This is a genomic window from Nocardioides donggukensis (assembly GCF_014842875.1).
In the GTDB taxonomy this organism is placed as follows: Bacteria; Actinomycetota; Actinomycetes; order Propionibacteriales; family Nocardioidaceae; genus Nocardioides; species Nocardioides donggukensis.
In genome coordinates this window covers 733336-1183931 of sequence record NZ_JACYXZ010000001.1, presented here as the reverse complement: position 1 = coordinate 1183931, position 450596 = coordinate 733336, and the positions used below count along the sequence as shown (strand labels likewise).

453 protein-coding genes, 8 tRNA genes, 1 other RNA gene and 3 pseudogenes (2 of these 465 only partly in view) are annotated in these 450596 nt (G+C 72.9%); 138 read left to right on the top strand and 327 right to left on the bottom strand.

Annotation, left to right across the window (positions count from 1 at the left end; genetic code table 11):
- From IE331_RS05850 to IE331_RS05840, 3 genes are all read left to right on the top strand, one after another.
- Positions 1-527: the 3' portion of a DEDD exonuclease domain-containing protein gene (locus tag IE331_RS05850; protein WP_192141338.1), read on the top strand. 1255 nt of this gene lie to the left of the window's left edge; the window shows 527 of its 1782 coding nt (coding positions 1256-1782); its start codon lies off the left edge, out of view; its stop codon occupies positions 525-527.
- Between the two features lie 10 nt (positions 528-537).
- Positions 538-816, top strand: coding sequence for an Lrp/AsnC family transcriptional regulator (locus IE331_RS05845; protein ID WP_192141336.1), 279 nt, complete (start codon positions 538-540; stop codon positions 814-816).
- 82 nt (positions 817-898) lie between these two features.
- Positions 899-1504: a hypothetical protein gene (locus tag IE331_RS05840; protein ID WP_192141334.1), complete on the top strand. Its 606-nt coding sequence runs from the start codon at positions 899-901 to the stop codon at positions 1502-1504.
- A gap of 13 nt (positions 1505-1517) precedes the next feature.
- Here the strand turns inward: IE331_RS05840 and trpD are convergent, their stop codons facing one another.
- From trpD to IE331_RS05825, 3 genes are read right to left on the bottom strand one after another with little or no spacing between them, the layout of a single operon-like run.
- Positions 1518-2549 carry an anthranilate phosphoribosyltransferase gene (gene trpD, locus IE331_RS05835; protein WP_192141332.1) on the bottom strand — a complete coding sequence of 344 codons (1032 nt, stop codon included), beginning with the start codon at positions 2547-2549 and terminating at the stop codon, positions 1518-1520.
- 17 nt (positions 2550-2566) lie between these two features.
- Complete coding sequence (locus IE331_RS05830; protein ID WP_192141330.1) at positions 2567-2974, bottom strand: Rv3143 family two-component system response regulator; 408 nt, start codon at positions 2972-2974, stop codon at positions 2567-2569.
- A gap of 60 nt (positions 2975-3034) precedes the next feature.
- The gene (locus IE331_RS05825) at positions 3035-3949 is read right to left on the bottom strand and encodes a cytochrome c oxidase assembly protein (protein ID WP_201931161.1); all 915 of its coding nucleotides are present in this window, start codon (positions 3947-3949) and stop codon (positions 3035-3037) included.
- 67 nt (positions 3950-4016) lie between these two features.
- Between IE331_RS05825 and ctaE the strand changes: the two genes are divergently transcribed.
- The 5 genes from ctaE to IE331_RS05800 are packed head-to-tail and all read left to right on the top strand — an operon-like array spanning position 4017 to position 9615.
- A complete protein-coding gene (ctaE, locus tag IE331_RS05820; protein WP_192141328.1) occupies positions 4017-4664 on the top strand; it encodes an aa3-type cytochrome oxidase subunit III in 648 nt (215 codons plus the stop codon).
- 25 nt (positions 4665-4689) lie between these two features.
- Positions 4690-5574, top strand: coding sequence for a cytochrome bc1 complex diheme cytochrome c subunit (qcrC, locus tag IE331_RS05815; RefSeq protein WP_404821734.1), 885 nt, complete (start codon positions 4690-4692; stop codon positions 5572-5574).
- Entirely contained in the window at positions 5571-6662 is a 1092-nt protein-coding gene (gene qcrA, locus IE331_RS05810) for a cytochrome bc1 complex Rieske iron-sulfur subunit (protein ID WP_201931159.1), read from the top strand. The genes qcrC and qcrA overlap by 4 nt, the downstream gene beginning before the upstream one ends.
- A 2-nt stretch (positions 6663-6664) precedes the next feature.
- Entirely contained in the window at positions 6665-8407 is a 1743-nt protein-coding gene (qcrB, locus tag IE331_RS05805) for a cytochrome bc1 complex cytochrome b subunit (protein ID WP_192141326.1), read from the top strand.
- Positions 8404-9615 carry an MFS transporter gene (locus IE331_RS05800; protein WP_404821738.1) on the top strand — a complete coding sequence of 404 codons (1212 nt, stop codon included), beginning with the start codon at positions 8404-8406 and terminating at the stop codon, positions 9613-9615. The genes qcrB and IE331_RS05800 overlap by 4 nt, the downstream gene beginning before the upstream one ends.
- Positions 9616-9772: 157 nt before the next feature.
- Here the strand turns inward: IE331_RS05800 and IE331_RS05795 are convergent, their stop codons facing one another.
- From IE331_RS05795 to ctaC, 8 genes are all read right to left on the bottom strand, one after another.
- Positions 9773-10609 (bottom strand): hypothetical protein, encoded by an 837-nt coding sequence (locus IE331_RS05795; RefSeq protein WP_192141321.1) that lies wholly within the window; start codon positions 10607-10609, stop codon positions 9773-9775.
- 67 nt (positions 10610-10676) lie between these two features.
- Positions 10677-11189 (bottom strand): hypothetical protein, encoded by a 513-nt coding sequence (locus IE331_RS05790; protein WP_192141319.1) that lies wholly within the window; start codon positions 11187-11189, stop codon positions 10677-10679.
- Positions 11190-11255: 66 nt separating this feature from the next.
- Positions 11256-12209 (bottom strand): type IV toxin-antitoxin system AbiEi family antitoxin domain-containing protein, encoded by a 954-nt coding sequence (locus IE331_RS05785; RefSeq protein WP_192141317.1) that lies wholly within the window; start codon positions 12207-12209, stop codon positions 11256-11258.
- A 213-nt stretch (positions 12210-12422) separates the two neighbouring features.
- Complete coding sequence (locus tag IE331_RS05780; protein ID WP_192141315.1) at positions 12423-13640, bottom strand: L,D-transpeptidase; 1218 nt, start codon at positions 13638-13640, stop codon at positions 12423-12425.
- 102 nt (positions 13641-13742) lie between these two features.
- A complete protein-coding gene (locus tag IE331_RS05775; RefSeq protein ID WP_192141313.1) occupies positions 13743-14696 on the bottom strand; it encodes a sulfotransferase in 954 nt (317 codons plus the stop codon).
- A gap of 3 nt (positions 14697-14699) precedes the next feature.
- Positions 14700-15095 (bottom strand): cytochrome c oxidase subunit 4, encoded by a 396-nt coding sequence (locus tag IE331_RS05770; RefSeq protein ID WP_192141311.1) that lies wholly within the window; start codon positions 15093-15095, stop codon positions 14700-14702.
- On the bottom strand, positions 15092-16855 hold the full coding sequence (ctaD, locus tag IE331_RS05765) for an aa3-type cytochrome oxidase subunit I (RefSeq protein WP_192141310.1): 1764 nt from the start codon (positions 16853-16855) through the stop codon (positions 15092-15094). Before ctaD ends, IE331_RS05770 begins: the two co-directional genes overlap by 4 nt.
- Entirely contained in the window at positions 16852-17745 is an 894-nt protein-coding gene (ctaC, locus tag IE331_RS05760) for an aa3-type cytochrome oxidase subunit II (RefSeq protein WP_192141309.1), read from the bottom strand. Before ctaC ends, ctaD begins: the two co-directional genes overlap by 4 nt.
- A gap of 95 nt (positions 17746-17840) precedes the next feature.
- On the opposite strand from ctaC, the gene IE331_RS05755 reads away from it, so the two are divergent.
- Together IE331_RS05755 and IE331_RS05750 are read left to right on the top strand one after the other, a co-directional pair.
- Positions 17841-18965, top strand: a complete 1125-nt coding sequence (locus IE331_RS05755) for a cysteine desulfurase family protein (protein ID WP_192141307.1) — start codon at positions 17841-17843, stop codon at positions 18963-18965.
- Positions 18962-19213, top strand: a complete 252-nt coding sequence (locus tag IE331_RS05750; RefSeq protein WP_201931157.1) for a sulfurtransferase TusA family protein — start codon at positions 18962-18964, stop codon at positions 19211-19213. The genes IE331_RS05755 and IE331_RS05750 overlap by 4 nt, the downstream gene beginning before the upstream one ends.
- 6 nt (positions 19214-19219) lie before the next feature.
- Here IE331_RS05750 and IE331_RS05745 read toward each other — a convergent pair whose 3' ends face one another.
- Complete coding sequence (locus tag IE331_RS05745) at positions 19220-20206, bottom strand: carbohydrate kinase family protein (RefSeq protein WP_192141305.1); 987 nt, start codon at positions 20204-20206, stop codon at positions 19220-19222.
- Positions 20207-20270: 64 nt separating this feature from the next.
- Between IE331_RS05745 and IE331_RS05740 the strand changes: the two genes are divergently transcribed.
- Positions 20271-20501, top strand: a complete 231-nt coding sequence (locus IE331_RS05740; RefSeq protein WP_192141303.1) for a hypothetical protein — start codon at positions 20271-20273, stop codon at positions 20499-20501.
- A 96-nt stretch (positions 20502-20597) separates the two neighbouring features.
- On the opposite strand, the gene erpA is transcribed toward IE331_RS05740, so the two are convergent.
- The 3 genes from erpA to IE331_RS05725 all read right to left on the bottom strand — a co-directional run bounded on the left by erpA (position 20598) and on the right by IE331_RS05725 (position 22639).
- A complete protein-coding gene (gene erpA / locus IE331_RS05735; RefSeq protein WP_192141301.1) occupies positions 20598-20951 on the bottom strand; it encodes an iron-sulfur cluster insertion protein ErpA in 354 nt (117 codons plus the stop codon).
- Between the two features lie 100 nt (positions 20952-21051).
- A complete protein-coding gene (locus tag IE331_RS05730; protein ID WP_192141299.1) occupies positions 21052-22137 on the bottom strand; it encodes a glycerate kinase family protein in 1086 nt (361 codons plus the stop codon).
- Positions 22138-22165: 28 nt separating this feature from the next.
- The gene (locus tag IE331_RS05725; RefSeq protein WP_192141297.1) at positions 22166-22639 is read right to left on the bottom strand and encodes an anthrone oxygenase family protein; all 474 of its coding nucleotides are present in this window, start codon (positions 22637-22639) and stop codon (positions 22166-22168) included.
- A gap of 47 nt (positions 22640-22686) precedes the next feature.
- Between IE331_RS05725 and IE331_RS05720 the strand changes: the two genes are divergently transcribed.
- Entirely contained in the window at positions 22687-23580 is an 894-nt protein-coding gene (locus IE331_RS05720; protein WP_201931155.1) for a GNAT family N-acetyltransferase, read from the top strand.
- 25 nt (positions 23581-23605) lie between these two features.
- Positions 23606-24790: a quinolinate synthase NadA gene (gene nadA, locus IE331_RS05715; RefSeq protein WP_192141295.1), complete on the top strand. Its 1185-nt coding sequence runs from the start codon at positions 23606-23608 to the stop codon at positions 24788-24790.
- 18 nt (positions 24791-24808) lie between these two features.
- On the opposite strand, the gene pspAB is transcribed toward nadA, so the two are convergent.
- From pspAB to IE331_RS05695, 4 genes are read right to left on the bottom strand one after another with little or no spacing between them, the layout of a single operon-like run.
- Positions 24809-25378 carry a PspA-associated protein PspAB gene (gene pspAB, locus IE331_RS05710; RefSeq protein WP_192141293.1) on the bottom strand — a complete coding sequence of 190 codons (570 nt, stop codon included), beginning with the start codon at positions 25376-25378 and terminating at the stop codon, positions 24809-24811.
- A gap of 17 nt (positions 25379-25395) precedes the next feature.
- Positions 25396-26313: a zinc metalloprotease HtpX gene (htpX, locus tag IE331_RS05705; protein ID WP_192141291.1), complete on the bottom strand. Its 918-nt coding sequence runs from the start codon at positions 26311-26313 to the stop codon at positions 25396-25398.
- Between the two features lie 7 nt (positions 26314-26320).
- Positions 26321-26599, bottom strand: a complete 279-nt coding sequence (gene pspAA, locus IE331_RS05700) for a PspA-associated protein PspAA (RefSeq protein ID WP_192141289.1) — start codon at positions 26597-26599, stop codon at positions 26321-26323.
- The gene (locus tag IE331_RS05695; protein WP_192141287.1) at positions 26596-27384 is read right to left on the bottom strand and encodes a PspA/IM30 family protein; all 789 of its coding nucleotides are present in this window, start codon (positions 27382-27384) and stop codon (positions 26596-26598) included. The genes pspAA and IE331_RS05695 overlap by 4 nt, the downstream gene beginning before the upstream one ends.
- 161 nt (positions 27385-27545) lie before the next feature.
- On the opposite strand from IE331_RS05695, the gene IE331_RS05690 reads away from it, so the two are divergent.
- Positions 27546-28130 (top strand): DUF3043 domain-containing protein, encoded by a 585-nt coding sequence (locus IE331_RS05690; protein ID WP_192141285.1) that lies wholly within the window; start codon positions 27546-27548, stop codon positions 28128-28130.
- Positions 28131-28140: 10 nt separating this feature from the next.
- Positions 28141-28941, top strand: a complete 801-nt coding sequence (locus IE331_RS05685; protein WP_192141281.1) for a hypothetical protein — start codon at positions 28141-28143, stop codon at positions 28939-28941.
- A gap of 21 nt (positions 28942-28962) precedes the next feature.
- On the opposite strand, the gene paaE is transcribed toward IE331_RS05685, so the two are convergent.
- From paaE to paaA, 5 genes are read right to left on the bottom strand one after another with little or no spacing between them, the layout of a single operon-like run.
- The gene (gene paaE, locus IE331_RS05680; RefSeq protein ID WP_192141279.1) at positions 28963-30033 is read right to left on the bottom strand and encodes a 1,2-phenylacetyl-CoA epoxidase subunit PaaE; all 1071 of its coding nucleotides are present in this window, start codon (positions 30031-30033) and stop codon (positions 28963-28965) included.
- Positions 30034-30552 carry a 1,2-phenylacetyl-CoA epoxidase subunit PaaD gene (paaD, locus tag IE331_RS05675; protein WP_201931153.1) on the bottom strand — a complete coding sequence of 173 codons (519 nt, stop codon included), beginning with the start codon at positions 30550-30552 and terminating at the stop codon, positions 30034-30036.
- Positions 30549-31298, bottom strand: coding sequence for a 1,2-phenylacetyl-CoA epoxidase subunit PaaC (paaC, locus tag IE331_RS05670; protein WP_192141277.1), 750 nt, complete (start codon positions 31296-31298; stop codon positions 30549-30551). The genes paaD and paaC overlap by 4 nt, the downstream gene beginning before the upstream one ends.
- On the bottom strand, positions 31295-31576 hold the full coding sequence (paaB, locus tag IE331_RS05665; RefSeq protein WP_192141275.1) for a 1,2-phenylacetyl-CoA epoxidase subunit PaaB: 282 nt from the start codon (positions 31574-31576) through the stop codon (positions 31295-31297). Before paaB ends, paaC begins: the two co-directional genes overlap by 4 nt.
- Positions 31573-32589, bottom strand: coding sequence for a 1,2-phenylacetyl-CoA epoxidase subunit PaaA (paaA, locus tag IE331_RS05660; protein ID WP_201931145.1), 1017 nt, complete (start codon positions 32587-32589; stop codon positions 31573-31575). Before paaA ends, paaB begins: the two co-directional genes overlap by 4 nt.
- Positions 32590-32675: 86 nt before the next feature.
- On the opposite strand from paaA, the gene IE331_RS05655 reads away from it, so the two are divergent.
- Positions 32676-33224 carry a GNAT family N-acetyltransferase gene (locus IE331_RS05655; protein ID WP_192141271.1) on the top strand — a complete coding sequence of 183 codons (549 nt, stop codon included), beginning with the start codon at positions 32676-32678 and terminating at the stop codon, positions 33222-33224.
- A gap of 33 nt (positions 33225-33257) precedes the next feature.
- Here IE331_RS05655 and dapB read toward each other — a convergent pair whose 3' ends face one another.
- A complete protein-coding gene (gene dapB / locus IE331_RS05650) occupies positions 33258-34016 on the bottom strand; it encodes a 4-hydroxy-tetrahydrodipicolinate reductase (protein WP_201931143.1) in 759 nt (252 codons plus the stop codon).
- 136 nt (positions 34017-34152) lie between these two features.
- Between dapB and IE331_RS05645 the strand changes: the two genes are divergently transcribed.
- Genes IE331_RS05645 through IE331_RS05635 form a run of 3 tightly spaced genes read left to right on the top strand, consistent with a single transcriptional unit; the run spans position 34153 to position 35887 of the window.
- Positions 34153-34668, top strand: a complete 516-nt coding sequence (locus IE331_RS05645; protein ID WP_192141269.1) for a class I SAM-dependent methyltransferase — start codon at positions 34153-34155, stop codon at positions 34666-34668.
- A gap of 50 nt (positions 34669-34718) precedes the next feature.
- Positions 34719-35360 (top strand): helix-turn-helix domain-containing protein, encoded by a 642-nt coding sequence (locus IE331_RS05640; RefSeq protein WP_192141267.1) that lies wholly within the window; start codon positions 34719-34721, stop codon positions 35358-35360.
- The gene (locus tag IE331_RS05635) at positions 35357-35887 is read left to right on the top strand and encodes a hypothetical protein (RefSeq protein ID WP_192141265.1); all 531 of its coding nucleotides are present in this window, start codon (positions 35357-35359) and stop codon (positions 35885-35887) included. Before IE331_RS05640 ends, IE331_RS05635 begins: the two co-directional genes overlap by 4 nt.
- Before the next feature lie 34 nt (positions 35888-35921).
- Here IE331_RS05635 and IE331_RS05630 read toward each other — a convergent pair whose 3' ends face one another.
- The 4 genes from IE331_RS05630 to IE331_RS05615 all read right to left on the bottom strand — a co-directional run bounded on the left by IE331_RS05630 (position 35922) and on the right by IE331_RS05615 (position 40577).
- Entirely contained in the window at positions 35922-37265 is a 1344-nt protein-coding gene (locus IE331_RS05630) for a M16 family metallopeptidase (RefSeq protein ID WP_318646770.1), read from the bottom strand.
- 65 nt (positions 37266-37330) lie between these two features.
- A complete protein-coding gene (locus IE331_RS05625) occupies positions 37331-39571 on the bottom strand; it encodes a polyribonucleotide nucleotidyltransferase (protein ID WP_192141263.1) in 2241 nt (746 codons plus the stop codon).
- A 278-nt stretch (positions 39572-39849) separates the two neighbouring features.
- Entirely contained in the window at positions 39850-40125 is a 276-nt protein-coding gene (gene rpsO / locus IE331_RS05620; RefSeq protein ID WP_192141261.1) for a 30S ribosomal protein S15, read from the bottom strand.
- A gap of 194 nt (positions 40126-40319) precedes the next feature.
- A complete protein-coding gene (locus IE331_RS05615; protein ID WP_192141255.1) occupies positions 40320-40577 on the bottom strand; it encodes a DUF6458 family protein in 258 nt (85 codons plus the stop codon).
- Positions 40578-40693: 116 nt separating this feature from the next.
- Here IE331_RS05615 and IE331_RS05610 point away from each other — a divergent pair, with 116 nt between their 5' ends.
- Complete coding sequence (locus IE331_RS05610) at positions 40694-42967, top strand: molybdopterin-dependent oxidoreductase (RefSeq protein ID WP_192141253.1); 2274 nt, start codon at positions 40694-40696, stop codon at positions 42965-42967.
- A gap of 21 nt (positions 42968-42988) precedes the next feature.
- Here the strand turns inward: IE331_RS05610 and IE331_RS05605 are convergent, their stop codons facing one another.
- Positions 42989-44692: a phosphoenolpyruvate--protein phosphotransferase gene (locus IE331_RS05605; RefSeq protein ID WP_192141251.1), complete on the bottom strand. Its 1704-nt coding sequence runs from the start codon at positions 44690-44692 to the stop codon at positions 42989-42991.
- 90 nt (positions 44693-44782) lie between these two features.
- Here IE331_RS05605 and IE331_RS05600 point away from each other — a divergent pair, with 90 nt between their 5' ends.
- Genes IE331_RS05600 through IE331_RS05585 form a run of 4 tightly spaced genes read left to right on the top strand, consistent with a single transcriptional unit; the run spans position 44783 to position 48909 of the window.
- Positions 44783-45550 (top strand): DeoR/GlpR family DNA-binding transcription regulator, encoded by a 768-nt coding sequence (locus IE331_RS05600; protein ID WP_192141249.1) that lies wholly within the window; start codon positions 44783-44785, stop codon positions 45548-45550.
- On the top strand, positions 45547-46506 hold the full coding sequence (locus IE331_RS05595; RefSeq protein ID WP_192141247.1) for a 1-phosphofructokinase family hexose kinase: 960 nt from the start codon (positions 45547-45549) through the stop codon (positions 46504-46506). Before IE331_RS05600 ends, IE331_RS05595 begins: the two co-directional genes overlap by 4 nt.
- Positions 46503-48605: a PTS fructose transporter subunit IIABC gene (locus tag IE331_RS05590; protein ID WP_192141245.1), complete on the top strand. Its 2103-nt coding sequence runs from the start codon at positions 46503-46505 to the stop codon at positions 48603-48605. The genes IE331_RS05595 and IE331_RS05590 overlap by 4 nt, the downstream gene beginning before the upstream one ends.
- A 46-nt stretch (positions 48606-48651) precedes the next feature.
- Positions 48652-48909, top strand: coding sequence for an HPr family phosphocarrier protein (locus IE331_RS05585; RefSeq protein WP_192141243.1), 258 nt, complete (start codon positions 48652-48654; stop codon positions 48907-48909).
- Positions 48910-48921: 12 nt separating this feature from the next.
- Here IE331_RS05585 and IE331_RS05580 read toward each other — a convergent pair whose 3' ends face one another.
- The 9 genes from IE331_RS05580 to rimP form a co-directional block, all read right to left on the bottom strand.
- Positions 48922-49911: a hypothetical protein gene (locus IE331_RS05580; protein ID WP_192141241.1), complete on the bottom strand. Its 990-nt coding sequence runs from the start codon at positions 49909-49911 to the stop codon at positions 48922-48924.
- Entirely contained in the window at positions 49912-50841 is a 930-nt protein-coding gene (locus IE331_RS05575) for a bifunctional riboflavin kinase/FAD synthetase (protein ID WP_192141768.1), read from the bottom strand.
- A gap of 127 nt (positions 50842-50968) precedes the next feature.
- A complete protein-coding gene (locus IE331_RS05570; protein WP_192141239.1) occupies positions 50969-53077 on the bottom strand; it encodes an MMPL family transporter in 2109 nt (702 codons plus the stop codon).
- A gap of 120 nt (positions 53078-53197) precedes the next feature.
- Positions 53198-54097: a tRNA pseudouridine(55) synthase TruB gene (truB, locus tag IE331_RS05565; RefSeq protein ID WP_192141237.1), complete on the bottom strand. Its 900-nt coding sequence runs from the start codon at positions 54095-54097 to the stop codon at positions 53198-53200.
- Entirely contained in the window at positions 54094-54591 is a 498-nt protein-coding gene (gene rbfA / locus IE331_RS05560) for a 30S ribosome-binding factor RbfA (protein ID WP_192141235.1), read from the bottom strand. The genes truB and rbfA overlap by 4 nt, the downstream gene beginning before the upstream one ends.
- Positions 54592-54693: 102 nt before the next feature.
- Positions 54694-57624: a translation initiation factor IF-2 gene (infB, locus tag IE331_RS05555; protein ID WP_192141233.1), complete on the bottom strand. Its 2931-nt coding sequence runs from the start codon at positions 57622-57624 to the stop codon at positions 54694-54696.
- Between the two features lie 138 nt (positions 57625-57762).
- The gene (locus tag IE331_RS05550) at positions 57763-58119 is read right to left on the bottom strand and encodes a YlxR family protein (protein WP_192141231.1); all 357 of its coding nucleotides are present in this window, start codon (positions 58117-58119) and stop codon (positions 57763-57765) included.
- Positions 58100-59089, bottom strand: a complete 990-nt coding sequence (gene nusA, locus IE331_RS05545) for a transcription termination factor NusA (RefSeq protein ID WP_192141229.1) — start codon at positions 59087-59089, stop codon at positions 58100-58102. The genes IE331_RS05550 and nusA overlap by 20 nt, the downstream gene beginning before the upstream one ends.
- The gene (gene rimP / locus IE331_RS05540; RefSeq protein WP_201931138.1) at positions 59089-59571 is read right to left on the bottom strand and encodes a ribosome maturation factor RimP; all 483 of its coding nucleotides are present in this window, start codon (positions 59569-59571) and stop codon (positions 59089-59091) included. Before rimP ends, nusA begins: the two co-directional genes overlap by 1 nt.
- Positions 59572-59655: 84 nt before the next feature.
- On the opposite strand from rimP, the gene IE331_RS05535 reads away from it, so the two are divergent.
- Positions 59656-60201, top strand: coding sequence for a hypothetical protein (locus IE331_RS05535; RefSeq protein WP_192141227.1), 546 nt, complete (start codon positions 59656-59658; stop codon positions 60199-60201).
- Positions 60198-60632: a ferritin-like domain-containing protein gene (locus tag IE331_RS05530; protein ID WP_192141225.1), complete on the top strand. Its 435-nt coding sequence runs from the start codon at positions 60198-60200 to the stop codon at positions 60630-60632. Before IE331_RS05535 ends, IE331_RS05530 begins: the two co-directional genes overlap by 4 nt.
- A gap of 188 nt (positions 60633-60820) precedes the next feature.
- Here IE331_RS05530 and IE331_RS05525 read toward each other — a convergent pair whose 3' ends face one another.
- The 8 genes from IE331_RS05525 to speB form a co-directional block, all read right to left on the bottom strand.
- Positions 60821-61531 (bottom strand): HAD family hydrolase, encoded by a 711-nt coding sequence (locus IE331_RS05525; RefSeq protein WP_192141222.1) that lies wholly within the window; start codon positions 61529-61531, stop codon positions 60821-60823.
- A gap of 102 nt (positions 61532-61633) precedes the next feature.
- Positions 61634-63391: a proline--tRNA ligase gene (locus IE331_RS05520; protein WP_192141764.1), complete on the bottom strand. Its 1758-nt coding sequence runs from the start codon at positions 63389-63391 to the stop codon at positions 61634-61636.
- A 140-nt stretch (positions 63392-63531) separates the two neighbouring features.
- Complete coding sequence (locus IE331_RS05515) at positions 63532-64377, bottom strand: GNAT family N-acetyltransferase (protein ID WP_192141220.1); 846 nt, start codon at positions 64375-64377, stop codon at positions 63532-63534.
- A gap of 38 nt (positions 64378-64415) precedes the next feature.
- Positions 64416-65567, bottom strand: coding sequence for a flavodoxin-dependent (E)-4-hydroxy-3-methylbut-2-enyl-diphosphate synthase (gene ispG / locus IE331_RS05510; RefSeq protein WP_201931135.1), 1152 nt, complete (start codon positions 65565-65567; stop codon positions 64416-64418).
- Between the two features lie 58 nt (positions 65568-65625).
- Positions 65626-66858, bottom strand: a complete 1233-nt coding sequence (locus IE331_RS05505; protein ID WP_192141218.1) for a saccharopine dehydrogenase family protein — start codon at positions 66856-66858, stop codon at positions 65626-65628.
- A 3-nt stretch (positions 66859-66861) separates the two neighbouring features.
- A complete protein-coding gene (locus tag IE331_RS05500; protein WP_192141216.1) occupies positions 66862-68295 on the bottom strand; it encodes a gamma-aminobutyraldehyde dehydrogenase in 1434 nt (477 codons plus the stop codon).
- A 111-nt stretch (positions 68296-68406) separates the two neighbouring features.
- A complete protein-coding gene (locus IE331_RS05495; protein ID WP_192141214.1) occupies positions 68407-70026 on the bottom strand; it encodes an amidohydrolase in 1620 nt (539 codons plus the stop codon).
- Complete coding sequence (speB, locus tag IE331_RS05490; RefSeq protein WP_192141212.1) at positions 70023-71024, bottom strand: agmatinase; 1002 nt, start codon at positions 71022-71024, stop codon at positions 70023-70025. The genes IE331_RS05495 and speB overlap by 4 nt, the downstream gene beginning before the upstream one ends.
- A 120-nt stretch (positions 71025-71144) precedes the next feature.
- Between speB and IE331_RS05485 the strand changes: the two genes are divergently transcribed.
- Positions 71145-72521, top strand: coding sequence for an aspartate aminotransferase family protein (locus IE331_RS05485; RefSeq protein WP_201931133.1), 1377 nt, complete (start codon positions 71145-71147; stop codon positions 72519-72521).
- 5 nt (positions 72522-72526) lie between these two features.
- Here IE331_RS05485 and IE331_RS05480 read toward each other — a convergent pair whose 3' ends face one another.
- Genes IE331_RS05480 through IE331_RS05455 form a run of 6 tightly spaced genes read right to left on the bottom strand, consistent with a single transcriptional unit; the run spans position 72527 to position 79621 of the window.
- Positions 72527-74050: a CoA-acylating methylmalonate-semialdehyde dehydrogenase gene (locus tag IE331_RS05480; protein ID WP_192141208.1), complete on the bottom strand. Its 1524-nt coding sequence runs from the start codon at positions 74048-74050 to the stop codon at positions 72527-72529.
- A gap of 45 nt (positions 74051-74095) precedes the next feature.
- Positions 74096-75511: an NAD(P)/FAD-dependent oxidoreductase gene (locus IE331_RS05475; RefSeq protein WP_192141206.1), complete on the bottom strand. Its 1416-nt coding sequence runs from the start codon at positions 75509-75511 to the stop codon at positions 74096-74098.
- On the bottom strand, positions 75508-76392 hold the full coding sequence (locus IE331_RS05470; RefSeq protein WP_318646769.1) for an ABC transporter permease: 885 nt from the start codon (positions 76390-76392) through the stop codon (positions 75508-75510). Before IE331_RS05470 ends, IE331_RS05475 begins: the two co-directional genes overlap by 4 nt.
- A complete protein-coding gene (locus IE331_RS05465) occupies positions 76389-77249 on the bottom strand; it encodes an ABC transporter permease (protein WP_192141204.1) in 861 nt (286 codons plus the stop codon). The genes IE331_RS05470 and IE331_RS05465 overlap by 4 nt, the downstream gene beginning before the upstream one ends.
- The gene (locus IE331_RS05460; protein ID WP_192141202.1) at positions 77246-78373 is read right to left on the bottom strand and encodes an ABC transporter ATP-binding protein; all 1128 of its coding nucleotides are present in this window, start codon (positions 78371-78373) and stop codon (positions 77246-77248) included. Before IE331_RS05460 ends, IE331_RS05465 begins: the two co-directional genes overlap by 4 nt.
- Before the next feature lie 3 nt (positions 78374-78376).
- On the bottom strand, positions 78377-79621 hold the full coding sequence (locus IE331_RS05455; RefSeq protein WP_192141201.1) for an ABC transporter substrate-binding protein: 1245 nt from the start codon (positions 79619-79621) through the stop codon (positions 78377-78379).
- Positions 79622-79783: 162 nt separating this feature from the next.
- Here IE331_RS05455 and IE331_RS16920 point away from each other — a divergent pair, with 162 nt between their 5' ends.
- Complete coding sequence (locus tag IE331_RS16920) at positions 79784-80260, top strand: Lrp/AsnC family transcriptional regulator (protein ID WP_318646768.1); 477 nt, start codon at positions 79784-79786, stop codon at positions 80258-80260.
- A 140-nt stretch (positions 80261-80400) separates the two neighbouring features.
- Positions 80401-81687, top strand: a complete 1287-nt coding sequence (locus IE331_RS05445) for an NAD(P)/FAD-dependent oxidoreductase (protein WP_201931129.1) — start codon at positions 80401-80403, stop codon at positions 81685-81687.
- Here the strand turns inward: IE331_RS05445 and IE331_RS05440 are convergent.
- On the bottom strand, positions 81680-82984 hold the full coding sequence (locus IE331_RS05440) for a M50 family metallopeptidase (RefSeq protein WP_192141199.1): 1305 nt from the start codon (positions 82982-82984) through the stop codon (positions 81680-81682). The two genes, IE331_RS05445 and IE331_RS05440, sit on opposite strands and share 8 nt — an antisense overlap.
- Complete coding sequence (locus IE331_RS05435) at positions 82981-84117, bottom strand: 1-deoxy-D-xylulose-5-phosphate reductoisomerase (protein ID WP_318646767.1); 1137 nt, start codon at positions 84115-84117, stop codon at positions 82981-82983. Before IE331_RS05435 ends, IE331_RS05440 begins: the two co-directional genes overlap by 4 nt.
- A gap of 221 nt (positions 84118-84338) precedes the next feature.
- On the opposite strand from IE331_RS05435, the gene IE331_RS17080 reads away from it, so the two are divergent.
- The 4 genes from IE331_RS17080 to IE331_RS05415 all read left to right on the top strand — a co-directional run bounded on the left by IE331_RS17080 (position 84339) and on the right by IE331_RS05415 (position 88739).
- Entirely contained in the window at positions 84339-84755 is a 417-nt protein-coding gene (locus tag IE331_RS17080; RefSeq protein ID WP_404821733.1) for a DUF6916 family protein, read from the top strand.
- 789 nt (positions 84756-85544) lie between these two features.
- Positions 85545-86345 (top strand): serine protein kinase RIO, encoded by an 801-nt coding sequence (locus IE331_RS05425; protein WP_201931122.1) that lies wholly within the window; start codon positions 85545-85547, stop codon positions 86343-86345.
- Positions 86346-86470: 125 nt separating this feature from the next.
- Complete coding sequence (locus IE331_RS05420) at positions 86471-87583, top strand: sensor histidine kinase (RefSeq protein WP_192141193.1); 1113 nt, start codon at positions 86471-86473, stop codon at positions 87581-87583.
- A gap of 46 nt (positions 87584-87629) precedes the next feature.
- Positions 87630-88739 carry an LOG family protein gene (locus IE331_RS05415; protein ID WP_192141191.1) on the top strand — a complete coding sequence of 370 codons (1110 nt, stop codon included), beginning with the start codon at positions 87630-87632 and terminating at the stop codon, positions 88737-88739.
- A gap of 4 nt (positions 88740-88743) precedes the next feature.
- On the opposite strand, the gene rlmN is transcribed toward IE331_RS05415, so the two are convergent.
- Positions 88744-89871, bottom strand: coding sequence for a 23S rRNA (adenine(2503)-C(2))-methyltransferase RlmN (gene rlmN / locus IE331_RS05410; protein WP_192141189.1), 1128 nt, complete (start codon positions 89869-89871; stop codon positions 88744-88746).
- A 148-nt stretch (positions 89872-90019) separates the two neighbouring features.
- Here rlmN and IE331_RS05405 point away from each other — a divergent pair, with 148 nt between their 5' ends.
- Positions 90020-90649 (top strand): pyridoxamine 5'-phosphate oxidase family protein, encoded by a 630-nt coding sequence (locus tag IE331_RS05405; RefSeq protein ID WP_192141187.1) that lies wholly within the window; start codon positions 90020-90022, stop codon positions 90647-90649.
- A 27-nt stretch (positions 90650-90676) separates the two neighbouring features.
- Here the strand turns inward: IE331_RS05405 and IE331_RS05400 are convergent, their stop codons facing one another.
- The 5 genes from IE331_RS05400 to rpsB all read right to left on the bottom strand — a co-directional run bounded on the left by IE331_RS05400 (position 90677) and on the right by rpsB (position 95068).
- A complete protein-coding gene (locus IE331_RS05400; RefSeq protein ID WP_192141185.1) occupies positions 90677-91540 on the bottom strand; it encodes a phosphatidate cytidylyltransferase in 864 nt (287 codons plus the stop codon).
- A 14-nt stretch (positions 91541-91554) separates the two neighbouring features.
- Positions 91555-92109, bottom strand: a complete 555-nt coding sequence (gene frr, locus IE331_RS05395) for a ribosome recycling factor (protein WP_318646782.1) — start codon at positions 92107-92109, stop codon at positions 91555-91557.
- A 53-nt stretch (positions 92110-92162) separates the two neighbouring features.
- Positions 92163-92879, bottom strand: coding sequence for a UMP kinase (pyrH, locus tag IE331_RS05390; protein WP_192141181.1), 717 nt, complete (start codon positions 92877-92879; stop codon positions 92163-92165).
- Positions 92880-92962: 83 nt separating this feature from the next.
- The gene (gene tsf, locus IE331_RS05385) at positions 92963-93778 is read right to left on the bottom strand and encodes a translation elongation factor Ts (RefSeq protein WP_192141179.1); all 816 of its coding nucleotides are present in this window, start codon (positions 93776-93778) and stop codon (positions 92963-92965) included.
- Between the two features lie 93 nt (positions 93779-93871).
- On the bottom strand, positions 93872-95068 hold the full coding sequence (rpsB, locus tag IE331_RS05380) for a 30S ribosomal protein S2, sunset domain variant (RefSeq protein WP_192141177.1): 1197 nt from the start codon (positions 95066-95068) through the stop codon (positions 93872-93874).
- A gap of 421 nt (positions 95069-95489) precedes the next feature.
- On the opposite strand from rpsB, the gene IE331_RS05375 reads away from it, so the two are divergent.
- On the top strand, positions 95490-96215 hold the full coding sequence (locus IE331_RS05375) for a peptidoglycan DD-metalloendopeptidase family protein (protein ID WP_192141175.1): 726 nt from the start codon (positions 95490-95492) through the stop codon (positions 96213-96215).
- On the opposite strand, the gene IE331_RS05370 is transcribed toward IE331_RS05375, so the two are convergent.
- The 36 genes from IE331_RS05370 to IE331_RS05195 form a co-directional block, all read right to left on the bottom strand.
- Entirely contained in the window at positions 96163-97062 is a 900-nt protein-coding gene (locus IE331_RS05370) for a tyrosine recombinase XerC (protein WP_192141752.1), read from the bottom strand. The two genes, IE331_RS05375 and IE331_RS05370, sit on opposite strands and share 53 nt — an antisense overlap.
- Before the next feature lie 36 nt (positions 97063-97098).
- Positions 97099-98277 (bottom strand): DNA-processing protein DprA, encoded by a 1179-nt coding sequence (gene dprA, locus IE331_RS05365; protein WP_192141172.1) that lies wholly within the window; start codon positions 98275-98277, stop codon positions 97099-97101.
- On the bottom strand, positions 98270-99865 hold the full coding sequence (locus IE331_RS05360; protein WP_192141164.1) for a YifB family Mg chelatase-like AAA ATPase: 1596 nt from the start codon (positions 99863-99865) through the stop codon (positions 98270-98272). Before IE331_RS05360 ends, dprA begins: the two co-directional genes overlap by 8 nt.
- Positions 99865-100242, bottom strand: coding sequence for a YraN family protein (locus IE331_RS05355; protein WP_192141162.1), 378 nt, complete (start codon positions 100240-100242; stop codon positions 99865-99867). The genes IE331_RS05360 and IE331_RS05355 overlap by 1 nt, the downstream gene beginning before the upstream one ends.
- 161 nt (positions 100243-100403) lie before the next feature.
- Positions 100404-100712, bottom strand: coding sequence for a DUF2469 domain-containing protein (locus IE331_RS05350; protein ID WP_192141160.1), 309 nt, complete (start codon positions 100710-100712; stop codon positions 100404-100406).
- Positions 100709-101443 (bottom strand): ribonuclease HII, encoded by a 735-nt coding sequence (locus IE331_RS05345; protein ID WP_192141158.1) that lies wholly within the window; start codon positions 101441-101443, stop codon positions 100709-100711. Before IE331_RS05345 ends, IE331_RS05350 begins: the two co-directional genes overlap by 4 nt.
- Positions 101440-102249, bottom strand: coding sequence for a signal peptidase I (lepB, locus tag IE331_RS05340; protein ID WP_201931118.1), 810 nt, complete (start codon positions 102247-102249; stop codon positions 101440-101442). Before lepB ends, IE331_RS05345 begins: the two co-directional genes overlap by 4 nt.
- A gap of 49 nt (positions 102250-102298) precedes the next feature.
- Positions 102299-102649: a 50S ribosomal protein L19 gene (gene rplS / locus IE331_RS05335; RefSeq protein WP_192141156.1), complete on the bottom strand. Its 351-nt coding sequence runs from the start codon at positions 102647-102649 to the stop codon at positions 102299-102301.
- 276 nt (positions 102650-102925) lie between these two features.
- Positions 102926-104128 (bottom strand): tRNA (guanosine(37)-N1)-methyltransferase TrmD, encoded by a 1203-nt coding sequence (trmD, locus tag IE331_RS05330; RefSeq protein ID WP_192141154.1) that lies wholly within the window; start codon positions 104126-104128, stop codon positions 102926-102928.
- A 10-nt stretch (positions 104129-104138) separates the two neighbouring features.
- Positions 104139-104711: a ribosome maturation factor RimM gene (gene rimM, locus IE331_RS05325; protein WP_192141152.1), complete on the bottom strand. Its 573-nt coding sequence runs from the start codon at positions 104709-104711 to the stop codon at positions 104139-104141.
- A 105-nt stretch (positions 104712-104816) separates the two neighbouring features.
- Positions 104817-105059 (bottom strand): RNA-binding protein, encoded by a 243-nt coding sequence (locus IE331_RS05320; protein WP_192141150.1) that lies wholly within the window; start codon positions 105057-105059, stop codon positions 104817-104819.
- Positions 105060-105063: 4 nt separating this feature from the next.
- Positions 105064-105609: a 30S ribosomal protein S16 gene (gene rpsP, locus IE331_RS05315; protein WP_192141148.1), complete on the bottom strand. Its 546-nt coding sequence runs from the start codon at positions 105607-105609 to the stop codon at positions 105064-105066.
- Positions 105610-105827: 218 nt separating this feature from the next.
- A complete protein-coding gene (locus IE331_RS05310; RefSeq protein ID WP_192141146.1) occupies positions 105828-106901 on the bottom strand; it encodes an amidohydrolase family protein in 1074 nt (357 codons plus the stop codon).
- Between the two features lie 28 nt (positions 106902-106929).
- Entirely contained in the window at positions 106930-107733 is an 804-nt protein-coding gene (locus IE331_RS05305) for a class I SAM-dependent methyltransferase (RefSeq protein ID WP_192141140.1), read from the bottom strand.
- A 21-nt stretch (positions 107734-107754) separates the two neighbouring features.
- A complete protein-coding gene (locus IE331_RS05300; protein WP_192141138.1) occupies positions 107755-108138 on the bottom strand; it encodes a hypothetical protein in 384 nt (127 codons plus the stop codon).
- Entirely contained in the window at positions 108135-109703 is a 1569-nt protein-coding gene (gene ffh / locus IE331_RS05295; protein WP_192141136.1) for a signal recognition particle protein, read from the bottom strand. Before ffh ends, IE331_RS05300 begins: the two co-directional genes overlap by 4 nt.
- A 104-nt stretch (positions 109704-109807) precedes the next feature.
- Entirely contained in the window at positions 109808-112048 is a 2241-nt protein-coding gene (locus IE331_RS05290) for a [protein-PII] uridylyltransferase (protein WP_192141134.1), read from the bottom strand.
- A 127-nt stretch (positions 112049-112175) separates the two neighbouring features.
- The gene (locus IE331_RS05285; protein ID WP_192141132.1) at positions 112176-112514 is read right to left on the bottom strand and encodes a P-II family nitrogen regulator; all 339 of its coding nucleotides are present in this window, start codon (positions 112512-112514) and stop codon (positions 112176-112178) included.
- Positions 112511-113854: an ammonium transporter gene (locus tag IE331_RS05280; RefSeq protein WP_201931116.1), complete on the bottom strand. Its 1344-nt coding sequence runs from the start codon at positions 113852-113854 to the stop codon at positions 112511-112513. The genes IE331_RS05285 and IE331_RS05280 overlap by 4 nt, the downstream gene beginning before the upstream one ends.
- A gap of 191 nt (positions 113855-114045) precedes the next feature.
- The gene (gene ftsY / locus IE331_RS05275) at positions 114046-115215 is read right to left on the bottom strand and encodes a signal recognition particle-docking protein FtsY (protein WP_192141130.1); all 1170 of its coding nucleotides are present in this window, start codon (positions 115213-115215) and stop codon (positions 114046-114048) included.
- Positions 115216-115278: 63 nt separating this feature from the next.
- Positions 115279-115515 (bottom strand): hypothetical protein, encoded by a 237-nt coding sequence (locus tag IE331_RS05270; RefSeq protein ID WP_192141128.1) that lies wholly within the window; start codon positions 115513-115515, stop codon positions 115279-115281.
- A gap of 109 nt (positions 115516-115624) precedes the next feature.
- Entirely contained in the window at positions 115625-116077 is a 453-nt protein-coding gene (locus tag IE331_RS05265) for an acyl-CoA thioesterase (protein WP_192141126.1), read from the bottom strand.
- Entirely contained in the window at positions 116074-119637 is a 3564-nt protein-coding gene (gene smc, locus IE331_RS05260; RefSeq protein WP_192141124.1) for a chromosome segregation protein SMC, read from the bottom strand. Before smc ends, IE331_RS05265 begins: the two co-directional genes overlap by 4 nt.
- Before the next feature lie 165 nt (positions 119638-119802).
- Entirely contained in the window at positions 119803-120903 is a 1101-nt protein-coding gene (locus IE331_RS05255; RefSeq protein ID WP_192141122.1) for a pyridoxal-phosphate-dependent aminotransferase family protein, read from the bottom strand.
- Between the two features lie 10 nt (positions 120904-120913).
- Positions 120914-122284: an FAD-binding oxidoreductase gene (locus IE331_RS05250; RefSeq protein ID WP_192141120.1), complete on the bottom strand. Its 1371-nt coding sequence runs from the start codon at positions 122282-122284 to the stop codon at positions 120914-120916.
- Between the two features lie 39 nt (positions 122285-122323).
- Entirely contained in the window at positions 122324-123562 is a 1239-nt protein-coding gene (locus IE331_RS05245; protein WP_192141118.1) for an MFS transporter, read from the bottom strand.
- Positions 123563-123660: 98 nt separating this feature from the next.
- Positions 123661-123873: a hypothetical protein gene (locus IE331_RS05240; RefSeq protein WP_201931114.1), complete on the bottom strand. Its 213-nt coding sequence runs from the start codon at positions 123871-123873 to the stop codon at positions 123661-123663.
- Between the two features lie 94 nt (positions 123874-123967).
- Positions 123968-124843, bottom strand: a complete 876-nt coding sequence (mutM, locus tag IE331_RS05235; RefSeq protein ID WP_192141116.1) for a bifunctional DNA-formamidopyrimidine glycosylase/DNA-(apurinic or apyrimidinic site) lyase — start codon at positions 124841-124843, stop codon at positions 123968-123970.
- Between the two features lie 7 nt (positions 124844-124850).
- Positions 124851-125684, bottom strand: a complete 834-nt coding sequence (gene rnc, locus IE331_RS05230; protein WP_192141114.1) for a ribonuclease III — start codon at positions 125682-125684, stop codon at positions 124851-124853.
- Positions 125650-125835: a 50S ribosomal protein L32 gene (gene rpmF / locus IE331_RS05225; protein WP_192141112.1), complete on the bottom strand. Its 186-nt coding sequence runs from the start codon at positions 125833-125835 to the stop codon at positions 125650-125652. Before rpmF ends, rnc begins: the two co-directional genes overlap by 35 nt.
- Before the next feature lie 129 nt (positions 125836-125964).
- Positions 125965-126501 (bottom strand): YceD family protein, encoded by a 537-nt coding sequence (locus tag IE331_RS05220; RefSeq protein ID WP_449866960.1) that lies wholly within the window; start codon positions 126499-126501, stop codon positions 125965-125967.
- Between the two features lie 71 nt (positions 126502-126572).
- On the bottom strand, positions 126573-127109 hold the full coding sequence (locus IE331_RS05215; RefSeq protein ID WP_192141108.1) for a hypothetical protein: 537 nt from the start codon (positions 127107-127109) through the stop codon (positions 126573-126575).
- The gene (gene coaD, locus IE331_RS05210) at positions 127106-127603 is read right to left on the bottom strand and encodes a pantetheine-phosphate adenylyltransferase (RefSeq protein ID WP_192141106.1); all 498 of its coding nucleotides are present in this window, start codon (positions 127601-127603) and stop codon (positions 127106-127108) included. The genes IE331_RS05215 and coaD overlap by 4 nt, the downstream gene beginning before the upstream one ends.
- Before the next feature lie 4 nt (positions 127604-127607).
- Positions 127608-128207, bottom strand: a complete 600-nt coding sequence (rsmD, locus tag IE331_RS05205; protein WP_192141104.1) for a 16S rRNA (guanine(966)-N(2))-methyltransferase RsmD — start codon at positions 128205-128207, stop codon at positions 127608-127610.
- The gene (locus IE331_RS05200) at positions 128204-130435 is read right to left on the bottom strand and encodes an ATP-dependent DNA helicase RecG (RefSeq protein WP_192141102.1); all 2232 of its coding nucleotides are present in this window, start codon (positions 130433-130435) and stop codon (positions 128204-128206) included. The genes rsmD and IE331_RS05200 overlap by 4 nt, the downstream gene beginning before the upstream one ends.
- Before the next feature lie 16 nt (positions 130436-130451).
- On the bottom strand, positions 130452-132122 hold the full coding sequence (locus tag IE331_RS05195) for a DAK2 domain-containing protein (protein WP_201931103.1): 1671 nt from the start codon (positions 132120-132122) through the stop codon (positions 130452-130454).
- A gap of 215 nt (positions 132123-132337) precedes the next feature.
- On the opposite strand from IE331_RS05195, the gene rpmB reads away from it, so the two are divergent.
- Positions 132338-132523, top strand: a complete 186-nt coding sequence (gene rpmB / locus IE331_RS05190) for a 50S ribosomal protein L28 (RefSeq protein WP_192141100.1) — start codon at positions 132338-132340, stop codon at positions 132521-132523.
- A gap of 69 nt (positions 132524-132592) precedes the next feature.
- On the opposite strand, the gene IE331_RS05185 is transcribed toward rpmB, so the two are convergent.
- On the bottom strand, positions 132593-133564 hold the full coding sequence (locus IE331_RS05185) for a thiamine-phosphate kinase (RefSeq protein ID WP_192141742.1): 972 nt from the start codon (positions 133562-133564) through the stop codon (positions 132593-132595).
- 116 nt (positions 133565-133680) lie between these two features.
- On the opposite strand from IE331_RS05185, the gene IE331_RS05180 reads away from it, so the two are divergent.
- On the top strand, positions 133681-133917 hold the full coding sequence (locus IE331_RS05180; protein WP_028645383.1) for an Lrp/AsnC family transcriptional regulator: 237 nt from the start codon (positions 133681-133683) through the stop codon (positions 133915-133917).
- A 54-nt stretch (positions 133918-133971) separates the two neighbouring features.
- Positions 133972-134439, top strand: coding sequence for a DUF3515 domain-containing protein (locus IE331_RS05175; protein WP_192141098.1), 468 nt, complete (start codon positions 133972-133974; stop codon positions 134437-134439).
- A gap of 6 nt (positions 134440-134445) precedes the next feature.
- Here IE331_RS05175 and IE331_RS05170 read toward each other — a convergent pair whose 3' ends face one another.
- Entirely contained in the window at positions 134446-135594 is a 1149-nt protein-coding gene (locus IE331_RS05170; RefSeq protein WP_192141096.1) for a D-alanine--D-alanine ligase family protein, read from the bottom strand.
- Between the two features lie 10 nt (positions 135595-135604).
- Complete coding sequence (gene pyrE, locus IE331_RS05165) at positions 135605-136144, bottom strand: orotate phosphoribosyltransferase (protein WP_201931099.1); 540 nt, start codon at positions 136142-136144, stop codon at positions 135605-135607.
- Positions 136145-136186: 42 nt separating this feature from the next.
- Here pyrE and IE331_RS05160 point away from each other — a divergent pair, with 42 nt between their 5' ends.
- On the top strand, positions 136187-137278 hold the full coding sequence (locus IE331_RS05160; RefSeq protein WP_192141094.1) for a trans-sulfuration enzyme family protein: 1092 nt from the start codon (positions 136187-136189) through the stop codon (positions 137276-137278).
- A gap of 12 nt (positions 137279-137290) precedes the next feature.
- On the opposite strand, the gene IE331_RS05155 is transcribed toward IE331_RS05160, so the two are convergent.
- Together IE331_RS05155 and IE331_RS05150 are read right to left on the bottom strand one after the other, a co-directional pair.
- Entirely contained in the window at positions 137291-138289 is a 999-nt protein-coding gene (locus IE331_RS05155; RefSeq protein ID WP_192141092.1) for an NAD(P)H-dependent glycerol-3-phosphate dehydrogenase, read from the bottom strand.
- Positions 138286-139077 (bottom strand): lysophospholipid acyltransferase family protein, encoded by a 792-nt coding sequence (locus tag IE331_RS05150; RefSeq protein WP_192141813.1) that lies wholly within the window; start codon positions 139075-139077, stop codon positions 138286-138288. The genes IE331_RS05155 and IE331_RS05150 overlap by 4 nt, the downstream gene beginning before the upstream one ends.
- A gap of 121 nt (positions 139078-139198) precedes the next feature.
- Between IE331_RS05150 and cofC the strand changes: the two genes are divergently transcribed.
- Entirely contained in the window at positions 139199-139825 is a 627-nt protein-coding gene (cofC, locus tag IE331_RS05145) for a 2-phospho-L-lactate guanylyltransferase (protein WP_201931097.1), read from the top strand.
- Positions 139826-139898: 73 nt separating this feature from the next.
- On the opposite strand, the gene IE331_RS05140 is transcribed toward cofC, so the two are convergent.
- The 4 genes from IE331_RS05140 to leuC all read right to left on the bottom strand — a co-directional run bounded on the left by IE331_RS05140 (position 139899) and on the right by leuC (position 143785).
- Positions 139899-140615 (bottom strand): HU family DNA-binding protein, encoded by a 717-nt coding sequence (locus tag IE331_RS05140; protein WP_192141088.1) that lies wholly within the window; start codon positions 140613-140615, stop codon positions 139899-139901.
- Between the two features lie 226 nt (positions 140616-140841).
- Positions 140842-141678 carry an alpha/beta fold hydrolase gene (locus IE331_RS05135; protein WP_192141086.1) on the bottom strand — a complete coding sequence of 279 codons (837 nt, stop codon included), beginning with the start codon at positions 141676-141678 and terminating at the stop codon, positions 140842-140844.
- A gap of 75 nt (positions 141679-141753) precedes the next feature.
- A complete protein-coding gene (gene leuD, locus IE331_RS05130) occupies positions 141754-142362 on the bottom strand; it encodes a 3-isopropylmalate dehydratase small subunit (protein ID WP_192141084.1) in 609 nt (202 codons plus the stop codon).
- A gap of 1 nt (position 142363) precedes the next feature.
- A complete protein-coding gene (gene leuC, locus IE331_RS05125; RefSeq protein WP_192141082.1) occupies positions 142364-143785 on the bottom strand; it encodes a 3-isopropylmalate dehydratase large subunit in 1422 nt (473 codons plus the stop codon).
- Positions 143786-143873: 88 nt separating this feature from the next.
- Here leuC and IE331_RS05120 point away from each other — a divergent pair, with 88 nt between their 5' ends.
- The gene (locus tag IE331_RS05120) at positions 143874-144596 is read left to right on the top strand and encodes an IclR family transcriptional regulator (RefSeq protein WP_107700199.1); all 723 of its coding nucleotides are present in this window, start codon (positions 143874-143876) and stop codon (positions 144594-144596) included.
- 16 nt (positions 144597-144612) lie between these two features.
- On the opposite strand, the gene IE331_RS05115 is transcribed toward IE331_RS05120, so the two are convergent.
- From IE331_RS05115 to IE331_RS05105, 3 genes are read right to left on the bottom strand one after another with little or no spacing between them, the layout of a single operon-like run.
- Positions 144613-145377: an SGNH/GDSL hydrolase family protein gene (locus IE331_RS05115; protein ID WP_192141080.1), complete on the bottom strand. Its 765-nt coding sequence runs from the start codon at positions 145375-145377 to the stop codon at positions 144613-144615.
- A 41-nt stretch (positions 145378-145418) separates the two neighbouring features.
- Positions 145419-145901, bottom strand: coding sequence for a methylated-DNA--[protein]-cysteine S-methyltransferase (locus IE331_RS05110; RefSeq protein WP_192141078.1), 483 nt, complete (start codon positions 145899-145901; stop codon positions 145419-145421).
- A 1-nt stretch (position 145902) separates the two neighbouring features.
- Positions 145903-147402 carry a DNA-3-methyladenine glycosylase 2 family protein gene (locus IE331_RS05105; RefSeq protein ID WP_192141076.1) on the bottom strand — a complete coding sequence of 500 codons (1500 nt, stop codon included), beginning with the start codon at positions 147400-147402 and terminating at the stop codon, positions 145903-145905.
- 114 nt (positions 147403-147516) lie between these two features.
- On the opposite strand from IE331_RS05105, the gene IE331_RS05100 reads away from it, so the two are divergent.
- Complete coding sequence (locus IE331_RS05100; RefSeq protein ID WP_201931094.1) at positions 147517-147921, top strand: universal stress protein; 405 nt, start codon at positions 147517-147519, stop codon at positions 147919-147921.
- A 122-nt stretch (positions 147922-148043) separates the two neighbouring features.
- On the opposite strand, the gene IE331_RS05095 is transcribed toward IE331_RS05100, so the two are convergent.
- The 5 genes from IE331_RS05095 to IE331_RS05075 form a co-directional block, all read right to left on the bottom strand.
- A tRNA-Glu gene (locus IE331_RS05095) sits at positions 148044-148116 on the bottom strand.
- 79 nt (positions 148117-148195) lie between these two features.
- Positions 148196-148267 (bottom strand) — tRNA-Gln (locus tag IE331_RS05090).
- A gap of 45 nt (positions 148268-148312) precedes the next feature.
- Positions 148313-149335, bottom strand: a complete 1023-nt coding sequence (locus IE331_RS05085) for a CPBP family intramembrane glutamic endopeptidase (protein WP_201931086.1) — start codon at positions 149333-149335, stop codon at positions 148313-148315.
- On the bottom strand, positions 149332-150849 hold the full coding sequence (gene gltX / locus IE331_RS05080) for a glutamate--tRNA ligase (protein ID WP_192141074.1): 1518 nt from the start codon (positions 150847-150849) through the stop codon (positions 149332-149334). The genes IE331_RS05085 and gltX overlap by 4 nt, the downstream gene beginning before the upstream one ends.
- On the bottom strand, positions 150846-151658 hold the full coding sequence (locus tag IE331_RS05075) for a fumarylacetoacetate hydrolase family protein (protein ID WP_192141072.1): 813 nt from the start codon (positions 151656-151658) through the stop codon (positions 150846-150848). Before IE331_RS05075 ends, gltX begins: the two co-directional genes overlap by 4 nt.
- Before the next feature lie 38 nt (positions 151659-151696).
- Here IE331_RS05075 and IE331_RS16455 point away from each other — a divergent pair, with 38 nt between their 5' ends.
- Together IE331_RS16455 and IE331_RS05060 are read left to right on the top strand one after the other, a co-directional pair.
- Positions 151697-152749 (top strand): hypothetical protein, encoded by a 1053-nt coding sequence (locus tag IE331_RS16455; RefSeq protein WP_201931084.1) that lies wholly within the window; start codon positions 151697-151699, stop codon positions 152747-152749.
- Between the two features lie 34 nt (positions 152750-152783).
- Complete coding sequence (locus IE331_RS05060) at positions 152784-154379, top strand: Na+/H+ antiporter NhaC family protein (RefSeq protein WP_192141070.1); 1596 nt, start codon at positions 152784-152786, stop codon at positions 154377-154379.
- Positions 154380-154411: 32 nt separating this feature from the next.
- Here the strand turns inward: IE331_RS05060 and IE331_RS05055 are convergent, their stop codons facing one another.
- Positions 154412-154981, bottom strand: a complete 570-nt coding sequence (locus IE331_RS05055) for a TetR/AcrR family transcriptional regulator C-terminal domain-containing protein (protein ID WP_192141068.1) — start codon at positions 154979-154981, stop codon at positions 154412-154414.
- A gap of 107 nt (positions 154982-155088) precedes the next feature.
- Between IE331_RS05055 and IE331_RS05050 the strand changes: the two genes are divergently transcribed.
- The 3 genes from IE331_RS05050 to IE331_RS05040 are packed head-to-tail and all read left to right on the top strand — an operon-like array spanning position 155089 to position 157020.
- A complete protein-coding gene (locus IE331_RS05050) occupies positions 155089-155700 on the top strand; it encodes a biotin transporter BioY (protein ID WP_192141066.1) in 612 nt (203 codons plus the stop codon).
- Positions 155697-156386 (top strand): energy-coupling factor ABC transporter ATP-binding protein, encoded by a 690-nt coding sequence (locus IE331_RS05045; RefSeq protein WP_192141063.1) that lies wholly within the window; start codon positions 155697-155699, stop codon positions 156384-156386. Before IE331_RS05050 ends, IE331_RS05045 begins: the two co-directional genes overlap by 4 nt.
- Before the next feature lie 19 nt (positions 156387-156405).
- The gene (locus tag IE331_RS05040; protein WP_192141061.1) at positions 156406-157020 is read left to right on the top strand and encodes an energy-coupling factor transporter transmembrane component T family protein; all 615 of its coding nucleotides are present in this window, start codon (positions 156406-156408) and stop codon (positions 157018-157020) included.
- Between the two features lie 98 nt (positions 157021-157118).
- Here the strand turns inward: IE331_RS05040 and IE331_RS05035 are convergent, their stop codons facing one another.
- Positions 157119-157667 (bottom strand): NAD(P)H-dependent oxidoreductase, encoded by a 549-nt coding sequence (locus IE331_RS05035; protein ID WP_192141059.1) that lies wholly within the window; start codon positions 157665-157667, stop codon positions 157119-157121.
- Between the two features lie 100 nt (positions 157668-157767).
- Here IE331_RS05035 and IE331_RS05030 point away from each other — a divergent pair, with 100 nt between their 5' ends.
- Positions 157768-158364, top strand: coding sequence for a TetR/AcrR family transcriptional regulator (locus tag IE331_RS05030; protein ID WP_201931082.1), 597 nt, complete (start codon positions 157768-157770; stop codon positions 158362-158364).
- Positions 158365-158433: 69 nt separating this feature from the next.
- Here IE331_RS05030 and cimA read toward each other — a convergent pair whose 3' ends face one another.
- The gene (gene cimA / locus IE331_RS05025) at positions 158434-160026 is read right to left on the bottom strand and encodes a citramalate synthase (protein WP_192141057.1); all 1593 of its coding nucleotides are present in this window, start codon (positions 160024-160026) and stop codon (positions 158434-158436) included.
- A 289-nt stretch (positions 160027-160315) separates the two neighbouring features.
- On the opposite strand from cimA, the gene IE331_RS05020 reads away from it, so the two are divergent.
- Complete coding sequence (locus IE331_RS05020; RefSeq protein ID WP_192141055.1) at positions 160316-160957, top strand: MerR family transcriptional regulator; 642 nt, start codon at positions 160316-160318, stop codon at positions 160955-160957.
- Positions 160958-160969: 12 nt separating this feature from the next.
- Here IE331_RS05020 and IE331_RS05015 read toward each other — a convergent pair whose 3' ends face one another.
- Genes IE331_RS05015 through IE331_RS16710 form a run of 5 tightly spaced genes read right to left on the bottom strand, consistent with a single transcriptional unit; the run spans position 160970 to position 165285 of the window.
- Positions 160970-162556, bottom strand: coding sequence for a protein kinase domain-containing protein (locus IE331_RS05015; protein ID WP_192141053.1), 1587 nt, complete (start codon positions 162554-162556; stop codon positions 160970-160972).
- 9 nt (positions 162557-162565) lie between these two features.
- Positions 162566-162970, bottom strand: coding sequence for an MmcQ/YjbR family DNA-binding protein (locus IE331_RS05010; protein ID WP_192141051.1), 405 nt, complete (start codon positions 162968-162970; stop codon positions 162566-162568).
- Positions 162971-162980: 10 nt separating this feature from the next.
- Entirely contained in the window at positions 162981-164054 is a 1074-nt protein-coding gene (locus tag IE331_RS05005; RefSeq protein ID WP_192141049.1) for a branched-chain amino acid aminotransferase, read from the bottom strand.
- Between the two features lie 25 nt (positions 164055-164079).
- Positions 164080-165150, bottom strand: a complete 1071-nt coding sequence (locus tag IE331_RS05000) for a 3-isopropylmalate dehydrogenase (RefSeq protein ID WP_192141047.1) — start codon at positions 165148-165150, stop codon at positions 164080-164082.
- A 9-nt stretch (positions 165151-165159) separates the two neighbouring features.
- Positions 165160-165285 carry a hypothetical protein gene (locus IE331_RS16710; RefSeq protein ID WP_263863309.1) on the bottom strand — a complete coding sequence of 42 codons (126 nt, stop codon included), beginning with the start codon at positions 165283-165285 and terminating at the stop codon, positions 165160-165162.
- Between the two features lie 375 nt (positions 165286-165660).
- On the opposite strand from IE331_RS16710, the gene IE331_RS04995 reads away from it, so the two are divergent.
- Positions 165661-166227 (top strand): O-methyltransferase, encoded by a 567-nt coding sequence (locus tag IE331_RS04995; protein ID WP_192141045.1) that lies wholly within the window; start codon positions 165661-165663, stop codon positions 166225-166227.
- Here the strand turns inward: IE331_RS04995 and IE331_RS04990 are convergent.
- Genes IE331_RS04990 through yczE form a run of 3 tightly spaced genes read right to left on the bottom strand, consistent with a single transcriptional unit; the run spans position 166184 to position 169393 of the window.
- Positions 166184-166834, bottom strand: coding sequence for an exonuclease domain-containing protein (locus tag IE331_RS04990; protein ID WP_192141043.1), 651 nt, complete (start codon positions 166832-166834; stop codon positions 166184-166186). The two genes, IE331_RS04995 and IE331_RS04990, sit on opposite strands and share 44 nt — an antisense overlap.
- Positions 166831-168699 (bottom strand): putative nucleotidyltransferase substrate binding domain-containing protein, encoded by a 1869-nt coding sequence (locus IE331_RS04985; RefSeq protein WP_192141041.1) that lies wholly within the window; start codon positions 168697-168699, stop codon positions 166831-166833. The genes IE331_RS04990 and IE331_RS04985 overlap by 4 nt, the downstream gene beginning before the upstream one ends.
- Before the next feature lie 7 nt (positions 168700-168706).
- Complete coding sequence (yczE, locus tag IE331_RS04980) at positions 168707-169393, bottom strand: membrane protein YczE (protein ID WP_192141039.1); 687 nt, start codon at positions 169391-169393, stop codon at positions 168707-168709.
- A 61-nt stretch (positions 169394-169454) separates the two neighbouring features.
- Here yczE and yczR point away from each other — a divergent pair, with 61 nt between their 5' ends.
- Positions 169455-170903: a MocR-like transcription factor YczR gene (yczR, locus tag IE331_RS04975; RefSeq protein ID WP_192141037.1), complete on the top strand. Its 1449-nt coding sequence runs from the start codon at positions 169455-169457 to the stop codon at positions 170901-170903.
- A 10-nt stretch (positions 170904-170913) separates the two neighbouring features.
- On the opposite strand, the gene serA is transcribed toward yczR, so the two are convergent.
- From serA to IE331_RS04905, 14 genes are all read right to left on the bottom strand, one after another.
- A complete protein-coding gene (serA, locus tag IE331_RS04970; RefSeq protein WP_192141035.1) occupies positions 170914-172503 on the bottom strand; it encodes a phosphoglycerate dehydrogenase in 1590 nt (529 codons plus the stop codon).
- A gap of 96 nt (positions 172504-172599) precedes the next feature.
- Positions 172600-173205, bottom strand: a complete 606-nt coding sequence (locus IE331_RS04965) for a histone deacetylase (protein ID WP_192141033.1) — start codon at positions 173203-173205, stop codon at positions 172600-172602.
- A 4-nt stretch (positions 173206-173209) separates the two neighbouring features.
- Positions 173210-173917 carry a DsbA family oxidoreductase gene (locus IE331_RS04960; RefSeq protein ID WP_192141031.1) on the bottom strand — a complete coding sequence of 236 codons (708 nt, stop codon included), beginning with the start codon at positions 173915-173917 and terminating at the stop codon, positions 173210-173212.
- On the bottom strand, positions 173914-176109 hold the full coding sequence (locus IE331_RS16915; RefSeq protein ID WP_192141029.1) for a sensor histidine kinase: 2196 nt from the start codon (positions 176107-176109) through the stop codon (positions 173914-173916). Before IE331_RS16915 ends, IE331_RS04960 begins: the two co-directional genes overlap by 4 nt.
- 37 nt (positions 176110-176146) lie before the next feature.
- A complete protein-coding gene (gene ilvC / locus IE331_RS04950; protein ID WP_318646765.1) occupies positions 176147-177175 on the bottom strand; it encodes a ketol-acid reductoisomerase in 1029 nt (342 codons plus the stop codon).
- A gap of 80 nt (positions 177176-177255) precedes the next feature.
- Positions 177256-177795 carry an acetolactate synthase small subunit gene (gene ilvN / locus IE331_RS04945; protein WP_192141027.1) on the bottom strand — a complete coding sequence of 180 codons (540 nt, stop codon included), beginning with the start codon at positions 177793-177795 and terminating at the stop codon, positions 177256-177258.
- A complete protein-coding gene (locus IE331_RS04940; RefSeq protein WP_192141018.1) occupies positions 177792-179552 on the bottom strand; it encodes an acetolactate synthase large subunit in 1761 nt (586 codons plus the stop codon). The genes ilvN and IE331_RS04940 overlap by 4 nt, the downstream gene beginning before the upstream one ends.
- A 238-nt stretch (positions 179553-179790) precedes the next feature.
- A complete protein-coding gene (locus IE331_RS04935) occupies positions 179791-180447 on the bottom strand; it encodes a 4a-hydroxytetrahydrobiopterin dehydratase (protein ID WP_192141016.1) in 657 nt (218 codons plus the stop codon).
- 81 nt (positions 180448-180528) lie between these two features.
- The gene (locus IE331_RS04930) at positions 180529-182421 is read right to left on the bottom strand and encodes a S9 family peptidase (protein WP_192141014.1); all 1893 of its coding nucleotides are present in this window, start codon (positions 182419-182421) and stop codon (positions 180529-180531) included.
- Positions 182422-182476: 55 nt separating this feature from the next.
- On the bottom strand, positions 182477-182893 hold the full coding sequence (locus IE331_RS04925; RefSeq protein WP_192141012.1) for a VOC family protein: 417 nt from the start codon (positions 182891-182893) through the stop codon (positions 182477-182479).
- Entirely contained in the window at positions 182893-184116 is a 1224-nt protein-coding gene (locus tag IE331_RS04920) for a kynureninase (RefSeq protein WP_201931074.1), read from the bottom strand. The genes IE331_RS04925 and IE331_RS04920 overlap by 1 nt, the downstream gene beginning before the upstream one ends.
- A gap of 31 nt (positions 184117-184147) precedes the next feature.
- The gene (gene ilvD, locus IE331_RS04915) at positions 184148-185821 is read right to left on the bottom strand and encodes a dihydroxy-acid dehydratase (protein ID WP_192141008.1); all 1674 of its coding nucleotides are present in this window, start codon (positions 185819-185821) and stop codon (positions 184148-184150) included.
- 9 nt (positions 185822-185830) lie between these two features.
- Complete coding sequence (locus IE331_RS04910) at positions 185831-186310, bottom strand: SRPBCC family protein (protein WP_192141006.1); 480 nt, start codon at positions 186308-186310, stop codon at positions 185831-185833.
- Positions 186311-186322: 12 nt separating this feature from the next.
- A complete protein-coding gene (locus IE331_RS04905) occupies positions 186323-187420 on the bottom strand; it encodes a beta propeller repeat protein (protein WP_192141004.1) in 1098 nt (365 codons plus the stop codon).
- 160 nt (positions 187421-187580) lie between these two features.
- Here IE331_RS04905 and IE331_RS04900 point away from each other — a divergent pair, with 160 nt between their 5' ends.
- The 4 genes from IE331_RS04900 to IE331_RS04885 all read left to right on the top strand — a co-directional run bounded on the left by IE331_RS04900 (position 187581) and on the right by IE331_RS04885 (position 190856).
- Positions 187581-188426: an EamA family transporter gene (locus tag IE331_RS04900; RefSeq protein WP_201931072.1), complete on the top strand. Its 846-nt coding sequence runs from the start codon at positions 187581-187583 to the stop codon at positions 188424-188426.
- A 140-nt stretch (positions 188427-188566) separates the two neighbouring features.
- Positions 188567-188758: a hypothetical protein gene (locus IE331_RS04895; RefSeq protein WP_192141001.1), complete on the top strand. Its 192-nt coding sequence runs from the start codon at positions 188567-188569 to the stop codon at positions 188756-188758.
- A gap of 51 nt (positions 188759-188809) precedes the next feature.
- Positions 188810-189751, top strand: coding sequence for an alpha/beta fold hydrolase (locus IE331_RS04890; RefSeq protein ID WP_192140999.1), 942 nt, complete (start codon positions 188810-188812; stop codon positions 189749-189751).
- Between the two features lies 1 nt (position 189752).
- Positions 189753-190856 (top strand): PQQ-dependent sugar dehydrogenase, encoded by a 1104-nt coding sequence (locus tag IE331_RS04885; protein ID WP_192140997.1) that lies wholly within the window; start codon positions 189753-189755, stop codon positions 190854-190856.
- Positions 190857-191178: 322 nt separating this feature from the next.
- Here the strand turns inward: IE331_RS04885 and gatB are convergent, their stop codons facing one another.
- From gatB to gatC, 3 genes are read right to left on the bottom strand one after another with little or no spacing between them, the layout of a single operon-like run.
- Positions 191179-192681: an Asp-tRNA(Asn)/Glu-tRNA(Gln) amidotransferase subunit GatB gene (gatB, locus tag IE331_RS04880; protein WP_192140995.1), complete on the bottom strand. Its 1503-nt coding sequence runs from the start codon at positions 192679-192681 to the stop codon at positions 191179-191181.
- Positions 192678-194195, bottom strand: coding sequence for an Asp-tRNA(Asn)/Glu-tRNA(Gln) amidotransferase subunit GatA (gene gatA, locus IE331_RS04875; RefSeq protein WP_192140993.1), 1518 nt, complete (start codon positions 194193-194195; stop codon positions 192678-192680). Before gatA ends, gatB begins: the two co-directional genes overlap by 4 nt.
- A complete protein-coding gene (gatC, locus tag IE331_RS04870) occupies positions 194192-194530 on the bottom strand; it encodes an Asp-tRNA(Asn)/Glu-tRNA(Gln) amidotransferase subunit GatC (RefSeq protein WP_192140991.1) in 339 nt (112 codons plus the stop codon). The genes gatA and gatC overlap by 4 nt, the downstream gene beginning before the upstream one ends.
- 144 nt (positions 194531-194674) lie before the next feature.
- On the opposite strand from gatC, the gene IE331_RS04865 reads away from it, so the two are divergent.
- Both IE331_RS04865 and IE331_RS04860 read left to right on the top strand, forming a co-directional pair.
- A complete protein-coding gene (locus tag IE331_RS04865) occupies positions 194675-196036 on the top strand; it encodes a PP2C family protein-serine/threonine phosphatase (RefSeq protein WP_192140989.1) in 1362 nt (453 codons plus the stop codon).
- On the top strand, positions 196033-197025 hold the full coding sequence (locus IE331_RS04860) for a cobalamin B12-binding domain-containing protein (RefSeq protein WP_192140986.1): 993 nt from the start codon (positions 196033-196035) through the stop codon (positions 197023-197025). Before IE331_RS04865 ends, IE331_RS04860 begins: the two co-directional genes overlap by 4 nt.
- Before the next feature lie 12 nt (positions 197026-197037).
- Here IE331_RS04860 and ligA read toward each other — a convergent pair whose 3' ends face one another.
- A complete protein-coding gene (gene ligA / locus IE331_RS04855; RefSeq protein ID WP_192140984.1) occupies positions 197038-199152 on the bottom strand; it encodes an NAD-dependent DNA ligase LigA in 2115 nt (704 codons plus the stop codon).
- A 132-nt stretch (positions 199153-199284) separates the two neighbouring features.
- Here ligA and IE331_RS04850 point away from each other — a divergent pair, with 132 nt between their 5' ends.
- Positions 199285-199926: an alpha/beta hydrolase gene (locus tag IE331_RS04850; RefSeq protein WP_201931070.1), complete on the top strand. Its 642-nt coding sequence runs from the start codon at positions 199285-199287 to the stop codon at positions 199924-199926.
- Positions 199927-199944: 18 nt separating this feature from the next.
- On the opposite strand, the gene IE331_RS04845 is transcribed toward IE331_RS04850, so the two are convergent.
- From IE331_RS04845 to IE331_RS04790, 12 genes and pseudogenes are all read right to left on the bottom strand, one after another.
- Positions 199945-200622: a hypothetical protein gene (locus IE331_RS04845; protein ID WP_192140982.1), complete on the bottom strand. Its 678-nt coding sequence runs from the start codon at positions 200620-200622 to the stop codon at positions 199945-199947.
- Between the two features lie 8 nt (positions 200623-200630).
- Entirely contained in the window at positions 200631-201641 is a 1011-nt protein-coding gene (locus IE331_RS04840; protein ID WP_201931067.1) for a uroporphyrinogen decarboxylase/cobalamine-independent methonine synthase family protein, read from the bottom strand.
- Positions 201638-202753 (bottom strand): tRNA 2-thiouridine(34) synthase MnmA, encoded by a 1116-nt coding sequence (mnmA, locus tag IE331_RS04835; RefSeq protein ID WP_318646764.1) that lies wholly within the window; start codon positions 202751-202753, stop codon positions 201638-201640. Before mnmA ends, IE331_RS04840 begins: the two co-directional genes overlap by 4 nt.
- A complete protein-coding gene (locus tag IE331_RS04830) occupies positions 202750-203937 on the bottom strand; it encodes a cysteine desulfurase family protein (protein WP_192140980.1) in 1188 nt (395 codons plus the stop codon). Before IE331_RS04830 ends, mnmA begins: the two co-directional genes overlap by 4 nt.
- Positions 203934-204974, bottom strand: a complete 1041-nt coding sequence (locus IE331_RS04825; RefSeq protein ID WP_192140978.1) for an endonuclease/exonuclease/phosphatase family protein — start codon at positions 204972-204974, stop codon at positions 203934-203936. The genes IE331_RS04830 and IE331_RS04825 overlap by 4 nt, the downstream gene beginning before the upstream one ends.
- 3 nt (positions 204975-204977) lie before the next feature.
- Positions 204978-206090 carry a glutamate 5-kinase gene (proB, locus tag IE331_RS04820; RefSeq protein WP_192140976.1) on the bottom strand — a complete coding sequence of 371 codons (1113 nt, stop codon included), beginning with the start codon at positions 206088-206090 and terminating at the stop codon, positions 204978-204980.
- Positions 206087-207670 (bottom strand): GTPase ObgE, encoded by a 1584-nt coding sequence (obgE, locus tag IE331_RS04815; RefSeq protein WP_192140974.1) that lies wholly within the window; start codon positions 207668-207670, stop codon positions 206087-206089. The genes proB and obgE overlap by 4 nt, the downstream gene beginning before the upstream one ends.
- Positions 207671-207801: 131 nt before the next feature.
- On the bottom strand, positions 207802-208056 hold the full coding sequence (gene rpmA, locus IE331_RS04810; RefSeq protein ID WP_192140972.1) for a 50S ribosomal protein L27: 255 nt from the start codon (positions 208054-208056) through the stop codon (positions 207802-207804).
- A gap of 68 nt (positions 208057-208124) precedes the next feature.
- Positions 208125-208427, bottom strand: a complete 303-nt coding sequence (rplU, locus tag IE331_RS04805; RefSeq protein ID WP_192141728.1) for a 50S ribosomal protein L21 — start codon at positions 208425-208427, stop codon at positions 208125-208127.
- 826 nt (positions 208428-209253) lie between these two features.
- Positions 209254-211878: pseudogene (locus IE331_RS04800) on the bottom strand (Rne/Rng family ribonuclease); the annotation flags it as partial.
- Positions 211879-212218: 340 nt separating this feature from the next.
- The gene (locus IE331_RS04795) at positions 212219-212932 is read right to left on the bottom strand and encodes a TIGR03936 family radical SAM-associated protein (RefSeq protein WP_192140968.1); all 714 of its coding nucleotides are present in this window, start codon (positions 212930-212932) and stop codon (positions 212219-212221) included.
- A gap of 10 nt (positions 212933-212942) precedes the next feature.
- Entirely contained in the window at positions 212943-214130 is a 1188-nt protein-coding gene (locus IE331_RS04790; RefSeq protein ID WP_192140966.1) for a winged helix DNA-binding domain-containing protein, read from the bottom strand.
- A 122-nt stretch (positions 214131-214252) separates the two neighbouring features.
- Here IE331_RS04790 and IE331_RS04785 point away from each other — a divergent pair, with 122 nt between their 5' ends.
- Together IE331_RS04785 and IE331_RS04780 are read left to right on the top strand one after the other, a co-directional pair.
- Entirely contained in the window at positions 214253-214972 is a 720-nt protein-coding gene (locus IE331_RS04785; protein ID WP_192140965.1) for a hypothetical protein, read from the top strand.
- 7 nt (positions 214973-214979) lie between these two features.
- The gene (locus IE331_RS04780; RefSeq protein ID WP_192140964.1) at positions 214980-215615 is read left to right on the top strand and encodes a DUF4190 domain-containing protein; all 636 of its coding nucleotides are present in this window, start codon (positions 214980-214982) and stop codon (positions 215613-215615) included.
- Positions 215616-215626: 11 nt separating this feature from the next.
- On the opposite strand, the gene IE331_RS04775 is transcribed toward IE331_RS04780, so the two are convergent.
- The 11 genes from IE331_RS04775 to IE331_RS04725 form a co-directional block, all read right to left on the bottom strand.
- Positions 215627-217591 (bottom strand): TIGR03960 family B12-binding radical SAM protein, encoded by a 1965-nt coding sequence (locus tag IE331_RS04775; protein WP_192140963.1) that lies wholly within the window; start codon positions 217589-217591, stop codon positions 215627-215629.
- A gap of 605 nt (positions 217592-218196) precedes the next feature.
- Positions 218197-219675 carry an HNH endonuclease signature motif containing protein gene (locus IE331_RS04770; protein WP_192140962.1) on the bottom strand — a complete coding sequence of 493 codons (1479 nt, stop codon included), beginning with the start codon at positions 219673-219675 and terminating at the stop codon, positions 218197-218199.
- Positions 219676-220226: 551 nt separating this feature from the next.
- Positions 220227-221384, bottom strand: a complete 1158-nt coding sequence (gene rodA, locus IE331_RS04765; protein ID WP_192140960.1) for a rod shape-determining protein RodA — start codon at positions 221382-221384, stop codon at positions 220227-220229.
- Complete coding sequence (gene mrdA, locus IE331_RS04760) at positions 221381-223504, bottom strand: penicillin-binding protein 2 (RefSeq protein ID WP_192140958.1); 2124 nt, start codon at positions 223502-223504, stop codon at positions 221381-221383. The genes rodA and mrdA overlap by 4 nt, the downstream gene beginning before the upstream one ends.
- The gene (gene mreD / locus IE331_RS04755; protein ID WP_192140956.1) at positions 223504-224016 is read right to left on the bottom strand and encodes a rod shape-determining protein MreD; all 513 of its coding nucleotides are present in this window, start codon (positions 224014-224016) and stop codon (positions 223504-223506) included. Before mreD ends, mrdA begins: the two co-directional genes overlap by 1 nt.
- Positions 224013-224966: a rod shape-determining protein MreC gene (mreC, locus tag IE331_RS04750; RefSeq protein ID WP_192140954.1), complete on the bottom strand. Its 954-nt coding sequence runs from the start codon at positions 224964-224966 to the stop codon at positions 224013-224015. Before mreC ends, mreD begins: the two co-directional genes overlap by 4 nt.
- On the bottom strand, positions 224966-225994 hold the full coding sequence (locus IE331_RS04745) for a rod shape-determining protein (RefSeq protein WP_192140952.1): 1029 nt from the start codon (positions 225992-225994) through the stop codon (positions 224966-224968). The genes mreC and IE331_RS04745 overlap by 1 nt, the downstream gene beginning before the upstream one ends.
- A gap of 113 nt (positions 225995-226107) precedes the next feature.
- Positions 226108-226515 carry a nucleoside-diphosphate kinase gene (ndk, locus tag IE331_RS04740; RefSeq protein ID WP_192140950.1) on the bottom strand — a complete coding sequence of 136 codons (408 nt, stop codon included), beginning with the start codon at positions 226513-226515 and terminating at the stop codon, positions 226108-226110.
- A 10-nt stretch (positions 226516-226525) separates the two neighbouring features.
- The gene (locus IE331_RS04735) at positions 226526-226927 is read right to left on the bottom strand and encodes a DUF4233 domain-containing protein (protein ID WP_201931066.1); all 402 of its coding nucleotides are present in this window, start codon (positions 226925-226927) and stop codon (positions 226526-226528) included.
- Complete coding sequence (locus IE331_RS04730; RefSeq protein ID WP_192140948.1) at positions 226924-228318, bottom strand: bifunctional folylpolyglutamate synthase/dihydrofolate synthase; 1395 nt, start codon at positions 228316-228318, stop codon at positions 226924-226926. Before IE331_RS04730 ends, IE331_RS04735 begins: the two co-directional genes overlap by 4 nt.
- Before the next feature lie 13 nt (positions 228319-228331).
- Positions 228332-228799: an SRPBCC family protein gene (locus tag IE331_RS04725; protein ID WP_192140946.1), complete on the bottom strand. Its 468-nt coding sequence runs from the start codon at positions 228797-228799 to the stop codon at positions 228332-228334.
- A gap of 75 nt (positions 228800-228874) precedes the next feature.
- Between IE331_RS04725 and valS the strand changes: the two genes are divergently transcribed.
- Positions 228875-231502 carry a valine--tRNA ligase gene (valS, locus tag IE331_RS04720; RefSeq protein ID WP_192140944.1) on the top strand — a complete coding sequence of 876 codons (2628 nt, stop codon included), beginning with the start codon at positions 228875-228877 and terminating at the stop codon, positions 231500-231502.
- A 30-nt stretch (positions 231503-231532) separates the two neighbouring features.
- Here valS and IE331_RS04715 read toward each other — a convergent pair whose 3' ends face one another.
- The 9 genes and pseudogenes from IE331_RS04715 to IE331_RS04675 all read right to left on the bottom strand — a co-directional run bounded on the left by IE331_RS04715 (position 231533) and on the right by IE331_RS04675 (position 240129).
- The gene (locus tag IE331_RS04715; RefSeq protein ID WP_192140942.1) at positions 231533-232339 is read right to left on the bottom strand and encodes a hypothetical protein; all 807 of its coding nucleotides are present in this window, start codon (positions 232337-232339) and stop codon (positions 231533-231535) included.
- 147 nt (positions 232340-232486) lie between these two features.
- Positions 232487-233770 (bottom strand): ATP-dependent Clp protease ATP-binding subunit ClpX, encoded by a 1284-nt coding sequence (gene clpX / locus IE331_RS04710; RefSeq protein ID WP_192140940.1) that lies wholly within the window; start codon positions 233768-233770, stop codon positions 232487-232489.
- A 119-nt stretch (positions 233771-233889) separates the two neighbouring features.
- A pseudogene (locus tag IE331_RS04705) lies at positions 233890-234504 on the bottom strand (ATP-dependent Clp protease proteolytic subunit); the annotation flags it as partial.
- Positions 234505-234538: 34 nt separating this feature from the next.
- Positions 234539-235171, bottom strand: coding sequence for an ATP-dependent Clp protease proteolytic subunit (locus IE331_RS04700; protein ID WP_318646781.1), 633 nt, complete (start codon positions 235169-235171; stop codon positions 234539-234541).
- Positions 235172-235276: 105 nt separating this feature from the next.
- On the bottom strand, positions 235277-236458 hold the full coding sequence (locus tag IE331_RS04695; protein ID WP_192140936.1) for an esterase/lipase family protein: 1182 nt from the start codon (positions 236456-236458) through the stop codon (positions 235277-235279).
- A gap of 75 nt (positions 236459-236533) precedes the next feature.
- Complete coding sequence (locus IE331_RS04690) at positions 236534-237784, bottom strand: hypothetical protein (protein WP_192140934.1); 1251 nt, start codon at positions 237782-237784, stop codon at positions 236534-236536.
- Between the two features lie 34 nt (positions 237785-237818).
- Positions 237819-238580 carry a lipase family protein gene (locus IE331_RS04685; protein WP_192140932.1) on the bottom strand — a complete coding sequence of 254 codons (762 nt, stop codon included), beginning with the start codon at positions 238578-238580 and terminating at the stop codon, positions 237819-237821.
- Between the two features lie 19 nt (positions 238581-238599).
- Positions 238600-240021: a trigger factor gene (gene tig / locus IE331_RS04680; protein WP_192140930.1), complete on the bottom strand. Its 1422-nt coding sequence runs from the start codon at positions 240019-240021 to the stop codon at positions 238600-238602.
- A gap of 35 nt (positions 240022-240056) precedes the next feature.
- A tRNA-Pro gene (locus IE331_RS04675) sits at positions 240057-240129 on the bottom strand.
- Positions 240130-240344: 215 nt separating this feature from the next.
- Between IE331_RS04675 and IE331_RS04670 the strand changes: the two genes are divergently transcribed.
- On the top strand, positions 240345-241811 hold the full coding sequence (locus IE331_RS04670) for a PhoX family protein (RefSeq protein WP_192140928.1): 1467 nt from the start codon (positions 240345-240347) through the stop codon (positions 241809-241811).
- Between the two features lie 15 nt (positions 241812-241826).
- Here the strand turns inward: IE331_RS04670 and IE331_RS04665 are convergent.
- The 7 genes from IE331_RS04665 to metG all read right to left on the bottom strand — a co-directional run bounded on the left by IE331_RS04665 (position 241827) and on the right by metG (position 247705).
- Positions 241827-241897 (bottom strand) — tRNA-Gly (locus tag IE331_RS04665).
- A gap of 64 nt (positions 241898-241961) precedes the next feature.
- Positions 241962-243068, bottom strand: a complete 1107-nt coding sequence (locus IE331_RS04660; RefSeq protein WP_201931065.1) for a PP2C family protein-serine/threonine phosphatase — start codon at positions 243066-243068, stop codon at positions 241962-241964.
- Positions 243069-243074: 6 nt separating this feature from the next.
- Positions 243075-243926, bottom strand: coding sequence for an Fpg/Nei family DNA glycosylase (locus IE331_RS04655; protein ID WP_192140926.1), 852 nt, complete (start codon positions 243924-243926; stop codon positions 243075-243077).
- Positions 243919-244434, bottom strand: a complete 516-nt coding sequence (locus tag IE331_RS04650; RefSeq protein ID WP_192140924.1) for a ribose-5-phosphate isomerase — start codon at positions 244432-244434, stop codon at positions 243919-243921. The genes IE331_RS04655 and IE331_RS04650 overlap by 8 nt, the downstream gene beginning before the upstream one ends.
- 12 nt (positions 244435-244446) lie before the next feature.
- On the bottom strand, positions 244447-245337 hold the full coding sequence (locus IE331_RS04645; RefSeq protein ID WP_192140922.1) for an alpha/beta hydrolase: 891 nt from the start codon (positions 245335-245337) through the stop codon (positions 244447-244449).
- Positions 245337-245906 carry an LURP-one-related/scramblase family protein gene (locus tag IE331_RS04640; RefSeq protein WP_192140920.1) on the bottom strand — a complete coding sequence of 190 codons (570 nt, stop codon included), beginning with the start codon at positions 245904-245906 and terminating at the stop codon, positions 245337-245339. Before IE331_RS04640 ends, IE331_RS04645 begins: the two co-directional genes overlap by 1 nt.
- A complete protein-coding gene (metG, locus tag IE331_RS04635) occupies positions 245903-247705 on the bottom strand; it encodes a methionine--tRNA ligase (RefSeq protein WP_192140918.1) in 1803 nt (600 codons plus the stop codon). The genes IE331_RS04640 and metG overlap by 4 nt, the downstream gene beginning before the upstream one ends.
- Before the next feature lie 82 nt (positions 247706-247787).
- On the opposite strand from metG, the gene IE331_RS04630 reads away from it, so the two are divergent.
- Complete coding sequence (locus IE331_RS04630; RefSeq protein WP_192140916.1) at positions 247788-249056, top strand: DUF2254 domain-containing protein; 1269 nt, start codon at positions 247788-247790, stop codon at positions 249054-249056.
- A 32-nt stretch (positions 249057-249088) separates the two neighbouring features.
- Here IE331_RS04630 and IE331_RS04625 read toward each other — a convergent pair whose 3' ends face one another.
- Genes IE331_RS04625 through chrA form a run of 3 tightly spaced genes read right to left on the bottom strand, consistent with a single transcriptional unit; the run spans position 249089 to position 252097 of the window.
- Complete coding sequence (locus tag IE331_RS04625; RefSeq protein ID WP_192140914.1) at positions 249089-250255, bottom strand: N-acetylmuramoyl-L-alanine amidase; 1167 nt, start codon at positions 250253-250255, stop codon at positions 249089-249091.
- Between the two features lie 44 nt (positions 250256-250299).
- A complete protein-coding gene (locus tag IE331_RS04620) occupies positions 250300-250920 on the bottom strand; it encodes a mycothiol-dependent nitroreductase Rv2466c family protein (RefSeq protein WP_192140912.1) in 621 nt (206 codons plus the stop codon).
- Positions 250921-250966: 46 nt separating this feature from the next.
- The gene (gene chrA, locus IE331_RS04615; RefSeq protein WP_192140906.1) at positions 250967-252097 is read right to left on the bottom strand and encodes a chromate efflux transporter; all 1131 of its coding nucleotides are present in this window, start codon (positions 252095-252097) and stop codon (positions 250967-250969) included.
- A 42-nt stretch (positions 252098-252139) separates the two neighbouring features.
- Here chrA and pepN point away from each other — a divergent pair, with 42 nt between their 5' ends.
- Positions 252140-254686, top strand: coding sequence for an aminopeptidase N (gene pepN, locus IE331_RS04610; protein ID WP_192140904.1), 2547 nt, complete (start codon positions 252140-252142; stop codon positions 254684-254686).
- A 69-nt stretch (positions 254687-254755) separates the two neighbouring features.
- On the opposite strand, the gene IE331_RS04605 is transcribed toward pepN, so the two are convergent.
- Entirely contained in the window at positions 254756-255145 is a 390-nt protein-coding gene (locus tag IE331_RS04605) for a TPM domain-containing protein (protein WP_192140902.1), read from the bottom strand.
- Positions 255132-255536, bottom strand: coding sequence for a hypothetical protein (locus tag IE331_RS04600; RefSeq protein WP_192140900.1), 405 nt, complete (start codon positions 255534-255536; stop codon positions 255132-255134). Before IE331_RS04600 ends, IE331_RS04605 begins: the two co-directional genes overlap by 14 nt.
- A gap of 61 nt (positions 255537-255597) precedes the next feature.
- On the opposite strand from IE331_RS04600, the gene IE331_RS04595 reads away from it, so the two are divergent.
- Complete coding sequence (locus IE331_RS04595; protein WP_201931063.1) at positions 255598-256644, top strand: mechanosensitive ion channel family protein; 1047 nt, start codon at positions 255598-255600, stop codon at positions 256642-256644.
- Between the two features lie 76 nt (positions 256645-256720).
- On the opposite strand, the gene IE331_RS04590 is transcribed toward IE331_RS04595, so the two are convergent.
- Positions 256721-257146, bottom strand: coding sequence for an OsmC family peroxiredoxin (locus IE331_RS04590; RefSeq protein WP_192140898.1), 426 nt, complete (start codon positions 257144-257146; stop codon positions 256721-256723).
- A gap of 98 nt (positions 257147-257244) precedes the next feature.
- On the opposite strand from IE331_RS04590, the gene IE331_RS04585 reads away from it, so the two are divergent.
- Positions 257245-257631: a globin gene (locus tag IE331_RS04585; protein ID WP_192140896.1), complete on the top strand. Its 387-nt coding sequence runs from the start codon at positions 257245-257247 to the stop codon at positions 257629-257631.
- Here IE331_RS04585 and IE331_RS04580 read toward each other — a convergent pair.
- Entirely contained in the window at positions 257615-258484 is an 870-nt protein-coding gene (locus IE331_RS04580; RefSeq protein ID WP_192140894.1) for an acyl-CoA thioesterase, read from the bottom strand. The two genes, IE331_RS04585 and IE331_RS04580, sit on opposite strands and share 17 nt — an antisense overlap.
- An 87-nt stretch (positions 258485-258571) precedes the next feature.
- Between IE331_RS04580 and IE331_RS04575 the strand changes: the two genes are divergently transcribed.
- Positions 258572-259789, top strand: a complete 1218-nt coding sequence (locus IE331_RS04575) for an acetyl-CoA C-acetyltransferase (RefSeq protein WP_192140892.1) — start codon at positions 258572-258574, stop codon at positions 259787-259789.
- 256 nt (positions 259790-260045) lie between these two features.
- On the top strand, positions 260046-260552 hold the full coding sequence (locus IE331_RS04570) for a MarR family winged helix-turn-helix transcriptional regulator (RefSeq protein ID WP_192140890.1): 507 nt from the start codon (positions 260046-260048) through the stop codon (positions 260550-260552).
- Between the two features lie 43 nt (positions 260553-260595).
- On the opposite strand, the gene ettA is transcribed toward IE331_RS04570, so the two are convergent.
- The 5 genes from ettA to IE331_RS04545 all read right to left on the bottom strand — a co-directional run bounded on the left by ettA (position 260596) and on the right by IE331_RS04545 (position 267573).
- On the bottom strand, positions 260596-262278 hold the full coding sequence (ettA, locus tag IE331_RS04565; protein ID WP_192140889.1) for an energy-dependent translational throttle protein EttA: 1683 nt from the start codon (positions 262276-262278) through the stop codon (positions 260596-260598).
- Positions 262279-262329: 51 nt separating this feature from the next.
- Positions 262330-262842, bottom strand: a complete 513-nt coding sequence (locus IE331_RS04560; protein WP_192140887.1) for a single-stranded DNA-binding protein — start codon at positions 262840-262842, stop codon at positions 262330-262332.
- A gap of 166 nt (positions 262843-263008) precedes the next feature.
- On the bottom strand, positions 263009-264664 hold the full coding sequence (locus IE331_RS04555) for a YfjP family GTPase (protein WP_192140885.1): 1656 nt from the start codon (positions 264662-264664) through the stop codon (positions 263009-263011).
- 48 nt (positions 264665-264712) lie between these two features.
- Positions 264713-266440, bottom strand: a complete 1728-nt coding sequence (locus IE331_RS04550) for a GTPase family protein (RefSeq protein WP_201931061.1) — start codon at positions 266438-266440, stop codon at positions 264713-264715.
- Positions 266437-267573, bottom strand: a complete 1137-nt coding sequence (locus IE331_RS04545) for a PrsW family intramembrane metalloprotease (protein WP_192140878.1) — start codon at positions 267571-267573, stop codon at positions 266437-266439. The genes IE331_RS04550 and IE331_RS04545 overlap by 4 nt, the downstream gene beginning before the upstream one ends.
- A gap of 49 nt (positions 267574-267622) precedes the next feature.
- On the opposite strand from IE331_RS04545, the gene IE331_RS04540 reads away from it, so the two are divergent.
- Positions 267623-269065: an aminopeptidase P family protein gene (locus IE331_RS04540; protein WP_201931059.1), complete on the top strand. Its 1443-nt coding sequence runs from the start codon at positions 267623-267625 to the stop codon at positions 269063-269065.
- 31 nt (positions 269066-269096) lie between these two features.
- On the opposite strand, the gene IE331_RS04535 is transcribed toward IE331_RS04540, so the two are convergent.
- The gene (locus tag IE331_RS04535; protein WP_201931057.1) at positions 269097-269795 is read right to left on the bottom strand and encodes a FadR/GntR family transcriptional regulator; all 699 of its coding nucleotides are present in this window, start codon (positions 269793-269795) and stop codon (positions 269097-269099) included.
- Positions 269796-269930: 135 nt separating this feature from the next.
- Here IE331_RS04535 and eat point away from each other — a divergent pair, with 135 nt between their 5' ends.
- The 5 genes from eat to IE331_RS04510 all read left to right on the top strand — a co-directional run bounded on the left by eat (position 269931) and on the right by IE331_RS04510 (position 275765).
- The gene (gene eat / locus IE331_RS04530; protein ID WP_192140874.1) at positions 269931-271364 is read left to right on the top strand and encodes an ethanolamine permease; all 1434 of its coding nucleotides are present in this window, start codon (positions 269931-269933) and stop codon (positions 271362-271364) included.
- A 28-nt stretch (positions 271365-271392) separates the two neighbouring features.
- Positions 271393-272772: a glutamine synthetase family protein gene (locus tag IE331_RS04525; RefSeq protein ID WP_192140872.1), complete on the top strand. Its 1380-nt coding sequence runs from the start codon at positions 271393-271395 to the stop codon at positions 272770-272772.
- On the top strand, positions 272769-273509 hold the full coding sequence (locus IE331_RS04520) for a gamma-glutamyl-gamma-aminobutyrate hydrolase family protein (protein WP_192140871.1): 741 nt from the start codon (positions 272769-272771) through the stop codon (positions 273507-273509). The genes IE331_RS04525 and IE331_RS04520 overlap by 4 nt, the downstream gene beginning before the upstream one ends.
- Positions 273506-274864, top strand: a complete 1359-nt coding sequence (locus IE331_RS04515) for an aldehyde dehydrogenase family protein (RefSeq protein ID WP_192140870.1) — start codon at positions 273506-273508, stop codon at positions 274862-274864. The genes IE331_RS04520 and IE331_RS04515 overlap by 4 nt, the downstream gene beginning before the upstream one ends.
- Before the next feature lie 106 nt (positions 274865-274970).
- Positions 274971-275765, top strand: coding sequence for a 3-oxoacyl-ACP reductase (locus IE331_RS04510; protein WP_192140869.1), 795 nt, complete (start codon positions 274971-274973; stop codon positions 275763-275765).
- A gap of 118 nt (positions 275766-275883) precedes the next feature.
- Here the strand turns inward: IE331_RS04510 and IE331_RS04505 are convergent, their stop codons facing one another.
- Positions 275884-276312: a helix-turn-helix domain-containing protein gene (locus tag IE331_RS04505; protein ID WP_192140868.1), complete on the bottom strand. Its 429-nt coding sequence runs from the start codon at positions 276310-276312 to the stop codon at positions 275884-275886.
- A gap of 28 nt (positions 276313-276340) precedes the next feature.
- Here IE331_RS04505 and IE331_RS04500 point away from each other — a divergent pair, with 28 nt between their 5' ends.
- Positions 276341-277204: an NAD(P)/FAD-dependent oxidoreductase gene (locus tag IE331_RS04500; RefSeq protein ID WP_192140867.1), complete on the top strand. Its 864-nt coding sequence runs from the start codon at positions 276341-276343 to the stop codon at positions 277202-277204.
- A 35-nt stretch (positions 277205-277239) separates the two neighbouring features.
- Here IE331_RS04500 and IE331_RS04495 read toward each other — a convergent pair whose 3' ends face one another.
- Positions 277240-278682, bottom strand: a complete 1443-nt coding sequence (locus IE331_RS04495; protein ID WP_192140865.1) for an HNH endonuclease signature motif containing protein — start codon at positions 278680-278682, stop codon at positions 277240-277242.
- Between the two features lie 173 nt (positions 278683-278855).
- On the opposite strand from IE331_RS04495, the gene IE331_RS04490 reads away from it, so the two are divergent.
- Positions 278856-279356, top strand: a complete 501-nt coding sequence (locus IE331_RS04490; protein WP_192140863.1) for an inorganic diphosphatase — start codon at positions 278856-278858, stop codon at positions 279354-279356.
- A gap of 391 nt (positions 279357-279747) precedes the next feature.
- On the opposite strand, the gene IE331_RS04485 is transcribed toward IE331_RS04490, so the two are convergent.
- Both IE331_RS04485 and IE331_RS04480 read right to left on the bottom strand, forming a co-directional pair.
- Positions 279748-280500, bottom strand: coding sequence for a GAF and ANTAR domain-containing protein (locus IE331_RS04485; protein ID WP_192140861.1), 753 nt, complete (start codon positions 280498-280500; stop codon positions 279748-279750).
- Between the two features lie 371 nt (positions 280501-280871).
- Complete coding sequence (locus tag IE331_RS04480) at positions 280872-281768, bottom strand: zinc-binding dehydrogenase (protein ID WP_201931055.1); 897 nt, start codon at positions 281766-281768, stop codon at positions 280872-280874.
- Positions 281769-281910: 142 nt separating this feature from the next.
- Here IE331_RS04480 and IE331_RS04475 point away from each other — a divergent pair, with 142 nt between their 5' ends.
- Complete coding sequence (locus IE331_RS04475) at positions 281911-282300, top strand: winged helix-turn-helix transcriptional regulator (RefSeq protein WP_318646763.1); 390 nt, start codon at positions 281911-281913, stop codon at positions 282298-282300.
- Positions 282301-282923: 623 nt separating this feature from the next.
- The gene (locus IE331_RS04470) at positions 282924-283631 is read left to right on the top strand and encodes a VOC family protein (RefSeq protein WP_192140859.1); all 708 of its coding nucleotides are present in this window, start codon (positions 282924-282926) and stop codon (positions 283629-283631) included.
- A gap of 343 nt (positions 283632-283974) precedes the next feature.
- On the opposite strand, the gene IE331_RS04465 is transcribed toward IE331_RS04470, so the two are convergent.
- Positions 283975-284715, bottom strand: a complete 741-nt coding sequence (locus IE331_RS04465; RefSeq protein WP_192140857.1) for a hypothetical protein — start codon at positions 284713-284715, stop codon at positions 283975-283977.
- Between the two features lie 130 nt (positions 284716-284845).
- Between IE331_RS04465 and IE331_RS04460 the strand changes: the two genes are divergently transcribed.
- Entirely contained in the window at positions 284846-286021 is a 1176-nt protein-coding gene (locus tag IE331_RS04460) for a sensor histidine kinase (RefSeq protein ID WP_192140855.1), read from the top strand.
- Positions 286018-286689 carry a response regulator gene (locus IE331_RS04455; RefSeq protein WP_192140853.1) on the top strand — a complete coding sequence of 224 codons (672 nt, stop codon included), beginning with the start codon at positions 286018-286020 and terminating at the stop codon, positions 286687-286689. Before IE331_RS04460 ends, IE331_RS04455 begins: the two co-directional genes overlap by 4 nt.
- 131 nt (positions 286690-286820) lie before the next feature.
- Here the strand turns inward: IE331_RS04455 and IE331_RS04450 are convergent, their stop codons facing one another.
- Positions 286821-287603 (bottom strand): alpha/beta fold hydrolase, encoded by a 783-nt coding sequence (locus IE331_RS04450; protein ID WP_192140851.1) that lies wholly within the window; start codon positions 287601-287603, stop codon positions 286821-286823.
- 194 nt (positions 287604-287797) lie between these two features.
- On the opposite strand from IE331_RS04450, the gene IE331_RS04445 reads away from it, so the two are divergent.
- From IE331_RS04445 to IE331_RS04430, 4 genes are read left to right on the top strand one after another with little or no spacing between them, the layout of a single operon-like run.
- On the top strand, positions 287798-288376 hold the full coding sequence (locus IE331_RS04445; protein ID WP_192140849.1) for a hypothetical protein: 579 nt from the start codon (positions 287798-287800) through the stop codon (positions 288374-288376).
- Between the two features lie 5 nt (positions 288377-288381).
- On the top strand, positions 288382-289044 hold the full coding sequence (locus IE331_RS04440) for a hypothetical protein (RefSeq protein ID WP_192140847.1): 663 nt from the start codon (positions 288382-288384) through the stop codon (positions 289042-289044).
- Between the two features lie 13 nt (positions 289045-289057).
- Complete coding sequence (locus IE331_RS04435; RefSeq protein ID WP_201931053.1) at positions 289058-289297, top strand: ArsR/SmtB family transcription factor; 240 nt, start codon at positions 289058-289060, stop codon at positions 289295-289297.
- Complete coding sequence (locus IE331_RS04430) at positions 289297-289689, top strand: VOC family protein (RefSeq protein WP_192140843.1); 393 nt, start codon at positions 289297-289299, stop codon at positions 289687-289689. Before IE331_RS04435 ends, IE331_RS04430 begins: the two co-directional genes overlap by 1 nt.
- A 232-nt stretch (positions 289690-289921) precedes the next feature.
- Here the strand turns inward: IE331_RS04430 and IE331_RS04425 are convergent, their stop codons facing one another.
- From IE331_RS04425 to IE331_RS04405, 5 genes are all read right to left on the bottom strand, one after another.
- Positions 289922-290746, bottom strand: a complete 825-nt coding sequence (locus tag IE331_RS04425) for an ABC transporter permease (RefSeq protein ID WP_192140841.1) — start codon at positions 290744-290746, stop codon at positions 289922-289924.
- A complete protein-coding gene (locus IE331_RS04420) occupies positions 290743-291642 on the bottom strand; it encodes an ABC transporter ATP-binding protein (RefSeq protein WP_192140839.1) in 900 nt (299 codons plus the stop codon). The genes IE331_RS04425 and IE331_RS04420 overlap by 4 nt, the downstream gene beginning before the upstream one ends.
- A 391-nt stretch (positions 291643-292033) precedes the next feature.
- Positions 292034-292561 carry a hypothetical protein gene (locus IE331_RS04415; protein WP_192140833.1) on the bottom strand — a complete coding sequence of 176 codons (528 nt, stop codon included), beginning with the start codon at positions 292559-292561 and terminating at the stop codon, positions 292034-292036.
- Between the two features lie 139 nt (positions 292562-292700).
- Positions 292701-293321 carry a pyridoxamine 5'-phosphate oxidase family protein gene (locus IE331_RS04410; protein WP_192140831.1) on the bottom strand — a complete coding sequence of 207 codons (621 nt, stop codon included), beginning with the start codon at positions 293319-293321 and terminating at the stop codon, positions 292701-292703.
- A 521-nt stretch (positions 293322-293842) separates the two neighbouring features.
- Complete coding sequence (locus tag IE331_RS04405; RefSeq protein ID WP_192140829.1) at positions 293843-294322, bottom strand: hypothetical protein; 480 nt, start codon at positions 294320-294322, stop codon at positions 293843-293845.
- 346 nt (positions 294323-294668) lie between these two features.
- Here IE331_RS04405 and IE331_RS04400 point away from each other — a divergent pair, with 346 nt between their 5' ends.
- The 4 genes from IE331_RS04400 to IE331_RS04385 all read left to right on the top strand — a co-directional run bounded on the left by IE331_RS04400 (position 294669) and on the right by IE331_RS04385 (position 296885).
- Complete coding sequence (locus IE331_RS04400; RefSeq protein WP_192140828.1) at positions 294669-295010, top strand: SH3 domain-containing protein; 342 nt, start codon at positions 294669-294671, stop codon at positions 295008-295010.
- Between the two features lie 156 nt (positions 295011-295166).
- Positions 295167-295240, top strand: a tRNA-Arg gene (locus IE331_RS04395).
- A gap of 54 nt (positions 295241-295294) precedes the next feature.
- Entirely contained in the window at positions 295295-296410 is a 1116-nt protein-coding gene (locus IE331_RS04390) for an alpha/beta hydrolase family protein (RefSeq protein ID WP_192140827.1), read from the top strand.
- A 121-nt stretch (positions 296411-296531) separates the two neighbouring features.
- Positions 296532-296885 carry a zinc ribbon domain-containing protein gene (locus tag IE331_RS04385; RefSeq protein WP_192140825.1) on the top strand — a complete coding sequence of 118 codons (354 nt, stop codon included), beginning with the start codon at positions 296532-296534 and terminating at the stop codon, positions 296883-296885.
- Between the two features lie 19 nt (positions 296886-296904).
- Here the strand turns inward: IE331_RS04385 and IE331_RS04380 are convergent, their stop codons facing one another.
- Complete coding sequence (locus IE331_RS04380) at positions 296905-297315, bottom strand: SRPBCC family protein (RefSeq protein ID WP_201931050.1); 411 nt, start codon at positions 297313-297315, stop codon at positions 296905-296907.
- Between the two features lie 106 nt (positions 297316-297421).
- On the opposite strand from IE331_RS04380, the gene IE331_RS04375 reads away from it, so the two are divergent.
- Positions 297422-298930, top strand: a complete 1509-nt coding sequence (locus tag IE331_RS04375) for an FAD-dependent oxidoreductase (protein WP_201931048.1) — start codon at positions 297422-297424, stop codon at positions 298928-298930.
- Between the two features lie 127 nt (positions 298931-299057).
- On the opposite strand, the gene IE331_RS04370 is transcribed toward IE331_RS04375, so the two are convergent.
- The 4 genes from IE331_RS04370 to IE331_RS04355 form a co-directional block, all read right to left on the bottom strand.
- Positions 299058-300101 (bottom strand): adenosine deaminase, encoded by a 1044-nt coding sequence (locus tag IE331_RS04370; RefSeq protein WP_318646762.1) that lies wholly within the window; start codon positions 300099-300101, stop codon positions 299058-299060.
- A 103-nt stretch (positions 300102-300204) separates the two neighbouring features.
- Complete coding sequence (locus IE331_RS04365; protein WP_192140817.1) at positions 300205-300474, bottom strand: hypothetical protein; 270 nt, start codon at positions 300472-300474, stop codon at positions 300205-300207.
- Positions 300475-300476: 2 nt separating this feature from the next.
- Positions 300477-301268 carry a DsbA family protein gene (locus tag IE331_RS04360; RefSeq protein WP_192140815.1) on the bottom strand — a complete coding sequence of 264 codons (792 nt, stop codon included), beginning with the start codon at positions 301266-301268 and terminating at the stop codon, positions 300477-300479.
- Complete coding sequence (locus IE331_RS04355; RefSeq protein ID WP_201931046.1) at positions 301265-301771, bottom strand: MauE/DoxX family redox-associated membrane protein; 507 nt, start codon at positions 301769-301771, stop codon at positions 301265-301267. The genes IE331_RS04360 and IE331_RS04355 overlap by 4 nt, the downstream gene beginning before the upstream one ends.
- A 60-nt stretch (positions 301772-301831) precedes the next feature.
- On the opposite strand from IE331_RS04355, the gene orn reads away from it, so the two are divergent.
- The 3 genes from orn to IE331_RS04340 all read left to right on the top strand — a co-directional run bounded on the left by orn (position 301832) and on the right by IE331_RS04340 (position 302995).
- Positions 301832-302488: an oligoribonuclease gene (gene orn / locus IE331_RS04350; protein WP_192140813.1), complete on the top strand. Its 657-nt coding sequence runs from the start codon at positions 301832-301834 to the stop codon at positions 302486-302488.
- Positions 302489-302537: 49 nt separating this feature from the next.
- Positions 302538-302613: transfer RNA gene (locus IE331_RS04345), tRNA-His, on the top strand.
- A 112-nt stretch (positions 302614-302725) separates the two neighbouring features.
- The gene (locus tag IE331_RS04340; protein ID WP_192140811.1) at positions 302726-302995 is read left to right on the top strand and encodes a DUF7218 family protein; all 270 of its coding nucleotides are present in this window, start codon (positions 302726-302728) and stop codon (positions 302993-302995) included.
- A 25-nt stretch (positions 302996-303020) separates the two neighbouring features.
- On the opposite strand, the gene IE331_RS04335 is transcribed toward IE331_RS04340, so the two are convergent.
- The gene (locus IE331_RS04335; RefSeq protein ID WP_192140810.1) at positions 303021-303971 is read right to left on the bottom strand and encodes a pirin family protein; all 951 of its coding nucleotides are present in this window, start codon (positions 303969-303971) and stop codon (positions 303021-303023) included.
- A gap of 225 nt (positions 303972-304196) precedes the next feature.
- Between IE331_RS04335 and IE331_RS04330 the strand changes: the two genes are divergently transcribed.
- Positions 304197-305768, top strand: coding sequence for a phytoene desaturase family protein (locus IE331_RS04330; protein ID WP_192140809.1), 1572 nt, complete (start codon positions 304197-304199; stop codon positions 305766-305768).
- Positions 305769-305827: 59 nt separating this feature from the next.
- Here the strand turns inward: IE331_RS04330 and eda are convergent, their stop codons facing one another.
- Genes eda through zwf form a run of 3 tightly spaced genes read right to left on the bottom strand, consistent with a single transcriptional unit; the run spans position 305828 to position 309802 of the window.
- The gene (gene eda, locus IE331_RS04325) at positions 305828-306463 is read right to left on the bottom strand and encodes a bifunctional 4-hydroxy-2-oxoglutarate aldolase/2-dehydro-3-deoxy-phosphogluconate aldolase (RefSeq protein WP_192140808.1); all 636 of its coding nucleotides are present in this window, start codon (positions 306461-306463) and stop codon (positions 305828-305830) included.
- Complete coding sequence (edd, locus tag IE331_RS04320) at positions 306447-308312, bottom strand: phosphogluconate dehydratase (protein ID WP_192140807.1); 1866 nt, start codon at positions 308310-308312, stop codon at positions 306447-306449. The genes eda and edd overlap by 17 nt, the downstream gene beginning before the upstream one ends.
- Positions 308309-309802 carry a glucose-6-phosphate dehydrogenase gene (zwf, locus tag IE331_RS04315; protein WP_192140805.1) on the bottom strand — a complete coding sequence of 498 codons (1494 nt, stop codon included), beginning with the start codon at positions 309800-309802 and terminating at the stop codon, positions 308309-308311. The genes edd and zwf overlap by 4 nt, the downstream gene beginning before the upstream one ends.
- Before the next feature lie 87 nt (positions 309803-309889).
- On the opposite strand from zwf, the gene IE331_RS04310 reads away from it, so the two are divergent.
- On the top strand, positions 309890-311098 hold the full coding sequence (locus tag IE331_RS04310; protein ID WP_192140803.1) for an ROK family protein: 1209 nt from the start codon (positions 309890-309892) through the stop codon (positions 311096-311098).
- Here the strand turns inward: IE331_RS04310 and IE331_RS04305 are convergent.
- A complete protein-coding gene (locus tag IE331_RS04305) occupies positions 311095-311823 on the bottom strand; it encodes an AfsR/SARP family transcriptional regulator (protein WP_192140801.1) in 729 nt (242 codons plus the stop codon). The genes IE331_RS04310 and IE331_RS04305 overlap by 4 nt on opposite strands.
- Positions 311824-312068: 245 nt before the next feature.
- On the bottom strand, positions 312069-312278 hold the full coding sequence (locus tag IE331_RS04300) for a hypothetical protein (protein ID WP_192140799.1): 210 nt from the start codon (positions 312276-312278) through the stop codon (positions 312069-312071).
- 166 nt (positions 312279-312444) lie between these two features.
- Between IE331_RS04300 and IE331_RS04295 the strand changes: the two genes are divergently transcribed.
- From IE331_RS04295 to IE331_RS04280, 4 genes are all read left to right on the top strand, one after another.
- Complete coding sequence (locus IE331_RS04295; RefSeq protein WP_192140797.1) at positions 312445-312642, top strand: hypothetical protein; 198 nt, start codon at positions 312445-312447, stop codon at positions 312640-312642.
- 81 nt (positions 312643-312723) lie between these two features.
- Positions 312724-312933 carry a hypothetical protein gene (locus IE331_RS04290; protein ID WP_192140795.1) on the top strand — a complete coding sequence of 70 codons (210 nt, stop codon included), beginning with the start codon at positions 312724-312726 and terminating at the stop codon, positions 312931-312933.
- Between the two features lie 88 nt (positions 312934-313021).
- The gene (locus IE331_RS04285; protein ID WP_192140793.1) at positions 313022-315328 is read left to right on the top strand and encodes a nucleotide-binding protein; all 2307 of its coding nucleotides are present in this window, start codon (positions 313022-313024) and stop codon (positions 315326-315328) included.
- The gene (locus tag IE331_RS04280; RefSeq protein WP_192140791.1) at positions 315325-316044 is read left to right on the top strand and encodes a hypothetical protein; all 720 of its coding nucleotides are present in this window, start codon (positions 315325-315327) and stop codon (positions 316042-316044) included. The genes IE331_RS04285 and IE331_RS04280 overlap by 4 nt, the downstream gene beginning before the upstream one ends.
- A 22-nt stretch (positions 316045-316066) precedes the next feature.
- Here the strand turns inward: IE331_RS04280 and IE331_RS04275 are convergent, their stop codons facing one another.
- Positions 316067-316972, bottom strand: a complete 906-nt coding sequence (locus IE331_RS04275; RefSeq protein ID WP_192140789.1) for a phosphatase PAP2 family protein — start codon at positions 316970-316972, stop codon at positions 316067-316069.
- A gap of 33 nt (positions 316973-317005) precedes the next feature.
- Positions 317006-318187 carry a galactokinase gene (galK, locus tag IE331_RS04270; RefSeq protein WP_192140786.1) on the bottom strand — a complete coding sequence of 394 codons (1182 nt, stop codon included), beginning with the start codon at positions 318185-318187 and terminating at the stop codon, positions 317006-317008.
- A gap of 127 nt (positions 318188-318314) precedes the next feature.
- On the opposite strand from galK, the gene IE331_RS04265 reads away from it, so the two are divergent.
- Positions 318315-320444 carry an alpha-galactosidase gene (locus tag IE331_RS04265; RefSeq protein WP_201931044.1) on the top strand — a complete coding sequence of 710 codons (2130 nt, stop codon included), beginning with the start codon at positions 318315-318317 and terminating at the stop codon, positions 320442-320444.
- On the opposite strand, the gene IE331_RS04260 is transcribed toward IE331_RS04265, so the two are convergent.
- Positions 320422-321405: an aldose epimerase family protein gene (locus tag IE331_RS04260; RefSeq protein WP_192140784.1), complete on the bottom strand. Its 984-nt coding sequence runs from the start codon at positions 321403-321405 to the stop codon at positions 320422-320424. The two genes, IE331_RS04265 and IE331_RS04260, sit on opposite strands and share 23 nt — an antisense overlap.
- 65 nt (positions 321406-321470) lie before the next feature.
- On the opposite strand from IE331_RS04260, the gene IE331_RS04255 reads away from it, so the two are divergent.
- Positions 321471-321887 carry an ArsR/SmtB family transcription factor gene (locus tag IE331_RS04255; RefSeq protein ID WP_192140782.1) on the top strand — a complete coding sequence of 139 codons (417 nt, stop codon included), beginning with the start codon at positions 321471-321473 and terminating at the stop codon, positions 321885-321887.
- A complete protein-coding gene (locus IE331_RS04250) occupies positions 321884-322507 on the top strand; it encodes a cation diffusion facilitator family transporter (protein ID WP_192140781.1) in 624 nt (207 codons plus the stop codon). The genes IE331_RS04255 and IE331_RS04250 overlap by 4 nt, the downstream gene beginning before the upstream one ends.
- A gap of 39 nt (positions 322508-322546) precedes the next feature.
- Here the strand turns inward: IE331_RS04250 and IE331_RS04245 are convergent.
- From IE331_RS04245 to IE331_RS04215, 7 genes are all read right to left on the bottom strand, one after another.
- Positions 322547-322622, bottom strand: a tRNA-Lys gene (locus tag IE331_RS04245).
- A 62-nt stretch (positions 322623-322684) separates the two neighbouring features.
- On the bottom strand, positions 322685-322984 hold the full coding sequence (locus IE331_RS04240; RefSeq protein WP_192141706.1) for a GroES family chaperonin: 300 nt from the start codon (positions 322982-322984) through the stop codon (positions 322685-322687).
- Positions 322985-323012: 28 nt separating this feature from the next.
- Positions 323013-323261, bottom strand: coding sequence for a DUF3618 domain-containing protein (locus IE331_RS04235; RefSeq protein ID WP_192140780.1), 249 nt, complete (start codon positions 323259-323261; stop codon positions 323013-323015).
- 27 nt (positions 323262-323288) lie between these two features.
- Complete coding sequence (locus tag IE331_RS04230; protein ID WP_192140778.1) at positions 323289-324068, bottom strand: energy-coupling factor ABC transporter ATP-binding protein; 780 nt, start codon at positions 324066-324068, stop codon at positions 323289-323291.
- The gene (gene cbiQ, locus IE331_RS04225) at positions 324065-324733 is read right to left on the bottom strand and encodes a cobalt ECF transporter T component CbiQ (protein WP_192140776.1); all 669 of its coding nucleotides are present in this window, start codon (positions 324731-324733) and stop codon (positions 324065-324067) included. The genes IE331_RS04230 and cbiQ overlap by 4 nt, the downstream gene beginning before the upstream one ends.
- Positions 324734-324774: 41 nt before the next feature.
- Positions 324775-325122, bottom strand: a complete 348-nt coding sequence (locus tag IE331_RS04220) for a PDGLE domain-containing protein (RefSeq protein WP_192140774.1) — start codon at positions 325120-325122, stop codon at positions 324775-324777.
- A complete protein-coding gene (locus IE331_RS04215) occupies positions 325119-325823 on the bottom strand; it encodes an energy-coupling factor ABC transporter permease (RefSeq protein WP_192140772.1) in 705 nt (234 codons plus the stop codon). The genes IE331_RS04220 and IE331_RS04215 overlap by 4 nt, the downstream gene beginning before the upstream one ends.
- 70 nt (positions 325824-325893) lie before the next feature.
- On the opposite strand from IE331_RS04215, the gene bcp reads away from it, so the two are divergent.
- The 3 genes from bcp to IE331_RS04200 all read left to right on the top strand — a co-directional run bounded on the left by bcp (position 325894) and on the right by IE331_RS04200 (position 327695).
- Positions 325894-326388: a thioredoxin-dependent thiol peroxidase gene (gene bcp, locus IE331_RS04210; RefSeq protein ID WP_318646761.1), complete on the top strand. Its 495-nt coding sequence runs from the start codon at positions 325894-325896 to the stop codon at positions 326386-326388.
- 24 nt (positions 326389-326412) lie between these two features.
- A tRNA-Leu gene (locus tag IE331_RS04205) sits at positions 326413-326494 on the top strand.
- 25 nt (positions 326495-326519) lie between these two features.
- Positions 326520-327695, top strand: coding sequence for an MFS transporter (locus IE331_RS04200; RefSeq protein WP_192140770.1), 1176 nt, complete (start codon positions 326520-326522; stop codon positions 327693-327695).
- Between the two features lie 3 nt (positions 327696-327698).
- Here IE331_RS04200 and rdgB read toward each other — a convergent pair whose 3' ends face one another.
- The 14 genes from rdgB to clpS all read right to left on the bottom strand — a co-directional run bounded on the left by rdgB (position 327699) and on the right by clpS (position 337079).
- Positions 327699-328331 carry an RdgB/HAM1 family non-canonical purine NTP pyrophosphatase gene (gene rdgB / locus IE331_RS04195; protein ID WP_201931042.1) on the bottom strand — a complete coding sequence of 211 codons (633 nt, stop codon included), beginning with the start codon at positions 328329-328331 and terminating at the stop codon, positions 327699-327701.
- Positions 328324-329031 (bottom strand): ribonuclease PH, encoded by a 708-nt coding sequence (rph, locus tag IE331_RS04190; RefSeq protein ID WP_192140768.1) that lies wholly within the window; start codon positions 329029-329031, stop codon positions 328324-328326. The genes rdgB and rph overlap by 8 nt, the downstream gene beginning before the upstream one ends.
- 16 nt (positions 329032-329047) lie before the next feature.
- Entirely contained in the window at positions 329048-329215 is a 168-nt protein-coding gene (locus tag IE331_RS04185; RefSeq protein ID WP_192140766.1) for a hypothetical protein, read from the bottom strand.
- Between the two features lie 91 nt (positions 329216-329306).
- Positions 329307-330110: an ABC transporter permease gene (locus IE331_RS04180; RefSeq protein WP_192140764.1), complete on the bottom strand. Its 804-nt coding sequence runs from the start codon at positions 330108-330110 to the stop codon at positions 329307-329309.
- Complete coding sequence (locus tag IE331_RS04175) at positions 330107-331012, bottom strand: ABC transporter ATP-binding protein (protein ID WP_192140763.1); 906 nt, start codon at positions 331010-331012, stop codon at positions 330107-330109. Before IE331_RS04175 ends, IE331_RS04180 begins: the two co-directional genes overlap by 4 nt.
- Positions 331013-331112: 100 nt before the next feature.
- Positions 331113-331895, bottom strand: a complete 783-nt coding sequence (locus IE331_RS04170) for an MBL fold metallo-hydrolase (protein ID WP_192140761.1) — start codon at positions 331893-331895, stop codon at positions 331113-331115.
- Entirely contained in the window at positions 331892-332692 is an 801-nt protein-coding gene (gene murI, locus IE331_RS04165) for a glutamate racemase (RefSeq protein ID WP_192140759.1), read from the bottom strand. Before murI ends, IE331_RS04170 begins: the two co-directional genes overlap by 4 nt.
- Before the next feature lie 105 nt (positions 332693-332797).
- Positions 332798-333781: a hypothetical protein gene (locus tag IE331_RS04160; RefSeq protein ID WP_201931033.1), complete on the bottom strand. Its 984-nt coding sequence runs from the start codon at positions 333779-333781 to the stop codon at positions 332798-332800.
- Positions 333782-333885: 104 nt separating this feature from the next.
- Entirely contained in the window at positions 333886-334833 is a 948-nt protein-coding gene (locus IE331_RS04155; RefSeq protein WP_192140757.1) for a PLP-dependent cysteine synthase family protein, read from the bottom strand.
- 13 nt (positions 334834-334846) lie between these two features.
- Complete coding sequence (locus IE331_RS04150; RefSeq protein ID WP_192140755.1) at positions 334847-335407, bottom strand: NYN domain-containing protein; 561 nt, start codon at positions 335405-335407, stop codon at positions 334847-334849.
- A gap of 19 nt (positions 335408-335426) precedes the next feature.
- Entirely contained in the window at positions 335427-335708 is a 282-nt protein-coding gene (locus tag IE331_RS04145) for a MoaD/ThiS family protein (protein ID WP_192140753.1), read from the bottom strand.
- A 13-nt stretch (positions 335709-335721) separates the two neighbouring features.
- Positions 335722-336165, bottom strand: a complete 444-nt coding sequence (locus IE331_RS04140; RefSeq protein ID WP_192140751.1) for a Mov34/MPN/PAD-1 family protein — start codon at positions 336163-336165, stop codon at positions 335722-335724.
- A 33-nt stretch (positions 336166-336198) separates the two neighbouring features.
- Positions 336199-336786, bottom strand: coding sequence for a DUF2017 domain-containing protein (locus IE331_RS04135; RefSeq protein WP_192140749.1), 588 nt, complete (start codon positions 336784-336786; stop codon positions 336199-336201).
- A complete protein-coding gene (clpS, locus tag IE331_RS04130) occupies positions 336783-337079 on the bottom strand; it encodes an ATP-dependent Clp protease adapter ClpS (RefSeq protein ID WP_318646760.1) in 297 nt (98 codons plus the stop codon). The genes IE331_RS04135 and clpS overlap by 4 nt, the downstream gene beginning before the upstream one ends.
- 26 nt (positions 337080-337105) lie before the next feature.
- Between clpS and IE331_RS04125 the strand changes: the two genes are divergently transcribed.
- Complete coding sequence (locus IE331_RS04125; protein WP_192140745.1) at positions 337106-338407, top strand: nicotinate phosphoribosyltransferase; 1302 nt, start codon at positions 337106-337108, stop codon at positions 338405-338407.
- A gap of 37 nt (positions 338408-338444) precedes the next feature.
- A complete protein-coding gene (locus IE331_RS04120; RefSeq protein WP_192140743.1) occupies positions 338445-339017 on the top strand; it encodes an isochorismatase family protein in 573 nt (190 codons plus the stop codon).
- 4 nt (positions 339018-339021) lie between these two features.
- On the opposite strand, the gene IE331_RS04115 is transcribed toward IE331_RS04120, so the two are convergent.
- Together IE331_RS04115 and IE331_RS04110 are read right to left on the bottom strand one after the other, a co-directional pair.
- A complete protein-coding gene (locus IE331_RS04115; protein WP_192140741.1) occupies positions 339022-339798 on the bottom strand; it encodes an enoyl-CoA hydratase-related protein in 777 nt (258 codons plus the stop codon).
- Positions 339799-339814: 16 nt separating this feature from the next.
- Positions 339815-340354: a DUF1697 domain-containing protein gene (locus IE331_RS04110; RefSeq protein ID WP_192140739.1), complete on the bottom strand. Its 540-nt coding sequence runs from the start codon at positions 340352-340354 to the stop codon at positions 339815-339817.
- 84 nt (positions 340355-340438) lie between these two features.
- On the opposite strand from IE331_RS04110, the gene IE331_RS04105 reads away from it, so the two are divergent.
- On the top strand, positions 340439-342043 hold the full coding sequence (locus tag IE331_RS04105) for a GMC family oxidoreductase (RefSeq protein ID WP_192140737.1): 1605 nt from the start codon (positions 340439-340441) through the stop codon (positions 342041-342043).
- The gene (locus IE331_RS04100; protein WP_192140736.1) at positions 342040-343551 is read left to right on the top strand and encodes an aldehyde dehydrogenase family protein; all 1512 of its coding nucleotides are present in this window, start codon (positions 342040-342042) and stop codon (positions 343549-343551) included. Before IE331_RS04105 ends, IE331_RS04100 begins: the two co-directional genes overlap by 4 nt.
- Before the next feature lie 80 nt (positions 343552-343631).
- Here IE331_RS04100 and IE331_RS04095 read toward each other — a convergent pair whose 3' ends face one another.
- From IE331_RS04095 to hppD, 3 genes are all read right to left on the bottom strand, one after another.
- Entirely contained in the window at positions 343632-344282 is a 651-nt protein-coding gene (locus IE331_RS04095) for a hypothetical protein (protein WP_192140735.1), read from the bottom strand.
- A 152-nt stretch (positions 344283-344434) separates the two neighbouring features.
- On the bottom strand, positions 344435-345121 hold the full coding sequence (locus tag IE331_RS04090) for a hypothetical protein (RefSeq protein ID WP_192140734.1): 687 nt from the start codon (positions 345119-345121) through the stop codon (positions 344435-344437).
- Positions 345122-345250: 129 nt separating this feature from the next.
- On the bottom strand, positions 345251-346468 hold the full coding sequence (gene hppD, locus IE331_RS04085; RefSeq protein WP_192140733.1) for a 4-hydroxyphenylpyruvate dioxygenase: 1218 nt from the start codon (positions 346466-346468) through the stop codon (positions 345251-345253).
- Positions 346469-346549: 81 nt separating this feature from the next.
- Between hppD and IE331_RS04080 the strand changes: the two genes are divergently transcribed.
- Entirely contained in the window at positions 346550-347002 is a 453-nt protein-coding gene (locus IE331_RS04080; protein WP_192140732.1) for an Lrp/AsnC family transcriptional regulator, read from the top strand.
- Here the strand turns inward: IE331_RS04080 and IE331_RS04075 are convergent.
- The 5 genes from IE331_RS04075 to IE331_RS04055 all read right to left on the bottom strand — a co-directional run bounded on the left by IE331_RS04075 (position 346972) and on the right by IE331_RS04055 (position 351055).
- On the bottom strand, positions 346972-347652 hold the full coding sequence (locus tag IE331_RS04075; protein ID WP_192140729.1) for an IclR family transcriptional regulator: 681 nt from the start codon (positions 347650-347652) through the stop codon (positions 346972-346974). The two genes, IE331_RS04080 and IE331_RS04075, sit on opposite strands and share 31 nt — an antisense overlap.
- Positions 347653-347686: 34 nt before the next feature.
- Positions 347687-349456, bottom strand: coding sequence for a DEAD/DEAH box helicase (locus IE331_RS04070; RefSeq protein ID WP_192140727.1), 1770 nt, complete (start codon positions 349454-349456; stop codon positions 347687-347689).
- Positions 349457-349509: 53 nt separating this feature from the next.
- Positions 349510-349773: a DUF3039 domain-containing protein gene (locus tag IE331_RS04065; protein ID WP_192140725.1), complete on the bottom strand. Its 264-nt coding sequence runs from the start codon at positions 349771-349773 to the stop codon at positions 349510-349512.
- Positions 349774-349811: 38 nt separating this feature from the next.
- Positions 349812-350366 (bottom strand): YqgE/AlgH family protein, encoded by a 555-nt coding sequence (locus tag IE331_RS04060; protein WP_192140723.1) that lies wholly within the window; start codon positions 350364-350366, stop codon positions 349812-349814.
- A gap of 116 nt (positions 350367-350482) precedes the next feature.
- On the bottom strand, positions 350483-351055 hold the full coding sequence (locus IE331_RS04055; protein ID WP_192140721.1) for a hypothetical protein: 573 nt from the start codon (positions 351053-351055) through the stop codon (positions 350483-350485).
- Between the two features lie 127 nt (positions 351056-351182).
- Here IE331_RS04055 and IE331_RS04050 point away from each other — a divergent pair, with 127 nt between their 5' ends.
- Positions 351183-351914 (top strand): TetR/AcrR family transcriptional regulator, encoded by a 732-nt coding sequence (locus IE331_RS04050; RefSeq protein ID WP_192140719.1) that lies wholly within the window; start codon positions 351183-351185, stop codon positions 351912-351914.
- 15 nt (positions 351915-351929) lie between these two features.
- On the opposite strand, the gene IE331_RS04045 is transcribed toward IE331_RS04050, so the two are convergent.
- The 5 genes from IE331_RS04045 to IE331_RS16910 all read right to left on the bottom strand — a co-directional run bounded on the left by IE331_RS04045 (position 351930) and on the right by IE331_RS16910 (position 357877).
- Complete coding sequence (locus IE331_RS04045) at positions 351930-352940, bottom strand: DUF3048 domain-containing protein (protein ID WP_192140717.1); 1011 nt, start codon at positions 352938-352940, stop codon at positions 351930-351932.
- A 91-nt stretch (positions 352941-353031) separates the two neighbouring features.
- Positions 353032-353799 carry a 3-oxoacyl-ACP reductase FabG gene (gene fabG / locus IE331_RS04040; protein WP_192140715.1) on the bottom strand — a complete coding sequence of 256 codons (768 nt, stop codon included), beginning with the start codon at positions 353797-353799 and terminating at the stop codon, positions 353032-353034.
- A gap of 47 nt (positions 353800-353846) precedes the next feature.
- Positions 353847-354257, bottom strand: a complete 411-nt coding sequence (locus IE331_RS04035; protein ID WP_192140713.1) for an HIT family protein — start codon at positions 354255-354257, stop codon at positions 353847-353849.
- A gap of 61 nt (positions 354258-354318) precedes the next feature.
- Positions 354319-356427: a M14 family metallopeptidase gene (locus IE331_RS04030; protein ID WP_192140711.1), complete on the bottom strand. Its 2109-nt coding sequence runs from the start codon at positions 356425-356427 to the stop codon at positions 354319-354321.
- Between the two features lie 91 nt (positions 356428-356518).
- Entirely contained in the window at positions 356519-357877 is a 1359-nt protein-coding gene (locus IE331_RS16910; protein WP_192140709.1) for a M15 family metallopeptidase, read from the bottom strand.
- A gap of 128 nt (positions 357878-358005) precedes the next feature.
- Here IE331_RS16910 and IE331_RS04020 point away from each other — a divergent pair, with 128 nt between their 5' ends.
- Positions 358006-358356, top strand: a complete 351-nt coding sequence (locus tag IE331_RS04020) for an HNH endonuclease (RefSeq protein WP_192140707.1) — start codon at positions 358006-358008, stop codon at positions 358354-358356.
- A gap of 23 nt (positions 358357-358379) precedes the next feature.
- Here IE331_RS04020 and IE331_RS04015 read toward each other — a convergent pair whose 3' ends face one another.
- From IE331_RS04015 to IE331_RS04005, 3 genes are all read right to left on the bottom strand, one after another.
- On the bottom strand, positions 358380-359195 hold the full coding sequence (locus IE331_RS04015; protein WP_192140702.1) for an alpha/beta fold hydrolase: 816 nt from the start codon (positions 359193-359195) through the stop codon (positions 358380-358382).
- A 392-nt stretch (positions 359196-359587) separates the two neighbouring features.
- Positions 359588-360019 carry a hypothetical protein gene (locus tag IE331_RS04010; RefSeq protein ID WP_192140700.1) on the bottom strand — a complete coding sequence of 144 codons (432 nt, stop codon included), beginning with the start codon at positions 360017-360019 and terminating at the stop codon, positions 359588-359590.
- The gene (locus IE331_RS04005) at positions 360012-361004 is read right to left on the bottom strand and encodes a hypothetical protein (protein ID WP_192140698.1); all 993 of its coding nucleotides are present in this window, start codon (positions 361002-361004) and stop codon (positions 360012-360014) included. Before IE331_RS04005 ends, IE331_RS04010 begins: the two co-directional genes overlap by 8 nt.
- A 268-nt stretch (positions 361005-361272) precedes the next feature.
- Between IE331_RS04005 and IE331_RS04000 the strand changes: the two genes are divergently transcribed.
- Positions 361273-361512: a hypothetical protein gene (locus IE331_RS04000; protein WP_192140696.1), complete on the top strand. Its 240-nt coding sequence runs from the start codon at positions 361273-361275 to the stop codon at positions 361510-361512.
- 53 nt (positions 361513-361565) lie between these two features.
- On the opposite strand, the gene ssrA is transcribed toward IE331_RS04000, so the two are convergent.
- From ssrA to ftsE, 7 genes are all read right to left on the bottom strand, one after another.
- Positions 361566-361935, bottom strand: a transfer-messenger RNA (tmRNA) gene (gene ssrA / locus IE331_RS03995).
- Between the two features lie 91 nt (positions 361936-362026).
- A complete protein-coding gene (locus IE331_RS03990; RefSeq protein WP_192140694.1) occupies positions 362027-362878 on the bottom strand; it encodes a S1 family peptidase in 852 nt (283 codons plus the stop codon).
- A gap of 61 nt (positions 362879-362939) precedes the next feature.
- Positions 362940-363833: an amidohydrolase family protein gene (locus IE331_RS03985; protein WP_192140691.1), complete on the bottom strand. Its 894-nt coding sequence runs from the start codon at positions 363831-363833 to the stop codon at positions 362940-362942.
- A 258-nt stretch (positions 363834-364091) separates the two neighbouring features.
- Positions 364092-364568, bottom strand: a complete 477-nt coding sequence (gene smpB, locus IE331_RS03980; protein WP_192140689.1) for an SsrA-binding protein SmpB — start codon at positions 364566-364568, stop codon at positions 364092-364094.
- Positions 364569-364611: 43 nt separating this feature from the next.
- A complete protein-coding gene (locus IE331_RS16905) occupies positions 364612-365901 on the bottom strand; it encodes a peptidoglycan DD-metalloendopeptidase family protein (RefSeq protein WP_192140682.1) in 1290 nt (429 codons plus the stop codon).
- Between the two features lie 51 nt (positions 365902-365952).
- Positions 365953-366858: a permease-like cell division protein FtsX gene (gene ftsX, locus IE331_RS03970; RefSeq protein ID WP_192140680.1), complete on the bottom strand. Its 906-nt coding sequence runs from the start codon at positions 366856-366858 to the stop codon at positions 365953-365955.
- A 15-nt stretch (positions 366859-366873) separates the two neighbouring features.
- Entirely contained in the window at positions 366874-367563 is a 690-nt protein-coding gene (gene ftsE, locus IE331_RS03965; RefSeq protein WP_192140678.1) for a cell division ATP-binding protein FtsE, read from the bottom strand.
- A 50-nt stretch (positions 367564-367613) separates the two neighbouring features.
- Between ftsE and IE331_RS03960 the strand changes: the two genes are divergently transcribed.
- Genes IE331_RS03960 through IE331_RS03950 form a run of 3 tightly spaced genes read left to right on the top strand, consistent with a single transcriptional unit; the run spans position 367614 to position 369835 of the window.
- Positions 367614-368267, top strand: a complete 654-nt coding sequence (locus IE331_RS03960; protein WP_192140676.1) for a hypothetical protein — start codon at positions 367614-367616, stop codon at positions 368265-368267.
- 53 nt (positions 368268-368320) lie between these two features.
- Entirely contained in the window at positions 368321-368935 is a 615-nt protein-coding gene (locus IE331_RS03955; RefSeq protein WP_192140674.1) for a TlpA family protein disulfide reductase, read from the top strand.
- Positions 368936-368938: 3 nt separating this feature from the next.
- Positions 368939-369835, top strand: coding sequence for a cytochrome c biogenesis CcdA family protein (locus IE331_RS03950; RefSeq protein WP_192140672.1), 897 nt, complete (start codon positions 368939-368941; stop codon positions 369833-369835).
- 4 nt (positions 369836-369839) lie between these two features.
- Here the strand turns inward: IE331_RS03950 and prfB are convergent, their stop codons facing one another.
- The 15 genes from prfB to IE331_RS03875 all read right to left on the bottom strand — a co-directional run bounded on the left by prfB (position 369840) and on the right by IE331_RS03875 (position 383003).
- Positions 369840-370955, bottom strand: coding sequence for a peptide chain release factor 2 (prfB, locus tag IE331_RS03945; protein WP_192140670.1), 1116 nt, complete (start codon positions 370953-370955; stop codon positions 369840-369842).
- Between the two features lie 64 nt (positions 370956-371019).
- The gene (locus IE331_RS03940) at positions 371020-372243 is read right to left on the bottom strand and encodes a globin domain-containing protein (RefSeq protein ID WP_192140668.1); all 1224 of its coding nucleotides are present in this window, start codon (positions 372241-372243) and stop codon (positions 371020-371022) included.
- A 34-nt stretch (positions 372244-372277) separates the two neighbouring features.
- Positions 372278-372895 carry a DivIVA domain-containing protein gene (locus IE331_RS03935; protein WP_192140667.1) on the bottom strand — a complete coding sequence of 206 codons (618 nt, stop codon included), beginning with the start codon at positions 372893-372895 and terminating at the stop codon, positions 372278-372280.
- A complete protein-coding gene (locus tag IE331_RS03930; RefSeq protein WP_192140666.1) occupies positions 372892-374049 on the bottom strand; it encodes a globin domain-containing protein in 1158 nt (385 codons plus the stop codon). Before IE331_RS03930 ends, IE331_RS03935 begins: the two co-directional genes overlap by 4 nt.
- A gap of 158 nt (positions 374050-374207) precedes the next feature.
- On the bottom strand, positions 374208-374666 hold the full coding sequence (locus tag IE331_RS03925; protein WP_192140665.1) for a CAP domain-containing protein: 459 nt from the start codon (positions 374664-374666) through the stop codon (positions 374208-374210).
- 205 nt (positions 374667-374871) lie between these two features.
- Positions 374872-375327 carry a pilus assembly protein TadG-related protein gene (locus IE331_RS03920; protein WP_201931031.1) on the bottom strand — a complete coding sequence of 152 codons (456 nt, stop codon included), beginning with the start codon at positions 375325-375327 and terminating at the stop codon, positions 374872-374874.
- Positions 375324-375758 carry a hypothetical protein gene (locus IE331_RS03915; RefSeq protein WP_192140664.1) on the bottom strand — a complete coding sequence of 145 codons (435 nt, stop codon included), beginning with the start codon at positions 375756-375758 and terminating at the stop codon, positions 375324-375326. The genes IE331_RS03920 and IE331_RS03915 overlap by 4 nt, the downstream gene beginning before the upstream one ends.
- Positions 375755-376159, bottom strand: a complete 405-nt coding sequence (locus IE331_RS03910) for a TadE/TadG family type IV pilus assembly protein (protein ID WP_192140662.1) — start codon at positions 376157-376159, stop codon at positions 375755-375757. The genes IE331_RS03915 and IE331_RS03910 overlap by 4 nt, the downstream gene beginning before the upstream one ends.
- Positions 376134-376322 carry a hypothetical protein gene (locus IE331_RS03905; RefSeq protein WP_192140660.1) on the bottom strand — a complete coding sequence of 63 codons (189 nt, stop codon included), beginning with the start codon at positions 376320-376322 and terminating at the stop codon, positions 376134-376136. The genes IE331_RS03910 and IE331_RS03905 overlap by 26 nt, the downstream gene beginning before the upstream one ends.
- Positions 376323-376343: 21 nt before the next feature.
- Positions 376344-377270, bottom strand: coding sequence for a type II secretion system F family protein (locus tag IE331_RS16705; protein ID WP_201931027.1), 927 nt, complete (start codon positions 377268-377270; stop codon positions 376344-376346).
- Positions 377267-378121, bottom strand: a complete 855-nt coding sequence (locus IE331_RS03895) for a type II secretion system F family protein (protein ID WP_192140658.1) — start codon at positions 378119-378121, stop codon at positions 377267-377269. The genes IE331_RS16705 and IE331_RS03895 overlap by 4 nt, the downstream gene beginning before the upstream one ends.
- Position 378122: 1 nt before the next feature.
- Positions 378123-379373: a CpaF family protein gene (locus IE331_RS03890; protein ID WP_192140651.1), complete on the bottom strand. Its 1251-nt coding sequence runs from the start codon at positions 379371-379373 to the stop codon at positions 378123-378125.
- Between the two features lie 226 nt (positions 379374-379599).
- Complete coding sequence (locus IE331_RS03885; protein WP_192140649.1) at positions 379600-381408, bottom strand: VWA domain-containing protein; 1809 nt, start codon at positions 381406-381408, stop codon at positions 379600-379602.
- Positions 381409-381563: 155 nt separating this feature from the next.
- Complete coding sequence (locus IE331_RS03880) at positions 381564-382019, bottom strand: CAP domain-containing protein (RefSeq protein ID WP_192140647.1); 456 nt, start codon at positions 382017-382019, stop codon at positions 381564-381566.
- 87 nt (positions 382020-382106) lie between these two features.
- Positions 382107-383003, bottom strand: coding sequence for an oxygenase MpaB family protein (locus IE331_RS03875; RefSeq protein WP_201931018.1), 897 nt, complete (start codon positions 383001-383003; stop codon positions 382107-382109).
- Between the two features lie 102 nt (positions 383004-383105).
- On the opposite strand from IE331_RS03875, the gene IE331_RS03870 reads away from it, so the two are divergent.
- Positions 383106-383885 (top strand): mechanosensitive ion channel family protein, encoded by a 780-nt coding sequence (locus IE331_RS03870; protein ID WP_192140645.1) that lies wholly within the window; start codon positions 383106-383108, stop codon positions 383883-383885.
- Between the two features lie 69 nt (positions 383886-383954).
- Here IE331_RS03870 and IE331_RS03865 read toward each other — a convergent pair whose 3' ends face one another.
- On the bottom strand, positions 383955-384188 hold the full coding sequence (locus IE331_RS03865) for a hypothetical protein (RefSeq protein WP_192140643.1): 234 nt from the start codon (positions 384186-384188) through the stop codon (positions 383955-383957).
- A 55-nt stretch (positions 384189-384243) separates the two neighbouring features.
- Here IE331_RS03865 and IE331_RS03860 point away from each other — a divergent pair, with 55 nt between their 5' ends.
- Positions 384244-384888: a TetR family transcriptional regulator gene (locus tag IE331_RS03860; RefSeq protein WP_201931016.1), complete on the top strand. Its 645-nt coding sequence runs from the start codon at positions 384244-384246 to the stop codon at positions 384886-384888.
- Between the two features lie 35 nt (positions 384889-384923).
- Here the strand turns inward: IE331_RS03860 and IE331_RS03855 are convergent, their stop codons facing one another.
- The 6 genes from IE331_RS03855 to ligD (IE331_RS03830) form a co-directional block, all read right to left on the bottom strand.
- Positions 384924-386123: a HAMP domain-containing histidine kinase gene (locus IE331_RS03855; protein WP_192140639.1), complete on the bottom strand. Its 1200-nt coding sequence runs from the start codon at positions 386121-386123 to the stop codon at positions 384924-384926.
- Entirely contained in the window at positions 386116-386814 is a 699-nt protein-coding gene (locus IE331_RS03850) for a response regulator transcription factor (protein WP_318646759.1), read from the bottom strand. Before IE331_RS03850 ends, IE331_RS03855 begins: the two co-directional genes overlap by 8 nt.
- Before the next feature lie 164 nt (positions 386815-386978).
- On the bottom strand, positions 386979-387404 hold the full coding sequence (locus IE331_RS03845) for a hypothetical protein (protein ID WP_192140635.1): 426 nt from the start codon (positions 387402-387404) through the stop codon (positions 386979-386981).
- 131 nt (positions 387405-387535) lie between these two features.
- Positions 387536-387946 carry an SsgA family sporulation/cell division regulator gene (locus tag IE331_RS03840; RefSeq protein ID WP_225579518.1) on the bottom strand — a complete coding sequence of 137 codons (411 nt, stop codon included), beginning with the start codon at positions 387944-387946 and terminating at the stop codon, positions 387536-387538.
- Between the two features lie 154 nt (positions 387947-388100).
- Entirely contained in the window at positions 388101-388997 is an 897-nt protein-coding gene (ligD, locus tag IE331_RS03835) for a non-homologous end-joining DNA ligase (protein ID WP_192140631.1), read from the bottom strand.
- Between the two features lie 19 nt (positions 388998-389016).
- Positions 389017-389952, bottom strand: a complete 936-nt coding sequence (gene ligD / locus IE331_RS03830; RefSeq protein ID WP_192140629.1) for a non-homologous end-joining DNA ligase — start codon at positions 389950-389952, stop codon at positions 389017-389019.
- A 76-nt stretch (positions 389953-390028) separates the two neighbouring features.
- Here ligD (IE331_RS03830) and ku point away from each other — a divergent pair, with 76 nt between their 5' ends.
- Positions 390029-390928, top strand: coding sequence for a non-homologous end joining protein Ku (gene ku / locus IE331_RS03825; protein ID WP_192140627.1), 900 nt, complete (start codon positions 390029-390031; stop codon positions 390926-390928).
- A gap of 20 nt (positions 390929-390948) precedes the next feature.
- Here ku and IE331_RS03820 read toward each other — a convergent pair whose 3' ends face one another.
- The 4 genes from IE331_RS03820 to IE331_RS03805 form a co-directional block, all read right to left on the bottom strand.
- Positions 390949-392016: an ABC transporter permease gene (locus IE331_RS03820; RefSeq protein WP_201931014.1), complete on the bottom strand. Its 1068-nt coding sequence runs from the start codon at positions 392014-392016 to the stop codon at positions 390949-390951.
- Positions 392013-392918: an ABC transporter ATP-binding protein gene (locus IE331_RS03815; RefSeq protein WP_192140625.1), complete on the bottom strand. Its 906-nt coding sequence runs from the start codon at positions 392916-392918 to the stop codon at positions 392013-392015. Before IE331_RS03815 ends, IE331_RS03820 begins: the two co-directional genes overlap by 4 nt.
- A gap of 22 nt (positions 392919-392940) precedes the next feature.
- Positions 392941-397815 carry an NAD-glutamate dehydrogenase gene (locus IE331_RS03810; protein ID WP_192140623.1) on the bottom strand — a complete coding sequence of 1625 codons (4875 nt, stop codon included), beginning with the start codon at positions 397813-397815 and terminating at the stop codon, positions 392941-392943.
- A 76-nt stretch (positions 397816-397891) separates the two neighbouring features.
- Positions 397892-398683, bottom strand: a complete 792-nt coding sequence (locus IE331_RS03805; protein WP_192140621.1) for a tryptophan 2,3-dioxygenase family protein — start codon at positions 398681-398683, stop codon at positions 397892-397894.
- A 46-nt stretch (positions 398684-398729) separates the two neighbouring features.
- Here IE331_RS03805 and IE331_RS03800 point away from each other — a divergent pair, with 46 nt between their 5' ends.
- Both IE331_RS03800 and IE331_RS03795 read left to right on the top strand, forming a co-directional pair.
- Positions 398730-399200 carry a DUF2505 domain-containing protein gene (locus tag IE331_RS03800; protein WP_192140619.1) on the top strand — a complete coding sequence of 157 codons (471 nt, stop codon included), beginning with the start codon at positions 398730-398732 and terminating at the stop codon, positions 399198-399200.
- Positions 399197-399682, top strand: a complete 486-nt coding sequence (locus IE331_RS03795) for a DUF2505 domain-containing protein (RefSeq protein ID WP_192140617.1) — start codon at positions 399197-399199, stop codon at positions 399680-399682. The genes IE331_RS03800 and IE331_RS03795 overlap by 4 nt, the downstream gene beginning before the upstream one ends.
- Positions 399683-399700: 18 nt before the next feature.
- On the opposite strand, the gene IE331_RS03790 is transcribed toward IE331_RS03795, so the two are convergent.
- The 4 genes from IE331_RS03790 to IE331_RS03775 are packed head-to-tail and all read right to left on the bottom strand — an operon-like array spanning position 399701 to position 403319.
- Positions 399701-399841, bottom strand: a complete 141-nt coding sequence (locus IE331_RS03790; RefSeq protein WP_192140615.1) for a hypothetical protein — start codon at positions 399839-399841, stop codon at positions 399701-399703.
- Positions 399842-399848: 7 nt separating this feature from the next.
- Positions 399849-401483, bottom strand: a complete 1635-nt coding sequence (gene pruA / locus IE331_RS03785; RefSeq protein WP_192140613.1) for an L-glutamate gamma-semialdehyde dehydrogenase — start codon at positions 401481-401483, stop codon at positions 399849-399851.
- Positions 401484-401515: 32 nt separating this feature from the next.
- Complete coding sequence (locus IE331_RS03780) at positions 401516-401866, bottom strand: DUF6912 family protein (protein ID WP_192140611.1); 351 nt, start codon at positions 401864-401866, stop codon at positions 401516-401518.
- 1 nt (position 401867) lies between these two features.
- Positions 401868-403319, bottom strand: coding sequence for a WS/DGAT/MGAT family O-acyltransferase (locus IE331_RS03775; RefSeq protein WP_192140609.1), 1452 nt, complete (start codon positions 403317-403319; stop codon positions 401868-401870).
- Between the two features lie 98 nt (positions 403320-403417).
- On the opposite strand from IE331_RS03775, the gene IE331_RS03770 reads away from it, so the two are divergent.
- Positions 403418-403894 (top strand): hypothetical protein, encoded by a 477-nt coding sequence (locus IE331_RS03770; protein ID WP_192140607.1) that lies wholly within the window; start codon positions 403418-403420, stop codon positions 403892-403894.
- Positions 403895-403896: 2 nt separating this feature from the next.
- Positions 403897-405213: a hypothetical protein gene (locus tag IE331_RS03765; protein WP_192140605.1), complete on the top strand. Its 1317-nt coding sequence runs from the start codon at positions 403897-403899 to the stop codon at positions 405211-405213.
- On the opposite strand, the gene IE331_RS03760 is transcribed toward IE331_RS03765, so the two are convergent.
- Entirely contained in the window at positions 405176-406474 is a 1299-nt protein-coding gene (locus tag IE331_RS03760; RefSeq protein WP_192140603.1) for an AAA family ATPase, read from the bottom strand. The two genes, IE331_RS03765 and IE331_RS03760, sit on opposite strands and share 38 nt — an antisense overlap.
- On the bottom strand, positions 406471-407130 hold the full coding sequence (locus IE331_RS03755) for a CpaB family protein (RefSeq protein ID WP_192140601.1): 660 nt from the start codon (positions 407128-407130) through the stop codon (positions 406471-406473). Before IE331_RS03755 ends, IE331_RS03760 begins: the two co-directional genes overlap by 4 nt.
- A gap of 139 nt (positions 407131-407269) precedes the next feature.
- On the opposite strand from IE331_RS03755, the gene IE331_RS03750 reads away from it, so the two are divergent.
- Positions 407270-407500: a helix-turn-helix domain-containing protein gene (locus IE331_RS03750; protein ID WP_192140599.1), complete on the top strand. Its 231-nt coding sequence runs from the start codon at positions 407270-407272 to the stop codon at positions 407498-407500.
- A 7-nt stretch (positions 407501-407507) separates the two neighbouring features.
- Here IE331_RS03750 and IE331_RS03745 read toward each other — a convergent pair whose 3' ends face one another.
- The 3 genes from IE331_RS03745 to IE331_RS03735 are packed head-to-tail and all read right to left on the bottom strand — an operon-like array spanning position 407508 to position 412101.
- Positions 407508-408962 (bottom strand): DUF5719 family protein, encoded by a 1455-nt coding sequence (locus IE331_RS03745; protein WP_192140597.1) that lies wholly within the window; start codon positions 408960-408962, stop codon positions 407508-407510.
- Positions 408959-411814, bottom strand: coding sequence for a glycosyltransferase family 2 protein (locus IE331_RS03740; protein WP_192140595.1), 2856 nt, complete (start codon positions 411812-411814; stop codon positions 408959-408961). Before IE331_RS03740 ends, IE331_RS03745 begins: the two co-directional genes overlap by 4 nt.
- 32 nt (positions 411815-411846) lie before the next feature.
- Positions 411847-412101, bottom strand: coding sequence for a WhiB family transcriptional regulator (locus IE331_RS03735; RefSeq protein ID WP_192140593.1), 255 nt, complete (start codon positions 412099-412101; stop codon positions 411847-411849).
- 140 nt (positions 412102-412241) lie between these two features.
- On the opposite strand from IE331_RS03735, the gene cofD reads away from it, so the two are divergent.
- From cofD to IE331_RS03720, 3 genes are read left to right on the top strand one after another with little or no spacing between them, the layout of a single operon-like run.
- Entirely contained in the window at positions 412242-413243 is a 1002-nt protein-coding gene (gene cofD, locus IE331_RS03730; protein ID WP_192140591.1) for a 2-phospho-L-lactate transferase, read from the top strand.
- On the top strand, positions 413240-414214 hold the full coding sequence (locus tag IE331_RS03725) for a coenzyme F420-0:L-glutamate ligase (RefSeq protein ID WP_192140589.1): 975 nt from the start codon (positions 413240-413242) through the stop codon (positions 414212-414214). The genes cofD and IE331_RS03725 overlap by 4 nt, the downstream gene beginning before the upstream one ends.
- Before the next feature lie 46 nt (positions 414215-414260).
- A complete protein-coding gene (locus tag IE331_RS03720; protein ID WP_192140587.1) occupies positions 414261-415004 on the top strand; it encodes a DUF3105 domain-containing protein in 744 nt (247 codons plus the stop codon).
- Here IE331_RS03720 and IE331_RS03715 read toward each other — a convergent pair.
- Positions 414971-416080 carry a sugar phosphate nucleotidyltransferase gene (locus tag IE331_RS03715; RefSeq protein ID WP_192140585.1) on the bottom strand — a complete coding sequence of 370 codons (1110 nt, stop codon included), beginning with the start codon at positions 416078-416080 and terminating at the stop codon, positions 414971-414973. The genes IE331_RS03720 and IE331_RS03715 overlap by 34 nt on opposite strands.
- Before the next feature lie 65 nt (positions 416081-416145).
- Here IE331_RS03715 and IE331_RS03710 point away from each other — a divergent pair, with 65 nt between their 5' ends.
- A complete protein-coding gene (locus IE331_RS03710) occupies positions 416146-416901 on the top strand; it encodes a TIGR03089 family protein (RefSeq protein WP_192140583.1) in 756 nt (251 codons plus the stop codon).
- On the opposite strand, the gene IE331_RS03705 is transcribed toward IE331_RS03710, so the two are convergent.
- The 9 genes from IE331_RS03705 to IE331_RS03665 all read right to left on the bottom strand — a co-directional run bounded on the left by IE331_RS03705 (position 416883) and on the right by IE331_RS03665 (position 428732).
- The gene (locus IE331_RS03705) at positions 416883-419729 is read right to left on the bottom strand and encodes an FG-GAP-like repeat-containing protein (protein ID WP_192140581.1); all 2847 of its coding nucleotides are present in this window, start codon (positions 419727-419729) and stop codon (positions 416883-416885) included. The genes IE331_RS03710 and IE331_RS03705 overlap by 19 nt on opposite strands.
- 146 nt (positions 419730-419875) lie before the next feature.
- On the bottom strand, positions 419876-420676 hold the full coding sequence (locus tag IE331_RS03700; protein WP_192140580.1) for an ABC transporter ATP-binding protein: 801 nt from the start codon (positions 420674-420676) through the stop codon (positions 419876-419878).
- Positions 420676-421584 carry an ABC transporter permease gene (locus IE331_RS03695; protein ID WP_201931012.1) on the bottom strand — a complete coding sequence of 303 codons (909 nt, stop codon included), beginning with the start codon at positions 421582-421584 and terminating at the stop codon, positions 420676-420678. The genes IE331_RS03700 and IE331_RS03695 overlap by 1 nt, the downstream gene beginning before the upstream one ends.
- A gap of 4 nt (positions 421585-421588) precedes the next feature.
- Positions 421589-423589: a glycosyltransferase gene (locus IE331_RS03690; protein ID WP_192140579.1), complete on the bottom strand. Its 2001-nt coding sequence runs from the start codon at positions 423587-423589 to the stop codon at positions 421589-421591.
- On the bottom strand, positions 423586-424761 hold the full coding sequence (glf, locus tag IE331_RS03685; protein WP_201931010.1) for a UDP-galactopyranose mutase: 1176 nt from the start codon (positions 424759-424761) through the stop codon (positions 423586-423588). The genes IE331_RS03690 and glf overlap by 4 nt, the downstream gene beginning before the upstream one ends.
- Before the next feature lie 38 nt (positions 424762-424799).
- Positions 424800-425738 (bottom strand): glycosyltransferase family 2 protein, encoded by a 939-nt coding sequence (locus IE331_RS03680; RefSeq protein ID WP_192140578.1) that lies wholly within the window; start codon positions 425736-425738, stop codon positions 424800-424802.
- Positions 425735-426700 carry a glycosyltransferase family 2 protein gene (locus tag IE331_RS03675; protein ID WP_192140577.1) on the bottom strand — a complete coding sequence of 322 codons (966 nt, stop codon included), beginning with the start codon at positions 426698-426700 and terminating at the stop codon, positions 425735-425737. Before IE331_RS03675 ends, IE331_RS03680 begins: the two co-directional genes overlap by 4 nt.
- Positions 426701-426720: 20 nt before the next feature.
- Positions 426721-428133: an LCP family protein gene (locus IE331_RS03670; RefSeq protein ID WP_192140575.1), complete on the bottom strand. Its 1413-nt coding sequence runs from the start codon at positions 428131-428133 to the stop codon at positions 426721-426723.
- Positions 428134-428222: 89 nt separating this feature from the next.
- Positions 428223-428732, bottom strand: coding sequence for an acyl-CoA thioesterase (locus tag IE331_RS03665; protein WP_192140573.1), 510 nt, complete (start codon positions 428730-428732; stop codon positions 428223-428225).
- A gap of 24 nt (positions 428733-428756) precedes the next feature.
- Between IE331_RS03665 and IE331_RS03660 the strand changes: the two genes are divergently transcribed.
- Entirely contained in the window at positions 428757-429989 is a 1233-nt protein-coding gene (locus IE331_RS03660; RefSeq protein ID WP_192140571.1) for an LCP family protein, read from the top strand.
- Between the two features lie 33 nt (positions 429990-430022).
- Here IE331_RS03660 and paaI read toward each other — a convergent pair whose 3' ends face one another.
- On the bottom strand, positions 430023-430445 hold the full coding sequence (paaI, locus tag IE331_RS03655) for a hydroxyphenylacetyl-CoA thioesterase PaaI (protein WP_192140569.1): 423 nt from the start codon (positions 430443-430445) through the stop codon (positions 430023-430025).
- A 43-nt stretch (positions 430446-430488) separates the two neighbouring features.
- Here paaI and IE331_RS03650 point away from each other — a divergent pair, with 43 nt between their 5' ends.
- Entirely contained in the window at positions 430489-431739 is a 1251-nt protein-coding gene (locus tag IE331_RS03650; RefSeq protein WP_192140567.1) for an MFS transporter, read from the top strand.
- A gap of 20 nt (positions 431740-431759) precedes the next feature.
- Here IE331_RS03650 and IE331_RS03645 read toward each other — a convergent pair whose 3' ends face one another.
- Positions 431760-432944 carry an acyl-CoA dehydrogenase family protein gene (locus IE331_RS03645; RefSeq protein WP_192140565.1) on the bottom strand — a complete coding sequence of 395 codons (1185 nt, stop codon included), beginning with the start codon at positions 432942-432944 and terminating at the stop codon, positions 431760-431762.
- Between the two features lie 70 nt (positions 432945-433014).
- On the opposite strand from IE331_RS03645, the gene IE331_RS03640 reads away from it, so the two are divergent.
- Entirely contained in the window at positions 433015-433440 is a 426-nt protein-coding gene (locus IE331_RS03640) for a CoA-binding protein (protein ID WP_225579341.1), read from the top strand.
- A 6-nt stretch (positions 433441-433446) separates the two neighbouring features.
- On the opposite strand, the gene IE331_RS03635 is transcribed toward IE331_RS03640, so the two are convergent.
- From IE331_RS03635 to IE331_RS03610, 6 genes are read right to left on the bottom strand one after another with little or no spacing between them, the layout of a single operon-like run.
- Positions 433447-434586 carry a heparan-alpha-glucosaminide N-acetyltransferase domain-containing protein gene (locus IE331_RS03635; RefSeq protein ID WP_225579507.1) on the bottom strand — a complete coding sequence of 380 codons (1140 nt, stop codon included), beginning with the start codon at positions 434584-434586 and terminating at the stop codon, positions 433447-433449.
- Positions 434587-434618: 32 nt separating this feature from the next.
- Entirely contained in the window at positions 434619-435152 is a 534-nt protein-coding gene (gene purE / locus IE331_RS03630) for a 5-(carboxyamino)imidazole ribonucleotide mutase (protein WP_192140561.1), read from the bottom strand.
- Positions 435153-435155: 3 nt separating this feature from the next.
- On the bottom strand, positions 435156-436325 hold the full coding sequence (locus tag IE331_RS03625) for a 5-(carboxyamino)imidazole ribonucleotide synthase (protein ID WP_192140559.1): 1170 nt from the start codon (positions 436323-436325) through the stop codon (positions 435156-435158).
- 23 nt (positions 436326-436348) lie between these two features.
- Complete coding sequence (locus tag IE331_RS03620; RefSeq protein WP_192140557.1) at positions 436349-437347, bottom strand: adenylate/guanylate cyclase domain-containing protein; 999 nt, start codon at positions 437345-437347, stop codon at positions 436349-436351.
- On the bottom strand, positions 437337-437852 hold the full coding sequence (locus tag IE331_RS03615; RefSeq protein WP_192140555.1) for a PH domain-containing protein: 516 nt from the start codon (positions 437850-437852) through the stop codon (positions 437337-437339). The genes IE331_RS03620 and IE331_RS03615 overlap by 11 nt, the downstream gene beginning before the upstream one ends.
- A 12-nt stretch (positions 437853-437864) precedes the next feature.
- A complete protein-coding gene (locus IE331_RS03610) occupies positions 437865-438650 on the bottom strand; it encodes a biotin--[acetyl-CoA-carboxylase] ligase (protein WP_192140553.1) in 786 nt (261 codons plus the stop codon).
- A 115-nt stretch (positions 438651-438765) separates the two neighbouring features.
- On the opposite strand from IE331_RS03610, the gene IE331_RS03605 reads away from it, so the two are divergent.
- The 5 genes from IE331_RS03605 to IE331_RS03585 all read left to right on the top strand — a co-directional run bounded on the left by IE331_RS03605 (position 438766) and on the right by IE331_RS03585 (position 444087).
- Positions 438766-440340 carry an acyl-CoA carboxylase subunit beta gene (locus IE331_RS03605; RefSeq protein WP_192141684.1) on the top strand — a complete coding sequence of 525 codons (1575 nt, stop codon included), beginning with the start codon at positions 438766-438768 and terminating at the stop codon, positions 440338-440340.
- 90 nt (positions 440341-440430) lie between these two features.
- Complete coding sequence (locus IE331_RS03600; RefSeq protein ID WP_201931001.1) at positions 440431-440685, top strand: acyl-CoA carboxylase epsilon subunit; 255 nt, start codon at positions 440431-440433, stop codon at positions 440683-440685.
- A gap of 24 nt (positions 440686-440709) precedes the next feature.
- Positions 440710-442419 (top strand): alkaline phosphatase D family protein, encoded by a 1710-nt coding sequence (locus IE331_RS03595; RefSeq protein ID WP_192140549.1) that lies wholly within the window; start codon positions 440710-440712, stop codon positions 442417-442419.
- The gene (locus tag IE331_RS03590) at positions 442416-443432 is read left to right on the top strand and encodes a P1 family peptidase (RefSeq protein ID WP_192140547.1); all 1017 of its coding nucleotides are present in this window, start codon (positions 442416-442418) and stop codon (positions 443430-443432) included. Before IE331_RS03595 ends, IE331_RS03590 begins: the two co-directional genes overlap by 4 nt.
- A 16-nt stretch (positions 443433-443448) precedes the next feature.
- Positions 443449-444087: a Maf family protein gene (locus IE331_RS03585; RefSeq protein ID WP_192140545.1), complete on the top strand. Its 639-nt coding sequence runs from the start codon at positions 443449-443451 to the stop codon at positions 444085-444087.
- A 10-nt stretch (positions 444088-444097) separates the two neighbouring features.
- Here IE331_RS03585 and IE331_RS03580 read toward each other — a convergent pair whose 3' ends face one another.
- Both IE331_RS03580 and IE331_RS03575 read right to left on the bottom strand, forming a co-directional pair.
- The gene (locus IE331_RS03580; protein ID WP_192140543.1) at positions 444098-444568 is read right to left on the bottom strand and encodes a GtrA family protein; all 471 of its coding nucleotides are present in this window, start codon (positions 444566-444568) and stop codon (positions 444098-444100) included.
- A 62-nt stretch (positions 444569-444630) separates the two neighbouring features.
- Positions 444631-445824 carry an acyl-CoA dehydrogenase family protein gene (locus IE331_RS03575; RefSeq protein WP_192140541.1) on the bottom strand — a complete coding sequence of 398 codons (1194 nt, stop codon included), beginning with the start codon at positions 445822-445824 and terminating at the stop codon, positions 444631-444633.
- Positions 445825-445914: 90 nt separating this feature from the next.
- On the opposite strand from IE331_RS03575, the gene IE331_RS03570 reads away from it, so the two are divergent.
- Positions 445915-446292, top strand: coding sequence for a MerR family transcriptional regulator (locus IE331_RS03570; RefSeq protein ID WP_192140539.1), 378 nt, complete (start codon positions 445915-445917; stop codon positions 446290-446292).
- Here IE331_RS03570 and IE331_RS03565 read toward each other — a convergent pair.
- Complete coding sequence (locus tag IE331_RS03565; protein WP_192140537.1) at positions 446285-447637, bottom strand: hypothetical protein; 1353 nt, start codon at positions 447635-447637, stop codon at positions 446285-446287. The two genes, IE331_RS03570 and IE331_RS03565, sit on opposite strands and share 8 nt — an antisense overlap.
- A gap of 195 nt (positions 447638-447832) precedes the next feature.
- On the opposite strand from IE331_RS03565, the pseudogene IE331_RS16430 reads away from it, so the two are divergent.
- Positions 447833-447934: pseudogene (locus IE331_RS16430) on the top strand (DUF2510 domain-containing protein); the annotation flags it as partial.
- Between the two features lie 108 nt (positions 447935-448042).
- Complete coding sequence (locus tag IE331_RS16900) at positions 448043-448798, top strand: Ltp family lipoprotein (protein WP_318646780.1); 756 nt, start codon at positions 448043-448045, stop codon at positions 448796-448798.
- 6 nt (positions 448799-448804) lie between these two features.
- Here IE331_RS16900 and IE331_RS03555 read toward each other — a convergent pair whose 3' ends face one another.
- The 5 genes from IE331_RS03555 to IE331_RS03540 form a co-directional block, all read right to left on the bottom strand.
- A complete protein-coding gene (locus tag IE331_RS03555) occupies positions 448805-449272 on the bottom strand; it encodes a GNAT family N-acetyltransferase (RefSeq protein ID WP_318646758.1) in 468 nt (155 codons plus the stop codon).
- 34 nt (positions 449273-449306) lie between these two features.
- A complete protein-coding gene (locus IE331_RS03550) occupies positions 449307-449657 on the bottom strand; it encodes a DUF2200 domain-containing protein (protein WP_192140531.1) in 351 nt (116 codons plus the stop codon).
- 87 nt (positions 449658-449744) lie between these two features.
- A complete protein-coding gene (locus IE331_RS03545; protein ID WP_201930993.1) occupies positions 449745-450284 on the bottom strand; it encodes a P-loop NTPase family protein in 540 nt (179 codons plus the stop codon).
- 5 nt (positions 450285-450289) lie between these two features.
- On the bottom strand, positions 450290-450391 hold the full coding sequence (locus tag IE331_RS17110) for an MFS transporter small subunit (protein ID WP_449866959.1): 102 nt from the start codon (positions 450389-450391) through the stop codon (positions 450290-450292).
- Positions 450388-450596: the end of an OFA family MFS transporter gene (locus IE331_RS03540; protein ID WP_318646757.1), read on the bottom strand. The gene runs 1183 nt beyond the window's last position; 209 of the gene's 1392 nt are visible here — the last part of the coding sequence; its start codon lies off the right edge, out of view; its stop codon occupies positions 450388-450390. Before IE331_RS03540 ends, IE331_RS17110 begins: the two co-directional genes overlap by 4 nt.

Sequence of the window (450596 nt, the reverse complement as noted above, 5' to 3'; positions counted from 1 at the left end):
AGGTGGTCGAGACGATCAACCTCCGGATGGCCGGCCTGGCCGCCGACGAGCGCTTCGAGGAGGCCGGTGTGCACCGGGACCGGCTGGCCGCGTTCATCCGCGCCGCGGCCCGGACCCAGCGGCTCTCGGCGCTGACCCGGTGCCCCGAGGTGGTGGCGGCGCGGCGCGAGGACGACGGCCGCTGGGCGGTCCACGTCGTGCGGCACGGCCGGCTCGCCGCGGCGGGCGTCATCCCGCCGGGTGCCGACGCGCACGAGTACGTCGCACAGCTGCGCGCCTCCGCCGAGACCGTGCTGCCGGCCCCGGGGCCGGTGCCGGCGGCCACGGCCGAGGAGACCGAGAAGGTGCTGCGGTGGCTGGAGTCCGAGGGCGTGCGGCTGGTGGACGTGACCGGCGAGTGGACCTGCCCGGTGGGCGGCGCCCGACGCCACCTCGCCCTGCACGACGCGGCCGCGGAGTCCCGCACCTCGCTCGTCCCCTTCGACGACCGGCGCAGCCTCGCCCCGGTGCACCAGCCGACCCGCTAGCGTGGTCCCCGTGATCACCGCCATCGTGTTCGTCAAGGCCGAGGTCGACCGGATCCCCGAGGTCGCCGAGTCGATCGCCGCGCTGGACGGGGTGAGCGAGGTGTACTCGGTCACCGGTCAGATCGACCTCGTGGCGATGATCCGGGTGCGCAGCCACGACGACGTCGCCGCCGTGGTCGCCGACCGGCTCAACAAGGTCGCCGGGGTCACCTCGACCGAGACCCACATCGCGTTCCGGGCCTACTCCAGCCACGACCTCGAGTCGGCGTTCTCGCTGGGCCTCGACTGACGCCGCGACTGGGCCTCGCCTGAGGCCTCGACGGGGGCCTCCGCGATTGGGGCGGCGGCGGCCCCCCTTGTAGCCTTCGCCGGTGACTTGGCTCGATCTCCTCGGCTGGGGCGGCAGCGCCCTGCTGATCTTCTCCCTCCTCCAGGCGCGGGTGCTGCGGCTCCGCGTGCTCAACAGCATCGCCAGCGTGCTGCTCACGATCTTCAACGCCGCCCTCGGCGTGTGGCCGATGGTGGCGATGAACCTGGCCCTGTTCGTCATCAACCTGTGGTTCATCGTCGCGCTCCTGCGGGACCGCCACGACGAGGCCGCGTTCGAGGTCCTGCAGGTGCGCCCCGAGGACATCTACCTCAGGTACGTCCTGCGCCAGCACGGCGCCGACATCCGCCGCTTCCAACCCGACTTCGGCGGCGCCGTCGCCGGCACCACGGCGTACCTGGTCCAGAAGGGCGACGAGACGGTCGGGGTGGTGGTCCTCGAGAGCGACGGCACGACTGGCCGCGTGCTCCTCGACTACGTGACCCCCCGCTTCCGGGACTTCTCCCCCGGCGAGTTCGTGTGGCGCAGGAGCGGACTGCTGCGCGAGCAGGGCCTGACCCGCGTGGAGACCTCCCCGCGAATGGTCGACGCCTACTACGACCGGCTCGGCTTCCACCGCGAGGGCGACCGGTACGTGCTCGACCTCTGAGGCACGGCGAGGCTCACGCGGAGGCGCAGGCCGCCACCCAGGTGACCAGCGAGTCCTTCGCCGCGCCGGAGTCGATCGCCTCCGTGGCCCGGGCGATGCCGTCCCCGATCGCCGAGCGCACGTCCGCGACGTCTCCGGCGTAGACCGCCAGCGCGGCGCCGGCGTTGAGCAGCACCGCGTCCCGCACCGGTCCGGTCTCGCCGAACAGCAGGCGGCGCACCACGTCCGCGTTGTGGGCGGTGTCGCCGCCGCGCAGGTCGTCGGCCGTGGCCAGCGGCAGGTCGTAGTCGCGAGGGTCCACCGTCACCGGCTCCACACCGCCGTCGTGCACGGTCCACACCGACGAGGTGGTGGTCGTGGTCAGCTCGTCGAGACCGTCGTCCCCGCGGAAGACCAGCGCGTCCACGCCGCGCCGGGCGAAGACCCCCGCGAGCACCTCGGCGGTCGCGGCGTCGGCACAGCCGATCGCCTGGGCGGCCGGCCGGGCCGGATTGGCGAGCGGACCGAGCAGGTTGAACGTGGTGGCGATCCCCAGCTCGCGACGCGGCACCGCCGCGTGTCGCAGCGCGGCATGGAAGGTCGGGGCGAAGGCGAAGGTGATCCCGGCCTCGCCCACGACCGCGGCGACCTGCGCCGGGGTCAGGTCGAGCCGCACGCCGAGCGCCTCGAGCACGTCCGCGGATCCGGACTTCGAGGACGCCGACCGGTTGCCGTGCTTGACCACCCGCGCACCGGCGCCGGCCGCGACGATCGCGGCCATCGTCGAGATGTTGACCGACATGGACCGGTCCCCACCGGTGCCGACCACGTCGAGCAGGCGACCGCGTACGTCGAGCGGCGCGGCCTGGGCGTACATCGCGTCGATCAGCCCGCTGACCTCCTCGACGGTCTCCCCCTTGGCCCGCAGCGCGACGGCGAAGCCGGCGATCTGGGCGGGGGTCGCCTCGCCGGCCAGGATCTCCCCCATCGCCCACGCGGTCGCCTCCGCGGTCAGGTCCCGGCGCGCGACCAGGCCGGTGAGCACGTCGGGCCAGGTGTGGGTCATGGGGCCAGCGTAGGCACTCAGGACGTCGCGGGGACGCGCGACCTGAGCAGCGAGACGACCGACTCGGCCAGGTGCAGCGGGTCGATCGGGTGCGGCACCGCGGCCTCGGCCCGCGACCAGGTGGCCAGCCACGCGTCCTGCGGGCGGCCGGTGAGGACGACGACCGGCGGGCACCGGAAGATCTCGTCCTTCAGCTGCTTGGCGATCCCCATGCCGCCGGCCGGGACGGCCTCACCGTCGAGGATCGCCAGGGCGATGCCCCCGGCGTCCATCTGCTGCAGCACGACCGGCTCGGTCGCCACCTCGACGTACTCGAGCTCCGGGAGATCCGGGTGCGGCCGCCGGCCGAGGGCCGAGATCACCTGCTGGCGGGTGTTGACGTCGTCGGAGTAGACGAGGACCTTGAGGCTGGTGGTGTCGCTCACAGCGAGATCGTATCGCGCCCCTCGGGTGGAGCCGCTCGCCGGCTGAGCGGGTCGAGAGCCTCACCCGGTGGACGATCTCCGCTCCATCAGGTCCAGCCGGCGGTCCTCCCGCTCGGCCTCCTTCATCGACGAGCGCACCCACTGCGTGAAGAGCACCGCGAAGAACACCAGCCCGATCAGGTCGCCGGAGGACCACAGGATCCCGCCGGCCAGCTCCTGGTCGGCCGCGGCGTCCGGCAGCCAGGAGCCCATCGGCCCCTCCCGCAGCGCCCGGTAGTGGTCGCCGCCGATGAGCGTGTCCTGGCTCATCACGGTGACCCCGAGGAACGCGTGGAACGGCAATGTCAGGAACACCAGCAGCAGTCGGAACGGGTAGCCCACGCGTCCGGGCACCGGGTCGATGCCCATCAGGGGCCAGAAGAAGAGCGTCCCGACCAGCACCAGGTGGACGTGCATCATCTCGTGCACGAACGGCGACGCCAGCGAGGCGTCGTACCAGCCGGAGTAGTAGAGCGCCCACGGCGAGACGACGTACAGGGCGAACGCGAGCGGCGGGAAGGCGACCACGGTCGCGACCCGGGAGTGCAGCACCGCCAGCAGCCACCGACGCGGCGCCGGCGGCAGGGTGCGCAGCGCCAGCGTCACCGGGGCGCCGAGGGCCAGGAACAGCGGGACCCACATCGACAGGATCATGTGCTGGACCATGTGCACGCTCAGCAGCGTGGTGTCGTAGGCCCCGATCCCCGACGAGGTGGCGAAGAAGAAGCCGCCCATGCCCGCGACGCAGAACGCCAGCGTCCGGCCGAGCGGCCATCGGTCCCCGCGCCGCCGCATGGCCAGCACCCCGACGACGTACAGGCCGGTCACCCAGACGGCGGCGACGAACAGGAACGGGTCCATCGTCCAGTCCGAGAAGACCCGGCCGAGGGTGAACTCGGGCAGGGTCTGGAGGGCGTTCAGGCGGGGGGCGAGCACGGTGTGAAGTTTATGACGTCGGCACTACCGGGGGTCGGGTCGCCCTCGGGGGGTGGGTGCGGACATAATGGCGCTCGTGGCGACTGCAACTGCGATTCCGGCGTCCCGTCTGCACGGGCATCACGACCGTCCCAGCATGGTCAGCGTGGGCACCATCATCTGGCTGGCCAGCGAGCTGATGTTCTTCGCGGCGCTGTTCGCCGCCTACTTCACGATCCGTGCGCAGAGCACGGAGCTGTGGGCGAGCGAGACCGGGCTGCTCAACATCCCGTTCGCGTCGGTCAACACCACGATCCTGGTCCTGTCCTCGGTGACCTGCCAGCTCGGCGTCTTCGCCGCGGAGCGCGGCCAGGTGAGCCGCAGCGGCTCGGTGCTGAAGATCAAGGGCTGGGGCCTGCGCGAGTGGTTCATCCTCACCTACGTCATGGGTGCGGTGTTCATCGGCGGACAGGCACTCGAGTACGCCGAGCTGATCGCCGAGGGCCTCACGATCCCCGCCAACGCCTACGGCACGGTCTTCTACCTGACCACCGGCTTCCACGGGATCCACGTGACCGGCGGCCTGATCGCGTTCCTGTTCGTCCTGGGACGCACCTATCTGGCCCGTCGCTTCACCCACGAGCAGGCGGTCAGTGCCATCGTCGTGTCGTACTACTGGCACTTCGTCGACGTGGTCTGGATCGGCCTCTTCGCGACCATCTACCTGATCAAGTGACCCCCGAGACCGAGGACTGAACACGTTGCGTCTCCTGAACCGCTCCGTCAACGGCCTGGCCGGCCGCATCTCCCGCCGTCGCCGGGGCCCGGTCGCCGGGTTGCTGGTGCTGCTGCTCGGCCTCGTGCTGACCGGCACCATGTACGCCGCCTTCTCGCCGGCCAACGCCAGCCGGACCACCGCGCAGGCCGACGAGCAGCTGATCCAGGAGGGCCGCGAGCTCTTCCTCGTCGGGTGCTCCTTCTGCCACGGCCAGAACGGTGAGGGCGTCCGCTCCGACAACGGCCAGCTCGGCCCCTCGCTGGTCGGCGTGGGCGCCGCCTCGGTCGACTTCCAGGTCGGCACCGGCCGGATGCCGATGCAGCAGCCCGGCCAGCAGGCCGCGGTCAAGAAGAAGGCCTACACCGACGAGGAGACCGAGGCCCTGGCGGCGTACGTCGCCTCCCTGGGCCCCGGGCCGGCGATCCCGGAGGAGTCCGAGTACACCCTCGACGGGCTGTCCGAGGACGAGCGCCGCGAGGCGGTCGTCAACGGCGGCCAGCTGTTCCTGACCAACTGCTCGGCCTGCCACAACTTCGAGGGCTCCGGCGGCGCCATGCCGCAGGGCAAGGTGGCCCTGCCGCTGCGCGACAGCACCGAGAAGCACATCTACGAGGCCATGATCACCGGGCCCCAGCAGATGCCGGTCTTCGCCGACTCGGTCCTCGGGCCCGAGGACAAGGCCTCGATCATCGCGTTCCTGGAGTCCACCAAGGAGAACCCCGACTACGGCGGCTTCGAGATGGGCGGGCTCGGCCCGGTCAGCGAGGGCATGTTCGCTTGGCTGGTCGGCATAGGCTCACTCGTGGGCTTCGCCTACTGGATCGCCGCCCACAGCGCCCGTTCGAAGAGGCAGGAGACCTCGGCGTGAGTGACCACCAGGACAACCTCCCGGCCACCGGCCACACCGACGGGGCGCACCCGGGCGGGCACGCCCCCGCCCGGGTCGAGGAGCCCATCGCGAACCCGGGCATGGAGCGGCACCTCCCCCGGCCGACCGACGTGGACGAGGCAGCCGCCAAGCGGGCCGAGCGTCAGGTCGCCACGTTCTTCGTGATCTCGATGATCTCCGCGGTGCTGTTTTGCGTCGCCTACTTCAGCTTCGAGGTCGGCGAGTCGCCCGACACCTTCGGCCGGATCGGCGCGTCCAACCTGACCCTCGGCCTGTCGCTGGGCCTGGCCCTGCTGTGCATCGGCATCGGCGTCATCCAGTGGGCCCGCAAGCTCATGGCCGACGTCGAGCTCTCCGAGCCGCGGCACCCGGTCGCCTCCTCCCCCGAGGACCGCTCCGAGACCCTCGCCGCGCTGTCGCAGGGCCTCGAGGAGTCCGGGCTGGCCCGGCGGCCGCTGATCCGCAACACGCTGCTCGGCTCGCTGGCGATGCTCGGGCTGCCGGCCATCGTCGCGCTGCGCGACCTCGGTCCGCTGCCCGACATCAAGAACACGCTCGAGAAGACCTTCTGGACGCCCGGCGCCCGGATCGTCAACGACGTCACCGGCCGTCCGCTGCGCCCCTCGGACCTGGAGATCGGCGGGCTCGTGAACGCCGAGCCCGAGGGCCTGGTCGAGCCGTACGACGGCGAGCGCGAGGGCATCGAGTACCTCGAGGGCGTCGAGTTGCTGGCGGAGAAGGGCAAGGCCGCCGTGATCGTCGTCCGCATGGAGCCGGAGGACGTGACCGAGGAGACCTCCAACTGGGGCGTCGAGGGCATCGTCTGCTACTCCAAGATCTGCACGCACGTGGGCTGCCCGATCTCCCTCTGGGAGCAGCAGACCCACCACCTGCTCTGCCCGTGCCACCAGTCGACGTTCGACCTGGCCGACAAGGGCCGCGTGGTGTTCGGGCCGGCCGCCCGGGCGCTGCCCCAGCTGCCGATCGAGGTGGGCCCGGACGGCTACCTGGTCGCCGTCAGCGACTTCCGTGAACCCGTGGGCCCGAGCTACTGGGAGCGTGGCTGAACATGAGCGAGAGCGTCGCCAAGACCAACGGCCCCAACGCCGCGGTCACCAAGAAGCCGACCAGGGGCGCCTCGGCCGTCACCTGGGCGGACGACCGCCTCGGGCTGGCCACCGCGGCCAAGAAGAACCTGCGCAAGATCTTCCCCGACCACTGGTCGTTCATGCTCGGCGAGATCGCGCTGTGGAGCTTCGTGATCCTGCTCATCACCGGCGTGTTCCTCACCTTCTGGTTCAAGCCGTCGATGGGCGAGGTCGAGTACATGGGCTCCTACGCCCAGCTCCGCGGCCTGCACATGTCCGAGGCGTACGCCTCCACGCTGGACATCTCCTTCGACGTCCGTGGCGGCCTGCTGATGCGGCAGATGCACCACTGGTCGGCGATGCTGTTCATCGCCGCGATGCTCGTGCACATGATGCGGGTCTTCCTGACCGGCGCCTTCCGCAAGCCGCGTGAGCTGAACTGGATCATCGGCGGGCTGCTGATCCTGCTCGGCATCATCGAGGGCTTCGCCGGCTACTCGCTCCCGGACGACCTGCTCTCCGGCACCGGGCTGCGGATCGCCGACGGGCTGGTCAAGGCCACCCCGGTGCTCGGCACGTACATGTCGTTCTTCATGTTCGGCGGGGAGTTCCCCGGCGACGACATCATCCCGCGGCTCTACATGGCGCACATCCTGCTGATCCCGGGGCTGATCCTGGCGCTGATCGCCGCCCACATGCTGCTGCTCGTCTACCACAAGCACACGCAGTGGCCCGGGCCCGGTCGCACCGAGGAGAACGTCGTCGGCTTCCCGATGCTCCCCGTGTACGCCGCCAAGGCCGGTGGCTTCTTCTTCATCACCTTCGGCGTCACCGCTCTCATGGGCGGCCTGATGTCCATCAACCCGGTGTGGAAGTACGGGCCCTACAACCCCTCCCAGGTGACGGCCGGCTCCCAACCGGACTGGTACATGGGCATCGCCGAGGGCCTGCTGCGGATCATGCCCGGCTGGGAGACCAGCATCTTCGGGGTCACCCTGTCCTGGAACGTCTTCATCCCCGGCCAGCTGATGCCGATCATCCTGCTCGCGATGGTGCTGGCCTGGCCGTTCCTCGAGGCCTGGGTGACCGGCGACAAGCGTGAGCACCACCTGCTCCAGCGCCCGCGCAACGCCCCGACCCGGACCGCGTTCCTGGCGGCGATGATCACGCTCTACGGTCTGCTCTGGGCGGCCGGCGGCAACGACATCCTCGCGGTGATCTTCCACCTGAACCTGAACCACATCACCTACTTCATGCGTGGTGCGGTGTTCGTGGTCCCGATCCTGGTGTTCATGCTCACCCGCCGCTGGTGCATCTCGCTGCAGCGGCAGGACAACGAGACGCTGCTGCACGGCTACGAGACCGGGATCATCATGCGGTCCGCGGAGGGCGGCTACACCGAGCGTCACCTGCCGATCTCGCCGGAGGCGGCGTACACGCTCACCGCGCGGGACCGCGACACCGTCCACGAGGTCGAGGCCGGCGTCGACGAGAACGGCGTGCCGGCCTCCGGCGGCCGGATCGCGGCGGTGCGTGCTCGACTCTCGCAGGCGATGTACGGGCACAACGTGCAGAAGCCGACCGCCCAGGAGCTCGACGAGGGCCACCACCACGCCGAGGACGAGCACGCGCACGAGATCGAGGCGGGCCTGGACCACTCCGCCGACGGTCACCAGTTCGACGGCCGGCACCCGGTCGAGGGCGAGGAGCTCCGCAGCCACTGAGCGATCACACCGCTCCCCCGGGCGGCCGCACGGTCGCCCGGTGGGGAATCCTGGTCGGGCTGGTCCTGCTCGCGCTCAACCTGCGACCGGCCGCCGTCAGCGTCGGCCCGGTCCTGGCGGAGGTCCGGGCCGGGCTGTCGATGTCCGGTCCGACGGCGGGCCTGCTGACGTCGCTGCCGGTGCTCGCGTTCGCCGTGGTCGGCGCGCTGGCGACCTGGCTGGCCCGCACCCTGGGCGTGCACCGGGTGACGCTCGGGGCGCTCCTGTGCGTCGTGCTCGGCCTCGGGGGTCGGTCCCTGGTCGACGGCTCGCCGCCGTTCCTCGCGCTGTCGATGCTGGCGCTGGCCGGGATGGCCACCGCGAACGTGCTGCTGCCCTCGCTGGTCAAGCTGCACTTCCCGGACCGGATCGGTCGGGTCACCTCGCTCTACGTCACCGCGCTTGCGATCGGCCTGACGGCGTCGCTGATGCTGACCGTCCCGATCGCGACCTCGATCGGCGGACCGGACGGCTGGCGCTGGGGGCTGGGCTCGTGGGCGGTGCTCGCCCTGGTCTCGGCGCTCCCCTGGCTGCGGCTGGTCGCCCACGACCTGCACACGGGTGACCGGCCGCGCGGCATCGGCCTCCTCGAGGTCGCCCGGACCCGGATCGGCGTCGTCATGGCGCTGTTCTTCGGCCTGCAGTCGCTGCAGGCCTACGTCGCGTTCGGCTGGTTCGCCCAGCTGTGGCGCGACAGCGGCTACTCCCCCACGCAGGCCGGGCTGCTGGTGGGCGTCATCGCCGCGGTGGGCATCCCGTTGTCGCTCTGGCTCCCGGCCGCGGCGGCCCGGCGCGAGGACCAGCGCATGCTGCTCACCGTGGTGATCGCCTGCTACCCGGTGGGCTACCTCGGCCTGCTGGTGGCGCCGTACGACCTGGCGGTGCTGTCAGCGGTGCTCGTGGGCGTCGGGGCCACCACGTTCCCGCTGATCCTGACCCTGATCGGGCTGCGCTCCCGGACCCCCGCCGGCACCGCGGCGCTGTCCGGGTTCACCCAGTCCGTGGGCTACCTGCTGGCCGCGCTCGGCCCGTTCGCCGTGGGCACGATCTACGAGCACACCGGCGGCTGGACCTGGCCGTTGCTGCTGCTGACCGCGCTCTCGGTCCCGCAGCTCGCCCTCGGTCGCTACGCCGCCCGCCCCGCCTTCCTCGAGGACCAACTCCCCTGATCCGCCGACCCGTCGCATCCGTCCCGCGACCCGTCGCATCCGCACCGCGACCCGTCGCATCCGCACCGCGACCCGTCGCATCCGCACTGGCTCGAACCTAAAGAGGACGGCGTGAGCCCCCAGATGACCGGGGACTCACGCCGTGTATGAACAGGGCTCAGCAGCGGCGGCGGTTCGCCCCCGGCTGGCTGATTTTCTGCCACTTCTTGCCGTCACCGCTGAAGCTGAACGACATGAACCCGGCGTTGATGGAGACGCTCGGGATCCCCTTGTTGCCCCAGGTGTGCGCGTACTTCGTCCACGCCGTGCTCGAGCCGCACGGACGGCCGTGGACCTGCACCGTGATGTTGCCGTAGTACATGTTCAGGTCGTCCGGCGACGAGGGGCGGTAGACGATGTCCTGCTTCTTGAACACCACACCGAAGCGGTTGCGCTCCCACGGCGAGAGCAGCCGCGCGTCGGGCAGCGACGTGCTCTTGTGGCCGAACGATGCCCAGTAGCCTCGAATGTCCTGCCTGCGGTCGAAGTACAGGCCGTACGCGTCCTTCCCGGGCAGCTTGCAACGGTCGTAGAAGCGGCACGAGTACGTCTGGTCGTTGCTGAAGTCACTGTTGTTCCACCGGTAGTTGGCCATCCAGTACCAGCGCGACCCCTCGTCATGGACGATGAACGGCGCCGAGACGGTCATGTCACCGCCGCCCGAGCGGGCAGCGACGGTGCGTTGCTCGGCGTCGTACGCCGCGGGCCGGGAGATCGAGAAGCCGTACGGCTCCAAGGCACGATCGATCTGCACGGCCGTCTTGCCCTTGCGGTGCAGCGCGAGCACCTTGCGGGAGAGCTGCTTGCCGGTCAGGGTCGCCCCGGAGGAGGCTTCCTCGGCGGCGCGCTGGCTGGTGTCGGTCGGGGCTGCGCTGGTCGGGGTGGCCACGGCGAGCGCGACAACGGCAGCGATGGAGGCCGAGGCGGCGAGGCCACGGCGCACAAAGGTCTTCACGGATGGATCTCCTTGCTGAGGTTCGGGTGGTCGCCACCGGCACGCTGCGCGGCGCCAGCGGCGCAGATCACTGATGGGGGTTGCGGTAGGTCTTGATGCTGGATCTGCGCAGGCACTTGGTGCCCGAGGCGCTGTGGTTCTCCTCGCAGAGCCAGAGCTCGACGTACACGATCTTCGAGGACTTGGTCCAGCGACGCGTGTCGAAGCGCATCGGGGTGGAGCCACAGCCGTTGTTGTCGTAGGCGATGAGGCCGAGGCGGTGCTTGCGCCACTTGCCCGTGCCGCTGCGGGTGGTCGCCTTGCCTCGCATGTAGACGCCGCGGCCGTCCCCGCCGCGGGGTCCGCAGTAGTCGTTGGCCCAGGGCTCAACGATCTTCACCTTGTAGCGCGAGGGGAAGGTGATCCTGCCGCCGGCTTCGCCGTAGCCGGTGCCGTCTCCGTTCGTGGTGAGGATGATCCCTGCTGCTTCGGCCGGCGGCGCGATCGCTGTCAGCGGCGCCACCATGAGGGCGGCGAGCCCGAGCAGGGTGGTCAGGAAGAGCCCGACCCGTCCCGAGAGGTGTGATGTGTCTTGAGTCACGGAAAGGCGTTACCCCGTTTCCGCGACCTCAACCCTCATTCCACCGACCCGTCGCATCTGTCCGGGTCACCGGCGAGCTGCCAGCTTGCGAACCCGCGCGATCCCGGCCCGAAGCACCAGTTCGGCATTCTGGTGCGGGCCGTGGATGTTCTCCGCCCGGAGTACGTCGATGAGGTATCCCTCCTGCTCGGCGAGGTAGCGGCGACGCTCCTGATCGTGTGCCCGCCGATCCGGTCCGTGCCATTCGGCGCCGTCGTACTCCGCGGCGTACCGCAGACCTTCGACACCCAGGTCCAGGAAGTACACCAGGCCACCAGGTCCCGGGACCGCGAGCTGCGGTGTCGGTCGTGGCAGATCACTGCAGTCGACCCACCGCAAGCGCAGGATGCTCTCGCCGGGTGACTGCGCACGTGGGTCGGCCAGGGGTGCGAGGCACCGCAGCTGCCGCATGCCCCGCCGTCCCCGGAACCGGCCGCTGTAGGCGACAAGGGTCTCGACGCCGACCCGGCTCACCCGCAGCATCTGGTCGAGCCCGGCCATCGCCTGGTCGCGGTGCAGCAGGCGCCCCAGGTCACAGGCCGTCCGAAGCGGTGTCGTCACCCGGATCCCGTCGATCTCGGTGATCTCGTCGTCGTCGAGCATGCGCTCGCCGGAGGCGGCCAGTCCGTTGCGCAGCCGATACCCCGGCGGTCGGAACATGGAGACGCGGGGTACGACGAGGTGGTCGCCGGGCGCCAACGCCATCGGTGCACCGAGCAGCCAGGCGGCGGTCCGGTCGGTGACCACGGCGTCCTCGGGAACGACGAGGCGGAGCACGGCCAGCCGCAGTCCCAGGCTGTCGGGGAGCTGGCGGGCGTGGTAGACGCCGTGGATCGGGTGGGCGAGCAGCCCGGCCCGGGTCCACTCGAGGAGCTGACGACCATGGACGCCCTCAGCCCGTGCCTGCGCCCGGGTGAAGGGGCGGTCGTCGGGGATGGACGCGCACGGATCGAGCCACGGCTGCATCGGTCTCGGGAGCATGTCGACGAGGGTGCGCCACGATCAGCCAGCCGTCACCCGTGGTCGACTCCGCCTGTGGACAGCCGCCTGATTGAGACGCACGCTCGCCGGACAGATGCGACAGGTCGCGGGACAGATGCGACGGGTCGGCGACCTCAACGCCGGACAGATGCGACGGGTCACGGGACAGATGCGACAGGTCGCGGGACAGATGCGACGGGTCGGCGGGGTGGGTCAGGAGGAGAGGGCGGATCCGGTGCGGTAGTCGGCGAAGGAGGCGTTCCAGTCGCCGAAGCCGTTCTCGAGGGTCATCGGCCGATCGGTGCCGACGTACTCCACCACGTCACCGCGCTTGGAGAGGCCGTAGAGCCAGCCCGCGTCGGCGGTGCTCATGCCCGTGCAGCCGTGCGAGACGTTCGCGCTGCCCTGGGAGCCGACCGACCACGGCGCGGCATGGATGAACTCGCCGGAGTAGGTCAGCCGCATGGCGTACTCGACGTCGTCGATGTCGTAGAACTCCGGGTCGCCCTCGGAGATGCCGACGGTCTCGGAGTTCATCCGACGCTCGCGGAACTTCTCCATGATCACCTTCGTGCCCGAGCGGGTGGTGAAGCCGGCCTTGCCGGTCGTGATCGGGATCGTCCGGAGCAGGTCGCCGTTGGAGAACACCTGCATCGAGTGCGTCGCGGCGGAGACCTTGTAGACGTTGGCATCGCCGACGTGGAAGCCGATCCGGCGGCTCTCCTGCCCGAAGACGCCGTTGCCGGCCGGCACCGAGTTGATGTCGACGTCGACGGTCACGTCGCTACCGGCCTGCCAGTAGGTGCGTGGGCGCCAGTGCACCTCGGTGTCGCTGAGCCAGTGCCAGGAGCCGACCTGGCGCGGCGTGGAGCTGACCGTGAGGTGCCGCTCGATCGAGGCCCGGTCGGCGACCGGCACGTCGAAGGTGACCACGACCGGCATCCCCACCCCGACCGTCTCGCCGTCCAGCGGGGCGATCGAGGCGTAGGTCTGGTCGTCGAGCGACAGGTCGGCGGTGCGGAAGCGCCGGGTCTCGCGCTCGACCGCGCCGTCGGAGCCCTCGGCCAGGGCGCGGACGACGTAGCCGGTGCCCGGCTCCAGCCGACCGGATGCCTTCCACGCGGAGCCCTCGTCGCTGAGCGCCCCGTCGAGCGGGGTCCCGTCCTCCGAGGCGACGCTCACCCGGCGCAGCGTGCCGCCCTGCACGGTGATCCGGACCTGCTTGTCCACGGCGACCGCGGTCCGGCTCGCCAGGTTGTCGCCGATCTCGACCGGCTCGACCTGGGCGGCAGCGGTGGTCGGCTCGCCGGCCGGGTCGAGGCTGTCGGCGCCGGTGTCGGAGCTGCAGCCCACGAGGGTGGCTGCCAGCAGGGCGGCGGTGCCGAGGGCGGTCAGGGCACGCGGAGAGAACCCGAGTGGGCGTGCGGTCATGGAGCGGTCCCCCGGAAGGAAAGGGTCGAAGCGGTCAGGCGGTGCTCCTCGAGAATAGCCGCACCGACCGACAGGAGCCGCATCGTCGGGACGTGCTGCCGGTCACGCCTCCGGCAGCGGCGTGTGCGGGGCGTACCGGGTCTCCATGACCTCGGCGAGCCGGTCCGCGTCGAACTCGGCCCCCAGCCACGCGAAGAGCGGCCGCAGCTGCTCGGGGTCGTCCACGTAGTCGTCGTAGCGGACCCGGAAGGCGTCCTGCCCGAGGGTCTCGGCGGCGGCGAGGATCCGCTGCTCGTAGGCCCGGAGCTCGCCGACCGGGTCCTCCCGGTCGGGCCACCACTTGCTCTTGGCGACGTCCTCGAGCCGGCGCGTGTTCACCACGAACCGGGCACCGGGGAAGACGCCGCGCAGGAACGCCAGGTAGTCGTCGAGGTCCTCCTCGAACCACCTGATCTCCTTGAACCCCACCGTGTGCACGCCCGGCCGGGGCCGCAGCAGGGTGCGAGTGACCAGCTCCCGGATCGCGGCGAGCGCCTCCTCCTCGTCGTACCCGCCGATCCCGTAGAACGGGTGCCCGGGGCTCTCCGAGGACACCTCACGGTTGCTGCGCACGTCCGTCGCCTGCCGGTGGAAGGCGTAGAGGTGCGAGAGCAGGCCGCCGTTCTCGCCGCGCACCATCACGCCCGGGACCGAGTTGAGGATCGCCTGGAGCAGCGTCGACCCCGAGCGCCCGTAGGTCATCACGAACAGGTAGGCCAACGGCTCGCCGTCCGCCCGGACGTCCCGCTCGCGGTACGCCGCCAGCTCGGCCTGCAGCGCGCGGGCCCCGAGCTCGCTGTTCGTCAGCCTGTCCCGGACCCGGGTCAGCTTGAGCCCCTGCCGCTCCAGTCGTGCCCGCAGCCTGCGGATCCGGCGCTGGCGACGGCGCGCCAGCGCCTGCGAGGTCGCCAGCCGTGCCCGCAGCCGGGTGGTGCGACGGATCAGCGCGTCCCGCTCGTCCACGACCCGCCCGATCGGCGGCACCAGCCGGCGCAGGGCGCCCTTCGCGGAAGGCACCGATCAGTGAGCGTGCACGCCGCGGTAGTACTCGAAGATCCAGCCCTGCAGCGCCAGCGCACCCAGGCCGAGCCCGATGATGAACAGCCACCAACCGATGACCACCCCGAGAACGCACACGCCGAGCGTCAGGGCGCACCACAGCGGCCACCAGGAGTACGGCGGGAAGAACCCGAGCTCGCCGGCGCCGTCGGCGATCTCGCCGTCCTTGCGATCCTCGGGCCGCGGCTCCATGCGGGCGGCGTGGAAGCCGAGGTAGAGCGAGACCATCGCGACCAGCAGCGTGGCCATCACCAGCGCCGAGGTGCCGGTCCAGTCGCCGGTGATGAACCAGTACGCCGGGCTCACCAGGGCGAAGAAGATCGTCGTGATGACGAAGATCCAGGCCTCGGCCTTCATCGGTCGTCCCCCTCGATGTTGCGGTCGTCGATGTTGTCGCGCAGCATCTGCTCGCGCCCCTCGACGCTCGGGGCGTCCGCGAAGGAGTCGTCGCGCCGCTCGGCGTCGTTCTCCTGCAGCTCCAGCGCCGCGATCTCCGGGTGGTGCAGGTCGAACGCCGGGGACTCCGAGCGGATCCGCGGGATGGCGTGGAAGTTGTGCCGGGGCGGCGGGCAGCTGGTGGCCCACTCGAGCGACCGGCCCCAGCCCCACGGGTCGTCGACCTCCACGACCGGCGCCTTGCGGGACACGTAGACGTTGTAGAGGAACGGCAGCGTCGAGGCGCCGAGCAGGAACGCACCGACCGTCGAGACCTGGTTCAGGATCGTGAAGCCGTCATCGGGCAGGTAGTCGGCGTACCGGCGGGGCATCCCCTCCACCCCCAGCCAGTGCTGCACCAGGAAGGTCAGGTGGAAGCCCACGAACAGCAGCCAGAAGTGCAGCTTGCCGAGGAACTCGTTGAGCATCCGGCCGGTCATCTTCGGCCACCAGAAGTAGAAGCCCGCGAACATCGCGAACACCACCGTGCCGAACACCACGTAGTGGAAGTGGGCGACCACGAAGTAGGAGTCCGAGACGTGGAAGTCCAGCGGCGGGCTGGCCAGGATCACGCCGGTGAGGCCACCGAAGAGGAACGTGGTGAGGAACCCGATCGACCACAGCATGGGCGTGTCGAACGAGATCGACCCGCCCCACATCGTGCCTATCCAGTTGAAGAACTTCACTCCTGTGGGCACCGCGATCAGGAACGTCATGCCCGAGAAGAAGGGCAGGTTCACCTCGCCGGTGACGAACATGTGGTGCGCCCACACCGCGACCGAGAGGATCGCGATGCCGAGCGTGGCGCCGACCAGGCCGACGTACCCGAAGATCGGCTTGCGGCTGAACACCGGCAGGATCTCGGTCACGATGCCGAAGAACGGCAGCGCGATGATGTAGACCTCCGGATGCCCGAAGAACCAGAACAGGTGTTGCCAGAGGATCGCACCACCATGCTCGGCGTCGAAGACGTGGGCGCCGATCAACCGGTCCGCCTCCAGCGAGAGCAGCGCACCGGCGAGGATCGGGAACGCGATCAGCACGAGCAGGCTGGTGACCAGCGTGTTCCAGACGAAGATCGGCATCCGGAACATCGTCATGCCGGGGGCCCGCATGCAGATGATCGTGGTGATGAAGTTGACGGCACCGAGGATCGTGCCCAGGCCGGCCATCCAGAGGCCCATGATCCACAGGTCGCCGCCGATGCCCGGTGATCGCACCGAGTTCGACAGCGGCGTGTAGGCGAACCAGCCGAAGTCGGCGGCCCCCTCGGGGGTCAGGAAGCCGGAGGCGGCGATCATGCCGCCGAACAGGAACAGCCAGTAGCTGAACATGTTCAGGCGCGGGAACGCGACGTCCGGCGAGCCGATCTGCAGCGGCATGATGACGTTGGCGAACCCGAAGAACAGCGGCGTCGCGAACAGCAGCAGCATGATCGTGCCGTGCATCGTGAACAGCTGGTTGTAGGTCTCGTCGCTGACCACCTGCTGGCCCGGGAACGCCAGCTCGGAGCGGATCAGCATGGCCATGAGGCCGCCGATCATGAACCACGCGAACGACGTGACGAGGTAGAGCTTGCCGATCAGCTTGTGGTCGGTGGTGGTGAGCAGTCGCACGACCTGCTGGCCCAGCGGCTTGCGGTCCGGGGCCTGGCCGGTCGTGCGGGCGGCGGTGGCGGTCACTCGGCGCCTCCTTCGTTGGCGAGCGCGGCGTCCAGGCCGGCCTGGGTGCGGGCGTCCTCACCGCCGAGCAGCGGCTCGTCGGCGACGAAGCCCTGGGCCTCGAGGTCCTGCAGGTAGGACTCGTACTCGGCGAGGCTGACCACCTCGACGTTGAACAGCATCCGGGAGTGCGAGACACCGCAGAGCTCGGTGCACTTGCCCTTGAAGGTGCCCTCCTCGGTCGGGGTGACCTGGAACGAGTTGCGCTCCTCACCCACCTGACCGGGGATGATGTCCATCTTCATGAGGAAGCCCGGGATCCAGAACGAGTGGATGACGTCCGGGGAGGAGAGCTTGAACTCGACGATCTGGTCGACCGGCAGCACGAGCGTCGGGATGTTCGACCCGGTGCCGGAGGTGTAGGGCACCTGGCCGCCGGTGACGTCACGGTCGCTGGAGTAGTTGAAGGTCCAGCTCCACTGCTGCCCGACGACCTCGATCGTGTGGTCGGGGTCGTCGACCTCCTCGAGCACGGTGTCTTGGGTGACGACCGTCCAGTAGAAGAAGACGATCACCATCATGATCGGCGCGATCGTGTAGAAGATCTCGAGCGGCAGGTTGTACCGCGTCTGGACGGGTACGTCGGACTCGCTGCGCCGGCGGTAGCGCCAGGACGCGTAGAAGATCAGGGCCCAGACCACGATGCCGGTGGCCAGCGCCGCGACCCACGACCACTTCCACAGGTCGGCGATGTAGACGGCTTGCTCGGTGCCCGGCGAGTTGGCGGGCATGGCCCACCGGTCGGCCTGGGCCTTGTCCTCCGCGGAACAGGCGCCCAGCAGCAGGAGGCTGGAACCCAGCGCCACGCCGTACGCCGCACGCCGGAAGCGCTTGGGGAGCTGCAGACTCAACGAACGAGCCTCTCTCTCGGTCATCTACGGATAGACCGAACAGTATCGGAACCACTGCGGCTGTTGGTGGTCAGGTCGCCCGGTAGGTTCGACGTGTGAGATATCGCTCGGAGCCGCCCCCGGCCTATCTCGACGCGGCCTCCGCCGAACCCCTCCACCCCGCGGCCAGGTCGGCGCTGCTGGCCGCGCTGGACACCGGGTACGCCGACCCGCGGCGCCTGCACGGACCGGCCCGGTCGGCGCGCCTGCTGCTGGACAACGCCCGGGAGGTGGTGGCCACGGCGCTGGGGGTGCGACCGGACGAGGTGACGTTCACGCCGAGCGGCACCCACGCGGTGCACCTGGGCGTCCTGGGCCTGCTCGCCGGGAGGTCGCGTCACGGCGACCACCTCGTCGCCTCGGCGGTGGAGCACTCGGCGGTGCTGCACGCCGGGGAGTGGCACGAGCGCCGCGGCGGCCGGCTCTCGCTGGCCCCGGTGGACCGGGCCGGCCGGGTGCGGATCCGCGACCTGCCGCCCGAGCCGACGGTGCTGGCGGTGCAGACCGCCAACCACGAGGTCGGCACCGTCCAGCCGGTCGCCGAGCTCCCGGGCACCGCCCCGGTGTTCACCGACGCCTGCGCCTCGATGGGCCGACTTCCGCTGCCCACGGGGTGGGCGGCCGCCGCGGGGTCGGCCCACAAGTGGGGCGGCCCGGCCGGCGTCGGCGTCCTGCTGGTCCGCAAGGGCTCCCGGTGGCGGCACCCGTTCCCGGGCGACGACCGGATCGACGAGCGGACCACGGGCTTCGAGAACGTCCCGGCCGCGCTGGCCGCGGCCGCCGCCCTCCAGGCCGTCGTCGAGGAGCGGGCCGAGCGCACCGCCCGGCAGCACGCGCTGGTGTCGCTGGTCCGGTCCCGGGTCGCCGCCGAGGTGCCCGACGTCGAGGTGGTGGGCGACCCGGAGGACCGGCTCCCGCACCTGGTGACGTTCTCCTGCCTCTACGTCGACGGCGAGGCGCTGGTGACCGAGCTGGACCGGCGCGGCTTCGCGGTCGCCAGCGGCTCGGCGTGCACGGCCTCGACGCTCACCCCGAGCCACGTGCTGGCCGCCATGGGGGTGCTCACGCACGGCAACGTGCGGCTCTCACTCGGCCGTGACGCGACCCGCGAGGAGGTCGAGGCCTTCCTCGACGCCCTGCCGGCGGTCGTCTCCTCGATCCGTGCGGAGGCCGGGTTGTGAGCGGGGCCGGGCGGGAGGCCGTCGACCTCGAGCTGGACTGCCGCGGGATGCGCTGCCCGCTGCCGGTGATCGTGCTGGCCAGGGAGTTCTCCGCGGTCCCGGTGGGCGGGCTGGTCGCGGTGGCCTGCACCGACGTCGCCGCCCGGGTCGACGTCCCCGCGTGGTGCCGGATGCGCGGCCAGGAGTACGCCGGCGAGTCGGCCGCCGACGACGGGACGCCGGTCCACCTGGTCCGCCGCCTGGTCTGAGCCCGGTCAGGCGCGGAACGTCGTGAGGTGCGGCTCGACGTCCTTGACCGCCTCCGGCCCGTAGGCACGCTCGAGCCGGTCGAGGAAGCCCGCCTTCGACAGCGTGTACTCCTGCGTGCCGACCCGCTCGACCACGTAGACCGCCAGGAGGCAGCCCAGCTGGGCGGCCCGCTCGTGGCCGAGCCCCCAGGTGAGGGCGGCCAGGAACCCGGCGCGGAAGGCGTCCCCCACCCCCGTCGGCTCGACCTTGGCGATCTCGGGGACGGCGGCCACCGTCAGCGACTCCTCCCCCGAGCGATCGATCCGGACCCCCTCGGCGCCGAGCGTGACCACCCAGGTCCCGACCCGGTCCAGCACCTCCTGGGTGGACCAGCCGGTCTTCTGGGTGATCAGCGACGCCTCGTACTCGTTGGAGAAGAGGATCTCGGCACCGTCGATGAGGCGCCGGATCAGGTCACCGTCCCCGAACGCCAGCTGCTGGGAGGGATCGGCGACGAACCGGTAGCCGCGCTGCCGGCACTCGTCGGTGTGCCGGAGCATGCCCTCGGGGTCGTCGGGGCCGATCAGCACGAAGTCGGGAGCCCCGACCCGGTCCGCGATCGGCTTCAGCTCCAGCTCGCGCGACTCGCTCATCGCCCCGGCGTAGAACGAGGCGATCTGCGCCATCGCCGAGTCGGTGGTGCAGACGAAGCGCGCGGTGTGCCGGGTCTCCGAGACGTGCACCGAGTCGCAGTCGACGTCGTGCCGCTCGAGCCAGGCGCGGTAGTCGCCGAAGTCCTCCCCCACGGCACCCACGAGCACCGGGCGGACGCCGAGGTTGCCGAGGCCGAAGCAGATGTTGGCCGCGCACCCGCCGCGTCGTACCTCGAGGTCCTCGACGAGGAACGAGACGCTCAGCTTGTCGAGCTGGTCGACCACGAGCGAGTCGGCGAACCGCCCCGGGAACGACATCAGGTGGTCGGTGGCGATCGAACCGGCGATGAGCAGCGACATGCCGCCGAACACTACCTTCCGGTACGACTGGGGGTACCTCACGGTAACGAATAGCGTCGAGGCCATGAGCTCCACGACACCCCGCCTCCCGTACGACGACGCGGCGACGCCGCACGAGATGCTCGGCGACTGCCTGGCCGCCGGGGCCTGGCTGTCCGGGCCGGCCGGGGCCGTGCGCAGGCCGGCCGCTCCGCGGAAGGGCCTCGAGGCCTACCGCCGGCAGCCGCCGACGATCTTCCCCGTGCACCGCGAGGCCGCCCTCATGGCCGGCCGGCTGCACCTGCACGTCGACTGACCCCCGACTGGCCCTCGACCGGCCCTGGACAGCACGAAGCCCCCGCCGGTTCCCGGCGGGGGCTTCGTCACGCTGCGGTGGAGCGGTGTCGGTGGCTCAGTGGAACGAGTCGCCGCACGCGCACGAGCCGGTGGCGTTCGGGTTGTCGATGGTGAAGCCCTGCTTCTCGATCGAGTCGACGAAGTCGATGACCGCACCGTTGAGGTAGGGCACGCTCATCCGGTCGACGACGACGGTCACGCCGTCGAAGTCGGTGGTGACGTCCCCGTCGAGGGTGCGCTCGTCGAAGAAGAGCTGGTAGCGCAGACCCGAGCAGCCACCGGGCTGCACGGAGATGCGCAGGGCCAGGTCGTCGCGGCCCTCCTGCTCGAGAAGGCTCTGGACCTTGGCGGCCGCGACCGGCGACAGGTTGATCTGGTCGGTGCGGGTCTCGAAGGCCTGCTCGGTCATGTGTGCTCCCCACAAGTGGCTGGACGTGTTACCGGCTTCAATGGTCGCACACGGACGGATATTCCCCGAACGGCGAGCGGCCGCCCCGACGCGACTCCGCTCACCTGGACCAGGACCGGGCGACCCGCTCGGCCAGGTCGGCCAACGCGCCCGCCGGGTCGCCGAAGGCCCGCTCCTCGCCGAGGAGCTCCACCACCGAGTAGCCGGACTCGACACCGAGCGCCCGCATCTCCCGCGACCCGACCAGCACCTGACCGGCGAGCGCGATGCACGGTCGGAGCTGCTCCCCGGCGACCGCCGCGACGCCGTACGGCACCTTCCCGGACCGGCTCGAGAAGTCGAAGGCCCCCTCGCCGGTGACCACCAGGTCGGCGCTGCGGGCCCGGCCGGCGAGGCCGACGGCCGCGGACACCACGTCGACCCCGGGCGTCCGGTCGGCGCCGAGCAGCAGGAGGGCGTAGCCGAGCCCACCGGCCGCGCCGGCCCCCTTCTCGAGGGCCGTCCGGGCGCCGGCGAGGCCGGCGAAGGCCTCCAGGACCGCGTCGACGGCCGGCATCCGGTCGACGGCGATGCCCTTCTGCTCACCGAAGGTCTTGGTGGCGCCGAACAGTCCGGTGAGCGGGATGTCGACGTCGCTGGCGGCGACCAGCCGCACCCCGCCCAGCCGGTCCCGGACAGGGCCGAGATCGAGCCGGCTCAGCCCGGCCAGCCCGGCCGGGCCGGCGTCCAGTGGCGCGTCGCCGGTCGCGCCGAGGGCGGCGAGCAGGCCGGCGCCGCCGTCGTTGGTCCCCGAGCCGCCGAGTCCGACCACCACCTCATCCACCCCGGTCGCGGCGGCCTCCAGCAGCAGCTCCCCCACGCCGTACGTCGTGGCCCGCTCGGCGTCGCCGTCCGCGGCGAGGTGCCGGCCGCAGGCCTGCGCGCTCTCGACGTACGCCGCGCGGCCCTGCACCAGGATCGTGGTCGGGACCGGCGCGCCGTGCGGGCCGCGGACCGTGACCGCGAGCAGCTCACCGCCCAGGGAGGCGTGCAGCACGTCGACGAAGCCGGGTCCGCCGTCGGCCATGGGGCACAGGTCCAGCTCGTCGTCGGGTGCGTGCCGACCCCACCCGGTGGCGATCGCCTCGGCCGCCTCGACGGCGGTGAGGGTGCCGGCGAACTTGTCGGGGGCGATGAGGACGCGCATGACCCCATCCTCGCCGAGCGCGACCCGCTCAGCGCACGAGGGCCACCACGAGCGACGCGGAGCCGGCGATCGCGGCCGCGGAGCGCACGTGGTTCCAGCGCACCCAGGCCCCGGCGTACTGATGCCACGCCTCGACGGCGTCCGGGCCGTGGACGTCGACCCGGTCCAGGGCCTCGTTGCGCGGCACGTGGAAGGCCACCGTGATCGCGAAGGCCGCCAGGTACAGCAGGCACCCGGCCAGCACCCACCAGCGGTCGTCGACGCGGCCGAGGACCGCGGCGACCGCGAGGCCGGCGGACAGTGCCGCCGTGAGCATCAGCGGCACCACCAGCGGGGCCCGCGGCGCCATCCGGTTCATCTCCTGCATCGCGGCCATCCCCACCCGGGGCTCGGCGTTGCGCAGACCTGGCATGCCGAACGCCGAGAAGGCGTAGAGCACGCCGCCCACGACGGCCGCCCCGACCGCGCCCGTGCCGACGAGGAGGTCCGCGAGATCGGTCATGGCCCCATCATCGCCGCGACGGCCGACCTCCGCCTAGGGTGACGGGCATGTCCGGGGCCCCAGCACTCGTCCGGCCGATGCGGCCCGAGGACGTGCCGGTGGTGGAGCGGATCAGCGCCACGGCCTTCCACGAGCTCGACGCGCGGACCGGGCAGCCCGGGTGGCCCCCGCCGGTGCTGCGCCCGCCGGACCGGGCCTCCGCGTGGGTGCGGCGCACCCTCCACCTGCTCGGCACCGACCCGGGTGGCTGCTGGGTCAGCGAGGACGAGTCCGGCCTGACCGGGTTCGCGGTGTCGTTCACCCGCGAGCTCATGTGGATCCTCGCCAGCTACGGGGTGCGACCCGAGCTCCAGGGGCGCGGCGTGGGCACCCAGCTGCTCGACGCCGCGCGGCACCACGGCCGGGGCTGCCTGCGCGGAATGCTGGCCTCCTCCGCCGACCCCCGGGCGGTACGCCGCTACCACGGCGCCGGCTTCACGCTGCACCCGCAGATGTTCCTGCACGGGCGGGTGGACCGCTCCGCGCTGCCGGTGGTCGAGAAGGTCCGGGACGGGACCGCGGGAGACCGCGACCTGCTCGACTCGGTGGACCGCCGGACCCGGGGCGCCGCCCATCTCGGCGACCACGAGGTGCTGCTCTCCACGCACCGGCTGGTCGTCTCCGAGACCGGCACCGGCGCCGGCTACGCCTACGTCGACTCCTCCGGCTCTCCGGCGCTGCTCGCGGCGACCGATCGGCGTACCGCCCGGAGGCTGCTGTGGGAGGCCCTGGCCTCCGGCCCCGCGGACACCGACGTCGAGGTCGACCACGTGACCGCCGCGAACCCCTGGGCGATCGACGTCGGGATGGCCGCCGGGCTCGCGCTGCACCAGCGGGGGTACCTCGCCCTGCGCGGCATGAAGCCGCCGGCGCCGTACCTGCACCACGGCTCGCTGCTGTGAGCCGGCCGGCACCTAGGATGGGGCCATGAGCACAGTCGACCTGCCCCTGCTCCCCCTCGGTCGCGGCACGGACCCGTCCTCGGAGCGGGGCGTCGAGTGCCCCGGGGACCTGCCCCCGGCCTCGGACCCGGACCTCGTCGAGCGCGCCCGGGCGGCCAAGGAGGCGCTCGGGGAGAAGGTGTTCGTGCTGGGGCACCACTACCAGCGCGACGAGGTCATCCAGTTCGCCGACGTCACCGGCGACTCGTTCAAGCTGGCCCGGGACGCCGCCGCCCGCCCCGAGGCCGAGTACATCGTCTTCTGCGGCGTGCACTTCATGGCCGAGTCCGCCGACATCCTCACCGCCCCGACGCAGAAGGTGATCCTGCCCGACCTCGCGGCCGGCTGCTCGATGGCCGACATGGCCCGGCTGGCCCAGGTCGAGGACGCGTGGGACGCGCTCACCGACGCCGGCGTGGTCGATGCGGTCGTGCCCGTGACGTACATGAACTCCAGCGCCGACATCAAGGCCTTCTGCGGTCGGCACGGCGGTGCGGTCTGCACCTCGAGCAACGCCGACGTCGCCCTCGAGTGGGCGTTCGCCCAGAAGCCCGACGCCGAGGACGGCGCCAAGGTGCTGTTCCTGCCCGACCAGCACCTCGGTCGGAACACCGCGGTGCTCAAGATGGGCTTCGAGCTCGACGACTGCGTGGTCTGGGACCCGCGCCGGCCCAACGGCGGCAACACCGTCGAGGAGCTCCGGGCGGCCCGGGTGATCCTGTGGAAGGGCCACTGCTCGGTGCACGGCCGGTTCTCGGCCGACGTCGTCGACGAGCTGCGCGCCTCGATCCCCGACGTCCAGATCCTGGTCCACCCCGAGTGCACCCACGAGGTGGTGCTCAAGGCCGACCTGGTCGGCTCGACCGAGTTCATCATCAAGACCGTCGAGGCGGCGCCGCCCGGCTCGTCATGGGCGATCGGCACCGAGCTGAACCTGGTCAAGCGGCTGGCGGCCCGGCACCCGGAGCAGAACATCACGTTCCTGGACAAGACCGTGTGCTACTGCTCGACAATGAACCGGATCGACCTGCCGCACCTCGTGTGGGCCCTGGAGTCCCTGGTGGGCGGCACCGAGGTCAACGTCATCGAGGTCGACCCGGAGACCGAGGAGCAGGCCAAGGTGGCGCTCCAGCGGATGCTGGACCTGCCCGGCCGCTCGCACCGCGACTGACGGCGCCCGGGGCCACGGTCAGAGTCCCGGCGCGCCCCAGACGGCCAGCCAGCGCTGCAGGTCGGCCTCGATCGGCAGCTCACCGGAGAGCTGGTCGCGGACCTGAATCTCGAGCAGGTTGTCCCGGCGCTCCTCGCCCCGCGGCGCGAACGGGTAGAACGTGCCGCGCTTGTAGAGGTAGACCAGCCCCACCCGGCGGTCCGGGTCGAGCGGGTCGGCGAACGGCACCAGGGAGCACAGCAGGCTCGGACCGAAGCCCTCCGCCTCGAGGGCGGTGTTCACCGCGTGCAGCTCGGTGCAGAGCTGGGTGATGTCGTCGTCGTGGGTGACCAGCCAGGTGAACCCGAACCGGTCGACAGTGCTGCGCACCGGTCGTCCGCCGTCGGCGTCGAGCAGGGTGACGACGTCGGCCTGGGTGCGGCTGAAGGCCGCCCCCTCCGCGGCCCGGAAGCAGACCGCGCCCTCACCGGTCGGCACCAGGCCGGCCGCGGTCTCGAGCGTGATCGCGGCGCTGGGCACCATGAACAGGGCGTCCAGCTCGGCCTGCTTCGGCCGGGTCCGGCCACGCATGGCGTCCCAGAATCCCACCTGTGATCCCCGGGCCGTCAGTCGAGCGGGCGGCCGAGCTCGGCCTGGATCTTGGCGAGCTGCTCGAGCCGCTGCTCGAGGGAGGGGTGGGTGGCGGTGACCGTGCTGAGCGAGATGCCGCGGATCGCGGGGGCGATGAAGAGCGCGTTCATCGAGCTCGCGGCGCGCAGGTCCTTCTGCGGGATCGTCGCCATGTCTCCGCTGATCTTCTGCAGCGCGGAGGCCAGGGCGGCCGGACGCTGGGTGAGGTAGGCGCCGGAGCGGTCCGCGCAGAGCTCGCGGTAGCGCGACAGCAGCCGGAGCAGCAGGAAGCTGATCGCGTAGACCACCAGGCTGATCACGAGCACGATCACGATGCCGGCCGCCCCGCCGTTGCCGCGGGAGCGCCCGATGCCGCCGAACTGGGCGCCCCGGGCCAGCAGGCCGGCCGCGATCCCCGCCGAGGCGGCCACCGTCATCACCATCACGTCGCGGTGCGCCACGTGCGAGAGCTCGTGGGCGAGCACGCCCTCGAGCTCGTCGGCGTCGAGCTTCTGCAGGATGCCGGTGGTCACGCAGACCACCGCCCGCTCCGGGGAGCGGCCGGTGGCGAACGCGTTGGGCAGCGAGGTGTCGGCCACCGCGACCCGCGGCTTGGGCATGTCGGCCACGGCGCAGAGCCGGTCGATCATGCCGTGCAGCTCGGGGGCCTCCTGCGGGGTCACCTCGCGGGCCCGCATCGCCCGCATCGCGACCTTGTCGGAGTTCCACCACTGGTAGACCGCGATGCCGACGCCCGCGAGGCCGATGATCGGGATGAAACCCGATGCCCCGCTGCCCTGGGCGACGAGCATCAGCCCCACGATGAGCACGACGAACAGCGCGCCGAGCAGGAACATGACCAGCGTCATCCGGGCGGTCAGCCCGGCGTCGTTGATGAAACGCGTCCGCGCCATGGTCGCCTCAGCCGGGGATCAGGCCGTCGTCGGACAGCAGGTCGCGCACCTCGGGGATGCTGGCGTCGGCCGGGGGCAGGATCACCGAGGAGACGTCCAGCGACGCCTGGTCGTGGGCCACCCCGACCGAGCGGACGGCGTCGAGCAGCCGGCCCAGGGCGACCCGGAACGCCGCCTCGTCGTCGGCCTCCACGGCCGTCTCGACGGCCGCGTCGAGCTCGTTGAGACGGTCCTGCTCGGAGTCGGCGACGTCGAACTGCCCCTCCCCCAGGATCCGGACGATCATGGCCGGCCCTCGTCGCTCTCCTCGACCGTGGCCGGCTCGGAGCGCAGGATGTCGCCCTCCGCGCCCGACTCGATGGCCTCGGGCGCCTTCGAGCCGCCCTTGAGCCTGGCCAGCTCGGCCTCGACGTCGGACTGGGAGCCCATGGCGTCCAGCTCGCGGCTGATGTCGTCGCCGCCACCGGGCTGGCTGACGTCGTCGAGCGCGCCGGAGGCGAGCAGCTCGTCGATCGCGCCGGCCCGGGCCTGCATCTGGGCGGTCTTGTCCTCCGCGCGCTGCACGGCCAGCCCCACGTCGCCCATCTCCTCGCCGATGCCCGAGAGGGCCTCGTTGATCTGGGTCTGGGCCTGGGCGGCGGTGTAGGTCGCCTTGATCGTCTCCTTGCGGGTGCGGAAGGACTCGACCTTCGCCTGCAGCCGCTGCTGGGCGAGGGTGAGCTTCTCCTCCTCGGCCTGCAGGTTGGCGTGCTGGACGTTCAGGTCGGCGATCTGGGAGGTCAGCCCCGACTTGCGGGTCAGGGCCTCGCGGGCGAGGTCCTCACGCTCCATCTCGATGGCCTTCTGCGCCTGGCCCTGCAGCTTGGCCTGCTGCTGCTCCAGCTGCTTGACCTGCAGCTCCACCCGCTTGCGGCTGGTGGCGACGTCGGCGACGCCGCGGCGTACCTTCGAGAGCAGCTCGATCTGACGCTGGTAGCTGTAGTCGAGCACCTCGCGCGGGTCCTCGGCGCGGTCGAGGGCCGTGTTGGCCTTCGACCGGAAGATCAAGGTGAAGCGCTTCCAGAGACTCATGCGGAGCGACCCCTTCGGGTTCTGCCCGTCGGCGACGGGCAGGCAGTGTGAACGGTGTGTGCTGGTGAATCAACCCTAGGGCCAAACACAAGCGGGAGCGAGCGAGCCGGGCGGGTAGGCTGTGGTCACATCCGTCCACCCGTCGCCGAAGGGCGTTCCCGTTGTTCCGACGCTCCACCCCGCAGCCCGCCGAGTCGCCCGTCCCGGAGAGGCCGGGCGCCAAGGGACGCCCCACCCCCTCCCGCAAGGAGGCCGAGGCCGCGGCCAAGGCCCGGGCCCGCCTGCCCCGGGACCGCAAGGCCCTCGCCCGCCGCCAGCGCGAGCTCCGGGTCGAGTCCAGCCGCAAGGTGCGGGAGGCGCTGCGCAACGGCGACGAGAACCACCTGCCACCCCGCGACCGCGGACCCGTGAAGCGGTTCATCCGCGACTTCGTCGACAGCCGGCTGGGCTTCGCCGAGCTGCTCGCCCCGATGCTGATCCTGATCATGGTCATGGGCTACGGCCTCTTCGGCGACGGCGGCGTGGTGCTGGCCAACTCCTTGTGGTTCACCACGATCATCCTGGTCGTCGCCGACGTGTTCTACCTGCGCTTCCGGCTGCGCCGCGCGATCGCACAGCGGTTCCCCGAGGCGCCACTGAAGGGCGTCACCTGGTACGCCGTGATGCGGGCCATCAACATGCGCTTCCTGCGACTGCCCAAGCCGCGGGTGAAGATCAACCAGCCGCTCCCGGACACCTACCGCTGACCAGCCCTCGGTGCTGACCGGACTGGCCGCCGCCCTGGCGGCCGCCGCCCTCTTCGGGGTGGCCGCCGTGCTGCAGGCGCACCGGGTCCGGCTGCTGCCCCAGCTGCAGGGCGGTCTCGGCCGGTTCCTGGTGGCCGGCGCCCGCGATCCGGTGGTGCTGGCCGTGGTGGCCGCCTACCTCGGCGGATTCCTGCTGCACGCGGTGGCCATCGTCTACCTGCCGCTCTACCTGGCCCAGGCCGCGATCTCGCTGTCGATGCCGATCACGGCGATCACCGCCTCGCGGCTGCTGCACGAGCCGCTGGGGTGGTCCCGCTGGCTCGCGGTGGCGGCGGTGACGCTGGGCATCGTGGTGCTCGCGGTCTCCTCGGGCGATCCCGGCGAGCCGGCGGCGGGGACCGGGCTGGCGCTCGCGGTCTGGCTGCTCGTCGCCGCCTGCGTGGCCGCGGGCGTGACGCTGCGACGGCACCCGCTCTGGCTCGGGGTGGCCTCCGGGACCGGGTACGCCGGCTCGGCCATCGCCGTCCGCGGGATCGAGCTGCGCCTGTCCCCCGCCGTGCTGGTGACGGCACTGGCCGTCCCCGCCCTCGGCGCGGTCGCGTTCTGGCTGTACTCGCTCGCCCTCGCCTCCACGACGGTGACCCCGGCCACGGCGGCGCTGATCGTCATGCAGACCTTCGTCCCGGCCCTGGTCGGCCTGGCGCTGCTCGGCGACGGCGTCCGACCGGGCTGGTGGGGCGGGGTGGCCGCGGGCACGGCGCTCGCCGTCGCCGGCGCCGTCCGGCTGGGCGACCGGGCCGCCCCACCGTGACCCGGTGAGCGGCCGACCCGCTCAGGCGTCGTAGTCGAGGACCAGCGTCTCGGACGTCGGGTGCGACTGACAGGTCAGCACGTAGCCGCGCTCGACCTCCTCGGCCTCGAGGGCCCAGTTGGTGTCCATCGAGACGCTGCCCTCGACGACCCGGGCCCGGCAGGTCCCACAGACACCGCCACGGCAGGCGAACGGCGCGTCCGGACGTACCCGCAGGGCCGCCTCCAGCACGGGCACGTCGCCGCGGGCCAGGTCGAAGCTCGAGCTGCGACCGTCGAGCCGGACCGTGACCCGGGCCGAGCCGCCGTCGGCGGACCCCGCGCCGTCCTGCTCGACCGGTGCCGCGCGCGGCACCGGGTCGGCGTGGAAGAGCTCGGTGTGCACGGCGGTCGCGCCGGCCTCCGAGAGCACCTCGCGCAGGTCCGTCACCATCGCCTGCGGGCCGCAGAGATACCACTCGTCGACGTCGTCGGCCGGGAGCAGCGACTCCAGCAGCCCCCGGAACCGCTCGGCGTCCAGCCGACCCGAGAGCAGGGCGACGTCCTGCTCCTCCCGGGACAGCACGTGCAGGACCCGGAACCGCTCGAGGTGGCGGTCCTTGAGGTCGTGCACCTCGTCGAGGAACATCACCGAGCGGTGGGTGCGGTTGGCGTAGACGAGGGTGACCCGCGACCCGGGCTCGCCCTCGAGGATGGCCGCGGCGATCGAGAGCACCGGCGTGATGCCGGAGCCGGCCGCCACCACGACGTACGACTTCCGCGCGGTCGGGTCCAGCCGGGGGGTGAACCGACCCGCCGGGGTCATCACCTCGAGCTCGTCGCCCACCGCGAGCGCGTCGAGCACGCCACCGGAGAACACGCCCCCGGGCAGCCGCTTGATGCCGACCTTGAGCAGGCCCGACGACGGCGGCGTGCAGATCGAGTAGCTGCGCCGCCCGCCGTCCGGGCACCGGATCGAGACGTGCTGACCCGCCGTCCACGTGAACTCCTCGACCAGGTCCGCCGGCACCTCGAAGGTGAGCCCGACGGCGTCGTCGGTGAGCGGCTCGAGCGCGGCCACCCGGAGCGGGTGGAACGAGGCGTGACCGCTCATTCAGAGGGCCTTGAAGTGGTCGAAGGGCTCGCGGCAGCTGCGGCAGCTCCACAGCGCCTTGCACGAGGTGGAGCCGAACCGGCTCAGCTCGTGGGTGTCCGGGCTGCCGCACTGGGGGCAGCGCACCGACAGCGCCAGCGGGACGGGACCGCCGTCGGCGACCGGGCCCGGTGGGGCCACGCCGTAGGCCTCGAGCTTGGCGCGGCCCTCGCCCGTCATCCAGTCGGTCGTCCACGCGGGCGCGAGCACGAACTCGACCGTGACCGTGCGGAACCCCGCGCCGGTGAGCGCGGAGACGAGGTCCTCGCGGATCGTCTCCATCGCCGGACAGCCGGAGTAGGTCGGGGTGACCCGGACGTGCACCCGCCCCTGGTCGTCCTCGGTCACCTCGCGCAGGATCCCGAGGTCCTCGATGGTGACCACCGGCAGCTCGGGGTCGAGCACGCCGGCCGCGACCTGCCAGGCCCGGGACGGCGTGGTCGCGGTCGCGGTGCGGTGCTCGATCGTCGTGGCGTTCACCAGGTCACCCCCGGGTGGGACCGGGCCAGGTGCTGCATCTCCGCGAGGAGGTAGCCCATCGCCTCGGTGTGCCGGCCCTGCCGGCCGCGGCTGTACGCCGCCGCGACGTCCGGCCGGCTCAGCGTCGCCTCGGCCAGCACCGCGTCGAGGCGCGCCTCGACCGGCTCGCGCAGCGTCCCCGGGTCGACCGCGATCCCCCGCTCCACGAGCTCGGGGGCCAGGGTGCCGGCGTCGTAGAGCTCCTCGCGCCACGGCCACTCTGCTTCCACCGCCGCCTGCATCCGGTCATGGCTCTCCGCGGTCCCGTCACCGAGGCGCAGGGTCCACTGCCGGGCGTGGTCGACGTGGTAGGCGGTCTCCTTGCGGGCCTTGGCCGCCACCGCCGCGAGCGTGGCGTCGGTGCTCGCCGACAGCGCGCCGTAGAGCTCGTGCTGCCAGGTGGCGAAGACCAGCAGCCGGGCCATGGCGACGCCGAAGTCCTCCATCGGCCGCTCGACCAGGCAGACGTTGCGGAAGTCCCGCTCGTCGCGGAAGTACGCCAGGTCGTCCTCGTCGCGGCCGGCCGCCTCGACCGCACCGGCGTGGGTGAGCAGGGCCCGCGCCTGGCCGAGCTGGTCGAGCCCGATGTTGGCCATCGCGACGTCCTCCTCCAGCTGCGGGGACCGGCTGATCCACCAGCCCATCCGCTGCGAGGAGACCAGGGCGTCGTCGGCCAGCCCGAGCAGGTAGTCGACGTGGGCGCTCACAGGTGCTCCACCCCCTCCGGGACGTCGTAGAACGTGGGGTGCCGGTAGACCTTGTCGACGGCCGGGTCGAAGAAGCTGTCCTTCTCGTCCGGGCTGGAGGCCTCGATGGCGGCCGCGGGCACGACCCAGATGGACACACCCTCCTGACGCCGGGTGTAGAGGTCGCGGGCGTTGCGCAGCGCCATCCCGGCGTCCGCGGCGTGCAGGCTCCCGACGTGGACGTGCGAGAGCCCGCGACGGGACCGGACGAAGACCTCCCAGAGGGGCTCGACGCTCATGCGGCCCCCTCCTTCTGTGCCTGCTCTCGGGCCTGCCTCTGGGCCTGCTTCTGTGCCTGCTTCTGGGCGTACGCCGCCGCGGCCTCGCGGGCCCACGCGCCGTCCTCGTGGGCGCCGACCCGGTGCGCCATCCGCTGCTCGTTGCAGGGGCCGTTGCCGCGGATCACCTCGAACAGCTCGGTGAAGTCCACCGGGGTGAAGTCGTAGTGGCCGCGCTCCTCGTTCCACGCCAGGCCGTCGTCGGGCAGGGTGAGCCCGAGCGCCTCGGACTGCGGCACGGTCATGTCGATGAACCGCTGGCGCAGGTCGTCGTTGGAGAAGCGCTTGATCCCCCACGCCATCGACTGCGCCGAGTTCGGCGAGTCGTCGTCCGGCGGGCCGAACATCATCAGGCTCGGCCACCAGTAGCGGTTGACGGCGTCCTGGGCCATCTGCCGCTGGGCCTGCGACCCGTGCGCGAGCGTGTGCAGGATCTCGAAGCCCTGGCGCTGGTGGAAGGACTCCTCCTTGCACACCCGGACCATCGCCCGGGCGTACGGGCCGTAGGAGCAGCGGCACAGCGGCACCTGGTTGACGATCGCGGCGCCGTCGACCAGCCAGCCGATCGCGCCGACGTCGGCCCAGGTGAGCGTCGGGTAGTTGAAGATCGAGGAGTACTTCTGCCGACCGCTGTGCAGCGCGTCGAGCAGGTCGGCCCGGTCGACGCCGAGCGTCTCCGCGGCGGCGTACAGGTAGAGGCCGTGGCCGGCCTCGTCCTGGACCTTGGCCATGAGGATCGCCTTGCGGCGCAGGCTGGGCGCCCGGCTGACCCAGTTCCCCTCCGGCTGCATGCCGATGATCTCGGAGTGGGCGTGCTGCGCGATCTGGCGGACCAGGGTCTTGCGGTACCCCTCCGGCATCTCGTCGCGGGGCTCGACCCGGCCGTCCTCGACGAGGATGGCGCGGAACGAGGCGGGCTCGTCGGCCGGCGCCGTGCGCGCGGCCTCTGGGGCGGTGAAGTCGTTGCCGTACACACCCCCACGGTAGCAGGCCGTGTTACAGATATCTGCATCCGTGACGTGCGCATGTAATACCACCGGCCGGCTGCGAGGATGACCGCATGAGCTCCCCCACCGCCGACGTCTCCGTCCGCGTCGCCTGGGCCGACGACGCCCGCGGCATCGCCGGCGTGCAGGTGCGGGTCTGGCGAGAGGCGTACGCCGACCTGCTGCCGCCGGCCGCCCTGGACGTCGACCAGGTCGCCGAGGTGTGGAGCGCGGCGCTGACGACCGGCCGGGACGCCCGCAACCGGGTGCTGGTGGCACTCGAGCGGAACCGGATCGCCGGCTTCGCCGTCACCATGCCGGCCGCCGACCCCGACTGCGACCCGATCTCCGACGGCGAGGTCGCCGAGCTCGGTGTCGCACCCGAGGACCGCCGGCTCGGCCACGGATCGCGGCTGGTCCAGGCCTGCGCCGACACCCTCGTGGCGGACCGGTTCACCCGGGCGGTGACCTGGCTGAACGCCGGGGACGACGCCCTGCGCGCCTTCCTCACCGACGCCGGCTGGGCCCCCGACGGCGCGCACCGCGAGCTCGACCTGCACGGCGACGGGTCCGTGACCGTCAAGCAGGTCCGGCTGCACACCGCGCTCGGCCCGGCCGGGTAGCGGCCCGAGGCCGCGCCCTCGGTCGAGGCCTGCTCAGTCCAGGTCGAGGAACGACTCCAGGCCCACGGTCAGACCCGGGTGGTCGGCGATCGCCCGGAGTGCGGTCAGCACACCGGGGCTGAACGAGCTGCGGTCCATCGAGTCGTGCCGCACGGTCAGGGTCTCCCCCGTCCCGCCGAGCACCACCTCCTGGTGGGCGACCATCCCGCGGACCCGGAGCGCATGCACCCGCACCCCCGACACCTCGGCACCCCGGGCGCCGTCCAGCGCGGTCGAGGTGGCGTCCGGCATCGGGTCCCGCCCGGCGTCCGCGCGGGCGGCGGCGATGAGCTCCGCCGTACGCCGCGCCGTGCCGCTGGGCGCGTCGGCCTTGTCCGGGTGGTGCAGCTCGACCACCTCGACGGAGTCGTAGAACGGGGCGGCCGCCGCGGCGAAGCGCATCATGAGGATCGCGCCGATCGAGAAGTTGGGCGCGATCAGCACGCCGGTGCCGGGCGCGTTGCCCAGCCAGGTCCGCAGCTGGCCCAGCCGGTCCTCGTCGAAGCCCGTGGTGCCGACGACCGCATGGATGCCGTGGTCGAGACAGAACTCGAGGTTGTCCATGACCACGTCGGGATGGGTGAAGTCGACGACCGCCTCGGTGCCGGCGGTGAGCAGCGCCCCGATGTCGTCGTCGGCGTCGACCGCGGCCACCAGCTCCAGGTCCGGGGCCTCCTCGACCGCCCGGCAGACCTCCGCACCGACCTTGCCCAGGGCGCCGAGCACCCCCACCTTCAACCTCTGCTCGCTCACGGGGCAAACCTACTCCGGCGGGAGCCGGCCCAGGGGCAGGCGCCCGGGCAGGCACTGTGCCAGGCATGGGGGCAGCCACTGGGGCAGCCACTGGGCGGTGCTGCGCGAAAGCGCAGGGAGGTGGCAGGCTGTGCCCATGGCGGTGCAGACGATTCCGGCCCGGATCCGCTGGGCCGTCGACGTGCTCGACGTGCAGCCCGACGACCAGGTGCTGGAGATCGGGTGCGGTGCGGGCGCCGCCGCGGAGCTGATCTGCAGCCGACTCCAGTCCGGGCGCCTGCTCGCGATCGACCGGTCGGAGTCGGGGGTGGACCGCACCAAGCGCCGCTGCGCCGAGCACATCGCGGCCGGCCGGCTCACCGTGCGACACATCGACCTGGCCACGCTGCGGGTGCCGGTGAAGCGGCTCGACCGGGCCTTCGCCTTCAACGTGAACCTCTTCTGGGTGCGGGACTGCGCCGCCGAGGTGGCGCTGCTGCACGAGCGGATCTCGCCCGGCGGGGCGTGCTACCTGTTCTACGAGGCCACCCCGCCCGAGCAGGTGCCCACGGTGCTGGAGAAGGCCTCCGCGGCCCTGGTCGAGGGCGGCTTCCGGGTCTCGGTGGTCGAGAGCAAGGCACCGGCGGTCGTGGGTCTGATCGCCCGACGTTAGCCTTCTTCCTTATCTCATGCTAGTTTAGGCAAAAGCCTTATCTCAGTGGGATGAAGGTCGACGCCTGGGAGGACGCCGTGCGAGTCGTGGTGCTCACCGTGGACCAGCGGGCCAGCCGGAGCACGCCGGACCTGGTCCCCCGAGCCGTGGCCGACTACGGGTCCGGGGCCCTGCGCGGCTTCGAGCGCACCGCCGGCGACGAGATCCAGGGCGTCTTCGACGACCCGGCCGCGGTCACCGCCACCCTGCTGGAGCTGCTGCGCAGCGACGCCTGGTACGTCGGCGTCGGGATCGGGACCGTCGAGACCCCGCTCCCGCGTCAGGCCCGGGCCGGCCGCGGACCGGCCTACCTCCACGCCCGGACGGCGGTGGACGGCGCGAAGCGGACACCGGGACACGTGGCCGTCGTCGGTGACGACGACTACCGTGCCGGGCACGTGGAGACCGCCCTGCTGCTGTGGGCGGCCCTCCTGGGACGACGGACGACACGCGGATGGGAGGTCGTGGACCTGGTGGACGAGGGACTCAGCTACGACGAGACCGCCCGGCGGCTCGGGATCAGCCCGCCGGCCGTGAGCCAGCGGGCCCGGGCCGCCGGACTGGTCGAGGGCCGCCGGGCCCGGTCGCTGGTCACCGACCTGCTGGCCGAGACCCTCACCGGCCACCCGCCCGCGACCGAGGACGCCCCGTGACCGGCGCCGTCGTGGCCGGCGCCCTCGGGCTGGCGGTGCTGCTCGGCGTGCTCGGGTGGCGGCTCCCGCCGACCGGGCGGCTGGCGGTCTCGGGCGGCCTGCTCGGGCTGCTCGGCACCGCGGCGCTGGTGCTGGCCGTCTCGCCCGTCGACGGGGCCGGTGAGGTCGCGGTCGTCGTCTCCCTGGCCGGCGCTCTCGCGGTGGCCGGCGGGGGCGTGCTCACCGCCGCCGTGTTCGCGCTCGTCGACCACGGCACGGCCGCCAGCGACGGATCGATCAGCCGGGCCGGCGAGGTGCTGCGCGGCGGTGCCTGGATCGGCGGGCTGGAGCGGGCCGCGGTGTTCACCACGCTGCTGGCCGACTGGCCCGAGGGGCTGGCGGTGACCCTGGCCCTCAAGGGGCTCGGCCGCTACCCCGAGCTGCGCACCGAGACCCCCGGGGCCGCCGAGCGGTTCATCATCGGCACCTTCACCAGCGTGCTCTGGGCGGTGGCCTGCGCCGCCCTCGCCGCGCTGGCCGTCGGCTGACCCGCTCGGGCTCACTCGGGCCACTCGGGGCCACTCATTCCGGGCCGACGACCGCCAGGATCTCCGGCTGGGCGAACAGCTCGGCGGCGAGCGAGCGGACGTCGTCGAGGGTGACCGCCTCGATCCGCGCCAGCACCTCGTCGATGCCCAGCAGCTCGTCGTGGACCAGCTCGGCCTTGCCGAGCCGGGCCATCCGCGACCCGGAGTCCTCCAGGCCCAGCACCAGCCCGCCGCGCAGCTGGCCCTTGCCGCGGGCCAGCTCCTCGGCGTCGATGCCGTCCCTGGCGATCCGGGCCAGCTCGGCCCGCACCACGCCCAGCACGTCGTCGTACTTCTCGGGCAGGCAGCCGGCCGAGACGCCGACCAGGCCGGCGTCGACGTAGTGGCTGGCGAAGGAGTAGACCGAGTAGGCCAGGCCGCGTCGCTCCCTGACCTCCTGGAAGAGCCTTGACGAGGTGCCGCCGCCGAGGGCCGTGCTGAGCACGCCGAGGGCGAACCGACGCTCGTCGGTGCGGGTGAGCCCGCGGACCCCGAGCACCAGGTTGACCTGCTCCAGCGGACGGGTCGCGTGCGCCGCGCCCGCGGCCGGGCGGCGGGACCGGGTGGTGGTCGTCGGAGGCACCGGCCGCTCGTCGCCGGCCAGGAACCCGTGCCGCCCGAAGGCCTTGCGCACCCGGCGGACCACGGTGGCGTGGTCGAGGTTCCCGGCCACGGCCACCACGGTGTTCGCGGCCCGGTAGTGGCGCCGGTAGAAGCGGGCGATCTGGGTGCGGGTCAGCCGCGCGATCGAGTCCGCCGTCCCGGCGATCGGGCGGCCGAGCGGGGTGTCGCCGAACGCCTGCTCGGAGAACAGGTTGTGGACCACGTCGTCGGGGTCGTCGTCGTGCATGGCGATCTCGTCGAGGATCACGTCCCGCTCCGCCTCGACGTCGGCCGCGAGGATCCGTGAGCCGGTCACCATGTCCCCGAGGACGTCGACGGCCAGCGGCAGGTCGTGGTCGAGCACCCGCGCGTGGAAGCAGGTGTACTCCTTGGCGGTGAACGCGTTGAACTCGCCGCCGACCTCGTCGAGGGCCACGGAGATGTCCATCGCGGACCGCTCGGCGGTGCCCTTGAACAGCAGGTGCTCGAGGAAGTGCGAGCAGCCGTGCAGGCCGGGCACCTCGTCCCGGGAGCCGACCCCGACCCAGACGCCCACGCTCGCGGAGCGGACCCCGGCCATCTGCTCGGTGACCACCCGCAGGCCCCCGGGCAGCACCGTGCGGCGCACCCGGGAGACCACCTGGCCGTCGTCGTCGGTCTCGGTGAGCAGGGTGCGGGTGGAGCCCATCGGCTGGGCGTCCGCGCGCACGGAGCCGGACAGCCGGCCGGCAGTCACCTGCCGACCGGCTGCCCGAAGGCCCTGCGACCCCTCACGGGACCTGCGCGCGGACCTGGTCACGCTCAGTCGTCCGAGTCGCCCTCGGCGTCCGAGGCGCCCTCGTCGGAGCCGGCGTCGTCGACGACCGGGATCAGCGAGAGCTTGCCGCGGTCGTCGATCTCGGCGATCTCGACCTGGACCTTCTGGCCGACCGAGACGACGTCCTCGACCGCGTCGACCCGCTTGCCGCCGGCGAGGGCACGCAGCTTGCTGATGTGCAGCAGGCCGTCCTTGCCCGGCATGAGCGAGACGAACGCACCGAAGTTGGTCGTCTTGACGATCGTGCCGAGGTAGCGCTCGCCGACCTCGGGCATGGTCGGGTTCGCGATCGCGTTGACCATCGTCCGCGCCGCCTCGGCGGCCTCGCCGTTCGTGGCACCGATGTAGACGGTCCCGTCGTCCTCGATGGACAGGCTGGCGCCGGTGTCGTCCTGGATCTGGTTGATCACCTTGCCCTTGGGCCCGATGACCTCACCGATCTTGTCGACCGGCACCCGGACGGTGATGATCCGCGGCGCGTGCAGCGACATCTCCTCCGGCGCGTCGATGGCCTCGCCCATGACGTCGAGGATCGCGAGCCGCGCGTCCTTCGCCTGGGTGAGCGCCCCGGCCAGCACGTCGGCGGGGATGCCGTCGAGCTTGGTGTCCAGCTGCAGCGCGGTGACGAACTCCCGGGTGCCGGCGACCTTGAAGTCCATGTCGCCGAAGGCGTCCTCGGCGCCGAGGATGTCGGTCAGCGCGACGTACTCGGTCTTGCCGTCGACCTCACCGGTGATGAGCCCCATCGCGATGCCGGCCACGGCGGCGCGCAGCGGCACACCGGCCTGCAGCAGCGACATCGTGGAGGCGCAGACCGAGCCCATGGAGGTGGAGCCGTTCGAGCCCATCGCCTCGGAGAGCTGACGGATCGCGTAGGGGAACTCCTCGCGGGTCGGCAGCACCGGCAGCAGCGCCCGGCGGGCCAGCGCACCGTGCCCGACCTCGCGCCGCTTGGGCGAGCCCACGCGGCCGGTCTCGCCGGTGGAGAACGGCGGGAAGACGTACTTGTGCATGTAGCGGCGGGTCTTCTCCGGGGAGAGGGTGTCCAGCTTCTGCTCCAGCGTGAGCATGTTCAGCGTGCTGACCCCCAGGATCTGGGTCTCGCCGCGCTCGAACAGCGCCGAGCCGTGCACCCGCGGGATCACGCCGACCTCGGCGTGCAGGGGCCGGATGTCGGCCAGCCCGCGGCCGTCGATGCGGACCTTGTCCCGGAGCACGCGGGCCCGGACCAGCTCCTTGTTCAGCGCGCGGAACGCGGCGCCGACCTCCTTCTCGCGGCCCTCGAAGGAGGCACCGACCTGCTCGAGCAGCGAGGCCTTGATGGCGTCGAGCTTCTCCTCGCGCTCCTGCTTGTCGCCGATGGTCAGCGCTGCGGCGGTGTCGTCCTTCACGGCCGACTCGACCGCGGCGTACACGTCGTCCTCGTAGTCCAGGAAGACCGGGAACTCGCGGACCGGCTTCGCGGCCTCCTTCGCGAGCTCGGCCTGGGCGTCGCACAGCTGCTTGATGAAGGGCTTGGCGGCGTCGAGGCCGCTGGCCACGACCTCCTCGGTCGGCGCCTGGACACCCGACTGCACGAGCGTCCAGGTCTGCTCGGTGGCCTCGGCCTCGACCATCATGATCGCCACGTCACCGGACTCGGTGACCCGACCGGCCACGACCATGTCGAACACGGCCTCCTCGAGCTGGCTGTGGGTCGGGAAGGCGACCCACTGGCCGCCGATGAGGGCCACCCGGACGCCGCCGACCGGGCCGGAGAACGGCAGGCCGGACAGCTGGGTGGACAGCGACGCGGCGTTGATCGCCAGCACGTCGTAGGGGTGGTCGGGGTCCAGCGCCATCACGGTGATGACGACCTGGACCTCGTTGCGCAGCCCCTTCTTGAAGGTCGGGCGCAGCGGGCGGTCGATCAGGCGGCAGGTGAGGATCGCGTCCTCACCCGGCCGGCCCTCGCTGCGGAAGAACGAGCCGGGGATCTGGCCCGCGGCGTACATCCGCTCCTCGACGTCGATCGTCAGGGGGAAGAAGTCGAAGTGGTCCTTGGGCTGCTTGCCGGCGGTGGTCGCCGAGAGCAGCATGGTGTCGTCGTCGAGGTAGGCGGTCACCGAGCCGGCGGCCTGGCGGGCCAGCAGCCCGGTCTCGAACTTGACGGTGCGGGTGCCGTAGCTGCCGTTGTCGAGCACGGTCTCCACGGCGGAGATGATCGGTTCTGTGGTGTTGGACATGCCCTGGGCACTGTCCTTTCTGTTCGCGGAGCGGTCCCGCGCGTCCCGCCTGTCCCCCACCGTCGCGGTGGAGGGGCCGGTCTTCGATCGAGGCTCGCAGGCCGCAGAGGCTTCCTGAGGGCCACTACCGAGGACCGGGCCGGACTTCGCGGGGCGCTCCTTGGTGGTGTGTCCTGTCTTGACTTGTCCCCGGCGAGCCGGGGGGACGTGTCCGACCCTAGCGCCGGACCCGGATGTAGCAGGAGCGGCCACCCCGACGGGGTGACCGCTCCATCACGTCATCGACGCAGGCCGAGCCGCTCCACGATCGAGCGGTAGCGCGCGATCTCGGTCTTCTGCAGGTAGTTCAGCAGGCGGCGGCGCTGGCCGACGAGCAGCAGCAGGCCACGACGGCTGTGGTGGTCGTGCTTGTGCGCCTTGAGGTGTTCGGTGAGGTGGCTGATGCGGTGGCTCAGCAGCGCGATCTGCACCTCGGGCGAGCCGGTGTCACCCTCGGATGCGCCGTACTCAGCGATGATCTTCTTCTTGGTCTCCGCGTCGGTACCGATCGACATGCGGGGCTCCTTCCGGTTCTTGTCCGTTGCGCGGCGCGCCGGGGCCTGTTCACCCGGGCACTCTGGATCCGCGGCCGTTGCACGGCAGGGTGGTGCTGTGAGTGCTGTCCGCACGCGGACAACCGTAGGAGACTACCAACCGGCCGGGCTCCCCCGCGAATCGAGACGCGAGGGGGCCCGGCCGGTCCCGGTGCTCACACCGCCGGCGGCGGGTCCGACTCGTTGCGCTGCTCGGTGACCGTCTGCCGGCCGTCCGCGTGGGTGGTCCGGGTGACGTTGCTGGCGCTGCGGCCCCGGTTCGCCTGGAACGCCGTCAGCGCGACGATCAGGATGCCGGCCAGCACGAGGATGTAGCCCACCATCGTGAGGTCGACGCCCTCGATCACGTCGGAGACGGCGAAGGCCAGGATCAGGCCGAGGGCCATGAGGAAGACCCCGAGTCCGTATCCCATGCGTGTGTTCCCTTCTGCAGGCTCGCCCGCGTGGCGCGGGCGATCGGACCCCGACCGTAACCCCGGATCCGGCCACCCGTCTCCCGCCTCGCCGCGACTGCGGGCATGATGCGGGCATGAGGACCCCCGCGCCGCTCCCCACGATCGCCGACCGTGCCGCCCGGGTCACCGCCCTCGGCGCACGACTGGGCTCACGACTGGGCTCGCGACTGGGCTCACAGCTGGGCTCCCGCGTGGGCGACCTCGCCTCCGGCGGACCGGTCCCGCCCGGGTTCACCGGCACCCGCCTGGGCGTGTGCAACCTCTGCGAGGCGATCTGCGGCCTGCGGCTGACGATCGAGGACGGCGAGGTGACCGGGGTGCGGGGCAACCCCGACGACCCGCTGTCCCGGGGCCACATCTGCCCCAAGGGGGTGGCGATCGCCGACCTGCACACCGACCCCGACCGGCTCCGGGCCCCGGTGCGCCGGGTGGTCGGCGAGGACGGCGAGCCGCAGTGGCAGGAGATCGGCTGGGACGAGGCCCTGGACCTGGTCGCCGACCGGGTCGCGGCCAGCATCGACGAGCACGGCGGGAACAGCGTCGGGGTCTACCTCGGCAACCCCAACGTGCACAGCCTCGGCTCGATGACGCACGGCACCGCGATGGTCTCCACCCTGCGCACCCGCAACATCTGGAGCGCCACGAGCGTCGACCAGCTGCCGCACCAGCTGGTCGCCCACCTGCTCTACGGACACCAGCTGCTGATCCCGATCCCGGACCTGGACCGGACGTCGTACTTCCTGGTGGTCGGCGGCAACCCGATGGCCTCGAACGGATCGCTGATGACGGTCCCCGACTTCCCGGGCCGGCTGCGTGAGCTGAAGGCGCGCGGCGGCCGGATGACGGTCCTCGACCCGCGGCGCACCGAGACCGCACGGGTCGCCGACGAGCACCACTTCGTGCGCCCCGGCTCGGACGCGTTCGTCCTGCTGGCCATGGTGCGCCTGCTGCTCGCGGAGGGCCTGACCGCCGTGCCGGCCTACGTCGACGGGCTGGAGACGGTGCGCTCGGCGGTGGCACCGTTCACCACCGAGCGGGCCGAGGCGATGAGCGGCATCCCGGCCGCGGACATCGAGCGGATCGCCCGGGAGTACGCCGCCGCCGACGGCGCCGTGGCCTACGGCCGGCTCGGCGTCTCCACCCAGGAGTTCGGCACCGTCTGCCAGTGGGCGGTGCAGCTGCTCAACATCCTCTCGGGCAACCTCGACCGGGTCGGGGGTGCGATGTTCACCAGCCCGGCGATCGACATCGTCGGCCGCGGCCTGGTCGGCCGGGGGCACCACGACCTGTGGCGCAGCCGGGTCCGCGGGCTGCCGGAGTTCGCCGGCGAGCTGCCCGCGTCAGTGATGCGCGAGGAGATGGAGACCCCGGGCGAGGGGCAGGTCCGGACCCTGCTCACCCTGGCCGGCAACCCCGTCCTGTCCACCCCGGACGGGGCCGGGCTGGCCCGGACCCTGGAGGGCCTGGACTTCTACGCGGCCGTCGACATCTACCTCAACGAGACCACCCGGCACGCGGACGTCGTCCTGCCGCCGGCCACGGCGCTGGAGCGGGACCACTACGACCTGGTCTTCCAGGCGCTCGCGGTGCGCAACACCGCGCGGTTCACCCCCGCGGTCTTCGCCAAGCCGGCCGACCAGCTGCACGACTGGGAGATCTACCGCGAGATCGCCAGCCGGACGGCGGCGCGGGTGAGTCGGCGCCGGCCGTGGAAGAAGGCCCTGGTCTCACGGCTGCGGCTCGGCACCCCACCGACCGTGCTGATCGGCGCCCTCTTGAGGGCCGGGCGGTCCGGACCGTCCCTGCGTCAGCTGCGCCGGCAGCCGCAGGGCGTCGACCTCGGCCCGCTGCGGGCGGGTCTGATGCCCGGGCGGCTGCAGACCGGCGACGGGCGGATCGACCTCGCTCCGGCGCTGGTCCTGGCCGACCTCGACCGGCTGGCCGCGGCGCCGCCGCCGGAGCCCGGGCAGCTCCTGCTCATCGGGCGCCGTCACCAGCGCGACTGCAACTCCTGGCTGCACAACACCGAGCGGCTCACGCGCGGCCGGGCGCGGCACCACCTGTTCATGCACCCAGACGACCTCGCCCAGCGCGGGCTCGACGACGGCGGCACCGTCACCGTGGCCAGCCGGGTCGGCCAGGTGCGGGTCGAGGTGCAGGCCACCGAGGACGTCATGCGCGGCGTGGTGAGCCTCCCGCACGGCTACGGGCACCAGCGCGACGGCGTCCGGCTGACCCGGGCGAGCCGGGTCGAGGGTGTCTCCGTCAACGACCTGACCGATCCCCAGCTGCTGGACGCCGCCAGCGGCAACGCCGCCCTGAACGGGGTGCCGGTCACCGTCTCCTGACCCGGCCCGCAGCGCCGGCGGTCAGCCGGCGTCGCGACCGCGGTCCAGCACCTCGCGCACGGCGGTGCGGGCGGCCATCGGGTCCCGCGAGTCCAAGGCCGCCCGGGCCGCCTCGCGGCAGGTCTCCAGGCTCACCCCGCCGAGGGCCACCCCGACCGGGCGAACCGCAGCCCCGGCCATCGAGAGCGACGTCACCCCCATGCCGACCATGGCGCAGGCCAGCATCGGGTCGGCCGCGGACTCACCGCAGACGCCGACGGGCTTGCCCGCCGCCTGGCCCGCGGCGGCCGTCTGCGACACCAGCTGGAGCACGGCCGGCTGCCAGGCGTCGGTGAGGTGGGTCAGGTCGGTGGCCATCCGGTCCGCCGCCATCGTGTACTGCGTCAGGTCGTTGGTGCCCAGCGAGAGGAAGTCGACCACCTCGAGCATCCGGTCGGCGATCAGCGCGGCGCTCGGGATCTCGATCATGATCCCGGCCCGCAGGCCGTGCGCACGCACCCGGCCGGCGAAGTCCTCGGCCTCGGCCACGGTGGCCACCATGGGGGCCATGATCCAGGTCTCGGTGCCGGTCTCCTCCGCGGCCTGCGCGATCGCCGCGACCTGACGGTCCAGCAGCCCGGGGTTGTCGAAGGAGAGCCGCAGCCCGCGGACGCCGAGGGCGGGGTTCTCCTCGCCCTCGTGGGTGGCGAACGCGATCGGCTTGTCCGAGCCCGCGTCGAGGGTCCGGACCACGACCGGTCCGCGCCCGGAGAAGGCGTTGAGCACCTCGGCGTACACCGCCGCCTGCTCGTCCACCGTGGGCTCCTCGGAGCGGTCGAGGAAGCAGAGCTCGGTGCGGAAGAGGCCCACCCCGTCGACGGGGGCGCCCGCCGCGTCGCGTGCCGAGGAGCCGTCGGCGACGTTCGCGAGCAGCTTGACCGGCACGCCGTCCGCCGTGGCGGCAGGGCCGGACCAGGCGCCGACGACGGCCCGGTCGGCGAGGTCCCGCTCGACCCGAGCCTGGGCCTGCTCGGGGTCGGGGTCGACCTCGATCGTCCCGGTGGAGCCGTCCACCAGGAGCAGCGCGCCGGCGGCGACCTCGAGCGCGCCTCCGACCCCGACCACGCAGGGGATCCCGAACTGCCGGGCGATGATCGCGGTGTGGCTGGTCGCGCCGCCGCGCTCGGTGACCAGCGCGACGACGCGCTGGGGGTCGAGGCCGGCGGTGTCCGCGGGCGCCAGGTCGGCGGCGACCAGGACCGAGGGCACCTCGGGCACCGGCACGCCGGGCTCCGGCTCGCCGACCAGTCGGGCGGTCAGGCGACGCCCGATGTCCTCGAGGTCGGTGACCCGCTCGGCCATGAGCCCGCCCATCTGGGTGAACACCCCGGAGAACTGCTCGACCGCGCCGTCCAGCGCCCCGAGCAGCGGATCGCCCGCGCGGAGTCGGGTCCGGACCGCACCGCGCAGGCCCTTGTCCCGGGCCAGGCCGGCGCTGGCGGTCAGCACCTCGGCCGCGGCACCGGAGGCCCGCTCGGCACGGCGGGCAAACCCGTCCGCGACGGCGGTGACGGCGTCGTCGTACGCCGCGAGGGCGGCCTCGGCGTCGTCGAAGTCACCCGTGCCGAAGCGAGCCAGCGCCTCGGGGGAGATCTCGCCGCGGACGAGGAGTGCGGGGGCACAGGCGAGGCCGGGAACGACCGGGGTGCCCTGGAGAACGGTGCTGGCCTGCTCGGAAGTGGTCATGGTCACAACTGTGCACCGGGAGATGCTTGACAGTCAACACATTCGGGCGTAAAACAACATAAGCACAGAAAATCGGAACGAGGAGGTCGGATGTACGCCGAGGAGCGGCAAGAGGCGATGGCCCACCACGTGGGCCGGATCGGCCGGGTGTCGGTGGCCGATCTCGCCGAAGCCTACGAGGTGACCACCGAGACGGTGCGCCGTGACCTGACGGTGCTCGAGCGGGCGGGCCTCCTGCGCCGGGTGCACGGGGGCGCGGTGCCCGCGGACTCGCTGCCGGTGACCGAGGCGGCGCTGGCCGAGCGGGACCTGGCCCACACCAAGGAGAAGGACCGGATCGCGCGGACCGCGGTCGCCCTGGTGCCGCCCGGGGACGCGACGATGCTCCTCGACGCCGGCAGCACGACGCACCGCCTGGCCGGCCTGCTCCCCCGCGACCGACGGATCACCGTGCTCACCCATGCCGTGCCGGTCGCCAGCCGGCTGGCCGGACAGGCCAACGTGGAGCTGCACCTGCTCCCCGGCCGGGTCCGCTCCACCACCCAGGCCGCCGTCGGCGAGGACACCGTGGCCGCGCTCGGCCGGCTCCGGGTGGACCTCGCGTTCGTGGGCACCAACGGCATCACCGCCGACCACGGCTTCTCGACCCCCGACCCGGCCGAGGCAGCCGTCAAGCGGGCGCTCATCGCGGCCGCCCGACGGGTGGTCGTGCTCACCGACGCGAGCAAGTTCGGCGCCGAGCGCACGGTCAGCTTCGCCCGGCTCTCCGACGTGGACGTGGTGGTCACCGACCCCGGGATCCGCGACGAGGACCGACGGGTCCTGGACGAGGCCGGAGTGGAGGTCGTGGTCGCATGATCGTCACGCTGACCCCCAACCCGAGCATCGACACCACCGTCGCCCTGGACGGCCCCTTGGACCGCGGTGCCGTGCAGCGCACCCGCGAGCTCAGCTCCCAGGCCGGTGGCAAGGGCGTCAACATCTCGCGGGCCGCGCAGTCCGCGGGGCTGCCCACCACCGCGGTCTTCCCGGCCGACCCCGACGACCCCTTCGTGCACGACCTGCACGCGGCCGGGCTGCCCTGCCGACCCGAGCCGGTGCACGGTCACGTGCGGGTCAACCTCACGATCACCGAGCCGGACGGCACCACGACCAAGCTCAACAGCCCCGGCAACGTGGCCGACGCCGACCTGCTCGCCCGGCTGGAGTCCGCGCTCCTCCACGAGGCGGGGACCGGCGACTGGGTGGTCCTCGCCGGGTCGCTGCCGCCCGGGGCGCCCGACGACTGGTACGCCCGGCTGGTCTCGGCGCTGCGGGGCACCACCGCCCGGGTGGCGGTCGACACCAGCGAGGAGCCGCTCAAGGCCCTGGCCGCCGCCCTGCCGGGGATCGCGCCCGACCTGCTCAAGCCCAACGCCGAGGAGCTGGCCAGCCTGACCGGTCACCTCGCGGACGAGCTCGAGGCGGACCCGGCCGCGACCGCGCGGGCCGCGACCCAGCTGGTCGGGCGCGGGGTGGGGGCGGTGCTGGCCACCCTGGGCTCCGAGGGCGCCGTGCTGGCCACGGCCGAGGGCGCCTGGCACGCGGTCCCACCGCCGACCACGGTGCTGAGCACCGTCGGTGCCGGCGACTCCAGCCTGTTCGGCTACCTGTGGGGCGAGTCCCAGGGCCTCCCCCCGGCCGGACGGCTGCGGTACGCCGTCGCCTACGGCAGCGCCGCGGCCGCACTGCCCGGCACCACGATTCCCGAGCCGGGGCACCTCCGCCCCGACCTCGTCACGGTTCATCAACTCAGCACAGGAGCCAGCACATGACCGAGATGATCACCGCGGACCTAGTCCGCCTCGACGTGGAGCTCGGTTCCACGAAGGAGGAGGTGATCCGGGCCCTCGCCGACGTCGTCGCCACCGCCGGGCGCACCTCCGATGCGGACACGCTCGTCGTCGACGCCCTGGCCCGAGAGTCCACCTCCGCCACCGGCCTCCCAGGGGGCATCGCGATCCCGCACTGCCGGACCGAGGCGGTGCAGGAGCCCACCCTGGTCTTCGCCCGGCTCGCGCCTCCTGTCGACTTCGGCGCCAAGGACGGCCCGGCCGACCTGGCCTTCCTGATCGCCGCCCCCGCGGGGGGCGACGCCACCCACCTGCAGGTCCTGACCAAGCTGGCTCGGGCTCTGGTGAAGTCGGAGTTCACCCAGGCCCTGCGCGGTGCCGAGAGCGCCGACCGGGTCGTCGAGCTCGTCAGCGCCGTGGTCTCCCCGCAGGGAGCCGCGGCCCCCGCCCCGACGCCCGCCCCGACACCGGCCCCGTCAACGGAACCGACACCGGCCACGGCCGGCGCCCACGCCGGCGCCCAGCCCGGCGCGGGGACGCACGCGGCCACGGCACCGGCCCCCGACGCCCGCCCCAGCCTGGTGGCGGTCACCGCCTGCCCGACCGGCATCGCCCACACCTACATGGCCGCCGAGGCCCTCGAGGCCGCTGCCGAACGCGCCGGAGTCGACATCCACGTGGAGACCCAGGGATCGGCCGGGTCGACCCCGCTGGCCCGCGAGGTGATCGCGGCCGCGTCGGCGGTGATCTTCGCCGTCGACGTGGGGGTCCGGGACCGCAGCCGCTTCGCCGGCAAGCCGGTGGTCAGCTCGGGTGTCAAGCGCCCGATCGACGACGGCGACGCCATGATCGCCGAGGCGCTGCGCTACGCGGGCGACCCCGGTGCACCACGTGTCGAGGGCGACGCCTCCGCCGCCGGCGCCGACGGGCACGGTGCCGAGGAGACCTGGGGCGGCCGGATCCGCCGAGTGCTGATGACCGGCGTGTCCTACATGATCCCGTTCGTCGCCGCCGGCGGCCTGCTGATCGCGCTCGGCTTCCTCTTCGGCGGCTACGAGATCGTCAACCACCCGGAGGTCGCCACCGACAACACGCTGTTCAACCTGCCCGACCCGGCCGCCCTCGAGCTCGACCACGCGCTCTTCGGAAGCGGGTTCTTCGCCTACCTCGGCGGCCTGCTGTTCGTCCTCGGCGGGGCGGCGTTCGGCTTCCTGGTCCCGGCACTGGCCGGTTACATCGCCTACGCGATCGCCGACCGTCCCGGCATCGCCCCCGGCTTCGTCATGGGTGCGATCGCCAACACACTCGGAACCGGCTTCATCGGCGGCATCATCGGCGGTGTGCTGGCCGGTGTGGTCGCCCACTGGATCGCCTCCCGCCCCGTGCCGCACTGGGCCCGTGGCCTGATGCCGGTGCTGGTGATCCCGCTCGGCGCGACCCTGGTGAGCGGACTCGTCATGGTCGTCCTCCTCGGTCGGCCCCTCATCAAGGCCACCCAGGCCCTGACCGACGGCCTCACCAGCCTCGGTGACCGTCCCGGGCTGGCCATCCTGCTCGGTGTCGTCCTGGGGCTGATGATGGCCTTCGACATGGGCGGTCCGCTGAACAAGACCGCCTACGCGTTCGCCACCGCCGGCCTCGGCGCCGCCGCCACCGCCACCGACGCACCCGAGCTGAAGGTGATGGCCGCGGTCATGCTGGCCGGGATGGTGCCGCCGCTGGCGCTCGCCCTGGCGACGGTCGTCCGGCCGCGGCTGTTCACCGTGCCGGAGCGCGAGAACGGCAAGGCGGCCTGGCTGATGGGCGCCTCGTTCATCACCGAGGGCGCGATCCCGTTCGCCGCGGCCGACCCGCTGCGGGTCATCCCCTCGATCATGGCCGGCAGCGCCGTCACGGGCGGTCTGGCCATGGCGTTCGACGTGACCCTGCGAGCCCCGCACGGCGGCATCTTCGTGCTGTTCGCGGTGGGCAACATCATTGGCTTCCTCATCGCGCTGATCGCGGGCATGCTCGTGGCAGCGGCCGCTGTCATCGGCCTGAAGTCCCTGAGCAACACCGACACCGACCTGGTCACCGTCTGATCCGGTCGTTCGTCACCGGCACCAGTCACCCCACGAAGGAGAACCCATGCCCACCAAGTCCGTCGTCGTCGGCTCCGCCGTCGGCCTGCACGCCCGTCCCGCCGCGATCATCTCCGACGCCGCCGAGGAGCTCGGTGCCGAGGTCACGATCGGCCTCCCCGGAGAGGAGGGCGTCGACGCCGGCTCGGCGTTGATGATCATGACGCTGGGCGCCGGCAAGGGCGCCGTCGTCGAGGTCTCCGGCGACGACCAGGCGGCGGTGGACCGGATCGCCGAGCTGGTCGAGCAGGACCTCGACGCCTGAGCCGGGCCCGGGTCAGTCCTGCTTGAGCAGTCGGTAGGCGGCCCGGGCACTGACGGCCCGTTCCAGCTCACGCACGATCGTGGTGAAGAACTGCTTGCGGTACAGCTCGTCGGTGACGGCGTACACCGTGAAGTAGAGGCCCGAGAAGGCGGCCAGGAAGACCGAGACCTGCACCAGTTCTCGGCTCAACCTGGCCGTCTGCGCGCTCAGGACCGGGTCCGGCGGGTGGCCGACCCAGCTCTGCACCACGCTGGGGTCCATGGCGAGCACGCCGAAGACCAGGAAGAACACGAACACCGAGACGCTGAGCAGCAGCACCTGCACGGCCTGGGTGATCAGCAGCACCAGCACCAGGTTGACCTTCTGCAGGCCGCCCAGCCTGGTCTCGAGCCGGCGGTCGACGGCGTCCTCGGCCAGCAGCGCCTCGGCCACCGGCCCGAGCGGGGTCCCACGGGCCCCGGCGACGACCCGGCTCGGGTCGAGCTCGCGGTCGAACACCTCGAGCTCCTCGGGCAGTCGGACCATGAGGAAGCCGACCGCGATGCCGCTGAACATCAGCACGGTCAGCCACATCACCGAGCCGTCCAGCGTCGCCGAGACCTGCCACACCTCGGCGTTGATGAACAGGAACGTGATGAACAGCAGCAGCAGCGGCAGGGCCCGGGTCACCAGCGGGAACAGCAGCCCCAGCGAGCCGAGCGTCCGGCGCGCGGCCCAGCGCGCGATCGCCCACGCCCGCAGCGTGGTCAGCGCGTAGAGCGCCAGCCCGACGATCAGCACCTGGCTGGCCACGGTCAGTCCGGTGCCCACATCGCGCTGCCACCAGCCGACCGCCGCGCCGGCCGCGGCTCCGGTGACCGCCGCGAGCAGCACCACCAACACCAGGCGCTGCCGGCCCAGCCCTCGGCGTACGTCGTCCCGGACGTCGTCGACGAACCACGGCAGCCCGTGCGAGACGAACCACCTCTCGGCCTCGGCGGCGGTGGCGTCGCGGGTCGCCACTCAGACCTCCAGCACGGCGCGGGCCCGGGCGACGTCGTCGGCCATCGTGGCCACCAGTGCCTCGACGCCGTCGAAGCGGACCATGCCGCGCAGCCGCTCGACGAAGGAGACCTCGACCTCCACGCCGTACAGCTCGAGGTCGGAGGCGTCCAGGACGTAGGCCTCGACCCGCCGGTCCCGCTCGCCGTCGAAGGTGGGGTTGGTCCCGACGCTGATGGCGGCCGGGAGGGACTCCCCCGTGTCCGCCCGCCGCAGCCAGCCGGCGTACACGCCGTCGGCGGGGGTGGCCAGGGGGCCGACCGGGACGTTGGCGGTCGGGTAGCCCAGCTCGCGGCCGCGCCGCTCGCCGCGGACCACGACGCCGGTCACGGAGAAGGGACGGCCGAGCGCCTCGGCGGCCCCCGACACGTCACCGGCGGCCAGGCAGGTGCGGACGTAGGTGGAGGACCACACCTGCGGCCCGCCGTCGAGGGCCACCCCCTCGACGGTGAAGTCGCGGGTGGCCCCGGCCTCGACGAGGAAGGCCACGTCGCCGGCCGCCCGGTGGCCGAACCGGAAGTTGGCGCCGACCACCACGGCCCGCGCCCGCAGCGCCCCGACCAGCACCCGGTCCACGAACTCCTCCGGTGACCAGCCCGCGACGTCGCGGTCGAACGGCAGGGCGAACACCGCGTCGACGCCGCTCGCGGCCAGCAGCCGGGCCCGGCCCTCGACGGTGGTGAGTGCCTGGGGCGCGTGCTCGGGGCGCAGGACCGCGATCGGGTGCGGGTCGAAGGTGACTGCGACGACCTGCTCGGCGCCGACCTCGTCGGCCGCCTCCCGGGCCCGACGCACCACGTGCTGGTGGCCCAGGTGCACGCCGTCGAAGTTGCCGACCGTCACGACCGTCCGCCCCAGGTCCCCCGGGATCTCCTCGAAGCTCCGCCACATGCGCACGCCCCGTAGCGTGCCACAGCCCCACCCCCGCGACGCTCCACCCCGCCCCCTCCCGATACTCCACGAGGATCGAGTCGTCCAGGAGGGTGATCGGCGACTCGATCTTCGTGGAGTATCGGGGTCAGGCGGTGGTGGGGGTGGGGGTGAGCTCGGGCTCCGGGGTCGGACCGACCGTGTGGTCGCCGCGGTCGAGGCTGCTCGGCCACCAGATCCGCGGGCCCAGGTCGAGGTTCAGCGCGGTGACCAGGATCGACCGGACGACCATGGTGTCGAGCATGACCCCGAGGGCCACCGCGACCCCGAGCTCGACCAGGAAGACCACCGGGATCGTGCTGAGCACCAGGAAGGTGGCCGCCAGCACCAGGCCCGCGGAGGTGATCACCCCGCCGGTCGAGGTCAGCGCCACCAGCGCCCCCTGCCTGGTGCCCCGGTGCAGGGTCTCCTCGCGCACCCGGGTCATGAGGAAGATGTTGTAGTCGATCCCCAGCGCCACCAGGAACACGAAGGCGAACAGCGGGAATGCCGGATCGGACCCGGCGAAGCCGAAGACGTACTCGAACAGCAGCGCCGAGATGCCCAGGGCGGCACCGAAGGAGAGCACGACCGTGCCCAGGAGCAGCAGCGGCGCGGTGAACGCCCGCAGCAGCCCGACCAGGATCAGGAACACCACGAGCAGCACGATCGGGATGATCACGACGTTGTCCCGGTTGGCGGCCTTCTGGGTGTCGAGGTAGACCGCCGACCAGCCGCCCACCAGCGCCTCCGCGCCCGCGACCCCGCTCACGCTGTCGCGGACCCGCTCCACGGTGTCGAACGTGCTCTGCGCCGCGGCGTCCCCGTCGATCGGCGCCTGGATGAAGGCGACATCCGAGGCCACCATCGGCGGGCTCGGCTCCCCGACCCCCTCCAGCCCGGTCATCGCCTGCCGCACCTGCTCGGCGCGGTCGGCGTTCGCGACGACCTGGACGGTGTTCGACTGGTCGACCAGGCCGTGCTCGGCCAGCACCCGCTGACCGACGATCGAGTCGAACTCCTTGGTGTAGCTGTCCTCCGTGGACAGGCCGGACGCGTCGAGCCGGAACAGCCCGAGGCAGGCGAGCGCCAGGACGGCCGTGGTGCCCACCCAGACCGACCGGGGGCGTTTGGAGATGCCGCGGCCCACCCTGGCCCACGGGCCGTTCCGGCTGGGCTCCGGCGACCGGTACGACGGCCGCTTGGGCCAGAACACCCAGCGGCCGGCGATCACCAGCAGCGCCGGCAGCAGCGTGATCATCACCAGGAGGGTGACGCCCACGCCGATCGCGGCCACCGGGCCGAGCCCGGCGGTGGAGTTCATCTCCGCGAACATCAGGCACAGGAGCCCGAGCATCACGGTCGCCGCACTGGCCACGATGGCGGGGGCGGCGCGGTGCAGGGCGAACGCCATCGCCTCGTGCCGGTCCTCGTGCCGCCGCAGCTCCTCGCGGTACCTCGCCACCAGCAGCAGGGCGTAGTCGGTGCCGGCCCCGATCACCAGGATCGTGAGGATCGCCTGGCTCTGGCCGTTCACCGTGAGGTCGGCGTACCGGGCGAGCAGGTAGACCAGGGCCTGCGCGGTGAACAGCGAGATGCCGGCGCAGAAGATCGGCAGGATCCACAGCACGGGGCTCCGGTAGGTGAGCAGGAGGATCACCACGACGACGCTGAGGGTGGCGACGAGCAGGGTGCCGTCGATCCCCTCGAAGGCCTCCGCGGCGTCCGCCGCCTGCCCTCCGGCGCCGGCGATGTGCACGGCGAGGCCGTCGCCGCCGGGCGCGATCTCCCGCAGCTCGTCGGCCACGGCGGGCATGGCACTCCAGCCGTCCGAGCCGAAGTTGAAGGAGATCAGCGTCTGCATCGCCTCGCCGTCCTCGGACGGCATCGGGCCCAGCACCTCACCCTCGACCCCGTCGAGCTCCTGGAACTCCGCGACCTGGGCGGCCGCCTCAGCGCGGTCGGCCTCGGTCAGCCCGGAGTCGCGCTCGTAGACCACGAGCGTCGGGATGACATCCGGGTCCTGGAAGGGCGCCAGCTTCTCGAGGGCACGCGTCGACTCGGCGCTGGCGGGGAGCCAGGACGACGCCTCGTTGTTCTGGACCTCGGTCAGCTTCTGGGCGAAGCCCGCGGAGCCGACCGCGAGCAGGACCCAGAACGCGAGGACGACCCACTTGGTGACGGGGCCGGTCAGTCGGCCGGCGATCTGACGGTGCATGGTCCTCAGCCTCTCGCCTCGCTGCGGTGGCGCGCATCAGGATTATCCCCCCGACGACCCTGACCCGCACCTGGGCAGACCGGGGCCGGACCCCGGACTCATCGCGGGGCGGGCCCGGGCTCAGCCGGTGAAGACGGCGAGCGGCCGGGCCAGGCCGGGAGCGTCCGTGGCCTCGTAGAGCGCCAGGAACTCCCCGTCAGGGGCGAAGACCGCGGTCGTGGCGGCGAGGTCCAGCTCGAGTTTCCGGCCGTACCGGACGTCGGCCGCCTGCGTCTCCGAGAGGTCCAGCCCGGGGAAGCCGAGGCGGGCCGCCCGGGCGATGGGGAGCATCGTGAACCCGGCGGACAGCTCCTCGAGGGTGCGGGCGACGCCCAGGTCGTAGGGGCCGACGGCGCTCCGTCGCAGGGCGACCAGGTGCCCGCCGACCCCGAGGGCGGCGCCGAGGTCGCGCGCGATCGCCCGGATGTAGGTGCCGCTGGAGCAGCGCACGGTCACGTCGACGTCGACGGTCCGGCCCGCCGGGTCGCCCGCCGGCCGGACCGGTCCCGGGTCGAGCTCGTGGACGGTGACCGGCCGCGCCGCCAGGGCCACCTGCTCGCCGTCCCGGACCCGCTGGTAGGCGCGCTTGCCGTCCACCTTGATCGCTGAGACCGCCGTCGGCACCTGCTCGATCTCGCCGACGAAGCCGGCCAGGGCCCGGTGCACCTCGTCGGTGGTCAGGTCCTGCGCGTCCGCCGTGCTCGTCACCTCGCCCTCGGCGTCGTCGGTCGTGGTCGCGACGCCGAGCCGGATCGTGGCGTCGTACGCCTTCTCGGTCAGCATCAGGTGGCCCAACAGCCGGGTGGCGCGGTTCACGCCGAGCACCAGGACCCCGGTCGCCATGGGGTCGAGGGTCCCGGCGTGCCCGACCTTGCGGGTGCCGGCCAGTCGGCGGACCCGGGCCACCACGTCGTGGGAGGTCAGGCCCGCGGGCTTGTCGACGACGACCAGGCCCGACTCGGCCCCGGCCGGAGAGGTCACTCCCCGCCGTCCGCGGGGCCCGACCCGGGAGCGGACTCGGAGGCGGGCTCAGCGCCCGACTCGGGGGCGGGCTCCGGCTCCCGTGGCTTGCGGTAGGGGTCGGGCTCGCCGGCGTACGTCGCCCGCTCACGGTTGGCGGCCACCGCCGCGTCGGACTCCCGGGCCCGGGCCAGCACCTCGTCGAGGTGCCGGGCGTTCTCGGGCAGGGCGTCGTGCACGAACTCCAGCGTCGGCACGTGCCGCATGCCGAGCTGCTTGCCGACCTCGGAGCGGATCAGCCCCTTCGCCGACTCCAGCGCGGCGGCGGTGCCGGCCATCTCGGCCTGCTCCCCGAACACCGTGTAGAACACGGTCGCCTGCTGGGTGTCCCCCGAGACCCGGACGTCGGTGATCGTGACGAACCCCAGGCGGGGGTCCTTGATCCGGCGCTCGAGCATCTCGGCGACGATCACCTGGATCCGGTCCGCGACCTTGCGCACCCGCGGATTGGTCATGCTTCCTCCTCCTCGTCGACCCGTCGCCTGTGCTCACGGATCGAGGCCCGACCCGTCGTTCCCGTCCCGCTCGGCGTGGACGGGAACGACGGGTCGCGGTGATCAGGCGCGCGGGATCTCGCGCATCTCGAACGACTCCACGACATCGCCGATCTTGATGTCCTGGAAGTTGCGCAGCACCAGACCGCACTCGAAGCCCTCGCGGACCTCGCTGGCGTCGTCCTTCTCCCGCTTGAGCGAGGCCAGGTCGAGGTTGTCCGCGACCACGGCACCGTCGCGCAGGACGCGGGCCTTGGCGTTGCGGCGGACGACCCCGGCGGTGACCATGCAGCCGGCGATGTTGCCGATCTTGGACGAGCGGAAGATCTCGCGGATCTCCGCCTGCCCGAGGCTGGCCTCCTCGTACTCCGGCTTGAGCATGCCCTTGAGGGCCGCCTCGATCTCCTCGATCGCCTGGTAGATGACCGAGTAGTAGCGGATCTCGACACCCTCCTTGTCCGCCATCTGGCTCGCCTTGCCCTGGGGCCGGACGTTGAAGCCGATGATGATGGCGTCGGAGGCGGCGGCGAGGTCGACGTTGGTCTCGGTGATCGCACCCACACCACGGTCGATGACCCGCAGCGAGACCTCCTCGCCGACGTCCACCTGGGCCAGCGAGTCCTCGAGGGCCTCGACCGAGCCGGACACGTCGCCCTTGAGGATCAGGTTGAGCTCCTGGCTCTCGCCCTTCTCCATGGAGGCCATGAAGTCCTCGAGCGTACGACGCACGCGCCGCTTGGCCTGCATCGCTGCCCGCTCACGCGACTCGCGCTTCTCGGCGATCTGGCGAGCCATCCGGTCGTCGTCGACGACGATGAACGTCTGGCCGGCGCCGGGCACCGCGGTGAGTCCGAGCACCATGGCCGGCCGCGACGGGTCCGCCTCGGTGATGTTCTCGCCGTGCTCGTCGAGCATCGCCCGGACCCGCCCGTAGCCGGCACCGGCGACGATCGAGTCGCCCACGCGGAGCGTGCCGCGCTGGACCAGGACGGTGGCGACCGGACCGCGACCGCGGTCGAGGTGCGCCTCCACCACGAGGCCCTGGGCGTCCTGCTCGGGGTTGGCCCGCAGGTCCAGCGAGGCGTCGGCGGTCAGCACGACGGCCTCGAGCAGCTTGTCCAGGTTGAGCTCGGACTTCGCCGAGACGTCGACGAACATCGAGTCGCCGCCGTACTCCTCGGGGATCAGGCCGTAGTCGGTCAGCTGGCCACGGACCTTGGTCGGGTCCGCGTCCGGCTTGTCGATCTTGTTGACCGCCACCACGATCGGCACGTTGGCCGCCTTGGCGTGGTTCAGCGCCTCGACCGTCTGCGGCATGACGCCGTCGTCGGCCGCGACCACGAGGATCGCGATGTCGGTGGCCTGGGCACCACGGGCTCGCATGGCGGTGAACGCCTCGTGACCCGGGGTGTCGATGAAGGTGATCCGGCGCTCGTCGCCGTCCACGTCCGTGGCCACCTGGTAGGCGCCGATGTGCTGGGTGATGCCGCCGGCCTCCCGGTCGACCACGTTGGCGCTGCGGAGTGCGTCGAGCAGCTTGGTCTTTCCGTGGTCGACGTGACCCATGACCGTGACGACCGGGGGCCGGATCGCGAGGTCCTCCTCGTCGCCCTCGTCGGAGCCGAACTCCAGGTCGAACGACTCGAGCAGCTCGCGGTCCTCGTCCTCGGGCGAGACGACCTGGACGATGTAGTTGAGCTCCTCACCGAGCAGCTCGAACGTCTCGTCGTTGACCGACTCGGTGGCGGTCACCATCTCGCCGAGCGAGAACAGCATCTGCACCAGCGCTGCGGCGTCGACGCCGATCTTCTCGGCGAAGTCGGTCAGCGAGGCGCCACGCGGCAGCTTGACGGTCTCGCCGTCGCCCTTGCGGACGCGCACACCACCGATGGTGGGCGCCTGCATGGCCTCGAACTCCTGCCGACGTGCCCGCTTCGACTTACGGCCGCGGCGCGAGGGCCCGCCGGGACGCCCGAAGGCGCCCTGGGTCTGACCGCGCTGGCCGGGACGACCGCCACCGGGACGACCACCGCCGCCGGGACGGCCGGCGAATCCACCGGGAGCACCGGGTCCGCCACGACCGGGCGCGCCGCCGGGGCCGCCACGACCGCCGGGACCACCCGGACCGCCACGACCACCCGGGCCGCCACGACCACCGGGGCCGCCGGGACCGGGACGGCCGCCGGGACCGGAGCCGAAGGCAGCCGGGGACTTCGGCATCATCGCCGGGTTGGGACGCGGCATGCCGGAGCCGGAGCGTCCGCCGCCACCCTCACGCGCGGCGGCCGGGCGCGGCGGCCGCTGGTCGCCGGCACCCGGAGCACCGGGTGCCCCCGGCGCACCGGGGGCGGGGCCACGGTCGGCCGGGGCCGGACGACGGCCCATGCCCTGGCTGGACGAGAACGGGTTGTTGCCCGGACGCGGGGTGCCACCGGGGCGACCCACGGGCCGCGGGGCGGGAGCCTTGGGCGTGGGGCCGCCGGGCTTGGGCGGCTCGGGCCGGTCCTCGCGGGCGGCCGGGGCCTCCGGCTCGGCGGCAGGTGCCGGCCGGTCCTCGGCGTCCTTGTCGGCCGGGGCCTTCGGGCCGGGCTTGGGACCCGGTCGGGGACCGGGCGTGCCCGCCCTGGAGGGGGATGCGGCAGGAGCGGCCGGGGCCTCGGCGGCCGCGGGGGCCTCCGGGGTCTCGGCCGGAGCCGACGCGGGGGTCGCCTCGGCGGTCTCGGCGGCCGGGGCGTCGGCCTCGGGGGCCGGCGCGGCCGGCTTGGCGGAGGCCTTCTTGGCCGGTGCCTTGGGGGCGGGCTTCTCGGTCGGCGCTGCGGAGGCGGCGGTCTTGAGCGACTCGCCGTACTCCTTCTTGAAGCGCATGGCGACCGGGGGCTCCACGGTCGATGACGCGGACTTGACGAACTCCCCCATCTCCTTCAGCTTCTCGAGAACGAACTTGCTCTCGACGCCGAATTCCTTGGCGAGTTCATGGACTCGGGGCTTGGCCACGGTAGGTACGTAACTCCTTCTGGCCCGGGCCCCGGCCTGCTAGATCGAGGTGATTCGGACCGCTAGTGGGTAGTGCATGCTCATCGGGAGGTACTCATCGAGTGCTCATGAGCTGCTGCTCCAGTTCCTGTCGGACGATCACGGTCTGTGGTGCGAGTCGAGGTAGTTCCCCACCGGTGTGCTCGGCAACCCCTGGGCGAGCCGCAGGGCCCGCCCGAAGGCACGTCGCTTCACCGCCAGGTCGTAGCACGCGGTCGTGGGGTGCAGGTGCGCCCCGCGGCCGGGTGCGGTGCCGCTGGGATCGGGTACGACGGCCGGGCCGTGCGCATCCGAGCCTGCGACCACCCGCAGCAACTCGCGCTTCGTGGCCCGCTCCCGGCATCCGATGCAGGTCCTGACCGGCCCTGCAGGCGCAGGGGTGTCAGGGCACGCAGAAGGAGTGTGTTCACGAGCCACTGGCGACGACTCTACCGGGTCACCGCCCAGTCGGCACATCCGACGGGGCCTCGTCGGAGCGGATGTCGATGCGCCAGCCCGTCAGCCGGGCCGCCAGGCGGGCGTTCTGCCCCTCCTTGCCGATCGCGAGCGACAGCTGGTAGTCGGGCACCACGACCCGGGCCGAGCGCTCGGCCAGCGAGATCACCTCCACCGAGCTGACCCGGGCCGGTGAGAGCGCGTGGGCGACCAGCTCGGCCGGATCCTCCGACCAGTCCACGATGTCGATCTTCTCGCCGTGCAGCTCCGACATCACGTTGCGCACCCGCTGGCCCATGGGGCCGATGCAGGAGCCCTTGGCGTTGACCCCCGCGACCCGCGACCGCACCGCGATCTTCGTCCGGTGCCCGGCCTCGCGGGCGACGGCGATGATCTCGACCGTCCCGTCCGCGATCTCGGGCACCTCGAGCGCGAACAGCTTGCGCACCAGGCTCGGGTGGGTGCGGGAGAGGGTGATCTGGGGGCCGCGCATGCCCTTGCGGACCGAGATCACCAGGCACTTGATGCGCTCGCCGTGCTCGTACTTCTCCCCCGGCACCCGCTCGCCCGAGGGCAGCAGCGCCTCGAGCTTGCCGAGGTCGACCATCACGTCGTCGGGGTTGCGGCCCTGCTGGATGACGCCGGAGATGATGTCGCCCTCCTTGCCGGAGAACTCGCCGAACCGGATCTCGTCCTCGGCGTCGCGGAGCCGCTGGAGCATGATCTGCTTGGCGGTCGTCGCCGCGATCCGGCCGAAGCCCTCCGGCGTGTCGTCGTACTCGGCGAGGACGTTGCCCTCCTCGTCGACCTCCGCCGCCAGCACGGTCACGTGGCCGCTCTTGCGGTCCAGCACGACCCGGGCACGCGGCTGGGCGCCGGCCGACTTGTGGTACGCCGTGAGGAGGGCCTGCTCGATGGCCTCCACCAGGACGTCGAACTTGATCTCCTTCTCCTGCTCGAGCATGCGCAGGATGCTGAGGTCGATGTCCATCAGGGGGTCCCTCCCTTGCGGTTGAGCTCGACCTGGACCCGGGCGCGGGCCACGTCGGCGTACGCGACCTGCCGGTCGACGTCGTCCACGGTGACCGTGGCGGCGTCCTCCCCGGTCGCGGTGATCCGTCCGGTCAGCTCGTCACCGTCGGCCAGGGTCACCTTCACCAGCCGGTCGACGTTGCGCCGCCAGTGCCGCGGCAGCGTGAGCGGCCGGTCGGCGCCGCGCGAGGTGACCTCGAGGGTGTAGGGATGCTCGCCCATCACGTCGGAGTCGTCGAGGACGCCGGAGACCGCGCGGGTGGCGTCGGCGACGTCGTCCAGGGTCACGCCACCGTCCTTGTCGACGGCGACGCGCAGGACGCGGCGCTTGCCGGCCGGGGTGATCTCCACAGCCTCCACGTCGAGTCCGAGCGTGGCGAGGGGGTCGACGAGCTCGGCTTCGATGCGATCCCTGATGACGTCCTGCTTGGCGCTGGTCAAGGGTTCCGACCTCCTTCTGCTGTTGTCACCGACCACCCTAGCCGCTGCCACGGCGGGCCCGACGGGGGGAGTTAGAGTTCCGTCGTGCCCCGCGCCCCCCACCCGCTCAGCCGTCGGACGACGCTGGCCGTCCCGGCGTGGACGGTCCTCGCGCTGACCGCCGCCGGCTGCCGCTGGGGGCCCGAGGAGGACGCCTCCGACGCGGCCCCGACGAGCACCGCGACACCGGACCCGCAGGCCGCCGGCGAGGGGTCCGACGACGCGACGTACGCCGCCGAGGCACTCGCCGCGACCGGCGACACCGCGCTGCTCGTCAGCGAGGTGGCCACCACCCACCGCGGGCTGTCCACACCGCTGGCCGAGCTCACCGCGCTGCACCTGGCGCACTCGCGGCTCCTGCAGGAGGCGGTGCCGACGCCGAAGGCCGCGACCGCCCCGCGGGTGCCGCGCGGCAGCCGGCAGGCGCTGGCCCTGGTCCGCACCGAGGAGCGGCGCCTGCAGCGCCGGCTCGGGGATCTCGCCGACACCGTCGAGAGCGGCACCTTCGCCCGGGCCCTGGCGAGCATGTCGGCGGCCGTCGGGCAGCAGCTGAGCGTGCTGCCCTCCGACCCCGGGAGGGCGGACCCGTGAGCGCGGTCGAGGCGATGCAGACCAGTCTCGCCGCCGAGCACGCCGCGGTCTACGTCCACGGTGTCCTGGGCGGGCAGGTCTCGCGCTCCAGCGACCCCGCGCTGGCGGACGCGGTCGAGGCCGCCTACCGGGTGCACCGCGGCCGGCGGGACCAGCTGATCCGGCTCCTGCGGGACGCGGGCGCGGAGCCGGTCGCCTCCGAGGTGGCCTACGTGCTGCCGAGCCGTGTGGACACCGCCGCCCGGATCAGCGCCGCCGCGCGCGAGGTGGAGCGCCGGTGCGCCACGACGTACGCCGACCAGGTCGGCCGGACGGCGGCCGGACAACGGCGGTGGGCGGTCACGGCGCTGGGCGACGCGGCGGCCCGCCAGCTCCGGTTCCGAGGAAGCCCCGAGACCTTCCCAGGCGCGGAGGAACTGGCGGACCGCTGACGCGAACCCGTGTCAGCTCGGGTCCGCGCCACGCGCCGCGGGTCGGGCGGCGCGTCGGCCGGGGTCCTCCCCGAGAGGACCACCGCTTCCCATCCTGCGGCATGGATCTGCAGAACCCGGCACGGAACCCGGTGCAGGTTTCTGCGTTGCAGGAATCTGCAAAAGTCTGCTGGGGCTCAGGTTGGGGCTCAGGCCCAGGCGCGGACGACGTCGAGGACGTCGGCCAGCCGCTGCACGACCGCGTCGGGGGTGCCCTCGGTGTGCCCGACCTGGTTGGCCGGGATCGTGCTGTGCGGCACGTAGACCGCGCGCAGGCCGGCCCGCTGCGCGCCGTACACGTCGTCGTAGAGCCGGTCCCCCACGTAGACGCACCGGCCCGGGTCGTCGACCCCGACCGCCTCCATCGCCGCCCGGAACGCGCGCTCACTGGGCTTGGTCCAGGGGATCTCGCTGGTGTAGACGTCGCCGTCGATGAGGTCGAGCACACCGTCACGCCGGAAGAACCGCTCGTGCCAGGCACGCGGCCAGATCGTGTTGCTGAGCACCCCGACCCGGATCCCGTCCGCGCGCAGTGCCGAGAACAGCGGACCGACGTCGGGGTCCGTGGCCGTGTGCGGCTCCCAGAAGTCGTAGTAGGCGTCGAGCAGGTCCGGGTCGTGGTCGAGCCCGGCCTCGTCGAAGAGGTCGCCGATCGTGGCGCTGCGCTGGTGGTCGCGGCTGCGTCCCCAGATCACCTCACCGGCGGCGTGCAGCCGCCCGGCGCGCGCGTGGTGGTCGTCCTCGGCGGTCGGCGTGCTGGCCACCGCCTGGGCCAGCGCGAGCGACTCGGCGTGGAAGTCGATGTCGTGCCAGCGGGTCAGGGTGCCGCCCCAGTCGAAGATCACCGCGTCGATGCTCATCGCTCCTCCTCGGGGTGGTCCAACAGCCGCAATTGCGGCCGTCTGACACATTTTCGGGCCGAGAACATGTCAAACGGCCGCAATTGCGGCCCTTCGACCAGCTCAGCCGCGGACCACGCCGACCAGGTGGGCGGCCGCGTCGTCGACCGCGACCTCCTCGCGCTCACCGGTATGCCGGTCCTTGACCTCGATCACGCCGTCCGCCAGCCCGCGGCCGACGGTGACCAGGGTGGGTACGCCGATCAGCTCGGCATCCTTGAACTTCACCCCGGGGCTGACCTTGCCGGCCCGGTCGTCGTAGATGACGTCGAGTCCGGCACCGGCCAGCTCCGTGGCGAGCCGCTCGGCGGCCGCGAACACGGCCGGGTCCTTGCCGGCGGCGACCACGTGGACGGCGGCCGGGGCGATCGCGCGCGGCCAGCACAGGCCGTGCTCGTCGTGGTTGCCCTCGGCGATGGCGGCCACAGCCCGGGTGACGCCGATCCCGTAGGACCCCATCGTGACCGTGACCAGCTTGCCGGACTCGTCGAGCACCTTGAGGTCGAGCGCCTCGGCGAACCAGCGGCCGAGCTGGAAGATGTGGCCCATCTCGATCCCGCGGGCAGACTCCAGCGTGCCCTCCTCGCAGTTCGGGCAGGCGTCGCCGTCGCGCACGTCCGCGGCCTCGATGGTCCCGTCGGCGGTGAAGTCCCGGCCGGCGACCAGGTCGAGCACGTGGCTGCCGGGCAGGTTCGCGCCGGTCACCCAGCGGGTGCCGTCGACGACGCGCGGGTCGACGACGTAGCGGATCCCCGACGCGGACTCCTCGCCCAGCACCTCCGGGCCGATGTAGCCCTTCACGAGCGCCGGGTGCTTGCGGAGCTCGACGTCGTCCATCGCCTCGACCTCGATCGGCTCGAGCTGGCCCTCGAGGCGCTTCTGGTCCACGTCCCGGTCGCCCGGCAGGCCGATCGCCAACGGCTCCCGGGTGCCGTCGGGGTGCTTGAGGACGACCAGCACGTTCTTCAGCGTGTCCCCGGCCGCCCAGGGCCGGTCCTCGCGCGGGAACTTCTCGTTGAGGTGGTCGACCAGGGTCGCGATCGTCGGCGTCTCCGGTGTCTCCTCCGCGTGCGCGGCCGGCGCGTCGTCGTACCCGGACGCGGCCGGCGCGCGCACCGCGACCGCCTCCACGTTGGCGGCGTAGTCGCAGTGCGTGCAGCGGACGTAGGTGTCCTCCCCGACGTCGGCCTTCGCCAGGAACTCCTCCGAGCGCGACCCGCCCATCGCGCCGCTGGTGGCCTTGACGATCGCGTAGTCGAAGCCCAGCCGGTCGAACGTCCTGACGTACGCCGCGCGGTGGGCGGCGTAGGAGGCGTCGAGCCCCTCGTCGGTGGTGTCGAAGGAGTAGGAGTCCTTCATGATGAACTCGCGCCCGCGCAGGACGCCGGCCCGGGGCCGCGCCTCGTCGCGGTACTTGGTCTGGATCTGGTAGAGCCAGACCGGCAGGTCCTTGTAGGAGGAGTACATGTCCTTCACCGCGAGGGTGAACATCTCCTCGTGGGTGGGCCCGAGCAGGTAGTCGCCGCCCTTGCGGTCGTGCAGGCGGAAGATGCCGTTGCCGTACGTCGTCCAGCGGTTGCTCGCCTCGTACGGCTCGCGGGGCAGCAGCGCCGGGAACGACAGCTCTTGGGCGCCGATCGCGTCCATCTCCTCGCGGATGATCGCCTCGACGTTGCGCAGCACCCGCAGCCCCAGCGGCAGCCAGGTGTAGATGCCCGGTGCCGCGCGACGGACGTAGCCGGCCCGGACCAGCAGCCGGTGGCTGGGCACCTCGGCGTCGGCGGGGTCGTCGCGGAGGGTGCGGACGAAGAGCTGGGACATGCGCAGCACCCGCGCGGCACCGGCAGTGGGGCGGGCGGCCAGGTCGGACCCGTCGGGCCCGTCGGGGGAGGTCATGCGCGCAAGGCTACTGGGGCCGATCCCCCACCGCGGCGGGGGTTTGCGGCCCGCCGGCGGGCGCGTCAGAACATGACGGTGGAGAACCGGGCGGTCTCGACGAAGCCGGCGCGGTCGTAGGCGCGGCGCGCCGGGTGGTTGTACTCGTTGACGTAGAGCGAGACCACCGGGGCGATCTCGGCGCGGACGATCTCGGCCACCGCGGCCATCCCGCGGCTGGCCAGGCCCTCCCCGCGCCGGTCCGGGGCGACGTAGACCCCCTGGATCTGGGCGGCGTACGGCGAGGAGCAGGCCACCTCGGCCTTGAACACCACTCGTCCCTCCTCGAACCGCGCGAACTGCCAGCCCCGGGCGATCAGCTGGCTGATCCGGGTGCGGTACAGGTCGGCGCCGCCACCCTGCTCGGGGGAGACACCCACCTCCTCGGTGTACATCGCGACGCAGGCCGGGTAGACCGCCTCCAGGTCGGAGCGCTCGGTGCGTCGGACCAGGGGGTCCGGCGCGACGGCCGGTGGGCCGGCCAGCTCCAGGTGCGGCTGGCGGCGGCGCACCTCGCGCGGATGCCCCCACTCCCCGGCGACCAGGCTCCACAGGGCGTCCACCGGCTCGGAGGGGCCGACGATGGTCGAGACCGTGCGGCGTGCGGTGAGCGCCCGCTCGGCGAAGGCGGCGACGTCGTCGGTGCCGGCCTGCACGGGCACCAGGTTGGCTCCGGCGTGGCAGGCCGCGATCATCCGCCCGCCGACGAACCGGCCCCAGATCTCGCCGCCGAGCCAGCGGCGGTCCAGGTTCGTGGTCCGGGCGCGGTAGTCGACGAACACGTTGACGACCGGGTCCTCGGCGACCAGGTCGAGGAACTCGGGCAGGTCGGCCGGCGTCAGGGTGCGGATGCCGGTCCGGGTGGTGAGCACGCTGGGACTCTAGCCCTTCCCGCGGCCCCGATGACTCCTCAGGAGATGCTGACCGTGGCCTCGGACCCCTCGACCGGCTCCATGCCCTCCGCGATCCGCAGGGCCTCCTCGATGAGGGTCTCGACGATCTTGGCCTCCGGGACGGTCTTGATGACCTCCCCCTTGACGAAGATCTGTCCCTTGCCGTTGCCGGAGGCGACGCCGAGGTCGGCCTCGCGGGCCTCCCCCGGCCCGTTCACGACGCAGCCCATGACGGCGACCCGCAGCGGGACCTCGAGGCCGTCCAACCCGGCGGTGACCTCGTCGGCCAGCTTGTAGACGTCGACCTGGGCCCGACCGCAGGACGGGCAGGACACGATCTCGAGCCGGCGCGGCCGGAGGTTGAGCGACTCCAGGATCTGCAGGCCGACCTTGACCTCCTCGACCGGCGGCGCCGACAGCGAGACCCGGATCGTGTCGCCGATGCCCTGCGAGAGCAGCGCCCCGAAGGCGGTGGCCGACTTGATCGTCCCCTGGAAGGCCGGACCGGCCTCGGTCACGCCGAGGTGCAGCGGCCAGTCGCCGCGCTCGGAGAGCATCTCGTAGGCCTTGACCATGACCACCGGGTCGTTGTGCTTGACCGAGATCTTGAAGTCGTGGAAGTCGTGCTCCTCGAAGAGCGAGGCCTCCCAGACCGCGGACTCGACCAGCGCCTCCGGCGTCGCCTTGCCGTACTTCTCCAGCAGCCGCTTGTCGAGGGACCCGGCGTTCACGCCGATCCGGATGCTGGTGCCCCGATCCTTCGCGGCCCGGGCGATCTCCTTGACCTGGTCGTCGAACTTGCGGATGTTGCCGGGGTTCACCCGGACCGCGGCACAGCCGGCGTCGATCGCGGCGTAGACGTACTTCGGCTGGAAGTGGATGTCGGCGATCACCGGGATCTGCGAGTGCTGGGCGATCTGCGGCAGCGCGTCCGCGTCGTCCTGCGAGGGACAGGCCACCCGCACGATGTCGCAGCCCGACGCGGTCAGCTCGGCGATCTGCTGGAGCGTGGTGTTGACGTCCGAGGTCAGCGTGGTCGTCATCGACTGCACCGAGATCGGCGCGTCGCCGCCGACGGCCACCTTGCCGACCTGGATCTGCCGGGTCGGGCGGCGGGGGGCGAGCACCGGCGGCGGGGCTTCGGGCATGCCGAGGCTGATCGAGGTCATGGCCGCCAGTCTAGGAGGTGCCACGACGCCGCCGACCGATCGGGCTTCGCGGCCGCGGTCACGGGGTGAGCTCGCGGATCCCCCACGGGCTGCCGTACTCGGTGAGCAGGTCCAGGAACGGCACGGCGTCGAAGGCCTCGGGGCCGAGGACGCCGGCGCCGGACCAGGTGCCGCGCGCCAGCAGCTCCAGCGCGATCACCGGGTTGACCGCGGTCTGCCAGACCACGCACTGGTGGCCGTACTCCCGCATCGACCACTCGTTGTCGACCACGTGGTACAGGTACGACGACCGCGGGGCGCCGTCCTTGCCGGTCCCGGTCACCCAGAGGCCGGCGCAGGTCCTGCCGGTCATCCGCGGGCCGATCGTGGCCGGGTCGGGCAGGCAGGCGGCGACCACGTCGCGCGGCGCCACCTCGACGCCCTTGACCCGCACCGTCTCGGTGCTGTCGAGCCCGAGCGTGTGCAGCACCCGGAGGATCGTGATCATCTCCTCGCCGAGGCCGTACTTGAACGTGGCGCGCTCGCAGTCGATCCAGCGCGGCATGAGCAGGACCTCCTCGTGCTCGACGTTGACGCACTCGACCGGGCCGATCCCCTCGGGGAAGTCGAAGACCTCCGGCTCGGAGAACGGCTCGGTCGTGAACCAGCCGCCGTCCACGTCGGACCGGGCCCGCTCGTAGACCACCGGCGGGTTGAGGCACTCCTCGATCGTGGTCCACATCGAGAACGACGGCGCGAAGATCTCGCGACCGTCGGCGTCGGTGACCACCAGGTTGGCGCCGTCCCGGGTGCCGAGCTCCTCGATCCGGGAGAACAGGTGGTCGGCGGCGTAGCGGGCGAACACGTCGGAGAGCCCCGGCTCGACGCCGATCCCGACCAGCGCCAGCCGGCCGCTGCGCTCCCACTCGGGGGCGCAGGCGAACTGCTCGTCCCCCAGCTTCACGCCGACCCGCTCGTACGGCGTCTCCGGGTGCGGCCGGGACAGGGACATCGCCATGTCGAGGTAGTCGGCCCCGGCCTCGAAGGCGCCGGCGAACAGGGACATGTCGAAGACCGGGTCGACCGCGTTCATCACGTGGGTGATGGCGTGCTCGCGGCACAGCGCGGCCACCGCACGGGCGTCGGAGGCGTCGATCCGCGTCGCGGTGAACCGGGCGTCGGCCGCGGCCGCCCGATCGGCCCTGGCGGCGTCGTGGTCGGCGACGACGATGCTCTCGAAGAAGTCGCGACGGGCCGCGATGGCCGCGAACGCACCGCCGACGCCACCGGCGCCGACCAGGAGGATCCTCACGCCCTACTCGCCGATGTAGGACATGACGTGCTTGACCCGGGTGTAGTCCTCGAGGCCGTACATCGACAGGTCCTTGCCGTAGCCGGAGTGCTTGAAGCCGCCGTGCGGCATCTCGGCCACGATCGGGATGTGGGTGTTGATCCACACGGCGCCGAAGTCGAGCCGCTTGGCCATCCGCATCGCCCGGCCGTGGTCCTTGGTCCACACGCTGGACGCCAGGCCGTACTCGACGCCGTTGGCCCAGCGCAGCGCCTCGCCCTCGTCGCTGAACCGCTGCACGGTGATCACCGGGCCGAAGATCTCGGTCTGGATCTGCTCGTCGTCCTGGCGCAGGCCGGAGAGCACCGTCGGCTCGTAGAAGTAGCCCGACTCCCCCTGGCGGCGGCCTCCGGCGGCGACCGTCGCGTGGTCGGGCAGCCGGTCGACCATCCCGGAGACGTGGTCGAGCTGGGTCGCGTTGTTGAGCGGTCCGTAGAGGACGTCCTCGTCGTCGGGCATCCCGGTCCTCGTGCCCCGGGCCTGCTCGGTGAGGGCGGCCACGAAGTCGTCGTGCACCCCGGGCCCGGCGAGCACCCGGGTGGCCGCGGTGCAGTCCTGGCCGGCGTTGAAGTAGCCGGCGGCGGCGATGCCCTCGGCGGCCGCGGCGACGTCGGCGTCGTCGAAGACGACGACCGGCGCCTTGCCCCCGAGCTCCAGGTGCACCCGCTTGAGCCCGTCGGCCCCGGAGCGGGCCACCTCCCGGCCGGCCCGGACCGACCCGGTGATCGCCACCAGCTGCGGCACCGGATGCTCCACCAGGGCCCGGCCGGTGTCCCGGTCCCCGGTGACCACGTTGAAGACCCCCGGCGGCAGGAACTCCTGCACCATCTCCGCGAACAGCGTGGTCGAGGCCGGGGTGGTGTCGCTGGGCTTGAGCACCAGGCAGTTGCCCGCCGCCAGGGCCGGGGCGATCTTCCAGACCATCATCATCAGCGGGTAGTTCCACGGCGTCACCTGGCCGACCACCCCGATCGGCTCACGGCGGACGTAGGAGGTGTGGTCCTTGAGGTACTCGCCGCCGGCCTTGCCCTCGAGCACCCGCGCCGCACCGGCGAAGAAGCGGATCTGGTCGATGGCCGGCGGCAGCTCCTCCTCGATCGTGAACCCGATCGGCTTGCCGGTGTCGCGCGACTCGACGTCCACGAACTCGCGGGACCGCTTCTCGAGCGCGTCCGCGATCCGGAGCAGGGCGAGCTGACGCTCCGCGGGCGTGGTCTCCCCCCACCCCTCGAAGGCCCGCTCCGCGGCCCGGTAGGCGCGGTCCACGTCCTCGGGGCCGGACATGGGGGCGGTGGCGTAGACCTCGCCCGTCGTCGGGTCGAGCACGTCGTAGGTCTCCCCCGAGGCGCTGTCCACCAGCGAGCCGTCGATGACGTTGCGGAAGGTCGTGTCAGCCATGCCAAGTCCCCATCCCGGATCGTGTGCCTGTCCGCAGGAGCCTAGCCCTCGCGCCACGGAATCTGTAGTGGATCGGGACTCCGAATGTCGAGATCGGCAGACGGAGGCCGCTCAGGCTTCGAAGACCGGCATTCCGTCGACCCAGGTGGACCGCACCGTGGCGGCGCCGATCTCGGCGGTCGGCCCGGCCAGCGGGTCGCGGTCGAGCACCGCGAGGTCGGCGACCGCCCCGATACGTAGCACGCCGGCGTCGTCCCGGTGGTTCAGCCGGGCCGACCCGGAGGTGTAGGCGGCGAACGCCTGCTCGGCGCTGAGCGCCTGCTCGGGCAGGAACGGCTCCGAGCCGGCCCGCCCCGGCTCGCCGTGCGCCCAGCGGTTGACGGCCACGTGCAGCGCCGCGAGCGGGTCCGGGGTGCTCACCGGCCAGTCGCTGCCGCAGGCCAGCGCCGCACCGGCCCGGGCCAGCGCGCCGAACGGGTACTGCCAGGTGGACCGCTCCGGACCGAGGAACGGCAGCGTGAGCTCGGTCATCTGGTCGTCGAGGCAGGCCCACAGGGCCTGCATGTTCGCGGTGACCCCGAGCGCGGCGAAGCGTGCCACGTCGTCGGGCCGCACCACCTGCAGGTGCGCGATGTGGTGGCGGAGGTCGGCGCGGCGGTCCAGCCCGTCGAACGCGTCCAGCGTCTCGCGCACCGCACGGTCCCCGATGCAGTGGACGTGGACCTGGAAGCCCTCGGCGTCCAGTCGGCGCACGGCCGAGCGCAGCGCGGCCGCCTCGACGAAGGAGTGCCCCCGGTTCCGGCCGGCGTGCCCGCAGCGGTCGAGGTACGGCGCCGAGAGCGCGGCCGTCCCGTTCTCGGCGACCCCGTCCTGCATGATCTTCACCGAGGTGGCGCGGAACCGCGGGTGGTCGAACGCCGCCCGACGCTCCACCAGCTCGGGGACCTGCTCCTCGCCGCGGTCCCGGTCCCACCACAGCGCCCCGACGACGTGACCGGTGAGGTCGCCGCTCCGAGCCGCCCGCAGGTAGAACCGCGACACGTCGTCCATGCCGGCGTACGCACCGAGGATCGCGTCCTGCCAGCCGGTGATGCCCAGCGAGTGCAGGTGCTCCTGACCGGCCAGGAGGGCGCGGTGGTACTCCTCGTCGCCGGTCGCCGGCACATGGGCGGCGACCAGCGCCATCGCACCCTCGTGCAGGGTCCCCGAGGGCACGCCGTCGGCATCCCGCTCGATCCGGCCGTGCGGCGGGTCGGCGGTGCCCGGCCCGACGCCGGCGACCCGCAGCGCGACGGTGTTCACCCAGGCCCCGTGGTGGTCCCGGTTCGGCAGGAACACCGGCCGGTCCGGCACCACCGAGTCGAGGTCCGCGGCGGTGGGGGTGCCGCCGGGGAAGGCCGCCATCGCCCAGCCGCCCCCGAGGATCCAGGGCAGCTCGGGGTGCGCGGCGGCGTACTCCCCGACGGCTCGGAGGTAGTCGGCTCGGGTCTGCGCCTCGGAGAGGTCGCACCGGATCCGCTCGAGCCCGCCCTGCACCGGGTGGACGTGGGCGTCGACGAACCCGGGCACGACCAGGCCACCGGCCAGGTCGACCACGGTGGCACCGGACACCTCGAGGTCCGCGTCCGGCCGCACCTGGGTGATCCGGCCGTCGGCCACCGCCAGGCCGTGACCGGGACGGTGCGTGAAGCCGTCGAACAGCCCGCCGCCGCGGAAGACGGTGCGGGTCACCGCCCCTCCAGCAGCGGACCGGCCGGGTCGTGGTCGATGCCGACCCGCCGGGCGGCCAGCCCGGAGAGCGCCTCGAGGCAGACCCGGTTCGCGAGGTAGGCGGTGATCTCGGCATGGTCGTAGGGCGGGGAGACCTCGACCACGTCGATGCCGGCCACCGGCAGCTCGCGGCAGATCCGGCGGACCGCGTCGAGCAACTGCCGCGAGCTCAGCCCGCCGGGCTCCGGGGTGCCGGTCCCGGGCGCGTGCCCGGGGTCGCACACGTCGATATCGACGCTGAGGAAGACCGCGTCGCACTCGTCGAGGGCGATCGTGAACGCCTCGTCGAGGCAGGCGTCCAGGCCCCGGGCGCCGATCTCGGTCATCTCGTAGGACCGCATCTCCTGCTCGGCCATCCAGGCCAGGGTCTCGGGGCCGGGCCAGTAGCCGCGCAGGCCCATCTGGAGGAACCGGTCACCGCGCAGCGCACCGGACTCGATCAGCCTGCGCATCGGCTGGCCGTGCCCGTACAGCGAGCCGAACTCGATGTCGCCGGTGTCGGCGTGGGCGTCGAAGTGGATCATGGAGACCCGGCCGTAGCCGAGGTGCCGCGCCACCCCCGTCGCGTCCGGCAGCGCGATCGAGTGGTCCCCTCCCAGCACCAGCGGCACGGCGCCGGCGGCGGCCACCGCGTGCACGGCATCCTCGAGGGCGCCCAGGGCCCGCTCGATCTCCCCCGGCGGCATCTCCACGTCACCGGCGTCGACCACCCGGAGGTCCTGGAGGGCGTCGACCCGCAGGGCGAGGTGCGGCCGCGAGCCGTCCTGCGGCAGGTAGCAGGCCTGCCGGATCGCCTGGGGTCCGAACCGGGCGCCGGGGCGGTGGCTGGTGCCCCCGTCGAAGGGCGCGCCCACGACGACGACGTCGGCCGCGGTGAGTGCCTCGGGGTCGGCGAGGTCGACGGCGTCGACGCCGAGGAAGGTGAGGTCGGGGCCGAACTGCGAGCCGTAGCGGGTCATCCTCGATTCCTACCAGTTCGAGCACCCGAAGGCGATCGAAGCCACGGAATCCGCACTCATTCTCCGATTTCACCACGGATTCACTTGCTCCCGGGATGCTTGCCGGGCAGGATGGCCCCCATGGACCAGCACCCCACGCACGACCGACTCCAGCAGGCCGCCAAGGACCACCTCTGGATGCACTTCACCCGGCACTCCACCTACGCCACCCAGGACGTGCCGGTGATCGCCCGCGGGGAGGGCGCCTACCTCTACGACGACCAGGGGAAGCGCTACCTGGACGGGCTGTCCGGGCTGTTCGTGAGCCAGCTCGGCCACGGCCGCGTCGAGCTCGCGGACGCCGCCGCGAAGCAGGCCCGGGAGCTGGCGTTCATGCCGCTGTGGTCCTACGCCCACCCCACGGCCATCGAGCTCGCCGAGCGGGTGGCCGGCTACGCCCCCGGCGACCTGAACCGGGTCTTCTTCACCACCGGCGGCGGCGAGGCAGTGGAGAGCGCCTGGAAGCTGGCCAAGCAGTACTTCAAGATGACCGGCAAGCACACCAAGCACAAGGTGATCAGCCGCGCCATCGCCTATCACGGCACCCCCCAGGGCGCGCTGTCGATCACCGGGCTGCCGGGGATGAAGGCGCCGTTCGAGCCGTTGGTGCCCTCGACGTTCCGGGTGCCGAACACGAACTTCTACCGCGCGCCCGCGCACGCCGACGACGAGCGGGCCTTCGGCCGGTGGGCCGCGGACCGGATCGCCGAGGCGATCGAGTTCGAGGGCCCGGACACCGTCGCCGCGGTCTTCCTGGAGCCGGTGCAGAACTCCGGCGGCTGCTTCCCGCCCCCGCCCGGGTACTTCGAGCGGGTCCGGGAGATCTGCGACGAGTACGACGTGCTGCTGGTCTCCGACGAGGTGATCTGCGCGTTCGGCCGGCTCGGGTACATGTTCGGCGCCGAGCGCTACGGCTACCAGCCCGACATCATCACCTGCGCGAAGGGGCTGACCTCGGGCTACTCCCCGCTCGGCGCGATGATCACGACCGACCGCCTCATGGAGCCCTTCCACCACGGCCACGAGTCGTTCGCCCACGGCTACACCTTCGGCGGGCACCCGGTGTCCACGGCGGTGGCGATGGCGAACCTCGACATCTTCGAGAACGAGAAGGTCCTGGAGGGGGTCCGGGCCAACGAGGACGCCTTCCGCAGCACGCTCGAGAGGCTGGGCGACCTGCCGATCGTCGGCGACGTGCGGGGCGCGGGGTTCTTCTACGGCATCGAGCTGGTCAAGGACAAGGCGACCAAGGAGACCTTCGACCACGACGAGGCCGAGAAGCTGCTGCGCGGCTACCTGTCGAAGGCCCTGCTGGACGAGGGCCTCTACTGCCGGGCCGACGACCGGGGCGACCCGGTCGTCCAGCTGGCCCCGCCGCTGATCTGCGACCAGGAGCACTTCGACGAGATCGAGCAGATCCTGCGGGTGGTGCTGGAGAAGGCGTCGAGCATGATCTGAGCCGGTCAGTCGTGCCGGGGGAACCCGAGGTCGATGCCACCGGTGCCCGGGTCCGGCCAGCGCGAGGTGACCACCTTGCCGCGGGTGTAGAAGTGCACGCCCTCGGTGCCGTGCGCGTGGGTGTCCCCGAAGAGGGAGGCCTTCCAGCCGCCGAACGAGTAGTAGGCCATGGGCACCGGCACCGGGACGTTGACGCCGACCATCCCCACCTGCACCTCCTGCTGGTAGCGCCGGGCGGCGCCGCCGTCGCGGGTGAAGATGGCGGTGCCGTTGCCGTGCGGGTTCGCGTTCACCAGGTCCAGGGCCGCGTCGTAGGACTCGACCCGGACCACCGACAGCACCGGCCCGAAGATCTCGTCGTCGTAGACCGACATCCCGGGCCGCACCCGGTCGAAGAGCGTCGGGCCCAGCCAGAAGCCGTCGGCGGTCTCGTCATCGGCGGCTCGGTCGCCCATGAGGTCCCGGCCGTCGACCACGAGCTCGGCGCCGGCCTCGGTGCCGGCATCGAGGTAGGAGGCGACCCGGTCCCGGTGCGCGCCGGTGACCAGGGGGCCCATGTCGGCCTCCCCCCGACCGTCGCCGACCCGCAGGGTCGACATCCGCTTCGCGATCATCGGCACCAGGTCGTCGCCGACCGGGTCCACGGCGACCAGCACGGAGACCGCCATGCACCGCTCCCCCGCCGAGCCGAACCCGGCGTTGACGGCGGCGTCGGCGGCGGCCTCGAGGTCGGCGTCGGGGAGCACCACCATGTGGTTCTTGGCGCCACCGAGGGCCTGCACCCGCTTGCCGTGCGCGGTCGCGGTCTCGTAGACGTAGCGGGCGATGGGCGTCGAGCCGACGAAGGAGACCGCCTGCACGTCCGGGTGCACCAGCAGGGCGTCGACGGCCTCCTTGTCGCCCTGCACGACGTTGAAGACCCCTGCGGGCAGGCCGGCCTCCGCCCAGCACTCGGCCAGCAGCAGCGACGCTGAGGGGTCCTTCTCACTGGGCTTGAGCACGACGGCGTTGCCGGCCGCGATCGCCAGCGGGACGAACCACAGGGGCACCATCGCGGGGAAGTTGAACGGCGAGATCACCGCCACCACCCCCACCGGCTGCCGGATCGAGTGCACGTCGATGCCCCCTGACACCTCGTGGCTGAACGATCCCTTGAGCAGGTGCGGTGCCCCGCAGGCGAACTCCGCGACCTCGAGCCCGCGCTGCACCTCGCCCAGCGCGTCGTCGAGCACCTTGCCGTGCTCGGCGGTGATCACGGCCGCAATCTCCTCGCGGCGCCGGTGCAGGGCCTCCCGGAACCCGAACATCACCTGGGTCCGTCGGGTCACCGACGCCGCTCCCCACTCGCGGCCGGCGACCTCGGCCCGGGCCACGACCCGGCCGACGTCGGCGGTGCCGGCGAAGGCGACCCGTGCGGTGCGCCTCCCGGTGGCCGGGTCGTGCACGTCGCCGTACCTGGTGCCGGGTCCCGACCCCTCACCCTGCCACGGCGCGCCGTCGTGCCAGCCCCCGATGATCGGCTCGTCCATGTCGGCCCTTCCCTTCCGGTCGTGCGGTGTCGGTCTCGTCGCTGTTCAGGAGTCGAAGCCCAGGCCCAGCCGGTCCAGCGCCCGCAGCCACAGGTTGGGCCGGCCGCCGTGCCGGTCCGCGCGGGCCATCGACCAGCGCGTGAGCTGGACGCCGGCCCACCGGGCCGGCTCGGGTGGGAACGGCACCGGCCGCTCCCCGACCAGCCTGAGCCGGGTGCGCTCGGTGTCCTCGCCCTCGAGCAGGTCCAGCATGACCTGCGCACCGAACCTGGTCGCCGCCACCCCGAGGCCGGTGTAGCCGAGCGCGTAGCCGATCCGTCCGCCGCGGGCGGTGCCGAAGAACGGGGCGAAGCGGGTGCAGGTGTCGATCACGCCGCCCCACCGGTGGGTGAACCCGAGCCCGTCCAGCTGCGGGAAGGTGTCGAAGAAGTGCTCGGCCAGCAGCGCGTGGGTGGCCGCGTTCTGCTCCAGGCTCCGGGCGATGCGGGACCCGAAGTGGTAGACGGCGTCGTAGCCGCCCCACAGGATCCGGTCGTCGCGGGTGAGGCGGTAGTAGTGGAACAGGTTCGCGGCGTCCCCCACGCCCTGCCGCCCGGCCCAGCCGATCGCGGAGCGCTGCTCGGAGGAGAGCGGCTCGGTCACCAGGACGTGGTCGTAGACCGGGACCGTCATCAGCCGCAGTCGTCGCAGCAGCGACGGGAAGGCGTTGGTGGCCAGCGCCACCCGGCCCGCCCGGACCCGGCCGTGGGCGGTGCGCAGCACCGGGCCGCGGTCGTCGTCGAGCCCGAGGGCCGGGCTGCCCTCGCAGATCGTGACTCCCGCCTCGAGACAGGCACGACGCAGGCCCCAGGCCAGCCGCGCGGGCTCCACCAGCGCGGTGCCGTCCGGCTCGTGCATCGCCCCGAGATAGGTCGGGGAGTCGAGCACGGCGCGGGCCTGGCCCGCGTCGAGCAGCCGAACGTCGTGACCGGCCGCCCGCATCTGCCCGGCGAGCCCGGCCAGCTCGGTCAGGTGGTGCGGCTCGGTGGCCACCGTGAGCTCGCCGGTCTCCTCCCACCCGCAGTCGATCCCGTGCTCGCGCACGGCGGTGCCGATCGCGCGGAGGTTGGCGGCCCCGATCCGGTCCAGCTCCGCGAGCTCCTCGGGCCACCTGGCCGACCCGTTGCCGAAGCCGTGGGTCAGGCTGGCCGAGACGAACCCGCCGTTGCGGCCACTGGCCTGGTCGCCGCAGCGCCCGGCCTCCAGCAGGAGCACGGAGCGATCGGGGTGCCGCTGCCGGGCCAGCAGGGCGGTCCAGAGGCCGGTGTAGCCGCCGCCGACGACCACCAGGTCCGCCTGCCGGGCGCCGACCAGCGGCGGCAGCGGCTCGGGGCGGGCCGGGTCGTCGAGCCAGAAGACCCTCGGCTCGGCGTGGGCCAGGGCCGATCCGCCCCGGCGTACGCCGGCCCGCGCGGCGCTCACGCCCGTTCCCGCCGCCGGGTGTTCAGCTCGCCCAGCAGCACCAGCAGCAGCGCGGTGAGGAACATGACGGTGCCGATCACGTTGATCTGCGGCGGGATCCCGCGCTGGGCAGCACCCCACACGTACATGGGGAAGGTGACCTCCTGCCCGGCGTTGAGGTTCGTGATGATGAAGTCGTCGAACGACAGGGAGAAGCTGAGCAGCGCCGCCGCCAGGATGCCCGGGAACACCAGCGGGAAGGTCACCCGCCAGAACGTCTGCCACTCGTTGGCGTAGAGGTCCATCGCGGCCTGCTCGAGCCGTGGGTCCAGGCCGGCCAGCCGGGCCTTCACCGTGACCACCACGAAGCTGAGGCAGAACATGATGTGGGCGATCAGGATCGTGACGAAGCCGAGGGCGCCGGCGAAGCCACCCGCCACGAACAGGGCGAGCAGCGAGGAGCCCATGACGATCTCCGGGGAGGCCATCGGCAGGAACGTGAACACGTTGGCCACGGACCGCCCCCGGAAGCGGTGCCGCACGAGCGCGAACGCCATGAGTGTGCCCAGGGCGGTCGCGACCAGTGTCGCCAGCAGGCCGATCTGGACCGAGAGCAGCACCGAGTCGCACATCCCCAGCGGCTCGCACGGGTTGGCCCAGTTGCGCAGCGTGAACTCGTTGAAGGAGTAGCTGTTGCGGGAGGCCGGCTGGTTGAACGACATCGCGACGACGATGAGGATCGGGACGAACATGTAGAGCAGGACCAGGAGTCCGATCCCGAGGACCAGGTGGTTGGCCAGCCAGTGCCCCCACCGCTGGATCCCCAGTCCACCACCCAGTCCACCACCCTGTCGGACCGGTCGGTCCGACCGGCGGTCCGGCGCCGTGCCCGCCCGGCTCACACCAGGTCCTCGGTGCCGGCGCGCCTGACGTAGGCCAGGACCAGCACGACGATCACGGCCATCAGCGTCACCGACAGCGCCGCCGCCTCCGGGTAGGAGCCGCCGTCGAAGAGCTTCTGGATGACGTTGCCGATCATCTGGGTCCTGGTGTTGCCGAGCAGCTGCGCGTTGATGTAGTCCCCGGCCGCCGGGATGAACGTCAGCAGGGTGCCGGCCACCAGACCCGGCAGGGACAGGGGCAGCGTCACCGTGCGGAACGTCGTGAACGGCGAGGCGTAGAGGTCGGAGCCGGCCTCGATCAGCCGAGGGTCGATCTTCTCCAGCGACGCGTACAGCGGGAGCACCATGAACGGCAGGAAGTTGTAGGTGATCCCGGTGACCACCGCGACCGGGGTGGCCAGCAGCCGGCCGTCCTCACCGAGCAGGTGCAGGAACTGCAGGGTGTCCACGACCCAGCCCTGGTCGGCCAGGATCAGCTGCCAGGACAGGGTGCGGATCAGGAACGAGGTGAAGAACGGGGCGATGACCGCCACCAGCATGAGGTTGCGCCACCGGCCGGCCTTGAACGCGATGGCGTAGGCGAGCGGGTAGCCGAGCAGGACGCAGACCAGCGTGGCCGTGGCGGCGTACCCCAACGAGCGCAGGAACTGCTCGGAGTAGTCGCTGAGCACGCTGGCGTAGTTGGTCACCTGACCGGTGACCCGGTAGCCGAGCTCGAGTGAGCCCGCCGGGTCGTAGAACGAGGTGCTGACCAGCGTCACCAGCGGCACCACGAAGAACAGGGTCAGCCAGGCACCCGCGGGGAGCAGCAGGACGTAGCCGACCAGCCCGCCTCGGCGCTCCTCGGTGTCGCTCACGGCACCGTCTCGCGCTCGACCCCGGCCGCGGAGTCCTGACCGGCGTCCAGCAGGAAGGTGTGGTCGGGCACCCAGTGCAGGTCCACGGTGTCGCCGACCACGAACCCCTTGTGCTGGCCGGTGTTCTGCTCGAACACCATGAGCTCCTGCCCCCAGGGCATCCGCACGAGGTACTGCGTGCTGACGCCGGTGAAGCTGGCGTCGGTGACCACCCCCGACTCCAGCACGTTGGCCCCCCGCAGGGCGCCGGCGCCGGCCGCGGCCAGCGTCACCTTCTCGGGCCGGATCCCGACCCAGACCTCACGTCCCCCGTCCGGGACCTGTGCCCCCGGGGCCAGCAGCCGGGTGCCGTGGACGTCGACGACGACGTCGGCCTGCTCGGCGCCGCCCAGCTCACCGCGGATCAGGTTCGACTGCCCGAGGAAGTTCGCCACGAACGTGGTGCTGGGGTGCTCGTAGAGGTCCTCGGGCCGCCCCATCTGCTCGATCACGCCGGCGTTCATCACCGCGACCGTGTCGGCCATGGTCATGGCCTCCTCCTGGTCGTGGGTGACGTGCACGAAGGTCGTCTCGACCTCGGTCTGGATCTGCTTGAGTTCGATCTGCATCTGGCGACGCAGCTTGAGGTCCAGGGCGCCGAGCGGCTCGTCGAGGAGCAGCACCCGCGGCCGGTTGATCAGCGCCCGGGCCAGGGCCACCCGCTGCTGCTGCCCGCCCGAGAGCTGGGCCGGCTTCCGGCGGCCGTAGTCGCCGAGCTCGACCATCTCGAGCATGGCCGCGACCTGGTCCTTCACGTCCCGGGTGCCGGAGCGCCTCAGCCCGAACGCGACGTTCTCCGCGATCGTCATGTGCGGGAACAGCGCGTAGCTCTGGAAGACGGTGTTGACCGGCCGGCGGTAGGGCTTCAGCGCGGTGATGTCGTCCGCACCGAGCGTGATCCGCCCGCCGGTGGGGGTCTCCAGCCCCGCGATCATGCGCAGCGTCGTGGTCTTCCCGCACCCGGAGGGGCCCAGCAGGGCGAAGAACGAGCCGGCCGGCACGGTCAGGTCGAGATCGTCCACGGCGACGAAGGACCCGAACCGCTTGCTGACCCCTGTCAGGACCAGGTCGTTGGCCGAGCCCACCGCTCAGGCGCCGATCACTCGGTTGAAGTCCTTCTCGAACCCCTCCCGCGTCTTGGTGTCGGTGGACATGAACGTGAAGGTGCCGGCGAGGTCCTCCTCGGTGGGGAAGATCAGGGGGTTGCCCACCAGGGAGTCGTCGACCTCGGCCATCGCCTCCTCCGCGCCCTGCACGGGGCAGATGTAGTTCACCCACGCGGCCAGCCGGGCGGCCACCTCCGGCTCGTAGTAGTAGTCCATGAGCTTCTCGGCGTTCGCCTTGTGCGCGGCCTTGTTGGGGACCAGCATGTTGTCGCTCCAGAGCACCATGCCCTCCTCCGGCACCACGAACTCGATGTCCGGGTTGTCGTACTGGAGCGCGATGATGTCGCCCGACCAGGCCTCGCAGGCCAGCACGTCGCCGTTGTTCAGCGGCCGGGTGTAGTCGTTGCCGGTGAACTGCCGGATCTGGCCCGACGCGACGGCCTCCTCCATCCGCTCCAGCGCGGCACCCCACTCGTCGTCGCTGAAGTCCGACGGGTCGGCGCCGGTCATCGTCAGCAGGAAGCTCATCGTGTCGCCCATCTCGTTGAGCAGCGACACCTTCCCCTTGAGGTCGCCGCGGGTGAGCAGCTCCTCGAAGCTGGACACCTTGCCGGTGAACTTCGAGTTGTAGGCGATGCCGGTCAGACCGCTCTGCCACGGCACGGAGTGCTTGCGATCGGGGTCCCAGTCGGGGCTCCGGAGACTCTCGACGAGGTTCGCCGAGACGTTCGGCATCGCGTCCGTGTCGAGCTCCTGGAGCCAGCCGAGCCCGACCATCCGGGCCGCCATCCAGTCGGTCAGCACCATCAGGTCTCGGTCGATCGGCTCGCACGCGCCGAGCTGGTTGCGGACCTTCGCGAAGAACTCGTTGTTGCCGTTGACGTCGGTGTTGTAGGTGACGTCGATGCCGGTCTCGGACTGGAAGTCCTCGAGGGTCGGGTAGCGCTTGCCCTTCTCGTCCATGTACAGCGGCCAGTTGGAGAAGATCAGCTTCTTCTCGCTGTCGCTGAGGTCCTCGCTCGTGCAGCTGTCGGCGCTCTGCTGGGTGCCCTCGGTGCCGCAGGCGGCCAGCAACCCTCCGGACCCGAGCACCAGGGCCCCGAACCCGGAGGCCCGCAGGAAGCTGCGGCGGGAGAACCCGGGGGCGCCCCCGAGCTCCTGCGCCACCTGGCGGGCCAACCTGTCCACGGCGGTGTCCCCGCCGGGGTGATGCGGACGTCGTGCCATCGTTCCTCCTCGCCGAACGGACCTCAACGCTTCGGATCGTGTCATGCGTCACGGTGCACGACAAGTGATTCCGTGGTGTTGTCACCCGAAACGCAACGAAATCACGCGTTCGAGCGGAGAGTCGTGCTTGTCGTCCTCGCGCCGTCCTGACACGATGCCGTGGTGAGCCACAGCCCCCGCGCCCACGAGCGGCCCCAGCTCGACGACGTGTCCAAGGCGATCATCGAGCAGCTGCAGCAGGACGGCCGCCGCTCCTACGCCGCGATCGGCAAGGTGGTGGGCCTCTCCGAGGCCGCCGTCCGGCAGCGGGTGCAGCGGCTGCTCGACGCCGGCGTCATGCAGGTGGTCGCGGTGACCGATCCCCTCGAGATGGGCTTCGCCCGCCAGGCCATGATCGGGATCCGGGTCCAGGGGCCGCTCGAGCCGGTGGCCGACACCCTCGCGGCGCTGCCCGAGGTCGACTACGTGGTGGTGACCGCGGGCTCCTACGACCTCCTCGTCGAGGCGGTCTGCGAGAGCGACGAGCACCTGCTCGAGCTGATCTCCGACAAGATCCGCTCGATCGACACCGTCACCTCGACCGAGACGTTCATGTATCTCAAGCTGCACAAGCAGACCTACTCCTGGGGCGTGCGCTGACCGGCCCCCCGACCGACCCCCCGACCGGCCCCCCGACCGACCTCCCGGGCGGCCGACCGGTCGACCGCTCGGTCTGGCAGGCGCCGCCCGCGGCGGACCACCGGCCCCGGCCCGCGCTGCCCGCCAGCACGGACGTGGACGTGGCGATCGTGGGCGCCGGCCTCACCGGGCTGTGGACCGCCCTCTACCTCGCACGCGCCGACCCGACCCTGCGGATCGCGGTGCTCGAGTCGCAGGTCGCCGGGTTCGGTGCCTCCGGGCGCAACGGTGGCTGGTGCTCGGCCCTCTTCCCCGCCTCGCTGGAGGCACTCGCGGCGCTGCCCGGCTCGAGCCGGGCCGCGGCCCGGGCGCAGGACCGCGCCATGCGGGACACCGTCCACGAAGTGCTCCGGGCCGCCGACGCCGAGGGCATCGACGCGCAGGCGGCACGCGGCGGCACGATCAGCGTGGCCCGGTCGGAGGCGCAGTGGGCCCGGGCCCGGGCGGAGGTCGCCCACGCCCGCTCGTGGGGCCTCTCCGCCGACGAGCTGCGGCTGCTCGACGTCTCCGAGACCGAGTCCCTGGTCCGGACCACGCGCACCCACGGGGCGACGTACACCCCGGACTGTGCGGCCCTGCACCCCGGACGCCTGGTCCGCGGCCTGGCCGAGGCCGTGGAGCGCCGCGGGGTGCCCATCCACGAGCGGACCGCGGTGACCGAGATCGCCCCCGGCCGGGCGGTGACCGCACACGGCACGGTCCGGGCCGAGGTGGTGGTGCGGGCGACCGAGGGCTACACCGCGTCCCTGTCCGGGCAGCGGCGTCGGCTGGCCCCGGTGCACTCGCTGGTGCTGGCCACCGAGCCGCTGCCCGCCGAGGCCTGGGACCGGATCGGGCTGCGTCGGCGGGAGACGCTCTCGGACCACCGGCACCTGATCATCTACGCCCAGCGCACCGCCGACGACCGGCTCGTGCTCGGGGGGCGCGGGGCGCCGTACCTGTTCGGCTCGCGCACCCGGTCCACCTTCCCCGCCGGGTACGCCGTGTTCCGGCGTCTGCACGCCACGATGCTCGACCTGTTCCCCGCGCTCTCCGGCACCCGGATCACGCACGCGTGGGGCGGGGCGCTGGGCGTGCCGCGCGACTGGTGCGCCTCGGTCGGACTGGACCGGGCCTCCGGCCTGGCGTGGGCGGGCGGCTACGTGGGCGACGGGGTGAGCACCGCGAACCTGGCCGGTCGGACCCTCACCGACCTGGTCCTGGGCCGGGACACCGACCTGGTGCGGCTGCCGTGGGTCGGGCACCGGTCCCGGTCCTGGGAGCCGGAGCCGCTGCGCTGGCTGGGCATCAACGCCGGGCTTCGGGCCGCCGCCGTCGCCGACGGCGAGGAACGGCTCACCCGGCGGCCCAGCGTGGTCGCCCGGGCGATGCGGCCACTGCTCAGCTGAACCGGATCGGGACCACGAGGTCCCCGACGATCAGCACGACGCTCATCACCAGGAACGCCCCGGCCACGACGTAGGCCACCGGCAGCAGCTTCGCGACGTCCACGTAGCCCGGGTCGGGACGGCGCCGGAGCCGGGCCCAGCCGCGGCGTACCGCCTCGTAGAGGGCGCCCGCGATGTGGCCGCCGTCCAGCGGCAGCAACGGCACGAAGTTGAACATGCCGATGAAGAAGTTGAAGCCCGCGATGAGCATCAGCAGGAAGACGCCGCGGTCCATGACCGGGAACAGCTCGTTGGAGGCGGTCTCGCCGGCGATCCGGCCGCCGCCGACCACGCTCATCGGTCCCTCCGGGTCCCGCTCCTGCACGCCCACGATCGCCTGGGCCACGCCCCAGACCTTGACCGGCAGGTCGACGAGGGCCTCGACCGTGCGCACGGTCATCGTGCCCATCTCGTCGAGGGTGTAGAGCAGGCCGCCGGACCGGAGGTAGGTCTCCGGGACGACGCCGAGGAAGCCCACGCTCTCGCGCTGGTCGCGGTCCGTCGCGTCGGTGTTCATCGGCCGGACCAGCGTGTCCGTGGTCAGCGTGACCCGCTCGCCGTCGCGGAGCACCACGATCTCGGCGGACCCGGCCTCGTTGGTGCGGATCGCCTGCTGGACGCTCGCCCAGTCGGTGAGGGGCGCCCCGTTGAAGGCGACGAAGCGGTCACCCTCGCGCAGTCCCGCGATCGCGGCCGGGCTGGCCGGGTCGGAGGCCGTGCACTCGCGGTTCTCCTCGGCGGCCGGCACGACGCACGGCTGGACCGCGGCGACGACCGGCTCGGCGACCCGGTCCGCGGGGTTGCCGTAGGTGGCGAAGATCGCCCCGAAGATCACGAACGCGATCGCGATGTTCACCGACGGGCCGGCGGCCATCACCACGACCTTCTTCCACCACGACATGCGGTAGAAGAGGCGGTGCTCGTCGCCCTCCTGGATGTGCTCGGCCTCGGCCGCGCGGGCATCGGCGACCAGCTGGGTGAACATGCCGGTGTTGCTCTGGCGCAGCCGTCCCTGGTCGTCGGGAGGGAGCATGCCGACGATCTTGACGAACCCGCCGAGCGGGATCGACTTGATGCCGTACTCGGTCTCGCCGACCCGCTTCGACCAGAGCGTGTTGCCGAAGCCCACGAAGTACTGCGTGACCTTGCCGCCGAACCGCTTCGCCCAGTACAGGTGGCCGAGCTCGTGCAGGGCGATCGAGCCCAGGATGGCGACCACGAAGATCACCACCCCGAGGGTGTAGTACAGCGCGCTCATGAGGCCCTTTCGGCGGTGCGGCGGGCCGCCTCGGCCCGCGCCCACGCGTCGGCGCCGAGCACGTCGTCGACGGTGGGGTCCTGGACCAACGGTACGTCCTCACAGGTGAGTACGTCGCCGACCACGTCGACGATCTCCACGAACGAGAGCCGGCCCTCGAGGAACGCCGCGACGCAGGCCTCGTTGGCGGCGTTGTAGACCGCCGGGGCGGTGCCGCCGCGGCGGCCGGCCTCCCGGGCCAGCGACACCGCCGGGAACGCCGCGTCGTCCAGGGGCGTGAACTCCCAGGTCTCGGCCCGCGACCAGTCGACCGGCGGCGCGGCCTGCGGCACCCGGTCCGGCCAGCCCAGCCCGAGCGCGATCGGGATCATCATCGTCGGCGGCGAGGCCTGCAGCAGGGTGGACCCGTCGACGAACTCCACCATCGAGTGCACGACCGACGTCGGGTGGACGACCACCTCGATGTCGTCGAAGCCGATGCCGAACAGCAGGTGGGCCTCGATGACCTCCAGGCCCTTGTTCACCAGCGTGGCGGAGTTGACCGTGATCACCGGGCCCATCGACCAGGTCGGGTGGTCCAGCGCCTCCGCCGGGGTCACCCCGGCCAGGTCGGCGCGGGAGCGGCCCCGGAACGGCCCCCCGCTGGCGGTCAGCACCAGTCGGCGCACCTCGTCCCGACCGCCGCCGCGCAGGCACTGGGCGATCGCGGAGTGCTCGCTGTCGACGGGCACGATCTGGCCGGGCTCGGCGCGCGCGGTGACGAGCGGGCCGCCGATGATCAGCGACTCCTTGTTCGCGAGCGCGAGGGTGCTGCCGGCGTCCAGCGCCGCCAGGGTGGGGCGCAGGCCCACCGCCCCGGTCATGCCGTTGAGCACCACGTCGCAGGGACGCCCGGCGGCCTCCACCGAGGCCTGCTCCCCCAGCCCCGAGAAGGCCGGGGCGAACTCGGCCACCTGGGCCTCGAACAGGTCGGGGTTCGCGCCCCCGGCGGTCAGTCCGACCACCCGGAACCGGTCCGGGTGGGCGCGGACGAGGTCGAGGGCCTGGGTCCCGATGGAGCCGGTCGAGCCGAGGACCACGATCTCGCGGGGCTGGTGCGCCGGCTGTGGCGCACGGGGTCCTGGTGGGGTCACCTCGCCATTGTCCCAGCCCTCCCCGGCACGACCGGGCGCCGGGCCGCGTGGGGCCATCGCCGGGGTACCGGACGGGGACCCGGGAGTAGCCCTTCCGGGCCATTTCCGCCCACCCACCTCCCGCGCGCCGCGGCGGGGGCACATGCTGGGTGTCTGGCCCGAAGGGGTCGGTGCCGACGCACCCGCGACGGTCTCGGCAGTCTCGGCAGGAGATGACGGCGATGGCAGGGATCAGGATCGAACCCACCTACGAGCTCTTCGCCGCGCTGTGCGGCAAGCACCTCCACCTCGTCGACGAGGATCAGCAGCCGGTCCTCGCCCTCTACGTCGCCTCGGTCGTGCACGAGCAGGCCAGCGACCGGGTCACCGTCCGGCTGACCGGTCCCGCCCGGCAGCCGCTCGAGGCCGCCCGCCGGTCCCTGCGGACCGACGGCCGCGACCTGTGGCTGACGCTGGTCCCGGTCGGGCGCGACGAGACCTCGCTCACCTACGAGGCGACGTTCGACCAGGGCCCGAGCGCGACCGCGTCGACCGGCGCCGACGCCGCCAGGGTGGCCACCAGCCGACCCAGGGGCGAGGGGTCACCGGGCACCTCGGCGAGTGTCACGAACCCGCCGCTGAGGTACGCGATCCCCTGAGCCGGGACCGGGACGCAGGGCGCCGGGTCGGTCCGACCGGCCCGCAGTGCCGTGTCCCAGTCGATCTCGAGCGCGGGGTCGCGCGGCTCGAAGCCCCGGGTCAGCACGGTCGCCGGTCGGTGTCCGCCCCACGCCAGGGGCGAGTCGGTCACGACCAGCTGCGGACGGTGCCCGGCCAGCGCCTCCGCGTCCGGACCGGGGACCAGGGTCGCCCCCAGCCGGCCGGCGGCGAGCAGCACCAGCAGCCCGTCCACGGGATCGTCGAGGCGGGCCCCGACCGTGTGCCCGGGGGTGACGCCGAACCCGCGCATCACCCCGGCGAGGGCGCCGACCCGCTCCAGGAGCGTCGCGAACGTGACCTGTCCGTCTCCGGTGAGAACCGCGGGCAGGTCCGCCGCGCCGCGCACCACCGGCAGGTCGACGGCGTTGAAGCAGAGGTTCGCCGTGCCGGGATCCTGCTCGGTGGGCTCACGGAACCACGTCCACACCACGTCGCACCCTCCTCGGCCGGGGGCACGCCCACCGAACCGGAAAATCGGTTGCCCGGCCCCCGGCCCGGCTCGGACACTGTCAGTCCCGTGACCGCAGCGTACGACGCCCGGCCACGCCCCGGACGAGAGGAGGCAGTGATGACCCAGGTTCCCTCCGGCCTGCCCGCACCCCTCTCGTTCCCCAGGAGCACCGTTGTCGTTCCCACCGTCCCTGCCGTCCCCGCCTTCCGCCCCCGCTGACCCCCCGGCTGACCACCCGGCCGATCCCCCCGGGGATCGGGACCTCGACCCGGCCTTCGTGTGCGACTTCCACCCCGTCGACGACCCGCTCGCCGACGGCCAGCGGTGGTCGACCTGGCATGCGGTGGAGCCCCTGTGCCGGGGTCCGGAGCCCCGCCCGGCCTGGGTGGTGACCGAGGACGCCGCCCTCGACACCGAGCTGGGGATCCTCAAGACCGGCAAGGAGGCCGAGGTCTTCCTGGTCGAGCGGGCCGTGCCCGGTCGGGCCGGCACGGTCATGGCGGCCAAGCGCTACCGCGGCGAGGACCACCGCTCCTTCCACCGCAGCAGTGCCTACACGGAGGGCCGCCGGACCCGGCGCTCCCGCGACACCCGGGCGCTGGCCCGCAGGTCCGACTACGGCCGGGCACTCGCCGCCGGCCAGTGGGCGGCCGCCGAGTGGGAGGCCCTGAAGACCTGCTGGTCACTGGGCCTCCCGGTGCCCTACCCGGTGCAGCTGGACGGCACCGAGCTGCTCATGGAGCTGGTGACCGTCGACGGGGAGCCGGCGCCGCGGCTGGCGCGGATGCGACCCGCGCCGGACCTGCTCGCCGCCTGGTTCGACCAGCTGCGGGACTTCCTCGCCGAGCTCGCCAGGCACGGGCTCGCCCACGGCGACCTCTCGCCGTACAACGTCCTCGCCGCGGGCGAGCGCCTGGTCGTCATCGACCTGCCCCAGGTGGTCGACGTCGTCGCCAACCCGCGGGGGCCGGACCTCCTGCTGCGCGACTGCACGAACGTCTGCCGCTGGTTCGCCGCCCGCGGCCTGGCCGTCGACGAGCACGACGTGTTCGCCGACCTGCTGGCGCACGCGCTCTGAGGGCAGCGGTCTGGACCCGTGTCCGGCTCCCCGCCAAACGGCAGACCCGGTGACGCGGACCGCCTACGCTCGGTGGGGAGACGGCCCGCTGGGGGGCGGCCGCTCACGCTGCAAGGGGGGGCCCGATGGGCCAGGTCATGCCGTCGGCGAGCCGACGCGACCAGTTCGAGGTGGACGCCGACCTGGTCGGCGACGCCCTGCTCCTGGTCTCCGACGAGGGGCAGGTGCGGCGGGGGAACCGTCGCGCGGTGGAGCTGCTGGGCCCCGTGGAGGGGGTGCCACTGAGCCGGCTCGTGGACGAGGACGCCGAGACCGTTCGCCGCGAGCTCGCCCGGCTCGCGGCCAGCGGGCGGCCCTCGCCGGTGCGGCTGACACCGCGTTGCCACGAGGGTCATGGCCTGGAGCTGCGCGGCCAACGACACGCCGGCCCGGGCGACGGCCTGCTGCTCCGCCTCCGGGACGGCTCGACCCCGGGCGCCCTGGTGATCGAGCGCACCGCCCGGGAGATCCGGCGCCGCCGGCGGGTGGAGGAGCGACTCCACCACCTGCTGTCCACGACCATGTCCGAGCTCGAGGAGAGCAACCAGAGGCTGCGCGACTCCGCCTCCTCGCTCGCCCACGACCTGCGCAACCCCCTGGCCTCGATCCGGGCCCTCGCCGAGTCCGTCGCGCAGACCGAGCGACTCGGTCCCGAGCCCGCCGACTACCTGGCCCGGATCGTCGCCTCGGCGGAGGCGTGCGACCGACTGATCCGCGACACCCTGACCGACGCCGAACGGCGCACCTCCGCCCGGGCCGAGGACATCGACCTCCGGCAGGAGCTGACCTGGCTGAGGTCCGTCGTCGGCGATCCGGCCCTGGAGCTGCACGACTCCACGCCGATGCCGGTGGTGCGCGGGGCCCGCAACGCGGTGCGCCAGGTGCTGCTCAACCTGGTCGTCAACGCGGTGAAGCACCGCGGCGCCCAGCCCCGGGTCCGGGTCTGGATCACCGCGACCCCGGTGGCGGACGGGTGGCAGGTGAGCGTCTCGGACGACGGCCCGGGCATCCCCGAGCCCCTGCGTGCGGCCGCCTTCCGGCCCGGCGAGCGCCTCGGCGCCTCGGTCACCGGCTCCGGTCGTGGGCTCGGCCAGGTCCGCGAGGCCGTCGAGCGGGCCGGCGGCCGCACCTGGGCCTCGGAGTCGCCGTACGGCGGGCTGAGCGTGCACGTGGTGCTGCCCGCCGCGACCGGCGCGTGAGCGGGGTCGGTCCCCCGGGCGAGCTTGCCCGGGCACAATGCCGTGCATGCGCTGGAGCCGTGGACGGACCGTGGAGGTCGAGACCCTCGCCGACCTGGATCACCGGCTGGCGGCCGGCGCCCGGTCGCTGGACGGGTGGCACCTGCAGTCGCTGGACCTGACCGAGCGCGGGGCGGTTCTGCGCCGGGTGGACCCGGCCGGGGCGCTGTTCCTCGGCTGCCGGTTCGCCGGCGACGACGCCGAGCTGGTCCGGGAGCGGGGCGGGATCGTCTTCCCCCAGGTCCCCGACGTGCCCGTGGACACCTACCGCACCACGCTCTACACCGCCGACGAGCTCTTCGACGCCGGGCGCTACGACGAGTGCACCGACGCCCGGGTCTACGCGTGGTCGCAGCAGCCGGCCACCCCCGACGTCGCGCTGGCGATGGCCCTCCACGACCACGCGGTGGACGAGGCGCTGAGCGCCTGGGCCGCCGGCCGGCGCATCGCCGGCGTCATGGGCGGGCACGCCCTGGCTCGGGGCAGCGCCGGCTACGCCGAGGCCGCGCGGCTCGGCCACCTGCTCGGGCGGACCGCGGTCGTCGCGACCGGGGGCGGCCCGGGCGCCATGGAGGCGGCCAACCTCGGCGCCCGCCTCGCAGGGGCACCGGCCGCTGCCCTCGGCTCGGCCCTCGACCGGCTCGCCGCGGTGCCGGGGTTCCACCCCGACGTCGGTGCCTGGGCGCGGGTGGCGTTCGAGGTGCGCGACGCCCACCGCGATGCTCACCCCGCTTCTGACCCCGATTCTGGACAGACCCTCGGCGTGCCCACGTGGCACTACGGCCACGAGCCGCCCAACGTCTTCGCCACCGCGATCGCGAAGTACTTCCGCAACGCCACCCGTGAGGCGGTGCTGCTGGCCCTGTGCAACGCCGGCATCGTCTTCCTCCCGGGAGCGGCCGGCACGGTGCAGGAGGTCTTCCAGGACGCGTGCGAGAACTACTACGCCGACCCGGGCTCGACCGCCCCGATGGTGCTCGTCGGCGTCGAGCACTGGACCCGGACGCTGCCGGCCTGGCCGCTGCTGGAGGCGCTGGCCCGGGACCGGGTCATGGAGCCCCGGATCCACCTGGTCGACACCGTCGAGGAGGCCGCCGCCCTCCTCGACCCGTCGTGACCGGTCAGGAGTCGATGGCGGCCAGCTGACCGCAGGCGCCGTCGATCTCGCTGCCCCGGGTGTCGCGGACCGTGGTCGGGATCCCCTTCGCCTCGAGCCGGCGGACGAACTCCCGCTCGTCCTCCGGGTCAGAGGCCGTCCACTTCGAGCCGGGTGTCGGGTTCAGCGGGATCAGGTTCACGTGCACCCAGCCCCAGTCCCCGAAGGAGTTGAGGACGTCGCCGAGCAGGTCGGCACGCCAGGCCTGGTCGTTGATGCCACGCATCATGGCGTACTCGATCGACACCCGGCGCTTGGTGGTGCGGGCGTAGTTCCAGGCCGCGTCGACGGTCTCGGCCACCGACCAGCGGGTGTTGACCGGCACCAGCTCGTTGCGCAGCTCGTCGTCGGGGGCGTGCAGCGACAGCGCGAGCGTGACCGGGATGCCCTCCTCGGCCAGCTGCAGCATCCGCGGGACCAGGCCGACCGTGGAGACCGTCACGCCCCGCGCCGACATGCCCAGGCCGGCCGGCGAGGGGTCCGTCAGCCGGCGCACGGAGCCGATGACCGCCTTGTAGTTGGCCAGCGGCTCCCCCATGCCCATGAACACGACGTTGGAGACCCGTCCGGGACCGCCCGGCACCTCGCCGCGGGCCAGCGACCTGGCCCCGGCCAGCACCTGCTCCACGATCTCGGCGGTCGACATGTTGCGCTGCAGGCCGCCCTGGCCGGTGGCGCAGAACGGGCAGGCCATCCCGCACCCGGCCTGGCTCGAGACGCACATCGTGGCCCGGTCGGGGTAGCGCATGAGGACCGACTCCACCAGGGCGCCGTCGAAGAGCTTCCACAGCGTCTTGCGGGTGGTGCCCCGGTCCGCCTCCATCGTCCGCAACGGCGTCATCAGGTGCGGCAGGAGGGCGGAGACCAGCTCGTCACGCTGGCCGGCCGGCAGGTCGGTCATCTCGGCCGGGTCGTCCACCAGCCGGCCGAAGTAGTGCGTCGACAGCTGCCGGGCCCGGAACCCCGGGAGACCCATCCCGGTCAGGAGGTCCTTGCGACCCGCCTCGTCGAGGTCCGCGAGGTGCCGCGGCGGCTTCTTGCGTCCGCGCGGCTCGTCGAACACGAGCGGCAGGGTCTTCGGCTGGTCGGTCATCGGACCGATTATCCACGCCCGGGGCCGCTCCCCCGAACTCGCGGCGACGACCCGGTCGGCGTACCGGGCCGCACCGGGCCCCTCTGGGCCACACTGGGCCCAGCGGCGGGCTCCTCCGCGCGCGTCCCGGAGCACCCGAGGAGGGCACATGGGCGGGCTGAACCGGCACCCCGAGTACGGCGTCGCGGACCGGGCGGCCCTCGACGCCCTCCTCGACTCTCAGTGGCACGGGGTGCTGTCGACCGTCGTGGAGGGCGGCCCGTGGGCGGTGCCGATGCTCTACGCCCGGGACGGCGACCGCCTGGTGCTGCACGGATCGACCGGCGCCGGTGCCCTGCGCCTGGTCGCGGCCGGCGCTCCGGCCGTGCTCAGCGTCGTCGCCGTGGACGCGCTGGCCGTGGCCCCGACGACGTTCGAGTCGTCGCTCAACTACCGCTCCGCGACCGTCCGAGGGGCCTTGACGCCGCTGCCGGACGCGGAGCGGGAGGCGGCGCTCGACCTGTTCTCCGACACCGTGCTCCCGGGCCGGGTGGCGGAGGTCCGCCGGTCCAGCCGCAAGGAGCTCGCCGCCACCCTGGCGATGACGCTCCCGATCGGCGACGACTGGCTGCTCAAGGTGACCGACGGCTGGCCGGCGACGCCCGCCGAGGCCGATGCGGACCCCGGCGTCTGGAGCGGCCTGGTGCCGGTGCGCACGGTGCTCGACGCGCCCCGCGCGGCCCCCTGGGCGGAGGGGCTGCCGGTCCCGCCGTCGGTCAGGCGGCTCACCGGAGGGTGAGCGACCGCCGACGGGGGGCGGGCCCGCTCAGAAGACGAGGTAGTGCAGCAGCAGCCAGACCGGCGCGACCGTGGCCAGCAGCGAGTCCAGCCGGTCCATCAGGCCGCCGTGGCCGGGGATCACCTGGGACATGTCCTTGAGGCCGAGGTCCCGCTTGATCACCGACTCGCACAGGTCGCCGAGGGTCGCCATCACGACCACGATCAGGCCGAGCACGATCCCGACCCAGGCCCGGCCGTCGAGCAGGAACACCACCAGCACCCAGCCGGCCGCGACGCAGGAGACGGCGGAGCCGACGAAGCCCTCCCAGGACTTCTTCGGCGAGATCACCGGCGCCATCGGGTGCCGGCCGAACAGCACGCCGGCGGCGTACCCGCCGATGTCCGAGGCGATCGTCACCACGATGAACACCAGGATGCCCTTGACGCCCTCGTCGAACCGGTCGAAGTCGGTGGGGCCGCCCTCGGCGAGCAGCAGCGCCACGAACGAGCCGAGGAACGGGACGTAGACGAGCGTGAACACGGCGGCGCTGGCGTTCTGCACGTAGCCGTCGACGCCGCGGCGCAGCAGCCACAGCATGATCACCAGCGCCGTGACCGCGGTGGCCGTGACCAGGGCCGGGGCGCCGTAGAAGTAGGCCACCACCACCATGACGACGCCGCCGACCATGAGCGGCTGCTCGGGCAGGTCGATGTCCTTGGCGGAGAAGCCCCGGTGCAGCTCCCAGACCGCCACCACCACCGCGGCGGCGACGATGAACATGAACGCCGTCTTCCAGACCGCCAGCGATCCGGCGATCGCGGCGAGCAGGACCACGCCGGAGGCCACGGCGACGGGCAGGTTGCGGCCTGCCCGGCCGTGGTCCTTCTGGGCCGGGGTGGAGGTGGTCATGTGGCTGTCCCGGCTCAGACTTCGAGCAGCTCGGCTTCCTTGTGCTTGAGGAGGTCGTCGATCTCGTCGGTGTGCTTCTTGGTCGCGGCGTCCAGGCGCTTCTCCGCGCCGGTGACGTCGTCCTTGCCGACCTCGCCGTCCTTCTCGAGCTTCTCGAGGGACTGCTTGGCGCTGCGGCGGATGTTGCGCACCGAGACCCGACCGTCCTCGGCCTTGGCCCGGGCGATCTTGATGAACTCCTTGCGGCGCTCCTCGGTCAGCTCGGGGAACACGCAGCGCAGGACCTTGCCGTCGTTGGCCGGGTTGACACCGAGGTCGGAGTCGCGGATCGACTTCTCGATCTCCGACATCGCGCCCATGTCGTAGGGCTGGATGAGGATCACCCGGGCCTCGGGCGCGGTGAACGAGGCGAGCTGCTGGAGCGGGGTCGGCGTGCCGTAGTAGTCGGCCGTCAGCTTGGCGAACATGCTCGGGTGCGCCCGACCCGTCCGGATGGCCGCGAACTCCTCACGGGTCGCCTCGACCGACTTGTCCATCTTCTGGTCGGCCTCGGACAGGACCTGCTTGATCACGGTGTCTCCTCCTCGTTGCGGTCGGGCTCGCGCCGGGTCGTGCCGCGGACTCAGGCGGCGGCGCTCACCAGCGTGCCAATCTTCTCACCCTGCACGACCCGGAGGATGTTGCCCTCCGGCTCCATCCCGAAGACCACCATCGGCAGCTTGTTCTCGCCGCAGAGCGCGAAGGCGGTCTGGTCCATGATCCGCAGGCCCTGCGCGATCGCCTCGGTGTAGGTGACCTGGTCCAGCTTGCGGGCCGACGGGTCCACCCGCGGGTCCGCGGTGTAGACACCGTCGACGCCGCTCTTGGCGACCAGGACGGCGTCGCACTTGCTCTCCAGGGCGCGCTGGACCGCGACGGTGTCGGTGGAGAAGAACGGCATGCCCATCCCGGCGCCGAAGATCACCACGCGGCCCTTCTCCATGTGCCGGATCGCCCGCCGAGGGACGTACGGCTCGGCGACCTGCCCCATGGCGATCGCGGTCTGCACCCGGGTCTCGACCCCCAGCTTCTCGAGGAAGTCCTGGAGGGCGAGACAGTTCATGACGATCCCGAGCATGCCCATGTAGTCGGCCCGGACCCGGTCCATGCCGCGCTGCTGGAGCTCGGCACCGCGGAAGAAGTTGCCACCGCCGGTGACCACGGCGATCTGGACGCCGGCCTCCGCGACGGCTGCGATCTCGTGGGCGATCTTCTGGACGACGTCGGGGTCCACCCCGACCTTGCCGCCCCCGAAGACCTCTCCCGACAGCTTGAGCAGGACTCGGTCGTACGCCGTCACAGGCTTCCCCTTCGTGCGTTCGTCACCGCCGCCCCCGTCGTCCGGGGACGGGCCCGACCCTACTGCGTCCGGGCCGGGCGACGTCAGTCGCCGACCTCGAACCGGGCGAACCGGGTGACGGTGACGCCCGCGTCGGCGAGCACCGCCTGCACGGTCCGCTTGTTCTCGGTCACCGACGGCTGCTCGAGGAGCACGGTGTCCTTGAAGTAGCTGTTGACGCGGCCCTCGACGATCTTGGAGATGGCCTGCTCGGGCTTGCCCTCCTCGCGGGCGGTCGCCTCGGCGATCTCGCGCTCCTTCGCGACGATGTCGGCGGGCACCTCGTCCCGGTTGAGGTACTGCGGGCGCATCGCGGCGATCTGCATCGCGGCGGTCCGCGCCGCGTCGGCGTCGTCGCCCTCGAACTCGACCAGCACGCCCACGGCCGGCGGCAGGTCCGCGGCCCGCTTGTGCATGTAGGCGACCGTGTTGCCCTCGAAGTACGCCACCCGGCCGAGCTCGATCTTCTCGCCGATCGTGATGGCCAGGCTCTGGACGACCTCGCCGACGGTCTTGCCGTCGAGGGTCACGGCCTTCAGCGCCTCGGTGTCCCCGGCCTTCGCCTGGTCGGCGGCGTCGGCGATCTGCTGGGAGACGGCCACGAAGTCGTCGTTCTTGGCGACGAAGTCGGTCTCGCTGTTGATCTCGACCAGCGCGCCGCCGGACTGGGCGACCAGGCCGGAGGAGGCGGTCCGCTCCTCGCCCCGCTTGGCGGCCTTGGCGGCGCCCTTGACGCGGAGCAGCTCGACGGCGGCGTCGAAGTCCCCGTCGGTCTCGTCGAGCGCCTTCTTGCAGTCCATCATGCCGGCGCTGGTGAGCTCACGGAGCTTCTTGACGTCGGCGGCGGTGAAGTTGGCCATGGTCCTCTTCCTCGAAGTGTTGCGGTGCGGATGTGAAGGCGGCCCCGCCCCGGAAGGAGCGGGGCCGCCTGTGGTGCCGGTGTGGAGGGGCGGTCAGGCCTTCTCGTCGGCCTTCTCGTCGGCCTTGGCCTCGGCGTTCACGAAGCCGGCGGCCTCGGCGGCCTCGGCGGTGCGGAACCAGACCTCGGCCGCGGTGCGCGAGTACCACGGGCTGGAGGGGGCGTGGAACTTCATGGAGTTCTTGTTGCCCTTGACCTCGAAGCCCTCGGGGGCCGAGCCGTCCTCGAGCGGCGCGGCGCTGTCGGCGCCGTACTCGCCCTCGGTGGCGGCGGTCGCCTCGGCGGCCGGTGCGGCCTCCGCGGCAGGAGCCTCGGCGGCGGGCTCCTCGGTGGCGGGAGCCTCGGTCGGGGCCTCGGCGACGGCCGTGGCGGCGGGCGCCTCGGACGCGGCACCGGTGGCCTCGGCGGCGGGCGCGGTGGCGGTGGCGTCGCCACCGGTCGCCGCGACGGCCGTCTTCTCCGCCTCGCCGCTCAGGAGCTCACGCTCCCACTCGGCCAGCGGCTCGTCGGCACCGGTGGGCGCGCCGTCGGTCTTGCCGCCCGAGCGGGCGATCAGGCCCTCGGCCACCGCGTCGGCGACGACCCGCGTCAGCAGGCCGACGGCGCGGATCGCGTCGTCGTTGCCCGGGATCGGGAAGTCGACCAGGTCCGGGTCGCAGTTGGAGTCCAGGATACCCACGATCGGGATCCGCAACTTGCGGGCCTCCTCGACGGCCAGGTGCTCCTTGTTGGTGTCGACGATCCAGACCGCGGACGGCGTGCGGCTCATCTCGCGGATGCCACCGAGCGACTTGTTGAGCTTGTCGCGCTCGCGGCGCATCTGCAGCAGCTCCTTCTTGGTGCGGCTGCTGCCGGCCACGTCCTCGAAGTCGACCTCGTCGAGCTCCTTGAGGCGGTTGATCCGCTGGTGCACGGTCTGGAAGTTGGTGAGCATGCCGCCGAGCCAGCGCTGGTTGACGTAGGGCATGCCGACGCGCATCGCCTGCTCGGCGATCGCCTCCTGGGCCTGCTTCTTGGTGCCGACGAACATCACGGTGCCGCCCTTGGCGACGGTCTCCTTGATGAAGGCGTACGAGCGGTCGATGTAGGCCAGCGACTGCTGCAGGTCGATGATGTAGATGCCGTTGCGCTCGGTCATGATGAAGCGCTTCATCTTCGGGTTCCAGCGCCGGGTCTGGTGCCCGAAGTGGACGCCGCTCTCGAGGAGCTGGCGCATGGTCACGACTGCCATGTGGTTCTTCTTCCTGGTTGCCTGGCCGGGCACCGCTGTCGCCCGCCTTGGCTCCCGCGGGAGAGGCGGACCGGCGCGACCGGCCATGAGTGTTTTCAGTTGGCTGCCCCCGGCGGGTGCCGGTGGCCCTGACGCCGCGCGCGATCCCACCCGTCCTGCCGTGCTGCACAGGCCGGGACCGAGGATCGTCGCCCACGGGTGGCCGGGCCCGCCCAGGAAGTGCCGGGGAACCCGTCGTGGTCTGCGAACGTGCGAAGTCAGTCCCCGGAGGGACTGCAGGGGCAGCCTAGTCCACCGGCGCCGCCGCCCGCGAATCCGGTCCCACCCGGCTCGCCTCCACAGGGCGCCGCGACGAGCGGGTCGTCCACAGGGCGTGGGTACGCCGCGACCCGCCGTCGGCGGCCACGGGCAGCGTGGCCGCATGCGACGACCTCCCCCGCGGACCGTCCTGGCGACGGCGCTCCTGGCACTGCCCGGGCTCCTGGCCCTCCTGGTGCTGGCGCCGGTCGTGCTGCCGGCTCCGCTGGCCCTCGCACCGGCGGTGGCCCGGCCCGAGCCGGGCGGACCCGTGCCGCAGCCGCCCCTGCCCGCGACCGGCCATGACCCGGCGCAGCCCCGGGCGTCCCCCGCGGACGTGCCGGCGACCCGCGACGTGGGGCCGGCACACGACGTGGGGCCGATCCGCGGCGAGTGGCCGCTGAGCCCGCCGCCGCCCGTGCTGGCCGACTTCGACCCGCCGTCGGTGCCGTGGGGCGCAGGTCACCGAGGCGTGGACCTCGGCGGACGCCCGGGAGACGTGGTGCGCAGCGCGCTGCCCGGGCGGGTGACCTTCGCCGGACGCATCGCCGGTCGGGGTGTGGTCGTCGTCGGCCACGGTGACACCCGGACGACGTACGAGCCGGTGGTCGCGGACGTCCGGGTGGGCGAGCGGGTGGGCGCGGGCGCACCCCTGGGCCGGTTGGAGATCCTGGGCTCGCACTGCCTCCCCGCGGCCTGCCTGCACTGGGGCTGGCTCCGCGGCGAGGTCTACCTGGACCCCCTGGACCTGGTCGGCCGACGGCCGGTGCGGCTGCTGCCGCTCGACGGCCTCCCGGTCAGGCTCGGGGGTGCGCCTGACGGTAGGCGGTGCGCAGTCGCTCACTGCTGACGTGGGTGTAGATCTGGGTCGTCGACATCGAGGCGTGCCCGAGCAGCTCCTGGACGGTCCTCAGGTCCGCGCCGCCCTCCAGCAGGTGGGTGGCGGCGGTGTGCCGCAACCCGTGCGGGCCGAGGTCCGGAGCGCCCGGCACCTCGGCCACCCGGGCGTGCACGATCCGGCGCACCGCCCGCTGGTCGATGCGCCGGCCCCGCGCCCCGAGGAGCAGCGCGGCGCCGGCACCCTCGACCCTCAGCGAGGGTCGGCCGTCCTCGAGCCAGCGCCGGACGGCCCGGGCGGCCGGGTGCCCGAACGGGACCGTCCGCTCCTTGCGTCCCTTGCCGAGCACCCGGAGCACGTTCCGCTCGAAGTCGAGGTCGTCGACGTCGAGCCCGCACAGCTCGCCGACCCGGATCCCGGTCGCGTAGAGCAGCTCGAGGATCGCCACGTCACGCAGGCCGACCGGGCTGCCGTCGTCGGCCGCCGCGGCCGCCGACTCGACCAGCGCCCGGGCCTCGTCCGGGCGCAGCACCTCCGGCAGCGGTCGGCCGGCCCGGGGGGAGCCGAGCAGCGCGCCGGCGTCGACCTCGGCCCGGCCCGAGCGCAGCAGCCAGGCCGTGAACACCCGGGCCGCGGTGGCTCGCCTCGCCAGCGTCGTCCGGGACCGGCCGGTGGTCTGCTGCAGCGCCAGCCAGCTCCGCAGCGAGCGCAGGTCGAGGGTGTCGACGCCGGCGTGGCCGAGCCGCCCGGCGTGGACGAGCAGGGTCCTGACGTCCCCGAGGTAGGCGCGGACCGTGTGCGGGGCCAGGTCGCGCTCGGAGACCAGGTGCCGCTCGTAGTCCCCCAGCACCGCGACCATCGCCTCGCTGAGCTCGTCGTCGTCCACCCCGGCAGTCTAGGAACCCTCCGCCTCGGTCCCCGGTGGCCGCGCCGGAGCACCCGAGGGCTGCTCCACGGGGAGCGCCCAGCGCCCGTCCCGGCGGACCACCATGCCCCGCTCCTCGAGCCGTCCCAACGACCGGCGCACCTCGACCAGCCCGATCCCGGCGGTGCGGGCGATCGAGTCGGCGGGCGCCGCACGGTGGACCGGCACGGCGTCGAGCACCTGGGCCTCGCGGCCGCTCAGGCCGTCGCGGGGCCGGCGCCCTCCGCGGGGAGTCGCCGGCAGGTGCTCGCCTGCGCCGCCCACCTGCTCGAGTACCTCGGCCGCCGACGTCACCAGGCCGGCGGCTCCACCCCGGAGCAGCTGGTGAACACCCTGCGAGGAGGCGCTCGTCACCGGGCCGGGCACCCCCATGACCGGCCGGTGCAGCCGGTCGGCCCAGTTGGCGGTGTTGAGGGCGCCGCTGCGCACGGCGGCCTCGACCACCACGGTGCCCCGGGTCAGGGCCGCGATCAGGCGGTTGCGGGCCAGGAACCGCAGGCGCGTGGGGGCCGAGCCCGGGGCGAGCTCGGAGACGACCAGACCGTGCCGGGCGATGTGGTCGAGCAGGGCGCGATGGGCCGCCGGGTAGACCCGGTCCACACCGCAGGCGAGCACAGCGACCGTGTCCCCTCCCCCGGCCAGTGCCCCGCGATGTGCCGCCTGGTCGATGCCGAAGGCCGCCCCCGACACCACGCAGGTGCCGCTGCCGGCGAGTCCGGCCCCGATCTCGGCGGCGACGTCGGCGCCGTACGAGGTGGCCGACCTCGAGCCGACCACCGCCACCGACCCCGCGAGCGAGCTGAGGGGCAGCGGGCCCCGCACCCACAGCCCGAGCGGCGCTCCACCGCGGTCCTGCACGGTCGGGCACCGGTCGAGATCCCCCAGCTGGGCCGGCCAGTCCCCGTCCCCGGGGATCAGGAACCGGAAGCCCTGCCGCTCGGCCAGGGCCAGGTCGCGACCCGGGTCGAGGTCCGCCAGCCGGGCCGCCACGTCGCTGGCCAGTCCGCCCAGGTCGCGCTCCCCGAGGAGGTGCGTGTGCACCGCCTGCGCGCCCAGCTCCGCGACCAGACGAGCCAGCCGCGGGTCGCCCGGTTCCGCGAGACGGCCCAGGGCGAGGCGGGCCAGCCGCTCCGCCGAGCGGTCACCCATGGGACCCGGCCGGCCGGAGCGTCGACAGGAGCAGGGGGTCGCCCGAGCGGAGTCGGAGGGCCACGTCGGTCTCGGCCTGGCCCGGCCGGTCGATGCCGGCCAGGTCGGCCACCGTCCAGGCCAGCCGGTGCACCCGGGTCAGCCCCCGCCGGGTGAGCCTGCCGGAGGCCATCTGCCGGTCCAGGTCCGCGGCCGCGGCCGGCGTCAGTGGCCACTCCTCGCGGAGCGCGGCGGCCGGCACGTGGGCGTTGAGGCGCCAGGGTCGACCGGCGAACCGGGTGCGCTGCCGGTCCCGGGCCGCCTCGACCCGCCGCCGGACCACCGCGGTGGGCTCGGGGCGCGCCAACGGATCGCCGGCCTCGTGGACCGGCACCGGCCGGACGTGCCGGGTGATGTCGATCCGGTCGACCACCGGCCCGGTCAGCCGGCGTCGGTAGTCGCGGCGCCGGACCTCGGGGCACACGCACTGGTTGCCGATCGGGTCGGGGGTGTAGTCCCCGCAGGGGCAGGGGTTGCAGGCGAGCACGATCATCGCCCGGGCCGGGTAGGTCGCGGTCTCCTCCCCCCGGGCGATCGTCACCTCCCCCGACTCCAGCGGCTGTCGCAGCGCCTCGAGGATGTCGGAGGCGAACAGGGGGAACTCGTCGAGCAGGAGCACCCCGGTGTGCGCCCGGCTGAGCTCCCCGGGTCGGACCCGGCCGGTGCCGCCCCCGAGCAGGCTGGCCCGGGTCGAGGTGTGGTGGGGGGCGAAGAACGGCGGCCGGACCAGCAGCCCGGCGTCACCGTCCAGGGTCCCCGCCAGCGAGTGGATCGCGGTGAGCTCCAGCGCCTCCTCGGTGCTGAGGTCCGGGAGCAGGCCGGGCAGCCGCTCCGCCAGCGAGGTCTTGCCGGCGCCCTTCGGCCCGCTCAGGAGCAGGTGGTGCCCGCCGGCCACCGCCACCTCGGCGGCGTACCGCGGGTCGAGCATGCCGAGCAGGTCGGAGAGGTCGAGGTCGCAGAGCCGGTCCTGCCCGCGCCAGCTCAGCAGGCCGGTGGACGGCGCGCTGGCGACCGGCGGCGCCTCGGGGACCTCCTCCCCGCGCAGCACGGCGACCACCTGCGAGAGGGAGCGCAGGCCCAGGACGGTCAGGCCCGGCACCAGCGCGGCCTCCGGGAGCTGGGGCTCGGGCACCAGCACCCGGGTGATCCCCCGGGCTGCGGCCGCCATCGCCATCGGCAGCACCCCCGGCACGGTCCGCAGCCGGCCCTCGAGGGTCAGCTCGCCGATCAGGACCGTGCCCGCCAGCGCCGGGCGGGGCACCTGACCGGACGCGGCCAGGACGCCGGTGGCGATGGCGAGGTCGAAGTGCGGCCCGCGCTTGGGCAGGTCGGCGGGCGAGAGCAGGATCGTCACCCGGCGGGTGGCCGGCCACTCGAGCGAGCTGTTGGTGACGGCGGTCCGGCACCGGTCCCGGCTCTCGTTGATGGCGGCGTCCGGGCGCCCGACCAGGCTCGTGGCCACGACCCCTTGCGAGACGTCGACCTCGACGTCGACCAGGTGCCCGACCGCACCCTGCAACGTGATCGTGCGGGTGGTCGCGACCGGCATCAGCAGACCCCCGCGACGTGGTCCAGCACGGGCGGCCCCGAGCGCGGGCAGACGATGCCCACCAGGTCGATCCGCACCTCGCGCGGGCGGACGTCGTGCGCCTCCAGCCACCGGGCCGCGAGCCGTCGGAGCCGGGCCGCCTTGTGTGCGGTCACCGCCTCCAGCGGGGAGCCGTACGCCGAGGACCGACGGGTCTTCACCTCGCAGAAGACCACCGCGCTCCCGTCCCGCAGGACCAGGTCCAGCTCGCCGGCCGGGCAGCGCCAGTTGTGGTCGAGCAGCACCATCCCGAGCGCCCGCAGGTGCTGGGCGGCGAGCACCTCGCCGTAGGCACCCAGCGCCGCCCGGTCGCCCGTCGGGGCCGGTACGCGCGTCATCGGCTGCGTCGTCGTGTCATCGGCTGACCTCCTGCGACCAGCCTCGCGCAGCGCTCCGCCCCCGTGCCGTGCCGGCCGACCGGCCCTGTGGAGGACGGCTGCGGGTCCGCCGCCTGTGGACGGGACCCGGCCCGGGTGGGCCTCGGACGGTCAGGGAACCGTCAGGACTTGGGCAGGTCGATGTCGGCCGCGGCCAGCTCCTCGACGTTCACGTCCTTGAAGGTGAGCACCTTGACGTTCTTGGCGAAGCGGGCCGGGCGGTACATGTCCCACACCCAGGCGTCGGTCATCGAGACCTCGAAGAAGACGTCGCCGCCCTCGGTCCGGGCCTTCACGTCGACCTGGTTGCACAGGTAGAAGCGGCGATCGGTCTCGACGACGTACTTGAAGATCGCGACGACGTCGCGGTACTCCCGGTAGAGGTTGAGCTCCATCTCGGTCTCGTACTTCTCGAGATCCTCGGCACTCATGACGCCTCCTCCGGGGTCGCGGGACGGGACCAGCCTAGGCGGTGCCGCGATCCCGCAGGCACCGGACCGGCCGAGGGCTCGGCCCCGGCCGCCCGGCGCACGTTGACGAACCTCATCCGGTGCTCCGGGGACGGGCCGTGCGCCGCGAGTCGCTCGGTGTGCAGGTCGGTGACGTAGCCCTTGTGCACCCGGAACCCGTACGCCGGGTAGGTCGCGTCCAGGCCGACCATGATCCGGTCCCGGGTCACCTTGGCCAGCACCGACGCGGCGGCGATGCAGGCGGCGACCCGGTCCCCCTTCCAGACCGCCAGCCCGGGCACGTCCAGGCCGTCCACGGCGAAGCCGTCGGTCAGCACGTAGCCGGGCCGCACGTCGAGCCGGCTCACCCCGCGTCGCAGCGCCTCGAGGTTGGCGACGTGCATCCCGAGACGGTCGCACTCCTCCGCCTCGACCACGACCACCGACCAGGCGACCGCCCGGCGGACGACCTGCGTGTAGCACCGCTCCCGCGCCCTCTCGGTGAGGAGCTTGGAGTCGGCCAGCCCGGGGACGATGCCGGCTCGTCCCTCGGGCAGGATCACCGCCGCCGCCACGAGGGGTCCGGCGCAGGCTCCGCGCCCGGCCTCGTCGACGCCGGCGACCGGGGCCAGGCCGGCCCGGCGCAGCGCCCGCTCGTAGCCGTAGAGGCCGGCGTCACGCCGTACCGTGGAGCCGCGAGGGAGACCGGTCACGGGCTGTCGGGGACGTCCTCGAAGACGTCGGGGCGGGTCACGTGGTCCCACCGGTCCCGCGGCCAGACCAGGGCGAAGACCTTGCCCACGACGTCGTCGACCTTCACCAGCCCACGGGTGGGCGGACACTGCTCGGCCTCCGGATCGGCACACATGCGGGCCGTGGAGTCGGCGCTGTTGGCGCGGTTGTCGCCCATCACCAGGAGGTACCCCTCCGGGAGCGGGCCGGCGTCGAGCGAGCAGTCGATCATGGGCGCCGCGCACGACGCCCCGGACTTGACGTAGTCGGACTCGTCGAGCGTGACGCCGTTGACCGACAGCCGGCCCTGCTTGTCGCAGCAGACCACCTCGTCGCCACCGACGCCGATGACCCGCTTCACCAGGTGGCCGCCGGTGGGGTAGAGACCCACCTTGGCCAGGGCCTTGGAGACCAGCGTCGTGGGGCCCTGGGTGTCCTCCGGGCCGAGCCAGCCGCCCGGGTCCTCGAACACGATCACGTCGCCGCGGTCGGGACCGTCGTCCCCCCAGTAGGAGACCTTCTGCACCAGGATCCGGTCGTTCTGCACCAGGCCCGGCTCCATCGACTGCGACGGGATGTAGAACGCCTGCACGAGGAACGCCTTGATCACGACCGCCAGCACGAGGGCGATCCCGAGCAGCAGGATCGACTCCTGCCAGATCGGGAGCTGCTTGCGCTTCCCCTTGCCCGACGCGGGCTCCGAGACAGTGCTCACCGGGGACCTCGACTCCTCACCGTGCGCGGGACGCTCGCCGCGTGACGGCGGGTCGTCGTGGTCTGGGCTCACGCGCAGAGCCTAACGGCGCGCCCCACATCACGGGGGCGCACCCGCCGACTCAGGACTCGCGGCGCTCCTTGATCTTGGCGGCCTTGCCGCGCAGGTTGCGCAGGTAGTAGAGCTTCGCCCGGCGCACGTCGCCGCGGGTGACGACCTCGACCTTCTCGAAGATCGGGGAGTGCAGCGGGAAGGTGCGCTCGACGCCGACGCCGAAGGAGACCTTGCGGACGGTGAAGGTCCGGCCGACGCCGGAGCCCTGGACCCGGATCACGACGCCCTGGAACACCTGGACGCGGGCCCGGTTGCCCTCGACCACCTTGACGTGGACCTTGATGGTGTCGCCGGCGCGGAAGTCCGGGACGTCGTCGCGCAGGGTGGCGGCGGACAGCTCGTGGATGACGTTGGTCATGGCGCACTCCTCGCGGTCTGCCACAGGTCATCCGCGGAAATCGTTCGACGGTCTCTCGGTCGGCCCGGTCGGGTGGCCGGCGGCATCCGGTCCCCCTGTGGCAGGAGCGGGATGCAGACCCCCCGGCCGTCCTCCTCGCGGAGCCCCGGGCGGTCCTTCGGCCGACTGGGCCGAGAGCCGAGTTTGCCACACCACTCCCCCACCCCGGAAATCCGTCGGTGGTCCCGGACGTCCGACCCCCTGATCCGGCTCGGGAAGGGTGTCGCACGTCCGGGACTATCCGGAGCGGCGGGGTTTGGTGAGGGTGAGGATCAGGGGCGGGGATCCGGTGCCGCCGGGGGTCCGGGACCGGTAGCCGGCTCGGCGGTAGAGGCGGGTGCCGGACTCGTTGCCCCCGGCCACGAACAGGCGGTACGTCGTCACCGACGGCGGTGCCGCCGCCTCGGCGTGCTCCAGGAGCAGGCGACCCAGCCCGCGGCCGCGCAGGTCGGGGGCGACCATGAGCATGCTGAGGTGCCACACGGTGCCGTCCTGGAGCAGCTCGCACCGGATCGTCCCGACCAGCCGCCCGGCCGCCCGGAGCACGAACCCGGTGGCCCCCCCGGTGCGGCCGAGCAGCGCCTCGCCGAGCACGTCGAGGGGCTCCCTCAGGTCGGGGTCGACGCAGGCCCACTGCAGGGTCTGGATCTCGCCGAGGTCCGCGGGCCGGGCCGTCCGGAGCTCCAGCTCCCCCAGCTGCCCGAGGGCGCCGTCCGCCCCGCCCACCGAGGGGCCCGACGCCAGCCGGCTCGGGTGCGCCAGGTCGGGACGGCGCTCCGCGGTGCGCTGCAGGGCCTGCTCGTGCCGCCACGCCGCGATCGCCGCGTGGTCGCCGGAGAGCAGCACCGCCGGCACGTCGCGGCCCCGCCAGCTGGCCGGCCGGGTGTAGACGGGGTACTCCAGCAGCCCGTCGGCGTGCGACTCCTCGGCCAGGGACTCGGGGTTGCCCATGAAGCCGGGCAGCAGCCGGACCACGGCCTCGATGATCGCCAGCGCGGCCACCTCGCCGCCGTTGAGCACGTAGTCGCCGAGCGAGACCTCCCGGACCTCCGCGACCCGCTCCGTCTCGGCGAGGTGGTCGAGGACCCGCTGGTCGATGCCCTCGTAGCGCCCGCACGCGAACACCAGGTGCTCCCGCTCGGCCAGCTCGGCAGCCATCGCCTGAATGAACCGGGCGCCGCTTGGCGTCGGCACCACGACGGTGGGGCGCGTGTCGGTGGCCAGCGCGTCCAGCGCCTCCCCCCACGGCTCGGGCCGCATCACCATGCCGGCCCCGCCGCCGTACGGCGTGTCGTCGGTCGTGTGGTGCCGGTCGTGGGTCCACTGCCGCAGGTCGTGCACCCGCAGGTCGAGCAGACCGCCGCCGCGCGCCTTGCCGGGCAGCGACAGCTCCAGGGGCGCCAGGTAGTCCGGGAAGATCGAGACCACGTCGATCCTCATGCCGACCCCCTCACGACTCGTCCTCGAACGGCGTGACCAGGCCCGGACGGTCGGCCACGACCACCCGCCCGCCGGCCAGGTCGACCTCCGGCACCAGGGCGGTCACGAACGGCACCAGCGCGTCCCGGCCGTCGGGGGTGCGGATCTCGAGCAGGTCCTGGGCTCCGCCGTGGACGACGCGGCGCACGACCCCGAGGGCGGCCCCGTCGGGATCGACGGCCTCGAGGCCGATGAGCTGGTGGTCGTAGAACTCGTCGGGGTCCTCCGGCACGGCGTCGGCGGGCACCCGCAGGCTCAGCACGATCCCGCGGGCGGCCTCGGCGGCGGTCCGGTCGGGGATCTCGGCGAACCTGGCCAGGAGCGTCCCCTGGTGCCAGCGGGTGGCCGCCACCGTCAGGCTGGTGAGCCGGCTGGCCGCGCCGGTCGGCGGCTGCGCGCGCAGCGTCGTCCCGTCGGCGAAGCGGCGCTCCGGCTCGTCGGTCCGGACGTCGACGGTCAGCTCGCCGCGCAGCCCGTGCGGCTTGCCGAGCCGGCCGACCACGACCTCGATGTCGCCCGCGAGTCGGTCATCGTCGGGGACCATGTCCTCGCCCGCCTCCTCCGTGGTGGTGCCCGGGGTGGCCCGGGACGGCAGAACGGGTGCCGCCCCGGCGGGGACGGCACCCGTTCACACGTGTGCTGGTGCCGGTCAGCGCTGCCGGTCGACGTCGACGAAGTCGATCCGCGCACCACCGCGGCCGGCGAGGGCCGAGATGACGGTGCGGAACGCCGACGCGGTGCGGCCGCCCCGGCCGATCACCTTGCCGAGGTCGTCGGGGTGCACCCGCACCTCGAGGAGCGAGCCGCGACGCAGCTGCTTGTCGCGGACGGTGACGTCGTCGGGGTTGTCGACCACGCCCCGGACCAGGTGCTCGAGCGCATCCGCCAGCATCGGCTCAGGCCTCGCTGGTCTCGGTGGTCTCGGCGGCCTCGGCCTCGACGGTGGCGCCCTCGGGGGTCTCGGACGCGGGCACCTCGGCGGGGGCCCCGCTCTTGTCCTCGGCCTTGTCGCCAGCCTTGCTCTCGGCGGGGGCCTCGGCCTTGTCGTCGGACTTCTTCTTGTCGGCCTTCTTGGTGACCGCGTCGCCCTTGGCCTGGCTGCCGGCCTCCTTGAGCGCCTCGTTGAAGATCTCGAGCTTGTCCCGCTTCGGCTCGGCGGTGCGCAGGGTGCCCTCGGCGCCCGGCAGGCCCTTGAACTTCTGCCAGTCGCCGGTCACCTTGAGCAGCGCGGCGACGGCCTCGGAGGGCTGGGCGCCCACGCCGAGCCAGTACTGCGCCCGCTCGGAGGTGACGTCGATGAACGACGGCTCCTCCTTGGGGTGGTACTTGCCGATCTCCTCGATCACCTTGCCGTCGCGCTTCTTGCGCGAGTCGACGACGACGATGCGGTACTGCGGCACGCGGATCTTGCCCATGCGCTTCAAACGGATCTTGACGGACACGTCTGGGGTGTCTCCTCGGAAGTTGTGTGTGGGTGAGGACGCCGGGACCGGGTGGGGACCAGGTCGACGACCTCGGCGGAACCTGCGGCACCCGGATGAGAGGGTCCGCGCGCGCAGGACTCAGCGTCCGATTGTGCCAGACGCCCCGGCCGCCGCAGAAATCGGGCGGGCCCGCCCGACGGGCCCCGGCTCGGGCCACCCGGCTCAGGTCATCAGGCTCAGGCCACCACCCGGCCGCGCAGGACGACCCGGGCCGGCGTCCGCAGCACCGTGAGGTCCTCGAGCGGGTTCCGGTCGTAGACGACGAAGTCGGCCGGCGCCCCCTCGTCGAGGCCGGCGTTCCAGCCGAGCCACTCCCGCGCCCGCCACGAGGCCGCGCCCAGCGCGTAGTCGGCCGGCATGCCGTAGGCGGCCAGCTCCAGCACCTCCCCGGCGATGCCGCCGTGCGGCAGGACTCCCCCCGCGTCGGTGCCGGCGTAGAGCGGCACCCCGGCCTCGTAGGCGGACATGATCACCTCGCGCCGGGAGGCGTGCAGCGACCGCATGTGCTCGGCGTACGCCGGGAACCGCGCCTCGCCGGCGTCGGCGTACGCCGGGAAGTTGTTCAGCTGCATGACCGTCGGCACCAGGGCGATCCGGCGCTCGGCCATGACGTCGACCAGGTCGGTGGAGAGCCCGGTGCCGTGCTCGATGCAGTCGATCCCGGCCTCGATGAGCATCGGCAGGACGGTCTCGCCGAAGCAGTGCGCGGTCACCCGCGCTCCGTGCTCGTGGGCGGCGGCGATCCCGGCCGCGAACGCCTCCGGGGGGAACGACGGCGCGAGGTCGCCCTCGTCCCGGGAGATCCAGTCGCCCACCAGCTTGACCCAGCCGTCGCCGCGCCGGGCCTCCCGGACGACGTGGTCGGGCAGCTCGTCGGGCTCGACCTCGTGGGCGTAGTTGCGGATGTAGCGCTTGGTGCGGGCGATGTGCCGGCCGGCGCGGATCAGCCGGGGCAGGTCCTCGCGGTCGTGCACCCAGGCGGTATCGGCGGCCGAGCCGCAGTCGCGCAGGAGCAGCGCACCGGCGTCGCGGTCGGTCACCGCCTGCTCCTCGGTGGTGGCCTCGTCGACGGCGCCGGACTCGTCGAGCCCGACGTGGCAGTGCGCGTCGACCAGGCCGGGCACGATCCAGCCCTCGCCGCCGGACTCGGCCGAGGCGGGGCCGTCGTGGGTGATGCGCCCGTCGACCACGAAGAGGTCGCGGGGCTCGCCGTCGGGCAGGACCGGTCCGGAGAACCTGAGAGCAGTCATGGCGACGACGCTATCGCGGGCCCGCGCCTCAGGGCGCGGCCCGCGACCGACCGACGTAGCGGATGCCGGTGGCCCGGACCAGTCCGGCGTCGATCGCCTGCCGCTCCTCGGCCTCGGTGATCCCGGCCAGGTCGGCGAACAGGTACGGCGTGCGGTCGAGGCCGGTCCGCTCGAGGTGCCGGTCGAGGGCCGCCACGATGTCCTCCCCGGCGTGCAGCCCCTCCTCCCGGGCCCACTCGGCCAGGTAGCTCTCCCACGGCCGACCGGAGGCCAGCCAGGCCTCCTGGTGGTGCCGCAGCCAGGCACAGGGGTCCTGGTCGCCGTGCCCGTGCTGGTGCCCCTCACCCTGCTCGTGCTCGTGCTCGTGCTGCCCGTGCTCGTGCTGCCCGTGCTGGTGACCCGCCTCCGGCTCGGGCAGCCGGTCGAAGCCCCAGCGGGCGGTCGGTTCGTCGAACCGCTCCCGGGCCCACTCGATGACGACGACCACGCCGCCGGGCACCAGGGTGTCGGCGACCCGTCCGATGACCCGGTCGAGGTCGGCCACGTGGTGCAGCGAGGTGCAGGCCACGACCACGTCCACGGGCTCCGGGGGGTGGTGGTCCTCGAACTCGACCTGTCGGTACGCCGCCCCCTCGGGGCCGTGCGGATCCACGCCGACGGCGTCGTGGCCGGCGGCGAGCAGGAACGGCACGAACCCACCCAGCGGCCCGCAGCCGATCTCGAGGACCCGGGCAGGGGCCGGCGGCAGGTGCGCGCGCAGGAACGGCCACTGTGCCGCGAGCCAGCGCGAGCCCTCGGTCGGACCCTCGGGCGGATCGGGGTCGTCGCTCATGCGGCCGACGCTACCCCGGGGTCAGCCCATCAGGTCGAGGAGCCAGCCGGGACTCATCGCCCGTGCGCCGAGCTGCTCCACCCGGCCGCGCAGCACCCGGTCGGCGGTGATCACGGTGACCGTAGCGCCGGCCTCGACCGCGGCCCGCGCCTCGGCCTGGATGGTCGCGTCCCCGTCGCGGGGCGCGTGCACCGTGCGGACGTGGGTGTCGGTGCCGGCCGGGACGCCGCCCTTGGCGGCACCCTCGAGGACCAGCACGACCCGGTCGTGCGGGAGGTCGGCCACGAGCAGCCGCTCGTGCAGCCGACGGGCGGCCCCGGCCCGGTCCCGCCACCAGCCGTCCGGGCGGCTGCCCACGACGTTGGCCGCGTCCACCACCAGCACGCTGGCGGGGGCTCGGCTCACTTCAGGAACTTCGAGAAGTCCTGCGGCAGCTCGAGGTTGGCGGCCGCCTGCTCGTAGTCGACCTCTTCGGTCGCGCCGAAGGGGTTGCCCGAGCCGCCGGAGGCCTTGGCCTCCTGCGCGGCCTTCCGCTGCTGGGCGGCCTTCGCCGGGTTGCCCGAGACCCGCTTGCTCTTCGCCTTCTGGGACTTTCCCGGCTTCCGCTTGCCGCCACCGGCGCCGGCCCCGGGCATCCCCGGCATCCCGGGCATCCCCGGCATCCCGCCGCCCTTGGCCATCTGCTGCATCATCTTCTTCGCCTCGAAGAACCGGTCGACGAGAGTGTTCACGTCGGAGACCTGGGTGCCCGAGCCCCGGGAGATCCGCAGCCGCCGGGAGCCGTCGATGAGCTTCGGGTTGTCCCGCTCGCCGGGCGTCATCGACTGGATGATCGCCTGGATCCGGTCGATCTCCCGCTCGTCGAAGTTGTCGAGCTGGTCGCGGAACTGACCCATCCCCGGCAGCATCCCCATGATCTTCGACAGGGAGCCGAGCTTGCGGATCTGCTGCATCTGCCCGAGGAAGTCGTCGAGGGTGAAGTCCCCGGTGCCGGCCAGCTTCTCGGCGGCCTTGAGCGCCTGGTCCTGGTCGAAGGACTTCTCGGCCTGCTCGATCAGCGTGAGCATGTCGCCCATGTCGAGGATCCGGGAGGCCATCCGGTCGGGGTGGAACAGGTCGAAGTCGGTCATCTTCTCGCCGGCTGAGGCGAACATCACCGGCTTGCCCGTGACCGAGGCGACCGACAGCGCGGCACCACCGCGCGCGTCGCCGTCGAGCTTGGTGAGGACGACGCCGTCGTAGCCGACGCCCTCCTGGAAGGCCAGCGCCGTGCTGACCGCGTCCTGGCCGATCATCGCGTCGACGACGAAGAGCACCTCGTCGGGCTGCACGGCGTCGCGGATGTCGGAGGCCTGCCGCATCAGCTCCGCGTCGACGCCGAGCCGACCCGCGGTGTCCACGATGACCACGTCGTGGAGCCTCCGCCTCGCCTCCTCGATGGAGGCACGGGCCACGCCGACCGGGTCGCCGACGCCGTTGCCGGGCTCCGGGGCGAACACCGGGACCCCGACCCGCTCGCCGTTGACCTGGAGCTGGTTGACCGCGTTCGGTCGCTGCAGGTCGCAGGCCACCAGCATCGGCGACTTGTCCTGGTCCTTGAGCCACAGCGCGAGCTTCGCGGCCAGGGTCGTCTTGCCGGCGCCCTGCAGGCCCGCCAGGAGGATCACGGTGGGCCCGGACTTGGCGTACCGCAGCCGGCGGGTCTCCCCACCGAGGATCGACACGAGCTCCTCGTTGACGATCTTGATGACCTGCTGCGCGGGGTTCAGCGCGCCGCTGACCTCCTCGCCGCGGGCCCGCTCCTTGACGGCCCCGACGAACTCCTTGACGACCGGGAGCGCGACGTCGGCCTCGAGCAGCGCGATCCGGATCTCGCGCGCGGTGGCGTCGATGTCGGCATCGGACAGCCTGCCCTTGCCCTTCAGGCTCTTGAAGGTGTCGGCAAGCCGGTCGGAGAGTGTGGCGAACACGTCGGATCCTCGGGTCAGGTGCAGTCGGGTGCAGTCACAGGGCGGTCGGTCCAGCCTAACGGGGGCGCTCGGCCCGGCACGAACGGCGTACGGCGCGGAGCCGGTCAGGTCTCGAGCAGGACCGTGGCCAGCAGAGCCTCGCGGACGGCGTGCGCGGCGTCCGCGGCCCGCTCGTCGGCCAGCGCCCCGGCCCCGGTCTCCTGGACGTAGAACACGTCGACGGCCTGCGGGCCGAGCGTCGACACGTGCGCGGAGCGGACCGAGATCCCGAGCCGGGCCAACGCCTCGCACACCAGGTACACCACCCCGGGACGGTCGTCCATCCGGACCTCCAGGACGGTGGCGGTGCGCGAGGCCTCGGGTCGGACCGCGACGGTCGGCTCGAGCCGGCCGGCGGCCGGCCGGGACAGCCGTGCCCTGGCATCGACCCTGCGGTCGACGATCGCGGCCATGCGCTGCCGCAGGACCGCGACGTCCAGGGCGTCGTCGGCCACGTCCCACACCGAGACCCCGAACCCGTCGTGGGTCCAGGCCCGAGCCGCCCGCACCGAGGTCCGCTGGAGCGCGAACAGCGCGGCCGCGTCCGCCAGCAGCCCGACCCGGTCGCCGGAGACCAGCCGCACGCGGGCCCCGCTCTCCTCCCCCTCGAGCGTGACGGCGACCCGGGCGGGGTCGGCGCGCACCTCGGGCGGCACCGGCAGGTCCGGCTCCCCGGGGTCCGGCTCGGTGCCGTCGTCGCTCCGGGCCAGCCACGTGTGGCACCGGCCGACCAGCGTCCGCACCAGCCCCGCGCGCCAGGAGGACCAGGCCTTGGCCGAGGTCGCCCTCGCGTCCGCCTCGGTGAGCACGCTGAGCAGCGAGAGGGCCTCGGCGTCGGGCACCCGTCCCAGCACGTGGTCGACGGTCGCCCGGTCGTCCGGGTCGCGGGTCGTGGCGACCTCGGCCAGCAGGAGGTGCCACCGGACCAGCGTGGCCACCAGGTCGGCCGCGTCCGGCTCGAAGCCCATGCGGGTGGCGACCGCCCGGGCGATCGGCGCCCCGGCCTGGCTGTGCTCCCCCAGCCCGCCCTTGCCGATGTCGTGCAGCAGGGCGGCGACCATGAGCACGTCGGGGCGGGCGACGGAGCGGATCAGCGCCGAGGCCTCCACGCAGGTCTCGACCACGTGCCGGTCCACGGTGAACCGGTGCACCGGGGAGGCGTGCGGCAGCGAGCGGATCCGCTCCCACTCCGGCAGCAGCGACTCGAGGGCGCCGGTCTCCTCCAGGGTCTCCCACACCGGGAGCAGTCCCCGGCCCGCGGCGAGCAGGCGCACCAGCAGCTGCCGGGCGCCGGGGGGCCAGGGATCGGGGAGCGGTCGGCCCTCCCGGGCCAGCCTGGCGGCGGTGGGAGGGGACAGCACGATGTCCCGCTCGGCGGCCTCCGCGGCGGCCCGCAGCAGCAGCAACGGGTCCTCCGCGGGCCGGGCCCGGGAGTCGAGCACGACCTCACCGGAGGCGACGGCCAGGCCCGGGGCGATCGGCTCGAGCGCGGGGCGTCGGGGGCCCGGCGAGGTCGGCCCCGCCAGCACGGAGTCCACCCGCCGCCAGGTCAGGTGGGAGATGTGGGTGACCCGACGGCCCAGCTCGCGCACGTGCACCTGCGCGGCCAGGGCGTCGGCCACGCCCAGGCCCTCGGCCAGGGCGTCCCACGCCTCGGGGGCGACTCGGTCGCCGGCCCGACCGGCGGCGTCCTGCACGAGGTCGCGCACGTCGAGCAGCGACTGCCGGCAGCGCTCCAGGGCGACGTGCGGCGCATCGACCAGCCAGGTGGCGACCAGCGCCTTGAGCACGGTCGCGTCCCGCAGGCCACCGGCCGCCTCCTTCAGGTCCGGCACCGAGACGTGGGCCATCTCCCCCATGAGCTCGTGCCGCTGCCGGACCATCCGACGCAGCTCGGGCAGGCGTCTGCGGGCGTCGCGTCGCCACTGCGCGAGCAGGGTGGCCCGCAGGCGCAGAGTCAGGTTGGGGTCACCGGCCAGGTGCCGGGCATCGAGCAGACCGAGCGCGACCCGCAGGTCCGCGTCCGCGGCGTCGACGCACTGCGAGACCGACCGCACCGAGTGGTCGAGGACGGTGCCGGAGTCCCAGAGCGGGTACCAGACCTTCTCGGCCAGTCCGCCCGGCTCGGTGCCGTCGTCGTGCACCAGCACCACGTCCAGGTCGGAGTGCGGGGCCAGCTCGGCCCGGCCGTAGCCACCCACGGCGACCAGCGCCACCCCGACCTCGGGCCCGCCGAGATCGGCGTACGCCGCCGCGCAGAGCCGGTCCGCGGCCGCCGCACGCCGGGCCCGGTCCTCGGCGCTCACCGTCGGGCCGCCTCGGCGCCGGGAGGCGCACCGGCCGTGCTGACCAGCTGCACTGGTCCCCTCCTCAGGTCACGACTCCCGGGCCGACCCTGTGCGGGTCGGCCCGGGAGCCTGCGATGGGGCTGCCTCAGATCGCCGACTCGTCCCGGTCCCCCGTCCGGACGCGAACGACGGTCTCGACCGGGCTCACCCACACCTTGCCGTCCCCGATCCGTCCGGTGGCCGCGGTCTTCACGACGATGCCGAGCACGTCCTCGGCGTCGGCGTCGTCGACCACGATCTCGATCCGGATCTTCGGGACCAGGGCGATGTCGTACTCCGCCCCGCGGTAGACCTCCGTGTGGCCCTTCTGGCGCCCGTAGCCGCTGACCTCGCTGACGGTCATGCCCGTCACGCCGAAGGTCTCGAGGGCCTCGCGGACGTCCTCCCACTTGTGCGGCTTGATGACCGCGGTGACCAGCTTCATGCCTTCGCTCCTTCCGTGACGGTGGACGTGGCCGGGCTCGGGGAGCCCAGGCCTCGGCGGCTGCCCGAGGTGCTGGCGAAGTCGTAGGCCGACTCACCGTGCTCGGCGAAGTCGATCCCCTCGACCTCGTCCTCCTCGTCGATCCGCCAGCCCATCGTGTACTTGATGGCCAGCCCGACCACCAGAGTGGCCACGCCTGCCCACAGCATGGCGTACAGGGCGACCACGACCTGGACGACGAGCTGGCGCACGCCGTCGCCGTAGAGCAGGCCGCCCGAGGTGGCCAGGAAGCCGATGCCGATCGTGCCCACGAGGCCACCCACGAGGTGGACGCCGACCACGTCGAGCGAGTCGTCGTAGCCGTAGCGGTACTTCAGGCCGACCGCCAGGGCGCACAGCGCGCCGGCCACCGCGCCGAGCACGATCGAGCCGACCGGGCTCAGGTTCCCGCAGGCAGGGGTGACGGCGACCAGTCCGGCCACGATGCCCGAGGCCGCGCCGAGCGTGGTGCCCTTGCCGTCCCGGATCTTCTCCACGACCAGCCAGCCGAGGAGCGCCGCACAGGTGGCCAGCGTGGTGTTCAGCCAGACCAGGCCGGTCTCGGTGGTGAACTGGGTCAGGTCCGCCTCGCCGCCGGTGCCGTCGACGAAGACGATCGAGCCGACGTTGAAGCCGAACCAGCCGAACCACAGCAGGCCGGCGCCGATCATCGTCAGGACCAGGTTGTGCGGCTTGATCGGCTCCTTGCCGAAGCCCTTGCGGACGCCGATGAGCAGGGCCAGCACCAGACCGGCGATGCCGGCGTTGATGTGCACCACGGTGCCGCCGGCGTAGTCGATCGGGGCGACCGCGGCGCCGCCGTCACCGGAGAACATCAGGTCGGCGAGCCCGTTCTCGACGCCGCTGAGGAAGCCCCCGCCCCACACCTGGTGGGCCAGGGGGAAGTAGGACAGCGTCACCCAGACCGGCACGAACACCAGCCAGGCGGAGAACTTCACGCGGTCGGCGATCGCGCCGCTGATCAGGGCCGCGGTGATGACCGCGAAGGTCATCTGGAAGGCCACGAAGACGTAGTCCCCCGGAGCCGTCCCATTGAGGCCGAACTGGTCGAACGGGTTGGCGAAGACCTTCGCGACCTCGCCCTCGCCGTAGGTCATCGACCAGCCCCACAGGGCGTAGACGATGCCGACCACGGCCAATGCGCTGAACGACATCATCATCATGTTGAGAACCGACTTCGACCGACTCATGCCGCCGTAGAACAACGCCAGTCCGGGCGTCGTCATCAGCAGGACGAGTGAGGCCGACACCAGCATCCAGGTGTAGTAGCCGTCGTACACGGGACCTCCAGGAGGTGCATCACACGAGATTCGGAGCGCGGGCCCGCGTGCCGACGACGGTGTCGGCACGAGGTGGTCCCGCCAGTGGTGCAACCCTCGCGGCGGCAGGTTTCGCGGTTCGGGCGCCCGTGTAACGCCCAGGGAACGAAGTCGGCGACGGTGTTACGGCCGTGTGAACCGGGTCGGGCGACTCAGCCGAGCAGGGCGTCGACGAACGCGCCCGCGTCGAAGGGCGCCAGATCGTCGGGGCCCTCCCCCAGGCCGACCAGCTTGACCGGCACGCCGAGCTCGCGCTGGACGGCCACCACGATGCCGCCCTTGGCCGAGCCGTCCAGCTTCGTGAGCACGATCCCGGACACGTCGACCACCTCGGAGAACACCCGCGCCTGGACCATGCCGTTCTGCCCGGTGGTGGCATCGAGCACCAGCAGCACCTCGGTGACCGGAGCCTGCTTCTCGATGACCCGCTTGACCTTCCCGAGCTCGTCCATCAGGCCGGCCTTGTTCTGCAGCCGACCGGCGGTGTCGACCAGGACCACGTCCATGGACTCGTCGACGCCGCGGCGCACCGCCTCGAACGCCACACTGGCCGGGTCGGAGCCCTCGGGGCCGCGCACGACCGGCACCCCGACCCGTTCGCCCCACGTCGCCAGCTGCTCGACCGCCGCGGCCCGGAAGGTGTCCGCGGCCCCGAGCAGGGCCCGGCGGTCCTCGGCCACCAGGATCCTGGCGATCTTGCCGACCGTGGTGGTCTTGCCGGCCCCGTTCACGCCGACCACGAGCACCACGCCGGGCTTGCCGTCGGCCCCGCTGATCGAGAGCCGCCGGTCCATCGTCGGGTCGACGAGGGCGACCAGCTCCTCGCGGAGGACCTCCCGCGGGGTGGTCCCCTCGTTGCCCTCGACCCGGAGCCTGGTGCGCAGACGCTCCACGAGCTCCTGGGTCGGCGCGACCCCGATGTCGGCGGTCAGCAGGGTGTCCTCGATGTCCTCCCAGGTGTCCTCGTCGAGCCGGTCCCGGGACAGCAGGGCGAGCAGTCCCCGCCCCAGCCCACCCTGGGAGCGGGAGAGCCGCTGGCGCAGCCGCACCAGCCGGCTCGCGGTCCCCTCCGGGCGCTCCAGCGTCGGCGCGGCCGCGCCGGGGCCCTCCCCCGTCTCGGGGGAGACGGCCGGCTCCGGGGGACGGACGGTGTCGGTGTCCGCCTCCGGCGGCGCCACGGTGTCGGTGGCACCGGGTGCCGCTGTCCCCTCGCGGCCGCGGCGGCGGGCCCGGGTGCGGCCCGAGACCAGTCCGGCGACGCCCAGGAGGCCGACGACGGCCACGCCGATGATCAGGAGGAGCCAGTCACCCAGGAAGTCCATGCGGCCATCCAACCAGAGGCCGACCAGCGGGCCCGGGGTCGGCCCGGGCGATGTCGAGCGGGGTCAGCGCCCCTGCTGCTGGGACTGCCGAGCCTGCTGAGGCTGCTGGGCGCGACCGGAGCCCGCGGCGGGCCGGGTCTCCTCCTCGAGCCTCGGCAGCGAGGCCACTCCTCGTCGCATCGCCTGTCCCACCCACGGCGCGGCCGGCACGTCCCGGCCGCGGTGCGGGTAGGCGACGTACAGCACGACCACGGAGGCGAGGACCAGGATCCCCAGCATCGCCAGAAGGAGCATCAACACGTGGAGTTCACCTCGAGAGTAGGGGGCACACCGAGCCTGCCACGGCGCGGTACCCGTCCAGACCACTCGCGACGCGGGATGTGATCCACCTCACCTCGCGTGCGGGAGCTCAGGCCCGCAGCAGTGGCGTGACCGCGTCCCGCACCAGCTCGGGCATGGGCGTCGCGGGCCGGGCCGGGTCCCGGTTGTCGACGTAGACGTGGACGAAGCGCCCCTCGGCCGCGGCCACCGCCCCCTCGCCCGCGGGGTCGCCCTGGAAGAGGCCGATCCGGTACACGACCGACGAGCGGCCGACCCGGTCCACGACCAGCCCGGTCTCGATCGGTGCGGGGAAGCCGAGCTCGCGGAAGTAGCGGCACGAGGTCTCGGCGACGACGCCGATCTGCGGCAGGGCCCGGACGTCGGTCCCGGTCGCCTCGTAGAGGTGCGCGTTGACCGCGGTGTCGAAGATCTCGTAGTAGGTGGCGTTGTTGAGGTGGCCGTAGGCGTCGTCGTCGCGCCACCGGGTGGTCACCGTCCGCCAGGCCACGTAGTCGTCGCGGGTGGGCCGCTCCGGCCTCACGCCGGCTCCGCCTCCCGCAGCCGCTGGCTGATCACCGCGGACACGCCGTCGCCGCGCATCGTGACGCCGTACAGCGCGTCCCCGACCTCCATCGTCCGCTTCTGGTGGGTGATCACGAGGAGCTGGGAGTTCTCCCGCAGCTCCTCGTAGATCTCCAGCAGCCGACCGAGGTTCGTGTCGTCCAGGGCGGCCTCGACCTCGTCGAGGATGTAGAACGGCGAGGGACGGGCCTTGAAGAGCGCCACCAGGAACGCCACGGCCACGAGCGACCGCTCGCCCCCCGACAGCAGTGAGAGGCGCTTGACCTTCTTGCCGGGCGGCCGGGCCTCGACCTCGATGCCGGTGTTCAGCATGTCCGAGGGGTCGGTGAGGACCAGCCTCCCCTCGCCGCCGGGGAAGAGTCGCGCGAAGACGTGGTCGAACGCGGTCCGGACGTCCTCCCAGGCCTCGGTGAAGACCTGCTGCACCCGGGCGTCGACCTCGTGGACGATGTCGAGCAGGTCCTTGCGGGTCTTCTTCAGGTCCTCGAGCTGCTCGGTGAGGAACTTGTGCCGCTCCTCCATGGCGGAGAACTCCTCGAGCGCCAGCGGGTTCACCTTGCCGAGCATCGACAGGGACCGCTCCGCGGCGCGGAGCCGCTTGACCTGCTCCTCGCGCACGAACGGCACCGGGTCCGGCGGATCCTCGCCGTCGGCGACCTCGCCGCTGAACGGCACCAGGACGTCCGGCCCGTAGTCGGCGGCCAGAGCGTCGGCGTCGAGACCGAGCTCCTCGAGCGCCCGCTCCTCGAGCTGCTCGATCCGCATCCGCTGCTGGGTGCGCGCCATCTCGTCGCGGTGCACCGAGTTCACCAGCTCGTCGTGCTCCCGGCCGAGGTCGCGCAGCCGGCCACGGGCGGTGAGCAGCTCCTGCTCGCGGGACGAGCGGGCCCGCTCCACCTCGGCGCGAGCCTCGGCGGCCCGGGCCACCGAGCGCTCCAGCCGGTCCAGGACGACCACCACGGCGGCACCCACCGCCTCGGCGGCACGCCCCTCGCGCTCGAGTCGCTCCCGGCGGGCCGCGGCCCGGGCCCGGGCCTCGCGCTCCTGAGCCGCCGCCCGGCGCAGGCCCTCCGAGCGCCCGTGCAGGGCGCGGGCGCGCTCCTCGGAGGTGCGCAGCGCCAGCCGGGCGTCCATCTCGCCGGCCCGGGCCAGCCGGGCCTCCTCGGCGAGTCGCTCGCGGGCCTCGGTGTCGGGCTCCGCGGCGTCCGCGTCCGCGCCGTCCTCGGCGGAGGCCAGCCGGGCCTCGAGGTCGGCCAGCCCGGCGAGGTCGCTCTCCCGGGCCTCGCGGGCCTGCGCCACGGCCCGGTCCAGCCGGTCGATCTCCCCCCGCGCGGCCCGCGCCTGGGAGCCGTACTGGCCCAGCTCCTCGGCCACCGCGGCCAGGGTGGCGTCGGACTCGTGCAGCCGTGCGAGCGCGACGTCGACCCGCTTCTGCGCCTCGAGCCGCTCGGTCTCGAGCCGGGAGGTCTCGAAGCCCAGCCGCTCGCCGGCCGCGGTGGCCTCCGCGAGCATCCGGGCGGCCTCGTCGACGGCCGCCTGGATCTCGATGAGCGACGGCTGGGCGGTGCTGCCGCCAGCCGCGAAGTGGGCTCCGAGCAGGTCTCCGTCGCGGGTCACGGCCGTGACGTCGGGCAGGTCCGCGACCAGGGTCCGGGCGGCGGGCAGGTCGTCGACGACGGCGACCTTGAACAGCAGCCGGGCCAGCGCCGAGCGCAGCTCGTCGGGGCACTCGACCACGTCGACGGCGTACGTCGCGGCGCCGGGAAGCCCCGGCCAGTCGGTGTCGGCCTCGGGTCCGCCACCGAGGAGCATGCCGGCCCGACCGAGGTCGTCGCCGCGGAGGTGGTCGATGGCCCGCATCGCCGCGCCGGCGTCGGCGACCGCGACCGCGTCGGCCGCCGAGCCGAGGGCGCCGGAGACGGCCGCCTCGTAGCCGGACCGGACCGAGAGCAGGGCGGCGACCGAGCCCAGCAGCCCGGAGACCGGGTCGGAGGCGGCCAGCAGCGCACCGGCCCCGTCCTTGCGGTTCAGCCCCATCTCGAGCGCCTCGGCCCGGGCGATCAGCGCGGACCGGTCCCGGTCGGCCTGGCGAGCCTCCTCGTGCGCCTTCGCGAGCCGCTCCTCGAGGTCGTCCAGCGCGCCCACGGCCGCCTCGTGCTCGGCGTCGAGGCCCTCCTCGCCGGCGTCGAGACCGGCCACCCGGGTCTCCAGGACGGTGTAGTCGCGCTGTGCCCGCTCGGCCCGGGCCTGCGCCTCCTCGCGGGCCAGGACCAGCCGGCCGATCTCGTCGTCGGCGGCGGCGGCCCGCGACTTGAGGGCGTTGACCTGTCCGTGCAGCCGGGCCAGCCCCTCCCGGCGGTCGGCGGCGGCCCGTTGCAGGCCGGCCACCCGCCGCTCCTCCTCGGCCGCGGCGTCCTCCGCGGCCCGTCGGGCGGTCACGGCCCGGTCCATCGCCGAGCGCTGCGCCTCCAGCTCGGCGGAGATCGCGGCCTCCTGCTCGGCGACCCGGGCTGCCTCCGCCTCGAGCTCCTCGGGGTCGCGGGCGCCGGGCTGGTCGGAGTCCTCGGAGGTGGCCGCGGCGTTGCGCACCCGCTCGTGGGCCAGCGACTGGGTGCCCCGCAGCCGCTCGCGCAGCCCGGAGAGGGCGTACCAGGTCTCCTGGGCGGCGGCGAGGGCCGGCAGGTCCTCACGGAGGGCCGCCTCCAGGGCCGCCTCCTGCTCGCGGGCCGCGGCCAGGTCGGCCTCGACCTGCTCGCGGCGGGCGAGCAGCACCGACTCGTCGGCCATCTCCTGCTCGAGCGCCGTGCGGGCTCCGACCAGGTCGTCGGCGAGCAGTCGGGCCCGGGCGTCGCGGACGTCGGCCTGGACGGTCGCGGCCTTCCGGGCCACCTCCGCCTGCCGGCCCAGCGGCTTCAGCTGGCGCCGGATCTCGCTCAGCAGGTCCCCGAGCCGGGTCAGGTTGCCCTCGGTCGAGTCCAGCTTGCGCAGCGCCTTCTCCTTGCGCTTGCGGTGCTTGAGGACGCCGGCCGCCTCCTCGATGAACCCGCGCCGGTCCTCGGGGGTGGCGTGCAGGATCGAGTCGAGCTGGCCCTGGCCGACGATGACGTGCATCTCCCGGCCGATCCCGGAGTCGGAGAGCAGCTCCTGGACGTCGAGCAGCCGGCAGGACTGGCCGTTGATGGCGTACTCCGAGCCGCCGTTGCGGAACATCGTCCGGCTGATCGTCACCTCGGCGTACTCGATCGGCAGCGCGCCGTCGGCGTTGTCGATGGTCAGCTGGACCTCGGCCCGGCCCAGCGGCGGCCGGCCGGACGTGCCGGCGAAGATGACGTCCTCCATCTTGCCGCCGCGCAGCGACTTGACGCCCTGCTCGCCCATCACCCAGGCCAGGGCGTCCACTACGTTGGACTTGCCCGAGCCGTTCGGCCCCACGATGCAGGTGATCCCCGGCTCGAGCTGGAGGGTCGTGGAGGAGGCGAAGGACTTGAACCCCTTCAGGGTCAGGCTCTTCAGGTACAACGCGGGGCTCCTCAGCTACTCGTCGCACCCCGCTCCCGGGATGCCTCGTGCCGTGCCGACCGGCCGATTGTTCCAGCAGGTCGCGGGGAAGCGCGCAGCGCGCCTCACCCTACCCGCCGGGACGGCCGGATCGTGGCACCCCGGCCGGGTGCGGTCGTGGCCCCCTCAGGCGCTCGCCAGCGCCTCGCGGAGCGCGGACAGCACCAGCAGGGCGGCGTCCGGCCGGGCGTTGTGGCCCATCAGCCCGATCCGCCAGACCGAGGCGGCGTACGGCCCCGCGCCGGCGCCGATCTCGATGCCGTGCCGCTCGAGGAGGGTACGCCGCACGGCGGCGCCGTCCACGCCGTCGGGGACCCGGACCGTCGTCAGCTCGGGCAGCCGGTGCCCCTTCTGCGCGAACAGCTCCAGACCCATCTCCTCCAGGCCGTCCTGGAGCTGACGCCCGGCGGCCTCGTGCCGGTCCCAGACGGCGGGCAGTCCCTCCGCCAGGATCCGGGTCAGCCCCGCGTGCAGGCTGGCGACCATCGCCACCGGGGCCGTGTGGTGGTAGGTGCGTCCGCCGGAGCCGCCCGCGGCCCCCGCCTCGCCGACGTACCCGCCGAGCAGCCCCAGGTCGAGGTACCAGGACTGCGGCCGCTCGACTCGGCGCTCGAACGCCCGGTCGTTGATCGTGAACGGGGCCAGCCCCGGCGCCACGCCCAGGCACTTCTGGGTGCCGGCGTACCCCACGTCGACGCCCCAGTCGTCGGCCCTCAGCTCGATGCCGCCGATGCTGGTCACCGCGTCGACGAGCAGCAGGGCGTCCCCCTTGCCGGCCCCGAGGGCGGCGATGTCGGAGCGCACGCCGGTCGAGGTCTCGGCGTGGACCGCGGCGATGATGGCCGGAGCCGGGTGCGCGGCCAGCACCCGCTCGACGTCGACCGGGTGCCCCCACTCGTGCTCGACGGCGACCACCTCGGCGCCGCAGCGGGCCGCGACGTCGCACATCCGCTGCCCGAACAGTCCGTTGACGGCGACCACGACCACGTCACCGGGGTGCACCGTGTTGACGAACGCCGCCTCCATGCCGGCGGAGCCGGTCGCGGAGATCGGCAGGGTGCGGGCGCTGGTCGTGCCCCAGGCCTGGCGGAGCTGGTCGCAGGTGGCGTCCATGACGTCGAGGAACGCCGGGTCCAGGTGGCCCAGGAGGGGTCGGCCGAGCGCGGCGGTCGCCTCCGGGTAGGGGTTGGCGGGGCCGGGGCCGAAGAGGTGTCGCTCGTGGATCATGGCCCCGACGCTACAGAACCGCGCCGGGGTTGAGGATGCCGTCCGGGTCGAGGGCGTCCTTCACCCGTCGGTTCAGGGCCATCACCTCGGGTCCGAGCTGGTCGGGGAGGGCGGCCTTCTTGGCCCGCCCCACACCGTGCTCGCCGGTGATCGTGCCGCCCAGGGCGATCGCGGCCTGCATCACCGCGTCGAAGGCCAGCCGGGCCCGCTTCTCGGAGGCCGCATCCGTGGGGTCGTAGACGACGATCGGGTGGGTGTTGCCGTCGCCCGCGTGGGCGATGACCGGGATCTCCACCTCGTGCTCGGCGGCGATCGCGGCGATCGCCCGGAGCAGGTCGGGCAGCAGCGGGATCGGCGCGCCGACGTCCTCGAGCAGGAGCGCGCCCCGGGTCTCGATGGCGGGGATCGCTATCCGGCGTGCCTGCACGAACATCTCGCCCTCGTCGGGGTCGTCGGTCGAGAAGACGTCGGCCGCGCCCTCCTGCTCGCACACCGTGCGGAGGGTGGCGATCTCCGCGTCCCGCACGTCGCCCGGAGCGTCGGACTGGGCGAGCAGCAGCGCCCCCGCGTCCCGGTCCAGCCCCATCGGCCGGTGGTCCTCGACGGCGTTGATCGAGGCCCGGTCCATGAGCTCCATCATCGACGGCCGGAGTCGGCGCCGGACCCCGACCACGGCCCGGGCAGCGGCCTCGACGGTGGGGAAGGAGGCCACCATCGTCGACGGCCGGCCCTGACCGGGGACCAGCCGCAGGATCACCCGGGTGATCACCCCGAGCGTGCCCTCGCTGCCCACGAACAGCTTGAGCAGGCTGAGGCCGGCGACGTCCTTGATCCGCGGGCCGCCCAGCGTGACCAGCGATCCGTCGGCGAGCACCACGTCCAGCCCGAGCACGTAGTCGGTGGTCACGCCGTACTTGACACAGCACAGCCCGCCCGCGTTGGTGGCGACGTTGCCACCGATGGAGCAGATCTCGAACGAGGACGGGTCGGGCGGGTACCACAGGCCGTGCTCGGCCGCCGCCGCCTTCACCTCGGCGTTGAACGCCCCGGGCTCGGCGACCGCGACCTGGCAGTCGGGGTCGACCTCGACCGCTCGCATCCGGTCCAGGCTGAGGGTCAGCGCCCCGTCGAGGGCACTGGAGCCCCCCGACAGCCCGGTCCCGGCACCGCGCGGCACCACCGGCACCCGGTGCGCCGCCGCCCAGCGGACCGCGACCTGCACCTGCGCGGCGTCCTCGGGGCGGACCACCGCGAGCGGCGTGCCGGTGGTCGGGTCCCGGGTGTAGTCGTGGCGGTAGCCCTCGATGCGGTCGGGGTCGGTGAGCACCACCCCGTCCGGCAGCGCGGCGACGAGGTCGTGGAGATCTCCGAGCCGGTCCATGCCCCCATGGAACCACCGGGTGGCGAGGAGCGGGAGGGCTCAGCCGGCTGCAGGGGGCAGATCGTGCGGCTCGTCGAGATGCGCGATGTGGTCGAGCTGGCTCCAGATCAGGACCAGGATCACGGCCGAGCCCGCGAAGGCGAACCAGAACGCGGCCGGCACGCCGAAGGCGCCGGCCAGGACGCCGCCCAGCGCCGAGCCCACCACGAGCCCGGCGAAAACCCCGACCAGGTAGACGCTGCCCACCCTGCCCTGGAAGTGCGTCGGCACGGCCCGCATGCGGATGGTCCGCGAGGTGGTGCCCCACACGAACGCGTGCGCGCCGAAGACGAACAGGATCACCAGGGCGACCGCGAACGAGGTGTTGAGGGCCAGGGCCAGGTGGGTGAACGTCTCGATGACCAGGCCGATGCGCATCATCAGGGCCAGGCCGAGGGTCCGCTCCAGCCAGCCGTAGCCCAGCGTGCCCACGAGTCCGCCGACGGCACCGACGCTGGTGAGCAGTCCGAAGCCGACCTCCCCCCTGCCCAGCACCTCGATGGAGTAGAGCACCAGGACCGAGAACGCGGCGCCGAAGGTCACGTTGAAGGTCACGATCGCGATCGTCAGCGTGCGCACCGGAGGGTGGTTCCACGTCCACCGGAAGCCCTCGCGGATCTGCTGCCGGGAGGGGCTGCGTCGGGCGGGCGCCGATGGGGGGCGGATCGCCATCCGGGAGATCAGCACCGCGCCCAGCGCCACGCAGACGCCCTGCACCACGAACGGCCACGCCATGCCGGCCGCGAACAGCGCCGCACCGATCGGGGGGCCGACCATCTGGTTGGCGGTGATCATCCCGGCCATGATCCGGGCGTTGCCGAGGCCGAGGTCGGCCTTCTCGACCACCATCGGCAGCAGCGTCCCGGTCGTGGTGTCCGCGAACACCTCGGCGACGCCCAGGAGGAACATCGCCGAGAGCACCACCGCGATGTCGACCACCCCGGTGGCGATCGTCGTCGCGAGCGCGGCCAGCACCCCGGCCCGGGCCAGGTCGACCGACGCCACCAGCAGGCGTCGGTTCACCCGGTCGGCGATCGCCCCGGCGTACAGGCCGAAGAGCAGCCAGGGCAGGCGTTGCAGGAGCACCGCGGAGGCGACCAGCTCGGGGCTGCGGGTCTGGGAGGCGATCAGCAGGGGGCCGGCGGCCAGGGCCAGCCCGTCGCCGATGTTGGTGGCCCAGGACGCCCCGAGGAGCCAGCGGAAGTCGCGGCCCATCCGGGCGGGCGCCACCGTCTCCATGACCCGATTCACAAGAACCGCACGCTACGGGGATCGGTGACCCCGCGTCACCCCCGGTGCCGTCGCCGCCCCGCGAGGGGCTCGGCGGCGCGGGCCGGTCAGACCGGCTGCATCTCCTCGATGGGCTCGAGGAGCGCCGCGGCCTGGGCGGCGGTCAGCGACGCGTTCTCCTGCTGCAGTCGTGCCACCTGCGCTTCGAGGTCGGCCAGTCGGCCCCGGAGGCTCCGGTTCTCGGCGGCCAGACGTTCGGCCACCTGACGTGCGGGATTGCGCTGGTCGCTGCTCATGTAGCCGAGGAGCGCCTTGGCCATGCCTAGCCTCCGAGGATGAGGAGTGTCGAGGGGCCGCGGTCCGGTACCGGGCCGTCTTCAAGCGTCCCACCGCAGCACCGGGCAGTCAATGCCGTCAGGCCCCTCGGGCCCGCCTGGCCCGCGGCGGCCTCTGACAGGTCGGGCAGAAGAACGACGAGCGGTTCATGAAGGCCGCCCGGCGGATCGGGGTCCCGCACCGGTCGCAGGGCTCGTTCTCGCGCCCGTAGGCCGACAGGGACCGGTCGAAGTAGCCGCTCTGCCCGTTCACGTTGACGTACAGCGCGTCGAAGGACGTGCCGCCCTCGGCGAGCGCGGCCCGCATGACCTCGCAGGCGTGCCGGGCGAGGTCGAGCACCTGGGCCCGGGTGAGCCGGTCGCCGGGCCGGTCGCCGTGCAGCCCGGCCCGCCACAGGGCCTCGTCGGCGTAGATGTTGCCGACCCCGCTGACCAGCGTCTGGTCGAGCAGCAGCCGCTTGATCCCGGCGGTACGCCGGCGCACGCGGCGCGCGAACTCCTCCAGGTCGAACTCCGGGTCGAGGAGGTCCCGGGCGATGTGGGCGATCTCCGTGGGCAGCTCGGCGCCCGCGGGCGAGACGAGCATCCCGCCGAACATCCGCTGGTCCACGAACCGCAGCTCCCGGTCGTCGCCCGGCTCGGGGCCGGACAGGGCCAGGCGCACTCGCAGGTGGGTCTCGTCCGGTGCCCCGGGCGGCTGCACCAGCAGCTGGCCGCTCATCCCCAGGTGCGCCAGCAGGGCGTCGCCGGAGTCGAGGGGGAGCCAGAGGTACTTGCCGCGCCGCCGGGCCGCGAGCACGGTCCGGCCGGTGAGCGCGGCGGCGAAGCCCGTCGGGCCACCGGCGTCACGTCGCACCGGTCGGGGGTGCCGGACCTCGACGCCGGCGACGGCGGCACCGACCGCGTGCGCCTCCAGCCCGCGACGGACCACCTCGACCTCGGGCAGCTCGGGCACGGTGGGCTCAGTCGGCCACGGGTGCGGGGGTCTGGCCAGAGTCGAGCCCAGAATCGACGCCAGAGTCGCACTCGGACGCCGGGGCGGTCCCGTTCGGCCCGGCGGTGCCGGCGACCTCGACGATCTCGCCGTAGGCGGTCTCGGCGGCCTGCTGCTCCGCCTCCTTCTTCGACCGGCCCACGCCGTGGCCGTAGAGCCGCTCCCCCACCCGCACCTGGGCGGTGAACGACTTCATGTGGTCGGGCCCGGCCGCCTCGATGACGTACTCCGGCACCCCGAGCGAGTGCTCGGCGGACAGCTCCTGCAGGGAGGTCTTCCAGTCCAGGCCGGCGCCCAGGCCGGCAGCGGCCTCCATGAGCGGGTCGAACAGCAGGTGCACGACCTGGCAGGACTGCTCGAAGCCGGCGGAGATGTAGACGGCGCCGATCACCGCCTCCACGGTGTCGGAGAGGATCGACGCCTTCTCGCGGCCACCGGTGGACTCCTCCCCGCGACCCAGCTTGACGTGCTCGCCCAGGCCGATCGTGAGGGCGACCTCCGCGAGCGCGCGGGCGTTGACCACGGCCGCACGCAGCTTGGCCAGCCGTCCCTCGGAGAGGTCCGGGTGGCTGCGGTAGAGCGTCTCGGTGACCACCACGCCGAGGACCGAGTCGCCGAGGAACTCCAGGCGCTCGTTGGTCGGGAGCCCACCGTTCTCGTAGGCGTAGGACCGGTGCGTCAGGGCGCGCTCGAGGAGCTCGGGATCCAGGTCCGGATTCCCGAGCGCGGCCCGCAGCTCGGCGTAGGTGGTCAGGGGAGCGACGTGGTCAGAGGACCTGGCGACGGTCGGCCTTGGCGCCATACTGGCCGCACGCGCCGCACGCGCGGTGCGGGAGGTGCTTGGCGCCGCACGCAGGGTTGGCGCACGTCACCAGGGACGGCACGGCGGCCTTCCACTGCGAGCGACGGTGGCGGGTGTTGCTGCGCGACATCTTCCGCTTCGGGACTGCCACTGTTCTCTCCTCGATCTCGTCCGGCGGGCCGGACGGGTCATGTCGTTCAGGTGGTCGTGCACCCAGTCGGTGCTCGGTCGAGCGCTGGGTCGTGCCGGATCGTGCCCGGGTCGTTCTGGTCCTGCTGGCTCACGCCGGGGCGTCGCCCGGGTCCTGCCGTAGTGCCGCCAGGCCGGCCCACCGTGGGTCGACCGGGTCCTCGTGCCCGTGATCGGGATCGTCCGCCAGTCGCGCACCGCACTCGGTGCACAACCCGGGACAGTCCTCCTCGCACAAGGGCTGGAACGGCAGTGCGAGCACCACCGCATCACGCAGCACCGGTTCGAGATCCAGCAGGTCCCGTTCGAGCCGGCTGACATCGTCGTCCTGGTCGTCCCCCTGTCGGGAGTCCCCGTCGTCGTCGTAGACGTACAGCTCCTGGAACCGGGCCTCGACCTCGTCGGTGACCGCATCCAGGCAGCGTACGCACTCGCCGGCGAGCCCGGCCGTAGCCGTGCCCGTGACCAGGACGCCCTCCATGACCGCCTCGAGCCGCAGGTCGAGCACGACCGGCGATCCCTCGGGGACGGCAAGGACTTCGATGCCAAGATCCGCCGGCGCCGGAACGGTCTGCTCGACCTCACGCTGGGACCCCGGGCGTCGGCCGAGCTCGCGGGTATCGAGCACGAGCGGCGCTCTCGGGTCCAAGTGTGGGGTTCTCACGTCATCAATTCCGGGCACGACAAATCGGCCCGAGTTTACCCGGTGTCCGGGTCGGTGGGCAAAACGTCGTCGGGCTGGGCGTCCGGCCTGGAGTCGGGTTGGGTGCCGGGCTGGTCGAACTGGCTGCTGCCGGTCAGGTGCACGATGCCGCGCCGCACCTCCGACAGCGTCCGCTCGAGGGTGTGCTCGAACTGGGCGAAGCGCTGCTCGACGTAGGAGTCGACCTCCTTGCGCAGCGCGGCGGACTCGGTCCGGGCCTCGGAGAGGATCCGGTCCGCCTCGCGCTGGGCCAGCCGGAACACCTCGGAGTCCGAGACCAGCGTGTCGCGTCGGAGCTCGGCCTGCCGGACCACCTCGATGGCGATCGACTCGCCCTCGGCCAGCACCTCGTCTCGGCGGGCCACGACGTCCGCGGACTCGGCGCCGGCGGCGTTCAGCGCCACCTCGAGACGGTCGATCGCGTCGAGCAGCTCCCCGCGGTTGACCACCGCGGAGGCCGACATCGGCATCGATCGCGCGTCCCGGACGGCGCTCCGCAGGGCCTCGACCTCGCGGCGTACCTCCTCGTTCACGACCCCTCCTCCGAGCGCCGCACGGCCAGGCGGTCCTCGAGCAGCTCGTGGACGAAGCCGGGCACCAGGCCGGAGACGTCGCCGCCGAAGGTCGCCACCTCCTTGACCAAGCTGGAGGCGAGGAAGGAGTACTCCGGGCTGGTGGGCACGAAGACGGTCTCGATCTCGGCCAGGCTGGAGTTCATCTGGGCCATCTGGAGCTCGTAGTCGAAGTCGCTCACGGCCCGCAGTCCCTTCACGATCGCGTGGATGTCGCGCTCCTGGCAGAAGGTCGTCAACAGGCCGCTGAAGCCGTCGACGGTGACGTTCGGGAAGTCCGCGCACACCCGCCGCAGCATGTCGATCCGCTCCTCGGCGGAGAACAGGCGACTCTTGGACTTGTTGACCCCGACCGCGACGACCACCTCGTCGAACAGGAACGAGGCCCGGGACACGATGTCGATGTGCCCGTTGGTGACCGGGTCGAACGACCCGGGGCAGACGGCTCTGCGCACGCTCCTACCGTTCCTCTCGTGAGTGTTGCTCGTCGCTGTCCCCCTGCGACCGGCGACCATACCTCAGGACGCTCTCCCCGTACCTCTTGTCACCCTGGTGCTCGAGTCCGGCCGGCCAGGCGTGGTCGCTCCCCCGGGTGCCGCGCTCCACGACCACCATGCCCTCGGGGGCGACCCAGCCGTGCCGGACCAGTGCGGTCAGGGCGGCGGTCACGTCGTCGTCGGGCATCGGGTAGGGCGGGTCGAGGAACACCACGTCGTACGCCGCGGGCGGGGTGCGGGCCAGGGTCGTCTCGACGCCCGCGGCCAGCACCTCCACCGGGCCCAGGCCCAGTGCGGTCGCGTTCTCGGAGATCAGCCGGGCGGTGCGCCGGTCCCGCTCGACGAGGGTGACCGCGGCGGCTCCCCTGGACCGGGCCTCGAGGCCGATCGCGCCGGACCCGGCGTAGAGGTCGAGGAAGCGGAGCCCGGAGAGCGTGCCGACCCTGGCCTCAAGGGCGGAGAACAAGGCCTCGCGCACTCGGTCGCTGGTGGGCCGGGTCGCGCTGCCCGGCGGCGTCCGCAGCCGTCGCCCGCCGGCGCTGCCGCCGATGATCCGGGTCACGAGCGCTCCAGGTAGTCGCTGCGCTGGTCGCGCTCGAGGTCGTCGACGGCCGCGCCCAGCAGCGGGAGGCCGGCCAGCAGCGGGTCCTCGGCCAGCAGCGCCTCGGCCTCGGACCGCGCGGCCACGATCGTCTTCTCGTCGCGCAGCACCCTCAGCTGGCGCAGGCCGGACCTGAAGCCGGACTGGGAGGAGCCGAGCACGTCACCCTCGTGGCGCTGCTCGAGGTCCACCCGGGAGAGCTCGAAGCCGTCGGCAGTCGCGGCGACCGCGGCGAGCCGCTCCATCGCCTGGCTGCCGGGCTCGGCATGGGACACCAGCAGGCACAGCCCGGGCAGTCCCCCGCGACCGACCCGGCCGCGCAGCTGGTGCAGCTGCGAGACACCGAACCGGTCGGCGTCGAGCAGCACCATCGTGGTCGCGTTGGCCACGTCCACGCCCACCTCGATCACGGTCGTGGCGACCAGGACGTCGATCCTCCCCGCGGCGAAGTCCCGCATCACCCGGTCCTTCTCCTCCGCAGGCAGCCGGCCGTGCAGCCGCTCGACCCTGAGCCCCGCCAGCGGCCCCTCCGCGAGCCGGGGGGCCACCTCCTCGACCGCCGACAGCTCCCCCTCGCGCGCCGCCGGCAGCACCGCGCCCTCCTCCGTGACGTCGACCTGGTCGACCTGGCCCTCCTCGGCCTCGTCACCCCCGATCCGGGGGCAGACCACGTAGGTCTGCTGGCCCCGGCCCGCCTCCTCGCGGACCCGGGCCCACACCCGCTCGAGCCAGTGCGGCTGCTCCCGCAGCGGCACCACCGTGCTCTGGACGGGAGCCCGACCGGCGGGCAGCTCGCGCAGGGTCGAGACCTCGAGGTCGCCGAAGACGGTCATCGCGACCGTGCGCGGGATCGGGGTCGCGGTCATCACCAGCAGGTGTGGAGGGCTGCCCGCCTTGTCCGTGAGCGCGGCCCGCTGCTCGACGCCGAACCGGTGCTGCTCGTCGACGACGACGAGGCCGAGGTCGGCGAACTGCACCCGGTCCTCCAGCAGTGCGTGCGTCCCGACGACGATCCCCGCCTCCCCCGACGCCATCCGCAGCATCGTCTCCTGCCGGGCCTTGCGGCCCATCGAGCCGGTGAGCAGCGCGACGTCGGTGCCCTCCTCCGCGCCGCCGAGCATGCCGCCGGCCGCCAGGTCGCCGAGCATGGCGGTGATCGAGCGGTGGTGCTGCTGGGCGAGCACCTCGGTCGGGGCCAGCAGCGCGGCCTGCCCGCCCGAGTCCACGACCCGCAGCATGGCCCGCAGCGCGACCAGGGTCTTGCCGGAGCCGACCTCGCCCTGCAGCAGGCGGCTCATCGGGTGCTCCCGGCCGAGGTCCGCCTCGATCTCGCGGCCGACGTCGACCTGCCCGCGAGTGAGCTCGAACGGCAGCCGGGAGTCGAAGGTCGCCAGCAGGGGGCCGCCGCCGGTGCGCGGTCGGGCGCCGAGCGCGCGGACCGCTGCCCGTCGGCGGGCGAGGAGCAGCTGGGTGACCAGTGCCTCCTCGAAGCGGAACCGCTTGCGGGCGGCCCCCACCTGGGCCCAGTCGTCCGGGGTGTGGATCCAGCGCATGGCCGTGTGCACGTCGGGCAGCCCCTGCCGCTCCCGCAGGTCGGCCGGCAGCAGGTCGGGGAGCTCGTCGACCACGGTCAGCGCGAAGGCGACCACCCGGGCGACGTCCCAGGTCTGCACCGCGCCGGTGACCCGGTAGATCGGGAACAGCGCCTTGATCGTCTCGACCATCTGCCGGGCGGAGGCGGCCTTGGTCTCGTCCTCGCCGAACATCACCATCTGCGGGTTGGTCAGCTGCCACTCGTCCTGGAACCGCCCGACCTTGCCGGTGAACACCCCCGTGCTGCCGGCCGGCAGCCGGCCGAGCTGCCACTCGGCGATCCGGGGCCTGCGGGCGAAGATCGTCAGCCGGAGCGGCGGGCCGTCGGTCTCGAGCAGCGCCTCGACGCGGGGCGTGCGGCCGCTCACCAGCCGGCTGTGCCGGACCCGCCCCACGATCGTCAGCGGCTGGCCCTCCTCGAGGCGGCGCACCTCGGTGACCTCCCCCGTCTTCAGGTAGGTGCGCGGGAAGTGCCAGAGCAGGTCCCCGACCGTCCGCAGGCCGAGCGACTTCTCCAGCGAGGTGGTCTTGGCCTTGTCCTTGGCCGAGGCGCCCAGGACGGTGGCGATCGGGGAGTCGAGGGTGATCCCGGTCATGGCTGGCTCCTGGGCCTCATTCGACGGCGACGAGCAGGGGGTAGCGCTCCTGCCCCCCGTCGTACACCACCACGTCCACCGTGGGGTGGTGCGACTCGACATGGGCCGCGCACCGGCCGGCCAGGTCGGTGGCCCCCTCGCCCGCGACCAGCGTCACCAGCTCGCCCCCGCCGCCCACGAGCCGCTCGATGACTCCCGTCGCCACGGTCTCGAGGTCGTGACCGACGATCGCGAAGTCACCCTCGATCACCCCGAGCACGTCGCCCGGCTCGCAGGGACCCGCCATCGTGATCGCCTGCCGGACGGCGACGGTGACCGCACCGTGCCGTGCGTGTCGGGCGGTCGCGGTCATGTGCAGGACGTCCTGGTCGAAGGAGCGGCCGGGCTCGTGCACCGCGATCGCGGCCAGGCCCTGGACCTGCGCCACGCTCGGGATCACCGCGACCCGGACCCGGCCCTGCTCCTCCGCGGTGCGCGCGGCGATCTCGGCCACCCGCACCGAGTCCGGGTCGTTGGGCAGCACGACCACCTCGGCCGCGGAGCACCGCTCGATCGCCTCGAGGATCATGCCGGTGCTCGGCCGGCGGCCCGGTCCCCCGTCGACCACGACCGCCCCGGCCTGCGCGAAGAGCTCGTGCAACCCGGATCCGGCCGCCACGGCCACCACCGTCCGCCCGTCCCGCACGGTGCCGCCGCCGGTGCGACCGGTGCCGCTCTCCCCGGCGGCGGCGACCTGCTCGGCGAAGTGGGTGACCCGGACCCGATGCGGCCGGCCGGCCTCGAGGCCGGCCTCCAGCGCGGCGCCGACGTCGTCCACGTGCACGTGGACGTTCCACAGCCCGTCCCCGCCGACCACGACCAGGGAGTCGCCGAGCGGGGCCAGCGCGGCCCGCAGGGTGCCGATCGCGTCGTCGTCGGCGTCGAGGAGGTACATCACCTCGTAGGCGGGGCCCCCGGGGGTCAGGTCGTGGGTCGGCATGGGCACCGGGATCCGGTGCCGGCCGAGCTCCCGGCCGGGCTGCCGGGAGGCGGCGACCGGCCGCCGACCCGTGAGCGCGGTCTCGGCCGCGTCGAGGATCACGCACAGGCCCCGGCCGCCCGCGTCGACCACGCCGGCATCGGCGAGGGTCTGCAGCTGGGTGGGGGTCTCGGCGAGCGCGGCCCGGGCCGCGCCCGCGGCGGCGGCGACGACCGGCCCCAGCCGCAGGGTCGGGTCCTCCGCGGCGGCGGTGGCGGCGTCCGCGGCGGCCCGCGCCACGGTGAGGATGGTGCCCTCGACGGGGGTGCCGACCGCGGCGTAGCTGGCATCGGTGGCCTCGGTCATCGCGGCGGCGAACACCGCGGCCGACCGGTCCTGCGACCCCGCCCCGGCGATCCGGTTGGCCAGGGCACCGAGCATCTGCGACAGGATCACCCCCGAGTTCCCCCGGGCACCGAGCAGGGCGCCCCGGGAGAACGCCTGCATGGCCGCCGACAGGTCTGCTCCGGGGTCCCCGCCGGTGGCCTCCTGGAGGGCCTCGCGGGCCGCGGAGACGGTGAGGAACATGTTGGTGCCGGTGTCCCCGTCGGGGACCGGGTACACGTTGAGGGCGTCGATCTCCTCACGGGCGTCGGCCAGCGCCGCGACGGCCAGGTCGACGAAGCGCAGGACGGCACCCAGCTCGAACGTCGCGCGGGCACTCCCCACAGCACACCTCCGCTCTTCCCTGCCCAGCCGTCTTCCCTGCCCAGCCGTGAACCAGCCCCGAGCCAGCCCCCGGGGACAGCCCACAGGCTAGTGGCGGACGGCGATTTCCGCGTTGCCGAGGGCATCGGATACTCTTGTGCGGTTGCCCGAGCGCCGGTGTCCTGCACCTGCTCCGGGCCCGTCAAGTCCCAGTTCCGATCTTCCAGGAGTGCACGGTGGCTGCCGTCTGTGACATCTGCGCCAAGAAGCCGGGCTTCGGTCACAACCGGCCGTGGTCCCGCAAGATTACGAAGCGTCGCTTCAACCCGAACATCCAGCGCGTCCGGGCGACCGTCAATGGCTCGCCCCAGCGCCTCAACGTGTGCACCGGCTGCCTGAAGGCGGGCAAGGTCTCGCGCTGAACCGAGCTGCCGAGAGGCCCTCGCCCCGCCAGGGGTGGGGGCCTCCGGCCGCTCTCGGGCCCGCTGGCCCTAGAAGTGCGTCCACCCGGTCGGGCCGTCGTACGCCTGCCCGTCGACGGTGACCGCCGGCTGGTCGGGGTCCCGCTCGGAGACCGAGCCGATCACCTGCCACCCGGTCGGCACGTCGGCCGCGGTGGCGAACGTCGCCAGCAGCGGGTGGTCGTCGCCGCCGCCCAGGATGAAGCCGAGCGGGTCCGCGCCGAGCGCGGCTCCGACCGCCTGGAGCGGCTCCGGCACGGCGAAGGCCTCCCGGCGGACGTCGAGCGCGACGCCCGAGGCGTCGGCGACGTGCGCCGCGTCGGCCAGCAGCCCGTCGGAGACGTCGATCATCGCGGTCGCCCCCGCGTCCGCGGCGACCTGCCCGGCGGCGTACGGCGGCTCCGGTCGGCGGTAGGCCTCGACCAGCACCCGCGGTGAGCGGAACCCGCGGCCCAGCACCGCCAGCCCGCCCGCGGCCCAGCCCTGCCGACCCACGAGCGCGAGCACGTCCCCCGCGGCCGCACCCGAGCGCAGCACCGGTGCGACCGTGCAGGCGCCGAGCACCGTCACCGAGATCACCAGCACCTCGGAGCGGGTCAGGTCGCCGCCGACGACCGAGGCGCCCACCTTGGCGCACTCCTCGGCGAAGCCACGGGCGAAGTCGAGCGCCCAGGCCGCCGGGAGGTCGGCGGGCGCGGCCAGCCCGACCGTGAGGGAGGAGGCGGTGCCGCCCATCGCGTTGATGTCGGAGAGGTTCTGCGCCGCGGCCCGGGCACCGACGTCGGCGGCGTCGACCCAGTCCCGACGGAAGTGCCGGCCCTCCACCATGAGGTCGGTCGAGACCACCACGTGGCCGGTGCGGACCCGCAGCACGGCGGCGTCGTCACCGGGGCCGACCAGCACGTGCTCGCCCTGCTCGAAGATCTCCTGCAGCGCCGCGATCAGGCCGAACTCACCGGCGTCCGAGACGGTCGCATCGGGTGGGAACGGGGCTGCGGGCATGCCGGTCATCCCACCAGTCTGCGGCGCGGCGGGCACCTACCGACACGCGGGGGCGAGGCGGTAGGTTGGCACCGCAATGTCCCGGGGCCCAGTCCCCCCAAGACCAAGGAGCGCTGATGGTCGTCCAGGCCTACATCCTGATCCAGACCGACGTCGGCAAGGCCGCGGAGGTCGCCACCGCCATCGCCCAGGTCAAGGGCGTCACGCTCGCCGAGGACGTCACCGGTCCCTACGACGTGATCGTGCGCGCCGAGGCCCGCAACGTCGACGAGCTGGGCAAGCTCGTGGTCTCCAAGGTGCAGAACCTCGACGGCATCACCCGGACGCTCACCTGCCCGGTCGTGCACATCTGAGGGGTCCGCAGACCCGACCTCGCCGTGCCACCTGACGCCGGCGGACGACGCCCCGTGCCCCTGCGGGCAGGGGGCGTCGTCGCGTCGGCGCTCCTGCTCGCCGGCTGTGCCGGACCCGTCGAGATCGACGCGCCACCCGTCGACAACGCCACCGCACGGGCCTGTGCCGCCTTCGTCGAGGCCCTGCCCGCCGACCTCGACGGCGCCGAGCGACGCGACACCACTCCGGCAGAGGCCCGCGGCGCCGCCTGGGGCGACCCCGCGGTCACCGTCACCTGCGGTGTCGGCGAGCCGGACGGGTTCACCCGGTTCTCCGCCTGCGAGGAGGTGGACGGGGTGGGCTGGTACGTCCCCGACGAACAGCTCACCGACCAGGGTGCGGACGCCGAGCTGACCACGATCGGGGTGGAGCCGGCGGTGCGCCTGCTGGTGCCGGCGGAGCGGCGACCGCCCTCCGGGATCCTGGTCGAGCTCTCGGCCGTCGTGGCCGACACCCTGGAGCTGGCCCGACCCTGCGTGTGAGGTGGCTCAGCGCAGCCCGGCGTCGCGGGCCAGTGCCAGCCCGATGAGCCGCTCGACCAGCGCCGGGTAGTCCATCCCGGTGGCCGCCCACATGCGCGGGAACATCGAGGTGGGGGTGAAGCCCGGCATCGTGTTGAGCTCGTTCACCACGAGCGAGCCGTCGGCCAGCAGGAAGAAGTCGACCCGGGCCAGGCCCTCGCAGCCGACGGCGTCGAACACCCGGGCGGCCAGTGCTCGGATCGTGGCGGTGACCTCGTCGGGCAGGTCGGCGGGCACGTCGAGGCTGGTGCTCTCCTCGGGGAGGTACTTCGCCGCGAAGTCGTAGAACTCGTGGTCGCCGCCGACCCGGACCTCGGCCGGAAGGCTGGTCTCGGGTGGCCCGTCGACCGTGCCGAGCACCCCGCACTCGATCTCGCGGGCGTCGGCGGCGAAGCCCTCGACCAGCACCTTGGGGTCGTGCCGGCGTGCCTCCTCCACGGCGTCGTCGAGCCCGGAGGCGTCGTGCACCTTGGAGATGCCGAAGCTGGAGCCGCCGCGGGCGGGCTTGACGAAGAGCGGGTAGCCGAGCTCGGCGGCGCGCTCCCGGCACCCCGCGCGGTCCTGCCGCCAGGCACGGTCGGTGATGGCGAAGGACGGCATCAGCGGCACCCCGGCCTCGCCCAGCACCACCTTCATGAAGGCCTTGTCCATGCTCACGGCCGAGGCCAGCACGCCGGCGCCGACGTAGCGCACCCCCGCCATCTCGAGCATCCCCTGGATGGTGCCGTCCTCACCCCAGGGACCGTGCAGCAGCGGGAAGACCACGTCGACCTCGCCGAGCGTCCGGGGCGGGCTGGACGCCTCGCTGACGACCAGGTCGGTGGCCTGCGCGGTCCGGGCCAGGCTCACCCCGGCGCCGGTCCCGTCCACCCGTGGCAGCTCACCGGACTCGCTGATCCGCAGTCGCTCGGGGTCCCCGGAGTCGAGCACCCACCGGCCGTCCTGGGCGATGCCGATCGGCACCACGTCGTACTTCTCCCGGTCGATGGCGGCCAGCACGCTCCCGGCGGTCGCGCACGAGATCACGTGCTCGCTGGAGCGGCCGCCGAAGACGACGGCGACGCGCGGCCGGTGAGCGGGGTCGGTGGTGGGAGGGGTCGTGGAGTCGTGGGACATCGGCGCGACCCTACCCGCGGGCGGCGTCGAGCTCGGCCCGGGTCAGCACCGGGCGCACCTCGAGCCCGACGTCGGCGAGCGGGCTCTCCCCCACCGGGCTCCGGTCGATCGCGCAGACCACGACCTCGACCACCGCCCCCGCCTCCCGGAGGGCCAGGGTCGCGTCCCGGACCGCCCCGCCGGTGGTGATGACGTCCTCGACGATCGTCACCCGGCGGCCTGCCACCTCCGGCCCCTCGGCGAGCTTGCAGGTGCCGTACTCCTTCGCCTTCTTCCGCACGAAGAGCGCCGGCAGCCCGGTGCGCGCCGAGACCATGGTCGCGATCGGCACACCGCCGAGCTCGAGGCCGCCGAGCAGGTCGGTCCCCGCGGGCACGAGGCCCTCCATCTGCGCCGCCACCCGGGCGAGCAGGGCGGGGTCGGACTCGAAGAGATACTTGTCGAAATACTCCGAGGCGACCTGTCCCGAACGCAGCGTGAACCGGCCGTGCAGGCGGCAGCAGGCGTCCACGTCGCGGGCGAGGTCGGGGTCGGCAGGCAGGTCGGTCACGGGCCCCATCATGTCGCACACCGCGCCACCTAGGCTTCTCCCATGCCCGACACCTCCCCCGATCTGCCCCAGCCCACCGGCCTGCGCCCCGCGACGCTCGCGGTGACCGCCGGACGCCCCGAGCGGGTCGCCGACAACCCCCTCAACGAGCCGATCACGATGGCCTCGACGTACGTCGCCGGCGGCGAGGTGGAGTACGGCCGCTACGGCAACCCGACCTGGGCGGCGTTCGAGGAGGCCCTCGGCGCCCTCGAGGGCGGCCGGTGCCTGTCGTTCGCGACCGGCCTGTCGGCCGTGGCGACGATCCTCGACCTGGTCGGAGCCGGTGGGAGGGTCGTGGCCCCGCGGCACTCCTACACGGGGACGGTCATGCAGCTCGCCGACCTCGAGGCCCGCGGCCGCCTGGAGGCGGTGCTGGTCGACATCACCGACACCGACGAGGTCGTCGCCGCCTGCGCCGACGCGGCGCTGGTGTGGCTGGAGTCCCCGACCAACCCGGCGCTGGAGGTCGCCGACATCCCGACGATCCGCGCCGCGGCGCACGACGCCGGGGCCTACGTGGTCGTCGACAACACCTTCGCCACGCCGGTCCTCCAGCAGCCGCTGACCGACGGGGTGGACCTGGTCGTGCACTCGGCGACGAAGTACCTCTCCGGCCACAGCGACGTGCTGCTCGGCGCCGTGGTGACCAACGACGACGAGCTCTACGGCGTGCTGAAACAGCGCCGCGACCTGGTCGGCGCGGTGCCCGGCACCCTCGAGGCCTGGCTCGCCCTGCGCGGGCTCCGCACGCTGCACCTGCGGGTGGAGCGGGCGCAGGCCAACGCCCGCGAGCTGGCCGGCCGCCTCGAGGGACACCCCGCCGTCGGCGAGGTGCGCTACCCCGGGTCCGGCGGGATCGTCTCGATCGTGCTCGCCCAGGGCGCGATGGCCGCGGACCTCCTGACCCGCAAGACCAGCCTCTGGGTGCACACGACCAGCCTCGGAGGCGTCGAGTCGACCTTCGAGCGCCGGCGCCGCTGGAAGGCGGAGGCGGCCACGATCCCGGACGCCCTGGTGCGCCTCTCGGTCGGGATCGAGGACGTCGAGGACCTCTGGGCGGACCTCGAGCGGGCCCTCGACGCCCTCACCTGAGTGCGGCGCCCCTCAGTCGCGCTCGGCCTTCGGGTCGCGGGCGATGAAGGCGTCCATCATCTCGTTGGCGGTCATCCGCCCGGCGACCACCGCGTCGACGTGCTGGGCGATCGGGGCGTCCACGCCGTTGCGCCGGGCCAGGTCGAGGATCGACGAGCACGACTTGGCGCCCTCGGCGACCTGCCGGGTCGAGGCGTAGATCTCGTCGGTGGTCATCCCCTGACCGAGCTTCTCCCCGAACGTGCGGTTCCGCGAGAGCGGCGAGGAGCAGGTGGCCACCAGGTCCCCGAGACCGGCCAGCCCCATCAGGGTGAGCGGGTCCGCGCCGAGTGCGTAGGCCAGCCGCGCCGTCTCGGCCAGGCCGCGGGTGATCACCGAGGCCGTGGTGTTGTCGCCGAAGCCGAGCCCGACGGCCATGCCGACGCTGAGACCCACGACGTTCTTGTAGGCGCCGCCCAGCTCGCAGCCGAGCACGTCGGAGGAGGTGTAGGGCCGGAACGCCTTCGAGTGGCACAGCTGCTGGAGGCGTTGGGCGACCGCCTCGTCCGCGCACGCGACCACGGAGGCGGCCGGCTCCCGGCGGGCGATCTCCTTGGCCAGGTTCGGCCCGCTGACGACCGCGATCCGCTCCGGGCCGGCGTCGGTGACCTCGGCGATGACCTCGCTCATGCGCTTGACCGTGCCGAGCTCGACGCCCTTCATGAGCGAGACCAGCACGGCGTCCCGCGGGACGTACGGCGCCCACTCGGTGAGGTTCTCCCGGAGGCTCTGCGACGGCACCGCGAGCACCACCACGCCGGCATCGGCCAGCGCCTCCTCCGGGTCGTGCGTGGCCCGCACCGCCGGGGGCAGCTCGATCCCCGGCAGGTAGTCGGAGTTCTCGCGACGCTCGTTGATGGTGTCGCACACGTCCTGACGACGACCCCACATGGTCACCTCGCTCCCGGCGTCCGCGAGCACGAGCGAGAACGCCGTGCCCCACGAGCCTGCCCCGAACACCGCCACCTTCATTCTCCGCGCCTGCCCTTCTTGTGCCTGGTCCTGTGCTGAGTGGTCCGCCGCCGGTTCGGGTTGCCGATCTCCCGGACGCCGGAGCTGCGGGGGTCGAAGCGCCGGGCCGGGGCCGACCCTCCCCGGAGCTCCTCGAGGAGCCCGGTGATGGCTGCCATGATCCGGTCCGTGGCCGCGCGGGTCGCGGCCGGGGTCGGGCCGTCGGCGAGCAGGTCGTCCAGCGCGAGCGGCGGGCCCACCCGGTAGGTCACCCGCTTCCGCGGGAACGGTCGCGGCCTGCCGTACGGCGGCAGCAGGTCCTGCACCCCCCAGTGCGCCACCGGGATCACCGGGCACCCGGTTGTCAGCGCGATCCGGGCGGCACCGGTCCGGCCGGTCATGGGCCACAGGTCCGGATCCCGCGTGATCGTCCCCTCGGGGTAGACCACGACGCACTCCCCGGCCCGGACCGCGGCGACCGCCGCGTCGTACGCGCTCCCCGCCTCGGTGGAGAGTCGCTTCACCGGGATCTGGCCGGCGCTGCGCAGGAAGTACGCCAGCAGGCCGTTGTCGAAGAGCCCGGACTTGGCCAGGTAGCGGGGCAGCCGACCGTGGTCGTAGACGAGGTGCGCGGTGGTCAGCGGGTCGGCGTGCGAGACGTGGTTGACGACCAGCACGCAGCCGCCCGTGGCCGGGATGTTCTCCCCGCCCAGCCAGGTGCGGCGCGTGGTGGCGAGCATCAGCGGCTTCACGATCGCCACCCCGAGCGTGAACGCCCAGCCCCGGGGTCGGTCGAGCCTGCGCCTCACCGTTCCCCCTTCGTCGTCGGCGGCCATCGCGCCAGGCGCCGGGTCCGCGAGCAGGCTACCGGCACTCCGCCCCGGGGAGCGTGGTCCGCGCTGCCGGTCGGCGTGGTGGCAGGATTCCCGGGTGACCACCGCAGCGACCTCCTTCACCGTCCTGGTGCCGGTGAAGCCGCCGGTGCGCGGCAAGTCCCGGCTGGCGGGCCTGCCCGACGACCAGCGGCAGCGGCTGGCGGCCGCCTTCGCCCTGGACACGATCACGGCCGCCCGCGCCACCGCCTCGGTGGGCGAGGTGATGGTGGTGACCGACGACCACGCGTTCGCGGCGACCGCCCGCGAGCGGGGGTGCACCGTGCTGCCGGACGGGGTGAGCGGGGACCTGAACGCGACGCTGGTCCAGGCCGCCCACGAGGCCGTGCGCCGCTGGCCGGGCTCCGGGCTGGCCGCGTTGTGCGCGGACCTGCCCGCGCTGCGACCCGAGGACCTGGCGGGCGCGCTGGCACAGGTCCCGGCGGGAGGAGCCGCGTTCGTGGCCGACGCCCACGGGACCGGGACGACGATGTACGCCGCAGCCGTCGGGCACTTCGACCCGCACTTCGGCGTGGGCTCGAGAGCGGCACACCTGCGGGCCGGTGCCACCGAGATCCCCGGGCGGATCGCCTCGCTGCGCCACGACGTCGACGACGTCGGCGACCTGGGCCGTGCGCTGGTGCTGGGGGTCGGGACGGAGACCGCCCTGGCCAGCGGCAGGTGACCGCCCCCGGACGCCGCGCGGCGCCCGACCGCCGGGACTCGGCAGTGGGGCGCCGCACGACGCACTGAGAGGTTCAGGCCTTCTTGGCGGGGGCCTTCTTCGCAGTGGACTTCTTGGCAGGGGCCTTCTTCGCAGGAGCCTTCTTGGCGGGCGCCTTCTTCGCGGTGGACTTCTTCGCAGGTGCCTTCTTCGCCGTCGACGACGAGGCCGTCGACTTGGAGGCCGACGTCTTCTTCGCCGGCGCCTTCTTCGCGGCGGACTTCTTCGCGGGCGCCTTCTTGGCCGTCGACTTCGTTGCCGTCGACTTCGTGGCGGTCTTCTTGGCAGGAGCCTTCTTGGCCGTCGACGTCGAGGCCGTGGACTTGGTCGTCGACGCCTTCTTGGCCGGCGCCTTCTTGGCGGTGCTCTTCTTCGCCGCCCCCGCGGCGGCACGCGCCGGCGCGGTCGCCGCGGCGGCCGCCTTGCGGGCCGGGGCGGTCGCCTTCTGCACCGCAGACAGCTTCGGCAGCTTCTTGGCTCCGGAGATGACGTTCTTGAGGTCCGCCCCCGGGGTGAACTTGGGCACGGCGGTCTTCTTGGCCTTCATGCGCTCGCCGGTGCGGGGGTTGCGCACCCACCGCGCCTCGCGGACCCGCTTCTCGAACGAGCCGAAGCCCGTGATCGCGACCTTCTCGCCGCGGGCCACCTCGCGAGTGATCGTGTCCAGGACGGACTCGAGCGCGTGAGACGCCGCCTTGCGGTTCCCCTCGTATCGCGCGGAGAGCGCGTCGATGAGTTGTGACTTGTTCACTAGTTTCCCTTCCAATGAACGCCTGAAGCCGGACTCATGACCGACTTTCCTAAACGCACGCTAGGTATTCGTGGCCCTCGCCACAATCACCACGCGCGCTCAACAGTGGCCTATTTTCTGGGCGTTCCGTCGGCGAATCGCCCAAATGGAGGAGTCCCGGCCGCGTCGCGGCCGGGACTCTTTGGGACTTTTCCCTTGCACACAAGGGAATTCGTCACAGGCTGGGTCAGTCGCCCGACGTCGAGGTTGCCAGGAAGTCCAATAGCGCGGTGTTGAACTCGTCGGCGTGACTGACGTTGAAACCGTGCGGCCCGCCGTCGATCACGACCAACGAGCTGCCGGCGACGGACTCGTGGGTGCGCCGGCCCGAGACCTCGAAGGGCACGATCCCGTCGCTGCCTCCGTGCAGCACCAGCGCCGGCACCCGGATCTCGGCCAGGTCCTCGCGGAAGTCGGTGCGCGCAAACGAGCCGATGCAGAGCAGCACCGCCTCGTCCCGGGCCGGCTCGGCCATCGCCAGCGCCTCCTGCACCTGCTCCTCGCTGACCTTCAGCTCCTCCCCCGCGGAGAAGAACGCGGGCATGAAGCCCTCGAGGAACCCCGTGCGGTCGCTGGCCACGCCCTGCTCCATGCCGTGCGCGTCGTCGTCGCCCAGCCCACCCTCGGGGTTGTCGTCGGTCTTCAGCAGGTACGGCGGGACGGCACCGGCGAACACGACGGACGCGAGCCGCTGCTCGCCGTACCGGCCGACGTAGCGCGCCACCTCGCCGCCGCCCATCGAGAAGCCGACCAGCGTGACCTGTTCGAGGTCGAGCTCGGTGAGCAGCGCGTCCAGGTCCGCGGCGAGGGTGTCGTAGTCGTAGCCGGTCTCCGGCTTCTCCGACTCGCCGAAGCCGCGGCGGTCGTAGGTGATCACCCGGTAGCCGGCGCCGGAGAGGGCCGGCACCTGGTGCGCCCACGAGGCCCCGCTCAGCGGCCAGCCGTGGATCAGCACGACCGGGCGGCCGTCACCGCCGGTGTCCTCGTAGTGCAGGGTCAGGTCGTGGGACGTGAGCTCGGGCATGCGACACCTTCCTTCGCGCTCTCCCGGACCGGCGCGAGGCCGGGACGGGTCGGAGCCCTCCCGGTGCCCGATCAGTCAGCGAGCATGCTGGGTGGCCGGCTTCCAGGCCGGCCGACCCGCCTCGTACGCCGCGATGTCGGCGTCGTGACCGAGGGTGATCCCGATGTCGTCGAGACCCTCGAGGAGCCGCCAGCGGGTGTAGTCGTCGATGTCGAACGAGTCGACGATCGCCTCCTCGCCCTCCCCGGCGCGGACCGTCCTCGACGTCAGGTCCACGGTGACGCTCGCGCCCGGGTTCGCCTCGAGGTGCTCCCAGAGCCTCTGCACGACCTTGTCGTCGACCTCGGCGGCCAGCAGGCCGGCCTTGCCCGCGTTGCCTCGGAAGATGTCGGCGAACCGGGCCGAGATCACGGCCTTGAACCCGTAGTTCTGCAGCGCCCACACGGCGTGCTCGCGCGAGGAGCCGGTGCCGAAGTCCGGGCCGGCCACCAGCACCGAGCCGGCGGCGTACGCGCTGCGGTTGAGCACGAAGTCCGGGTCGTTGCGCCAGGCCGCGAAGAGCCCGTCCTCGAAGCCGGTGCGGGTGACCCGCTTGAGGTAGACCGCGGGGATGATCTGGTCGGTGTCGACGTTGCTGCGGCGCAGCGGGACCCCGACGCCGGTGTGGGTGGTGAACGCGTCCATCTCAGTCGTCTCCCTCGGTGGTCGGGCCCAGGTCTGCGGGCGAGGACAGGGTGCCGCGGACCGCCGTCGCGGCCGCGACCGGCACGGACACCAGGTGGGTGCGACCGCCCTTGCCCTGACGGCCCTCGAAGTTGCGGTTGGAGGTCGAGGCGCTGCGCTCCTGGGGGGCCAGCTGGTCCGGGTTCATGCCGAGGCACATCGAGCACCCGGCACCCCGCCACTCGGCTCCCGCCTCCTTGAACACCAGGTCCAGTCCCTCCTCCTCGGCCTGCAGCCGGACCCGGACCGAGCCGGGGACGACCAGCAGCCGGGTCCCGGCGGCGACCCGGTGACCGCGGATCACCTCCGCGGCCAGTCGCAGGTCCTCGATCCGGCCGTTGGTGCACGAGCCGACGAAGACGGTGTCGACGCGGATGTCGCGCATCGGCGTGCCGGCGGTCAGGCCCATGTACTCCAGGGCCTTCTCGGTGGCGACCCGGGCGTTCGGCTCCTCGAAGTCCTCGGGGGCCGGCACCGTGCCCCCCAGCGGCACGCCCTGACCGGGGTTGGTGCCCCAGGTCACGAACGGCGTCATCGTCGAGGCGTCGAGCACGATCTCCTTGTCGAACGTGGCGTCGTCGTCGGTGACCAGCGTCCGCCAGTGCGCGACGGCGGCCTCCCAGTCCGCGCCGCGCGGCGCCTCGGGGCGGCCCTCGATGTAGGCGAAGGTGGTCTCGTCGGGGGCGATCAGGCCGGCCTTGGCGCCCCACTCGATGGACATGTTGCAGACCGTCATCCGGCCCTCCATCGACAGCTCCTCGATGGCCTGCCCGCGGTACTCCACGATGTAGCCCTGGCCGCCGCCGGTGCCCGTGTGCGCGATGAGGGTGAGGACCATGTCCTTCGCGGTCACCCCGGCCGGGAGGCTGCCGTCGATCGTGACCGACATCGTCTTCGGCTTCGCCTGCATGAGGGTCTGCGTGGCCAGCACGTGCTCGACCTCCGACGTGCCGATCCCGAACGCGATCGCGCCGAAGGCGCCGTGGGTGCTGGTGTGCGAGTCCCCGCAGACGATCGTCATCCCCGGCTGGGTCAGGCCGAGCTGCGGACCGACCACGTGCACGATGCCCTGCTCGACGTCGCCGAGCGGGTGCAGCCGGACGCCGAACTCCCCGGCGTTGCGGCGCAGCGTGTCGACCTGGGTGCGCGAGACCGGGTCCGCGATCGGCTTGTCCCAGTCGAGGGTGGGGACGTTGTGGTCCTCGGTGGCCAGCGTCAGGTCCGGGCGGCGGACCTCCCGGCCGGCCAGGCGCAGACCCTCGAAGGCCTGAGGGGAGGTCACCTCGTGGATGAGATGGAGGTCGATGTAGAGCAGGTCCGGCTCGCCCTGCGCACTCCGGACGACGTGCTCGTCCCACACCTTCTCCGCCAGGGTCCGACCCATGACTCCTCCTGCATCCCGCTTCGACTGGATCCTCAGGTCACACATGCTAGCGCTTGCATCCCATGATCTGAGACGGCAGTATTGCCATATGGACAACACTAGCGGAGTCGGAGTGCTCGACAAGGCCGCCCTGGTGCTCGCCGCCCTGGAGGCCGGGCCGGCGACCCTGGCCGGACTCGTCGCCGGCACCGGGCTGGCCCGGCCCACGGCGCACCGTCTGGCCGTCGCCCTCGAGCACCACCGCCTGGTCGCACGCGACCTGCAGGGACGCTTCGTGCTGGGTCCGCGGCTGGCCGAGCTCTCCGCCGCGGCCGGCGAGGACCGGCTGCTCGCCGCCGCCGGCCCGGTCCTGGCCCGGCTCCGGGACATCACCGGCGAGTCGGCCCAGCTGTGGCGGCGCCAGGGCGAGCACCGGGTCTGCGTGGCCGCCGCCGAGCGGCCCAGCGGGCTGCGGGACACCATCCCGGTCGGCTCCCAGCTGACGATGCGGGCCGGTTCGGCCGCCCAGGTGCTGCTGGCGTGGGAGGACCCCGAGCGCATGCACCGGGGCCTGCAGAACGCCGCCTACTCGGCGACCGCGCTGTCCGGGATCCGGCGCCGCGGCTGGGCCCAGTCCGTCGGCGAGCGGGAGCAGGGCGTGGCCTCGGTCTCGGCACCGGTCCGCTCCCCCAGCGGCAAGATCATCGCGGCCGTCTCCGTCTCCGGCCCCCTGGAGCGGCTCTCCCGCCAGCCGGGCCGGATGCACGCGCCGGCCGTGCTCGCCGCCGCCGAGCGGCTCTCGGAGTCGCTGCGGAGGGCCGCCGCGGAGTAGTGGGCCGGGTCCGGGCCTACCCGGACGTCGGCACCTCGCCCAGCACCCGGTGGATCCGCTCGGCGAACGCCGCGTGGAGTCGCTCCGAGGGATGGAAGCCGTCCACGGCGAACGGGTCGGGGACGACGAGCAGGTCGGGGTCGTCGAGCTCGACCCGGCGCACGGCGGGGAACCCCGTGGCCACCCTCCGTCCGATGCCGTCCAGACGCCGACCGCGCGCGCCCAGGACGTGCCGCAACGGCGCGGGCAGCGCCACGAACCGGTGCAGCGGCGGGATCCCCAGCAGCACCACCGGCGTGCCCGGGGCGGCTCGGGTGACGCCGTCCAGCAGCGCCGTGAGCTCACGCCTCCAGCGCCGGACCGAGTGCAGGTTCTTGGTGTCGTTGACCCCCACCGAGACCACCACGGCGTCAGCCGTCGCGAGGTCGCCGCACTCCTCGGCGGCCGCGAGGACACCGGCCGCGGTCAGCCCGGCGCCGGCGACGACCGAGCGCCGTACGCACCTGCTCCCGGACGTCGGCCCCATCGTCGAGCCGGACGTCGAGCCGACCAGGCGCTCGGCGAGGAGGCCGGCCAACGACACCCCGTGGTGGGGAACGCCGACCCCCGCGGCGACCGAGTCCCCGAGCACCACCAGGTGCCAGGGCGGGTCGGCGGGTCGCCCGTGCCGGCCGTCCGGCTCGACGGCCGCGGGCAGGCACGCGATGCGGGCCCGCACCCGTCGTCCCTGTCCGGCCAGGAGCGCCGCGAACAGGCCGGCGCCCAGGCCGACCGACAGCACCCCACCCGTGACGGCCCGTGCACGGGGGTCGGCCGGCCGGCTCAGAACAGCGACTCCTGCTCGAGGTCCAGCAGGGTCTGCTTGCGCTCCAGCCCGCCGGCGTACCCGGTGAGCGTGCCGTTCGCCCCGATCACCCGGTGGCACGGGATCACGATCGGGATCGGGTTGCGGCCGTTCGCCAGTCCGACCGCTCGGGACGCGGCGTTGGTGTGGCCGAGCCGGTGCGCGATCTCGCCGTACGACGCGGTGCGGCCGTAGCCGATCTCCAGCAGCTCCTTCCAGACCCGCTGCTGGAACTCGGTGCCGACCGGAGCGAGGGGCAGGTCGAAGACGGTCAGCTCCCCCGCGAAGTACGCCGTCAGCTGCCGGACGGCGCGGTCCAGGAGCGGGTCGTCGTCGGCCCGCGCACCGAGCGGGCGGCCGTCACCGGGCGGGTGGAACGGCGCGAACTCGATCGCCGCGAGCGATCCGTGCCGCTCGACGATCCTCAGCTCCCCCACGGGGGACTCCATCACGGTCCACATCTCAGCACTCCTCGGTGTCGGCGGTGGTCTCGGGCATCAGGGTGTTCCACAGGTGCATGAGCGCGTAGGAGCGCCACGGGCGCCAGGCCTCGGCCAGCGCTGCGGGATCGGCCGACCTGGGGCCCTCGGGCGTCGGGTCACCCAGCCCGCGCAGCGCGTTGCGCACACCGATGTCGGTGGGCAGGAACACGTCGGGGTGGGCGAGGGCCCGCATGGCGACGTAGTCGGCCGTCCAGGGTCCGATGCCGGGCACCGCGACCAGGCGGCGGCGTACCTCGTCCCGGTCCGGACCACGGTCCAGCGACAGGTCCCCGTCCGCGATCAGCCCGCAGAGGGCCACCAGCGCCCGACCGCGGGAGCGCGGCATCGGCAGCTCCTCGGGTGCCAGCGCGGCCAGGGCGTCGGCCGTCGGGAAGAGGTGGGTGAGCCCGGGGACGCGGGTGTCGACCGGCCGGCCGTGCGCTGCCACCAGGCGGCCGGTGACGGTGCGCGCCCCCGCGACGCTGACCTGCTGGCCGATGACCGTGCGGATCGCGGTCTCGTCGCCGTCGACCTGCCCCGGGACCCGCAGCCCCGGGGTGGCGCGCACCAGCCCGCCGATGACCGGGTCGCCGGCGAGGTGGTCGTCCACCGCCAACGGGTCGCAGTCGGCGTCGAGGAGCCGGCGGGCCCGCTCGACCGCGGCCGAGGTGTCGCGCAGGTCCTCGAGCCCGAGCGTGGCCCGGACGAAGGCGGTCTCGCCCGCGACGCGGTGGTCGGCCAGCTCCAGGCGCAGCGTGCCCGGGCCGTGCGGCAGGTCGAGGGTGCGGGCGTACCACCCGTCGCCGGCCACCTCGACCCCGGTGACGACGTGGTGGGCCAGGAAGTCGAGCAGGGCGCGGCCGGCGAACGGGGTGCGGACCGCCAGCCGGAGCGTGAGCTGGCCCGACGTGGCGTCCCCTCCCCGCCGGCCGCGCAGACGGGTGGGCGAGGTCGCGTAGACCTCGCGCACGGTCTCGTTGAACTGGCGGACGCTGGAGAAGCCGGCGGCGTGGGCGACGTCGGCGAACCCGAGGCCGGTGGTCTCGATGAGCGTGCGCGCGGTCTGGGCGCGACGTGCCCGGGCCAGGGCCAGCGGCCCGGCTCCGAGCTGCGCGCTGAGCAGCCGGCTGAGGTGGCGTGGCGTGTAGCCGACCCGGGCCGCCAGTCCGTCGACGCCCTCGCGGTCCACGACACCGTCCGCGATCAGCCGCATGGCCCGCCCCGCGACGTCGGCGGCCACGTCCCAGTCCGGGCTGCCCGGGGTGGCGTCGGGGAGGCAGCGCTTGCAGGCCCGGAAGCCGGCGGCCTGGGCCGCCGCCGACGTCGGGTAGAACCGCACGTTGCGCAGCGCGGGGGTCCGCGCCGGGCAGGACGGCCGGCAGTAGATCCCGGTGCTGGTGACCCCGGTGTAGAAGACGCCGTCGAAGCGCCGGTCACGGCTCTTCACCGCGCGGTAGCAGGATTCCGGGTCGTGGTGCATGACCCCATCCTGCCTCACGTCCTCGGCTCGCTCTCGCGGGAATCGGACACGGCCGCGGCCGTTCTCGACAGGGATGCGATGCTGGTGCTCCGGGCGAGGCGAGAGGTGGGCACTGTGGGAACGACGATCGTGGTGGGCTACTCCCCCGACCCGCCCGGCACGGCGGCACTCGACGCGGCCCTCGAGGAGGCCCGGGTGCGCGACGCCCGGCTGCTCGTCGTCAACGCCACCCGCGGCGGCGCCCTGGGCGACGACACCTACGCCTGCGCCGAGGACCTCGAGGCACTCGAGCGACGGCTCGCGGAGTGTGGCGTGGCCGGGGAGGTGCACCAGCCCATGGGGCGCGACGTCGCCGAGCTGATCCTGGCCGCCGCCGAGGAGGCCGACGCGGCCCTGCTGGTCATCGGCGTCCGCCGTCGCTCCGCGGTCGGCAAGCTGCTCCTCGGCTCGGTCTCCCAGCGGGTGCTGCTCGGTGCCGAGTGCCCGGTGCTCGCGGTGAAACCGCCACTGGCCGGCTGACCCGCCCGGCCCGTTTGTGACCGGGGTGCGCGACCTGTCAAAGAGCCGCAATTGCGGCCGAATGACACTGTTCTGCGCCAGAAATGCGACGAACGGCCGCAATTGCGGCCGTTCGACACTCGTACCCCCGACCGGATTCGAACCGGCGCTACCGCCTTGAGAGGGCGGCGTGCTAGGCCACTACACAACGGGGGCGTCGCTGCCTGGGCAGCGGGCGAAACTCTAGCGAAGGCCGGGAGTCGCACCAAATCGGGGCCTCACGACTCCGATCTCGCTGGGATACAAGGACTCGAACCTTGACTAACTGGACCAGAACCAGTCGTGCTGCCAATTACACCATATCCCACTGTTTCGGCCCCGCGACGAACGCCGTCAGGACCGGGGAGAAACCTTACACGCGACGCCGGGAGGCCACCAAAACGGTCGGGTCCGCGGTCCGCGCCAGGCCCATCCGTCGCGCCACGAGCAGTGCCAGCCACAGGTAGACCAGCGACTGGGTGAGCGTCACCGGGATGCTCCACCACGTGCCACCGGACGGGGTCAGCACCTCGCTCATGTCGCCGAACGAGAGCGCGAACGAGAACGCCAGCCAGTTGTTCAGCACGTGCATCGCGATGCCCGCCTCGAGTCCGCCGGTCCTGATCACGAGGATCCCGGCCACCACGCCGAAGGCGAAGCGGTCGAAGAACACCGGGGCGCTCTGGGCCCCGTGCGCGAGCGCGAAGAGCACCGCCGGCCCGAGCACCGCGATCCAGGTCCCGAAGAGGCCGCCGAACACCTGGGTCAGGTAGCCGCGGAACGCGTACTCCTCCCCCGCCGCCTGGAGCGGGGTCAGCAGCAGTACGACGAGCGCGAACTGCTTCGTGGTCGTGTCGAAGTCGTTGATCCTCGTGGAGATCTCGTCGGTCGGCTGGGACGGCAGCAGCAGGCTGACCACCACGGTCGCGATCAGCGCCAGCACCGCGACCCCGAGGCAGGCGAGGAGGTAGCGCCACCTCATCCGCGGCATCACCGAGGTGAGCCACCTCGGCCTGAGCCCGTGCAGGACCCGGGTCAGCAGGAACGTGATCGGGATCAGCGCCGCCAGGGTCACGTTGATGAACGCCAGCGCGAACGGCGTGATGTCGGTGAGGTCGAACAGCCGCAGGAACTCGTCGATCACCGGGCCGTCCTGGGTGATCAGGTAGAGCAGGACGCCCACCTGGAGCACCGCCGGGACCACCAGCAGGGCCAGCAGGGCCATCGCGGCGACGCCGACGATCGGGCGCCACCAGCCACGGCGGCCCGCGCGGTGCAGCTCGTGGTAGGCCAGCGGCTCACCGGGCGCCTCCGGCGACATCGGCCCGTCGGCGCCCGGGCCACCCTGCCACTGCTCCGGCTCCGGCGCCGGGTAGGGCGTGTAGGGGTGGCTCACGACGCGAGCGCGCTCTCGAGGCGGGCCAGGCTGCGCTCCCGGCCGAGCAGCTCCAGCGACTCGAACAGCGGCGGGGAGATCCGCCGGCCGGTCACCGCCACCCGGACCGGGCCGAAGGCGTTGCGCGGCTTGAGTCCGAGACCCTTCACGAGGGCGGCTCGCAGCGCCTCCTCGATGGCGGTCGTGCTCCACTCCGGCAGGGCCGCGAGCGCGTCGTACGACGCCCGCACGACGCTCCTGCCGTCCTCGGTGAGCACCTTCTCGACATCGGTCTGGTCGCGCGTGAACGAGTCCTCCGCGACGAACAGGAACGCGAGCATGTCCACGGACTCGCCGAGCGTGTTGATCCGCTCGTGCACCACCGGCATGGCCGCCTCGAGCAGCGTCCACTGCTCCTCGGTGATCGGGTCCTCCACCAGCCCGGCGCGGGTGAGGAACGGCACCACCCGCCCGGTCATGTCCTCCAGCGAGATCAGCCGCATGTGCGAGGCGTTGATGGCCTCGCACTTCTTCAGGTCGAAGCGCGCGGGGTTGGGGTTGACCCGCTGGATGTCGAACGCCTCGGCCATCTCGTCCATCGTGAACACGTCGCGGTCCTCGGCGATCCCCCACCCCAGCAGCGCCAGGTAGTTGAGGATCCCCTCGGGCAGGAAGCCGCGGTCGACGTACTCGGACAGACCGGAGCCCAGATCCCGCTTCGAGAGCCGCTTGTTGCCCTCCCCCATGACGATCGGCAGGTGGCCGAAGCGGGGTACGCCGCGGCCGAGGCCGAGCTCGTGCAGCGCCTCGTGCAGGACGATCTGACGGGGGGTGCTGGAGAGCAGGTCCTCCCCGCGGAGCACGTGGGTGATCTCCATCAGGGCGTCGTCGACCGGGTTCACCAGGGTGTAGAGCGGGTCGCCGGTGGCGCGCAGCAGCGCGAAGTCGGGCACGTTCTCCGGCAGGAAGGTGACCTCGCCCCGCACCAGGTCGGTGAACGTGATCGGCGCGTCCGGCATCCGGAACCTGAGCACCGGCGGGCGCTCCTCCTCGTTGAAGGCGAAGCGCTGCTCCGGGCTGAGGTCGCGGCAGAACCCGTCGTAGCCCATGGTCTTGGAGCCCGACGCCTTGCGCCGGGCCTCGACCTCGTCGTTGGTGCAGTAGCAGTGGTAGGCCTTGCCGGCCGACCGCAGCCTCTCGGCGACCTCGGCGTAGGTCTCGAAGCGCTCTGACTGCTGGTAGGGGCCGAACTTGCCGCCCACCTCGGGGCCCTCGTCCCAGTCGATGCCGAGCCAGCGCAGGGAGTCGAGGATCGAGTCGTAGCCCTCGGCGGTGTTGCGGGCCAGGTCGGTGTCCTCGATCCGCAGCACCATCGTGCCGCCGAAGTGGCGGGCGAAGGCCCAGTTGAACAGGGCGCTGCGCACGTTGCCGACGTGGATGAAGCCGGTGGGGCTCGGGGGGAACCGGACCCGCACGTCCTCCGGGGCGAGGCCGCCCAGGACGGGGTCGGCGCCGGTGCTGTCGGTCGGGGTCATGAGCGTCGTGCCACCTTGTTCGTCAGAGTGCCGATGCCGGCGATGGAGACCTCGACCTCGTCGCCGACGTCCATGGGGCCGACGCCCGCGGGGGTGCCGGTGAGGATGACGTCGCCGGGCAGCAGCGTCATGACACCGGACACGTGCGCGACCAGCGTCGGGATGTCGAAGATCATGTCCTTGGTCGTGCCGTCCTGGACCAGGTCGCCGTTGAGGTGCGTCTGCACGGCGACCCCGTCCGCGAAGGCCTGCGGGTCCAGGTCGGTCTCGACCCACGGCCCCAGCGGGCAGAAGGAGTCGAACCCCTTCGACCGGGTGAACTGGACGTCGGATCGCTGCAGGTCTCTCGCGGTCACGTCGTTGCCGATGGTGTAGCCGTGGATCACGTCGGTCGCCTGCTCCGGCGGCACGTCCCGGCAGATCCGGCCGATCACCACCGCCAGCTCGCCCTCGTAGTGCAGGTCCTGGGTCTGCGGCGGGTAGAACACAGGGTCGCCAGGACCGACCACGCTGGTGTTCGGCTTGAGGAACAGCAACGGCTCCTTCGGCGCCTCCTGCCCCATCTCGGCGGCGTGCGCGGCGTAGTTGCGGCCGATGCCGACCACCTTGCTGCGCGGCAGGACCGGCGCCAGGAGCCGCACGTCCTCGACCCTGTGCTCGGTCTCGAGCAGCTTGACGCCCACGTAGAGCGGGTCGCCGGCGAGCGCGACGATCCGCGCGTCCTCGTCGGGCTGGCCGAACTCGTCCAGCTCGCCGGTGAGCACGCCGTACTGGGGCTCCTCGCCTGTGGTGAATCTGCAGATGCGCACGCGCCGAGCCTATCCGCACCGCCTCGTAGGATCGTCCGGTGGACCTCACCGTGCTCGACCGCCCCACCTGGACCTCCCGTGCCGCCGCGCACGAGGCCCGGGTGGACGAGCTGGTCGCGCCGCACCTGGCCCGGCGCCGGTCGGGGCGCAAGCACCCGGTGCACGACTTTCTGTTCACCTACTACTCGCAGCGGCCGGCCCAGCTGCGACGGTGGCACCCCGGCTTCGGGGTCGCCCTGGCCGACGCCGAGGAGTACGCCGACCGCAAGGGCTACGCCCCGGTCGAGGAGGTCGCCCAGCACCCCCCGGCGGTCGAGGAGGTCGCCCAGCACCCCCCGGTGGTCGAGGAGGTCGCCCAGCACCCCCCGGTGGTCGAGGAGGTCGCCCAGCACCCCCCGGTGGTCGAGGAGGTCGCCCAGCACCCCCCGGTGGTCGAGGAGGTCGCGCAGCGACCGTCTCGAGACCACACCGTCTCCCCCGCCCACGTCGCGGGCCAGGCCCGGCTGCTCACCTCCCTGCACGCGCTGCTCACCGCGACCGCGGGCCGGACCCCCCAGCTGGGCTGCTTCGGCCTCCACGAGTGGGCGATGGTCTACCGCGCCGACGAGACCCGCCACGACTGGCCGCTGCGGCTGAGCCCCGAGGGCACCGACGCGGTCGTGGAGTCGCACCGGATCGGCTGCTCGCACTTCGACGCGTTCCGGTTCTTCACCCCGGAGGCGAGACCGCGCAACCGGCTGCAGCCGGGCCGCGACGACCGGGCGGCGTACGAGCAGCCGGGCTGCCTGCACGCCGGCATGGACCTCTACAAGCACGCCTTCCGGCTGACCCCGATGGTGGCGTCGGAGCTGGTCGCCGACTGCTTCGAGCTGGCCCGCGACATCCGGGTCCTCGACATGCGCGCGGCGCCGTACGACCTGACCGACCTCGGCTTCGAGCCGGTCCGGATCGAGACTCCCGAGGGCAAGCAGGAGTACGCCGAGGCGCAGCGTCGGTTCGCCCAGCGCGGAGCACCGCTGCGGCAGCGACTCATCGACGAGTGCCAGCGCCTGCTCGCGGTCGACTTGTCCGAGCGTTTCGCCCGGGCATAGCCTGAATCCCCCCTGGAAGAGGAGTGGGTCGGCGATGGAAGCATCGATCATCAGCATCATCCCGCCGGTCCTGGCGATCGTCCTGGTCATCACCACCCGCAAGGTGGTCCTCAGCCTGGGTCTCGGCGTGCTCAGCGCGGCGTTCATCGTCGCCGACTACGGCGTCCTCGAGACGCTGCGTCTGGTCTGGACGTCGTTCGCCGAGCTGTTCTGGGCGGACGGCGCCGTCAACACCGGCAAGGTCTTCATCCTCGTGTTCACGCTGGCCCTGGGCGTGATCGCCGCGCTCGTGCTGATGTCCGGCGGCAGCGCCGCCTTCTCCGACTGGGCCTCGAGCCGGATCACCACCCGGCGCGGCTCCCAGGGGCTGGCGGCGAGCCTGGGCATCGCGATCTTCATCGACGACTACTTCAACGCCCTGGCCGTCGGGCAGGTGGCGAGGCCGGTCACCGACCGCCTCAACGTGGCCCGCGCCAAGCTGGCGTACCTCATCGACTCCACGTCCGCCCCCGTGGCCGTGCTGGCGCCGTTCTCCAGCTGGGGCGCCTACATCATCGGCCTGATGGCGCCGATCGTGGGCGCCTCGACGTTGCAGGAGAGCGACGTCGAGGTGTTCATCAAGTCGGCCGGGATGAACTACTACGCGATCGCCACCCTGCTGGTCGTGCTGCTGGTCGTGGTGTTCCGGATCGACCTCGGGCCGATGCGACGCGAGGAGAAGCGGGCCCTCGTGGACGGCCACACCTACGACCGGGACGAGGAGATCCCCGGCGAGCTGGCCGAGGACCTGCCGGTCCACGAGCCGGGTGCCAAGCGGTCGCTGGTGGTGCCCTTCCTCGCGCTGGTGGTCGGCGTGGTCGGCGGCATGGTGTGGACCGGGTACGACGCCGGCGGCAGCTGGGCGGTCCTCGACATCCTGGCCAACGCCGATGTCACCGAGGCCCTGATCTACGGCGCCGTGCTGGGCCTGGGCAGCGCGCTGTACTACTACCTGCGCTACACCACCGAGAACCCCAAGTTCGGGTCGCAGACCCTGGGCCGCGGCGTCAGCGGCGGCCTCGCCTCGATGCTGCCGGCCGTCTACATCCTGCTGCTGGCGTGGATGCTCGGCGCGCTGATCGAGTCACTGGGGACCGGCGAGTATCTCGCCGGGCTCGTGGAGCGGGCCGACCTCGAGCCCCAGTGGCTGATCCCGATGATGTTCGTGATGGCCGGGGCGATGGCGTTCTCCACCGGCACGTCGTGGGGGTCCTTCGGCATCCTGCTGCCGATCGCCGGCACCCTGATGACCTCGGTCGGCGAGCCCACCCTGCTGGTCCCGGCGTTCGGGGCGGTGCTCGCGGGCGCCGTGTTCGGCGACCACTGCTCGCCCATCTCGGACACCACGATCCTGTCCTCGACGGGGGCCAGCTGCAACGTCATCACGCACGTCACGACCCAGCTCCCCTATGCGCTGTTCGGCGCGCTCGCGGCGCTGGTCGGCTACGTCGTCCTGGCCTGGACGGGCAGCGGCCTGATCGGCTTCCTCGGGGTCCTGGTGACGCTCGCGCTCGGCACCGCGGCGGCCCGGAGCCTGGTGCAGCCGCTGGAGGACGAGGTCACGGAACGGGCTCCGCAGCCGGCTCGCTGACCACGGCGCCGCGCCCGAGGTCCCGCGCGAGCTCAGCGGGTGAGTGCGTCCTGCGGGTGCCGGAGCCGGATCCCGTCGAGGATCAGGGCGAGGCCGAGGTCGAAGTCCGAGCCCGCCGGGGGGTCGGCGTCGATGGCGCCGGCGCTGCCGGCCTGCAGGTGGGCCTGCTCGTGGGCGGCGTGCCCGAAGACGTAGTGCAGCACGGTCGCGGCGGCGGTGCGGGCGAGCTCGTGCGGCAGGTCTCCGGCGTCGAAGGCCGCGACCAGCTCGTCGTACGGCGTCGCCGCGCCGAGGCCGAACGCGTGCGCGGTCGCCACGAGGTCGGCGCCGTCCCGGTAGGCGAGCATCGCATCCCGCAGCTCGACGGCCACCTCCACCGCCCGCTCGTCCCAGGTGGTGCCGCGCCGCGGCCGCCGTCCGCGGGCGAGGATCTCGTCGGCCACGGCGGCCAGCAGCGTCTGCTTGTTCGCGAAGTGGTGGTAGAGCGCGCTGGGGCGGACACCGAGCTCGGCACCGAGCCGGCGCATGGTCAGGTCGGCCAGGCCGTGGTCGTCGAGCACGACGAGGGCCTGGTCGATCACGTCCGGGCGATGGTGGCGCATGGGGCTCCTCGATGGGACCGCGTTGACGAAGCCGACTCGACGACCCTAACCTGAACGCCGTTCACCTGACCACCGTTCAGGTCGGTCCGTCCGAGAAGAGATGAGAGATGAGCACCCACTCCCCGCGCCGCAGCACCGGCACCGACATCGCCCTGATCGCCGGCTTCGCCGCCCTCATCGCGATCTGCGCGATCCTGCCCTCGATCAAGCTGGCCGGCCCGGTCCCGATCACGCTGCAGACGTTCGGCGTCCTGCTGACCGGCGCGGTGCTCGGCCCCCGGCGCGGCTTCCTGGCGGTCATGCTCTACCTCGCGGTCGGCGCCGCCGGGCTGCCGGTGTTCGCCGACGGCCGCTCCGGGTTCGGCGTCTTCTCGGGCCCCTCGGTCGGCTACCTGGTCGGCTTCCCGCTCGCCGCCGCCCTGTGCGGCTTCATCGTGACCCGCCTGCCCCGCAAGGCGATCCAGACCAACGTGCCGCTGATCTTCGCCGCGGGCCTGGTCAGCAGCGCGCTCTTCATCCACGTGCTCGGCATGGCGGGTCTGGTCTGGCGCGCCGACGTGACCTGGGCCGGCGCCTTCGACATCGACAAGGTGTTCTGGATCGGCGACATCATCAAGAACGTCGCCATGGCCCTCGTCGCGACCGCGGTGCACCGCGCCTTCCCGGACCTGCTGCACCGTCGCCCCGCGCCGCAGCCGGAGAGCGTCTCCACCGCGTGAGCACGATCGAGATCGAGGAGGTCACCGTCCGGCTGCCGACCGCCGACGAGGACCTGCTCGTGCTCGACCGGACCTCGCTGCGCCTCACCGAGCGCCGGGTGGCGCTGATCGGACCGAACGGCTCGGGCAAGTCCACCCTCGCCCGCCTGCTGAACGGTCTCGTGACGGCCACGACGGGGCGCGTGGTCGTCGACGGGCTCGACGTGGCGAAGCAGGGCCGTGAGGTACGCCGCCGGGTGGGGTTCGCCTTCACCGACCCGGCCGCCCAGCTGGTGATGCCGACGGCCGTCGAGGACGTCGCGCTCTCGTTGCGCCGCCTGCACAAGGACAAGCGGGAGCGGCAACGGGCCGCGCTCGCCGTCCTGGACGCCTACGGCCTGACCGGGCTCGGGGACCGCAGCGTCCACAGCCTCTCCGGAGGGCAGCGTCAGCTCCTCGCCCTGGCCGGCGTGCTGGCCACCGACCCCTCCATCCTGGTCGCCGACGAGCCGACCACCCTGCTCGACCTCGGCAACAGCCGACGCATCGCCGACCTGCTCTTCTCCCTCGAGCAGCAGCTGGTCCTGGTCACCCACGACCTGGACCTGGCCGCGCGCTGCGACCGCGCGCTGCTGGTCCACGACGGCCGGGTGGTCTTCGACGGACCCGCCGACGAGGCCGTCGCGACGTACCGGGCGATGGCGTGAGCGCGCACCAGGGCCGTCCATGAGCGGCGCGCTGCTGGGCAGCTACCAGCCGGGCGGCACCTGGCTGCACCGGCTGCCCGCCTCGGCCAAGCTGTGGGGACTGCTCGTGCTGGGCGTGGTCGTGGTCGCCGTGCGGGGGCCGGTGAGCACGATGCTCTTCCTCGCCGGCGCCCTCGGCCTGGTCGCCTGGTCCGGCGCCGGGCTGCGCCTGTTCCTCGGCGCGCTGCGCGGGATCCTGGTGGTGGTGGTGCTGCTCGGCGCCTACCAGGCGTGGCAGCACGGCTGGCCGCGCGCGGTCGAGTCGGTGGGCGACCTGGTGGCGCTGGTGCTGCTGGCGACCGTCCTGACCGTGACCACCCGGATCGACGAGGTGCTCGACGCGATCACCCGCGGGCTGCACCCGTTCGCTCGCCTGGGCGTCGACCCGGAGAAGGTGGCGCTGGCGTTCTCGCTGATGCTGCGGGCGATCCCGACGACGATCGAGATCGCCGACCAGACCCGCGACGCCGCGGTGGCCCGTGGACTGCAGCGCAGCCTGCGGGCCCGGCTGACCCCGGTCGTGATCCGGGTGGTCGCCCATGCCCGGGCGACCGGAGACGCGCTGCACGCCCGCGGCATCGGCGACGACGCCTGACTCCCCCGCCGACCCGTCGTTCGTGTCGGCCCCCAGCACGCCGACCCGTCGCTTGTGTCGGGCGCGGCTCGACACAAACGACGGGTCGGCGATACAGGTCAGGCCGCGGCGGCCTCGGGATCGTGGTCGGCGAGCGCCCGCACGGCGCCGAGCAGTCGGCCCACGACCTCCTCGTCGGCGAGGATGTCCCCGGCCAGGGCGGACTGGGAGACCTCGATGCCGTCCAGCACCTGCGCTCCCGCGATGCCCGCCGAGCGGCGGGCGTCGTCGTGCGCCCACTTGCCGCCGTACGGCGTGGGGGTGGCGCCGATCACCGCGAACGGCTTGCCGGTGAGGGCGCCGACACCGTACGGCCGCGAGAGCCAGTCGATGGCGTTGTTCAGGGCGGCCGGCATCGTTCCGTTGTACTCCGGTGTGACGACCAGGACCCGGTCGGCGTCGGCCACGCGGTCCCGCAGCGCGACCGCGGCGGAGGGGACCTCCTCGCCGTCGAGGTCCTCGTTGTAGAAGGGGATCTCGGCGAGGCCGTCGAAGATCTCGAGCCGGACGCCGTCCGGCGCCTGGGTGCGGAGGGTCTCGGCGATGCGGCGGTTGAGCGAGTCGGCGCGGAGGCTGCCGACGATGACGAGGATGCGGGTGTCGGACATGAGGTGCTCCAAGGGGTGGGAGAGGGTGTCGATGCGGGCTAAACGGACCACGGTCCGCTTGTATTCCGCCTCAAGAGACCGACACCGCTAGATTGCTTCCGTGCCCACGGAGATCGCCGTCCTCGGCGGCCCACCGCCGGAGCGGCGCGATGCCGCCCGCAACCGTGCGCGGCTGCTCGACGCCGCGCTGCGGCTGGTCGACGAGCGCGGGGCCGATCAGGTCACGATGGACTCGGTGGCCGCCGCGGCCTGCGTCGGCAAGGGGACGCTGTTCCGGCGGTACGGCAGTCGGGCCGGGCTGATGCTGGCGGTGCTCGACCACTCCGAGGCGGCGTGGCAGGCCGAGGTCATCGGCGGGCCGCCTCCGCTGGGACCGGGTGCACCCCCGATGGAGCGGCTGCTCGCGTTCGGCCGGTCCCGGCTCGAGACCAGCCTGCGGCACGCGGACCTGATCGCCGCCGCGTCCGGCGAGCACGGTCGCTCGCACGCCGCGGCGGCGTTCACCGTCCTGCACGTGCGCCACCTGCTCGCCGAGCTGGGCGTGCGCGGGGACCTGCCACTGCTGGCGACCGCGGTGCTGGCGCCGCTCGAGGCCTCGATCCTGGTGCAGCAGGTCCGGGTCGACCACCTGTCCGAGGGGCGGGTCCTCGCCGCCTGGTCGGACCTGGTCCGCCGCGTCTGTCGCGATCCGTTGTGACGGCCCGCGCCGGCCCGACACTGGCGACGGGTCGGCGGCTCTGGGGCCGACACTGACGACGGGTCGGCGTCAGGTGTGGTGCCGGCGCAGACCGAAGGTCATGCCGTCGAGCAGCGCGCCCCACGAAGCCTCGACCACGTTGTGGCCGACCCCCACGGTGACCCAGGAGGACGAGCCGTCCGTGGTCTCGATCAGCACCCGGGTGACCGCGTCGGTGCCGTGGCCCTGGTCGACGATCCGGACCTTGTAGTCGATCAGCTCGAACTTCGCCACCTCGGGGTAGGCCTGCCCGATCGCCAGCCGCAGCGCGTGGTCCAGCGCGTTGACGGGGCCGTTCCCCTCCCCCGCCACCACGATCCGGGCGCCGCCGGCGCGCAGCTTCACGGTCGCCTCCGAGGCCGCCTCGTCGCCGGGCTTGTTCTCGGTGATCACCCGCCACGACTCGATGTCGAAGTACGCCGGCCGCACCCCCTCGACCTCCTCGACCAGCAGCAGCTCGAACGACGCGTCCGCGGCCTCGAACGTGTACCCGCGGGACTCCAGCTCCTTGACCCGGGCGATCACCCGGCCGACCAGCTCCTTGCCCTCCTCGGTCTCCTGGTCGAGGTCGTAGCCGAGCTGCCGGCCCTTGAGCTCGATCGAGGCCCGGCCGGCCATGTCGGAGACCAGCAGACGCATGTCGTTGCCGACCGCGACCGGGTCGAGGTGCTGGTAGAGGTTCGGGTCCACCTTGATCGCCGAGGCGTGCAGGCCGGCCTTGTGCGCGAACGCCGAGGTGCCGACGTACGGCTGGCGCGAGGCGGACGGCACGTTGGTCACCTCCGCGACCGCGTGCGCGATCCGGGTCGCCTCGGAGAGCAGCCCGGTCGGGAGGACGGTCCGGTCCAGCTTCAGCTCGAGGTTCGCCACCACGGCGACCAGGTCGGCGTTGCCGGTCCGCTCGCCGTAGCCGTTGATCGTGCCCTGGACGTGGGTGGCGCCGGCGTCGACGGCGGCCAGCGTGTTGGCCACCGCGCAGCCGGTGTCGTTGTGGCAGTGGATCCCGACCCGTACGCCGGTGGCGGCGCCGACGTCGTGGACCACGTCCGCGACCCAGCCCGGCAGCATCCCGCCGTTGGTGTCGCACAGCGCCATCACCTCGGCCCCCGCCTCGGCGGCCGTCCGCAGCACCTCGAGGGCGTAGTCGCGGTTGTCGCGGTAGCCGTCGAAGAAGTGCTCGGCGTCGAGGAACACCGTCTGCCCCTCGGCGCGCAGGTGCGCGACGGTGTCCCGCACCATCGCGAGGTTCTCCTCCAGTGTGGTGCGCAGCGCCAGCTCGACGTGCCGGTCGTGCGCCTTGGCCACCAGCGTCACCACCGACGCCCCGCTGTCGCGCAGTGCGGCGACCTGGGGGTCGTCGGCGGCGGCGACGCCCGCCCGGCGGGTGGCACCGAACGCCGCGAGCCGGGCGTGCGCGAGGTCGAGCTCGGAGCGGGCCCGCCGGAAGAACTCGGTGTCCCGCGGGTTGGCACCCGGCCACCCGCCCTCGATGAAGCCCACCCCCAGCCCGTCCAGCTGGCGGGCGATGGCGAGCTTGTCGGCGACGGAGAGGTTCAGCCCCTCCTGCTGCGCGCCGTCGCGCAGGGTGGTGTCGTAGACGTGGAAGGAGCCTTGGAGGTCCATCTCGATCTCTCTCGTGAGCGGTGGCGGCGGGACGGGTGGAGCGCGCGAGGCAACAAAAAAACCTCCCGTGGGACGAGAGGTTGGCGCATCGGGGCGGACTCCGATGCGCTAGACGATGATGATCCTGACTGACTTGCACACGCGTCTCAGTGTGCCATGGTGGAGGGTCGGACAGGAGCCGATGTCTCGGATCGCGGTCTCCGGCGCCGGGCGGATCCCCGGACTCGGACATCGCCGCGCTCTAGGATCGGTTTCAACCACTCTGGATCTAGCGAAGGGTCCTGAACACATGCGCATCAGCAAGCTCAGTGAGAGTGCCGGCCTACCCGTCGGCACCGTCAAGTTCTATCTCCGCAGCGGGCTCCTCCACGCCGGACGCGCCACCAGCGCCACCCAGGCTCAGTACGACGACTCGCACCTGGCCCGGCTCCGCCTGATCCGGGCCCTCCTCGAGGTCGGCGGCCTGGCCCTGGCCGACATCCAGCGGGTGCTCGACGCCATCGACCTGCCGACCGACGACACCGCGCGGAGCGTGGCACTGGTTCACTCGGCCCTGGTGCCGGGGGACGACTGCGACGCCGACCTCGCCACCTCGCGGGAGGCGGTGTCCGGCCTCGGCTGGAGCATCGACCCCGAGTCCACGGCGCTGATCCCCCTGGCGCGGGCACTCGAGGCCCTCGCCTCGGTGGGCGTGGAGGTGCCACCGGAGCGGCTGAGGGTGTACGCCGACAGCGCGTTCCACGCCGCCAGAGCCGACCTGCACGCCGTGGAGGAGGTCGCCGCCGAGGACAAGGCGGTGGTCGCCGGGACCGCCCCGCTCGTGGACGCCCTGATCATCTCGCTGCGCCGGCTGGCCGCCGAGCACCAGCTCGCCCAGAGCGCGCAGCAGCCAGCGGTGCCGGTCCCCCGGCTCACGTTCCCCGGCGCCTGAGGGCCTCCCGGCTCAGCGCAGCACCGACGGCAGGTCGACGCCCACCCAGGGGGCGGTCCGGGCCGGGGTCCAGTCCGGCCCGTCGCCGGCGACGAGCACCAGCGCGGTGCCGACGACCGCGGTCAGCGCCAGCGCGGCCAGGGTGGAGCCCGCCCCCCGTGCTACCGGGAGCACCACCCGGCGGGCGGGTGAGCGGACCCGGGACGAGCCCGGCCCGGTCCACACGACCAGGCCGAGGACGCCGCCCAGGGTCCACAGGGCCGCCGGCACACCGAGGTCGGTGAGGACGAGCAGGAGCGCGGCGCTCCCGACCAGCGCTGCCGTCGACGCCAGCAGCAGCAGGGTGCCGGGCAGCGAGGCCAGCAGGAACCACGGCAGCGACAGCACCAGCTGCGGGGCGTCGTACCAGGTCCGGCCGCGGCGCAGCCGGCGGTCCTCGGCACCGGCCCCGGTCAGCGACAGGGCCCGCAGGGCGACCACCCCGGCCGCGACGACCGATGCCGCGAGGTACGGCGCGGCCCCGACGCCCGCCGCCAGGAGTGCCAGTGCGGATCCGGCCAGGAGCCAGCGGCGGGCGCGTTCGGCCACGGAGACGCGCTCGGGCCACACCGCGGGGGGCGGGGTGGCGTACGGCTCCCGCTCCGCGGGCGGCGGCGAGGAGTCGGGCTCGGGCTCCTCGTAGGTCCAGGACCGGGGGGCGACGTCGGTCGGCTCGTGGTCCGGCGCGGCGGCGAGCGGCACCGTCATCGGACCCGCGCCGAGCGGACCGGGATCCGGGTGCCGGCGGTCCGAGGGCGGGCCCAGCGCGCCCAGCACGACGGAGAGGTCGGGGCGGTGGTCGGGGTCGGGGTCGAGGCAGGCGGCCACCAGCGCCGCGACCGCGGGCTCGAGCCCGGACAGGTCGTGCTCCCCCCGGCGGACCCGGTCCATGACCGCCATCGACGGACCGCTGCCGTAGGGCGGCCGGCCGGTCCCGGCGAACGCCACCGTGGCCGCCCAGGAGTGCACGTCCGCGGACGTGGTCGGCTCCCGGCCGTGCAGGATCTCGGGCGCCAGGTAGCCGGGGGTCCCGAGCAGCCAGCCCGTGCGGGTGACCGGGCTGTCGTCGGCGACCCGGGCCAGGCCGAAGTCGATGAGGACCGGTGTCCGCCCCTCCATGAGCACGTTCGAGGGCTTGACGTCACGGTGCAGGACGCCGGCCCGGTGCACGGCCTCGAGGGCCTCGGCCAGACACCGCGCCAGCCACACCAGCTCCGGGCCGGTCACGGGGCCGCGCTCCCGGACGTGCTCGTGCAGCGACAGGCCGGGCACGTAGCGGGTGGCGACGAACGGCACCGGCCCCCAGGGGTCGGCGTCGATGATCTCGGCGACCCGGGGGCTGCGGACCCGGCTCAGCGAGCCGACCTCGCGGGCCAGCCGGTGCCGGGCCTCCTCGTCGCCGACGACGTGCGGTCGCAGCACCTTGACCGCCCGGCGGGTGCCGTCGGGGGCCAGGCCGAGGTGCACCACGCCCATGCCGCCCTCGCCCAGCCGGCTCAGCAGGCGGTAGCGCCCGACCGTCACCGGGCCGGGCGCCTGCTCGCGTGGGGAGGTGGTCACCCCGGCAGGCTACTCGGCGCGGGCGTCCAGCTCGGCGAGGCGACGCCGCGGCGCGATCGTGCGGTAGGAGGCGTCCACGATCTCCGCGACCTCCCGCCAGTCGGTGCCCGGGGCGTCGAGGTCGGTGCCGAACCAGCCGTGCGGGCCGAGGTAGGCGGGCACGAAGAACCGGTCGTCCTCGTCGTAGGCCGGCGCCTCGGCCGGGTCCGGCTTGAACAGCAGCGAGTGGGGGTGCGGCTCGTGTCGTCCGGGCGCGAGCTTCACCCCGCCGCCGTAGACGGCGAACAGCTTGCCGCAGCGGAAGGCGGGGCGGCCGTGGGTGACCAGCTCGTCGGCGCCGGGCAGCGCCAGGGCGATCTCCCGGAGCCGGGCCAGCAGCGGGTCCCGCTCGTCGAACATCTGCGGGTGTGCCACGGGGAGCCCCTCAGCAGACCCGGTGCATCCAGCCGAAGGTGTCCTCGGCGCGGCCGTACTGGATGTCGACCAGGGCCTGGCGCAGCTTCATCGTCAGGTCGGTGCGGGCCGGGGCGGGCGCGTCGCCGCCGTCCCACTTCAGGCTGCCCACCGGGGTGACGACCGCGGCCGTGCCGCAGGCGAAGATCTCCGTGATCGCACCGCTCGTGACGCCCTCGCGCCACTCGTCGATGCCGAACCGGCGCTCCTCCACGGGGTGGCCGAGCTTGCCGGCCAGCTCCATGATCGACGACCGGGTGATGCCCTCGAGGATGGTCCCGGTCTCCGGGGTGACGATGCGCCCGTCGTCGTACAGGAAGTAGAGGTTCATCCCGCCGAGCTCCTCGACGTAGCGCCCCTCCTGGGAGTCGAGGAAGACGACCTGGTCGCAGCCGTGCGCGGTGGCCTCCTGCTGCGCGACGAGCGAGCTGGCGTAGTTGCCCCCGGTCTTCGCCGCGCCCATGCCTCCGCGCCCGGCCCGGGTGTACTCCTCGGTCAGCCACAGCGTCACCGGCTTGACGCCGCCCTTGAAGTAGGCGCCGGCGGGGCTGGCGATCACCAGGAAGGTGACGTGCTGTGCGGGTCGCACGCCGAGGAAGGTCTCGGTGGCGATCATGAACGGCCGCACGTAGAGACTCTTCTCGCCCTCGGCGTCGGGCACCCACCGCTGGTCGGTCTCGACCAGCGCGTCGACGGCCTGCACGAAGTCCTCGGGGTCGAGCTCGGGGAACGCGAGCCGGCGCGAGGAGCGCACCATCCGGCGGGCGTTCTCCTCGGGCCGGAACATCCACACGGAGCCGTCGTCGTGCCGGTAGGCCTTCATCCCCTCGAAGGTCTCCTGCGCGTAGTGCAGCACCGCGGTGGCCGGGTCGAGCGTGAGCGGGCCGTACGGCGTGATCCGGGCGTCGTGCCACCCCCGGTCCGGGGTCCACTCCACGAGGAACATGTGGTCGGTGAAGTGGGTCCCGAAGCCGGGATTGGCGAGGATCTCGGCGAGGCGCTCCGGCGCGACGGCAACGGTGGAGGCGGTGGTGCTGATCTGCATGGGGGTCACGGTATCCAAGCCGGGCTCACCCGGCGACCCGGGCGGCGATCGCGTCCCCGACCTCGGGCGTGGACCGGCGGGCGCCCGCGGTGCGGGCGGCCAGGTCGGCGAGCACCGCGGCCTCCACGTCGGCGGCCGGACCGGCGTGGCCGAGGTGGTCCAGCATCAGGGCGACCGAGAGGATCGCCGCGGTCGGGTCCGCCACCTGCTGGCCGGCGATGTCGGGGGCCGAGCCGTGCACCGGCTCGAACATCGAGGGCGCGGTCCGGTCCGGGTTGACGTTGCCGGACGCGGCCAGGCCGATGCCGCCGGTGATCGCCGCCGCGAGGTCGGTGACGATGTCGCCGAAGAGGTTGTCGGTGACGATCACGTCGAACCGGGCCGGGTCGGTGGCGAGGAAGATCATGGCGGCGTCGACGTGCATGTAGTCGACGGTGACGTCGGGGTACTCCGAGGCGACCTGCTGCACGAGCCGCCACCACACGGCACCGGCGTGGACGAGCACGTTCGTCTTGTGCACGAGCGTCAGCCGGCGGCGCGGGCGGCGCTGTGCCCGCGCGAACGCGTCCCGGACGACGCGCTCGACGCCGAACGCGGTGTTCACGCTGACCTCGGTGGCGACCTCGGCCGGTGTCCCGACGCGCAGCGCACCGCCGTTGCCCGTGTAGGGACCCTCCGTGCCCTCCCGCACCACCACGAAGTCGACCTCGCCGGGGTCGGCGAGCGGCGAGGTGACGCCCGGGAAGATCCGCGAGGGCCGCAGGTTCACGTAGTGGTCGAGCTCGAAGCGCAGCCTCAGCAGCAGGCCCCGCTCGAGGATCCCCGGCGGCAGCGCCGGGTCGCCGGGCCGGCCGCCGACCGCCCCGAGCAGGATCGCGTCGTGCCCGCGGATCTCCTCCAGCACGGAGTCGGGCAGCACCTCGCCGGTCGCGAGGTACCGCTCGGCACCGAGGTCGTAGCGGGTCTGCTCGAGCTTCACCGTGGCCGGGGCCGCCGCCTGCAGCACCTTGAGTGCCTCGGCGGTGACCTCCGGCCCGATCCCGTCACCGGGGACGACGGCGAGCTGGAGGGTGGTCTTCGGGTCCGGGGAGGTCATGGGCGGAGACTAGTTGTCCTCCGGGCTGGGGCCACCGTTGTCTCGCAGGTCAAGCGCGGCCTGCACGGCCTCGTGGCTGAACGGGTTCTCGGGGTTGTGGCTGGCCGGGCCCCACTCGGGATACATGTCGTACATGGGTCTGCTCCTGGTTCTGGTGTGCTCGTGCGGACGGTGCCTCGCGACGGGCGGAGGGGCGGCCGGTGGGCCGCCCGGGACCAGGAGGTGCGGGTCACGCGTGCTGCCGGCGTGCCCGTTGCGGAGGCGGTGAACGGTGGATCGGGCCGGCGGGCCGATCGGCGGCCGGGAACGATCCGGTGGAGAGAGGGAGGCCGTCCACGCCGAACACCGCGGCGAGGTGGCCTCCGGTCAGGCCCCGCCGCGGCAGTCGATGAGTACGAACACGCTCCGCATGATGGGACAGACGGTACGCCGCCGGGCCCGGGCACGCAGTCGGGTTTCCACAACTGTTCGCATGTCGAGACGATCGTCCCGAAATGGAAGACTCCCCCCATGAGTGCACCCCCCGAGCTGCCCGCGATCGTCTCCCGCGCGTTCGACACCTCGCGCCGCGCCGGCTACGTCTCGTTCTGCCGCAACGAGACCGGCCGCCTGCTCGCCGCGCTGGCCGCCACCCGGAGCGGGACGCTCGCCGAGTTCGGCACCGGCACCGGCGTCGGCACCGCCTGGCTGCGCTCCGGCGTTCCCGAGGGCGCGCGGATCCTCACCGCCGAGCTCGACCCGCGGCTGGCCGAGGCGGCGGCCGAGATCTTCACCGACGACCCCAGGGTGGAGGTGCGCGCGGCCGACTGGTCGACGCTGCGCGACCAGGGTCCGTTCTCGCTGCTCTTCCTCGACTCGGGCACCCCCGCCGAGGTCACTCCGGACGCGGTGGCCGACCTGGTCGAGCCGGGCGGCCTGGTCGTGCTCGACGACTTCGCCCCCTGTGAGATGTGGCCGCCGCTGACCGGCGGCCGGGTGGACACGCTGCGGGAGCAGTGGCTGACCGACAAGCGGTTCACCGCGGTCGAGGTGCTCATCGCCAGCGACGCCGCAGCGCTGATCGCCACCCGCCGGTAGCGCGGAGCCGGGACAGGGTCGGCTCCTGCCCGCCACCGGCCGCGGTGAGCTCGGCCACCTGCGCGAGGTAGAGCTCGGCGCACGCGATCGCGTCGGAGAGCGCGTCGTGGGCCGGCACGTCCGGGAGGCCGAAGCGGCGCCGTGCGGCCCACAGCCGCAGGGACCCGGGGGCCGGCTCGGGCTCCCAGGCCGAGGTCACCAGCCGTCGCTGCAGCGCGACGGTGTCCACCACCGGGGTCCGCAGCGGGCTTCCGGTCAGCCGCCGGCACGCCGCGTCGAGGAAGCCGATCTCGAGCGGGGCGTGGTGGGCCAGCAGCACCCGGCCCGCGAGGGCCGCGAGCAGCTCGGCCAGGACCTGCTCGAGCGGCACCCCGTCCGAGAGGACGTCGTGCGTCAGACCGTGCAGCGCGACGGAGGGGCCCGGGTCGCCGTCGTGACGGACCACGACCCGGCGGGCGCCACGCAGATCGACCCGGGTGCCGTCGACGGGGACGAAGCCGACCGCCAGCAGGGCGTCCCGGGCCGGGTCGAGCCCGGTGGTCTCGACGTCGACGGCGAGCAGTCGCAGCCGACCGGCCGGCGTCCGGCCCTCGGGAGCCGACCTCACGGCACCGCGTGCAGCGGGTGGCGCTGCCCGAGCGCTCCCTGGGCGGTGCGCACCACCGCGAACGCCTCCCGGAGGTGCCGCTTCTCGAAGGAGCTGAGCTCGTCCGGCGCCACGAAGTTGTCGGCCTCGACCCCCTCCCGGACCTGCCCGGCCTGGTGGCGCAGCCGCACGAACGACAGGAACTCCCACGCGTCGCGCAGGTCCGCGCCGAGGGCCTCGCTGAGCACGCCGGCACCGACCGCGTCGCCGAGCCGGGTCCGGCTGTTGGTCGCGGGCGAGCCCACGGCCAGGGCGTGGACCCGGGCCACCTTGACCACCAGGCCGGCCCCGCCGCGCTTGATGTCGAGCGTGTCCCGGTGCGCGCCGGCCTTCTCCAGCACCAGGCCCCGGAAGAAGCCCAGCGGCGGCGGGTGGGCGGCCGCCTCCTTCGCGAGGTGGGCCAGGAACAGCGTGGCCGACCGCGCGGAGTCCCGCACGTGGTCGAGGAGGAGCGAGGTGAGCCGCTCCTCCCCGTGCACGTGCCGGAGGTCGAAGTAGATGCTGGCCTGGAGCACCGCCTCGGGCGAGGGTCGGTCCAACCAGCTGGTGAACTGGTGCCGCCAGGCCCGGAGCGGCACCCGGCGGGCCGGGTTGGTCGCCATCACCTCCCCCGGGCAGCGCGGGTAGCCGGCCGCCTCGAGCCCCCTGGTGACGTCCTCGGCCAGGGTCGCGAAGTACGCCGCGTGCTCGGCGCCGGCGGCGTCGTCGAGCAGCAGCGCATGGTCCTGGTCGGCGTGCAGGGCCTGCTCGCGCCGGGCCCGGGAGCCCAGGGACAGCCAGGCGTAGGGCACCGGCGGCGTCCCGAGCCGGCCCTCGGCCAGCTCGAGGAGCCGGCGCTCGACGGCGTCGCCGACCAGCGTCAGGATCCGGCCGATGTCGTCGGCGGAGGCGTCCTGGTCGACCAGGCTCTCCACGACCTCGCCCAGACGGCCGCCGAGTCGGGCTACCGCCTGCTCGTCGGGGGCCCGCTGGATGTCACCGACCAGGTAGACCGGGTTCGCCTGCTCGAGGTGGAGCAGGTCGGTGGCGGTGACCATCCCGATCGGGCGGCCCTCGCTGACCACCGGCAGGTGGTGGATGTTGCGGGTCACCAGCTCGAGCAGCACGTCCAGGGCCAGCGCGTCGGGCGGGGTCCCGACCGGGTCGCGGGTCATCACCTCCGCCACGGGCACGCCCGGGTCCCGACCGGCGGCCAGGACCCGGGTCCGCAGGTCGCGGTCGGTGAGGATGCCGGCCAGCCGGCCGTCCACCAGCACGAGCAGCGAGGAGACCCGCTCCTGCGCCATCACCCGCGCGGCCTCGGTGACCGAGGCGGCACCGGACACCGTGACCGGGCTCCGGCGGACCAGGTCGCGGACGTGGGTCCGCAGCACCGAGCCGTCTCGGGCACCGGCGCGCCGCACGACCGCCGCACGGCCGAGCCGCTCCTCGTCGGGGGGCGCGAAGAACCGGGTCAGCACCGGGTGCGCGGCCCGCAGGGTCTCGAACGCCGCGGCCGGCAGGGACAGCACCAGCGTGTCCTCGAAGGCGCTGACCTGGTCGTGGGAGACCTCCCCGGCCACCAGGGCACGTCCGCCGACACAGGTGCCGGCCCCGCCGCGGTCCACGAGCAGACCGTCCCGGTCGTGCACGTCGACCGCTCCCGAGCGCACGACGAGCAGCCGGGTCGGCTGCTCCCCCCGGGCCAGGATCAGCGTGCCGCGGCGGAAGTACTCGATGGCCAGCGACCGGGGCAGCGCGTCGAGCACCGGACCGGGCAGCTGGTCGAAGGGCGGGTGCCCGGCCAGGAACGAGCGGATCTCGGCGAGCTCGACGTCCAGGGCCACCCGCCCATCATGGCAAGGGAACCCGGCGCGGTGTCGGATCCAGCTCGACGATGCATGCCGGGAGCAGCAGCTGGGCGAGGGGGCCGATCGCGAGGGCGTAGAGCACCGTGCCCACACCGAGGATCCCGCCGAGCAGCAGCCCGATCAGCACGACGCCGACCTCGAGCCCGGTGCGGACCGTGCGCAGCGACCAGCCCGTCGTGCGGGCCAACCCGGTCATCAGCCCGTCCCGCGGGCCGCGGCCGAACTGCGAGCCGATGTAGAGCGCGGTGGCCAGACCGTTGAGGAGCACGCCCAGCACGAGCAGCGTCACCCGCAGCGCCAGTCCGTCCGGCCGGTCCAGCACGGCCAGCGTCGCGTCGGCCGCGACGCCCACCACGAGGGCGTTGGCCACCGTCCCCAGGCCCGGCTTCTCCCGGAGCGGCACCCACAGCAGCAGCACCACGAAGCTCATCAGGACGACCATCTGCCCGAGCGTGACCGGGACCAGGCGCACCAGACCCGAGTGCAGCACGTCCCAGGGAGCCAGGCCGAGGTCGCCCCGGACCATCAGGCCCAGCGAGACGCCGTACAGCACCAGGCCGAGGAACAGCTGCGGCAGCCGCCGGCCCAGGCGCCCGGCCCGGACCTGGGCGACCGGGCCGAGGTCGGCGAGGGTACGGCGCGCGGGGCGGCTGGTGGTGCGGAACGGCATGTGCCCAGCGTGCCCGGCATTGGCATGGAATCAAATAGCCAATCGTGAGACAGTGGCCTGCATGAGCACCCTCGTCACCGCCGGTCGGGTGGCCACCCTGGTCGGCGACTTCCCCCGCAGCCCGGCCTACGTCGGTCTCGCCGACGCCCTGCGCATGCTGGTCACCGACGGTCGGATCCCGCACGGGACCCGGCTCCCCAGCGAGCGGGACCTGACCGCGGCGCTGGCGGTCAGCAGGACCACCGTCACCCGCGCCTACGCCGAGCTCCGGGAGCGTGGCTACGCCGAGGCCCGCCAGGGCGCCGGCACCTTCACCCGGCTGCCGGGCGGGCCGGACCGGGCCACGGACCGGACACTGACCCCTCGGGCGGGCGGGCGGGACCTGATCGACCTCACCTGTGCCGCGGCCTCCGCCCCACCCGGGCTGGCGGCCGCCTACGAGGCCGCCCTCACCGACCTGCCGGCCTACCTCTCGGGGCACGGTTACTTCCCCGCCGGCCTGCCGGAGCTGCAGCGCGCGATCGCGGCCCGGTACGACGCGCGCGGCCTGCCCACGGACCCGGACCAGGTGATGGTCACCCCGGGCGCCCTCGCCGGGACGGCCGTGGTCGCCCGCGCCTGCACCGACCCCGGGGACCGGGTGCTCGTCGAGACCCCGGGCTACCCGAACGCCGTCCACGCCCTGACCCAGCGCTCGACCCGGATCGTCGGGACCGCGGTGGACCCGGACGGCTGGGACCTCGACGCGGTCGCCGCGGCGATCCGGCAGGCCTCCCCCACCGCCGCCTACCTCGTCCCGGACTTCCAGAACCCCACGGGCAACCTGATGTCCGACGCCGACCGCGCCCGCTACGCCCGCGAGCTGGCCCGCTCCCGCACCCTGGCCATCGTCGACGAGGCGCACCAGTCGCTGGCCCTCGACGGGCAGCCGATGCCACGTCCGATGGCCGCCCACGTGGAGGAGGCTGGCGGCGAGGCGGTGACGGTGGGCAGCGCGAGCAAGATGATGTGGGGAGGCCTGCGCCTGGGCTGGATCCGGGTCCCGCACGGTCGCCGGGACGCGGTCACCCGGGCGCGGCTCATGCTCGACCTGGGGGCTCCGGTGCTCGAGCAGCTGACCCTCACCCGGCTGCTCGCGGACCCCGAGCCGGTCGTGGCCGCCCACCGCGACCGGCTGCGCGAGCAGCGGGACCGGCTGGCCGCCGCGGTGCGGGCCGAGCTGCCGGACTGGGAGTTCCGGCTGCCCGGCGGCGGGCTGGCCCTGTGGTGCCGACTGCCGGTGCCGCTGTCCTCGCGCGTCGTCGCGGAGGCCGAGGCGCTCGGCGTGGCGCTGGCGCCCGGCCCGGTCTTCGCCCGGGCCGGCGGCCACGAGCACTTCGTGCGGCTGCCGTGGACCCGGCCGGCCGACGAGCTCGAGGAGGCCGTGCGCAGGCTGGGCCGGGCCTGGGCCGTGGCCCGCTCCGGGCGGGAGGGCCGAGGTGGGGAGCCGGACCGGGTGATGGTCGCCTGAGCCGGGCCCCTCAGAGGGTCAGGTCGACCGCGCGCACGGACTCCGCGTCGATCGCCAGGGCGATCTCGGCCAGGGTCTCGGCGGCGATCGCGGAGTCGACCGACAGCGCCACCAGCGCCGCACCGCCCTTCGCATCGCGGGCCACCTGCATGCCGGCGATGTTCACCTTGGCGTCGCCGAGGATCCCGCCCACGGTGCCGACCATCCCCGGTCGGTCCTCGTAGCGCAGGAACGCCAGGTGGTCGGTCGGCTCGATGTCGAGGTCGAACCCGTTCACCTCGACCAGCCGCTCCCGCTGGCTGATCCCGATCAGCGTGCCGCTCACCGAGACCTGGGACCCGTCGGCGAGGGTGCCGCGGATCGTGATCAGGTTCCGGTGGTCGGGGCTCTCCGGCTCGGTCAGCAGCCGGACCGCGGTGCCCCGCTCCGCGGCCAGCAGCGGCGCGTTCACGTAGGAGACCTGCTCCGGCACGATGTCGCTGAACACGCCCTTGAGGGCGGCCAGCTCCAGCACCTTGACGTCGAACTCGGTGATCTCGCCGCGCACCTCGACGTCGACCTGCTGGGCGACCTCCCCGGCCAGGGCGGTGAAGACGCGGCCCAGCTTCTCGGTCAGCGGGATCCCCGGCCGGACGTCCTCGGCGATCACGCCGCCCTGCACGTTGACCGCGTCCGGGACCAGCTCCCCGGAGAGGGCCAGCCGCACGGAGCGGGCCACGGCGAGCCCGGCCTTCTCCTGCGCCTCCTCGGTCGAGGCACCCAGGTGCGGCGTGGCCACGACGTTCTCCAGCTCGAACAGCGGGCTGTCGGTGCAGGGCTCGGAGGCGAACACGTCGAGCCCCGCGGCGGCGATCCGCCCGGTCTTCAGGGCGTCGTGCAGGGCGACCTCGTCGACGATCCCCCCGCGCGCGGCGTTGACCAGGACCAGGCCGGGCCGGGCCCGGGCCAGCTGGTCGGCGCCGATCAGGCCGACCGTCTCGGTGGTCTTCGGCAGGTGCACGCTCATGAAGTCCGACTCGGTGAGCAGCGTGTCCAGGTCGACCAGCCGGACCCCCATCTGCGCCGCCCGACCGGCCTGCACGTAGGGGTCGTAGGCGAGCACCTTCATCCCGAAGGCGCTCAGGCGCTGGGCGACCAGCACCCCGATCCGCCCCAGGCCGACGATGCCGACGGTCTTCTCGTAGAGCTCGGTGCCGGTGTAGCGGCTGCGCTGCCACTCGCCGGCCCGCAGTGCGGCGTGCGCGGGACTGACGTGCCGGGCGGCCGCCAGCATCAGCGCCACCGCGAGCTCGGCGGCGCTGACGATGTTGGAGGTCGGCGCGTTGACGACCATGACGCCGGACTGGGTGGCGGCCCGGACGTCGACGTTGTCCAGCCCGACGCCGGCGCGGGCGACCACCTTCAGCCGGGGCGCCGCGGCCAGGGCCTCGGCGTCCACCCGGGTCGCGGACCGGACCAGGAGCGCCTCGGCCTCGCCGATGGCGGCCAGCAGCTCGGACCGGTCGGCGCCGTCACAGCGGCGGATCTCGAAGTCCGGCCCGAGGGCGGCCACCGTGGCCGGGCTGAGCTCTTCTGCCAGGAGTACGACGGGCTTGCTCACAGCGGTGTCCTCGGTGGTCGTGCGTGGATGCGAGTCCCGCGACCCGCCGGAGCGAGCCGAGGCTCGTGCACGACGCTGTGCCCGATGAGGGCGAGCCTACCCGAGGACGCGCTCGGCGAGGTGCCGACGGGAGGTCCGGTCCATCCCGGGCCTGTCGTGGAGGTAGGCCGAGACCTCGTCGTCGTCCAACCCGTGCGTCTCGCGCAGGCCCGAGACGATCGTGGCCAGGTAGGGAGCGGTGGGCGCGTTGCGGGCGATGGCGTCGGGCTGCTCCGCGGTGAACGTGAGCATCGGCACGCCCTCCAGCTCGCCCACCAGGTGCAGCGTCTCGTAGTGCCCGGGGCCGACGCTGTGGCTGCGGTGCTCCATCACATGGGCCAGGTCGAGGTCCTCGCCCGGCTCGCGGTGCATCTCCTGCGCGGCCACGTCCGCGAACTGCTCCTCGGTGACCAGGTAGGCCCGGGCGTAGGCCACGTCGTCGGCCCGGGCGTCGAGGAACGAGACGCCGCCGCCCCACGTGGTCGACTCCCACCCGAAGAACATCGAGCCGGGGAGCACGACCGCTCGCTCGTCGCGGGGCGCCGTGCTGTCGCGGGCGCCGGTGCAGGATCGGGCAGCACCCTCCGGCCGGCCACCTTCGAGGTAGCAGGCGAACCGCTCGGGAGCGAGGTTCGACCCGTAGCTGGCGTACCAGACGAGCACCGGGTCAGCTCACGCACCCGTCCGGGCCGCACCGGTCACCGTCGGGGGCGCCGACGACCTCGAGGGACGGGTGCGCATCGGCCCACGCCCGCTCGAGCAGTTGGGTGAACACCTCCGCCGGCTGGGCGCCGGAGACGGCGTACCGCTCGTCGACGACGAAGAACGGCACGCCGCCGGCCCCGTAGGCCTGGGCGCGCTCGATGTCGTGGTGGACCGCGTCGCGGAAGTCGTCCCCGGCCAGCACCCGCTCGACCCGGCTGCGGTCCAGCCCGGCCGCCACGGCCACCTCGGTGAGGGTCGCGGCATCGGCGACGTCGGCCTCGTCCATCAGGTACGCCTCGAGCAGCCCCTCCTTGAGCGTGTCCTGCCGGTCGGCGCCGTCCTCGAGGGCGAGGTGCAGCAGCCGGTGGGCGTCGAGGCTGTTGACCGGCTGCGCGCCGCGCAGCCGGTAGAGCAGGCCCTCCTCGGCCGCCACGGCCTCCATCTGGTCGATCATCCTCAGTCCCGCCGGCTCGCCGCCGCCGTACTTGCGGCCGAGGTGCTCGGCGAGCGGCTCGCGCGCCTGCGCCGGGGCTCCAGGGTCGAGCTGGAACGAGCGCCAGACCACCTCGACCCGGCCCCGGTGCGGGAAGGACCCGAGGGCGCGCTCGAGGCGGCGCTTGCCGATGTAGCACCACGGGCAGACGATGTCGGACCAGACTTCGATTCTCACGTGCTGCCCAACACCGGCCGGGCGTTCTCTGTTCCCCCGGACGGGGATGCCGTGCCCGATCCCGTGCCCGACCCGGTGCCCGGCCCAGCGAGCGGGAGGGTGATCACGAACCGGCTCCCACCCCCGGGGCGGGACTCGGCGACGATCTGGCCGCCGTGGGCCAGCACGAGGGCCTTGGTGATCGAGAGGCCGAGCCCGGTGCCGGGGATGCCGTGCTGCTTGGCGGTGGCGGCGCGGAAGAGGTGGTCGAAGATGTAGGGCAGCTGCTCCTCGGAGATGCCGATCCCGTCGTCGGCCACCGCCACCACCACCTCCCGACCGTTGGGCGTCACCGAGACCCGGAGATGCCCCCCGGTCGGCGTGAATTTCACGGCGTTGGACAGCAGGTTGTCCACCACCTGACGCAGCCGTCCGGCGTCGCCGTCCACCCAGGCCGGAGCGAGCTCGGTGTCGATCTCCAGGCCCTTCTCCTGCACCTGCAGGCGCTGGGCCTCCACGGCCTCCTCGACCACGCTCCGCAGGTCCAGCCGGACCAGGTCGAGCGTGGTGATGCCGGAGTTCAGCCGGGCCAGGTCGAAGAAGTCGTCGACGAGCTCGGTCAGGTCCCGCGAGCGACGCTCGATGATCGCGAGGAAGGTGCGCTGCGCCGCGGTGAGGTCAGGGTCGTCCATGAGCAGCTCGGCGTACCCCAGGATCGCCGCCATCGGCGTGCGCATCTCGTGCCCGGCCAGCGCCACGAACTCGTCGCGCAGCTGCTGGCTCTCGCTGAGCGCCTCGACCTGCTGCCGCTCCAGGGCCAGCAGCTGCTCGCGCTGCTCGGCGATCGCGCGACGCTCGGTGACGTTGGTCGAGATGCCGTCGAAGAAGTGGCGCTCCCCCTCGACCCGGGGCATGCCGCGGGTCCAGATCCAGCGGGTGACGCCGTCGAAGCCGACGAACCGCAGCTCCGCCTCCGACGGCCCGCCGCGGGCGATCCGCGCCAGGAACTCCTCGTAGCGGGCGGCGTCCTCCGGGTGGATCAGCTGGTTCGCGGCCACGAACATCGAGGACATCTCCTCCGGGAGTGCTCCCCCGAAGAGGCCCTCGGCGTTGGGGCTGGTGTAGACGAGGTCCATCGACCCGTCGGCGGCGACCTCCATCGTCCAGACCAGGTCGTCGAGCTTGGCGATCGACCGCGAGAACAGCTCCCGCTCCCGGTCCAGGCTCCTGCTGAGCTCCTCGGCGCGTCGCCACTCCGCGTCCCGCCGCTCCTCCAGGACCTGGTTCACACGGCGCAGCTCGGCCTGGGCCGTGTCCTGACGCTCGACTGCCAGGTCGAGCCGCCGGGCGGTGTGGACGGCGACCGCCAGCACCGCCACCGCCGCCAGCGTCACCGTCAGCGCGATGCCGAAGCGCTCGCCGAACAGGCCGGACTCCCCCAGCCGGAGCCGCACGAAGCCGAGCAGCGGGAAGAACCCGAGGGCCACCGGGGCGAGCCGTCGCACCAGCGCCGCGCCCGGTCCCCGGTCGGCCAGCAGCCAGGTCACCAGCCCGCCGGGGACCAGCGCCCCGACCGCCAGCGCGGTGAGCACCAGCAGGACGGAGGTGTGCACCGCCATGGTGGCGAACGCGGCCACCGCGTAGAGCTGCTCGACGTCGTAGGCGTAGCCCAGGATCGCCACCCCGCCGAGCAGCGCGGGCACCACCAGCAGCCACCCCGTGCCGCGCCACCAGCCACGCCACCCGGCCAGCAGCGCCAGGCCGGAGAACAGCAGCGCGATCGCCGAGGTGGGCGCCATCCGCCCGGGCGGGTTGTTGCCGACCGACCCGGAGTCGGTGACCAGGAGCTCGTCGATCCCGAGGTCGACGCCCGCGAGGTACTCGACGAGGGTGAGCGCGGTGACGGCGACGACGGCCCCAGCCGCCCAGCCCGCCCAGCCCGACCAGCCCCACCGGGCCGGCAGGCCCGACCGGCCCGTGCCGCGCCGCCCGTCGAGCAGGGCGACGGCGGCCGCCGATCCCAGCAGCAGGAAGCACAGGGCCGTGTTCACCTTCATCGAGGTGTAGCCCGGCAGCACCGAGGTCAGCACCGTGACGTCGAGCGCCCAGCCGACCAGCACCAGCGCGGACACCAGCACCACCGTCCCGGCCGCGGCGACCGGGATCCACCGGGATCGCCCCGCCGCGACCTGATGGTGCTCGACAGTGACCACGGCCAGCAGTGTAGGACGGGGACCTCGGGTCAGAGGGTCAGCGGGTCGCCGTGCCCTCCGTGTAGTCGGAGTCGTGGCTCTTGACCCAGGCCATCAGCTTGCGCAGCTCCCGGCCGGTCCCCTCGATCGGGTGTGCCTCGCCCTTGGCCCGCAGCTCCTTGAACTCCGGGGAGCCGGCCTCGTGGTCCTCGATGAACCGGGTGGCGAACGAGCCGTTGCGCACGTCCTCCAGCACGGCCTTCATGTTCTCCTTCACCTCGGGGGTGATCACCCGCGGTCCGGAGACGTAGTCGCCGAACTCCGCGGTGTCGGAGACCGACCAGCGCTGCTTGGCGATGCCGCCCTCGTACATGAGGTCGACGATGAGCTTCAGCTCGTGCAGGCACTCGAAGTAGGCGACCTCGGGCTGGTAGCCGGCCTCGGTCAGCACCTCGAAGCCGTACATCACGAGCTGGGACGCGCCGCCGCACAGCACGGCCTGCTCGCCGAACAGGTCGGTCTCGGTCTCCTCGGTGAAGGTGGTCCGGATGCCCCCGGCACGCAGGCCGCCGATGGCCTTGGCGTAGGAGAGTGCGAGGTCCCAGGCGGTGCCGGACTCGTCCTTCTCCACCGCGACCAGGACCGGCACGCCCCGCCCGTCGACGTACTCCCGGCGCACCAGGTGGCCAGGCCCCTTGGGCGCGACCATGAACACGTCGACGCCGGCCGGCGGGGTGATGAAGCCGAAGCGGATGTTGAAGCCGTGGCCGAAGACCAGGGTGTCGCCCTCGGCGATGTTCGGCGCGACCTCCTCGGCGTAGAGCCTGCGCTGCACCTGGTCGGGGGCCAGGATCACGATCACGTCGGACTCCTCGACCGCCTGGGCCGGCGTGAGCACGCGCAGCCCCTCGGACTCGGCCTTGGCGCGGCTCTTGGAGCCCTCGGGCAGACCGATCCGCACGTCGACGCCGGAGTCGCGCAGCGACAGCGCGTGGGCGTGCCCCTGGCTTCCGTAGCCGAGGACGGCGACGTTCTTGCCCTGGATCAGGGTCAGGTCGGCGTCGTCGTCGTAGAACATGTCAGCCACGGGGGCTCTCCTTCACGTTGGTGGTCTGGTGCAACGGATCTCGGTGGTGGGGTGTGGTGTGGTGCGAGGTGTCGGGTGGGTCAGATCGCCGACGGGGGCGCGGGGACGGCGACCGGGCGCAGCGTGCGCTCGCTGATCGAGCGCGAGCCCCGCCCGACCGCGACCATCCCGGACTGGACGAGCTCCCGGACGCCGAACGGCTCGAGGACCTTGAGGAAGTCGGCGAGCTTGTCGGCGTTGCCGGTGATCTCGATCGTGACCGCGTCCGGTGCCACGTCGACGACCTTGGCCCGGAACAGCTGGACGGCGTCGAGGACCTGGCCGCGAGTTGCGGCGTCGGCCTTGACCTTGACCAGCAGCAGCTCCCTGGTGATCGACGCCGGACCGTCCAGCTCGACGATCTTGATCACCTCGACCAGCTTGTTGAGCTGCTTGGTGACCTGCTCGAGCGGGGAGTCCTCGACGTTGACGACGATCGTCATGCGGGAGATCTCGGGGTGCTCGGTGGGGCCGACGGCCAGGCTGTGGATGTTGAACCCGCGCCGGCTGAACAGCCCGGCGATCCGGGCCAGCACGCCGGGCTTGTTCTCGACCAGCACCGACAGGGTGTGCCTGCTCACAGGTCGTCCTCCTCGAACTCCGGCGCCAGGTCCCGGGCGTACTTGATGTCGTCGTTGCTGGTGCCGGCGGCCACCATCGGCCACACCATCGCGTCGCGGTGCACGCGGAAGTCCACGACCACCGGCAGGTCGTCGATCTCCATCGCCTTCTCGATGATGCCGTCGACGTCGTCCGGCGAGTCGCAGGCCAGGCCGACGCAGCCGTAGGCCTCGGCCAGCTTCACGAAGTCGGGGATCCGCTTGCTGTGCAGGTCGGTGCTGGAGTAGCGCTCGTTGTAGAACAGCGTCTGCCACTGCCGGACCATGCCGAGCGACTCGTTGTTGATCACCGCGACCTTGATCGGGATCCCCTCGATCGCGCAGGTGGCGAGCTCCTGGTTGGTCATCTGGAAGCAGCCGTCGCCGTCGATCGACCACACGGTCGCGTCGGGACGACCGACCTTGGCACCCATGGCGGCCGGCACGGAGAAGCCCATCGTGCCGAGCCCGCCGGAGTTGATCCACGTGTTGGGGTGCTCGTAGCCGATGAAGTGGGCCGCCCACATCTGGTGCTGGCCGACGCCCGAGGTGAACACCGTCTCGGGCCCGGAGATCGCGCCGAGCCGCTCGATGACGTGCTGCGGCGCCAGCGAGCCGTCCGTGGGCGCGTCGTACGCCAGGGGGTAGCTCTTCTTGATGCCGGCCAGGAACCCGACCCAGGCCTCGTAGTCCCCTTGGCGACCCTGGTCGGCCTCGGCCTGCAGCGCGGTCACCAGATCGGAGATCACCTCGCGGCAGTCCCCCACGATCGGCACGTCCGCGTGCCGGTTCTTGCCGATCTCGGCGGGGTCGATGTCGGCGTGGATCACCTGGGCGTTCGGGGCGAAGGAGTCGAGGTTGCCGGTGACCCGGTCGTCGAAGCGGGCGCCGAGGCTGATGATCAGGTCGCTCTTCTGCAGGCCGGCCACGGCGGCCACCGTGCCGTGCATGCCGGGCATGCCGAGGTGCTGGGGGTGGCTGTCGGGGAAGGCCCCGCGGGCCATCAGCGTGGTCACGACGGGGATCCCGGTCGCCTCGGCGAGCCGGCGCAGCTCCTGGGCCGCCCGTGCCCGGATCACGCCGCCGCCGACGTAGAGCACCGGCCGCCGGGCCTCGAGGACGAGCCGGGTGGCCTCGCGGATCTGCTTGCTGTGCGGGCGGGTCACGGGGCGGTAGCCGGGCAGGTTGAGCTCGGTGGGCCAGGCGAAGGTGGTCATGGCCTGCAGCGCCGACTTGGCCACGTCCACCAGCACCGGTCCCGGGCGGCCGGTCCGGGCGAGGTAGAACGCCTCGGCGACGGTGCGGGGGATCTCGGCCGGGTCGGTGACCAGGAAGTTGTGCTTGGTGATCGGCATCGTGATGCCGCGGATGTCGGCCTCCTGGAAGGCATCGGTGCCGATCATCGAGGCGCCGACCTGGCCGGTCACGGCCACCATCGGCACCGAGTCCATGTGCGCGTCGGCGAGCGGCGTGACCAGGTTGGTCGCGCCCGGGCCGGAGGTGGCCATGCAGACCCCGACCCGGCCCGTGGCCGCGGCGTACCCCTGGGCGGCGTGGCCGGCGCCCTGCTCGTGGCGGACCAGGATGTGCCGGATCGAGGAGTCGAAGAGGGGGTCGTAGGCGGGGAGGATCGCCCCGCCGGGGATGCCGAAGATGTTCTCGGCGCCGGCGCACTCGAGCGCCCGGACCAGGCTCTGGGCGCCGGTCACCTGGGTCCCGTCGCTGCCCTGCTCGCTCATTCCTCACCTGTTCCGTTCGGTGTTCGCTCTGCCAACAAAAAACCCCCCGGCCTGACGGCTACGAGGGGAGGACGCGTGGGCGGTCGAGACGTGTCGTCTCAGCTCACGCGTCGCGTGCGTACGAGGAGTCGACGAGAGCTCTCGGTGCGCATGCGCCTACGGTCGCCGCCGGGGTCCTCCGGCGTCAAGCAAGTGTGACAGCCGTCCCATATATTGGTATTGCGGTCTCACATCACGGTCATCCTCGGTCCAGCTGGGTGCACACGCACGCCTGATTGCCCTCGGCGTCCGCCAGCACCCAGAAGAGCGGGGCCTCCGCGTCACTGACCATCCTGCCACCAGCGGCGAGCGCCTCGGCAACCCGCTGCTCGGCGACGTCGTGGGCGACGTGGACGGCGACGTGGAACCGCTGCCGCGGCTCCTCGTGCGCCGTCGTCGCCTGGAACCACAGGGTCGGCAGCCGCCCGTCGGGGTCGATCAGCTCGTCGTCGGCACCCGGGTGGTCCAGGAGCCCGAGCACCGCCCGCCAGAACGGCTTGAGCGCCGCCGGGTCCGTGGCGTCGAGGGCCAGCTCGACCCGCGACACCGACAGCGGCTCCGGCCTGGCCCCGACCTCCGCGGCGAGGGCGGTGATCCGGCGGGCCAGGTCGACGTCGCGCCGGGTGAGCCCGTGCACGTCGTGACTGAGCAGCCGCACGTCCAGGCTCCCGTAGCGCAGGTCGAGGTCGGGATGATGGTTGGACTCCTCGGCGGCCGCGCCGATCCGATTCACCAGCTCCAGGCCGGTGCCGAAGTCGCCGGTGGCGTAGCGCGCCTGGATCGCTCCGACGAGCTGTCGCCAGTCGGCCAGGTCGGCGTCGAGGATCTGTCGGGCGGTCAGCGCCTCCGTGTCCATGTGCACAGTCTGCCCCTCGACCGCGGGCCGGACCACACCCCGACCCGTCGTTCCTGTCGATCCCGTGGGGGCGCCTCCCGCTCAGGTGAGCACGGTCGGCAGGTCCCCCGCCGGGGTGAACCCCATGACCTCGCCGTAGAACGCCAGCTCGGCCTCGTGCCAGGCCACGATGTTCTCCGGCTTCCGGAAGCCGTGCCCCTCCCCCTCGAACCTCAGGTAGGCGTGCGGGACGCCGAGCCGGGCCGCGGCGTCGACGATGACCTGGGACTGCGCGGGCGGGACCACCTCGTCGTCCATCCCCTGCAGCACGAGGAGCGGTACGCCGAGCCGGTCGACGTGGGTCAGCGGAGACCGCTCCTCGTACGTCGCCCGGTCCTCGGGCAGCCTGCCCACCAACCGGTCGAGGTAGCGGGACTCGAACTTGTGGGTGTGCTCGGCCAGCGCCGCCAGGTCGGCCACGCCGAACAGCGAGGTGCCGCACGCGAACGGGTGCTCGGGACGGGTCAGCGCGGCGAGCGTGGTGAAGCCCCCGGCGCTGCCGCCGCGGATCGCCATCCGGGCGCCGTCGACCCAGCCCCGGCGGGCCAGGTCCGCTGCCACGGCCATGACGTCCTCGACCTCGGCCTCGCCCCACCGGCCGCGGAGCGCCTGGCGGTAGGCCCGGCCGTACCCGGAGGACCCGCGGTAGTTCACGTCGACCACGGCGAAGCCCCGGCTGGTCCAGAAGCCGATCGCCGCGGTGCGCACCGGCACCGTGTGGGCGGTGGGCCCGCCGTGGATGAAAACGAGCAGGGGTGGCGCCTCGCCCTCGGGACCCGACACCTCGGCATGGGCCGGCGGGTGGAAGAAGGCGTGGGTCACGCCGCCCTCGACGTCGACGGTCACCGGCACCGGTGCGGCGACCGCTCCCCCGGCCACGGGCGGGATCTCGTCGACGAGCTCGACGCTGCCGTCGACGAGGTCGTGCCGGCGGATCGTGGCTCGGCCGTCGACGTCGAGGCCCAGCGAGACGACCGCCTCCGGTCCGTGCGCGACGATGCCGCCGACGGCGACGGCCGGGCACGCCAGCTCGCGCCGGCCGCCGTCCTCGGAGACCACCGCGAGCCCGTCGACGGCGTGGTCGGTGGTCACCACGACCGGCCACGAGCCCACGACGGCCAGCGCGTTGCGCCCGAAGCGGCCCCGCGGCTTGCCCTGGTCGGCCGCACGCTCGGTGACCCGGCGCACCTGACCGGATCCGGGGTCGTGGATCGCGACCTCCCAGAAGCCGGTCGAGTCCTCGGTCAGGACGAGGCGGCCGTCCGGCAGCCAGTCGAGGTCGGCGACGGCGACCCCGTCGCCGCCGGCCACCCGGGTCACCTCGCGCAGGGCGCCCGCGACCAGCCGCCCGGTCCAGGCGGCCGCGCCGTCCCACGGCATGTCCGGGTGGTTCCACGCCAGCCAGGCCAGCCGGCCGTCCGCGCCGAGCCGCGGTGCCGCCACGAAGTCGCGGTCGCCGACCACCACGCTCTGCGCGCCGGAGTCGAGGTCCACCAGCACCAGCTCGTTGGCCACGCCACCCTCGTCGTGGGTCTCCCGCACGACGACCAGCCCGTGGTCGGTGACCAGCCCGTCGGCGAACCGCACCCGAGCGCCGGTCTCCGGCGTGAGCGGGGTCGTGCCGCCGTCCGGGTGCACCCGGTGCAGGCGCTGGTCCGCGAAGTCGACCACGACGACCACGTCTCCCCGGGCAGCAACCGCTCCCCCGCCGTACTCGTGCACGCGGCTGCGGACGTTGAGGCCGGGAGCCAGGGCGGTGCTGCCGGACTCCGGCGTCCAGCGGTGCAGGCGCAGCGCGGCGGACCCGGGCTCGGAGCGGGTGAAGAGCAGGGCGTCGCCGGTCGAGAGCACCTGCTCGTACTGGCCGCTCCCCGCGGCGAGCGCGACCGCGTCGATCGGCGAGTCCCAGGTGCCGTACGGCTCGGTCCGGGTCATGCGACCACCTCCGCTGCGACCGTACGTCGTCCCGGCCGGCGCCAGGCACGCCGGTTCACGGCAGCACGGAGGAGCCGATGGGCCCCGGGTTCTGGGCGACCTCCCAGCGGAAGCCGTCCGGGTCGGCGAAGTAGCCGGTGTAGCCGCCCCACTCGCGCTCCTCGGGCTCCGAGACCGGGTCCGCGCCGGCCGCCCGGGCCAGTGCGAGCACGGCGTCGACCTCCTCCCGGGTGGCCACGTTGTGCGCCAGCGTCATCGGCGCCAGGCCGGGGCCACGCCGGATCGGGCCGACCTCGGCCTCGAAGCCGCGCTCGGCCCACAGGGAGAGCACGACCAGCTCCCCGACCCGGATCATCAGCACCTCCCCCGGGACGTCCAGCTCCGCCGCCCAGCCGAGGCCGTCGAGGTAGAAGGCCCGGCTGGCGTCGAGGTCGCGCACCGCCAGCGTCACGAAGCTGATCCGCTGGTCCATCAGCCCGCCGCCACCCGGTCCCGCAGGGCCACCATGCCGCGGCGCACCTCGTCGAAGCTGGTCGAGAGCGGCGACAGGCCCACGCGCAGCCCGTCCGGGTCGCGGTAGTCGGGGATCACGTCGGCCTCCCAGAGCTCCGCGGTCACCTGCCGCATCCGCGGGTGCTGCAGGGTGACGTGCCCACCCCTCAGGGAGGAGTCGCGCGGCGAGACGACGCAGACGCCGAGCGGGGCGAGCAGCCGGTCGGCGAGCGCCACCGCGTAGTCGGTGAGCGCCACGGACTTGGCCCGCACCGCGTCCATCCCGGCCTCCTCGAGCAGCGCCAGCATCTCCTCGACGGCGAGCATGCCGACGATCGGCGGGGTGCCGCTGAGGAACCGGCGGACGTCGGGGGCCGGCTCGTAGGTCGGCCCCATGGCGAAGACGTCGGCGGCCCCCATCCAGCCCTGCACCGGCTGCGCCAGGACGCCGAGGTGCCGATCGGCGACGTAGCCGAACGCCGGCGAGCCCGGGCCGCCGTTGAGGTACTTGTAGGTGCAGCCGACCGCCAGGTCGACCTCCCAGTCGTCGAGCCGGACCGGCACCGAGCCGGCCGAGTGGCTCAGGTCCCAGAGCACCAGCGCCCCGGCCTCGTGCGCCACCCGGGTGATCGCGGGGACGTCGGCGATCCAGGCCGACCGGTAGGCGACGTGACTGAGCAGCACCAGCGCGGTGTCCGGGCCCACGGCCGCGGCGACCTGCTCGGTCGTGGCGCCGGCGTCGGGCTCGACGTCGATCCAGCGCAGGGTCAGGTCGCACTCCCGGGCGATCCCCTCCAGCACGAACCGGTCGGTCGGGAAGTTGTCGCGGTCGAGCACCACCTCTCGGCGCTCCGGCCGGGCGGCCACGGCCGCCCGGGCGAGCTTGTAGAGGAGCACCGTGGTCGAGTCCCCGATGAACGCCTGCCCGGGGGCGGCCCCGAGCACGGTGCGCCCCAGGGCGTCGCCGAGCCGGAACGGCTGGCTCATCCACTGCTCGTCCCAGCCGCGGATCAGCCGCCCGCCCCACTCCTGGGTGACGAAGCGTCCCAGCCGCTCCGCGGTGGAGCGCAGCGGGCGCCCGAGCGAGTTGCCGTCGAAGTAGACCAAGGGGGTCTCCGCGCCCACGAACCGGTCCCGGTGCCCGGCCAGCGCGTCGCCGGCGTCGAGCGCGGCGGCGTGCTCCGGAGAGGTGAGGTCGTCCATGGGGCCCATGTCTACCGTGCTTGGGCGCGGTTCAGCTGGTGACCGCTCCGTGCGCCGCGGACTGCACGACCTTGGCGTACTTGCCGAGCACGCCGCGGGTGTACTTCGGCGGGTTCGGCTCCCAGCCCTCGCGGCGGCCCGCGAGGTCGGCGTCCACGTCCAGGGTCCGCTGGGCGACATCGAGGGTGATCGGGTCGCCGTCACGCACGAAGGCGATCGGGCCGGCGTCGACGGCCTCGGGCGCGATGTGCCCCACGCACAGCCCGGTGGTGCCTCCGGAGAAGCGCCCGTCGGTGACCAGCAGGACGTCCTTGCCGAGCCCCGCGCCCTTGATCGCGCCGGTGATCGCGAGCATCTCCCGCATGCCGGGGCCGCCCTTGGGGCCCTCGTAGCGGATGACCACCACGTCGCCGGCGACGATCTCCCCGGCCGCGAGGGCGTCCAGCGCGGCCCGCTCGCCGTCGAAGACCCGGGCGGTGCCGGTGAACGTCGAGTCGTCGAAGCCGGCCGACTTCACCACCGCGCCCTCGGGGGCCAGCGAGCCCTTGAGGATGGTGAGCCCCCCGGTGCGGTGGATGGGACGGTCCAGCGCGCGGATGATCTCGCCGTCGACGTCCGGCGGCGCGATCGCGGCGAGGTTCTCGGCCATCGTGCGACCGGTCACCGTGAGCACGTCGCCGTGCATGAGACCGGCGTCGAGCAGCGCCTTCATGACCATCGGGATGCCGCCGACCTTGTCGACGTCGTTCATGACGTACTTCCCGAACGGCTTGAGGTCGCCGAGGTGCGGCACCCGGTCGCCGATCCGGTTGAAGTCGTCGATCTCCAGCGGGACCTCGGCCTCACGGGCGATCGCGAGCAGGTGGAGGACGGCGTTCGTCGAGCCGCCCAGCGCCATCACGACGGCGATGGCGTTCTCGAACGCCTCCCGCGTCATGATCTGGCGGGCGGTGATGCCCTGGCGGAGCATGCCGACCACGGCCTCCCCGGAGCGGTGCGCGAACCCGTCCCTGCGCCGGTCGACGGCCGGGGGCGCGGCGCTGCCCGGCAGGGACATCCCGAGCGCCTCGCCGACGGAGGCCATCGTGTTGGCGGTGTACATCCCGCCGCAGGCGCCCTCCCCAGGACAGATCGCCCGCTCGATGCGGTCGACCTCGGCCTCGGTGATCCGACCGGCCAGGCAGGCGCCGATGGCCTCGAAGGCGTCGATGATCGTGACGTCGTTGCCGTCGACCTGCCCGGGCATGATCGAGCCCGCGTAGAGGAACACCGAGGCGAGGTCCAGCCGGGCCGCGGCCATCAGCATGCCCGGCAGCGACTTGTCGCAGCCCGCCAGCAGCACCGAGCCGTCGAGGCGCTCGGCCATCATCACCGTCTCGACGGAGTCGGCGATCACCTCGCGCGAGACCAGGGAGAAGTGCATGCCCTCGTGCCCCATGGAGATGCCGTCGGAGACCGAGATCGTGCCGAACTCCAACGGGTAGCCGCCGGCGGCGTGGACGCCGTTCTTGACCGCCTTGGCCAGCCGGTCGAGCGACAGGTTGCAGGGGGTGATCTCGTTCCAGGACGAGGCCACCCCGATCTGCGGCTTGGCGAAGTCCTCGTCGCCCATCCCGACGGCGCGGAGCATGCCCCTCGCGGCGGCCTTCTCCAGGCCGTCGGTCACGTCACGGGAGCGGGGCTTCAGGTCCGGCTTCGACGTCATGCGCCGAGCCTAGTGGGCCTCGCCGGTCGGATCGGCCTCGGCCACCATCGCCAGCCGGTCCAGGCCCTTCTCGAAGTCCCTGCCGATCAGCTTGTCCATGTTCATGACCTTGGCGAAGACCGCGGCGACGCCCTTGTTCTCGCCGGACATGGTCCAGGTCACCTCGGTGCCGGCGTCGCCGACCGGTCGCAGGACGAACGCGGTGGGGTTGCACGCCTTCCACGGCTTCTCGAACTGCACGACGAGGTCGACGCGCTCGGGCGAGGACCCGGTGATCTCCATCTGCCCCTTGCCGGCCTTGCGGTTGCCCTCCCAGGCGTAGTGCGCGCCGACGCCGGACTCCGGGCCGGAGTACTCGCGCCGCAGATCGGGGTCGAGGTCCTCCCACGGCGACCACGCCGTCCACGCGTGGAAGTCGTCGACGAGCGCCTGGATCCGCTCGGGCTCGGCGGAGATGGTCTTGGTCCTGGTGACGGTGTACTCGGCCATGGCCCCAGCCTCTCAGATCGCGGCGGCGCGCACCGTCATGACGTCGGGCAGGTCCCGGATCACCTCGCGCCACGTCGTACCGGTGTCGGGCGAGGCCCACACGCTGCCGTTGCGCGCGCCGAGGTAGAGCCCGGCCGGCTCGTGGTCGTCGGTGCACATCGCGTCCCGCATCACGCCCACGAAGAAGTGGTCGGGCAGGCCGGTGCCGTCGTCGCCCCCGAGGGCCGTCCAGCTCTCGCCGGCGTCCTGGGACCGCCACACCCGCGCCCGGGCGTCCGGCGGGAACCGGCCGTCGGCACCCGCGAGCGGGAACACGAAGACGGTGTCCGGGTCGTGCGGGTGCACCACGATCGGGAACCCGAAGTCCGAGGGCAGTCCGTCGGCGATCGACCGCCAGGTCGCACCGTGGTCGTCGGAGCGGTAGACGCCGCCGTGGTTCTGGGCGAACAGCCGCTCGGGCCGGTCGGGGTGCCGGGCCACCTTGTGCACGCACTGTCCGAACGCGGGGTAGCGCTGGTCCTCGGGCATGAAGTCGGCCCGGATCCCCTGGTTGCGCGGCTCCCAGGAGCCACCCCCGTCCTGGGTCTGGTAGACGCCGCCGGTGGAGATCGCCGCCGTCACCGACGCCGGGTCGGAGGGGTGCGGCAGGATCGTGTGGAACGCCTGGCCGCCGAACCCGGCGCCCCACTCGGCCCGCTGAGGGTGGTCCCAGAGAGCGCGCTCGAGGGTGAACGTCTCGCCGCGGTCCTCGGACCGGAAGATCGCGCCGGGCTCGGTGCCGGCGTAGACCACCTCGGGCGTCGTCCCGGGGGCCAGCTGCCACACGCGCTCGACGGCGGCGTCGGTGTCCTCGGGGAAGCGGACCGCGCCGTTGGGGGTCTCCTGCCAGGTCGCCGCGAGGTCGTCGCTGCGCCGCACCTGCGGACCCACCCACGTGGAGGACGCCCCGGCGAGCAGGCGTGGCCGGTCGCCGCGGGTGTCGATCATGCAGGAGTAGACCTCCTCCATGGAGAAGTGCGGGCCGGTCCACTCCCAGGTCTCGCGGTCCGCGTCCGACACACCCACCCACAGCCCCTTGCGGGTGCCGACCATCATCACCGTGCGTGACATGGCACGCCCCTTCCTGTCTCCTCGACCGTCCGGCCGTCCGGTCCGGTCGCCCCGACCGGCTCGTCAGGTCAGACCGGCGCCGGTCCCCGGACTCATCGCCGCGGTGTCGTCGATGACATGCTTCGCAGACTAGTGCCGGGCACCGACGATGGGGAGGGGCATGCAGCGCGCAGTCTGGTACGTCCTGGCCGGCATCGTCTCGGTCCAGCTCGGGGCGGCCATCGCCAAGGACCTGTTCGACCGGATCGACCCGACCGCGATGGTGTTCCTGCGCCTGGTCACCAGCGCACTGCTGCTCACCGTCATCGCCCGGCCGAGGCTGCGCGGCCGGAGCCGCGCCGACTGGCTGGTGGTCATCGGCTTCGGCATCGCCCTGGGCACGATGAACTGGGCGATCTACCAGTCCTTCGCCCGGATCCCGCTCGGCGTCGCGGTCACGATCGAGTTCATCGGACCGCTGACGATCGCCGTGCTCGGCTCCCGGCGGGCGCGGGACCTGATCTGGGTCGGGCTGGCGGCGGCCGGGGTGCTGCTGTTCGGGTTCGACCCGACGGGGGTCACCCTGCCCGGCGTGCTGTTCGCCCTGCTCGCCGGCGCCGCGTGGGCGGCGTACATCCTGCTCAGCGCCCGCACCGGGCAGCGCTGGCAGGGCGTCGAGGGGCTGGCGGTGGCGAGCGTGGTCGCCACCCTGGTCCTGATGCCGTACGCCGTGGCGCGCGGCGGATCCACGCTGCTGCTCCCCGACATCCTGCTGCTCGGCGCGGCGGTCGGGGTCCTCTCCTCGGTGGTCCCCTACTCCTTCGAGCTGGCCGCGCTGAGGCAGCTGAAGCCGGCGGTGTTCGGGATCCTGATGAGCCTCGAGCCGGCGGCCGCCGCGCTGGCGGCGATCGTGGTGCTCCAGGAGCTGCTCACGCCGCTGCAGTGGGTGGCGATGACCAGCGTGGTCGTCGCCAGCGTGGGCGCGACCCGCAGCGGCCGGAGCCGGCTGGAGCCGGTCCCGGACTGAGCGGCGGCACCCGAGCACCTCGCGGCGTTCACACAGATGTCACACGACGTTGACGGGGGCGACCCCGGAGGCCCGTAGCGTCGGTGGCACGGGGTCGGAACCGCACAGGACCGGCCAGTCACGAGCCCTCGGAGGCACCGATGACCTTCCTCAGCCAGACCCTGCAGATGCGACCGCGGCACCTCGTGGCCGGCTGGGCCACGGGCTCCCAGCTGCGGGCCCGGCGCAACGCCCTGGTCGCCTCGACCGCCCTCGCGCAGCGGCGGTCCGAGGCGGCCGAGGTGGAGGAGTTCCTGGCCACCCGGTCCGGGCTGCCCGCCCGGACCGGGTGAGCCTGGTCACTTCTGCCCCATCCGCGCGCCCGGTCGGGGAGAATCCCGGCCATGTCCTCGCCTGCTGCTCCCGCCGAGCCCACGGTCTTCCCCGACGTCGACCCCGCCCACCTGCCGGTGTTCTTCCACGACGTGACCTCGGCGGACGGGACCCGGCTGCGGGCCTGGACGAACGACCCGGACTGCCTCATCGACGGGCCCACCGTGCTGCTGTGCAACGGGCTCGGCACCAACGCCTGGACCGCCCCGGGGCTGCTGCGACCCGACTGCGGGGTCCGGGTGATCTCCTGGAACCACCGCGGGACGGGTGGGTCGGAGCGCCCCGAGGACCGGGACCGGGTGGGGATCGAGCACTTCGTCGAGGACGCCATCGCGGTGCTGGACCATGCCGGTGTGGAGCGCGCCACGCTGATGGGGTGGTCGATGGGCGTGAACACGATGTTCGAGCTCGCCGCCCAGCACCCCGAGCGGGTGAACGGCCTGTTCGCGGTGGCCGGCGTCCCGGGCGACACCTTCGCGACGATGCTGGCGCCCCTGGGGCTGCCCAAGGTGGTCTCGAAGGCGGTGACGGTGAACCTGGCCCGAGCCGCGAAGCTGTCCGGCCGGGCCCTGACGCCGCTGACCACCCGGCTGCCCGTCGGCCCGCTGGGCGTCGACCTCCTCACCCGCACGGGCTTCATGTTCCCGCCCGCGGACGTGGCGCTGGCGGCACGTGCGATCCGGGAGTTCCTGACAACGCCGGTCGAGTGGTACTTCCACCTCGCGCTGCACACGGCACGGCACCCGCGGGTCTCGTTGAGCGCAATCGACGTGCCCACGGCGTTCGTCGCTGGTCGGTGGGACGTCCTCGCGGGCCCGCGGGACATGGCCTCGGCGGCCGACCGCATCGAGGGCGCGACGTACGTCGAGCTGCACGGCACGCACTTCGTGATGATGGAGCGCCCGGAGCGCGTCCACGAGCTGCTGCTGGAGCTGCTGGCTAGAGTCCCGTGACATGAGACGTCTCCCCCCGCTGCTCCTGGGACTCGGGCTCACGCTGACCGCGTGCGGGGGGTCGGCCGGTGACGCGCCGGCCAGCCCGGGTGGCTCCTCGTCGGAGGTCACGACCGCCGCCCCGCAGACCCTGAACCCGGACCGCCCTCCGAAGGTCGTCGACGAGGTGGCCACGGGGCTGGAGGTCCCGTGGGGGTTGGACTTCCTGCCCGATGGCACGGCAGTGGTCACCGAGCGCGACAGCGGACGGGTGCTGACGATCCGGGACGGGAGCGTCACCGAGGTCGGCCGCATCGACGAGGCCGTCCCCGAGGGTGAGGCCGGGCTCCTCGGCGTCGCGGTGTCGCCGGACTTCGCGGACGACTCCCGCCTGTTCCTCTACGTGACGACCGGCGAGGACAACCGGATCGTGCGCACCACGCTGGACGACGGCGTGCTCGGCGCGGTCGAGCCGATCCTCACCGGCATCCCGAACGGCTTCATCCACGACGGCGGCCGCCTCGCGTTCGGCCCCGACGACCTGCTCTACGCCTCGACCGGGGAGATCGGGGAGGTCCAGCTCGCCCAGGACCGCCGCTCGCTCGGTGGCAAGATCCTGCGGATCACCCCCGACGGGGATCCGGCGCCGGACAACCCCGACCCGGAGTCGCCCATCTTCACGCTGGGTCACCGCAACGTGCAGGGGCTGGCCTTCGACGGGGGCGGGCAGCTGTGGGCGAGCGAGTTCGGCTCCCAGGAGTTCGACGAGCTGAACCGCATCGACGCCGGCAACAACTACGGCTGGCCGCAGTTCGAGGGCTCGGGCGGGTCGGGCCAGTTCACGGACCCGCAGGTCGTGTGGCGCACCTCCGAGGCATCGCCGTCCGGCCTCGCGTTCCTCGACGGCGAGCTCTGGATGGCGTCGCTGCGAGGCCAGCGCCTGTGGCGGGTCAGCGTCAAGGGCGACCGCGCCGTCCGGCCCCGGGACTTCTTCGTGGGCGAGTACGGACGGCTGCGCACCGTCGCGGTCGCCCCGGACGGCAACCTCTGGGTGACCACCTCCAACCGCGACGGACGTGGCGACCCGGCCGACGCCGACGACCGGATCCTCGTCATTCGCCCCTGAGCCTGCGGACTGCCCTGGCTCGCGTGCAGAACGACGTGCAACCGCGGCTCATTTCGCGGGCAACCGGCCTCAGACCCGGGGTGCTGCACGTAGTTCTGCTCGGCACGGGTTCACGCAGCCCCCGGTGGTTGAGGAGCGAGCGCCAGCGAGCGTCTCGAAACCACTCCCTCGACGGCACGCCGGTTTCGAGACGGGCCTTGGCGGCCCTCCTCAACCACCAACAAGCGGGCGCGGTCCCCGGTGGTTGCCCTTCGAGACGGCGCTGGCGCGCCTCCTCAGGAACCGGAGCGAGCGCCAGCGAGCGTCTCGAAACCACCGCGGCTCAGCCGGCGGGGGTGAGCTTCTCCAGGATCAGCTCGCGGACCCGGCCGGCGTCGGCCTGACCGCGCATCTCCTTCATGACCGCCCCGATCAGCGCACCCGCAGCGGCGACCTTGCCGTCGCGGATCTTGTCGGCGACGTCGGGGTTGGCGGCGATCGCGCTGTCCACGGCGGCGCCGAGGGCTCCGTCGTCGGAAACGATGGCCAACCCGCGGGCGGCCACGATCTCCTCCGGCGAGCCCTCGCCGGCGTACAGGCCCTCGAAGACCTGCCGGGCCAGCTTGTCGTTGATCGTGCCGGCGTCGACGAGGGCCTGGACCGCGGCCACGTCGGCAGGACCCACGCCCAAGGCGGCGATGTCGGTCTCGGTGTCGTTGGCCCGACGGGCGAGCTCGGAGAGCCACCACTTCCGGGCCGCCTGCGGCGAGGCACCGGCCGCGATCGTCTGCTCCACGAGGGCGAGCGCCCCGGCGCCGACGGTGTCGCGCATCTCGAGGTCGGAGTAGCCCCACTCGGCCTGGAGCCGCGCCCGCTTCACCGTCGGGTTCTCCGGCAGGGTGCCGCGCAGCTCCTCGACCCACTCGCGTGAGGGGGCGACCGGCACCAGGTCCGGCTCCGGGAAGTAGCGGTAGTCCTCGGCGTCGGACTTCTCCCGTCCGCTCGTGGTGATCCCGGTGTCCTCGTGCCAGTGCCGGGTCTCCTGGAGGATCGACCCACCGCCGGCGAGGATCGCGGCGTGCCGCTGCATCTCGTAGCGGACCGCCCGCTCGACCGAGCGCAGCGAGTTGACGTTCTTGGTCTCGGTGCGGGTGCCGAGGCCGCCGTCGCCCTTCGGCGAGAGCGAGAGGTTCACGTCGGCGCGGATCGACCCCTGGTCCATCCGGGCGTCGGAGACCCCGAGCGCCACGATCAGCTCGCGGAGCTGGGCGACGTACGCCTTCGCGATCTGCGGCGCCTTCTCCCGGGCCCCGAGGATCGGCTTCGTGACGATCTCGATCAGCGGGATGCCGGCCCGGTTGTAGTCGACGAGCGAGTGATCGGCCCCGTGGATGCGGCCGGTGGCGCCGCCGACGTGCAGCGACTTGCCCGTGTCCTCCTCCATGTGGGCGCGCTCGATCTCGACCCGGAAGGTCTCGCCGTCCACGTCGACGTCCATGAACCCCTCGAACGCGATCGGCTCGTCGTACTGCGAGGTCTGGAAGTTCTTCGGCATGTCCGGGTAGAAGTAGTTCTTCCGCGCGAAGCGGCACCACTCGGCGATCCGGCAGTTCAGCGCCAGCCCGATCCGGATCGCGGACTCCACCCCGGTGCGGTTCACGACCGGCATCGCCCCGGGCAGTCCCAGGCAGGTGGGGCAGACCTGGGTGTTCGGCTCCGCGCCGAACTCGGTCGGACAGCCGCAGAACATCTTCGAGTTCGTGTTCAGCTCGACGTGGACCTCCAGGCCCATCGCCGGGTCGAACCTCTCGAGGGACTCCTCGAAGGAGAGCAGGGTCTCGGTCATCGGGCGGCCTCCTCGGCCAGCGCGTGGGCACGGTCCAGCAGCGGTCCGCCCCACTTCTTCGCGAGCAGCGTCTCCAGCGCCGCGCCGACCCGGTACAGCCGGTCGTCGGCCAGCGCCGGGGCCAGCACCTGGAAGCCGGCCGGGAGGCCGTCCTCGTCGGCGAGCCCGCTGGGGACGGAGATGCCCGGTACGCCGGCCAGGTTGGCCGGGATCGTGGCCAGGTCGTTGAGGTACATCGCGATCGGGTCGTCGAGCTTCTCCCCCAGCCGGAACGCCGTGGTCGGCGCGGTCGGGGAGACCAGGACGTCGGCCTTCTCGAAGGCGGCGGCGAAGTCCCGGCTGATCAGCGTCCGGACCTTCTGCGCCTGGCCGTAGTAGGCGTCGTAGTACCCGCTGGAGAGCGCGTAGGTGCCCAGGATGATCCGGCGCTTGACCTCGTCCCCGAACCCGGCGTCGCGGGTCGCGCGCATCACCTCCTCCGCGGACGGCGACTCGACGCCCTCCGGCCAGGTGCGCAGGCCGTAGCGCATCGCGTCGAACTTCGCCAGGTTGCTCGACGCCTCCGCGGGCAGGATCAGGTAGTAGGTCGCCAGCGCGTGGACGAACGTCGGGCAGGAGACCTCGACGACCTCGGCGCCGGCCTCGACGAGCAGGTCCAGCGCCTCGGTGAACCGGGCCAGGACGCCCGGCTGGTAGCCCTCGCCCCCGAGCTCGGTGACCACGCCGACCCGCAGCCCGGTCAGGTCGCCGGACGCGCCCGCACGGGCGGCCTCGACCAGGGCGGGCAGCGGCTGGTCGATCGAGGTCGAGTCCCGGGGGTCGTGCCCGCCGATGACCTCGTGCAGCAGGGCGCTGTCGAGCACGGTCCGGGTCACGGGGCCGGCCTGGTCGAGCGAGTTGGCCAGCGCGACCAGCCCGTAGCGGGACACCCCGCCGTAGGTGGGCTTCACGCCGACGGTGCCGGTGACCGCGCCGGGCTGCCGGATGGAGCCCCCGGTGTCGGTGCCGACGGCGAGCGGCGCCTCGAACGCGGCCACGGCGGCGGCCGAACCCCCGCCGGAACCACCCGGGATCCGGTCCAGGTCCCACGGGTTCCGGGTCGGCCCGTACGCCGAGTGCTCGGTCGAGGAGCCCATCGCGAACTCGTCCATGTTGGTCTTGCCGAGGATCGGCAGCCCGGCCTCGCGCAGCCGCGTCACCACGGTGGCGTCGTACGGGGGGACCCAGCCCTCCAGGATCCGGGAGCCACAGGTGGTGGGCAGCCCCTCGGTGGCCAGGACGTCCTTGACCGCGACCGGGATGCCGTCCAGCGGCCCCCGGGTCTCGCCGGCAGCGCGCCGGGCGTCGGAGGCCTCGGCCTGGGCGAGCGCGCCCTCGGCATCGACGTGCAGGAACGCGTGGACCGAGCCGTCGACCTCGGCGATCCGGTCCAGGCAGGCCCGGGTGAGGGCGACCGAGGTGGTCTCCCCCGCCTCGAGGGCCGCCGCGAGCTCGGCTGCGGAGTGCCGGATCACTGCTCGTCCCCCAGGATCCTCGGCACGCTGAACCGCTGCTGCTCCGACGCCGGGGCCCCGGAGAGGGCCTGCTCCGCGCTCAGCCCCGGCACGACGACGTCCTCGCGCATCACGTTCGACATCGGCAGGGCGTGCGAGGTCGGGGGCACGTCCTCACCGGCGACGCCGGTGATCGAGGCCACCGACTCGAGGATCACGCTCAGCTGCGGCGCCAGGTGGTCCAGCTCGGCGTCGGAGAGGTCGATCCGGGCCAGGTCCGCCAGGTGGGCGACCTCGTCCCGGGTGATCTCCACGCGGGCCGCGGAGGTCCCGTCGGGTCCTGGGGCGTCAGCCATGGAGGGGTTCCTTCGCGGCAGGGGGATGAGTACCGGTCAATCCTAGGACCCCCGACCGGCACCTCCCCTGGGGGGAGGCCGCAGCCCGACCGGTCACCTAGACTTCCCGGTGGCCGACCGTCGGTGCGTCAGGAGGAGTGCTGCGTGGGTGCCCCCGTTCGCGAGCGCCAGGCCCGGCTGCTGGCCGACTCGCGAGCCTCGGACGCCCGGGCCCGGCTGGCCCAGGCCTCGGCGCGGTCGGAGTTCCTGCTGCGCACCTCGCGCACCGCCAGCGCGGTCCAGCACCCGACCCGGGCGATGGAGGCCCTGGTGGGGGTGCTGGTGCGGGAGCTCGTCGACTTCGCCCAGGTGACGGTGGTCTCGGGGATCCGCCAGGTCACCACGGCCGCGGTGCACGAGGGTCCGATGGAGACCGTGGTCGGGCCCCGGGCCGACACCCTTCCGGCGGGGATCGCGACACTCGTCGGCCGGGCGGTGCCGGACCAGGTGCCGCTGCCGGCCGGTCCGGTGCCGACCCGGCGGGCCGCGATCGACCTCCTGGTGGCCGCTCCGGCCCTCGCCGACCGGCTGGAGGCCCAGGGCACCGAGGCCGTGCTCGCGCTGCCGCTGGTCGCCCGGGGCCGGTGTTTCGGGCTGCTGCTGCTGGCCCGCGCGGCCGGCTCGGGCTTCGACGACAGCGCTCACCCCTTCCTGGAGGAGCTGGCGCAGCGGATCTCCCTGGCTCTCGACACCAACCTCGTGGTGGCCGAGAGCCGGCACGTCGCCTCGGTGCTGCGCCGGGCGATGCTGCCGCGCGCGATCCCGGCCCTGCCGCACCTCGACGTGGGCAGCTACCTGCGGGTCGCCCACGAGCACGAGGAGATGGGCGGCGACTTCTTCGACCTGCACGGACCGGAGGAGGACCTCACGGTGGTGCTGGGCGACGTCAGCGGCAAGGGCGTCGAGGCCGCCGTCCACGCCAAGCGCATCACCAACGCCGTCCGCACCGCCTCGCTCGTCGACCGCGACCCGGGCCGGGTCCTGGAGCTGGTGAACCGGGTCCTCGTCTCCGAGGCGGACCCGGAGTCCGAGATGCTGGCCACCGTGGTGTGCGCGCGGCTGCGGCGGCGGCCGGGGGGCGGCCTGGACGTCGACGTCGCCAACGCCGGCCACCCGCCGGCGTACCTGCTCTCCGGGGACGCGACCGTGCGGGCCCTGTCGGTCCGGCACCCGGCGCTGGCGCTCCTCGAGGAGGTCGGGTACGACACCGACAGCCACGTGCTGCACCCGGGCGACTCCCTGGTGCTCTACACCGACGGGGTCGTCGAGACCGGCGCCCCGCACGACCTGTTCGGCGAGGACCGGCTGACGGCCCTGCTCGCCGGCCTCGGCGGCGTGCCGGCGCAGGTCGTGGTCGAGCAGGTGGCGGCCGCGGTCTCGGAGCACCTGGCCGACGGCGACCACCGCGACGACGTGGCGGTCGTTGCGCTGCGCGCCCGGGCCGACCTGGGTGAGACTGGGGCATGATCACCGGGCTCGACCACGCCGAGCGCTACTGGGAGGCCGTGAGCGCCGGCGACGAGACGGCCGCGCAGGCGGCCGCCGACGCGGCCGTCTCCGACGGGCTCTCCCTGACCGACGTCCTCACCGACCTCGTCCTCGCCGCGCAGACACGGGTCGGCCGGTGCTGGGCCAGCAACGAGTGGACCGTCGCCCGCGAGCACGCCGCGACGGCGGTCAGCGAGGCCGTGGTGCTCCGCCTCGGCGCCCGGCTGGGCGGTGCCACGGACGACCTGCCGATCCTGGTGACCTGCGCCGAGCGCGAGTGGCACGCCCTCCCCGCGCTCGCCCTCACCCAGGCGTTGCGCAGCTGGGGCCACGACGCCGAGCACCTCGGCGCGAACGTCTCGCCCGAGCTCGTCGTCGGCCGGATCCTCGACCGCGGCCCACGGGCGGTGCTGGTCTCCGCCTCGCTGTCCTCCTCGCTGATGCACGTACGCCGCCTGGTCGAGGCGGTGCGCGGCACCGGCACGCCGGTCGTCGTCGGCGGTCGGGCGTTCGACACCGGCGGGATCCGGGCGCGGCGTCTCGGCGCCACGGCGTACGCCGCCGACCTGACGCAGGCTCGCGACGTCGTGGCGACCCTCCCCCACCACGTCGCGCCGGCGCCGCCGCTGCGGCACCCCGGGGCGGCGGAGGCACAGAGCCTCCACGCCGCGGCCGCCGAGGTCACCCGGAGCCTGCTCTCCGGCCCCGGGTCCGGCCTCGACGCGACGGCGGCCTCCCCCGACGACTGGCGGGTGGTGTTCGCCACCTACGTCCCGCACGTCGTGGGGTGTGTCGTGGGCGGCCTGCTCACCGAGGACGCGTCCGTCCTGGCCGACGCCCGGAGCTGGCTCACGGACGTGCTCGTGCTGCGCGGGGGCTCCGCCGACGCGGTCGACACGCTCTGGGCGGGGCTGGCCGACCAGCTGCGCGACCACCCCGAGGCGCTGCGCCTGCTCGCGCAGGCCTGAGCGCCGTCCGGCTCACCCGGACAGGGCGCGCGCGGCGTCGGCCCCCTGCTCGAGGAGGACCAGGAAGCCGGCCTCGTCGAGCATCGGGACACCGAGCTCCTCGGCCTTGGCGGCCTTGGACCCGGCACTCTCGCCGACCACGACGAAGTCGGTCTTCTTCGACACCGACCCCGATGCCTTCCCCCCGCGGGCGATGATCGCCTCCTTCACCGAGTCGCGTGAGAACCCCTCCAGGGAGCCGGTGACCACGACGGTCAGGCCCTCGAGGGTGCGGGCCACCGACTCGTCGCGCTCGTCCTCCATGCGGACGCCGGCCGCGGCCCACCGCTCGACGATCGCGCGGTGCCAGTCGGCGCCCTCGTCGTCGAACCAGCGCCGCACGGACGCCGCGATGGTGGGACCGACCCCCTCGGTGTCGGCGAGCAGCTCCTCGTCGGCGTCCCGCACCGCCTGCATGGAGCCGAACCTGGTGGCCAGTGCCCGTGCGGCGGTCGGACCGACGTGTCGGATCGAGAGCGCCACCAGGACCCGCCAGAGCGGGACCTCCCGGGCCTCGGCGAGGTGGTCGAGCAGCCGGCGCCCGTTGGCGGAGAGCACCCTGCCCTCCCCCTCAGACCTCTTCGCCGCGCGGGTGAACAGCTCGGTCCGCAGCAACTTGGCCTCGTCCAGGTCGAACACGTCGCCCTCGTCGACGACCACGCCGGCCTCGAGCAGTGCGTGCGCGGCCTCGTAGCCGAGGCCCTCGATGTCGAAGGCCCCGCGGCCCGCGACGTGGAAGATCCGCTCCGTGACCTGGGCGGGACACTTCTGGTGGTTGGGGCAGCGCAGGTCCTTGTCGCCCTCCTTCTGCTGGGCGAGGGTGGTGCCGCAGGAGGGGCACTGCGTCGGCATCACCCACTCCGGGGCGTCGTCGGGCCGCAGCGCGAGGACCGGGCCGACGATCTCGGGGATCACGTCGCCGGCCTTGCGGAGGATGACGGTGTCGCCGGGCCTGACGTCCTTGCGCCGCACCTCGTGCGCGTTGTGCAGGGTGGCCATCTCCACGGTGGAGCCGGCCACCCGGGTCGGCTCCATGCGGCCGAACGGCGTGACCCGTCCGGTCCGCCCGGTGTTGACCTCGATCGCCAGCAACCGCGCGTTGACCTCCTCGGGGGGGTACTTGTAGGCGATGGCCCACCGCGGGGCCCGGCTGGTCGAACCCAGCCGGCGCTGCAGGCTGACCGAGTCGACCTTCACCACGACCCCGTCGATCTCGTGCTCCACGTCGTGCCGGTGCTCGCCGTGGTGGGCGATCAGCTCCTCGACCTCCGCGAGCCCGGTCAGCACCTGGACCCGGTGGGAGGTGGGCAGGCCCCAGGCCCGCAGCGCCTGGTAGGCCCCCGACTGGGAGGTGGGGTCGAACCCCCGGCGGGCGCCGACGCCGTGGCAGACCATCCCGAGCGCCCGGGTCGCGGTCACCCGCGGATCCTTCTGGCGCAACGACCCCGCGGCCGCGTTGCGGGGGTTGGCGAAGGCCGGCTTCCCGGCGTCCCGCATCGACTCGTTGAGCCGTTCGAACGCCTCGACCGGCAGGAACACCTCGCCGCGCACCTCGACCAGCTCCGGGACCGGGAAGTCCGCGCTGCCGGTGAGCCGGTGCGGCACGGCGTCGATCGTCTTGACGTTGGAGGTGACGTCCTCCCCCGTGCGGCCGTCGCCGCGGGTCAGGGCGCGGACCAGTCGCCCGTCCTCGTAGAGCAGGTTGATCGCCAGGCCGTCCACCTTGAGCTCGCAGAGCAGCGCCGGCGACTCGACGCCCTCGCGGTGCAGACGCGCGTGCCAGGCCTCCAGCTCCTCGGTGGAGAAGGCGTTGTCGAGGCTCATCATCGGCTCGAGGTGGTCGTGGGCGGTGAAGTCGGTGGAGACCGCGCCGCCGACCTTCTGGGTGGGCGAGTCCGGGGTGCGCAGCTCGGGGAACGCCGCCTCGAGCTCCTCCAGCTCGCGCATGCGGGTGTCGAAGTCGGCGTCGGAGAGGATCGGGTCGTCGAGCACGTAGTAGCGCCAGCGGGCGTCCTCGACCTGCTCGGCGAGCTCCCGGTGCCGCTCCCGGGCCCCAGTGGTCGCGGCGTCCACGTCGGAAGAACTCATGGGCCCATCTTGCCGTGCCGCACCGACACCCCGGCGCCACCCCGACGCCGGCCCGACGCCAGCCGCCGCTGTGACCAATCCGACTCCGCCGCACCTCCGAACATGAGGTGAGACGTGGAGGAAGGAACTGCCGTGGGCGAACCACACCTGACCCGGGAGGACGTGCCCGGAGCCCGAGGAGTGATCCTCATGCTGCACGGCGGCAAGGAGAGCTCGCACGCGCCCGTCGACGGACGGAGCCTGTCCTGGCGTCGCTCCCGAGCCATGCAGGAGGCGATCACCGACCGGGCCCACGACCAGGGCGTGTCGGTCTGGCTGCTGCGCTACCGCCACCGCGGCTGGAACCAGGCCACCTCCCCCTCACCGGTCCCCGACGCCCGCTGGGCGCTGCAGACGGTACGCCGCGAGCTGGGCCTGCTGCCCACGGTGCTGCTCGGGCACTCGATGGGCGCCCGGACGGCGGCCCGCGTCGCGGACGACGACCTGGTCTCGGGCGTGGTGGCCGTGGCTCCGTGGTTCCCCCGCGACGAGCCGGTCGCGGCTCTGGCTGGGCGGCACCTCGCCGCCGCGCACGGACGCGCGGACCGGATCACCTCGTTCCGGGCCACCTCCGACTTCGTGCGCCGGGCCGCCGAGCGCGCCGCCTCGACGGAGCTGCACGACATGGGCCGGGTCGGCCACTACATGTTCCGCCGCGTGGAGGACTGGAACGACTTCGCGATCACCCGGTCGCTGAGCATGCTGGCGACCGACCGGACGCCGCACCAGGTCTGAGTCCGCCCGCCGGGGAAGCTAGGGCGAGGCCAGCCCCGCCCCCGCCTCGACCGCGTCGGAGGTGGTGCGCAGGCCGAACCGGGAGTCGCTGACGATCGCGACCAGGTCGGCGACCGGGACGTCGAGGGCGAGGTCGCGCGGGTCGCCGGTGATCTCCGGGCCGGTCGAGAGCGCGATCGCGTACTCCCCCTCACGCTGGAGCAGCACCGCCACCGAGCCCGGGTCCGCCCCGCGGGCCGCCGTCCGCCAGGCCAGGGTGAGCAGCCCGGCCTCGGACCGCTTGCTGCGGCAGGTCACCGCCGGCGCGTCGCACCGGAGCCGCGCGACGCCGCGGCCGGGTGCCACGCCCACCGCGAGCAGGTCGCCGGGGTCGCCGCCCGCCCTGCCGAACCGCAGCTCCGCGGCGACCGTGCCGTCACCGAGCTCCTCGTCCTCGACGGGGGCGAAGTCGCTCGGCCGGGAGCCCACGACCTCGAGCGCGATCGCGGCCAGCGCGCTCGGCGTGGCGGCCACCGGCTTGCCGTCGGCGGCCGCGGCGGACGCCTCCCCGGCGGAGGTGTCGGCGCTTTCGGCGGTGTCGCCACCGAGGCCGGGCACGCCGACGAGGGCACCGCCGAGGAGGACCGCGGCCACCACGGCGACGCCCGCTCCCGCACGACGACGGCGGCTCCGCTGCAGCGCGGCCGGGTCCGTCATCGGGTCCGTCATCGCAGCGCCCCGGCGGCGGCACGGGCGAGGGAGAGAGCACGGCGGGCGTGAGCCGGGTCGGCGCCGGCCAGGCCGCACGTCGGGGTCACCAGCGTGCGCTCGCCGGGCTCGATCCCGGTCATGTCGAGCATCCTGAGCACCCGTTCGGTCACCGACCGCTCGGTCTCGCCGTTCTCGGCGGCGGCCAGCGCCGGCACCGCGCCGAGCAGCACCCACTCGCCCGCCTCCGCCGCCTCGGCGAGGCCGTCGTACGCCGCGGGCGCGAGCACCCCGACGTCGACGCTGAGCCCGCGGGCGCCGGCTCCCCGCAGCAGCCCGACCGGGACGTCGGGGTGGCAGGAGTGCACGATCGGGACGGCGCCGGCCGCCTCGATGGCGGAGAACACCCAGCCCAGCACCTCCGAGGCCTCCGGAGGGTGCACGGTGCGGTGCCGGCCGAACCCGGACGCCGTCGGCACGCCCCCGGCGAGCACGACCGGGAGCGCCGGCTCGTCGACCTGCAGGAGCAGCTCGGTGACCCCCGGGAGCCGTCGGCGCAGATCGGCCACGTGGGCGCGGACACCCTCGGCCAGGGCCTGGGCGAGGTCGCGCCGGGCGCCGGGATCGGAGAGCACCTTCTCCCCGCGGGGCAGCTCGGTCGTCGCCGCGAGGGTCCACGGGCCGGCCACCTGGGTCTTCGCCGGGCCGCTCCAGCCCTGGGTCAGCTCCTCGACGCAGTCCAGGTCCCGGGCCAGCAGGGACCGGGCCCGACGCTGGTCCACGCCGGGGGCGTCGGTGAGCCGCCAGCCGGTCGGCTGCAGGTCGCAGGCCAGGCCCTCGACGACGGCCAGGGCCCGCCCGGTCATCGTCGCGCCGGCACCGCGGGCCGGCAGCTCGGGGACGTGCGGCAGGTCGGGGAGCTCGCCCAGCACCAGCCGCACGGCCTCGGCGTAGTCCCGGGCGTTGTCGGCCTCCGAGGCGAGCGCCGCCCCGCCGGGCAGGGAGCCGACGCCGGTGGCGGCGCTCACCGTCCCGCGCCGGACAGTCGCCGGGCCGTGGCCGAGATCGTCGCCGACCCCACGACCCGGGTCCCGTCGTAGATCACGGCCGCCTGGCCGGGCGCGATGCCCTCCGCGGGATCGTGCAGGGCGATCTCGACGGCGTCCCCGTCGTCGGCGACCTCGACCCGTGCCCGGTGCTCGGCCCCGTGCGCGCGCAGCTGCACGGTGCCCTCGAGGCGGTCCGGCACCGTGCCGCACCAGCGGGCCCGGATGCCCGAGATCGCGTCGATCCTCAGCTCCTCCCGGGGCCCGACCGTCACGGTGCCGCTGACCGGCTCGATGTCGAGCACGAAGCGCGGCCTGCCGTCCGCCGCCGGGCGGCCGATCCGCAGCCCCTTGCGCTGCCCGATCGTGAAGCCGACGGTGCCGCCGTGGGTCCCGAGCACCTCGCCGGTCGCGTGGTCGACGATCTCGCCGCCGTCGTTCGGCGCCGACCCGCCCAGCTTCTCGGTGAGCCAGCCGCCGGTGTCCCCGTCGGCGATGAAGCAGATGTCGTGCGAGTCGGGCTTGTCCGCCACCAGCAGCCCGCGCCGGGCCGCCTCCTCGCGCACCTCGGACTTCGGTGAGCCGCCCAGGGGGAACAGCGAGCGGGCCAGCTGGTCCTGGGTGAGCACGCCGAGCACGTAGGACTGGTCCTTGCCGTGGTCCACCGCTCGGTGCATCTCGATCAGCCCGTCGGCTCCGGACTCCAGCTGGGCGTAGTGCCCGGTCGCCACGGCGTCGAAGCCCAGCGCCACGGCCCGGTCGAGCACCGCGGCGAACTTGATCTTCTCATTGCAGCGCAGGCAGGGGTTGGGGGTCCGGCCGGCGGCGTACTCGGAGAGGAAGTCCTCGACGACGTCCTCGTGGAACTCCTCGCTGAAGTCCCACACGTAGAACGCGATGCCGAGGACGTCGGCGGCACGGCGGGCGTCGTTGCTGTCCTCGATCGTGCAGCACCCGCGCGCCCCGCTGCGGTAGGACCTCGGGTTCCGGGAGAGCGCCAGGTGGATGCCGGTGACGTCGTGACCGGCCTCGACCGCCCGGGCGGCCGCCACGGCCGAGTCGACCCCGCCCGACATCGCTGCCAGGACCCTCACGAGGCCCCCCGGCGGACGCCGGCCGCGCGCGCCCGCTCGACGACCGGGCCGATCGCCGCGACCAGTGCGTCGACGTCCTCAGTGACGGTCGTGTGGCCGAGCGAGAAGCGCAGGGAGCTGCGGGCCTCGTCCTCGGTGCGTCCCATCGCGAGCAGGACGTGGGAGGCCTGGGGGACGCCGGCGTTGCAGGCGGAGCCCGTGGAGCACTCGATGCCCTGGGCGTCGAGCAGCATCAGCAGCGAGTCGCCCTCGCAGCCGGGGAAGCGCAGGTGCGCGTGGCCGGGCAGGCGGTGGTCCGGGTCGCCGTTCGGGACCGCGTCGGGGACCACGGCGCAGATCCGCGCGACGAGGTCGTCGCGGAGCGCGGCCAGCCGGCCGTGCTCGTCGGCCTGGGCCTTCACGGCCACCTCGACCGCGGCCGCGAGGCCGGCGATGGCGGGGGTGTCGATGGTGCCGCTGCGGATGTCGCGCTCCTGGCCGCCGCCGTGCACCAGCGGGGTGACCTCCACCTCGCGCCGGACGACCAGGGCCCCGACGCCGTAGGGCCCGCCCACCTTGTGGCCGGTCAGGGTCAGGGCGTCCACCCCGGAGGCGGCGAAGTCGACGGGTACGGCGCCGAGCGCCTGCACCGCGTCCGTGTGGACCGGGATGCCGTGCTCGGAGGCGATCTCGACGACCCGGTCGAGCGGCTGGAGGGTGCCGACCTCGTTGTTCGCCCACATCACCGAGATCAGCCCGACCGCCTCGGGGTCGCGCTCGACCGCTGCTCGCAGCGCCTCGACCTCGAGCCGGCCCTGGGCGTCGACGGGCAGCAGCTCCACCTCGGCTCCCTCGTGCTCGGCGAGCCAGTGCAGCGGGTCGAGCACCGCGAGGTGCTCCACCGCCGTCGCGAGGATCCGCGGACGCCCACGGGCCCAGTAGAGGCCCTTGAGGGCGAGGTTGTCGGCCTCCGTGCCGCCCGAGGTGAACACCACCTCGCCGGGCCGGCAGCCGAGGGCCTGTGCGATCCGCTCCCGGGACTCCTCCACCACCCGTCGGGCGTGCCGACCGGAGGCGTGCAGCGAGGACGGGTTCCCGGTGCTGGTCAGCTGCCCGGTCAGGGCCTCGACGGCGGCGGCCGTCATCGGCGTGGTCGCGGCGTGGTCGAGGTACACGCGGCGTGGCGTGCGGGCGAGGTCGGTCATGGCGCCCTCCAGCCTACGGCGCTCTCCGAAGTCGCGCGCGCGGTGACCTCCGCCAGCACCCCCGAGTGGTCGGTCCCCGGCACCGGCACCCGGCTCGCCTCGAGCACCGCGAGTCGCTCGCCCACCAGGACGTGGTCGATGCCGACCAGCCGGGGCAGCGCCAGCCCCAGCACCCGCACCTGCCCGTCGGCCGGCCAGGTCGGCGCCCAGCCGACGTTGGCCAGCTCCGCGGCGCTCCGCCAGCCGCGCCCGGCCAGCGCCCGCATGGGGCGGTGGTCGGCCGTGGCGTTGAAGTCGCCGGCGACCAGGTCGACGCCCCGGGTGACGGCCTCGGCGATCACCGCGTGGTCGTCCCGCCAGTCCCGGGCCGAGCCGATCGGCGGCCGGGGGTGGACGCCGAGCAGGCGCACCGGGGTGCCCCGGACCGCCACCGTCGCGGCCCAGGAACCGAAGCCGGTGCGCACCCGCTCGACCCGGCTCAGGGGGTGCCGGGACAGGATCATCGTGCCCTCGACGTCGGCGCCCGCTCGCCCGGCCCGGTGCGGGTAGCGCGCCTCGAGCCCGGCGGACTCCAGCCGCGCCAGGGACGCCGCGGTGATCTCCTGGAGCACCAGCACGTCGACGTCCCGATCCACCGCCTGCCGGAGGACGGCGGCCTCGTCGGCGGCTCCGCCGAGCAGGTTCACGCTGAGCACCGCGAGCGACGGGGACCCGGCCGCCGGCGCCGGCTCCGCGCCGGCGTACACCGGGGCCAGCCACCAGGCGTGCAGGAGGCAGCCGGTCACCGCCACGAGGAGAGCCACCCCGGTCGCGGGGCGGCGGTGCCGGGCCCAGGCCACGAGCAGCCCGGCGCCGGCCAGGGCGTAGCCGGGCAGGGCGTACGGCGTGAACGCCACGGCTCGGACCAGGGTCCCCGACTGGCCGACCAGGGGCTCCACCAGCCAGGCACCCGTGAGCAGGACGGCGGGCACGAGCAGGACGAGCACCAGACCCCGACCCGCCCGGGGCCGGCCCCGGGACCACACGGGTGCGGCCATCCCTCAGAGCACCACCATGTCGTCGCGGTGCACGACCTCGCGCTCGTAGCCGGCGCCGAGCTCGCGCTTGAGGTCGGCCGAGGACCGTCCGACCAGGGCCGGCACCTCGTCGGCGTCGAAGTTCACCAGGCCACGGGCCACCGGCCGCTCGTCGGGGCCGACGAGGTCGACCGGGTCGCCGGCCACGAAGGCGCCCGAGGCGCCGGTGACCCCTGCCGCCAGCAGGGAGGCACGGCGCTCCGTGACCGCCCGGACGGCACCGGCGTCGAGGTGGACCGAGCCCCGGGGCTCGGTGGCGTGCGCCAGCCAGAGCAGCCGGGTCGGGCGACGGCGTCCGGTCGCGTGGAACAGGGTCCCGACCGGGTCCCCGGCGAGCGCCGCGGCCGCCCGGTCTGCGGAGGTGAGGACCACCGGGACGCCGGCGCCCGTGGCGATCCGCGCGGCCTCGACCTTGGTGACCATGCCGCCGGTGCCGACCCCGGCTGCTCCCACCGACCCGATGGCGACCCCGGACAGGTCCGCCTCGGTCCGGATGTCGGGCAGCAGCGAGGTGCCCGCCTGGGCGGGGTGGCCGTCGTAGAGGCCGTCCACGTCGGAGAGCAGCAGGAGCAGGTCGGCGTGCACGAGGTGGGCGACCAGCGCGGCCAGTCGGTCGTTGTCGCCGAAGCGGATCTCCGAGGTGGCGACGGTGTCGTTCTCGTTCACGATGGGCAGCACGCCGAGCTCGAGGAGCTTGGCGAAGGTCTGGTGCGCGTTCCGGTAGTGGGCCCGCCGGGTGATGTCGTCGACGGTGAGGAGGACCTGGCCGGTGGTGAGCCCGTGCCGGGCCAGCTCCTCGGTGTAGCGGTGCACCAGCAGCCCCTGGCCGACCGACGCCGCGGCCTGCTGGGCGGCGAGCCCGCGGGGGCGCCGGGCCAGGCCGAGCGGTGCCAGGCCGGCGGCGATGGCACCGCTGGAGACCAGCACCACCTCGACGCCGCGCCCTCGGACGGCGGCCAGCACGTCCACCAGGTCGCGGACCCGGCCGGGGTCGATGCCGCCGGCGGCGGTGGTCAGCGAGCTCGAGCCGACCTTGACCACGACCCGACGGGCACCGGTGACCGCCGGGCGGCTCATGTTCCGGGGTCCTCGAGCCGGTCGGGGTCGCCCGCGGAGCCGATCTCGTACGACCTGGGCCCGGTGTCCCCGTCGCCGGCCCCGTCGCCGGCCCCGTCGCCGGCCCCGTCGCCGGCCCCTCGGGACTCCCGGTCGAGCCGGCGGGCGACGTCGGCCCGGGTCTCGGTCTCGGTGCGCTCCCCCATCGCCTCGTCGATGGCCCGGCGCCGCCGCGACGCCGGCCGCGAGTGGTCGAAGCGCTGGTCCTCGCCCCGCCGCCCGAGCATCTCCGCGCCGGCCTCGACACCGGGCTGGAAGTCGAAGACCACGGCGTTGTCAGGGTGGCCGATCAGGACCGTGTCACCCTCGACGGCACCCAGCGAGAGCAGCCGCTCCTCGACCCCGAGCCGGTTGAGCCGGTCGGCGAGGAAGCCGACGGCCTCGTCGTTGCTGAAGTCGGTCTGCCGGACCCAGCGCTCCGGCTTCTCCCCCCGGACCCGCCAGCCCTCGCCGGTCTCCTTGACGGTGAAGTCGCCGCCGTCGACGGACTCGGGGCGGAGCACGATCCGCTGCGCCTCGGCGACCGGGCGGTCGGCGCGGGCGGCGGCGACGATCTCGGCCATCGCGAAGGACAGCTCACGCAGGCCCTCCCCCGAGGCGGCGCTGACCTCGAAGACCCGCAGCCCGCGCTCGCGGAGCTCGTCGACGACGAACGAGGCGATGTCACGACCGTCGGGGACGTCGACCTTGTTCAGCGCCACCAGCCGCGGCCGGTCCTCGAGGCCGCCGTAGCGGGCAAGCTCGTCCTCGATGACGTCCAGGTCCCCGACCGGGTTGCGTCCCGGCTCGATCGAGGCGGTGTCGATGACGTGCACGAGCGCGGCGCAGCGCTCGATGTGCCGCAGGAAGTCGTGGCCGAGGCCGCGTCCCTCGGCGGCCCCTTCGATCAGCCCCGGGACGTCGGCGACGGTGAAGGTGGTCTCCCCCGCGCGGACCACACCGAGGTTCGGCACCAGCGTGGTGAACGGGTAGTCGGCGATCTTGGGCCGGGCCCGGGAGACCGCGGCGATCAGCGAGGACTTGCCGGCGCTGGGGAAGCCCACGAGGCCGATGTCGGCGACCACCTTGAGCTCGAGCGCGAGGTCGAGCTCGTCACCGGGCTCGCCGAGCAGCGCGAAGCCGGGGGCCTTGCGCTTGGACGAGGCGAGGGCCGCGTTGCCCAAGCCGCCCCGGCCGCCGCGGGCGATCACCATCTCGGTGCCCGGGCCCACGAGGTCGGCCAGCACCCGCCCGCGCTGGTCGGCCACGACCGTGCCGTCCGGCACCGGCAGCACCAGGTCCGCGCCGTGCCCGCCGTTGCGGTGCCCACCGGCCCCGTGCCCACCGTGCTCGGCCCGGCGCCGGGGGCTGTGGTGGTAGTCGATGAGCGTGGTGACGTCGGGGTCGACCCGCAGGATCACCGAGCCGCCGGGACCGCCGTTGCCGCCGTCCGGCCCGCCCAGCGGCTTGAACTTCTCGCGGTGGACCGACGCGACGCCGTTGCCACCCCGTCCCGCCGCGACGTGCAGCGTCACCCGGTCGACGAAGGTCGGGACAGCCATGGGGTTCCTTTCGGTGGTCGGGACGGTCGTGCGGACCGGGCCCGAGCCAAATGCCGAAGGGCGCCCCCAGGCCGGGGACGCCCTCGGTGGAGCCGGGCTCGTGTGCTCAGCCGGCTGGTGCCTGCCTCAGGTCACTCGCCGGGCAGGATGTTGACGACCCGGCGCCCGCGTCGGGTGCCGAACTCGACGGCGCCCCCGACCAGGGCGAACAGGGTGTCGTCGCCGCCACGGCCGACGCCGCTCCCGGGGTGGAAGTGGGTGCCGCGCTGGCGGACGATGATCTCGCCGGCGTTGACCAGCTGGCCGCCGTACCGCTTGACGCCGAGGCGCTGCGCGTTGGAGTCCCGACCATTCTTGGTCGAGGCCGCGCCCTTCTTGTGTGCCATGAGTTCAGTCCTTCGCTGTGTGCGAGCCGCGAGAAAATCGTGGGGATGCAGGTGAGGGGGTCAGACGGTCAGACCGTGATGTCCAGGACTTTGACCTGGGTGTACTTCTGGCGGTGGCCCATGCGCTTCTTGTAGCCGGTCTTGTTCTTGTACTTCTGGATGATGATCTTCGGGCCCTTGGTCCCGCCGAGGACCTCGGCGGTCACGGCGGCCTTGTCCAGGCCGGTGGAGGTGACCTTCTCGCCGTCGACGACCATGACCACCGGGAGACTCAGCGACTCGCCCACGGCCGTGGAGACCTGGTCGATCTCGATGACGTCGCCGACGGCAACCTTCTGCTGGGTGGCGCCAGCGCGCACGATCGCGTACACCGCGGTCTCCTTCGTCGATTCCTGCTGGTTCATGCTCGGGTCCTGGGGCTCGGGCGCTCGCGCGCGGCCACGCAGGGAGGGCATGCGGATGCACACCGAGGGTTTATAGTACGGACCCGACGGCATCGGGGCAAAACGAGACCTCGTCCGACCGCGGCTGCCGTCTCCCTGCGTCCGCGGCTCAGCGCTTGCGGGCGCCCTTCTTCTTGATCGGGACGTGCAACCCGTCGCCGTCGCCGGCTCCGGTCCCGGCGTCGCCCTGGACGTCGGGGACGTCCTCGGGCGAGGGCTCGACCCCGGGCTCGACGTCGACGACGCCAGGCTCCACGTGGCCGTTGCCGGAGGGACTGCCCACGCCGGAGGTGGGAGTGACCTCGTCCAGCGTCGGGACCCCGGGCGGGGGCCCGGCCGGACGGCTGGCACTGCGACGCCGGGTCCGGGTGACCACCTTGGGGGCGGCCGGAGGAGCCTCGGGTGCCGGCTCGGCAGGAGCCTCGGCGGGAGCCTCGGCCTCGGGAGCCGGCGCAGCCTCGGGTGCCGACTCGGCCTCGACCGGGGTCTCGGTCGCCGGCTCCGCGTCGGCCGGGGTCTGTGTCGGGCTCTCGTCGACCCGGGTCGCGGGCGCGGCCTCGTCGGCCGGGGTCTGCGCCGGGGACTCGGTCGGTGCCTCGTCCGCCGGCGGCCTGTCGGCGTTCTCCGGCTTGGCGACCGCGGCGACGTCCTTGGGCGAGGGCGCCCTGCCGGCGCTGCCGGACTGGCCGGTGCCCCGGCCCCTGCCGTTCCCGTTCCCGTTGTCCTTGTCGTTGCCGTGGTCGTTGTCGGAGCCGTTGCCGCCCTCGCCCTTGCCGCGTCCACGACCGCGGCGGCTGCCGCGGCGGTCGTCGTCGGCCTTCCTCGGCTCGACGGGCATGTCGTGGACCACCAGGCCACGACCCTGGCAGTGCTCGCAGTCCTCGGAGAACGCCTCCAGCAGCCCGGTGCCGATCCGCTTGCGGGTCATCTGCACCAGGCCGAGCGAGGTCACCTCGGCGACCTGGTGCCGGGTCCGGTCCCGGCCGAGGCACTCGACCAGCCGGCGCAGCACGAGGTCGCGGTTGGACTCCAGGACCATGTCGATGAAGTCGATGACGATGATGCCGCCGATGTCGCGGAGGCGGAGCTGGCGCACCATCTCCTCGGCCGCCTCGAGGTTGTTCTTGGTGACGGTCTCCTCGAGGTTCCCGCCGGACCCGGTGAACTTCCCGGTGTTGACGTCGACCACCGTCATCGCCTCGGTGCGGTCGATGATCAGCGACCCTCCCGAGGGCAGCCAGACCTTGCGATCCATGCCCTTGGCGATCTGCTCGTCGATCCGGTAGGCCGCGAACACGTCACCGCTGTCCTCGGTCCGCTCGAAGCGCTCGAGCCGCTCACCCAGGTCGGGCGCGACCTGGTCGACGTACTCGTGGACCACGTCCCAGGCGTCGTCGCCCTGGACGACCAGCTTGGCGATGTCCTCGGTGAACAGGTCACGGACCACCCGCAGGGTGAGGTCGGGCTCGCCGTAGAGCAGCTTCGGGCCGCTGCCGGACTTGGCGCGCTTCTCGATCTCCTCCCAGCGGGCCTTGAGCCGCTCGACGTCGCGGGTGAGCTCCTCCTCGGAGGCACCCTCCGCGGCGGTGCGCACGATGACGCCCGCGGTGTCCGGGACGATCTCCTTGAGCAGGGTCTTGAGCCGGTTCCGCTCGGTGTCGGGGAGCTTGCGGGAGATCCCGCTGGTGGTGCCGTCGGGGACGTAGACCAGGAACCGGCCGGCCAGGCTGACCTGGCTGGAGAGCCGGGCGCCCTTGTGCCCGATGGGATCCTTGGTGACCTGCACCAGCACGGACTGACCGCTGGAGAGCACCGACTCGATCTTGCGGGGCTGGCCCTCCTTGTGGCCCAGCGCGGACCAGTTGACCTCGCCGGCGTAGAGGACCGCGTTGCGGCCCTTGCCGATGTCGATGAACGCCGCCTCCATCGAGGGAAGGACGTTCTGGACCCGGCCGAGGTAGACGTTGCCGATGAGCGAGGACTGCGACTCGCGGGCTACGTAGTGCTCCACCAGCACCTTGTCCTCGAGGACGGCGATCTGGGTCAGGTCGTCGCGCTGCCGGATCACCATCGTGCGGTCGACCGACTCGCGGCGGGCCAGGAACTCGGCCTCGCTCACGATCGGGGCGCGTCGGCGTCCGGCCTCGCGCCCCTCGCGGCGGCGCTGCTTCTTGGCCTCGAGGCGGGTGGACCCGGAGACGGCGGTGATCTCGTCCTCGGGGTTGCGGGCCTTGCGGACCCGGGTGACGGTGTTGCGCGGGTCGTCCTGCCCGTCGCCGCCGTCCTCGCCTGCCCTGCGGCGGCGCCGCCGACGCCGGGAGCCGGGGCTGTCGCCGCCCTCGGAGTCCTGGTCCCCACCGTCGTCGTCCCCGCCCGACTGGCCCGACTGGCCCGACCCCTCGGACCCGTCGCTGCGCCGGTCGTCCCCGGAGTCACCGTTGCCGGACTTGCGACGGCGACGACCGCCACGGCGGCGCCGGCGCCGCGCGCCGTTGCCCTCGCCGGTCTCGGCGTCGTCGGAGTCGCCGGAGCGGCCCTCGGAGCCCTCTGACCCCTCTTGGCCCTCGTGACCCTCTGCGGGCGCGTCAGCCTCGTCGGCGTCCCGGGTCCGGGTCCCACCCTCGACCTGGCCCTCGCCCTTGGCGGTGCTCGGCGCCTCGTCCGGGCTCGTGGCCGGGGACTTCTTCGCGGCCTTCTTCGGGGCCTTCTTCGCGGTCGCGGGTGCGGTCTCGTCCTGCCCGGTGGCGGCCTCCTCGGCGGACGGGGCCTCGGCATCAGGCTGCTCGGCCGGGGGCTGCTCGGCGGTGGCCGGCCTGCCGCGGGTACGCCGACGAACCGGCGTGGTGGTCACCTCCGGCGCCTGGAACAGCGGGACCGACGGGGCGCCGCCCTCGGCGGCAGCGGAGGCCGGGGCCTCGGAGGCGGGCTGCGCCTCGGACGCCGCGGTGGGCGTCTCGGGAGTCGGCGTCTCGGGAGCGGGGGCCTCGGACCCGGCCGCGGGAGCGGTCTTCTTGGCCGACCCGGCGGTGCTCTTGCGGGCCGCCGTCTTCTTGGCCGCGGTCCGCTTGGCGGCGGTCTTCTTCGCCGGGGCCTGGCTCGGCTCCTCCGCCGACGCGTCCGGCGTGTCCCCGGACGTGTCTCCGGTCGGGGCCGCAGTCGGGGCCGCGGAGGTCTCCGGCAGCGGGGTGTCCGCCTCGTCAGCGGGGGCCGCGGTCTTCTTGGCGGCGCTCTTGCGGGCCGCGGGTGCCTTCTTGGCCGCCCGCTTGGCGGGGGCCTTCTTCGCCGGCGCCGCCGGCTCCCCCCTGTCGGCCCCGGTGTCGGCGCCGGTGTCGGCGCCCGTCTCGGTGCCGGTGTCGGTGCTGGTGTCGTCGTCGAGCATGTGTGCTCCTCGGCTCCCGACCGACGACGAGGTCGGCCCGGGCCTGGTCCCACGCCGTCCACCCCGGGGAGCGGATGACGCTAAGCCTTCCGGTGGCGACGAGATCCCCCGCAGGGCGTCAACGGGCGCAGGCCGGGCCACCTGCCGCGGTCGCTGGGCCGGGATCTCTCCCGGGACGTGTCGCTGTCACCGACACGGCCGCGTCGCGGTCTGGTGACGACTTGCACCCCCTGTGCCGGGGCCTGGTTGACCGCGGCGAGGACGTCGTCGGGTCATCGTGCGCGGCGAGCCGCGGCACGCTGACCTGTGGGGAGTATCGCACACCCCTCGCCGGAACCGGTCACTCCGCCGGACCCAGCGGGTCGCCGACCGTCCCGTCCTCACCCAGCGGACCCTGGGCCAGCCGGGTGAGCAGGGTGCCGGCACCCACCTCGAGCTCGGCGAGCCGGGTGAGGCCGGTGAGTACGTCGTCCGGGCGCACGCTGGGCACCCCGTGCCGGAGCACGACCCGGATCGCGGCCCCCCGGTCGGAGTCGGTCACGGACATCGACACCACCGCCGAGCGGGCGTCGAAGGTGCGCAGGCCCTTCTTCGTCATCCGCTCGACCGGGACCTCCTCGGCCGCCAGGAACGTCTCGACCGCGGGCCGGACCTCCGCCGGCGGCGTGGTCACGTCGACGACCCAGACGCTGGCCTCGAGCCGGTCCGCCAGCGAACCGCCGGGCGAGACCGCCACCTCGAGCACGTCCAACCCGTCGGGCAGGGCCTCGGCGAGGAGCTCGTGGATCCCGGCCGGGTCGACCACCTCCGCCAGAGCGATCTCGAGGTACTCCGCCTCGCTGGCCGACCCGGTCGGGGCGGCACCGGCGTAGGAGATCCGCGGGTGCGGGTTGAAGCCCGAGGAGTACGCCATCGGCACCCTCGCCCGGAACACCGCGCGCTCGAAGGCGCGGCTGAAGTCGCGGTGGCTGGTGAAACGGAGCCGGCCACGCTTGGCGTAGCGCACGCGGAGTCGCTGGACCGGCGGGGCCTGTTGCTCGGGCTGCTCACGCACGGCGGACAGGCTAGCGGGCCCGCTGCTTCATGAGCGCGGACGGGTAGACGGTGCCGACCCGCTCCCCCGCGAGCCACTCCCCCAGCCGATCGGCCTCCACCTCCAGCGCGGCGCGGGCCTCCCGGCCGGGGTCGCCGACCGGCACCACGACCACCCGGCCGTCCGGCTCCTGCAGCCAGCAGCCCACGGCGCGACCGCCCCACCAGGCGGTGGTCCCGGCGTTGCCGTTGCGGTCGAACAGCTGCGGTTCCAGGTCGCCGAGGTAGAAGCCGCGCTGCTTCCAGCCCATGACGGTCGGATCGAGCACCGGCAGCAGCGCCGCCCACGGCTCCGGCTCCGGCACCCGGTCCAGGTCGTCGGGGAGCAGCCACCCGGTCTCGCTGCGGTCGAGGGAGACCTCGACGGCGGCGTTGTCGGCCAGGGCCTGCCGCGCGGCCGAGACGGTCGAGCCGAGCCACCACTGCAGGTCGCGCAGCGTGCCCGGGCCGAAGGTGCCCAGCCAGCGGCGTACCAGCTCGGCGTAGCCCTCGCGGGGCGGGCAGGGCTCGGGCACCGCGCCCGGCCCGCCGAGCCAGTCGGCGGTCGCCGTCCACGTCGGCCGCGAGGACCGCCAGGCGCCGGCGTTGCCACCGCGCACCACCCGGCCGGCCGCGCCCAGGCAGGTGAGCACCCGCGGGGCCAGCGGGATCTCTCCGCCCCAGGTGGTGCCGACGCCCACCGCGATCCGACCCGCCACCTCGGGGGCCTCCCGGGCGAGGTCGCCCGCGCTCAGACCTCCGGTGCGGGTCAGGGCATCGAGCACGGCGTCGCAGCCGCCCCGGAGTCGGGCCTCGGCGTCCTCGGCGGCGCCGGACGCCGCGAGGTCCTTGACCGTGCGACGCCACTCCTGCTCCGCGACCCGCGCGGACGCGCTCCCCCAGGCGGCGGGCAGCAGGTCGACGGGGAAGACGAAGAGGGTCCGGCGCATCGCCAGCTGCTTGACCAGCGTGCGGTCGTCGTACAGCGCGCGGTCGACGTCGGCGAGCCGGAGTCCGGACACCCGGGCCCGCAGGGAGAGGTACACGGTGGCCGGCTCCGTGGCGTGCAGCACGGTCATCGCCCGGGTCGCGGCGACCGCGTCGGCGACCCGGTGCGCGGGCGCGATCGCGTGCCGGACGGCGATCCGGTGCCGGCGCTCGGAGTCGGGGACGTGGCGCATGCGGCCAGCATGCCGGACACTTCCGACGGACCGGGTCGGGGCTGAGGAGGTGTCGGCTAGCCTGCAGGCGCAGCGATCCCAACACGATGAGCCGTGTCCGCCCCGGAAGGTCAGCACACTCGATGTCGAACCAGCCGCCGACGTCCCCGAGCCCGTACGGCGAGCCCGTGGCCGTGGCGCCGACCGGGCCACCGGCGCCACCGCCGAACCCGTTCGCCGAGGCGGATCGGCACCCCGACGGGACCGATGAGGAGACCCGCGGGACCGATGAGGAGCCTGACGCGCCAGCCCCGGCGCCGGCCCCGCACCCCCAGCCGCTCTGGAGGGGGCACGAGGCGCCGCAGCAGGTGCCCGGCCGACCGAGCGTCGCCGAGCCCAGCACGTCGGGCACCCCACGCCGGCGACGCTGGTGGCTGCTGCCGCTGGTCCTGGTCGTGCTGGTCGTCGCGGTGGTCGCGGTGCTGGCCCTGTGGCTGCTGGACGGCGACGGGGACGAGGGCACCGCGATCTCCGACCTGGCCGCCGGCGAGTGCCTGGTGAGCACCGACATCGCCGCCGCCAACGGTGTCGTCGAGCGCATCGACGTCGTCGGCTGCACGGAGCCCCACGACGCCGAGGTGTTCGCCACCTACCCGGTGGCCACGTCGGGCGAGGTCGATCTCGAGGCGGCCGGCGCCACGTGCGTCGACGAGCTGGCCGCCTCCGGGGCATCACTGCAGGAGCTCACCGACGACGGCCGCGAGGTGCGGCCGCTGGTCGCCGGCGACACCGACGCCGAGCGGGTCGTCTGCTTCGTCCGGAACAGCGACGGAAGCCAGCTGTCCGGGCCGGTCGTGGGGTGAGCCCACCGTGAGCCAGGACCCGGCCTGGCCGAGCGCCGTGACCGCCCCCCGCAGGACGAACGGGTTGGCGATCGTCGGCTTCGTCCTGAACCTCACGCCGATGGGGCTGGTGCTCCCGGGCTGGGTCTGCGCCGTCATCGGGCTGCGGCAGATCAGGCGGGACGGCACCCGGGGACGCTGGGCGGCGGTGACCGCGCTGGTCATGGGTGCGGTGTGGGCGGTCGCGATCACGGTCGCGGTGGCGCTCGTGGTCTACCTGTCCACCCGCATCGTGAGCCCGGAGGACCTGGAGGCCGGCACCTGCGTCAGCAGCGACGACATCGCGGACGGGTCCGAGTCCATCGGGCTGATCACCGAGGCCGACTGCGACGAGGAGCACGACGGCGAGGTCTACGCGATCCACGAGATCACCCGCGGCGAGGCCAAGGGGTTCACCCCGGACACGGCCGGGGAGATCTGCTACGACGAGCTCATCGCGACCGGCGTGGAGCTGCCGCCGCTCGGCAGGGCCGGCCTCGCGCCGTACCCGATCCTGTCCGTCCCCAGCCCCGGCGCCGGCGACCTGATCGCCTGCACCCTCCGGCAGGAGGACGGCGAGCGTCTCGATCGACGCTACGTCGACCGCCCGCGCGGCCTCGCCTGACTCTGCTCGGCTCAGACGACCGACAGCGGCAGCAGCTTGGCGCCCGTCGGGCCGATCTGGATCTCGGTGTCCATCTCGGGGCAGACACCGCAGTCGTAGCAGGGGGTCCAGCGGCAGTCCTCGACGTCCACGGAGTCGGGGTCGAGGGCATCCTCCCAGTCCGCCCACAGCCAGTCCTTGTCGAGACCGGAGTCGAGGTGGTCCCACGGCAGGGTCTCGTCGTACCCGCGCTCGCGGACGGTGAACCAGTCCAGGTCGACGCCGGTGCCGGCCAGGGCGCGCTCGGCGGCCTCCGCCCAGCGGTCGTAGGAGAAGTGCTCGCTCCAGCCGTCGAACCGGCCACCGTCGCGCCACACCTCCTCGATGATCCGGCCGACCCGCCGGTCGCCCCGGGAGAGCAGGCCCTCGATGATGCCGGGCTTGCCGTCGTGGTAGCGGAAGCCGATGGCACGACCGAACTTCTTGTCGCTGCGGACCGCCTCGCGGAGCTTGCGGAGCCGCTCGTCGGTGGTCTCCTGGTCCAGCTGGGAGGCCCACTGGAACGGCGTGTGCGGCTTGGGCACGAAGCCACCGATGGAGACCGTGCAGCGGATGTCGTTGCGGCCGGACACCTCGCGCCCCTTGGCGATGACCTTCTTGGCCAGGTCGGCGATCTCGAGGACGTCCTCGTCGGTCTCCGTGGGCAGGCCGCACATGAAGTAGAGCTTCACCTGCCGCCAGCCGTGGGAGTACGCCGCCGCGACCGTGCGGATCAGGTCCTCCTCGGTGACCATCTTGTTGATGACCTTGCGCAGCCGCTCGGAGCCGCCCTCGGGGGCGAACGTCAGCCCCGAGCGACGCCCGTTGCGGGAGAACTCGTTGGCCAGGGTGATGTTGAAGGCGTCCACCCGGGTGGAGGGCAGGCTCAGCGAGACGTTGGAGCCCTCGTAGCGGTCGGCCAGCCCCTTCGCGACGTCGCCGATCTCCGTGTGGTCGGCGCTGCTCAGCGAGAGCAGGCCGACCTCCTCGAAGCCGGACTTGCGGATACCGTTCTCGACCATGGCGCCGATCGTCTCGATCGAGCGCTCGCGCACCGGGCGGGTGATCATCCCCGCCTGGCAGAACCGGCAGCCCCGCGTGCAGCCCCGGAAGATCTCGACGGAGAACCGCTCGTGGACGGTCTCGGCGAGCGGGACCAGCGGCTTGGCCGGGTAGGGCCAGGCGTCCAGGTCCATCAGCGTGTGCTTGGCGACCCGGGCCGGCACCCCCGGTCGGTTCGGGGTGATGGAGGCGATGACCGACCCGCCGTCGGAGTCGGCGTACTCCACGTCGTAGAACTTCGGCACGTAGACGCCGCCGCTGGCCGCCAGGCGTCGCAGCACCTCGTCCCTGCCACCGGGCCGACCCTCGGCCTTCCACTCCCGGATCAGCTCGGAGATCGCGAGCACGATCTCCTCGCCGTCGCCGAGGACGGCGGCATCGATGAAGTCGGCGATCGGCTCGGGGTTGAAGGCCGCGTGCCCGCCGGCCAGGACGATCGGGTCCTCGTCGACACGGTCCTTCGCGTGCAGCGCGATGCCGGCCAGGTCGACGGCGTTGAGCATGTTCGTGTAGCCGAGCTCGGTGGAGAAGGAGAGACCCAGCACGTCGAACGCCCGCACCGGGCGGTGCCCGTCCACGGTGAACTGCGGGATCGGGCCCTGCTCGTCGCCCTCGCGCATCACCTGCTCCATGTCCGGCCAGACCGAGTAGGTCCGCTCGGCCACGATCCAGTCCCGCTCGTTGAGGACCTCGTACAGGATCGCGACGCCCTGGTTGGGCAGTCCGACCTCGTAGGCGTCGGGGTACATCAGCGCCCAGCGGACCGTCGGCCCCTCGGGAGCGCAGTCCCAGTCCTTGACGGTGGAGTTGAGCTCGCCGCCGACGTACTGGATCGGCTTCTGCACCGAGGGCAGACGGGGCTCCAGGCGCGGGAACACGGAGGCGGGGGAAGTCACCGGCCAAGGGTACGCCGCGCCCCGTGGGGTCACTCAAATCGAGTAGCCGGCCCAGTGGTTGCGCAGCGAGCGCGAGCCGTCCTCGGTGGTTGAGGAGCGAGCGCCAGCGAGCGTCTCGAAACCACGGTGCCGCTCCCCGTGGTTGAGGAGCGAGCGCCAGCGAGCGTCTCGAAACCACGGCGGCCGCTCCCCGGTGGTTGAGGAGCGAGCGCCAGCGAGCGTCTCGAAACCACGGGTGCCGCTCCCCATCCGGTGGACGTGCAGAACGACGTGCAGCCGCCGCCCTCCAGCGCCGTTCCGCTACTCGGAAACGGGGAGCTGCACGTAGTCCTGCTCGGCCACCGGGTTTCGACACGGTCGCAGAGCGACCTGCTCAACCGACGACGCCCGTCGGTTGCCCTTCGAGACGGCGCTGGCGCGCCCCCTCGGGAACCGGAGCGAGCGCCAGCCGTCCCTGGTGGTTGCCCTTCGAGACGGCGCTGGCGCGCCTCCTCAGGAACCGGAGCGAGCGCCAGCGAGTGTCTCGAAACCACTCCCGAAACCAGCGGTGAACATGCCTGTGCCCCCACCCGATGCTGCCGGGGGTGGGGTGTGGGGCGTGGTCCTCAATGCTCGGGCGGGGACCCGGCCGGGCGGGTCGGGTCGGTGATGTCGAGGGTGCCGGTGCGGTCGCGTCGGAACCGCAGCCCGTGCGGGGAGGTCCACTCGAACACCCCCGGCACCGGGGTGTCACATGCCCAGGCGCCGTGGGTCTTGAGCCGGTGATGCCGCCGACACAGCGCGCCGAGCTTGTCGGTCGCGGTCTGGCCCGGTGGGCCGTCGGGGTCGTAAGGAACCACGTGGTCGGCATCACAGGACCGGGCCGGGCGGGTGCACCACGGGAACACACACGTCCCATCGCGGAGGCGGATGGCCTCGCCCATCCGGTCCGGCACCTCGTAGGCGTCGACCGGGACCAGCCCCTGGTGGTCGAGCACCGGCTTGATCACCACCTGGGCGTCGGGGTGGGCCAGCCAGGTGCGGATCTGGTCGGCGGTCACCGGGGACCGGGACAGCTCACAGCGCCCCACCACCCCCGACCGCCCGGCCTGACCTGACTGCCCAGCCGTCTCGGTTCGGTGACCGGTGTCGGTGATGGCCTCCGCGGCCAGGTGCAGGTAGAGCACCGCCTGCCGCGGCTTCACCCGCCCGCTTCCGGCTCGGCCGGCGGGCTCGTGCGCGCCCGCGGCGGCGTCGGCGGCCTGCTCGCCGCCCGTCTCGTCCGTCTCGTCGATGCCGCGGTCGGCCTCACGGTCGCCGGTGTCGGGGGTGTCGGGGTTGAGGTCCAGGGCGAGCTGCCGGCGGGCCAGGCCGCCGAGCGCCGACGCGCGGCGGGCGTCGAGGTCCTCGGTGGAGCCGAGGGCCTTCAGCTGTGCGGCACCGTTGGCCACGGCGGTGTCGAGGTCCAACGCGTCGGCCAGGTCGAGGATCCCGTGCACCTGGCTGGTGCCGTCGAAGGAGACCTGGCCGTGGGTGATCGTCACGTGCCGGCCCGCGACCGCCCGGTCGGCCCGCTCCTGGGCCAGCTGGGGGTCGCACCGGCCGATCGCCTCGGCGACCAGCCGGTCGATCTGGCCGGGGGTGACCTTGTGCGCCACCGGCGTGACCGCCACGTCCACGAACTCCACCGCTGCCGGGGACAGGACGATGGTGGCGGCCGCGACCCGACGCGCCTTCCACGCGGCCAGGTCCCCGGCCATCACCCGGGTCCACAGGTTCGGCAGCCGGTGCCGCAGCTCGAGGGCTTCGCCGATCAGCGCCTTCCCGGACTCGGTGCCCAACCCCACACCGGCGGCGAACTCGGCCACACAGAACTCCGCCACCTGCGGGGCACCCTGGCCGGCCAGGGGGAGGCCGGTGTCACCGAACAACGCCGTGGACACCGTCGCCGCAGGGTGAATGCCCTCCGGGGGGTGCAGGTCCGCCCATGCACACGCCTCCACCAGCAGGTCGGCCTCGGCCCGGTCCGCGGTCCGACGAAGACCCATCGCCCGACCCAGCACCGCATCCGCGGTGCTCATCGTCTTGGTGGGCTTCGTCCTCATGGCAACCACGCTAGCCGGACCCACTGACAGTCACCCCGGGTCGAGAACCGGTTGTGCACAAGGGGTTTCGACACGCTCGCCAGGGCTCGCTGCTCAACCGGCGGGGGCACCGAGGGTGGGTTTTCGAGACGGTCGCTGCGCGACCTCCTCAACCACCGGGGCGGGTTTCGACACGCTCGCCAGGGCTCGCGGCTCAACCGACGGGGGTGGGTTTCGACACGCTCGCTAGGGCTCGCGGCTCAACCACCGGGACCTTGGTTTCGACACGCTCGCAGGGCTCGCGGCTCAACCGGCGGGGCGGCCGGGGCGTGGTTTCGAGACGGTCGCTGGGCAACCTCCTCAACCGGCGAGGGCCTTGGTTTCGAGACGGTCGCTGCGCGACCTCCTCAACCACCGGGGACGACCGGCCGGCTCAACCAGCGAAGGCGGGCGGGGCGTGGTTTCGAGACGGTCGCTGCGCGACCTCCTCAACCACCGGCAAGGGGTTTCGAGACGGTCGCTGCGCGACCTCCTCAACCACCGGGCTCGCGGCTCAACCGGCGGGCCAGGGGTCAGCGGCCGACGAGCACCCGAGGCGCGACGAGGCGGGTGGGCAGGGCGGAGGCGGAGCGTAGGTGGATGTTCTGCAGCAGGCCGATCGCGAGCAGGCCGGCGAACATCGACGAGCCGCCGTAGGAGACGAACGGCAGCGGCACACCCGTGACCGGCATGATCCCGAGGCACATCCCGATGTTCTGGAACGCCTGGAAGCCGAACCAGCAGGCGATGCCGGCGGCCGCCACCCGGCCGAACATGTCACCCGCGTGGCTGGCGATGGCCAGCGCCCGCCAGATCAGGACGCACAGCAGGCCGATCATCAGGCCGGCGCCCACGAGGCCGAGCTCCTCGCCGGCGACGGTGAACACGAAGTCGGTGTGCTGCTCGGGGACGAAGCCGGACCTGGTCTGCGAGCCCTCGAAGAGGCCCTGGCCGAAGATCCCGCCGTTGCCGATCGCGATCCGCGCCTGCTCCACGTTGTAGCCGGCACCGCGGGGGTCGAGCGTCGGGTCGGTGAACGCGAGGAACCGGTCGACCTGGTAGTCCTTCAGCACCCCGGCGGAGACCGCCACCGCGGCACCGGTCAGGCCGAGCGCGACGAGCGTGCCCAGCCACCGGCGCGGGGTGCCGGCCACGGCCAGCACGCCGAACACCGTCGCCGAGAGCACGAGCATCGTGCCGAGGTCGGGTTGGAGCAGGATCAGGACGGCGGGCAGACCGGCGATCGTCAGCATGCCCAGGACGTCGACCAGCCCCACGGTGCTGCGCCAGCGTCCCTCGGCGCGCTCGGCGACCAGCAGCGCCATGCCGATCACCACCGCGAGCTTGGCGAACTCCGAAGGCTGGATCGACATGCCGCCGACCATCAGCCACGAGCGGGATCCGTTGATCGTGCTGCCCATGACCAGCACCAGGGCCAGACCGACCACCGAGGCGAGGTAGACGAGCGGGGCGATGATCCGCACCCAGCGGTGGTCGGTCGCCAGCACCATCACCATGAGCACGGCACCGATCGCGACGTTCACCAGGTGCTTGCTGAGGTACGCCGTGGGGTTGCCGCCGGTGAGCGCGTCCCGCGGCGCGGTGGCCGACCACACGAGCATGGTGCCCATCGCCACGAGGGCCAGGACCGAGCCCAGCAGGACCCAGTCCAGGCCCGCCCGCCGGTTCATCGCCTCCGCCTCGGGGGCAGCACCGCACCGTCGGTGGCGAACACCGGGAGCGGCCTGCCGGCGACGACACCGGGGATCGCCGCCTGCTCCGGCACGACCTCCTCGCCGCGGACGCCGTACAGCGACTCCCAGATCGCGCGGACCGCCGGCCCCGACGTGCCCGAGCCGGTGCCGCCCTGGGAGACCATCATCACGACCACGTAGTCGTCGGAGTACGACGCCACCCACGACGTGGACTGCTTGCCGTAGACCTCGGCGGAGCCGGTCTTGGACCGGACCACGACCTCGTCGAGCGGGAAGCCGCCCATGCGCCACGACATGGTGCCCTGGCGGGTGACGCCCTGCAGCGCCCGGTCGATGTAGCCGAGCACGCTCGGGGGGACGTCGACGGTGCCCTGCTTCCTCGGCGGGATCCGGCGCACGACCTCCCCCTCGGGGCTCACGATCGCCTTGCCGATGCGGGGCTCCCACAGGGTGCCCCCGTTGGAGATCGCGCCGTACGCGCGAGCCAGCTGGAGCGGGGTGACGATGGTGTCCCCCTGGCCGATCGCGAAGTTCACCGCGTCGCCGGCCCGGTAGGCGTAGCCCTCGATGCAGAACTCGCGCGAGAACCGGCGCAGGAAGTCGCTGGCGTCGGCCGGCGGGTCCTCGGCGAGGTCGCAGTAGTAGTCCTTCTGCGACTCGAAGTAGGCCCGCTTCCACGTGCGGTCGGCGATCCGGCCCGGGGCCTCCCCCGGCACGTCGATGCCGGTCTCGGCACCGAAGCCGAACTCCTTCGCCTCCTGCACCAGCGGGTCCTTGGCGTTGACGTTGCCGACGTCGGAGCCGAAGCGGCGCCAGAAGTCGTAGCCGATCCGGTAGAAGAAGGTGTTGCAGGAGACCTCGAGCGCCTTGTCGAAGCCGATGAAGCCGTAGGCGCCGGACTCGTAGTTCTTGAAGGCCCGGTTCCCCACCTGGAACGCCGACGAGCAGTTCAGCCGGGTGTCCGGGGAGTAGCCGTTGGTGAGCGCCGCGGCCGTCATCACCGGCTTCCAGGTCGACCCGGGGGCGAACTGGCCCTGGGTGGCCCGCGAGAGCAGCGGGGTGCCGGCCGCCTCGGAGTACAGCCGGCTGAGCTCCGGCTGGCTGATCCCGCCGACCCACACCCCCGGGTCGTACGTCGGCTGGCTGGCCATCGCGACCACCCGGCCGGTGCGGGCCTCGAGGACGACGGCGGCGCCGGAGTCGGCGACGTACTTCTTGCCGCTCACCTCGTCGAAGGTCTGCCGCGCGGTGCTGATGGTCTCCGCGAGCTGCTTCTCCACGACCGACTGGACCCGGGCGTCGAGCGAGGTCACGAGGGTGTCGCCCGGGCGGCCGGCGTCGAGCCCGTCCTGCCCGAGCACCCGGCCCATCGAGTCCACCTCGACCCGCTGGTATCCGGGCATCCCGCGCAGCCACCGGTCGTAGGACTTCTCCACACCGGCCCGACCGACCTGGGAGGCGCCGTTGACCGAGCTGTCGTCGTCGAGCTCGGCGGCGTCCAGCTCGTCCTCGGTGATCGGGCTGAGGTAGCCGAGCAGGTGCGCGGCGTTGACGCCGTACGGCTCGGGGTAGGCGCGCACGGACTGCTGCTGCGCGAGCACCGCCGGGTAGTCCTCACCCTGCTCGAGGATCCGCAGCGCGACCTTCTGCGGGACGTCGCTCGCGACCGGCACGGGCTGGTACGGCGACCCGTTCCAGCAGGTGCCGGTCCGGCTGTCGGTGTCGCCGCAGTTGCGCAGCCGCCCACGGATCGCCTTGGGGGTGGCGTCGACGACCCGGGCGACGCGGCGGACCACGGTGTCCTGGTCGCGCTCGGGGAGCCGGCCGAGCAGCGTGCGATCGACCGAGACCACCCAGGAGCTGCGGTTGGCGACCAGCGAGCGGCCCTGCGCGTCCACGATCAGGCCGCGGTCTGGCTGGACCACGATCTCGCGGACGGACTGGGAGACGGCCTGGGCCTGGTAGTCCTCGCCGCCGACCACCTGGAGGTACCACAGCCGCGCGAAGAGGGTCACGAACAGGGAGAACACCAGCGCCTGCACCACGACCAGGCGCAACCGGCTCCGCTGCCCCGCCGGGGAGGTCCGCTGCGGCATCACCAGGCGACCTTGGCGGGCTCCAGGCGCCGGAACAGCGCCATCACGGGGGGCAGGACGAACGGGGTGAGCAGCACGTCCCAGACCACCGCCACCAGCACCACCTCGACGATGTCGGTGACGGCCAGGACGGGGTCGCGCAGCAGCAGGCCGGACAGCGCGAACACCGAGGACCCGACGAACGAGGCGGCAGCGACGGTGGCCACGACGGCGGTCGCGCTGGGCCGGGCCTCCTGGCGCATCCGGCCGGCCAGGTAGCCGACGACCACCAGGGCCAGCGCCCAGCGGCCGGCGATGTGGTCGGCCGGCGGGGCCAGGTCGATCATGGCTCCGGCCAGGAAGCCGAGCGCGGCGGCGGTCTCCGGCCCGCGCACCAGCGCGGCACCGACGACCACCAGCAGCGCCAGGTTGGGGACGACGCCCTCCCAGGCGACGTGCGGGAACAGGCTGACCTGGAGCACCACGGCGGCCGAGACCACGAGCAGGGCCACCAGGCCACGGGCCGCGCTCATCGGTCCCGCCCGCCGGCCTCGACCAGGCCACGGTCGGAGTCGGTGCCGGGTGGCACGACCACCCCGACGAGGTCGAGCGCGGTGAAGTCGACCAGCGGTGCGACCACGGCGCGGCGCGAGGTCTCGCGCGGGCTGGAGAAGATCGCGGTGACCTTGCCGATCGGGATGCCGGAGACGTACGGCGCCCCGCCGCGACTGCCCCACGTGGAGACCACGTCGCCCTGGTTGGCCACGACGGAGTCGTCGACCAGGTCGAGGTCGAGCCGGCCGCGCTCGCCGACCATCCCACGACCGCGCAGGAAGCCGATCTCCATGCTGGAGCCGAGCCGGCCCCCGACCACCGACTCGGAGTCCACGGCCAGGACGACGGTCGCGGTCGAGGACGAGGCCCGCACCACCCGGCCGACGAGGCCGTCGTTGTTGACCACCGTCATGTCCGCGCGGACTCCGGCGTCGGTGCCGGCGTCGATCGTGACCGTGTGCGAGAAGGACTGCCCGGGGCCGTAGCCGACCACGCGGGCCGGCACCAGCGCGTATCCGGTGTCGGAGGCGGCGCGGGTGAGCCCGTCGTACTCGGCCAGCCGGTTCCGGTCGAGGTCGGTGCCGTTGACGGTGCGCCGCAGCTCGGCGTTCTCCGAGCTCAGCCGGGCCACGTCGTCGCGGAGGTCCTGGCGGGACCGGAACCACTCGGGGACGGCGGCGAACGGGCGGACCGCGCCGGCGGTGGCGGCCTCGACCGGGCCGAACGCCTCACCGGCCCAGGCGCGGGCCGGCTCCAGCGGCGAGTCGTCCCCGCCGCGGTAGTCCAGGGTGATCATGGTCGCCGCGGCGAGCACCAGCACGGCGAGGAGCGAGCGGGACGGGCGGTCCCGCCGGGCCAGCCGGTCCAGCCCCCGCCACCGCTTCTCCCGGCTCGCGGCGCCTCGGTCGTGACCGTCGCGAGCGGCCATCAGAACCGCCGCCGGTCGGAGACCAGCACCTGCTGCAGCGCCTCGAACTCCTCGACGCACTTGCCGGCACCCAGCGCCACCGAGGTGAGCGGGTCCTCGGCCACGTGCACGGGCATCCCGGTCTCATGCCGGATCCGCTCGTCGAGGCCGCGGAGCAGGGCGCCGCCACCGGTGAGCACGATGCCGCGGTCCATGATGTCGCCGGCCAGCTCCGGGGGTGTCTGGTCGAGCGTCGCGCGGACGGCGTCGACGATGTCCTGGAGCGGCTCCTCGAGGGCCTGGCGGACCTCGGCGCTGGAGACCACGACGGTGCGCGGCAGCCCCGAGACCATGTCCCGGCCACGGATCTCGGCCTCGGGCTCCTTGGGCAGCGGGAACGCCGAGCCGAGGGTCATCTTGATCTCCTCGGCGGTGCGCTCCCCCAGCATCAGGGAGTACTCCTTCTTCATCCACGCGATGATCGCGTTGTCGAGGTCGTCGCCCGCGGTGCGGACGCTGAGCGAGGTGACGATGCCGCCCAGCGAGATCACCGCCACCTCGGTGGTGCCGCCACCGACGTCGACGACCATGTTGCCGGTCGCCTCGTGGACGGGGAGCCCGGCGCCGATGGCGGCCGCCATCGGCTCCTCGACGATGTACACCCGGCGCGCGCCGGCCTGGTAGCCGGCCTCCTTGACCGCACGCTGCTCGACGGCGGTGATCCCGCTCGGCACGCAGATCACCAGCCGCGGCTTGGCGAAGTAGCGACGCCGGTGCACCTGCTGGATGAAGAACCGCAGCATCTGCTCGGTGGCCTCGAAGTCGGCGATGACGCCGTCCTTGAGGGGGCGGATGGCGGTGATGTTGTCGGGCGTGCGCCCGATCATCCGCTTCGCCTCGTGACCGACGGCCAGGATCTCCTGGGTGGTGTCGTTGAGCGCGACCACGGAGGGCTCGTCGAGGAGCACGCCCTTGCCGCGGACGTAGACCAGTGTGTTGGCCGTGCCGAGATCCACGGCCATGTCACGACCGATGACGCTGTTCGCCATGCGCTGAGCCCTTGTTCGTCGCTCGTTCCGGGGAAGGAGGGTGCACAGCAGCCACGCACACCCAGGGCGAGCCTAAGAGCCGGGAGGCGTCATCCCCGGCAGGACACGCAGGCCTACAGGGCGGGGAACCAGATGCCGATCTCGCGGTCGGCCGACTCCGGCGAGTCCGAACCGTGCACGAGGTTCTCGCGGTTGGACAGCGCGAGGTCGCCGCGGATCGTGCCGGGGGCGGCCTTGCGGCCGTCGGTCGCGCCGTTGAGGGCGCGGACGACCTCGATCGCCTCGTCGCCCTCGAGCACCAGGGCGACCAGGGGGCCGCTGGTGACGAAGGTGCGCAGCGGCGGGTAGAAGTCCCGGTCGACGTGCTCGGCGTAGTGCCGGTCGGCGAGGTCGCCGTCGATGCTGCGGTGCACCATCGCCACGATCGTGAGCCCCTTGGCCTCGAAGCGGCCGACGATCTCGCCGACCAGTCCCCGGCGGACGGTGTCGGGCTTGAGCAGGACCAGGGTGCGCTGAGTCATGGCGGGCAGCCTACCCAGCCCGGGGCGCGCCTCCGGCGGGTGGCTCCTCGCCGGCGTCGAAGGCGGCGTAGGCCGCGGCCCGCTCGCGCTCGATGCGGCGGCCGAGCCCGTAGGCGGTCCCCCAGAGCAGCCCGAACAGGGCCCCGAGGAAGAACATCACCGGCACGAGGAGGCCGAGCGCCACGGCGGCCACCTGGATCGCCCAGCCCAGGCCGTAGGCCCACTCCTTGCGGAGCATGCCGGCAGCGACGATGCAGGCGACGGCCAGGCCGAGGCCCAGGGCCAGCGCGGTGCCGAGCGGCACGTCGGCCACGGTGACCATCACCGGGGTGCTCAGCCCCAGCGTGATCGCCTCGAGGGTCAGGACCGCCGCGCACATGCCGCGGCGCGGCGACCGCCCGCGCTCGCTCACGTGCGCTCCCGGTGCAGCATCGCCCGGGCCTCTCCGACGGTGACCACGGAGCCGGTGACCAGGACGCCCCCGGACCCGAGCGGGTCGCCGAACGCCTCCCCCGCCTCGGCCAGCGCGGCGGCCTGGTCGATCGCCGTCGCCAGGTCGGGGACCACCGTGACCCGGTCCTGCCCGAAGATCTCCAGCGCGACCTCGGCCAGCTCCCGGGCCGGGAGCGCCCGGTCGGTGGTGTTCTGGGTGCAGATCACGTGGGCCAGGTGCGGCTCGAGCTCGGTGAGCAGGCCGCGGTGGTCCTTGTCGGACATCACGCCGAGCACGCCGATCAGCGGCGCGAAGGCGAACGAGTCGTCGAGCGCCCCGGCGACCGCCGCCGCGCCGTGCGGGTTGTGCGCGGCGTCGAGCAGCACGGTGGGACTGCGCCGGATCACCTCCAGTCGGCCAGGTGAGGTGGCCTCGGCGAAGGCGGCACGGACCAGCTCGTCGTCGAGCGGCTCGGTGCCGGTGAACGCCTCGACGGCGGCCAGCGCCATCGCCGCGTTCTGGGCCTGGTGGGCGCCGTACAGCGGCAGGAACACCTCGTCGTACCTCGCCCGGAGTCCCTGGAGGGTGACGGTCTGCCCCCCGACCGCGGGCACCCGGGAGACCACCCCGAACTCCAGGCCCTCCCGGGCCACGGTGGCGTCCACGTCGGCCGCGCGCTCGTGCAGCAGCGTGGCCACCGCCTCCTGCTGCCGGGCCAGCACGACGGTCGCGCCCGGCTTGATGATCCCGGCCTTCTCGGAGGCGATCGCGAGAGGGGTGTCGCCGAGGAACTGGGCGTGGTCCACGTCGATGGGCAGCACGACGGCCACGGCGCCGTCGGCGACGTTGGTGGCGTCCCAGGTGCCGCCCATGCCGACCTCGACGACGGCCACGTCGACCGGCGCGTCCGCGAACGCGGCGAACGCCATGCCCAGCACCGTCTCGAAGAACGACAGCGGGTGGTCCTGCTCCGCATCGACGAGGTGGGTGAACGGCGCGACGTCGTTGAACGCGCGCACGAACGCCTCGTCGGAGAGCGGCTCGCCGTCGACGCTGATCCGCTCGCTCATCCGCTCGACGTGCGGGCTGGTGAAGCGGCCGGTGCGCAGGTTCAGCGTCCTCAGTAGCCCGTCGATCATCCGCGAGGTCGAGGTCTTGCCGTTGGTGCCGGTCAGGTGGATCACCGGGTACGCCGTCTGCGGGTCGCCCAGCAGGGCGGTGAACGCCCGGATCCGGTCCAGGGACGGTTCGAGCCGGGTCTCGGGCCAGCGGGACAGCAGCGCGTCCTCGACCTCGGCAGGGCTCTCGGCCAGCCGGGCCTGGGGGCCGGGCTCGGGGGACTCGGGGGGCCCGGGGGGAGTGTCAGTCATCGCGGGGGCGAGTCTATGCCGCACCCACGTGGGCCAGGAGGTTGGCCGAGAACCGGCGTCCCATCGTGGCCATGACCCCCTTCATGACCGAGTTCACGGCGGGTGCGGCGAACCGCGACAGTGGCAGCTCGACGTGCACCTCGAGCCGGATCGCCAGCCGGGTCCCCTCGGGGGTGTCCTCCAGCAGGTAGCGCCCCTCGGCCCCGGCCGGCTCCCGCTTCCCCGCGGGCGGGTCGTGGGTGAACTCGATCCGCTCCTCGGGGGTGAGGGACATCCGCTCGGTGAAGGCCGGGACCACGCTCGTGCCGAGCACCGGGAACCTGGTCAGCTGCCAGCACCAGTGGTCGCCGTCGGCGGTGACGCTCTCGAGGAACGGCGTCAACCGGGGCAGGAGGTCGGGGTCGGTGAGGGCGGCCCACAGCACGGAGCGGTCGGCCGCGACGACGGCCTCGCTGGTGGTGGCGGCCGAGAAGCGGGACATGGCGCCCATCCTGTCAGGGCCCCGGCAACGGAACGGGTTTCCCGACCCCGACGCCACACCCGTAACATTCCGGGCATGACGCAGACCTCGAACCCCACCGAGCAGCCCGGTACGACGTCCCCCCGCGCCGTCGTCGTACCGGACAAGCCGGCGCTCGAGGGTCTCGAGGCGCGCTGGGCGGCCCACTGGAAGGCCGAGGACACCTACGCCTTCGACCGCAGCCGGCCGCGCGAGGACGTCTACTCCATCGACACGCCCCCGCCGACGGTCTCCGGCTCGCTGCACGTGGGTCACGTCTTCTCCTACACGCACACCGACCTCGTGGCGCGCTACCAGCGGATGACCGGCAAGTCCGTGTTCTACCCGATGGGCTGGGACGACAACGGCCTGCCGACCGAGCGTCGGGTGCAGAACTACTACGGCGTCCGCTGCGACCCCTCGCTGCCGTACGAGCAGGACTTCACCCCGCCCGAGAAGCCGGACCCGAAGCGGCAGGTCTCGATCAGCCGGCCCAACTTCGTCGAGCTCTGCGAGCAGCTGGTCGAGCAGGACGAGGAGGTCTTCGAGCAGCTGTGGCGCCAGCTCGGCCTCTCGGTGGACTGGAGCCAGCACTACACGACGATCGGGCCGAACGCGCAGACCGTCAGCCAGCGGGCGTTCCTGCGCAACTTCGCCCGCGGCGAGGCCTACCTGCAGGAGGCGCCGACGCTCTGGGACGTCACCTTCCAGACCGCGGTGGCGCAGGCCGAGCTCGAGGCCCGGGAGTACGCCGGCCACTACCACCGGGTCGCCTTCCACGCCTCGTCCGCACAGCCCGGCGGCGACGACCGGGTCTACATCGAGACCACCCGCCCCGAGCTGATCCCGAGCGTGGTGGCGCTGATCGCGCACCCTGACGATGAGCGGTACGCCGGTCTGTTCGGCAGCACCGTCACCTCGCCCGTGTTCGGGGTCGAGATCCCGGTGCTCGCCCACCCGCTGGCCGAGATGGACAAGGGTGCCGGCATCGCGATGTGCTGCACGTTCGGCGACCTGACCGACGTCACCTGGTGGCGCGAGCTCCAGCTGCCGGTGCGCGCGCTCATCGGCCGGGACGGCCGGATGTCCCGCGAGACCCCGGAGTGGCTGGCCGCCGAGCCCGCCGCCGCGGCGTACGAGGACCTCAAGGGCAAGACGGCCTTCAGCGCGCGGGAGGCGATGGTCGCCAAGCTGCGCGAGTCCGGCGACCTCGAGGGCGACCCGACCCCGACCCAGCGGATGGCGAACTTCTACGAGAAGGGCGACAAGCCGCTGGAGATCGTCGCCACCCGGCAGTGGTACGTCCGCAACGGCGGCCGCGACGCCGAGGTGCGGAGCGAGATGCTCGAGCGCGGTGCCGAGATCACCTGGGTGCCCGGGCACATGAAGCACCGCTTCGACAACTGGGTCGGCGGCCTCAACGGGGACTGGCTGATCTCCCGGCAGCGGTTCTTCGGGATCCCGTTCCCGGTCTGGTACCCGCTCGACGCGGACGGTGAGCCGGACTACGACCACCCGCTGCTGCCCACCGAGGCCGAGCTCCCGGTCGACCCGTCGACGGCGGCGCCGCGCGGCTACTCCGAGGACCAGCGCGGCGAGCCGGGCGGCTTCCTGGGCGACCCGGACGTGATGGACACCTGGGCGACCTCCTCGTTGACCCCCCAGATCGCCGGCGGCTGGGAGTCCGACGAGGACCTGTTCGAGCGGGTCTTCCCCATGGACCTGTGCACGCACGCGCACGACATCATCCGCACCTGGCTGTTCTCGCGGGTGGTGCGCGCCCACTACGAGAACCACGCGGCGCCCTGGAGCCACGCCCTGATCTCCGGCTTCATCGTCGACCCGGACCGCAAGAAGATGTCGAAGTCGAAGGGCAACGCGGTCGTGCCCTCGGAGATCCTCGACAAGTACGGCGCGGACGCCGTCCGCTGGCGGGCCGCCATGGCCCGGCCGGGACTGGACTCGCCCTTCGACGAGACCCAGATGAAGGTCGGGCGGCGGCTGGCCATGAAGGTGCTCAACGCCTCCCGCTTCGTGCTCGGCAGCGTCGGAGCCACCGACCCCAGCCCGGTCGCGGTCTCCGACCCGGTCGACTGCGCGCTGATGGGGCGGCTCGCGGACGTGATCACGGCCGCGACCGAGTCCTTCGACGCCTACGACTACACCACCGCCCTGGAGACCGTCGAGCGGTTCTTCTGGGAGTTCTGCGACGACTACCTCGAGCTGGTCAAGGAGCGCGCCTACGCCGAGGACGGCGGCCTGGGCACGGCCTCGGCCCGCGGGGCCCTGGCCGTGGCGCTGCACGTCCAGCTCCGGCTGCTGGCACCGTTCCTGCCCTACGTCACCGAGGAGGTCTGGTCGTGGTGGCAGGAGGGCTCGGTGCACCTCAGCGCCTGGCCGAGGGCCACCGACCTCGGCCCGTCGGCGGCCGCCACGAGCGCGATGCTCGACACCGTCGCCGCCGCGCTCACCGGCCTCCGGGGCGCCAAGTCGCAGGCCAAGGCCTCGATGCGTGCCGAGATCGCGCACGCCGAGATCACGGGCACCGCGGAGATGCTCGACGCCGTGCGCCGGGCCGAGCAGGACCTGCGCCAGGCCGGCAAGGTGACCGGAGAGCTGGAGCTGCGCGAGGTCGCGGACGCGACCGAGCTGACGGTGAGCGCCACCCTCGCCGAGACCGACTGAGCCGGCCGGGGGCCGGCCGCAGGGGCCCGGCTAGTGCTTCTTCGCCTTCTTGGCGGGCTTGGCCTTCTTGACCGGCTTGGCCTTCTTGACCGGCTTGGCCTTCTTGACCGGCTTCGCCTTCTTGACCGGCTTGGCGTGGTCCCGGCCGGGCGCCGTGCGCACAGCCACCGAGGGACCGTCGCCGGGTGAGACCGACCCGTGCGCCTTCGCGGGCTTGGCGGGCTTCGTGGGCTTGGTCGGCTTCGTGGGCTTGGTCGGCTTCGAGGGCTTGCTCGGCTTCGCCGGCCTGGGCTTCTTCGCGGCCGGGTGCTTCGTGGCGGCCATGGTCGCGGTGGCGGTCTCGACCGCCACGACCGCGTCCTGGACGTCCTGGGTGGCCTGGTCCAGCTGACGGGCGAGCACGGTGGCCGGGCCCTCGGAGTCCGAGGTCCCGCTCCGGCGTGCCGAGCTGCGAGGAGTCGCGCTCCCGCTCGACCGGGGTGCCGACTGCGCGGGCCGGGTCGCCGCGGCGCGGGACCGGCGTGGGGCGAGGACGGGCGTCGCCGGGGCGGCCGTGGCCGGCGCCGATCGGGAGCCGATGGCCACCGACGACTCGGCCGGGTCCGGTGCCGGCACGGGCGTCGGGCCGGTGCCCGGCGCCGAGTCAGCGGGCTCGGACCGCGGCACCCGCACCGCGTCCAGGGTCACCCCGGCGGCCACGACGCTCACCGGCGCCACCCGGCTGCCGACGATGACCTGGAGCAGGCCCTGCTGGTGCAGCGTGTAGCCCATGAAGATGCTGCAGAGCAGCGAGACCACGACGAATGCCGCCAGTGGACGCTGGTGCTCCGCGGTCAAGACTGCTCCCGAGAGGTGAGGGACGGGGGTGGGCACCGCCATCCTCTCCGAGGAGACCGACCGGTCGCGCCAGAACTGCGACAATCCACCCGACAGCAGCCCGAAATCACCCGAAGTGACTAGGCCCGCCTGGTCATGCGGTGCGGCTCAGGCCGACTTCTTCTTCTTCGGCTCGTCCTCGCGCGGGATCAGGGTCGGGTTGACGTTGTCCTCCACGACCTCCCGCGTCACCACCACCTTGGCGATGTCTCCACGCGAGGGCACGTCGTACATCACGTGGAGGAGCACCTCCTCGATGATCGCCCGCAGCCCACGGGCTCCGGTGCCCCGCTCCATGGCCTGGTCCGCGATCGCCTGCACGGCGTCCTCGGTGAACTCGAGCTCGACGCCGTCGATCTCGAAGAGCTTCTGGTACTGCTTGACCAGCGCGTTCTTGGGCTCGGTGAGGATCTGCACGAGGGCCTCGTTGTCGAGCTTGTTCACGCTCGCGATGAGCGGGAGCCGACCGATAAACTCGGGGATCAGGCCGAACTTGGTGAGGTCCTCGGGGCGCACCTGGCCCATGAGGTCCTCGGCCTCGCGCTCCGCGGCACCGCGGACCTCCGCGGTGAAGCCGAGCGTCTTCTTGCCGACCCGCTGCTCGACGATGTGCTCGAGCCCGGCGAAGGCACCGCCGACGACGAACAGGATGTTCGTGGTGTCGATCTGGATGAACTCCTGGTGCGGGTGCTTGCGCCCGCCCTGCGGCGGCACCGAGGCGGAGGTGCCCTCGAGGATCTTCAGCAGCGCCTGCTGGACGCCCTCGCCGGAGACGTCGCGGGTGATCGAGGGGTTCTCCGCCTTGCGGGCCACCTTGTCGATCTCGTCGATGTAGATGATCCCGGTCTCGGCCTTCTTGACGTCGTAGTCGGCCGCCTGGATCAGCTTGAGCAGGATGTTCTCGACGTCCTCACCGACGTAGCCGGCCTCGGTGAGGGCGGTGGCGTCGGCGATCGCGAACGGCACGTTGAGCATCCGTGCCAGGGTCTGGGCGAGGTAGGTCTTGCCGCAGCCGGTCGGCCCGATCACCAGGATGTTGGACTTGGCGACCTCGACCGCCTCCTCCTTGGCGTGCTTCCCGGCACCCGCGGCCGCACCCGACTGGACCCGCTTGTAGTGGTTGTAGACCGCCACCGCGAGGGACTTCTTGGCGTGCTCCTGGCCGATGACGTAGGAGTTGAGGAAGTCGAAGATCTCCTTCGGCTTCGGCAGCTCGTCGAGGCCGACGTCGGAGCGCTCGCTCAGCTCCTCCTCGATGATCTCGTTGCAGAGGTCGATGCACTCGTCGCAGATGTAGACGCCCGGTCCGGCGATCAGCTTCTTGACCTGCTTCTGGCTCTTCCCGCAGAAGGAGCACTTCAGCAGGTCACCTCCGTCACCAATGCGCGCCACGGGCGGTCAACCTTTCCACGTCAGGCCGGCACCGGCTCACTGCTCCGGCACCGGTTCTGTCAACTTCTCGACGGTACCCCGAGCCGCCCCCGATTGGGGACGGACACGAGGACCGCGTGTCAGACAAGTGCCGGGATCCCCTTGCGCGACTCCAGCACCGCGTCGATCAGGCCGTACTCCACTGCCGCCTCGGCGGTCAGGATCTTGTCGCGCTCGATGTCGCGGCTGACCTCCTCGACGCTCTTGCCGGAGTGCTCGGAGATCATCCGCTCGAGCAGCTCGCGCATCCGCAGGATCTCGTTGGCCTGGATCTCGATGTCTGAGGTCTGGCCGAAGGTGCCCTCGGTGTAGGGCTGGTGGATGAGGATCCGGCTGTTGGGCAGCGCGAGCCGCTTGCCGTTGGCGCCGGCCGCCAGCAGGATCGCCGCCGCCGAGGCAGCCTGGCCCAGGCACACGGTCTGCACGTCGGGCTTGATGAAGCGCATCGTGTCGTAGATCGCGGTGAGCGCCGTGAACGAGCCGCCGGGGCTGTTGATGTAGATCTGGATGTCGCGGTCGGGGTCCATCGACTCCAGGCACAGCAGCTGGGCCATGACCGCGTTGGCGATGTCGTCGCTGATCGGGGTGCCGAGGAAGATGATCCGGTCCTCGAAGAGCTTGCCGTAGGGGTCGATCCGGCGGAAGCCGTACGACGTGCGCTCTTCCCACTGCGGGATGTAGTAGTTCATGTGTGTGTCCTGCTCCCTCGTCGGGGTCGTGGGGGTGGGCTCAGTCGTCCGCGTGCGCGGGTCGACCCTGGTCGGCGGCCTCGCGGGCGCTCTTCACGACCTGGTCGACCAGGCCGTACTCGAGCGCCTGCTGGGCGGTGAACCACCGGTCCCGGTCGGCGTCCGTGATGACCTGCTCGAGGTCCTGTCCGGTGTGCTCGCTGATCAGCTCCAGCAGCACGTTCTTGATGTGCAGCGACTGCTGCGCCTGGATCTTGATGTCCGAGGCGGAGCCACCCATGCCCGAGGACGGCTGGTGCATCATGATCCGGGCGTGCGGGAGCGCGTAGCGCTTGCCCTTGGTGCCGGCGCACAGCAGGAACTGGCCCATCGAGGCGGCCAGCCCCATCCCGACCGTGGCGACGTCGTTGGGGATGTAGTTCATCGTGTCGTAGATCGCCATGCCGGCGTCCACGGAGCCGCCGGGGCTGTTGATGTGCAGGAAGATGTCGGCCTCGGGGTCCTCGGCCGAGAGCAGCAGCAGCTGGGCGCAGATCGCGTTGGCGTTCTGGTCGCGCACCTCGGAGCCGAGGAACACGATCCGCTCGCGCAGCAGACGCTGGTAGATGTGGTCGTCGAGCCCGTACGTCGCGGTCCCGCCCCCGTTCGCCAGGGGGATGTCCTTCTCGCTCAGATCGTTGTTCACGAGGGCGACACTAGCCCGTGCCACGGACAGTTCCACGGGATCGCCACCCCTGTTCGCCCACAGCGGATTCGCGACCCGGGCCCCGGGCGGGCGTCAGGACAGCCACTGGCGGAGGGCGACGCGCACCTCGGGGTGGTTGAGCAGGTCGAAGTGGTCGGCGCGGCCGACGTGCAGCACGGTGCCGTCCGGGAACAGGTCGGCCCTGCCCCGTCGCCGACCGTGCGCGGAGGGCGGTCGCACCAGCAGGTCGCCCAGCAGGGCGCCCACCGGGTGCCGCGGCGAGGCGGTGAGCGAGGCCGACACCAGGCGGTAGCGCGCGTGCGGCAGCGGGGGGACGTCCTCGGCCAGCCCCTCGACCAGGTCGTGCACGCCGACCGACCGCCAGTCCAGGATCCGCCCGAAGGCCGCCGCCTCCGGCACCCGGGCAAGCAGCCGGCTGCCGTGGCCCACGCCCCGCGCCACGTGGGCACCGGTGTGCGGGGTGCCCAGCGTGACCACGTCGCTCACCAGTCGGGTCCAGGGCTGCTCGGCGTCCGTCGCGACCGCTCCGGCCGCCCGCATCACCAGGCCCCCCAGCGAGTGCCCCACCAGCGCGATCCGTTCGACGGGGACCGGCCAGTGGTCGACCGTGCGCTGGAGGAGCGCGGCGAGCGCGGCGCCGTTCGTGCGCAGCGGGAGCCCGGTGTTGGCGCGCAGGAGCACGGGGGTCCAGCCGTCGTCGGCCAGCGCCTCGGCGTACGTCGTGCCGACCTCCTCGCGGTGCCGGCTCCAGCTGTCCTCGTTCTCGCAGAGGCCGTGCAGCAGCACGACGACCCGGCCCGTGGCGGCCGGGAACGCGGCGGCCAGCCCGGCCGGGTCGGGACGGACGTCCTGGCCGGCGCGGCGCACCGACAGGGGGATCGCCAGGGCCGGGCGGTCCCGCTCCAGCCGGTCGCCGATGAGTCCGTTCACGGCGGCGTGCAGGAACCGGCCGCCGGCGTGGCCCTCCAGTCGTGGGCCCCGTCCGGTCGCCGCGACGGCCCCCAGCCCGGTCGACGCGGCCCGCAGGCCGGCCCCCAGTCCGGAGTAGACGGAGCCGGCGATCCCGCGGTGCGCGACCTCGACCAGCGGGGGCACCCGGGCGACCCGGCTCACGGGACCGTCCAGGACCCCGTGCACCCGGTCCAGCCAGGCCAGGTGGGTGTCCCGGACGGTGCGCACGACCAGCTCGTCCCCGACCTCGGAGAGCAGGGACAGTGCGTCGAGGAGCCCGGGGCCCGAGGTGCTGGTGCTCATGGCCCGAGGATGGGCGTCCCCCGGGAGGGTGTCAACGATTTGAGTGAACAATCGTGCACCGACGTGGCGCAGGTCTCAGGCCGGCGGCGCGACGGGCCTGCGGTCCAGGCGGAGCCGCAGCCGGGTCGCGGCCTCCTCGACCCGGCCGGAGCGGACCAGCGCCTCGATGAGGGTGTCCTCCACGACCGCTCGCTGGACGTGCGAGCCGCCGTACCGCGCGACCCGGGGCTCCTCGGCCAGCAGGAGGTCGACGGCCCGCCCGACGTCGCCGGAGACGAAGGCGGCCAGCGCCTCGGCCAGCGGCGGCAGCAGCTCGGCCGCGCCCGGTGCGGTGAACCCGGCGGAGTCGACGGCCATCCGGCGCAGGCCGTCGACGTCGCCGGCCGCGGCCAGGGCCAGGAGCGCGTGCACGCCGAGGAACGTGGTCGGCACACCGCCGGCCAGCGCGGCCAGCGTGTCGGCCCACGGCACGCCCCACGGCGCGGTGCCGGACGGCACGTGCCCCCACAGCTGTCCGCGCCACAGCAGCGAGGCACCGTCGACGAGACCGCCGGCCCCGGGCCAGGTGGCGCACTGCCGGTGCCGGGCCAGGGCCGCATCCGGGTCTCCCAGCGCCAGCTCGTGCAGCGCCGCGTGCCAGGCCAGGTGACCGGAGAACGGCGCCCGGCCGTCGGCGGTGGGCAGCCACTCCTCGAGCCAGCTCAGCCCGGCCGCGTGCTCCCCCGACTCGAGGAAGACGTGGGTCATCGGGTGGCCGCCGTCGAAGCCGGACGGGTCGAGCTCGAGCGCCCGGCTCGCCAGCCGGTGCGCCCCGGCCAGGTCGCCGCGCTCCTGGGCCAGCATCCCCGACATCCCGAGCAGCAGGGGGTGCTCGCCGACCGCGTCCAGGCTGACCCGGATCCGCTCCGCCACCTGCTCCGGCGCCTCCGGTCGGGTCGAGTGGAGCAGCACGAAGGCGGCGACCTGGAAGCCGATCAGGTCCGCCGGGAAGGACCGGTGGTGGTCCAGCCACTGCGGCGCGGCCCGCCACAGCCCCGCGTCGGCGGTGCTGCCGACGGCGGAGACGAAGGACCGTTCCCAGTCGTGCCGGGCCAGCCCGGACCGGGCCGCCGAGACCTCCGCGGCGGCGTCGAAGGAGTCCTCGCCGGCCAGCACCACGAGCAGCCCGGCCGCGGCCCGGCCGACGGCGAAGCCCGGGTCCGCGCGGTGCACCTCGCGCAGCGCCTGCGCGGCACCGGAGCGCCGACCGAGCTGGAGGTGGAGGTACCGCGACCACAGGTCGGCGGCCTCGGAGGAGGTGCTGAGGCCCCCCGGGTCGCCGCTCATGCGAGCGAATCTATCCGGCCGGTCCGGGCTCGGGTCAGGCCAGCCAGTCGAGCAGTGCCGCGGCCACCTCCGGGTGGCCCGTGAGCGGCGCACCCCCGGTGTCGAGGTCGTAGTGCTCGGCGGTCGGGAACAGGTGGTCGGCCCGCCGGGGCCGACGGGTGAGCGTGCTCCGCCACCACAGGAGGCCACCCAGGACCCTACCCAGCAGTCGCGGCGCGGAGTCGCGCGCGGTGACCAGGCGGTACCGCGCCCCGTCCAGCGGGGCGAGCCCCGGATCCGCCCGGTCCGGGGTGGTGATCGGACCCCAGCGCCGATCCACGCGCACGCCGACCGGGGTCGCCAGTCGAGGCGCCGCGGCGGCCAGGTACGGCGTGCCGAGGAGCACCACGTCGCTCACCCGCGCGGTCCACCCGCCCGTGGAGGTGGGGCGCACCCCGGCCGCGGCACGCAGCACGAGGCCGCCGGCACCGTGCCCGAGCAGCGCGATCCGGTCGACCTCCACGGGCCAGGACTCCACGAGGCGCTGGAGCGCCGCGGAGACCGCGGCACCCGCGGACCCCGGAGCGGCGTCGGCCACCCGCAGGTGCACCGGTGTCCAGTCGAGCAGGCGCGCCAGCTGGTGGGCGTACGTCGCGGCGCCGGGGCCCCGGGACCAGGCGCCCTCGTCCTCGCCCGGGGGCGGCAGCAGCACGAGCAGCCGCCCCCCGGCGTGCGGGAACGCCCGGCCCACGGACTCCGGGTCGAGCCCGACCGCACGACCGGAGACCCGGACCGCGACCGGATCCAGCACGGGCATGCCGAGGGTGTGCCGTCGGTCAGGCCTGGGCGGGCTCCTCGGCGGCGGACTCCTCCGCCGACTCCTCCGCGGCCTCGGCGGCGGGCTCCTCGGCCGACTCGTCCTCGGGCTCGCCGATCGTGCCGTCGGGCTGCAGGTTCTTCAGGTCGACCACGGTGCCGCTGGCGTCCTTGACCACAGCCGACTCGACGATCGTCGCCAGCGCCTTGCCGCGCAGGATCTCCTGCACCAGCTCGGGGATGTGGTTGTGCTCGAACATGTGGTTCGCGAACTCCTGCGGGTCCTGCCCGGACTGCTGGGCGCGCCGCACGAGGTGCTGGGAGAGCTCGTTCTGGTCGACGCCGAGCTCCTCCTTCTTCGCCACCTCGTCGAGGATGAACTGGGCCGCGACCGCGTCCCGGACCCGGCGGTCGAGGTCGGCCTCGAACTCGTCCTGGGTCTGCCCCTCCTCCTCGAGGTAGGCCTCCATGGTCGTGCCGGCCTGCGCCAGCTGCTGCTCGACGGACTGGCGGCGGGCGTTGAGCTCCTCGGTGACCAGGCTCTCCGGCAGCGGGATCGAGACCTGCTCGAGGAGGCGCTCGAGGACCGCGTCCCGCGCGGCGGCGGCCTGCTCGAGGCGCTTGCCGCGCCCGAGCCGCTCACGCACGTCGGCCATCAGCTCCTCGACGGTGTCGAACTCCGAGGCCAGCTGGGCGAAGTCGTCGTCGAGTGCGGGCAGCTCCTGCTCCTGCACGGCCGTGACGGCCACCGCCACCTCGACCTCCTGACCCACGAGGTCTCCCCCGACGAGCTGCGAGGTGAAGGTCTGCTGCTCACCGGCGCTCATGCCGGCCAGGGTCTCGTCGAGCCCGTCGAGCATCCCGCCGCGACCGACCTTGTAGGACATGCCGGTGACCTCGGCGCCCTCGACGACCTCGCCGTCCTGGGTCGCCTTGAGGTCGATGGTCACGAAGTCGCCGTCCGCGGCGGGGCGGTCGACGTCGTTGAGGGTGGCGAAGCGCTCACGCAGCGCACCGGCCTGCTCCTCGACGTCGTCGTCGGTGACGGTGACGTCCTCGACCTCGGCCTCGATGCCCTCGTAGTCGGGCAGCTCGACCTCGGGCTTGACGTCGACCTCGGCGGTGAACTCGAGGGTCTCGTTGTCCTCGAACTTCGTCACCTCGATCTCCGGCTGCGCCAGCGGCTCGAGGGAGTTCTCCTGGAGGGCCTCGATGTACTTCTGCGGGAGGACCTCGTTCACCGCCTCGTTCAGCACGGCCTCCCGGCCGACCTGCCGGTCGATGACCATGGGCGGGACCTTGCCCCGGCGGAAGCCGGGGACGTTGATCTGCTGGGCGATCTTGGTGTAGGCCGCGTCGAGGCTCGGCTTGAGCTCCTCGAAGGGCACCTCGACGGTCAGCTTGGCCCGGGTCGGGCTCAAGGTCTCGACGGCGCTCTTCACAGGTCTGTCTCCTCAGTGTGGGTGGTGTGGGGCTGTCGGGGCGACAGGACTCGAACCTGCGGTCTCCTGCTCCCAAAGCAGGCGCGCTAGCCACTACGCTACGCCCCGCCAAGATGCCCGCAGGCGCCTTGGAGCGGATGACAGGCGGCCGGGCATCCGCGCTGGTCAGGGCCGATCCCCCTGCCGCTGACCAGCGACCAGACTAACAGAGCCCCAGTCCCCACCACCCATCCCGGGAGGTCCACGACTGGGGTGGTGATCCCCCCGAGTCCCGGTCTAGGTTGGCCGGTGAGACCCACGTCACCACACCCCGGGAGATCACGATGTCCCTCGATCGTCGTACGTTGCTCAAGTCCACCGCCGGCGTCGCCGCGGCCGGCCCCTTCGCCGGCCTCGCGGCCGCTCCCGCCCAGGCACACCGACGGCGCCCGCCGCGGGCCGACGGCCTGGTCGCGGTGAAGGACCAGCGGGACGGCGTCGTCCGCCTGCACCTGCCGCGCGGCTTCAACTACCGGTCCTTCCACGACACCGAGCAGCCGGTCACGCTGACCGACGGCACCGCCCTGCCCGGCCGGCACGACGGCATGGGCACCTTCCCCGGCCCGCGCGGCAGCACGCTGCTGGTGCGCAACCACGAGGTCAACACGCCGCGTGCGGCGTTCGGACCGGGCGACCCGTACGACTCGATGGCCGGTGGTGGCACCACCACGATCCAGGTCGGCCGCAACCGGCGGGAGATCAGGTCCTTCACCAGCCTCAACGGCACGATGATGAACTGCTCGGGCGGCCAGATGCCGTGGGGCTCCTGGGTGACCTGCGAGGAGACCATCAACGGCCCCGACGTCGGCCCCGACTTCACCGGGACGCCCAACGTGCCGCTCCAGCAGCCGCACGGCTACGTGTTCGAGGTGCCCGCGAGCCACGTCCCGGGCGCCGGCCAGTCGAGCCGCCAGCCGATCCGCAACGCCGGCCGGTTCGCCCACGAGGCGGTGTCGTTCGACCCGCACGGTGGCCACCTCTACCTGACCGAGGACAACTTCGGCTTCGCCTCCGGGTTCTACCGCTACCGGCCGCCGAGCGACCCGATGCGGGTGGGCCGGCTCGAGGACGGCGGGACCCTGCAGATGCTGAAGGTCGTCGGCGTCGACAACGCGCACCTCGAGGCGCAGCAGACCAACGACACGACGTACGACGTCGAGTGGGTCGACATCGCCGAGCCGGACGTCGTCTACGACTACACGCCCGGCAGCACCGCCGAGACCACCAACAACACGGCGCTGACCCACGTCAGCCGGCAGGGCTGGGAGCAGGGTGCGGCGTACTTCTCCCGGCTCGAGGGTCAGGTCTACGACCGCGGCGTCGTCTACTTCACCTCCACGCAGGGCGGTGGTCCCGCGGAGCCGGGCACGCAGAACGGCAGCGGCTACGGTCGCGGCTCGGGCCAGGTGTGGGCCTACGACACCCGCCGGCAGACGCTCCGCGTGGTCTTCCAGTCCCCGGGTCCGCTCGTGCTCGACCTGCCCGACAACATCACCACCTCCCGCCGTGGCACGCTCGTGGTGTGCGAGGACAGCTCGGGGGACAACTTCCTCCGGGGCCTGACCCCGCACGGCGACCTCTGGGACATCGCCCTGAACCGGCTCCGCTCCAGCAGCGGCGGGGAGCGGTTCGGGGACGAGTTCGCCGGGTCGACGTTCAGCCCGGACGGGCACACCCTGTTCGTGAACATCCAGGCCAGCGCCGGGATGACGTTCGCGATCTGGGGGCCGTGGAGCTCGATCGGCGTGTAGCCGAGCGGGCATCGGAGCGGATGACGGGAATCGAACCCGCGTAGCCAGTTTGGAAGACTGGGGCTCTACCATTGAGCTACATCCGCGTCGCCCCCGACGGGTCGGGGGCGGGCGCTGCGAGGCACATCGTGCCACATGCCCGGGCCGCGCTCAGCGTCGGTGCAGCAGCAGCAGCGCGCGGTCGTCGTTGCGCGAGCCGAGCCGGTCGATCAGCCGGCGGGCACCCTGCTCCATCCGGTCGTGCAGCAGTCGCTCCGCGGTGCCGACCAGCCGGTCGATCCCGAGCCCGATGTCGCGCGCCGGGGTCTCGACCAGGCCGTCGGTGTAGAGGAGCATCGCGTCGCCGCTGCCCATGCGACCGCACGACGCGACGAACTCGGCGCCGTCGTAGAGGCCCAGCACGGGGCCCTCGGACTCGTGGACCAGCCACCGGCCGGATCCGGCCAGCAGCTGGACACCGGGCGGGTGGCCGGCGGTGCGCAGGGTGAAGTCGCCGGTCTCGAGGTCGACGGTGATGTGGATCGCGGTGGCGAACCCCTCCTCCCAGTTCTGGCGCAGGAGGTAGGTGTTGGCCGCCGGCAGGAACTCCTCCGGCTCCAGGGCCCCGAGGAGCCCGCTGAACGCACCCGAGAGCAGCAGGGCCCGGGTGCCCGCGTCCTCACCCTTGCCGGAGACGTCGACCACCACCAGGTCGAGCCGGCGCCCCCAGCCGGGCCGGGAGGCGACCACGAAGTCGCCGGCGAACGGCGACCCGCCGGCGGACCTGAGCGCCGACTCGGCGTACCAGTTCGCCGGGAGCGGCGGCAGCATGCCCTGGCTCTGGATCCGGTCCCGCAGGTCCACCAGCATCGACTCCCCCTGCACGCCGGCGACGCCGAGCCGGGAGCGCCGGAACGAGGCGATCATGATGATCAGCCCGAGCAGGAAGACGATGACGACCGCGATCACGAGCCGCGCCGTCAGCTCCCGTCCGTCGCTGGTCCCGACGAGCGCGAGCATCAGCCCGGCGAGCACGAAGACCACGAACCAGGGCAGGTGCCGCGGCCCCAGGAGCAGGCTGCCCAGCACCATCGGCAGCACGAACATCGTGAGCGGCCAGACCCTCCAGTCGGCGAGGATCAGCCCGACGATCGCCAGCGTGAGCAGCGTCAGCCAGAACAGCGCGAACCCCTCGGCCGGGGTCACACGTCGGCGCAGCCGGGCCCCGGTCCGGCGCAGTCGCCGGACCGGTGCGGCCCGCGAGGTCGTGAGACTCACAAGCGCTTACTGTAGGGCAGCGCGGGACCTGAAGTGGGGCTGACAGCGAGGACACCAGAACGAGTTCCGACCGGCCAGGACCTCGGTCCGGACCCGGCTCCCGCAGACGTGGCAGGGCTGCCCGGCGCGCCGGTAGACGTAGACCTCGCCGCCGTGGTCGTCCCGGCGCGGGTCCCTGCCCATGGCCTCCGGGGTGTGCTCGGGTCGCACCGTGTCGATCCGCCCGGTCGCCACACCCTCGGCCATGAGGCCGACCAGGTCCTCCCATAGCGCCGTGAACTGGCCGCGGCGCAGGGTCCGGCCCGGCCGCAGCGGGTGCATCCGGTGCCGGAAGAGCACCTCCGCGCGGTAGACGTTCCCGACCCCCGCCAGCACGGCCTGGTCCATCAGCAGGTCGCCGATCGGGCGGTCGCTGGCCGAGATCCGACGCCACGCGGCCGCCGGGTCGGCGTCGGCGCGCAGCGGGTCCGGGCCGAGCCGGCCCAGCACCCGGTCCCGCCCGGCGAGGGTCACGAGGTCGCAGGTGGTGGCCCCGCGCAGGTCGGCGTACGCCGTCGGGCCGGGGTCCGCGGTCACCAGCCGCAGCCGCACCTGACCCACCGGGGCCGCGACCACGTCCACGTCGGAGTGCACCGCGAAGCCGCCGATGAGCCCGAGATGGACGTGCACGAAGCGCTCGCCGGGGAACTCCACCCAGAGGTGCTTGCCGGCCGACTCGGCGCCGACGCAGGTGGCGCCGTCCAGCTGGGCGGCCTCGGCCGCGAACCGGCCCTGGGGGCTGCTGACCGAGACGACCCGGCCGGCGAACGCACCGGCCAGCTCGTCGGCCAGTCGCCGGAGGGTGTGCCCCTCAGGCATCCGCGGCGTCTGGCCCGCGCAGGGCGGACTCGGGCAGCGGCGGCAGGTCGCCGTGCGTCTCGTAGTCGGCGAGCATGCCGATCCGGCGCACGTGCCGCTCCTCCCCCGTGAACCCGGTCGCCAGGAAGGTGCCGACGAAGCGGGTCATGTTCTCCACCGGGTGCATCCGGCCGCCGACCGAGATGACGTTGGCGTCGTTGTGCTCGCGGGCCAGCCGGGCGGTCTCCTCGGACCAGACCAGGGCGGCCCGGACCCCGGCCACCTTGTTCGCCGCGATCTGCTCGCCGTTGCCGGAGCCGCCGATCACCACACCGAGGCCGTCCCCGCCCTCGGCCCACTCGGCCGCGACCGCCTCGGCGGCGCGCAGGCAGAAGACCGGGTAGTCGTCGAGGGCGTCGTAGACGAACGGACCGTGGTCGACGACCTCGTGGCCCTCGTCGACCAGCCAGGTCAGGAGGTGGTCCTTGAGCTCGAGGCCGGCATGGTCGGAGCCGAGGTGCACGCGCATGGCGGCAGTCTCTCAGGGCAGCAGGCCGCGCAGGAAACCGGCCAGCTGGCGGGTCAGCGGCTCGGCGGCGTCGAAGGCGTCCGGGTGCCGCCAGAAGCCGTGCGTCATCCCCAGGTAGCGGGTCGCGGTCACCTCGACGCCGGCCTCGGCGAGCACCCGGGCGAGGTGCTCGCCCTCGTCCCGCAGCGGGTCGTGCTCGGCGGTGACCACCAGCGTGGGCGGCAGCGTCCCCAGCCGGTCGGAGAGCAGCGGCGCCAGGTCCGGGTCGGTCAGGTCTGCCGGGGAGGCGGCGTACTGCTCCCAGTACCACGCGGCCTCCCGCGGGTCGAAGCCGTCCGCCGCGGTGCGGTAGGAGTCGAACGACGCACCGGGGTCCAGGAACGGGTAGGTCAGCGCCAGCCCGGCGAGACGACCGGGGTGGCGCAGCGCGGCGACCAGCGCGAGGTTGCCCCCGGCGCTGTCGCCGTGGGCGTACGTCGGCACCGCCAGGCCGTGCTCGTCTCCCGCACGCTCCAGCCAGCGGAGCACGGTGTCGACGTCGTCGGGCGCCGCCGGGAAGCGGTGCTCGGGAGGGCGGCGGTAGTCGACGGACAGGACGGCCAGGCCCGAGCGGAGCGCCAGCCTGCGGGCGGCGGCGTCGTGCACGTCGACGTCGTTGAGCACGAATCCCCCGCCGTGCAGGTGCAGCACCAGGCCGGGGACCGGCCGAATCGGGACGTAGAGCCGGCACGGGACGCCGTCGGCATCGAGGTCGCGGACCTCGGCGACCGGCTCGCGGGGCTCCTGCGCCGCCAGCCGCCTCGACTCGGCCCGCGCCGCGGCGATGTCGAAGCCCGGGGCGCAGACCGAGGGCTCGGCCAGAGCCCGCTCGATCGCGGCACGGGCCTGGGGGTGCAGGACCATCAGCGGGACATGAGGGCGTCGAGACCGACCGCGACGGCGGCCGCCACCCGGAAGTCGACGCGCGGGTCCGGCACGGTGACCCGGTAGCGGTCCCCGATCGTGAACCTCCGCTCACTGCTCATCAGCGGGTTGCCGCCGGAGTCGGTGAAGTCGAAGTGCACGGGCAGGAAGTCGAGCTCGGCGAAGCGTCGCAGCAGCGCCACCACCTGGTTGCGCTCCTGCCCGCGGCCGGCGTACCCGGGGCCCTCGATCGAGAACGTGGAGCGGAGCAGGCTGGCCCCGAACTCCTTCTTGAAGTAGCCGAGCGGCTGGCCGCTCTCGTCGGTGACGTCGTAGCCGGCATTGAGGTCGAGCCGCTTGCGGGCCTTGAAGCCGAAGACCGGTCGGGACCGGGTCTCGTCGGTGAAGAAGGTCACCTGCTCCTTGAACGCCATCCGCTTCTGCTCAGCGAACGCGAGCAGCGGCCCCTCGCTCCCGTCGGGGTTCAGGGTGGAGATCTGGTAGCGGTTCACCATCAGCGTCAGCTTCTGGCGCACCTGGAAGGCGGGCACGTACATCGCCGCGGTCATCGGGCCTCCTCCTCGAGCCGGGCCAGCTCGTCCTCCACGACGGCCGGGTCGAGCTTGGTGAACACCGGGCTCGGCCTGCCGACCGGGGTGCCCGCCGCGACCGGGGTGCGCCCCCACGCCCGGACGGTCGTGTAGTCGCCGGTGAGCACCGGGTAGTCCGCTCCCCCGTCCAGGTCGGCGACCTCCTCCAGGCGCGGCATCGGCTGGACGTCGCCGTCGCCGCCGAAGACCAGGTCGACGGCGTTGGCGGAGAACGGCAGGAACGGCGCGAGGACGGTGTTCAGGTCGACCACGCACTGGGCCATGACGTGCAGGACGGTGGCCAGGCGCTCCCGCTGCTCCTCGCCCTTGAGCTTCCAGGGCTCGTGGTCGGTGACGTACTTGTTGACCTCGGCGACCGTGCGCATCGCCTCCGAGATCGCCTGCTTCTGCCGATGCCTGGCGATCAGGTCCCCGACCGTGCCGAAGGCGGCCTCGACGTGGGCGAGGACCGCCTCGTCGGCGTCGGTCAGCTCGCCCGCGGCCGGGATCTCACCGAAGTTCTTCGCGATCAGGGTGGCGGTGCGGTTGACGAGGTTGCCCCACCCGGCGACCAGCTCGTCGTTGGTGCGGCGGACGAACTCCGACCAGGTGAAGTCGGAGTCCTGGTTCTCCGGGCCGGCCGCGGCGACGAAGTAGCGGAACGCGTCCGGCTGGTAGCGGCTCAGCAGGTCGCGGACGTAGATCACCACCCGCTTGGAGGAGGAGAACTTGCGGCCCTCCATCGTGAGGAACTCGCTCGAGACCACCTCGGTGGGCAGGTTCAGGGCGCCGAGCCGGTGCGGTTCGCCACCGAGCGACCCGCGGCCCGAGTAGGCCAGCAGCTCGGCCGGCCAGATCTGGCTGTGGAAGGTGATGTTGTCCTTGCCCATGAAGTAGTAGGACAGCGCCTCGGGGTCGTTCCACCACGACCGCCACGCGTCCGGGTCGCCGGTGCGCCGGGCCCACTCGATGCTGGCGGAGAGGTAGCCGATGACCGCGTCGAACCAGACATAGAGCTTCTTGGTGGGGTTCTCCCGCCACCCGTCCAGCGGCACCGCGATCCCCCAGTCGATGTCGCGGGTCATGGCCCGGGGGCGGATCTCCTGGAGGATGTTCTGGCTGAACCGGATCACGTTCGGACGCCAGGTCCCGCTGGCCTCCCGCTCGTCGAGCCAGGCGCCCAGCGCCTCGGCCAGCGCCGGCAGGTCGAGGAAGAAGTGCTGGGTCTCGACGAACTCCGGCACCTCGCCGTTGATCTTCGACCGCGGGTCCTTCAGCTCGTGCGGGTCGAGCTGGTTGCCGCAGCTGTCGCACTGGTCGCCGCGCGCGCCGTCGTACCCGCAGATGGGGCAGGTGCCCTCGATGTAGCGGTCCGGCAGGGTGCGGCCCGTCGACGGCGAGATCGCGCCGTACGTCGTGCGCTCGACGAAGTAGCCGTTGGCGTGCACGCCAAGGAACAGCTCCTGGACCACCGCGTGGTGGTTGCGGGTGCTGGTGCGGGTGTAGAGGTCGTAGGAGACGCCGAGCGCGCAGAGGTCCTCCGCGATCATCCGGTGGTTGACGTCGGCCAGCTCCTGGGGGCTGACCCCGGCCTCGTCCGCGGCGATCAGGATCGGCGTGCCGTGCTCGTCGGTGCCGGAGACCATCAGCACGTCGTGGCCGGCCATCCGCATGTAGCGCGAGAACACGTCGGAGGGCACACCGAAGCCGGCCACGTGGCCGATGTGGCGGGGGCCGTTGGCGTAGGGCCAGGCGACGGCGGAGAGGACCTTGGTCATGGCCGCAATCCTAGGGGCGCCGGACCCGCCGGTTCCGGGCGGGAGCGGGCGGGCCGCGGGCCGGACAGGGTAGAAACAGGTCATGACGCCTCGTCGCCCCTCCCGTGCCGCCGTGCCGACCCCCTCCCCCACGGCGGCGCTGGGCCGGACCCGACCGTGGTTCGAGCGGGCCTTCGACCCGTTCTGGGTGGTGCCGGCGCTGTGGTGCCTCGGCGCGGTCGTCGCCGCGGTGCTCATCCCGGCCGTCGAGGGACCGGCCGGCCGCGGGGTGCCGCTGCTCTTCGACGGCGGACCGGCGGCCGCGCGGAACGTGCTGTCGACGATCGCCGGCGCGATGATCTCGGTCACCGGCCTGGTCTTCTCGATCACGATCGTGGTCCTACAGCTGGCCAGCAGCCAGTTCTCGCCGCGGGTGCTCAACACCTTCCTCGACGACCCGGTCACCCAGCACACGCTGGGTGTCTTCGCCTCGTCCTTCGTCTACGCGCTCACCGTGCTGCGCGCGGTGCGCGACGCCCCGGCGGACGGCGAGCCGTTCGTGCCCCGGCTGGCGGTCACCGTGGCCTACCTGCTGGTCCTCGCGGCGGTGGGGATGTTCCTCGCGTTCATCCACCACATCACCCAGTCGATCTCGGTGAGCACGATCACGCACCGGGTCGCTGACCAGACCCGGGACCTGATCGAGCGGAGCCGGCCGAGCGGCCAGGTCGCGGGCCCGCGACCCGAGCTGCCCGACATGGAGCACCAGACGACGGTGGTCGCGCAGCGGTCGGGCTACCTCGACTCGCTGGACCTCCAGGGTCTGCAGCGGCTGGCGCGGCGCCGCGGGGCCCGGCTGGAGGTGCTCTACCCCCTGGGCAGCTTCCTGCCCGAGGGCGCGCCCGCGGTGATGGTGCGCACCCAGGAGCCACCGGGCGAGGGCTGGGACGACGACGTGGCCGCCGGGCTCGGCATCGCCCGCGAGCGGACGATGCACCAGGACCCCACCTACGGCTTCCGCCGGCTCGTGGACATCGCCGAGCGGGCGCTCTCCCCGGGCATCAACGACCCGACCACGGCCGTCCAGGTCATCGACGAGCTGCACGACGTGCTCCGCCGGATGGCCGCGACCGCGGACCCGTGGCCGGTCTGGTACGACGAGGAGGGGACGCCCCGGCTGGTGACCACCGAGTGGACCTTCGCGCAGTACCTCGACCTCGCGGTCGACGAGATCGCGCACTGGGGTGCCGACGGGCTCCAGGTCCCGGCCCGGCTCCGGGAGATGCTCGTCGACCTGCAGGTGGTGGCCGGGGCCGAGCACCGGGAGACGGTGGTGGCCAAGCTCAACCGGCTGGGCCAGACCGAGAGATGAGCCGCCCGATGAGCGACCGGTGAGCCGATCGGTCAGAAGCGGTCGATCCGGCGCTGGGACCGGGACCTGATCCCCGGCAGCCGGTCGTAGAGCCGGGTGCCCGGGCAGGCGGTGTCGTTGGTGTCGCGGTGCCCGTCGATCGCCGGGAGCCGGACGACGCGGCCGCTGGGGTACTTGTCGCTGCCCTTCGACCGGATCGAGACCCGGACGTCGGCGTCGCGGCCCTCCTTGTCGAGCTTCCAGGCGGCCAGCCGGACGATCGTGGTCTTCGCCTTCTTCCAGGCCCGGTCGGTGCCGATGAGGGCGATCCCGGTCGAGGCGTGGTTGAAGCCGAGCGTGTGCGCGCCGCGGACCCGCTTCGCGTGGCCGCCCGAGCGCCCCACCCATGCCCGGCCGAACCGGTCGACGAGGAAGTTGTAGCCGATGTCGAACCAGCCCAGCGTCTGGGTGTGGTAGCGGTACATCCCGCGGATCAGGCCGGGGACCTCGCTGCGGGAGTAGTCGTTGGCGGTGGCGGTGTGGTGCAGGTGGACCTGCTTGATCCGCTTCATGTACACCGGCTTGCCGTTGCGCCAGCTGCCGTCGGCGCCCCACGACGGCCGACCGCGCAGATCGGGGGCGGGGGCCCGGGTCGGAGCCGCCTCACGGGCCTGCTCGGTGGTGCCGGTGCGCGCGGCGATCGGGGCGGCGTCGTCGTCGGAGGGCAGCGTGCCGGGATCGATGAGCACCAGCTCGAGGTCCCGGGCCGTCCTGGACGCGGTACGCACCTGCACCCCGTCCGCGCTGCCGACCCAGAGCAGGTCCGAGGCCCGCCCGGTGGTCGGACGGCCGTCGGCCAGCTCGGGGAGCGGCATCCAGCCGCTCCAGCGCTGCTCGCGGCGGACCCGCACCTCGGCGTCCGGGTCGGGGCCGGCCCAGGTCAGCGCGACCTGCGAGAAGCCGGCCGTGCCGAGCCGTCCGGTCCGGGCCCCGGTCCCGGCGGCCTGCAGCCGCCCGACGCCGAGCCGGACCGTCGCCTGCCGCACCGGGTCGCCGGGGTCACCGGCGGCGAGCTGGATCGGGGCGGTCCGGTACGCCGCCGGGGCCGCCGGCATCCCGTGGGCGGCCGGTCCGAGGCCGGTCAGGGCGATCGTCGAGGACAGCAGCAGGACCCCGGCGCGGGCGGGCAGGGAGCGGGATTGACCGAGAAGACGTGGCATAACACCACCCATGATGCGCCTGTGGCGCGTGATGCGCCAGTTGCTCAGGTGAAGTCGAGGTCCCCGGCCCGGCTCCGCTTGAGCTCGTAGAAGTCCGGGAAGCCGGCCACGGCGACCGCGCCGTCCCAGATCCGGCCGGCCTGCTCGCCACGCGGGATGCTGCCCAGGACCGGCCCGAAGAACGCCGAGCCGTTGATCGAGATGGTCGGGGTGCCGACCTCGTCGCCGACCTGGTCCATGCCGGCGTGGTGGGACTTCTTGACCGCGTCGTCGTGCTCGCCGGAGGTCATGGCGTCGGCCAGCGTGGTCGGCAGCCCCACCTCGGCGAGAGCGGCCTCGACCAGCGCCCGGTCGGGCTTCTCCTGCTGGTTGTGGATCCGCGTGCCCATCGCGGTGTAGAGCGGCAGCAGCACCTCGTCACCGTGCGCCTGGGCGGCGGCCACGCAGACCCGGACGGGCCCCCAGGCGTCCGCCAGCATCGCGCGGTAGTCGTCGGGGATGTCCTTGTCCTCGTTGAGGTAGGCAAGGCTCATCACCCGCCAGTCCACCGAGACGTCGCGGACCTGCTCGACCTCGAGCATCCACCGGGAGGTGATCCAGGCGAAGGGGCACAGCGGGTCGAACCAGAAGTCGGCGTGGTCGCGGGCGGCGGTCGTGGTGTCCATAGGGGGGGTGAACGGCCTCGTGGGACCCGGCATTCCGTCGTGTGACTCACACCACGGAGATCAGGCCGACCAGCCCGCCGGCCGCGATGTACCACGCGCTGTTGAGTCGGGTCCGCACCAGCAGCACCAGCGTCACCACCGCGATCCCCGCGGTCAGCGGGTCCACCACGGCCGAGCGACCCAGCTCCCAGGACACCCCGGCCATCAGCGCCAGGGCGGTCGCGTTCACGCCGTCCAGCAGGGCCGAGGTCCACGCCGAGGCCCGCAGCCGGTCCGTGATCCGGGTCAGCAGCCCGACGAACACGAACGACGGCAGGAAGATCGCCACGGTGGCGAGCAGCGCACCCAGCGGGCCGGCGACCACGTAGCCCAGGAAGGTCGCCGTCGTGAAGACCGGCCCCGGGGTCACCTGCCCCACGGAGACCGCGTCGACCAGCTGGTCCTGAGTGATCCAGCCGAGGCGGTCGACGAAGTCCCCCTCGAGGAAGGCCAGCAGGACGTAGCCGCTCCCGTAGAGCACGGCACCGATCTTCAGCATCGTGGCGAACAGCTCGGCGAGCTGGCCGGCCGTGGGGTCGGGGAAGGTGGTCCCACCGGTGAGCAGCAGCGGCACCCCGAGCAGGCCGGGACCGGCCGGCCGGGGAAGACGCGTGGCCAGGTGGGCCAGACCGGCCACGGCGGCGCCCCCGAACAGGACCACGAGCTCGGGCACCCCGAGCAGGTACGCCGCCAGCGCCGCGGCAGCGAGCAGCACCAGCCACCGGGTCCGCAGCACCGTGCGCAGCAGGGCGACCAGGGCATGGACGATGATCGCGATCACCGCGGGGACCACGCCGTACAGCAGTCCCTCGACGGCCGGCACCTCGCCGTACTCGACGTAGGCCCAGGCCAGGCCGGTCACCATCAGGGCGGCCGGGACGATGAAGCAGGCCCCGGCCACCAGCAGGCCCCGCCACCCGGCCCGGTCGTGGCCCAGGTGGATGGCCAGCTCGGTGGAGTTCGGGCCGGGGACCAGGTTGGTGGCGCCCATGAGGTCGACGAACCGGGCGTCGTCGACCCAGCCCCGGCGCCGGACCAGCTCCTCGCGCATCAGCGCCGTGTGCGCGGCCGGTCCCCCGAACGCGATCGTGCCCAGCCGCAGGAACACACCCGCCACCTCGCGGACCCGGGACGCCATGGGCACCATCCTGCCCCGCGCGCCGGGTGACATGATCAGCCCATGCCTGGAACCAACCTCACCCGCGAGGAGGCGCAGACCCGCGCCGCGACCCTCGCCGTCGAGTCGTACACCGTCGACCTCGCCCTGACCACGTCCGAGACCACCTTCGCCTCGACGACCACGCTCCGGTTCACCTGCTCGGAGCCGGGCACGGACACCTTCGCCGACCTGGTCGACGCGACCGTGCACGAGATCACGCTGAACGGGGTCGCGATCGACCCCGCGACGGCGTACTCGGACAGCCGGATCGCGCTGACCGGGCTGGCCGCGGAGAACGAGCTCGTGGTGCGGGCCGACTGCACCTACAGCCGCACGGGCGAGGGGCTGCACCGGTTCGTGGACCCGGCCGACGGCCGGGTCTACCTCTACTCCCAGTTCGAGGTCCCCGACGCCCGCCGGGTCTTCACCACGTTCGAGCAGCCCGACCTGAAGTCCGTGTTCACGTTCAACGTCACCGCGCCCGAGCACTGGAAGGTCGTGAGCAACGCGGCCACGCCCGAGCCGCGGCCCGTCGGTGAGGGCACCGCGGTGTGGAACTTCCCCGCCACCGAGCGGATGTCGACCTACATCACCGCGCTCGTCGCCGGCGAGTACCACGCCGTCTTCGACACCTACCGCGGCAAGCACGGCGAGATCCCCCTGGGCCACTACTGCCGCCAGTCGCTCGTCGAGCACCTCGACGTGGACGAGCTGGTGCTGTTGACCAAGCAGGGCTTCGAGTTCTTCGAGGACGCCTTCGACTTCCCCTACCCGTTCGGGAAGTACGACCAGCTCTACGTGCCGGAGTACAACATGGGCGCGATGGAGAACGCCGGCTGCGTGACGCTGCGCGACGAGTACCTCCCCCGCAGCCGCCAGCCGCGCTCGTTCTACGAGTTCCGGTGCTCGGTGATCCTGCACGAGATGGCGCACATGTGGTTCGGCGACCTGGTCACGATGAAGTGGTGGGACGACCTCTGGCTGAACGAGTCGTTCGCCGAGTGGGCCTGCTACCACGCCGCCGTCGAGGCGACCTCGTACGACGAGTCGTGGACCGGCTTCACCAACGCCCGCAAGCAGACCGGCTACCGCCAGGACCAGCTGCCCTCGACGCACCCGATCGCGGCCGACAACTACGACCTGCAGGCGGTCGAGGTCAACTTCGACATGATCACCTACGCCAAGGGCGCGTCGGTGCTCAAGCAGCTGGTCGCCTGGGTCGGGCTCGAGCCCTTCCTGGCCGGGCTGCGGCAGTACTTCAAGGACCACGCGTTCGGGAACTCCGAGTTCGCCGACCTGCTCGCGGCGCTGGAGGCGTCCTCCGGCCGCGAGCTCGACGGCTGGGCCAAGGAGTGGCTCCAGACGGCCGGGGTGAACACCCTCACCCCGGAGTTCGAGCTCGCCGAGGACGGGACCTACTCCTCCTTCGCGGTCCGCCAGACGGCGTCGGCGGAGCAGCCGGCCCTCCGTCGGCACCGGCTCGGCATCGGTCTCTACGACGAGGTCGACGGCCGGCTGGTGCGGCGTACCTATCTGGAGACCGACGTCGTCGGCGAGCGCACCGAGGTGGCCGAGGCGGTCGGCGCCGCCCAGCCCGACCTGCTGCTGCTCAACGACCAGGACCTCGCCTACGCCAAGATCCGGCTCGACGAGCGCTCGCTGGCGACCCTGCTCGGCGGGCTGGGGCGGCTCGACGACTCCCTCGCCCGCGCCCTGTGCTGGGGCGCCGCCTGGGACATGACCCGCGACGCCGAGCTGAGCGCGTCCGCGTTCGTCGACCTGGTGCTCGGCTCGATCGCCGACGAGACCGATGCGTTCGGCCTCAGCGTGATCCCGCGCTACGCGGCGATGGCGGTGAACTCGTTCACGGCCCCGGAGAACCGCGAGGCGGTGCGGGCGAGGTGGGAGCGCGGGCTGCGCGGGCTGCTGTCCTCCGCCGAGCCCGGCAGCGACCACCAGCTGACGTTCGTCCGCGCCCTGGCCGGGGCCGCCCACAGCGACGCCGTCCTGGCCGAGCTGGAGGGACTGCTCGACGGGAGCGTCAGCATCGACGGCCTCGAGGTGGACACCGACCTGCGCTGGACCCTGGTCGGGGCCCTCGCCCGGGCCGGTCGGGCCGACGGCGAGCGGATCGACGCCGAACTGGCTCGCGACACCACGATCTCCGGCCAGGAGCGGGCGGCTGCCGCCAAGGCGGCGCGGCCCACGGCGGCCGCGAAGGCCGAGGCCTGGGAGATGGCGATGGTGCGCGACGACGTGCCCAACGAGACCCAGCGCTCGGTCGTGCTGGCCTTCCACCAGCACGGGCAGGACGACGTGCTCGAGCCCTACGTGGAGGCCTACCTCGACGCGGCGGAGACGATCTGGGACGAGAAGGGCACCCAGCGGGCCTCGACCGCGCTCGAGTTCATGTTCCCGAAGCCGCTCGCCTCGGGATGGCTGCTGGAGCGGGTCGACCGGTGGCTGGCCACCACGACCGCCAACCCGGCCGCGCAGCGGTACGTGCGGGAGGGTCGGGCCGAGGTGGCGCGCTACCTCGCGGGCCAGGCCCGCGACGCCCAGGAGTGACCTGTGGCCGCCCCGGCTCCGGCCGGGGCGGCCCTCAGACGGACCCTCCGACGGCCCTCAGAGGGACCCTCAGACGGACTCGGTGTGCAGCGTGCGCTGCGGCCGGGCGTGCTCGGCGAGCATCCCGATGCCGCGCTTCAGGCCGCCGACGAGGTCGTCGGCGGCGAAGCAGGACTGCATGTCGAGCAGGACCAGCTCGACCTCACGGTCACTCAGGTCGCGCCTGACCTGGGAGCCGGTGACGATCTCGAGGAGTCGGGCCGTCGGGTCGACCATGATCAGGATGCTGCGGTCCGGCGCCGTCAGCGAGGCGTGCAGCCTGCTCGCGAACGGGTGGGACTCCTCGTCGGCCGTGCCGACGAAGACGGAGATCTCGTACCGGCAGGAGGTCTCGGCCTGCCGGATCGCCCGGTCGATCTCCTGGCGCTCGCGGGCGCTGAAGAGGTCACCACTGGCCACGTGCGCCCCCGGTCCCGCCGGTTCCGCTGTCGGCCGCGCCCTTCTCCAGCTCGGCCGCCGCCACCCGATCGGCGGCGCTCAGGCCCTCGCGCGGGCCTCCGAACCACTCGCTCTCCGGCGTCGAGCCGGGCAGGCCCACCCGCTCGCCCTTCACCAGGGACGGCAGGGCGACGGCGAGGCCGACGAGCAGGAACAGCGCCAGCGGACCACCGACCAGCAGGGCGATCGCCTCCAGCGTGTCCACCGGGGCCGGGTCGCTCCAGCCCTCGGGGACACCGGCCTGGGCCGGGGCTGCGAGGAGGATCACAGAGGCTGCGGCGGTCATCGAGGCGGCCGCACAGGCGGCGCGGACGACCGATCGGGTGGGGCTCGGAGCAGGCGTGATGATCACGACACCCATCGTATCGGCTCTCGGCTTGGGGCCTGACCCCACGAGCCGTAGCCTCCGTCACATGTCGGTTCTGAACGAGTACACCGAGTGCGACCCCGACCAGGCGATCTCCTGCCGGGTCGTGTGGCGGATGACCGCGAACGAGACGCTGGCCGACCTCGCGGAGTGGGTGATCGGCAAGCCCCTGGCCATCCTCGGCCTGGTGCTCATCGGCCTGTTCACCCGGTGGGTGCTGCACCGCGTCATCGACCGCACCGTCCGACGCGCCGAGGAGGGGGTGATCCCCGGCAAGGCGAGTCGCCTGAGCCTGGGCCACTCCGGCAGCGGCAGCAAGCTCAAGGTCGGCGCGCAGACCAACGCCAACGCCAACCGCCGGGTGCAGCGGGCCCGCACGATGGGCTCGCTGCTGAAGAGCATCACCACCGGCGTGGTCATGACGATCGTCGTGATCATGTCGATCGACAAGCTCGGCTACAACGTGGCGCCGCTGATCGCCAGCGCCGGGATCCTGGGCCTGGCCCTCGGCTTCGGCGCGCAGAGCCTGGTCTCCGACTTCCTCTCCGGCATCTTCATGATCGTCGAGGACCAGTACGGCGTGGGTGACGAGATCGACCTCGGTGAGGCCATCGGCACGGTCGAGGCGGTGAGCCTGCGGGTGACCCGGCTCCGGGACATCAACGGCACCGTCTGGTACGTCCGCAACGGCGAGATCATGCGGGTCGGCAACATGAGCCAGAACTGGGCGCGGACCGTGCTCGACATCAGCGTCGGCTACGCGGAGGACCTGGTGAAGGTCCGGCGGGTGCTGGAGGACGTCGCCCACGACCTGTGGGAGGACGAGGACTTCCACGGCAAGGTCATCGAGGAGCCCTCGGTGTGGGGCGTGCAGGACCTCGGCGCCGACGGCGTCTCGGTCCGGGTGGCCCTCAAGACCGCCCCCGGCCTCCAGTGGGGCGTCGCCCGCGAGATGCGGCAGCGGATCAAGGCCCGCTTCGACTTCGAGGGGATCGAGATCCCGTTCCCGCAGCGGGTCGTCTGGCACCGCGGCTCCGACGCCGGCGCCGACGAGGCGGCCGAGGAGGCCGCCCGCGAGACCACCACCTCCTGACCCTGCCGGTCGGGTGCCCGGGCGTGGTTGCCGTAGCAGCCACCCGAGCACCCGACCCGGGGTCGAACGGCGAGGATCAGGCCAGCGAGGCGCTCAGCGTGATCGTGGTGCCGGACAGCGCCTGGCTGACCGGGCAGCCGGCCTTGGCGGCCTCGGCCTTCGCCACGAAGTCCTCCTCGGAGAGGCCCTCGAGGGTGCCCTTCACGGTGAGGTGGATCCCGGTGATGCCGGTGCCCGGCGTGAGCTCCACCTCGGCGGTGGTGTCCAGCGCGACGCCCGTGGCGCCGGCGTCGGCCAGCTCCTTGGACAGCGCCATCGAGAAGCAGCTCGAGTGCGCCGCGGCGATGAGCTCCTCGGGGCTGGTCTTGCCGTTCGGCGCTTCCGCGCGGGCCGGCCAGGACACGTCGTACGTGCCGAGGCCGCTGGACTCGAGGGTGACCTGACCGGTGCCCTCGAGCAGGCTGCCTTCCCAGTGGGTCTGTGCGGTGCGCGTGGTTGCCATCGCTGCATTGCTCCTTCGTCGGTGATCGGGTTGCCGTTGCCGAGTCTTCCACCCGCCCGGTTGGGACCCGGCCCGGGCCGGTCGGCACAATGGGCCCGATGAGCAGCACGGAGCAGACCTTCTACGACGAGATCGGCGGATACGAGACGATCCGCCGGATCGTCGAGGTGTTCTACGCGGGCGTGGCCGAGGACGAGGTGCTGCGTCCGCTGTACCCCGAGGCGGACCTCGGCCCGGCGGAGGAGCGGTTCCGGCTGTTCCTGGTTCAGTACTGGGGCGGGCCGACCACCTACTCCGAGGCCCGGGGCCACCCGCGGCTGAGGATGCGGCACGCCCCTTTCGCGGTGACCCCCGTGGCCAAGGAGCACTGGCTGAAGCACTTCCGCGAGGGCCTGGACGCGGTTGAGCTGACGCCGGAGCAGGACGCGCGGTTCTGGGACTACGTCACGCACGCCGCGCAGTTCATGGTCAACTCGTTCGAGTGACCTCGCGCTGCAGCAGCTCGCGGTAGTGGTCGGGAGCCGGGGCCGCGCGCTGGGTCCCGGGGTCGAAGGTGACCATGACCACCCGGGCTCGGCTGAGCAGCGTCTCGCCGTCCCGGATCTCCGACTCGATGACGAACGACGACGTCCCGACCTCGGCGACCCAGGAGTGGACGTCGTACGGCTCGGTGCGGAACACGATCGGGATCCGGTAGTCGACGTCCATCTGGGCGGTCACCATCGGCACCTCCCGCGCGCCGCCGGGAGCCTCGCCCCACAGGCGCGACATGTAGACGATGCGCGCCTCCTGGAAGTACTCGAAGTACTTCACGTTGTTGACGTGGGCGTAGAGGTCGACGTCGGAGAACCGCACCCGGATCGGGTAGTGCCCCTGCTCCAGGTGCCGGACCGGGCCGGGCCGGCTGCGCTCCGGCAGCGGGTCCTCCCCCAGGAAGGAGGTCAACGTCTCCTTCTCCCCGGGCGTGATCCGGCGCGGCCGCTCCTCCGCGAAGACGTACGGCGTCAGGACGGTCTTGGCGCGCAGGTAGACGACCCGGCCGTCCTCGGTCTCGTCGTAGACCTCGTAGGCCATCGTGAAGGAGGCGGCCCGGATCTCGGTGACCCAGGACTCGATCCGCACCGGCGCCATCCGGAAGGTCAGCGGCGCGAGGTAGCGCACCTCGTGCCGCACCACGACCACCCCCTCGGCGAGGTCGATCGCCCGGGTGTCGGGGGCGTGGGTGAGCAGCATGTCGATCCTGGCTTCCTGCAGGTAGTCGACGTAGGTCACGTTGTTGACGTGCCCGAGCAGGTCGAGGTCGGCCCAGCGCACCGGGCACTCGTAGACGTGGCGCACGTCATGATCGTCGCAGACCCACCTCCCACGGGACCGCAGTAGGGTGCAGAGAGGTCCATCGCCCTCCCCCGCAGATCGGAGACCTCCATGCCCGAGGCCGTCATCGTGTCCGCCGCCCGCTCCCCCATCGGCCGCGCCAACAAGGGATCGCTCAAGGACTTCCGTCCCGACGACCTCGCCGCGCTGATCGTGCGGGAGGCGCTCTCGAAGGTCGAGGGCCTGGACCCGAACACCGTCGACGACCTCTACCTGGGCTGCGGCCTCCCCGGCGGGGAGTCCGGCAACAACATGGGCCGGGTCGTCAACGTGCTCAACGGCATGGACGCGGTGCCCGGCGCCACGATCACCCGCTACTGCGCCTCGTCGGTGCAGACGACGCGGATGGCCTTCCACGCGATCAAGGCCGGCGAGGGCGACATCTTCGTCTCGGCCGGCGTCGAGACCGTCTCCCGGTTCGCCAAGGGCACCTCGGACCACATCCCGGGCACCCGCAACCCGCTCTTCGAGGACGCCGAGGCCCGCACCGCGAAGCTGGCCGAGGGCGGCCAGGACTGGCAGGACCCCCGCGAGAGCGGCCAGCTGCCCGACGCCTACATCGCGATGGGGCAGACCGCCGAGAACGTCGCCCGCATGCGCGGCCTGAAGCGCCAGGAGCTCGACGAGTTCGGCGTCCGCTCCCAGAACCTCGCCGAGAAGGCCATCAGCGACGGCTTCTGGGCCCGCGAGATCACCCCGGTCACCACGCCGGACGGCACCGTGGTCTCCGCCGACGACGGCCCGCGGGCCGGGGTCACCTACGAGGCCGCCTCCCAGCTGCAGCCGGTGTTCCGCCCCGACGGCGTGGTCACCGCGGGCAACTGCTGCCCGCTGAACGACGGCGCCGCCGCGGTGGTGGTCATGTCCGACACCAAGGCGGCCGAGCTGGGCCTGACGCCGCTGGCCCGGATCGTCTCCACCGGCGTCTCCGGCCTCTCCCCCGAGATCATGGGCCTGGGCCCGGTCGAGGCGACGAGGAACGCGCTCACGTACGCCGGCATGAGCATCGGCGACATCGACCTGGTCGAGATCAACGAGGCGTTCGCGGCCCAGGTCGTGCCGTCCTACCAGGACCTCGGCATCGACATCGACCGGCTCAACGTCAACGGCGGCGCGATCGCCGTGGGGCACCCCTTCGGCATGACCGGCGCCCGGCTGCAGAACACGATGCTGAACTCCCTCGACTGGCACGACAAGTCCACCGGCCTGATCACGATGTGCGTGGGCGGCGGCCAGGGCATGGCGATGGTCCTGGAGCGGATGGGCTGACGCGCCGCGGCCAGTGACCCGAACGGCGAACCGTGAGGCTGCGCGTCAGCGCATCCGCGACCATCAGACTCGAGCGGATGGGCTGACGCGCCGCGGCCAGTGAGCCGCTCAGGGCGAGGCTCTACGTTCTGCAGGTTCCAGGGCCCGGAAACCTGCAGAACGTAGAGCCTGAGCGGCCTCCTGCGGCGCTACTTGCATCACCCATGAATTCCGCGGTTCGGCAGCGCACGGAGGCCCGATCTATACACTGGCGCTCATGACCGAAGGCCTCCACCTGGTCGTGCCCGAAGAGGTGCGCTGGCTCGACCCGGAGCAGCAACGTGCTTGGCGCGCGTTCTGCGTCGGCACCACCCTCCTCTTCGACCGCCTCGACGACGAGCTGCGCGCCGAGGTGGGCATCGGCATGAACGAGTACGAGGTGCTGGTCCGGCTCTCGGAGGCCGAGGACAACCGGATGCGGATGTCGACGCTGGCCGACGCCATGTGCTTCAGCCGCAGTCGGATCACGCACACGATCGCCCGCATGCAGCGGGACGGGCTGGTCGAGCGAACCGCCGCGTGCGACGACGGGCGGGGGATCATCGCCCAACTCACCGACCGCGGGATGAGCACGCTGGTGGAGGCGGCACCCACCCACGTGAGCGGGGTGCGGGCCCACATCGTCGACCTCGCCGAGGCCGGCGACTTCGCCGCGCTCGGCCGGGTGATGGACGCGGTCGTGGACCAGCTTGCCGCCGCGCACCCCGAAGCCGACCTGCGCTGAGACCGACCTGCGCTGAGTCGGGCAGTCGCGGCTCAGTCGCCGCTCAGTCGCGGGTGAGCCGCCGGTGGGTGACCCGGTGCGGCCGGGCCGCCTCGGCGCCGAGGCGCTCGATCTTGTTGGCCTCGTAGGAGGCGAAGTTCCCCTCGAACCAGAACCACTTCGCCGGGTCCTCCTCGTCGCCCTCCCAGGCCAGGATGTGGGTGGCGACCCGGTCGAGGAACCACCGGTCGTGGGAGGTGACCACGGCACAGCCAGGGAACTCGAGCAGCGCGTCCTCCAGGGAGGACAGGGTCTCCACGTCGAGGTCGTTGGTGGGCTCGTCGAGCAGCAGCAGGTTGCCGCCCATCTTGAGCGTGAGCGCGAGGTTGAGCCGGTTCCGCTCACCACCGGAGAGCACGCCCGCCTTCTTCTGCTGGTCCGGGCCCTTGAACCCGAACGAGGCGACGTAGGCGCGTGAGTTCATCTCGAAGTTCGCGACCTTGATGAAGTCCAGGCCGTCGGAGACCACCTCCCAGACGTTCTTGTCCGGGTCCAGCCCGCCGCGGCTCTGGTCCACGTAGGAGAGCTTGACGGTCTGGCCGACGTCGAGCTTGCCCTCGTCGGGCTGCTCCTGGCCGGTGATCATCCGGAACAGCGTGGTCTTGCCGACGCCGTTGGGGCCGATGACGCCGACGATGCCGGCACGCGGCAGCGAGAAGCTCAGGTCGTGCATCAGCGTGCGGCCCTCGAAGCCCTTGCCGAGGTCCTGCGCCTCCAGCACCACGTCGCCCAGGCGCGGGCCGCCGGGGATGTTGATCTCGCCGGTGTCGATCTTGCGCATCCGGTCCGCCTCGGCGGCCATCTCCTCGTAGCGGGCCAGACGCGACTTGCTCTTGGCCTGGCGGGCCTTGGGGTTGGAGCGGACCCAGTCCAGCTCGCGCTCCAGCAGCTTGGCGCGCTTGGCGTCCTTCTGCCCCTCGATCTTGAGCCGGTCCTTCTTGGTCTCCAGGTAGGTCGAATAGTTGCCCTCGTAGGGGTGTGCCTTGCCGCGGTCCAGCTCCAGGATCCACTGCGCCACGTTGTCGAGGAAGTACCGGTCGTGGGTGACGGCCAGGACCGCACCGGGGTACGCCGCGAGGTGGCTCTCCAGCCACTGGACCGACTCGGCGTCGAGGTGGTTGGTGGGCTCATCGAGGAGCAAGAGGGAGGGCTGCTGGAGCAGCAGCTTGCACAGCGCCACCCGGCGCCGCTCGCCTCCGGAGAGGTTGTCGACGAGCACCTCGGGCGGCGGGCAGCGCAGGGCGTCCATCGCCTGGTCGAGCCGGCTGTCGAGGTCCCACGCGTTGGCGTGGTCGAGGTCCGTCTGCAGGTCGCCCATCTCGGCGAGCAGGGTGTCGTAGTCGGCCTCCGGGTCGGCCAGCTCCTCGGAGATCTGGTTGAACCGGTCCAGCTTGCCCTTGATCCCGCCGACCGCCTCCTCGACGTTCTCCAGGACCGTGCGGCCCTCGGTGAGCGGGGGCTCCTGCTGGAGCATCCCGACCGTCGCCTCGGGGTCGAGGATCGCGTCGCCGTTGTTGGCGTGGTCGAGGCCGGCCATGATCTTCAGCAGCGACGACTTGCCGGTGCCGTTGGGTCCGACGACGCCGATCTTGGCGCCGTGGAGGAACGACAGGGTCACGTTGTCGAGGACGACCTTGTCGCCGTGTGCCTTGCGCACGTTGCGCAGTGTGAAGACGTAGTCAGCCATGGCACCGGAGCCTACGTGCCGCAGACCCCGGCGACCCAACCGGGCGGGACGCTACGCGGCCGGCTCCGCGGACGCCGAGGCGCCCTTGTCGTCCTCCACCATGTCGTCCAGCGTCTCGCCGGCGCTGCTGATCTGCGGCCCGCCCACGCCGTACCCCGCGTTGGCCTCCCGCAGGGCCGAGTCGTCGGCCTCGCCGGTCCCACCGCCCAGGCGCTTGGTGAACTCGGAGACGCCCCGACTGAGGTCGTGGCCGACGGCCACCGCCTCGACGACGAACGACTGGACCTTGACCCCGGCGGGGTCGGTCCAGACCTGCGCCGTCAGCTTGCCGTGCACCGTGACCGGGTCGCCCTGGCGCAGGCTGTCGAGGCAGTTGCGGCCCAGGGTCCGCCAGGCGTTCACGGTGTACCAGGTGGTCTCGCCGTCGGTCCACGCGTTGTCGCGGCGGTTGTACCGACGCGGCGTCGAGGCCACCCGGAAGGTCGCGACGGACGCCGAGCCGACGATCCGCTCGGTCACGTCGCTGCCCAGCCAGCCGGTGAGGGTCACGTAGGTCTCGTTCATGGGGGTCTCCTGTCGTCGTGGCGTGACGACGAGCAAACCGGCAACCGGGGTCGGCCGGGCCGACCCCATCGACAGCCTGTGGAGGGACCTGTCCCGTCGGCGGGCTGTGCGCGACAGGCGGGTCGGCCCCGCGCAGCGCTCAGCACAGCGCAGCGCGGCAGGCAGCTCAGCGCAGCGCGGCGCTCAGGCCGTGCCGGACCTGGTCGTAGGACGACAGCTCGGCCTCCACGGGGCTGAGCACCAGCTCCACGCAGACGGTCCGGATCTTCGCCCGCAGCCGCCGGTCGGCCGCGGCGGCCCGGGAGCGGGCGGTCAGCGAGACCAGCACCCGGCTCAGCAGCGCCAGCAGCACGCCCGCGAGCACGCCGCCGAGCAGCAGCAGCGTCGGCAGCGGGACCCCCAGCACGGCCGGGGTGCCGGGGTCCGGCGCCCGCAGGTAGGCCATCACCGCCAGCGCACCGAGCCACACTCCCCCGGTGATCGCACTGAGGATCAGCAGCCACTGGAGGGCCCGCACCAGGCCCGCCCACCAGGGCAGCTTGGCCACCCCGAGGTCGGTCGAGGCCAGCCCCTGGTCGAGCCGGTCGCCGACGTCGTCGAGCCGGGAGGTGGAGGCCCTCCGGATCGCCGTCTGCCAGGGGCGGGACAGGTCGGCGCCGACCTCGTCGGCGAGCTCGCGGACCGCGGAGTCGACCCGGGCCCGCTGCACGGGTGTCTGCTCGGGCACCGACGTGCGTCCGGCCCGGGTGAGCGCGCGGCCGTCCTTGCCGAGGTCCAGGTGCAGGCGCTTGAGCGGGTCCGGCCGGAGCCGCGAGAGCCACGCCGTGACCGGCCACCCGGTGGCCCGGTTCGCACGGTGCCGGGTGGAGGCGGCCACCGCCTCGACGACCACCGGCACCCCGGCGGCGTCGGCGAAGGCGTTCTCGAGCTCGGTCATGCGCTCGCGGCGCGGGGACTGCGGCTTGCCGGTCCCGGAGGCCTCGGCCAGCGCCTCGGCCACCTCACGCACGTCGGCCTCGAGCCGGGTCCGGGTGGCCTTCTTGCTCGCCACCCGCCGGGCCATCTCGTCCTTCAGGTCGTCGAGGCCGGTGCCCTCCCGCGCGCTGATGGCGAGGACCGGGACCTCCTCGAGGCCGTCGGCGTCGAGCAGCCGGCGTACGTCGTCGAGCATGGCCTGCCGGCCGGCGACCGGCACGCTGTCGATGTGGTTAAGCACCACCAGCATCACGCCGGCGTGGCCGGAGAGCTGCTTGAGGTAGCGCTCGTGGATCGCAGCGTCGGCGTACTTCTGCGGGTCGAGCACCCACACCAGCAGGTCGGCCAGCTTGACCAGCCGGTCCACCTCGAGGTGGTGGGAGACCTCGGTGGAGTCGTGGTCGGGGAGGTCGAGCAGCACGGTGCCCTGGAGCCGGGTGTCCTCCCGGCCGGTGTCGAGCATCGAGTCCCGGGTCACCTGGTGCCGGGACGGGATCCCGAGCCACTCGAGGAGCTCCTCGGCGCCCTCCCGGCCCCAGACGCAGGCGGTGGCCCACGAGGTGGTGGGGCGGCGGACGCCGACCGCCGAGAGCTCCAGGCCGGTGAGCGCGTTGAAGGTCGAGGACTTCCCGGAGCCGGTGGCGCCGGCGATCGCGATGACGGTGTGCTCGGCAGAGAGACGCAGCCGCCCGGAGGCGCGGTCGACCACCTCCGCGGCGGCGTCGACGAGTCCGTCGTCGAGCCTCCCGCGGGCGTGCTCGACCGCGACCTGGAGGCCCGCCACGCGGGCACCCACGTCGGACTTCCTGGAGACCATCTTCCGGGCTCCCTCGAGCAATGCGGTCATCAGCTCCCTCGGAACAGTGGATCGGTCGGCACGGTGGTGGGGGTCAGCCTATGCAGGCTGACCGCCTTCCACCGAACGAAGGGCGAACCGCTCGTCGTCGATCCGGCGAGCCGCGTCCCGCACCCGGTCGGCGGCGCCCTCCTGCACACCCAACGCGTCAAGGAGCCTCAGGTAACGCTCGAGCTCCTCGGCCATCAGCGCCTCGACCCGGGTCTGGAGGTCCTTGCGGGCCCGCTCGGCCAGTCGGCGGACCGCGTTGTCGCCGAAGACGGCCTCGAGCAGCTTCTGACCGAGGACCGCGCTGCCGCCGGCGATGCCGGCCTCGGCCCCGACCAGGACGCCGCCGGTGTGGGCGAAGACCACGACCATCAGTGCGACCGAGAGCCCGTTGACGCCGTAGGCGAGGAAGCGGGCCGTGGTGCGCTTGTCGGCGCCCTCGCTGCGGACCATGTCGAGCACGTCCTGCTGCCACTCGCGGACGGCCCGCTCGGCACGGCGGCGGAAGTCGCGCGAGGCGCGGCCGAGGTCCGGGCCGCCCTCGAGCAGGCTGCGGCCGTGGGCCACCGAGCGCCAGGAGGCCTCGGCCCGCTCGGCCGCCGCCTCGGCGTGCTCGAGCAGCAGCGTCTCGAGGCCCGACTCGACCGCGACCGTCACCCGCTCGACCTGCTGGGGCTTGCCCTTGACCGTGTTCACGATCCGGTCCCGGACCCGGCCGACGCGTGACTCCAGCGAGCGCAGCAGCTCACCGGTGCCGACGAACTCCTGCCAGCGGGCCAGCACCTCGCCGCGCAGGAGGGTGCCGTCGGCGCTGGCTCGGGAGACCGCCTCGACCGCCTCGTCGTAGACCGAGACCGCGTCGGCGCGCAGTGCATCGGTCGCGGCGGCCTGCTCCCCCACGGCGTCGGCGACGGTGTGCGCGCGACGGGCGATGCTGCGGATCGCGCCCTCGAGGGTCTGGCGGACGACCGCGGCACGGGCGTCGACGTCGGCGGCCAGCGAGCCGAGCCAGCCGCTGACGTCGGCCACGGCCGCGGCGGGCAGCAGTCCGTCCTCGTCGACCGTGCCCTCCAGCACCGCGAACAGCGGCGAGTCCTTCAGCCCGCGGCTCGAGAGCATCCGGGCGAGGTGCGTGGAGACCGTCTCGACCGCCTCCGGCGGGGTCCGGTCGAGCACGATGGCCACGGCGGTGCTGCGCTCGGCGGCCTGCTTGAGGAAGTCCCAGGGCACCTGGTCGGCGTAGCGGGCCGCGGAGGTCACGAACAGCCAGAGGTCGGCGGCGGCGAGCAGCTGACCGGCCAGGGTGCGGTTGCGCTCCTCCACCGAGTCGACGTCGGGGGCGTCGAGGATCGCCAGACCCTGTGGCACGGTCCGCGCGGCGACCAGCTGGAGGGCGGAGGGGTCACCGGTGGCCCGGGTGGTGCGCTCGAGGTCGGGCAGGATCCGGTCCTGGCCGAACCAGTGCGCGTCGTCGGGGTGGTGGACCAGCACCGGCGAGCGGGTGGTGGGGCGCAGCACGCCGGGCTCGGTGACCCTGGTGCCGACCAGGGAGTTGACCAGCGTCGACTTGCCGGCCCCGGTGGAGCCGCCGACGACCGTGAGCAGCGGCGCCTCGATCGTGGTCAGCCGCGGGATGACGTAGTCCTCGAGCTGGTCGATCATCTCGGTGCGGGTCACCCGGTGCGCCTCGGCGTCGGGCACGTCGAGCGGAAGCGGTGCCTCCTGCAGCGAGCTGCGCAGCCGCACCAGCGCGGTGAGCATCGTGGTCGAGTCGGTCATGCGTGCCGGCCTCCGAGAGAGTTGGCGAGCGCCGGGAAGGCGATCGCGGGTCGGGCGGCGTGCATGCGCTCCACGAAGCCCTGTCCGCGGGTGGCGTAGTCGCCGGGCGCCGTGCCCCGCAGCACCCGGTGGTGCAGGTAGCCGAGCTCGACGGCGGCCTGCTGGTAGTCGCGCATGGCCTCCAGGCCCGGCCTGCCCCCGTGCTCCAGGGCGAACCGGCGGGCCGCGCGACGGGCCCGCAGGTGGACGACGTGCGGGACGTCCTCGAGCGGCATCAGCCCGCGCTGCGCCGCGTCGCGCAGGGCCCGGTCGAGTACGCCGCGCTCCCGGGTCCGCATCCAGACCGCGAAGCCGGCCATCACCAGGAAGCCGGGGATCATCACCAGCAGGTAGACCGCGATGAAGCCGACGCCGTCGGCGAGCAGCGTGGACCCGTTCCAGAGGGCGTGCGCGGCGACCGCGACGACGTACCCGAGGAGCGGGGCGACGACCTTGACCGTGCGGATCCGGCTGGTGATCGCCACCCCCACGCCGATCCCGATGAACGCGGTGAACAGCGGGTGCGCGAAGGGGCTGGCCACGCCCCGGATGAGGAACAGCAGGCCGAGGCCGTTGATGCCGCCGGGGCCCATGCCGTCGGTGCCGTTGTAGGCGGCGGCCAGGTAGAGGATGTTCTCGGTGAACGCGAAGCCGATGCCGACCATGCCGGCGTACACGATGCCGTCGAGGATCCCGTCCAGCTCGTTGCGACGCCAGAGCAGCAGCAGGAGCAGGAACAGCCCCTTCGTGGCCTCCTCGGTGACCGGTGCCGCGACCGCGAGGCTGGCGCCGTCGGACAGGGGTGTGATCAGGCCGCCGATGCCCTGGAGGACCAGCGCGAGCAGGGTGGCCACGAAGGCGCCCCACGCGAGGCCGGCCGCGAGCAGCGAGCGCGGCTCGGGCTCGTAGCGGTCCAGCCAGAGGTAGGCGGCCACGAGCGGCCCGACCGGGATCAGGGCGAACAGGGCGGCGGTGACCACCACCATGGGCTCGCCGGACAGGGCGAGGAGCAGCGCGATCGGGACGGCCGCCACGGCCGCGATCGACGAGACCACGACCGTGAAGACGATGCTGTCGCGGCGACGTACGGGCATGGTCGGGAGCCTATCGGCTCGCCCGCAGCGGAGTCGTATGGTGGCAGGTGTGAGCGAGACCGACGACACGACCCGAAGCCGGCCCACGGACGCAGGAGAGCAGGTGCGCACCGAGTCCCACGACCCCAAGGTGCCCGAGGCCTGGTCGGCCTTCATGCGCACCGGGTGGGGCGACCGCGAGCTGGACCTGCCGCCGCACCCGGTGACCGAGTGGGCGGCGCAGCGGCGGGCACGGCTGGCCGACGCCTTCCCGGGCGAGCGGCTGGTGCTGCCGGCGGGCGGCTTCAAGGTGCGCAGCAACGACACCGACTACCGGTTCCGCTCCGACACCGCGCACACCTACTTCAGCGGGAACCAGACCTCCGACGCGGTGCTGGTCGTCGAGGACGGCGAGGGCGTGCTCTACGCCCGCCCGCGGTCGAGCCGCGACACCGACGAGTTCTTCCGGGACCGGCAGTACGGCGAGCTGTGGGCCGGGCGCCGTCCCTCGCTGCACGAGATGTCGTCCTCGCTGGGCCTGCCGTGCCGCCACATCGACGAGCTGCCGTCGGCCCTCGCGAAGACCGGCAAGACCCGGGTCCAGCGCGGGGTCGACGCCGGCGTCGACGCGCTCGTCGCCGGGGACCCCGACCGTGACGACGAGCTGGCCCGGGTCGCCTCGGAGCTGCGGCTGGTCAAGGACGAGTGGGAGATCGGCCAGCTGCGCGAGGCCTGCGACATCACCGCCCTCGGGTTCGAGGACGCGGTGCGGGACTGGGGCAACGTCCTGAAGTACGGCGAGCGGTGGATCGAGGGCACCTTCTTCCGCAGGGCCCGGGCCATGGGCAACGACATCGGCTACGACTCGATCGTGGGCGGCGGCAAGCACGCGACGACCCTGCACTGGATCGAGAACTCCGGCCCGGTGACGCCCGGCGAGCTGCTGCTGCTCGACATGGGCGTGGAGGGCACCAACCTCTACACCGCCGACGTCACCCGGACCCTGCCGGTCGACGGGCGCTACACCGGGCTCCAGCGGGACCTCTACGACCTGGTGCTCGAGGCCCAGGTGGCCGGCATCGACGCGGTCCGCCCGGGCGTCGCCTTCCTGGCCCCGCACCTGGCGGCGATGACCGTGCTGGCGCACGGGCTCGGCGACCTCGGCCTGCTGCCGGTCTCGCCGGAGGAGGCCCTGGACCCGGAGAGCAAGGTCTACTCGCGCTGGACCCTGCACGGCACCAGCCACATGCTCGGGCTCGACGTGCACGACTGCGGTCGGGCCGCTCCCGAGGCCTACGCGCAGGGCACGCTGGCCGAGGGCATGGTGCTGACCGTCGAGCCGGGGCTGTACTTCCAGGAGGACGACCTGCTGGTGCCCGAGGAGCTGCGCGGGATCGGGATCCGGATCGAGGACGACATCGTGGTCACCCGCGACGGCTGGGCGAACCTCTCCGACTCGCTGCCCCGCGAGGCCGACGCCGTCGAGGAGTGGATGGGCCGGCTCCAGGGCTAGCGGCTGCTCCGCGGCCGCCGCTCCGGGGGCCTCAGCCGAGGAACCCGCGCAGCAGGGCCGCGGTGCCGTCGAGGTGGTCGAGCATCGCCGCCCGTGCCGCGGCCGGGTCCCCGTCGAGGATCGCGACCACCACCTCGGTGTGCTGGGCGTTGGCGTGGTCGAGGTTGGTCGGGAGCAACGGGATCCGGTCGAGCAGGGAGTTGACCCGGGCCCGGGTGTCCGCGACCGCCGCCAGCAGGCTGGGGGTCCCGCTCAGCTCGGCGATCCGGAGGTGGAGGCGGGAGTCGAGCGGCCGGTACTGCCCCACCGAGCACTCGGTCAGCTCCACGTGCAGCGACCACAGCTCCTCGCGCTGCGGCCCGGTCGGCCCACGCTCGGCGGCCAGCTCGGCGGCCGCCGGCTCCAGGATCCGCCGCAGCGTCAGGATGTCGGAGACCTCGTCCGCGTCCAGTGGCGCCGCCGGACGGTGCGGCAGGGCGTCGGCGACGTACGACCCGCCGTAGCGGCCCCGCCGCACGGTCACGTAGCTGCTCGCCTTGAGCTCGGCAAGGGCCTCGCGGAGCGTGGTCCTCGAGACCCGCAGCTCCTCGGCGAGGTCGCGCTCCGAGGGCAGCCGGGAGCCGGGCGGGAACTGCCCGAGGCGGATCGACCGCACCAGGCGCTCCATCGTCTCCTCGAAGACGTTGCCGACCCGGACCGGGGGGACGGTCGGCCTGATCTGCTCCCGCACGAGGTCAGGCTACGCCCGGACGCCGCTCGTCCCGCCCGGACCCTTGACGCCTCCGCCCGCGGGGTCCAGACTCCGAAACAGTCAATGGTCTACAACTGATCCAATGATTCGAGGCTGTGTGGCATGAGGGACGGCATGAAGAAATCGAGCGTCGACTACACAGCCGCGCAGGCCGGCTACATGGAGCACCGCCAGCTCAAGGCGGGTGCCGCGGGCTGGATCCTGCTGGCCGGGCTCGGGGTCAGCTACGTCATCTCCGGCGACTTCGCCGGCTGGAACTTCGGCATCGCCGAGGGCGGCTGGGGCGGCCTGCTGATCGCCACCATCCTGATGGGGATCATGTACACCTGCATGGTCTTCGGCCTGGCCGAGATGTCCTCGACCCTGCCCACCGCGGGCGCCGGCTACGGCTTCGCGCGTCGCGCGCTCGGCCCCCTGGGCGGCTTCGCGACCGGGGTGGCGGTGCTCATCGAGTACGCCGTCGCGCCGGCCGCGATCTCGGTCTTCATCGGCGGCTACATCGACGCGCTCGACCTGTTCGGCATCACCGACGGCTGGTGGATCTACCTTGTCGCCTACGTGGTCTTCGTCGGCGTGCACCTCTGGGGTGTCGGCGAGGCGCTGAAGCTGATGTTCGGCATCACCCTCATCGCCGTGGTGGCGCTGATCGCCACCGTGGTCGGCCTGATCCCCAAGTTCGACGCCGCCAACCTGTTCAACATCGACCCGGACGGCTCGGCCCTGTCCAGCAGCTTCCTGCCGATGGGCGTCTCGGGGCTGCTCGCCGCCTTCGTCTACGGCATCTGGTTCTTCCTGGCGGTGGAGGGGGTGCCCCTGGCCGCCGAGGAGACCTCCGACCCCAAACGCGACATGCCGCGCGGCATCATCGTCGCGATGCTCGTGCTGCTGGTCTTCGCGGCCCTGATCCTCACCGTGGTCCCGGGCGCCGCGGGCGCGCAGGTGATGGGCGAGTCGACGAACCCGTTGCCGGAGGCGATCCGGGTCGCCTACGGCAGCAACTCGCTGCTGGCGGACTTCGTCAACTACGCCGGCCTGGCCGGCCTGATCGCGAGCTTCTTCTCCATCATTTACGCCTACTCCCGACAGCTGTTCGCGCTCTCCCGCGCCGGCTACCTGCCCCGGTGGCTCTCGCTGACCGGCGGCCGCAAGACGCCGTACGTCGCCCTGATCGTGCCCGGCACCATCGGCTTCCTGCTCGCGGCGATCGTGCGCGACGGCGACGTGCTCATCAACATCGCGGTCTTCGGCGCCACCGTCTCCTACGTGCTGCTGAACCTGTCCCACATCCTCCTGCGCCGCAAGGAGCCCGACCTCGAGCGCGGGTACCGCACGCCGGGCGGTGTCGCCACCACCGGGGTCGCCCTGGTCCTCAGCGTGATCGCGGTGCTGGCGACCTTCGTGGTCGACGTCCGGGCGGCCGGCGTGACGGCGGCGGTCTTCGTGGCGTTCGTGGCCTACTTCTGGTTCTACAGCCGGCACCACCTGGTCGGATCCGCGCCGGAGGAGGAGTTCGCCCAGATCACCCAGGCCGAGTCCGACCTGCGCTGAGCAGCCCCCACCCCGCAAGGAGCCGTAGATGCCTGAGTCCGACCACCCCCGCAGCCCCCGCATGCTCACCGTCGACGAGGTGCGGGCCGCGATCACCGGTGGCCAGGTCGACACCGTCGTGGTCGCGTTCACCGACATGCAGGGTCGCCTGCAGGGCAAGTTCCTGCACGCGGCGTACTTCCTCGACCACGCCCTGGTCGACGGCATCGAGGGCTGCAACTACCTGCTCGCGGTCGACACCGAGATGAACACCGTCGAGGGCTACGAGATCTCGTCGTGGGAGTCCGGCTACGGCGACATGGAGTTCGTGCTCGACCTGGACACGATCCGCTGGGTTCCCTGGCTCGAGCGCACCGTGATGGTGCAGTGCGACCTGGCCACGACCGACGGCGAGCCGGTGCCGATGTCGCCGCGCTCGATGCTGCGGGCCCAGGTCGACAAGGCCGCGGCGAGCGGGTGGAAGGCCGTGGCCGGCACGGAGCTTGAGTTCGTGGTCTACCGCGACAGCTACGAGGAGGCGTGGACCAAGGGCTACCGGGACCTGACGCCGGGCAACCAGTACAACGTCGACTACTCGGTGATGGGCTCGGGCCGGGTCGAGCCGCTGCTGCGGCGGATCCGCGGCGACATGTACACCGCGGGCATGGTGGTGGAGTCCGCGAAGGGCGAGTGCAACTTCGGCCAGCACGAGATCGGCTTCCTCTTCGACGACGTCGTGACCACCGCCGACAACCACAGCGTCTACAAGACCGGCGCGAAGATGATCGCCGCCGACCTGGGCCAGTCGGTGACCTTCATGGCCAAGCCGAACGACCGCGAGGGCAACTCCTGCCACATCCACCTGTCGCTGCGCGGCCAGGACGGCAGCACGATCTTCTGGGACGAGGAGAGCGGCGAGCGCACCGCGCTCTACGACAGCTTCATCGCCGGCGTCCTGGCCACGATGCGGGAGTTCACGCTCTTCTACGCCCCCAACATCAACTCCTACAAGCGCTTCGCCCAGGGTTCCTTCGCCCCGACGGCCGTCGCCTGGGGGATGGACAACCGCAGCTGCTCGGTGCGGCTGGTCGGGGAGGGCGCCTCGGCCCGGCTGGAGAACCGGCTGCCCGGCGGGGACGCCAACCCCTACCTCGCGCTCGCCGCGATGATGGCCGGCGGCCTCTATGGCATCGAGCAGGAGCTGGAGCTCGAGCCGATGATGGTCGGCAGCGCCTACGACTCCGACGCGCCGCACGTGCCGCACACGCTGCACGAGGCCCGGGACCTGTTCCGTGACTCGAAGATCGCCCGCGCGGTGTTCGGGGACGCGGTCGTCGAGCACTACGTCCACTTCGCCGACGTGGAGATCGAGGCGTTCGACGCCGCCGTCACCGACTGGGAGCTGCGGCGCGGATTCGAGCGGCTGTGACCGGCCGGGCCGCCCGGGTCGGCCTCACGACGTACTTCAAGGAGGCCGCGTGGGGCGACTGGCGCCGGGTGGCGGCCCTGACGCCGGAGACGTACGTCGGGGCGGTGGTCCGCTCGGGTGGCACGCCGCTGCTGCTGCCGCCGATCGGCACGGACACCTCCGTCCTGGAGTTGCTCGACGCACTCGTGGTCATCGGCGGCAGCGACATGGAGCCGGCCCGCTACGGACAGGACCCGCACCCCACGACCCGCCCCGAGCCCTATCGGGACGACCACGACCTGGCGCTGGTGCACGCGGCACTGCAGCGAGGTACGCCGCTGCTCGCGATCTGCCGCGGCGTGCAGGTCCTCAACGTCGCCCTGGGCGGCACGCTCCACCAGCACGTCCCGGACGTCGTCCCGGGCATGGCGACCGAGCCGGGCGGACCCACCCTCTACCAGCCCGGCCCGGGCCAGTACGGCCAGGTCGAGGTGCGCACCGAGCCCGGCTCGCGGATCGCCGCCGCCCTCGGTGAGACGACGACCGTCCCCTGCTACCACCACCAGGCCGTCGACCGGGTGGCCGACGGCCTGCGGGTCACCGCCCGCTCGCCGGACGGCCTCGTGCAGGCACTGGAGCCTGAGGGCCCCGCCTGGACGCTCGGGGTGCAGTTCCACCCCGAGGAGGACCCCACCGACGACCGGCTCTTCGCCGCCCTGATCCAGCACGCCCACCGCATGGAGGACAGCCACCGATGACCACGTCCGTGCTCAACCCCGCCACCGCGGAGCCGATCGCCGAGGTCGAGAGCCTCGACCGGGCGGCGACTGACGAGGCGATCGCCCGCTCGACGCGGGCGCTCTCGTCGTGGCGCCGGACCTCGGCCGCCGACCGGGCACGGCTCCTGCGCCGGTTCGCCACGGTCGTCGACGACCACCTCGAGGAGCTGGCCCAGCTGGAGGTGCGCAACGCCGGCCACGCCATCGGCAACGCCCGCTGGGAGGCCGGCAACGTCCGCGACGTGCTCGAGTACTACTCCGGGGCGCCGGAGCGCCACCTCGGGCACCAGATCCCGGTCGCCGGCGGCACCACCGTGACCTTCCACGAGCCGCTCGGCGTGGTCGGCGTGATCGTGCCGTGGAACTTCCCGATGCCGATCGCCGGCTGGGCGATCGGCCCGGCCCTGGCCGCCGGCAACACGGTCGTGCTCAAGCCCGCCGAGCTGACCCCGCTCACCGCGCTGCGCCTGGGCGAGCTGGCCCTCGAGGCGGGCATCCCCGAGGGCGTGCTGCAGATCCTGCCCGGCAAGGGGTCCGTGGTGGGCGAGCGCTTCGTGACCCACCCGGACGTCCGCAAGGTGGTGTTCACCGGCTCCACGGAGGTCGGCCGCTCGATCATGCGCGGCTGCGCCGAGCAGGTGAAGCGGGTGACGCTGGAACTGGGCGGCAAGAACGCCAACATCGTCTTCGCCGACGCCGACCTGGCGGCCGCGGCGGCGGCGGCACCTGCCGGTGCGTTCGACAACGCCGGCCAGGACTGCTGCGCCCGGTCCCGGCTGCTGGTCCAGCGCCCGGTGCTCGAGGAGTTCCTGGCCGCGCTCGCCCCGGCCGTCCAGGGCTTCGTCTGCGCCGACCCGGCCGCCGAGACCACCGAGATGGGGCCGTTGATCTCGGCCGCCCACCGCGACCAGGTCTCCTCCTACGTCTCCGGGCGGGAGGTGTTGGTGCAGGGCTCCTGCCCCACGGGGGACGGCGGCTTCTGGTTCCCGCCCACGGTCCTGGGCGCCGAGAGCCCCGACGACCCGGCGTTCACCGACGAGATCTTCGGACCCGTGATCAGCGTGCTGCCCTTCGACGACGAGGAGGAGGCGGTCCGGCTGGCCAACGACACGGCGTACGGTCTGGCGGGCTCGATCTGGACCCGCGACGTCGGCCGCGCGCTGCGGGTGGCCCGCGGCGTCGAGGCCGGGAACCTGTCGGTCAACTCGCACTCCGCGGTCCGCTACAACACGCCGTTCGGCGGGTTCAAGCAGTCCGGGCTCGGGCGCGAGCTCGGCCCGGACGCGCTCGACGCCTTCTCCGAGGTCAAGACCGTCTACCTCGCCGACGACTAGGCCCACTCCCCCAGCCCTGGCCCCTGTTCCTTCCTCTTCCCCCTACCCCTACCCCTTCCCTTCCCCTACCCCTTCCCTTTCCCCGCAGCAGCCCCAGGAGGCGACCATGATCGAGCAGCAGGACCTCACCAAGCGGCTGGCCGACCGGGTAGCGGTGGTCACCGGCGGCGCCGGCGGGATCGGCCTGGCCACCGCGCGCCGACTGGCCTCCGAGGGGGCCCGGGTGGTCGTCGCGGACATCTGTGACGACCGGCTCGGCCAGGAGGTGGCCGAGGAGGTCGGCGGCATGTTCGTGCGCACCGACGTGGCCGACGAGGCCGACGTCGAACGGCTCTACGCCCGGACGCACGAGGCGTACGGCTCGATCGACGTCGCGTTCCACAACGCTGGCATCTCCCCCACCGAGGACTCCTCCATCCTGTCGACGGGCATCGACGTGTGGCGCCGGGTGCAGGAGGTGAACCTGACCAGCGTCTACTACGGCTGCAAGCACGTGCTGCCCTACATGCTCGAGCAGGGCAAGGGGTCGATCATCAACACCGCCTCGTTCGTCGCGGTGATGGGCGCGGCGACCTCCCAGATCTCCTACAGCGCCTCGAAGGGCGGCGTGCTCGCCATGACCCGCGAGATGGGGGTCGAGTTCGCCCGCCGGGGGGTGCGGATCAACGCCCTGTGCCCGGGACCGGTCAACACCCCGCTGCTCCAGGAGCTCTTCGCCGCCGACCCCGAGCGCGCGCAGCGTCGCCTCGTGCACGTGCCGATGGGCCGGTTCGCCGAGCCCACTGAGCTGGCCGCGGCGGTCGCGTTCCTCGCCAGCGACGACTCGTCCTTCATCACCGCCAGCGAGTTCCTCGTCGACGGCGGCATCAGCTCGGCGTACGTGACCCCGCTCGAGGTCTGAGCGCCGACCCTGCGGACGCGGTGGCCCGGACGCGGTGGCTCGGACGCGGCGGCCCGGACGCGGCGGTCCGTACGCGGCGGCCCGACGCGGCCCGGACGCTGTGGTCCAGCGGGCGCGATCAGGACCAGGGCGCTGGAGTCCGGCCCGCCACCAGGTCTGCAACTCCCTCCTGGAACCGGGGGCAGGTCGCGATGTCGTGAGCGCGGCAGCGCAGGGCGTGGTCGGTCATCGCCCGCGACCGCCGCATCTCCTCCATCCGACGGTCGAGGTCGGCGAGGTGCGCCTCGAGCACCCGGTGCCGGTCGGCCGCCCCCGCGTCGAGCAGGACCACGATGTGCTGGAGGCTCATGCCCGCCGCCTTGCTGCGGAGCACGACCGCGATCCGGACCAGGTCGTCCCGGTCGTAGCGCCGCCGACCCGCCGCGTCCCGGTGCGGCGAGAGCAGCCCGACGTCCTCCCAATGGCGCAGCACATGGGTCTCGAGACCGAACCGTCGGGCCATCTCCCCGATCGACCAGAGCTCGGGTCGAGCGTCGCTTGACTTCATGTCGACATGAAGTCAGATCCTTGCGCACATGGCAAACACCACCTTCCAGTACGACGTCGTCGTCATCGGCGGCGGCCCCGCGGGCCTCCAGGCCACCCTCACGCTCGCCCGGGTCCACCGGCGCGTCCTGATGCTCGACTCGGGCAGCTACCGCAACGCCCCGGCCGAGCACATGCACAACTTCCTCACCCGCGACGGCACTCCGCCCGAGGAGTTCCGGACGGCGGCGCACAAGGAGTTGGCGGCCTATGACACGGTGACGGTCCGCCACGACCCGGCGACGGCCGTGGTCCCCGACGGCGACGGCTTCGGCGTCAGGGTCCGCGTGAGTGTCGGGGTCGAGGGCGGCGAGGAGACCCTCGGCGCCCGAGGGGTGATCCTGGCGACCGGCCTCCGGGACACCCTCCCGGACACACCCGGCCTCGCCGAGCTCTTCGGCAGCGTGGTGGCGCACTGTCCCTTCTGCCACGGTCACGAGTTCGCCGGCCGCCCGATCGCCGTGGTCGGGGAGGCCGCCCACATCGGGCGGATCATGGAGCCGGTCGCCTCCTCGGTCACGATCCTCGCGCAGGAGCAGGTCGCCGGGCTCGAGCGCGCCGGTGACGGCGCCCGGGTGCTGTTGACCGACGGGTCGTCGACAGAGTTCGGCGGCGTCTTCGTCGCGACCGCGCTCACCCAGGCGGCGCCGTTCGCGGATCAGCTCGGGCTCCACATGCTCTCCTCGGGGTGCGTGGAGGTGGACGTAATGGGTCGCACCAGCCTTCGCGGCGTCCACGCCGCAGGAGACATGGCGCATGTCGCCGCGATGCCGATGCCGATGCAGTCGGTGCTGGTCGCCGCGGCCTCCGGGCAGCTCGCAGCGGGCGCGATGGTCGCCCACCTGCTCCAGTAGGCGGGATCCGTCTTGTCAGTCGGTCGCGGCTGGGTCTAGGTGCGTCGGTGGAAGCGGATGGTGCCGTCGGGGAGTCGTTGGTGGAGGTGGTCGGGGTCATGGATGCGGTGGTGGTGGAACCCGCAGAGGGGGACCATGTCGGCCAGGTCGGTGCGGCCGCCGCGGGCCCAGGGGTGGGCGTGGTGCAGCTCGCACCAGGCGTAGGGGACCTGGCAGTCGTGGCCGGCGCAGCTGGTGTGGACGGTGGCGCCGGCCAGGCGTTGGGTCTGGCTGAAGAACCGCCGGCTGCGGCCCAGGTCCAGCGGCTGGGACCGGCCGCCGAGGACGGCCGGCACGATCGAGGCCTGGCAGGCCAGCCGGCGGGCCTGGCCGGCCGAGACCAGGTCGCCGGTGTCGAGGCCGGCGGCCCGGGCCTGCCCGCGCAGGGTCTCGGCGTCGAGGGTGACCACCACGGTCGCGGCGGTCTTCGAGGACAGCCGGTCGGTGGGCAGGGTCTCCAGCAGCTGCGCGAAGGCCAGCCCCCGCTCGTGGGCCCAGTCCCGCACCCCCACCCCATTGACCCCGGCCCCGGCCTCGCTGGCACCGGGGCCGGCCTGGCTCTCGCCGGTGGCGGCGCGTCGCGGTGAGGTCAGGGCGTCGAGGATCTTCTTCAGCACCGTCCCGGCCACCAACGGCACCGTGAAGTGCCCGGAAAGGGTCCCGTCGTCGTTGTCGTGCAGGGTGAGCCGGGACCGGGCCGCCGCGGCCCGCTCCTCCTCGCCCAGCTGGGCGTCCTCGTGGGCATCGACACGGGCCCGGTCCTCCTCGACCGCGGCCAGCGCCCGCCGGGCCAGGATCCGCAGCTGGGCCGGGTCCACCCGGCGGGCCTGGTCGACCAACCGGGCCTCGACCGCCGCGACCCGAACCGGGTCCAGCCCCGCCGGCAACCGGGAGACCGCCTGGGCGATCACCCCCGCGTGCTGCGCGGAGATCCCCCCGCGGTCCAGGTCGGCCCGGGTCGCCGGCAGCCCCCGGTCCAGATCGGCGGCCAGCCTGGCCTCCCGGGCCGCGGCCGCGGTCCCGGTCCGGGTGGTCCGCGCCAGCCACGCCCCGGTCGAGGCACACCCCGCGTCCGCGGCCACGCTGGACCCGGCCGCCGCGGCCACCAACCGCAGCTTCACCGCCTCCATCCGCCGCAGCGCCCGCTCCCACTCACCCACCACCGCGGCGTACTGACCCACCGGCAGCTCACCCACCTCGACCCGATCCAAGACCGCGTGCACCGCCGCCACCACCGACGCCGGATGCCCGGCGCCAAGGCCAGCCCCCGCGCCGGCACCCGGGCCGGCACCCGGCCCGGCAGGGCCGACGCCCGGTCCGGCAGGGCCGACGCCCGGCTCGACCCCCTGAGCGGCGCCCAGGCCGGCACCCGGGCCGGAGCCCGGCGTGAGGCCGGGGTCGGGGTCGGGGACCGGGTCGATGCCCTGGACGGAAGTCATGCACCCATCCTGCCCGAACACACGTTCGAACAACCCGCCCACCACGGCACCTGCGGACAACCCACCACACCCCGACCCCTGTGGAGAGCCCACGGCCCGCACCCGACGTACGGGGGTGCCGCCGGACAGCCCGGGAATCGGCGCCTGGCCCTCCCCCGGGCTAGCGTGCCGGGATGACCGACAGCAACGACCTCGACCGCTCCGAGCTGCACGCCGACGGCAGGTGCGACGTCGTGGTGGAGATCCCCCGCGGCAGCCGCAACAAGTACGAGGCGAGTGACGACGGGGAGATCTGGTTCGATCGCCGCCTGGGAGGGCCGGCGGGGTTCCCGGGCGACTACGGCTACGTCATCGGCGCCGACGGCGAGGACGGCGACGCCCTGGACGCGCTGGTGCTGATCGACGAGGCGACGTTCCCGGGCGTGCACGTGCGCTGCCGGGTCATCGGCTCCTACCTGCTGCGGGTGGGAGACGTGGACGAGACCAAGCTGATCGCCGTACCCGAGGCCGACCACCACGCCGACCACATCACCGACCTGCTCGAGATGCCCGAGGCGTTCCTCGAGGAGCTCGGGGCCTTCTTCCACGCCTACCGGATGCTGGAGTCGAAGTCCGTCGAGGTCCTCGAACGGCACGGCCGTGACGCCGCAGTGCGGACGCTGGTCGACGCCTGACCCCCAGCACCGCGACGCAGAGGCACCCAGAGGTACGTCGTGTGCCGGGCGAGCTGCCGGGTCGGCATCTCTCCGGGCCCCACCGGAGGGCGAGAGCCGCACCCAGGGCCCAGTCCGCCCCATGGGGGGGAGGGGACGGTACTGGTCCGCCCGCCGGCGACCGCACCGCCCACCGGAACGTCCGTCGACGCCCTCGAAACGGTGCAACCTGGGTGCGGTGGTCTTCCGCGCCTCGTGGGGACAGGGAGCCAGTGGCCACGACCTGTCGAGCAGGGACGGGCTCTCGTCGCAGGGCCACGGGCGGCTGGTTGCTCAACCAAGACGACCATACTCCCGACGCGCTTCGGAGCGCCAGAGGTCGATCCTCTGATGACCGCCGGACCCGACGCCCTCACCCGGCGGCGGGATCGGCACGGTGGCCGGTCTCTCCCGCGACCTCGTCCACCAGGTCCTGGGCCACGTCGCGCAGCTTGCGGTTCTGGTCCTGGGACAACTGCCGGAGGTGGTCGAAGGCCTCCTGTGACCCGCAGTGTCGCCGAGCCATCACGATGCCCTTGGCCATGTCGATCACCGCCCGCGAGGTCAGCGCGTGGCCGAGGGTGACGGCCTCGGACTTGGCTCGGGAGAACGCCTCGGCGTTGGCCAGCACGACCGCGGCGTGCTCGGCGAACAGCGTGGCGGTGGCCGCCGCCGCCTCGTCGAGCAGACCCTCCTGCAGCGCGTAGATGTTGAGCGCGCCCAGTCTGGTCCCGCGTACCGCCAGAGGTGCGGCCACCACCCCGCGCAGCCCGTAGTCCAGCGCGGCGGGTGTGAACCGCGGCCACCGCCGTTCGAGCCTCAGGTCGTCGACGGTGACGACCTGCTGGGTGGCGTGCGCCTCGAGGCACGGCCCCTCGTCGAGGGCGTACTGGATCTCGTCGATCCGCCGCACGAAGTCACCGGCGGCGGTCACCGTGGTCGGCTCACCCTTCTCCACCCAGGTCACCCCGGCACCATCCGCTCCGTAGACGGCGCGCAGCGACAACTCGGCCACGCGCATCAGCGACTCCGACAGGGACTGCTCGGAGACCACGAAGCGACCCAGCGCCGCCACGCTCTCCGCCAGCCCGGCACCATCACCGGGCGACCCGTCATCGACCGCCATGATCCTGCTCCACACTCGCGCCTACGCCTCTCCATTCTCCTCTCCCCTCACCGGGAGGCAAGAGAGTCGTCCGCCCGATCCCACCACGGCCGGCGGATCGGGCGGAGTGCCGAACACCCCGCGCAAGGCTCGGGCCGCGCCGGATGGCACCCGGTCCCGGGAAGGCGTCCGGGCGGACCCTCCGGGGACACGCACCAGTCCGACAGACGGTCCCGCGCGGAGTTACGCGTCTCAGGTTCGGCTACAGAAAGGAACGGCACCGGCGTAGCAGGGCGCTGCACCAGGTTCGCCGACCGATCGCTGATGGCGAGCGTCAATACCGATCGGTTGGGGCGTCTGGACTCCGGGCGGGCCGTGGTCTTGGAGGATGGTCAGGTCAGGGTGAGAACAGCTTTGCCGCGGATGCGTCTGTCTCGTAGCGCGTCGATGACTTCGCCGGTCATTGTCCAGGGTTCGATCCGGTCGACCTCAGGGTGCAGGCGACCCGAGTTGACCAAGGTGACCAGGGCTTGCAAGTCGGACCCGTCGGTGTCACGAGTACGGGAGGGAGGGGCGTAGTGGAACTGCTCGATGGGTGCGCCGACGTCGCCATCGACCCAGTCGAAGAAGTCAAGTCGCATCGGTTCCCTACCGGCCTGGCCGAACCAGATCAGCCGTCCGAACCGCGATGTCAGGTGCCTCACCCGGGAAAGGGTGTCGCCGCCGATGGACTCGAACGCCACGTCGAACCGGGCCTGTGTCGCCTCGAGCAACGCGAGGTCGCTCATCGTCCGCGCACCGAGTTCGCGGAGCCGCGCTCCGCGGTCGTGGGTGCGGGTGATGGCAGTGACATCGGCACCGGCGGAGGTGGCCATCTCGGTCAGGTAGTGCCCGACTCCGCCGCTCGCACCGGTGATCAACAGCGACCGACCGACGACTGGTCCAGCGAGTCGAAGCAACCGTAGGGCCGTCAGTCCAGCCAGCGGGAGCGCGGCCGCCGTGGTCGTGGCGATCCCCGGCGGGAGAGCAGCCCAGCCGTGTTGCGGCAACAGCGCACGTTCAGCCCAACCCGCCTGGGGAAGGTGTGCCACGACCCGGGTGCCGACATCGGGGCCGCTGCCGTCGAGGGCTGCCTCGACCACGGTGCCGGCCACGTCCTTGCCTGGACGCCAGTTCGCAGCCGGGGAGTCCAGGAGGAAGGTCTCGCCGCGGTTGGGCGCGAACGCCTCGATTGCCACCACGGCTTGATCGAGCCTCGCCTCGATGTCAGGGACATCGGTCAGCTGCACGCTTCGGTTGTTGTCTGGTGTTATCGCTCGCATCCTGCAAGGCTGCTCGACGAAAGGCACCCGTGGGAAGTAGGCAGTTGAAAGTGCGTTAGGCACCCATCGGTAACCATCGGGCGTCCGGCGACAGGAAGGGACCCAGGGCGTGAACACCGCATCCCCAGACGGGCGCTACGACGTGATGGCGGCTGCATGTCCGACTCGACAACTGGTGACGCGTATCGGCGATCGATGGAGCCTGCTGGTGATCACGGCCTTGACCGGGCGCACCTTGCGATTCGCTGAACTTCGGCACACCTTGGAGGGTGTCAGCCAAAAGATGCTGACTCAGACACTGCGTCAGCTCGAGCGTGACGGAATCGTTCACCGGCAGGCGTACGCCGAAGTACCACCCCGCGTGGAGTACAACCTCACCCCCCTCGGAGACACCCTGACTGACTTGGTAGCAGCGATCAGGGACTGGGCCTATACGAACATCAACGACATCGAGTCCTACCGTCACACCTACGACCAGCGCCACAACTCACCAGGCTGACCCCGGATTGGTCTCGAGCGGCGCACGCGCCGTGCTGCTCTCAGCGAGCCCATCGCCTCCCGGACGAGCGGCAATCCGGACGCGGATCGTCCGGTTACGGCCATACGCTGCGTCGATGAGTATCGGGACGAGCACCGACGCGACGTTCGAGCTCGTGCCTCTTACTTCCGAGACTTGGCCTGCGGTCGACGCCCTCGTCCAGCGCCACAACGGGATCTTCGGCGGCTGCTGGTGCATCTGGTTTCATCCAGACAGCCCCAGGCGTGGGCAGGGGGCCGAGGCCAACCGGTAGCTGAAGAAGCGATACGTCGAGGCTGGCGCCGCCCACGCGGCGCTCGTCACGGACGGCGACGAGTCGATCGGGTAAGCGGAGTTCGGTACGCCGACCGCGCTGCCCACCATCCACCATCGCAAGCAGTACGACGCCGAGAAGGACCGTGATCCCGACTACCGGATCACCGGTGTTCTTCAACCGGAGGTACCGCCGCCCGAGGCGTCACCGAGATCGCGATCCGCGGCGCCCTCGACCTCACCGCGCAGGCTAGAACTGCGCGATGTCGATCGACGTGGCGAAACGATGAGCACAGGCGCTGCGGCGGGGGTTGCCGATAGGGTCCCCGAGCATGGACATGCTGACGAGCAAAGACGTCGCCGAAGCCCAGCTGACCGAGTGGCGCAAGCTGGCCCAAGGACTGCATGCCCGCTACCTCATCGCTGACTTCGGCACGGGTGCGCGGTTCATCGCCGCGGTGGGCGAGGAGGGCGATGCGATCGGTCACTACCCCCGGGTGTCGCTGGGCCATGGGTACGTCGACCTGAAGCTGGTCAGCGCCGATGCCATTTATCGCGACGACGAGGGCACCGAGCACGTCGTGGAATGGGTAACCCAGCAGGACGTCGACCTCGCACGCCGAATCAGCGATATCGCCGCCGATCACAATCTCAAGGCCGACCCGGCCTCGGTGAGCGTCGTCGAACTCGGCCTCGACACCACCCAATCCGCGACGATCGCACCGGTGTGGGCGGCGTTGCTGACCGGGAACGCCGACTCCCAGGGTCACGGGTCCCCCAGCGACGAGATTCGGGACGCCACAGGACGTGTGCCGAACCTGTGGTTCGGGGACGCCGACCAAGGTGGGGCTCCGGGCCAGCGGTTCCACGTCGAGGTCTATGTGGCGCCCGAGGTCGCCGAGCAACGAATCGCCGCAGCCGTCTCCGCTGGTGGGACAGTCGTCGATGACAGCGACGCGCCCTCGCTCACCGTCCTCGCGGACCAGGACGGCAACAAGGGAGTCCTGTGCGTCGCCCATCCCCCCGCGAATACGGCCTGAACACCCTCCGCAGGACGCCAGGACGGAGTCCGGTGCGATTCCAGCGCATCCCGCGAGCCCGACCTCGAATGGCGGCGGACCGGGAACACCGACAGCACATCGGACGCCGCATCGCCCTCACCGAACAAGGATCCGCCTGTGGCACGCTCCGGTTGCCGAGCCCCAGGTGCCTTCCTTGTGGAGCCTCATGCTCATCAGGGCCAGCCTGCGTAGGCGACGTGGGGATGTGGATCCCATCATGAGCGTGGTGACTCCAGTGGTGGACGAGCTGACATGAGCGCGCGGCGGGTCCGCCGCGCATAGGCGGCGGACCGGCCGTGGTCGCAGGTGTGTGCCCGGGTCCTCAGCGTCGGCGCAGTGCGACTCCGAGCCAGGTGAACCAGACGATGAGTCCGATCCCGAAGATGGACGCCGCGACCTCGGACGCGATCGGGATGACGGTGGCCATGCCGGCGGCGGCGAGACCGAGTGCGAGCCCGCCCAACCCGGCCGAGAGGGCGCGGGTCCGCAGCGCGGCGAGTCCGACCACGGCCACCCAGAGGGCGCCGGCGACCTCGATGCCGCCGCCGAGTGCGTCCTGGACCACGCTGGTCGAGACCCAGGTGTTCAGGGCGAGGTCCTGGTCCTGGGCCTGGAGGGTCACCGCAGCGTGCTGCCCGACGAGGCCGATGCTCCCGCTGGCGACGAGCAGTCCCGACCAGATCAGCCCGAGTGCGGTGGAGACCCGGCCAAGCGCGGGAGCCGCGGCCAGTCGCTGGCCGACTCCGAGCGAGACCAAGGCCATCGCGACTCCACCGAGGAGGTAGAGAACCAGGTACCAGCCGGCCAGCACGGCATGGTGGTCCAGGAGGAAGCCGAGCGAGCCCGCGGGGTCCTCCACGGGCCCGGTGAATCCGCGAGGGACGAGGTAGGCGGCCATGACGAGGAAGCCCACGACGTAGGTGCCGGCAACGACCTGAGCGGCGGTGCCGCCGGCGCGGATCAGAGCGGGCGACGTTCGGGGCGAGGAGGGGGGCGGAGGGACCGGAGCCTGTCCGTCCGTGGTGGCGGTGTCGAGTGCGGTGGTAGCGGTGTGTCGTCTCATGCATCGATCCTCTGGGACCTGGCGCGTCGCCACATCGGAGCCAGGGCCGAAGCCTTCTCGTCCCTGGGGCCGGACCGAGCCGACCGAAAGTCCCATCCGGTCAGCGGCGTCGGCGGCCTAGGATGAGGCGATGGGCGGAGGTGCGCTGCGCGCGCTCTGGGACGAACCGCGGGTGATCGCTCCCGCGGGGTCAGCATGGTGGGACCGTGCCCTGGTCGCCGGGTTGGTGCCGGTCACGGCACTCGAGGCCGGGCTTCGCGAGGACATGGTGTGGCCGCTCTGGCACGCGGGGTGGGCACTGGTGTGTGTCGCCACACTGCTGTGGCGACCTCACCATCCGCTCGCGATGCTCATCGTGGTCTACGCCGCCCAGACCGTCGCCGGAGTCGTCCCCGCGCTCGCCGGGGAGCCGAACAGCGTGCCCGATGTCACCGCCGTCGTCCTGCTGGTGGCCTACTCGTTGGGCCGCTGGGCAAGCGGGCGCGCGGTGGTCGCAGGCAGCTGCTACCTGCTCGTGCTCCACCTGGCGCGTGAGCCCCTCTACGACTCCAGTGGTTCCTCGATGGCGCTCGGTGCGGCGGCGCTGATGCTGCCGGTGGCCATCGGCGCTTTGGCGCGGTTCTGGGCTCGGTCCCAGGTGCGCGCCCGCGAGGAGATCAGGGCACGCGAGCGTGAACGGCTGGCCCGCGACCTTCACGACACCGTCGCCCACCATGTCTCCGGCATCCTGATGCACGCCCGGGCTGCCAAGGTCCGAGCCCGCACCGACCCCGGCGCCGCCGCCGAGGCGATCGACGGGGTGGAGGACGCCGCCGCGCGGACCCTGGACGACATGCGGGCGATGGTGGCACTGCTGCGCCAGGACGAGCGGGCCGGCGACGACCGGAGTCCGACCTATGGCATCGCGGACATCCCCCGGCTCGCACGTGAGCGCGGCCCTGGCCCTCGGGTCGTGGTCCGGACCTCCGGCGACCTTGACCGACTGCCGGCGCCCGTGGGGTCGGCCCTGTTCCGAGCGGCGCAGGAAGCGGTGACGAACGCCGGCCGTCACGCCCAGGACCCGTCGGTGGTCTCCGTCGACCTACGCGGCAACGAGAGCACGGTGAGGCTGCGGGTCCATGACGACGGGAGACCGGCGACCTTGGGGCGCGGGCGACGCGCGAGCCCGTCGTACGGTCTGGTCGGCATGCGGGAACGTCTGTCGTTGCTGGGCGGCACCGTCAGCGCGGGCCCCGATCGCGAGGGCGGCTGGACTGTCGAGGTGACGGTCCCGGTCGCCATGGTCGACTCCGAGGCCGGCTCATGACGGCCCCGGTGCGGGTGCTGATCGCAGACGACCAGGACATGGTGCGCGTGGGCCTGGCCACGATCCTCGATGCCGAACCCTCGATCGACGTCGTCGGGCAGGCTCGCGACGGGCTCGAGGCCGTCCAGCAGGTCCGGTCGCTGCGTCCTGATGTCTGCCTCTTCGACGTCCGGATGCCCAACCTCGACGGGATCGAGGCCACCCGACAGGTCGCCGGGCCCCACGTCGAGGACCCGGTTCCCGTCATCGTGATCACGACCTTCGACCAGGACGAGTACGTGTACGACGCGCTGCGGGCCGGCGCCCGCGGCTTCCTCCTCAAGGACGCCGACCCCGACCTCCTGGCCCGCGCCGTTCGATCCGCCGCGACGGGCGAGGCCCTGATCGCGCCAGCCGTCACGGCTCGGCTCCTGGCGACCTTCGCCTCGTCCCGCGGCGAGGCAGTGACGGAGCCTGTCGAGCCGTTGACCGCTCGGGAGGAGGCTGTCCTCGATCTGGTCGCCGCCGGCCGGACGAACACCGAGATCGCCGAGGAGCTCTACCTCTCGCTCAGCACCGTCAAGACCCACATCAGCGCACTCATGACCAAGCTCTCGGCACGCAACCGCGTCGAGATCGTGATCTGGGCCTACGAGAGCGGCCGGGTCGACGCGCGAGGGCACCCCTGAGCCACCCCAACCAGTAGAGCATCAGGGTGCCGCGCGGCCATGACGTGGACGACCGTCGCGCGCGACCACCCCCCTGCCGCTTCCCGGGTGACCAACCTCGCTGTGGCTGTCAGCCGGCCGGGCAACAGACCTCAGTCGGTGCTGTCGAGAATCAGTCGGGTCGCTTCGTGCGGTGCGTCCCACTGTGGGAAGTGCCCGCACCGCTCGAACCAGTGCAGCACCGCGTCGGGGAACAGCTCCGTGGCCCGTGCGGCCTGTCTCGGCACGGTGACCAGGTCACGACGCCCCCAGCCGATCGTGACCCGGCCGGGCACCGTGCCGGCCGGGGCCCCCTGTTGCTTGGGACCCTTGGTCAGCGCATCCACGGCAGCGCCGGTCGCCGGGGAGTCGGCCAACCCACGCACGTCCGGCAGCACGGTCTCACGCGAGAGTGCCCAGGGCCGCGCCGAGAGCTGCGCCAGCAGCAGCGTCCGTCCGACAGAGCTGCCGAGCAGTGCTGGCAGCCTGTTTCGCAGCACTCGGACCAGAGCGATCGACGGCCGTAGCGTGGCGCCGAAGACGACGAGCTCGCGGTCGCTCCAGAAGCCGCCGGGGTCCAACGCCACGGTGTCGCCACCGACGCCCCGCCGCGCGAGCTCCAGGACCATCCGGCCGCCCATCGACTGGCCGACGGTCGAGACCCCGTCCAGGCCCTGTTCGCGGATGAAGTCCGCGACGGAATCGGTCAGGGTGGCGATCGAGACCTCGCCCGTCAACGGCGGTGTCTCGCCGAAGCCCGGTAGGTCGACGGCGATCACCTCGCGGCTCTCGGCCAGCTCGTCGAGGATCGGGGACCAGGATCGCCACCCCGCGCCCAGACCGTGCACCAGCAACAGCGGGCTGCCGCTCCCTCGCCTTACGTGATTCAACGTCACTTCGGGAATGCTAGCTCGGCTACGTGCACGGCACCGCGACCGGCAAGCCGTCGGTGGACTACCGGGACGACCGGGGGGCGTGGCTCGTCGGCCACGCTGGCGGCGGACCGCCCGTCCGACGCTGTGTTGCAGAGATACCCTGAAGTTAGGTAAGACTTACCTTAGTAAGGTCACCCTAACTCACAAGGATTCTCATGCGTCGTACTGCCCTGGCTGCTCTCACCGTCCCGCTCGCCCTTGCCGGCCTCGCCGCCTGTGGCGCCGAGGCCGATGCCGGGGAGAACGCGGAGGAACCCACCGTGCCCGCCGGTGTCCAGGAGCAGTACAGGGTGCTCGCCGGGGAGCTCGCGGAGAAGGGCGAGACCGTCGAGTCCGGCGAGTGGACCGTCAACCTGATCACCGAGGCCGCCGAGCCGTGGTTCGAAGTGCACGGCGACGAGGCCCACTTCCGGGCGCCGAAGGAGGGCGAGACCCACCACATCGAGATCATCCCGACCGAGACCGCCACTGGCAGGATCGTCCCCGACGTCCCGATCACGCTCGAGGTGGTCGACGCCGATGGCCAGGTCGCGCAGAGGAAGAAGCTGAGCTTCTACCACTCCACCTTCTTCCACTACGCCAACAACTTCACCGTCCCCGAGGGCGGCACCTACACGCTGCGCGCCCACCTCGGCGTCCCGGCGTTCAACCGGCACGGCGAGGAGGCCGAGACGCCGGCCCTTACCGAGGGTGCGACGGTCGACTTCACCGGTATCGAGCTGACCACCGAGTGACCAACGTGCCCCATGCGAGGCCGGTGGAGGCTCCGCGGCTCCCCTCGTGGGCGCCGTACGTCGCCACCGGCCTCGTCCTCACGAGCCTGGGCGCGGGAGCGCTGTGGACGGCCTGTCACATCGCGCCCGACGCGGTGCTGCACAACGCGGCGCTCTTCGCCCACCTCACCTGCCTCGTGGTCGGGTTCGGGGCCGTGCTCACCGTGGACTGGGTCGCGCTGCTGTGGCTGGCGCGCCGTTGCGAGCTGCGCGACGTACTCCGCCAGGCCGGTCACGTGCACGTCCCGATCTGGACCGGGTACGCCGGGCTGGTGGTCAGCGGCGTCATGCTCGAGCCCGACCTGAGCAGCCCGATCACCCGGGTCAAGCTCGCGATGGTCCTGCTCATCGGCTGGAACGGCCTGCTCGCGATGTGGCTGCACGCCCGCCTGACCGAGGACCCCTACCGTTTCCACCTCGGCGTCTCGACGCTGACTGCCTCGCTGTCGCAGATCGGCTGGTGGGGGGGCGATGCTGATCGGGTTCGTCAGTTCCCGCTGATGCACTTTGTCCAACTCGCCGCCGGCCAGGCCGTCGCCACGTGCCGATGCCCCGCCAGGCTCCTTGATATGCAAGTGATCGCTTGCCTATGGTGCTGTCATGGTCACTGTCTTTCGGGCTCTGGATGATCAGACACGGCGTGTGATCCTCGACGAGCTCGCGGCAAGTGACGGCAAGACCCTCTTCGAGATCTGCTCGATACTCACGACCCGGCACGGTCTCGGCCTGACCCGTCAGGCGATTTCGCAGCACCTCGGCCTGCTCGAGTCCGCTGGGCTGGTCGTGACCGAGCGACGCGGTCGCTCCAAGTTCCACTACTTCAACCCTGTGCCACTGTCCGAGATCACCCGGCGGTGGCCCATCACCGAGAGGAACGACTGATGAGGATCAACCTGACGAGCGTGTACGTCGACGACCAGCGAGCAGCTCTCGCCTTCTACGTCGACGTCCTTGGCTTCACCAAGCACCGAGACGTGCCCATCGGCGAGGACTCGTGGCTGACCGTCGTCTCACCGGAGGCGCCCGACGGCCCGGAGCTGTTGCTCGAGCCGTCAGGTCACCCGGCCGTCAAGCCGTACCGGGATGCGCTCGTCGAGGACGGCATCCCGCTCGCACAGTTCGCCGTCAACGACGTGGAAGCCGAGTACGAGCGGCTGACCGGAATGGGGGTGGAGTTCACCCAGCCACCCACGGACATAGGGGTCTCTGTGATCGCCGTCTTCGACGACACCTGCGGGAACCTGATCCAGCTCATCGCAGAGAAGCCGGCGTGACACCCCCCTCCTGACCAAGCCGTTCCACGTGAGGTCGAGAGCGATGGCCTGCTGCGACTCGGCAACGTGTTGGGCCCACGCCAGGACCGCGAGCCGCGGGAGTCGCAAAGCCTCACGAGCGGGCTCACGTTGCTCGATCGACCGGGTGCACACGCGGCGGCGGGCGACACCTCATCCCACGAGATGAGGTGTCGCCCGCCGCCGGTTGCGTTCCCCGGGAGTGTCGGAGGTGCTACTTCACCTCGGAGCGCCGCAGGAACAGGAGTCCGACGACCAGCGGCAGCGCGATCCAGATGGCGGTGGTCGAGCCGAGCATGGCCCATTCGCGAGCAGTGTCGGTGCCACCCTCGAACAGCTCGACCTGCGTGTAGTTCCAGTCGATCCACGGCTGCAGGTCGGCGAACCAGGAGCGCACCCCGGCGAGCAGGGCCAGGATGCCGGGCAGGACCAGCGATACGACGAAGTAGCCGACGATGGCCGCCGCGGAGTTGCGCAGCACGACCCCGAGGGTGAAGCCGATCGCCATACCGACCAGGTTGCCGAGCACGATCTGTGGCGCGGTCGCGAGCGAGATGTCCCAGACCGTGTCGACGCCGGCGAGCGCGGAGCCCGCCAGGTTGCCGAGGGCGCCCACTGCGAAGGCGACGCCCATCGAGACGACGCCGACCAGGAAGGTCGCGATCGCCTTCGCCCCGATCACGCGGCCGCGGCTCGGCACCAGGGTGAACGTCGTCAGCCCACTGCGCTGGCTCCACTCGCTGGTGACGCCGAGGATCGCGATCATCGGCAGGATCACCGACATCGGGAAGCCGATCGCGGTCGCGAAGCTGTCATAGGTGACAACCTCGTCAGGGGCGAAGATGATGACGGCGCCGGTGGCCACCACGGACAGGACGCCGATGCTGACCAGCATCCAGAAGCCCGATCGGGTGTCGAACATCTTGCGGAGCTCGACCTTGATCAGACGGGCGGTCGAGATGGAGCGGTCGGGTCGGCGAACCGGGACTGACGCCGTGATGTCGGTGCTGCTCGTGGGTGTGACGGTCGTGGCGGTCATGCCGCAACTCCTTCGCGTTGGGTGTCGGCAGTGAGCGACAGGAACATGTCTTCGAGGCCCGCGCCTTCGGCGGAGCGAAGCTCGGTCAGCGGGATGCCGGCGGCCAGGGCCACCGCCCCCACCCGAGCGGGATCGGCGTCGGTGCGCACCGATCCGTCACCTGCGAGTGTGCTGGGGATCCCTGCCTGCTCGAGGGCGTGCGCGAGGTCGCGCGGGGACGTGGAGCGGGCGAGGGTGCCGGCCGCGGCAAGCAGCTCCTCCTTGGTGCCCGAGGCGACGATCCTGCCGTTGCCGATCACGACCAGGTCGTCGGCGATGACCTCGATCTCGTGCAGCAGGTGCGAGGACAGCAGCACGGTGCCGCCCTGGTTGGCGTAGCCGCGCAACAGGTCGCGCATCCAGCGGATGCCGGCCGGGTCGAGACCGTTGGCCGGCTCGTCGAGGATCAGCACCCTCGGGTCGCCCAGCAACGCCGTGGCGATGCCGAGGCGCTGGCGCATGCCGAGCGAGTAGTTGCGCACCCGGCGCTTGGCCTCGGTCTGAGTCAGGCTGACCAGCTCGAGCATCTCGTCCACTCGCGTGCGTGGCAGGCCCATCGTGTCGGCGGCGACGCCGAGGATCTCGCGGCCGGTGCGACCGGCGTGCTGGGCGGAGGCGTCGAGGAGTACGCCGACCTCGAGGCCGGGGTTGGGGAGATCGGCGAACCTGGCCCCGTTGATGGTGGCCGTGCCGGAGGAGGGGACGGTGAGACCGACCATGACGCGCATCGTGGTGGACTTGCCGGCACCGTTGGGACCGAGGAATCCGGTCACACGGCCGGGCTGGGCGGTGAAGGAGACGTTGTCGACGGCGGTGAAGCCGGCGTACCTCCGGGTCAGTGAGTCAACTGTGATCATGGCCCCAACCCTCGCGGGAGCACGCCTCCGGCACATCGGGTCCGACCCCCTACGCCGCCCCCACCCGGCCCCGACCCGACCCTGAGTCGGCATCGGGCCACCCCCTGATGGGCACCGAGCCCTGCTCAGCGCTTCCGCCGTGACTTTGCTCGCCCGCCGACCTACCACGGGACGGCGTGACCAGCGCGGAGTCGTCACGCACGAGAACGAGGTCACCGGTGATGCGGGGCAGGGTGTCCGATCCCGCGGTTGCGTAGCCGGTAGCTGGCGCCCTTCAGAGTGCGCACGTCGGCGTGGTATCCAGACCGAGTGTCCACTGTGCTGCTTGCGGCGGCAGGACGAGGAGCCTTCGGTCGAGCGGCCGGGCCGTTCACACCTGACCGTGGGCCGCTCAGCCGTCGCCGAGGGTGACCAGTATGAGCGGCTCCGCGTCGGGAAGTTCGACCACACCTCCCAGGATGCCGACGAGAACGCCGATCACGAGCACCCTTCCGATGGAGATGCGACTGCGAGCCGACGGGTAGGCGCGAATCCAGGCGTACCAGTCGGTCGTGCGGAACCTCGCCAGTCCAGCCAGCGCCACCGCCGTGGACGCCAGTGACAGCCCTGCGAGGGTGCCCTCGCGCAGGGTGTCAACCGTGACCAGGATGACGGCCTCGGCAACCAGAGTCAGCACCAGAACGACGCAGGCGAGGACGAGCCGCCCCGTGCGAGCCCGGACGACACCCGCGGAGACGAAACCAACAATGACCCCTCCGAGCGCGGCGGACACGAGGAGCGAGACCTCGTTCACTTCCCGGATGCCGTTGCCGACCAACAGCACGAGCTGGCCCGCCAGCGATGCCCACGCGATCACCCAGATCGACCTCGGCAGTGGTGGCGTGACCACCCGATGCCCGATCTCCCCCTCGACGCTCACCGCGCCATCCTCGCATCCCGCGCGGCGGCATGCCTGCCAAGACCTTCAACGTGGCCGCCTCGGCGCCGCTGAACACCGGAGCTGCTCATGAGGCGGCACCGTGACCATCAGTGCGGGGCGCGTGAGCAGTCCATGGGTGTCATCGCCCGAGGACGTCCCGCTCGCCGGGGTTGCGGGCCGGGTCGTGCTCGGGCAGCGCATCGGTTGCCCACTCGGAGCGCTTCCACTCCGGAACCGGTGTCAGGCAGTCGTTGCGAGGCACGAACCGCGACCGGCGTACGAGCTCGTAGTGGTGGATGTAGCGCGGGCAGTTCGGGAAGACCGCTCGCGCGCGAACCCGGACGACGAACTGGGCCTCCGGGTACTTTCCCCGCAGGGGGTCATCGAGGTCGATGCTCGCCACGCCCTCGAGCCGCAGACGGCGACCTTGCTCGAAATCGATGAACAGGATGCCGACGTCCCCGTTGACCAGGACGTTGCCGGCCGAGAGGTACATGCCGTTCCCGTCATAGTTGGGAAAGGCCAACGTGTGTGGATCCAGCACCCGTACGAAGCCAGGCTCGCCGCCCTTGTAGGAACATGTCGGCCGCCCCTCGGCGTCAGCCGTCGCGAGGAAGAACATGTCGCGATCCTCGATGAAGGCTCGGTCGGCCTCGCTGATCGTGTCGCTGACCAGGAGCCCGTCGATACGGTCGGCCAGGGCTCGCGTGTCGAAGCGGTCCTGCAAGGATCGGCTACCGCCGTGGAAACCGGAAGTCATACGTCCTCCTGTCGACGTGACCTCTCAGCACCGGCACTGATGTGCCGGACCCGATCCTCAGTCTGGACCCGTCGCGGAGACCCGTCGAGACGACGGGTGAGCGAATCCAGGCGATGGCGTACCGACTCCGGGATGCCGCCGTGGGGGCATAAGGGTCTCGTTCAGACTCCCCGCAGGGTCGACCCTGACCTCTACGCACAGGGCTCGTCCGACTGGCGGCGGCGCGAGGTGGCTCTCCATCCCTACCTCGAACCGCCACCCTGCCGAAGCAGGTTCTGCTGGTAGTCCTCCAGGACCCGACGACCCAGGTTCAGCCCGAAGGAGCTCAGCAGAGTGAACGCGGCGTCCAGCGCAAGGTCCTGAGGCAGGGGCGCAATTCGGTCCTGTAGAGCTCATCGAGGCAACGCTGATCGTCATGGCCGACACATCTGGCAGCCCTTCGGCAAGCCGAACCGCGAGCGCGTAGATCTCGGTGGCATGGAAGCTGATGTCCCAGTTGCCAATGGGTAGTCGGAACGTCACTACGTCCTGGCGTTGCCGCCGAGGTCGACGCAGATTTCGCCGGACACCGTCTCGGTGAAGCCGCCTGCGGAATCGAGCAGGTTCTGCACTCCCGCAAGGGTGAGCGTGCCGGTCGCGCCGTCGAGCTTGCCGGTGGCGCCGCTCACGTCCCCTGACGCGGTGAACTCGCCGGTCGCCAAGTCGAGCGTGCCCTCCAGGTCGACCGTGAGCGTCGCGCGGTTCGGGCTGAACGTGATGTCGCCGGCGAACGCGATCCCGGTCGGCGTGACGCCGGTGACCTGGAAGGCAGCCTCGGTCGTGCCTTGCAACAGACCTCCGCCGCGGATCTGGGCGACGGTCCGGATCAACCCCGGAGGGTCATTGGCCTGCGGGGGAGCCCCCCGGCCCACGCCTGTGGCGTTGATCTGGTGACAGGACACCCCGGCAGTGGCCGGTCCGGCCTGAACCAGCATCAAGAGAGGCAGCAGCAGGGCCAGCACAGCAACCCGTCGCATGAGCGTTCTCCCTCTTCGGCGCTGGCGAGGCTGTCATCGCCACCTCCTCATTCGAGGCTAGCGAGATGGCGGGGTGTGTCAATGCGCGCCAAGCGCGGACGGCGGGCGACACGGCCTCTCACCTCGCGCGCACACGCGGTCTCGGGCCAGAGATGCGCCGCCCAAGACCGCAGATCCGAGACCAATCGGTCCAGGACGAGCGACCGTGTGCGGCCACCCCTGTTCGTCCGGAGTGCTGAGCATTCACATCCGATAAGGGATCCCGCCGTGGTACACCCGCGCAACCGACCCTCGGTCGGTTCGTCTGTGGTCTGAGCCAGAATCGCTGGCCATGAGCATCGTTGTGGCAAGGATCGCCCACAAGATCCCCGATCGAGCTCCGCTTCGGCTGGCCGTCGGTGAGCATGTGAAGGTCGGCGAGAGGGACACAGAATGGCCGGAGTTCGTGTTCGTCACCACGCACCATGGCTCGGGCTGGGTGCCGGCGCGGCGGCTGTCCACAGCGTCGGGCTCGGCCGTCGTACGGGCGGCGTACGACACCACGGAGCTGCCGACTGAAGCCGGCGAGCGGCTCGAGGTCGTCGCCGAGGACCGCGAGAGCGGCTGGCTGTGGTGCCGATCGAGCAGGGGACGTGAGGGTTGGGTGCCCGTCAAGACGCTGAATGTCTCATAGTGAAGCGCCCCGGGTTCAGTGAGGTTGACCATCTGTCCCCAGCGCCCACTAGGGCACACCGCGTACGGCATAATCCGCGCCAAGGTTCGGCAATCACGGTCGCGAACTACATGGGAGTTGTACCTATGGTTCTGCCGTTGAGAACGCCTATCCCCCGCCCCCGTAGCTCAGCTGGATAGAGCAGCGGCCTTCTAATCCGCCGGTCCCAGGTTCGAATCCTGGCGGGGGCACGCCCTCTGGGTACCGTGGCAGCACAGCCGTCCGCGGACCCTTGGAGGCAGCCGATGCGGGCACCAGCCCGGACCACCCCGGTCACCCCCGCCCTCGCCCTGGTCGTCGCGCTGCTGCTCACCGCCTGCAGCGCCGCGGATCCCGCCGACGAGTCGGCTGCCGAGCCGACGGAGACGAGCAGCCCTACCGGCTCGTCTGGCGACGACACCCCCACCGAGCCCGAGACGGAGCCCGAGCCCGCGACAGAGCCGGAGGAGGCCGAGAAGCCCGAGCCGGCCCGGCCGGTCTCCGTGCTCGGCCTGGCCGAGCAGCGGCACCGCGGGGACCGGCTGCGGCTCGGCGCCGTGCGGGAGCGGACGGCCGGGTACACGTCGTACGACATCACCTACCGCAGCCGGAGCAGCACCCGGCAGGGCGTGGAGGCGTACACGATCTCCGGAGTGCTGAACGTCCCGACCGGCGCGGGCCCCTTCCCGGCCGTGGTGCTGGCCCACGGCTACATCGACCCCGACGTCTACGTGCGCGGCCAGGGCATGACCCGCGAGCGCGGGTACCTCGCCGCCCGTGGGTACGTCGCGCTGCACGTCGACTACCGCAACCACGCCGAGTCCGACGACGACCCGCAGTTCCGGACCCGGATGCGCCTGGGCTACAGCGCGGACGTGATCAACGCCGTCAAGGCACTCCGCCGGAGCGACCGGGTGCCGGTCGACGACGACCGGGTCGCGCTCTTCGGCCGGTCGATGGGCGGCGGTGTCATCCTCAAGGCACTGGTCGCCGAGCCGGGCCTGGTGCAGGCGGCGGCGCCGTGGGCGTCGGTGTCGTCGTTGGAGGCCGACAACTACCGGCAGTTCATGCAGGACCCCGAGGACACCGCCATCCGCAACGAGCTGGCCACCCGCTACGGCACCCCGGCGGACAACCCGCGCTTCTGGCGGCAGAACTCCTCGCGGCCCTACTTCGACCGGATCACCGAGCCGGTGCTGATGGTGCACGGACGCTTCGACGACACCTGCCCACCACCCTGGGCCACCGCGACCCAACGGGCACTGAAGCGTGCCGGCGTCGACTCGCAGCTGGAGTGGTACGACGACGGGCACGCCTTCGGCCCGGCGTTCAACGCGGCGATGGACCGGACGGTGCGGTTCTTCGACGCACGGCTCGGCTGAGGGCGATCTGCCACGAGGCTCCGGCGATCCGTCCTACGGTGGTCATCCGTCTCGGGGGCGACTCCTCCGATGACGACGACCGTCGGCCGGCCTCGGGCACGGCCGGAGAGGGGACAGACACATGGCCGAGAACGGCAAGCGCTTCGGGATCCTGCCCGAGTGGCGCAACGTCTACTACCTGGTGCTGGGGTTCAACCTGGTCATGGTCTGGCTGGTGGTGGCCGGCGGTGCGGCCACGGCGTTGATCGCCGTCTGGGTGGTCGGCGACCTGGCCCTGGCCGGCTGGCTCTACGCCTCGCGGGACCGCGACCGCGACTGTCCTGCCTGCGGCCACCTCGTGCCGAGGGGTCGGCGCGCCTGCGACGCCTGCGGTCACTCCCTGCGCACCGGCCGCGGCGGGTCCACCCTCCCGCCGAGCGAGGCGCGCGGCTCCCAGGCCCCGCCGCAGTTCGGGAACCAGGGGCAGGGCGGCTGAGCCGGGCCCCCGGCGGTGGTCAGCGCCGCTCGGCCACGTAGGCCAGTCTCCGCAGTGTCTCGACGTTCCGCCACGCCAGGGGAAGGTGGCGCAGCGGGGGCGGCACCAGCCGTCCGGGGCCGCTCACCGCGTCCTCCTCAATCCGCACCTCGGTCTCGGCGCCGACGGCGGTCATGTGGATCGTCACGCCGGCCTCGCCCGACGGCCAGGCCCGGGCCCGGAGCCCCAGGCGCACCCCCGGCACGCACTCGGTCACCTCGGTGCTGTCGTCGACCAGCAGCGGCCATGCCCCGACCGAGTGGCTCAGGTGCGCTCCGACCTCCGGCCAGTGGGCGTCCACCTCGCGCATCCGGCTGGCGCCGACCACCCACAGCGGGTAGAGCCAGCCGTCGGCCAGCACCGCCCAGACCTGCTCCGGGGTCGCGCTCACCAGTCGTGTGTTCGTCGCCATGGTCCGGCGATACCCACCGGGCCCGAACACATGTGCCGGCGGCGGCGGGGTACCGCCCGCCCACGCGACGATCCGGAGGAGCACCGTGGCACTGACGTCCCTGTGGGAGGACCGCCGTCCCCGCAACCATGCCTCGGCCCGCCCGTTGTCCGTCTCCGGGCGAGCCTGGGACGTGGTGGTGGTCGGGGCGGGGCTGACCGGTCTGACCACCGCCCTGCTCCTTGCCCGGGCCGGGCTGGAGGTGCTGGTCCTCGAGTCGTACGGCGTGGGGTCGGGCACCACCGGCCGGAGCACCGCGAAGCTCAGCCTGCTCCAGGGGACGCACCTGTCGAAGCTGGCAGGTCGGCACACCGAGGACGTCGTCGAGCAGTACGTCACCGGCAACCGGGAGGCCCTCGCCTGGCTGCTGCGCTACTGCGCCGAGCACGAGGTGGCCGTACAGCGCCGGACCTCCTACACCTATGCGACCACCGAGCGGGGCGAGCACGCCGCCCGCGCCGAGCACCGGGCCGCCCGGGACGCCGGCCTCGAGGTGCGCTGGGAGTCGTCGACCGACCTCCCCTTCCGCACCCGCGGCGCGGTCGCCCTCGAGGACCAGGCCCAGCTCGACCCGCTGGAGCTGGTCGACGCGCTCGCCGCCGACGTACGCCGGCACGGGGGCACCATCGCCGAGGGCACGCCGGTGCGCTCGGTCTCGGGCCGCGGACCCGTCCGGGTGCGGATCGACGACGCCGAGGTGGAGGCGGACCGGGTGGTGCTGGCCACCAACATGCCGATCCTGGACCGTGGGGGGTTCTTCGGGCGGGCGGTCCCGGCCCGCTCGTATGGTCTCGCGTTCGCGACGCCGGAGCGGGCGGTGGACGGCATGTACCTCTCCGCCGACTCCCCCGGCCGCTCGCTGCGCGACGCCCCCGCCGCCGACGGTGGCGACCTCCTCCTCGTCGGCGGCAACGGGCACACCACCGGGCGCACCCGGTCGCCGCGCAGCAGGGTCGCCGACCTCCAGTCGTGGACCGCCACCCACTTCCCCGACGCGGAGGTGACCCACACCTGGTCCGCCCAGGACTACGTCACCGCCAGCGGGCTGCCGTACGTCGGTCGGCTCAGCCCGCGCCGCGACGACCTGCTGGTGGCCGGGGGCTACTCCAAGTGGGGGATGACGAACGGCGTGGCCGCCGCGCTCGCCCTCAGCAGCCGCATCCTGCGTGGCCACACCCCCTGGGCCGACGTCCTCGACCCGTGGTCCCGGCACGCGGCCCGGGGCCTGCCGGACGCGACGCTGGCCAATGCGGAGGTCGGCCTGGAGCTGACCCGGGGCTGGATCCGGCCGGTCACGGGCCTGACCCACCGCACCGACCCGGTCGAGGGGCAGGGTCGTGTGAAGATCTACCGCGTCGGGCTGCCGACCGCGGTCTCCCGGGTGCACGGGCAGGTCCACCGGGTCTCGGCCGTCTGCCCGCACCTGGGCGGCATCCTCCGCTGGAACGACGCCGAGCTCAGCTGGGACTGCCCCCTGCACGGCTCCCGCTTCGGGCCGGCCGGCGAGCTGCTCGAGGGCCCCGCGACCTGCGGCCTCGGCAGCCACGAGGAGTGAGGCTCACCGCCCGTCGGTGAGGTCCGCGCGGCGGTTCCGGGAAGTTCCTCCCTCAGGCTCTACGTTCTGCAGGTTCTGGGCGCCGGAAACCTGCAGAACGTAGAGCCTGAGCGGCGAGGGGGCGCCGCTACAGCCCCGCGCCCTCGGCGTACGACGTGATCTCGGCCGCCAGCTCGTCGCGGACCGCGGCCGGCGCGAAGGAGGCGGTGACCGCGGCCCGGGCCAGGTCGACGACCCCCGAGGCATCGAGGTCGAGCAGGTCCGCGGCGATCTCGTACTCCCGGTTCAGCGTGGTGCCGAACATCGGCGGGTCGTCGGAGTTGATCGTGACCAGCACGCCCGCGTCCCGGAAGGCCCGCAGCGGGTGATCGGCGAGGGTCGCGACGGCGCGGGTGGCGACGTTCGAGGACGGGCAGACCTCCAGCGGGACCTGCTCGGCGGCCAGGTGCGCCAGCAGCTCCGGGTCCTGCACGGCGGTGGTGCCGTGCCCGATCCGCTCCGCGCCCAGCAGCCGCAGCGCGTGCCACACGGTCTCGGGGCCGGTGGTCTCTCCCGCGTGCGGGACGCTGCGCAGGCCCGCGGCCCGGGCGGCGTCGAAGTGCGGCTGGAACTGCGGCCGCGGCACGCCGATCTCCGGGCCGCCGAGACCGAAGCCGACCAGCCCGTCGCCGGCGTGGTGGAGGGCGTAGTCGAGGGTCGCGTCGGCCGCCGGCAGCCCGCTCTCGCCCGGGATGTCGTAGATCCAGCGCAGCACCAGCCCGAAGTCCCGCTCGGCGTCGCGGCGGGCCTGCTCGATCGCCTCCGTGTAGGCCTCGATCGGCACCCCGGCCGCCACGGACGTGAACGGCGTGCAGGTGAGCTCGGCGTAGCGGACCTGCTGGCCGGTGGCCATCTCGCGGGCCACCTCGTAGGTCAGCAGGTTGACGTCCTCGGGGGTGCGGACCAGGTCGACCACCGCCAGGTAGACCTCGATGAAGTGCGCGAAGTCGCGGAACTCGAAGAACTCCCGCAGCGCCTCCGGATCACTGGGTACGACGCCCGGGTGCCGCTCGGCCAGCTCCGCGACGATGCGCGGGGAGGCGGAGCCGACGTGGTGGACGTGCAGCTCGGCCTTGGGCAGGCCGGCGATGAACGAGGACAGGGAGCCGGTGGCGTCGTGGGTCTCAGTCACGAGGAGGCAGTCTGCCAGCGTGTCCTGCCGGGAACGAAAGCCTCGAGGCCGCATCGTGGTCAGTGGCCCCGCGATGTATGAGATTGCGGGGCCTTTCAGCGCCTCAGCGCAGGTAGAGCCACCACCAGCCGACCAGCGCCGGCAGCAGTCCGACCAGCAGCCACGGCGACACCGGCCGCGACAGGTGGATCAACCGGGCGCCGACCATCGTGAGCAGCCCGACGGCGGCCGCGATGACCAGGAGGCCGGGCCGGGCGCCCGGCTGGGCGCCGTCGGTCGCGCCGGCGAGGAAGCACAACCCGCCGGCGAAGATCAGCCCGGTGACCATGACCAGCGCCGACATGACCCAGCGCTGGACCTGCTCGACCTGCACGCCTACTCCCCCGCCGCGACCGCGAGCGTCGCGTCGACGATCGCCTGGAGCGACTCGCCCTCGACCTGCTCGCCGTCCACGAACACGGTGGGCGTCCCGCGGACCCCGGCCTGCGACATCGCGTCGGTCGCGTTCCTCGTCCACTGCTCGAAGGCCCGGTCCTCGATCCCGGGCCGCACCGCGTCCTCCTCGGCGCCCGCCTCGACGGCCAGCTCGACCAGCCGGTCGTCGGAGAGGCCGGCGCCGCCCTCGGCGGGCTGCTCGGCGAAGAGCGCGTCGTGGAACTCCCGGAACACCTCCGGCCCGGCCGCGTCGAGGACCACGGCGGCGGCGTTGGCGGCCCGGGTGGAGTAGTCGTCGCTGGACTGACCGTCGAGGAAGGCGACCATCCGGTAGTCGACCCGGATCCGGCCGGCGTCGACGGCCTCGGCCAGCTGCTCGGCGGTCGCCTCCTCGAAGACGCCGCAGACCGGGCAGAGGAAGTCCTCGTAGACCTGCACCGTCGTGGGTGCCGAGGCCTCGCCGACCACGACGCCGTACCCGTCGGTGACCCCGGCAGGTGGGGTGGCCTCCTCGCCCGAGGTGTCGCCGAGCGACTGGAGGAGGTAGCCGCCCAGCACGATGATCGCGAGCAGCGCGGCGACCCCGCCGACGACGTACATCCGGCGGCGCCGCTCCTGCTGCTCCTGCTGCGCGCGCAGGGCCGCGGCCTTGGCGGCCGCGGACTGGCGACCGCCCTTCGGCGTGCCGGACCTCGGCTGGGACGGCTTCTGCCGGGCGGACTTCTTGCTCATGACTCCATCGTCTCCTTCTCGTCGGCCACCGCGGCGCGGGGGGCCGGGAACAGCCAGGCGTCGACGGCCCAGCGGCTGCGCGGGCGCCACACGAGGTACGCCGAGGCGAGCAGCAGCGCGACGTCACGGGCGATCTCGAACGGGTACTCCTCGGCGGCGCCGGCCTCGAAGCCGCCTCCGCCGAAGCAGCCGCAGTCGATCTGGAGGCCGCGCGCCCAGGCGGACGCGATGCCGACGACGAAGGCCGCGAACAGCAGCACCGACACCACGGCGTTCGCCCGGACCAGCACCCCGGCGACAAGGCAGGCGCCCACCACCACCTCGACCACGGGCAGCAGGTGGCCCACTGCGGGGACCACGGCCTCGGGGAGCAGCTCGTAGGCGCGCACGGCCCGCACGCTGGCCGCCGGGTCCGGCAGCTTGAGCGCGCCGGCGACGATCCAGACCCCGCCGACGACGAGGCGCAGCACGATCCCCACCCAGGGGAGCAGTCGACCCAGCACGGACGGGAGCCTAGACAGGCACCCTGAGACTTGTCTGAACGACGAAGTAGGGTCGCGGGTGTGAACGACCGACTGGTGTGGATCGACTGCGAGATGACCGGCCTCGACCTGGTGAACGACGCGCTGATCGAGGTGGCGGCGCTGGTCACCGACTTCGACCTCAACGTGCTCGGCGAGGGCATCGACCTCATCGTCAAGCCCCCGGCCGAGGCGATCGAGCAGATGAACGACTTCGTCCGCGAGATGCACGTGACCTCGGGCCTGCTCGACGAGCTGGCCGACGGCCTCACGATGGCCGACGCGGAGGAGCAGGTGCTGGCCTACGTCAAGCAGCACTGCCCGGACGGCTCCCGGCCGCCGCTGGCGGGCAACACGGTCGCCACCGACCGGGCCTTCCTGGCCCGCGACATGCCCGACCTCGAGTCCTTCCTGCACTACCGGATCGTCGACGTCTCCTCGATCAAGGAGCTGTCCCGGCGGTGGTTCCCCAAGGCCTACTACTCCGCCCCGTCCAAGCGCGGCAACCACCGGGCGCTGGCCGACATCCAGGAGAGCATCGAGGAGCTGCGGTACTACCGCGAGGCGGTCTTCGTGCCCTCCCCCGGCCCGGACGGCCTGACCGCCCGCGGGATCGCCGAGCGGCACGGCGGCGCCCTCACCGGCCTCGGCGACCCGGATCGGCCCACCCCGGCCCCCGATTCGCAAGAGACCCCCTGACTACGGCTACAATCTTCTCCGGTCCGGCGTTTCCGACGCCGGATTCGTGGTGGGTATAGCTCAGCTGGTAGAGCGCCGCCTTGTGGTGGCGGATGTCGCGGGTTCAAGTCCCGTTACTCACCCCATGGTCATCGGGCCCCTGATCTGCGCGACGCAGGCAGGGGCCCGATGCGTTTGTCCGGGTGTCCTCACGGGTACCGCTCCGGGCAGGTCAGCACCCCAGCGAGAGGAGCAGCCGTGCCGGAGCGCAAGCCGGGCCCCAGCGTCAAGGACGACGAGCTGTACGAGAAGCTCCGCGACGAGGGCAACAGCAAGGAGAAGTCAGCGCGGATCGCCAACGCCGCGGCCAACGAGGGCCGCAGCGAGGTCGGCAGCCGCGGAGGCTCCTCGCCGGCCTACGAGGAGTGGACCGTCGACCAGTTGCACGAGCGGGCCGCCGAGCTCGACATCGAGGGCCGCTCCTCGATGGACAAGTCCGAGCTCATCGAGGCGCTGCGCGAGCACTGACCGCCTCGCGCGACCGGTGCCGCGCTCAGCCGGCCGGGATGTGCCCGAACCGGCCCTTCTGGAAGTCCTCGTACGCCGCCAGCACCTCGGCCTTGGTGTTCATCACGAACGGACCGGCCCACGCCAGCGGCTCCCGGATCGGGCGTCCGCCGACGACGACCACGTCCAGGGCCGGAGTCCGGCTGTCCTGGCGCTCGCCCCCGGCCACGGTGAGGTAGTCCCCCGCCCCGAGCACGGCCGCCTGGCCGGTCTCGACCGGGCGGCCGTCCGTGCCGACGGTCCCCCGCCCGGACAGCACGTAGACGAGCGCGTTGAACTCGACCGGCCACGGCAGCTCGAGCCGGGCGCCCGGCTCGACGGTCGCGTGCACCAGCGACATCGGTGTGTACGTCGCCCCGGGGCCGCCGTGCCCGTCCACCTCGCCGGCGATGACGCGCACCAGCGCGCCGGCGTCCTGGGAGGTGGCGAGGGTGACCTCGCGGGCCCGGATGTCCTGGTAGCGGGGCGCGGACAGCTTGGCGTCGCTCGGCAGGTTCACCCAGAGCTGGATCCCGTGGAAGAGGCCGCCCTTCTGCACCAGCCACTCCGGCGGCGCCTCGATGTGCAGGATGCCGCTGCCTGCGGTCATCCACTGGGTGTCGCCGTTGGTGATCGTGCCGCCGCCGCCGTGGCTGTCCTGGTGGTCGAACTGGCCGTCCATGATGTAGGTGACCGTCTCGAACCCGCGGTGCGGGTGCCAGGAGGTGCCCTTGGGCTCGCCCGGCGCGTAGTCCACCTCGCCCATCTGGTCCATCATGATGAACGGGTCGAGGTGGGCCAGGTCGACGCCGGCGAACGCGCGGCGGACCGGGAAGCCCTCGCCCTCGTAGCCGGTGGGCGCGGTGCTCACCTGCCACACCGGCCGCGGCACGTCGCCGAGGCCGGGGGCGGTGAGCCGGGGCAGGACGGTGAGGTCGTCGACGGTGATCGCGGGCATGGGAGAAGAACACCACGTCCGGGGTGGCCATTCCCGGGTTTCGAGACGGTCGCAGAGCGACCTCCTCAACCACCGGGCGACGGTCGCAGAGCGACCTCCTCAACCACCGGGCGACGGTCGCAGAGCGACCTCCCCAACCACCGGACGACCGTCGCAGAGCGACCTCCCCAACCACCGGACGACCGTCTCGGGCGACGGCTCCCCGACGACCGATAGCGTGCTGCCATGACCTCAGCAACCGCGCCCGACCGGTCGAGCTACGACGTGGTGATCGTCGGCGGCGGGCACAACGGCCTGACCGCCGCGGCGTACCTCGCTCGTGCCGGCCTCTCCACGCTGCTGCTCGAGCGGCTGCCCACGACCGGCGGCGCGGCCGTGTCGACGGTGGCCTTCCCCGGTCACCCGGCCCGGCTGTCGCGCTACTCCTACCTGGTCTCGCTGATGCCCGAGGCGCTCATGGCCGAGCTAGGGCTCGCGGTGGAGCTGCGCACCCGCTCCACCGCGTCGTTCACGCCCTGGACCCGCGACGGCCGCTCCGGCGGGCTGCTCGTCGAGCGCCCCGAGGGCGAGGCCACCCGGGCGTCGTTCCGCGAGCTCACCGGCGGCGACGAGGAGTACGCCGCGTGGCAGCGCTTCTACCGCGACGTCGAGGGACTGGCCGGCGTGGTCGCCCCCACCCTGCTCGAGCCGCTGCCCATGGAGCGGGAGCTCGCCGAGCGGGTCGACCCCGACGTCTGGCGCGAGCTGGTCCGGGAGCCGCTGGGCGCCGCCGTCGAGCGCCGCTTCTCCGACGACACGGTCCGCGGGGTGGTCGCCACCGACGGGCTGATCGGCACCTTCGCCGACCTCGACGACCCGTCGCTGATCCAGAACCGGTGTTTCCTCTACCACCTGATCGGCAACGGCACCGGCGAGTGGCGGGTCCCGGTCGGCGGCATGGGCGCGATGACCGACGCCCTGCTCCGGGCCGCGACCGACGCCGGCGCCGAGGTGCGCACCGGCGCCGGGGTGAGCCGGATCGACGCGGGCGACGACGGCGCCGAGGTCACCTGGCACGACGGCACCCGCTCGCACAGCGTCTCCACGAAGCGCGTGCTCTCCGGCGTGGCCCCCTGGGTGCTGCGGATCCTGCTCGGCGAGGAGCCGGAGCCGGACACCAAGCCCGAGGGCGCGCAGCTGAAGATCAACCTGCTGCTCGACCGGCTGCCGGCCCTGAGGTCCGGGGTCGACCCCGAGGTCGCCTTCGCCGGGACGCTGCACCTCGGCGAGGACTACGGCCAGCTCGCGACGGCGTACGCCGAGGCGGCGGCCGGGCGGGTGCCCTCGGTGATGCCCGGCGAGATCTACTGCCACTCGCTGACCGACCCCTCGATCCTGGGCGGGCACCCCGGTCACACGTTCACCTACTTCGGCCTGCACACGCCGGCGTCGCTGTTCGACGACCCGGCCAACAAGGAGCTGGCGGTCTCCCGGGCCCTCGCCTCGCTCAACGAGCACCTCGCCGAGCCGATCGAGGACTGCCTCAGCCGGGACGCCGACGGGAACCCGTGCCTGGAGGCGAAGGTCCCGCAGGACGTGGAGGCGGACCTCGCCATGCCCGGCGGGCACATCTTCCACGGCGACCTCGAGTGGCCGTGGTCGCCGAACCGGGCCCGGCTCGACACCCCGGCCCAGCAGTGGGGCGTGGCCACCGACCTGGACTCGGTCCTGCTCTGCGGCTCCGGCGCCCGGCGCGGCGGGGCGGTGTCGGGTCTCGGCGGCCACAACGCCGCCCAAGCCGTGCTCGCCTCCGCCTGACGCGGACCCGTCCGGGCCGGGCGGCACCCGTCCGGTCCCGGCAGCGGCACCCGTCCGGGCTAGGCGGTGACCAGCCCGGACGCCTCGGCGGCGAGCCGCTCGATCCGGCCCCACTCCCCCGCCGCCACGAGGTCGCGGGGGGTGAGCCAGGAGCCGCCGACGCAGCCGACGTTGGGCAGCGCCAGGTAGTCGGCGGCGTTCGCCGGCGTGATCCCCCCGGTCGGGCAGAACCGCGCCTGCGGCACCGGACCCGCCAGCGACGACAGGAAGCCGGTCCCGCCCGACGCCTCCGCGGGGAAGAACTTCATCTCCCGCACGCCGGTCTCGAGCACGGCGAGCACCTCCGACACCGTCGAGGTCCCGGGCAGGTACGGCAGCCCGGTATCGGCCATCCCGGCCAGCAGCGAGGGGGTGGCACCCGGCGAGACCAGGAACTGCGCCCCGGCGTCCCGGGCCTCGTGGGCCTGGCCGGCGGTGAGCACGGTGCCGGCACCGACCAGGATCTCCGGCACCTCGGCGGCGATCGCCCGCACCGCCTCGAGCGCGACCGGCGTCCGCAGCGTCAGCTCGACGACCGGCAGCCCGCCGGCGACCAGCGCCCGGGCCACCGGGACGGCGTCCGCGAGGTCGTGCACGACCACGACCGGCACCACCGGCACCCGGTCGAGCAGCGAGGGCTCAGACGGGCTGGACAACGGGCACCTCCTGCGGTGCGGCGCCGTAGGAGGGGAAGACGCTGGCGCCGGTGTCGGAGGCACCCACCGTGGCCCGGAAGGCGGCGAACAGCTCGCGCCCGGTCCCGGCCCACTCCTCACCGCGCGGGGCCCGACCCTGCGGCTCACGGTCGTGGAGGTCGACACCGTGCAGGTCGAGCCGGCCGGCGGCCGCGTCGACCGTGACCAGGTCACCGTCCCGCAGCCGCGACAGCGGCCCGCCGAGCGCGGCCTCGGGGGTCACGTGGATGGCGGCCGGGATCTTGCCCGAGGCGCCGGACATCCGGCCGTCAGTGACCAGCGCGACCCGCTGCCCCCGGTCCTGGAGCACGCCGAGCGCCGGGGTCAGCTTGTGCAGCTCGGGCATCCCGTTCGCGGCCGGCCCCTGGTAGCGGATCACCGCCACCAGGTCGCCGCCGTCGAGCGAGCCGGCCTCGAAGGCGGCGAGGAAGTCGGCCTGGTCGTCGAAGACCCGGGCCGGCGCGGTGACCGTGCGGTGCTCGGCGGCGACGGCGGAGACCTTGATGACGCCGGTGCCCAGCGGGCCGGTCAGCACCTTCAGCCCACCGTCCACCGAGAACGGCGCGTCGGCCGGGCGGAGCACGTCGAGGTCCAGGCTCCGCTTCGGGCCCTCCTCCCAGGCCAGCTCGCCCCCGACCAGCCGGGGCTCGGTCGTGTAGCGCCACAGGCCGTGCCCGGCGACGGTCCGGACGTCCTCGTGCAGCAGCCCGGCCCGCAGCAGGGTGTGCACCAGGAAGGCGATGCCACCGGCGGCGTGGAAGTGGTTCACGTCGGCCGGGCCGTTGGGGTAGATCCGGGTCAGCGACGGGACGACCGCCGACAGGTCCGCGAGGTCGGCCCAGGTGAGGGTGATCCCGGCGGCCCGGGCGATCGCGACCAGGTGCAGCGTGTGGTTGCTGGAGCCGCCGCTGGCGAGGAGCGCGACGCAGGCGTTGACGATCGCGCGCTCGTCGACCACCTCGCCGATGGGGGTGTACTCGCCGCCCTGGGCGGTCAGCCCCGCGACCCGCTCCCCGGCGGCCCGGGTCAGCGCCTCGCGCAGCGGGGTGCCGGGGTTGACGAAGGAGGAGCCGGGCAGGTGCAGGCCGAGCACCTCCATCAGCAGCTGGTTGGAGTTCGCGGTCCCGTAGAACGTGCAGGTGCCGGCCGAGTGGTACGACGCCGCCTCGGCCTCGAGCAGCTCCTCGCGCCCGACCTTGCCCTCGGCGTACCGCTGCCGGACCTGGGCCTTCTCGCCGTTCGGCAGGCCCGAGGGCATCGGGCCGGCGGGGACGAACACGGTCGGGAGGTGGCCGAACGACAGGGCGCCGATGAGGAGGCCGGGCACGATCTTGTCGCACACACCGAGCATCAGGGCGCCGTCGAACATGTCGTGGGAGAGCGCGATCGCGGTCGACATCGCGATCACGTCGCGGCTGAACAGCGAGAGCTGCATGCCGTCGCGGCCCTGGGTGATGCCGTCGCACATGGCCGGCACCCCGCCCGCGAACTGAGCGATGCCGCCGGCCCGCATCACCGACCGCTTGAGCACCGGCGGGTAGGACTCGAACGGCTGGTGCGCCGAGAGCATGTCGTTGTAGGCGGAGACGATCGCGACGTTCGGCTTGGTCTTCCCGCGCAGGGCGCGCTTGCCCGGCTCGGGGGCGGCGGCGAAGCCGTGCGCGAGGTTGGCGCAGGCCAGCCGGCCGCGGGCCGGGCCACGGTCACCGGCCTCGCGGATCCGGGCCAGGTACGCCGCCCGGGCGGGCCGGCTGCGCTCAGCGATGCGGTCGGTCACCTCGGTGACGACGGGGTGCACGCGTGTGGTCATTGGTCGGGCTCCTGCCAGGTTCGGCCGTCGCGCTCGAGCAGCATGGCGGCGGCGATGGGACCGGACGTGCCGGCCGGGTAGGACTTGGGCCGCGCGGGCGAGGCCGCCCAGGCGGTGAGGATCGGCTCGACCCAGGACCAGGCCGCCTCGACCTCGTCACGGCGCATGAACAGGGTCGGGTTGCCGCGGATGACGTCCATCAGCAGCCGCTCGTAGGCGTCCGGGGAGGCCTGGTCGAAGGCGGTGGCGTAGCTGAGGTCCAGCGAGACCGGCCGCAGCCGGATGCCGCCGGGGCCGGGCTCCTTGGCGGTCAGGTGCAGGCGCATGCCCTCGTCGGGCTGGACCTGGATGTGCAGCCGGTTCGCGGTGGTGCCGCCCTCGCTGTGCGGGAACATCGCGTGCGGCGGCTCCTTGAAGACCACCACGATCTCGGAGGTCCGGCGGTCCATGCGCTTCCCGGTCCGCAGGTAGAACGGCACGCCGGCCCAGCGCCAGTTCTGCACCTCGGCGCGGAGGGCGACGAAGGTCTCGGCCCGGCCGTCCGCGTGCCCCAGGTCGTCGGCGTACGACGCCGCGGGGACGCCGTCGACCAGCCCGGCGCCGTAGCGACCGCGCACGGTGTCTCGCTCCACGTCGGCCGGCGTCAGGGGCCGCAGGGCCTGGAGCACCTTGAGCTTCTCGTCGCGGACGGTCTCCCGTCCGACGTAGGTCGGCGGCTCCATGGCCACCAGGCAGAGCAGCTGGAGCAGGTGGTTCTGCACCATGTCGCGCAGCGCTCCGGACTGGTCGTAGTAGCCGCCGCGGTCACCCACCCCGAGGGACTCGGCCACGGTGATCTGGACGTGGTCGACCCAGCGCGAGTTCCACAGCGGCTCGAGGAAGGTGTTGGCGAACCTGGTCACGAGCAGGTTCTGCACGCTCTCCTTGCCCAGGTAGTGGTCGATGCGGAAGATCTGCGACTCCTCGAACACCCGGCCGACCGCGTCGTTGATCGAGCGCGCCGAGGCGAGGTCGTGGCCGACGGGCTTCTCCATGACCACCCGGGACCCGGCGTCGGTGACGCCGATCTCCTCGAGCCTGCGGCAGATCGGGTCGAAGAGGGAGGGGCCGACGGCGAGGTAGAAGACGCGGACGGCGTCGTCGTAGGCGTCGCGGTCCTTGAGCAGCCCGTGCAGCCGGTGCCAGTCCTCGGGTGCGGTGGCGTCGAGCCGGACGTGGTGCACCCGTCGCAGCAGCCGGTCGAGCACGTCCGGGTCGAGCCGGTCCGCGTCCACGTGCTCGGCCAGCGCGGCCCGGACGTCGTCGCGGTACTCCGCGTCGTCGAGCTCGCTGCGGGAGACGCCGATGATCCGGGTGTCGTCGGGCAGGTGCCCGTCCCGGTCGCGCAGGTACAGCGCCGGGAGCAGCTTGCGCAGGGCCAGGTCGCCCGTACCGCCGAAGACCGTGAAGTCGCAGGCGGCGGGGAGGGCCGACGGGGTGGAGGACTGCATGCGCCCACGGTAGGCAGACCTTCAGCCTCGTGGCAAGCATATCTAGGTCTTTTTGTGATCAAAGTGATGAGCCTTATGCTGCAGGGCATGCCCGCCCCGTCGCCCCCTCAGCAGCCCGGACCCCCGGTCCGGAGCACGGCCGGCGGCCTGCTCGCCCTGGTCCGCGCCGGGCGGGCCGACACCAGGGCCGACCTCCGCCGGCTCACCGGCCTGTCCCGGACGGCGGTCACCGCCCGGGTCTCGAGCCTGGTCGCCGCGGGCCTGCTCCAGGCCGGGGAGGAGCTCGCCTCGACCGGCGGCCGACCCCCGGAGGGCCTGCGCCTCAACGGCGCGGCCGGCGTGGTGCTGGCGGTCGCCGTCGGTCGGTCCCGCAGCCAGGTGGGGCTCTTCGACCTGGTCGGCGACCAGGTGGCCGCCGACTCCCACGACCACCCGGAGGGCGCCCACCCCGACGAGCTGATGCCCCGGATCGTCTCTCGGGGAGCCGAGATGCTGGCCGGCACCGAGGCCCCCCTGCTCGCGATCGGGCTCAGCCTCCCGGGGACGGTCGACGACGTGCACGGCACCACCCTGGAGTCACCGGTGATCCCGGCCTGGGACGGCGTGCCGCTGGCGCCGTACTTCTCGTCGCTGCCGGAGGCCCCGCTGGTCCTGGGCAACGACGCCGACGTCCTCGCCCGGGCCGAGATGCTGGGGCCCGGGCCCCTGGTCCGGGACGCCCTGGTCGTCAAGGCCTCGACCGGCCTGGGCCTGGGGATCGTCGTCGACGGCCGACTGGTCCGCGGCCGCCTCGGCGCGGCCGGGGAGATCGGCCACACGAAGCTGGAGGCGGCGCGCGCGCTCCCCTGCCGGTGCGGGGCGACCGGATGCCTGGAGGCGGTGGCGGCCGGCTGGGCACTCGCCGCCCGGCTGGACCGCCCGGACCGGCCGGTCCAGCACGTGCGGGACGTGGTCGCGGCGGCGCTCGACGGCGACCCGGAGGCACGCGGCCTGCTCCGGGAGAGCGGTCGGCACGTCGGTGAGGTGCTGGCCACGGCCGTGAACCTGCTGAACCCGAGCGTCGTCGTGGTCGGCGGCGACATGTCCGGCGCGTTCGACCTGTTCGCCTCCGGACTCCGCGAGTCGCTGTACGCCAACGGCACCGCCCTGGCCACCCGGGACCTCCGGCTGCACCCCGCCGCACACGGCGAGCGGGCCGGACTCGTGGGCTGCGCCGCCCTGGCCCTCGAGGCGGTGCTGAACCCGGACGCGGTCGACGCTCGACTGGTCGCGCGCCAGCCCGCGGACAGCAGCTAGCGCACCCCGCGCGGCAGCGCGCCCGGCGCGCGGGGTCGCGGCGGCCGGCTGCCGTACACGGGCCGGATCAGGTCGACCAGCTCCGGGGAGGGTGCGATCCGCAGCTCACGGGCCAGGCGCATCCGGTACTGGTGGAAGGCGCGGACCGCCTCCGACCGGTTGCCCCCGAGCAGATGCGAGCGGATCGAGACCGAGAGCGCACTCTCGAGCAGGGGCTCGGCGACGAGGGCCTGGTGCGAGGCGTCGAGCGCGACGCCCAGGTCCCCGTGGTCCAGCGCGGCGCGGGCGATCTTCTCCAGTGCCCGGATCCTCAGCAGGTGCAGGCGCTCCCGCTCGTAGAGCACCCAGTCGTCGTACCACCCAGGGAGCAGCTCCTCGCCGGCGAGGATCACCGAGACCGCGTGCGGGTCCGGCACAGGAAGGCGGTCGATGCACTCGATGCACTCCGTGACGTCGTGCACGTCCACCCGGACCCCCGGCCCCAGCCCGACGGTCCGCCGCCCCGCCTCGATGAGCCCGGGGGCCAGCCGGTTCACCCGCAGGACCGAGGCCCGCAGGCTGGACAGCGCCCGCTGCTCGGTGGTCTCCGGCCAGAGCGTGCCGGCCAGGTGGGCGCGCGGGCGGGTGCCCTGGAGGGCCACGAGCGCGGTCAGCCGCTGCTCGCGCCCCGCGAGTTCGACGGCACTCCCCCCGAGTGTCAGTCGCCACCAGCCCAAGAGCTTCAAGTCCAGAGAACCTCGGGTCGGCATGCTCGTCTCTCGCAGCATCATTGCCCCAATTCAACCGCTGCATGAGTTCGGCAAACCAAACTCTCCAACCCACGATGGCGGGGTGGTGGTGCGGTGTCAATCGGGTTGCGTGAGCGGGCGAACAATCCGCCCAGAGGACTCTGGTGTCAATAGTCAGCGGGGGTGGATTCGGACCCTGGGGTGGCCCGGATCCGCCACTCCAGTCACCTGCACCCTTCCACTCACTCCTGCAGGGCCGCCAGCCACCGGTCCACGGTCGCGTGCAGCTCGTCGGCACCCGTGATCGCGAGCATGGTCGGCGCCTCGTCGGCCGCCGTCCCCATGGTGATCCGGAACAGGAGCCGACCGTCCACCTGCTCGATGGCGCGGATCACCAGCACACCGTCGTGAGCGGCGGCCGGCTCGGGGTCCACGTCCACGTCCTTCGTCATCGGAGTCCAGGTCCTTCGGAGTTGTAACACACAACGTCCTGCGCGCAGGCCCGATCAGCAAGCACCTGCGCCCCTCCCCGCAACGATCCTGTCACGCACCGGTCACGCTCCCGGTCCTTCAATGAACCCGTCCAGACCATCTGCGCAGCCAGGGGAGGTGACCAACATGCGCAAGGAACTGACATTCACCGAGCTCGAGGCCGAGCACGTGGAGCTGCTGCCGGCACGGGAGACGCTCTGGTTCGGCAACAACAACTGGGCGGCCGTCTACGCGTCCAACTCGTCGGTGGCGCTCAACGCCGCCTCGTTCAACGCGATCGCGCACAGCGCGGCGCTGCAGTCGATCAACGTGCACCAGCACTGATCACCGGCGGCGTGACCCCTCCTGCCGGAGGGGTCACGCCCACGGCCGCCGTACTGCTTCCTGCAAGGGGGTGAAATGCCAATGTCCAAGCTTCCCGAGATCCGCCGGTCCGAGCTCGAGGCGGAGTGCGCCCAGCTGCTGCCGGCGCGCGAGACCCTCAGCTGCCAGATCGGTTGCGTCAACGTCACCAACATCGTGGGCGTCAACATCGCGCTCGCCGTGAACGCCGCAAGCATCAACTCGAGCGCCAACGCGCTGGCCATGCAGTACCTCAGCTCGGTGCAGTACTAGGCCGAGGACGGGCCACCGGACAAGGCGGCAAGTGTGTTGCTCTGGCGCACTTGCCGTCTCCCTCCAGAGCAACAGAGCACGAGACGTCATGACCGATCTCCTCACTCCCGCGGGCGCGGGCAGCGCCCTCACTCCTCCACCACGCTGGCGGCTCACGCCCGGCATCGAGGTCCTCGGGCCGGTCCAGGGGTCGGGCCTGCGCGACCCGGCGTACCTGGTACGCCGCGGCGACGGGCAGATGCTCCAGCTCTCCGAGCTCCTCCACCTCGTGCTGTCGTGCATCGACCCCTCGCGCGACGCCGACGCCGTGGCCGCCGCGGTCACCGCCGCCTACGGGCGCACGCTGACCGTCGAGGGACTCGAGCACCTGGTCTCCCAGAAGCTCCAGCCCCTGGGGCTGGTGACCGACGCGCCCGAGGGCGACGACGACGGGCAGCTCACCCCCAAGGCCAATCCCCTGCTGGCACTGACCATCAAGGGCACCCTGCTGCCCCCGTCGGTGACCCGGCCGTTGGCCCGCGGCCTGCAGGTCCTCTACTGGCCGCCCGCGGTGCTCCTCTCGGTCGTGGCGATGATCGGGCTCAACGTCCTGGTCGTCCAGGCGGCCGACTTCTGGCTCGCCGTCACCCAGCTCTTCACCACACCCACGCTGGCGCTGGCGATGTACGGGCTGCTCACGCTCAGCGCCGTCATCCACGAGCTGGGTCACGCGGCCGCGTGCCGGTACGGCGGGGCCCAACCTGGCGCGATCGGGGTGGGCCTCTACATCATCTTCCCGGCGTTCTACACCGACGTCACCGACTCCTACCGGCTCGGCCGCGGTGGGCGGATCCGCACCGACCTCGGCGGGCTCTACTTCAACGTCTTCTGCGTGCTGGCCCTGGGCCTGGCCTACCTCGGGACCGGGCACGGCGTGTTCCTGCTGACCTGGGTGATCCTCCAGGTCCAGATGCTGCAGCAGCTGATCCCGGTCGTCCGGTTCGACGGCTACTACGTGCTCTCCGACCTGGCGGGGGTCCCGGACCTCTTCGCCCGGGTCGGGCCGGTGCTGCGCACCCTGCGGCCCGGCGTCCCCGCCGACCCGCGGGTCACCGAGCTCCGGCCCGGTGCCCGCCGGATGGTGGTGACCTGGGTCGTGCTGGTCGTGCCGACGCTGATGCTCGGCCTGGTCTGGCTGATCTGGAGGCTGCCGGAGTTCGTGTCCCGCGGCGGCGACGGGATCCGGCTGCACCGGCAGATCTTCGACGCGGCCTGGGCCCAGCGGGACGTCGCGATGATGGGGCTCTCCACCCTGTCGATGCTGCTGATCCTGCTCCCCCTGCTCGGTGTCGCCGTCCTGCTGTGGCGGGCCCTGGCCGCCCTGGGCCGATGGGTGCAGCACCGGTCGACGCGCCCGGGGGTCGAGTCGTGGGAGGCACCCGCCGGCGGGGCCCGGCACCTCACCCCGCCCGAGATCGCCGTGCCGTCGGCCGCCGACTTCACCGACGCGCTCATGCTCCCGGCCAGGCGACCGGCACCGGGGCACGGCTGGCGTCGGGCCGTCTACACGGGCACCGGGCACGTCCTCAACCCCGGCCGCAGCCAGGCCGAGCTGCACCGCGAGGCCCTGGAGCGGCGACTCCGCACCCCCATCGAGGGGTCCCGCCGGGTGGTGGTGATGAGCCGCAAGGGCGGCGTCGGCAAGACCACGATCTCGCTCGCGCTGGGCAGCACCTTCGCCATGCTCCGCGGCGACCGGGTGGTCGCCGTCGACGCCAACCCGGACGCCGGGAACCTGGCCCACCGGGCGGCGCTCCCGATGGGCCGGACGATCACGGACGTCCTGCGCGACCTCGACCGGATCACGACGTACGCCGAGCTGCGCTCCTACACCTCGCAGGCCGAGGAGTCACGGCTCGAGGTGCTCGCCTCCGACGACGACCCGCGCATCGGGATGGCGCTCGACCGGACCGACTACCACCGGCTGATCGACCTGCTCGACCACTACTACAACCTGATCCTCCTGGACACCGGCACCGGCATCCTCGACAGCGCCAACCAGGGGCTGCTCTCCGAGGCCGACCAGGTGGTGCTGGTGCTGCGTCAGGGCATCGACGGGGGTCGGGCCGCCGCGCTCACCCTCGACTGGATGGACGAGCACGGCTTCGCCCACCTGGTCGCCAACGCCGTGGTCGTGATCAACGGCCTGCGCGACGACGTGGGCGCCCCGGCCGACCCGATGCGCCGGCACTTCGAGAAGCGGTGCGACCGGGTGATCACGGTCCCCTGGGACCCCGCCCTCGAGACCGGCGGCCGCACCGACATGTCGAGCCTGCGCCGACAGACCCGCGACAGCATGATCCAGGTGGCCGCCGCGGTGGCCGACAACTTCCGGGAGATGGGAACGACACGATGATCCACACCAGAGCACCCCAGGCACGAGCACGTCAGGCACATCCCAGTCGGAGGCGCCTCGGCGTCCTCCTCGCGCTGACCGCGTTGCTGCTCGGCAGCCTCGCGGTCTCCTCGCAGGCCCACCCCAGGCACCGCGTGAAGAACCTCGACCTCACCGCCGCGGCGCACCCGACCGAGGCCAACCCCACGGTGCTCGACAAGGCGTCCCGGACCAAGTGGATCGGCTGGCGACCACTCGCGGTTGACACCTCCGCGACGTCCTCCGCCACCTGCGACGGGTGCCGCGGCGACGCCGTGACGCTCCAGCTGGTCTACGCGCACCGGCCGGGCGACGTCGCCCTCGACAACGCCGCCGTGGCCTGGAGCCAGTGCACGGACTGCCGGGCCACCGCCCTGTCCGTGCAGGTGGTCATGGTCCGCGGCGGGCACGAGGTGACCGCCAACAACCGGGCACTGGCACTCAACGCGGCCTGTGAGGGCTGCCTGAGCAACAGCCTGGCGGTGCAGCTCGTGGTCCTCGACGCGGACGGCGACGAGCTGTCCCACGAGGCGGAGGACGCGCTGCGGGCCTGGGTGGACGAGCAGGCCGCGGCGCTGCGGGTCGATCCGCCGGCCGCCCAGCGCCGCGCCGGGCCCGGACCGCTCGACTCGCTCGAGGCGCTCGTCAACGACGACCTCGGCAGCGAGACGCTGGTCTCGGATCTCGATCGGGGGTGAGGGCCGACCCCGAGGCCGCGGCTCAGCCCCGAGTCACCGCCGCGGCCTCGGCTCGGTCCATCACCGTGAGCGCCCGGAGCATGCCGATGAGCGCGACCGCCGCGGCGGCCGCGATCAGCAGCGCCCCGGCGGCGAACGCCGTGGCCGAGCCGACACTGCTCTCGCGCACCGGCTCGACGGCGACGACGGCCCCGGCCAGGGTGATCCCGAGGATGAAGGTCCCGGCGGCGGTCGCGCCGAGCCAGCGCAGCACGGCCCCCGCGGCGCTCCCGGGCTCCGGGTCGGGGATGTCCGCGGACACGCCGGCGAGGACCACGGCCGCCGCGGCGAGCGTGGTCCACAGGCCGACCAGGAGGAACGCCGCGATCGAGTCGCCCGCACGGTGCCACCCGGCCGACATCGTGGCCAGCGCGGTGAGCGCCGCGTAGCCGCCGCCGACGGTGGCGGTGACCAGGCGCAGCTGGCGGGGCACGACGAAGATCAGGGCGGCGACGGCGGAGAAGGCGGCCGTGGTGTGCCCGCTCGGCAGGCTGTTGAGGGTGGCGGGGGCGATCTCGTCCACGCCCAGGTCGGGGCGCACCAGCAGGACGTTCTTGAGCAACCATGTGGAGCCGTTCGCCCCGACCAGGATCCCGATCGCGGCCACCCCCTGGAGCCGCGCCAGCCGAAGCAGCGCGATCACCGCCACCACCGCCATGGCGCCGAGCAGCGACGCCACCGAAACCACGTTCAGGGCGGCGTCGACCGAGCCCCGCAGCGAGGAGCTCGTGAGCAGGGCTCCGCGCAGCGACGTGTCGCTGAACACCCGGCCCGGCACCGTGCGGACGGTGAGGTAGTAGACGAGGACGAGGCCGATGCCGAACGCGCCCGCCAGCAGACCGAGCCGGACACGGGCCCCCCAGACGGCGCCGGCCCGATCGATGCTCACGCAGACATAGTGCACCCTGCCCGGTGAGTGCGACTACGAGACCCTGCGGGCACCCGCCGAGGGCCGCGCGGGGACCGGCACCGGCGCGGTGAATCCCGCGCCGGCGTAGGCGGCCCGCACGGCCTGCGCCACGTCGTCGATCGCCTCGGCCTCGACGAGGGCCAGCACGCAGCCACCGAAGCCGCCACCGGTCATGCGGGCACCGTGCGCGCCGGCCGCGAGCGCGGCGTGGACCGCCAGGTCGACCTGGGGGACGGTGATCTCGAAGTCGTCGCGCATGGAGGCGTGCGAGGCGGTCAGGAGCGTGCCGATCGACCGCAGGTCGGCACCTGCGCGGAGCCGCTCCACCGTCGACAGCACCCGGGCGTCCTCGGTGACCACGTGCCGGACCCGGCGCCGGACCACCGGGTCACCGATCCTCCCCTCCAGCGTCGCCAGATCGTCGGCCGCGACGTCCCGCAGTGCCGCCACCCCCAGGGCGGCCGCACCGGCGGCGCAGGCGGCCCGCCGGTCGGCGTACTCGCCGTCGACCAGCGCGTGCTCGGTCCGGGTGTCCAGGACCAGCAGGGCCAGGCCGTTGGCCCCCGGGTCGAACGGCACCGGCTCGACGGCGAGCGAGCGGGTGTCGATGAACAGCGCGTGGTCGGCCACGCCGTGCAGCGACGCCATCTGGTCCATGATCCCCGTCGGCGCGCCGACGAAGTCGTTCTCCGCCGTGCGGACCAGCCGCGCGAGGGCGGTCCGGTCGAGTGTGGTCGGGTCCGGCTCGGACAACCCGAGCAGCGCCACGGCCACCGCGCACTCCAGGGCGTGCGACGACGACAGCCCGGCGCCGGGCGGGACGTCGGAGTCCAGCACCAGATCGGCGCCCGTCACCGGGTGGCCGGCCTCCCGCAGCGCCCAGGCCACGCCGGCCGGGTAGGCCCCCCACCCCGAGACGGCGCCGGGGGCCAGGTCGGCCACGGCGCACTCGACGGTGCCCTCGGCGCCCTCGAGCTGTCGGGAGGTCACCCGCAGCACGCCGTCCGCGCGGCGCCGCGCCGCCACGCCGACCCCCTGGGCCAGGGCGAGCGGCAGCACGAAGCCCTCATTGTAGTCGGTGTGCTCGCCGATCAGGTTCACCCGGCCGGGCGCGAACCACACGCCGTCGGGGTCACCGCCGTGCCGCTCGACGAACGTGGCCGAGGCACGGCGCGCCGGCTCCGGGGTCGTCACAGTGCCGGTCCTCCCGCGTGTCCGAGACCCTTGTGGACCTCACCCGTGGACAGGATACTGAGCCGTTCTGTCGGATGGCCGTCGAGCACGTGGCCTGGACGATCCACCTGCCCCCGAGAAGGACACCGTGTACCTGCGCGCGAACGGCGTCAGCCTGCTCCTCGATCCCCGGTCCCCCGGTCTGCCCGAGGTCGTGCACTGGGGTGCCGACCTGGGCGACCTGTCCGAGGAGACCGCGGCGGCGGTGGCGGCCGCGGCGCCGTACGGCGTGGCGCACGGCGCGCTGGACGCGCGTCCGCCGCTGGAGCTGCTGCCGCACCCCGCACGCGGGCACCTCGGACGCGGCGGGCTGGTCGGGAGCCGGGCCGGCCGGGCCTGGTCGCCGCTCTTCGCCACCACCGCGGTCTCGCGGGCGGAGGAGGGGCAGGCCGGTGCGATCACGGTCGAGGCGGTCGACGAGCAGGCCGCGCTGTCGCTGCGCTCCGAGCTCCGGCTCACCGGTCAGGGTGTGCTGGTGATGCGGCACACCCTGGTCAACGACGGCGACGACCCCTATGACCTGGTGTCGCTGCCGGTGCAGCTCCCGGTCCCGGCCCGCGCCTCCGAGCTGCTCGACCTCACGGGTCGGTGGGGCAACGAGCGGGTGCCGCAGCGGACCACACTGAACCACGGCGCCTGGGTCCGCGAGGGGCGGCACGGACGCACCGGCCACGACGCGCCGCTGCTGCTCGTCGCCGGCACCGCCGGATTCGGCTTCCGGGACGGCGAGGCCTGGGCGGTGCACGTCGCCTGGAGCGGTGACAGCACGCTGTGGGCGGAGCGGCTGCCCGAGGGGCCGACCGCGCTCGGCGGCGGGGAGCTGCTGCAGGCCGGCGAGGTCCGGCTGGGTCCGGGAGAGGCGTACTCGACCCCCTGGGTGTACGCCGCCCACTCCGCGCGCGGACTGGACGGGATCAGCCACGCGCTGCACGACCTGGTGCGGGACCGCCCCCAGCATCCCCGCGCCCCGCGCCCGGTGGTGCTGAACACCTGGGAGGCTGTCTACTTCGACCTCGACCCGGACCGTCTGCTCGACATGGCCGAGCAGGCGGCACAGATCGGTGTCGAGCGCTTCGTGCTCGACGACGGGTGGTTCACCGGACGCACCTCGGACCGCGCTGGGCTCGGTGACTGGTCCGTCTCGGAGGCCGTGCTGCCGTCGGGGCTCGGGCCGCTCATCGACCGGGTCGTGGACCTGGGCATGGACTTCGGCCTGTGGGTCGAGCCGGAGATGGTCAACCTGGACTCCGACCTCGCGCGCGCACACCCGGACTGGCTGCTCGCCGTACCCGGTCGGCTGCCACCCGAGTGGCGGCACCAGCAGGTCCTCGACCTGGCTCACCCGGACGCCTGGGAGCACATCCTCGATCGGCTCGACGAGCTGCTCACCGAGCACCGGATCAGCTACCTCAAGTGGGACCACAACCGGGACCTGATCGACGCCGGGCACGGCGAGGGGCCGGGCGTCCGGGCCCAGACCCTGGCGTTCTACCGGATGCTCGACACGCTGCGGAGCCGCCACCCGTCGGTGGAGATCGAGTCGTGCGCGTCGGGCGGCGGCAGGGTGGACCTGGAGGTCCTCGCCCGGACCGACCGGATCTGGGCCAGCGACTGCACCGACGCCCTCGAGCGCCAGTCGATCCAGCGCTGGACCGGCCTGCTGGTGCCGCCGGAGCTGGTCGGCGCGCACGTCAGCGCCCCGAGGAACCACCAGACCGGCAGGACCCTGGACCTGTCGTTCCGTGCCGGGACGGCCCTGTTCGGGCACTTCGGCATCGAGTGGGACGTCACCGACGCCACCGAGGCCGAGCGCGCCGAGCTGGCGGCCTGGGTGGCGGCGTACCGGGAGCTGCGGCCGCTGCTGCACTCCGGGGACGTGGTGCGCGCCGACCACCTGGTCGACGGCACCGAGCTGCACGGGGTGGTCGCACGGGACCGCGCCGACGCCCTCTTCGCCGCCGTGCAGACCCGCACGGCGACGGCCTCGGTGCCCGCCCGAGTGGTGCTGCCCGGTCTCGACCCGAGCCGGACCTACCGGGTCCGTCCGCAGCCCCCCGGTGACTCGCCGCGCACGATGGAGCGGGCCACCCCGCCGTGGCTCGCCGCCGGCGAGGCGATCCTGCCCGGGTCGGCGTTGGCCCGGGTGGGGCTCCCGCTGCCGATCCTGGCGCCCGAGCAGCTGTTGCTGCTGAGGGTCACGGCGGTGGTCGGCGACTGAGGGGGCCGAACCGCCAGGCGATCCGGGATCGATAGGTCTCGCCGGGCCGGAGCGTCGCGGAGGGGAAGTCCGGCCGGTTCGGGGTGTCCGGGAACAGCTGCGGCTCCAGGGCGATGCCGGCCCGAGGCCGCAGGGGGGCTGCGAGCTGGTCGCCCGTGTAGACCTGCAGGCCGGGCTGATCGGTGGACAGCTCGACCTGCAGGCCGGTGGCGGGTGCGGACAGCGTCGCCACGTGGCGCAGCCCGCTCCCCCGGAGGACGAGGTTGTGGTCGAGCACGGTGCCGCCGATCCGAGTCGGCTCGCGGACGTCGAAGCGGGTGCCGGCCACCGGCTCGTGCCCGGCTCGCGGGATGCCGGTGTCGCCGACCGGGGTGTAGTCGTCGGCCGCCACCTGCAGCCGCAGGTGGTCGACCACTCCGGCACCGAGGTCGAGGTAGGCGTGGCTGGTCAGGTTGACCACGGTCGGGGCATCGGTCTCCGCCTCCAGCGTGAGCCGCACCTCCCGCTCGTCGACCTCGAACCGCGCCCGCGCGGTCAGGTTGCCGGGGAAGCCCTGGTCCCCGTCCGGGCTGTGCAGCACGAGCTGGCACCGGTCGGCTGCCACCTCGGCCACCTCCCACAGCCTCCGGTCGAACCCGTCCGGGCCGCCGTGCAGGTGGTTGCCCCGGTCGTGGGCGCCGACCCGGACCTGCGTGCCGGCGAGCGGGAAGCAGCCGCCGGCGATCCGGTTGGCGTACCGCCCGATCGTGCCGCCGACGTAGCCCGAGCCGGCGAGGTACGCCTCCGGCGTCGGCAGGCCGAGCACCACGTTGCGGCGTACGCCGTCCGGGCCGGTCACCTCGAGTCGGTGCACGGTCGCCCCCAGGTCGAGCACGTGCAGCACCGGGCCGGGCGGCTCCCCCACGACCACGCGGTGGACGGGCCGGCCGTCCGGGAGGGAGCCGAACCCGTGGATGCTCATGCGGGCAGGCTAGCCATGCCCGGATCAGTGGACGATCAGCCACCTCCATGCGCTATCATCGCTGCATGACGATGACAGAGGCGAGCCCGACTCCCGGTGACCACACCGGCGACGACCTCGTGGCGGCGGCCTGCCTGTTCCACGGGTTCTCCGACCCCACCCGACTCGCCCTCCTGCGCCACCTCGCCCTGGGCGAGCACCGGGTGGTCGACCTGACCGCGCACGTGGGTCTGGCCCAGTCGACGGTGAGCAAGCACCTCGCCTGTCTGCGGGACTGCGGACTGGTGGTCTCCCGGCCGGAGGGCCGGGCCTCGCTGTTCTCGCTGGCCCACCCGGAGACCACCCGGGAGCTGTTCGCCGCCGCCGACCGCCTCCTCGCGGACACCGGCGAGGCCGTGGTCCTGTGCGCGAACTACGGGCCGGCGACGCTGCACACCGACCACAGCGGCCACACCGACCTGGCCGGGGACGAGCGCCGATGAGCGCGCACACCCACGCCCCGCTGGCGCCCGGTGACGCTGCGCGCCTGGGACGACGCGCCCGGCTCCTCGCCGGCGCCTCGGTGACCTACAACGCCGTCGAGGCGGTCATCGCCATCGCGGCCGGCGTCGCGTCCGGCTCGGTGGCGCTGGTCGGCTTCGGCCTGGACTCGGTGGTCGAGGTCTCCTCCGGGCTGATCGTGCTCTGGCAGTTCCGGCACCGGATGCCCGAGACCCGGGAGCGGCAGGCACAGCGGTTGATGGCGCTCTCGTTCTACGCGCTCGCTGCCTACGTCACCGTCGAGTCGCTCCGGGCCCTGCTCTCCGGACACGAGCCGGACGCCTCCCGGGTCGGCATCGCCCTGGCCGTCGCGTCGCTGCTGGTGATGCCGTTCCTGTCCTGGGCGCAACGACGCACCGGCCGGGCGCTGGGCTCCGCCGCCGTGGTGGCCGACTCGACCCAGACCCTGCTCTGCACCTACCTGTCCGCCGTGCTGCTGGCCGGACTGCTGCTGAACGCAACGCTCGGCTGGTCGTGGGCGGACCCGGTGGCCGGCCTGGTCATCGCCGCGGTCGCCGCGAAGGAGGGCCGCGACGCCTGGCGGGGCGAGGGCTGCTGCTGACGACAGAACCCCCGGCCGACCGGCCGGGGGCTCTGTGCGTGGTACGCCATCAGGGACTCGAACCCCGAACCCGCTGATTAAGAGTCAGCTGCTCTGCCAATTGAGCTAATGGCGCGCGAAGCAGGAGCAACTCTAACAGCGCAGCGGCGGCTACCTGAAATCGAGACCCCCACCCCGTCAGAGGTAGAGCCCGGTGCTCTCGTCGCCGAGGCGCTCGGCCGCGACGGCGTGGATGTCCCGCTCGCGCATGACGACGTAGGACTCGCCGTTCACCTCGACCTCGGCCTTCTCCTCGGGGTCGAAGAGCACCCGGTCGCCGGCCTCGACGGCGCGGGCGTGCGGGCCCACGGCGACCACCCGCGACCACGCCAGCCGACGGCCGCCCATCGCGGCCGTCGCGGGGATCACGATGCCGCCGGAGGAGCGACGCTCCCCCGAGTCCTGGTCGAGCTCCACGAGCACCCGGTCGTGGAGCATCTTGATCGGGGTCTTGTCGGTCACCGGCTCAGCGGGTGATCCTGCGGACCACGACGAAGAACGCGACCACGCCGGAGACTCCCCCGACCACCTTGAGGATGTTGTCGGTCCGCGGGGCCCCGGTCCGCTCGTCACGGAAGTACGCCTTCACCGCGGCGACCTCGCGGCCGATGATCGTCTTGGGGTGCGACCGGTAGAGCAGCTGGTCGATGGTGTCGGCGAGACGCTCGCGGGTCTCCTCGATCTCGCTCTCGAGCGAGCTCAGCTCCTTGGCCACGGACTACTCCTGGGTCGGCGGGGGTGTTCAGTCCGACAGGCTACCAATGGCCGCGTCCCGGGCCGCGGCTGCGGCGGCGGGGTCGAATCCGAAGGGCAGCTCGAGCCGGTTCGCCCGCATCAGCTCCGCGTCGGTCAGCATCTCCAGGGTGGCCCCGTCCGCCGCCACCACCCCGTCGTGCAGGACGACCGAGCGCGGGCAGAGCTCGAGGGCGTAGGGCAGGTCGTGGGTGACCATGAGCACGGTGACGTCGAGGGAGCGCATGATGTCGGCCAGCTCGCGCCGGGAGGCCGGGTCGAGGTTCGAGGAGGGCTCGTCGAGCACCAGGATCTCCGGCTCCATCGCCAGCACGGTGGCCACCGCCACCCGACGACGCTGCCCGAAGGAGAGGTGGTGCGGAGGCCGGTCGACGAAGTCGGCCATCCCGACCCGGTCGAGGGCGTCGAGCACCCGGCGGTCCAGCTCCGCCCCGCGGACGCCGTGGTTGGCAGGGCCGAAGGCGACGTCCTGCCGCACGGTCGGCATGAACAGCTGGTCGTCGGGGTCCTGGAAGACCACCCCGACCCGGCGCCGGATCTCCTGGAGGTGGGACTTCTGGACGGGTAGGCCGCTGACCGACACGCTCCCGGCGCCCGCGGTGAGGATCCCGTTGAGGTGCAGCACCAGGGTGGTCTTGCCGGCGCCGTTCGGACCCAGCAGGGCGACCCGCTCGCCTTCGTGGACGTGCAGGTCCACCCCGAAGAGGGCCTGGTGCCCGTCGGGGTAGGCGTAGGCGAGGCCACGGACGTCGAGGACGGGGGTGCTCACAGCCGGAACGTCCCGTCGTAGCCGCGCGAGAGCATCGCGAGGTGGACCCGCTCCCCGCGCTCGTAGGAGCGGATGAACAGCGCGCCGACCGACCGCGCCAGCAGCGGCCAGTGCCGCGGCGACCGGGGATCGCACCCGCGGGACCGCATGCCGGTCAGCATCCGGCCCATCTCCGCGGTGACCACGTCGAGGTAGCGCACCATGAACGCCATGATCTGCACGATCAGGTCCGGCACCCGGAGCCGCTGCAGCCCGCGCAGCAGGTCGAGCGGCTCGGTGGTCGCGGCCAGCGTGAGCGAGGCGGCGACGCCGATCGTGGCCTTCGCCAGCAGGCCCCAGGCCGCCAACAGGCCGGGCTCAGAGAGCGAGAGCCCGAGCACCTCGGTGCGCGGTCCGGTCGCGACGAACGGCATCAGCACCGCGAACAGCACGAACGGCACCTCGACGACCATCCGCTTGCCGATGTAGCCGAACGGCACGCCCGTGCTCGCGATCACCGCCACCAACAGCAGCGCGTAGCCGCCGAAGACCGGGTAGAGCTCGCGCGGGGTGGCGACGACGACCAGCATGAAGCCCACCAGCGCCACCAGCTTGAGGTGCGCCGGAGCGCGGTGCAGGCGGCTGTGGCCGTGGTAGTGCAGGCGGTGGCCGTGCCCGGCACCCATCAGTCCGCGCCCATCAGTCCGCGCCCATCAGTCGGCACCCATCAGTCGCCGCCGTGGTCGGCGCCGCTGTCCGCGGAGGCGCCGCTGTCCGCGGAGGCGCCCGAGGCGGTACGCCGGCGCAGGGCCCAGGTCAGCCCGCCGGCGAGGACCAGCACGGTCGCGGCGCCGACGATCCCGGCCAGCCCGCCCGAGAGCCGGTCGTCGTCGACGCCCGTGACGGAGTAGTCCGCGAACGGGCCGTCGGCGGTCGTGGAGTCCTCGGCGGTGTCGGCGAAGCCGACCTGCTCGGCGACCCGCTCCAGCCCGTCGGGGTGGGCGCTGGCGTAGTAGCTCACGATGCCGGCCAGCAGGAAGCTGACCGCCAGGCCGACGACCAGGAAGCGCTTCACGACGTCGCTCCGGCCGGGTCCTGGGGCGTGCGGATCTCCAGCTCCCGGGTCGCGAGGACCCGGCGGGCGCCGTACACGAGGTCGGGCCGCACCGCGACCACGCCGCCGACGACGAACCCGGTGATCACGGTCTCGCCGATGCCGATCAGGGTGTGCCAGCCGAGCATCGCGGTGAGCAGCGTGTCCAGGGGGATGGGAGCGGTGCCGCCCAGGGCGTACAGCCCGGTGAACGCCACGGCCGCGGCCGGCACGCTGACCAGCGCACCGAACGCGGCGGCCGGCGGGACCGAGGCGAGTCGTTTGGGCAGCACGGTCTGGGCGGCGCGGAAACCGAGCCACCCGACCACCACCGCGACCAGCGCGAGCAGCGTGACGTTGGTGCCGAGCGCGGTGATCCCGCCGTCGGCCATGAGCAGCGCCTGGACCAGGAGCACCACGCTCAGGCAGAGCACGGCCGTGAACGGCCCGGCCAGCACGGCCGCGAGCGCACCGCCGAGCAGGTGCCCGCTGGTGCCGCCGGCGACCGGGAAGTTGACCATCTGGCCGGCGAAGACGAACGTGGCGACCAGGCCGGCGATCGGGGCGGTACGGTCGTCGAGCTCCCGACGGGCCCCGCGCAGCGCGATCGCGACCCCGGCCACGGCCACGGCACCGGTCGCCAGCGAGGTGGGGGCGTCGAGGAAGCCGTCGGGAACGTGCATGATGATCACCCTACGCTGTTGCAAAAGGTTTGCAACAAGCCACGACCTAAAATCGAAGGAGGCCTCTCCCGTGAGCGAGACGCCCGCACCCCAGCCGCCCGCCCGCCTCTCCCCCGGCCAGCTGGCCCCCGACTTCACGCTGCCCACCGACACCGGTCAGCACGTGAGCCTCTCGGACCTGCGTGGCCGCAAGGTCATCGTCTACTTCTACCCGGCGGCGATGACCCCGGGCTGCACCACGCAGGCGTGCGACTTCACCGAGTCGCTGGAGTCCCTGCGCGGCGCCGGCTACGAGGTGCTCGGCATCTCGCCCGACGCCCCCGCGAAGCTGGCGAAGTTCCGCGAGCGCGACGGCCTCGGGATCACGCTGCTCTCCGACGAGGACCGGACCGTGATGACGGCCTACGGCGCCTACGGCGAGAAGAAGCTCTACGGCAAGGTCGTCACCGGGGTGATCCGCTCCACGATCGTCGTCGACGAGGAGGGCGCCGTGCACCTGGCCCACTACAACGTGAAGGCGACCGGGCACGTGGCGAAGCTGCGCCGCGACCTCGGCTTGGAGTGAGCCCGGCCTAGACTTCTCGACCGGGCCGGAGTGGTGGAACTGGCAGACACGCAGGTTTTAGGTACCTGTGCCTTCGGGCGTGGGGGTTCGAGTCCCCCCTCCGGCACGGAGCGGGCGTAGAGTCCCAGGGCATGGTCGAGGCCTCGCCTGCCAGGCTGTTCTCGCCGGCGTTCGTGGCGCTGACGCTCGCGGACCTGGCCTACTTCACCGCCGCCGGGATCCTCCTGGCCCTGACCCCGCTGTTCGTGACCGGACCGCTCTCGTCGGGGAAGGCGGCGGTCGGCGTCGCCATGGGCGCGTTCAGCGTGACCACCGTGCTGCTCCGGCCGTGGACCGGGCGGTGGGCCGACGAGCGGGGCCGACGCTCCCTGCTGGTGGGCGGCGCGCTCATGTTCACCGTCGTCGTGGCCGGCCACCTCGCCGTCACCGGGCTGGTCTGGCTGGTGGTGCTCCGGATGCTCCTGGGGGCCGCCGAGGCACTGTTCTTCGTGGCCGCCTTCGCCACCCTGGCCGACCTCGCACCGCCCGGCCGGACCGGTGCCGCGCTGAGCTTCAACTCGCTCGCCCTGTACGCCGGCGTGGCCCTCGGGCCGGTCGTCGCTCAGGTGCTGCTGCGGGTCGGGGGCTTCACGGCCGGCTGGCTGGGCGCGGTCGGCTTCGCGGCGGCGGCGACCGCGCTCGCGACCAGGGTCCCGGAGACGCTCGACCGGAGGTCGGAGGACGGCGCGCGGCACAGCCTGGTGCACCGTCCGGCGCTGCTGCCGGGGCTGGCCCTGTTCACCGGGGTGGCGGCCATGTCCGGCTTCTTCGCGTTCGCGGTGCTGCGCGCCCAGCAGGTCGGGATCGAGCGGTGGAGCGTGGTGCTGCTGCTGTTCGGGACCGTCATCGTGCTCTGCCGGATCGTCTTCGCCGACCTGCCCGACCGGGTCCCGCCGGTCGGCCTGGCAGCCTCCGCCCTGGCGGTCCTGGCGGGCGGGGCGGCGCTGCTCGCCCTGGTCCCCACCGCGTCCGGTCTGCTGGTCGGCAGTGCCGTGGCGGCGGTCGGCGTCGCCTTCCTCACCCCGGCGATCTTCGCGGCCGTGTTCGCCAGCACCGGATCGTCGGAGCGCGGCGCCGCATCCGGCACGCTCAGCGTGTTCATCGACCTCGGGCTGGGCGGAGGCCCGGTGCTGGTCGGGTTCGTGGCCGCCGGCTACGGGATCGGCGGCGGTCTGGTGGCCGCGGCCGCGCTCGCCGGCCTCGGCGCGGTGCTGCTGGCGGTCCGGGCGCTGGCTCCGGGCGCGACCCCGCGCGAGCGGTCGGCCTGACGGTCAGCCGGCGTCCAGGGCCGCGACGACCACCGGGGCCACCTCCTGCAGCGCCTTCCCCCGGTGCGAGATCGCGTCCTTCTCGCCGGCGGGCAGCTCGGCCGTCGTGACGTCGTACCCGTCGGCCACGAACAGCACGTCGTAGCCGAAGCCACCGGCGCCGCGGGGGCTGCGGACCAGGTGCCCGTCCATCCGCCCGAGCACGACGTGCTCGCCGGCCGCTCCGGCGCCGGGAAGGCAGAAGGCGACGGCACAGACGAAGTGGGCCCCGCGCCGCTCGTCCGGCACGTCCTCGAGCTGGGCGAGCAGCAGGGCGTTGTTCCGGTCGTCGGAGCGCGGTGGTCCGGCCCACCGGGCCGAGAGCACGCCGGGCATCCCGTTCAGCGCGTCGACGCACAGGCCGGAGTCGTCGGCCACCGACGGCAGCCCGGTCGCGGCGACCGCGGCCCGCGCCTTCAGCAGCGCGTTGCCCTCGAACGTCGGCTGGTCCTCGACCGGCTCGGCGTACTCCACGACGTCCTCCAGGCCGAGCACCCGCACGCCCGGTGCCATCGGCGCCAGGATCCGCTGCATCTCCGCCACCTTCTTGGCGTTGCGGGACGCCAGCAGCACCGTGTGCCGCGGGGCCTCAGGCACCGGCCCGCGCCTCCTGCTGGAGCCGGGTCAGGTCGGCGCAGCCCTTCTCGGCGAGGACCAGGAGGGCATCGAGCTCGCTGCGCGAGAACGCCGCCCCCTCGGCGGTGCCCTGGACCTCGACGAACGAGCCCTCGCCGGTCATCACGACGTTCATGTCCGTCTCGGCCCGCACGTCCTCCTCGTAGGGGAGGTCCAGCCGGGGCGTGCCGTCGATGATGCCCACCGAGACCGCGGCGACGGAGCCGGTGAGCGCGGCGGGGACCTGCAGGTGCGCGACCGCGTCGGCGAGGGCCACATAGGCGCCGGTGATCGCGGCGGTGCGGGTGCCGCCGTCGGCCTGGAGCACATCGCAGTCGATGACGATGGTGTTCTCGCCCAGGGCCCGGTAGTCGATGACCGCCCGGAGCGACCGGCCGACCAGCCGGGAGATCTCGTGGGTGCGGCCGCCGACCCGGCCCTTGACCGACTCGCGGTCGGACCGGGTGTTGGTCGAGGCCGGGAGCATCGCGTACTCCGCGGTGACCCAGCCCAGGCCGGAGCCCTTGCGCCAGCGCGGGACGCCCTCGGAGGCGGAGGCGGCGCACAGCACCCGGGTGCGCCCGAACTCCACGAGGACCGACCCGGCGGGGTGGTCGAGCCAGTTGCGGGTGATCGTGATGGGGCGGAGCTCGTCGTCGGCCCGGCCGTCTGCGCGCGTCATGGCGCCGACCCTAGCCTCAGGCCGCGCCGTCCTCCCAGTCGCCCGTGAGCAGCCCGGCCGAGCGCAGCCGGTCGTCGGTGACGGGCGGCGACGGGTGCTGCGCGCGCTGCGCGAGCAGGTGGGCGACGAGGTCGGTCTCGTCCAGGCGGTACGGGTCGTGACGGTCCAGGTCGGTGCGACGCACGGCGTCTCCTCTCGGGCAGAAGCCACCAGTAGACGCGTCGCGGGCCGCCTCCGCCAAGCCGATCCGGCCGATTGTGAGCAAGCCCACGGCGTCACTTCACCTCGGCCCGCAGCACCCGCCACAGGCCCACCGCGAACGGCAGCACGATCCAGATCAGCGTGACCACGAGCACCTGCGCCCACTGCTCCCCGGTCAGGTCGACCCCGGCGGCGAGCGGGCCCTGCGCCGTGCCGATGTCGACCCAGGGGGCCGCGTCCCGCATCGCGGTCCAGAGGTTGGCGACGATCGAGAACGCGATCGGGAGCACGAAGTAGGCCACGATCGCGCCCGCCGAGTTCAGCAGCACCATGCCGAAAGCCAGCCCCTGCACCAGGCCGCTGACCTGGAGGATCGCTAAGTTGCCGAAGTCGTCGGCGCCGATGTTCTCCCAGGCCCCGTCCTGACCGCCGATCACAGTCGCCAGCGCGGCGAGCGCGACCGCCACGACGATCGCGGCCAGGCCGATCAGGAGCGCCGCGGCCACCTTGGCCCAGAGCACGCGGGGCCGGGACGGCTCCAGGGCGAACGTCGTGAGCGCGGTCCGCTGACCCCACTCGCTGGTCACGAGCAGGATGCCGAGCACCGGCAGCAGCAGCCCCTGCGGGGTCGCGGTGATCCCGATGAAGTTGATGAAGACCCGGTCGGACTCGTCGGCGGCGAGGAAGAAGATCGTGATGATCGCCGCGGTGATCAGCACGATCGAGACCAGCAGCCAGAAGCCGGCCCGGGTGTCGGCCATCTTGCGCAGCTCCACGCGCACCAGCCGGGTGAACGGGATCCTCCTGGAGTCCGAGAGGTCCAGGGAGCCGAGGGGCGCCGCGCCGGGTGCGGCGCCGGGAGTGGGGGTCGCGGTCATCGGACCGCTCCTTCCGTGAGGTCGTCGCGCTGCGCGTCGGCGGTGAGCTCGAGGAAGAGGTCCTCGAGACCACCGTCGGTCGGGCGGAGCTCGACGAGGGTGAGCTGGTGGTCCCGGGCGGCCCGGCCGACGGCGACCGCCTCCGAGTCGGCCAGGAGGCCCTTGCCCTGGGGGGCGAAGGCGATGCCGGAGTCGGTGAGCGCCGTCCCCAGCCGGTCGTTGTCGGTGGCCCGGACGAAGGTCCCGACGTCCTGCAGCAGCGACTCCGGCGTGCCCTGGGCGACGATCCGGCCGCGCCCGATCATCACGATGTCGTCGGCGATCAGCTGCACCTCGTTGAGCAGGTGGCTGGAGAGCAGGACGGTCCCGCCGCGCTCGGCGTACCCCTTGAGCAGGCCCCGCATCCACCGGATGCCGGCGGGGTCCAGGCCGTTGGCCGGCTCGTCGAGGATCAGCACCTGTGGGTCCCCGAGCAGGGCGTGGGCGATGCCGAGCCGCTGCCGCATGCCGAGGGAGTAGTTCCGCACCCGACGACCGGCCTCCTCGTCGCTGAGCGAGACCAGGCCGAGCATCTCGTCCACCCGCGACGACGGAAGGCCCATCGTGCGGGCGCCGACCGTCAGGACCTCGCGGCCGGTGCGGCCCGCGTGCTGGGCCGAGGCGTCCAGCAGGACCCCGACGTGCCGGCCCGGGTTGGGGATCGCCGCGTAGTCGTGGCCGCCGACCCGCACCCGGCCGCGGGTGGCCCGCGTGAGTCCGACCATGACCCGCATCGTGGTGGTCTTCCCGGCGCCGTTCGGGCCGAGGAAGCCGGTCACCCGGCCCGGCTCGGCGGTGAACGTGATGTCGTCGACGGCGGTGAACGCGCCGTACTTCCGGGTCAGTCCCTCCACGGTGATCATGGCTGCCAGTCAAGCGCAGGTCCCGCCCCGGATGCCAGCGGGTTCGGAGCTGACACGGGGCTGACACGGGGCCGGTTCAGCGGGCGGTTCAGGGGTCGGCTCAGACCTCGTGCACGTCGCCGGTCCGGGCCAGGGCCAGGGGGCCGTCCCACACGGCGCGGGCCTCGTCGTAGGCGACCTCCGGGTCGTGCCACGGCGGCACGTGGGTGAGCACCAGCCGGTCGGCCCCGGCCTTGACCGCCAGCTCGCCGACGTCGCGGCCGGTCAGGTGCAGGTCCTCCGGGTTGTCCTCGCCCTCGCAGAACGCCGCCTCGGCGAGCAGCAGGTCGGCACCCTGGGCCGCCCGCTCCAGACCGTCGCAGGGTCCGCAGTCGCCGGTGTAGACGAGCAGTCGCCCGGCCGCCTCGACCCGCAGGGAGTACGCCGGGACGGGGTGCACCACGGGGACCGCCTCGACCCGGAACGGGCCGAACTCGACCATGGCGCCCGGCCCGGCGGGGTAGGTGCGGAAGTCGAACTCCTCGGTCATGCCCGGGGACGGCGGCAGGTCGTAGGAGCGCGCCATCCGCTCCGCCGTGCCGTCCGGGCCCCAGACCGGGATCCGCGGCTGGTGCCCCGTGGGGTGGTACTTGCGGAGCACGTAGTAGCCGCACAGGTCCAGGCAGTGGTCCGCGTGAAGGTGCGAGAGGAACACCCCGTCGATCGCCAGCGGGTCGGCGAACCGGTGCAGGGTGCCGATGGCGCCGCTGCCCAGGTCGAGCAGGATCCGCCAGGTCCGCGGCTCCCCCGCCTCGTCGACGCCCTCTGCCTCGACGAGGTAGCAGCTGGCCGGGGAGTGCGGCCCGGGGTAGGAGCCCGAGCAGCCGACGATCGTGACCCTCACGCCAGGCCTCCCGCGAACTGGCCGGCGACGTGCAGCTCCGGCCCGAGGAACCGGCGGCCGATCTGCTCGAAGTCGTCGGGACGGCCGGTGGTGAGGAAGGCGTGGTCCGGCTCGCCCTCGGTGCGGACCAGGTCGTGCCGCACGAGCAGCTTGTAGAGGTCCTTCGCACACTCCTCGGCGCTGCTGACCAGCGTCACCGCGTCGCCCATCACGTAGGAGATCACGCCGGTGAGCAGCGGGTAGTGGGTGCAGCCGAGGACCAGCGTGTCGATGCCCTCGTCGAGCAGCGGGTCGAGGTACTCGTGGGCGGCGGCCAGCAGCTCCTCGCCCGAGGTCACCCCGCGCTCGACGAACTCCACGAACCGCGGGCAGGCGCGCGTGTGCAGGGTGACGTGCGGGGCCGCGGCGAAGGCGTCGTCGTAGGCCATCGACTGGGCGGTGGCGCGAGTGCAGATGACCCCGATCCGGCCGTTCCGGCTGGCCGCCACGGCTCGCCTCGTCGCCGGGTAGATCACCTCGACCACCGGGACGTCGTACCGCTCCCGGGCGTCGCGGAGCATGGCCGCGCTGGCGCTGTTGCAGGCGATGACGAGCGCCTTCACGCCGTGGTCGACGAGGTGGTCGAGGCACTCGAGGGCGTACTCGCGGACCTCCGAGATCGGCTTCGGCCCGTAGGGCTGCCGGGCGGTGTCCCCGAGGTAGCGGATCGACTCGTGGGGCAGCTGGTCGATCACCGAGCGGGCCACGGTGAGTCCACCGAAGCCCGAGTCGAAGATCCCGATAGGTCGTTCCGCCATGATCGGACCAATGTAGACCGGGTCCTCCCGCGCTGGCCCGCGATAGCGACCGAGATCACCCCGTGTGTCGGCCGGCCACGGCGTGACCGTGGTGTCTTCGGGCCGTCAGTTGGCCCGCAGCGACCACGATGTCGACTCCAGGGCGCATGCCGGCCCGCATCGCCGCGGCGCTCCGGCCCATCCGCCGCGTCGCAGGAGCACGACGAGATGAGCAGCGGTCCGGCACGGACGGTCGAACACCTGACCCCAGGAGAGCCGGACCCCCTGCCGCCCGTCGACGACGGACTCGAGGTCACGGTCGAAGTCGGAGTCGCGTTGACCGGCCGAGTCGTGGAACAGCCGTCCGTCCAGCTCCACGACCAGCCCGAACCGTTCGTATTCGACATCCCTGGCGATCGGCCCCCGCCCGCCTCGCCCGGGCGACTGGCGGCGTGGACGCGGCAATCCATGAGCCCGCTCCACTCTCGTGGCGAAGCCGTGCTCGAGCACGGAGCAGGTGCCCTCGGCGATGTCGGCCAGCACGCCGGTGAGCCAGACCCGGTTCCGCAACCGCGGACGCGTCCGCGACCGGGACAGGATCCGGTCGGCCGTGGTGCGTCGGGACTGGCACACGTCGGCGAGCAGCGCCACAGCCGTGAACTCGTCCGGAGCCTGCTCGACAACGTCGAGCACGGCGTCCTCGAGCCTGACCCTGGGCGGGCCGGCGTTGCCCAGGACCCGCCCAGCCAGCCCTCGGGTGCGGTGCACCTGGTAGCCGGAAGGGGCGATCCGCTTGCGGCCCGTGGCCACGGCGATGTGGATGGGGCCGGAGTCGCGGTGCCGGCGCCACCCCGGCCCTACCGCGGCACGCACCGCGGACTCGTGGCTCAGCGCCGCCGGCGCGAAGAACAGCACGCCGGCCCAGGCACGCTGCGACCAGGTCGGCTCGCCCGTGTGGTCGACGTAGACACCGGGTAGCTGCCGCACGAGCAGACGTCGTCGGACCAGTCGGTCGATGTCGGACTTGGTGGCGCCGATCCGCTCGAGCTGGCTGCGGGACACGACGCCGCTCTGGTCGGCGCACAGCAGCCGGAGGGTCTCTGGATCCACCCCTCCAGCCTCGCCCCGACCGCGTCTCCTGGCGAGCGCACCGGCGCCGCCCTGTGGAGCACACCCCGCTCAGGTCGGGCCCCGGTCGGACTCAAGGGTCGGGCTCAGGCCCAGAGCTGACCCTCGAGCCGGTCCTCGGCGTCGTCGATCGTGCCCTCGTAGGCGCCGGTCGAGAGGTACTTCCACCCGCCGTCGCAGACCACGAAGGCGATGTCGGCACGCTCCCCCGCCTTGACCGCCTTCGCGGCCTGGCCGAGCGCGGCGTGCAGGATCGCGCCGGTGGAGATGCCGGCGAAGATGCCCTCGAGCTCGAGCAGCTCCCGGGTCCGGCGTACGGCGTCGCGGGGGCCCACCGAGAAGCGGGAGTCGATCAGCTCGGCGTCGTAGAGCTCCGGCACGAACCCCTCGTCGAGGTTGCGCAGCCCGTAGACCAGCTCGCCGTACCGCGGCTCGGCGGCGACGATCCGCACGTCGGGGCGCTGCGCGCGGAAGAACCGGGAGACGCCCATGAGCGTCCCGGTGGTGCCCAGGCCGGCCACGAAGTGGGTGATCTCCGGCAGGTCGGCGAGCAGCTCGGGACCGGTGCCCTCCTCGTGGGCGAGGGCGTTGGCGGCGTTGCCGTACTGGTAGAGCATCACCCAGTCCGGGTGCTCCTCGGCCACCTGCTTGGCCACCCGCACCGCCTCGTTTGAGCCGCCGGCCGCCGGGGAGGACACGATCTCCGCCCCCCACATGCGCAGCAGCTGGCGGCGCTCCTCGGAGGTGTTCTCCGGCATCACGCACACCAGCCGGTAGCCCTTGAGCGTGGCCGCCATCGCCAGCGAGATACCGGTGTTGCCCGACGTCGGCTCCAGGATCGTGCAGCCCGGGCGCAGCGTGCCGTCCTTCTCGGCCTGCTCGATCATCTTCAGGGCCGGCCGGTCCTTGATCGAGCCCGTGGGGTTGCGGTCCTCCAGCTTCGCCCAGAGCCGCACGTCGGGGGTCGGCGACAGCCGCGGCAGCCCCACCAGCGGAGTGCCGCCGACGGAGTCGAGCAGGTTGTCGTGGCGCATCGTGGTCAGCCGTTCAGTGGAGGAAGTGCTCGGGGTCGAAGTCGCTGAGGTCGATGATCCGGACCCGCGGCAACGGCACGTTGAACGCGGCGACGTCGTCCTCGAGGTCGAAGACCGGCATGTCGAGGGCCGTCAGGAGCCCCGAGGAGTACTCGCGCAGCGCCGCCAGCGCGACCCGGCGACCGGAGGCGATGAGCGGCTCGAGGTACGGCGCGAAGTCACCGTCGTGGCTGCACAGCACCACGTCGGCGTCCTCGTGGCCGGCGCTCAGCGCCTCGAGCGTGCGCTGGATGCCGACGTCCACGACCTTCTCGTCGTCGCCGCCCGACAACGGCACCGGGCGGTAGTCCATCGCCAGCAGCGCCGAGACGAAGCTGCTCGGCAGGTGGCCGCTGGAGGCGTTGAGGAAGAACAGTCCGGTGACCGGCTGGCCCCACGTGCTCTCGACGTAGGCCGTGAGCCGCTCCCAGCGGGGCCGCTCCTCGGGCAGGGGGCGGCGTCCGAGCAGGGAGTTGCCGAGGGTGGTGTCGATGTTCTCGCCGTCGACGAGGACGAAGGTACGGCGGCTGGTCACGGGCGAGCCGTCCGCGGCGTCAGCCACCGGCGACGGCAGGCAGCACCACGACCTGGTCGCCGTCGTCGAGCGTGGCCTCCAGGCCACCGATGAAGCGCACGTCCTCGTCGTTGATGTAGACGTTGACGAACCGGCGCAGGTCGCCGCCCTCGGAGTCGTCGACCAGCCGCTCGCGGATGCCGGGGTGGTTGGACTCCAGGTCCGCGATGAGCGCCGAGAGGGTGGCCCCCTCACCGCTCACGGCCTTCTCGCCGTCGGTGTAGGTGCGCAGGATGGTGGGGATCCGGACCTCGATGGCCATCAGTGACTGCTCCTCAGCTGGGACTCCGTGCGGGCAACTTCTCGACGAGGTCGACCTCTTCCTCGGTCACCTCGCCGTCGATGATTCTGTATGACCTGAACTCCACAGGGCCCTCGTTATTCCCGTGCTCGCGGGTGCTGACCAGCACGTAGTGGGCGCCGGGCTCGCTCGCCAGACCGATGTCGGTGCGGCTCGGGTAGGCCTCGGTGGCGGTGTGGGAGTGGTAGACCACGACCGGCTCCTCGTCGTTGGCCCACATCTCCTTGTACAGCGCGAGCAGCTCGGTGGAGTCGAACTCGTAGAAGGTCGGGCTGCCGGCCGCGTTGATCATCTCGACCAGCCGCTCCGGCCGGTCGGTGCCCTCGGGGCCGGCGACGATCCCGCAGGCCTCGTCGGGGTGGTCCCGACGGGCATGGGCGAGGATCGCCTCGTAGGTCGCTCGGTCGATGGTCAGCACGGGGCCCAGCCTAGGCGACGCGCGGGGCGCGGCTCAGCGGCCGACCAGCGCCTGGACGACGGTCTCCTGCAGGTAGCCGACCCACTCGTAGATGTCGTGCGCCTGGGCCCGCGGGTCGTCGTCGGGGAGCATCGCCCAGTACTCCTCGTCGTCCTCCTCGACGCCCAGCCGGGTGGCCAGCGCCAGCCGCAGGTCGGTGAACGAGCGCATCCAGACCTCCGCCGTCGGCTCGTCCAGCTCGACGTCGATCATCAGGCCGTCCTCGGTGAGCTCGGGCGGCAGCCCGGCCTCCTCGAGGCCGTCGATGATCGCCACCGCCGCCTGCGCCTTGCCGTCGCGCAGGGAGCCTTCGGTGAACCGCCGGAACTCCGCGGCCGCCTCCTCGTCCTCGAGGTACGCCGTGGGGAACAGCCGGGCCAGCACCGGGTCGTCGGGCTCGTTGGTGGGACCGGTGAAGTCCATCATCGCCTCGAACGGGTCCCGGGCGTCGTTGGGCACCGCGGCCTCGTTGCGCAGCAGCTCGACCAGCTGGCCGGCCAGGGAGCGCAGCAGCTCGGCCTCGAACCCGGTGAACGTGGCGATCACCCGCCCGCTGCGCCGGTGCCGGGTGAAGCCGTTCACGTCGCCTTCTCCATCGTCGCCCACAGGCCGTACTCGTGCATGGCCTGCACGTCGCGCTCCATCTCCTCGCGGGTCCCGTGCGAGACGGCCGACCGGCCGTCGTGGTGCACCTCGAGCATGAGCTTGTCCGCCTTGGCCTCGTCGTAGCCGAAGTACTTCTGGAAGACGAAGCTGACGTAGGACATGAGGTTCACCGGGTCGTTCCAGACGATCGTCACCCAGGGCCGGGCCACGGAGGTGACCTCGTCGGGTGTCAGGTCCGGATCGACCTCGACGGGGCTCGCTGCTGACACGCCCCCATCGTGGCACAGTACGCCGCGTGAGCCCGCCATCCGCCGCGTCCACCGCGCTGTCGACCGACCACTACGAGCTCACGATGCTGCAGGCCGCGATCGGCTCCGGCACCGCCGGGCGCCGGTCGGTCTTCGAGCTGTTCCCGCGTCGGCTGCCCGAGGGGCGTCGCTACGGCGTGGTGGCGGGCGTCGGCCGGGCCCTGGACGCGATCGAGGCGTTCCGCTTCGACGACGACGTGCTCGACTTCCTGCGCGAGCAGGAGGTCGTCGACGCGGCCACGCTGGAGAGGTTGGCCGGCTTCTCGTTCACCGGCGACATCTGGGGCTACCCCGAGGGCGAGGTCTACTTCCCCTACTCCCCGCTGCTGGTGGTCGAGGCGACGTTCGCCGAGGCGGTGCTGCTCGAGACCGTGCTGCTCTCGGTCTACAACCACGACTCGGCGATCGCGTCGGCGGCCTCGCGGATGACGATGGCGGCCGCCGGCCGGCCGTGCATCGAGATGGGCTCCCGGCGCACCCACGAGGAGGCGGCCACGGCCGCGGCCCGGGCGGCGTACGTCGCCGGGTTCGACGCCACCTCGAACCTGGCCGCCCGGCAGCGCTACGGCGTGCCCACCACCGGCACCTCCGCCCACTCGTTCACCCTGCTGCACGACACCGAGCGGGACGCCTTCACCGCGCAGGTGACCTCGCTCGGCGTGGGCACGACGCTCCTGGTCGACACCTACGACGTGGCCGAGGCGGTCCGGCTGGGCGTGGAGGTCGCCGGCCCGTCGCTGGGCGCGGTCCGCCTGGACTCCGGCGACCTCGGCGTGCTGGCGCACCAGGTCCGCCGCCAGCTCGACGACCTGGGTGCCACCGGGACCCGGATCGTGGTGACCAGCGACCTCGACGAGCACGCGATCGCGGCGCTGGCCTCGGCGCCGGTCGACGGGTACGGCGTGGGCACCCAGCTGGTCACCGGCAGCGGGCATCCGACCTGTGGCTTCGTCTACAAGCTGGTGGCCCGCGAGGGCGAGGCCGGCGCGATGGTCCCGGTGGCGAAGGCGAGCACCGACAAGGTGTCGTTCGGGGGCCGCAAGCACGCGCTGCGCCGCCTCGGTGCGGACGGGGTCGCCGAGGCCGAGGTGATCGGCGTCGACGTCCCGCCGCCCGACGACGGGAACGACCGTCCGCTGCTGGTCCCCCTGGTCGCCTCCGGGCGGGTCGTGGGCCGGGAGCCGCTCGAGGCGGCGCGGGACCGGCACGAGCGCTCCCGTGCCGAGCTGCCGCTGGCGGCGCAGATGCTGAGCCGCGGCGATCCGGTGCTGGAGACCGTGCGCCTCTGACTCGACCGGTCACGGCGGGGCCACTAGCCTCGGGCGCATGACCCGGGCACTGATCGTCGTGGACGTGCAGAACGACTTCTGCGAGGGCGGCTCGCTGGCCGTCGACGGCGGCGCGCAGGTCGCCCACGACATCGCGGAGCTCCTGCACCGCTGGACCGCGCGGGGTCCCGCCGCGCCGGACTACCGCCACGTGGTGGCCACCAAGGACCACCACATCGACCCCGGGGACCACTGGTCCGCCGACCCCGACTTCGTCCACTCCTGGCCGGTGCACTGCAAGGTCGGCACCGACGGGGAGGCGTTCCACCCCAACCTCGACCCCCAGCCGTTCGACGCGATCTTCCTCAAGGGCGAGCACGTGGCCGCCTACTCCGGCTTCGAGGGGCGGGAGGCGTCCGGGGCCTCGCTCGCGGACTGGCTGCGGGAGCGGGGGGTCACCGAGGTCGACGTGTGCGGCTTGGCCACCGACTACTGCGTGCGGGCCACCGCGCTGGACGCCGTCGCGGCGGGGTTCGCGACCCGCCTGCTCCCGCACCTGTGCGCCGGGGTCGCGGAGGGGTCCACGCGCGGCGCCCTGGCCGAGATGTCGGAGGCGGGCATCCGCACCTGAGCGGTCACTCGCCGCGGAAGGCCGGCTTCCGCTTCTCCGAGAACGCGCGCATGCCCTCGGCGACGTCGGCGGTGCGCAGCAGCATCGTCTGCGTGACCCGCTCCAGCTCGAGGGCATCCTCCAGGCGGTCCAGCGAGGCGGCGTTGACCGCCCGCTTGGTGGCCGCCTGGGCCAACGGCGCACCGCGGCCGAGCCGGCGGACCACCCCGGCCAGCAGGTCGTCGTACTCCTCGTCGGGGACGACGTGCGAGACCAGTCCCGCCTCGTAGGCCTCCCGCGCCGGGAGGGGCTCGGCGAGCAGCGCCATCCGCATCGCCCGCGGCCGACCGACCGCCGCGGCGACGGTGGCGGTCGCGCCGCCGTCCGGCATCAGCCCGACCCGGGTGAAGGCGAGCAGGAACGACGACGACTCGGCGCAGACGGCCAGGTCGCAGGCCAGTGCCGTGGACAGGCCGACCCCGGCTGCGATGCCGTTCACCCCGGCCACCACCGGCTTGTCGCACGCGACGACGGCCCGCACCAGCGCGTTGGCGGCATCGAGGGCCCGCACGTCGAAGCGCTCGTGGGCGTCCTCGCCGGCGATGTCGGCGCCGGTGCTGAACGCCGGCCCGGTCCCGGTCAGCACGACCACCCGGACCTCGTCGCGCACCCGGGCCTCCTCGAGCAGCCGGGTGGCGCCGAGCGTCATCTCGTCGGTGAGCGCGTTGTACGCCGCGGGCCGGTCGAACCGGACGGTCAGGACGCCATCGGTCTCGGACACGGCCAGGCCGGGAACTGTCATGGCGCCACGGTAGCGATCAGCCGCACCACCGGTCGACGATCGCGGAGAGCACCGTCAGGTTGCGGTTCGTGCCGACGCCGAGGGCCCGCTCCACGCGGGCGTTGTCGAGCCTCGCGGTCCGGTAGTCCTCTCCGAGCATCAGGTGCACCACCCGACCCCGGACCACCGCCCGCTCGTCGTCGGTCGACAGCGCCTCGAGCTCGGCCGCGGCGCCGGGGTCCGGCTCGGACTTCAGCAGCGTGACGTAGTGCCGGCCGGCCCCGCCTCGCTCCGCGTGCAGCTCGCTCCCCTCGGCCACCGCCCGGCGCAGCTCCTCCGCGGTGAAGGTGACGGTCGGCACCTCGAAGCCCCGGTCGGCGAGGAACGCCCGCTCCAGGGCCGCCTCGATCCGGGTCCTCGACCGCAGGCTCGTGTCGAACCGGACGTTGCCGGTGTTGATGTACGTCGCCACGTCGGTGCCTCCGGCCGACTCGACCGCGGCCCGGATCGCCTCCTTCGGGAACTGTCGGGTCGCGCCCAGGTTGATCGCCCGCAGGAAGGCCAGTCGCATCGCCATGCGGTCATCGTGCCGCACCGGGACCGTTGCCACCGCTTGCCACCCGCCCGTAGTTTGATCATCACCTACCGAGGAGTCACTTTCATGGGCGAGAGCACCGCGCAGGACCGGTTCGACTACATCGTGGTGGGCTCCGGCAGCGCCGGTGGCGTCGTCGCGGCCCGGCTCACGGAGGATCCCTCCGTCCGGGTCCTGCTGCTGGAGGCAGGTGGCGCGGACGACGACGACAACATCAAGATCCCGGCCGCCTTCTCGGCCCTCTTCAAGACCAGGTTCGACTGGAACTACCAGACCACCCTGCAGAAGCAGCTCGAGGACCGGAGCGCGTTCTGGCCGCGGATGAAGGCCCTCGGTGGCTGCACCTCGATGAACGCGATGATCTACATCCGCGGCAACCGGGCCGACTACGACGAGTGGCGCGACGGCCACGGCGCGAGCGGGTGGGGCTACGACGACGTGCTGCCCTACTTCATCCGCGCCGAGGGCAACACCCGGCTCGGCGATCCGTTCCACGGTCAGGACGGCCCGCTGCGGGTGGAGGACCGGGTCTACACCCACGAGCTGACCCACGCCTGGGTGGAGTCGGCGGTCGCCTCCGGCATCAAGCACACCGACGACTTCAACGGTGCCGAGCAGGAGGGCGCGGGCCTCTACCAGGTGACCTGCCGCCAGGGGCGGCGCTGGTCGGTGGCCGACGCCTACCTCCGCCCCGCCCTGGACCGCCCCAACCTCACCGTGCGGACCGGCGCCCTGGCCAGCCGGGTGCTCTTCGAGGGGACCCGCGCGACGGGGGTGGCCTACCTGTCGCAGGGCCGCGAGCACGCGGCGTACGCCGAGGGCGAGGTGGTGCTCTCGGGCGGCGCGATCAACAGCGCGCAGCTGCTGCTGCTGTCCGGGATCGGGCCGGCCGGCCACCTGCGCGAGCACGGCGTGGAGGTGCTCGTGGACAGTCCCGGGGTGGGGCAGAACCTGCACGACCACCCCGCCGTACCGGTCCTCTGGCACACCAAGGACACCACCGACCTCGCCGAGTTCTTCGGGCTGCCGAACCTGGTCCGGTGGAAGGCCCGCGGTACCGGCCCCCTGGCGTCGAACATCGGCGAGGGCGGGGCGTTCTTCCGCTCGCGCGAGGGCCTGGCCGCTCCGGACCTGCAGGTGCACGTGGCGCCGTCCGGGTTCTACGACAACGGGCTGCACGAGCCGACGTCCCGGGCGGTCACCGCCGCGGCGACCCTGGTGAGCGTGAAGAGCCGGGGCGCGATCCGGCTGCGGTCGGCCGACCCGACCTGGCACCCGGAGATCGACCCGGCCTACTACGACGACCAGGGCGACCTGGACGCCATGGTGGCCGGGGTGCACCGGATCCTCGAGATCGCCGAGCAGCCGCCGTTCGCGCAGCTGCTGGCCCGGCACTGGATGCCGGCCGACGACTCCGACGCCGCCGTCGAGGCGCACGTCCGACAGCAGACCCAGACCCTCTACCACCCGGTGGGGACCTGCGCGATGGGCACCGGCGAGGCGGCCGTGGTCGACCCCGAGCTGCGGGTCCGCGGGGTCGAGGGGCTGCGGGTCGCGGACGCGTCGGTGATGCCGATGGTGCCCCGGGGGAACACGAACGCGCCGACCATCATGGTCGGCGAGAAGGCCGCCGACCTGATCCGCGGCACCGACGCGAGGAGCACCCGATGACCGAGACGTTCGACTCCCTCAACCCCGCGAACGGCGACGTGGTCGGCACCTACCCGGTGCACGGCGCGGACGAGGTGGACGCCGCCGTCGACCGGGCGCACGAGGCGGCCACCTGGTGGTCGGGGCTCACCTTCGCCGAGCGCAAGGAGGTGCTGACGACGTGGAAGGGCGTGATGACCCGCCGGATCGCCCAGCTCTCCCACCTGGTGCACGAGGAGACCGGCAAGCCGCACGGTGACGCCCAGCTCGAGATCGTGCTCATGCTCGACCACCTGAGCTGGGCCGCCGGGCACGCCAGGAAGGTGCTCGGGCGGCGGTCCGTCAGCCCCGGGATGCTCATGGCCAACCAGGCCGCCACCGTGGAGTACAAGCCGCTCGGCGTGATCGGGGTCATCGGCCCCTGGAACTACCCGGTGTTCACGCCCATGGGGTCGATCGCCTACGCACTGGCCGCCGGCAACGCCGTGGTCTTCAAGCCCAGCGAGTACACCCCCGGCGTCGGCACCTGGCTGGCCGACACGTTCGCCGAGGTGGTGCCCGACCACCCGGTGCTGCAGGTGGTGACCGGGGGCGGCGAGACCGGGGCCGCGCTGGCCCGCGCCCGGGTCGGCAAGGTCGCCTTCACCGGGTCCACCGCGACCGGCAAGAAGGTGATGGCGGCCGCGGCCGAGCGGCTCACCCCCGTGATCGTCGAGGCCGGCGGGAAGGACGCGCTGATCGTCGACGAGGACGCCGACCTCGTCGCAGCCGCGGACGCCGCCGTGTGGGGCGGCATGGCCAACGCCGGGCAGACCTGTGCCGGGGTGGAGCGCGTCTACGTGCACGAGAAGGTGTACGACGACTTCGTGTCCGAGGTCCTGGAGCAGGCCGGCAGGGTGCGGGCCGGCTCCGACAGCCAGGCGCAGATCGGGCCGATCACGATGCCGTCCCAGGTGGGCGTGATCGCCTCGCACGTCGACGACGCGCTGGCCCGGGGCGGTCGGGCACTGCTCGGTGGCCGCGACGCCGTCGGGGAGCGCTTCGTGCAGCCGACCGTCCTGGTCGACGTACCCGAGGACTCGCTGGCGGTGACCGACGAGACCTTCGGCCCGACCCTCACGATCGCGAAGGTCGCCGACATGGATGAGGCGGTGGCCCGGGCCAACGCGTCGCGCTACGCGCTCGGGTCGACGGTGTTCTCGTCCGCACGGGGCGCGGAGATCGCCGCCCGGCTGCGCACCGGGATGACGGCCGTGAACTCGGTGATCTCGTTCGCCGCGATCCCGTCGCTCCCGTTCGGCGGCGTCGGCGACTCCGGCTTCGGGCGGATCCACGGGCCGGACGGCCTCAAGGAGTTCACCTTCGCGAAGGCGACCGCCCGGCAGCGGGTCAAGCCGCCGATGCTGCTGACCTCGTTCAGCCGGACCGCCAAGGAGGACGGCCAGCTCACCCAGCTGGCCACTCTCCTGCACGGCGGCTCCAAGACCCTGCCGAAGGCCCCCCGCAAGGGGCTTCGCAGGTCCCGGTAGCCGCTCGAGACGACAGTCGTGTGCCCCTCGACGCGCCGTAGCGCGTCGAGGGGCACACGACCTGGCTCAGACGGTCCGGGTCAGGAGGCCGACCGGGTGTTCACGGTGATCTTGGCGATGCCCACCAGCAGACCGGGCTTCACGGCGTCGGTCTTGAAGGTGTCGTTGAGCAGCGGGGCTGCCACGTCGGAGATCTGCACCTTGGTGCCCTCGAGGATCGCGGTCGACCCCTTCGTCTCCAGCGGCTTCAGCGTGCGACCGTCGAGCTTGAACAGGTAGGCGCTGGAGACGGCGGTCTTGCCGTTGACCGCGACGTCGCCGTACACCCTCGAGACGCCCGGGTCCACGTTGAAGTTGCTGAGCCGCACGGTGGTGCCTCCGGCGCTCAGCGTCAGGCCCGAGTTCTCGTGCTGGATCTGCCCGATGACGTACGGCGAGACCTCACCCGGCTCGAACACGGTGACGTTGCCACCGCTGATCGGGAAGATCAGCGAACCCTTCTTGAGCTTGGCCTTGCCGACCACGCCCGGCGTGAGGCCGAGCTGGCCGAGGGCGTCGGTGAAGCCCTTGTCGAGCGCGATCGCGGTGTTCTTGCCCTGGACGTTCTCGACCACCGCCACCGCCTCGGGGGCCGAGCCGCCGAGCACGCCGCAGGCGCTGAGGGGGCCGCCGAGCAGGGCTGCGGCGGCCAGGCCGGCAAGGGCCCGTCGGGTGGTGGGGAACGGGCGCATGGGAGCTCCTGTGCTGGGGCGTGGGTGGTGCCGTCAGGAGGTCATTCGGTGCCCGACGCCGTCCAGATTGCCCGTGACCCCGGACCGTCGTGTGCCCCCCGACGCGCTACAGCGCGTCGAGGGGCACACGACCTTGGGTCAGACGGTCCGGGTCAGGAGGCCGACTGGGTGTTGACGGTGATCTTGGCGATCCCCACCAGCAGACCGGGCTTCACGGCGTCGGTCTTGAAGGTGTCGTTGAGCAGCGGGGCTGCCACGTCGGAGATCTCCACCTTGGTGCCCTCGAGGATCGCGTCGGACCCCTGGGTCTCCAGCGGCTTCAGCGTCCGACCGTCGAGCTTGAACAGGTACGCGTTGGTCACGGCGGTCTTGCCGTTGACCGCGACGTCGCCGTACACGCGGGAGACGCCCGGATCCACGTTGAAGTTCGTCAGCTCGACGGTGGTGTCGCCGGCCGTGAGGGACAGGCCGGAGTTCTCGTGCTGGACCTGGCCGATGACGTACGGCGAGACCTCGCCGGGCTCGAACACGGTGACGTTGCCGCCCGTGATCGGGAAGATCAGCGAGCCGTCCTGCAGCTTCGCGTCGGCGACCACGCCGGGCGTGAGCTTGAGCTGGGTCAGGGCGTCGGTGAAGCCCTTGTCCAGCGCGATCGCGGTGGTGTCGCCCTGCAGGGCCTCGATCTCCGCGACCGGCTCGGGCGCCTTCTGCGACGAGCTGCTCTGGTCGGTGCTGGTGCCCGTGGACTCGTCCTGGCTGCACGCGGCCAGGGGCACGGCCAGCAGGGCCAGGCTCGAGACTGCGGCGATCTTGCGGCGGGTATTGGTGAGACGGCGCATCGCTGCGTCCTCCGTAACGTTGAGGGGATTCTTCCTCTTGCACGGAGTCGTTCGGTCCCCCGGTCGGCACCGGATGGGGCTCGAGCGATCATCTCAGCCCCAAATCAGGCTGCTCTCAGACTCGCCGCCTCACAGGTTGCCGCGAGCCTCCTGCTCCCGCTCGATCGCCTCGAACAGCGCCTTGAAGTTGCCCTTGCCGAAGCCCAGGGACCCGTGACGCTCGATGAACTCGTAGAACACCGTCGGCCGGTCGCCCACGGGCTTGGTGAAGATCTGGAGCAGGTAGCCGTCCTCGTCGCGGTCGACCAGGATCTTGCGCTTCTTCAGCTCCTCGATCGGCACCCTGACCTCGCCGATCCGAGCCCGCAGCTCGGGGTCCTCGTAGTAGGAGTCCGGGGTCTCGAGGAACTGGATCCCGTTGTCGCGCAGGATGTCGACCGTGCGCAGGATGTCGTTGGTGGCGAGCGCGATGTGCTGGCAGCCGGCGCCGTCGTAGAACTCGAGGTACTCGTCGATCTGCGACTTCTTCTTCGCCACCGCCGGCTCGTTGAGCGGGAACTTCACCCGGTGGTTGCCGCTGGCGACCACCTTCGACATCAGCGCCGAGTAGTCGGTGGCGATGTCGTCACCGATGAACTCGGCCATGTTCGTGAAGCCGAGCACCTTGTTGTAGAAGGTGACCCACTCGTCCATCCGACCGATCTCCACGTTGCCGACGCAGTGGTCGATCGCCTGGAACAGCCGCTTGGGGTGACCCTCCCGGCGGGCGACGGTGGTCGAGCGGGCCACGAAGCCGGGGAGGTACGGCCCGTCGTACCGCGAGCGGTCCACCAGGCTGTGCCGGGTCTCGCCGTAGGTCGCGATCGCCGCCATCCGGACGGTGCCGTGCTCGTCGGAGATGTCGTAGGGCTCGTCCAGGACGGTGGCCCCCACCGAGCGGGCGTGCTCGATGCACTTGTCGACGTCGGGCACCTCCAGGGCCAGGTCGACCACGCCGTCACCGTGCTTGCGGTGGTGCTCCAGGAGGGGAGAGTCGGGGGTGACGCCGCCGGCGACGACGAAGCGGGCGGAACCCGAGCGGAGGACGAAGACCTTCGCCTCGCGCAGCCCGTTCTCGGGGCCGCGGTAGGCCTCGAGCTCCATCCCAAAGGCCAGCTGGTAGAACGTCGCGGTCTGGGTGGCGTTGCCCACCACGAAGCAGATCGCGTCCATCGCCGTGACCGGGAACGGGTCGTTCTCGGCGTCGTACTCCACCAGGCCGACCAGCTGCTTGAGCTGGTCGAGGGTGAGGTCCGCCTTGAGCTCGTCCGCGGTCAGTGCGCCGCCCGTCGATGCCGTCTGAGTCATGCCCTCAGCCTGTCGAGAGGCGACAGAGTGTGCAACAGTGGGGTGCAACACTGTGCATGTTGACCAGTCAGCGGGGGTTCGATGGACGACCTGGACGTCACCTTGATCGGTCTCTTCGCCGCCGAGCCCCGGATCGGGGTGCTGGAGGCCTCCCGGCGGTTGGGAGTGGCCCGCGGGACCGTGCAGGCCAGGCTGGACAAGCTGGTCGCGCGCGGCGTGATCACCGGTTGGGGGCCGGACCTGGACCCCGAGGCACTGGGCTACCCGGTCACCGCGTTCCTGACCCTCGAGATCCGGCAGGGCTCCGGACACGACTCGGTCGCCGCGCACCTGGCCCGGATCGCCGAGGTGCTGGAGGCCTTCACGATCACCGGGGCCGGCGACATGTGGTGCCGGGTGGTGGCCCGCTCCAACACCGACCTGCAGCGGGTGATCGACCTGGTGCTGGGCGACGAGGGCATCGTCCGCTCGACCACCGTCATCGCCCTGGCCCGGCAGGTCCCCTATCGGGTGCTGCCGCTGGCCCGGGCCTGAGGCGGTCCGGTCCGGCCCGACAACCGGGCGCCGACGGTGGCCGCGGCCGCGACGACCTGCGGGGCGACCGCGGCGACGTCCAGGTCGCCCAGCGTCACGATCCCGACCGACGCCTCCAGCCCGCTCACGCCCGGCACCGGGGCGGCCAGGCCCCGCGCCCCGGCCTGCAGCTCTCCCGAGGTGACCGAGTACGCCGGGGAGTCGGGTCGGCGCCCGAGCAGGATCGCCTTGCCGGCCGCCCCCTGGCCCAGCGGGTGCCGGGACCCGACCCGGTAGCCGACGTGGAAGTCGGTCCAGGACGGCTCGACGACCGCCAGCGCCAGCGCCTCGTCGCCGTCGGCCACCGTGAGGTGTGCCGTGCAGCCCACCGCCTCGGCCAGCCCCCGCAGCACCGGCACGGCCGTGTCCCTCAGCACGGGCTGCACCGCGGAGGCGAGGTGCAGGACGCCGAGACCGACGTGCAGCCGGCTGCCGGCGTCGCGACGGACCAGGGCGTGCTGCTCGAGGGTGGCGACCAGCCGGTGCACCACGGTGCGGTTCACGCCCAGCCGCGTCGCGAGCTCGGTGACCGTGAGCCCGGTCGGGACCTCGGCCAGCACCCGCAGCACGTGCAGCCCGCGGTCGAGGGTCTGCGAGGTCTCGGCGGCCATGCGTGGAGTCTAGGGCCGCCCCCGGGCGCCCGGGTCAGGACGACTTGCGCACCGCCCACTCCCGCAGCCGGTCGATCCGGGCGTGCAGCTGCTCGGCCGTGGCCACCGCGGCGGCCGGTCCGCCGCAGTCCTTGCGGAGGGCGGCGTGCGTGACGCCGTGCGGCTGGCCGGTGCGGTGGTGCCAGGCGGCGACCAGACCGTTCAGCTCGCGACGCAGGACGGCGAGCTGCTCGTGGGTGCTGACCTCGGCGACGGTGTCGGCGGGCCGGGCCGTGGTGGACCTCTGCTTCTTCGCCCGCTCCGACTGCCGGGTGTGCAGCAGCTCGCGCACCTGGTCCGGCTCGAGCAGGCCGGGGATGCCGAGGAAGTCCATCTCCTCGTCGGACCCGACCGTCACCTCGCCGGAGTGGCCGAACTCGCCGCCGTCGTAGAGCACCCGGTCGAAGGTGGCCTGGGAGCCCAGTGCCTCGAAGGACAGGTCGAGCTCGTCGGAGGCGGACTCAGAGGCGTTCGCCTGGTCCAGCAGGTCCTGCTCGGCGGCGAAGATGTCGTCCTCGTCGCGCACCGTGCGGCCCAGGACGTGGTCGCGCTCCACCTCCATCTCGGAGGCGAAGCCCAGCAGCCGTGGGACCGAGGGCACGAAGATCGACGCGGTCTCGCCGCGCTTGCGGGCGCGCACGAAGCGACCGACCGCCTGGGCGAAGAACAGCGGCGTGGAGGTGGTGGTGGCCCACACGCCGACCGCGAGCCGGGGCACGTCGACGCCCTCGCTGACCATCCGCACCGCCACCATCCAGCGGGTCTCGGAGTCGGTGAACGCCGCGATCTTCTTCGAGGCCGCCTTCTCGTCGGAGAGCACGACGGTGGGCGCCTCGCCGCTGATCGCCTTCAGCAGCTTGGCGTAGGCCCGGGCGGAGTCCTGGTCGGTGGCGATCACGAGGCCGCCGGCGTCCGGCACGTGCCGCCTGACCTCGGAGAGCCGACGGTCGGCGGCGGCGAGGACCGAGGGCATCCACGAGCCGGCCGGGTCCAGGGCGGTGCGCAGCGCGTGCGCGGTGACGTCGTTGGTCATCGGCTCCCCCAGCCGGACCGACAACTCGTCGCCGGCGCGGGTGCGCCACTGCATCTCCCCGGAGTAGGCGAGGAACAGCACCGGCCGGACCACGTGGTCGGCCAGGGCCTGCGCGTAGCCGTAGGTGAAGTCGGCGACCGAACGGCGTACGCCGGGCCCGGCGTCGGGGTCCGGCGCGTAGGTGACGAACGGGATCGGGTTCACGTCGGAGCGGAACGGCGTGCCGGTCAGGGCCAGCCGGCGGGTGGCCGGGTCGAAGGCCTCGCGCACCCCCTCGCCCCACGAGAGCGCGTCGCCGGCGTGGTGCACCTCGTCGAGGATCACCAGCGTCTTGAACCGCTCAGTGCGGATCCGGTGCGCCAGCGGGTTCACCGCCACCCCGGCGTAGGTGATCGCGACACCCACGTAGTCCTGCGAGGTGCGGCCCTGCCCGGCGGCGTACGTCGGGTCGATGGGGATGCCGGCCCGCGCGGCCGCCTCGGCCCACTGCACCTTGAGGTGCTCGGTCGGGGCGACGACGGTGATCCGGTCGACGATCCGGCGGCCGAGGAGTTCGGCGGCCACCGTCAGCGCGAACGTCGTCTTGCCGGCGCCGGGCGTGGCGACGGCGAGGAAGTCACGCGGACCGGACTCGAAGTACCGCGAGAGTGCTGCCGTCTGCCAGGCACGCAGGGACTGGGCGGTCCCCCACGCGGCGCGATCCGGCCACGCCGGCGTCAGGGCCGGCGTCACGGCCGGAGTGACCGGCGGGTCGGCTGCGGGTGGGACGGCGTCGTGCCGTCCCGTCACTCGTCGTCCCCACCCTTGGGGAGCGAGTCCCAGATCTCCTTGCACTCCGGGCACACGGGGAACTTCTCCGGCGCGCGGCTGGGCACCCAGACCTTGCCGCACAGCGCCGTCACCGGGGTGCCGGTGACCATGGCCTCGAGGACCTTGTCCTTGGGCGCGTAGTGCGAGAAGCGCTCGTGGTCCCCCGCGTCGGTCGGGACCGTGCGCCGGTCTTCGAGGACGTCGGACGAGGTGAATCCGGTGGGAGTGCTCACGGTCATCGAGTGTAGGCGAGTGGCCGACCGATCGAGGTACCGACTCAGTTCATCTCCGGGTCCGCAGGGCGGGTGGAGACCCACGCGAGCTCCCCCGGCTGACGGCGGAGCACGTCGCGGCGCAGGTCGGTGACGTCGGCCGCGAAGACGTCGCCGGCCTCCGCGGCCACGACGTACCAGCTGCCCTCGGCGATCTCGCCGGCCAGCTGGTCGGCGCCCCAGCCGGCGTACCCGGCGAAGATCCGCAGCCCGACCAGGCCGTCGCCGACCAGCTCCACCGGGGAGTCCAGGTCGACCAGCCCGACGTCGGCGTAGGTGCGTCGGAACCCCACCGGCTCCCGGGCCGGATCCGCGACCCGGGCCACGCCGAGCGCCCCGTCGGTGCCGACCGGACCGCCACGGAAGAGCACGCCCGGATCGGTCACGACGTCCCGCCACGACTCGAGCACGTCGGCGACCGGGACGTCGGTGGGCCGGTTGAGGACCACGCCGAGCGCGCCGGAGTCGTCCACGTCGAGCAGCAGCACGACGGACTCGGCGAAGTTGGGGTCGACCAGCTCGGCGCTGGCGACCAGCAGGGTCCCGGGGGTCGGCTCCACGGGCCCATCCTGTCGTGCCCGGGCCGGAGAGCGACAGGCCCCCGGGCCGACGCGGGGAGGGAGGGTGCGGACGCGGGGTCCGCGTGCGTCGGCGCCGGGGGCGTGCCGGTCGGGGGTCAGGCGGCCAGGGCCGCCTTGAGCCGGTCGACGAACGAGGGGTTGCCGCGCGGGGCGATCGTCCTCGTCGCGGGGCCGGTCGAGCCCGTCGGGCCGGTCGAGCCGGTCGCCGGGATCCGGCCGTTCCGGGCGCGCTCCTCCACGCGGGCCCCCAGGCGGGCCCCGTGCTGGTCGGCCTGCACGGAGGAGACCAGGCCGGACATGAGCGCCAGCAGCTGGTGCTCCTTGGCCGTCGCGACGGTCATGGCGCGAGCCATGTCGTCGTCCAGGGGCCGGGCCCGGTGCCGGTCGAGGATCTCGCGGACCCCGGCGAGGTCGTCGGCGGTGCTGCGCCAGGCGGCGACGACCGCCGCCTCGAGGTCGGTGGGCTGGTCGGCCAGCTCCCGCTCGATCCGGCCGGAGAGCCGGGTGTGCCAGCGCAGCTGCAGGGAGGCGAGCAGGTCCAGCTCGTCGCGGAAGGTCTCGCGCACGCCGGGCAGGTCCATCGGGAGGGTTCCGTCCCGACGGGCGCCGGCCTCGGCGATCACGGTGCGGAGGATGTCTCCGCGGTGGTGGAAGGCTTCCCAGGTCATGGGTCGCAGCTCCTCTCGGTCACTCACACATACCGTTGGTACGTACTCAGAGTACGGAACAGACCGCGGGTACACCAAGCCGCGCGCCGGTGACCTCGACCACAGGGCCGGACCTAGACTGCGGCCCATGAGCAAATCCGCGGCGAAGCGCCTGATGCCGAAGGTCCCGGACCTCCCGGGCGCGACCCGCCGGCAGCAGTACTCGGCCTCGACCCGGCGGGCGCTGCTCGAGGCGGCCCGCGAGCAGTTCACGCAGAACGGCTACGTCGGCACTTCGCTCGACGCCGTCGTCTCCGCGGCGGCGGTCACCAAGGGCGCGCTCTACCACCACTACAACGGCAAGGTCGCCCTGTTCGAGGCGGTCTTCGAGCAGGTCGAGGACGAGGCGGCGCGCTCGATCACCCGGGCCGCCAACGGAGTGCGCGACCCCTGGGAGAAGTCGCTGGCGGGCCTGCGCGCCTTCCTCGACGTCGTCCAGGACCCGACCTACCGCCGGGTGGTCATCCAGGAGGGCCCGAGCGTCCTCGGCTACGAGCGCTACCGGGAGCGGGAGCAGGGCTCCTCGTTCGCGATCGTCCTCGACATCGTCGGCACCGTGCTCGGCGCCGGCCAGTGGGACCTCCCGGAGCCGATGGTCGAGACGTTCAGCAGGATCTTCTTCGGTGCCCTCTCCAGCGCCGGCGAGAGCGTCGCCGGCGCCGAGGACCCGGAGGCCGCCAGCGCCCGGGTCGAGGCGGCGGTCGGGTTCATGCTGCTGGGCCTGCGCCAGCTGGTGGAGTCCGGCGTGGAGTTCCAGGACCCGGTCCAGGCCCGGGACGAGGTCGCGGCCCGGCTGCTCGAGGACACCCCGGGCACCTGAGCCGCCCGCGCCGGGCTACTTGCCGAAGGTGACCTTGCCCTCCTTCGCCGGCACCAGCTCGATCCAGGTGTTGCCGGCCGGGACGGTCAGCTTGCCGGCCTTGGTGCGCAGCTTGAGCGGGCTGGCCAGGTCGGCCTTGCTCCACTGCCCGCGGACCAGCCGGCCGCCGTGGAACACCATCGCCTGACCGTCGCCCTCGAACTTCGTCTCGGGCACCGGGTTGCCGGCCGGGTCGCGGTAGCCGGCGTCGCCGACCTGGACGCGCAGCACCAGCACGGTGTCGGCGGTGAACTCGTCGCCGTCGGCGGCGTAGGTGTTGTCGTTGCGGTACTGCCCGCCCTGGAAGCTCCAGTTCGTGGTCCGCCCCGCGGAGAAGGTGGCGGCCAGCGACGTGGCCTTCTGCCCCTTCGGCAGGTCCTTGCTCGTGCCGAACGGCAGGTAGTCGTCGGGACGCGCGGGCTTCTCGGCGATCGACCCCGCGAGCTCCTTGAGCCGCACCATGAGGTTGTACGGCGCGCTCCGGCCGGAGTCGCGGTAGGAGCCCGGGCTGCCCTCGCCGAAGAACTCGATGCCGGCGCCCTTGACCCGGTTGATCGTCACCGGCGCGGCCCCGCTGGTGACCATGACCCCGTCCGCCGGCTTGACGATGCCGATGTCCGAGGCCCGCATCGACCGGACCGGTCCGGCGCTGGGCGGGAGCTGGGAGTAGTAGAAGACCGCCAGCCGCGTCGACCCGCCCTCGACCAGCTCCTCGACGACCAGGTCGGCGCTGCCGAGGCCGACCTGGGGCGCGGCGCTGGCGGTGTTGTCGATCTTGACCACCATCACCGGGTGCTTCTTCTCCGCGGAGGCGTCACCGGTCACGTCGAGGCCGGTCAGCGGCCAGGTGCTGGCCAGCACCTGGGCGTCGCCGGTGCCCTTGGGCTCGGCGGCCTCCTCGTCGCCCTCGGGGTCGTCTCCGCCGCACGAGGCGAGCACGAGGCTCGCCGCCAGCGCGGCGGCAAGGGACAGGCGGAAGCGGCGCACGGGGATCTCCGATCGATCAGGGCAGGGTGGTGCGGGTACCAGTGTGCGAGTCGCGCACGTCCCGGGACGGGAGGCGCGCTGCGCACGGCGGTCAGCCGAGCTTGGCGCCGCCGTCGACGTACAGCGTCTGGCCGGTGACGTAGGACGCCTCGTCGCTGCAGAGGAAGGCTGCGGCCGCGGCGATGTCCTCGGGGTAGCCGACCCGACGGACCGGGTTCGCCTCGGCCGCGGCGGCACGGAACTCCTCGACCGGCATCCCGACCCGGGCCGCGGTGGCGTCGGTCATCTCGGTGGCGATGAAGCCCGGCGCGACCGCGTTGGCGTTGACGCCGAACGGGCCGAGCTCGATGCCGAGGGTGCGGGTGAAGCCCTGGATGCCCATCTTGGCGGCCGAGTAGTTCGCCTGACCGCGGTTGCCGAGGGCGGAGACGCTGGAGAGGTTGAGGATCTTGCCGTACTTCTGCTGCACGAAGTGCTTCTGCGCGGCCTTGGTCATGTTGAACGCGCCCTTGAGGTGCACGCCGATGACCGAGTCCCAGTCCTCCTCGGTCATCTTGAACAGCAGGTTGTCGCGGGTGATGCCGGCGTTGTTCACGAGGATGTGGATCCCGCCGAGCTCGGCGACGACCCGCTCGACGGCCGCCTCGGCGGAGGCGGTGTCGGCGACGTCGCACCCGATGCCGACGGCCTTCGTCCCGGTCGCGTCGGCGACCCGGGAGGCGGCGTCGGCGGCGGCCGACTCGTCGAGGTCGAGGACGGCGATCGTGGCGCCCTCCTCCGCGAAACGCCTGGCAGTTGCGAACCCGATGCCGCGTGCGGCTCCGGTGACGACGGCGACGCGTGCGTCAAAGCGACCCATGCTGGTTCCTCACTTCGTTGCTCTGGCGGTGGACTCGGGACCACACCCTAGGCCAAGGCCGCGCGCAGCCTCGCGGCGTACTCCTCGGCCTCCCCGTCGGCGTACCGGGTGCGCGGCCAGAAGAAGCCGCGCAGGCCGTCGCCCTTGGTGCGGGGTACGACGTGCAGGTGCAGGTGCGGCACCGACTGGGAGACGGTGTTGTTCATCGCGACGAACGACCCCTGCGCGCCGAGCCCGTCCACGACGGCGGTGGCGAGCCGCTGCCCGGCGGCCAGGAACGGGTCGCGGAGCCGGCCGGGCAGGTCCGGCAGGGTGCCCACGTGCTCGCGCGGGCAGAGCAGGACATGCCCCTTGAACACCGGCCGGACGTCCAGGAAGGCCACCAGGTCGTCGGTCGCGAGCACCATCGCCGCGGGCGTCTCACCCGCGGCGATGGCACAGAACGCGCAGTCGCCCACCTGGGCAGGCTAGCGGCCGCCCAGGCGGCCCGGACCGCCCAAAACCGCCCGGACCGCCCGCTCAGTCCTTGTCGCGCCGGCAGGCGGCTCCCGCCCGGAACGTCTCACCCCGGTCCACGACGACCTCACGGGTGTTGACGACGTTGCCGCGCTTGTCGCTGCAGGTCAGCAGCCACGCCTCCTTGATCCCGGTGTACGACGGCGGGTCGGGGCTCTGGAAGGTGACCTCACCGCTCCAGTCGTCCTCGGCGGAGCCGCCCTCGTAGTTCTCGGCGATCACCGTGTAGGTGCCGGCCACCGGGTCAGGGATCCGGATCACCTCCGGGTTGGCCAGGGTCGCGCCGGAGCCGACCGCCTCGCCGTCCGGGCCGAGGACGAAGAAGTCCCAGTCGGCGCCGTTCGGCCAGGGGAAGGTCAGCGTGGCGAACCCGTTGTCGACCTCGGGCAGTCCACCGATCTCGAACGTCGTGGTCTCCTGCTCCCTGGTGCCGGGGACCCCGGCGGGGTTGGTGAGCGTGATCGGCGCCTGCGGGTCGGCCTGCGCCTCCCGGCCGTAGCGACCGGCGACCAGGGGCCGGGTGGAGGGGTTGACGTCCATCGTGAACCGGCCGCCGTCCGAGGCGTAGCTCGTCGTGAGCGTGTCCTCGTAGAGGATCGGGTCGCCGACCGTGCCGTCGGGCTGGATCACCGGTGAGGTCGGCGAGGTGTGCGTCTTGCTCACCGTGATCGTGTGCTTGGCCGGTGCGGTGCCCGTGATCCGGGAGTGCAGAGCGGGGTCGATGGCCGCCTCCGCGGCCCGGTAGTAGGCCTCGCGGTTGCCGCCGTTGCCGGCGCCGTCCGCGGGCTCGATCCCGAGGTACTCCGCGACCACCGCGTTCTCGTAGGTCGGGTGGAAGCCGTCCGGTCCGATCTCGAAGGTGTAGCCGAAGCCGCCGGTGATCCAGTAGCTCCAGTCCTCGGTCGAGCCGGAGGTGTCGTAGAGCTGGTAGGAGGCCTGGCTGTCGTAGTCGTTGGCGGCCGCCATGTCGTCGGCCACCGCCTTGAGCTGCGGCTCGTCCGGCGCCTTGCCCGTGGCCGCGATCGCCGGCGGACGGAGCAGCAGGTTGCCGTAGGTGTGGTTGCTGATCATCATCGTGACCGCGCGCTCGGAGATGAACTCGCGCACCGCGTCGCTCTCGGGCTCGCTGCCGGGGCTGTCACCGCGGAAGACGTCGCTCGACCAGTTGGTGCTGGCGCCGCCGCCGCCCCAGAAGCCGGGGTAGTTGCGGTTCAGGTCGGTGCCGCGCAGGCGACCGGCGGGGTTGTCATCGCAGGTGCCGGTGGTGAAGCGTGCCGGCGTGCTCTCGGAGATCCGGCAGTTCTTCCGCTTCATCTCGTAGTCGAACAGCGAGAAGTCCCCGAGCGGGGTGGCCTCACGAGAGACCTCGAAGCCGTCCACGTTGACGACCGGCACGATCACCAGGCGGGCCGAGGAGAGGATCCGGCGGGCACGGGCGTCGCCGTCGGCGTACGACTGGAGCAGGTCGAAGCCGAACTCGATCGTGTGCTCGGAGCTGGGCCATTCCCGGGCGTGGTGGGCGCCCATGAGCAGGAACACCGGCTTGCCGTCCTTGACGTTGTCGGCGCCGGCGCTGACCTCCAGGCCGCGGATCTCCTCGCCGAGCACGGTCTCGTTCTCGAGGGTGAGCGGCTTGGTCAGCGTGGGGTACTGCGCGGCGAGGGCGTCGAGGTCGCTGAGGTAGTCGGCGTAGTCGCGGTAGGCGGTCCGGCCGCTCGGCAGCCCGGACTCCTCGACGGCGGCGGCGTACTGCCGGTCGGCCCTGCGGTTGGCGCGCACCTCCTTCTCGAGGTCGGCGACCTTCACCCGCCAGCTGAAGCCGGCCCGGCGCAGGGTCTCGGCGTCCTCGGCGTCGTGGAGCACCACCTCGATCCCGCGCCGGGTGGCGCGCTCGGTGAGGTCCAGGCCGAGGTCGACGACGCGGTTGCGCTCGCGGACCGTCGGTGCGTCGACCATGACGATCCGGGTGGGCTCGTCCGCCTCGCTCCGGTCCGGCTCGCCGGACGCGGGGCCGACGAGGGCGGGGGTGACGGTGGCGGCCACCAGGCCGGCGAGGGTGCCGCCGAGCACGCCCAGGCCGGCGCGGCGGAGAGTTCTGCGAGATCGTCGCATGGGGTCCTCCCGAGTGATGCGACCACGATTGGCCGCGGGTGTGACCCAGATAACACCCGTCGGTCCGCCGTTGTCGAGAGTCCCCAGGTGGCTATCTGGCGTCGAAGTGGTGTGCGTCCCGGGTGCCGTAGGTCCACCGCAGGTCGTGCCGGGCCATCAGCCGGACCACGGTGTGGTTGCGCGACCGCCACGCCACCCGGGGGTGGCTGCGGCCGACCCACCAGCTGTTGGGGTGCCACCGGCCGCTCGCCCGGTAGGGGTTCTCCCACGGGTTCAGGTCCAGGGCACGCCCGTAGCTGTGCGGGGAGCGGACGCCGGGGCGGCCGACCACGTTGCGGCAGTTGAACGCCGAGGTGTTGCCGGCGGCCATCGACTTGTAGTCGTCGGCGCCCCGGAGCCGGGACGACCAGCCGAAGCGGTCGACCCGGTACATCGCCCGGATCGGCAGCTTGCGGGAGTACATCTCCTTGAGCGCAGCGGACATCTGGCCGACGGCGCCGACCCGGGCGACCAGCTCGCCGCGGCGCCGGTAGCCCTGGTAGTCCCAGTAGTTGATCCGCAGCAGGCGCAGTCCGGCCCGGCCGACGGGGCAGCCCCGGTGCCAGCTGCGGCCGGTCATCTGGTTCCACACGCCGTCCGGGATCCGGGTGATGACGGCCGCCGGGCCGGCCTTGGTGGCCCGCGGCTGCTTCGGCAGCGAGATCCGGGGGCGTGGGGCCCCGCTGGGCAGGCGGACCGGGTTGCCCGGCGGCAGGTTGTCGATGGCGTGGCCACGGCTGCGGTCCCCCTCGACCCACGGCTGGCGGCGGCCGACGACGCGCCAGCGGGAGTCGGTGCGCGGCCGCAGGGTGAAGCTCGCCCTCCCCTTGACACCCGTGCGCACGGTGCGGGTGATCTTCCAGCGGCCGCCCTGACGGCGCTGGACCGCGACCTCGCCGGGCACCGGCAGCCCGCTGCCGGTGCGCCACGACACGTCGAGGGTGACCTGCTGCTCGTCGACGACCGAGTCCGGTCCGCCGAGCGTGATCCGGCTGCCGTAGCGGACCAGCCCGATCCGCACCCTCCCCGACCCCGAGGCCGCGTAGTCGCCGTCGCCGGCGAACCTCGCCCGGAAGACGTTGTCGGTCCGCACCCGGCGCAGCTCCGCCTCGACGGTCGCGTGCCCCTGCGGGCCGGTGGTCGGCTCGGCGATCCGGCTCCACTCGCCGCCGACCCGGCGCTCCACCAGGACCGGTACGCCGGGCACGGGGGCGCCGTCCCGCGTGGTGATCGCGATGTCGAGCGGCGAGGTCCGCCCGGCCTTGCGGGCCGGTCCGGCCAGCGTGGTGGTCGTCGGCTGGGGTTCGGCCGCCTCGGCGGCACCGGCGGGTCCCGCCGCGGCGGGGAGCAGCACCAGCAGCGGCGCGAGCAGGGCGACGGCGACGAGGGCCGGCAGGCGGAGGATGGCCACGGAGATCTCCCGGGAGTGGCAGTGAGCGATGCGACATCGTGGCACGGATCACGCCGCGCTCCCAGACCCGACCCGCTGACGAGACGCAGCGACCGCCCACGGCGGCTCTGCGCGCCTAGGCTGGCGCCGTGCCGGTCACCAGGAGTCGCGCGGCGAGGTACGCCCGTCGCCGCAAGCGTCGGATGGACCGGGTCGAGCACGACCTCAGCGAGGCCCAGTGGGCCGCGCTGCAGGCGGCGTGGGGCGGGTGCGCCTACTGCGGGGCGACCGGGGCGGCCCTGCAGCGTGACTGCGTGCTGCCGATCTCGCGCGGCGGGCGGTACACCCTGGACAACGTCGCTCCCGCGTGCGGTCCGTGCAACGCCAGCAAGTGCAACCACGAGGTCACCGGCTGGCTGCGCCGCAAGAAATACGACGAGCGCGCGTTCCTCGAGCGGCACGTGCGGATCTCGACCCGGCTGGCCGCGGAGAGCCCCTGACCTCCCTCTGGCCCCCTCCGTTCTCAGGGTGCCCGGTCGCCGCCGTGCCGGGCCACGAAGTCGAGCACGGCCGGGTGGGCCGGGTGGATGATGTGGCCCCCGGGCACCAGCGCGGCCTCCGCGTCCGGGAGGCCCTCGGCCAGGCGCTCGTCGACGAGCCGGCACGCCTGCGGACCGTCCTCCGAGGAGACCACGAGCGTCGGAGGCGTGAGCGCCGCCAGGTCCTCCTCCTCGAGGGTGAGTGGTGAGCCACTGAGGTCGAAGCCGCTTCCCCGGACCTCCGCCAGGACGGCCGGCCCGGTCCCGACCAGCAGGTCGCGCAGCGGCTCGGGGAAGGAGAGCCACGTCTCGTCGCCGAGGGCCTCGCGGATCATGGCCTCGGCCACCGGCGTCACGCCCAGCGCGACGTGCTCGAGGAGTCGCTCCCGCACCCCCGCCGCCCAGGTCGCAGCCCGCGGGTCGAGGGAGAAGATCGCCGGCTCCAGCAGCACGAGCGCGACCACGAGGTCGGGGTGCCGGCGGGCCAGCTCCAGGGCGATCAGGCCGCCGGTGCTCCGGCCGATCACCACCGCCGGCGTCGCGGACAGCGCGGTCAGCAGGCCGACGGCGTCCCGCACGTGGTCGGCCAGGTCGACGCTCTCGAACGGCACCGGGGCCGGGCTGCGGTGGACGCCGCGCCGGTCGTAGATGAGGCACCGGCCGTACGTCGCCAGCTCGGCGGCCGCGCTCTCCCAGAGCACCGCCGAGCTCGGGGTGCCGTGGATGCCGAGGATCGGGACCCCGGCCCCGCGCTCCTCGTAGTAGAGGTCGACTCCGTCGCCGACCGCCACGGTGGGCATGGGAGCAGAATATCCCGACGCGAGCAGGTGGTGGGGCCGCGTGCGGTCGACACCACCGGGACGCACGAGAGCCGCCCCGGGTCGGGGCGGCTCTCGTTCAAGAGGGCGGTGCGGACGGTGGGGTGATCGCACAATGGAGACGGCCGCGAATCGGTGCGCGATCGCCCGAGTTCACGCTCACGTCGAGTCGCAGGGCACCGTCCAACGCGCATTCCGCGAAGAACTGTCCGGCCGCGCACCCATCGCTGCCGAAATCAGCACCCGTCCAGGACGAGCCGTCGGTCAGGGCGACGGCCGGGAGCCAACGGTCAAGGTCCAAACCACGAAACGGACGGCTAGCGCGAGCGTTCCACACGCCAGCATTTCCGACCCGAACCGAAGCCCCTGTTCGGTCAGAGCTCCCACTCATGATCGGGGTCGTCGAGGGCGGCACGGATTTGACTCAAGTCGCCAATGTTCGCGAGCGGCGACGACTGTGCGACATCGACGATTCCGCGGAGCACCGAGTGCACCATCTCGGGCTGGTCTGTCTCCATCGCCTGGTCAAGACGGGCGAACATCTCCTCGTACACAGCCCGACGTTCAGTGAAGACCTGGTCGAAGTAGTGCTTGAGGACGGACTCCGCCGCCTTGATCTTCGCGACCTCGGTCTGCTCGTACGTGCGGAGCCTGGCTCGCTTGGTGCTCTCTTGCTCGTGGATCACCCAGCACTCGTGGGCTGCGCTCACTATCTGTCGCAGGGCCGCCAGGCCGTCGACGGCGGAGATCGCACCCTTCGCTGCCGGGGGAATAACGCGGCCCTCGTGGACCCTTTTCTCACTCATCCCCATCTGCCTCCTTCGTCATCGGACGGTACTTCACCTGGAGGCCGTCGGTCTTGTCGTTGAGTTCTCCCGCGCCGTCAACAACCGGTGTCGCAGCCACGTCCCGAACTGCCATCACCAGGTTGAGGGTGCGTTGGAACCGGGCAGCATGCTTCTCGGGGTCGAAGGTCTCGGACTCGAGCAAGTCCAGCGACTCGACGGCCCGAGCCGCGAGTTGGCTGAGAAGGTCGGCCAGTTCCTCCGTTCGCGAATCCACCGCCGTGAGTCGGGTCCTCGTGTCCGAGAGCTCGGCGGCCGCAACGTTGACCTTGACCTCGTATTCACGTGCTTCTGTGCGCGCCTTATCGCCCTGTCCCTTGATCACGAAGCCGCCGACGAGCAAGCCCGGACCGATCGCGAAGAAGTTGAGGGCGGTAGCCCCTAGCGCCATACCGCCACCGCCGCTGGCCAAGCTTCCGCCCCCAAGGAGCGCCAGCGTGGCGCTTTCGGCGGCGGCCCCTGAGAGCCCTGAGATCGCGACACCCGTGCTCGCAACCCCGTAAGTTCCTACCGCAGCAGTCACACCCATGGCGGCTCCAGCCCCGGTGGCCGCGGAGCCCATCGCGCCGCGTACCCAGGCCACGGCGTCAGCGTCGAGCTTCGCCGCTCCCGCCACAGAGCCAACCGTGACGTCGATGCCGTCAACGAGCAAGCGCTCGCTCTCACGCACCTGCTTGGCGTGCCGTCGCAGGAAGACGCCCATACGGACCACGACGGCCTCGAGGGATGCCTGCTGCTGACCGCCATAGTCGGCCAGGAGTCGGTTCGTCTCGTCGACCGCACGTTCGGTACGGGCGCGCTCCTCGAGGTAGCGCTTCTCGCACATCCGGAGCTCATCGCGCGCCTTCTTCAAGTCGAACGCACCCTTGCCGCCGAGTGCGACACCGCCGGCTCCACTTGCTGAGCCGATTGCGATGAGTACCAGTGGAACCAGCGGTAGAACCATGGCGCCAAGGCCTCCTCTCGTGACGAACCCACATCGTGCCACCGAGGGCCGACATTGGCACGGCACGCGGTGCCGGGGCGACCTGGACCCGGCCAGGAGATCGGACAGCGTGTCCGGAGACCTGACTCCGACTCCAGCGAGGGCACGCCCTCAACCTGGATGCCGTGACCCGACAGTTCCGCGCTCGCGCCCAATGGCCTGACGGTGCCGCAAGGTCATAGGTGGTTCGAGTCGTCAGCCAGTGCCAAGCAGCGAAACCCACGCTCGAGTGCGCACCGACCGCATCGACTCCGGCGGCAAGGTCACCCTGCGCCACGCAGGCCAGCTCTACTCCATCGGCATCGGCCGAACCCACGCCCGAACCCGCGTCCTGCTCCTCATCGACGACCTCGAGATCCGCATCATCGACGCCGCCACCGGCGAACTGCTGCGCGACCTCGTCCTCGACATCTCCAAGCGCTACCAAGGAACAGGAAGACCACCCGGACCACCACCCCAAAAGCACTAAGCCCGAACCCACAAACGTGGGTCCGGGCTATGCCGATGTCCTGAGACATCACACGGTGGAGCTGGCGGGAATCGAACCCGCGTCCTCGAGCGTCGAACCAGGTCTTCTCCGGGTGCAGTTCGTGATGGCGGTTTCTCGGCCCCGGCACTCCCACGAACAGGTCGCCGACGGGCTCAGTCACGAAAAAGTCCCGATCGACCCTCGTGACAGGGATCGATCAGCAAGTCTCCTTGATGAGGCCAGGGTCCGGGACGGAGACGGATGCCCGGTCTGACCCTTCGATCACTGCTCAGGCAGCGAGAGCGAAGTCAGTGCGCTTAGCGTTGGCACTTATTGGTTTCCAGCGGTCGTTTACGAGATGACGCTGGCTCCTCGACCCGCTTCTCCTGGAACTAACGTCCCAAGTCGAAACCGATCAGCCCCTCTTGAGTTGTCTCCTTCATGCTACCCGCTCCAACCGACGGTGGGCACGCCCTATTCCTGCAGCGCAGGGGCGTGCCCACCGTCGGAGCGTTCAGCTCAGGCCGAAGCCGGCCAGCCAGTCGCGGGCCGCGTCGATCTCGACCCGCTGGTAGCCGCCCAGGTAGCGGCAGTTCGAGGTGTAGCCGTAGCTGGTGACCGCCACGACCTGACCGTCGAGGAAGACCGGGCCGCCGGAGTCGCCGAAGCAGGTGCCGCCGGTCCCGAACGGGTCCTTCTCGTTGCCGTTGGTCTGCAGCACCTGCGGGGTCAGCTTCTGCCCCGGCATGTCGACGTAGCGGCGGACCAGGGGGAAGCTCTGCGGGGTCGGGTTCTGGGGACCGGAGTCGGCCTTGCGGACCTCGGTGCCGTAGCCCACGGCCCGGAAGAGCGTCTTGCGCAGCTCGTTCTTCGGGATCGTGTCCAGGGTGCCGAGGGGCGCCAGTTCGGCGGGCTCGATGTCGGTGACGGGCTCGTCGAGGACGACCACGCCGACGTCGTTCCAGGTGTCGAGGTCGGTGAAGTCCGAGTAGTCCGGGTGGGTCGAGGCGACGCCCGACAGGTAGCCGGCGTCGGTGATCTCGGCGGCCGTGTAGCCCTCCGAGGGCACCGCGGCGCGGGGCAGGGTCACGTCGGCGGGCTCCTCGGCGATGACCGGGTCGAAGGTGACCAGGGTCTTGCCGTCGGTGCCGTCCGTGCAGTGCGCCGCGGTGAGCACGACGGTCGGGCTGACCAGCGTCGCCGAGCAGCGGTACCGGCTGCCGTCGTCGTAGAACATGATGAAGCCGACGTTGTCGTACTCGTTGTCGCTGTCGACGGTGCCCCCGGTGCTGGCCGCCGACGGGGCGGCGGACAGGCCGATGGTCATCACACCGGCGGCGAAGGCCGCGAGCATGCGTGGGCGCATGGCAGTTCCTCTCGAGAAGGGGTGGGAGGCCAGCCCACCACACCCGCGCCGGGCACGCGGGTCATTCGCCGAAAAGCGCCGCCGCGTTGTCCCAGCAGACGCCTCGCAGCCACTCGTCGCCCAGCCCGAGCCGCTCCAGCACCTCGATCTGGTGGCCGTAGGCGTAGGGGATGTTCGGGAAGTCCGAGCCGAGCAGCACCTTGGGTCCGAGCTCGGCGAGGCGTGGCAGCAGCTCGCGGGGGAACTCACCGCCCAGTGCCGAGAAGAAGTCGGTGAACGCCATCGTGGTGTCGAGGTGCACCCGCTCGTAGGTCTCCGCGAGCGCCAGGAAGTCGGCGTACTCCGGCGCCCCGAGGTGGGCGATGACCAGCGTCAGCCGCGGGTGCCGGCGCAGCAGCTCGGCCACCGGCTCCGGCCCCGTGTACGCCGTCCCGACCGGCCCGGAGCCCGCGTGCAGCACGACCGGGGTCCCGGCCTCCTCGAGCACGCCCCACACCTCGTCCAGGAGCGGGTCGGTCACGAGGAAGCCGCCGACCTGCACGTGCAGCTTGAACACCCGGGCGCCGTCGGCGATGCGCCGGGCGACGTACTCCCCCGCACCCGGCTCGGGGAAGAAGGTCGCGCTGGGCAGCGCCTCGGGCACCCGCGCGGAGAAGCCGGACGCCCAGTCGTTGAGGAACTCCGCCATGCCCGGCCGGTGCGCGTAGGACAGCGCCGTGAACCGGCGCACGCCGAGGCCGCGCAGCGTGGCCACCAGGACCTCGTCGGTGTCGCGGTAGTGCAGCGGCCACGGCCTGCCGATCAGCGGGCCGCCCCGGTCGAACTGCTCGCGGACCTTCGTCGCCACCCGCGGTGGCAGGAAGTGGGTGTGCACGTCGAACAGGCCGGGCAGCCCGAGGCGGTCGACGAGCGGGGGTGGTTTCGAGACGCTCGCTGGCGCTCGCTCCTCAACCACCGGTCACGCTCGCACCGGTCCCTGAGGAGGCGCGCCAGCGCCGTCTCGAAGGGCAACCACCGGTCACGCTCGCACCGGTCCCTGAGGAGGCGCGCCAGCGCCGTCTCGAAGGGCAACCACCGGTCACGCTCGCTCCGGTCCCTGAGGAGGCGCGCCAGCGCCGTCTCGAAGGGCGACCACCGGTCACGCTCGCTCCGGTCCCTGAGGAGGCGCGCCAGCGCCGTCTCGAAGGGCAACCACCGGTCACGCTCGCACCGGTCACGCCATGCCCTTGAGCCGGCGGCCGAGCGCCTGCTCCTTCTCCCGGTTCGCGGTGCGCTCGGCGATCGTGTGCCGCTTGTCCCAGTGCTTCTTGCCCTTGGCGAGGGCGATCTCGACCTTGGCCCGGCCGTCCTTGAAGTAGATCGACAGCGGGATCAGCGTGTAGCCCTTGTCGCCGATCTTGCGCTCGATCTTGTCGATCTCGGACCGGTTCAGCAGCAGCTTGCGCTTGCGGCGGGCGGCGTGGTTGGTCCACGTGCCCTGCGTGTACTCGGGGATGTGCACGGCGTGCAGCCAGGCCTCGCCGTTGTCGATCTCGGCGAACCCGTCGACCAGGGAGGCCCGTCCGGCGCGCAGCGACTTCACCTCGGTGCCGACCAGGACCAGGCCGGCCTCCCAGGTGTCCTCGATGTGGTAGTCGTGGCGCGCCTTCTTGTTCTGCGCGACGAGCTTGCGCCCCTGCTCCTTGGCCATCGGACCATTCTCGCAAAGGCCCGCAACCGGGTTGCGCCCGACGTCAGAACCAGTTGGCCGGGTTGACCGGTCGCCCGTTCGCCATCACCGTGAAGTGCAGGTGGCACCCGGTCGACCAGCCGGTGTTGCCCATGTAGCCGACCACCTGGCCGCGGCTGACCGACTGCCCGGGGCTGACGACGTACCGCGCGGCGTGGTTGTAGATCGTCGCCAGGCCGACGCCGCGGCGCAGCCCGTGGTCGATGACCAGCCGGTTGCCGTACGCCGACTGGTAGTAGCGCGACATGACCCGGCCGGAGGTGGCCGCCAGCAGCGGCGTACCGCAGCCCGCCGAGGCGCCGAAGTCGGTGCCGTCGTGCAGGGAGAAGTACTTGTAGATCGGGTGCGTCCGGTAGCCGAAGGGCGAGGTGACGTAGCCGTCCACCGGGTGCCGCAGCACGCCTCCGGAGTCGCGGCTGCCCACCGAGCCCTGCGCGGCCTTCGCCGCCTTCGCCGCCAGTGCCGCGGCCCGGCGCCGCAGGGCCGCCGAGATCCGGGCGTCCTGGGCCTTGAGCCGGGACAGCACCGCCTCGTCCTTCGCCCGGGCACGGCGGGCGCTGGCGAACGCGTCGGCGCGCCTGCCGACGAGGACCTTCACCGCGGCCGCCGCCTCCTGGGCGCGCGCCTCGAGCCTCTTGCGCAGGGCCAGGTTCTCCGCGGCCGCCTGGCGGCGCACCTCGACGACGTCCTTCTGCCGCTCCACCTTCTCCTCGGCGACGGTCAGCAGCACCTCGGCGGCCGTGAGCTCGTCGAGGGTGGCGTTCTCCTCGTCGACGACCGCGTCGGTCGCGGCGAGCGATCGGGTCATGTCGCCGGGGTCGGCGGCGTCCAGCAGGGAGGCGACGGACTGGATCCGCGGGTCGCCTAGCTCGTAGATGTCCGCGACCATGTCGCCGACGGCGGCACGCTGGGTCTCGACGTCGGCGCGGCCGGCGGCGAGCTCGCCGCGGGCGGCGTTCAGGTCCGCGACCGCCTCGTCGAGCTTGGCCTGCATCTCCCGGTCCCGGACCCGGGCCGCGGCCAGCTGGCCGCGCGTCCTGGCGAGCCGGCTCTGGGCCCGGCCGAGCTCCGCCTTGGCCTGGTCCAGCCGGGCGGCGGCCGCACGCATCGCGGCGCTGGACTCGTGCAGCTCGGAGCTGGCCGAGCCGATCTGCTTCTTGACCTGACGCTGCCTGTCCTTCAGGTCGTCGTTGGCCGAGGCGAGCGGGACCGCCAACGCGAGCGCTGCCACGAGGCAGGCCACGATGGCCATCAGTGCACGACGTCGGTTGTCGCCGGGGAAGGAGCGAACCACCACAAAGCCTTCGTTCGGGGAAGTGAACGAAACGACGCTAAACCACGAGGTTCAGACTTTGAGGTATTTCCGCGTCAACACGAGGGTGGGAAATATCGTGAGCAGGGGGCCCAGAAGGGCTACTGCTCCTAGTGCGGCCAGGTATTCGGGGAGCCCGATCCAGGGCATGAAGTTGATCTGGCCCTGCATCCCCTCCGCGACGCCGAAGTACATGAACGCCGCCAGCGCGCCACCCGCCAGCACCACGCCGACCAGCGCGGTGACCAACGCCTCGAGCAGGAACGGCAGCGAGATGTAGAGGCTCGAGGCGCCCACCAGCCGCATGATCCCGATCTCCCGGCGGCGGGCGAACGCGGCCAGCCGGATGGTGTTGGCGACCAGGAGCAGCGCCGCGAAGATGAGGAAGGCCGCGATCCCGATCGCCCCGAACTTGAGGGCGTCGATGGCGGCGTAGATCGGCTTCAGCACCGCGCGCTGGTCGCGGACGTTCGACACGCCGTCCAGGCCCTCCACGGCGCTGCGGATGCCCTGGTAGCGCTCGGCGTTCTCCAGCTCGATCCAGACCGACTCCTTCATCGACGACGGCGAGGTGGGCAGCCTGGCGAAGTACTCCTCGCTGAAGAGCTCCTTGGTCTTCTCGAAGGCCTCCTTCTTCGACTCCGTGTGGAAGTCGGCGACCTCGGGGTTCTCCTGCACCACGTTGATGATCGCGTCCTTCTGCGCGGGCGTGACCTCGCCCGTGCAGTTGGGGCTGGTGGCGGTCTCGTTGCACAGGAAGACGGTGATCTGCAGCTGGGACCCCCAGTGCTCCTCGGCCCGCTGGGCCTGGGAGTTCAGCAGAAGGCCGAGACCGACGAGGGTCAGCGACACGAACAGCGTCAGGATCACCGCGAGGTGCATCGACAGGTTGCGACGAAGCCCCTGTCGGAGCTCGGAGAGGACATAGCGCAGCTGCATGGAGGAGGAGGTTCCTTAGTTCTGGTAGCCGTAGATGCCGCGGGCCTGGTCGCGGACGACGTGGCCGTCCTCGAGCTCGATGACCCGCTTGCGCATCTGGTCGACGATGCCGGCGTCGTGGGTGGCCATGAGCACCGTGGTGCCGGTGCGGTTGATCCGGTCGAGCAGCTTCATGATGCCGACCGAGGTGTTGGGGTCGAGGTTGCCGGTGGGCTCGTCGGCGATGAGGATCATCGGCCGGTTCACGAACGCCCGGGCGATCGCGACCCGCTGCTGCTCACCGCCGGAGAGCTCGTCGGGCAGCCGGTCGCCCTTGCCCTCGAGGCCGACCATCTCCAGCGTCTCGGGCACGAGGCTCTCGACCTGGGCCTTCGGCTTCCCGATCACCTGGAGGGCGAAGGCGACGTTCTCGGTGACGGTCTTGTTCTGGAGCAGCCGGAAGTCCTGGAACACGGTGCCGATCTGGCGGCGCAGTCGCGGGACCTTCCAGCCGGCGAGCCGGTTGATCTCCTTGCCGGCGACGTAGACCCGTCCCGAGGACGGCCGGTACTCACGCAGGATCAGGCGCAGGAACGTCGACTTGCCCGAGCCGGAGGCGCCGACGAGGAAGACGAACTCGCCCTTCTCGACGTCGACGGACACCTGCTCGAGGGCGGACCGGGCCTGGCCCGGGTAGGCCTTGGTCACCTTCTCGAAGCGAATCACTGGACGGAGTCTAGGCGACCCCGGCAACCGCACCGCCTAGGCTGGCGCGCATGTCCGCTCCCGCCCGGGTACGCCGTTCCGCCGCGGCCGCCGCGCTCACCGCGCTGGCGCTGGTCGGCTCGGCGTGCAGCAGCGGGACCGCCGAGCCCGACGCGGCCCCCTCGACCACCCCGGAGACGGCCGCGACCGGTGCCGGGCCCACCCCGATCTCGGCACTGGACCCGGGTGGGCTCACCGTGGCCCGGGCCGACTTCTGCGCGTCCGTCTCCCCCGACGCGGTGGCGGCTGCCGTCGGCGAGGTGCGGCGCACCGACCACTACGTCAACGGGGAGCCGGCCCGGCTCACCCCGGACCTGCGCGACGTCGCGCACGAGTTCGGCTGCGTGTTCCGGGGCCGGGGCGGCACCGTGGCCCGGGCCTGGGTGTTCGCGCCGCGGATCACCCGGGCCCGCGCCCGCGCCCTGGTGGGGCAGGCCCGGTCGGGGAAGGGCTGCGAGGCCCGACCGGCGGACACGTTCGGCTCCCCCGCCACCGGCCTGGTCTGCCGGGCCGAGGGGGCCACCTCGGCCGGCTTCCGCGGGCTGTTCGTGGACAGCTGGTTCTCCTGCTCGCTGAGCCGGGAGGGCCCGACCGACGTCGAGCGGCTCGCCGAGCGGGCCGAGTCGTGGTGCGTGGCAGCGGTGCGGGCTGCCGCCGCCGGCTGACGTCACCGATCCGTAAGCAGCAGGGCTGCGGGGTTCCGCGTACGGTTGACAGTGTGCTGAAGACCCTCCTGGCCCTCGCGACCGCCGTCCTGCTCGCCCTGCTCGCCGCAGGTTGCGGCACCACGACCTCGACGGCCGGCGCCGACGACGCCGCGGCCGCGGCGGGTGATTCCTCGGCCGAGTCCCCCGAGTCCTCCGAGGGGGACGAGGCCGCCGACGAGGCGGCGGGCGGCAGCACGGGCGACAAGAAGGAGACCGGCCCCGTGCCGGCCGTCTACTCCTTCGACGGCACGACGCTGGCGGGCGCGGACTTCCGCGGTGCCAGCCTCCGCGGGGAGCCGTCGGTGCTGTGGTTCTGGGCGCCGTGGTGCCCGACCTGTGTCGCCCAGCAGAGCGTGATGACCGAGCTGGCCGAGGAGTACGCCGCCGAGGTCGGCTTCGTGGGCGTCGCCGGGCTGGACGACGACGAGCAGGCGATGGCCGAGTTCGCCGGCCGGACCTCCGGTGAGATCACCCACCTGCAGGACTCCGTCGGCGACGTGTGGCGACACTTCGGGGTCCGGGCCCAGAGCAGCTACGTGGTCCTGGACGGCCGCGGGAAGGTCGCCGCCGAGGGCTCCCTCTCCGACGACGAGCTGCGCTCGGTCGTCTCGTCCCTGGCCGGCTGACCCGTGTCCGACGGCCTGCTCGCCCTGGCTCTCGGCTCGGGCATGCTCGCCGCGGTGAACCCGTGCGGCTTCGCCCTGCTGCCGGCGTACCTCTCGCTGCTGGTGCTCGGCGACGAGGAGTCCACCCGGCGCCGGGCGCTCTCCCGGGCGCTCCTGCTGACGGCGGCGATGACGCTCGGCTTCGTGGCGGTGTTCGCGACGTTCGGGCTGGCGCTGGCGCCGGTGGCCTCCCAGCTGCAGCAGAACCTGCCGAGGTTCACCGTCGTCGCCGGCCTGGTGCTGGCCGCCACCGGGCTGTGGGTGCTGGCCGGTCGCACGATCACGCTCCCGCGACGCAAGGGGCGCCGCGGTGCCGCGAAGCCCCTGACCGGGTCGTTCTGGTCGATGGCCGGCTTCGGCGCCGGCTACGCCGCCGCCTCGCTGACCTGCACGATCGCGCCGTTCCTCGCCGTCGTGGTGGCCTCGTTCCGGGCCGACGACCCGGTCGAGGGCAGCATCCTCTTCGTCGCCTACGCGGTCGGCATGGGCTCGGTCGTCGGGGCAGTCGCCGTCGCGGTCGCGCTGGCCAAGCAGTCGGTCATCGGCCGGATGCGCGGCGCCGGCCGGTGGGTGCCGCGGGTCAGCGGCGCGCTGCTCCTGGCCGCCGGCGCCTACGTCGCCTACTACGGCTGGTGGGAGCTGCGGGTGCTGGCCGGGCGGGCCACCGGCTCGGACCCGGTCATCTCCGCCGCGGCCGAGGTCCAGCGGCTCCTCGCCGACGCGGTCACCGCCGTCGGCCCGGGCGGCTGGGCGCTGGTGCTCGTCGCCCTCGTGGCGCTGGCGCTGCTCGGCGGACGGCTCCGCTCCCGCGGCGACGAGCCGGCCGAGGACCCCGAGCAGCAGCCCGACCGGACCCGGTGAGCGCTCAGGCCTCGACGGCGTCCGCGCCGCGCCGCCAGCGGATCCCGGCCTCGAGGAAGCCGTCGATCTCGCCGTCGAAGACGGCCTGCGGGTTGCCGACCTCGTAACCGGTCCGCAGGTCCTTGACGATCTGGTAGGGGTTCAGCACGTAGTTGCGCATCTGGTCGCCCCAGCTGGCGGCGACGTCGCCCTTCAGGTCCTTGAGGTGGGCGGCCTCCTCGGCCTTCTTCAGCGCGAGCAGCTTGGCCTTCAGCACCACCATCGCGCTGGCCTTGTTCTGCAGCTGGCTCTTCTCGTTCTGGCAGCTGACCACGACCCCGGTCGGGATGTGGGTGAGCCGGACCGCGGAGTCGGTGGTGTTCACCGACTGGCCGCCCGGGCCCCCCGAGCGGTAGACGTCGACGCGGACGTCCTCGTCGGGCACCTCGATCTCGTCGGTCTGCTCGAGCACCGGCACCACCTCGACGGCGGCGAAGCTGGTCTGCCGTCGGCCCTGGTTGTCGAACGGGCTGATCCGCACCAGCCGGTGGGTGCCGGCCTCGACGCTCAGGGTGCCGTAGGCGTACGGCGCGTGCACCGCGAAAGTGGCCGACTTGATGCCGGCCTCCTCGGCGTAGGAGGTGTCGAAGACCTCGACCCGGTACTTGTTGCGCTCGGCCCAGCGGGTGTACATCCGCATCAGGGACAGGGCGAAGTCGGCCGCGTCGACGCCGCCGGCGCCGGAGCGGATCGTGACCAGTGCCTCGCGGACGTCGTACTCCCCGGAGAGCAGCGTGCGGACCTCGAGCAGCTGGACCGCCTTGCGGATCTTCACCAGCTCGCTCTCGGCCTCCGCCATCGAGTCGGGGTCGTCCTCCTCCTGGCCGAGCTCGACCAGCACACCGAGGTCCTCGACCCGCTCGGCGAGGTTGGTGAACCGGTCCAGCTCGCCCTGGAGCGTGGAGAGCCGGCCGGTGACCCGGGTCGCGTTGTCCTGGTCGTCCCAGAGGTCCGGGGCCGCGACCTGCTGTCCGAGGTCGTCGATCTCTCGGCGCATCGCGTCCACGTCGAGCACCTGCTCGATCGTGCGCATGGTCGCCTGGAGCTGCTTGATCTCGCTGTCGAAGTCTGTGCCTGCCACAAGGAGCAACGGTACGGCACGGCGCCGGCCCGGCGGCGGCCCGGCCGGAGCGCCCCGGCGCCCGCTACTGGTAGTCGGCCAGCCAGAGGTCCGGGCCGAAGACCTCGTACTGGATGTCGCGGGGTGGTACGCCGCGCTCGACGAGGTCGGCGCGCACCAGCTTGAGGAACGCCAGGGGCCCGCAGAGGTAGTACTCCGCGTCGGCGGGGAGGTCCACCTCCCCCACGTCGAGGTAGCCGGTGTGGGTCTCGCCCGCACCCTCACCCGAGCCCCCCACCGGGGGGTCGAGGTACCACGTGGTCAGGGTGGCGTCGGGCAGCTCGGCGAGGTCCGCGATCACCTGCTCCCGGAGCGGGAAGGTGGCGACCGAGTCGTCGGCGTGCCAGAAGCGCACCTTCCGGCGGGCCCGCCCCTGCGCCAGGTGCGAGAGCATGCCGGCCATCGGGGCGACGCCGATGCCGGCGGTCGCGAAGACCACCGGACGGTCGGTGTACTCCAGCACGACGTCGCCGAACGGCGCGGACAGCTCGAGCTCGTCGCCGACCGCGACCCGGTCGTGCAGCAGGTTCGACATCTCGCCGTCGGGGCGGCCCTCGGCGTCGTGGCCGTGCAGCCGCTTGACGCAGAACCGGCGCTGCCGACCGTCGTCCGCCCGGGTCAGGCTGTACTGCCGCGGCTGGCGTACGCCGTCGGGCATCGAGGCCCGCACCGTGACGTACTGACCGGGCAGGGAGGCCATGAACTTCTCGTCGCCCACCGGCTCGACGACCAGGGTCACCACGTCGTCGGTCTCCGGGATCCGCTCGCACACCCGCCAGGTGCTCCAGATCGTGTCCGGGGCCAGGTCGACCGCCTCGTAGAGGCCGCGCTCCTTGTTGATCAGCATGTTGGCCATCAGCCAGTACACCTCGCTCCACGCGGCGGCCACCTCGTGGGTGACGGCCTCCCCGAGCACGTCGCCGACGGCCCACATCAGGTGGTCGTGGACGACGAGGTACTGGTCGGGGGTCACGCCGAGCGAGGCGTGCTTGTGCGCCACCCGGGACAGCAGGTGGTCGGGCAGCCGGTCGGGGCGGTTGACCAGGGCGTCGGCGAAGGCGGCGACCGACCCGGCCAGGGCCTGCTGCTGGCTGCCGTCGGCCTGGTTGCCGCGGTTGAAGACGCCGTCGAGCAGCTGGGGGTGCTCGGCGAACAGGTGGGCGTAGAAGCGCTGCGCGATCTCGGCGACGTTCTCACCGACGACGGGCAGGGTCGCCTCCACGATCTCGTGCGAGGTCTGGGACAGCATGCCGAGTCTTCCTTTCGGTCGTCCCCCCGGACAGTCAGCGTGGGCGGGGGACGTTGCCGCCCGAAGCGGTGGAGTGCGAGGCCAGGATGGCGTCACCGGTCGGTGTGCCCTCCTGCTCCGCGTCCAGGGCCGGCAGCTCGCCGAGCCGGTCGACCTGCTCACCGAGCGCGTCGAGCACGGCCCGCAGCTGCATCTGCGCGATCTGGGTGTAGGTGCGGACGTACTCCACCTCGGGCACCGGCCGGTCGTAGCCGGTGTGCCGGGTCCCGCCGAGGGGGTCCTCGCGTCCGCCGGCGCTGCCGGTGACCTCCTCGGCGGCCTGCCGGGCCTCGGCCAGGATCTCACGCTGCTGGCCGCGGGCGCTCATCATCAGGTCCCGGGCGCTCTGCACGGCCTCGGCGATCAGGCTGTCGGCGACCTGCTGGGCCTGGCTGAAGAGCACCACGGCGCGATCGCTGACGCCGGCGTCCGGGTCCGCGCTGCGCTCCCGGAGCTGCTGGAGCTCGCGCTCGGTGCGGCCGACCTGGTCGGCGAGCCGGTCGAGGTAGGCGTAGACCTCCTCCGCGTCCAGGCCGCGGAGCCGGGTCGGGAACGAGCGGTGCCGGATCTGCTGTGCGCTCTGCGCGGCGGGCTGGGACGGGGTGGCACTCACGGGGCATCTCCTGAATCGGACGAGGCGGCAGAGGAGTCGAGCGCGGTGAACTGCTCGCAGTGGATGTCGCCACGGTCCACGCCGGCGGACAGGAGCTCGCTCACGCTGTGTCGGACCATCTCGGGCGACCCGCAGACCAGGGCGACCCGGCCGGGACCGGCCGCGGCGGCCGGGGTGCCGACCATGCCCCGCGGTCCGGGGTAGGACGGGTCGTCGGAGACCACACCGGTGTACTCGAACCACGGGCGGGTGGCCGCCAGCTCCCGCAGGCGGCCGTGCTCGTAGAGGTTCCAGGGCATCCGGGCCCCGTGGAAGAGGTGCACGTCCGGGGCCGGGCCGGTCCCGGAGCGGGCCTCGTCGAGCTGTTCGAAGACGGCCAGCAGCGGCGCCAGTCCGGTGCCCCCGGCGACCATGAGCAGCGGCGGGGCCGTGGCCGGGTCGACGGTCAGCTGGTGGCCGACCGGCGCGCCGAGGCGGACCGTCTCCCCCGCGGCGAGCGTGCGGACCACCGCCGAGCTGACCAGCCCGCCGTCGACCGGCTGCACGTGGAGCTCCAGCGTCCCGTCCTGCCGGGGGGCGTTCGCCGGGCTGAAGTAGCGCCACAGGCGTGGCCGCTGCGGGATCTCCATCGCCATCGACTGCCCGGGCGCGAAGTCGAGCCGCTCGTGCGGGCGCAGCGTCAGCACGGTGACGTCGAGCGTCCGGCGCTCCACCTTGAGCACCTCGGCGTCCCACCAGGCCGGCGTGGTGGCCTCGGACTCCTCGGCCGCCTGGACCATCACCTTGGCGACCAGCCCGTAGGCCTCCGCCCAGTCGGCCGCGAGCTCCTCGGTCCACGCCGAGCCCAGGAAGTAGCGCAGCGTGGTCAGCAGCGAGGCGCCGACGACCGAGTAGTGCTCGGCGACCACCGCGAAGCGCCGGTGGTCCCGGCCGAGCTGCTCGATGTAGCCGACCACCTCGTCGATCGCGTCGACGTTGGAGACGATCCGGCCGAGCGCGACCACGAACCGGTCCCGCTGGCCGTCCATCGCGATCGGGAACATCGACCGCAGCTGTGGCTGGGCCAGGAACAGGTGCGAGTAGAAGAACAGCGGCACCTCGTCGCCGGAGCGGGCGACCTCCGCCCAGCTGGCCTTCAGTGCCTCAGGGTCCATCGGAACCAGATCCGTCGGCCGACCCGGGCCGAAGCGACATATCCACCGAGATCCGCATTGCCCACACCCTCCCGAAATGGGGGATTGCGCTACGAGCGCGGACCTCTGTCTACCAACAGCGCCGAAGGGGTGTCAACGGTCCGGGGAGGGTCCCGGGGTCAGCGATTGCGGCCGAAGACCTGGGCGACGTACCAGAGGCCGTTGTCGCCGCGGCGAGCGGCGAGCCCGACCCTGCGGTAGCCCTTCTTGAGGATGTTCTTGCGGTGGTCGGTGGAGCCCATCCAGGCGTTGACGACCGCCCGGCCGCTGGAGTAGCCGTAGGCGACGTTCTCCCCGGCCATCCGGAGCCCGCAGCGCTTGACGACCCGGTCGAGGTTCTGGTGGAACATCCGCTCCTGGTCGGCCATCCGGACGGCCTGGCGCTTCGCGAAGCGCTGGAGGCAGGCGCCCTCGCGCACCCGGCGCAGGTCCCGGTCCTTGCGCTCGACGTTGGTGCTCGCCCGGGCGTCGTCGGCGTAGCGGGCCACCTTGCCGGCGGTCGCCGGCTGGCCGAGCCCGGCGACCAGCACGAGGAGCGTGCTGGCGACGGTGACGAGGAGTCGTACCGGGAGTCGCATGGTGCTGTTCCTTCCCCCCACGGGAATCGTGATCGACCTCGACGGTAGGTCGGGCCGCGCGGGGGCACCGGCGCTTTCCGGGATCCGGGGGCACCGGTGCAGACCACCTCCGCCTCGCCGATCGGGGCCCGGGTTCCTCTCTACGTTCTGCAGGCTTCCAGGGCTCGGAACCTGCAGAACGTAGAGCCTGACCGTTCACCGGCGGTCAGGGGCCGGCCTCGATCCGCACCACCGCGGATCCCCGGGCCGCGACCCGGGCGTCGGTGAGCCCGGCCACGCTGATCGGCAGGTCCAGCGGCGCCACCAGGCGCACCAGCACCGCCTCGTCGGCGACGGTGACCTCCAGGGCGAGGCCGGGGAACTCGTCGTACGCGCCGAGCTCGCGCAGGTGGCCGACCACGGCGTCGTGGATCGCGTCGGCGTCCAGCGGCGCCCGGCCGTCCCCCAGCCCGGCCCGGTAGACCGCCGCGCCCTCCACGTTGTCGGCGCCGGCGAGTGCGGCGCCGTCGGCGAGGGTGGCCAGGCCCTGGCGCTGGAGGTACGCCGCGGACGCGTCGACGGTGACGCCGACCGCCATCAGCAGCAGCACCGCGAAGCCGACGACCAGGAGCGTTACCTGGCCGGCCTCACCGGGCCGCCGTCCCCGCAGGCCCCCTCTCACCGGGACTCCACGTAGCGACCCACGGGCACCCGGTGCACGGACTCGAGCCGGAAGCTCGGCGCGCCGCCGCCCAGCGCGGCCGGCACCAGCGGCAGGTCGACCCGGCTGCGGACGACCACGGTCACGACCGAGCCCGGGCTCAGGCAGTCCCCCGGCACCGGGCGGCACCCGATGTCGAGGGTGAACCGGTCCGCGGGGATGCCCTGGTCCGCGAGCGCGGTCGCCGCCGCGGCGTGTGCCTGCCGGCGCCCCTCGGCGTCGGAGTCCGCCAGCGTGTAGGCCCGCCCGGCCGCCCGGGAGGCCGCGCTGACGCCGAACGCGCCGCGCTGCACGTCGAAGACCGAGATCAGCACGTAGACCAGCGGGACCAGCAGCAGGATCGCCAGCCAGGTGACCTCGATCAGCGCGCTGCCCCGCTCCGCGCGCCTCACGGCCGCTCCTCGGTGGCGTGACCGGTCACCGACAGCGCCACCGCCGGGCCCCACAGACCGAGCGGCGGCACCTCCGCGCGCACGGTCACCACCACCGCCGCCGCCCCGTCGATCACCGTCGGCGCCGCGGTCACTCGCTGCGCGAACCGCTCGGACAGAGCGCCGGCGATCAGCTCCCGGGTCCGGGCCGCCCCGTCACCCGGCGCGCGGTCGGCGGTGGCCGCGTGCCGGGCCCCGTCGGAGGCGGCCGCGGTCAGCGTGTTGCGGACGTGCAGGACCAGCGCCAGGTGCAGGATCCCGAGCAGCAGCGGCAGCAGGACCACCAGCACCAGCACGAAGTCGACGACCGCCGATCCCCGCTCACCGGGTCTGCGGCTACCCGCTGACCTGGCGCAGGGCATCGGCCAGCAACGACTTCAGCTCCGGCCCGGCGAACTGCCAGAGGGCACCGACCAGCCCCGCGGTCATCACGGTGATCAGCACCCAGCCGGGCACGTCTCCCCGTTCTTCACGCCGCGGCGCCGCCAGGGCGACGTACGCCCGCAACAACAGTGTGCAGCTCATGTCCGACAACACTTCCCTTCCCTATGGGGTGACCAGGTTGAGCCCGATGACGCCCGGCCAGAACGCGAAGACGATGGTCACCGGGAGCACCAGGAACACCACCGGCACCATCATCAGGACCTCCTTGCGGGCCCCGGCCTCGATCACCTCGCGACGGCCGGCCTCGCGGACGTCGGCGGCCTGGGCGTGCAGGACGTCGGCCAGCGGGGTGCCGCGCTCCACGGCGACGGCGATCCCCTCGGCGAACCGGGCGACGAGGGGTACGCCGGTGCGCGCGGCGAGCCCGTCGAAGGCCCGGCCCACCGGCCGGCCGGTGCGGATCTCGGCCAGGACCCGGGCGAGGTCCACCGAGAGGGCACCCCGGCTGCGGCGTACGACGCGGTCCAGGGCCGCGACCGGGCTCTCCCCGGCCGCCACCGCCAGCGCCAGCAGCTCGGCGACGACCGGGAACTCGGCCAGCACCTGCCGCTCCCGGGACCGGACGGCCGCGCCGAGCCGGTGGTCGCGCAGCATCACCCCGGCCACGAACGCGGCGGCGCAGAACACCAGCAGCGACACCGCCCCACGAGGGTCCCCCAGGCTCTCCAGGATGGAGACCGCCGCCGCCACCGCGAACCCGACCAGGCCCCAGATCACCTGCTCGACGCGGAACTCGGTCACGGTCCGGTCCAGGCCGGCCCGCTCGAGGCGACGCCGCACCGTCGCGGCACCGCCGAGCACCCGCTCGACCCCGTCGGCGGCGGACCGGAGGACCGGGCCGAAGACCCCACGCACGGCGCCGCCGGGCTGCTGATCGGTCCCCCTCCCCGACACCGGCAGGTCGCGCAGGTAGGGCAGCACCCGGATCGCCAGGTCCGGGCGTCGGATCGCCCGCACCCGGACCACGACCAGCAGGCAGCCGGACGCCGCCAGTCCCCCGAGCAGGCCGCCCCACATCGCCGGGCTCACGCGAGGATCCGCCGTTCCGTCGGCAGACGCCCGATCCGGACCATCACCCGGTAGGCCAGCAGGCAGCTCGCCGCGCCACCGGCGAGCACCACCACGCCGGCGGTCGAGGAGTACCGCTCGATGACCTCCGGCTGGAAGGACAGCAGGAACAGCACGACCCACGGCGCGGCCACCGCGAGCCGGGCGCCGTTCACGGTCCAGGCCTGGCGCGACTCCAGCTCCGAGCGGGTCCGGGCGTCGTCGCGCAGGTAGCCGGACAGGTTCCTCAGGAGGCGCCCCAGCTCACCTCCACCGACCTCGCGGGCCACCCTGAGCCCCTCCACGACCCGGTCCCCGACGGGGTCGGACAGGGTCTGCTTGAGCCGGTCGAGCGAGTCGCCGAACCGTCCGGTGACCTGGTAGTCGAGCGCGAAGGAGGCGAAGGCCGGCCGCAGCGGCTCGGGCCCACGGGTCGCGAGCCCGGCCAGCGCCTCCGGCAGGGACATCCCCGCCCGGACCCCGGAGGCGAGGTTGTCGACGGCCTCCGGCCAGACGTCGGCGAACTCCCGTTGCCGGCGACGCGCCCGCCCGGAGACCACGGCCACCGGGAGGTACCCCGCCATCAGCGCGAAGGTGACGGCCACCGGCGGGGTCCCGGAGACGACCTGCATCACGAGGAACGCGCCGAGCGCGACCGCCACGCAGAGCGCGCCGAAGCTGACCGGGCTGACACCCGCGATCCCGGCCCGCGCGAGCAGCCCGGCGAGCCGGGGCGGCCCCGCACGCTCGGCCCGCGGAGTGCGCGGCAGGTGGAACGCCGACCAGATGAGCAGCAGCCCGAGGCCGATCCCGAGCCCGACCAGGGCGCCCACGTCAGGCCTGCCCCAGGATCTCGTGGACGTCCAGGCCGAGCCGCTCGTAGAGCTCCACGCGCGGCGGCATCCCGCCCTGCCGGCGCAGCTCGCCGTCCTGCCGCACGAACAGCGACTCCGCCTCGATGACGTCGGTCTCCACCCGCCCGGGGACCGCGACCACCTCGTTGACCCGGCGTGCGCCCTGGTGGTCGATGCCGAGGTGGACGACCAGGTCGACGCTCGACGCGACCGTGGGCACGACGAACCGGGCGCCGATGTTCTCCCCCGCCAGCAGCGGCAGCGTGCACATCTTCACCAGGGCCTCGCGGGCACTGTTGGCGTGCAGCGTGCACATCCCGGGCAGCCCGGCGTTGAGGGCCAGCAGCAGGTCGAGGCACTCCTCGGCCCGCACCTCGCCCACGATCACCCGGCTCGGCCGCATCCGCAGGCTCTCCTTGACAAGGTCGCGCAGCCGCACCTCGCCGGTGCCCTCGAGCCCGGAGTGCCGGGTCTGCAGCGGCACCCAGTCGGGGTGGTGGAAGCGCAGCTCGTAGACCTCCTCGGCGGAGACCACCCGCTCGGTGCCGGGGATCGAGGAGGCCAAGCAGTTCAGTAGCGTCGTCTTGCCTGCCTGAGTCCCGCCGGCGACCAGGATGTTCAGCCCGGCCCGGACGCTGGCGTCGAGGAACCGTGCGACCTGCGCGGTCAGGGTGCCGAGCTCGACCAGGTCCGGGAGCCGGCTGGCGCGGAGGGTGAACTTGCGGATGTTCACGGCCGTGAAGCCGCGCGAGATCCCCTCGAGGACGACGTGCAGGCGGTGCCCCTCGGGCAGCATCGCGTCGACGAACGGCCGGGACAGGTCGATCCGGCGACCGCTGGACTTGAGCATCCGCTCGACCAGCTCGTCGACCTGGGCCGCGGTGAGCACGGTCGGGGTCAGTTCGTGCCGCCCGTCCCGGGCCACGAAGACCCGGCTGGGGTCGTTGATCCACACCTCCTCGACGCTCGCGTCGTCGAGGTAGGGCTGCAGCGGCCCGAAGCCGGACACCCTGGCCACCAACTCGCCGACCACCGCGGGCGGGTCCGGCACCCGGGCGACCTGGCCGGTCAGGCTGCGCTCGTCGTGGCTGCGGACCACATCCTCGGCGATCCGGCGGACCACCCCGGCCTCGCGCTGCGGATCCACCCCGTCCCGGCGCACCGCCTCCCGCACCAGCGCGTCGAGGCTCTCCAGCAGCGATGCGTGGGCATCGGCGTACGTCGACGACATCGGGTCCCCGTCCGAGTGAGGTTCCTGGCTCGGTTCTACCGCAGCCGGAGCCGGGTCCGGAAGGCCTCGGATCCGAACCTGTGGACGGGCCGTGACCGGTGTGGGAGCAGTCGTCCAGAGTGCCCTCTGGGAGATCGGTCGGGCCCCTCGTCGCGCGCCCTCCGCGGGCAGGCTCTACGTTCTGCAGGATTCCGGGGCTCGGAACCTGCAGAACGTAGAGCCTCGCTCACGAACGGCGGGCGCGCACCAGCACCACGGCCCCGCCCACAACGAACAGCGCGAGGGCCACCAGCGCCCAGGGCAGCAGCCCGGTGGAGTCCGACGCGGGAGCCGCGTCACCGGACTCCCCCGACTCCCCCGACTCCCCCGTCTCCGGCGTCGCGGAGGCGGACTCGGACGGCGCCGACCCCGCGTCGTACGCCGGGGCGCCGGTCGGCTCGCCCAGCACGTCGACGGTGACCGTCAGGGGGATCTCGCCACCACCGGTGTCCGGCCGGGCGCCGAGGTAGGTCGCGCAGTAGTAGGTGCCCGGGATCGACGCGGTCCGGTAGGCGGGCTCGTCGGCGTCCCGGTTGGCGTGCCGCACCGGCACGCTCGTCGCGCGCTCCGAGACCGCTCGGTCACCCCGGTAGCGCACGTTCGCCGTCGGGTCGCCGCGGATCTCGCCGCGGGTCGGGCTGTACAGCTTCAGCCACACCGGCGGCTCGGAGAAGTCCAGCGCCTCGTCCACCGCAGGGCTGCGGCCGTAGGTCACCTCGCACGCCAGCTGCTGACCCCAGTCCAGCTCGGCGGCGTAGATCAGGGTCTCGCCGGTCAGGATGGTGTCCCGGTAGACGCCCGGCTCGAGCACCGGGGCCGCGGAGTACGACGGGGCGCCGACGACCTGCTCCGCGCCACCGGCAGCGGACGGCCGCCCGCGTGCGTCCCGCTCGGTCGCCGGCGGCGGGAGGGAGCCGGCGTCGGTGACCGCAGGCTCGACGACAACGACCACCTCGAGCGGCTTCACGCCCTTCCCGCTGCCGCGCTCCACAGTGATCACGTACGGCCCCGGGCCGCACGCCTCGAGGTCCTCGGGCTCCACCAGGACCGTCGCCGACACCGGTGAGAGCACCTCGAACGCCCCCTGCGAGGTGCCCCGCTCCCGGGCGCAGGCGGCGGTCGACCCCGGCCCGGTGACCAGCAGCTCCAGCGACTCGGTGTCGGTGAGACCTGGCGTCGTCGGGCGGATGGTGGCGGCCGCGTGCAGCGTCGCGCCCTCGGGTACGTCGATCGCGTAGGTCTCGACCTCGTCGCCGTCGCCGATCGTGTCGAGGTACTGGCCCTGCTCGATGCTGGGCGCGCCCTCGGCCGTCGGAGCGCCCTCGATGGGCGTGCCCGCGGCCCGGTAGTCGCGGGCGGTCCGGGCCGAGAGCCGCTCCAGCTGGTTGGTCAGCGCGGCCGCGTCCGGCGCGTCGTAGTAGGTGCCGCGGCCGGCCTGGGCGATGCAGGTGAGCTGGTCCCGGGCGGCGCCGTCGACCTGGAAGCCGACCACGTCGACCCGGACGTCGAGCCCCTGCTGGGAGAGGTCGCGGGCGACCGCGCACGGATCGCCGCCGCAGGACTCCTCACCGTCGGAGACCAGCACGATCGTGCGCTGACCCTCCTCGGGCAGATCCCCGACGGACTGCTCCAGCGAGTACGCCAACGGGGTGTTGCCCGTGGGCTCGGCCCGGTCGACCGCCGCCCGCAGCGACCGCCCGTCGACCGGCCCGACCGGGACGACCAGCTCGGAGTCCCGGCACGAGCCAGGGCCGTCGGCGATCGTCGCTCCGTAGACCCGCAGCCCGACGGCCAGGTCACCCGGGAGCTCGCCGATCACGGAGTCCAGCGCGCGCGTCGCGGCTGCGAACCGGGTCCGCCCGCCGCCGGCCGGCTCCTTCATCGAGCCGGAGGAGTCGAGGACGAGCAGCAGCGACTGCTCTGCCGCGCCCTCCTCCGCCGCGCGGGCGGTCGGAGCCGCCGGGACGGTCCCGATCAGGACGGCCTGCGCGACCATCAGGAGCGCGAGGGCCCATCGGGTCGGCCAGCAGGTCGGACTGTGGGATGGGCCTGGTGTCGCGCCGGTCATCAACGAACCCCCGAGTCGGTGCCAACCGGCGCGCCACCCTCGGCCGCTGCCGGACGAATCGCCGCGAGTATAGGACGACCGGCTCAGTGCCGGCCGAACACCTGCGCGGCGTACCAGACGCCGTTGTCGCCCTTGCGGGCCGCGAGCCCGATCACCCGGAACCGCGGCTCGAGGATGTTCGCCCGGTGCCCGTCCGAGCGCATCCAGCCGCGCACGACGGCCTTACCGCCCGGGTAGCCGGCGGCCACGTTCTCACCGGCCCGGCGCAGTCCGCAGCGGCGCATGATCGGGCCGAGGTCCTGGTGGAACATCCGCTCCTGCCGTGCCATGCGGCGGGCCTGGCGGCGGGCGAAGCGCTGCAGGCACTCGCCGCCGCGGAGCCTGGTCAGGTTGCGGTCGGTGCGTTCGACGTTGGTCTTGTGGATCGCGGTCTTGGCGTAGCGCTGGGCGGGGCCGGCGAGTGCGGGCTGCCCGAGTCCGGAGACCACGACCAGCAGGGCGCTGGCGGCGGCGACGGCAAGACGGATGGTGGTGCGCATGGAATCTCCCTCACCCCCCACGGGTTCGGTCGGACGAGGGTAGACCTGTGGGACTGGTGGGATGAAATCCTCATGGGAAGCGGTGCGTCACACTCTCCGAGGGCAGTCCGGGAAGGTCCCCAGGCGCGCCACGTCGTACCCCGCCGGGTAGGACCGGACCCACGGCAGGTCGGCGACGGCGCTGGCCCGTCGCCGGGCCGGGAACGCCCGCAGCACCCGGCCCCGGGCCCGCAGCGCGGCCCGCGAGAGCCGGACCACCGCGGGCGGCGGCGCGCGGTAGCCGAACGCCTCCCGCAGCGGCTCGTCCATCAGCGCCCGGCTGAAGACCTCGACCAGCCGCGCCGCCGGCCGCGGGTGGAAGGTGAGCATGAGGGCGAGGGTGGCGTCCGCGACCCGCCGGGCGCCGGCGTCGAACCCGAAGTGCTCGGCCTCGTAGTCGTCCATCAGCGTGGCGAAGTCGTCGAAGGACTCCGGGAGGTCGGGGATGCCGAGGTGCCGGCCGAGCGTGCGGTAGTAGGCCACTGACGCGACCACCTCGCCCTCGTCGAGCGGGCGCTTGCCGTAGTCGTCGAGCCAGCGCTTCGGCACCACCACGAACGTGCTCAGCACGTAGCGCAGCTCGTGGTCGGGGATGTCGTAGGCCCGGTGCATCCGGTTGATCCGCCGGATCGCGGTGCGCGCCTCGGGGTCCTCGAAGCCCTTCGCGAACGGCACCTCCAGCAGCAGCGCGGTGTCGTCGTACCGCTTCTGGGTGCGCTCGGTGAACTCCCCCGTCTCGGCCAGCAGGCGACCGATCCCCGGCACGGCGTAGGTGCGGAAGAGCGCGAAGCTCAGCGCCTGGTTGAGGTCCCACGGGAACTCGTACGACGAGAGGTTGCGGTAGATCTCGACGAAGTCCACCCGCGGGTCGAGGGCGGCGTTCCGGGCCCGCCAGTGGTCGCGGCGCATCCTCGGCCGGCCGGGTGCCGGCAGCGACAGCCTCATGGGGACACGGTAGGGCAGAGGGATGAAAACGGACTTGTGGGGTACGAGGCATCAGCCCGGACGCCCGTCCGGGCGGATCCGTACTCTCGTCCGGGAGGTCAGATGTCCAGATCAACCCAAGCCGTCGACGTCGAGACGGGGCTGACCGACGCCTGGAGCTCCATCGCCAGCTTCGTGCCGAAGCTGCTGGTGTTCCTGCTCGTCCTGCTCGTCGCCTGGCTGATCGCCAAGGCGGTCTCCAAGGCCGTGGGGCTGCTGCTCGAGAAGATCGGTTTCATGCGGCTGCTCGACCGGGCCGGGGTGGACGACACCCTCCGCAACGCGCAGATCCAGCCGGTCTCGCTGATCACCAAGCTGGTCTACTACTTCATCCTGCTGATCGGGCTGCAGCTGGCCCTGACCGCGTTCGGCCCGACGAACCCGGTCAGCGCGATCATCAACGACATCGTGGCCTGGCTGCCGAAGGCGTTCGTCGCCATCGTCATCCTGATCGTCGCCGCCGCCGTCGCCGGCGCGGTGAAGGACATCATGGGGGCCAGCCTCGGCGGGCTCTCCTACGGACCGCTGCTGACGAAGATCGTCGGCGGGTTCATCATCGCGCTCGGCGTCATCGCCGCGCTGAACCAGGTCGGGATCGGCCTGTCGGTCACGCTGCCGGTGCTGATCGCGGTGCTCGCCACCATCGGCGGGATCCTGGTCGTCGGCGTGGGCGGTGGCCTGATCGGCCCGATGCGCCAACGCTGGGAGGGCTGGCTCGGCCAGCTCGAGCAGGACACCCGGGAGCACCGGGCGTCCGGCGGCACCTCGGCCGGAGCCACCTCGGCCGGCACCGGCTCGGCCGGCACCGGCTCGGCCACCACGCAGATGCCCCCGGTCAACTGACGGGAGCGACCCACGAGGGAGCCGGACGGCGGCGCGGCGGACCATCTGGTCCCCGCGCCGTCGCCGTGCTCAGCCCCGGTCGACGTCGGGGTCCGGCTCGTGCTCGGCCTGTGCCCGGCGGGCGGCGTCCCGGATCTCGAACAGCTCGGTCGCCAGCCCGCCGAGCGTGCGGGCGACGTCGCGCACCGCGCCCGTGAGCACGCCGCCCACCTGGCCCACCGCGCCGACGGTGGCCTCGACGGAGTCCTGGATGGCGTCCTTGCGGATCTCGCCGCGGCTGATGTGATCGCGTTCGGGAGTCATGGTGGGGCCCATCCTCGGGCAGCCGAGGGCCCCGCGACAACCTAGACTGCGCGGCGTGACGACCCAGTCGGCCGCCCCGGGGTCCCGCCAGGCGCGCAAGGAGCGCACCCGGCGGGCGATCCTCGACGCCGCACTGGACCTGCTGGTGGACGAGGGCTTCGCCTCGCTGAGCCTGCGCCGACTCACCAAGGAGGTCGGCATCGTCCCGACCGCCTTCTACCGGCACTTCTCCACCCTCGACGAGCTCGGGCTGGCGCTCGTGGACGAGTCCTTCGCGACGCTGCGGGCGATGATCCGCGAGGTCCGCCGCGACGCCCCGCCGCCGGACGAGCTCATCGACGCCTCGGTCGACGTGCTGTGCGCGCAGCTCGACGCGCACCCCACGCACTTCCGCTTCATCGCCCGCGAGCGGTACGGCGGGGTGCCGGTGGTCCGGGACGCCATCGCGCGCGAGCTGGACGGCATCGAGCGGGAGCTGGCCACCGACCTGGCCGGCATGCCCGGGCTGGAGCGGTGGGGGCCCACCGACCTGGCCGTCCTCGCCGGCCTGTTCGTCGACCTCATGGTCGCGGCCGCCGCCGAGCTGGTCAGCACCGAGGCCGGCCACCCGGACGTGCGCGCCGCCATCGAGCTGACCCTGCGCCGCCAGGCCCGGATGGTCGTCGTCGGAGCCGCCGGCTGGGAGCCGTTGGCGCCGTAGCCGCGAAGGTCCGCCCCCCGCGCGCGACGGGCAGGTCAGTGGCGGGGCAGCAGGACCATCAGCCCGGCCCCGTCGACCCCCAGGGCACCGGTGACCCGGCCGCCCAGCGCCTCGGCCAGCACCCGGGCCCGCTGGAGCGCCTCCTGCACCGCCTCGTCGAGCGGCTCGGTCTCGGGCGCCGCGCTGGTCACCCCGACCCGGACGTAGCGGTCCTGGCCGGCGAAGCGGAGCCCGACCGACTCCGACCGGCTCACCCGCACCGCGCCGAGCAGCGCGTCCAGCACCTGCTCCAGCGGGCCGGGCATGAGCCGCTCGGCGGCGCCGTTGTCGACGTGCACCCGCAGCTCCACCGACTCCCCCAGGTCGCTGCGCCACCGCTCGCCCACGGCCTCCGCGACCTCCCGCACGCTGACCTCGGACCAGGCCATCGGATTGCGGTCCAGCGTCCCGGAGAGCAGCTCGCCGAGCATGGCGTCCAGCCGCACCAGCTCGGCGACGCAGCGCTCGAGCACCTCGCGGGCGTCGACCGGCTCGCCGCCCGGCTGGAGCGCGTCCTCCAGCTCGAGCCGCAGTGCGGTGACCGGGGTGCGCAGCATGTGCGAGGCGTGCCGCAGCAGCGCGCGGTCCCGGACCATCCACTGCTCGACCTGTCCGGCGCCGAGCCGCAGCGCCTTCTCGATCGAGGCGACCTCCGGCAGGGAGGAGCGCGGGAGATCGAGGTCGAAGCGCCCGCGGGACAGGCCGCGGGAGGCCTCGGCCAACGAGCGGAACGGCGCCGAGATCCAGCGCGCCGCCGCGAACCCCACCAGGGCGGCGACCAGCACCAGCGCCAGGAGCAGGACCAGCAGCGAGGTGCGGTTGCCGGCCAGGGCCGCCGCGAGGTCGGCGGAGGCTCCGCGCACCACCACGCGCACCTCGCCCACCTCGGCCGCGCCCTCCTCGTGCTCGGCGGCGGCGTCGTAGTCGGCGCCGGAGGCCCGCAGCACCCGGTCCCCGCGCCGGTACTCCAGCATGGAGTCGGGTGCCACGAGGTCGGCCAGCGTCGCCTCGTCCACCGGCTGACCGGCGGCGTCCCGCTCGACCAGGACGACCGCGGCCATCCGGGCCTCGCGACCCAGCGCGTCCGCCGCCTGCGCGCGCACCAGGTCCTCGCTGGCGACCAGCCGGGCGATGCCGACGACGGTCAGCACCAGCACCGCGATCAGGACGAAGGCGGCGGTGAGCCGTTCACGCACCGGGCGGGTCCTCGAGTCGGAACCCGACCCCCCGGACCGCCACGACGCGCTCCTCGGCCCCGGCGTCCTCGAGCTTCTGCCGCAGCCGGCCGATCGTCACGTCGAGGGTCTTCGTGGAGCCGAACCAGTTCTCGTCCCAGACCTCGGCCATCAGCTGCGAGCGGGAGACCACCTTGTTGCGCTGCTCATCCAGCAGCGCGGCCACGTCGAACTCCTTGGTGGTCAGCGCGACCTCGTCCTCGCGCACGAACGCCCGGCGCGCCTCGACGTCCAGGCGCAGCCCCCCGGCACGCGGGGTCGGCGCGGCGTCCGGCACGGCGGTGGCCTGGCTCCGGCGGAGCAGGGCCCGCACCCGGGCCTGCAGCTCGGCGAGCCCGAACGGCTTGGCGAGGTAGTCGTCGGCCCCGAAGTCGAGCCCGACCACCCGGTCCATCTCGTCGCCCCGGGCGGTCACGATCATGATCCCGCCGGGATACCCCTCGCCGCGGGCCGAGCGGCACACGTCCAGGCCGTCCATGTCCGGGAGGCCGAGGTCGAGGATCATCAGGTCCGGCGAGGTGTTGCCGAGGTGGACCAGGGCCTCCTTGCCGGTCTGCACCCAGGCGACCTCGTACCCCTCGCGCTCGAGGGTGCGGACCAGGGGGTAGGCGATGTCCTGCTCGTCCTCGACGACGAGTACACGGTGTTCCACGGCATGGAGCATACGGCGGAACCGGCCTCCCCGAGGCGAACCCGCACCAACCGGGGCCGATCGGTTGAATCTTCCAGCACCGGCCGGTCGGGGCCACCGACGGTCACTCCGGGTGACTCGAGCGCGACCGCCGGTGGAGACTGAACTGGTGGCTCCGGACCCGTTCAGATCCGGTCGTCCACGCCCACGCGCGGCAGCGGCACCTGAGGCGGCGTCCCGTCCGGGCGCACCAGCACCCGCTCCGCCGCCGGTGGCTCGACCGGAGGCTCGACGGACCTCCGAGTCGGATCCGGCGCCGGCCTCGGTGCCGACTCCACGCGTGGCGCCGAACCGGGGGCGGCGCACCGCTCCGCCCCGGTCCCGGCCCTCTCCGCGCCCCTGCCGGGTGCTCGTGCCCCCCGCACGAGCACCACGACGCTCCCGAGCATCACCACCAGCGCCGGCACCCCCGTGACCAGCAGCTTGACGGCTGGATCCTCGACCAGTGCGAGGACCAGCAGGAGCAACATCAGGAGCCCGGTGACCGCCACCCCCAGCGGCGTGCCGGAGATCCGGCGAAGTCGGCTGGGCCGACTCAGCGTGATCTCCATGCGGGCTCCTCGATGTGGGCGTGCCCCCACGCTAGGAGGGTGCGACCCACATGCCGGTGACACCGGCTACACAAAGCCCCCACACCTGTCCCACGATCCCGGGCGGGCCCCACGATCCCGTGGCGGGACGCTCAGGCCAGCAGGCTGTCGATCAGCTCGTCCAGCGCCAGGTGGTCGCTCTCCCAGCCGGTCGGGACCAGGTCGAACGTGCGGCGCAGGAACGTCGAGACCTCGACCGCGTCGATGGAGACCTCCAGCGACCCGTCCGGGGAGGTGAGCTCGACGTGCACCACCCGGAGTCCGTCGGCGTCGGTGTCCGGGGTCACCCGCACGTCGCCGTCGCCGGCCGGCTCGGTCAGGCCGTGCCAGAGCACGTCCCTCGCCACCATCCAGACCACGCTGCCGGCGCCGGAGCTGAAGTCCAGCGCGACCGCGAACGGGTCCGTGGCGCGGTAGCCCATCCGGACGTCGAGGACGTGCCCGGGCGAGCTGAGGCACGGGGCGCGCAGGTCGAGGGAGAGCGGCTTGATGCCCTCGGACATCTCGGTCACGGCATGGCTCCTGGATCGTCGATCGCGGAGCGTGCGTCACCCGTGACCTCGTGCTTTACCCCCCGGTAGCAACAGCGTAGGTCGCGTCGGATCGGAAAGTGCAACTTTACAGAGGAAATTGACGGAATCCACAGACTGATGTGACTCAGTCGACGAACACGTCCCCCAGCTCGGCGATCCGCTCGAGCACGGCCTCGAAGCGGCACTGCTCGAGGGCGAGCGGGTCCTCCGCGCCGGCCTCGACCTCGGTCCAGGTCCGGGGGGTGGCGACGGTGGGCCGCTCCCGGCCGCGCAGCGAGTACGGCGCGATGGTGGTCTTCGAGCCGGCGTTCTGGGACCAGTCGAGGAAGACCTTGCCGGGTCGTCGGGCCCGGGTCATCGTCGCGGTGACCCGCTTCGGGTGCTCGGCCTGCAGCTCCTCGGCCACCTCCCGGGCGAGGGCCGTCGTGCCGTCGCTGTCCAGCTCGCCCGGCACCGCGGCGTACAGGTGCAGGCCCTTGCTGCCGCTGGTCACCGGCCGCGCCTCGAGCCCGCGCTCGGCGAGCTTCGCGCGGACCAGCAGTGCCACCTCGCTGCACTCGGGCAGCCCGGCCGGCTCACCGGGATCGAGGTCGATGACCAGGCGGTCCGGGTGCCGGGGCCGGCCGCGGGGGGTGACGGTCCACTGGTGGACGTGCAGCTCCAGGCTGGCCAGGTTGACCAGGTACGTCAGCGACGCCAGGCCGTCGACCACCGGGAAGCGCAGGGTGTCCCCGTGCCGGGACGACCCGCGGCTGCCCGTGGTCGGGACCTCCACGGTGCGCAGCCACCCGGGCGCACCGGCAGGCGCGTTCTTCTCGAAGAAGCTGTCTCCGTGCACGCCGTGCGGCCAGCGGATCCGGGTGACCGCCCGGTCCGCCAGCTGCGGGAGCAGCACCGGCGCCACCTGGGCGTAGTAGTTCAGGACCTCCCCCTTGGTGGTCCCGGTCGCGGGGTAGAGCACCTTGTCGAGGTTGCTGATCCGCAGCGTGCGCCCCTCGACCTCGGCCCGGATCTCGCTCATGGCTCCGCCACCACGTCTCTCATGGCTCCGCCACCAGGTCCTCGGGGCCGAGGTCGGCCCGCACCCCCCGGTACGACGGCTGGCGGAGCCGGCCCTGGGCGCCCAGCCCGAGCGACTCCACGTCGACCACCAGCACCGGCTCGACCCAGGTGGTGCCGCGCGCGTCCTCCCGGGGCACCTCGTCGAGGAACGGGCTCGTGGCGCGGGTCAGCGGGTCCAGGAGACCCCGCAGCACCGGCCCCACCTTCCCGGCGATCCCGCTGCCGACCCGGCCGCGGTAGCGCACGCCCCCGGGCGTCGGCTCGCCCACCAGCAGCGCACCGACCCGGTTCGTCGAGCCGGTCTCGGGCCGCCAGCCGCCGACCACCCACGACGTGCGCTGCCGGTGCGGGAACTTGAGCCAGTGCCGGCTGCGGGCGCCGTACTCGTACCGCGAGGACAGCCGCTTGCTCACGATCCCCTCCAGGCCCTGCTGCCGGGTCGCCTCGAGCAGCATCGTGCCGTCGTCGTACGTCGCGGGCACCTGCCAGCACACGTCGTCCAGCCCCAGCCCGTCGAGCAGCTCGCGCCGCGCGGCCAGCGGCTCACCGGCCAGCTCCCGCCCGTCGAGGCGCAGCAGGTCGAAGACCAGGTAGGTCACCGGGGCCCGCTCGGCCAGGACGGCGGCGCGGGTCGCGCTGCGCACGTGCATGCGCTCGGCGAGCGCGGCGAAGCTCGGCCTCCCGTCCGCGAGCGCCACCACCTCGCCGTCGAGCAGGAGGTCGCGGCCCGGGATCCCCCGCAGCTCCGGGTAGGAGACCGACACGTCGTTCTCGTTCCGGCTGGTCAGGCGGACGCCGGCCCCCGGGCCGCGGCGGACGTCGGCCAGGATCCGCATCCCGTCCCACTTCACCTCGTGCCGCCACCCGGCGCCCTCCGGGACCCGGGTGCCTCGGGTGGCGAGCATCGGACGCATGGAGGCATCCTGTCGCATCCGACCCGGCGATGGTCGATACTGCAGTGAACGCAAGTCACCTGGAGAGGCAACCCGCATGCGTGCGATCTGGAAGGGCGCGGTGTCGTTCGGGCTGGTCTCGGTGCCGGTCAAGCTGTACGCCGCCACCGAGAGCCACGACGTCTCGTTCCGGCAGGTGCACGCCAAGGACGGCGGCCGGATCAAGTACCAGCGCGTCTGCTCGCTCGACGGCGAGGAGGTGGCCTACGCCGACATCGCCAAGGGCTACGAGACCGAGGACGGCGAGATGGTGATCCTCGACGAGGACGACCTCGCCGGGCTGCCCTCGACCTCGAGCCGTGAGATCGCGGTGGAGAAGTTCGTGCCGCGCGAGCAGATCGACCCGATGCTGTTCGAGAAGTCCTACTACCTCGAGCCGGAGAAGACCGGGGCGAAGCCGTACGCCCTGCTGCGGCAGGCACTCGAGGCCGCCGACCGGATGGCGGTGGTCACGATCGCCCTGCGCCAGCGCACCAGCATCGCGGTGCTCCGGGTCCGCGACGACGTGATCGTCCTGCAGACGATGATGTGGCCCGACGAGGTGCGCACGCCGGACTTCTCCGTGGACGTGGGCGAGGTCAAGGACGCCGAGGTGCAGATGGCGACCATGCTCGTCGACACCCTGGCCGGCGACTTCGACCCGGCCGAGTTCGAGGACGACTACGCCGGCGCCGTCGAGGCGCTGGTGAAGGCCAAGATCGACGGCGGCGAGGTCAAGCGCACGCCCACGACGACCAAGTCCTCCGGCGAGGTGGTCGACCTGCTCGCCGCGCTGCAGAAGTCGGTCGCCGCAGCCAAGGAGGCCCGCGGCGAGGACGACGGTGACGCCAGCGACAGCGACAGCGACAGCGACAGCGACAGTGGCAAGGGCAAGGGCAAGGGCAAGGGCGCGGCGAAGAAGTCGGCCAAGAAGAGCGCCAAGAAGAAGGCGAGCTAGAGCCGGGCCGCACCGCCAGCTCAGGCACTCTCCCAGCGGAACAGCCTGGCCGCCGCCAGCGTCATCACCAGCGCGAACCCGGCCAGGACCGCCATCGGCGCCAGCGCCGCCGCCGCCGACTGGCCGCGCACCATCACGTCCAGCATCCCCTGGTTGAGGTGCCACAGCGGGAGCACCCGGCTGATCGCCTGCAGCCACCCGGGGGTGCCGTCGAGCGGGAAGAACGAGCCGCTGAGGAAGGCCATCGGCAGGACCAGGAAGTTCGCCATGTTCACCGCCCCCTCGGTGGTCCGCGCCACGGCGCCGGCCAGCAGGCCCAGGGACATGAAGCACAGCGTCCCCACCACCAGCAGCGGCACCGCCATCGGCCAGGCGCCGGCGAGCTGGAGCCCGAACGCCGCGGCCCCCAGGCCCACGAAGATCGCCATCTGCGCCAGCGCCACCGCCACGGTCACCGCCACCCGGGCCCCCACCACCGTGCGGGTCGAGACCGGTGCCAGCTGCAGCCGGCGCAGCAGCTTGCTCTGCCGCCACCCCTGGAGCGTTGCGGCCGCCCCGAAGCTGGCGCTCATCGCCACCGCCCAGCCGAGCAGGCCGGGGGTGATGAACTGGATCGCCTCGAGCGAGTCGTCCTCGACCCGCTGCATCTCCAGGTCGAACGCCGGCGGACGCCCGGACGCGGCCAGATTCGCCCCGTCGACGAACGCCTGGAGGGTCCCCCGCGTCATGGCGGAGGCGACCTGGTCGGTCCCGGTGTAGGTCGCGACCAGCCGGCTGCCGTCCATCTCGACGGCCACGTCGGCCTCGCCGCTGCGGACCAGCTCGATCGCCTCCGCCCGGTCGTCGGTGCGGGTGACCTCGAAGGTGTCCTCGAACGCCTCCCGGGCCCCGGCCGGCAGCTCGTCGAAGAGCCGCACCTGCCCCACCTCGACCAGTTCCACCTCGGACGCCCCCTGGTTGCCGAGGATCCCGCCGAAGAGCACGAGGAACATCAGCGGGAACACGATCGCGAAGAAGACCGCGGCCCGGTCCCTCAGGAAGCCGCGCAGGATCGCGCGGGAGAGGCTGGCGAAGCCCCGCCACCTCACGCGCGGTACTCCCGCCCGGTGAGGTCGAGGAACACGTCCTCGAGCGTGCCGGTCTGGACCCGGACCCCGTCCAGCTGCTCGGCCTCCGCGAGCCGGGCCAGCACCGCGGCCGGCGACCGGGTGGTCAGGACGGTGCCGTCGACCCGGACGGCCACGTCGTCGACCGCCGGCAGCGCCCCCGCCCGCACCGGGTCCAGCAAGCCCGGCCCGACCGTGATCCGGGTCGGCGCGTCCAGGCCCCGCACGAGGGCGGCCGGGGTGTCCAGCCGGAGCAGGCGGCCGTGGTCCACGATCGCCACCCGGTCGCAGAGCACCTCCGCCTCGTCCATGTAGTGGGTGGTCAGCACCACGGTGCGGCCGGAGTCGTTGAGGCCCGAGAGCAGGTCCCACAGGTTCCGGCGGGCCTGGGGGTCGAGCGCCGCCGTGGGCTCGTCGAGGAACACGACCTCCGGCTCGTGGACCAGCGCGCAGGCGATCGAGAGCCGCTGGGCCTGCCCGCCGGAGAGGTCCTCGACCCGGTCCCCGGCCTTGTCCGCCATGCCCACGCGCTCCAGCCAGCCGTCCGCCTGCGCCCCCGGCACGCCGTACAGGTCGGCGAAGGTGTGGATCTGCTCGCGGGCCGTGAGCCGCTCGAAGAACGACGACGCCTGGAGCTGGACGCCGATCCGCGGCAGGAGGTCGGCGTTGCGCGGCCAGGGTGGGAGGCCCAGCACCCGCACCGTGCCGTCGTCCGGGCGCCGCAGGCCCTCCATCATCTCCAGCGCGGTGGTCTTGCCGGCGCCATTCGGACCGAGGATGCCGAAGAACTCGCCCTCCTCGACGGTGAGGCTGACGCCGTCGACGGCGCGCAGCTCCCCGTAGACCTTGACGAGGTCGGTGACCTCGATCGCCGGACCGGTCATCGGTGACTCCTCGGAGCCGGGCTCAGGAGCTGGCGAGCAGGCTGCGCACCACCCGCAGGCCCACCGACATCCGGGCCAGGTCGGCCTCCTCGTCGGAGCAGATGTCCTCGAGGGTCTGGGCGGCCACGCTGACGACGTCGGCGTCGGCCTCCTCCCACCCGGCGACCCGGGCCGGGGCGGAGTCCTCGTCCGGGGTCGCGGCCAGCACCTGGGCGGTCAGCTGCGCGTGCACGGCGTGCAGGTCGTCGCGGAGCGCCGCCCGCGCCATCGTCTGCCACCGGTCGTCGCGGGGCAGCGCCAGGATCCGGGCCACCAGCAGGGGCAGGCCCAGCCGCTCGGCCAGCGCGAAGTGCACCCGGGCCACGTCCAGCGGGTCGATGCCCTCGCGAGCGGCCGTCTCGACGACGCCGAGGAGCATGTACGACGGGGGCAGCACGGCCACCCGCTCGGCCAGCGACTCGGGGACGTCCTTCGCGACCAGCGCGTCCCGGCGCTGCTCGAAGGCGGTCAGCTCCCGACCGGTCAGCAGCGAGGGCAGCTCGGCCATGACCTTCGCGATCGTCTCCTCGAAGAAGTCGACCGTCGCCTGGCTGTCCAGCGGGGCCCGGCGGTTGCTCACCAGCCACCGCGACGCCCGCTCGACCAGCGTCCGCATCTCGAGCCGCATCCGGGTCTGGACCTGGGCGGGCAGCCGGTTGTCGTAGGACGCCAGCTCCCGGCGCATCTCCAGGGAGCCGTAGATCTCCCGGGCCACGAAGTTGGCGCGGGTCAGCTCGGCCGCGGAGGCGCCGGTCTCCCCCGCCAGCCGAGGCCAGTAGGTCATGCCGGCGCCGTTGACGAGGTCGTTGACGACCTGGGTGACCACGATCTCCCGGCGCAGCGGGTGCCGCTCCATCTGGGCCTCGTAGTCGGGTGTCATCTGGCTGGGGAAGTAGCTGTGCAGGTCCTGGCGCAGGAACGGGTCGTCGGGCAGGTCCGAGGCCAGCAGCTCGTCGGCCAGCACGATCTTGGTCCAGGCCATCAGCACCGACAGCTCGGGGGTGTACAGGCCCTCCCGGCGGTCCAGCCGGCGGCGGACCTCCCGCGAGCTGGGCAGGTCCTCGAGCTCCCGGTTGAGGACGCCGCGGCGGGTCAGCTCCTTCATCCAGTGCTCGTGGACGTGCAGCAGGGGCGCCGCGTTGGCGGCGGCGTTGGCCAGGGCCAGGTTCTGCTCGTAGTTGTCGCGCAGCACCAGCTCGGCGACCTCGTCGGTCATCGCCGCGAGCAGCTCGTTGCGCTGCTTGCCGGTGAGGTCGCCGTCGTCGACGACCCGGTCGAGCAGGATCTTGATGTTGACCTCGTGGTCGGAGGTGTCGACCCCCGCGGAGTTGTCGATGAAGTCGGTGTTGATCCGGCCTCCGGCCGCGGCGTACTCGATCCGGCCCCGCTGGGTGAGCCCCAGGTTGCCGCCCTCGCCGACGCAGCGCACCCGCAGGTCCCGGCCGTCGACCCGGATCGGGTCGTTGGCCTTGTCGCCGGCGTCCGCGTCGGTCTCGGTCGACGCCTTCACGTAGGTCCCGATGCCGCCGTTCCACAGCAGGTCGACCGGGGCCAGCAGGATCGCCCGCATCAGCTCGGCGGGCGTCATCGAGGTGGTCTCCGCGTCGATGTCCAGCACCTCGCACACCTGGGGGGTGAGCGGGATCGACTTCAGCGACCGGGGGTAGACGCCGCCGCCCTCCGAGATCAGCTCGGAGTCGTAGTCCTGCCACGACGACCGCGGCAGCTCGAAGAGCCGGCGCCGCTCGGCGTACGACGCGGCCGGGTCCGGGGTCGGGTCGAGGAAGATGTGCCGGTGGTCGAACGCGGCCACCAGCCGGGCGGTCTCGGAGCAGAGCAGGCCGTTGCCGAACACGTCGCCGGACATGTCCCCGATCCCGGCGACGGTGAACTCCTCGGTCTGGCAGTCGACCCCCATCTCACGGAAGTGTCGCTGGACCGAGACCCAGGCCCCGCGGGCGGTGATGCCCATCGCCTTGTGGTCGTAGCCCACCGACCCGCCCGAGGCGAACGCGTCCCCGAGCCAGAACCCGTAGTCCTTGGCGACCCCGTTCGCGATGTCGGAGAACGTCGCGGTGCCCTTGTCCGCGGCCACCACCAGGTAGGCGTCGTCGCCGTCGTGCCGGACCACGTCGTCCGGCGGCACCGTCGCACCGTCGACCAGGTTGTCGGTGATGTCGAGCAGCCCGGAGATGAAGGTCTTGTAGCAGGCGACCCCCTCGGCGAGCCACCCGTCCCGGTCGCCGGGGTCGGGGAGGTTCTTCGCGAAGAAGCCGCCCTTCGAGCCGACCGGCACGATGACGGTGTTCTTGACCATCTGCGCCTTGACCAGCCCCAGCACCTCGGTGCGGAAGTCGTCGCGCCGGTCCGACCAGCGCAGGCCGCCGCGGGCCACCGGCCCGAAGCGCAGGTGCACGCCCTCGACCCGCGGCGAGTAGACGAAGATCTCGTAGCTCGGTCGCGGCTCGGGCAGGTCCGGGATCGCCGACGGCTCGAGCTTGAAGGAGATGTAGGTCTTGACCCCGTCCGCCTCGCCGGGCTGGAAGTAGTTGGTCCGGAGCGTGGCCCGGATGATGGTCAGGTAGGACCTCAGGATCCGGTCGTGGTCGAGGCTGACCACGTCGTCCAGGGCCCGGCCGAGCCGCTCCTCCAGTCCGGCGACCAGCGCCACCCGGGACTCGGCGTCCGCCGCCAGGCCGTCCTTGCCGGGTGCGAACCGGGCCTCGAACAGCTGCACCAGCAGCCGGGTGATGTCGACGTTCCCGCGCAGCGCGCCCTCGATGTAGTCCTGCGCGAACGGCGTACCCCCCTGGCGCATGTACTTCGCGTAGGCGCGCAGCACCGTCGCCTGCCGCCAGGTCAGCCCGGCGGCCAGCACGAGCGCGTTGAACCCGTCGATCTCGTTGTGGCCGTCCCAGACGGCACGGATCGCGTCCTGGAACAGGGCCCGCGACCCGGCCGGGAGGGCGTCGCCGTAGCGCAGCCCGAACTCGTAGATGTACGACGGCCGGGGCAGGCCCTCGATCTCGTAGGGACGCTCGTCGACCACCTCGACGCCCATCGAGCTCAGCATCGGCAGGATCTGGCTGAGCGACAGCGGCGCGCCGATCCGGTAGACCTTGAGCCGGGCCTCGCCACGGCCCGCGTCGACCTGCTCGTACATCGACAGGTCGATCCCGGTGTCGCCCTCGATGCCCTCCAGCCGGCCCAGGTCCACCGCCGCGGTGCGGGCCGGGAAGTCCTCCTTGTAGGCCTCCGGGAAGGACTCGACGTAGAGGCGGCCCAACCGGGAGCCGGTCTCCTCGCCGAACTGGCTGGTCACCGCGGTGTGGAAGTCGTCGGTCCACGAGCGGGCGGCCTCGACCAGGCGCCGCTCGAGGTCCGGCACGTCCACGTCGCCGATGACCTCGCCCTTGGGGGGTCGGACCACGAAGTGGACCCGGGCCATGTTGGACTCGCTGACCCGCGCCGTGAACTCCACCGACTCCCCGCCGAGGCGGTCCTCGAGGATCGCGGCGATCTTCTGCCGGACGGTCGTGTTGTACCGGTCGCGCGGCAGGTAGACCAGGCAGGAGAGGAACCGGCCGTAGGTGTCCCGGCGGACGAACAGCCGCAGCTGCCGACGCTCGCGGGTGTACATCACGGCCTCGGCGATCTGGGCCAGCTCCTCGACCGGGGTCTGGAAGAGCTCGTCGCGCGGGTAGTTCTCCAGGGTGTCCATCAGCGCCTTGCCGGCGTGGCTGTGCGGCTCGAAGCCGACCCGGTTCATGACCTCGGCGGCCTTCTCCCGCAGCATCGGGATCCGGGTCAGGGACTCGGTGTAGGCGGCGCTGGAGAACAGCCCGAGGAACCGGCGCTCCCCGACGACCTCGCCCTGCTCGTCGAAGGTCTTCACCCCCACGTAGTCGAGGTAGGCGGGCCGGTGCACGGTGGCGCGGGAGTTGGCCTTGGCCAGCACCAGCAGCGTCTTCTCGCGGGCCTTGGCCTTCACCAGGTCCGGGAGCTTGCCGAACGACGCGGACAGGTCCTGGTCGGCCCTCAGGATGCCGTGGCCGGTGCCGGGCAGGGCGCGCAGCATCATGTCCTCGGGGTCGTCCTCGTCGACCTCGAGCCGGTACTCCCGGGAGCCGAGGAAGGTGAAGTGGTCGTCGGCCAGCCACTGCAGCAGTGCCCGGCCCTGCTGGATCTCGGGCTCCGGCAGCGGCGGCGGGTCGGCCTCGAGCTCGTCGACGATGGCGAGCACCTGGGCCTTCATGCGGTCCCAGTCCTCGACCGCCTCGCGGACGTCGCGCAGCACGTCCTGCAGCGAGGCCTCGATCGCCGCGACGTCCTCGGAGTCGGCGATCCGGTCGATCTCGACGTGCATCCAGGACTCGCGGATGGTCTCCGGGCCGGAGTCCACGACCCCGTCCTCGGCGGCGCTGATCCCCTGCAGCTCGCCGGTGATGTCGCGGGACACCTCGAACTGCGGGTGCACGATCACGTGCAGGTTGCGCTGCTGGTTGGACAGCTCCATCGTGATCGAGTCGACCAGGAACGGCATGTCGTCGGTGACCACCTCGACGACCGAGTGCGCGTTGGCCGACCAGCCGTGCTCCTGCACGGTCGGCGTGAACACCCGGACCTGGGCGGTGCCCTGGGGCCGGTTGCCGGCGAGCCGGAAGTGGCTGGCCAGCGCCCCGTAGACGTCGACGTCGGTGCGGTCGACCAGGTCCTCGGGGGCCACGTGCCGGTAGTAGGTCCGCATGAGGGAGCCCACGAGGTCGACCGGCGGCCCGCCGGCGCCCTTGCGGTGACCGGCCAGGTCGACGGCCTTGGCGATCAGCTCGGACTTGTTGTCATCGAGGGTGTTCGACACACCTCGACACTAGGGCCGCAGGTGTGACCCCCACAACTCGCCGCGTCCGGGGGGCCGGCCCCCGATGCGATGGTCGCTAGAGGGCGGAGCGGAGCTCCCACAGCAACGGGTAGTAGCGCAGCCCCAGCCGGCTGCTCAGGTAGGCCGCCCCGGTGGAGCCCCCGGTGCCGGTCTTCGTGCCGATCATCCGCTCGACCATGACCACGTGCCGGGCCCGCCAGGCCGCCGCCAGCTCGTCGTGCTGCACCAGCCCCTCGGCGAGCACCCACACCTCCGGGTACGTCGACCGGTCGTGCGCCGCGGTGACCAGCGAGTCGCGCACCTCGTCCTCGGACCCGGTCGCCAGCCCCTGCTGGCGGAGCGCGTCGCAGAACCCGTCCCACAGCGTCGGCTCCTCCAGCCGGGCCGCCAGCCGGTGCTCCTCGTCCGCGGTCAGCCCCCGGAACCGGTCGACGTACGAGCGGTCCTTGGCGCCGGAGAGGAACTCCAGCTCGCGGAACTGCACCGACTGGAAGCCGCTGGCCGGGGCCAGTCGCTGCCGGAACTCGAGGAAGTCCTGCGGGGTCATCGTCTCGAGCACGTCGATCTGCTGGACCAGCACCCGCTCGATCACGTGCATGCGGTTCAGCAGGTGGCTGGCCCACCACAGGCGCCCGTCGTACATCGCCTGCCGGGCCGCGGTGGCCTCGTGCAGCAGCTGCTTGAACCACAGCTCGTAGACCTGGTGGATCGTGATGAACAGCAGCTCGTCGTGGGCCGGCGGGTCGGACTCGAGGTGCTGGCTGTCGAGCAGCTGCGGCAGCCGCAGGTAGCTCCCGTAGGTCAGCTGGGCGCCGTCCTCCCCGAAGGAGGTGAAGGTCTCGGTCATGGGCCGCACCGTAGCCACTCCCGGGCCGGGAGGACATGATGACCCCATGAAGCTCCAGCACTCAGTCAGGTACGACGCCCCGCCGGGTGAGGTCTACGCCATGCTCACGGACCCCGCCTTCCGGGAGAAGGCCTCGTGGGCGCAGGGCGCGGAGTCGGTGGACGTCACGATCTCGGGGACCACCGTGGCGATCGAGATGGTCCAGCCGACCCGCGACATCCCGGCCTTCGCCCGCACCTTCGCCGGCGACACGGTCCGGGCGGTCCAGGCCGAGGAGTGGGACGACGACCGGGCGGCCGCGTTCTCGGTCAGCAGCCCCGGCAAGCCGGCCGGGGTCCACGGCACCCGTCGGCTGGTGGCCGACGGGGCGGGCACGCTGGACACCTTCGAGGGCGAGGCCAGGGCGAGGATCCCCCTGATCGGCGGCCGGATCGAGGGCCTGCTCGGCACCCGGCTCAAGGACGGCTGGGACATCGAGCACGGGGTCGGCGTGGCCTGGCTGGAGGGTGAGCGGTGAAGCGGCTGGACACCGAGGTCGTCTACCCGGACGCCACCGTCGACCGGGTCGCGGCCATGCTGGCCGACCCGGGGTTCCGGGAGTCGGTCCTCGACCGGCAGGGCGTGCTGAGGCGCTCGGTCACCGTCGAGCCGGACGGGGCGGGGCGGACGGTGGTCCTCGACTACGCGCACGGCGTGGACCGGGTGCCGTCGTTCGCGAAGCGGTTCGTGGGCGAGGAGATCCCGATCCGGCAGGTGGAGTCCTGGGCCACGGAGTCCGGCGCCGACATCCACACGACGATCCCCGGCAAGCCCGGCGACATCACCGGCACCGCCACCCTCGAGCAGCGCGGGTCGGACGTCGTCCAGCAGGTCCGCCTCGAGATCACGGTCAAGCTGCCGCTGGTCGGCGGGAAGGTCGAGGACCTCGTCGCCGGCCTGCTCGACAAGGCGCTGCGCACCGAGAACTCCGTCGGCCGCACCTGGCTCGCCGCCCGCTGACGCGGACCCGGGCGAGGGTCAGCGGTCGAGGTCGCGGCGGCGCAGCACGCCGACGACGATCCCGAGCACCACGAACGGGCCGAACGCGATCACCAGCACCAGCGCCTGCTCGTAGGCGTGCAGCTGGCCCAGGTGCCAGGCGGCGACCGGGAGGCTCACGCCCGCCTCACTCGGCGGACATGTACGGGTAGCGGTAGTCCTTCGGCGGGACGAACGTCTCCTTGATGGAGCGCGGCGAGGTCCAGCGGAGCAGGTTCACCGGGGCGCCGGCCTTGTCGTTGGTGCCCGAGGCCCGGGCGCCGCCGAACGGCTGCTGGCCGACCACGGCGCCGGTCGGCTTGTCGTTGACGTAGAAGTTGCCGGCCGCGAAGCGCAGCGCCTCCCGCGCCCACGAGATGACCCCGCGGTCCTGGGCGATGATCGCCCCGGTCAGGGCGTACGGGGCGAACGACTCCATCTGCGCGACGACCTTCTCGAAGTCGCGGTCCTCGTAGACGTGGACGGCCAGGATCGGTCCGAAGTACTCGGTCGAGAACATCTGGTCGGTCGGGTCGGTAGAGGTCACGACCGTGGGCCGCACGAAGTAGCCGACCGAGTCGTCGACCTGGCCGCCGGCGACCACGTCGAGGGCCTTGTTGCGCTTGGCCCGGGTGATCGCCGACTTGTGCTTGGCGAACGCGCGGTCGTCGATGACGGCGCCCATGAAGTTGGAGAAGTCCGTGGGGTCGCCCATCGTGATCCCCTCGACCTCGGCCACGAACGAGTCGCGCATCTTCTTCCAGACCGACTTCGGCACGTAGGCGCGCGAGGCCGCGGAGCACTTCTGCCCCTGGAACTCGAACGCCCCGCGGATCATGGCGACCCGCAGCACGTCCGGGTCGGCGCTCGGGTGCGCCACGATGAAGTCCTTGCCCCCGGTCTCGCCGACGATCCGGGGGTAGGACCGGTAGCCGGCGATGTTCTCCCCCACCGTGCGCCACAGGTGCTGGAAGGTGGGCGTGGAGCCGGTGAAGTGGATGCCGGCCAGGTCCGGGTGGGCCAGCACCACCTTCGAGACGTCCAGGCCGTCGCCGGGCAGCATGTTGATGACGCCCGGGGGCATCCCGGCCTCCTCGAGCAGCTCCATCGTCAGGTGCGCGGCGAGCTGCTGGGTGGGCGAGGGCTTCCAGATCACCGTGTTGCCCATCAGCGCCGGCGCGGTGGGCAGGTTGCCGGCGATCGCGGTGAAGTTGAACGGCGTGATCGCGTAGACGAACCCCTCGAGCGGGCGGTGGTCGGTCCGGTTCCAGATGCCGGGGCTGTTGCGGATCGGCTGCTCGGTGAGGATCTGCTTGGCGTAGTGGACGTTGAACCGCCAGAAGTCGATCAGCTCGCAGGCGGAGTCGATCTCGGCCTGGAACGCGGTCTTGGACTGGCCCAGCACGGTGGCGGCGTTGATCCGCTGGCGCCACGGTCCGGCCAGGAGGTCGGCGGCCTTGAGGATGATCGCGCACCGCTCGTCGACCGGCATCGCCCGCCACGCCGGGGCGGCGTCGGCGGCGGCCTCGACCGCCGCCTTGGCGTCGGTCTGGGTGGCGTTGCGCAGCACACCCAGGACGTGCTGGTGGTCGTGCGGCTGGACGACCTTCGTCTCCGCGCCCCCGCCCATGCGCTTCTCCCCGCCGATGGTGGCGGTCAGGTCGTGCTGGCGTCCCTCGAGACGGTCCAGCTCGGCCCGGAGTGCCGCCCGCTCCGGGGTGCCCGGTGCGTAGGTGAGGTTCGGCTCGTTGGCCGGAGCAGGGGGGAAGGTGATCGCGTCCATGCCGCGATCGTCTCAGAGAAGTGAGGTGGCTCTCAAACGGCCCCGGAGAGCAGGCCCGGGATCTCCTGGGTCGCGTACCACCCGAGGTCGTCCTCGGGGTGCGCCGCGGGGTCGGCCAGCGTCTCGGCGTCGGCGTGCACGGCCACCACCCGCCGGAGCGGGATCGCCGCGTCGGCCTCCGCCTCCCCGGCCACGTCGGCCACCACGACCACCCGGCGGCCGGGTCCGGCGAGCAGCGCCGCCGACGCCTCGGCCGCCGCCATCAGCGCGTCGTACTCGGCCTCGACGTCGGCCGGGACGAACCGCTCCGCCCCCGGCGGCACGGCGCCGGCGGCGACGTGCCCGGCGAGATCGGCCAGCGTGGTGGCGACGTAGACCCGCATGTCAGTCCGGCTGCCCGGAGGGCTTCTTGGCGGCGGGCCGGCGCCGGCCGCGGGGTGCCCGGGGCCGGGCGTCGCTCGCGCTGTCGACCAGCTCGTCGAGGGCCTCGGTGAGGCACTGCCCGAGGATCGTGACGTCCGGGAGGGCGTCCCTGTCGGCGGTGATCCCGTAGTAGACGCCGCCGTCGTAGGAGGTGACGCCGATCGCGAGCGCCTGGTCGGGCAGCAGGGGCTGCACCGGGTAGGTCTCGACCATGCGGGCGCCGGCGGCGTACAGCGGGAACTGCGGGCCGGGCACGTTGGTCACCGCGAGGTGGAAGCCCTTGCGCAGCTGCTGGGCCGCCACCCGCGAGCCGAGCGCGTGGAAGGTCGTGGGCGCGAAGCCGGCGATGCCGGCCAGCCGGTTCGCCGCGACCGCGCGGCCGGTCTCCCCGTGCGCCTGGAAGGCGTAGGAGACCTGGTGCAGCCGCACCACGGGGCTACCCTCGCCGACCGGCAGGGCGACCAGGTGGCCGGCGATCTGGCTGCCGAGCGAGGTCGCCTCGAGCTCGTCGTCGATCACCGACATCGGCACCATCGCCCGCAGCTGCCGCATGGCCCCGGCCGGGGTGCCGCGTGCCGTGAGCCAGGCCCGCAGCGCGCCGGTGACCGTGGCCAGGACCACGTCGTTGACCGACCCGCCGTGCACCTGGCGGATCCGCCGGTAGTCCTCGAGGTCGGTCCGCACGGTGACGAACCGGCGCTGCTCGGACAGGGCGGCGTTGATCGGCGAGTCGAACGTCGGGCGGCGGTTCGCGAGCGCATTGGCCACGTCGCCCATCCGGTCCCGGACGGTCTCGACTCCCCGCAGCGCGGCCTCGGCGGTGCTCCGGCCGGTGGCCAGCAGGGTGCCCGGGTCCCGCACGTTGTCGCGCAGCGCCGCGGCGGCGAGGCGGACCGGCGATGGGGCGCGGCGCGGGGCCCAGTCGTCCCGCCCCAGGGTCTTGGGCTCCGGGCCGGTGTCGAGCAGCACCTGCCCCAGGTCCACGGTCTCCACGCCGTCCACCAGGACCTGGTGGGACTTCGACAGCACGGCCACCCGGCCGTCCTGCGGTCCCTCGATGAAGTAGACCTCCCACAGGGGCCGGTGCGGGTCGAGCGGCCGCGACATGATCCGGCCCACCAGCTCGAGGAGCTGCTCCATCGTCCCGGGCCGCGGCAGGCCGGAGCGACGGACGTGGAAGCCGAGGTCGAAGCGCTCGTCGTCGACCCACACCGGGTTGGCCAGGCCGCCGGGCACCCGCTGGAGCCGCTGCCGGTAGCGGGGCACGAACGCGATCCGGTCGGCGATCAGGACGACCAGCGCGTCGTACTCCAGGCCGGCCTCGAAGATCTCGAGGGTCGCGTTGTGCATGGGCGTGGCCGGCGACTCAGCGGACAGGAAGGCCAGGTCGCTCGGCCTCAGTCGCTCGCTCACTCGGCTCACCCCTCTCGTGGGCGGCAACCGCCCGCGTGGGATTCTGGCAGAACGACGAACCACGGCCCGGCATCGGGTCCAGCCTCGGAGGAGACGACGTGCCGCTGCGCAGCACGACCAGCACCACCAGCACCACGAGCGCCACCAGCATCATGGCCGCGACCGCCCTGCTCGCCCTGACCGTCCTGGGCGGGTGCGCCGCGCAGGACGACGAGGCGAGCCCGACCGAGACCGCCTCGGCGCCGGCCGGCTCGTCGGGCCCCGACGGGACCGAGGAGAGTCCCACCCCCGAGCAGACGCCGGAGGAGCCGGAGGCGCTCACGCTGGAGATCACGATCTCCGGGGGCGAGGTCACTCCCAACGGCAAGCGGGTCGAGGTCGGCGTCGGCGAGCCGGTGCGCCTGCGGATCGACTCCGACGTCGCCGGTGAGCTGCACGCCCATGCCACGCCCGAGCAGGAGGTCTCGTTCGGGGCCGGCACCTCCCAGCGGACGCTGCGCTTCGGGCAGCCCGGGGTGGTGGACCTGGAGCTGCACGAGCCGGCCCGGGTCGTGGCCCAGTTCGAGGTCCGCTGAGCGTGCGTCTCGACGCCCACGGGATCGGTGGCGCCAAGGACCTCCCGATCCCCGCCGAGTACGCCATCGCGGGCGCCGCCGCCGCCCTGGCGATCTCGTTCACGGTCCTGGCCCTGGCCTGGCGGGAGCCTCGCTTCAACGTCGGCGCCGCGCCGCGACCGGTCCCACCGGTCCTCGCGCGGATCGTCGACCACCCCGCCTTCGGGGCGGTCCTGCGCACGCTCGGTCTCGGGTTCTTCCTGTACGTCGCCGCGGCGGCGGTCTTCGGCCCGGACCGGGCCACCAACCCGTTCTTCGGGGTGTTCTACGTCCTGCTCTGGGTCGGCATCGTGCCGCTGTCCCTGCTCTTCGGGCCCTTCTACCGCGCGATCAGCCCGGTCCGCACGGTCAACCTCCTGCTGGCCCGCGTCTCCGGCTCCGACCCGGACGTCGGGCTGCGCGACTACCCGGCGCGACTGGGCTACTGGCCGGCCGCGGCCGCCCTCTTCGGCTTCGTCTGGTTCGAGCTGGTCTACCCCTTCAACGGGGAGCTCGGTCCGGCGCGGCTGTGGTGCGCGGCGTACGTCGGCGTGATGCTGGTCGGCGGCGCCGTGTTCGGCAACCGCTTCTACGAGTACGCCGACCCGTTCGAGGCCTACTCGACCCTGGTCGGCCGGCTGTCGGTCTGGGGCCGGCACGAGGGCGCCCTGGTCGTGCGCAGCCCGCTGGCGAACCTCGACCTGACCCCGGCCCGGCCGGGGCTGCTGGCGGCCGCCGCGGTCCTGCTCGGCAGCACGGCGTTCGACTCGTTCACGAACTCGAGCTTCTGGGTCCGCACCGCCCAGGACTCCGCCATCGACGGGACCGTCCTCAACACGCTGGCGCTCAGCGGCTTCGTGCTGGCCGTCGGCGCGCTGTTCGCGGGGGGCGTCATGGCCACCGGCATCCACGACGAGCACCGGCGCCGGGAGCTGCCGGCCCTGTTCGCGCACTCCCTGGTCCCGATCATCGTCGGCTACATCGCGGCCCACTACCTGAGCTACCTGGTCGAGCTCGGCCAGCAGACGGTGATCCAGCTCAGCGACCCCTTCGGCACGGGGGCGGACTACCTGGGCACCGGCGACCGGGCCGTGAACTACTGGCTCACGCTGCACCCGACCTTCCTGGCCACCACCAAGGTGGCCGCGGTGGTCCTGGGCCACGTGGTCGCCGTGGTGGCGGCCCACGACCGGGCGATCCGACTGCTGCCGCGGCGGCACCAGCTCACCGGCCAGCTGACGCTCCTCGCGGTGATGGTCGGCTTCACGGTCGGCGGGCTCTACCTGCTGTTCGGCGGCTGAGCAGCCCGCTCGGGCGGCCGTTCGCCCGGGCGCCGGCGGGGCCGGGCACGACCACGTCGACGATCCCGGCGAGCGCCCGGGACAGGCCGGAGTCCCCGGTCTCGGTGAGCGTGCGCCCGGCCAGCAGCGCCCGGTCCGTGGCCGACCGGTCCTCCGGCAGCAGGTGCAGGGACTCGACCCTGGCGAAGCCGGTGACCATCGAGCGCACCTCGTCCTCCGACCAGCCGAGCGAGCCCCGCATCCGGTTGACCACGACGTGCACCCCGCGCCCGTCGAGGAGCTCACGGAGCTCGACCAGGCCGCGTGCCAGCCGGGTCAGCCCGACCGGGTCGGCGGTGCCCACGGCGAGGACCGCGTCGGCGGCTCGCAGCGCCTCGGTCGTCAGGGCGTTGCGGCCGGGCCGGCCGGCGACGTCGGCGCCCGGGTCCTCCTCGAGGCAGAAGCCGGTGTCGAGCAGCACCGGGCCCTGCCCGCGGCCCAGCTCCACCAGGTGGGTCACGGTGCCCGGGCGGACCTCGACCCACCGGTCGGGGCGGGGCAGCCCGGTGAGCACCCGGATCCCGGCGACCCGACGCTGGAGACCGAGGAACCGGTCGGCGAGCTCGGCCCGCGGGGTGGACCGGGCGCAGGCGAGCAGGCCCGACACCTCGTCGAGCACACCGAGGTGCTGGGCGACCGCCCCGCCCCACGGGTCGACGTCCAGGAGCAGCGGGTCGGCCCCTCGCCGGGCCAGCTCCCCCGCCAGCCCGAGTGCGACCGTGGTCCGCCCGGGTGCGCCCGCCGGTCCCCACACCGCGACCGTGCGCCCGGTGGCCGGGGTGCTCGCGGGCGCGTCGCTCCGGGCACCGGCGGGCGGGCCGGGTGCCGCGGCCCCCGACGCGCCTCCGCCCGCGGCGGACAGCACCGCCTCCGGCAGGTCGGCCAGCGCGTCGGCGCCGACGACACCGGCGACTCCGAGCCGGGCCAGGTGGTCCCGCATCCGTTCGGCCCCGGGGTCGGGGGCGACCGCCACCACCCTGACGCCGGATCGGCCGAGGTGGTCGACCGCCGCCCCGTCCAGGCCCGGTGCGTCCACCGACACCACGGCGACCTGGGCCTGCCCGGAGGTCGCACTCGCGAGCAGGTCGGTGACGTCCATGCACCGCTTGAGCACCACCACCCCCGGCCGCTCGCCCAGCCCGGCGAGGGCCCGGGACTCCCACGGCGCCCCGGCGGCGACCACCAGCACGCAGACCCGGGCCTCGGCCGGCACCGGGATCATCCCTGCCGGGTGATCGCGATGCGGTCGTCGCGGGCCGCCGCGAGGGCCTGCCCGATCAGGTCGGCATCCCCCTCGTCCACCCCGACCAGCACCTGCCGGGCACCGCCCGGGCCGAAGGAGGACGTCGGCCGGGGGGCCGCGATCACGACCACGTCGTCGAGCACCAGCCGGGCCCGGCCCGAGCGCCCGCCGCCGGGCTCCCCGGTGACCCAGACGTCTACCACCGAGCCGGTGACGACGCTGCCGGCCACGGCCTCGGCGCGAGCCCAGATCGGCACCTCGGTCAGCCCGGTCGGGCCGGCGCCGAGCGCCGCGCGCGGCACCAGCTCTCCCGCCCCCACCGGTCTGCGCACGGTCTCCTCGCCGGGCGGGCCGTCGGCCACCCGCAGGTAGCGGTCCAGGTCCCCGTCGTCACCGAACCGCACGCGCCGGGCGACCAGGGCGTCCGACGACAGGGCCCGGCCCGGAGCCAGGTCCGCGGCGGCCGCCCACACCTCGACCGTGTCGTCGGCCGCGCCCAGGACCCGGGCCCCGGCCACCACCGAGCCGGCGACGAGCGCGACGCCGATCCACAGCCGCGGGTCCCGCCACCCGGGTGGCGCGGCGCGGACGGCGGCCGGCGGATCGGTGCTCCTCGGGGCCTCCGCGGCCCGCATGGCACCCCTGCTCCGAACTCCGAGATTGCTGGTCACGGGCTCATCATGGGCACATCGCGGCCACCTCGTCACGCGTTCCCTCCACAGGCCCGACCCCGGGGTTCCGGCCCGGTGGCCTCCGGGATGGCAGAGTGGGGCCATGGCCGACTCGCCCCGGTTCCTGACGCTGACCGACGTCGCGGAGATCCTCAACACCTCGAGCGCGCAGGCCTATGCGCTGGTCCGGCGCGGGGACCTGCCCGCGATCAAGATCGGTGGGCGGGGCCAGTGGCGGGTCGAGGCGGCGCAGCTGGAGGCCTACATCGAGCGGATGTACACCGAGGCCCGGACCTACGTCGCCGAGCACCCGTTCGTCGAGAACGAGCGCTGAGCGACCCTCACGGCCACTGCGGGGTGACCTGCGGGACCAGCTGCTCCAGGACCAGCGACCGCAGCGGCAGGACCGAGCCTCCGCCTCCGGTCACCGTGCGCACCGCGCCCGCGTGCGGCACCTCGGTGTCGACCAGCACCGCCCGGGCCTCCCGGGGCAGCGGCACGGAGGTGGTGACGCCCGGCCGGAGCCGCAGCCGCTTCGTCCCCACCTCCCCGGCACCGCCGGCACCCAGGAACGAGACGTCGGCCCGGCCGGCGGCCGGCGCTCCGCTGAGCACGAGGGTCCTGCTCCCGGTCGGCGGCACCAGTGCCGCCGAGGACCCCGCGGCGAGCGGCACGGCGGGCAGGTGCAGCAGGTCCCCGGCGACCACGGACCGCAGCCCGGCGGCCACCGGAACCGTGCCGTCGACCCGCAGCGCGGCGTCCTCGCCGCCCAGCGCCTGCGCCAGCGGCCGGCTGAGGTCCGTGACCACCACCCGGCCCGCCGGCACCCGGATCTCCTCGGTGCCGGCCGGGGCGAACGTGCTCTCGCGGCCGACGACCTGCAGGCTCACCCGGCCCTCGGTGGTGCCGGGGTTCAGCAGCGTCAGCGTGTGCTCCTCGGCCTGACGGGGCAGCCCGGGCAGCAGCAGCGACTCGGCCGGCTCGGCGGTGGCGGCCAACCAGTCGGCGGAGGCCTCGCCCCCGTCCGCGGCGTACTCGTCGTCGACGGTGGCCGCGAGCCGGCCGCGCACGACCTGGACCCGCATCGCGAGCTCGTTGCGCTGCGGGGAGATCTCCTCCAGGTCGATCACCGTGCTGTCGCGGCCGGGGACGGTCAGACCTCGCGAGGCCACCCGGGTCAGCTCGCCCTCGGTCGACCAGAGGGTGACGTCGGCGACCGCCGGGCCGGCGTCCGGATTGACCAGCCGAAGCCGGGAGGTGTGTCGTCCACCGGCACCCGCCCCGGCGAACCAGCGCTCGGACTCGGGGACCACGCACTCGCCGGCGGCGGTCCGCGACGGGCCGCCGAAACGGGCGCCGAACAGTCCCGGCGCCAGTCCGTCGACCCCGGTGGCGACCACGGCACCGGGCACCTCCGGTCCCGGCACCAGCCGCAGCTCCCGGGGGACGAGGTCGACCTCCAGGGGGTCGTCGTCCGCGCCGCCGTCGGCCGGGCGCAGGGAGAGCCCGCCTCCCTCGTCGCCGACCTCGGAGGAGTCGGCCCCGCTGCCGAGGGTGATCGGGGCGGTGCTGCCCTCGGCGGCCGCGGGGCAGGCCAGGCTCAGGCTGTCCAGCGGCTCGCTGCCGGGCGCCCGGACCGGCTCCTCGACCGGCGGTGCCGCCGGTGCCTGCACGGCCAGGGCGAGCGCCGCGATCAGGACCGCGGCCAGGCCCACGACCAGCGCCGGGCTGAACCGGCGCGCGGGGCCGGCCGCCACCCGGCGGCCCGGTCCCTCGGGTCGACCGGTGTCGGTCATCGGCCCTCCCTCCTGGTCGGGCCGCAGAGCACGGCGGTCACGATCAGCGCCGCGACCTGGATCGCGAGCAGCCACGGATGCCACCAGGGCCCGGTGCCGGCCACGGCGGCGGGCGCGGCGTCCTGCTCGAACTGCCAGGCCCGGGTGCTGCGGTCGCCCGCGCTGGCCTGGACCATGCCGGAGGCGGCGTCGAGCGTCGCCGCGACCCGGCCGTCCGCCGGCGCCGGCATGACCACGTAGTCCAGCCCGTGCCCCGACATGCGCTCCACGACGTCGAGGGTCGGCCGGGAGACGAGGGCGCCGACGTCGGCGTCCAGCGCCGGGTCGGGATCGGTCAGGGCCAGGATCTCGTCCTCACCGATCGTCACACCGTCGTCCCGGCGGACCGTCCAGGTCAGGCCGGTCTCCACGTCGCCGCGCAGGATCAGGACACCGTGCTCCGGCCCGAGCTCGGCCGCCTGCGTCATGTACGCCGGCACCGCGGAGGCGGTGGGGGGGCCGAGCTCGTCGGCGTCGCCGGCCAGCCACCAGCCCAGGCCGACGACCGGCACCAGCAGGCCGGCGGCCGCCAGCAGCCCGGCCACCGGCTGCCGCCACCCGAAGTCGGCGTGCGCGAACCGGGCCCACAGCCCCTGGCCGGCGACCAGCGCGGCCACGACGAGGGCGCCCTGGCTGAGCACGAGGAGGAAGCCCAGACCCGGTTGCACGGTCCCGGCCGGCACCGGGACCGAGACCCGGCTGAGCACGGCGGCGAGGACCGCGGCCACCGCCACCACCAGCCAGCAGGCGGCCGCCGCCACGCGGGCCCGCCGGCGCAGCAGGGCCCCCAGCGCCGGCGCCAGCAGCAGCAGGCCGGCCCAGGCGGGGGCGGAGGGGCTGCCGAAGCGGCCCGCGACCAGGTCCGTCGGCCCGGGGGTGTCCACCAGCCGACCGGCCTCGAGGAAGAGCGCACCCAGGCCGTGCCCGAGGACCCCGACCGTGCCGGGGAGCAGCAGCAGCGGCGGCACCGCCACCACGACCAGGAGCGGCCCCCACACGGACCGGGACCCGAACGCGGATCGGGCCCGGACCAGCCCGGTCCCGAGCACGCCGGCCACGACGACCGCGGCGAACGGCCAGGCCGCGGGGGTGAAGGCGGTGACCAGTGCCAGCAGGAGGCTGCACCGCCACCCGGCCCGCCAGCGCCGGTCGGCGGACGGCTCGAGCAGGCCCAGCGCGGCGTGCGCGAGCCAGGGCAGGACGGCCGCGGACGCGACCACCCCGAACCGACCCTGCCCCCAGGCGCCGCTGGCCACGGGGACCGCGGCGTAGGTCAGCGCGGCCCAGCCGACCAGGACCCGGGACGCGGGCAGGCCCGAGCCGAGCTCGGCCACCACCAGCCCGAACCGCCAGGCCCCCCAGGCGGCGAGCGGCACGGCGGCCACGAACAGCACCGAGACGACCGCCGAGGCCGATCCGAGCAGCAACGTGCCGAGCAGCGCGAACGGGAGCAGGTAGCCGGGCTCGGGGGCGTCGGTGCCCTGTCCGAGCGGGTGCCAGCCCTCGGTCACCAGTCGCCACCAGTCCGCCGCGCCGGCCGGTGCCGGGGACAGGGCTCCCCCGCTGACCTCTCCGAGCGCGGCCCGCGCACCCCAGAGGGCCAGCAGGACGAAGACGGCCGAGAGCACCGCGACCGGGCTGGTGACGAAGCGCACGAGCAGCCCGCTGTCCGCGGCCAGTGTGTCGGCGTCGTCGGCGACCGGGCCGCTGTCCAGGGCCCGGGCGGAGCGCCGCCGCTCGGCCGCGTCCCGACCTTGGTTGCCGGCCGCGGTGGCGACGTCGGTCACGAAGTCCAGCCCGTGCCGGTAGGGCACCCACCACGGCGCCAGCAGCCGGCGTACGTCGCGGTGGTCGGCGGCCTGCGTGCCGTCCAGGGCGCGGCGGGCACGGCGGGCCGAGATCAGGCGGCGCGGCCGGCCGAGCAGCCCGAGCAGCGCGGCGAGCTCGTCGCCGGCGTGCCCGGGTGAGCGGGCCAGGAGGTAGCCCAGCACCCGCAGCAGCGTGCCCAGCACCAGCCGCACCGCGACGAAGGGGAGGGCTCGACCCCGGACGTTCGCGAGCAGGGTGTAGAGCGCCGCCTCACGCTCGGCGCGGTGGGTGCGGGTGCGCCGACCGGTGAGCCGGGTCCGGCGCAGCCCCCGGTGCGCGGCCTCGGCGTGGAAGACCACGGCCTGGGGCACGACGACGGTGCGGTAGCCGGCCCGGGCCGCCCGCCACCCGAAGTCCAGGTCGGTGCCGAAGACCGGCAGGGCCGCGTCGAACCCGCCCAGGTGCTCGAGCACCTCGCGCCGGACCAGCATCCCGGCGGTGTTCACCGCCAGCACCTGGCGGATCTCGTCGTGCTGGCCCTGGTCGTACTCCCCGCGCTCGAGGCCGGTCTCCCGGCGGCCGGTGCCGGAGATGGTGACCCCGAGCTCGAGCAGCCGGCGCAGCGAGGGCCACTCCCTCAGCTTGGGGCCGAGGACGTCGGCGCCGCCGGACTCGGCGACGGCGAGGAGCTCGGCCAGGGCGGCCGGGTCCGGGTTGGCGTCGTCGTGGAGCAGCCAGACCCAGTCGGTCTCGATCGTGGGCAGCGCGTGGGCGACGGCCTCGGGGAAGGTGCCGGGCCGGGTGAGCACGGCGTCGGCGCCGAGCGCCTCGACGAGCAGCCGCCCAGTGCTGCCGGAGTCGCCGGTCTCATCGGGGCCGGTGGTGCCAGTGGTGTCAAGGGCGAGGATGCGGTCCGGGCGGCGCTGCTGGTCCCGCAGGCCGGCGAGCACCGCCGGCAGCCACCGCGCGCCGTCATGGCAGATCAGGAGGGCGGTGACGGTCACGCCGGCCAACCCTAGCCGCCCGGGTGCTCAGCTCAGACGGCGCGCTTCTTCAGCTTGCGCCGCTCCCGCTCGGACAGACCGCCCCAGATGCCGAACCGCTCGTCGTTCATGAGCGCGTACTCCAGGCAGTCGTCGCGGACCTCACAGGTCAGGCAGACCTTCTTCGCCTCCCTGGTGGAGCCGCCCTTCTCGGGGAAGAACGCCTCCGGATCCGTCTGGGCGCACAGCGCGCGCTCCTGCCAACCCAGCTCTTCACCGTCTCCGTCGAGGAGAAACAGCTCCCGCACGGCAGTCCCCTTTCGACCCTCGTGTCCTCGTGTGAAAGACACTACGGGAATTACATGCCTGTCGTCCCGGGAAGTCAAGCCCGGATCTGATATATGCCCCCTCTGGACCAGACACCCACCCGATCGGGCAGGCTGTGCCCATGCGATCACTCACCGTGCTCTCGGGTGGTATCGGGGGGGCCCGGTTCCTGCAGGGCCTGCTGCACGCCCTGCGCGCCGGCCGGCTGGCCCACCTCGGTGCGACGCCGGACGTCCGCGTGGACGTGGTGGTCAACACCGCCGACGACCTGTGGGTCCACGGCCTCAAGGTGTGCCCCGACCTGGACACCGTGATGTACACCCTAGGCGACGGGATCGACCCCGAACGCGGCTGGGGGCGCCGCGAGGAGAGCTGGCACGCCCGCGAGGAGCTGGCGGCGTACGGCGTCGAGCCGACGTGGTTCGGGCTCGGCGACCGGGACCTGGCCACGCACCTGGTGCGCACCCAGATGCTCGAGGCCGGCTACCCGCTCTCGGCCGTGACCGAGGCCCTGTGCCGGCGCTGGCAGCCGGGGGTCCGGCTGCTGCCGATGACCGACGACCGGGTGGAGACCCACGTGGCGGTCCCGGACCCGGAGTCGGCCTCGGGGACCCGGGTGGTGCACTTCCAGGAGTACTGGGTGCGCCTGCGGGCCGAGGTGCCGGTCGAGGCCGTCGTCGTCGTCGGCCAGGACACCGCCACCCCCGGCCCCGGCGTGCTGGACGCGATCGGCGACGCCGACCTGGTCATCCTCCCGCCGTCGAACCCGGTGGTCTCGGTCGGCACCATCCTCGGGGTCCCCGGCGTCCGCGACGCCCTGCGCGGCACCCCGGCACCGGTGGTCGGCATCTCGCCGATCATCGGCGGCCGGCACGTGCGCGGCATGGCCGAGCAGCTGCTCGCCGGCATCGGGGTCGAGGTCAGCGCGGCAGGGGTGGCCGCGCACTACGGCGCCCGGTCCCGAGGCGGCCTGCTGGACGGGTGGCTGGTGGACAGCGCCGACGCCGGCGAGGTCGAGCGGGTCGAGGCGGAGGGCCTGGCCTGCCGGGCGGTGCCGCTGCTGATGACCGACGACGAGGCGACGGCATCGATGGCCGTGGCCGCCGCCGGGCTGGTCTCGTGACCGTCCGGGTCACGCTGAGCGCACCCGACGGCATCGGCGAGGTCGGGGCGGGCGACGACCTGGCCGCGCTGGTGCTCGCCCACTGCGACCTGGCCGACGGCGACGTGGTGATCGTGACCGGCAAGGTCGTGAGCAAGGCGGAGGGACGACTGCGGGCCGGGGACCGGACCGCCTCGCTCCCGGGCGAGACGGTGCGCGTGGTGGCCCGCCGGGGACCCACCGTGATCGTCCGCAACCACCTCGGCCTGACGATGGCCGCGGCCGGGATCGACGCCTCCAACGTGGCCGTCGGTCACCACCTGCTGCTGCCCGAGGACCCGGACCGCTCGGCGCGCAGGATCCGCGAGCAGGTCGCGCTCCGGGCCGGCCACAACGTCGCGGTCCTGGTCACCGACACCGCGGGCCGGGCCTGGCGCACCGGGCAGACCGACATCTGCATCGGCGCCGCGGGCCTGCGGGTCACCGAGGACCTCGCCGGCCTGACCGACCCGCACGGGAATCCGCTGGTGGTCACCGCGCCGGCCGTGGCCGACGAGATCGCCGGAGCCGCGGAGCTGGCCACCGGCAAGCTCGGCGGACGGCCGCTCTCGGTCCTGCGCGGCCGTCCCGACCTCGTCCTCCCGGCCGGCGAGGCCGGACCCGGCGCCGCGGCGCTGGTCCGCGGCGAGGGCGAGGACCTGTTCGGCCTCGGCGCCCGGGAGGCCGTGGTGCAGGCGCTGGCCGGCGGCGCGGGGCACGTGTTCGGCGCCCCCGCCGCGGCCGAGGACCTCGCCGCAGCGCTGGACCGGGTGCTGCCCGGTGCGCTGCTGCCGTCCGACGGCTCGGACCTGCGCCTGCAGGTCACCGGTCCCGAGGCCGAGTCGCGCACCGCACTGAGGATGCTCGCCCACGCGTTCGGCTGGCTGGTGAGCGAGGACCCACGGTCGGCCGACGGCGCGGCCACCCTCCGGCTCCGACCGAGCACTCCGTAGACTCGGTCCTCGTCCGCCTGATTCGCAACGAGAGAAGCTCCCCGTCGTGGCCAAGACCGGCAAGCAGAACCGACGAGACGTCGTCGACCAGATCCGCATGCAGCAGAAGCGTGCCGACCAGCGCCAGGGTCGGATCATCATCGGCGCCTGCGTCGCGGTGGCGCTGGTCATCGTGGGCCTGGCGGCGTACGGCCCGGTCAAGGAGTGGTGGGACCTGCGCCAGTACGAGGACGTCGCCCTGAGCGACGTCGGCGCCGCGGCCTCGGTCTGCCAGGACGTGGAGACCGAGCCGGCCAACGGGAGCGCCGAGCACGTCGACCCGGGGACTCCGGTCGAGTACGACCAGGCGCCGCCGGCGTTCGGCCAGCACGAGGTCTACCCGGACGAGATGGGGCGCAAGCTCTACACCGCCTCGGACCGGCCCAACGTCGAGAAGCTGGTGCACAACCTGGAGCACGGCTACACGATCCTCTGGTACGACGAGACCATCGCCGCCGACGACCAGGAGATGGAGCAGATCCGCGCGATCGCGGACAAGCTGCAGGGCACCGACAACATGCGGCTGAAGTTCAAGGCCGTGCCGTGGACCTCCGAGGACGGCGAGGCCTTCCCCGACGACCAGCACGTCGCCTTCACGCACTGGTCCAAGGGCGGCAAGGACGCTTCGGCCGAGGACGCCAGCGCTCAGGTCGGGGTCTGGCAGTACTGCTCCGAGGTCTCGGGCGAGGCCTTGGACACGTTCATGATCGACTACCCCTACCTCGACTCCCCGGAGCCCGGCGCCGCCTGATCCCGGGGCCCGTCGATCCGGGCGTGGCAGTCGACCCGCGCCCCCGGGGCCAGCGTGACGCCGTCGCCGATCCGGGCGTCGTCACCGACGGCGGCGCCGGTCAGGACGGCGTGGGCGCCGACCCGGGCGCCCGGTCCGACCACCGAGTCGGTGACCCGGGCGCCGGGGCCGATCACGGCGTCGCCCATGACCACGCTCCCCCGGACCTGCGCGCCGTCCCCGACCCGGGCACCCGCCATGAGCACCGACCCGCCGCCGACCTCCGCCGCGCCCACCACCGCCGACGCCGCCACCCGGGCGCCCGACGGCACCGGGTCGACGGCCGGCGTCGGCGCCACACCGAGCACGACGTCGCGCGAGGCGGCGACCAGGGCCTCCGGCGTGCCGACGTCACGCCAGTAGCCGGACTCGACGAAGCCGGTCACCAGTCGGCCCTCCGCGACCAGCCCCGGGAAGGTCTCCCGCTCGACCGAGACCACCCGCCCCGGAGGGATCGTCCCGACGACGTCGCGCCGGAAGACGTAGCACCCGGCGTTGACCTGGTCGGTGACCGGGTCGTTCGACTTCTCGACGAAGTCGAGCACCCGGCCGGACCCGTCGGTCGGCACGCAGCCGAACGCCCGGGCGTCGGCGACCCGCACCAGGTGCAGGGAGACGTCCACCCTCCGGCCGTCCCGCGGCCGGTCGAAGTCGGCGAGCTGGCCGGCGAGGTCGTGCCCCGACAGCACGTCGCCGTTGAGGATCACCACGGCCCCGTCGGGATCGTCGCGCAGGGCCCCGACGACGTTGCGGATCGCCCCGCCCGTGCCCAGCGGCTCCTCCTCGCGCACGTAGTCCAGGCGCAGCCCCCACCGACTGCCGTCGCCGAGGGTCGGGGCGAACAGGTCGGCGTGGTAGGACGTGGCCAGCACCACGTGCTCGACCCCGACACCGGCCAGCCGGGCCAGCTGGTGCTCCAGGAACGGCACCCCGCCGACGTCGAGCAGGTGCTTGGGCCGGCGTGCGGTGAGCGGCAGGAGCCGGGTGCCGAAGCCGCCCGCGACGATCACGGCCTCGGGTGCGGGGGTGCGGGACATGGCCGCATCCTAGGAGTCGACCGCACCGGTCCGGGCCCGCCGTCCCGGCACGTAGGTTGGGGCCCATGGCCGAGACCTTCCCCGCGCTCCTCACCGAGCTGCTCCGCAGCGACCCGGGGCGACCCCTGGTCACGTTCTACGACGACGCCACCGGCGAGCGGGTCGAGCTCTCGGTGACGACCTACGCGAACTGGGTGGCCAAGACCGCCTCGCTGCTCGTCGAGGAGACCGACCTCGAGCGCGGGATGCGACTGCTGGTCGACCTGCCCACCCACTGGCTCGGCCCGGTGTTCCTGGGGGCTGCCTGGTCGGTGGGACTCACCGTCGTCTGGGAGGGCCCCGCCGACGCCGTGGTCTGCGGCCCCGAGGGGCTCGAGGCCAGGGTCGCCGACTCCGAGGGACACCAGACCGGTGCGCCGGTCGTCGCCTGCGCGCTGCGCCCGCTCGGCGTCCGCTTCGCGGACCCGGTGCCGCCGGGCGTGCTCGACTTCGGGATCGAGGTGTGGTCCCAACCGGACTCGTTCGTGGCCTGGGACCCGCCGACCGGCGACGACGAGGCGGTGCCGGGCATCGGCCAGCGCACGGCGCTGGCGTCCACCGGGGGCGAGGTCGCCGACCTGCTCACCCCCGGCGGGCGCCTGCTGACGGCGGCCAACCCCGCTTCCCCGACGGGGTTGGCCACCTTCCTGGCCCCGCTCACCCGGAGCGGCGGCACCGTCTGGGTCGCGAACCCGGACCCGACGCGCTGGGAGCAGCGGTACGCCGAGGAGCGCGCCACCGCCCAGTGGTGCGGACCGGAGTCTCAGCCCACCAGGTCGTAGCCGCGGTAGCCGCCGGCCAGGAACCGGGGCTGCTTGAACCCCTTGCGGCTGCCCGGCAGCAGCCACAGCTGGCTGCCCTTGCGGGCCACCAGGTCCTGCCGGCCGTTCCCGTCGACGTCGCCCACGCTGACCAGCCAGTCGTACGGCGCCAGGTCGGGACTGACCAACGACGAGGAGCCACCGGTCAGTCCGCCCGGGCCGTTGCCCCGGTACCACACCAGACGGTCACCGACCCGGAACGCGTTGTCGGGAGAGCCGTCGTCGTCCCAGAGGCCGATGCCCAGCTGACGGGAGGCTCCGATCGAGCTGCGGGCGACGTAGCTCTTGAAGAAGCCCTTGGTGCCGCGGCCGGGGTAGATCCGCATCGCCTTGCCCGAGGGCTGGCCCATGAGGTCGGGTCGGCCGTCTCCCGTCACGTCGCCGACCGCCTCGAGCAGCCGCACCCCGGCCCACCCGCCTCCGATCGCCGCGGGTGCGGCGAAGTCGCCGCCCCCGAGTCCGCGGTGCAGGCGCATCTGGCCGTCCCGGCGGCTCAGCAGGTCCCCCCGGCCGTCCCGGTCCCAGTCGCCCACGTTGAGGACCTGGTCGGCCCCCGCCAGGGCGTTCCCGAGCGAGACCCGGGCCAGGGTGTGCTTGGTGCCGGCGTGCCGCACGACCACCAGTCGGTCGTCCTTGACCCCGACCAGGTCGGGCTGCTTGCTGCCCAGGACCTGGCCGCCGGACAGCTGTCCCAGCTTCTGGACCCGGCCGAAGGGACCCAGCCAGTGCTTGCGGAACCGGCCGTTCCCACGGCCGCCGTACACGTAGGAGTCCTTGGTGGCGCGGGAGCGCACGAACAGGTCGGCCTTGCCGTCGCCGTCGTAGTCGCCGAAGCCGGTGATCGTGTCCCAGTCGGCCCAGTGCCGGCCGTTGACCGCGACCGCCGGCTTCAGCCGCACCGAGTCGGTGCCGGCGTGCAGCCAGAGCCGGTCGCCGCTGCGCGTGAGCAGGTCGTCCCTGCCGTCGCCGTCGAGGTCGCCGGTGGCGATCGTGAGGTCGTAGGCGTTCCAGCCGGTCGCGAGCTCGGCCCGACGGAAGGCGCCGTTGCCGCGGCCGCGGAACAGGTGGAGCGTGCCGGTCCGGGGGTCGCGGGCGACGAGGTCGTTGTGTCCGTTGCCGTTGAGGTCGCCGACCGCGGTGATCTGGTCCAGCCCGCGGAACGCGTCGGTCGCCCGGATCGCGGTCGCGTAGCCCCGGCCGCTGGTGCCCGGCCGGGTGCCGGCCGTGCCGTTCTCGTTGCGCACGAACAGGTCCGCCTCACCGTCCCCGGTGAGGTCGGGGCTGACCACGACGGTGTCGTACTTGTCGTAGCCCCGGCCGGCTCCGCGGCCGGACGTGAACCGCAGGAAGCCGCCGGTGGGAAGCACGAAGGCTGCCTGGTCGGACTTGCGACGGACCACCAGGTCGGGGTGGCCGGAGGCGACCAGGTCGGTCTCGCGGGACCGCCCGCTCCAGCCTGCCTGGTACCCGTCCGCCAGGTTCCGGATCTGCCCGAGCCGGGCGTAGAGGTACCGGCCGGGGCAGGCCGTCGAGCCGGCGTCGCGGTGCCCGTTGATCGCCGGGAAGGTGCGCGACCCGACCCGCTGCGAGGAGTCCGAGGCGTCGATGCCGTGCAGGGAGAGCTTCCAGGCCATCAGCTTGCCGTAGGCGTCGAGCATCGCGGCCGACGGCTGGACCAGCTCGAAGTTGCCGATGGCGGACATGGCGAACGCGTAGTCGTTGTAGCCGGCCGTGTGGGCGCCGACGACCGGACGACCCACGCCTCCGGCGCGGCCCTCCCAGATCCGGCCGAACCGGTCGACGAGGAAGTTGTAGCCGACGTCGCTCCAGCCGCGGGTCTGCGTGTGGTAGGCGTAGATGCTGCGCAGGATCCCCGGGACGTCGGACCTGCTGTAGTTGTTCGCGTTGACCGTGTGGTGGACGAAGCCGGCGTGCACCTCGTAGTAGCTCGGCGACCCGCTGCGCATCCGCTCGTTGGCGCCCCACTGGGCCCGGGAGTAGATCTTGGGCTTCGAGGTGACCGTCCCGGCCTGGAGTGCGAGGTCGCCCTCGCTGCTGGGGACGCTGGTCTCGGGCAGCTCGTCGGCCGGGAGGGTGGCGGTGTCGATCGCCGGCGCCTCGACCTCGGTCCCCCGGCTCTCGCCGGGCTCGATCACGGCCATGCTCAGGTCCGCGGGGACCGACACGCCCTCGGCGGTCACCGCCTCGGCCTGCACCTCGTCGACCTCGCCGACCAGGAGCAGCTCCGTGCCGGGGCGCGAGCCCTCCGCCTCCGGCGTGCCCGGGTCGGGCGCGTGCTCGTCGTGGTACTCCAGCTCGCTCCAGTCGCTCCACCCGGCGCCGTCGCGGGTCCGGACCCGGACCGCGATGTCGCTCTCCTCGAGGTCGCTCTCGGCGCTCCAGGTCACCCCGACCGCGCCGTATCCCTCGACCGGCTCCGGGGCGCTCTGCACCGCGCTGTCCCCCGACCCGTCCTCGATCCCGTCCGCTCCCTCGTCGGCGGGCTCGACCGGCTCGACCGGCTCATCCAGGGGGGCCTCGGTGACCACCGGCTCGACCGGCGCGGTCTCCACCCGGGCGGTCGGAGCCGGCTCGGCCGTCGGGACCGACTCGCGGGCCTCGAGGGTGGGCCGTCCGGGCGCGACGGCGGTGCCGGGAGCGGCCTCACCGGGAGCGGTGACCACGTCGAGCGAGAGCACCTCGACGGCGGGTGCGAGCACGGCGAGGACGGCACCGAGGGCCAGGAGCTGCTGGCAGGCGGTGACGAATCGGGACTTGCTGGGGCGCATGGTGCCTACTCCGGTGCGGGGGAAGAATCACACTGAGCGACAAGTTTCACACCAGTCACAGGCCATGCGACAGCGGAACTGAGTAACTACACACGTGTAATTTCCAGTCGACACGCCGTACTGGTGACGAAACTACCCCAAACCCCTCAGACGTCGTTGCCCATCTCGTCATCCTGGGCGTCCTCGTCGGTCCCGGCCGGCTCGTCGTACTTGAGGTAGCGGATCCCCTCGGCGACGTCGCCGTCGAACGCGAGCCGGCCCTTGTCGAGGACCAGGACCCGGTCGCACATCTTCTTCACCGACCCCGGGGCGTGGCTGACGTAGAAGAGCGTCCGCCCGCTGTCCCGGACCTCCTGCATCCGCTCGAGGCACTTCTTCTTGAACGGCTTGTCCCCCACCGCCAGCACCTCGTCGGCGAGGAAGATGTCGGAGTCCACGTGGATCGCGACCGCGAAGCCGAGCCGGGCGAACATCCCCGAGCTGTAGTGGCCCACGGGACTGTCGAGGTGCTTCCCGACGTCGGCGAACTCGACGATGTCGTCGAACTTGCGGCGAGTCTCCGCCTCGCTCATGCCGAGGACGGCGGCGTTGAGGAAGATGTTCTCGCGGCCGGAGAGCTGAGGGTGGAAGCCGGCGCCGGTGGCGATCAGACCGGCGGTGCGCCCACGCGTCAGCAGGCTGCCCGAGTCGGGCCGCATGATCCCGTTGATCAGCTTGAGCAGGGTGCTCTTGCCGGAGCCGTTGAGACCCATGAGCCCGATCGACTCGCCCTGGCGCACCGTGAACGAGACCCGGTCGAGCGCGTTGAAGGTGTTGCTGAGCTCCTGGCCGCGGACCGCGGCCACCGACATCTGCTTGATCGTGCGGTGGTAGCGGATCGTGAACTGCTTGGAGACGTCGTCGACGACGATCGACTCGGGGGCGCCGGAGGAGACGGCGGTGGACATCAGAGGCGCTCCGGGATCTTGTTCTCGAGACGGGTGAACACGTACTGCCCGACCGCCAGCACCACCAGCGCGACGCCCAGGTGGATGAACCCGAGCTGGAAGAGGTTGTCGGGCATGTGCTCGGCGGCGGTGGCCGCCGGGTCGTCCGTGGTGCCGGTCCAGAACGCCCGCTGGAGGAGCAGCACGGCCTCGGCCAGCGGGTTCACCAGGTAGTACTGGGCGAAGTCGCCGAACCGCTCCTGGATCAACGTGTAGGGGTAGATCATCGGCACGCTGAACGTGGAGAACTGGGTCAGCGTCTGCACGACGTTGCTGAAGTCCCGGAAGAACACGTTGGCCGCGCTGAACAGCAGCGCGAGGGCCGTGCCGAGGACCGCGACCAGCGCGAACCCGAGCAGGCCGGCCGCCATGCCGACCAGGTCCGGGGTCCAACCCAGCGCCAGGCAGAAGCCGGTGAGCAGCACCATGCCGGGCACCACGTGGTAGGCCGAGACCAGCATCGAGGCCACCGGGAACATCTCCCGGGGCACCGCCATCTTCTGCACCAGGGCCTTGTTCCGCACGATCGAGCGGGTGCCGGCGCCGAAGGACTCGGTGAAGAAGTGGACGATCACCAACCCGGTGAACAGGTGGATCGCGAAGTTCTCGATCCCCCGGTCCAGCACCACCGCGATGACGAAGTAGTACATCGCCAGCCGGAAGGCCGGCTGCAGGTAGGACCAGAACAGGCCCAGGAACGAGCCCTGGTAGCGCGCCGAGATCTCCCGGCGCACCAGCAGTCGCAGCAGGTAGCGGCGCCGGAACACCTCCAGCAGACCGCTCGTCGCGGAGGGCGCGACCAGCGGAGGCAGCTCCTCGTCGGCCGGCCCGGTCGGCCCGCCCCGCCGCCGGCCACCCAGAATCGTCACGTGCTCAGTCCCCACCCGTCGATTCCGGGCCGATGCCGAAGGTGGCCTCCCAGGCCTCGGGGGCGGTGATCTCCGACAGCGAGTCGCGGTACTCCGCGGCCAGCCGCGGCCACTCGCGGTGCAGGCGCTGGTGGATCTCCACGGTCCGCTTCAGCAGGTCGCGGTAGCGCTCGGGGTCGCGTCGGTAGAGCGCGGCCGAGGTGCCGTCGGGCATGGAGACCACCGCGGAGTCGTAGCGGGCCAGCCGGTACCACTTCGCGTCCATCGCCACGACCTCGGCCTCGGGGTACTCCTTGGCCAGGTCCCGGGTCGGCTTCAGCTGCCGCAGCGGCGCCAGGCCGGCGGTGACCAGCTGGGAGAGCCGACCGGGGATCTCGGTGCCGTCCCGGCCCTTGCGCGGCGGCTTCTTGCGGCGCACCGGCGGGAACGCGTCCGGGTCGGCCTCGAGCCGGGCGTCGGTGAACTCCTTCGCGAAGGCCCGGATCTCGGGGAGCTTGCCGGCGAGGTCGCCGTGCAGCGCACCCGGTCCGCGCAGCACGTCCTCGAGCGCCTTGTGCCGCAGCTCGACGGTGGAGTACTGCATCGACACGAGGTGCTTGATCTGGTGGTTCAGGCTCTCGCGGACCATCCGCCCGCCCCGCTCGTACGGCGAGTGCAGCAGCGCCGCCACGAACCGGTTGCGCTGGTGGAAGTAGGACTGCCAGTCCAGCGCGTCGTTCTTGTCGGTCCACGGGACGTGCCACACGGCCGCCCCCGGGAAGGTCACCGTCGGGTAGCCCGCCTCCTTGGCCCGGACCCCGAACTCGGAGTCGTCCCACTTGATGAACAGCGGCAGGGACAGGCCGACGTCGCGCAGCACCTGGGTCGGGATGAGGCACATGAACCAGCCGTTGAAGTCCACGTCGATCCGTCGGTGCAGCCACCGCGCCGAGCGCAGGTTGCGGGCCCCGAAGTCCCAGTCGGTCTGCACGGTCGGCGGCGACTCCCACCAGAACCGCCACGGCTGGATGATCTCGCCGAAGCTGTGCAGCCGGGAGCGTGAGAACAGGCTGAACATGTGCCCGCCCACGATCGTGGGGCGGCGGGCCAGGTCGCCGAAGGTCACCGCGCGGATGATCCCCTCCGGCTCGCAGACCACGTCGTCGTCCATGCACATGAAGTACGTCGCCGTGCCCCGGCGCACCGTCTCCAGCTGACCGCGGGCGTAGCCCCCCGAGCCGCCGAGGTTGCCCTGCTCGACCACCCGGAGCCGGTCGCCGAGGGCCTTGCGGGCGTGGTCGAAGATCGGCGAGTCGGCCACCTTGTCGGTGCCCTGCTCGGCGACGAAGACCTCGTCGAGGAACGGGCGCAGGTCCTCGTCCTCACCGATCTGCACGAGCAGCTTGGCGCAGAAGTCGGGCCGGTTCATCGTGGTGATGCCGACGGTGGTGGTGCCGTTGGCGACCCGGTCCTCGGGCACCTCGGCGGTCCAGTCCGCGCCCTCGACGACCGCGTCCTCCTCGCCGGCGGTCACGTCGAACCAGTACCAGCCGCCGTCGACGAACGGCTTCAGCGGCAGGTCGAAGGTGAAGGTGGTGCTTGCGCCGTTCTCGGTGACCCCGGAGTCGACCCGCTGCGACCGACCGTTGGCCATCGACCGGTAGACGGTGAGGCTGGAGCCGCGGCCGGAGAGGGTGACGCTCAGCGTGACGTCGGTGACGATCGTCCAGCGCCGCCAGTAGCCGGCCGGGAAGGCGTTGAAGTAGGTGCCGAAGGAGAGCCGCTCCCCGGCCTCGACCCGGAGGCTGCGCCGCCCCAGGATCTGGTCGGGGTGCAGGCCGGCGCCGCTGCCGACGGACTGCCGCAGCGAGGCGTTGTTCATGGCCTGCGCGTTCTTGTTGGTGCCGATCTCGTACTTGTCGGCGTCCAGCTGCGCCGGCTCCGGGTCGACGTACAGCGGGAAGACGTCGGTGTCCCGGTCGGTCGGCAGCACCAGGCGCTGCAGGCTGCGGGTGGCGGTGCTCATTCGTCGACCCCTCCGCTCGTCAGCTCGGCGCCCTCGGCGAAGTGCGGGCGGAGCTTGTTCTCGAACATGGTCAGCGCCGAGCCGATCGCCATGTGCATGTCGAGGTACTTGTAGGTACCGAGCCGGCCCCCGAAGAGCACCATCGGCTCCTTCTTGGCCAGCTCGCGGTACTTCAGCAGCTTGGCGCGGTCCTCGGCGGTGTTGATCGGGTAGTAGGGCTCGTCCCCCTCCTCGGCGAACCGGGAGTACTCGTGCACGATCACGGTCTTGCCGGGCAGGTAGGTGCGCTCGGGGTGGAAGTGCTTGAACTCGTGGATCCGGGTGTAGGGGACTTCCTGGTCGTTGTAGTTCATGACCGACGTGCCCTGGAAGTCGTCCACCTCGAGGACCTCCGGCTCGAGGTCCACGGTGCGCCAGGACAGGCGCCCCTCGGAGTTGCCGAAGTACTCGTCGACCGGGCCGGTGTAGACGATCGGGACTGTGCCCTTGAACTCCTCGGCCACGTCGAAGAAGTCGGTGTTGAGCCGGACCTCGATGTTCGGGTGGTCGGCCATCCGCTCCAGCCAGGCGGTGTAGCCGTCGACCGGGAGGCCCTCGTACTTGTCGTTGAAGTAGCGGTTGTCGAAGTTGTAGCGCACCGGGAGCCGGCTGATGATGTCGGCCGAGAGGTCCTTCGGGTCGGTCTGCCACTGCTTCGCGGTGTAGCCCTTGACGAACGCCTCGTAGAGCGGCCGGCCGATGAGGCTGATCCCCTTCTCCTCGAGGTTCGCCGCGTCCGCGGTGTCGATCTCGCTGGCCTGCTCGGCGATGAGCGCCCGGGCCTCGTCCGGCGTGTGGCTCTTGCCGAAGAACTGGTTGATCAGCCCCAGGTTCATCGGGAAGGAGTAGACCTGCCCCTGGTACTTCGCGAAGACCCGGTGCTGGTAGCTGGTGAACTCGGTGAACCGGGTGACGTACTCCCAGACCTTCTCGTTGGAGGTGTGGAAAAGGTGGGCGCCGTAGACGTGCACCTCGATCCCGGTCTCGGGCTCGGGCTCGCTGTAGGCGTTGCCGCCCAGGTGGTGCCGGCGGTCGAGCACGAGGACCTTCAGCCCCAGCTCGGAGGCGCAGCGTTCCGCGATGGTCAGTCCGAAGAAGCCGGAGCCGACGACGACGAGGTCAGGGGCAGACAAGGGCGATATCTCCTAGGGGATCGGCGCGGTGGGACAGTCTACGGTTCACGGCGGGCGGGAGCATGATCCGGTGCGACCGGCCAGGTCGGCGGGTGCCTCAGCCCCCGGGCTGAGCGGAGCGCCCGGACCACGTTGCCGGCCTCGCCGCGACCGCCCCGCAGGGGGCTCAGCAGCACCACCGCGAGGGTGATCAGCCACGGCTTCAGGCGGACCGCGAGGTTCTCGCCGTACCGGAAGTGTACGGCGAACAGGTTCCGGTACATGTAGAAGCCCTTCCACGTGTCCAGCGCGTGCTGCTGGTCGAAGTCGAGCTGCCGGACCAGCACCGCGTCCCGGACGGCGGCGATCGGGAAGCCGGCCCGGCGGGCCCGGATCGCGAGGTCGACGTCGTCGTAGAAGATGAAGTACGCCGGGTCCGGCAGGCCGACCGCGTCGATGACCCGGCGGTGGATCAGGAAGCCCTCGAACGCGACCACGTCCAGCGGGACCAGGTCCGGCATCGCCGACCGGTCGGCGTAGGTCGTCTCCACGCTGGCGGTCTTGGGTCGGATCGCGAGCGGGTTGCGCAGGTCGAAGCGGGTGGCCGACTTCTCGACCAGCCGGCCGGAGAGGTCCTCCCGGACCGCCATCAGGCAGGGGCAGTCGTGGCGCAGCAGCACCTCGAGGCAGTCCGGTGCCGGCACGACGTCGTCGTCCATGAGCCAGATCCGGTCGAAGCCGGCCTCCCATGCCTGCGAGAGGCCGAGGTGGAAGCCGCCGGCGCCGCCGAGGTTCTCCTCGGTCGTGGTGACCCGCAGGGGGAGGTCGGTGCAGGCGTCGAGCACGGCCCGGGTGTGGTCGGAGCTGGCGTTGTCGATGACGAAGACCGCGTCGGGGGTGCGGGTCAGCCCGGCCAGGCCGGCCAGCATCCCGCCGAGCAGGTGGGCGCGGTTGTAGGTCACCACGACCACCGCCACCGACTCGCCCGCCGTCGTCATCCCAGGAACCTCCGGTGCCCGGTGAAGTCCCCGCGCAGGCCGGCCCGGACCGCGGACGCGCTCAGCCGGAGCCGGGCGGCCGAGGGCCGGGTGAGGGTGTAGAACCACAGGGTCTTGAGCAGGAACGCCGCCACGTGCGGCCAGCCGCGGTGGTCACGCAGGTTGACGGTGTTGTTGCGCGCCATGCAGTAGTGCTTGAGGTCCGACGGGGAGTGGTTGTAGGTCGTCCGCCCGAACATCAGCGGCGTGCCGAGGTCGTCGGTCGCCGGGTGCAGGAACCGGCTGCCGACGACGGTGCCGACGCGCGCGCCGTCGCGCTGGGCCCGCCAGAGGTACTCCACGTCGTCGCCCCAGATGAAGAACTCCTCACGGGGCAGGCCGATCCGCTCGGCCAGCGCCCGGGTGACCAGCACGCCGTTGAACGGGATGACGATGTCGGGGACCACTCCCCCGACGGCGGCCGCCTCGACGTCCGCCATCCGGTGCACGACCGAGGAGCCCCCCGGGATCCGGATCGGGAAGCAGAGCCGGGAGGGGTCCTGCTCGGCCAGCACCGCCGGGCCCCAGAAGTCGAACTCGTCCCCGTGCTCGAGCAGCGCGGCCAGGCAGCCGTCCTCGGGCACCCCGTCGTCGTCCATCAGCCAGGCCAGGTCGGCGCCGCGCTCGAGGGCGAGGGCCAGACCGGCGTGGAACCCGCCGGCGCCGCCCCGGTTCTCCGGCAGGGTCACCGCGTGCACCGGGACGCCGGTGCCGTCGGCCGAGGCCAGCAGCTCGCCGGTGCCGTCGGTCGAGGCGTTGTCGACGACCACGACCTCGGCCAGCCCGGGCGTACGCCGGAGCACGGCGAGGAGCCGCTCCAGCAGCGCCCGGCGGTTGAAGGTGACGACCACCGCGACGATCCGCGGGGACGAGCCGTCGGGCCGCTCGGGGCGCTCGGGGGGCTGGGGGTCGGGGGCTGGCACGGCGACCACCCTAGAGGTGCTCAGCAGGCGGCCGCGAGGTCGTCGGAGTCGTTGGCGGCGTACCCGCCGTCCCGGGTGCCGAGCGAGCCTCCGGTCTGGGTGCCGGCCGGCCGCTTCGGCTTGCGCTTGGGTGTCGCCGCGGTCCCCGTCCCCTCGGCCCGGTCGATCGCCTCCTGGACCTTCTCCCGGATCAGGTCGAGGTCCGGGTCGGCGGTGTTGATCGCCGGGGGGACCAGGGAGACCGAGGAGATCCTCTGGCCCTTCGCCTTCAGGGCCAGGTCGAGGAACCGGCCGACCTCCTTGCGGGGCAGGTTGGTGCTGAGCGTCGAGCCGGCCGCGTCGGCCAGGCCGCGGAAGTTGGTCAGCACGGTCTGCGGGCTGACCTGCTCCACGAACGCGTTCATCACGCACTTCTGTCGGGCCATCCGCGAGTAGTCGTCGGAGCCCTCCCGGGCCCGGGCGAACCACAGCGTGTCGTGACCGTTCAGCACCCGGGTGCCGGGCTGGATGTAGTGGAAGTAGTCCTCGTGCGGCAGCCCGACCGGGATCCGGTCCCGGACGGTCAGCTCCAGGCCGCCGACCGCGTCGACCAGGTTCTTGAACCCGGCGAGGTTGACCATCGCCCAGTAGCTCACGTCCAGCCCGGTCACCCCCTCCACGGCCTCGATGGTCGCGTCCACCCCCGGGTTGCGGGACCTGCCGAACAGCTCGCGGTTGTCGATCGCCCAGGTGCTGACCCCGTTGAGGTAGCACCCGTCGCAGTCGAAGCCGTCGGGGAACTGCTCGTCCATCACCGACCCCTCCGCGAACCGGAAGCCCTGCAGGTTGCGCGGGAGCCCGACCAGCACGGTGCGGCCGGTCTCGGCGTCGATGCTGGCCACCGTCATCGAGTCCGGCCGCAGGCCCCACCGGCCGGCGCCGGAGTCGCCCCCGAGCAGCAACACGTTGAACCGGCCGTCGCTGGCGCCGGCGACGACGGTGTCCCCGAAGACCGCCGCGAGCGCCCCGCGCCCGGTGCCGACCAGGTGGGAGGCGAAGAGCAGCGTCCCGGCCACGGTGAAGCAGAGCAGCCCGTTGATCCCGACCACCACCAGCCGGCGCCGGCGGACCAGGGTGAGCGGCTCACCGAGCCGCCAGGCGTCGACGAAGAGGTAGGCCCAGCCCAGGGCCAGCGCCACCAGTGCCCACTGCAGCAGTCCGAGCAGGAGCGGCGCGGACATCACCGCGAAGACGAAGCCGCTCCACACCCAGGCCACCAGCAGCGAGGCCAGGCCGACGGCGAGCAGCCCCGCCCAGATCCGCAGGGCCAGCCGACCGGTCTCGCGGCGCCCCGCGACGAGCTGCGCGGACCCCGGCAGGACGAGCGTCATGACCATGAGGGTGACGGCTCGTCGGAAGCGGATCTTGGCCGCGCGGTCGTGAGCGGGAGGCATCGACGAACCTCTCTGGTGGGGAAGCCAGGTTGTCCGGCCCAGTATCACCAGTCACACGGGCCACAGGCGGAACGGCGCGCCGGGCGCTCTCAGCGCTCGCCGCGCCCGGAGGCGATCTCCTGCTTGCCGGCCAGCCGGTGCGCCCGCCGGATCTCGGCCTCGCGCTCGCGGCGTACCTCGTCGGGCGACTCCGGGCGCAGGCCGGGGATCCGGCGCGGGCGGCCCTCGCCGTCGATGGCCACGAAGACGAAGTACGCCGACGCGACGTGGACCGGCTCGCTGGAGGCGTCGGTCCACGGCTCGGCCTCGACCCGGACCCCGATCTCCATCGAGGACCGGCCGGCCCAGTTCACCTGCGCGGAGGTCCGGACGATGTCACCCACGTGCACCGGTGCCAGGAACGCCATCTCGTCGAGGGCCGCGGTGACCGCGGGACCACCGCTGTGCCGCTGGGCCACGGCACCGGCCGTGGAGTCGGCCAGCTTCATGATCTCGCCGCCGTGGACGTTGCCGAGCAGGTTGGCCTCACGCGCGTGCATGATCATCGAGAGCGCGACCCGCCCGTGGCTCGGTGGCAGTACGGAGCGGTCCTCTGTCATGTCCGGCACGGTAGCGTTCGCGCCATGGCAGACCGCGGACAGGGACCCGAGCCGGGCACTCCGGAGTACGACTGGCTCTACGGGAAGCGTGGTCCGGCTGCCGACGACGCCACCCAGATGATCCGCCCCGACGCCGGTCAGGGCTCGGGGCAGGGCTCCGGCTCCCCCGACTCGACCCGGGTGATGCCGGCGACCCGACCAGCCCCGCACCAGCCGCCGCACCAGCCCCCTCCGGCGACCCGCACCAGCGGCTCGGGGGGTGGCTCGCGGCCGCCGCGCCGCTTCGGCCGACGCCCGCGGTTCCGTCCGTTCCGCTGGCTCGGGCTGCTCCTGCTGCTGTGGCTGATCTTCCTGGTCGCGGTGCCGATCTTCGCGTTCAGCCAGATCTCCACCGTGGAGGCCTTCCCCGACGCCGAACGCCCCGACGAGCAGGACGGGACGACCTACCTCGTGGTCGGCTCGGACTCCCGCGAGGACCTCTCCGAGGAGCAGCGCAAGGAGCTCGGGACCGGCGGGGCGTCCGGGCAGCGCACCGACACGATCATGCTGCTGCACGTGGGCTCCGGGCCGAACCTGCTGATGTCGATCCCCCGGGACTCGATCGTCGACATCCCCGGCAACGGCACGCAGAAGGTCAACGCCGCCTACGCGTTCGGCGGCCCGAAGCTGCTGGTCCGCACGATCGAGCAGAACACCGGCATCCGGGTCGACCACTACGTGGAGATCGGCTTCGGCGGCTTCGTCGACGTGGTCGACGCCGTCGGTGGGATCGAGATCTGCCCCGAGAAGAAGATGGTCGACAAGCAGGCCAACCTCGACGTGGCCAAGGGCTGCCAGGAGGCGGACGGCGTCACCGCGCTCGGCTACGCCCGGTCCCGCAAGACCGACGCCCAGTACGGCGACATCACCCGGGCCCGGCACCAGCGCGAGGTGGTCTCCGAGATCGGCCGCAAGGCGGTCTCGCCGTGGACGGTGATCAACCCGTTCCGCTACTGGTCGGTGAACATGGCCGGCGCCCGCACCGTGGACGTCAGCGAGGGCACCGGCCCGATCGCGCTGGGCCGCTTCGCGTGGGCGATGACCCGGGCCAACGGCGAGAACGGCCTGACCTGCGGCGTCCCGATCCGCGACCTCGCGGTGAACTGGGACGAGGAGCGCTCGCAGCAGATGTTCGAGCGGATCATCGACGACGACACCGACGGCATCGGCAAGGACCTCTGCACGCCGACCGGGCTGTCCAAGTCGGTCACCGGCTGACGCCTCGACGCGGGGTGGCCGGCCACCCGCCGGTCAGTAGAGCGAGCCGCGCAGCTCCTTGCTGCGGCCGGTGAACTCGGCGACCACCACCTCGCCGCAGCGGACGACCACCTCGTAGAGGCCGTCGCGACCCTCCCGGCTGCGCTCGGTCGCCGTGGCGACCAGCACGTCCCCGACCCGGGTCGGGGCGAGGAACCTGACCTCGGCGCCCGCCGCCACGGTGACCCGGTTGTAGGAGTTGCAGGCGAACGCGAACGCCGAGTCGGCGAGCGTGAAGGTCAGCCCCCCGTGGCCGATATCGTGGCCGTTGGCCATGTCCTCGCGGACGGTCATCCGCAGCGTGGCGGTCCCGGGTCCCACGTCGTCGATGCTCATGCCAAGGGCCTGGCTGGCCTGGTCGCCGGCCCACATGGCCGCGGCGGACGCCTGGGCGATCTCCTGGGCGGTCTGGGTCATGGCGGCAGGCTAGCGTCCACCGGCGGTGCGCGAGGATCGGCGCATGACCGCGCGAGCGCACCGGACCCCGGAGGAGGCGGCCGTGTGGTCGCCGTGGCGGGCGGTGACCGCCTTCGGTCTGGTCAGCCTGTCCGCGGACATGGTCTACGAGGGCATGCGCTCGGTGGCCGGGCCGTTCCTCGGCACCCTCGGCGCCTCCGCCCTGACCGTCGGGCTGGTCACCGGGGCCGGCGAGGCGACCGCGCTGGTCCTCCGGCTGGTGTCCGGGCCGATGGCCGACCGCACCGGCCGGCACTGGGCGCTGACCTACCTCGGCTACGCGATGACGGCCGTCTGCGTGCCGCTGCTGGCGGTGGCCCCCTTCGTCGGGGCGGCCGGCCTCGCGCTGGCCTCGGCCCTGATCGTGGTCGAGCGGGCCGGCAAGGCGATCCGCAGCCCCTCCAAGTCGGCCCTGCTCGCGGTGGTCGCCCGGAGCGTCGGACGGGGTCGCGGCTTCGCCGTGCACAAGGCCCTCGACCAGGTCGGGGCGTTCGCCGGTCCCCTGCTGGTGGCGGGGGTCGTGGCCCTCACCGGAGTGGTGTGGCCCGCCTTCGCCCTGCTGGCCGTCCCCGGGGTGCTCGCACTCGCGCTGCTGGCCCGGCTCCGGCGCCGGTTCCCGGGGCCGGCGCCTGGGACGGCGACTGGGACGGCGACTGGGACGGCGACCGGGGCCGAGCCGACGTCCGGCGCCGATCCGACCACGGCGTTCCGGCTTCCCGGCCGCTTCTACGCCTTCGCCCTGTCGTGCGCGCTCGGCACGCTCGGGCTGATGACCTTCGGCGTGATCTCGTTCCACCTGGTCGACGCCGGGCTGGTGGCGCTGGCGGTCGTGCCGCTCGTGTACGCCGCGGCCATGGCCGCCGAGGCGGTCGCGGCCCTGGCGACCGGCTTCGCCTACGACCGGTGGAGCGCCCGGGTGCTCTACGCCCTGCCCCTGCTGATCGCGACCGTCCCGGCGCTCTCGCTCTCCGGCAGCCTGGCCGTGGCGGTTGCCGGGGTGCTGGTCTGGGGTGCCGCGACCGGGGTGCAGGACTCGACGGTCAAGGCGCTGGTGGCCGACCTGGTGCCGCAGGGCCGGCTGGCGACGGCGTACGGCGTGTTCGCGGCGTTCCAGGGCGTCGCGGCCCTGCTCGGCGGCGGCGTCGCGGGGGCGCTGTACGACGACCACCGGACCGCGCTGGTCGTGGGGGTCGCGGTGCTGCAGCTGCCGTCACTGCTGATGCTGCGCGGCGCGCTGCGGACGACCCGCGCCTGACCTCACCGGGGGCGAGCCGCTCAGAGCTCGGACTGCACCCCGGCCAGCAGCTGGCGGGCCATCACGATCCGCTGCACCTGGTTGGTGCCCTCGTAGATCTGGGTGATCTTGGCGTCGCGCATCATCCGCTCGACCGGGTAGTCGTGGGTGTAGCCGTAGCCGCCGAGCACCTGCACCGCGTTCGTCGTGACCTCCATCGCGACGTCGGAGGCGAAGCACTTGGCCGCCGCGCCGAAGAAGGTCAGGTCCGGGTCCTGCCGCTCCGAGCGCCCGGCCGCGGCGTAGGTGAGCTGCCGGGCGGCCTCGACCTTCATGCCCATGTCGGCGAGCAGGAACTGCAGACCCTGGAAGTCGGCGATCGGCGTGCCGAACTGCTGGCGCTCCTTCGCGTAGCCGAGGGCGTAGTCCAGCGCCCCCTGTGCGACGCCGACGGCCTGGGCGGCGATCGTGACCCGGGTGTGGTCGAGGGTCCGCATCGCGGTCTCGAAGCCGGTGCCCTCCTCGCCGATCATCCGGTCCGCGGGGATCCGCACGTTGTCGAAGTAGACCTCGCGGGTCGGCGAGCCCTTGATCCCGAGCTTCTTCTCGGGGGCGCCGAACGAGACCCCCTCGTCGGACTTCTCGACGACGAAGGCCGAGATCCCCTTCGCCCGCGCGTCGGGGTCGGTCACGGCCATGACCGTGTAGAACTCCGAGACGCCGGCGTTGGTGATCCAGCGCTTCACCCCGTTCAGCACCCAGTGGTCGCCCTCGCGCACCGCCTTGGTCTTCATCGAGACGGCGTCGGAGCCGGCCTCGGGCTCGGAGAGGCAGTAGGAGAACCCGCCCTCACCGGCGGCCAGCCTGCCGAGGTAGGTCTTCTTCAGCTCCTCCGACCCGGCGATCTGGACCGGCAGCGAGCCGAGCTTGTTCACGGCCGGGATCAGCGAGGACGACACGCAGGCGCGGGCCACCTCCTCGATCACCAGCACGGTGGCCAGTGCGTCCGCCCCCGCGCCGCCGTACTCCTCGGGCACGTGCGGGGCGTGGAAGTCCGCCGCCTGGAGCGCCGCGGCCGCCTCCTCGGGGTAGCGCGCCTGCTCGTCGACGTCCCCGGCGTGGGGGGCGACCTTCGCGTCGCAGACGGCCCGGACGGCCTCGCGGATCGCCTGGTGCTCCTCGGACAGGGCAAACATCTGGGCATACATCGGGTGCTCGTCAGCCATGCCCCCATCCTACCGTCGGGTAATCGATCGCTAACCGGGGTCTCACGCCTCCCGGGCTACCGTCGTGGGGATGAGCCAGCCGAACAGCCAGTGGCAGGACCGGGAGCACGTCGACCACATGCTCGACGAGGCGAAGACCTGGGCGGTGGTCGGCCTGTCCGGCCGGCCGGACCGCACGGCGTACCGGATCGCGAGCCTGCTCCAGGACCGCGGCAAGCGGATCGTCCCGGTGCACCCCGACGCGCCGGTCGTGCTCGGCGAGCAGGGCTACGCCCGGCTGGCCGACATCCCGTTCCCGGTCGACGTGGTCGACGTCTTCCGCCGCTCGGACCTGGCGGGGGAGTTCGCCGACGCGGCCGTCGAGATCGGTGCCGGAGGCGTGTGGTTCCAGCTCGGCGTGGTCGACCAGGAGGCGTTCAAGCGGACCACCGCGGCCGGGGTGCCGATGGTGATGGACACCTGCCCGGCCATCGAGTGGGGCAAGCGCGGGGGCTGACCGCGGTCAGCGGCGCGGCGACAGCCCCGACACCGCCGCCCCGGCCAGTCCGCCGACCACCCGCTCCAGCGGGCCCCGCTGGCGCCAGGCGGCGAACCAGGCGCCGATCCCGAGCAGCACCACCGCGTGCAGCCAGAACGCGCCCGGCTGCTCGCGGGGCCAGACCTCCGGGGTCCGCATCAGCACGTGCAGGGAGTACAGCGACAGGGTCATCGTGCCCGCCCCGAACAGCACGGCGACGGCCCGCTCGGCGACCGCCGGCAGGGACCCGACCACCAGCAGGCACAGGCCGACCACGAGCAGCGCGCTGCCGATGGTCTGGGCGATGTCGAACGGCGTGCCGCTGTGCGGCGCGACCACGAGCAGCCACTGCCAGGCACCCCCCGTGGGCGTGGTGCCGGCCAGGCCGGTCGAGATCCGGTCGAGCAGCTCGGGCCCGGTTCCGGCCGACGGCGGCTCGGCGAGGAGCGCCTGGGTCACGTCGGCTCGCCGGGTCAGCGCGTGCGAGACCACCGTCGCCGCGACTGCCACGGCGCCGCCGCCGACCGCCAGGGCCGCCTGCAGCCGACGGCGGGACAGGTCCATCCGCCCCAGTGCCATGCCCGCGAGCAGGTAGGCCAGCCACGGCACCACCGGGTAGTAGCCGGTGAACGCGAGCTCGCTGACGAGCCGGCCGGGCTCGGCGAGCTGCTCGAGCTGCGGGCTCGAGAAGCCGCGCTCCGGGAGCTCGGGACGCACCAGGTGCGAGAGGACCGGGGTGACGACCGTCCACACCGCCGCCAGTCCCAGCAGTGCCCGGGCGCCCAGCCCGACGAACGGCAGCCCCAGAAGGAAGAGCAGCCCGTAGTAGGTGAGGATCACCGCCAGCCCGGACTCCGCCTCGGCCAGCAGCAGGCCGACGGCCGCGATCAGCAGGGCCCGGACCACGAGGCCGGCCGACGCCGCCACCCGCTCCCGCCCGCGGGGCGGCGTCCGGCGCCCGGTCGCCAGGGCCAGCGTGACCCCGGCGAGCACGGCGAACAGGGCCGAGGCCCGGCCGCCGGCGAGGGCCTGACCGAGGGCGAGCTCCCCGGTCAGCGGGTCCCGCTGGTCCAGCAGGTGGGTGCCGACCATGCCGAGCAGGGCCACGCAGCGCGCGACGTCCAGTCCGACGAGGCGCGGGCCGTGCGACCGGCCGCTCAGAACCCCAGCCTGCGCGGTCCGGCGGCGGCGTCGCGCACCACCCGGCCCTTGTCCTGGGCCGTGTCGCGGAGGGTGGCCTGGAAGTCCACCATCCGCCGCTGCAGGTCGGGGTCGGCGGCCGCCAGGATCCGGACCGCCAGCAGACCGGCGTTGCGGGCGTTGCCGATGGCGACGGTGGCGACCGGGACCCCGGCCGGCATCTGCACGATCGAGAGCAGGGAGTCGAGCCCGTCCAGCCGGGCCAGCGGCACCGGCACCCCGATCACCGGCAGCGGGGTGACCGCGGCGAGCATGCCCGGGAGGTGGGCGGCGCCCCCGGCGCCGGCGATCAGCACCCGCAGCCCGCGACCGGCGGCCTCGCGGCCGTAGGCCAGCATCTCGTCGGGCATCCGGTGCGCGGAGACCACGTCGGCCTCCCACCCGACGCCGAACTCCTCCAGCGCCTCGCCGGCGGCCTGCATCACCGGCCAGTCCGAGTCCGACCCCATGACCACACCGACCCGCGCGGCACCGGTCTCGAGTTCCGTCATTCCTCACTCACTTTCGTCGCCGAGGTCGCCACGGAACCACGCCGCCGCGTGACGGGCCCGCTCCAGGCAGTCGTCTAGGTCCTCACCGTAGGCGTTCACGTGCCCCACCTTGCGTCCCGGGCGCAACGCCTTGCCGTACAGGTGCACCCGCAGGTGCGGGTCCCGGGCGAGAGCGTGCGGGTAGCCGTCGTAGAGCCGGCCGGTGTCCTCGGGCCCCCCGAGGATGTTCACCATCACCGTCCACGGCGCGCGCGGGGCCGGGGAGCCGAGCGGCAGGTCGAGCACGGCCCGGAGGTGGTTCTCGAACTGGCTGGTCACCGCCCCGTCCTGCGTCCAGTGGCCGGTGTTGTGCGGGCGCATCGCGAGCTCGTTGACCAGCACCCGGCCGTCGGTGGTCTCGAAGAGCTCCACGGCGAGGATCCCGGTCACGTCGAGCTCGCCGGCGATCGTCAGGGCGACGTGCTGCGCGGTCGCCGCGAGCGCGGGGTCGAGGTCGGGCGCGGGGGCGACGACCTCACGGCAGACGCCGTCGACCTGGGTGGAGGCGACGACCGGGTACGCCGCGGCCTGGCCGCTGGGGGAACGGGCCACCAGCGCGGAGAGCTCGCGGCGGAAGTCCACGAGCTCCTCGGCGAGGATCGCCACGCCGGTCCGCTCGGCGGCCGAGAACGCGTCGGCGCAGTCCGCGGCCGCCCGGACCACCCAGACGCCCTTGCCGTCGTAGCCGCCCCGGGTGGTCTTGAGCACCGCGGGGAAGCCGAACGCCTCGACGTCGGCGATCGAGGCGACCACCGCGTGCCGGGGGCAGGGCATCCCGAGCGCCGACAGCCGCTCCCGCATGACGGCCTTGTCCTGGGCGTGCACCAGGGCCTCGGGCCCGGGCCGGACGGCGAGCCCGTCGGACTCGAGCGCGTGCAGGTGGCCGGTCGGGACGTGCTCGTGGTCGAAGGTCACCACGCCGCAGCCGCGGACCACGTCCCGCAGGACGTCGAGGTCGCGGTAGTCGCCGACCACGTGGTCGCCGATCACCTGGGCGGCGGAGACCCCCTCGGCCTCGGCGAGCAGTCGCAGCGGCACGCCGAGGGCGACGGCCGGCTGCGCCATCATCCTGGCCAGCTGGCCGCCGCCGATCACGGCGACGGTCGGGGCCGCGGGGCTGGTCTGGGCGGGCACGGTCGGTGAGCCTACTGCCCGGGTCACCGGCGGCGTACGGCGATGGGCTCGACCAGGCCGAAGCCGCGGACCGGGCGGGCCGGCAGCCGACGGGTCTCGAACTCCTCCTCCGGCAGGAGCGCCGCGGTCGTCTCGTCGATGATCACCCGGTTGCGGCGGGCGACCGCCGTGAGCCGCGAGGCCAGGTTGACCGGCGGGCCGAAGACGTCACCGAGCCGCAGCACCACTCCCCCGCTGGCCAGACCGAGCCGGATGTCCGGCATCCGCGGGTCCCGCCCGATCACGGTGATGATGCCCTCGGCGATCACCAGGGCCCTCGCCGCGTCGTCGACGACGAACAGGACCGAGTCGCCGAGGCTCTTGATGATCCGGCCGCCCTGGGCGGCGACGACGTCGGAGCAGCGGGACTCGAAGAGCTCGACCAGGTCGCCGACCCGCTCCTCCCCGATGTCGTTGGACAGCGCCGTGAACTGCACGATGTCGGCGAAGCCGACCGTGACCTCGTGGGTCTTGAGCTCCTCGTCGTCGGAGCCGAGGGCCTCGACCCGGGCGACCGACGCGGCCAGGTGCCGGCGCCACGCGTAGACCAGCAGCGCCTCGAAGGGACCGTTGACGGACTCGACCATCCTCAGCGCGGCGCCGAGCCGGCTGCCGCCGCTCCCGGGCCGGGTCGCCATCTCCTCCAGCATCGGGACCAGCGTCGCGACCTCCCAGTCCGCGAGTCGGGCCATGGTCTGCCCGACCGCGCGGGTCAGGTTCAGCGCGGTGTCGAAGTCCAGCACCCCGCCGTCGATGGCCGTACGCAGCGTGGCCAGGGCCCCGGCGTCGCCCTGGGTGAAGGCCACCTCGTCGCCGGGGTGCTCGGGGAAGCCCAGGGCGCGCCACAGCCGCCGCGACTGCTCGAGCATCTCGCCCTGCCCCGCGACCTCGGAGGCGGTGTAGACCGGCTCCTCGTGCAGGATCGCCCGCTCGAGGTCGGCGCGGGTGAGCGGGCGCCGCTCGCCCGGGTCCTCAGGTGCCATCGTCGGACTGCGTGCCCTCGGAGATCCGGTGCAGCTCCTCGGCCACCAGCAGCTGGACGTGCTCGACCCGCGGGATGTCGTGCAGCTCGACCCGGCCGAGCTCGCTGGCGTCGGAGACGACCAGGGTGCCGCAGCCGAAGATCCGGTCGATCACGCCGATCTCGAAGTCGACACCACTGATCCTGTTCAACGGGATGGTCCGCCCGGTCTTGGCGATCAGGCCGGCCCGCTTCATGAACCGCCGGTTGGTGAACGTGTAGGTCGTCGTCACCCACAGCACGAACGGGCGGAGCGCCCACCACACGATCAGCACCGCGGCGACCGCCCAGGCGCCGACGTGCAGCACGGTGCCGGCGGGGCCGTCGCCGCCCATGCCCTGGAGGAAGGTCGCCGCGGCCAGCGACAGGAGCAGCACCATGAGCGGGACGAACATCACCTTCGGGTGGGTGCGCGTCGAGACCACGACGTGCTCGCCGTCGTTCAGGAGGTTGCGGGAGATGGCCACCCCCCGATCATGTCAAAGATCCGCGGCGCGCACGTGGACGACGTCGCCGGCCCGCACCGCCTCCCGGCCGGTCGGGCCCTCCACCACGAGGCCCCCGTCGGCGTCGACGTCGACGGCCCGCCCGGTCAGCGTCCCCCCGCCGGGCAGCTCGACCCGGACCGCGCTCCCGACGGTCCGGCAGACGTCCGCGTAGGCCCGGCGCAGGTCCGCGGGCCGGGTCAGCAGGGGTCGGTGCTCGGTGAGGGACCCCACCAGCGCCGCGAGCAGCTCCGTCCGGTCCGGTGCGCCCCCGGCCCCGCCCAGCTCGAGGGCGAGCGAGGTGGCCTCCGGCACGGGCAGCTCGTCCCGGGTCTGGGCGACGTTGAGCCCGACGCCGACCACGGCGGCCGGACCGGTCGGCGTCTCGACCCGCTCGAGCAGGATGCCGGCCAGCTTCCGGCTCTCGACGAGCACGTCGTTGGGCCACTTCAGGCCGAGTCCGGGGAGCCGGGGGGCCAGCACCGTGTGGACGGCGTACCCGGTCCAGAGGGGGATCCACGGCCATCGGGCCGCGGGCAGGTCGGGGCGCAGCAGCATCGAGAACGTCAGCGCCGTGCCGGCCGGGGCCTGCCAGGTCCGGTCCAGCCGGCCCCTGCCCGCCGTCTGGTGCTCGGCCACCACGACCAGGCCGTCCGGCCCGCCGGCACGGGCCCGCTCGGCCACCACGGCGTTGGTCGAGGCGACCTCCCCCTCCACCTCCACGGAGGCGGGCAGGCGGGAGCCGTCGAGGGGTGGGCGCGGGTCGGGGCCGGTGCTCATGGGCACTACATTGGCCGACAGCACACCGAGGAGGCCAGATCACGTGACCCCAGCAGATCCTGACACCGCGGCCGCGCCGGGCGAGGGCACCGACGTCCCCCCGGCCGACGCGGGCATCGACATCCACTCGACCGCCGGCAAGCTGGCCGACCTGGACCGGCGCCTCGACGAGGCGGTGCACGCCGGCTCCGCGAAGGCGGTCGAGAAGCAGCACGCCAAGGGGCGCCGGACGGCCCGGGAGCGGATCGAGATGCTCTTCGACGAGGGCTCGTTCGTCGAGCTCGACGAGCTGGCCCGGCACCGGTCGGTGGCGTTCGGCCTGGAGAAGCGGCGTCCGTACGGCGACGGCGTGGTCACCGGCTACGGCACCATCGACGGCCGGCAGGTCTGCGTGTTCTCCCAGGACTTCACGGTCTTCGGCGGGTCCCTCGGCGAGGTCTACGGCGAGAAGATCACCAAGGTGATGGACCTGGCGATCAAGACCGGCTGCCCGATCATCGGCATCAACGAGGGCGCCGGTGCCCGGATCCAGGAGGGCGTGGTCTCGCTCGGCCTGTACGGCGAGATCTTCCGTCGCAACGTCCACGCCAGCGGCGTGATCCCGCAGATCAGCCTGATCATGGGCTCCTGCGCCGGCGGCCACGTCTACTCCCCCGCGGTCACCGACTTCACGATCATGGTCGACGGCACGTCGAACATGTTCATCACCGGGCCCGACGTCATCAAGACCGTCACCGGCGAGGACGTCACGATGGAGGAGCTCGGCGGCGCCCGGACCCACAACACCAGGTCCGGCAACGCGCACTACATGGGGTCCGACGAGGAGGACGCCATCGAGTACGTCAAGTCGCTGCTGTCCTACCTGCCGCAGAACAACCTCGACGAGCCGCCGGCGTACGACGAGCCCGCGGACACCGCGTTCTCCGACCTGGACCGGTCGCTGGACACGCTGATCCCGGACTCGCCGAACCAGCCCTACGACATGCACACGGTGATCGAGGCGGTGCTCGACGACGAGGAGTTCCTCGAGGTCCAGCCGCTGTTCGCGCCGAACATCCTGATCGGCTACGGCCGGGTCGAGGGCAGGCCGGTGGGCGTGGTCGCCAACCAGCCGATGCAGTTCGCCGGCACGCTCGACATCGACGCCTCGGAGAAGGCGGCCCGCTTCGTGCGGACCTGCGACGCCTTCAACATCCCGGTCCTCACCTTCGTCGACGTCCCCGGCTTCCTGCCAGGCACCGACCAGGAGTTCAACGGGATCATCCGGCGCGGCGCGAAGCTCATCTACGCCTACGCGGAGGCGACCGTGCCGCTGGTCACGATCATCACCCGCAAGGCCTACGGCGGCGCCTACGACGTCATGGGCTCCAAGCACCTCGGCGCCGACATCAACGTCGCCTGGCCGACCGCCCAGATCGCGGTGATGGGCGCCCAGGGCGCGGTGAACATCCTCTACCGCAAGGAGATCGCGGAGGCCGAGGAGGCCGGCAACGTCGACGAGCGGCGGGCCGAGCTGATCACGGAGTACGAGGACACGCTGGCCAACCCCTACGTCGCCGCCGAGCGTGGCTACATCGACGCGGTGATCAGCCCGCACGAGACGCGGGTGGAGATCGTCCGGTCGCTGCGGCTGCTGCGCTCGAAGCGGGAGGCGCTGCCGCCCAAGAAGCACGGGAACATCCCGCTGTGAGGCGGGCCCGGAGGGTCCCCGAGCAGCGGGATGCGGAGTCGACCCGTCGCCCGTGTCCGGAGGAGCGAAGCGGAGGAGGAGACAGGCGACGTGTCGACGACAGGTGAGACCGACCCGCAGGGGTCGCAGAAGGCCGGCGAAGACGAACCGGTGCTGAGGATCATCACCGAGCACACCACCCCCGAGGAGGTCGCCGCCCTGGTCGCGGTGCTGGCCGCGATGGGTGGCCCGGAGCAGGCGGCACCCCCGCGCCGTACGCCCGAGTGGCAGGCGCCCCACCGCGCGGTGCGACGCGCGCTGCCGCAGGGTCCGGGAGGCTGGCGCTCCAGCGGCCTCCCGCGCTGACCCCCGGTGAGGCATGCTGTCCCGGTGACCGAACTGGTGCTGGGGCCGCTGCTCCGCCACGTCGACCAGACGACCGCCACGATCTGGGTCGAGACCGCCGACACCGGCCGGGTCCGGGTGCGGGCCGGGGACCGGACGGCCGAGGCGGACACCTTCGCCGTCCACGGCCACCACTACGCCCTGGTCGACGTCGAGGGGCTGGAGCCGGGGTCGAAGTCGGAGTACACCGTCGAGGTCGACGGTCGGCAGGTGTGGCCCGAGGCCGACTCCGACCTCCCACCGTCGATGATCTCGACGCTCGACCCGCAGAAGCGGCTGCGGATGGCGTTCGGCTCCTGCCGGACCGCGGTGTCGCACGACGCCGACGGCAACGACCTGCACGGCGTGGACGCGCTGCGGGCCTACGCGCTGCGGATGGCCGGCGTCACCGACTCCGAGATGCCCGACGACCCCGAGCACGGGCCGGCCCGCTGGCCGGACCTGGTGCTGTTCCTGGGCGACCAGGTCTACGCCGACGAGACGACCGCACCGATGCGGGAGTTCATCGAGTCCCGACGGGACATCGAGCAGGCGCCCTGGACCGAGCTGAAGGACTACGAGGAGTACGCCCACCTCTACCGGCTGGCCTGGTCGGACCCGGCGAACCGGTGGCTGCTCTCGACGCTGCCGAGCGCGATGATCTTCGACGACCACGACGTCCGGGACGACTGGAACACCTCGCGGTCCTGGAAGGACGAGATGGAGGCCACCAGCTGGTGGCACGACCGGATCGTCGGCGGGCTGGCGTCGTACTGGGTCTACCAGCACCTGGGCAACCTCAGCCCGGCCGAGCGCGCGGAGGACCCGCTGTGGCGACGCGTCCAGGAGTACGACGGCGCGGGCGAGCTCGACCTCAGCGAGGAGCTGGACGCCTTCGCGGACCGGGCCGACCAGGACCCGCAGTGCTACCGGTGGAGCTACGCCCGGGACTTCGGGAGCCAGGCCCGGCTGGTGGTGGTGGACTCGCGGGCCGCCCGGGTGCTCGAGCCCGGGCACCGGTCGATCCTCGACGACTCCGAGATGGCCTGGCTGGACGAGCAGATGCAGGGCGGGACCGAGCACCTGCTGGTGGGCACGTCGCTGCCGTTCCTGCTGGCGCCGGGACTGCACTACGTCGAGGCCTTCTCCGAGGCGCTCGCGGCCGGCTCGTGGGGCCGGCGCGGCGCGCGGGTGGGCGAGCGCATCCGGCAGGGCGTCGACCTCGAGCACTGGGCGGCGTTCCAGGACGGCTTCCAGCGGGTGGCGGCGATGACCCTGGAGGTCGCCCGCGGCCAGCGCGGCCCGGCGCCGCGGACGGTGACCTTCCTGTCCGGGGACGTCCACCACAGCTACGTCTCGGAGGCCCGGACCACGCGCCGCGAGGCGCGCGGCGCGCCGCCGTTGCAGAGCCGGATCCTGCAGGCCGTCTGCTCCCCCATCCGCAACCCGCTGTCGCGGCGCTGGCGGTTCGCCACGGCGTTCGCCTCCTACGGGGTGGCCGGTCCGGTCGGGCACGTGGTGGCTCGGTCCGCGAAGGTGCCGAAGGCCCCGCTGCGCTGGTCGCTGGTGAAGGGGCCATGGTTCGACAACAACCTCGCGACGCTCGAGGTGATCCCCGACGGCCTGCACATGTGGTGGGCCAGCGGGCAGGTGGAGGACGGTGACCACGACTGCCCGCGCCTGACCCGGGTCGCCAACGTGGAGATCACCGGGTGAACGCGATCACCGACGTGCCCGGCATCCGGGTGGGTCAGGCCGAGCGGACCACGGACGGGTGGCTGAGCGGCAGCACGGTGGTCCTGCCCCCGCCGCAGGGCGCGGTGGCCGGCGTCGACGTCCGCGGCGGCGGCCCGGGCACCCGGGAGACCGACCTGCTGGACCCGCGCAACCTCGTCGACCGGGTGCACGCGGTCGTGCTCACCGGCGGCTCGGCGCTGGGCCTGGCCGCCGTGGACGGGGTGGTGCAGCGGCTGTTCGCCGCCGGCACCGGCCTGCCCGTGGGCGGTCCGGGCGAGGTGGTGCCGATCGTGCCGGCCGCGGTGCTCTACGACCTCGGCCGGGGCGGGGCGTTCGGGAGCCACCCGGACGCCGACCTGGGCGCGGCGGCGTACGACGCGGCACTCGAGGGGGCAGGCCTCGAGGTCCGGGAGGGCAACCACGGCGCCGGGACCGGCGCCCGGGTCGGGGGGCTCAAGGGCGGCGTCGGGTCGGCGTCGGTGCGGCTGGGCGACGGGAGCACGGTGGGGGCGCTGGTCGCGGTGAACGCGGTCGGCTCCGCGGTGCACCTGGGCACCGGCGAGCTGCTCGGCGCCCGGCACTGCCTGCCCGGCGACCTGCCGCCACTGCGCCGGCCGGACCCGGCCGAGCTGGAGGCGGCGCTGGCCGCGGCGGCGCGGCTGGACGGGCCGCTGCGGCCGCCGCTGGCGACCACGATCGGTGTGATCGCGACGGACGCCGCGCTGACGAAGGCGCAGTGCGCCAAGCTGGCCGGGATCGGTCACGACGGGCTGGCCCGGGCGATCGACCCCGTGCACACGATGTTCGACGGGGACACGCTGTTCGCGCTGGCGACCGGGTCCTCGCCGGCGCCGGACGTCTTCGGGTTCCAGGCGCTGCTGGCCGCGGCCGGGACGTGCGTCACCCGGGCGATCACCCGCGGCGTGCTGGCGGCGACCTCGACGCACGGGATGCGCTGCTACCGGGACGCGTTCGGCTCGGCGCTGGCCTGATCGGTAGCCTCACCGGGTGCCCCGACTGGTCCTCGCCTCCGCGTCCCCCGCCCGCCTCGCCACCCTGCGCTCGGCCGGCGTGGAGCCGGAGGTGGTCGTCTCCGGCGTGGACGAGTCGACGGTCGACGGGCTGCCGCCGGCCGAGCTGGCGCTGCAGCTCGCCGAGCTGAAGGCGGCGGCGGTCGCGGACCGGCTCCGGGCCGGGGATCGCGAGGACGTGGGCGACGCGCTGGTGCTGGGCTGCGACTCGGTGCTGGAGCTCGACGGCGAGGCCCACGGCAAGCCGGCCTCGCCCGAGGAGGCCGTCCGCCGCTGGCAGGCGATGCGCGGCCGGTCCGGGGTGCTGCACTCCGGGCACGCGCTGCACGACCTGGCCTCGGGGCGGGTGGTCGCCGCGACCGCGTCGACCACGGTGCACTTCGCCGACGTCGACGACGCGGAGATCGCGGCCTACGTGGCGACCGGCGAGCCGCTGCACGTGGCCGGGGCGTTCACCGTCGACGGCCTGGGGGGCGCGTTCGTCACCGGGATCGAGGGCGACTTCCACACCGTGGTGGGGGTGAGCCTGCCGCTGCTGCGGGACCTGGTCGGCGAGCTGGGGCACGCGTGGACGGAGCTGTGGGCCCCGTCCGTTCCTCCCGCCCCGGCCTCCTAGCCGGAGCTGCCTAGACCGCGGCGCCGGCGCGGGAGCGGCGCGGGCGGCGCCGGAAGACGTAGCGACGACTGGCCCAGAACCGGAACACCGTGCCCAGCCCGAGCCCGACGACGTTGGCGGCGACGTTGTCGGCCAGCGCGCCGTCGAGGCCGAGCGCGTACCGGCTGATCGTGAGGCAGGTCAGCGGGATCACCAGCGAGACCAGGTTGACCACGAGGAACCCGACCCGGCCGCCGGTGGGACCGACCTCGGTGCGGTGGCGGAACGCCCAGGAGCGACTGCCGCGGTAGCTGACGACCATCCCGACCAGGTTGGCCAGGATGAAGGCCGGCAGCGGCCAGCTGTTCATGGCGCCCACGCCCATGCCGGCCCCGTGCACGAGCACGTTGAAGAGCACCAGGGAGACCAGGGTCGCCAGCGCTCCGACCACGAGGAAGCGGGCGCCCTCACCACTGATCCGCTGGAGCCGGCGGCTGGCCACGGCCCTACCGCCGACGGGCGCGCGACGGACGGGTCATGGACCCAGCGTAGCGATCCGCGAGGTCACTCCACCGGCAGGCCGAGGCCCCGGGCGATCAGCATGCGCTGGACCTCGGAGGTGCCCTCGCCGATCTCGAGGATCTTGGCGTCCCGGTAGAACCGGGCGACCGGGTACTCCTCCATGAAGCCGTAGCCGCCGAAGACCTGGGTGGCGATCCGGGTCGCGGTGACCGCGGACTCCGAGGTGTAGAGCTTGGCGACGGCAGCGGCCTGCTTGAAGTCCTTGGTGCTCGGACCGGTCGGCGTACCCATCGCGTCCTTCATGGCGGCGGCCCGGTAGGTCAGGGCACGCGAGGCGTGCAGCATGACCTCGAGGTCGGCGATCTGGAAGGCGACGCCCTGCTTGCGGCCGATGGGGACGCCGAAGGTCTGGCGCTCGCCGGCGTAGTCGACGCAGGCGTCGAGGCAGGCCTGGATGCAGCCGACGGCGAGCGCCGCGATCGCGACCCGGCCGTCGTCGAGGGTGGCGAGGAACTGCGCGTAGCCACGTCCCCGCTCGCCGAGCAGGTTGCCCTCGGGGACGTGCGCGTCCTCGAAGGTGAGCGGGTGGGTGTCGGAGATGTGCCAGCCGAGCTTGTGGTACGGCGGCTCGGCGGTGAAGCCGGGGGTGTCCGAGGGCATGATGATCGTGGACAGCTCGGGCCGGCCGCCCTCGCGCTCGCCGGTGCGGGCGGTGACGGTGACCAGCGAGGTGATCTCGGAGCCGGAGTTGGTGATGAACTGCTTGCTGCCGTTGACCACCCACTCGCCGTTGACGAGCTCGGCCCTGGTCCGGGTGGCGCTGGCGTCGGAGCCGGCACCGGCCTCGGTGAGCCCGAAGCCGGCCAGGGTGTTGCCGGCAACGAGGTCGGGAAGCCACTGCTGCTTCTGCTCGTCGTCGCCGAAGGTGAGGATCGGGTTGATGCCCAGGCCGACCGCGGCCTCGAGGGTGATCCCCATCGACTGGTCGACGCGGCCGATCTCCTCGATGGCGACGCACAGCGAGGTGAAGTCGCCGTCCTCGCCCATGCCGCCGAACTCCTCGGGCGCGGTGAGGCCGAACAGCCCGAGCTGGCCCATCTTGTGCACGACGTCGACCGGGAAGTGGTGGTCGATGTCCCACTGCGCCACGTGCGGCGCGATCTCCTTCTCGGCGAAGTCGCGGACGCTCTTGCGGAACTCCTCGTGCTCGCGGGACAGCTCGTAGGACAGGGACATGCGAGGCTCCTCGTAGGGTGACGTGTACGTAAGCCACGGTAGGTGGCTTACGTAGCGTCAGCGCAAGCCCCCGGTGGTCGAGGAGGTTTCATGGAGCCCACCTGGACGATCCGGCAGCTCGCCGAGGAGTACGGCGTCACGCTGCGCACGATCCGGCACTACGAGGAGCTGGGGCTGATCACCCCCGAGCGGCGCGGCCCGACGCGGGTGTTCCACCAGCGGGACCGGATCCGGCTGGAGCTGGTGCTGCGGGGGCGTCGGCTGGGGTTCGCCCTGGACCAGATCGCCCGGATCGTCGACATGTACGACGATCAGCCGGGCGAGGCGGGGCAGCTGGAGTACCTGCTCGACCAGATCGAGGTCAGGCGGGCCGACCTGGCCCGGCTGCGGGCCGACATCGAGCAGACCGAGGCGGACCTCGACGCGGTGGAGCGTCGCTGCCGTGAGGAGCTGGCCCGGCTCAGGTGAGCAGGATCGTCCCGAGCCGGACCTCCATGGGGTGGCCGCTGTGAATCGCCTCGCCGATGCGTCGCGGCACCGGCCGGGTGCCGGTGCGGTCGGTGACCCGGTAGCGATGGTGCGGGGTGGCCCAGACGAACGTCCCGGGCGTGGGTTGTCGGACCCGGATCGCGCCCGCGGTCTTGATCCGGTGGTGGTGCCGCGTCAGCGGTCCGGCGTTGCCGAGCCGGGTCTGGCCGGGCGGACCGGTCTCGTCGTAGGGGATGGTGTGGTCGACATCGGAGCGCCGGGCCTCGCCGACGGCGTAGGGGTAGCAGTCCCGCGGGACGGTGAGCAGCACCGCCTCCCGCAGGTCGCCGACGTACTCGTAGGAGTCGCGGGGCCTCTCGTCGGCCGGCAGGTGGACCGGCCGGACGGTGACCCGCCGGTGTCGGAGCAGGTCGACGAGGTGGCGGCGGGTGATCGGCCCGACGCCCTCCCAGCGGGCGACGCCGCGGTCGAGGCCGAAAAGAGCGCGGTCGGTGACGTGCAGGTGGAGCACCGCGGCGGACGGTGACCCGGTGTCGTCGGCGCTCGCCGCCTCCGTCGCCTCGCCGGCGAGGAGCCGCAGCGCCCGGGCCGGCTCGGCGAGGGCGACCAGGGCCTTCGCGCGGCGTACGTCGACAGGGTCGGTGTCGCCCGCGGCGCGGAGGGCGGCCGCGAGCCGGTCGAGGGTGTGGTCGATCTCCTGGCCCCCGGCGTCGTCGACGCAGCCGTAGACGCCGGTGGTGCCCGGCCGGGCGCGGTGCGAGGACACCGAGACGAACCGGTCGGCCAGGGCCGCCTCGCGCTCAGCGTCCCGCTCCGCATCTCTGTGGGCGAGCACCATCGCCTCGACGAGGGTGAAGAGCCGGGACGGCGGCAGCGTCGCGGCGTCGGGGGTCTCCCCTGCGATGCGGGCGTCGAGGTGGGCGACGACGTCCTCGGGCAGGTCGCGGCTGAGCCTGGCCACCCTGCGGGCCACCCAGTCGGGCACCCGGAGCTCGTCGACCGTGAGCGACCACAGGTGCGGCAGCCGGTGCCGGAGGTCGAGGACGTCGGCCATCAGGGAACGCGCGGCCAGCGGATGCACCTCGAGGCTGATCGCCAGCTCCGCCGACGCGAACTCGAGCACCTCCGGCGTGCCCTCGCCGCCGAGCCGGACCGGCACGCCGATCCGGTCGCGCTCGTCGTACGCCGGCCGGACGGCGCCGTGCAGGTCCGCCCAGTGCCCGGCCAGCCGGAGCAGCTCGGCCTCCGCCTCGCGCTTGATCCGCAGCGCACCCTCGATCGCGGTGAGGGTCTCACCGGCCGAGTCGGGCATCTCCTGCTCCATGGTCCGACTCTGCCACCAGCCACCGACAGTCAGGATCGTCGCTCGGGGTTCGTCCACAGCGCGGGTCGAACGAGGCTGCGGACAGGCAGGAGACAGCGAGAGTCGGGTTTCCCTGACAGGACCGAGCATGCGACATACGGTCGCGGCAGAGCTCGTCCGAGCCGTCAGCTACTGATTCAGAAGGACATTGACGCGATGAACGCCACTCCCCCTCCCGGCTGGTATCCCGACAACGCGGGTGACGGCCAGCGGTACTGGGATGGTGGGCAGTGGACCGAGCACACCGCACCGTCCGGTATCGAGCCGCCCGCTGGTGGTCCTTCGCTCGCAAGTGGCACGCCTGGAGACCCGGGAGCGGGAACCTCGCAACAGAACTGGTTCCTCCGCCACAAGGTGCTCAGCGGTGTGTCGACCTTCGTGCTCCTCCTGGTCATCCTGGGAGCCCTCGGCGGCGAGGCCGACGATCCCGCTCCCGCGGCCGCGGACACGTCGGCCCAGGCGGCCGGGGAGTCTGACTCGGACACCGCCGCCGGGACCGCCACCGAGACGGAGGACGAGGTCGAGGCCGAGCCGGTCGACAGCGACGGGGACGGCGTCATCGACGAGGAGGACTTCGCGCCGAAGGACCGGAAGGTCCAGACGAAGGAAGATGTCGACACCGACAAGGACGGCGTCGCCGACTTCGAGGACGCCTTTCCCAAGAACGCCAAGTACGCCAAGGATGCGGACGAGGACTCCGTGCCCGATGAGCTCGACGACTTCCCGAAGGACGCTCGGTACAGCCAGGACACCGACGGTGACGGCGTCGCGGACTCGAAGGACGCCTTCCCGAAGGACCCCAGCCGCTCGAAGGTCACCTTCGCGATGGAGAACGCGCTCGCGGCCGCCCAGGACTACCTGGACTTCTCCGCGTTCAGCCGTCAGGGACTCATCGACCAGCTGTCCTCGGAGTACGGCTCGGACTTCCGCCTCGAGGACGCGACCTGGGCGGTCGGCCAGCTGAAGACGGACTGGAAGCAGCAGGCCGTGCGTGCAGCCAAGGACTACCTCGACTTCTCACCGTTCTCGCGCCAGGGCCTCATCGACCAGCTGTCGAGCCCTCACGGCTCGCAGTTCACCGTGGGCGAGGCCACCTTCGCGGTCAACAAGATCGGCCTGTGAGGGCGCCTACCGCTCCAGGTCGACTGCGAAGACGAGTGCCGGGCCACCGTTCTTGTGAACCTCCCGCTCGAGCACCATGCCGATCCTCCTGGCCACCCCCTGAGAGGCGAGGTTGTCGGGCCGGATGATCGCAATCAGGTGCTCCACACCCATGACCCGAGCTGTTTCGCGCACCGCGGCGGCCGCCTCGGCGGCGTACCCCTGACGACGCAGGGGCGCTCGCACGTGCCAGCCCGCCTCGACCAGCCACTCCCCCTCCACCTCCTGCATCGTCAGGCCGCAGTCGCCGACGAAGCCACCCTCGTGGGTCTCCACCACCCACAGGCCGAATCCGTGCTCGAGGTAGTTGTCACGGTTCCATGCGACCCAGCCCTCAGCGGTCCGCGATGAGGAGATGTCCAGCGTGGCGATGTCCGGCAGGTCCGCCTCGGTCATCTCCCTGAAGCGGAGCCTCGCTGTGGGCGGCGGCAGCACCACCCCACGATAGGGCGCCGGACGCCACGGGCCACTACTCCACCGGCGACCGCAGCACCTTCTCCATCGCCTTGCCCTTGGCGAGCTCGTCGACGAGTTTGTCCAGGTAGCGGATCCGCTGCATGAGCGGGTCCTCCACGTCCTCGACCCGCACGCCGCAGACCACCCCCGTGATCTGTCCTGCGCTCGGGTTGAGAGACGCGTCGGCGAAGAACTCCTCGAAGCTGGTGCCGGCGTCGAGGTGCCGCTGCAACGCCCGATCGTCGAAGCCGGTCAGCCACTCGATGACCTGGTCCAGCTCGGCCTTGGAGCGTCCCTTCCTCTCTACCTTCGTCACGTAGTGCGGGTAGACGGACGCGACGCTGGTGGTGAAGATCCTGCTCATGCCTCATCTCACCACCCGGCGAGGAGGGAGGCCACCCCGCCCCGGGACGTGTCGGGACCGACACCCCGCGACGCTCGGGGAGCGCGGTCAGTCCCCCGACAGCTCCCCCAGCCAGGCCCGGACGTCGTCCGGGCGCCGGAGCAGCACCGTCCGCGGCGCCCCGTCCCGCTCCCACGCCCGCAGGCGACCGCGCTTGCGGGAGAAGCTCCGGCAGTGCCAGAGCAGGATCGAGTCCCGCCCGAGCAGCCGGCCCAGCGTCTCCGTGTTGCCGTTGCAGACCCGCTCCCCGGTCGCCACCCGCCGCACCGAGCGGCGGACCAGCCGGGCGAAGGTCCGCGGCCGCGACAGGTCCAGCCCCACCACCAGGTCGGCCCGGGCCAGGGCCAGGTCGAGCCACGACCCGTACGCCGTGTCGAGCACCCACCGGTCACCGTCGAGGATCGGACCGAAGCGGGCCCGCTGCTCGGCGGCCGGGAGCAGCCGCCACCCCGGGCCCCAGCTGAGCTCGTCCACGCGGATCAGCGGCAGCCCGGTCCGGGCCGCGATCTCGGCCGCGACCGTGGTCTTGCCGGCACCCGTGACGCCGTAGACGACGACCCGTCTCAGCGGGCGCGCCGGGGCCGGCACCACGGCTATCCCCCGAAGAGGCTGGCCGTGCGGCGCAGGGTCTCGAAGACGCCGTACGCCAGCGGGATGCCGACCACGGCCCACGCGGTCACGATCCGGGCGGTCATGCGCTCACCTCCTCGAGCGGCTCGTCGCGCGGTTCGTGGTGCTTCTCGTCGACCGGGTGCACCAGCAGGTTCGCCACGAAGCCCACCGCGAGCAGCCCGACCATCGTCAGCAGGGCCGGCCGGTAGTCCGCCGCGGTCAGCTCGCCGGGCGTGCCCTGGGCGTCGAGGAACGCGTTCACGATCAGCGGCCCGACCACCCCGGCAG

Excerpts from the sequence above, each read along its gene's own strand:
- trpD (WP_192141332.1), bottom strand. The coding sequence starts at position 2,549 with ATGACCCACACCTGGCCCGACGTGCTCACCGGCCTGGTCGCGCGCCGG.
- ctaE (WP_192141328.1), top strand. The coding sequence starts at position 4,017 with ATGGCGCTCGTGGCGACTGCAACTGCGATTCCGGCGTCCCGTCTGCAC.
- qcrB (WP_192141326.1), top strand. The coding sequence starts at position 6,665 with ATGAGCGAGAGCGTCGCCAAGACCAACGGCCCCAACGCCGCGGTCACC.
- IE331_RS05785 (WP_192141317.1), bottom strand. The coding sequence starts at position 12,209 with ATGCTCCCGAGACCGATGCAGCCGTGGCTCGATCCGTGCGCGTCCATC.
- IE331_RS05780 (WP_192141315.1), bottom strand. The coding sequence starts at position 13,640 with ATGACCGCACGCCCACTCGGGTTCTCTCCGCGTGCCCTGACCGCCCTC.
- IE331_RS05770 (WP_192141311.1), bottom strand. The coding sequence starts at position 15,095 with ATGAAGGCCGAGGCCTGGATCTTCGTCATCACGACGATCTTCTTCGCC.
- IE331_RS05745 (WP_192141305.1), bottom strand. The coding sequence starts at position 20,206 with ATGTCGCTGCTCATCGCCGGTTCGATCGCCACCGACCACCTGATGTCG.
- IE331_RS05740 (WP_192141303.1), top strand. The coding sequence starts at position 20,271 with ATGAGCTCCACGACACCCCGCCTCCCGTACGACGACGCGGCGACGCCG.
- erpA (WP_192141301.1), bottom strand. The coding sequence starts at position 20,951 with ATGACCGAGCAGGCCTTCGAGACCCGCACCGACCAGATCAACCTGTCG.
- IE331_RS05730 (WP_192141299.1), bottom strand. The coding sequence starts at position 22,137 with ATGCGCGTCCTCATCGCCCCCGACAAGTTCGCCGGCACCCTCACCGCC.
- IE331_RS05725 (WP_192141297.1), bottom strand. The coding sequence starts at position 22,639 with ATGACCGATCTCGCGGACCTCCTCGTCGGCACGGGCGCGGTCGGGGCG.
- IE331_RS05720 (WP_201931155.1), top strand. The coding sequence starts at position 22,687 with ATGTCCGGGGCCCCAGCACTCGTCCGGCCGATGCGGCCCGAGGACGTG.
- nadA (WP_192141295.1), top strand. The coding sequence starts at position 23,606 with ATGAGCACAGTCGACCTGCCCCTGCTCCCCCTCGGTCGCGGCACGGAC.
- htpX (WP_192141291.1), bottom strand. The coding sequence starts at position 26,313 with ATGGCGCGGACGCGTTTCATCAACGACGCCGGGCTGACCGCCCGGATG.
- pspAA (WP_192141289.1), bottom strand. The coding sequence starts at position 26,599 with ATGATCGTCCGGATCCTGGGGGAGGGGCAGTTCGACGTCGCCGACTCC.
- IE331_RS05695 (WP_192141287.1), bottom strand. The coding sequence starts at position 27,384 with ATGAGTCTCTGGAAGCGCTTCACCTTGATCTTCCGGTCGAAGGCCAAC.
- paaE (WP_192141279.1), bottom strand. The coding sequence starts at position 30,033 with ATGAGCGGTCACGCCTCGTTCCACCCGCTCCGGGTGGCCGCGCTCGAG.
- paaB (WP_192141275.1), bottom strand. The coding sequence starts at position 31,576 with ATGAGCGTCGAGCCCCTCTGGGAGGTCTTCGTCCGGTCCCGTCGCGGG.
- IE331_RS05655 (WP_192141271.1), top strand. The coding sequence starts at position 32,676 with ATGAGCTCCCCCACCGCCGACGTCTCCGTCCGCGTCGCCTGGGCCGAC.
- IE331_RS05645 (WP_192141269.1), top strand. The coding sequence starts at position 34,153 with ATGGCGGTGCAGACGATTCCGGCCCGGATCCGCTGGGCCGTCGACGTG.
- IE331_RS05640 (WP_192141267.1), top strand. The coding sequence starts at position 34,719 with ATGAAGGTCGACGCCTGGGAGGACGCCGTGCGAGTCGTGGTGCTCACC.
- IE331_RS05625 (WP_192141263.1), bottom strand. The coding sequence starts at position 39,571 with ATGTCCAACACCACAGAACCGATCATCTCCGCCGTGGAGACCGTGCTC.
- rpsO (WP_192141261.1), bottom strand. The coding sequence starts at position 40,125 with ATGTCGATCGGTACCGACGCGGAGACCAAGAAGAAGATCATCGCTGAG.
- IE331_RS05615 (WP_192141255.1), bottom strand. The coding sequence starts at position 40,577 with ATGGGATACGGACTCGGGGTCTTCCTCATGGCCCTCGGCCTGATCCTG.
- IE331_RS05610 (WP_192141253.1), top strand. The coding sequence starts at position 40,694 with ATGAGGACCCCCGCGCCGCTCCCCACGATCGCCGACCGTGCCGCCCGG.
- IE331_RS05605 (WP_192141251.1), bottom strand. The coding sequence starts at position 44,692 with ATGACCACTTCCGAGCAGGCCAGCACCGTTCTCCAGGGCACCCCGGTC.
- IE331_RS05600 (WP_192141249.1), top strand. The coding sequence starts at position 44,783 with ATGTACGCCGAGGAGCGGCAAGAGGCGATGGCCCACCACGTGGGCCGG.
- IE331_RS05595 (WP_192141247.1), top strand. The coding sequence starts at position 45,547 with ATGATCGTCACGCTGACCCCCAACCCGAGCATCGACACCACCGTCGCC.
- IE331_RS05590 (WP_192141245.1), top strand. The coding sequence starts at position 46,503 with ATGACCGAGATGATCACCGCGGACCTAGTCCGCCTCGACGTGGAGCTC.
- IE331_RS05585 (WP_192141243.1), top strand. The coding sequence starts at position 48,652 with ATGCCCACCAAGTCCGTCGTCGTCGGCTCCGCCGTCGGCCTGCACGCC.
- IE331_RS05575 (WP_192141768.1), bottom strand. The coding sequence starts at position 50,841 with ATGTGGCGGAGCTTCGAGGAGATCCCGGGGGACCTGGGGCGGACGGTC.
- IE331_RS05570 (WP_192141239.1), bottom strand. The coding sequence starts at position 53,077 with ATGCACCGTCAGATCGCCGGCCGACTGACCGGCCCCGTCACCAAGTGG.
- rbfA (WP_192141235.1), bottom strand. The coding sequence starts at position 54,591 with ATGACCAATCCGCGGGTGCGCAAGGTCGCGGACCGGATCCAGGTGATC.
- IE331_RS05550 (WP_192141231.1), bottom strand. The coding sequence starts at position 58,119 with ATGTGCCGACTGGGCGGTGACCCGGTAGAGTCGTCGCCAGTGGCTCGT.
- nusA (WP_192141229.1), bottom strand. The coding sequence starts at position 59,089 with ATGGACATCGACCTCAGCATCCTGCGCATGCTCGAGCAGGAGAAGGAG.
- IE331_RS05525 (WP_192141222.1), bottom strand. The coding sequence starts at position 61,531 with ATGAGCATCGACGCGGTGATCTTCGACTGGGGCGGCACCCTGACCCGC.
- IE331_RS05520 (WP_192141764.1), bottom strand. The coding sequence starts at position 63,391 with ATGTCCCAGCTCTTCGTCCGCACCCTCCGCGACGACCCCGCCGACGCC.
- ispG (WP_201931135.1), bottom strand. The coding sequence starts at position 65,567 with ATGACCTCGATCAGCCTCGGCATGCCCGAAGCCCCGCCGCCGGTGCTC.
- IE331_RS05500 (WP_192141216.1), bottom strand. The coding sequence starts at position 68,295 with ATGGCTGACACGACCTTCCGCAACGTCATCGACGGCTCGCTGGTGGAC.
- speB (WP_192141212.1), bottom strand. The coding sequence starts at position 71,024 with ATGACCCGCTACGGCTCGCAGTTCGGCCCCGACCTCACCTTCCTCGGC.
- IE331_RS05485 (WP_201931133.1), top strand. The coding sequence starts at position 71,145 with ATGGACCAGCACCCCACGCACGACCGACTCCAGCAGGCCGCCAAGGAC.
- IE331_RS05480 (WP_192141208.1), bottom strand. The coding sequence starts at position 74,050 with ATGGACGAGCCGATCATCGGGGGCTGGCACGACGGCGCGCCGTGGCAG.
- IE331_RS05455 (WP_192141201.1), bottom strand. The coding sequence starts at position 79,621 with ATGGCACGACGTCCGCATCACCCCGGCGGGGACACCGCCGTGGACAGG.
- IE331_RS05440 (WP_192141199.1), bottom strand. The coding sequence starts at position 82,984 with ATGAGCGCGCTGTACTACACCCTCGGGGTGGTGATCTTCGTGGTCGCC.
- IE331_RS17080 (WP_404821733.1), top strand. The coding sequence starts at position 84,339 with ATGGCAGGGATCAGGATCGAACCCACCTACGAGCTCTTCGCCGCGCTG.
- IE331_RS05420 (WP_192141193.1), top strand. The coding sequence starts at position 86,471 with ATGGGCCAGGTCATGCCGTCGGCGAGCCGACGCGACCAGTTCGAGGTG.
- IE331_RS05415 (WP_192141191.1), top strand. The coding sequence starts at position 87,630 with ATGCGCTGGAGCCGTGGACGGACCGTGGAGGTCGAGACCCTCGCCGAC.
- rlmN (WP_192141189.1), bottom strand. The coding sequence starts at position 89,871 with ATGACCGACCAGCCGAAGACCCTGCCGCTCGTGTTCGACGAGCCGCGC.
- IE331_RS05405 (WP_192141187.1), top strand. The coding sequence starts at position 90,020 with ATGGGCGGGCTGAACCGGCACCCCGAGTACGGCGTCGCGGACCGGGCG.
- IE331_RS05400 (WP_192141185.1), bottom strand. The coding sequence starts at position 91,540 with ATGACCACCTCCACCCCGGCCCAGAAGGACCACGGCCGGGCAGGCCGC.
- tsf (WP_192141179.1), bottom strand. The coding sequence starts at position 93,778 with ATGGCCAACTTCACCGCCGCCGACGTCAAGAAGCTCCGTGAGCTCACC.
- rpsB (WP_192141177.1), bottom strand. The coding sequence starts at position 95,068 with ATGGCAGTCGTGACCATGCGCCAGCTCCTCGAGAGCGGCGTCCACTTC.
- IE331_RS05375 (WP_192141175.1), top strand. The coding sequence starts at position 95,490 with ATGCGACGACCTCCCCCGCGGACCGTCCTGGCGACGGCGCTCCTGGCA.
- IE331_RS05370 (WP_192141752.1), bottom strand. The coding sequence starts at position 97,062 with ATGGTCGCGGTGCTGGGGGACTACGAGCGGCACCTGGTCTCCGAGCGC.
- dprA (WP_192141172.1), bottom strand. The coding sequence starts at position 98,277 with ATGGGTGACCGCTCGGCGGAGCGGCTGGCCCGCCTCGCCCTGGGCCGT.
- IE331_RS05360 (WP_192141164.1), bottom strand. The coding sequence starts at position 99,865 with ATGCCGGTCGCGACCACCCGCACGATCACGTTGCAGGGTGCGGTCGGG.
- IE331_RS05355 (WP_192141162.1), bottom strand. The coding sequence starts at position 100,242 with ATGACGCGCGTACCGGCCCCGACGGGCGACCGGGCGGCGCTGGGTGCC.
- IE331_RS05350 (WP_192141160.1), bottom strand. The coding sequence starts at position 100,712 with ATGAGTGCCGAGGATCTCGAGAAGTACGAGACCGAGATGGAGCTCAAC.
- rplS (WP_192141156.1), bottom strand. The coding sequence starts at position 102,649 with ATGACCAACGTCATCCACGAGCTGTCCGCCGCCACCCTGCGCGACGAC.
- trmD (WP_192141154.1), bottom strand. The coding sequence starts at position 104,128 with ATGAGGATCGACGTGGTCTCGATCTTCCCGGACTACCTGGCGCCCCTG.
- rimM (WP_192141152.1), bottom strand. The coding sequence starts at position 104,711 with ATGGTCCCCGACGATGACCGACTCGCGGGCGACATCGAGGTCGTGGTC.
- IE331_RS05320 (WP_192141150.1), bottom strand. The coding sequence starts at position 105,059 with ATGCTGGCGGATGCGCTCGAGCACCTGGTCCGGGGCGTGGTCGACAAC.
- IE331_RS05310 (WP_192141146.1), bottom strand. The coding sequence starts at position 106,901 with ATGACTGCTCTCAGGTTCTCCGGACCGGTCCTGCCCGACGGCGAGCCC.
- IE331_RS05305 (WP_192141140.1), bottom strand. The coding sequence starts at position 107,733 with ATGAGCGACGACCCCGATCCGCCCGAGGGTCCGACCGAGGGCTCGCGC.
- IE331_RS05285 (WP_192141132.1), bottom strand. The coding sequence starts at position 112,514 with ATGAAGCTGGTCACCGCGGTCATCAAGCCGCACAAGTGGGAGGACGTC.
- ftsY (WP_192141130.1), bottom strand. The coding sequence starts at position 115,215 with ATGGACTTCCTGGGTGACTGGCTCCTCCTGATCATCGGCGTGGCCGTC.
- IE331_RS05255 (WP_192141122.1), bottom strand. The coding sequence starts at position 120,903 with ATGATCCACGAGCGACACCTCTTCGGCCCCGGCCCCGCCAACCCCTAC.
- IE331_RS05250 (WP_192141120.1), bottom strand. The coding sequence starts at position 122,284 with ATGGACCGGCTCGGAGATCTCCACGACCTCGTCGCCGCGCTGCCGGAC.
- IE331_RS05245 (WP_192141118.1), bottom strand. The coding sequence starts at position 123,562 with ATGGAGACGGTGGCGCCCGCCCGGATGGGCCGCGACTTCCGCTGGCTC.
- IE331_RS05240 (WP_201931114.1), bottom strand. The coding sequence starts at position 123,873 with ATGGCCAAGGCGCTCCTCGGCTACATGAGCAGCGACCAGCGCAATCCC.
- rnc (WP_192141114.1), bottom strand. The coding sequence starts at position 125,684 with ATGGCGCCAAGGCCGACCGTCGCCAGGTCCTCTGACCACGTCGCTCCC.
- IE331_RS05200 (WP_192141102.1), bottom strand. The coding sequence starts at position 130,435 with ATGACCGGGATCACCCTCGACTCCCCGATCGCCACCGTCCTGGGCGCC.
- IE331_RS05185 (WP_192141742.1), bottom strand. The coding sequence starts at position 133,564 with ATGCCCGCAGCCCCGTTCCCACCCGATGCGACCGTCTCGGACGCCGGT.
- IE331_RS05180 (WP_028645383.1), top strand. The coding sequence starts at position 133,681 with ATGGTCGTCCAGGCCTACATCCTGATCCAGACCGACGTCGGCAAGGCC.
- IE331_RS05170 (WP_192141096.1), bottom strand. The coding sequence starts at position 135,594 with ATGTCCCACGACTCCACGACCCCTCCCACCACCGACCCCGCTCACCGG.
- IE331_RS05160 (WP_192141094.1), top strand. The coding sequence starts at position 136,187 with ATGCCCGACACCTCCCCCGATCTGCCCCAGCCCACCGGCCTGCGCCCC.
- IE331_RS05155 (WP_192141092.1), bottom strand. The coding sequence starts at position 138,289 with ATGAAGGTGGCGGTGTTCGGGGCAGGCTCGTGGGGCACGGCGTTCTCG.
- IE331_RS05135 (WP_192141086.1), bottom strand. The coding sequence starts at position 141,678 with ATGCCCGAGCTCACGTCCCACGACCTGACCCTGCACTACGAGGACACC.
- leuD (WP_192141084.1), bottom strand. The coding sequence starts at position 142,362 with ATGGACGCGTTCACCACCCACACCGGCGTCGGGGTCCCGCTGCGCCGC.
- leuC (WP_192141082.1), bottom strand. The coding sequence starts at position 143,785 with ATGGGTCGGACCCTGGCGGAGAAGGTGTGGGACGAGCACGTCGTCCGG.
- IE331_RS05120 (WP_107700199.1), top strand. The coding sequence starts at position 143,874 with ATGGACAACACTAGCGGAGTCGGAGTGCTCGACAAGGCCGCCCTGGTG.
- IE331_RS05110 (WP_192141078.1), bottom strand. The coding sequence starts at position 145,901 with ATGTGGACCGTGATGGAGTCCCCCGTGGGGGAGCTGAGGATCGTCGAG.
- IE331_RS05105 (WP_192141076.1), bottom strand. The coding sequence starts at position 147,402 with ATGCACCACGACCCGGAATCCTGCTACCGCGCGGTGAAGAGCCGTGAC.
- gltX (WP_192141074.1), bottom strand. The coding sequence starts at position 150,849 with ATGACCCCGACCGACAGCACCGGCGCCGACCCCGTCCTGGGCGGCCTC.
- IE331_RS05060 (WP_192141070.1), top strand. The coding sequence starts at position 152,784 with ATGGAAGCATCGATCATCAGCATCATCCCGCCGGTCCTGGCGATCGTC.
- IE331_RS05055 (WP_192141068.1), bottom strand. The coding sequence starts at position 154,981 with ATGCGCCACCATCGCCCGGACGTGATCGACCAGGCCCTCGTCGTGCTC.
- IE331_RS05050 (WP_192141066.1), top strand. The coding sequence starts at position 155,089 with ATGAGCACCCACTCCCCGCGCCGCAGCACCGGCACCGACATCGCCCTG.
- IE331_RS05040 (WP_192141061.1), top strand. The coding sequence starts at position 156,406 with ATGAGCGGCGCGCTGCTGGGCAGCTACCAGCCGGGCGGCACCTGGCTG.
- IE331_RS05035 (WP_192141059.1), bottom strand. The coding sequence starts at position 157,667 with ATGTCCGACACCCGCATCCTCGTCATCGTCGGCAGCCTCCGCGCCGAC.
- cimA (WP_192141057.1), bottom strand. The coding sequence starts at position 160,026 with ATGGACCTCCAAGGCTCCTTCCACGTCTACGACACCACCCTGCGCGAC.
- IE331_RS05020 (WP_192141055.1), top strand. The coding sequence starts at position 160,316 with ATGCGCATCAGCAAGCTCAGTGAGAGTGCCGGCCTACCCGTCGGCACC.
- IE331_RS05005 (WP_192141049.1), bottom strand. The coding sequence starts at position 164,054 with ATGCAGATCAGCACCACCGCCTCCACCGTTGCCGTCGCGCCGGAGCGC.
- IE331_RS05000 (WP_192141047.1), bottom strand. The coding sequence starts at position 165,150 with ATGACCTCCCCGGACCCGAAGACCACCCTCCAGCTCGCCGTCGTCCCC.
- IE331_RS16710 (WP_263863309.1), bottom strand. The coding sequence starts at position 165,285 with ATGTACGACATGTATCCCGAGTGGGGCCCGGCCAGCCACAACCCCGAG.
- IE331_RS04995 (WP_192141045.1), top strand. The coding sequence starts at position 165,661 with ATGAGTGCACCCCCCGAGCTGCCCGCGATCGTCTCCCGCGCGTTCGAC.
- yczE (WP_192141039.1), bottom strand. The coding sequence starts at position 169,393 with ATGCCGTTCCGCACCACCAGCCGCCCCGCGCGCCGTACCCTCGCCGAC.
- yczR (WP_192141037.1), top strand. The coding sequence starts at position 169,455 with ATGAGCACCCTCGTCACCGCCGGTCGGGTGGCCACCCTGGTCGGCGAC.
- IE331_RS04940 (WP_192141018.1), bottom strand. The coding sequence starts at position 179,552 with ATGAGCGAGCAGGGCAGCGACGGGACCCAGGTGACCGGCGCCCAGAGC.
- IE331_RS04935 (WP_192141016.1), bottom strand. The coding sequence starts at position 180,447 with ATGGACACGGAGGCGCTGACCGCCCGACAGATCCTCGACGCCGACCTG.
- IE331_RS04930 (WP_192141014.1), bottom strand. The coding sequence starts at position 182,421 with ATGACCCGGACCGAGCCGTACGGCACCTGGGACTCGCCGATCGACGCG.
- IE331_RS04925 (WP_192141012.1), bottom strand. The coding sequence starts at position 182,893 with ATGGACCAGCGGATCAGCTTCGTGACGCTGGCGGTGCGCGACCTCGAC.
- IE331_RS04920 (WP_201931074.1), bottom strand. The coding sequence starts at position 184,116 with ATGGACGACCTCACCTCTCCGGAGCACGCCGCCGCGCTCGACGCCGGC.
- ilvD (WP_192141008.1), bottom strand. The coding sequence starts at position 185,821 with ATGACGTCGAAGCCGGACCTGAAGCCCCGCTCCCGTGACGTGACCGAC.
- IE331_RS04910 (WP_192141006.1), bottom strand. The coding sequence starts at position 186,310 with ATGGCCGAGTACACCGTCACCAGGACCAAGACCATCTCCGCCGAGCCC.
- IE331_RS04905 (WP_192141004.1), bottom strand. The coding sequence starts at position 187,420 with ATGTCACGCACGGTGATGATGGTCGGCACCCGCAAGGGGCTGTGGGTG.
- IE331_RS04900 (WP_201931072.1), top strand. The coding sequence starts at position 187,581 with ATGCAGCGCGCAGTCTGGTACGTCCTGGCCGGCATCGTCTCGGTCCAG.
- IE331_RS04895 (WP_192141001.1), top strand. The coding sequence starts at position 188,567 with ATGACCTTCCTCAGCCAGACCCTGCAGATGCGACCGCGGCACCTCGTG.
- IE331_RS04890 (WP_192140999.1), top strand. The coding sequence starts at position 188,810 with ATGTCCTCGCCTGCTGCTCCCGCCGAGCCCACGGTCTTCCCCGACGTC.
- IE331_RS04885 (WP_192140997.1), top strand. The coding sequence starts at position 189,753 with ATGAGACGTCTCCCCCCGCTGCTCCTGGGACTCGGGCTCACGCTGACC.
- gatB (WP_192140995.1), bottom strand. The coding sequence starts at position 192,681 with ATGACCGAGACCCTGCTCTCCTTCGAGGAGTCCCTCGAGAGGTTCGAC.
- gatC (WP_192140991.1), bottom strand. The coding sequence starts at position 194,530 with ATGGCTGACGCCCCAGGACCCGACGGGACCTCCGCGGCCCGCGTGGAG.
- IE331_RS04860 (WP_192140986.1), top strand. The coding sequence starts at position 196,033 with ATGATCACCGGGCTCGACCACGCCGAGCGCTACTGGGAGGCCGTGAGC.
- ligA (WP_192140984.1), bottom strand. The coding sequence starts at position 199,152 with ATGAGTTCTTCCGACGTGGACGCCGCGACCACTGGGGCCCGGGAGCGG.
- IE331_RS04845 (WP_192140982.1), bottom strand. The coding sequence starts at position 200,622 with ATGACGGACCCGGCCGCGCTGCAGCGGAGCCGCCGTCGTCGTGCGGGA.
- IE331_RS04830 (WP_192140980.1), bottom strand. The coding sequence starts at position 203,937 with ATGACCGACCTCGCCCGCACGCCACGCCGCGTGTACCTCGACCACGCC.
- IE331_RS04825 (WP_192140978.1), bottom strand. The coding sequence starts at position 204,974 with ATGGCCGCACCCGTGTGGTCCCGGGGCCGGCCCCGGGCGGGTCGGGGT.
- proB (WP_192140976.1), bottom strand. The coding sequence starts at position 206,090 with ATGAGCCGCCCGGCGGTCACCGGTGCCCGTCGGGTCGTGGTCAAGGTC.
- obgE (WP_192140974.1), bottom strand. The coding sequence starts at position 207,670 with ATGGCTGTCCCGACCTTCGTCGACCGGGTGACGCTGCACGTCGCGGCG.
- rpmA (WP_192140972.1), bottom strand. The coding sequence starts at position 208,056 with ATGGCACACAAGAAGGGCGCGGCCTCGACCAAGAATGGTCGGGACTCC.
- IE331_RS04790 (WP_192140966.1), bottom strand. The coding sequence starts at position 214,130 with ATGCGCCACGTCCCCGACTCCGAGCGCCGGCACCGGATCGCCGTCCGG.
- IE331_RS04785 (WP_192140965.1), top strand. The coding sequence starts at position 214,253 with ATGTCGAACCAGCCGCCGACGTCCCCGAGCCCGTACGGCGAGCCCGTG.
- IE331_RS04770 (WP_192140962.1), bottom strand. The coding sequence starts at position 219,675 with ATGAGGACGAAGCCCACCAAGACGATGAGCACCGCGGATGCGGTGCTG.
- rodA (WP_192140960.1), bottom strand. The coding sequence starts at position 221,384 with ATGAACCGGCGGGCGGGCCTGGACTGGGTCCTGCTGGGCTCGGTCCTG.
- mrdA (WP_192140958.1), bottom strand. The coding sequence starts at position 223,504 with ATGCCGCAGCGGACCTCCCCGGCGGGGCAGCGGAGCCGGTTGCGCCTG.
- mreD (WP_192140956.1), bottom strand. The coding sequence starts at position 224,016 with ATGAGCGCGGCCCGTGGCCTGGTGGCCCTGCTCGTGGTCTCGGCCGCC.
- mreC (WP_192140954.1), bottom strand. The coding sequence starts at position 224,966 with ATGGCCGCTCGCGACGGTCACGACCGAGGCGCCGCGAGCCGGGAGAAG.
- IE331_RS04745 (WP_192140952.1), bottom strand. The coding sequence starts at position 225,994 with ATGGCGAACAGCGTCATCGGTCGTGACATGGCCGTGGATCTCGGCACG.
- ndk (WP_192140950.1), bottom strand. The coding sequence starts at position 226,515 with ATGACTCAGCGCACCCTGGTCCTGCTCAAGCCCGACACCGTCCGCCGG.
- IE331_RS04730 (WP_192140948.1), bottom strand. The coding sequence starts at position 228,318 with ATGACTGACACTCCCCCCGGGCCCCCCGAGTCCCCCGAGCCCGGCCCC.
- IE331_RS04725 (WP_192140946.1), bottom strand. The coding sequence starts at position 228,799 with ATGTCCCGCTTCTCGGCCGCCACCACCAGCGAGGCCGTCGTCGCGGCC.
- valS (WP_192140944.1), top strand. The coding sequence starts at position 228,875 with ATGACGCAGACCTCGAACCCCACCGAGCAGCCCGGTACGACGTCCCCC.
- IE331_RS04695 (WP_192140936.1), bottom strand. The coding sequence starts at position 236,458 with ATGAGCACCAGCACCTCGGGCCCCGGGCTCCTCGACGCACTGTCCCTG.
- IE331_RS04690 (WP_192140934.1), bottom strand. The coding sequence starts at position 237,784 with ATGAGCGGCGACCCGGGGGGCCTCAGCACCTCCTCCGAGGCCGCCGAC.
- IE331_RS04685 (WP_192140932.1), bottom strand. The coding sequence starts at position 238,580 with ATGCCCGTGCTGGATCCGGTCGCGGTCCGGGTCTCCGGTCGTGCGGTC.
- IE331_RS04670 (WP_192140928.1), top strand. The coding sequence starts at position 240,345 with ATGTCCCTCGATCGTCGTACGTTGCTCAAGTCCACCGCCGGCGTCGCC.
- IE331_RS04655 (WP_192140926.1), bottom strand. The coding sequence starts at position 243,926 with ATGCCTGAGGGGCACACCCTCCGGCGACTGGCCGACGAGCTGGCCGGT.
- IE331_RS04650 (WP_192140924.1), bottom strand. The coding sequence starts at position 244,434 with ATGCGCGTGCACCTCGGCTCCGACCATGCCGGCCTCGAGCTCAAGGAC.
- IE331_RS04645 (WP_192140922.1), bottom strand. The coding sequence starts at position 245,337 with ATGGTCCTGCACCCCCAGGCCCGTGCCGCGATCGAGCGGGCTCTGGCC.
- IE331_RS04640 (WP_192140920.1), bottom strand. The coding sequence starts at position 245,906 with ATGACCGCGGCGATGTACGTGCCCGCCTTCCAGGTGCGCCAGAAGCTG.
- metG (WP_192140918.1), bottom strand. The coding sequence starts at position 247,705 with ATGACCAAGGTCCTCTCCGCCGTCGCCTGGCCCTACGCCAACGGCCCC.
- IE331_RS04630 (WP_192140916.1), top strand. The coding sequence starts at position 247,788 with ATGACGCCTCGTCGCCCCTCCCGTGCCGCCGTGCCGACCCCCTCCCCC.
- IE331_RS04625 (WP_192140914.1), bottom strand. The coding sequence starts at position 250,255 with ATGCCACGTCTTCTCGGTCAATCCCGCTCCCTGCCCGCCCGCGCCGGG.
- IE331_RS04620 (WP_192140912.1), bottom strand. The coding sequence starts at position 250,920 with ATGGACACCACGACCGCCGCCCGCGACCACGCCGACTTCTGGTTCGAC.
- chrA (WP_192140906.1), bottom strand. The coding sequence starts at position 252,097 with ATGGCGTCCCGGGTCCGCGAGGTGGCGGGTGTGTTCCTGCGGCTGGGC.
- pepN (WP_192140904.1), top strand. The coding sequence starts at position 252,140 with ATGCCTGGAACCAACCTCACCCGCGAGGAGGCGCAGACCCGCGCCGCG.
- IE331_RS04595 (WP_201931063.1), top strand. The coding sequence starts at position 255,598 with ATGTCGGTTCTGAACGAGTACACCGAGTGCGACCCCGACCAGGCGATC.
- IE331_RS04590 (WP_192140898.1), bottom strand. The coding sequence starts at position 257,146 with ATGGCAACCACGCGCACCGCACAGACCCACTGGGAAGGCAGCCTGCTC.
- IE331_RS04585 (WP_192140896.1), top strand. The coding sequence starts at position 257,245 with ATGAGCAGCACGGAGCAGACCTTCTACGACGAGATCGGCGGATACGAG.
- IE331_RS04575 (WP_192140892.1), top strand. The coding sequence starts at position 258,572 with ATGCCCGAGGCCGTCATCGTGTCCGCCGCCCGCTCCCCCATCGGCCGC.
- IE331_RS04570 (WP_192140890.1), top strand. The coding sequence starts at position 260,046 with ATGACCGAAGGCCTCCACCTGGTCGTGCCCGAAGAGGTGCGCTGGCTC.
- ettA (WP_192140889.1), bottom strand. The coding sequence starts at position 262,278 with ATGGCTGACTACGTCTTCACACTGCGCAACGTGCGCAAGGCACACGGC.
- IE331_RS04560 (WP_192140887.1), bottom strand. The coding sequence starts at position 262,842 with ATGAACGAGACCTACGTGACCCTCACCGGCTGGCTGGGCAGCGACGTG.
- IE331_RS04555 (WP_192140885.1), bottom strand. The coding sequence starts at position 264,664 with ATGACCGCATTGCTCGAGGGAGCCCGGAAGATGGTCTCCAGGAAGTCC.
- IE331_RS04550 (WP_201931061.1), bottom strand. The coding sequence starts at position 266,440 with ATGACCGACTCGACCACGATGCTCACCGCGCTGGTGCGGCTGCGCAGC.
- IE331_RS04545 (WP_192140878.1), bottom strand. The coding sequence starts at position 267,573 with ATGCCCGTACGTCGCCGCGACAGCATCGTCTTCACGGTCGTGGTCTCG.
- eat (WP_192140874.1), top strand. The coding sequence starts at position 269,931 with ATGAAGAAATCGAGCGTCGACTACACAGCCGCGCAGGCCGGCTACATG.
- IE331_RS04525 (WP_192140872.1), top strand. The coding sequence starts at position 271,393 with ATGCCTGAGTCCGACCACCCCCGCAGCCCCCGCATGCTCACCGTCGAC.
- IE331_RS04515 (WP_192140870.1), top strand. The coding sequence starts at position 273,506 with ATGACCACGTCCGTGCTCAACCCCGCCACCGCGGAGCCGATCGCCGAG.
- IE331_RS04510 (WP_192140869.1), top strand. The coding sequence starts at position 274,971 with ATGATCGAGCAGCAGGACCTCACCAAGCGGCTGGCCGACCGGGTAGCG.
- IE331_RS04505 (WP_192140868.1), bottom strand. The coding sequence starts at position 276,312 with ATGAAGTCAAGCGACGCTCGACCCGAGCTCTGGTCGATCGGGGAGATG.
- IE331_RS04500 (WP_192140867.1), top strand. The coding sequence starts at position 276,341 with ATGGCAAACACCACCTTCCAGTACGACGTCGTCGTCATCGGCGGCGGC.
- IE331_RS04495 (WP_192140865.1), bottom strand. The coding sequence starts at position 278,682 with ATGACTTCCGTCCAGGGCATCGACCCGGTCCCCGACCCCGACCCCGGC.
- IE331_RS04490 (WP_192140863.1), top strand. The coding sequence starts at position 278,856 with ATGACCGACAGCAACGACCTCGACCGCTCCGAGCTGCACGCCGACGGC.
- IE331_RS04485 (WP_192140861.1), bottom strand. The coding sequence starts at position 280,500 with ATGGCGGTCGATGACGGGTCGCCCGGTGATGGTGCCGGGCTGGCGGAG.
- IE331_RS04470 (WP_192140859.1), top strand. The coding sequence starts at position 282,924 with ATGGACATGCTGACGAGCAAAGACGTCGCCGAAGCCCAGCTGACCGAG.
- IE331_RS04465 (WP_192140857.1), bottom strand. The coding sequence starts at position 284,715 with ATGAGACGACACACCGCTACCACCGCACTCGACACCGCCACCACGGAC.
- IE331_RS04460 (WP_192140855.1), top strand. The coding sequence starts at position 284,846 with ATGGGCGGAGGTGCGCTGCGCGCGCTCTGGGACGAACCGCGGGTGATC.
- IE331_RS04455 (WP_192140853.1), top strand. The coding sequence starts at position 286,018 with ATGACGGCCCCGGTGCGGGTGCTGATCGCAGACGACCAGGACATGGTG.
- IE331_RS04445 (WP_192140849.1), top strand. The coding sequence starts at position 287,798 with ATGCGTCGTACTGCCCTGGCTGCTCTCACCGTCCCGCTCGCCCTTGCC.
- IE331_RS04430 (WP_192140843.1), top strand. The coding sequence starts at position 289,297 with ATGAGGATCAACCTGACGAGCGTGTACGTCGACGACCAGCGAGCAGCT.
- IE331_RS04425 (WP_192140841.1), bottom strand. The coding sequence starts at position 290,746 with ATGACCGCCACGACCGTCACACCCACGAGCAGCACCGACATCACGGCG.
- IE331_RS04420 (WP_192140839.1), bottom strand. The coding sequence starts at position 291,642 with ATGATCACAGTTGACTCACTGACCCGGAGGTACGCCGGCTTCACCGCC.
- IE331_RS04410 (WP_192140831.1), bottom strand. The coding sequence starts at position 293,321 with ATGACTTCCGGTTTCCACGGCGGTAGCCGATCCTTGCAGGACCGCTTC.
- IE331_RS04400 (WP_192140828.1), top strand. The coding sequence starts at position 294,669 with ATGAGCATCGTTGTGGCAAGGATCGCCCACAAGATCCCCGATCGAGCT.
- IE331_RS04390 (WP_192140827.1), top strand. The coding sequence starts at position 295,295 with ATGCGGGCACCAGCCCGGACCACCCCGGTCACCCCCGCCCTCGCCCTG.
- IE331_RS04385 (WP_192140825.1), top strand. The coding sequence starts at position 296,532 with ATGGCCGAGAACGGCAAGCGCTTCGGGATCCTGCCCGAGTGGCGCAAC.
- IE331_RS04360 (WP_192140815.1), bottom strand. The coding sequence starts at position 301,268 with ATGAGCAAGAAGTCCGCCCGGCAGAAGCCGTCCCAGCCGAGGTCCGGC.
- IE331_RS04335 (WP_192140810.1), bottom strand. The coding sequence starts at position 303,971 with ATGCCCGCGATCACCGTCGACGACCTCACCGTCCTGCCCCGGCTCACC.
- IE331_RS04330 (WP_192140809.1), top strand. The coding sequence starts at position 304,197 with ATGACCTCAGCAACCGCGCCCGACCGGTCGAGCTACGACGTGGTGATC.
- edd (WP_192140807.1), bottom strand. The coding sequence starts at position 308,312 with ATGACCACACGCGTGCACCCCGTCGTCACCGAGGTGACCGACCGCATC.
- zwf (WP_192140805.1), bottom strand. The coding sequence starts at position 309,802 with ATGCAGTCCTCCACCCCGTCGGCCCTCCCCGCCGCCTGCGACTTCACG.
- IE331_RS04310 (WP_192140803.1), top strand. The coding sequence starts at position 309,890 with ATGCCCGCCCCGTCGCCCCCTCAGCAGCCCGGACCCCCGGTCCGGAGC.
- IE331_RS04300 (WP_192140799.1), bottom strand. The coding sequence starts at position 312,278 with ATGACGAAGGACGTGGACGTGGACCCCGAGCCGGCCGCCGCTCACGAC.
- IE331_RS04295 (WP_192140797.1), top strand. The coding sequence starts at position 312,445 with ATGCGCAAGGAACTGACATTCACCGAGCTCGAGGCCGAGCACGTGGAG.
- IE331_RS04290 (WP_192140795.1), top strand. The coding sequence starts at position 312,724 with ATGTCCAAGCTTCCCGAGATCCGCCGGTCCGAGCTCGAGGCGGAGTGC.
- IE331_RS04285 (WP_192140793.1), top strand. The coding sequence starts at position 313,022 with ATGACCGATCTCCTCACTCCCGCGGGCGCGGGCAGCGCCCTCACTCCT.
- IE331_RS04280 (WP_192140791.1), top strand. The coding sequence starts at position 315,325 with ATGATCCACACCAGAGCACCCCAGGCACGAGCACGTCAGGCACATCCC.
- IE331_RS04260 (WP_192140784.1), bottom strand. The coding sequence starts at position 321,405 with ATGAGCATCCACGGGTTCGGCTCCCTCCCGGACGGCCGGCCCGTCCAC.
- IE331_RS04255 (WP_192140782.1), top strand. The coding sequence starts at position 321,471 with ATGACGATGACAGAGGCGAGCCCGACTCCCGGTGACCACACCGGCGAC.
- IE331_RS04250 (WP_192140781.1), top strand. The coding sequence starts at position 321,884 with ATGAGCGCGCACACCCACGCCCCGCTGGCGCCCGGTGACGCTGCGCGC.
- IE331_RS04240 (WP_192141706.1), bottom strand. The coding sequence starts at position 322,984 with ATGCTCCACGACCGGGTGCTCGTGGAGCTCGACCAGGACTCGGGGGAG.
- cbiQ (WP_192140776.1), bottom strand. The coding sequence starts at position 324,733 with ATGGGTGCCGGGCACGGCCACCGCCTGCACTACCACGGCCACAGCCGC.
- IE331_RS04215 (WP_192140772.1), bottom strand. The coding sequence starts at position 325,823 with ATGCACGTTCCCGACGGCTTCCTCGACGCCCCCACCTCGCTGGCGACC.
- IE331_RS04200 (WP_192140770.1), top strand. The coding sequence starts at position 326,520 with ATGGTCGAGGCCTCGCCTGCCAGGCTGTTCTCGCCGGCGTTCGTGGCG.
- rph (WP_192140768.1), bottom strand. The coding sequence starts at position 329,031 with ATGACGCGCGCAGACGGCCGGGCCGACGACGAGCTCCGCCCCATCACG.
- IE331_RS04180 (WP_192140764.1), bottom strand. The coding sequence starts at position 330,110 with ATGACCGCGACCCCCACTCCCGGCGCCGCACCCGGCGCGGCGCCCCTC.
- IE331_RS04175 (WP_192140763.1), bottom strand. The coding sequence starts at position 331,012 with ATGATCACCGTGGAGGGACTGACCCGGAAGTACGGCGCGTTCACCGCC.
- murI (WP_192140759.1), bottom strand. The coding sequence starts at position 332,692 with ATGGCGGAACGACCTATCGGGATCTTCGACTCGGGCTTCGGTGGACTC.
- IE331_RS04155 (WP_192140757.1), bottom strand. The coding sequence starts at position 334,833 with ATGCGCCACGACAACCTGCTCGACTCCGTCGGCGGCACTCCGCTGGTG.
- IE331_RS04145 (WP_192140753.1), bottom strand. The coding sequence starts at position 335,708 with ATGGCCATCGAGGTCCGGATCCCCACCATCCTGCGCACCTACACCGAC.
- IE331_RS04120 (WP_192140743.1), top strand. The coding sequence starts at position 338,445 with ATGACCCGGGCACTGATCGTCGTGGACGTGCAGAACGACTTCTGCGAG.
- IE331_RS04115 (WP_192140741.1), bottom strand. The coding sequence starts at position 339,798 with ATGACAGTTCCCGGCCTGGCCGTGTCCGAGACCGATGGCGTCCTGACC.
- IE331_RS04110 (WP_192140739.1), bottom strand. The coding sequence starts at position 340,354 with ATGGCGATGCGACTGGCCTTCCTGCGGGCGATCAACCTGGGCGCGACC.
- IE331_RS04105 (WP_192140737.1), top strand. The coding sequence starts at position 340,439 with ATGGGCGAGAGCACCGCGCAGGACCGGTTCGACTACATCGTGGTGGGC.
- IE331_RS04100 (WP_192140736.1), top strand. The coding sequence starts at position 342,040 with ATGACCGAGACGTTCGACTCCCTCAACCCCGCGAACGGCGACGTGGTC.
- IE331_RS04095 (WP_192140735.1), bottom strand. The coding sequence starts at position 344,282 with ATGCGCCCGTTCCCCACCACCCGACGGGCCCTTGCCGGCCTGGCCGCC.
- IE331_RS04090 (WP_192140734.1), bottom strand. The coding sequence starts at position 345,121 with ATGCGCCGTCTCACCAATACCCGCCGCAAGATCGCCGCAGTCTCGAGC.
- hppD (WP_192140733.1), bottom strand. The coding sequence starts at position 346,468 with ATGACTCAGACGGCATCGACGGGCGGCGCACTGACCGCGGACGAGCTC.
- IE331_RS04080 (WP_192140732.1), top strand. The coding sequence starts at position 346,550 with ATGGACGACCTGGACGTCACCTTGATCGGTCTCTTCGCCGCCGAGCCC.
- IE331_RS04075 (WP_192140729.1), bottom strand. The coding sequence starts at position 347,652 with ATGGCCGCCGAGACCTCGCAGACCCTCGACCGCGGGCTGCACGTGCTG.
- IE331_RS04065 (WP_192140725.1), bottom strand. The coding sequence starts at position 349,773 with ATGACCGTGAGCACTCCCACCGGATTCACCTCGTCCGACGTCCTCGAA.
- IE331_RS04055 (WP_192140721.1), bottom strand. The coding sequence starts at position 351,055 with ATGACCTGGGAAGCCTTCCACCACCGCGGAGACATCCTCCGCACCGTG.
- IE331_RS04050 (WP_192140719.1), top strand. The coding sequence starts at position 351,183 with ATGAGCAAATCCGCGGCGAAGCGCCTGATGCCGAAGGTCCCGGACCTC.
- fabG (WP_192140715.1), bottom strand. The coding sequence starts at position 353,799 with ATGGGTCGCTTTGACGCACGCGTCGCCGTCGTCACCGGAGCCGCACGC.
- IE331_RS04030 (WP_192140711.1), bottom strand. The coding sequence starts at position 356,427 with ATGCGACGATCTCGCAGAACTCTCCGCCGCGCCGGCCTGGGCGTGCTC.
- IE331_RS04015 (WP_192140702.1), bottom strand. The coding sequence starts at position 359,195 with ATGCCCACCGTGGCGGTCGGCGACGGAGTCGACCTCTACTACGAGGAG.
- IE331_RS04010 (WP_192140700.1), bottom strand. The coding sequence starts at position 360,019 with ATGAGTGAGAAAAGGGTCCACGAGGGCCGCGTTATTCCCCCGGCAGCG.
- IE331_RS04005 (WP_192140698.1), bottom strand. The coding sequence starts at position 361,004 with ATGGTTCTACCGCTGGTTCCACTGGTACTCATCGCAATCGGCTCAGCA.
- IE331_RS03990 (WP_192140694.1), bottom strand. The coding sequence starts at position 362,878 with ATGCGCCCACGCATGCTCGCGGCCTTCGCCGCCGGTGTGATGACCATC.
- smpB (WP_192140689.1), bottom strand. The coding sequence starts at position 364,568 with ATGGCCAAGGAGCAGGGGCGCAAGCTCGTCGCGCAGAACAAGAAGGCG.
- ftsX (WP_192140680.1), bottom strand. The coding sequence starts at position 366,858 with ATGCAGCTGCGCTATGTCCTCTCCGAGCTCCGACAGGGGCTTCGTCGC.
- IE331_RS03960 (WP_192140676.1), top strand. The coding sequence starts at position 367,614 with ATGTCCGCTCCCGCCCGGGTACGCCGTTCCGCCGCGGCCGCCGCGCTC.
- IE331_RS03940 (WP_192140668.1), bottom strand. The coding sequence starts at position 372,243 with ATGCTGTCCCAGACCTCGCACGAGATCGTGGAGGCGACCCTGCCCGTC.
- IE331_RS03930 (WP_192140666.1), bottom strand. The coding sequence starts at position 374,049 with ATGGACCCTGAGGCACTGAAGGCCAGCTGGGCGGAGGTCGCCCGCTCC.
- IE331_RS03925 (WP_192140665.1), bottom strand. The coding sequence starts at position 374,666 with ATGCGACTCCCGGTACGACTCCTCGTCACCGTCGCCAGCACGCTCCTC.
- IE331_RS03910 (WP_192140662.1), bottom strand. The coding sequence starts at position 376,159 with ATGCCCTGCGCCAGGTCAGCGGGTAGCCGCAGACCCGGTGAGCGGGGA.
- IE331_RS03905 (WP_192140660.1), bottom strand. The coding sequence starts at position 376,322 with ATGAGCTGCACACTGTTGTTGCGGGCGTACGTCGCCCTGGCGGCGCCG.
- IE331_RS03890 (WP_192140651.1), bottom strand. The coding sequence starts at position 379,373 with ATGTCGTCGACGTACGCCGATGCCCACGCATCGCTGCTGGAGAGCCTC.
- IE331_RS03885 (WP_192140649.1), bottom strand. The coding sequence starts at position 381,408 with ATGGTCGCGCAGGCCGTCCTGATCGGGACCGTCCCGGCGGCTCCGACC.
- IE331_RS03880 (WP_192140647.1), bottom strand. The coding sequence starts at position 382,019 with ATGCGCACCACCATCCGTCTTGCCGTCGCCGCCGCCAGCGCCCTGCTG.
- IE331_RS03875 (WP_201931018.1), bottom strand. The coding sequence starts at position 383,003 with ATGAGGCTGTCGCTGCCGGCACCCGGCCGGCCGAGGATGCGCCGCGAC.
- IE331_RS03870 (WP_192140645.1), top strand. The coding sequence starts at position 383,106 with ATGTCCAGATCAACCCAAGCCGTCGACGTCGAGACGGGGCTGACCGAC.
- IE331_RS03865 (WP_192140643.1), bottom strand. The coding sequence starts at position 384,188 with ATGACTCCCGAACGCGATCACATCAGCCGCGGCGAGATCCGCAAGGAC.
- IE331_RS03845 (WP_192140635.1), bottom strand. The coding sequence starts at position 387,404 with ATGGAGATCACGCTGAGTCGGCCCAGCCGACTTCGCCGGATCTCCGGC.
- IE331_RS03840 (WP_225579518.1), bottom strand. The coding sequence starts at position 387,946 with ATGTCCGAGGGCATCAAGCCGCTCTCCCTCGACCTGCGCGCCCCGTGC.
- ligD (WP_192140631.1), bottom strand. The coding sequence starts at position 388,997 with ATGAGCGAGATCCGGGCCGAGGTCGAGGGGCGCACGCTGCGGATCAGC.
- ligD (WP_192140629.1), bottom strand. The coding sequence starts at position 389,952 with ATGCGTCCGATGCTCGCCACCCGAGGCACCCGGGTCCCGGAGGGCGCC.
- ku (WP_192140627.1), top strand. The coding sequence starts at position 390,029 with ATGCGTGCGATCTGGAAGGGCGCGGTGTCGTTCGGGCTGGTCTCGGTG.
- IE331_RS03815 (WP_192140625.1), bottom strand. The coding sequence starts at position 392,918 with ATGACCGGTCCGGCGATCGAGGTCACCGACCTCGTCAAGGTCTACGGG.
- IE331_RS03805 (WP_192140621.1), bottom strand. The coding sequence starts at position 398,683 with ATGACCGAGACCTTCACCTCCTTCGGGGAGGACGGCGCCCAGCTGACC.
- IE331_RS03800 (WP_192140619.1), top strand. The coding sequence starts at position 398,730 with ATGAAGCTCCAGCACTCAGTCAGGTACGACGCCCCGCCGGGTGAGGTC.
- pruA (WP_192140613.1), bottom strand. The coding sequence starts at position 401,483 with ATGGACGCGATCACCTTCCCCCCTGCTCCGGCCAACGAGCCGAACCTC.
- IE331_RS03780 (WP_192140611.1), bottom strand. The coding sequence starts at position 401,866 with ATGCGGGTCTACGTCGCCACCACGCTGGCCGATCTCGCCGGGCACGTC.
- IE331_RS03760 (WP_192140603.1), bottom strand. The coding sequence starts at position 406,474 with ATGATCCCGGTGCCGGCCGAGGCCCGGGTCTGCGTGCTGGTGGTCGCC.
- IE331_RS03755 (WP_192140601.1), bottom strand. The coding sequence starts at position 407,130 with ATGCGGGCCGCGGAGGCCCCGAGGAGCACCGATCCGCCGGCCGCCGTC.
- IE331_RS03750 (WP_192140599.1), top strand. The coding sequence starts at position 407,270 with ATGGCCGACTCGCCCCGGTTCCTGACGCTGACCGACGTCGCGGAGATC.
- IE331_RS03745 (WP_192140597.1), bottom strand. The coding sequence starts at position 408,962 with ATGACCGACACCGGTCGACCCGAGGGACCGGGCCGCCGGGTGGCGGCC.
- cofD (WP_192140591.1), top strand. The coding sequence starts at position 412,242 with ATGCGATCACTCACCGTGCTCTCGGGTGGTATCGGGGGGGCCCGGTTC.
- IE331_RS03715 (WP_192140585.1), bottom strand. The coding sequence starts at position 416,080 with ATGTCCCGCACCCCCGCACCCGAGGCCGTGATCGTCGCGGGCGGCTTC.
- IE331_RS03710 (WP_192140583.1), top strand. The coding sequence starts at position 416,146 with ATGGCCGAGACCTTCCCCGCGCTCCTCACCGAGCTGCTCCGCAGCGAC.
- IE331_RS03705 (WP_192140581.1), bottom strand. The coding sequence starts at position 419,729 with ATGCGCCCCAGCAAGTCCCGATTCGTCACCGCCTGCCAGCAGCTCCTG.
- IE331_RS03700 (WP_192140580.1), bottom strand. The coding sequence starts at position 420,676 with ATGTCCACCGCCGTCTCCTCCGGCGCCCCCGAGTCGATCGTCGTCGAC.
- IE331_RS03690 (WP_192140579.1), bottom strand. The coding sequence starts at position 423,589 with ATGAGCACCGCCACCCGCAGCCTGCAGCGCCTGGTGCTGCCGACCGAC.
- IE331_RS03680 (WP_192140578.1), bottom strand. The coding sequence starts at position 425,738 with ATGACGACGGCGGGCGAGTCGGTGGCGGTGGTCGTGGTGACCTACAAC.
- IE331_RS03670 (WP_192140575.1), bottom strand. The coding sequence starts at position 428,133 with ATGCCTCCCGCTCACGACCGCGCGGCCAAGATCCGCTTCCGACGAGCC.
- IE331_RS03665 (WP_192140573.1), bottom strand. The coding sequence starts at position 428,732 with ATGACAGAGGACCGCTCCGTACTGCCACCGAGCCACGGGCGGGTCGCG.
- IE331_RS03660 (WP_192140571.1), top strand. The coding sequence starts at position 428,757 with ATGGCAGACCGCGGACAGGGACCCGAGCCGGGCACTCCGGAGTACGAC.
- paaI (WP_192140569.1), bottom strand. The coding sequence starts at position 430,445 with ATGACCCAGACCGCCCAGGAGATCGCCCAGGCGTCCGCCGCGGCCATG.
- IE331_RS03650 (WP_192140567.1), top strand. The coding sequence starts at position 430,489 with ATGACCGCGCGAGCGCACCGGACCCCGGAGGAGGCGGCCGTGTGGTCG.
- IE331_RS03645 (WP_192140565.1), bottom strand. The coding sequence starts at position 432,944 with ATGGCTGACGAGCACCCGATGTATGCCCAGATGTTTGCCCTGTCCGAG.
- IE331_RS03640 (WP_225579341.1), top strand. The coding sequence starts at position 433,015 with ATGAGCCAGCCGAACAGCCAGTGGCAGGACCGGGAGCACGTCGACCAC.
- purE (WP_192140561.1), bottom strand. The coding sequence starts at position 435,152 with ATGACGGAACTCGAGACCGGTGCCGCGCGGGTCGGTGTGGTCATGGGG.
- IE331_RS03620 (WP_192140557.1), bottom strand. The coding sequence starts at position 437,347 with ATGGCACCTGAGGACCCGGGCGAGCGGCGCCCGCTCACCCGCGCCGAC.
- IE331_RS03610 (WP_192140553.1), bottom strand. The coding sequence starts at position 438,650 with ATGAGCACCGGCCCCGACCCGCGCCCACCCCTCGACGGCTCCCGCCTG.
- IE331_RS03575 (WP_192140541.1), bottom strand. The coding sequence starts at position 445,824 with ATGTCCCTGTCCTACGAGCTGTCCCGCGAGCACGAGGAGTTCCGCAAG.
- IE331_RS03570 (WP_192140539.1), top strand. The coding sequence starts at position 445,915 with ATGGAGCCCACCTGGACGATCCGGCAGCTCGCCGAGGAGTACGGCGTC.
- IE331_RS03565 (WP_192140537.1), bottom strand. The coding sequence starts at position 447,637 with ATGGAGCAGGAGATGCCCGACTCGGCCGGTGAGACCCTCACCGCGATC.
- IE331_RS03550 (WP_192140531.1), bottom strand. The coding sequence starts at position 449,657 with ATGAGCAGGATCTTCACCACCAGCGTCGCGTCCGTCTACCCGCACTAC.
- IE331_RS17110 (WP_449866959.1), bottom strand. The coding sequence starts at position 450,391 with ATGACCGCCCGGATCGTGACCGCGTGGGCCGTGGTCGGCATCCCGCTG.